This window comes from Paenibacillus sp. NRS-1760, from assembly GCF_050467785.1.
Taxonomy (GTDB): Bacteria; Bacillota; Bacilli; order Paenibacillales; family Paenibacillaceae; genus Pristimantibacillus.
On sequence record NZ_JBITPK010000013.1, the window covers coordinates 173,015 to 634,387 of the forward strand.

Sequence of the window (461,373 nt, forward strand, 5' to 3'; positions counted from 1 at the left end):
CTTTCAATTAAATCAGCCGATACCAGCTGGGGGGATTGTCGATATTAAGCTGGCGAATTTCTTGATTACACCGGATTATCATTATGTAGAACCAAAAGCCTCGGAATTTGCGGTCAGCACCAGTTCGAATTCGGTTCTGTGGACTGCACTTAGCCATATTTACTTTCGCAGTGTAGTGAACTTTCGCCCGGATATGAGCACGTATGCGGCTGCAGCGAATACGTCTTACCAATTCAAGTTTACGGTGATGCAGCAGATTACGCCTACGGATTGGATTACTCTGAAATTCCCAGCGAGCATTACCTTACCTGCTGCAATTGACACATCAAAGGTACAGATCGACGGAATACCTGTTACTATGGCGAATGTCGTTGGTGACAAGCTCCAGCTGCAGCCTAGTCAGCCGCTGACAAGCTATTCGGATGCGCTCATCACAATCGATACTTCTGCGTTGATTGCCAATCCGGCAGTGCCAGGCTATTATACGTTTGAATTATCCACGAGCGTCGATCAGCAGCCTGCGCCTGGACGTGTCGGAATTATTCCGACAGGAGGAGCTTCATTAGCTGATAATCCTTATTCGGATAAGGGATATGTTGAGATCAATTACGACGGCAAATTGCGATTCCGGTTCACCAGCCCGACGATTCTGAAGGGAGGCGACACCGTTACGGTAAGCAGTCCTGCGGGCACCGTACTAAGTGATACAGCTATCGCTGCCACTGATATTCATATCGAATCGGGCATGGGACTGGAAATGGATGGTTATTCGCCGACATCTGTCATCCGCTTGGCGGATAATCAGCTGCAATTCGTACTTCCTCCGGAATATTATTTGATTCCAGATTACTCTCTCGTTTTCTCCATGCCAAACCACTTTGTGCAATATGGTGTATACGAAATGCAGGTGACGACCTCACAGACGGTCAAGCCAAACACGGTGCCGCTAACGATCACTCCGGACAAGGTACAGGAATTTACAGTCATACCTGATAACCCGTGGGCTGGTGAGACGAATGTGCCATATACATTCAGCCTGCAGCCGAACGAGCCGCTAATTGCTGCCGATGACGATTACATCACACTGAACCTCCCGCCACAGTTGAAGGTGCCTGTTGTTTTGGATCCAAGTACGAATTCGGGGACGATCGATCCGAACCTAGTTCTGGTGAATGGGGTTCCAGCCAAGGAAGCGATCTATATAAGCAATTATGGCAATTCCATCTTAAGAGTAACCGTACCTCAAAATATCCCGCTGCTAGGGAGGACGGAGATTGCAATCAGCGGCAATGCCGGCTGGATGAATCCTGAGGAGGGAACATACGCGTTCAGTGTTTATCCGAACTACTTCAGCTCTAGCTTGACATCGGTTTCGGTTGAGTATAAAAAGATCACCGGAATAAGTGCAGCTCCTCAGACAGTACAGCTGAAGCTGGGCGGCAACGTCAGCCAACAGCTCAAAGTCATTGCGCAGCAGTTGAACAACAGCGTGATAGATGTGACGGATGCTGTTTATAGAACGAAGTACAGTAGCAGCGATAACACAGTGGCTACCGTTACAGCCGATGGTTTAATTGAAGCAAAGCAGTCAGGAACTTCTACCATCACAGTTACCAGCGGATTATATAGCGACACGGTGAGCGTGACTGTAGCCAGTGCGGACGTGACGCCGCCAGCGAACGAGATCACAGGTATCACCGCATCACCGAGATCGGTACAGCTGCAAATGGGCGTCAAAGTTAGCCAACAGCTGACGGTCACAGCGCAGCAGTCGAACAACATTGTTAAGGATGTAACGGATGCTGTAGATGGTACAACGTATCGGAGCAGCGACAGCACAATGGCTTTTGTAACAACCGATGGATTGATAGAAGCCAAACAAGCAGGTAGTGCAGTCATTACGGTGACGAATTTCGGATTCAGCGACACGGTTAATGTTACGATTAATCCGATCAATAGCGGACCACCAACAACGCCGTCTCCTCCTACGGGAACAACCGGTGCAGCGGAAGAACCGTTAAGTGTGGAGAAGGAAATCATCGCTTTGCTAGGGGGGGAGGTTACGCTTCCGAGTGTAGGTTCGGTCATAATTCCACCAGAGGCGCTGATGGTTGACAGTAAAATTAAGGTCGCCGCTCAAGCTAATCCATCTCCTAATATGACGGATCGAACGAATATTAGCCGAGTTGTCAATTTTACGAGCAGTACTGGAACGAATTTAAACAAACCGATACAGATTAGCTTGCAGTATGATGGCTCGACAATTGCCCCCGGATTAAAACCTGCCGTGTATGTGTTCAATCGGACGATAGGCAAATGGTTGTATGTGGGAGGTGCTGTTACTGGCAACGGCACAGTAGCTGTTGAAGTGAATTTTTGGGGCACATTCGCGGTATTCTCTGCGGAACAGCACGTTTTCACTGATATGAACGGTCACTGGGCAGTAAAATATGTGGATCGTCTAGCTGGAAGAAATGTCGTCCACGGTTTCGAGGACCATACATTCCGGCCGGATCAGCCGGTTACCAGGGCACAGTTGGTGAAAATGCTTGCCGATGCGTTAGCATTGAAAGTATCCGGAACTCCCACCAACTTCGCCGACAGCCATCTTTTGCAGGACTGGGCTAAGGATGCGGTATCACAATCAGCCCAAGAGGGTTTGATTAAAGGGTATGAGGAGAAAGGGAAATCATGGTTTAAGCCAAACCAGCCGCTGACACGGGCTGAACTCGCTGTCATTCTCGCTAGAGTATTGGAGCGGAATGTTATCCATGCAAGTAAGGAAGTAGTGGCATTTACCGATCAAAAAGACATTCCCGAATGGGCGCAGTCAGCCGTGATCGCGGTTTCCGGTGCAAACATTGTAAGCGGCTATCCCGATGGGTCGTTCCGCCAGGGAGGTTTTGTAACGAGAGCCGAAGCAGCAAAAATGATATATATGCTGCTCGAGTCGCTTCATAACTAGGGATAATGCACAACCAGCAAGTTAATTAGCATAAGCATGAACAAGGATGAGTAGGGCAAGCGAATGGAACCCATTTTGCCTGTCCTGTTTTGTTCATGGCGTCGGTCCATTGGTACAATAGTGTATACATAATTCTTTGATCAGAGCTTGAGGAATCAAGCTTTTTTATATGTGTCATACATGACGATTAACTAGGTGTTGCAAGCACACTACGGGGGTTGTAGTTACCAACAACTAACCACGAATCCCCGGGCTATACAGTCCCCACGGATGTTGTATTTGCAGTTTTAATGAATCTGTATACTTATTTGTGTGAGAATTACAGACTTGCTAGTTCAAGTGTAAAGAATCTATTTAGTTGAACCCATAATTTGAAATAGCAGGATAGATTAACAAATTCGCGAATCACTTAAGAATTGTGTAATTGAAAAAAAGATGTTACATCAAACTCCTGTGAAAGGATGAAAATTATGAATCAATACAAATGGAGAGATATTGTGATTCAAATTGCAATTCACTCATTTCTAAAAGAAACAAACATTCAGATGGACATATGAAGCCAATCCTGACAGCTTTCTACAAAAAAGTAGATATAATTGGCGCCAAAAATAGTACACTAACTGCCAAAATATAAGTATGAAAAAGAAAGTCAAGAGACTCTCTTTGTTGAAATTACAAATGTGAAGATACATTGGCTTGATTAATCGGGGTTGATTATCACGTCAACTCGCCATATGCTTATCTTACATTCATGATAGGAGGGATCATTATGGAAATATCAATTATGTCATTTAATCTTCGTATCCATGTTGCGGAGGATGGGGAAAATGCTTGGCCTAACCGTGTCGAAGCGGCTGCAGAAGCGATTAAAGCGTCTGGAGCTGCCGTTGTATGCACGCAAGAAGGAAGCTTGCCCATGCTGGAGAGCTTGAATGCGCTGCTTCCCGAATATGAATGGATCGGGGAGGGCAGGCTCGGCGGCGAAGAGGGTGAGTTTTGCGCGATTTTCTTCCAGAAAGATAGGCTGAAGCCAGTCGAAAGCGGCACATTCGGATTGTCTGAACGGCCGGAGCAGCTTGGCTTTCAAAGCTGGAACACCGCTTGTCCGCGCATTTGCACTTGGGTGAGGCTGAAGCAAATCGATGGGCAGGAATATCTGATTCTGAATACACATCTGGACCACATAAGCGAGGAAGCAAGGATAAAAGGAGCTATGCTCATCTTGGATAAGATGAATATTACCAGTGGAGCATCGGCGATTCTAACAGGTGATTTCAATTGTGAACCGGAAACCAAAACGATTCAAACTCTGATCCAAGCAGGGCTGCGTCATACATACACCTATCCTGATGTACATCCAGGCTGCACTTATCATGGTTTTGAGGGCGGCGAAGAAGGTGAACCGATCGATTATATATTCGTTACGCCGAATATTCGGATCGTGTCAGCGAATGTCGACAAGGGCAAGTACGATGGCAAATACCCATCAGATCATTATCCAATTACTGCTACTCTGCAGGTATAGTATACGAACAATAAAAGAGTGGATGGACGGGAAACAGTCCAAATCCATTCTTTTTTTATATGGCTCGCTAGGAAATCATCAGTTGTAATAGAAGACTGGCCCAATTTGAAGGGTGGTGTTACATTTGCTGACAGTTAGAGATATGAAAAAAAACAAGTAGTAGATTGATGATTCGTCATTAAGTTATTTTAGGGTACTTATTAAACGCCTCGGTAAGCTTGAGAAAAATCTGTTGAGAAAAAGATGGAAATCTTGTAGTGTAAATAATACCATTTATCCAGCTACTTAAATGATGAGTGGTTATTCAAAACTAATATCGATACCAGCGCATAGGAGGTGAAGTGGAACACGATGGATCTCCAATATGATCCGACTGTTTGGCAAATTAGTTTGTTTGAGATGACGCTAAGACTATTATTGGCTTTAGTACTTGGCGGTTTGATTGGTCTAGAACGTGAGCTTGGCGGACATTCCGCGGGTTTCCGGACGCACATTTTGGTTTGTCTTGGTTCGGCTGTCATTGTATTGTTATCCATGTACGGATTTTCTGATTTCGCCGCAGAACCGAATGTTCGTTTAGATCCAGCTCGGTTGGCAGCACAAGTAATCAGTGGCGTCGGCTTTCTCGGCGCGGGTACCATTATGCGAAATGGGTTTGGTGTTTCCGGATTGACTACGGCAGCCTCATTGTGGGTATCGGCAGCAATTGGACTTTCTGCGGGTGCAGGATTTTACTACGGCGCTGTCATAGCGACCTTTTTGGTGGTGGTAAGTTTGTTTTTATTGAACAAGGTTGAGAAACTTTTCTCCCGAACGAAAAAAGTACGCGAGTTGTTAATAAAAATGGATAAAACATCGGCTGGTCTTAATCTTGTTTTGATGCACTTGAATCAAAGTGGACTGCAAATCAGCAAGCTCACGATAAACAACGACGATGAGGAAGAGCGGCTAAGTGATCGGCATTTAACGATTCGCATTCAGTTGAAATTAAAGAAAATAAAAAACTATGAGGTATCTATCGCAGCGTTAGCTCATATGGATGGGGTACTAAGCTTGGAAACGGAAGGCGTCTCAGCTTAAATTGAAAGCGGAATCATTTTAATTTTAGAAAAAGGAGACATGGCATGCATAACACGATGATAGCAGCCCATACGGGATGTGGTGTTTATCCAGATAATACAATGGCATCATTTAGAGAAGGCGTTAATATCGGCGCAGATATCGTAGAAGTCGATGTGCGCATAACCAAAGATGGTATTGCTATCCTTCTGCATGATGATTCACCTTATCTTCACTCACACACCTTCGAACAGTTGAATAATCCGGATATACGGCCGCTGCTCGATCCGATTTACAGAAATCATGAAATTGCGACATTGGAACAAGTGCTTCAGCTTTCGGCATCGCTAGGTATCAAATTGAATTTGGATATAAAGACGGTAGATGCTATTGATCCGGTGATTAGACTTATTCACAAGTTTGAAGCGCAAAAACAGGTTTTCATTACGGGATGTTCCGATAACATTACGGTAAGATATCCGGATATTCAAGTCATGCTGAATACGCCGGACGATTTGACTTTGGAACAAATGGAGCGATATGGCGACTTTGCAGAGGCCGTATGCAGGGATGCTAAGCAAGGTGGATACGCAGGGCTCAATATGAATGGTTTTACTTGCCTTCCGCCTATCGTAATTCGAGCGCACGCTTTAGGTTTGAAGGTATGGGTTTATACAGTGAACTTTCGGTCAGCAATGGAATGGTTTTTGAGGATGCAAGTTGACGCCATTACTACACGTGAACCCATGGATCTAATCGCACTTAAAAAAGAATGAAATTAACTGTAGCCAATTGAAAAAAAGTTTGGTATAATCCGTTCATAGAAAGCGCTTACTTCAAGAAGCGCACTTTATTTTATTCATCATGGTATCGCTTCCAGAAAAAGCAGTTTCAGATTAAGACGCTCATAGCCAACATGGAAGAAGGTGAATTTTGTTGCAGCTCTTGCTACCAATGAGTGAATGAATCTTAACAAAATATTTACCTATAGATAACAAATAATGGTTTAAGAAACAAGTTTTTGTTAATACAATCGGCTTAGGATGCAAAATTATGATTCGGATAAGAGGGTGATTGTTTAAAATTTATGTAATTGAAGTTTTATATGGTATCGCTTCCAGACAGTAATCAGAAAGAAGGTGACTTTCAACTTATGAAGCAAATGACCGTACCCATGAAGCGAAAAAAAAGTGGTATCGTTTTATGGAAAAAAATGTTGGCTCACAAATATTTATATTTCATGTTGTTGCCATGTGTTGTCTTCTTCATCATTTTCAACTATATTCCGATGGCTGGCTTGTTGTTAGCCTTCAAGGAATACAAGTTCAATGAGGGCATCTTAGGAAGCCCATGGGTTGGCCTGGATTATTTCAAGCAATTTTTTAATTCCTATCAAAGCGGAGAGTTGATTAAAAACACACTCATCATAAGTTGTATGAAATTGTTTTTATACTTGCCGTTTCCGATTATTCTTGCACTTATGTTTAATGAAGTTCGCTCAAAATGGTTCAAAAATGTTTCTCAGAGCTTACTGTATTTGCCGCATTTCCTCTCGTGGGTTGTCGTCATCGGTTTAGTCCAACGTATACTCGCTCCTGATACTGGCTTATTGAATCAGGTAATAACGAATATGGGCGGCGACGGAAGTACATTCTTTATGATGGACTCGGACTACTTCTACCAGATTATGTTCGGAAGCCATGTATGGAAGTCTATTGGTTGGGATTCGATCATCTATGTCGCAGCGATCTCAGGAATTAATCCCGAAATGTACGAAGCGGCTAAAATTGATGGGGCAAGCAAATTCCGAGAGGTTTGGAATATTACGCTGCCGTCCATCACACCGACAATTGTAATCCTCTTTATATTGTCTCTGGGCAGTATTTTATCCGCCGGGTTCGACCAGATTTATTTGCTCAAAACACCGGGTAATGCACCGCTCTCTGATATTTTGGATACTTACATTATCCGAGTTGGCTTGCAAGGCGGGCAGTACGGATACGCGACAGCCGTTGGCATGCTGCAAGGATTAATTGGATTGATCTTGGTTGTATTCGCGAACCGTGTTTCCCGAAAGGTTTCTGAAACATCCTTATGGTAGCTTTATTCTGATAACGTTACCATAGTTGCTATGCGAAAAGGTTTGCATGACCATCCACTTGGTGGGAGACGTCTTCTGGCGTGTTTCATAAAATCATTTTAGAAAAGGGGAACAATCGCATGAGTAAGAAATGGGCAAAGTATTTCGCAATACCTTTGGTGACAGCGATGCTGATCGCCGGCTGCTCGAATGGCAACAAGAACAATACTGAAACGCCTGCTCCTGGTGGCACAGATGGGGTTTCACCTACAACGGAAGGGAAACCGGCTACATGGATTGCTGATCGTAAAATCAAAGGTCTTGTATTCATGGGGACTGACGATTACACAGAAGATATGAACCCGGAAATTAAAGCGAAGATAAAGGAGCAAACGGGGATCGACTTTGAAATTGAAATCATGAAAGCCGAAAAATCCATCGATGGCTTGATTGCAGGCATCGCTGCAAACGACTTGCCGGATTTCGTTGCTTTCTACCTCAATAACAGTGGTAGACCGGAAATGCCCGTTGTCTTGAAAGCGGCACGCGAAGGTATGTTCACTGATTTGACTCCGCTTATGAAAGATACGAAAGTGTACAGCAAATATTTGCAAGATGACTATTTGCCGCTTGATACGAAATACGGCGTTATGTTCCGTCCTGAGTTTAACGGCTCTTCTTACTTCGTTCATATGAATATCAATCGACAAGGCGGTTATCTATCTAACAAATACGTAGGCGGCGCTTATATCCGTAAAGATATTGCTGACTCACTAGGAATCGACCCACGCACAATCAAGACGTCGGATGAAGTGTATGAGCTAGCTAAGAAAATTAAAGCCGGTAACTTCAAAGACAACAATGGTAGTCCAGTGATTCCAATCGGTCCATCTTTCTGGGGTGGTAAAGATGTTTCAGCTGCTTTCAAGGATCTGCAGTGGGGTGAAGACGACCAACGCATCAAAAAATCGAAAGACGGTCAAATCCTTCATGAAGCAGAAACCGAATATCCGATGAAAAAAGTAGAGTATTTCCAAAAGCTGCTTAAAGAAAAACTTATTCATCCCGAGTACTTTACGATTGACGAAAGCCGCGCAACAGAGGGCGCTTTGAATGGCTCATGGGCGATTATCGGTGATGCCCACAACTATCAAGAGTTCAACCAAGATATGCATTACCTCCCGCTCGGACCTATTAACAACGTTGACGGTCCTTACCAAATGCAGGTTAGCTTTAAGTCCGGCTACAGTGCGTGGGCGATCCCGACTACTACGAAAAACCCGCAAGATATCGTTAAATTTGCGGACTACTTAGCTAGTAAGGAAGGAAAGCTTATTTGGAAATACGGTTTGGAGGGGCGCGATTATACGCTCGGCGCAGACGGTTTTCCACTTGTGAAACAAGAAGTGTTGGATCTGAAAGCAACAGATCCGAACGAAGCGAAAAAGCTCGGCTTCCAAGGCGTCGGCAACTCATGGGGCGATATTCTAGGCGGCACGGACACCGATAACTTGGCTGATTTCGGGGAAATGCAATATGGCGACAAATTGAAAAAAGAAGACAATAACGGTGCTCTAAAACTAATCGAATATTGGAACTTTGAGGAAAAGTACAAAAATGCGAAGATCGTTGACAGCTACGTACCTACCGCGTTCCTCGGTGAATTCGACAGATCTTCAGAACTTAAAGCGGCTTTGGACGCTTACAATGAAACTTTGATCCGCGCTTATTACGGCAAAAGTATTGATGAAGCTAAGAAAATGTTGGAAAGCAACTTGAAACAATTGAAATCAGCAGGATTGGACGATTATTTGAAGCTTCTCGCAGAAAAAGATGCCGATCCAAAAACGGACGTAAACCTGAACGATTAGAGATTAGTTTCAACATTTAGAAGCAGAAAATTAGTGGAAGAGGTAAGGCGATTTTATCCGCAGCTGGGTAAAAACGCCTTTCCTTCAACGGAGGAGGGAGAAAGTGGGAAACGAATTTTATAAGCTCAGCACGGGTGAAAGAATTTTCAGAGTCATTAACTACTTGCTTCTAATCGCGCTGTGTTTATCGATCATTCTACCTTTTTTTAATATTTTTGCACTTGCTTTTAATCCCGGTAAAGACGCGGAAAGAGGCGGCATTTACTTCTGGCCGAGGATTTGGTCCTTGGAAAACTTCCAAAAGGCGTTTGAAACGTCCAATATTACAACTGCTTTTGGGATTTCAGTGTTCCGAACGGTAATAGGTACGATCTCAAGTGTTTTTCTGACTGCAGCAGCAGCTTATGCATTAAAGAGTAAAACGTTGCCTGGCGGGAAGTACATCATGATGATCATTTTCTTCACCATGTTGTTTGGAGGGGGAATTATTCCCTATTACATGCTGCTTAAGTCCATTCATTTGACGAATAATATTTGGGTTTACGTCATTCCAAGCTTATATAGCGTATGGAACATAATCATTATGCGAACATTTTTCCAACAAATTCATCCGAGCTTGGAAGAATCGGCGCGAATTGATGGGTATAACGACTTTTCGATCTTCATGCGCGTCATTATGCCGCTCAGTCGGCCGGTTATAGCGGTTATTGGCTTGTTCAACGCCGTTGGCCATTGGAACGATTGGTTCACTGGTGCATTCTATATTCGAAAATCGTCCTTGCGTCCGCTGTCCACGCTTTTACAAGAAATGCTGATGAGTGCGGAAGCGATGCGGGATACGCTCAATCAGGCTGCCGGACTTAGATACGATTTGATCGAAAAAATGCAGGTTACAGGAAACTCGCTTAAAATGGCAACGATCATTATCGTCGTCACGCCGATTATTCTTATCTATCCATTTGTGCAGCGCTATTTTACCAAGGGTATTATGATCGGATCGATCAAAGAGTAAATCAGCCTAGGAGAGGACGGGGGAAAAATGAAAATAGTGAATCCATACGTAGAGTCGGGGATTTGGTTTAAAGGAAGCTTTCATAACCACACGACGAACAGCGATGGTTGGTTTTCGCTCGAAACGGTTTACAAAATGTACGGTGGTTACGATTTTCTCGGTATTTCTGACCACGATAAAATTACGAAACACGAAGGCAAAAGAGAGATACCGAATGTTTTCGAAGCTATAGAGGTAAGCAGTCGGCAAACACATATGCTGCTCGTGAAACCGCCGCAAATGATTATGGAAAACTACAGCAATGCATTTACGATTGAGAACTATCAACGCTTTGTGGATCTAACAACGACGAACGACGGATTTGCAGTGCTCGTGCATCCGAATCGGTATTTCTCGAATTATTGGGAACTAGAAGATATGTTTAAGATGGAACGTTATCTTGGGGTTGAAGTCTATAACGGGGACGGCAATCCGGAGTACGATATCGCGTTCGACAAGTGGGATGCTCTTCTATCCGCCGGTCGTAAAGTGTGGGGTTTCGGAAATGACGACTCGCATGTATATGGACAAGAAAAGCGCGCTTGGAACGTGGTCAGAGCTAAGGCAAATACGAACGATGCTATCATAGATGCGATCAAAGAAGGCAACTTTTATGTATCAACGGGGTATGGGTTTGATGCGATCAGAGTAGAAGGCAACAAGGTTGTTGTTGATCTTCGCTCAAATGATTTGCTTGATAAAATGTACAAATACGTCACGTTTTTCGGCAAAGACGGACAGGTGCTTAAAGAAACAACAGGACGAATCAAGCAAGCTGAATATGAGTGTAAAGGAGACGAAAAATACGTCCGTATAGCCGTTTATTTGGAAGGCGGGTATTCTGCTTTTTCTCAGCCATTATTTATTGAAGATTAAGAAGGTTTTAGGTCGAGGAGGAGTTATGGTGGAGCACAACAAGTTAAGATTCCGATCAGACGGGACATTTAAGATCATTCAATTTACTGATATGCATATCAAGAATGGAATTGAACCTGAAAAGGATGTTCAAACGTTAGCTGTTATTCAGCAGCTGACTGCGTCGCAGAAGCCCGATTTGATCGTCCTTACTGGCGATGTCATATCCAGCTATGATACAGAGGATCAAGAAGCAGCATTTCGCCGTGCGATTGCGGATGTTGTCCAGTCTGGTATTCCGTTCGCTGTCATTTATGGCAATCACGACTCAGAGAAAGGTATTACACGTCAACGATTGAATGAAGTTTTAAAGGAACATAGTAATAACTTATCTGAGGATGGTCCTAAGGACATCCATGGAGTTGGGAATTATGCACTTACTGTTGCGGGTTCTGCGAGTGAAGAAGATACGGCTGTTCTGTACTTTTTTGATTCCGGAGATTCAGCACCAGAATCCGTTGGTGGATATGAATGGATACATCCAGATCAGGTTCACTGGTACTGCAGCGAATCGAATAAGCTTACTCAGAAGAATGGCAGCGCATTGCCTGGACTCGCTTTTTTCCATATTCCAATACCAGAATATAAGCAAGTCTGGCAGGAAGGCAAAAGTATTGGGAATAAAGGTGAGGAGGTCTGCTGTCCGAAGTTGAACAGCGGTTTATTCACGGCAATGCTGGAGCAGGGCGATGTCATGGGGACTTTTGCCGGACATGATCATGATAATGATTACGTAGGAGAGCTTCATGGCATCCGATTGTGTTATGGACGTGTCACGGGGTTCAACACATACGGAGAGCTTGAGCGCGGAGCAAGAATCATTACGTTATTCGAAGGAAAACGGGAGTTCGATACACGGATAGAAATAGTGAAATTGAACTAAGCTGATGAGGAGTAGTCTCGAGGCTGAATGATACTAAAGAATAAATGATGAGAAAGTTTGTCGAAGTCGAAGTATATCTTATATAATTCTAATATATGAACGAAATATACTTCCACGAAGGGTGAATAATGTGCAACCAAAAATCAAAGATGTGGCCCGGGTAGCAGGAGTTTCAGTTACGACTGTGTCCAGAGTGCTAAATGGCGAGAGGTATGTGAAAGACGATCTCAAGGAAAAGGTGAATCAAGCCATCGATCAATTGGGATACGCTCCGAGCCATATCGCCCGAAGCTTGGTACGTAACAAAACGAATCTCATTGGGGTAATTGTGCCAGACCTTACCTCAAGCTTCTATTCGACAATTTTAAGCAGCATCGAAGAAGCGGCTAGCACTAATGATTATAACCTTTTGGTATGCAATATCATCGAGGATATAGATAAAGAATTAAAGTATATCAATGTGTTTCAGGAAATGCGGGTAGAAGGCATCATTATTATGCATGAGAAAATTAATGAGGAAATTCGTGCTTTGATTCATAAGATGAACATTCCCGTTATTTTTTCTAGTGTTAAACCGATGGACCAGGAGTTCGCTTCTGTAATTATTGATGACTACAAAGCTGCTTACGATGCGACAAAATATTTGATTGAGCTTGGCCATGAGGAAATCGGGTTTATCGGCGGAGACATGCGTGATATTACATCGGGACAAAACCGGTATAGCGGATATCGAAATGCATTGTCAGACCATTCCATTAAAATCATATATGAAAATATCCGGTTCGGTGATTATAAAGTGAAAAGTGGATACGAGCAAATGAAGGATATTCTTCGCAATAAACAAACGCCTACGGCTGTATTTGCCGTAAGTGATGATATGGCTGTTGGAGCGATGAACTGCATTTGGGATCATAACCTTCGAGTTCCAGAGGATATTTCCATTATGGGCTTTGACGGAAGTCAACTGACCGAGCTTGCCCGTCCGAGGTTAACCTCAATGGAGCAGCCTATTCAAGACATGGGCAAAGTGACGATGGCAGCGCTGTTGAAACAGATTACGAATAAGGAAACGTCAACCGAGGATATCATCTTGGAGCATAAACTAGTTGTCCGTGAAAGCTGTATAAGAAGAGATTCATAAGGATTAGAGAGCACAGCACATCAGTGCATATCGGAAATAGATGGAGATGAGGCACCATTGAAAAATTACGATGTCATCGTGATTGGAGACGCGAATATTGATTTAGTTGTTGAGGGCTGCAACGAGCTGCCAGCACCCGGACAAGAGGTATTTGTTCAAAATATGACCATCCACGTCGGCGGAGGGGCAGCTTTGTTTAGTTTGGCGACAGCCAAGCTAGGTTTGAAGGTTGCCTTTAACGGGGTTCTAGGTGACGACGGATTTGGTCAGCTTATAAAAGATCAATTTTCTCGGTATGGAATCGATACCAGATATATTAAAAAGAGCAGCAGCAATACAGGCATTTCCATTGCAATTAATCCGGAAAATGATCGTTCATTTATTACGTATGCTGGTTCAAACGCCGAGCTAAGCTTGCAGCAGCTTGACATGAATAGTGTTTTATTAGGACGTCATGTTCATTTGACTTGTTATAAGGGAAGCCGCAATCATGCTGAATTTTTGGAAACTGTAAAAAAACTTAAAGCACTAGGCGTAACGACCTCTATTGATATGGGGTGGGATGACACTGGGGAATGGTATCCTGGCATTTTTGAATTAATGAAGCATATCGACGTTTTTTTCATGAACGAAACCGAAGCTATACACTATACCGGTTGTACTACGGTAGAGGAAAGCCTTGAAGTTCTTTCTAAACACAGCAGCCATATCGTGCTCAAATTGGGTTCGAAAGGTGCGGTGACATCGGTAGGCGGACAGCAGTCCTATCGTTCGAGCTTCTCCGTCCGAGTCGTTGATACGACTGGAGCGGGTGATTCTTTTAATGCCGGTTATATTTATGGATATTTGGCAGGGAAAAATCCAGTGGAATGCTTGATATATGGAAATGCTTGCGGCGCACTATCTGTAAGTGAATATGGTGGAAATACAGGGACGACAAACATACAGCTGCTAGAGAAATTTATTGCAGATCGAATTGGGGAAACAAAAGAAACGCTGGAAACCACACTATGAATCTAATGATTCATAGTGATGGTTTATGTATGAGACTATAAGCGGGTTTTAGGAGAGTGGACATCATACAAGTCGAGAAATTGAACGCAAATCTCGTAAAGCTGAAAACTCGTGTGTCGGAAGGGCAATGGGGCAAACGCATCGTTGCGGAATTGGAATATGCTAATCGGGTTTCAAAGGTGATGGGAGGTCAGTATGATGATCTGATCGATCCCGTTGTTATTGATCTGCTGAATACATTAGATCAAGAAGGCATCATCGGGGAGCAAGCGGTTCGCAGTGCAGAGCTGCGGTTGTCTGAAATGGCAGCAGCAGCGAAGTCGTACCATTTGATTTGTGCTGCTCATGCCCACTTGGATATGAATTTTCTTTGGGGCTGGGATGAGACGGTATCTGCGACTCTTAATACGTTCCGGACAATGCTGGATCTGCTGCAGGAGTATCCTGATTTCCGCTTTTCCCATTCTCAAGCAGCTGCCTATCATATTGTTGAAACCTATGATCCTGAAATGCTAGAAGAAATAAAAGTCCGTGTACAAGAAGGACGATGGGAAGTAACGGCATCAACTTGGGTTGAAGCGGATAAGAACATGCCAAACGGTGAAAGTATGACTCGGCAGTTCTTATATGCCAAAAACTATCTTACACATTTGTTCGGATTGCAGTTGGATGATTTGCAAATCGATTTTGAGCCGGACACTTTCGGTCATGCGCTTAATGTGCCGGAAACATTGCATCACGCGGGCATCAAATATTATTACTATTGCCGTGGTCATAACAATGAGGGACATCACCTCTATCGCTGGATGGCGCCCTCCGGGAGATCGGTTATCGCATATAAAGAGCCGCATTGGTACGATTCCCGCATTGAAGGTGAAATGGTGCTTACGGTTCCGGAGTTTTGCCAGAAAACAGGCATGAATACGATGATGAAGGTATATGGGGTAGGTGATCATGGCGGCGGTCCGACGCGGCGTGACATAGAGCGCATACTTGATATGAAGGAATGGCCGATTTTTCCGACCATTCGCTTCGGAAAGTATGCAGAATACTTCGCGTTAACAGAGCAAATAGCCGATCAACTCCCGATTGTGCAAAACGAGCTGAACTTTATTTTTACAGGGTGCTACAGCTCGGAAGCACGTTTGAAACAAGCGAATCGAGTTTCGGAAAACCTGCTGTATGAAGCGGAAGCATTGTCTAGTGTGTCCGCGTTGTGGACTTCGTCCAAGTATTATGGCAAGCAATTAGAAGAAGCTTGGAGAAAAACTTTATTTAATCAATTTCATGATATTTTGCCGGGAACAGGCATTCCAGAAACGCGTGATCATGCACTTGGAGCGTTCCAAGAAATATCCGCCATGGCTAATAGCAAACGAAGCGCTGCTATGCGTAGTCTTGCTGCGCGCATCGATACTTCACGTTTTCTTGTTGAGGGCGAGGACCTGAAAGAAAGCTTTTCCGAAGGAGCAGGCGCTGGAGTTGGTGTCAGCATAAAGCATCAATTTCGAACGGGCGAAAGTGACCGCGGACGCGGGAAAACACGGATATTTAATGTGTTCAACAGTGCTCCAACCGCACGTAAAGAATTAGCCGAGATTACGATTTGGGATTGGGATGGAAATATCCAAAGCATCGGTTTCGAAGACGACGAGGGAAATCCACTTGAATTTCAATTTGTGGATCGTGGATTTGCCGAGCATTGGGGGCACTTTTTCTTGCGTGTATTACTGCCTGTAAAAGTTCCAGCATTGGGATACTGCACCTATATTATGACGGAAAAAGCAGGTGATATGGCAGCCCTTACGGCAAATGACTTCTATCTCACGGGTCAAAACCTTCCACCTGTGGAACTGTATACGTTTGTGTTGGAGAACGAGCTGTTAAAGGCAGTCCTCGATGTGCGAAAGCTTACGATTATTTCATTAATCAATAAAGAGAATGGACAGCAGCTCATCGATAGCAGCCGACCCGCAGGCGTATTCCGATTCATCGAGGAGGATACTTTTCAAGGAGGTGGCAATGCATGGCTGGTAGGCCGATACCGCAAAATTGAAGAGCTCACTGAAGGCATCAAAATCGAAAGCAGTGAATTAGGCAGCAAGCTGCTGAGGCAATCCATTACGTTCAGCGTCCCGTTTCGAAGATCGAAATTGCAAGTTACGGTATCTCTGGATCAGGGCAGCAGCAGGCTCGATTACAATGTGGAATGTGATTGGCATGAATACGGCAATGAAAAGGAATTTACACCGCAGTTACAGTTTTATGCGCCTTTTGGTTATGAAAGCGATTCCTATCGCTTTAATATGGCTTTCGGTACGATTGAACGTCCTTCACTCGACTTAGACGTACCTGCGAACAGTTGGGCACTCGGGGTTCCTTCGAACCATGAGAAAGGTAGAGCAATTATGCTTCTATCGGATTGTAAATATGGATTCCGAGGTGCGGATCGAGCGCTTTCCGTCACACTGCTGCGGGGCTCTTATGGCCCTGATGCTTATCCGAATACAGGGGTTCATCGCATTCGTTTAAGTATTTGTGTAGTTGATGCTTCTAAAAACCAGCAATTGATTGAACAATCCTCCCATTACCATCTTCCGCTCCAATACATCTCAGCGGCTGCGAGTAATGGAGATTGGCCGACAACACAAAGCTTCTTGCAATTAATTGAAGGAACGATTGCAATCTCTGCGATCAAGATGCCTGAGGACACTCAAGCTGTTAATCGATGGATTATTCGCGTGTATGAAACAGAAGGAAACACATCAATGGTAAAGCTGGAGTTATGCCGCAAGGTGAGCAAAGCTTATTTTGTCGATACGTTAGAACGTCCAGTAGTTGAGGGGGAAGTTTTCATTAATGAATCACAAATAGGTTTTGAGGTTATGGCTTTTGGCGTCGCGAGCTTATGTATTGAATTTGAACAATAAGGAGGGTTGTCCGGTGAGTATCGATCAGCAAGCAGAAAAGACTTCACAAACCTTAATTTATCCGGTTTATGAACAAAATGTAGAACGGATTCTGGATCTGCCGCGAGTCCGGCATCTGTTCGATGTGTCAGTATTGAGACCACATATGGGCGCCAAAGATGAAATAACGTGGTTCTATGGTCGTCTAGGACAACCGGATGTTGTTATTGTAGGTATGGGTGATGCCTCGCTAATTCACCCTGTTCGGATTAGGGAAGCAGCCGGCAACACGGGAAGAGCAGCAGCCAAAGAGAAATGTTGTAGTGTACATGTTTCTTTTCAAGCGTTGTGGGATGCCAATATAGCATCCGATCAAGAAGCAGAAGCTATCTCGGCATGGGTGGAAGGATGGAAACTGGGTACGTATTCCTTCAATAAATATAAGACGAAGTCAGATAAGCTGGTGATCCCGATCCTTTCTTTCGATGGACAGCCCGGATTGCAGATCCAAAAGGCTATTCGCCAAGGGGAAATTCATGCGGATGGGACGATATGGGCGCGTGATCTTGCGAATGAACCAGCCAACTATTTGCGCCCATTAGTATTAGCGGACAAAGTGATGGAGCGTTTTGCCGGAACTGGTGTGGAAATTAATGTCTACACTGGCGAGGAGCTCAAGAGGCAAGGCTTTGCCGGCGTAATAGCGGTTGGTAAAGGAAGCGCATATGCGCCTGCATTTATCGAGCTTCGATATTGTACGGATGAGTCAAAGCCGCTTACAGCTCTAATAGGCAAAGGAATTACGTTCGACACCGGGGGAATCAGCCTTAAAAAAGATTACGATATTAGCAGTATGAGGATGGATATGGCCGGAGCGGCAGGTGTGCTTGGAGCGCTGGATATCGTCGTTAAGAGCGGTGCGTCTGCCAACATAGCGGTGTTAGTGCCGACTGCAGAGAACGTTATATCAGGGAACTGCTTACTGCCAAGCGATGTGATCCGATATGCGAACGGCCTTACCGTTCAAGTAGGCAATACGGATTCGGAAGGCCGACTCATACTCGCTGATGCGTTGATCCATGCTCATCGCATTGGGGCAGTGGAAGCGATCGATATGGCGACGTTAACTTACGCTGTCGTCGGCGCACTTGGAACGAAGATCGCGGGTATTTTCGGCGACGACGAGCTGGCGAGGTTGTGTAAAAATGCAGGTGAGCCGTTTGGCGAGAAAGTATGGCAGCTGCCATTGGTAGATGAATACGAATCGTATTTGGATAGCACATATGCCGATGTCTGCAACATTAGCAGCGGAGATGGAGGAGGTGCGATTTCAGCGGCACTGTTCTTACGCAAGTTTGTCCATCCTTCATTGAAATGGGCACATATCGACATGAACGGTCCCAAAGATTCATCCTGCGCGAGTGGCCAGCAGGTTATCGGTGCGACCGGCTTCGGCGCGAGGATGCTGGCTTCGTTTGTGATGTCGAGATAAAAGGAGTGAAATGCTCCTCTTTATTTATTTTTTGAAAACGCAAACAAATACATATATAACATAAAACAACAAGAGGTGAGCGTTGTATAGAATATTTTATCAAATTCATGTAGGAGGTTATTTATGTTACTTATGAGAAATAAGAGATTGGTCAGCATGATTTTGGTTATGAGTTTGTGGATTAGCTGTATCAGTGTCGGTTTTCCTCATGCTATTGCTTATGCTGATGATAGCAGTCAACCTACTACGGTTTCTGGTTTAGTTGGTGAATGGAAATTTGACGAAGTGTCGATGGATGGCATATCTCCGGACACGTTGAAGCGGAATAATGCTATCCTTACCGATGCTGCAATAGGAAGCGGCAAGGTAGGTAAAGCCTTATTGTTAAATGGTTATCTTAGTTACGCCACTGTACCAAATCAGAATTTGATAAATACAGGCAGTGATTTCTCCATGAGCTTGCTTGTCAATTTCAATTCAACCTATACAAACAGAGACGTTGTCATTGTTCAGCAGCAAGGTGAGGGCGGAGAAACGCTGCTATCACGCAGAGCGGATGGTAGATTACAATCCTCTCTAGGCGGAAAAACGACGATCGGAGCAACATTAATTGAGCCTAAAAAGTGGTACCATGTTGCCCTTAGCAGAGAGGGTGACCAGGTTAAGCTTTATGTCAATGGTGCGTTAGAAACGGCTTCGGATGATACGTTATTAGTATCGAATAATGGTGATTTTCGGATTGGAGCTGACCGAGAACCGGAAGTGACAAACGCGTGGCCGGGTTACATCGACGAATTCAAGATTTATGACAAGGCTCTGACAGATGAGGAAATGAAACAGGTTCCGGGTTTTAACTGGCCTATTATTTCGTTAAACGGTAATTCGGAAATAAGTTTATCCTTGAACGATACCTATGTGGAGAGTGGTGCACAGGCATCCGATTCAAAGGACGGAGATATTACGGCCGATATTCAAACGACTGGTCTTGTCGATACGAGTAAAGGCGGCATCTACAAAGTGAACTATACGGTATCTAACCAAGCAGGAGATTCGGTTACTAAAGTGCGGACAGTAACTGTTATTCCACCAAAAACGTTATCTCGCGCTAGCAGAGTTTTGATTGATAAAGGGCTGCAAATGCAGACGTGGATGACAACGGATCAATCAGGTCGGAAATATGCAAGTGCAGAGGAATGGAAAAACAGTCATTTTACTACGGCTACCTATTACGAAAATCCGGGCTATAACCAAATGTTCCATAACCAGGTGCCAGAAGCACAATGGTCGTTTGTAAAAGGGGCATTCGGAGATGGCTTGGGAGGCGGTCCGAAAGAAAAAGATATGATGGGCTTTCTGAGTGATGCGCAAAAAGCTAATGTAGATAAGCTGATTACGATATCTTTTGGAGATGAAGAAAACTACAGCAATGAGATCTTGAAAACCTTTACGGATTGGTTCAAGCTTAGCCACGAACTTTATCCGGATGTCCTCGCTCACAGCAACCAACAATCGCGTCAATGGCAAAGGGACGACTATGAAACGTACATTCGTACGGCCAAACCTGACCTGCTCACTTTCGATGATTATTTATTCTCAACAAGAGGCTCGGACAACAATCTATTTACAACAATCGTCAATAACATTAATGACCAAAGAACGATTGCACTGAAGGGCTATGACGGTACCGGGCAAAGTCCGATCGCTTTCGGGCAATATTTGCTTGGCTTCAAGACAGGTGAGATTCCTGCGGATGTAGGTCCATATATTATTACTGAATCTCAAATATACGGCGTTCCGTTCGCCACATTGACGATGGGCGGCAAATGGCTCAGCATGTTCCGTTGGGAGTATGACAGCAACACATTCTTATTTTTTGACAAAGATGGTAAACCTACAAAGCAATATGAGCAATATGCCGAAATGGCAAGGCAAATTAACAACCTTGGACCACATCTCGTACGGCTCAATAGCACAGATGTCTCTATTTTGCCGGGGCAACATAAGGATTCAAACGGAAGAATCGTTAAAAACCTAACGCCTAGAGAAACACCAGTATTCGATAAGAATACTCAGCTAAAGCATCCTTATTTAAGAAGTGTAGTTTCGAAAAACTCCAGCGTTCAAGGAGGACTTAATGGCGATGTAATGCTTGGTTTTTTTGAACCTCTGCCAGATACAGAGTCGTTTTTCAACTCCACAGACATGGAATATTTTATGGTCATGAACGGACTGACCTCAGGGAACGGTAAAACGGTGGAGCAGCACGGAGAGGGTGCTGAGACGGAACAGACGATTATGGTGCAATTAAATCTAGCAAAATACAATAAGGATGCGATTAAGAAAGTAAGTAGACTTACAGGAGATCTGGAACCTGTTGAATTGACGCCAATTGGTGGAAACCTCTATCAACTAGAAGTCGTCCTTAACGGGGGCGTAGCGGATTTGTTCCAATTGGATAAAACAAAAGTAAACCTTGAGTACATTGCTGCGAATGCTATAAGTCTTCCAGAGACACTTACAATGGATGCAGGAGATACGGAAGCAATAGAAGCGGTTGTTTTACCAGCAGGAGCGACCGAGAAGAGTGTAGATTGGTACACATCGAATGAGCAGATCGCGACCGTAGACAGCAATGGAAAAGTAACTGCGATAGCTGGAGGGAAAGCAGTTATTACGGCAATTAGTGTTGATGGCAACAAAAAGGCAACCACTAGCATCACGGTTACTAGTGACGTTGTTCCTGTAACTGGCATTAAGGTTTCCCCCTCAACCGGAACGCTCTATACGAATGAAACAATGAAGTTGACTGCTGAGATCTTACCAAGCAATGCAACGAACAAAGCATATGAATGGTTCAGCAGCAACGCTGATGTAGCTGCCGTGGATCAGAGCGGTAAGGTATTTGCGAAATTACCGGGCTCGGCTGAGATTTCGGCAAGAACATTGGATGGACGATTTGTTGCTAGAAGTACAATAACGGTGTTGGACGCAAACAGCGAAGCGTCATTGTCGGAGTTAGTGATTAGTGGAGGAAAAGAGAACATTGTCTTTAATAGCGAAATATACGATTATACAACAAGGGTTAATACAAAAGTAGATGCAATTACGATTCAGCCACGGCTGAAAAATAAAAAAGGCACGATGACAGTTAACGATATTCCTGTCATCAGCGGACAGAAGATTACAGCGAAGCTGCCGATGGGCAATAGTAAGATCGTATTCGTTACCAAAGCAGCGGATGGCATGACAACAAAAACCTATACGCTAACGGTAAAACGAAACAAAAATGTAGCGCTTGAAGCTACGGTTGTAAGTGCGACATATTTGAATAAAGATGGAGAGCCAGCTAACTTAATTAGAAACGATTACGATAACTCAAGTGAGCATTCGCCGCTCAAGTTTGCTGACGGGGATGAGGAGACGTATTTCCAAAGTGCTGCTATTACAAACCTGAACCCAAAAGGTGAGTTTAATCCTGCGCATCGGATTATGCTGCAATGGGACGACGATAATCTTCAAGATTTTAATAAACTAGTTCTTGTCGTCAATAATGCACAGCAGCAAGGTATAACCGTCATCGATACTGAAACTTCTGTAAATGGCACCACATGGCAGGAGCTTAATGCTAAAGCCTATAAACCGACATGGCAGACAGACAGTCAAGACATTTACGAAAGTGTAACCATTGATCTTCCCAATTATAAGGAATATTACGGTGAAGGTTACAAGGGGTTGAAAGGCATTTATTTGCTGCTATGGGCAGCGAATTTAAATACCGATCATAAATATGCGATCAGCGAATTTGAGTTGTACAACGAACAAGATGCAGCAGAGCCTGTTGAACTGACTTTAGGTGAAATACCTGGTACTGATCCTGAAAATCCTAATGATTCCGTAATTGCAGATTGGGTATTTTCCGAAGCAAATGTGCAGCCCGGAACATCTATCGAAGCAGGCAATTTGTTTATTAAAGATAGAAGCGGCAAGGGCAATGATCTTAAAATGGCCGTTGCTGGAGCTCCGGGAGGCAACAGGCTGTCATTTACTGACGACGGTGCTCTTGATTTTGCAAATGATAAAAAAGATGGCCAATATTTGACGACAGTAGAAGGCGCACCAATTAATAGGGAAACTTTCGATAAAGGTTTTACGATTGAGGCAGAGTTTAAGCTTGGCTCCAGTATTAATAACTGGATGGGAATTTTGACCCGTCAAGGCAATAACACGTTTGATCCAGGGGAACAGGAGCCGCTATCAACGTTATCGATTTCAAGCATTCGCGAAGTTCAATGGGCAAGTACACATGGGAACTCGAGCTCGAACGAGCTCCAGTCGAACTGGTCGAACTCACTTTCAGCTATTAAAGCTTGGGTACAGTCAGATGAGTACACGCATGTTGCAATCGTGAATGATGGCTCAAAGACACGCTTATTCCTAAATGGTATAGAATCCATTCGCAATCCTGAGACGGACGAAATCATAAATGGAATCGCAGCCGAAGCGGGCATGGGGTGGAATGTCGGAGCTTATGAGTGGGATAGGGCACCGAACAGTCTCTTTTTAGGAAAAATCAAACATATCCGAGTATCCAGTAAAGCATTGGAGAAGGATCAATTCATTAAAACGGAGTTCAATTATAAGGTAGATTACGGGACGAACAATGATCTTCCGATGTTTGCACAAGATACGTATACGTTTGCGATCATTCCAGATCCTCAGTATGTGGTGCAATCCAAACCGGATATTCTTGAGAAGCAGCTTCAGTTTATTGCAGACAATTATGTTAGCAAGAATATCGCTATGACCGTAAATGTTGGCGACACGACCCAAAGCAGCGCAGCCAAAGAATGGGCTTCTGCCGATAAGGCCTATAAGATTTTAGATAAAGCTAATGTGCCTTATATTGTTACTCGCGGCAACCACGATTTGAATGGCTCTGGCTATCTGGACACGATGGGTCCCAATAGATTTGCAGGGACAGAACATTTCAAGGGCGCTTCGCCATCAGGATTAAGCACCTACTCGATCATTACAGCCGGCAGCTACAAGTATATGTTCCTTGCGGTAGACTCAGTGGGGAACAATTCGAGTAATACGAAAGAAAGAGAATGGGCAAAGACGGTGCTTAATGAGAACCCGAAAATGCCAACCGTCATCTTCTCGCATAATATTATGACGATCGATGGCAACGGCCAAGTGAGTGAAGGCGGTCAGGGCAGCTTATTCTGGAGAGACCTTGTCGAGAATTATGATCAAGTATTTATGATGGTAGGCGGACATATTAGCGGTGCTGGACTGAATGTGAAGAAGAAGGCTAATGGAAATGAAGTCTTGCAGGTGTTAACTGATTATCAATCGGATATCGCTGGCGGCAACGGTTGGACATCTTTTTTTGAATTTGATGAAAAGTCAAAGGAGATTCGTGTGAAGACATTCTCGCCATATGTTGATAGCATTCCGGTAGGGGAGCGTTCATACCTGGACACGAAATTCCTGACTGGTCCCGGAGATATGTACAACATTCCATTTGATTTCAGCACCAGATTTCGGTTTGCAAAAAATGATGAGGTTGATGTCGTCATTCCCGACATGACAAACGACAAAGGTTTAATTAATTTAGTGCCTAAAGTTGATGCTAGAACGGGAGAAGCAAAGGCCGTGGTTGAAGAGCGAGACTGGAACAAAGCGCTTAGCACATCTTCAACTGATGACGATGGTGTGAAAACGGTTAAAGTCGAGGTGCAGAAAGCGGATAAAGCAAAAGCGTATGTCGTTGAGCTTCCCAAAGCAGCACTTAATTCTAATCTAGTGACGCATTTGATCGAGATAACGACTGCAATTGGAACAATAACGGTACCAGCCAATATGTTAAACGGACAGGATTTGTCCGGAGCGAAGACGGTTTCGCTAGTTATTGCGAGCGTAGAAAAAACATCGCTTGATCCAGCTTTGCAGGAACAGATTGGCGATAGGCCAATTATTGAGGTTGATGTGTATATCGATGGAGCTAAGGCTGCTTGGAGCAATCCACAGGCTCGAGTGAGAATTTCCGTTCCGTATACACCATCAGATGCCGAGTTAGCCGATTCGGAGCATATTGTAGCAGGGTACATTAATAACATTGGTAAAGCGAGCACTGTATCGAACAGCAGATATGAGCCATCCACCAAAACGGTTACTTTTACTACAACTCATTTCAGCAAGTATGCGATCATGTTTGTTCACAAAACATTCGATGATCTCGATAACGTGAAATGGGCTAAAAAGCAAATCGAAGTGCTGGCAACCAAAGGGATTATTAATGGCACGTCTGTAACAAAATACAATCCGTCAGCTACAATAACAAGGGCGGACTTTATCGTCCTGCTTGTTAAGGCGCTTGAATTAACAGCTCCAATCGTTACGAATTTCGACGACGTCAGTTTATCTTCCTATTATTATAATGAAGTGATGATCGCCAAAAAGCTTGGCATTACTAAAGGCAGCGGAGACAATAAATTTAATCCGCTTCAACCGATTACGAGACAGGACGCATTCGTTCTACTGCATGAAGCGATGAAGGCTGCCGGTATGAAGCTGAACGAAGGCACGTCAGCTGGGCTGGATCGTTTTAACGACAAAGCAAAAGTTGCGAGTTATGCGATGGAAAGCTTGACGGCGTTGATTGTAAATGGAATTGTCAAAGGAAATGGGAATTCCATTCTTCCGCTGGCTCCACTATCAAGAGCAGAATCGGCTGTAATCGTGTATAACATGATCAATAAATAATGAATGGGGTAGTGCCGCTCGAGCTCAACAGGGCGGCTATTCCTTTTTTGCAATGACTGAATATGCAAGGTGCTTAATGTTAAATGAAAGGGTTTTCAATATTTTTGGTTTAGTTGAGGAAAGTAATTTTTAGAGGCTATTGTAAAACGGAGGAGAATCTATTATACTGACTTCAATTACCGTATGGTAGCGATTCCAGAAAATCAGTTCGTTCATTTCTGGTATCGCTACCATACAGATTGTTGAACAAAATAGATGAGCTATTAAAGACGTTTTGTTGGAGACATTATCGAACTTCGATTGATGCCTCTATTGAAAGAGGAAGAACAGAATAAGTGCAGCATGAAAGGAGTGTTCATATGGAAATGATGGAGATGCAAGGTGTGAACAAGCCGATGTCCCGGTTGATTATGGGAACGGGAGACCTGAGAGTATTGGACGATGCAAAACGGTTGATGCTTGATGCTTACATTGAAGCAGGCGGCAATATGTTTGATACTGCCCATCAGTACAGAGGGAAAGAGAAGATTTTGGGACAATGGCTGGCGGAGAAGAAGATTAGGGAAAAAGTAGTCATTATGAACAAAGGCGCTCACCACGATGATGGGAGTCCAGGCCCACGGGTGAATCCACAAGCCATCCGGAAGGATCTGGACGAAAGCTTGGAGAGGCTGGGAACAGATTATATCGATCTATACGCGCTTCATAGAGATGATCCGACCGTCGAGGTTGGGCCGATCATGGAAGAGCTGAATGAGCAGCTTGAGCAGAAGAAGATTCGTGCGATTGGCGCATCGAATTGGTCGCATCAGCGTATACAGGAAGCGAATGAATACGCGTCGGCGCATCAGCTAGTAGGTTTTACGTTTAGCAGTACGAACCTGAGTCTTGCCAAAGCGAAAGAGCCGAGGTGGGAGGGCTGTGTGTCTGCTGATGAGGAAACCTGCAATTGGCATGAGCGTAACCAGCTGCCGCTATTGTCATGGTCTTCGCAGGCAGGCGGATTTTTCTCAGGCTATTTTACGCCAGACAATCTCTCTGATTCGGAAATGGTGAGAGTGTATTACAACGACAACAACTGGGAGCGATACCGACGAGCGGTGAAGCTAGCGGAGTTGAAACAGGTAACACCGATTCAAATCTCTTTATCTTATGTTCTTCATCAACCTTTCCCAACATGCGCGATCATCGGACCTCGAAATCTTGATGAGCTTCATGATTCGGTTATGGCTATGAATCTACCATTAACTGCTGGGGAAGTCGAATGGCTGGATTTGAAAAAGGAGGAGTTTGCGGGATGATCAAACACCAATTGGCGGCTCAGCTCTACACTTTAAGAAACGAAGTAAAGAAGGATTTTCCAGCGGTGCTGAAGCAATTGAGTGAAATGGGCTGGGCGGCCGTTCAAATCGACGGGCTGCACGGATATGAAGCACGAGAAATTGCTGCGGTGATGAAGGAACTCGGATTACGTACCGCTGGCATGCATGTAGGACTCGAACGAATGAAGTTTGATTTAGATGCTGTGCTGGAAGAGGCTCGCTTATTCGATACGAAAGACTTTATCTGTCACTCCCTGCCGGATGGGCTGCAAAATCCAGAAGGGTATGCAAGCGTGAAGAAAGACTTGCTTGAAGTGGCTGCTAAAGTTAAAGGCACAAAATATCGCGTTGGCTATCATAATCATGATTTTGAATTTCATACATCCATAGATGGTAAATTTGCACTGGAGTACTTGCTTGATGATCCGGCCATTTACGCTGAGATTGATACGTACTGGGTTCGTAAAGCTGGCCAAGATCCTTTGTCTTTCATCCAGAACTATGCGAATCGTATGCCGATTCTTCATTTGAAGGATATGACTGCAGACAGCAGACAAACTTTTGCTGAAATCGGATCAGGAGTTATTGATTTTTCTCCAATCCTGCAATGGGGATTGCGAAGCGGCGTTGAGTGGTTTGCGGTAGAGCAGGATTACTGCACAGGAAGTCCGTTGGACAGTCTGGCTGCTAGCCTGGAATACTTATTGAAATTGGAAAAAACGCTCGTTTAACCTTGAAGCCCGCATCTGAATAACCGGAACAGCGGGCTTTTCCTTATCCAATCTATAATGAATCGAGGTTTTGCTGATGAAAACGATTCGCTTGACTATGGCGCAGGCTTTGCTGCGATTTCTGGATCAACAGTATTTGTCTGTAGACGGAGAAGAGATAAAGTTCGTTCGTGGTGTTATGGGCATCTTCGGACATGGTAACGTCACAGGCATCGGCGAAGCTCTTGAGCGAGAAACTACCGATTTATTGTTCGTGCAGGGCAAGAACGAACAAGGTATGGTTCACGCGGCTACAGCTTACGCTAAACAGAAGAACCGCCGTCAGATCTTTGTTTGTACGACTTCAATCGGCCCAGGAGCACTTAATATGATGACTGGCGCCGCAACCGCAACGGTTAACCGCATACCTGTGCTGCTTCTGCCAGGCGATAACTTTGCTTCCCGTCAGCCTGACCCCGTACTGCAGCAATTGGAGGTTCCGAGTGACTACTCCATATCTGCAAACGATCCGTTCAAGGCAGTCAGCAAGTTTTGGGATCGCATCGCCCGCCCGGAACAGCTGATGTCGTCGCTTCTACAGGCGATGCGTGTGCTGACTGATCCAGTTGACACCGGAGCGGTTACGTTAGCGCTGCCGCAGGACGTTCAAACAGAGGCTTATGATTATCCAGTACGCTTTTTTGAAAAGCGTATCCATTTCCTACAGCGCCGTCCAGCGGAGCAGGATGCCATTTTACGTGCCGCAGATTTGATGATGCGCAAGAAGAAACCTTTGATCATCGCAGGGGGAGGCGTGCACTACGCGGATGCGACGAAAGAGCTTCTCGCATTTGCAGAAGCATTCGGCATTCCGATAGCTGAGACGCAGTCGGGCAAAAGCGCGGTGCCGTGGAATCATCCGCTTGGCCTGGGCGGAGTTGGTACAACCGGCACACTGGCGGCGAATCGGGTAGCTGCAGAAGCAGACTTGATCATCGGAGTCGGTACACGATTTTCTGATTTCACGACGGCATCCAAATCCGCTTTTCGCAACTCCGATGCCGCATTTCTGAACTTAAATGTTAGTTCATTTGATGCGGTTAAGATGGAAGCGGATTCGATCACAGCAGACGCAAAGTTGGCGATTGTCGCACTGCAGATGGAATTAACGAATCGCAGATTCAGATCCAGCTATGCTGACGGTTATATTCAAGAGTTGAAAGCGGAGTGGGACAGTGAAGTTGATCGTCTCTACGCCTTAGAGAGCGCCAATGGGTTAACCCAGACTAAAGCACTCGGCATCATTAATGGATTCATCGAATCGAAGGATGTTGTCGTTGGCGCCGCTGGAAGCCTTCCGGGCGATCTGCACCGTGTCTGGCGTGTAACTGAACCGAACACTTATCATTTGGAATATGGTTTTTCCTGCATGGGGTATGAGATAAGCGGTGCTTTTGGCGTCGCGCTAGCGGAACCGGATCGTGAAGTGTATGCGTTAGTTGGTGATGGGAGCTACCTCATGCTGCACTCTGAGCTGATTACGGCAATACAAGAGGGCGTGAAGCTGACCATTTTACTATTCGATAACAACGGATTTCAATGCATTCATAACTTGCAGCGCGGTCACGGAAGCGACGGCTTCGGCAATGAATTCCGCTTCCGATCCAAAGAGACGGGAAGGTTAGATGGACCGTCTATGCCGATTGATTTCTCTTTACTTGCCCGCGGGTTAGGTGCTGCCTCATATAAAGCTACCTCAGCGAAGGAACTGGAGCAGGCGCTGCACGACGCGAAAGCGGAACAAGGACCTGTGCTGGTGGAAATTAAGGTGCTTCCGGGAACGAATACGGATGGTTATGACTCATGGTGGAATGTCGGCGTACCTGAGGTGTCTGTGAGCGACAAAGTGAGGAAAGCGCATGAGCAGATGCAGCAAAACATCAGTGCGGCGCGCCCTTATTAATTGGAAAGAAGGGATATGATGGATACGATTACTTTTGCGGGCGATAAGGATTTGGATTTTGTAGCAATCGGCCGCCTATGTATTGATTTGAATGCCAATGAAATCAATCGTCCTATGGAAGAAACGATGACTTTCACCAAATATGTGGGAGGTTCACCCGCCAACATCTGCATCGGTATGTCGCGATTAGGCATGAAAACAGCGTTTATCGGCAAGGTTGCTGATGATCAGATGGGCCGATTCATTGATCAATACCTGCGTAATAACGGCATAGATACTTCAGGTGTCACAACGGATCGGACCGGAGCGGTTACCGGACTTGCTTTTACAGAAATCAAAAGCCCAGAGGATTGCAGCATACTGATGTACCGCAGCAATGTGGCAGATTTGTTGCTTGCGCCTGAAGAAGTTGACGAATCGTTGATCAAGCGAAGCAAAGTGCTGCTCGTATCCGGTACGGCGCTAGCACAGAGTCCATCCCGCGAGGCGGTGCTTCTTGCCCTTCGTTACGCACGTAAACACGGAACGAAGGTGATATTTGATATCGATTATCGGCCATATTCGTGGGCATCTCCGGAGGAAACGGCCATTTATTATCATTTGGCAGCGGAGAAAAGCGATATTATTATTGGTACGCGCGAGGAATTCGATATGCTGGAGCGGTTCGACGGCAACACCGAACGCAGCGACGAAGTAACTGCGGCGCAATGGTTCAGTTACCACGCTGAAATCGTCGTCATCAAGCATGGCAAAGAAGGATCGATTGCTTATGGCAAAAACGGCAGCTCACAGCGGGGTTCTATTTTCCCGGCTAAGGTTATCAAGACATTCGGAGCCGGCGACTCGTATGCAGCTGGTTTCATCTATGGACTTATGCAAGGATGGGATATCAGCCGCAGTATGACATTCGGCAGCGCGTCTGCTTCCATTGTTATTTCCAGTCATAGCTGCTCGGACGCCATGCCGACAGTGGGGCAGATTGAACAATATATGCTTTCTTCCAAACAAGCGTAATTGGAGAGGAGAACGACAATGATGACCCAAATGCAAGCACTTATACCTTTATCGAATTTTATTGGAGGCGAATGGATCGCCTCGACTTCAGGCAAGACGGAACCCGTATTCAATCCAGCAACCGAAGAAATTTTGGCTTACGTTCCGCTGTCGTCTAAGGATGAAGTTGATCAAGCTGTCCGAAATGCGAAAGAAGCGTTTAAAACATGGAGTAAAACGCCGGTACCGCGCCGTGCTCGAATTCTTTTCAAATACCAACAGCTGCTAGTTGAACATTGGGAAGAGCTTGCGCAGATCATTACCTTGGAGAACGGAAAAAACTATCAAGATGCTCACGGGGAAGTCATGCGCGGCATTGAATGTGTTGAATTCGCTGCCGGGGCGCCAACGCTCATGATGGGAAAACAGCTTCCAGACATCGCTACAAATGTGGAGTCGGGCATGTTCCGGTATCCGATTGGGGTTGTGGGCGGAATTACACCGTTTAACTTTCCAATGATGGTACCCTGCTGGATGTTCCCTCTTGCAATTGCTTGCGGCAATACGTTCGTCCTGAAGCCCTCCGAGCGGACGCCGCTGCTTGCGAATCGTCTGGTGGATCTGTTTAAGGAAGCGGGTTTGCCGGACGGCGTGCTGAATCTTGTACATGGATCACACGATGTCGTAAATGGTCTGATTGAGCACCCGGACGTCATTGCGATTTCGTTTGTTGGCTCCCAGCCTGTCGCGGAATATGTGTATAAGAGCGCAACAGCGCAAGGGAAACGGGTTCAGGCGCTTGCCGGCGCCAAGAACCATACCATTGTCATGCCGGATGCCGACATGGACGGAGCGGTGACTCAAATCATCAACGCAGCATTTGGCTCTGCGGGCGAGCGCTGCATGGCATGCGCTGTCGTCGTTTCCGTTGGGAAAGCGTCCGAAACATTGATTGATAAATTGGTCGCGGCTGCTGATAAGTTAATCATTGGTAATGGCATGGACAAAGATGTTTTTCTAGGGCCGGTTATCCGCGGTCCGCACAAGGAACGTACGCTGGGCTATATTGCGACAGGTACAGAAGAGGGTGCGGTACTGCTCCGTGATGGACGTACGGATGCGGCATCAAATGGCGAAGGGTATTTCGTCGGCCCAACAATTTTTGATCATGTGACGAGTGAGATGAAAATTTGGAAGGACGAAATATTTGCTCCCGTGCTGTCGATTGTCCGCGTGGATACGCTGGAAGAGGCGATTGAACTTGCCAATCGTTCAGAACTAGCAAACGGAGCGTGCATTTTCACTCAAAATGGCAGTCATGTTCGTCAATTCCGTGAAACGATCGACGCTGGTATGCTGGGTGTGAATTTGGGCGTACCTGCCCCAATGGCATTTTTCCCTTTCTCAGGCTGGAAGAAATCATTCTACGGTGACTTGCATGCTAACGGTTCAGACGGTGTCGAGTTTTTTACGAGGAAGAAAATGGTCACATCCCGCTGGTAAGCGGCTCGTTAGCAGGAGGATCGGTTGATTCTGATCCTCCTGTTAAAATGTATGGATAATGGATCAAAATACCCGAAGGGAGGCATTTGAAAATGTGTGAACTGATTGTAAAACCGAACCAAACTCCGGATCAGGATGGTAATACGCTTCGGATTACTCCAGAATCTGCAGGGTGGGAATATGTTGGTTTTGAAGTGTTTACGCTAGATGCCGGACAATCACTTAGCCGTCTAACAGAGGAGCGGGAAGCTTGCGTTGTCCTGCTTAGAGGAAAGGCTGACGTTTCCACAGAGAAGTCAGAATGGAAGAGCATCGGCCGCCGGATGAATGTTTTTGAGAAAATTCCTCCTTATTCCGTGTATGTTCCATCTGAGGATAAGTTCACGATTACCGCATTAACTGACCTGCAAATTGCTGTATGCTGGGCACCCGGCAGCGGTACGCACGCAGCAAGATTGATCGAACCTGGTCATATTGAGGTTGAAAATCGTGGCGAAGGCAGTACGCAGCGGCTCGTTCATAATATTTTGCCAGAAACCGCAGATGCAGACAGTCTGCTTGTTGTAGAAGTGTTTACGCCTGCCGGTCATTGGTCCAGTTTTCCTCCGCATAAGCATGACCGTGATTTTTTGCCTGAGGAATCACTTCTGGAAGAAACCTATTATTATCAAGTGCAGCCAGAGCAAGGATTTGCAGTACAGCGTGTCTATACCGACGACCGTTCACTGGACGAGACGTTGACTGTAGGAAACGGTGAAGTTGTACTTGTACCTAAGGGCTACCATCCTGTATCTGCTCCTCCAGGTTATGATGTATATTATTTGAACGTAATGGCGGGGCCTGTTCGTATTTGGAAGTTTTATAACGATCCGGATCACGCTTGGCTGATGCCGAAGCCACGATAAGATATATAACGAGGATTAAAACGCTACAATAGAAAGAGAGCAATCCCATTTGTAATGATGGCATTGCTCTCTTTTTATTTTCACTTACTCAAAACTTGACATCCCATTCTGTAACTAATATTATTACAGTAAGTCAAAAAAGAATAGAGGACATAAAGCATGAAATGCAAAATTAATCGAAATGCAGCAACCGTTTTAAAAAAGATGTTGAGCAGTAATGAATCGGAGGGGAAGATGATTCGTGTTTTTATAACTCAGAATCATGGAGATCATGGTCATTATGATATAAAGCTGGATACACCTACTGAACATGATGAAATTGTAAAAACAGACAAAGACATTGAAATTGTATTAGATAAACGTGAACCGCTATTAGATGGGGTTTGGATTCAATATTTTTATGTGCCGGAAGAAGGTTTCTTCATAACGAACCCTTCTACAGGTTTTCTTGAGAAATAAGGTTTAAAATATTGAAGATCAACAGGGAGGATGCAAAATTGCATCCTCTTTAAGCATTTATAGAGAGAACATGACAGAATTATGATAATATCCGATTGCTTGACCTTACAGATGGACAAAGTCCGGTAATGGAGTTCTGACGACTGCATAAAACGAATGTGCAGGATAGTTTAACTTCTTCGCGAATATTTCAAGTATGGAAAATATACGAAATAAAGACCTCAGAAAAATATTTTCCGATTATACATATACAATTGTAAAAGAATAAACATAATAAAATCAATTAATTAATCATTATGGAATCTAAAAGCAACTGGCCATTTTTCTAAGTAAAGGGAAAGAAATCGACCGTATCAAGGAACAGAATGTAAGAGATAGACTGTTTCTTGTTCAACAAGTCTGAGTGGTTCAATGAGGAGTTTTATCGATTAATGGGATTGAAAGACTTCTCTGAAAGATAACTTATTATTTTTAGGAGGGCACAACATGGAAGTTTTTGAAGAATATTTAGCAACTATCGTAAATCCACAACATCGGAGTCGAACGGAAGAAGTATTAACTTGGGTAACTAAGAAATTTCCAAATTTAAAGCCAAAAATCGCCTGGAAGCAGCCTATGTTTACCGATCACGACACATTTATTATTGGCTTTAGCGTAGCCAAACAACATATGGCTGTTGCCCCTGAAAAAGCAGGCATTAATCATTTTTCTGAGGAGATTGTGCAATCAGGTTATGACAACACCAAGGAGTTGATACGTATCCCGTGGGCTAGTCCGGTCGATTTCTTATTACTTGAGAAAATAATCGAGTTTAATATTTTGGATAAGGCAGAATGTTCGACTTTTTGGCGCTAGTATAAAACATAACATGAAAATTAGCTTATTCGCACTCGGGATATTCAGGGCTAACAAAACTGAAGTGAAATATATTTACTAATTGGAAAACCAGTGTTTAATAAACTAAAATAAATGACATGAGCAATAGCGTAGGCACGAATGTGCTTACGCTTTTTTTCATGTTTCAACGGGATTTAGAAATAGGAGGAAGTAATTGTCTAACATAAGGTATAATATGGTACAAAACAACTTTGTTGTCAATTTATTCGTATTAGGAGGATTGGAGGGGAGCGATTATCAAAAAGAAAAATTGGATTGTCTTATCATTTATCTGTGTACTCTTAGGACTGTCAGCTTGGTTGACTGATATTTTATTTGAGCATATGTATAAATTGTGGTTGCTCACCTTTCTAATAAATCCTTTAGGATTTTTATTTGGGCTTCTTGGAAGAAGTAAATGGGGAATGATCACCAATGTACTAATGACCATCAGTGTTTTTATTTTTATGTTTATTGGATACTTAATTGCTGCTCTTTTTGGAGGACAGCCGTGAAATTAAAGTCAGCAGTTTGAAACGATTGATTTTTAAAAAGGGAGGTATTGTATGAGGAGAAAGCATTTAATTTTCTTTATTTTGATCACTTCATTATTATTTCCAGGCAATTTATCAGCAACTTCATGGGCAAATGAATTTGTTGTTTGGCATGGTTATGTTTATGTAATCAGTGATGAGTATGTAACAGAGATACATAAAAAGATTGGGCATGTCACTGTATATTCAGATATGGAAACCTATACTGGCAATTACTCTAACTCATATAAGAAGGGGACTAAATATTATTCAATTAAAGGTATTAGTACAGATGAAGCGATCGCAGTTCAACATAAAGATGGGAAGTTTATAAAAGCAAACAGGGATGGTAAATTCAAAGGAGAGAATACTGATTACTCGGGTTTAGTGAGAAATGTGATTATTATTTCTCTATTAGCCATTTTGGTGATCTTTCTCGTTAGAAACAGAAATAAGAAGCGGACTTAACTCGTATAGGCGCTCTAGTATGTAGATTGTAGAAGTCAAATTCGGGATTATAAAGGAAAAAATGCCAATGCCAACCAGATGTTCTTGGTTGGCATTTGTTTTTCTACGAGCATCTGGCAGAAAACAGAGCTGCTTTTTGGACGGAAAAAGCAGCATTTACAACCTCAGGAACTTATGATAAATTGATAGTAGTTTCACATAATGAAATGGTGTTTCGTATAATGAAACAAAATACTCTTTTTATAAGAGGAGGAGCAGCAATGGGAGAATCAATAAAAGATCAAGTACAGAAGCAATTTGGAAAAAATGCTGCAAAATATGTAACAAGCAGCCGCCATGCCAAAGGCGAAGATTTGGCTTTTCTTGTTTCGTCATCCCAAGCCAACAAGGAGATGGAGGTACTTGACGTTGCAACAGGAGGCGGGCATGTGGCCAATGCGCTTGCACCGCTCGTCCGCCATGTGATTGCTTATGATCTGACAGAACAGATGTTAGAGAAGGCAGCGGAATTTATTCATGGTAATGGACATTCTAACGTCGACTTCGTACAGGGGGATGCCGAGCTGCTTCCATTTGCCGATGCTTCCTTTGAATTGGTAGCTTGCCGTATTGCAGCGCATCATTTTCCAAATGTGCCTGCTTTCGCTTCAGAAGCATTCCGCGTCATTAAGCCGGGCGGCAAGCTGCTTCTAATTGACAATGTTGCTCCTGAGAATGATGCGTTTGATGAATTTTACAATCAGGTTGAAAAGAAAAGGGACCCTAGCCATGTTCGTGCCTGGAAAAAGTCTGAATGGATTAACCTGCTGGAGAATAGCGGGTTTCGCCTTGAAATAATGGTTTGTTTTCCCAAACCGTTTAAATTCCAAGATTGGTGTGAACGGTCTGATCTTCCAGAAGCGGAGCAGGCTTTACTTGAGACAAAAATGCTGCAAACCCCAAAGGAGATGAAAGATTTTTTCTCTATCCAAACTGATGAACCTGGCAGACTTACCTCATTTAACGGAGAATCTGTATATATTCAAGCGATCCGTTCATAATTATTTCTTAAGTAAACGTCCCCATATAAATAGAAAAAGGCTGCTCTCAAGTCAAGTAGGTTTAACTACGATTTGAGGTAGCCTTTTTATTTGAACGGTGTTTGAACGCATATACACTATGACAGCTATTATTGCTGCATGTTTGCTGAATAAACATCTTTCCAGCGTTGGTTCGTTAAAATTTCAGCGTCTTTGCTCATAAAGGCGGTCATAGCCTGTGAATCGTCCATTAACCGATATCTCATCCATGCTGTCAGATATCCTCTATGTTGTCCGCCATCTTGTTCAATCGCCGTATGTGCCGCCCCTTTTGCCATCGCCATCATTGCCGGAATATGTGGATTTGCCTTACTAATCTCTACTTTGTTGGAGGATGAAGGAGAGATAATAAAATCACGCGTTCCACTCATTACAAAAAAAGGTACGTTTATTGCGAATGTGTCGTAAACATCCTCTGGATCGCAATATTTCAGCTTCGGGAGCGCAATTGAGACAACCGTCTTGATGAGAGCGCCATGTTCAAAGTTGGTGTGGGCGTTTATTACACCTGTGGAGCCTTGAGAATGACCTGCAGCGCCTATTTGATCTTTTTGAATTCGTTGATAGAACGGGCTGCCGGGCATATCGTTTTGTGCTAACATATAATCAATAGAGGCAACAATTTCTTTTCCTGTTCCAGTGGTTGTACTAAAAGTATCAATAACTATAAATCCCCAACTAGCTAAATGGTTAAAAAGTTCATCGTATTGCTCAGGCAGTGCTCCTGTTCCGTTGCCCCAAGCAATGAGAGGATGCATCGAATCTTGTGATTTTGGGGAGTAGACTTTATACAGCTTTTCACCATGTTCGTCTAAGATCTCGCTCGTCTCTACATCGTATTCTCCAGATGAAGCATATTTCTCTTCCACGCTGCCCGTCTCAAAAGCAGCTGAAACGGAGTTCACCAGCAGAAAGGACACCGTAGAGAAAGCAATAATCATAATTAAAACAATGCCGGTCGTCCATAATAGCCATTTGCTTCTGAGAACTCTCTTAATTTGTAGCATACAAACTCCTCTCGCTATGACTAACGTGTACGTTATCCGAAATGTCAGGTATAATGCCGGATGTTCATGATGATGAGCCTTATTAGTTTTCATAGTTGTTTAGTAGTTTTATTATACTCTATGCTTATCGGCAATGTTAATTTTCACATCAAACCGTTCGCAGTTCTTATTAAGCTAGGGAGGATGAACTAGAATGCTTTACGATTTAAAAGGTGAAGTGAATATGACACTTATTGTGGGAATGTTATTTTCCGCTGTAAAAGAGAATAACCAACGGCTGCAATTAATTACTGGCGGCATGTCTCAAGAAGAAGTAGATTACAAGGGGCCTGATCACAATTTTAACAGTACTTCTCAGTTAATTAAACACATCATGTATGTTGATCTGAATTGGGTTTATAGAATAAAGGGGCAACCACTTCCACAGTCATTAAAGGAATTATATGGCCCCATGATAGATGAAAATAATAGACTTCCTATGGTCAAAGGGATATCTTTGAATACACTAATGACCAAATATGATGATGTATTAAAAATGTTAAATGATTCATGTGCACAATTAACAGATGCTGATTTAGACAAAGTTGTTGCTTTTGGACATGAAAATGAAAAGCGTGCAACGATACGTTGGGGCTTGTGGCATATGGCTGATCATAGCCGCTATCATCAAGCTCATATTAATTTGCTTAGGAAATGGTATGGTGACAATTCGCTGTCTAAATAAGGGGAGAATCACAGTTATCTTTTTTTGTGCGCTGTAAAGATAAAAAAGAGCAAACGCTGCTGCAGCGTTTGCTCTTTTTATTGATGTTAGCTCTACATTACATCAATCAATTTTATCAAGAGATCGGTTTTTGGCGATATCCAAAACAAAATCCCCTAAATCATCATAACTCATTTGATTTAATTTCTCTTTGAGAGCTTCCGAAATTGTCTCTTTTTCAAATATTCCTTTAATAATATCAATGACCAATTCAACCCTAGCCTGATGCCTTTCCTTCGTATCCATGCGCATTCCTATATTCTCCTATTCTCGATAGACGTTCTTCAATATCGGCAAATCTTAAAGTGTAAACTGATGACTGCCTATTTTCTTAGTGGCTGTACGCGTCTTGAACCAAGCCGAATTGGTGATTATCGGATTAAAGAAGAACAACGCATTGCCAGTAGGATCATTCCCTTTGACAGCAGCTTTAGCGGCTTTGAATGCGGTTTGGTTCGGAATAAGCCAGTACTGTCCGTCTTTTACGGCAGAGAACGCATTGGGCTCCATAATGACTTCTTTTACTGTGTTCGGGAATTTTGAAGACTGAAGCCGATTCATGACAACCGCCCCAACCGCCACTTGGCCTTTATACTCTTCTCCTCTAGCCTCGGCATAAATGACACGTGCGAGCATGGAAAGTTCTTTTTTGTTGACCGACAATTTTTTGAGCTTCGCCCAAGTTTTTGGACCTACAACGCCGTCACCCTGGAGACCGCTCTTTTTTTGAAAGGATTGAACCGCAGTGCGGGTAGCCTTTCCAAAACTGTTATCGATGGGCAAATGGTAATAACCCATTGTTTGAAGCCGAAACTGCAGATCTGTAATGTCCTGTCCCTTGCTGCCAAGTTTCAACACGGGTGAAGCCTCAACTTTGTGATTTGATACGGCTGCGGTAACTAGTACGAGTAGGACAAATAGAGTCAAAAATCTGTTCATGATGAATAAATCCCTCCTGATGTGAATGATAGGTAATGATTGGATGGCATTGAGCGTTTATTCTAGCACAGCATGAATAGGATAATCTTGTTAAGATTTTCTCATTTACACGCCCCCCTGAAATTAATAAAACGCGACGAAACCTTATAAAAGCAATACATAAGGAGTGAATAACGATGGTGAATAATTACAAACGCTTCATTCAAAATCAATTCGAAAAAGCGAAGTCTACCGCTTCCGAGCTTATTTCTTCAAGAAGTGAAGAAGAAGAAAAAGCTATTATAGAACTCAATCCACAACATTATGTTGAGATGAAAGCAATCGCCGATAAGCAGCATACGACCGTGCAAGCGATTATCGATGGAATCTTAGTCCAATACTTGGCAAGCGCTCTATACGAAATAGCTCCGATCACGACGGGCCAGAAGGAAGAAAACCCGCTTTTGTATTTGGATGGTATTTGCAAATTAGAGGATTAAGGAGTGCTGACAGATGGATAACCACTTAAATGTACAAGATACAATATTTTTGGATGAAACAGCTTTTGCTGCATTGATGAACCCAGAGGACCCTCATTATGTGAAAGCTCGTTCCCTGTTTTTGGATTTGCATGATCTTGAACGTAATTATGTAACAACCAACTCTATTTTATTTGATCTTCACGAATGGCTTCGCAATGAATACAGCTATCAGCAGGCAGAATATTTTCTTAATGCGATTGATAAGGCAGTCAGTAAAGGCAAGCTGGCGGTCATCTCCAGCGGCCCTGAGTTTGAGGGGGAATCACGTAGATTGCTTATCGACAGGCCTGAGCTCCGATTCTCTCTCAGCGAAGCATTAACCGCTGTGACGATGTCCTATTATCAGGTAAAACGTATCTTTACTTTCAATCACAATTATATGATGCTTGCCAATTTGGATAAGGATATTCGCATCATTCCGTCCAATTAATAAGCATTTAAATAAATACAGCCATATTGATTTGTATCGAATTAGACTTTTTTAGTATTGATGCAGCAATTGTGAAAACGCCAAAAAGCAGCTCTTCCTCGTTAGAGGAGGGGCTGCTTTTGGTCTTTCTAATGTGAAATGCTTAAGTAGAGCTGCGAACGACCAAATGTGTAGGTAAAATAACCTTCTTCGGCAGCAAGCTATTCCCATTCATTCGTTCTAATAATAAGTCAACGGCGACCATCCCAATTTCCTCGGTCGGCACATCAATGGTTGATAGAGGAGGATTGGAGTATTTGGATACTTCAATGTTGGATAGGCCGATAACAGCCACTTCATCAGGCACAGAGATCCCGTTGTTATATAAGCTGTTAAGGGTTGCCATAGCCATCAAATCACTGGCTGCAAAGAAGGCTGTAGGCAAGTTGTTTGTTTGGCATAAACGATTGACTTTATCGATACAGACAACCTCATCCCACATGCAATCAATAAGCCATTCGGGATTAACACTCATTCCAGCGGCATGCATGGTGGAATAGTACCCTTGATAGCGCCGGCTCTCTTTTAAATTGCTTTTTAAACCGCTTCCACCTATATAGCCAATATTCGTATGTCCTTTTTCGATAAGATGGCTAACGGCTAGAGAAGCAACATTGTAATGGTCATAACCTACATTATCAATATCCCAGCGTTCTGTATCGATACCAACAATATGAGGTACCTGCTTGCGAACATATTCATATGTTTCGCTATTTAAGGATTCCATTAGGATAAGGCCTGTAATCGATTCACTAAACGTGTTAAACAATATCTTCTTATCATCTAATTCAGGACCTGTTCGAATAAAGGCAATATTATAACCTGATTGAAGCAATCTCTTTTCTACACCGGATAATATAGACATGAAATAAGGATCGTTATACTTGTTTTTTGTCACACTTAATACGCACCCTATTTTGACTTGAGCTTTGTTTGCCGAATGATCCTTCGTTGCTGCTTGATGCTTGGGGCTATCAGTAATTTTATAGTTAAGCTGTGTAACGGCCTGCCAGACTCTTTCTCGTGTTTCATCTGTGATTTTATACTTCGTATCATTATTTAAAACTCTAGATACGGTAGCTGTGGACACATTCGCTAATTTTGCAACATCCCTAATCGTACTCATAGCTATGCATAGTCTCCTTTTGAAAATGCTAATGATCGTTATGTTACGTTGTGATTCGTCATTAGCGCTTTATGTTTTGTTGCGTGAAAATTACGTTCATACCGATTTGTCTGTATGTATGCCTACTAAACTATATAGTAACATACGAATGATGCGTAGTCTCACATTAAATTTTATTTGAGAACGATGTAATTTCCTCTTGCAGGATTGGTTAGAAATGTTATAATTGCACCATAAGATTACTAAACAAACCACATATATAACGTAACACACAACGTAACAAAAAAGCAAATGTTGTTTATTTAAAGAGAATACCTAGTGAGGAGATGATGAGACATGAATAAAGCGATGACCGTGTACCCGGTAATCGTGGATTGCTTACTAAGCAATCCTGGCATTGGTTTTACTTCAGCACCTGGTTTAATGGATGACATCGGTGATGTGTTTGACAATAGAGGGGAAAAGAAAGAGAAATATAAATTTACGCAAGACAGCAGGACATACAATCATCCGGATAGCAAAGTCTATTTCTGCAGTGCTCGCTGGAGGGATATAGAAATTGCAAAAGGTGTTTTCAGGTGGGAAGTGCTTGAGGAAAAGCTAGAGTATGCCAAATCCATGGGATGTACTGCGGTGGTACGTTGTTCGCCATATGCACTAAGTGAAGAAGATGATATACCGGAATGGTTTCGAGCGGAAAGTCCGGAGGAGCCCGATTTTCCTTTTTGGAGAGTAGATCCTGAGACAACGAGGTATGTGGAGTATTGGTCTGATTTTATAAAAGCTTTTGCAAAGAAGTATGACGGGCATCCCGTTATAAGCTCTATAGATTTGACGATTGTAGGAGCATGGGGGGAAGGCGGAGGCACGGAATTTTTAGAGCCAGAGGCCATTCAACGTATTACAGATGCTTATTTGGATGGTTTTAAAATAACACCTTTGCAAGCGCTTTTACATGATCCACTTTCAATGAAGATCATAACGGATCGTAAAGCCAAAGTAGGCTTTCGTGTCGATTGTCTAGGCGATATGGGCGGTTTTCATGGCAAACGATGGTCTCATATGACCGACTTTTACCCTCAGAATATACAGAACTTTAAAATGGAAAATGCATGGGAGAAAGCTCCGATTTTATTTGAAGCATGCTGGCATATGAATGACTGGTATATTCAGGGCTGGGATATTGATTACATTATTCAAGAAACGCTCAAATGGCATATTTCTTCATTCAACAACAAAGGGACAATCGTACCGGAGCCGTGGAAAGATCATGTGAAGCAGTGGCTAAACAAGATGGGCTACCGCTTTGAATTAAGAAAGTTCACTTATGATGCTGAAGTTGAGTCAGGCGGGAATCTAGATGTTGCTGCTTTGTGGGCTAATGTTGGGGTCGCACCTATTTATAATCGCTATCCGCTTGTATTGAAGCTAACAAGCAATAATCAGACTTATACACTTTATAGCAAAGAAGATATAAGAGAATGGCTGCCGGACGAAGATATTGCTTGGGAAGAGAGTTTTTCGATTCCGAGCGATGTGCCAGCAGGAGAGTATCGTTTAGAAATTGGCATAGAAACAGGTGTGCAAGAGATTGGAAATGTTAAGCTGGCGATTGAAGGAAATACGGACGGCTATTACGAGATGGGAAAACTTTTAATAAAAGGGGATCAGTAACGAATGTCGATACGGTTGGATTTTAAAACGGCTGCTGCGTACTGCAATTTTGATTATCTTCCAGAAGGTTTAGAAGACAAATATAAAAGCTACGAACCGAGTAACAAGACTATACTCATTCCACGTAAGTTTTTAATTGAAATTTTTGAGCAATATCAACTTCCCGAGCATACCAAACAGTGGCTGGTTGGGGGAATTGAAGCGATAGAAAAGGATGAAATATTATTTCTATTCACGACCTTTTTAGTAGATGACATGTGCTCGTTGCGCAATCGCTGTGATGAAGATTTTTATACGAATATGACTCCGGGATGTATGAAGCAATATGGTGATTTATATTCCTTTCTTTTGCTGCTTGCTTGTGTTGTCCCTTCTATGGAAATAGTGGAAAAGCGCGGAATTCCTAAACCATATTACGAGAATATCCCTCATCAGCCACTTAAAGCTCAGTTGGAAAAATTAGTGGCATATGGTGATTCTAAAGTCCGTGACTTTCCGTGGGATTTGAATTTTTATACTTGTTCAATATTTCGATTAGATCGATTTCTCTTTATACCTTATCGATTTGAAGATCCTTTTACTATGCATCGTCATGTTCACACGCAAGAGGTTATTGCACTTCGACATGCGGGAGAAGAGTTTCGCAGCGATGGGCAAAGGAATGGAATCAATGGTGTATTTGATCCTGGGGGATATTTCACATCGAAATGGGAGGAAAATGCTGATCACATTATCGCTAATCGTATTAATCCAATGGGCTACGTTGAAAGAGAACCAACTTCTATAGCAAAGAAGGAATGGGAACCGGTTCTTCAGAGAGGAGATACCCTATTAGCGCTGCATATTCCATCTGGACCTGGCTATACACCCGAAAGGCTGAAACATTCGATGTCACTCGCAATTGAATTATATGCTAACTATTTTCCGGAGTTAGCTATAAAAGGCTTCTGGAGCGCAAGCTGGCTATATGATACGAGATTATCACTGATATTGGACAATGAAAAAAGCAATATCGTATTGGTTCAAAGGCAGTTTTATAATTATCCCACATTTGAAGGGGACAGCATGCTGCGTTATGAAGCCTTTGGCGATCGGGAGGCAGATCCTGTCCAGAACGATGTCCAATACAAAACCTCGTTGCAAAGAGCTGCTGCAGCTTATATGAAGACGGGAGCGCGATTTAACACATTAAGCATGATTGTTTTGAAGGAAGAAATCGAACAGATTGGAAATATGCCCTATATTTCAGATGAGGATATTGATCAATTCTTTAATACCGTTGATTGCCATTTACAGAGGAGGTAATGGGATGGGTAAATATTCGCTTGAAAACTACGAGAAGTATAAAACCGTAAAATTTAGGCCTTATCCATTACCGAGTAATGACGCTCAATCAAGAAATGGTGTTTTTCAATATGTTTCTTATTCATGGAATGAACTAGAACCTACTAGAGGGGAATACAAACTCGAACAGGTGAAGGCAGCACTTAACACAGCAACAAATCCAATACTTATGATCAAACCGGACTTACCTATATGGGTGAAAGGTCATGAAGATGAATGTTTTGCGGCTTTTATAAGAAAAGTTGGGAGTTATATAGATTCAGATAGTCGAGTCGAAGGAGTTGTTATATCGACACTCGCTGACGGTAAGGAAGAATGGAATGCCTATACGGATTCATTTGAAGCCACGACGCTTCTTGCTGATCTGCACAATGCAAAACTAATTCAATACTTAAGGGAACATGGCCGTGGGTTTGGGTTGATCGTAAATTGCAGTGAAGATAACTGGATAACATGCTGTGAAGCATTTGCCAAACAGAAGCTGCAGCAGGTATGGAAGAGTTATCCGGTCGTCCTGCATTTTACCGATAATGTATGCGGTCCTAATAGTAGGCGTGAGGCGCATCGATGGCATGCAAGCCTTTCTAATTTGGAAATAGAGCTTGGATATGACCTTACTCTACGAAGATTGACATATCCAGAGAACGTTTCTAGTGGGGGCAGCTTACCGCTTCGGTTCTGGTTTGTTAACACAGGGACTTCAAGAAATTACCGTGAATTTCGTTTGTGGGTGAAATTAGTGCAAGGGGAGGTATCGTATGAAATTCCCATCCATGCTGCAACGGAGTCATGGTTAACGGGGGATCTTGTCCATAACGAGATTATACAATTGCCGGATATGCCGCCGGGAAATTATACATTAAGCTTTGGCTTGTTTTTCGAAGACCGAACATTCATCAATCTGAATATACAAAGCAACGTGCAGGACGGTTATTACGAGGCAGGTACTGTGAACGTTGAAATCACAAGTGAAGATCCTCTTTTGAATATATGGGATACCTATTATCCCGAAGGATATTATCCATTGGAAGATCCTAAATTGCCGGAATAGAAATAGAGTGCATCTTGGATAAAAACTCATACGCTGGAGGTAGTTGATTTGAAACTTGCATTAATCGGAGCAGGGCAAAGAGGCATGATTTATTCAGAATACGCAAGCAAAACAGTAGAAATTGTTGCGGTAGTTGAACCAAATGACAATAGAAGAAAGGTAGCAGCCGATCAGTTCGGCATCCCTCTGGAGAAACAATTTCAATCTGTAGATGAATTTTATCGATTGGGAAAAATTTGCGACGCTCTTATTATTTCTTCGATGGACAGAGACCATTATACGCAAACGATGGAAGCGCTTGATCTTGGTTATGACATTCTGTTGGAAAAACCAATTTCGCCAAGTCCGGAGGAATGTTTAAGAATACAACAAAAAGCGAATGAAAAAGGTCGCAAAGTTATCGTTTGTCATGTGCTCCGATATACAAATTTTTTCGCAGAAATAAAAAAAATTATTGATAGCAATGAGTTGGGAAAGATCATAACCATTCAGCATAATGAAAACGTCGGAAATTATCATATGGCTCATTCTTTTGTAAGGGGGAATTGGAGAAACAGCGACCTAGCGAGCCCAATTATTATGCAGAAATCCTGTCATGATATGGATATATTGGCATGGCTTGTGGACAGTGATGCGAAGCGGATTTCTTCCTATGGAGACCTGACTTATTTTAAAGAAGAGAATGCACCAGCTAATAGCGCTGATCGATGCCTAGACTGTAAAGTTGCCGCAGATTGCCGCTTCGATGCCAGAAAGGCTTATCTTCCAATCAGAGGCCAATGGCCGGCTACAACGATTTCGGTGGATCAGACCGAAGAGGGATTATTGAAAGCTTTGGAAACAAGCCCTTATGGACGCTGTGTTTATCGGTCTGATAATAATGTTTGTGACCATCAAGCATCCATTATTGAGTTCAAAAACGGCGTAACGGTCACCTTTAATTTAAGTGGTTTTACCAATAAGATGTATCGTACGCTTAAAATTATGTGCGAGCATGGAGAAATTAGAGGTGATGACAGCTTAAATATCATTGAAGTAACGCGGTTCACATCCAATATGTCTGAACAATATGAGCACACCGTGATCCGGCCAGCTGCCATGAATGGCGGACATAATGGCGGGGATACAGGACTGATGATTGATTTCTTGGACAATTTAGAAAATGAGGACAGCAACAGCAGATCTTCCATTGATAGATCAGTAGAAAGTCACATTATGGCCTATGCAGCTGAGAGAGCAAGGGTTACAGGTACGGTAATTGATATCGATCATTTAAAGGAAGAGCTGCAAGAAACATTACGCGATAGCCGCTCGATAACGATGCAAAGGTAGTGATGTAATGAGTTCAGTTGTGAAAGGTTTCTTATATGAGATAAAGAAAAACAGAATATTGTATCTCATGTGCGTGCCTGCGCTTGTTGTATTAATCATGTTCAGCTACATCCCTTTTGCAGGAATATGGATGGCATTTACCGACTTTAATGTAGTTGACGGCATATTTGGCAGTAAATTTGTTGGTCTTGATAACTTCACTTACTTTTTCTCTAAAAATAGCATGGGCTGGAAGGTTACCTATAACACCTTATACATCAACTTTTTCAGCCTCATTTTAGGCATTATTGTTCCAGTCAGTATCGCTGTTTTTTTAAACGAGATACGGAATAAATCGTTTAAACGGATTGCTCAAAGCATGATGTTTTTTCCCTATTTTATATCGTGGGTTGTAGTGGGCGCTATTCTGTACGGGATCTTCTCAACGGATGTAGGTGTGGCCAACAATATTTTGGAGTTTTTTGGGGCAGATCCGATTAGATGGTATTCAGAACCGAAGTATTGGAAATGGATCATTATTCTATCGAGTGTTTGGAAGTGGAGCGGGTATAGCTCGATTCTTTACATGGCTGCAATGGCTAACTTTGATGGGAGCTTGTATGAAGCAGCGAAAGTAGATGGCGCGAATAAGCTGCAGCGCATTGTTTTCTTAACGATTCCTATGCTAAAACCAACGATCATTGTCTTGACATTACTAAGTGTTGGACGGATCTTTTATGGCGACTTTGGTATGATATACGGCATTGTCGGTAATAACCCGGTACTCATTGACGAGGTTACCGTAATCGATACCTATGTTTACCAGTCTATGCGTACGTTGGGCTTTTCTTATTCGACTGCAATCGGATTATTTCAGTCTCTAATGGGATTAATTCTAATCTCTGCAGCTAACAAATCGGCTAAGAAAATAAACGATGGAGAGGGTCTATTTTAATAATGGAAACTAATCGATTGCTTGGAGATAGACTCGTAAAGAGCTTGGCGTACTGTTTTATTGGCTTATTTGCACTCGTATGTTTATACCCGCTTGTATTGACCTTAAGTGTTTCCTTCTCATCTGAGCAGGCCATTGTCAAAAATGGTTATTCTATTATCCCGCTGAGTCCAAGTTTGGATACGTATAAATATATCTATGTAAATAGTGGCATGAAGATATTGAAATCTTATGGCGTAACCATCTTTGTAACTGTAATTGGTACGGTAAGCGCATTGCTGATTACAAGTATGATTGCATTCTCGATATCCGTAAAAAAGCTGAGATATCGCAATATTATCGCATTCATTAGCAACTTTACGATTATTTTCTCGGCCGGCTTGATTCCGTGGTATATGGTTAGCGTGAATTATTACGGTTTGAAAAATAGTATTTTAGCGTTAATCCTTCCTTCTATTTTTAGCGTATGGAATATGTTTTTGCTGCGAACGTATTTTTCCAGCATTTCACCGTCTTTATATGAAGCGGCGGAGATGGATGGAGCTAATTATTTTACCATTTATTTGAAAGTAGCTCTTCCTTTAAGCAAGACTGCTCTGCTCACAGTGGGATTAATGTATGCGCTGAATTATTGGAATGATTGGTGGAATGCACTCATCTTCATCAACGATAAGGATCTATTTCCGCTGCAATATTATCTCTACAACATTCTATCCAATGTAAATGCGATCAGCTCCGGCCGTATTCCCTCTGGGGCTTCCGGCAACATAACGCTGCCTGCAGAAACAGTAAAGATGGCAATTACCGTTATCACAATTGGTCCTATTATTTTCCTATTTCCCTTTATACAAAAGTATTTCGTTCATGGCATTATGGCGGGCGCAGTAAAGGAATAAACGATATATGGTTTGTAGCCTATCTAGGCCTAACATACATTAACCATTAAATAGGGAGGGTTATCAATGAAATCCAGTAAAATGCTTATCTTTTTGGTTTTAATGCTAGTTTCTACTTCAATACTAGCAGCGTGTAGCAACAAGGAAGAGGTTGGAGGAAAGGGGAAGCTCGAAACACTCACCATCTTGTACCCGGGGGACGAAAGTGATCGTATGACTGAATTTCTTGGAAATGAATTTTCAGAGAAAATGGCAGCCGATCTCGGATTAAAGTTGAAAGTTATTTTTGTGCCATGGGCTCAGTACTGGGAGCAAAAAGATATTATGCTCGCTGCAAATGAACCGATTGATCTTTATTGGGATGGCCTTCCCGACCTTTCTACCATTGTGAATAAGAAGCAAAGCATGCCATTGGATGATCTAATTAAGCAATATGGCCAGGATATGCTCAAAGTGCTGCCGATGGAACAGTTTCAGGGTGCGGTAATTGACGGCAAAATTCATGGTATTCCATCGGCGTATGCTCCGTCATCAGCCATGTATCAACTGGTAGCTGTTCGTCAGGATATACTAGAGGCTGTTGGTATGAACGAAATAAAAACAGCTGAAGATTTAAAAGATTTTGCTACCAAAGCGAAAAAACAGTTTCCGGAAATGAAAGGGCCAGCTGATATTGTCTTTAAACCTCTAACCAGATATTTTACAGAAGAGCAGTATAACTTTATTGCAGTAGAAGATTTAATCGTATTTGGCGAAGACAGCAAAAAAGCACATAGCTATTATGAATCAGAAGCTTTCCAAAAAGTAGCGAAATTTAACCGCAGTATGTATGATGCAGGGCTTTATTCAGAGGATCTGACTATCAAATACAATGAACGGGATTCTCGCATGCAGACAGGTCTATACTTATGGGTTGAAGGCTCGTTAGGCAAAGAAATGGAAATTATAGATGCAATAAAAGCAAATGCACCTGATGCTAGAGTGAAAACTTATCTTTTGGCACCTGAGAAACCTCGTTATATTACTGCAACAGGAGGAGAAGTTCTTGGCGTTCCGGTAACGGCTCCTAATCCAGAGGGTGCGATAAAATTCGTGAACTGGATTTATAAATCCAAAGAAAATTATCAATTAGCGCTTTATGGCGTTGAAGGCAAAGATTATGAGATTGTAGATGGAAGAATCAAAAAGCTGACTGCAAATGAGTTTTTCTATGAATGGATGTTTAGAAACCAGAATTATCAATTGTTTGGACCAGACGTAGCACAAGAATCAATTGATCATTATAAGACGTGGGATGACGAGGCAGTAACTTCCGCTTCACTCGGCTTCCGATTTAATAATGAGAAAGTAAAATTGATTGAGACTGCGCTAAAAGAAGTAGCAGGCAAAGACTTAGCAGCTATACGTTCAGGCTTTGTCGATTTTGAAACGGAATATCCGAAAGCGATTAAGAAGCTAAAAGCAGCAGGGATTGATGATTACGTAGCTGAGATTCAACGCCAGTTGGATGAGTTTTTGGCTAGTAAATAAAGAGATATTATATTTTCAAGTTCATAGTATTGGCATAGGAGTAAAAATAAGTTATGTGAAAACCCCGACCTAAAAGAGGTCGGGGTTTTTGCGTTGTTTTGCATAACGCCCTATGCAGGATGTAGTACTATAGAAATAGGAACCAATCTTTCCTTTTGAGGGGAATGTTTAATGAAGAAAAGTAAGCATATTAGGGATTTAATATATGTGAGCGGCGAGCATGAAAAGAATTATTTTTGCTCCTATGGAATCGAATTTCATGAATTTATGAACTGTGTACATCATAGGCCGGAGAACCTTATACTTCTTAAACATGATTTTCATAACGTACAGACGAATCGGCATTCTAGACTTCATTATGTTTTGCAGCAAGGATTGGATGAATTAATTGAAGAAAACGTGTACCACTATGGAGATTTTTGTTGGGTAGATTTCTCCAAAGAAGAGGATTTAAATGCTTTAAGCAACAATCAAATCGCTGAATTATTGTTTTTTGGCCATATGGGTGAGCCATTGCATCATTTACCAAAGCTGAGGTTTGCTTATTTTGCACATGATGATGGCTGGTTTAACAAGCTTTATGTTAGCGACTTATATGACTATGAAGTTCTTTTAGCTAAAGTGATTACTTTTAAGCTTCATAAGCTAGCCGGTAGAAAAGTTCAGGATATTCCAAAGGACATATCATCGCTTCTTTTAGAATGGACAAGAGATGGATTATTGATTGACTTGTCAAAAATTCAAAAAAGTAAAGCTGAATTAAGAATACCGGTAACCTTTATTGGTCATGACATTGATATGGACAGCGTATACGATTTTAGAAAAGAAATTAGGGATTACAAGGTTTGGTTAGTTTATTCAAAAAAGGTATGGAAGCTTATTAAAGGAGATTAAAATGAACGTTGCGTTATGGGGAAGTATCGTCCCTGTCATTTGAGCGCGATTGTTGATATTTCTAATGGGTTATATATTCGCCCAAGTGTGTTACATATCCACAGGTAGGCTGAAAATCAGACATCGTGGATCTTATTTTATCGATAAATGTATGTCATTATATTTCTAGGGGGGATTGGATGTTTACTGAATTCAATTTGACGGATGACAGCCCTGCCTATACCCAAGTAAAAGAATACATGAAAAGCTTAATTACTTTAGGAGTATTGCAAGCGAATCAGAAGCTACCGTCCACGCGCGAACTCAGTTCTATGCTGAATGTCAGTAGAAATACGGTAGTTAGTGCATACGCAGATTTGAAAGACGAAGGTTTTGTGTATGTAGATAAAGGAAAAGGGAGCTTTGTTGCTCAAAAATTAGGTGAGTCAGCAACTGACCCTTCATGGCAGCTTGATTGGAAGCAAAATATTAGCAAGCAAGCGAAGATTGCTGAAGAAATGGATCTTAGCAAGCACGGGATACGTTCGAGCACAGGAGAAATCAATTTTACAAGTATCGCACCGGATGGGAAACTGTTTGATCTCGATAATGTCAAACGAGCTTTTTTAGATCGGATGTCCATAGAGGGTGAAATCATCTTAAACTATGGATATGCACAAGGCTACAAGCCTTTAATGGAATATTTACTTCGATATATGGAGAATAAAGGGGTAAATCTAGAGGGTAAGGATATTCTGATTACGAACGGTTTTACAGAAGGGTTAGACCTCATTTTATCGGCTTTGATTAAGAAACATGGCCGTGTTCTTTGCGAGAACCCTACCCATCATGCGGCAATTAAACTGTTTAAGATGCATGGATTTGATATTGAGGGTATCGAAATGGAGCAAGACGGGATTAATCTTGTGGAGCTGGAGAGAGCATTGTCAGAACGATTGTTTGATTTAACCTATCTTGTACCTTCTTATCATAATCCAACGGGTATTGTGATGTCTCCCCATAAACGAATGGAAGTCATCAAGCTGCTCCATAAATATCAAGTCCCGCTTATTGAAGATGGGTTCAACGAGGAACTAAGGTTTTCAGGAGACCACATTGCCCCTTTACTTGCATGTAACGGAAATGGAAATAGTGTCATCTATCTAGGCAGTTTTTCGAAAATCCTTTTCCCCGGCCTCCGGGTTGGATGGGTCTTGGCTGAGAAAGAGCTCATTTATTATCTGGAAAGTGTAAAGCGTGCGCGAAGCATTCACACCTCCACGTTAGATCAATCCTTGCTTTATCAATATCTTCATAATGGCAACTTCGAGAAATATTTGAAGAAAGCCAAATCTGAATATAAACGAAAATGTGAATTAGTCATTCGGTGCTGTAAAGCGTTTATTCCGTTAAAACGCCTTTCAGGCGACGGAGGGCTTCATGTTTTTATTGAATTCGAAGACAACTTTGATACCAATGACTTATTAGAATACTGTCGCCACAAAGGAGTCATATTTACTCCGGGCAACATTTTTTTTACAGATAATAAAGGTCATCATACGATGCGGCTTGGTTTCTCACGAGTAGCAGATGAGGACATCATAAAAGGGATTCAAATTATAGGTGATACGGCTAAACAAATGATGAAGGAGAGACAGCCATGAGAGTTGGAGTGATAATGGGGGGTATTTCATCAGAAAAAGAAGTATCCCTTATGACTGGAAGCGAAATGATTGCTAATTTGGATAGAGAAAAATATGAGTTGTATCCGATTGAAATCAATCGAAAAGATGAACTCATTGAAAAAGTGAAAAATATTGATGTAGCTCTGCTTGCGCTTCATGGGAAGTTTGGTGAGGATGGAACGATTCAAGGAGCGCTTGAAACACTTGGCGTTCCTTATACCGGCTGCGGTGTTTTATCGAGCAGCTTGAGCATGGATAAAAATATTTCCAAAAAGCTTTTTCGTAATGAAGGCATCCATACTCCTGACTGGATACATTTGAATGGTGCAGATGAATTAAGTATTGAAGATGTCGAACGTCTGGGGTATCCGGTTATCGTGAAGCCAAATTCAGGCGGATCGAGTTTAGGAGTCAAAATATTAAAGAACAAAGAAACGTTGGTTGATGAGGTACTAGAAACCTTTCGATGGGATAATGAAGTATTGATCGAGCAATATATCGAAGGTGAGGAAATAACCTGCTCCATTTTAAACGGTAAACTTCTTCCCATCATCGCTATTCGGTCTCAATCTGAATTTTTTGATTATTCTTCCAAGTATGATGACGGTGGAGCCGATGAACAAGTGATCCAGCTGCCTCCTGAGATTTTTGAACGGGTTCGTGCTTCTGCACTCGGCTGTTACAAGACATTAAAATGCAGCGTTTACGCCCGAATCGACATGATTATTAAAGATGGAATTCCTTATGTAATGGAAGTGAACACATTACCTGGTTTGACGAAAAATAGCCTTCTGCCCAAAAGCGCCAAAGCTGCGGGAATTTCATTCAGTCAACTGTTGGATCAGATTATTGAATATTCATTAATGGAAAGAAAGAATTAATGGGTAACTATAGCATGAAATGAACGAGGCTGCCGGTATGAAACGGCAGCCTCGTACTGTTATTGAGCAGTTAACCTCAATGATTTGTGTTAAAGTGGGAATGATCATGTATTTTATAAAGGGAGAGGAAGAAATGTCACTATCACTTAACTTTGATATGGACGGAACACTATTTCAAACAAATAAAATATTAGAAATATCACTTGAAGATGCGTTTAATCAGTTAAGAGCAATAAATGAATGGGATACAGCAACACCTATTGATAAATACCGCGAAATTATGGGTATCCCTTTACCAAAGGTTTGGGAAACTCTGTTGCCCAATCATTCCAAAGAAATAAGAGAACAAACGGACTCATACTTTCTAGAACGATTAATTGAAAACATTAGAAGCGGGAAAGGTGCTTTATATCCAAATGTAAAAGAAGTTTTTACGCATTTAAAAGACAATGGTTTTTCAATATACATAGCTAGCAATGGTTTAACGGATTATTTAAAAGCAATTGTGAGTTATTATCATTTGGATAATTGGGTTACTGAAACCTTTAGTATTCAACAAATTGAATCGCTAAATAAATCAGATTTAGTTAAAAGCATTATTGAAAAATACGGTATTACCAACGCAGCTGTAGTAGGAGATCGTCTATCGGATATAAATGCAGCCAAAGATAATGGTTTAGTCGCTATTGGATGCAACTTTGATTTTGCACAAGAAGATGAACTCTCTCAGGCAGATATAGTTATTGATGACTTAATTGAGCTGAAAACAATAGTGTCACAGTTAAAAAAATAGGTATTTATTTAATGGATAACGATTGCTTAAAAACGGCGGCTGACATGATGGTTGCCGTTTGCTCAACCAATTAATAAGTACTTTAACGTTTATAATGGAGGAGTCATGACTAGAACAAATTTTCTAGAGACAAGATTAACGAGCAGATACGGTGAAGTAGGTTTAAAACAAGAGAACAACACAGTGTTTGCTGACTTGGTCATTGATTCAGTGTCCTTGTATCAAAGGCTAAAAGAATATGACTTAGTACCTGCTTTTGGCTATGGGAATGCTGACCAACAAAAGCTTATAACTGATTACTATTTATTTAAATATCCCTTTGATTATAAGTATCATAGGTATCCCATAATGATTTGTCCTCAATGTGGTGATTTGGACTGTGGTTATATTTCTGTAGCTATAGATAAAGAAGCAGATATTGTTGAATGGAGTAATTTTTATTTAGAACATAATAATCTATTGCTAAATATCGGGCCTTTCCACTTTGAATGGGATAATTACAAATCTACAATAGAAAAAGCTTTTGAGATAGGTCGATTACGCTAACGGTGAAGTCTAGTTAAATGATGTACATTAATGAGCAGGCTCTACGGTAGCTTGCTTATTTCATTATTTAGTAATATTAACGGCAGTGCATTCTTTTCTTTTATAAATTCCTCTCTAATAATATCCCCACTTGTTCTGCCATAACTTTCGGCGATTCAGGTATTCCATTCGTAATATACGATTCCATTATTCCAACGATAGCAGTACCAAAAAAATTAAAAATAATATCTTTATTCAAACCTTTATTTATTCCTTGAGTTATATCTACGTCATTTTCTAATTCTTCAATGAGTAATTCAAGGAGTCGAGTTCGGAATGTTGAGGCACCGCTGCTTGCTAACATGGTCGAAAAGAAAGAAAAATTACGTTCGAAATAGTCGAACATAATTAAATTTGCTGCCACGAAATCTAATTCTGATGATGCCTTGCAGATTTTCCTTAGTTCGTTTATATGTTCTTCAATCAGTTTGTCCAGTAGATCAAACTTATCTAAATAATGATGGTATATTGTTCTTCGACCTACATTTGCTTTGTCGGAAATATCTTGAATCGTAATTTCATTAAAGTTTTTTTCAGACATCAGTTCAATAAAAGCGGTTTTAATTGCTTCTTGAGACTTGAGAACTCTTCTATCCATGACTGGCATTATTATCATCACCAAACTTCCTTAATCATAATTGCACAATAACAAGCATCTTGCGCCATCCTAGCGGACAGATTTTGTTGGTTACGGGTGGAAGAGGCTGGTTTCAGGAAGAAGGAAAACGAGCACAGGAATTACAAGCTGGCGATGTCGTGGAGATACCCCCGAATATTAAACACTGGCATGGTGCTGCAGCAGATAGTTGGTTTGTTCATCTTGCCATTGATCTTGATACTACTATGGGCCCTGCTCAATGGTTTAAATCCGTAACCGATGAGGAATATAACAAGTTAAAATAACTAGAAAAACATTCATGAATACCCAAGAAAGCCACAGGTTCTGAGTAAGGTTCTCCATAATGCTCATCAAGAGTAAAAAACACCTTTAGGGGTGTTTTTTGTCATGTCTTTTGAATGACTCTACTAGGAATTTACGCTCATTTTCGCGTTCTAGAATATAGTTTAGAAGGATTTTCCTCCATTGCTGTCGAAATTCGTAGAATAAGTATTTGAAATGGAGGAAAGTTAGCTTTGAGATTAAGAAATCAAATATTGGGTGGAACGATCATTCTTTCATTATTAACAGGGGGATCCGATTCTGCCTATGCATCAATTCAGAACTTGTCGGCAGGAAAAAAGCTAAGCCAGGGAGTACAGCAGTACGCACAAACCGTTCAAAAGAAAGAAACAATCGCTAAAATTGTGGATACTACCAATTTGCGCAAAGGACCGGGGCTTGAATATGAGATTGTTGCCAAAGCGAAAGCTGGCACATCTTATCCAATCGTTGGATCGAAAGGGGAATGGTACAAAGTAACTCTTTCCAGCGGTAACACGGCTTATGTTGCAAATTGGGTAGTGGAGACGGTTGAGAGCAGTGGCAGCCAACCTACTTCAAATAATGGACAAAACCAGGGAAATGCCAACAAGCCGAGTGGTGGTCAAGATAAGGAAGCTATAGTAAATATAGTAGATACTACTAATTTGCGCAAAGGGCCTGGTTTAGATTATGAGATTGTTGCCAAGGCGAGAGCTGGAGAAACCTTTCCTGTCGTCGGATTAGAAGGAGATTGGTATAAAGTATCGCTGCCAAGTGGAGGAACCGCTTACGTTGCTAATTGGGTTGTGAACACGGGGAGTAACAAACAAAGCGGCAGTAAAGTGTATATCTATCATACGCATAATAGGGAGTCCTGGAGAAATGTATTAGGTAATTCAAAAGGGACCTCCGTCGACGATGCCAAAGTGAACATTACGCTTGTAGGCAAGAAGCTTGCTGAGAGTCTTCAGAAAAAAGGGATATCCTCCATTGTTGAACAGACCGACTTTACTGAAAGACTGAATGAACAGAAATTAGGCTACACAAAAGCCTACGTTGAATCGCGTAAAGCAGTCGACAAGGCGATGAAGGCTAATTCATCACTATCCTATTTCTTCGATATTCACCGTGACGCTGATGTTCCGCGGAGCAAAACAACGGTTGTCATTAATGGCAAAACGTATGCGCGCATTATGTTCGTCATTGGAGACGCTAATCCTGCGCATAAGGAAAACAAAAAGTTCGCCGAAGCGTTAAACGCTCTATTGAACAAGAAGTATCCTGGCATATCGAGGGGAGTTCTTATGAAAAGCGCCCACCAGGGGAATGCCGAGTACAACCAGTCCGTCTCTAATGGAAGCCTGCTTCTGGAATTTGGGGGAGTAAACAATACGCTGGAAGAAAATCTTCAAACAGCAGAGGCTTTCGCTGACGTGTTTGCGGAGTATTATAAATCAATTAAATAAAGTAAAAAAAGCAGGGGAAGTTTCCTTGCTTTTTTTGTTCCATGCTCACATTCTGTTGTTTACCTTAATGTTAAGGGTCATATAAAAAAATAAAAAAACCGATTTTTACATCGGCCTTGTAGACATTGTTTTTAGACGAAAAATGAATTTGCTGTTCTGTGAATAATGCTTCCATCTGACATGCGAACAGAATCGTCGTTATATCCTGTTATGGTTGATGCTGGGCGAATCTGCATGCCGTTTTGCATGGGTTTGATTATTGCTTTTTGAGCAATCGCAACTTCAAAATCTTTGTTCGTAATTAGTCGTTGACCTTCTTGAAGTGTAATTTTTGCTTGCATGTAAACACGTCCTCTACGGTTCTATTTTTTTGTATTCTAAGGACAAATAATACACTAATAACTTTATACAAAGCAATGGAAGTGAATGCAAATGAGAAAAAATATTTCAGAATATGTTGTAAAATATACAAAACAGTGAATTTTATCTCAATACACGATAGTATACCCCAACGAATCCTCAATCATAATTTTGTCAATCTAATTGGATCAATAATTCTTCTACAATTCCTGATGCATGACTTTGGGATCATATGCGAAAAAAGGCAAACCAGATGATCTGGTTTGCCTTTTTTGTAAATCAATATAGCGAAAATTGAATCAATATGCTCGACGAGGTTTCGCCTTAATGGTAGCAGCGCTCTCCTGGCTCTTCAGTTCAGCTAGAAGCTTATCACCTTCGACATCCAGGTTCGGCAGCATGCGGTCTAGCCATTTCGGCAGCCACCAAGCTTTGTCGCCGAAGACAGCCATGACAGCTGGGACAAGCGCCATGCGGACGAAAAAGGCGTCAATAAGAATGCCGATTGCGAGTGCAAAACCGATCTGCTTAATCATAATATCATGCGCGAAAATAAAGCCTGCGAACACGGACACCATTATCACGGCAGCGGCTACTACTACACGGCTGGCCTGATTGTAGCCGTGAACGACACTCTCTGTTCCGTGATGACCATGTACGTAAGACTCGCGCATGGAGCTGACGAGGAACACTTGATAATCCATCGCAAGACCGTAAAGAATGCCCGTAACCATAATCGGCATAAAGCTGAGCAGCGGACCGCCGGTATCAAAGCCGAAGAGGGAGTGAAGCCATCCCCATTGGTATACGGCCGTAGTAATCCCGAATGTGGCGAGCACACTGAGAAGGAATCCAACCGTAGCTTTGAGTGGAACGATGATTGAGCGAAACACGAGCAGCAGAATAATAAGCGATAGGATAACGATAATGCCGACGTAGAGAGGGAACACCTCAGCCAGCTTCGATGACATATCGATGTTAATTGCTGTGAACCCAGTTACGCCAACCGTGACATCATACGTTAGTGCCATGCTGGAATCAGAAGCTCGAATCTCACGAACTAGGTTTTTGGTTTCTGCATCCGTTGGACCTGTTTTGGGGATGAGGCTAATAATCGCCATATCTCCGGTTTTGTTTACGCCCATAGGTGTCACAAGCGAAACATTTTCATGCTTCCCTAGATCTTGAACTAGACCATTCAGCAATTCCGGCGTCACTTTGTCCGATGCGCCTTTTGGTTTTGCTACTAGGAGCAACGGGCCATTGAAGCCTTCGCCAAAACCGTTTGAAATGGCGTCGTAGCTCTGCCTTGATGGTGTATCTAAGTTAGCCGTGGCTCCTGATGGGATGCCCATTTCCATTTTTGCGACTGGTAGTGCTGCTGCGCCAAGAATAACAATAACAGCAACAATAATTAGCCAGCGGCCTTTCGCTATTGCTGTTACCCAGCGGTGTGCGAACCCTTGAGCAGTTTTCTTCGTTTGGGTGCTGCTCTTCGTACGCGCTTTTGCTGAGCAGATGCGTTCACCCAGCAGACCTAGCAGTGCCGGCAGCAGAGTTAAAGCAACCAGAACATTGACGAGGACAGCCAAAGCAGCAACAAGCGCCATGGCAGACAAGAAGCCAATTCCGATGACAAGCATGCCGCACAAAGCAATAATAACGGTCAAGCCAGCGAAAAACACTGCACTTCCGGCTGTGCCGACTGCTCTGCTGGCTGCTTCCCGCGCACTTAATCCCTGATCAAGAATCATGCGGCGTTGACGATTTACGATAAACAGCGAGTAGTCAATTCCGACGGCAAGCCCAACCATAAGCGCTAGAACAGGAGTGAGATCAGTCATATGGATGAATTTTGAGAAGGCGTATGCTCCTCCTACGCTAATTCCTACTCCCATTAAGGCAGTTAGAAGCGGCAAGCCAGCAGCAACAACCGAACCAAGTGTCATGAATAGCACAACGGCAGCTACGGCAATACCGATAGCTTCTGTCGAACCAATGGAAGGTTTAGTTGACAGCGAGTCGCTTGGTAATGCTTGAATACCCGTTTGTTCAACAGACATGGCGGCATCGATGACGGAATCGGGTACCGATTCAGGAAGTGACATTTGCTGAACGGTGAATTGGAATTGGAACAGGGCAACGCTGCCGTCAGAGGCAAGCATCACGCCAGGTACCGGAACACCGTTGACCATTAGAGGGCCGAAGGGAGGTAATTCACCTGTGGTTGCTTGCGCTGTTCCGTCCCCTTGTTGTGGTGCACTCCCTTGAGCGTTTTCTGAAGCTGAAGCGCCGGCTTTAGCAGCCAATTCAGCAGCATTAATAACATATTCAAGGTTATAAACATCATTAACAGCTTTAGTAATGGCGCTCAAACGCTCTGGTGTATCTAGTCGTTCGTCTTTGGGAGCCGTAAATACGATGCTGGCTTGTCCGCCTGAAGCTTCTGGCAGTTCCGCTGACAACTGATCCAATACCTTCTGCGATTCCGTTCCCTCAATTTTCATATCGGAGGTTACATGGATTCCATTGACTCCGAGTATAGCGAGTACAACTCCGAGAATTGCGATCCAGCTAATAATGAAATACCACGGCTTGGTATAGGCTGACTTACCCAATCTGTACAGAAAAGTTGACATCTGTTAATGATTCTCCTTTGCATGTAGAAATAACGTGAGGTCGTGTACTAAAATCCGTTTCGCAAGTAACCAAACATGGTGTCTAAATATTGATCGAACGTTACGGCCTCTGGGGTCTCGGCTACGGATTGACCTGGTAACAGCACACTCAGGCTGCCATCCAGTATGGGGAGCATGGCTCCATAAACAGCTCCGGCGAGGAGGTGGGTATACCCATCGGGATATCGTTCATGGGAAAACTCATCTAAAGTTTCCTGAGCCATAATTTGCAAACGGCGCAGTCCGCTTAAGATGTAAGGCTCAAGCGTAGGGTGTTGCCTCGAAAATGATACAAGCTGCCGCAGTTTTCCAATATGTTCTCCTGTCAGATGCAGCTTCATCAACTGGTGAAGAATGTCGAGTGGGGACATGTCCTCGTTTAAGCTTTTGATCCAATTCCCAATTTCGTCGGCGCCTTTAAAGATGAGAGCTGCTGAAGCTATCGCTTCCTCTTTACAGGAGTAGTGGTTGGCAAACGTTCTTCTGGAGTAACCGGCGCGTTGCACGACATCTTCGACGACAAAACCATCCATTCCCCTTTCCAGAGCAAGAGCGAAAGCTGCATCGGCAAGCGCATTTGCGGTTGCTTCTCTTTTGATATCGCGTAGGCTTTGTTTGTTCATCATGTAACGCTTAAGCGTTCACCCCTTTTCAAATAGAATGGAAGCTTTTTCAAAAATATTCCCTACTTATATTATTGCCCAATGGGCAATGATGCACAATGAGCAAGTTGTTACGGATTTGTGGCGTTGAGCTAAACGATTTGAGCGAGAGCTTATAAATAGGAAAGTGTAGAGCATAGAAAAAGATTAAAACAACAAAGATTTATTGTTTTACGATAATTTTGTGTTGACTTACATGGATATTGACGATATTATTTTCGTAGATAGCTAAGAGGAGGATTTTTGTGAGACAGAAAGGATTATCAGCGTGGTTAAAATTAGTTTCTATCCCAATTTTTTTGGGAATCATTTGTCTAGTTACCGGAATGATGGGGAAATCCGAAGTCGCTCCAGATGGTACACTAATAGAACCATTGTTCTTTTTAATTCCATTAAGTTATCTATTATTTTTAAGTGGAATTATTATATTATTGTTGATGGCTGTCATTTCTATGATCAAAAAAATAAACATAATTTATAGAAAAATAAAATAAAATAAAAAACAATTTCCTGATCAGAAAAGGAAATTGTTTTTTTATTTAACATGGCGGGAGCTCTAGCTCGTAGGACATTTGTAGAACGTTGACACTGTCGTGAAATGTTATCCTTTGGTCATGGTGAGGAGAGAAATAAATTGAAATCAATGTTACAGCTACTGCATTTTGGCTACCATCAGGCGATGAGCTGCATATTTCCTGTTGCGATTTTTGGAACATTAGCTCTTTCTAACATCGTAGAAATACCTTTCATTCATCGTTATGATGCCATTCTACTTGTACTGCTTGGCGTGCAATACCTCATGTATATCAGCGGATTAGAGACACGTGATGAAATCAAAGTAATCTGTATATTTCATATCATTGGTTTACTGCTTGAGATCTATAAGGTAAGGATGGGCTCTTGGTCATACCCGGAGTTAGGGTATACAAAGTTGCTAGGTGTTCCGCTCTATAGCGGATTTATGTATGCAAGTGTTGCAAGCTTTATGTGTCAGGTTTGGCGGAGACTACGCATGGACATGACGGGCTGGCCTGGACTTACGTCATCGGCGCTGCTTGGAGGAGCCATCTATTTCAACTTTTTCACACATCATTTTATTCCTGATTTTCGCTGGTGGCTGACGGCGCTTGTATTTATTGTATTCTGGAAAACATGGATCATATTTCGGGTAAGAGCTATAACTTATCGAATGCCTTTAACCCTTTCATTTATTATTGTAGGTTTTTTTATTTGGTTAGCTGAAAATATAGCCACGTTTTTTAATGCTTGGAAATATCCTGATCAGAATCAAACCTGGCAGCTGGTCAGTTTCAGTAAGATTAGCTCATGGTTCCTTCTGGCAATCATTAGTGTCATTATCGTCGCCCAGCTGAAACATGTAAAAGCGGAACGGACAAAAAACGATTCATCATTCAGCTAGGATTCATGTTCCTCTGGAAGACCGCCAATTGCTTGGAGACTGACCATACTTTCGTTTAAACAGTTTAGAGAAGTGAAACTCGTCATAAAATTGCAGCTGGGATGAAATTTCCTTCACTGACAGGCTTGTTGTCTCCAGCGATACTTTGGCCGATTCTAGCTTTAAATTTTGCATGTATTCGCTGGGGGATTGGCCTGTTAATGCGCGGAAGCGCGAAAAAAAGGACGTTCGCGACAAGCCGCTGCGTTCGATGAGTTCTTCGACCCGAATACCTTTATCCATATTACGATGGATATAGATTAATATATTGTTGAGTTCGGTTTGGCGCGAGGTCTGCCCTGACTCAAGTTCTCTAGCAAAGAGTACCAATAGTTGTTGCAAGAAGATATTCGAAGAATAAGCGTAGCCGAAGGATTCTGCAATCAAAGTATCAATGATACGCTCGCACAGCAGTACTGCCTCTGCAACTTTTCCGGTTGTTTCGACCTTGCTTACAGGGAGCTGCAGATTTCGAATGGCATCCAGGGAATTGAAATCAAGATAATAAAATTTCCAGTTATTATCCTGACACTTGTATTCGGAGGGAATTCCCTCCTGAACGAAAAAGAAAGTGCCTGCATGCAGCTCATAGCGGTCATTCCCTTGGGATAGGATGCCCTTACCTTCATAAGTAATAAAAAGACCGGGAACGACGAATCCTTCACTGGTTATAATGTTGTAGGCATCGTCAGCCTGCACTTTCCAAATCGAATTAAATTGAGGGAAGCTGATGGGTTCTTTTCCAAGTATATAAGGAATATTCATGTAGGTCATATTAATCAACTCCATGCCATTGTTCTAATATACATTTAATTTCACTAATTTCCGTAAATTCTATGTATAATATGTACAATTATACATGATGTGAATACATGTATCCATGGATGCATAGATGATTTTCCTCTACACTTAGAACAAATACCGAGTAGAGGAGTGTAATTGAAATGAAGCTAAAAGTTGGAAGCCGTGAGTTGGAGATGGATGGAAAAGAGCTTACAGAGCTCAGAAGCTCTAATGATATTTTTCATGATGTTCAGGCGCTGCGTGATCGGATGGAGGAAGACGGTTATTTACTGATCCGCGGGTTTCATGATCGCGATAAGGTGATGCAGGCTCGAACAAATATTTTGGAAAAGATGAAACAGATGGGAAAGCTAGATCGGGATACGCAATTAGAAGATGGCGTCATGGCAGACGGAAGCAAAACGATTTTTTTTGGAGGAACGAACGAGGATCTTCCTGCACTGCTTAATGTTTTGAATGGGGAGCACATCATGCGTTTCTTCGATGAATTTCTCGGAGAGCAATCACTGACCTATCACTACAAGTGGCTTCGTGCGGTAGGCAAAGGTGATTTCACAGGAGCGCACTACGACATTGTTTACATGGGAAGAGGTACCCCGAATGTCTATACCGTATGGTCTCCTCTTGGAGACGTTTCGTATGAAATGGGGGGACTGGCGATTTGCCTCGGCTCGCATCGATTTGAAACGCTGAAGCAATCGTATGGATCCAAAGATTCGGATCGTGATGGTTTGGGACATTACACGGATGATCCGCTTGTTATTACGGAGAAGTTCGGTGGTCAGTGGGCGACAACTCAGTTTCAGGCAGGCGATGTACTCATTTTCGGCATGTTTTTAATGCATTGCTCACTGGAGAATACAACCAATCAATACCGAATTAGTGTGGATGCGAGATACCAATCAGCCTTCGAAAAGGTTGACGAAAGATGGAGCGGCAAAAAGCCGAAGGGTCATTTTAAATAATTGTACTAGCCACCCATTGCGGTGGCTATTTTATTGATAGGAAGTGAAGCGTCTACTTTGAAAAGATGATTGACTGTAGTATTAATTAGATTTATGCTTTGTAACAAAATTGAATCCACGAAATTATTTCCATAATTCACTTCTACAAACAAAAAAATAGATAAAAAAATACCGATTAGACTAGAAAGGGCGGTCTGCAACAATGCTTAAATTGATGAGAAACAAGTATATTGTTGTTTTGATTGTTTCTACCGTTTTTATCATATTTTGGATCTATAAGCCGATAGAGAATACTCGTCTCACAGTTGGCACGATTGAAAGCAAGGAAATTAAAGGCGGGAATCATTTTATAAATATTATATATGCTGACCAAACTCGTATGGATAAAATTAAAGTTCCATTAACAACTTGGAATCTAATAAAGGCAGATATTGAATATTTTTTCGTTTATAAATTTAATTTAATACGCAAGCCTTATTTAGTAGATATTAGAGAGCACTAAAGTTATTGTACTGACGAACTTGGCAAGATGATGTATGCCGTTCGTTTATAACGATTATACATTCCTCTCCAGCAATGTCCCCAGTTGTTCTGCTAAGACATGATGGGGGACAGGCATTTCATTCATGAACCACCATTCCACTACTCCTACAAAAGAAGAAGCGACAAACCTCACGAGAAGATCTTCATTTAACCCCTCATTTTTTCCTTTCGTTATATCGATTTCATTCTTAAATTCTTCGATAAGAAATGCAAGAAATCGACCGTGAAAGTAAGGAGCGCCTTTACTCGCTAACATCATGGAAAAGAATGAATAATGACGTTCAAAATATTCAGTCCAGATTAGAGTCGATTCGGTAAAATCCAATTCCGCAGCCGCTCTGCACGTTACCCTTAGCACGTCAATATGTTCTTCAATGAGTTTATCCAGCAGATCATATTTATCTAAATAATGAAGATAGATGGTTCCGCGGCTCACATTCGCCCTGTCGGAAAGATCCTGAATTGTAATATCATCAAAATTTTTTTCTGACATCAGATCTATAACCGCTTTTTTTAACGCATCCTGCGTTTTTTGTATTCTTCGATCCACTTTAGCCAATTTCAGGTCACCAAGCTTTCGTAAATAATTAACAAATATACAGATGTTGTTCATTAATTAACAAATCGCGTTCAGTTAACAATTGCAGATGTTATGCATCTGCTTATAATTATAGACAAGTGTTCATTAATGAATCAATGATTATTATTACGTCATTGAAATTGGCCATACATTTTGCTCCGAAGCAAGAGAAATTTATGTATTGACTTAGAGTTCACTCCAAGGATTAAGCTTCTTTATATCATCTGTATTTCCTGATTATTGTTCATTAGTAGAAATCAATACATTTTGCACTTGAGGAGGAATGAAATATCGAACGTCTATGGACGAAGTCGTTTATTCTCATGACTATAGGTAACCTGTTTTTATTTAACGCATTTTATATGCTGTATCCGACGCTGCCACTGTTCATCAAGCAATTGGGAGGCAATGAATCGCAGGTCGGTCTGGCGATGGGAGCGTTTATGTTGTCTGCTGTTATTTTACGGCCGCTAGTTGGCGGTCTGCTAGACCGGTTCGGCAGGCGACCGTTTATCATTTGGGGACTGATTTTCTTCATCCTAGCAATGTATATGTACAACTGGGTTGGGGGAATTGCTGTTTTGCTGGGGCTCAGAATATTGCATGGCATGAGCTGGGCGGTATCTACTACTGCTACGATGACGGCGATAACAGATATGCTCCCATCCACCTGTCGCGGCGAGGGAATGGGGTGGTTTAGCACATCCATGACACTGGCTATGGCAATCGGCCCGATGTTCGGCATCTGGGTTGCTCAAAATCGATCATTCAGCGATTTGTTTTTAATAGCTGTGGTCCTCTCTGCAGGAGCACTGCTCCTGATGTTAGGTGCAAAAATGCCTTTTCAGCCAAAAGCAGGCACAAGAAAAATTGATTTATTCGAAAAATCGGTTTTGCCAGTTGCGGCCTCGGTCTTTTTTCTCTTTATTGCTTATGGCGGCATTACAACCTTTGTTCCGCTATTCGCTGAGTCGATTCAGGTTAATTCCGGCTCGTTTTTTCTAGCATTTGCTGCAACGCTTGCCCTAAGCCGTCCTATTTCGGGAAAACTATCTGATCGGTACGGAGAAATTTTTGTCATTGTACCGGCACTTGTAATTACGTTTGGTGCATTGATTGTGTTGAGCCTCTCGAGCGGATTGATGGGCGTACTACTATCGGCGATTTTATATGGTATTGGCTTCGGTTCCGCGCAGCCAGCTCTTCAAGCGGCTACGATCCGTTTGACCCACCCGAACCGTATAGGCGTAGCGAACGCCTCTATCTCGACTGCTAATGACCTTGGTATTGGGTTAGGTGCGATCATATTAGGCTCTGTCTCTCAGTATGCAAGCTATAAGGTGTTGTTCATCGTTAGTGCTTTGTCCGTCGCGATTTCCTTGATTCTTTTTACTCTTTTTGCGAAACGCTCGTTACAAAAGAAACCGTCTCTTCATGCAGAATCGCTTTCTCTCGAATCACGCTAATCTTAAAATATCGATATTAATACTATGTATTAGAAACCATCCTTGGAGGTGGTTTTTTGCTTTTCGCAGCTACAACATACTTGCTGTAACTCCGCCAGAATGCCAAATAGAGGTCGACGGTTGCATGCAATAGGCTTATTACTTGTTTGATCTACAACTGTGTTCATGATTGCAAATTGAAAGTTCTATTATTTTCCTATACAATAACAATGAGAACAATTCTCAATAAATACACTTATATAAGTGTTTATTGCTAAAAAGCAAAGAGTAATACACTTTGATCGCTGCGAGAGCAGAGAGAGGATTTGAATCGAAGCAAATGAACATTAATGACCATATCCAATTATGGGATCAGGCAATTGTAAGGGTTTTAGATGTTAGACAAAACACGTTGGAGCAAGGAAAATGCTTGAAAAAGTATACATTGCCCACCAGCACCTTTGTTTATATTGTTCGCGGCAGAGGTCGGCTTTGGCTGGACGGAGATGTCCATTTTGCCGACAGGTTTTATGTGCTGCATGGTGGGAAAGGAGCTTGCTTGGAGATCGAAGCAGAAACGGCAATTGAATACTATCTGATTCTTTATAAGGCTGTATTGCCGCAAAACTGTCTATATGATTTTAAATTACTGATGCAAAGTGATAATCCATTCGAGAAGGCATACAGCTATACTCCATATGACGGGTTGGCACTCTTGGAATTTATACAAATGATGCATAGGGATTGGATTCAAGCAAACAAGCTGGACATGCTGCAGGTTAGAGGGGTATTTTATCAATTCGTACATAGGCTGTTTCGTCAAATGCTGCAAAGCTCTGAGGCAATCAGTCAAAATAATCTAGCAGAGCAAGTATTGCGCTTTTTATCCGATAGATATCAAGAGCCGAAATCAATTGAATCATTATCTTTGGAGCTAAATTACAGTCCACAGTATCTTACGCGCAAATTTAAAGAGCAGACAGGATTCAGTCCGATTGAATATGTCATTAAATTGAGAATAGAGAAAGCGCAATTTTTATTGCTTACGACAGATGCTACTTTACAAGAAATCGCACTGAATGTGGGATATTCAGATTTGTTCTATTTCAATCGTATTTTCAAAAAATATGCTGGTATTGCACCTGGTAAATTTCGAAATAAACATCTGTCCGATCAAGGTCAGGGTTCTAATCATACAAAAAAAGCGTTAAAAAACTCCATTGTTAATCAAACCTCTCAAAACTATATTTATAATGAGAATGAAAAACATTCTCAATTAATAGGAGAAGAGGATTACACAATGAACAAAGGCTCCAAAACGGTAATGATGTCCACATTATGGCTCTGTTTTGCGATTATGGTTAGTGCGTGCTCAGCAGCCACTAACACCCCGAGAAACGCGAGCTCGGGCAATCCGACAGGAACAGAGAAAACATCAGACAATCAGTCTGCCAATAGTTCTTCAACTGCTGCGCAGTTAAATGAAACCAAAATAGTATCTACCCATTTTGGTGATGTGGAAATTCCAATTAAACCGAAGCGAGTTGCATCTATTGACTATTTGGGCACTGTAATTGCTCTTGGCGTTGAACCGATCGGTTCCAATAATGTGCTGCTGAATAGCCCGTATTTAAAAGGTCATTTGGAAGGTGTGGAAGATGTCGGTGACTCCATAGAGAAGCTCCTTTCTATGGAACCGGATATTATTATTACACATACGACTAAGCCAGAGGTTTATGAGAAATATAGTGAGATTGCGCCGACGGTGTCTATCGCCTCTAATACCTTCAATAGTGTTCATGAAGAATTAACCTATTTCGGAGAAGTATTAGGCAAAGAAGATGAGGCGGCTGAATGGTTGAAACAATATGATCTCCATACAGCTGAAGCGAAGGAGAAAATTGCAGGGCTTTTACCAGAAGGTTCTACATTTTCTGTATTCCAGGAATATGATGGACAAGTTTTCGCATTTGGCCCCAAATCAGGTCGTGGAGGCAGAAATATTTATCAGATGCTGGGCCTTGCTGCTCCAACTGCAATCCCTGAAAATATATTAGCTAATACTTATTCGAAAATATCAATAGAGAAACTGCCGGAGTATGCAGGGGACTACATCGTCCTAACGACCGAGTCATCGCTGGAAGAGCTCAAAAAAGATCCAATATGGGGTTCTCTGGAAGCGGTACGTGAAGAACGAATTTTCCTTTGGAATGAAGAACGTTCATGGTATCGTGATCCTATCGCTCTCCTCGCACAAACGAAGGAGTTGGCGGACTGGATTGTTGGTTTGTCGAAGCTTAAGTAATTTAGGTATAGGAAATAGGTGTAGGTTTGGAAATTTAAACCCTCTGATATGAAATTGGTTCCGTGAACATAGATAGAAAAAAGGTCAAGCATGGTGTGTACTCACCGTACTTGACCTTTTTTTCCATAGGCTGCTATTTCACCAGCTCCAAAAACTTGCTTGCCGCATTGGATAGCGGCATATTGTGCATGATCATAAAGCCTACTTGAGAAGGAGGCATCTGAATATCCAATTGAATCTCAAAGAGAGAGCCCTCTTCCAGTTCTTTGGCAATAAATTCTTTAGTCACATAAGAAATTCCGAGGCCTTTCCGCGCAAATTCAATGAGCAAATCAACGCTTCCTACCTCAATTTCAGGCTTGATTTGATGCCCATAATTTTGGAATAGTTCGGTAATCGCCATTCTTACACGACTGTTTCGAGAGAATAGGATAATTGGATACTGGAGCAGCACCTCTAATGAGAGCACCTTGTCCTTAAGCTCAGCATATCTTGCTCCTGCTACAAAACAATCCTGCAGCTGAATGCCCTTCATAACTTCTAGCTGCGAATCGACGATGGGCATACGAACGACGCCCAAATCGATTTTGCCTTCCTTCAGAAAAGCGATGGTTTCTGGTGTCGTTCCATGATTCAGATGCAGCTTGATACCGGGATGTTTTTCGTGATAGGTTTCCAAATAAGGCAGCAAATAATGCTTGAACAACGAATCGCTTCCACCGATCCGCAGCTCACCGCTGTCCAAATTTTTAAGCGCCGCCATCTTCTCTTCGGCTAGCGAGATGAGAATTTGAGATTTCTCAATATAGGAATAAAGGATTTCACCTTCTTGCGTCAGAGCAACGCCCTTTGAATTCCGGTAAAACAAAATGATGCCTAAGCTGTCTTCCAGCTGCTTGATGGCATGGCTAACGCTCGGCTGGGTGATATACAACGATTTTGCGGCTTGGGATAAGCTTCCCTTCTTCGCCGTCCAGTAAAAAACTTTGTACAGCTCATAATTGATCATAGACAGTATCTATAGCTCCTGTGAAAAATATGAATTACTTGTATAGGTCATATTCGTATTATAGTGGAATTAGGAAATAGAAACCAGTACTAACTACAAAGCACTGCTGGAAGGAGTAAGAACATGGAGGCTACCACATTTGTTTTGTTTGGAGCGACAGGGGATTTAGCAAAAAGAAAAATTTACCCTGCTTTGTATAATTTATTTATTGATCAGAAGCTGCCGGAGTACTTCTCCGTGGTCGGCCTCGGAAGAAGAGAGTTATCCGATAAAACCTTTCAAGACAATGTCGAACAATCTCTTCGTATGTTTTCCAGGCGTGAAGCAAATGATCCCGAATTGATTCAAAATTTTTTGCGTGCTTTCCGCTATAGTGTATTGGATGTTGGCCGCAAAGAAGATTACCATAAGCTTCTTCATCTTATTGAGAAGCGGGAAGAAGAGCTGCGCATTGCCCCAAATCGCTTGTTTTACTTGTCGGTTGGACCTGAATTTTTTGAACCGATTGCAGCTAACATTCACGAGAGCGGTCTTGGTTCTGCAAATGGTTGGAAGCGGCTTGTAATCGAGAAGCCATTTGGTCATGATTTGCAGTCTGCTCGGGAATTGAATGAAAACCTGAGCAAATCGTTTGAAGAAGAAGAGGTTTTCCGCATTGATCATTATCTTGGCAAGCCGATGGTTCAGAAGCTTGAGGTTCTGCAGCAAAGCAATCCAGTCCTTCAAGCACTTTGGGACAAACGCTACATTGCCAACGTTCAAATTACGGCAAACGAAATTGTAGGCGTGGAAGAAAGAGCTGGCTATTATGATCATGTTGGTGCAATCAGAGACATGTTCCAGAACCATATGCTTCAATTGCTCATGATGTTGACCATTCATCTTCCGAACAACAGCACCTCAGAAAATGTCCGTTTCAAAAAGAAGCTGGTCATGGAATCATTGGAGCTGCTGCAAAAAGCAGATGTCAACACCCAAGTTGTAAGGGGACAATATGGAGAAGGAGCGATTCAAGGGAAATCGGTGGTCGGTTATACCTCCGAACCAAACATTGCTGCAAACTCCATGAACGACACCTTTATTGCAGCTAAACTGCAAATCGACGATTACTTCTGGCGGGGCGTTCCTTTCTATATCCGTACAGGCAAAAGAATGAAGGACAAATCGACTAGAATTGTGATCGAGTTCAAAGAACCAATCAAGCAGGCTGCTACAAAAGATGATAGTAAGATTCCTAATTTGCTTGTATTTGAGATCAGTCCTGACGAGAGCATCAGATTGCAATTAAATACGAGGGACCCTCAGCACAAGGGCGAATTCAAGCCCATGAATATCGATTTTCATGCGACAAGAGACAATGTGCCTGAAGCTTATGAGAATTTGATTCACGATGCTTTGCACGGCGACTCTACATTTTTCGCGCATTGGGACGAAGTCGAATTGTCATGGAAATGGGTTCAACCCATTTTGGAAGCCTATGAAGAAAACTTAGTTCCGCTGCATCGTTATGCAGCTGGCACATACGGACCGGTTGAGTCTGATATGCTGCTTGCACAAGACGGCTTCCATTGGTGGTTCGATGAGAAGACCGAACAAGAAATCGAAACCATAAAAGGAGAACAATATGCTTAATACAAAAACAATTGAACAACTATCTATTGATACAATCCGTACACTGTCTATCGATGCTATAAACGCTGCAAATTCCGGACATCCGGGGCTTCCAATGGGAGCTGCGCCTATGGCGTACTCACTTTGGGGCAACCATCTTAATCACAACCCTAGCCATTCAAAATGGTTCAACCGTGACCGTTTTGTCTTATCCGCGGGTCATGGCTCGGCTTTGCTTTACAGCCTGCTGCATTTATCCGGCTATAATGTATCACTCGAGGACTTGAAGCAGTTCCGTAAGCTGAACAGCAAAACGCCTGGACATCCTGAATTTGGCCATACAGATGGCGTTGATGCAACAACAGGGCCACTGGGACAAGGACTTGCGATGGCTGTAGGTATGGCAATGGCCGAAGCTCACCTAGCATCAAAATTTAATCAAAACGGATACCCGGTTGTTGATCATTATACGTATGCACTTGTCGGAGACGGCTGCTTAATGGAAGGAATTTCTTACGAGGCGATGTCTATGGCTGGACATATGAAACTCGATAAACTCGTTGTATTGTATGATTCCAACGATATTTCCTTAGACGGCGACCTCAATCTTTCTTTCGGGGAAAACATGCAGAAGAGGGCGGAATCTGCTAACTGGCACTATTTGCGAGTTGAAGATGGCAATGATATCGAACAAATCACGAAAGCGATCGAGGCAGCGAAGAGCAATGAAGAGCAGCCGACCATTATCGAAGTTCGTACGGTTATCGGATTCGGAAGCAAGGCAGCAGGAACGAATAAAGTACACGGCAATCCACTAGGCAAAGAAGAGGCAAAAGCGACAAAAGCGGTTTACGGTTGGGAGCATGAGGAAGAATTTACCGTTCCAGCAGAAGTTCAAGCTCACTTTGCACAGTTGAAACAAAAAGGCGAAGCAAAAGAAGCAGCGTGGAATCAGCTAATGGCTGCTTATAAAGAACAGCATCCGGCGCTTGGTACGGAACTTGAGCAAGTCATTGAAGGTTCTGTTGTCATCGATGCTGCAGATCTTCTTACTTTTGATGCTTCCAAAACAGTTTCTACACGTGTAGCGAGCGGTCAAGCGATCAATCATTACCTTAAAACGGTGCCTTCAATTTTTGGCGGTAGCGCAGATTTGTCGCATTCAACGATGACGGATATTAACGGTGAAAAAACCTTTGCTGTTGAATCTTATGCAGGACGTAATATTTACTTCGGCGTTCGCGAGCATGCTATGGGCGCTGCTGGTAATGGTATGGCACTTCACGGCGGCGTAAAACCGTTTGTAAGTACATTCTTCGTGTTCAGCGACTATCTGCGTCCGTCCATTCGTTTGGCTGCACTGCAGAAGCTTCCTGTCATTTACGTATTTACACATGATTCCATCGCTGTTGGCGAAGATGGACCTACTCATGAGCCCGTTGAGCATTTGACCGCATTGCGCACGATTCCTGGGCTTACAGTCATCCGTCCGACTGATGCTAATGAAACGGCTAATGCTTGGGCTTATGCTTTGCAGCAAAATGAAGGACCAGTAGCTTTAGTACTAAGCAGACAAAACTTGCCTATATATGAAGAAACTAAAGGCAATATCGCTGCGGTTGCGAGCGGTGGTTATGTTCTTACGGAGACGAACGACAAGCCTGACATTATTCTGATTGGTACCGGTTCTGAGGTTTCCTTGGCAGTTGGCGCAAAAGCTGAACTTGAGAAGGAAAATATCTCGGTTCGTGTAGTAGCTATGCCAAGCCGTGAATTGTTCAACCGTCAATCGGCAGAATATAAGAAATCAGTGCTGCCTGCATCTGTTACGAAACGTTTAGCTATTGAAGCTGGCATTTCGTTAGGCTGGGATAGTTACACAGGACCAAGCGGCAGCGTATTGTCCATCGATACTTTTGGCGCTTCTGGCCCAGGTGGTGAAGTTTTAGAGTTTTTCGGATTTTCGGTAGATAATGTGGTTCGAATGGCGAAAGAATTACGTTAAGCAACACATGAAGACAATAAAAATTTAATAAAAAAAACGGAGGTTTTAATTATGAAATTTTTCATCGACACTGCGAATTTGGTAGATATCAAAAAAGCTTATAAAATCGGTGTATTGTCTGGTGTTACGACGAATCCATCATTGGTTGCCAAAGAAGGCGTGAAATTCGAAGACCGCATAGCAGAAATTCTCCGCGAAGTGCCTGAGGTTGAATCGGTATCAGCAGAAGTAACGCCTGATGCAGAAACAGCTGAAGAAATGATCGCGCAGGCAAATGAACTGATCAAAATCAACAACAATGATAAAAACATTACAATTAAGCTTCCGATGACGCTAGCTGGTCTAGAAGCTTGCCGCTACTTGACGAAAAAAGGCGTGAAAACAAACGTAACTTTGATCTTCACTGTGAACCAAGCGCTTTTGGCTGCTCGCGCTGGTGCGACTTACGTTTCTCCATTCCTCGGTCGTTTGGATGATATTTCGGAAGATGGCGTATTGCTCGTTACGAAGATTGCTGAATTGTTCCGCACGCACAATCTGGATGCCCAAATCATCGCTGCATCTGTTCGCCACCCGGATCATGTTACTCGTGTAGCGATGGCTGGGGCACATATAGCAACGATTCCGTTCTCTGTAATCGAACAAATCTCCAAACATCCTCTAACGGATCAAGGCATGGAGAAGTTCGCAGCTGATTGGAAGAAAACAGCACAGCAATAAGCTGCGGTTCCCAAACCTTAATCGGTTCGACTAGCCTTGCATAGAAGCCTATATAGTTCATATATTCGCACTGCTAGGCAAGTCGGATGTCGAAGGGAATAAGCAGAGTTTTTAAAGCTTTTAATTACATCAGGACAGTAATGACAGGGAGGCAGTTAAGATGAAGAAACAACAAATTGGCGTGGTTGGTTTGGCCGTAATGGGTAAAAACCTAGCCTTGAATATAGAAAGCAAAGGTTTCTCGGTTGCCGTGTATAATCGTTCAGCAGAGAAAACGAATGAACTATTGGCGGAGGCGCAAGGGAAAGATTTTGTCGGCGCATTCAGTGTGGAAGAATTTGTACAATCACTGGAATCGCCACGTAAAATTCTTATCATGGTGAAAGCAGGTCAACCGACAGATGATACGATCAATCAGTTGGTGCCGTATCTGGATCAAGGAGATATTCTAATTGATGGCGGAAACGCCTATTTTCCAGACACACAGCGCAGAAACAAAGAACTTCAAGCATTAGGCTTCCGCTTTATCGGAGCCGGTGTTTCTGGCGGCGAAGAGGGTGCGCTTAATGGACCAGCTATCATGCCAGGCGGTCAAAGGGACGCATACGAGCTTGTAGAGCCAATCTTGACAGCTATTTCAGCAAAAGTGAATGGTGACCCATGCAGCACTTATATCGGTGCTGACGGCGCTGGTCACTATGTCAAAATGGTACACAACGGCATTGAATACGGCGATATGCAGCTCATTGGCGAAGCGTACCACCTGCTCAAAGATGTATTGAACCTGAACACTAGCCAGCTTCATGACATTTTCACGGAATGGAACAATGGCGAGCTGGATAGTTATTTGATTGAGATAACAGCTGATATTTTCAAGAAAATTGATCCGGAAACAGGCAAACCAATGGTAGATGTCATTCTCGATTCGGCAGGACAAAAAGGTACTGGCAAGTGGACTAGCCAAAGTGCATTGGATTTGGGAGTGCCATTGTCGATCATTACGGAATCCGTGTTCGCACGGTTTATCTCCGCTATGAAAGAAGAACGTGTGGCTGCAAGCAAAAAATTAAACGGACCAGCGGTATCCAGCTACGACGGTGATCCGCAGGAATTTATCGAAGCTGTTCGCAAAGCGCTGTACACAAGCAAAATCGCTTCCTACGCGCAAGGCTTTGCCCAAATGAGAGCTGCTTCTGACGCTTATAACTGGGATTTGAAATATGGCAGCATTGCAATGATCTTCCGTGGAGGATGTATTATCCGTGCAAGATTTTTGCAAAATATTAAGGATGCCTATGACCGCAATCCAGCTTTGAATAACCTATTGATGGATGAATACTTCAGCAATATTGTTGAGAACTATCAAGAGGCTTGGAGAAAAGTCATTTCCATCGCTGTAACTAGAGGCATTCCGGTTCCAGCATTCGCTTCCGCATTAGCGTATTATGACAGCTATCGTACTGAAAGACTTCCTGCTAATTTGCTGCAAGCGCAACGGGATTATTTTGGAGCACATACGTTCCAGCGCCTTGATAAAGAAGGAAGCTTCCACTTTCAATGGATGGAAAATAACGAATAACGATTAAAAACAACACAGACTCCTAGCAGATAATCATGAATTCATTTTTCATGTTATCTGTGTAGGAGTTTTTTGTTTCAAATGGCGTATGGAGACAGTGATTTTGGAGCGGGATGGATAAAAGTTGTTTTTGACAGAAGGAAAATTATACAATGGAAGTAAGGAACTGCTTGAAGTAGCCATCCTCATATTGTAAATGAAGGGAAGAGTGCCGATGAACACACGAATGAAACAACTTGAGGATCGACTTTCCAACCAGCAACATAAGGATTTATTTCTGCAAACGATGCACACGCTGAAAGCGATTGACGATCTTGCTGATCAGCACAGACGCTTTCAATCCATGCAGGCCATTAGCGGCGTCAAAATCATAGGTACGGAAGAGGCTTTGTTTTATGAAACGCTGACACAAGTGAAAGAAGAGATTGTGTCTACGCTGGAGAAAACGGTGAAGGACCTGGAGCACAAAGGTGATAAAAACTATACAAAAAACTTCAAGGACGGCGTAGAGTAACCCATTCGCAGCCACAAAAAAAGTTGAGTAGAAGGAAAACCTCTGCTCAACTTTTTTTGTGTTCATGGTGGTACAAGAGCACAGATTCTTTTTTCTTTGTAAAAGGAACGATTTGTTAAGCGCAACTTTCAATCCTCTTACACGTCTGTAAATTATGGGATTATATTGAAAACATAAAATTAGAAAGAAATTTAACCTTTGTAAGATCATTAATTACGAATAGGAGACAAGATGAATTCAAAACGGTCGAGAATACTTATTTACTTTGTATGTGTATTTCTACTTCTAGTTTATTTTGGAAATAGAAGCGAACCCTGAGATAAAGCGAGTCATTATTAGCAATGATAATTTTAACAATGTTGAAGAGGACAATTTGGAATTCATTAAAAGTGAATCAACGCTATACATTGAATTACCTGTACGAAATGGGTATGCGGTATCATATCTAGAAATTAATCCTAAGGACAATAGGGGATTTGTTTTTCGTGGTATAGATAATAACGGTCATTTAATCGCAGCAACTAGATAGCAATAAAAGGCTGCCATCGGCAGCCCTTTATTCATGGAACAATTGCATCAAAATCGTTCAAGTCATTATTTTTTTAAGTGATAAGGTACTGTAGTGACGATCACATTTCTTCTATATAACAAGTGTGCACGAATCAATAAACTGGATTGGTTATGCAGCATATTGTGCCAACCTTTTTTTGGAATAAACTGCGGGATGATGACAGTAACTTTGTAATTTGATTCACTCGCCTTGCGCTGAACGGTATCAATAAATTTAGTTAATGGTTGAATGATGCTTCGATAAGGCGAATGTAAAGTAACTAGTCTCACATCAGGCTGCCACGTTTTCCATTTCTCTTCGAAAGTGAATTCATCCTCTCTTTCAAATGGAATGTGAACGGCAATGATCTGGTGAGCAGATAGCGATTTAGCATAGTTCAATGAGTTCTCGACCACATGCGTAATACCAGCCACAGGTAGTATGATCACATTTCCCTCAATAGGTATCGCTGCCTCAGAGGTCGTAATTCGCAGTTGATCAGCTACAGATTCATAATGTTTTCTAATTCGGTGAAAGAGCAAAATGATAAGAGGTAGAAAAACTAATACGGACCACACCTGTGCGAATTTGGTTAAAAAGAACATCATGGTGACGATAAAGCTTATAACCGCACCTGTTGAGTTAATGATTAGCTTAGATACCCAGCCTTGCGGTTTTTCGCGAATCCATTTTACCATCATACCCGTCTGCGAGAGTGTAAAGGGGATAAACACACCTACGGCATAAAGTGGGATGAGATGCTCAGTTCGGCCTTCAAATGCTATAATCAACAGGATTGAGAAAACGCCCAGAATAATAATGCCATTGGAATAACCTAATCTGTCTCCTCTAATGGTAAACATTCTAGGGATAAATTTATCTTTTGCTAAGTTGACTGCCAGCAATGGGAAAGCAGAATACCCTGTATTAGCAGCGAGGATCAGAATTAAAGCGGTTGTTCCTTGAATAAAATAATACATAAAGTTCCGACCAAACGTATGTTCAGCAATGTCTGAAACAACGGTGACTTCTTCCCGGGGACTAATACCATAGTAATAAGCTAAAAATACGATTCCCGAAAATAATATGGCAAGCAGCGTTCCCATCGCAATTAACGTTTTGGATGCATTATTTGGAGACGGGCTTTTAAAGTTGGGTATTGCGTTCGAAATAGCTTCAACCCCTGTTAAAGCAGAACTTCCAGAGGAAAAAGCTTTTAGCAGCAGAAACAAACTGATTCCCGCCACTGGCGTTCCAATTGGTGTATGTAATGCTGGCGAGACATTGCCTAATAAAATGTTGTAAATGCCTACAATGATTAAAATGAATAAAGCCAAAACAAATAAATAAACCGGATAGGCTAATATTGAAGCGGACTCCGTTACTCCCCTTAAATTCAAGATGGTTATGAACAATACAAAAATAATCGCAACAATTACATTATAAGGATGCAAGCTTGGAAAAGCTGACGTAATGGCATCTGTTCCAGCTGATACACTTACCGCTACCGTTAAAATATAGTCAACTAAAAGTGAGCCTCCGGCTACTAACCCAGAGTATACACCTAGATTTTTCTTGGATACGACATATGCTCCTCCGCCATGAGGATATGCGAAAATAATTTGCCTATAAGATAAAATAAGTGCTAATAATAAAATCAATACACCAATGGCAATTGGTATGGAATACCAAAACGCTGCGGCACTAACGGTGATTAAGACTAACAATATTTGCTCAGGACCATATGCCACAGAGGATAAGGCATCTGAAGAAAGAATGGCAAGAGCTTTTGTTTTATTCAGTTTTTGCTCGCCTAATTCCGTTGATTTTAATGGTCGTCCGATTAAAAACCTTTTTAATGAAGAAAACATTCGTTAGCCTCACCTCGCTTAATTTATTGTGTGTATATTACCCTGCAAATGAAATAATTAAACTTTAAGAAATAAAACTGGAGCGACTTAACAATCGCATAATCATTCCTTCCCTTTTGAGCTTCATAAATGTAGTACGGTACTTGCTATTACATGGAAATTGTTCTTGGTTTAAATAATGATGAGTTGGCCAAATTTATTCTCCGCAATGGATCAAAAACAAATGAAATGGGATTTGATAATAAAACAAATTATTTTATTTATTCAGCAGAGAGAGTACGAGGGAGTGATTTATTGGGTGGTCAAATTGGATTAGTAGGCATACTACTCGTTTTTGCTAGTTTATTTTTAAGAAAATGGATAGTTGGAACCGCAAAAAAAAGAAACTTCAGATAAGGGTAAAAAAGTGAGTATGTGGGGAATGATCATCGCAGCACTCATAGCAACAGCTATTATTATTTTTATTGATTTAGAAGGAAATGCTCTGAAATGGTTTTGTATGCTGTTAATTTTTATCGTTGCGGGTTTTCAATCATTTGTAGACTGGAAGTTTCTAAAAGGATCAAAAGAATATATGGTTACACTTCTCGTTTTAGTTATTGGTGTAACTTTATCTTATTTCATCATTTAGTGTTTCAGCTCGGCTTAGCATGTACAAGCCGAAATACGCGATGAGTGCTTGACAAAGTGAGTGTATTGTTCGAAAGATCTGCGATCACATCACGATCATTCAATGAGGTTAGGTATGAGCTTGAATTACTCACCGCATCATATATGGACGTTATCGACATATGCTAAAACTTTTGAGGAGAGAAATAAGTTATATGATGGATGAATCCTCCGCTGTAGGTTCTGTATGTACTCGAACTTGAGCTGATGCGTATAGGGCAAACAGAGGCTTCGAATCGTAGTTTACTGCTAAGCAAGTCTAGATGCATAAAAAATTGAAAACTCAAGTTGTCATTCATTTGCCAGAATAAGCTTTTGTGTTTAATCATTAATCTCACCGTCAGCGCATATCATCCGGTGCCGAATTCGCTAACGAACTGTAGCAACCTTATTATACAGAAAATTACTCTTCTAAAGTTTTAATGAACCGTAACGTCGTTATTTCATGCTGTAGAGGGTGTTTTGCGTTATTTTCCACGAAATAACGATTGTGGAGTTCGTTAAAATATATATTCACTATAAAGGGTCTAAATAAGAGCTGCTAGGTTCGTAAGAGATTTATACACTATTAATGACAGCTGCGAACAACGGTTTTTGAGCGTCTAAAGCTTAGGCTGCTTTCGTGAATTTGGATAAGCGACTATACATAATGAGTTTAAAAAGTAAAAATATCGCTTCAACATATAGCACGATTAGATAGGGGCTGTCTCAAATGTAGATAAATCTACTTTTGAGACGGCCTTTTGCTGTATAAAGCGAGAAAAGTGAAAGTGAAATGAGCTAATTATTGTCTTGTAAGTGATAATAAGCGCATTTCCAATGTACATCTGACCTATTTAAGTCGATGTTTAGGGATTAAGAATTGATTTGCTTTTTCGACTAACGCTTCTTTTCTTCGTATTTTTCTGAATAAGTATCGGTAATGTTATTTTCTTAATTGAGATTGTATCTATTCATAAACGAAGTAGACCAAGGGCAAGTCGGTATAAAGTAGTTATTGCTGTTAGGAGTAGAAAGAGGACATGGAAAATGCTTTAATGTGGCTATTTATCGTAAAATTTATTACAAAGATATGACTTTATCCAGCAATAGCTCTATCGAGTCATGCGTAAGCAAGCAAGTATAAAAGAAAATGATATTAAGGCAATCGATGCTTTTTGATGCTTTTGAAGCATTTGAAGCTCTAGGAGCTTTAGGAACTCTAGGAGTTCTAGCAGCTTTAGGTGGTTTTGAAGTTTTTAAAGGATTTGAAGCTTTTGTAGATTTTTAAAAGCTATCAAAGCTATCAAAGCTCACAAGTACAACCTTCATGTGGATCACCGACCCAACGCGGCGGATAAACCTGTGAAGGGGATTTTATCAAAATGTAATGTTAGCACGACAAAAATGAGAGGAGGCAAACCTAAAATGAGTAGTTTAAAACAGTTTTCAGTAGGTGTTGCGATTGTGTTGGTTTTGTTATTGTCAGCTTGCGGCGGAGGAACAACAGGAGACGCGCCAAATAAGGACAACAGCGGTGAAGGCACAGAGAGCAGCGAGGCAGTGGCACTTTATAAGAAAAGGTGTATTTCTTGTCATGGCACGGAGCTGCAGGGAAGAGCCGGCCCTAATTTGCAGCAGGTCGGAGCCAAGCTAACAGAAGAGGAAATAGTGGATGTTGTTTCCAATGGACGTAAGGGTATGCCAAAGTTCGAGAGCAGCTTAACGACGGAACAGATTCAAAGTTTGGCTGCATGGCTGGCTGAACATAAATAAATATAAATAAATGCCAAAGAACCGTTAATCAATAGACTCAGCCATTTACAAAGAAAAACAAGGGTCTACTCTACAAGTCAAATTGACTTTTAGAGTAGACCCTTTATTCATCTCTTAACGTAGAGTTTCTGAACACTATTATTCTTTCGAGTGTTTAGTTATATTCATCAAGATAAGTGGATGACCATTTCCTCGCCCAAGTGACAAGTTTTCTTGAATGGGCTGCTTCGCACCAACGAGCAGGAGAGCTGTCAATGTATAATCTTATTGTTTATTATTAAGTTTTTTGTTGCAGCATCAAGTGTGGTGTATGCTTACGAAATGACATCCTCATGAGGTGTTGATACATAAGACTTCGCCATTTTATCCTGAAGGACGTTGTCTTCTTGAACGAGTTTTGCTCCATTCAGCATGAGATATAAGCCGCCTGACAGAAATAAGCCTCCTAAAATAATCCAATACAGCATGTTTTATTTCTCCTTTCTGAATCTATTTCGATAGTCCTATCATTATAAAAGGAAATGGTGCCTGAAAATAATAGCTCGAAGTAGTCATTTCCTTGCTAAATGTGTCCGATATGTTTCGTTCATGTGAGCAATGTACCAATCAATTTCAGTGTAGGAGTCAACATTGAATTTAACTTTTATCAATTTTACATAATGGGAGGATAGCTAAGCTGAATGTAGAATAGAGTAGCTATGAATTCCAGCGAGGGGTGGCATCAATATAAAGAAGAATTCAAATGATTTAAGTAAACGCTTTCAATGGTAAGGCAGTTGTTAAGCAACTAGAATGTTTTGTCATCATTTAATGAAACTATCGCAAACGGTTAATGGAAAAGGGTGAAGGCATGTTCAGGAAAATGATTATTATCCTGTTATTAATTTTTACTGCAACCGCATGTCAGGGGCGTTACTCACAAAGTGAATATGACGTGATCCATTCCATTAAATCGAATTCAACCTCAGAGAAACAGGAAGATCATCGAAAGTACACCATCGGCATCGTACCAAAAGTAATGGGGATTTCTTATTTTAATGTCGCAGAAGAAGGTGCGATGGAAGCAGCTAATGATTTAGACGTTAACGTCATTTATGAAGGGCCTCCAATCGCTGATGCATCAAAGCAGATTAATGTGATTAGACATCTTATCAATTTGTCGGTAGATGCGATTGCAGTTTCTGCAAACGATCCAGAAAAGCTGCTGCCAATCATTTTAGAAGCCAAAAGCAAGGGGATCAAGGTCATTACTTGGGATGCAGATACGAATCCAGAAGGCAGAGATTTTTTTGTCAACATGGTCGATACAGAGACATTAGGCCGCCATTTGTTGGATACGCTTGCATGGAACACAGAAGAAACTGGCGAATACGCAATTATGACAGGAGCGTTCTCTGCTTCTAATCATAATGAATGGCTCAAATGGATCAAACATCAGCAGAGTGAGTTTTACCCAAAAATGAGGCTGATTGATATTGTAGAGACGGAAGATGATCCGCAAAAGGCTTATGAGAAAGCAAAACAACTGTTAGCTAAGTACCCGAATCTTGCAGGCATTATCGGCAATTCTTCTGTAGGACCTCCAGCTGCAGCACAAGCTGTAAGAGAAGCTGGCAAAACAGGTCAAGTCAAAGTTGTCGGTCTCTCCACGCCGAATTTGATGCGCGATTATTTAAAGGATGGCTCCGCACAAATGGCGACACTTTGGAGCCCCAAAAAACTTGGATATTTAACTGTTGTGCTTGCAAAAAATCTGCTCGAAGGCAAGCTGCCGTATGATGGTCAAGACATTTATAATGTTGGGACTATCAGGGTGAACGGGGATACGGTCATTATGGGAGAACCGATCGATTTTACAGCAGAGAATGTGGATCAATATGATTTTTAAATTTCCAGAGCAACTGCGCTTCAGAAACTATCGGCTCAGCTCTAAGCTTATATTAGTTTATTTACTGCTTAGCGTTATCCCTATGTCGCTGCTCGGTACTTTTTCTTATTTGCAGTACACAAAATCAATTGAAGAACAAATTGGTGAATATATGCCGCGTTTTCTGTATCAAGCAAATGCGAATATAACGAAGCATATGGAGGATTTTGCAGAGCTGCATACGTTAATGTTCAACTCTGACAATATGATCGCTATTTTGCGTCGCGACTCCTATCAGAGCCGTTCACAGCTGAATCAGGACCAATTCGAGGTAAACAATTATTTGGCACGTACTTATTTAAATACGGGGAACCCCGATGTTATGGGTGTTTTCATATTTTCGAAAAACAGGTTTTTTTACAGTGCGAGATCAAAGTTTACAGGTCTTAATGCGGATAATGCTTTTATCCCTTATGGCCAGGATCTTGATTTAAGGGGAAAAGCGAAAATTATTCTTCCTAGCCAAATCAATCTGACATTCGAGAATAACGAACCCTATGTACTGATCATGAAACAGATGAATGATGTGGATAACCGCAAAAGCCTGGCGACAATGCTGGTTGCGGTAAAGCTCTCTTTTATTGACAATATATTGCGGGAGTTTGAACAGAACAATACAGCAGATTTATGGCTGATGAACCGTGAGGGCGAAATCATCTTTCATACAGATGAGGAGAAAATAGGAGGCTTTGATGAAGAAATAAATCGATATCCCATTTTTAACGGCAGCTTTCGAAAAGGGTCAGGGAAAAAAGCGGTGATCGTCAGCCTTAGTGAATCAAATGATTTTGACTGGATACTAGCTCATAGCATACCGCTAAAATATTTAACAGAGCGTACAGATTTGGTTATGAATGTGACCATTTTTGTATTTATTTGCTTTGTCCTCATTACTTCGATTATTTCGATTTTCTTCGCAATGAATGTAACGCGGCCGATCAAGAAGCTTTCCCGTCTAATGAAGGATGTAGAAATGGGCAGGTTTCAGGTGGATCTTAAGGTTGAAAGCAATGATGAAATTGGAGCACTCGCGCGCAGCTTTAATTCGATGGTAGCTACGATTCATGAGCTGATCGAAACGAATTTTGATATCAAAATTAGACAGAAGGAAGCAGAGCTTTACGCCCTGCAGTCTCAGATCAATCCGCACTTCATGTACAATACGCTGGAGACCATTAACATGGCGGTAGAGGACGGCAGATCGGAAATGGTTGTCGAGATGGTTACACTGCTTGGCCGTATGCTTCGTTTTTCCGTTAGCAACAAAAACAAATTTGTAGCGATTGCGGAAGAAGTCCAGCATATTAGCAATTATTTGACCATTCAGAAATATCGATTCAATGATCGGCTGTTGTTTGAGATCGATAAAAAAACGGACATTGAAACCTTTTATACACCCAAATTTATTTTGCAGCCGGTCATTGAGAATGCCATTAAATATGGTCTTGAAACCCGTAAAGCACTTGATATTCGTCTAAGCATTAGTCGTGAATTTGGTGCGCGTTCTGGAGAGGAAGATATCGTTTTTCGCATATGGGACAACGGTCCGGGTATCGATCATGATCGATTGGAGAAGCTCGAGAGGTCGCTCAGATCGGAGACACTAGCCCACAAGGATTCTGGGTTCGGGTTAAGCAATGTGAACGCTAGAATTATGATTATGTTAGGCCAGCAGTATGGGGTGCAGCTTCATAGCATTTTTGGTAAGGGAACTGAGGTTATTATCCGTATTCCTGTCATCACCCTGAACGATGTGGCAGAAAAATCGAAAAGCAAGGAGGAGTAAGCATGCAGGCGATCAGAACATTGATTGTAGATGATGAAGAAATGATTCGAAACGGTATTGCTAGACTCATACGCTCTTGCGGTGAGGGGTGGGAAATCGTTGCGACGCTGTCTGATGGCAAAGAAGCAATGGATTATTTGCATCAGTCACAAGGAGCAGTAGATTTGCTTATTACGGATGTGAAGATGCCCGTGATGGACGGTCTAACGTTAATTAGCGAGGGCAAACGCCACTATTCCTTCTTCCCGCTTGTAATTAGTGGTTATGATGAATTTCAATATATTCAGACAGCGCTTCGAGAAGGAGCTGTTGACTATTTCTTAAAGCCTATTGACCGAGAGCAGTTTAAGAATCGAATGGCAGAAATCAAGTTGAAAATTGAAAGCGGACGGTTTCAACATATGAAATGGAATGAGATGGAAAGAAAATCAGAAGAGCTAAAAACATCGCAGCAAGTGCAACTGTTAAGCTATGTCACTTCGGCAGGGCTCGATATTTCGCGCCTAGGATATTGGGTGGATGAGTTTCCGAAAGGCCGATACGTCCTTCAATATGTAAGCCTCGATGCTCTTCCTGTAAAAACAAGAAGTTATACCCCAAAAGACTGGGAGGCTTATGTTTATGTGCTTGAGAATATCATCAAAGAGGTGGTAGAGAAATGTTCGAATGAATCAGAAACCATAGGCTGGTGCTGGAGAGGGGACGATTCGAATTTTTGGATATTGCTGCATCTTCCCGAGGCTTATGGCGAAAACAACGGTTTATTAGAAAAAACATCGTTCGAGCTGTCTGGTCAAATTCGTTCAGCGATTCAGTCCTACACGCCATTTACAGTTTCGGTTTCATGCGGCAGCTCGATTGAGGATTTATATTTGCTGCCAGAAGCAAAGGATCAAGCCTTATCATTAATGTATTATCGTTTATTATATGGCGGCAATCAGTTGTTTGGCCGAGATGGCATACAATTCAAGACGGAGAGCTCTTCAGACCAAATGGATAATGAGCTTGTCCATATTGCGCAGCGAATGAAGCAGGCGGTCGAACAAGTAAATGAGCAAGCAGCGGTTCAGTTTACAAAGGAGTTTTTTGCCCGGCTTGAAAAAATGGATTCGCCTGCCGCGATTCAACGAGCAATAATGAACGCCTTTATTCTTATCCATTCGGTCGGCGTTGAAATGAAAGTGAATACGCCAATGTTAGATTCACTCGAGAGCCGGCTTCAAACGATTAAGCGGGCGATAAATCTTAATGAGCTCAAAGTGGAACTCGATCAGCAGATCGCTCAGCTTGTTCTGGAAATGAAGCGTATGCGTCAAAGCGGCAGCATGAAGCCGATAGAGCAGGCCAAAGCGTGGATCATAGCCAATCTACAAGACGACTTAACGATTAAGCGTATAGCTGAGCAAGTCTATATGAATCCCTCGTATTTCTGTCGGCATTTCAAGACGCAAACAGGTGAAACGATTCTCGATTACATCACGGGTCTTAGAATGGAGAAAGCAAGGGAGCTGCTTATTGATTCGCAATTAAAGCTCTACGATATAAGCGTTCAGGTTGGTTATCAGGACGTAAAGTATTTCAGCAAGCTGTTCAAGCAATGGTCTGGGGAGACGCCATCTAAATATCGAGAACAGAAGTTTTCGAAATGATAGTCAGTATAGTAGAGAAACTAAAGGGTAGGCCTAGCGCCTGCCTTTTTATTTTGTTCACAAACAGCCATGCAATGTGGATTCAAAATACAAAGCGAATACACTCCCCCATAAGTAACGAATGTCTCCTTCTTCACGAACTGTAATTTCGGTAAGGTAGACCTAGAAGGAAGCAAGAAGCAGCAGCATGCAGAGAACAGCGAAGGATGGAGGGTGATTCGGCAATGGCCGAGTACATTTTGGAGCTAGAGGGAATTACAAAAACTTTTCCAGGCGTCAAGGCGCTTGATAATGTCTATTTTAAGTTGAAGCCCGGTGAGATTCATGCGTTGATGGGCGAAAATGGAGCGGGGAAATCAACCTTTATTAAGGTGATTACCGGTGTCCACCCAGCAGATGTCGGCAAAATCCTCTTTGATGGACAACGCGTGGATTTTAAAAATCCTACGGATGCAAAGCGGATGGGCATTGCAGCCATATATCAGCATGTTACTTGTTATCCTGATTTAAGCGTCACAGAAAATATATTTATGGGGCATGAGAAAATTCAAAAAGGGACTAAGCGGATTCTTTGGAACGAAATGCATAAGGAGGCTGATAAGCTTCTGAAGGAGCTTGGCGCAGCATTCAGCCCTAAAACGCAAATGGGAGCATTAAGTGTAGCTGAGCAGCAAATCGTCGAAATTGCGAAAGCGCTTTCCGTTGATGCGAAGATCATTATTATGGATGAACCAACAGCCGCTCTTACCAATAGGGAAAGCGAAGACTTATACCGGATTACAGAGCGTTTGCGTGACAAGGGAACAGCTATTATTTTTATCTCTCATCGCTTCGAGGACATGTATCGACTGGCCAGCAAGGTGACCGTATTCCGGGATTCCAGATACATCGGGACTTGGAATGTGGATGAAATATCGAACCAAGATCTAATTATTGCGATGGTAGGTCGTGAAATTACGCAATTGTTTCCGAAGAAGGAAGCGCAGATTGGGGAAGAATTGCTTCGGGTTGAAGGACTTGGCAGAACCGGCTACTTTGCTGATATTTCTTTTGCGCTGCGAAGAGGGGAAATATTAGGATTGACTGGGCTCGTTGGGGCAGGACGGACAGAGGTTTGCCAAAGCATCTTCGGCATTGAGCGAAGCGACAAAGGAAAGGTGTTCTTCAAGGGGCAGGAAGTGAACATCCGAAAACCGATCGATGCGATGCGTATGGGGATTGGCTACTTGCCGGAGGACAGGCAAAAGCAGGGGCTCGTTCTACAGTGGAGCATCGGTAGAAATATAACATTATCATCACTTGATAAGATTTCAAGCAAAGGTGTTCTTAACACTGGTAAGGAAGCGAGTATCGCTAAGCAATTAGCGGAGAAGGTAAATGTTAAAGCAAAAAGCATATTTGATTTGGCCAGCTCGCTCTCAGGCGGCAACCAGCAGAAGGTTGTATTTGCAAAGCTGCTGACTGCTGATGTGGATGTCATCATTTTGGATGAACCAACCAAGGGTGTGGATGTTGGCGCCAAATCTGCCATATATGAAATGATTAGCGATTTGGCATGTCAAGGGTATGGGATATTGATGGTATCGTCAGAGATGCCTGAAATGATTGGGATGTGCGATCGGGTAGCCGTCATGCGCGAGGGCCGGATAACAGCTTTTCTAGACCGCGATTCGATCTCGCAGGAAGCGATACTTCAAGCATCAATGGCTGACGATCGCCCTCTTATACAACAACATTAAAGGTGGGCATGACACATGCAGGAGAGAGAACTCAGTACGAGAGGTATAACCGCAGCTTCGCTTAGAGCTACAAGGCCAACGCGCACGCTCAGCGCTAAGATTGCCAAATTCAGAGAGCTTGGACTACTCGGATTTATTGTTTTGCTTTCCATTGGCGTTCAGCTTCGCAACCCCAGCTTTTTGACCTTGGAAAATATAAACGATATGGTGACGAACACCGCGATTTTGAGCATTTTGGCTGTAGGGATGATGCTCGTAATCGTTACCCGCGGAATTGATCTTTCCATCGGTGCAACATTGGCTCTTTCAGGCATGATCGCGGCACAGACGGTCAGTGCATTTCCGGAAATACCAGCTGTCGTCGCCCTTCTGATCGGCACTTTAACGGGACTTGTCAGCGGTGTGATCATTGGTTTCCTGGTTTCAAAAATCGGTATCCTGCCCATCATAGCCACACTTGGGATGATGAACGTATTCCGCGGGTTTACTTATCTAACGAGTGGGGGCAAATGGGTTAGTGCACATCAAATGCCTGCAAGTTTCAAAGCGATGGCAACGGGAACAACGCTCGGAATCAATAACCTAATCTTTATTGCAATCCTCATTTATTTCATCGCTTATTATTTCGTTAATCATACCCGAACGGGCAGACAAATCTATGCTGTTGGAAGCAATCCAGATTCGGCAGTAATAAGCGGCATTAAGGTAGACAAAATATTATGGCTCGTATATTCCATTATGGGCGGTCTCTCCGGCTTAGCGGGTGTGCTATGGGTATCCAAATTTGCATCAGCGCAAGGAGATACGGCATCGGGTTATGAGCTCAGTGTAATTGCTGCGTGTGTACTAGGCGGTGTGAGCATTGCAGGTGGTTCTGGCAAAATCTCAGGCATCATCCTTGGCTCTATTTTGCTAGGTATCTTGAATAATGCACTTCCTTTGATTAACGTATCGCCCTTCTGGCAGAACGGCATTCAAGGCGCAATTATTTTGATCGCGGTCCTTATTAATGCAATCGTCAAGCGCGGCGTTGATCGCAACAATCTGATGAGGAGGAAAATCTAACGCTATGGAGCCGAGAATTGTTACGAATAAGCAAGATTTTTCCTTCAAACGGTTTTTCCTTCAGTGGGAATGGATGTTGGTCGTATTGTTTCTTGCCATAACCGTGATGAATATGAATCTATCAGAGTTTTATTGGGATTACGATAATTTGCGTGATGCAACAATGGGATTTCTGGATAAAGCATTTATCGTGCTTCCTATGGTGTTCATCATCATCCTCGCGGATATTGATATATCCGTCGCATCGATTGTGGCTCTATCGTCTGTTATTATGGCGGACTTATTCAATAAAGGTGTCCCTATTGTGCTAGCTATGGTCATTTGTTTGGCAGTGGGCACCATTTGCGGATGGATTAACGGCATCCTCATTGTGAAGTACAAGGAATTGTCCGCGGTCATCATTACTTTGGCAACGATGATCATTTATCGGGGAATCGCCTACATTATTTTGGAGGATCAAGCAGCGGGATCTTTTCCAGAGTGGTTTAGCTATTTGGGCTGGGGGTACGTGGGACCGATTCCGTTTATCTTGATTGTTTTTGCGGTATTTGCCATTGTGTTTAGCTTACTGCTGCACAAAACCGTGTTCGGCCGGCAATTGTACGCGATGGGTAATAACATCAATGCGGCCCGCTTCTCAGGTGTGAATGTCGATCGTGTAAAAGTAATTGTCTTTACGCTTGCAGGACTGATGTCCGCTGTGACTGCTTTGTTTCTAACTTCCCGTATGGGAAGCACGCGTCCTAATATTGCGATGGGGTATGAGCTCGATGTCATTGCCATGGTTGTGCTCGGCGGCATTAGCACGGCTGGAGGAAAAGGAAGAATGGTAGGAGCCATACTAGCGGTCTTCCTCATAGGTTTCCTGCGTTATGGTTTAGGATTAGTCAACGTACAAGCGCAAATCCTGCTCATTATTATAGGCTTGCTTCTTATATTTGCCGTCGCTGTTCCGAGACTTAAAGTAGGTCGGAGTCGTACGAAGAAAACTTAAGTTGGTGCAATACAGTCGATCGGCTGTTTTGTATATAAAGGATTGGACAAAAAAGGGAGGAAAGACAATGAGAAGAAACAAAGTGTTATCTGTATGCTTAACTTTTTTGCTTACGATCTCGATGTTAACCGCATGCGGAGGAGGCAACAGCGGCAGTAATTCCAAAAATACGGGCGGCAACAAGAGCGAAGCTACAGAGAAAAACAAAGGAAATGACACAACGGACAGCGCGAAAAAGAAGAAATATGCCATTATCTTTAAAAACACGGGTAATCCATACGGTGAGAAGCAAATGGAAGGCTATAAAAATGCTGTTGAAGAGCTCGGATATGAAGCGATTTTGAAGGCGCCAGATCAGCCGACAGCAGAAGCACAAATTCAAATGATTGAAGAGCTTATCTCGCAAAAGGTGGACGTGATCGCAATTGCGGCAAATGATCCGGATGCGCTCCAGCCGGCGCTGAAGAAAGCGATGAATCAAGGAATTAAAGTTCTTTCTTTAGATTCAGCGGTTAACGCAGCCAGTCGCATGGTTCATGTAAATCAAGCAGATCCTGAGCGTATCGGCCGCACACTAATTCAAGGTGTATCGGAAATGATTGGCGGCGAAGGCGAAATTGCGATCCTGAGCGCGACCTCGCAAGCGACAAACCAAAACACGTGGATCGAATGGATGAAGAAAGAGTTGGAGGATTCAAAATACAGTAAGATCAAGCTCGTTAAAGTGGCTTACGGTGATGATTTGCGCGATAAAAGCGTGTCCGAGACAGAGGCGCTCTTGAAATCGTATCCTGATCTGAAAGGCATTATTGCACCTACGACTGTAGGAATCGCGGCAGCGGGCAAGGTTTTAACGGATAAGGGTCTCACTGGGAAAGTGCAATTGACCGGTCTTGGCCTGCCAAGTGAAATGGCGGAATATATCGTGAGCGGCGTATGTCAGTGGATGTATTTGTGGAATCCGATTGATGTTGGTTACTTGTCCGGTTATGCAGCAGACGCATTGGTGAACGGCAAGATTACAGGTGCGGTTGGGGATAAGCTGACAGCTGGCAAACTAGGTGAGAAAGAAGTCGTGAAAGATGGTGAAGGCACGCAAATTATGCTTGGCGATCCCTTCAAATTCGATTCCTCTAACATCGCTGAATGGAAGGATGTTTATTAAAACAAACCTTTCATCATTACACATAATCGAAGAATGAGAAGATTAGCCGGGTAGTCGTTGAAGGATCTGCAGCATGCAGGAACTCCTTTTTTGTACTCCCGGCTATTTCTTTATGGATTTATGTTTAGTCTTCCAAATTGAAAGCGATACCAATGTATTGGAAAAGGGAGTGTTTTGGCAAATGAATAGTTTGTTCAGGAAGAAGCTGCTTGGTTTATTTTTAGCAACAGTTCTTGTAATTGCTTTATTACAGCCAGTAGCCGCATTCGGAGCAGAAGGAACGGGCCAAATGACTGCATATGACTTACATACAGAGTATAGCCATAACCCAATCGGAATCGATAACAGCAAGCCGAGACTCAGCTGGTTGCTTGAATCAACAGAGAGAGCACAGATGCAAACTGCCTATCAAATCATTGTCGCTTCAGAAGAGAGCCATTTGGCTGGCAATGAGGGAGACATATGGGATTCTGGCAAAATTATGTCCAGCGATTCCAACAATGTGGAATACAAAGGAGAAGCTTTACAATCCGGAAAACGTTATTTTTGGAAAGTGAAGGTTTGGGATAACAATGATCACGCTTCAGCATGGAGTGAGCCGGGCTTCTGGGAAATGGGATTGCTCGCGCCAACTGATTGGCAAGCCAAGTGGATTGCCGCCTCCACACCTGCGACCGTGCCGACAAGCTATTCAATCGAGCTGGATTTTACAATATTAAATGATGGGGCAGCGATTTTGTTTGGCGGACCTAATGCCTCCAATAATTTTTTCTGGCAGTTTAACGTAAAAGAAAAAGCGTATGCCCAGTTTCGGCCACACACGAATGTCGGCGGTACGAAGCTTATGAAGGAAGTAGATATTTCACGTGTCATTCCGAATGACAAGCAATTGAATGTTGCTTATCATCTGAAAATTGAAGTGAACGGCAAAGAGATCAAAACCTACCTCAACAATGAATTAATCGACACGATGAAAAATGACAATATTTCGTTCGGTCCTATTGGATTTCGTCAGCATAAAGACGCAAGGACGAATGAGCGCGCCTTGTTCGACAATATCGTCATTAAGGATGAACATGGCAAGGAGTTGTTTCAAGCAAATTTTGATGATAAGGAAGCAGCAAGCTTTGAAGGGGGGCAATTAACGGAAGATGGAAAACTTCTCGTAGAGAACGGCACTTTTTATCAGAAAGTCGAAAGCAGAAGCTCACCTATGATGAGGAAAGAATTTGATATTGCGAAGCCAGTGCGTAAAGCGACTGTTTACTCGACGGCGCTTGGACTTTATGAGCTCAGCTTAAATGGGACACGGGTAGGCAGCGATTACTTTAATCCGGGATGGACGGATTACAATAAGCGTTTGCAGTATCAGACCTATGATGTAACCGACATGCTCCTTGAAGGAGGAAATGCGGTTGGGGCCATGCTGGGTGACGGTTGGTACGCGGGAAATGTAGCACATGTTGGTCCAAATCAGTACGGAACTGAGCTGTCGTTTTTATTCCAATTAAAAATTGAATATGAAGACGGCACTAGTGAAACGGTAATGACCGATTCTTCTTGGCATTCAACGACTTCGGGTCCCGTTCGCTACTCCGATATTCTAATGGGAGAGACATATGACGCTCGCAAAGAAATGGATAAGTGGAACCGTTCGAATTATGACGCTTCATCATGGAACGATGTAAAAGAGGTCAGCCATTTCCGCGGGAAGCTGGTTGCACAGGTAGGCCCTACCGTCAAGGCGACGGAAGAATTGAAGCCGATCTCAGTGAAGCAGCCAAGAGCCGGCACTTACATTTTTGATATGGGACAGAACATGGTTGGCTGGGCAAGGTTAAAAGTCGAAGGCACTGCCGGAACGAAAGTGAAGCTGCGGTTTGCCGAGATGCTGAATGATGATGGGACGCTCTACACGGAGAACTTGCGTACAGCTAAACAAACAGATGAATATGTCCTGAAAGGAAGCGGGCTTGAGCAATATGAACCGCATTTCACATTCCACGGTTTCCGTTACGTAGAAGTGACTGGTTATCCGGGTGAACCTGCTTTAGATAGCATAACGGGGATTGTTGTTCACACCGATACACCGAAGACCGGGACATTTGAAACCTCCAATCCGATGGTCAATCAGCTTTATAGCAACATCACATGGGGACAACGAGGAAATTTTTTAAGCGTTCCAACAGACTGTCCTCAGCGTAATGAACGAATGGGCTGGACAGGAGACGCGCAGGTATTCGTTCGCACTGCTACCTACAACATGGAAGTTCCTGGGTTTTACGAGAAATATATGCGGGATGTTGTTGATGCGCAGGGGGCAAATGGAGCATTCCCAGACGTTGCGCCAAATGTTAGCGGAATGGGTAATGGAAGCAACGGCTGGGGAGATGCAGGCGTTATTATCCCATGGACACTGTATTTAGCTTATAACGATACTTCCGTAATCAAAGAGCATTATGATGCGATGGTGAAATGGATCGAGTTTCTCAAAACGAACAGCAACAAGCTCATTCGTCCAGCCGGTGGTTACGGGGACTGGTTGAGCGTGAATGAAACCACACCAACGGATGTGGTGAATACGGCCTATTTTGCATACAGTACGAATTTGTTGTCCAAGATGGCAGCGATCATTGGGAAAACAGACGATGCGGAGAAATATAGTCAATTATTCAAAGATATTAAAGCTGCTTTTAACACCGCGTTTGTTGGTTTGGACGGACAGATCAAAGGCAATACGCAAGCAGGTTATGTGTTTGCACTGCACATGGAATTATTGGATGGAGATATCAAGAAAAAAGCTGCTGAGCATCTAGTTAAAAATATTAAAAGCAAAAACTGGCATCTGTCGACCGGGTTTCTTGGTGTAGGTTATTTACTGCCGGTACTTACAGAGGCGGGCTATACAGAGGTTGCTTACCGCTTGTTGACGAACGATACGTACCCCTCATGGGGATACAGCATTAAAAATGGCGCAACGACCATTTGGGAGAGATGGAATTCCTATACACAGGAGAATGGATTCGGTGACGCAGGAATGAACTCTTTTAACCATTATTCGCTTGGCTCCGTTGGAGAATGGATGTTCCGCTATGCGGCAGGAATCGAGGCTGATCCAGAGCAGCCCGGATTCAAACATATTATCATTCAGCCTACGCCAGGCGGAGAGTTTAGCCATGTGAATGGCGAATACAAGTCTATTTACGGCTTGATCAAGAGCCGCTGGGAGCAGGAGGGCTCAGCCTTCAAGCTGAATGTGACAATTCCAGTTAATACAACAGCGACCGTATACATTCCAGCGGTAGATAAAGCATCCGTAAGTGAAGGCGGACAGCCTGCTGAAGAAGCCGCAGGTGTCAAGTTTTTGCGAATGGAAGGGGACAAAGCGGTCTATTCGGTCGGATCTGGAGCATACTCGTTCGCTAGTACAATGGCTGATTCCAACTTAAAGCTGGAAAGCATCAATTTGAGCAGCAAAGCAACGAAGCTGCAGCAAGGTGAACAAACTCAGCTCACATTAAGCGGAAGTATGGATAATGGCATGGAAGCCGATTTCACTAATGCTGAGATTAAGTATGAGAGCAGCAACACTAATGTGATCAAAGTTACTGATAACGGAATCGCAGCTGCAGTTGGACCCGGCTCCGCAGAAATTACTGCAACGGTAAAATCAGGAGAAGTTGTGCTTACTTCCTCTATTCGGTTGATCGTAGTTACCGGGGCGAATCTGGCGTTAGGAAAAAAGGCAACCGCACGCGAAACGTTGGAGATTTCGCCAGAGTGGGGGGCAGCAGGGCTCACGGACGGCAATTTGGCGCGAAAATATTCATCAACAGGCTCTCCTTCGCAATCTCAGGAAAACAACCCGCTTTGGGTAGAGATTGATCTGGGTGCGAATCAAGATCTGAATAGTGTGGTGTTGTATCCAAGAACGGACTCCAGTACAACAGATTCACGAACCGCCTCCTATCCTATCGATTTCCTTATTCAGGTTAAGTCTGATGAAGGAGATTATATAGAAGTAAAGAGAATGACTGGAGAGCCGAACCCGTTGATGCTGCCACAGCTGTATACGTTTGAAAACCAGACCGCTAGATATGTAAGGCTGTCGGTCAATAAACTTGGGGATATGGCATCAGACGATATTTACTATAGGCTCCAATTAGCTGAGCTGGAGGTATATAACAATCAAGCTGGCTTGCCGGTTACTGGCATAAGCCTAGATCGTACTTCGCTCGAAATGAAGGATGGAGAAAGCATCGAAATTGCTGCGACAGTGCTTCCGGCAAATGCTGCAAATAAGCTGGTGCATTTTGAGTCGAATCACGAGAACATTATCATCACGAATGTTCATTATGATGAAGCTAGCGATACAACGAAAGCAACTGTAACGGCAACCAATAAGGGAGCAGATCAAGTAAATGGCGTCATAACTGTGACGACAGAAGACGGCAGCAAGACTGCTGAGCTAAATGTTACGGTAACCGCAGCTTCCGCAGAACGAGATATGGCTGCTTTGTCAGGAAGTGACACCGTCATAGCAGGACAGGGAACGGAGTGGACGGTCGGTGCTGAAAATGTAGGCTCAAACTTCACGGCTCTTGATGTTATTGTTCATTATGACCCGCAGAAATTCGAATTCCAGACGGTTGGGGAAAGTACTTACCTCTCGCTGGACCCATCGGTCATTCAGTCGTTGAAGCCGAATTTCGAAGTGTTTGGAACGGCGGTTAAAGCCGAGCTTGGCCAGATTCGGATCATCATGGTCACCTCAGGCCAGCAGCAAGCAGGTATTGATGGTGGCAATCTGTTCCGCCTCCACGGGAAGGTGAAACCGAGTGCGCTAGCAGGCAATACAACGATATCGCTGTCTGATTTCCAAGTGTCGAATAATGGGAAGGGAACAATGATGAATGTATCGCGAGCTGTACTCTCGATGGAAGTGCTCCTCGCTGACAAAACAGCGCTGAATACGGCAATCGAACAAGCGCAGGTGTTACATGATGCCGCAATAGAAGGCACGCAGCCGGGCCAGTACCCAACGGGTTCTAAGGCGGCATTGCATGCCGCAATCAACAGTGCGATTGCAGTGAAGATTGATCCGAATGCGACTGTGGAGCAAGTCACCATAGCGCTTAACGGCTTGAATGGAGCAGTAAAAGTGTTTAACGAATCGGTGATTCCATCAGCTCCTGGTGACAGGACGGAGTTAAACCGATTGATTGCAGAAGCACAATTAAAACATGACAGGGCAATCGAAGGCAGAAAGGTCGGCAAGTACGCTGCGGGATCAAAAGCGCTGCTGCTGGCAGCCATTAACACAGCCAAGAATACAGGAAGCAGCCAGTGGCAAATAGATGAGGCTGTAACGATACTAAACAAAGCTCTTCAAGTTTTCAAAGCGAAGATTGTAACACTGATCGAGGGACAAACGAAGGTTACGATTCGAGATCTGTCGATCATAGCGAATTTCTATGGTGTTACCTCCAAAGATCCAAACTGGTCTGAAATTGAGAAAGCAGATGTGATCGGCGCAAATGTAATCGACATTCGTGTATTAGCTTCCATTGCGCAAATGATTCTTGAAGAGTGGAGCTTGGAATAGACATACGAATTTCGAAGTAGGAGGCAGGCATACTAACCTGCCTCATAAACTCTGCTATGAAAGGATTCATGCGATATGTCGAATGCAAAACGAATGACGATAGTATTCACAATTTTAATATGTATGTTCAGTTTAATGCCGATTTCGGCAATGGCGGATAAGGCAGCTGCTTCTTTTGAACTAAAGCTCACCAGTCAAGAAGCCAAAACTGAAATTTCAGTAGTAGGAAAAAACTTAATCGATGTATTTGCCTATGATATTTCGATGAAATATGATTCCACTCGATTGAAGTTTGTTGGAGCACTTACTGCTTTGACAGGTTTTTCTGTCGATCCGATCGTAAAGAAGGGGACCATTCGGTTTGCCCATACGAAGACAGGCAATTCAGCAGGCGAGACAGGGGACAAAGAGCTGGTATTGCTGAAATTTGAGCGAATTGCTGAGGGGAATGCTGAGGTCAGCCTTCAAGCTGTGCAGCTTGTTAATTCGAAATTGGAGATGAATGAACTGAAACCTGTGCTGCAGGTAACTGTAGCTGGAAAATCTATTTCTGTGGATTGGAAAGATATTAAAGGACATTGGGCGGAGAGTGCGTTTAGGGAAGCGGCTGAGCTCGGTTTTGTTACGGGATATGCCGATGGAACATTCCTTCCTAACCGCGCAGTAACGCGTGCGGAGTTCTCAGCGATGATGGTTCGGGCGCTTCATCTAGAACTTGGAGCAGACAGTAAACTTGCCTTCAACGATAGCGATCTAATAGCTGCGTGGGCGAAACCGTATATCGCAACAGCGGTTAAGGCAGGTCTATTAAAAGGTTATGATGATGGAAGCTTCCGCGCAGACCAGTTAATTAATCGGACAGAAATGGTTGCTGTCGTCATGAGGGCTCTTGATCTAAAAGCAGACCAAAAAACGAAGCTGCAGTTTGCGGATGCGTTAGAAATTCCTGTTTGGGCGACTGGTTACGTAGCTGCAGCTGTGGAGACAGGAATAATCAAAGGGCGAAATGGTAACCGGTTTGCACCTCAAGAACATGCTACTCGGGCTGAGTCGGTAGTCGTCATCCTTGCCATGCTGAAGCAAAAATAGAACGATAAACAATAACTAAGGAAAGTCGAGGGGAAAAAAAGTATGAGGAAAACCATGAGTCTTCTATTAGCTTTGGTGATTGGCTTCACATTATGCTTGCCTATGACTAGTACGGCGTATGGCGAAGCGGGTGGAACGGGAGCAACGATGGCGGTAACCGATTTAACGACGGAGTACACGAACAATCCGATCGGTATTGATGTGGTGAAGCCAAGGATGAGTTGGAAGCTTCAGTCCGATAAACGTGGACAGCTTCAAACAGCATACGCCATTCAGGTAGCTAGCACCAAACAGAAATTGCTGGATAATCAACCGGACGTGTGGAATACCGATATAGTTGATTCGAATCAATCGGTAAATGTCGTTTATGACGGCAAACCTCTGGAGTCTGGCAAACGTTACTTTTGGAGAGTAAAAGTATGGGACTTGAACAATGAGAAGGCTTCAGAATGGAGTGATCCTGCTTGGTGGGAAATGGGTCTTCTCCATGGTTCGGATTGGCAAGCGGAATGGATCGGTATGAGCGACGCGAACAATATGACAACAGAAGGTCTTAAATGGGTTTGGTTTCCGGAAGGGAATCCGGCTTCAAATGCTCCTGCAGGAGATCGCTATTTTCGCAAAACCATTCAATTGCCGTTAGACCGGACAATAACACAAGGAAAATTTTTATTAACTGCGGATGATGGGTTCGTGTTATATGTGAATGGAAAGCGAATGGGCAGTTCTATCAAAGCGGTCGATTCATGGAAAGAAGGCAAAATTGTAGATGTCTCAAGTGCACTCATTCCTGGATCTAATACGATTGCAATCCAAACATCAAACGATGGCGGACCTGCTGGTCTTCTTGGCAGCTTGAAAGTGGTATTTGAGGAAGGAACACCTCTTCAATTGAATATGGATCAAGGTTTGAAAGCGGCCAAGGTAAAGATGGAGGGATGGGAGAAATCAGATTTTGATGACAGCAGCTGGTCAGCTGCGATGATCGTCGCGTCCTATGGGGAGTCGCCGTGGGGGAAAAACGTAAAAATTACAGCTTCGCCTCCTTACATTCGCAAAGGTTTCTCTTTAGAGAAGTCCATTGCAAAAGCAAGGCTTTACTCCAGCGCTCTCGGAATATATGAACCTAGCATTAACGGCAAACGTATAGGCAGAGATTTATTTACGCCAGGATGGACAGATTATACGAAGCATATTCAATACCAGACTTATGATGTAACTGATTTGCTTCAAAACGGTGACAACGTCATTGGCGCTATATTGGCTGAGGGATGGTATTCCGGACATGTCGGTTTTATTGGTCCGAACATTTATGGCGATAGCAATTATTTGTTCATGCAATTAAATCTTGAGTACACAGACGGTTCAACAGAAACAATTGGAACGGATCAATCATGGAAATGGGCTGCAGGACCAATTGTATCTTCTAGTATTTTGATGGGAGAGACCTATGATGCAACGAAGGAATTAGACGGATGGGATACTCCTGCCTTCGATGCATCGAGCTGGGATTCGGTTCAGAAATTAGAGGATGAAGTGACTGGGAAGCTAGTCGCCCAGGATGGCCCAACGGTACAAATAATTGAAGAAATGAAGCCGATTAAGATGACAGAGCCGGAACCTGGCAAATATGTGTTTGATTTAGGGCAGAACATGGTCGGAACCGTAAGGCTAAAAGTAAGCGGTGAAGCAGGTCAAACGGTTACTCTGCGACATGCAGAGGTATTAAACCCGGACGGGACCTTCTACACAGCAAACTTGCGCGCGGCAAAAGCAACGGACCGTTATACCTTGAAGGGCGGCGGAGATGAAGTATATGAGCCGAAGTTTACGTTTCATGGTTTCCGTTATGTGGAGGTAACGGGTTATCCCGGCGTGCCGAGTATGGATGCCGTTACAGGGCTGGTCATGCATACAGCAGCACCGTTTAGCGGCAAATTAGAAACTTCTAGTGCGATGTTGAATCAACTGCAAAGCAATATTACTTGGGGGCAGCGAGGCAATTTTTTAGAGGTTCCTACCGATACGCCTGCGCGTGACGAGCGTTTGGGTTGGACCGGTGATATCAATGTCTTTATTGGAGCTGCTGCTTTTAATATGGACGTGGCAAAGTTTATAGGAAGCAAATGGATGAGAGATTTGAGAGATGGACAATCGATTAACGGTGCTTTTCCCGATGTAGCGCCTAATGTTCTCGGAGAAAGAGGCAATGCCGGCTGGGGGGATGCTGGCGTTACCGTTCCGTATACCATTTGGCAGCGTTACGGAGATATCCGTGTTATTGAAGAAAATTATGATGAAATGGTTCACTGGATCGAATATATGAGAAAAAATAGCTCTGGACTTATTCGTCCGTCGTCGATGTATGGTGATTGGCTGGATGTGAATGATCCAACGCCAGGAGATTTAATCTCTACCGCTTATTTTGCGTACAGTACAAAACTGGTATCCGAAATGGGGCATGCCATCGGCCGTCAAGAAGATGCCGACAAGTACGAGCAGCTTTATGAGCAAGTGAAAGCAGCGTTTGTTAAAGCCTATGTTAGCGAAGATGGAAAAGTTAAAGGAAATAGCCAAACGGGATACGTCTTGGCTTTGTACATGGATTTGGTTCCCGAATCGAAACGTCAAGCTGCGGCGGATCATTTGGTAGAGCTGATTAAAGCGCGCGACTGGCATTTATCAACCGGTTTTCTTGGGACGAGAGATTTATTGCCGGTATTGAGCGAAACGGGACATTTGGATGTTGCTTACCGATTGCTCAACAATGACACTTATCCTTCATGGGGATATCAGATCAAAAATGGTGCGACTACGATGTGGGAGCGCTGGGATTCTATTAAGCCGGATGGCAGTTTCCAAGACATTGGCATGAACTCTTTTAACCATTACGCTTATGGAGCAGTCGGAGACTGGATGTATCAAAATATTGCCGGCATTCAACAGGACCCTGCAAGCCCGGGTTATAAGCATATTTTGATTAAACCTCGACCTGGTGGAGATTTGACTAGTGCCAAAGGATCGTACAATTCTGTTTACGGCATGATTGTAAGCGATTGGAAAAAAGAAGGGGATATTTTTAGCCAGCATGTCACGATTCCAGCAAACACAACGGCTACGGTCTATATCCCTGCAGACAGCAAGTGGGCAGTAACAGAGAGCAGCCAATTTGCATTGTCGGTGGAAGGTGTACAATTTGCTGGTATGGAGGAAGGCAATGCGGTATTCACTGTAGGCTCGGGTGATTATCAGTTTGTAGTTGATCCTATTATTGGAGAGTTAGGCAGTGCACTTGATGAAGCGGACAAATTTCAAAATGAAGTAATAAGCTATTCCAATAATGGAGAGCTCACCAGCGAACAAACTCATGCACTTTCAGATAAAGGCGAGGCGCTTGCAAGCCGAATTGAAGCAAGTATTGAGGCGTACAAAGCAAGTGATGATACTCTCTTTATCGAGCAAGTTCATCATGCTTTATATGAAACAGACGGTTTACAGCTATGGTTGCAAGAACAAAACAATGCTGGGTCAATAAACGACATTATTGCTAAAAAATTAGCAAATCTTGTTTCAAACGCAACAACGTTTTTGTCAGCCATTAGTAATGAAAAGCTAGGAATAAAGTGGTTAATTAGCCCTTCCGAGGTATCCGTACTGCCCGGAAATACATTTACAGTTGAAGTGAAAGCAACTAACGATGGCGATGTGAGCATTAATGATGTTCGTTATACTCTCCAGAAACCCGAAGGATGGGAAGTCACTTCGATAGGAGATAACCAAACGTCTGTCATTAAACCAGGTGAAACGTTTGCTGCTGCATTTCGTGTGAAAGTGTCGGAGCAACAAAAACCCACTAGCCTATTTAATATAGTTGGCAGCGGAAGCTACAAAATAAATGATGCAACAGTGGAAGTGCCTTTGAAGACGACAATAAAGATCGATTCGCCAATTATTATCAAAGCATTAAAGGCTGAACCAGCAACAATCGAGCCTAGCGGTACAGCAACGGTTAATACAACCATTCAAAATAAAGGAAGCTTTTCCGTTGAAGGATCTATAGAGCTCAGTGCTCCTTTAAACTGGACGGTTTCCCCTGCACGCCAAGCCTATAGCCTTGAAGCCGGTGAAGAAAAGAATATTAGTTTTGAGGTGAAATCACCGCTTCTTGCCGTTGAAACGGCTGCTGAGCTGCATGCGATTGCTTCGTTTAATGGAGCTGAAGCAGCCAAGAGCAGTACGACCATTCAAGTGCGTTATAAAAACCCGCCGCTAGACTTTTACGATCATGTAGACGTTGGCGAACAAGGCTCTGAACAAAAACATAATGTAAAGTTTTCCGCTCAGTCCGGTGCAAATGTTGAGGAGGGATTAACGAGAAGGTATGTTAATCATGGAGACGCAAATGGTTATTTCCAATTTGATATGACCGTTGAGTCAGGCAAACCTTTCATCATTAGGGCAATCGAAACGTATGATCGGGCACAAATGAAAGATTATTATGTATTGGTAAACGGAACGAAAGTGCTCAGCCGCGTGAATGAAAAAGATAGCCGAGGTATTGTAACCTATCAATTTGTTGTTGATGATATCTCTTTAACAAAGGATGGCAAGGTGACTGTTCGGTTCCAAGAAGATGAGGAAGGACGCAATTATGATCCTTCGATTGCCGACGTTTGGACGATGCCGCTGAACGCAGAATATGTCTCATTACAGGATATTCCTGCTAGAGTAGCTGGGGACTCCATAACGATAGCGGGGTATACGACACAAGATAAAGTGGAGGTAAAGGTACTAGGGCCGGATCAAGCAATGTTGTTCAATAAAGAATTGCCTGGCGGTGTATTTAGTGCATCCTATTTAATAGAAAAAGATGCGTCTTCGGGAACTTATACAGTGGTTGCAGGCAATGGAACGACGCAAGCAATCAAGCGTTTCGAAGTAAGTGCAAATATCCCTGTTACTGAACTAAAGCTGGATCGTTCTTCCATCGAATTGAAGGATGGTGAAAGCATTGAAATTTCTGCGACAGTCTTTCCGGCAAATGCAACAAACAAAAATGTGCATTTTGTATCTAATCATGAAAACATCGTTGTCACGAATGTTCATTATGATGAGGCTAGTGCAGCAACCAAAGCAACCGTTACGGCAACCAATAAGGGAGCGGAAGCATTAACAGGTCTCATAACGGCGAAGACGGAAGATGGAGCAAAAACAGCTGAGCTGAATGTCAAAGTAACCGCAGTTGCTTCAGAAAAAGATATGGCCACACTGTCAGGTCCTGCAATGGTCTTCGCAGGGCAGGAGGCAGAGTGGACAATTGGAACGGACAATATAAGTTCGAATTTCACGGCTCTTGATGTTATTTTTCATTATGATCCGCAGAAGTTTGAATTCCAGACAGTGAAAGAAGGCATATCTCAAGCGTTAGATACGTCAGCCATTCAATCGTTGAAGCCGAATTTCGCTGTATTCGGGAGTGCGGTTAAACCAGAGCTTGGCCAGATTCGAATCATTATGGCAACCACGGGTGAGCAGCAAGGCGGTATCGACAGTGGTCCTTTGTTCAGCCTCCACGGTAAGGTGAAGGCAGATGCGAAGGCAGGCAGCACGACCGCATCGTTGTCTGATTTCGAAGTATCGATGAATGGCAAAGGAACGATAATGAATGTGTCCCAAGCGTCGCTATTGATCGAAGTGAATCTTGCTGATAAAACGGCGCTGAATGCAGCAATCCAGCAAGCGGAGTCCGCTCATGAAGCTGCGGTGGAAGGAACTTTACCTGGTCAGTATCCAATTGGAGCTAAAGCAGCATTGCAAGCAGCAATCAACAGCGCGACAGCCGTCAAGAATGATGCGAATGCGACAGGTGAGGAAGTTGCTGGTGCGCTTAATGCTTTGAATGCGGCTATGAAACAGTTTGCCGACTCGGTCATTCCATCGATTCCTGTGGACAGAACCGTATTGAACGCTGCGATTGCAGCAGCACAGACGAAACATGACAGGGCGATTGAAGGGACTAAGGTTGGAAAGTATGCTGCAGGATCAAAAGCGGCGCTTCAAGCAGCTATTAATACGGCCAAAAACGCTGGCAGCAGTCAGTGGCAGGTGGATGAAGCTGTAACGTTGCTAAACAAAGCTGTTCAAGTATTCACAGCGAAGATCGTGACATTAATCGAGGGACAAACGAAGGTTACGATTCGAGATCTATCGATTATTGCGAAGTTCTACGGCGTAACCTCAGCAGATCCGAACTGGTCTGAAATTGAGAAAGCGGATGTGCTAGGCATAAATGCAATTGACATTCGTACTTTAGCGGCAGTTGCCCAAATGATCCTCGACGAGTGGCGCACAGAATAGCATTTTTGTAATTGATTAAGAAAAATAATGGTTATGCTCAAAGTTAAGACACAGGGTCAAAGATCAAGGAAAAGAGCAGGTTATCGAAAAGATAACCCGCTCTTTTTTTCGCATTCCATTTGTATTCCAGATCTTATCTCTGATTTTCTCGCTCTATATTTGACAAAATCGCTTATAAGTGCGCAGAATTCTTATTGATCTTTTGGAGCAAAGTAACCAATAGTTCTATCTCTTCTGCTGATAATCCTTCGGCAAGCGTGTTATTTATTTCCGCAAGAATCGCTTGGAGCACCGGAGCAAACTCAAGTGCCTTCGATGTCGGGTAGAGCAGTGAAGAGCGGCGGTCCTTAGGATCAACTCTTCGCTCGATATATCCGGACTCCTCCAGCTGCTTTACTGAACGAGCCGTTGTTGCCTTATCAAATTTCAACTCATTGGTCATTTGATCCTGTGTTATGCCAGGTTGTTTCAGAATCAGCTTAAGGAAGCTTGGCTGCCCGCCACTGCCGATACCATAGGGCAAAAGCTCACCAGCGAGCTTTTTTTGATTTTGGCGATGAAGCTGAGAAATCAGCTTGCCGATCGGTTCCTGGTTCGATTTCATCATGCGCACCTCTTTAAATAAATTTCAAATCGTCGATTAGCCTTTCCTCAAACACTACATGAAATTGGTTGCGCGCGCAACTACATTGTAGTACACTGGGTGTATTATTTGGTTGCGTTCGCAACTATATATCAATAAAGAGGTATGAGGTGCTAGGTATGAGTACAATTGGTGCAACCTATCAAGAGGATGAGGCGATCCAGAAAAAACGCTGGATGATCCTGATCGTATTAAATTTATTCACTTTTATGGCAACGCTTGATGGCAGCATTGTCAATATTGCTTTGCCTGTGCTGGTCAAGCAGCTGCATCTGCCTCTAGCGCAGGTAGAGTGGGTGACGACCATCTATTTAATGTCGATTTGCACAGTCATACTTTTCTTTGGAAAGCTGGGGGATATTGCTGGCAAAATAAAAATCTTCAAAATTGGTATGATCGTTTTCATTTTTGGATCACTGCTTTGTGGACTAAGCTCATCTCTACCCTTCCTCATCGCTTCACGGGTTATACAGGCGATAGGGGCTTCGATGACCATGGCCAACAGCCAGGGCATTGTCACCGATATTTTCCCGTCCACAGAGAGGGGCAAAGCGATTGGGCTGATCGGTACCTTCGTTTCGTTAGGCAGTATTGCGGGACCTAGCTTGGGCGGCATTATTGTCTCGACCTTAGGCTGGGAATATATTTTCTGGGTGAATGTTCCGATCGGACTGATTGCCATTATCCTCGGATGGAAGGTATTGCCTTCGGACTTTATCAAGGTAAAATCTAAAATCGATATTCCCGGCAGTCTTTTGTTCGCCGTGTTCATTATCGCGCTGTTTGCTGGACTGCTGCTTGGTCAGCAATTAGGGTATGGAGACAGCCTGATTATTTTATCACTGATCGTAGCAGGCGCTGTTTTCATCGCTTTTATAGGAGTGGAGCTTCGCAGTTCTCATCCGCTGTTGCAGCTTTCGCTATTTAAAAATTCTTTGTTTTCACTCAGTATTCTTTGCGGATTCCTTGTGTTTGTAGCTAACTTCTGCTTTAACATTATTGCACCTTTCTATGCGCAGAATATGTTGGAGCTGTCCCCCTTTTATGCAGGGTTCCTGCTTATGTTATTTCCGATCTGCATGGTCGTCATCTCTCCGATAAGTGGGGCATTATCGGATAAGATCGGCTCTGAGGCACTCACCTTCGCTGGACTAATCGTTATGGTCATCGCACAGTTTGGGCTAGCCCACCTGCATGACGGCAGCTCTGTGGTGCTCGTGGGCGTTTGGATCGCTATGCTCGGCATCGGCAGCGGTTTATTTCAGCCGCCAAACAATTCTCTTATTATGTCCAAGGTTCCACGCACACAGCTCGGCTCTGCCGGCAGTGTCAACTCACTGGTCCGCAACGTGGGTATGGTTGTCGGTATTACGCTTGCCACTACCATCTTGTTTCACGAAATGAGCAGCAAAGCCGGATACCGGGTAACCGACTTAATTCCAGGCCAACCCGCTATTTTCCTATCCGGCATGCATGTCGTATTCATGACATCATCGGCCATCTGCTTAGTATGTGCAATGCTGACTGGCTGGAGACTCGTCATTATGAAAAAAGCAAAAAGAGCAACAGCCTAAAAACGCATGACTTTAAGTATCCTTCCACGTTCTTGACTGTACAGTCAAGAACGTGGTAAGGTTATCTCATGAGCAGACCAAGAGAATTTGATGTCGATCGTGTTTTGCACCAGTCCATGGAAGTGTTCTGGTCCAAAGGGTTTAAGTCCACCTCTTATGAGGATCTAACCCGTATGACGGGAGTCAAGAAGCAAAGCTTATACTGTGTATTTCATGACAAGAGAGCCTTGTTCCTGAAGGCTTTAGCACATTATCGTGAACAGAGCATTTCGTTACTGAAAGAGCTGGAGGAGCAGAACATTTCTCCACTAGAGAAGCTCGACTCATTACGCAGATCTCTTCTAAACGATGAAGCCATGTGCCGAGGATGCTTAATGGTCAATTCGTCTCTGGAGTTCGGAAAAGAGGACGAGCAGGTCACTCGTGAAATCGAGCTCATGTTCCTCGAAGCCGAACAGGTTCTAGAGAAAATCATGAGCAGCGGTCAGCAGCAGCAATTGATCACCTCCCGTTTTTCCAGCAAAGAGCTTGCAGCTTATTTGAACAACGCTATTTCAGGCGCTAGAATTTTAGAGAAATCAGGCGCAGCTCGTGAACAAATCGAGGCGGTCTTGCGTACATCTTTTGCAATGATTTTGCCTTGATTTTTTTTGCTAAGATTTTGACCGATGAGTCAAGAATATGAAATAAATTCAGATGATAAACAAACACTACAACCTTAAGGAGGTGGTGGGCAGGTAATTCCCTTTGGATGAACATTCACATTAAAATCGCGTAGATTGCTGCAGGCGACTGCCTGTTATATTACGAAACATTATAAAATTAATTTTGGAGGCTATTATGAACTATACTCAAACCGTAGAACCGCTGTTTAAACCTTTCAAGATAGGAAATTTGGAATTAGCTAATCGGATCGTCATGGCACCGATGACCCGTCAATTTTCACCTAACGGCGTGCCAGGTGCAAATGTAGCTTCCTACTATCGTCACAGAGCAGAGAACGGTGTAGGTCTGATTGTGACTGAAGGAACCATAATCAATCACCCGGATGCATCCAATCAGCAGAACATTCCCCATTTTTACGGCGAAGCAGCCTTAAATGGCTGGGCAAATGTGGTGTCTGAAGTACATGAAGCAGGCGGTAAGATTATTCCGCAAATTTGGCATATGGGAGCACGCGGACATGTTGGCGATTATACGGAAGCAGAAATTGCAGATATCGTCCAATCGTTCGCACATTCAGCGCTGGAAGCCAAGCGGATAGGATTCGATGGCATTGAGCTGCACGGCGCGCATGGATATTTAATTGATCAATTCCTTTGGGAGAAGACTAACCCGCGCACGGATCGTTATGGCGGGGACATGCTGGCACGCACTACCTTTGCGGTAGAGGTTGTCAAAGCTTGCCGCCTGGCAGTCGGAGCAGAATTCCCCATCGTGCTGCGATTATCCCAATGGAAATCGAATGATTACACAGCAAAATTAGCTGAAACCCCGGAACTGCTGGAACAGTTCCTTACCCCGCTCGTTGAGGCAGGCGTAGATATATTCCATTGTTCCACTCGCCGTTTCTGGGAGCCTGAATTCGAAGGCTCTGATCTTAATTTTGCCGGATGGGTCAAAAAGCTTACAGGCAAACCAACGATTACCGTTGGATCTGTTGGTCTTGATGGCGACTTCATTAGCCTTTTCCAAGAAGGAAAGGGTGCCGCTAACGTCGGGCTTGAAGGATTGATTCAAAGGCTCGAGCGTGAAGAGTTCGACATGGTAGCCATCGGCCGAGCGCTATTGGTTGATCCGGCTTGGGCAGCCAAAATCCGGGACGGCCGGACAGACGAGCTGATTCCATTTACTTCAGAGGCATTAAAAACACTAAATTAAGTCAGGATATTAATCGACTTTCAGGTGGAAATAATAGGTGAGTAAGCATGCTGCGTAATGCAGCATGCTTTTTTACATTTCATTTAAATCGTGCATTCATATTATTAGTCAATTGATGTGAAATGGGATAAAGCTCCATCTCCATGCATAATTGGGCGCTTCGAGGGTAATTATACCAAATGAAATATTGTCCGGAAAATGGAGGTGAATAACAGTGGAAGTATCCTTTTCTAGACTTCAAATCATTTTTTTATTGTTGTTATCGCTCGGAATATCGAATCATGTACTAATCATTCCGCATCTGTTAAAAGCAGCGGGACGCGATGCCTGGATTAGTATTCTGCTTGCTTATGCTGGATTGATTGTTTGGAGCCTGATCTTATATTGGATTTTAAAATCGATGAGTACTTTATCGTTTCAAAGCTGGATTGAAGGCCGAATCGGAAAAATCGGTTTTAATGTCATTGGCGGTGGATTCGCTCTATATTTACTGGTAGCCGGCATGATGATTGTTTTTGATACAACAAAAAACGTCAATATTTATTTCCTCCCGAGAACACCGAGTGCTATCGTTATCCTCAGCTTTATTTTCTTGGCTTACTGCGCTGCTAGAGGGGGACTCAAAACCATCGTATATATGTCTACCGTATTATTGCCTGTCGTTTGGATATTGGGAATCGGCGTAGCTATTATGACAAAGAACAGCAAAGATTACGGCATGCTGCAACCCATTTTGACAGAAGGAATAGGTCCAGATCTGAGAGGAATAGTGGTCGTTTTTGGCGGGAGCATAGACCTCATGGTGCTGCTTCTATTACAGCATAAATTGAAGAAACCTTTGAATTATAGCACCGTTTTTGTGCTGCTTACCTTATTAGTGGGATTGATCCTGGGACCTACTATAGGATCTTTAGCTTCCTTTGGGCCGATCCAGGCTGAAAATTTTCGGTTTCCCGCTTTTGAGCAGTGGAGGCTGGTGATGATCGGAAGACATATTTCGCATGTAGACTTTTTTGCAGCTTTTCAATTAATGGCCGGAAGTATCGTGAGAACGGCCCTTATCATCTATTTTTTAGCTCAACTTATTGGACGTGGTTCTGAGAAATATTCAAAAACGATTATGATTTGCATAACAGTTGTCATTTCTATACCTTCGCTATTAATGATTAGTGATATTAGCATGCAGGCGTTCATTCAGCGCTACTTCTATAGCTATTCACTGTGGTTTGGAGTAGCCATAACGGCGATACTCTTTATGATCACCTATATGCCACATCGAAGAGAGGAAGCCCAATGAATCAGCTGCTTGAAGAATCAAAGCTTTTTGTTGATCTGGAAACTAGCCTGCAAAGTGGAAGCCTAAGGAAGAGCCAATTGATAGATGTATTCTCCAATTACTCAGATGTGCAATTTCCCCCATTGCCGCAACTGGAGATGCAGGATAAGCTGACGGCATTTTATTGTGAAGGAATGGTTGATAAAACGGAGTTGAACATCTATTTCACCCGCATGTGCCAGTATATTAACGCCATGTTATGCGGTACGGATGAAGTACAGGCTCAAGTGGACGAATTACCCTTATTCGCAATAAAAACGACAGCTGAAGATATGGTGTCTCATTTATTTTGCGGCAGCTTGATTATATATTGTGAAGGAGCAGTGGACTTTTGGGTTGTTCACATTTCTAAGATTCCACAGCGGTCGTTGCAGGAATCGAATACAGAAATTTCAATTAAGGGGCCAAAAGACGCCTTCACGGAAGATTTGTTTACGAATATCTCACTCATTCGGAAACGGATGCAAACGGGTTTGCTGTTCAGTGAGCAGTTCGTCATTGGGAACATTAGCAAAACCGAAGTATCTTTGCTTTATCTTAGTCATAAAGCGAACCCGGAAATGATAGCCGAAGCACGTAAACGATTGAGTAACATTGATTTGGAAAGTGTGGTAAGCAGTGGGCAGTTGGAGCAATGGTTATCGGATCGAACCTTCTCGCTGTTTCCGTTAATTGATTATATTGGTCGTCCAGATTTTGTTATCGAAACCCTTCTGCGGGGGAGATTTATCATTGTTGTAGACGGATCACCCATGGTACTGATCGGACCGAGCAACTTTTTTGAGTTATTAAAATCACCAGAGGATGTCCATTTCCCCTATTTTTATGTCATGCTCCAACGAACCCTTCGCATAATGGGGCTCGTCCTCAGTATTTTTTTACCTGGCTTCTGGATTGCCATTGCAACCGTAAATCTGGATCAAATCCCTTTTTCCTTATTATCAACAGTAGTCATATCTCGTGAAGGTGTTCCAATGCCATCTTTCCTTGAAGCATTGCTGCTGTTATTTCAATTTGAATTGCTTAGAGAAGCGGGCGTTCGGCTGCCTAAAGCTGTTGGACAAACCATCGGTATTGTCGGCGGTTTAATTATTGGAGACTCGTTAATAAAGGCTGGGCTTGCTTCACCCACATTGCTTGTTGTTATTGCTATTTCGGTGGTAGCTACATTTAGTTTGGTCAATCAGTCGCTGTCAGGAACAGTCAGCCTGCTCAGACTTTTTATTTTGCTAATTTCCTCTATGCTTGGCATTTACGGTTTCTTTCTGTGCATGTTTCTGATTCTGATCTATTTATGCAGGCTCGATTCGTTTGGGCTTTCCTATCTAGAACCGATATCCTCCTTGCGAATGAAAGACTGGTTATCTGCGTTGCTTGCTGATCCATTCAGAAGGTCACGTTTCTCTTCGGCGATGTTAAACAAAAGGAAAAGGTGAGAGAAATGATGCGTAATTTACGATTGACTTTTGTACTGTTAGTCCTCTTGCTATGTATCTCAGGCTGTGCTTCGGATGTTAAGGATATTGAGAAATTGAATTATGCATCGGCAATTGGCGTGGACTACAAGGATGGAAAATATCACGGTTATATCCAGTTTATTGATTTTCAATCGATCGCTAAATCGACTGAAGGAAAGAAGCAAACAGCGAAAATTTGGGTGGGCGAGGGGGTAGGAAGCTCTTTTGAAGAGTCCTTCTTTGCTCTATATCAAACCGCACAAGAACGAATTTATTGGGGGCATTTGACTTCTGTTATCGTGAGCGAAGCGGCTTTCAAAAGAGGATTTGGAGAAATCTACGATAGTATTGTTCGATATTATGAATTTCGTTTAACGCCTTGGGTATTCGGGACAAGAGAATCGGTAAAGGATATTCTCAGCACAGGTGGTTTTCTAGGACAGTCTCCGCTGAGCACCATTCTCCATGAACCGGAAGGAATTTATGCTCAAAGCTCTACTATAAAACCGATTAAGCTCCACCGATTAATCGGAGAGATATATGAACCTGGCTATACTTCTTGTATTCCAGTACTAGCTTTAAACAACAAGCAATGGAAGGAAAAAAACAAAAACGAGCCCAAACTGATGATTGATGGGGCTATATTTCTCAAAAACGAAGCTTATCAAAGCTACATCCCATTAAAAAAACTGTCTGGACTGCGCTGGATGCAACAGGGGACACTTCGTGCAGGTGTATCTGTACCTAAAAATACGCAGGAAACCGTTCAAATTGTTGTAGAAAATCCTAAAACCAAGTTGAAGCTTGTAAGTGCGGAAGGAAAACCTAAATATAATATTGAGATTAAAGCGAAAGCTTATATCGTAAGCCAGACCAAGAACAGCTTTCTTGGGCTGCAGCAATTAACTGACGAGACCAAAAAAACAATCGATCAAGAAATTGTTGATTTATTCCGTACAGGAAAAGAGACGAAGACAGATGTCTTAAATCTTGAACATGATTTATATCGACACCATTACCGCCAGTGGAAAGCCAGCTCTCCGGCAGGGGAACTGCTGTTAAAAGAAAATCCAATTAATGAAGTCAAAATTGACTTGAATATTGTGCATTCGAGTTCTGAAAAGTATTCTGTTACAAACCATAAAGACCCTTCGAAATAATAAAAAGCGATGCTGTGATTATTTCAAGTAACCAAACTGCCTTGAAATTTCTTTAGCCGTTTTTAAGACTTTATTCGTATAGGAAATGATTCGATTTTCATCCATATGATGTATGGAGCTAATTAAAGTAAGTGCGGAAATAACCTGACCGTTCGAGTCTCGAATTGGAGATGAAATGGAAACTAAGTTTTCGTTGAATTCCCCAATTACGACGCAATAATCCTTTTTCCGAATACGTTTCAGTTCCTCTTTCAACAGGGAGGGGTCAGTAATTGTTTTTGAAGTAAACTTGCTAAGAGGTTGGTTCAACATTTTGTTCATATCAAGCTCATTTTGAAAGGCTAAAAGCATTTTTCCGGAACTCGTGCAATGTAGCGGATTTCTCCCTCCCACAAAAGAACCGATGTCTTCTTTACTTGAACCCTCTCTTTGATAAATATAAGCTACTTCATTTTCCTCCAATACTGCTATTCGGAGTGCTTCGGAGGTTTCTTGCGCGAGACGCTCAATGAAGGGGCTTGCTGCTTCAGCTAAGTCCTCAAAGGACATAACCATAACATGATATAACGATACGATGCGTTGGCCAAGTCTGTATTTATGAGAAACTGGATCTTGAAAAACAAAACCTTCGCTCAGCAAGGTAGACAGCAGGCGGCTGGTTGTGCTTTTACCTAGACCTAATTCTTTGGCCAGCTCCGTTAGTCTTTTATCAGGCGTTTGCACAGTAAACAATTTTAATAAACGTAGTGCGTTTTTAACAGAAGAGAGCGTCTGCGGATTTGTATTCGGCACGAGTTGAAACCCCATTCTCCGATGTATATTTTAATTTAATAATTCCGTATACAGGAACAATTACATTGTTTGCGTCGACTTTGCCTATTATTATACATACATAAGAGCTCTTATCCAATCAAGTTTTTTAGAAGGAGGAGTAGTTGACAAGTGGAACATTTTTGATTTTGCAATCAGACTCAATCATGATTTGATAACGCTTACAAATTTACAAGAGGAACGAATGTTTGAATGAACGGCCTGATAAAAGTAAATTAGAAAAGGGAGCTGAACAAATCATGGTTATGGATGAAGAGTACAAAAAATTAGTTTCTTTGATGGAACAACGAGTTGAGGTCAATAAGCATAAAGGGCTTGATATTGTCATTAAAAATATTCCTGATTCCGATGTAGAAGGGGATCTGGACCCAAGGGTGATGAATGTTACTTTGGATATGCTGAAGGCGATGGCTTCCGGACCCAAGATGGAATTTGGTTCACTCGCTGCGGATAACATCGGTCAACTCAGAGCTATGATGGGATGGCCAAACGTAGATGTTACCGTTACCGAAATTGAAACAGATCATAAAACGATTGATGGCAAAGATGGTCCGATTCCTATCCGTATCTATTCGCCGCAAAAGAGCGGGCCTATGCCAGCAATTGTGTTTTTCCATGGTGGAGGTTTTATCGGGGGTTCTGTAGATAGTGTTGAAAACCCGTGCAAGTGTTTGGCAGAAAAGGCAGGGGCCGTTGTGGTGAACGTTGACTACCGCTTAGCGCCGGAGAATCCTTATCCTGCCGGACTTACCGATTGTTTTGATGCGGTCAAATGGGTATATGAGCATGCAGCTGAAATCAATGTCAACCCGGAACAAATTGGAGTGGCAGGCGACAGTGCAGGCGGGAATTTGTCAGCTGTGTGCTCTCTGATGGATAGGGATTTAGGAACCGGTATGATTAAATATCAGGCGTTGCTCTACCCTACGGTTAGCATGAGCGGCGTTGCTACCGATGATTTTGAATGGAATATGGAAGAGTATACCGTTAACCACAACCACGAACTTATTCAGGGAATCATATGGGCATTAGGCAGTTCTACGGGGCTTGAGAACATTTATTTGGATGGAAATACTAAAGTAACCGATCCTTATGTATCACCGTTGTTAGCAGACGATTTGAGCGGTTTGCCAGCAACCCTTATTATTGAAGCGGAATATGATTATCTGAGATTGGAAGGCGAGGCTTATGCCAGAAAATTAATTAGATCAGGTGTCAAGACGAAGATGATTAGATACAACGGTGTAGACCATGCTTTTATGGACAAAATAGGGCTATATCCGCAAGCGGAAGATTGTATGAACGAAATCGCAAAAGGATTAAAGGAATTGTTTGGTTAACAAATGATGCCCGTAACCTTGTGTAGAGGCTGTTTCAAAAGTAGAACTACTTACTTTTGAAGCAGCTTTTTTTGTTTTGTGAACAGATGATTATGCACTATAGATGACTCTTTCGAGTCATTTGGTTAAAAGTATACGTTGTTAAAATAAGAGAAGTACTTTTAGGAGAGTAGGTGAACCATTGCGAAAAATAATTATAGCAGCGGGGTTATTGTGTTTCATTCTAGTTTGCTTAGCAGCTTGCTCTGCTTCGGCTCCAGTGACAAACGACCCTGCAGCCATTGAGGTGAACTTGAGGACAGATCCTGACAAGCCAGTATCAGGCTCGCCGATAGAACTTATGGCAGATTTCACGGGAGCTGAGCTTACCGATTCCTCAGGGATGACATTTGAAGTCCGCGTGAAAGAGGAGCCTGTGTTTTTTGAGGCAAACAAGGAAGGACAAAATGTATTTAGCGGCACGTACACATTTCCAGAGCCGGGTACATACGAGGTCTACATGCATCTGTATACCGACGATATCCATGTGACGAAAAAGAAGCAGGTAGAGGTGCAATGAGAGCAGCTGTACAGAAATTAATGTTTGGTTTAATTGTGGCAATGCTGCCTATTTTGATTGGGGCAAGCAGTGTAAAGGCAGAAGCAACGGCGAAATCGTTGCAGATGTTGATTAATGAGGCCCAGGCAGGCGATATTCTGCTGCTTTCTTCAGGAACATATGAAGGCCCCATAATGATTGATAAACCGTTGCAACTGGCAGCAGAGTCTGGCGCAGAGGTTACGATTAAAAATACATCTGAAAAATCAGCCATACAAATAAAGGCTAACAACGTTTCTATCACTGGAATTAACATTTTGGATGAGAAGATTAAGAGAGACCCTACTATTTTAGTGCAAGCGAATGGCGTTTTACTGGATGGTTTGCAAATACACACTGGCTCCTTTGGTATCAAGATGAGGAAAGCAAATAACGGTGAAGTTCGAAACACAAGAATTGATTGGGTTGGCGTAGCTCAGAATCGTCCATTGAAACTTTCTGACAAAGGAAATGGAATAGACCTGTATGAGTCGAATGGGAATAACTTCGATGGAAATACGATTTCTTCTATGCACGATGGCATTTATATGGAGAACAGCGATGATAATTTAATTGAAAATAATCATTTTGAGCTGTTGCGTTATGGTGTGCATTGCATGTATACCAAAGGGACGGTCATTCGCAAAAATTACGGCAATCTGAACATTACTGGAGCAATGATTATGGCTGTTCGTGATGTCGAGGTTTCTGGAAACCGATTCAATAAACAAAGTGAAAGTGTTAATTCCCAAGGCATTTTATTGTTTGACGCACATGATACATCAATCATAGGCAATCATGTCGAGGGAAATCGCGTCGGGCTTTATGTTGAACAATCCACGCAAAACAAAATAGAAGACAATGCTGTAATCGGTAATTTTATTGGGATACAGTTGCTAGATGCTAAAGATAATGTGATCACTAAAAATCAGTTTGTAGGTAATGTGGCAAGCGCAGAAGCAAAAAATAGTATTGGCAATGCGCTAGACGGTAACTACTGGGATTCCTTCCAAGGCATTGATACGGATGGCGATGGCAGAAGCGAAATAGCCTATGCATTAAATCCTTTTTTTCAAAGTCTTGTTAAGGCGAAGCCAGGTTTTCAATTGTTTTTTCAGTCGCCAGGTATGATCTTTCTCGAAGATCTCTATCAGTCGGATAGACAGCTCTGGTCAACAGACTTTTCCCCGTTGATGCAGCCAAATGGGAAACTGAAAGCTATATTACCGACACAAACGCTGCTGCATTCTGCATTAGTTGGCAGTGGACTTTTGATTTTGGCGCTTTTTATCATTTATATGGGGGTAAGAAAAAGATGAAAACGGGACGATTAGGTGCAGCGCTTTTATTAATTGTTATTTTGATGCTGGCAAGCGCTTGTGGGGCCAAGGAATACAAGCCGCAAGCCATTAACGAAGAAACGGATAAATGCGTTATCTGCAATATGGCAATAAAGGATGATCCTTACGCAACCCAAATCATAACGAAGGACGGGCAGTCTTTAAAATTTGATGATATTGGATGCATGAATAAGTGGAAAGTTGAGAACGGAACCGAAACATTAGGTGCAGAGTTTGTTAGAGATCATAATAGCGGAGATTGGGTTAAATATGAGAAAGCTTATTATGCTTACGATGCTGAGTATATTACGCCAATGGCTTATGGCGTTATTGCCTTTGAGGATAAAGCGTCCGCTCAAGCTTACATCGACGAGCAAGGTAAGGGACAGCTCCTTAGCTCGGATGAGCTTGCTCATCATAAATGGGAAGTTAACCGAGAAATGATGGATATGGAAGACATGGAGAAGCACAATGAAAGCATGCATTCCGATGAAAGCAAAGATGAGATGAACATGGGCCATGAAACGGAAGGTAACCAGTCGTGATTCAGACGATTTATTTTGCAATAAGGGAATTGAAGTTAGGGTTTCGCAATCCGTGGGCCTATTCGTTTATGGGCCTTTTTGCATTATTTATGCTCAGCCTGCTCTTAATTAACGCGCAAGGTTATGTTCAGGGCTATTCTGGCATTACGGGAACAACGCTTAATCTAGTCTTATATTTATTGCCATTGATGTCCCTGCTGCTCGGCTCGTTTTCTTTGACCGCAGAGAAGGAGGACGGGAGCTGGGAGCTATTATCGACATATCCTATCAGCACCTGGTCATTTATGCTCGGGAAATACTTAGGGCTCGCAGTTGTGCTGCTAGTCATCGTTTTTGTAGGTTTTGGCGCTGCGGGTCTTCTTGGTTTGGCCGCTGGATCAGGCTTTGGATTGCAGACATATGTGCAGCTGCTATCCTTTTCCGCCAGCATTGCTTTGTTTTTTCTTGCCATTGCTCTGCTCATAGGTACACTCGCGAAAAATCGCTGGCAAGCTTTAACGATTGGTGTAGCCATTTGGTTTTTTGCCATTATCGGCTGGCCGCCATTGCTTATTTCCGTCCTTGGTTTCATGCCATATCCCGTTATCAAGCCAGCAGTTACTGTACTCACCTTTGTTAATCCGGCAGAGCTTTCCAGGCTATTTACAGTCGTGAAGCTTGGCGGGGGAGCCATATTAGGCCCGGAATATTATGAATGGATCAATTGGATCAAGCAGCCTGCGGGGAGTATAGGTTTCGCTTTTACAGCTGTTCTATGGATAGGATGCGTGATCACAGCTGCACAGTTCATTTGGGAGAGGAGGCGATCACGTGCCTGATCCTTTAGTGAAGCTTGAAGGCGTCAAGAAATCAATAAAGAAGCAAGTCGTCATTAATGCGCTTGATTTGAACGTGGAACGAGGTCGAATTTTGGCTTTGTGCGGAGGAAATGGCGCTGGCAAAAGTACGATTTTAAGAATGATTGCAGGTATATCACAGCCTGACAGCGGTATTATTGCTGTTCAAGGCTTGCGCTGGAAAGAGGATCGCAAGCGTTATGCTGAGCTTATAGGTTACATGCCGGATGATTTTCGGTTTGGTACTGGATTAACAGCTTATGAAACACTGGCATTTTGGGCGTCGCTGCGAGGGGTACCAAAACTAAGAGTACAGGAAGTGCTGGAGGAGGTAGGCCTTGCGGATACTGGGAAAAAATCAGTATCCTCCTTCTCGAAAGGAATGCGACAACGTGTATTGTTTGCACAGGCTTTATTGGCCAAGCCGCCCATTGTATTGATGGATGAGCCTACTAATGGTCTCGATCCATACTGGATTGAAACCTTCGTACGTATGGTGAAAGAAATCGCAGCGAATGGCCAAACTGTTATTTTTTCAACCCATCAACTTCACGTGGCAGAGGCGCTTGCTAACCGAATTGCTCTGTTAAGAGGCGGTCATATTGAGCTTGAAGGTTCTTCTGTACAGATTCGGGAGCAATTAGGCGCGAGAGGACTTCAGGATGCATTCGCAGAGTGGTTTGGATTAACGGGCAGCCTTAACGGATTTTAATTATTCCCTTATACACAAAACAAATCCCCCGGCCTGTTTAGGCGGGGGATTTGTTGCATCTATTCTTTAATGATGATGTCCGCTCTCCACAGGTGCAGGTTCACCAGAATGTTGTGCGCTCTCCAGCATTGTTAGCTTTTCAATCGCATCCTTGCCAATCGCAAAGCGTTTGGTCGGCATAACCTGATCGTTTGCAAAATGAATGCGAGATTGGACAACATAAAGGCCTTCCTTAGCAATTGGATGCGTGACACTATATACGCCAGGCGACAATTGTTCTGCTTGTATGGTCACGGCGGAAGACTGGTTGTCTTCCTGCCAGATGATGAATTGTGCTTGATCTGCGTTTATCATCGGCTTACCGCTCTTAAGGACTTCTACGGAGAAATGGTTTGGTTTTTCAATTTCGATGTTCTCAGGCAAAAGAAGATTAACGGTTAGATGAGGCGGTAGACCGCTCTCGTCAACATCAGCAGCTTTGGCAGTGCAGCTACATAACAATACGACAAGAAGAAGCGGCAATACCGACTTATACAAACGGCGGATGGTTACATTCATAAGTACATTCTCCTTAAGCTTAGACCGAGAACCAGTGCCGTAGCGACTTTATTCTGCGGAGGATGAATAGATCGAGGACAAGAACAACGAGAATCGATAAGCCAACTAAGGGCATTAAAGCGCCGCATGCCAACATGATGATCAGTACGCCAATCGTTATTTTTCTGCTCTTTGGTTTGGCTGGAGCGCCAAGTTTGCCTTCAGGCTTACGCTTGCGCCACATTACATAAGAGCTTATGGCTACCAGAATAAGTCCCATGCAGGCAATTAATCCAAGCAGCTGATTGGCTAAGCCAAATAGGGTGCCTTCATGAAAAGCGATGCCATATGAAATCGCTTTGGCCATAATACCATAATCTGCAAAGCGTACATCTGTCAGTACTGCTCCGCTATATTGATCGATGTGAAGCGTTACATCCTTACCCGGTGTGGGATGCGATGTGGATACAGTAAATACACCACTTTCTCCTATAGGGATTGTAATCGTGTAGGGTTTCAGAACATGACGCTGATCAGCAATAGCTTCCATTTCATTCATGCTTAAAGGTACATAACCTCCTAGTACAGAAGCAGGAACGGGTAAACTTTCTGCTGCCCAAGGCAAATCCTCGGCAATATCTTTGGCGACCGTAACGGATTCGGGTTTTGCGCCAAAGATGGAAGCGAAGGGAGGCGTATTCGTGTTCGTTGAATTAGCCAGCTTATCGATTTGTCCACCCATAATCCCAGACCATGGCAGTCCTCCAGCTATAATGGCTAACAAAACGAGGGATATCCAGAAGGCAGGAAGCGCATGCAAATCTCTCCAGAAAATACGGCTTCCGGGTTTACTGAGCCTTGGAAGAATAGTTCCCCATATGGCAGCTTTATTGCGAGGCCACCAAAGGAATAAACCGGTCAATAACATGATGATCGCCCAGCATGCTGCAAGTTCTACCAGACGGTTGGCAAAGGTACCGCCTATAACGAGCTCGCTGTGCATTTTTTTGAAAAAAGCGGAAAATGTTTTGTCGCTGTTCATCATGCCAAGTACATTGCCTGTGTAAGGATCCACATACATCGTTGTGGAGGTTCCATTCCGGCTTACCGACATTTTGTAGCTTGATTTAGGATCATCGTCGAGCGTAATAGACGATACTATAGTGCCTGGATAAGCTTTTGTTGTTTTTTCAATCATTCCCTCAGGCGGCATCTTGGTTGTTCCAACTTCACGAACAGTAAGCATATCTTTGTACAAATATCCCTCGATTTGCGGTTTGAATAAATAGACAGAGCCGCTGAATGCTAAAACGATCAAGAAGGGTGCAAAAATAATACCTGCGTAAAAATGCCATCTCCATACCGACTGATAAATGGCTTGGCGTATTCCTGTTGATGCGCGTTTTTTCATCCCGGGTTCAGATGTGTTTAATTTTTCTACTGGCATATTGCTCATAAAACGTTACCCCGTTCCTGTAATAATAAAATCTTATTTATTATAACGTCATGAAGGATAACTTCGGATGACTCGATAGAGCTATCATTTCAAATCTAAAAAAGGTGTAAATATCACAATAGTATACTTTTAGATACCCTGTTCCTCGAAAGTACGTACTTCCATTACCTATTTAAAAGAGTAATAATAGGGTCATAACAAAAAGTAATTAACTTAAATTAGATAAGAGAGAGGTTGATATATAGTGGAAAAATATCGTATTGATCAAAGCAAAGGAATAGAGTTTGGGCTTTACTCTCTAGGGGATCATTTACCCAACCCGCATACGGGTGAGCGGATCTCTGCACAGCAGCGCATTAAAGAAATCATTGAAGCGGCCAAATTATCTGAACAAGCAGGTCTTGATGTGTTCAGCGTTGGTGAAAGTCATCAGGAATACTTTGTATCCCAAGCCCATGCAGTTATTCTTAGCGCTATTGCTCAGGCGACAGATAAAATTAAAATATCAAGCTCAGCATCGATTATAAGCACTTCTGATCCCATTCGTGTCTATGAAGACTTTGCGACGATCGATTTGATATCGAGTGGACGAGCAGAAATCGTGGCTGGCAGAGCATCACGAATCGGATTGTTTCAATTGCTTGGGTATGATCTTCGTGATTATGAAGAGCTGTATGAAGAGAAATTCGAGCTGTTAAATGTAATCAATAATCAGGAGACGGTTACATGGAATGGACATTTTCGTGCTCCTCTTAACGATGCAAAAATATTGCCACGCCCGTTAAACGGCTCTTTACCGATATGGCGTGCAGTAGGCGGATCGCCAGCTAGTGCGATAAAAGCTGGAATGGCAGGGGTGCCAATGATGCTGGCGACATTAGCGGGTCCGTCATCAAGCTTCAAATTATCTGTTGACGCCTACCGAAGAGCTGCTGAACAAAGTGGTTTTGACCCAGCAGCGCTGCCAGTTGCAACCACTAGCTTGTTTTATGTAGCGGAAACCTCACAGCAAGCGATGAAGGAAGCGTACCCTCATGTTAACAAAGGTATGGAATTTTCTAACGGACGCGGTTTTCCGAAGCAGCATTTTGTTCAAGGTGCCGATACCCGCAATGCTTTGATGGTCGGAAGTCCTCAAGAAATTATTGAAAAAATTCTATATCAATATGAGCTGTTTGGTCACCAGCGTTTTCTCGCTCAAATCGAATTTGGCGGCGTATCATTTGAAAAAATCATGGAGATGATTGAAACCATTGGTACTGTTATTTTACCCGCTATAAAAAAATATACAGCAGCGAAATAATAGGACGGATTTATTATGAAAATCGTTGGTTTGTCGGGATCAATCGTGGGCTCAAAAACAAGAACAGCAATGAATTACACTTTGGAATCGGTCAAAAAGCAAAACCCTGATGCGGAAGTGACGTTAATTGATTTGGCCGATTATACGATTCAATTCAGCGATGGTCGAAATTACTTGGAATATGAAGGAGATACGGGCTACGTTACGAAAACCATTATGGATGCAGATGCCATTATTATTGGGACACCCGTCTTTCAAGCTTCCATTCCAGCTACTTTAAAAAATATTTTTGATTTGCTGCCCGTTAATGCTTTTCGCGATAAAATTGTGAGTATGCTTGTAACAGCGGGGTCATCCAAGCACTATTTAATTGCAGAACAACAATTGAAGCCAATTTTAGCTTATATGAAAGCTCAGATCGTGCAAACCTATGTGTTTATTGAAGAGAAGGACTTTCAGCGGAAAGAAATTGCGAATGACGATGTTATCTTTCGAATTGAACGTTTGGTAGAGGATACCGTTGTATTGACCGAAACATTTACCAAGATTCGTGAACAGAAAGAAGAAAAGTACGATTTCTAAGACAGCTGCTTGAAGACGTTGCAGTCCCGTTGTGCCATAGAGTAAAAAGATGAACAGAAGAGTTCATCTTTTTTACTTAAAGGCTATTTTGATTCTTTTTTTGCATTTTATACAAGGTGTGCTTGGTGCCCCATTCGTGCATAATATCGAGAACAGGTTCTATGCTCTTGCCGTATTCTGTTATGGAATATTCTACTTTTGGCGGTACTTGAGCATATACTTTTCGAGAGATGATGTCCTCTTCTTCGAGCTCACGCAGCTGTTGGGTTAACATTTTCTACGTTATTCCTGGTAGATTTCGTTTCAACTCACTGAATCTGTTTGTGCCTGAATGCATAAGATGCAACAAAATGAGGGGCTTCCATTTGCCTACTAAGATACTAAGGGCATCATCTACATTACATAACTCGGGCTGCTTGTCCATTTCGTTTCGTTCCACCTTACAGTATTTTTGTATACTATAGTACATGTAAGCTTGTACTTACTATGAGTGATTTCATTATTCATATTAGCATCATAAAGTGTGATTAGAAAGCGATCGTTGAAGTGCGCGCTTTTGCAGCCAAAATCCTCCATACGAATGGAGGTTATTTTGCGTTTATAATTAAGTGCCTCTAGTTTCCAAACCCCAGTGTAGATGATATTATCCTTATGGTTGTACAATATAATCAGGACTTTCATTATCATCTCATTTATATGGTCTGAATACGCTGCAAGTGTTCACTTTTACTATTGGAGGCTTTATTTGTGAAAAAAAATGTTGACTCGGAGTGGGCAGAATCCCACTTTCCATTATATACGGCTGAGAGTATTGATTCGATTTATAGTACAACGAATCGCCCAATGTATGAAATAAACGAGAGCTTAACGGTGCTGATTGCAATTGTTAGCGGCAAAGGCAGCCTTCGGATCAAGGATCAGCTCTACGAGCTGATGGAAGGCAGCGTTATCCTCGTTCCAGCGAACACAGAGGCAGTACTGAGTGCAAATATGATGCATCCTCTTCATATGTACAAGCTTGCTATAAATACCCGAAAGCAGGCGAATTCTCAGTCATCAGGCACAATGATGAGAAAGAGTGAGGCAGCATCAAATTCTAGTGTTCATTTTTTTCCTAATGAACCTGCGATTACAGCATCTGTGGAGGAGCTATATATTCACCGATTGCCAGGAAATGAAATCCGCCATGTACAAAATCAAATTGTGTTTCATCAAATTATTCTCCAATTGCTAGAGGGGCAAGAGGCTAAGTTTGCCTCAAGCGAAAAACCATCTATGGAACGCAGCATTACTTACTTAGAGAGCCACTTTAGTGAAAAAATAACGCGTGAGCAATTAGCAGAAATTGCAGGTGTAAGTCGGTCCCACTACTCCATTCTCTTTAAGCAGTTAACCGGGTTTTCGCCAAGCGATTACTTATCGCGCCTTCGTGTGCATCGTGCCAAGGAGCTATTGATTTGCGGTTCGGGCACGCTCAGGGAAATTGCCCTGAAGGTTGGGTACAAGGATGAATTTTATCTCAGCCGGCGTTTTAAACAGGAAACGGGGGCAGCACCTTCGGCGTACAACCGAGGCACTTTCAAGAGAGTGGCTGTATTGCTGACACCCTATGCGAGCCATCTGCTTTTACTTGGTTTGGAGCCGGCGGTAATCATCTCGGACAGCAGTGAATATTTGAATACGTCCGGACTTCAATCGCCTCAAACCATGATGTTTATAAACGCTGACTGTTCGGCAGAACAAGTAATATCGTTATTGCTCGAAAACAATATTGAGCTGATTATTGCGGCAAAACAGCATTTGGACGAGTATGGGCTGAATGCAGAACAATTACGGGCAGTTGCGCCTATTGTGGAAATATCATGGATGGAATTTGGCTGGAAAGAGCATCTTCGTCTTATCGCTCAAGTTATACAGAGAAGAGATAAAGCGGAGCAGTGGCTAACAGAGTATCAGAGAGAGGAACAGCTCGCGCGTTCCTTGGTTCAGCAAAGCAGAGCCGCGCAAGAAATTATAACGATTCTTGTCATCAAGCCTGAACATTTGCTCGTTTATGGAGCGCGCAATGTCGGATGTGTGGTTTATCAATCGCTCGGATTACAGCCTCCTGCACGGATCAAGGAGGATATGGACAAGCTTGGCGATAAATTTCATTCCATTCCGATTAAGATATCGGAGCTTGCACAATATGCTGGTGATCGAATATTAGTTATCGTTTTTCCTGATGCGAAAGGATCAACTGCTCATTCAGATGTAATATTCAAATCTAATTATTGGAGTCAGCTTCCTGCCGTACAGCAAGGTAACGTACATCTGCTCAGTCATGATGAATGGATTCCATACAATCCTGTATCTATTCGTTTGCAGCTTCAACGTGCTGTATCTTTGTTCACAAGCAACTAATAGTCCAAGTTAATTTCCCAACAAAAAGGCATGGATCAGAGGATAATGCATCCCTATAATAACGTTATGGTAATGAAAATGATAATTATTTTCAATGCCTATACATGATAGCAAAAGAAAAGGGAGAGAGTCATCTTATGAAAAAGCTTTTTGTTCCGTTCGTTCTATCTTTAGTTCTTATTCTGAGCGCTTGCGGCGGCAATCAAAACAATAATGCAAGCAGCACGCCTGAAGTATCATCCACGGATGCACCGAAAAATGAGACGTCACCATCAACAACTTCAGATTCGGGCACCTTTACTTATCAATCAGAAAATGGACCTGTGAAAGTTCCGACCAATCCACAACGCGTCATTGTAATTACAAGGTTCTTAACAGGTAACGTTATGGCGTTAGGTGTGCCGCTTGTCGGCGTGGATGAAATGTCCAAGGATAACCCAAACTTTAAAGAAAAGCTGGCAAATACAGAAGCAGTTACAGATGAAAGTCTTGAAAAAATTATCGAGTTGAATCCAGATCTTATTATTGGACTATCCGATATTAAGAACATTGACAAACTTAAGCAAATTGCTCCAACAGTTACTTATACTTATGGCAAAGTAGATTTCTTAACGCAACAGATTGAAATTGGCAAGCTGTTGAATAAAGAGCAGGAAGCTAAAAACTGGGTCGATGATTTTAACGCGCGTACGAAAAAAGTTGGCGAAGAAATCAAAGCAAAAATCGGTGCGGATGCGACAGTTTCGGTTATCGAGACATTCAATAAGCAGCTTTATGTTTATGGTGACAATTTCGGCCGCGGAACTGAAATCCTCTATCAACAATTCGGGCTAGGCATGCCTGAGAAAGTTAAAGAAGCGACGAAAGCAGAAGGATTTTTCGCAGTTTCAACGGAAGTTCTGAAGGACTACAGTGGGGATTATGTCATTTTCAGCAAAAACGCAGATGAAGACAATACGTTCCAAGACACAGAGACGTACAAAAATATTGCTGCTGTCAAAAACCAACACGTTTTTGAAGCTGATGCCAAAGCGTTCTACTTTAATGACCCGCTTAGCATGGAATATCAATTAGAATTTTTCATTCAAAATTTTCTAGGAAAATAAAATAAAGAAGAGAGTCCAATGAAAAGTAAACGACAATCTGTTTTAATTTCATATAAGCTCATAGGCTGCTTACTCATGGTTGTTCTGAGCTTCTTTCTATCCATGAAATTCGGAGCAGCGGATACGACATTTCGAGAGCTGTGGCTGGCTATCACGACCAACGTGAAGGACGATAATATTCTCGTCCTTCGCGAGATCCGGCTGCCTCGTGCGATAGCAGCGATATTGATTGGTGCTGCTTTCGCCGTATCCGGCGCTATTATGCAAGGGGTCACACGCAATCCACTTGCAGATCCAGGCTTGCTAGGTCTTACTTCCGGCGCTAACATGGCGCTCGCGCTGGCTTTTGTATTCATACCGGGGCTGAATTATTTCGGCATCATGCTTGCTTGTTTCCTCGGAGCTGCTCTTGGAGCAGCGCTAGTCATGGCTCTTGGCGCAACTCGGCGAGGAAGATTGTCTCCGATGCGAATTATACTTGCTGGAGCAGCCGTTTCAGCTTTTTTGTACGCGATCTCAGATGGCGTCAGCATCTTTTTCAAAATTTCCAAGGATGTAACGATGTGGACTGCTGGAGGATTGATCGGAACAACTTGGTGGCAGCTTCAAGCCATTGCGCCGGTCATTCTTATTGGCATTGCGGCAGCTTTGATTCTCTCGAACCAAGTAGGCATACTGAGTCTGAGTGATGAGGTAGCGATGGGGCTTGGACAAAAGCTGATGATGATCAAAGCGATTTTGTTCGTTCTAGTTATTGTACTTACTGGTGCTTCGGTTGCGCTTGTTGGCAATATGGCCTTTGTAGGTTTGATGATTCCGCATATCGTGCGTAGGTTCGTAGGTACCGATTATCGGCATGTCATGACCTTCTCCGCTTTTGCAGGAGCAATCTTCATGCTGCTCGCTGATATGCTGAGCCGGACGATTAACGCACCTTATGAGACGCCTGTAGCAGCTATAGTTGCTATGCTGGGTTTGCCTTTCTTCTTATTCGTCGTGCGTAGAGGAGGGAAAGCATTCTCATGATATTGTCAGCTCTCATTCGCAAACAACGATTGATTCTGCTAGCCAGTTTTGTACTGATTGTTGTTACAGCTGTCATTAGCATGGGAGTAGGGTATTCAAAGCTGTCGTTTGACAGACTGCTTCCAGTGCTGCTTGGCCATGGCACCTTCAAAGAGGATTTTGTCCTGTTTTCCGTACGTTTGCCGCGGATCTTGATCACCTTGCTGTCGGGTATGGCACTTGCACTGGCTGGTTCAATATTGCAAAGCGTCACTCGCAACGATCTCGCAGATCCTGGAATAATCGGCATCAATTCTGGAGCAGGCGTGGCTATCGCGATATTTTTTCTCTACTTCCCGATCGATGTAGGAACATTCGTTTATATTTTGCCGTTAGTCGCTTTCATTGGTGCATTGCTCACAGCGGCTCTAATCTATTTTTTCTCGTACAGCCGAACACGTGGGCTTGACCCCATTCGACTGGTACTAGTCGGTGTCGGTTTCTCGATGGCGCTGTCGGGGATTATGATCGTAATTATTTCCTCAGCAGAACGCTCGAAGGTCGATTTTATCGCAAAATGGATTGCAGGTAATATATGGGGTGCGGATTGGCCGTTCATCTGGGCTTTGCTTCCATGGCTGTGCTTACTCATTCCGTTCACCTTGTATAAGTCACATCGGCTCAATCTTCTTTCATTGAACGAAGAAACAGCGGTTGGTGTCGGTCTAAAGCTTGAACGGGAACGTCTCGTGTTGATTCTAACCGCGGTTGCAGCATCTGCGTCAGCTGTATCGGTTACAGGAGGAATTGCCTTTGTTGGATTGATGGCACCACATATTGCGAAAGCATTGGTTGGTCCACGCAATCAGCTGTTCATTCCTGTCGCTGTTTTGCTCGGCGGATTACTGCTGTTAGTGGCGGATACGATTGGCCGCAATATCGTCGATCCTGACGGTATACCTGCCGGCATCATGGTTTCATTGATCGGCGGACCGTATTTTGTTTATTTACTGCTCAAAAAATAACAGTGTCCTAGCTTCATGAAAAGAATATTTGAAGAGAGCAATGCACTATTTTGGGCAAAAAACAGCATCTCGAGATCTTGTACTAAACGGAGCACAGTTACTCAAATGTGTAATTTTTTCTACTTTTCAAAAATTGTTGTTTACGTTAGAACAGATTTTTGATAATATAATCGCAACATTCAAATGCGATGAAGAGATGAGTAAATAAATGAATTCTTTCACAGAGAGCTCCGTTAGCTGAAAAGGAGTAAGAGTTCCTTATTGAACAAAGACTTAGAGCAGCACATCGGAACCGGGTTACGGGGATGGTGTGACAGGAGCTCCTGTTACAGAGCTAGAGTATAAGCATGCACTTGCATAGCCGTACTTGAAGAGGTTAATATGGCGACATATTGACGAATCTGGGGTGGTACCACGAGCATATTAATCTCGTCCCTAAGACTTACCATAGTCTTGGGGGTGGGATTTTTTTTATTGGTGCAAAGCTTACTCAACGTACATTGTATATAAGGTATAACAAATTAAAATATTCGAATCGTTAGTTACAGAATGATTAAACGATATAGAAAGGATTGAATATCTAATGACACAAAAATTAAAAGTAGGTATTGTTGGAGGAACAGGCATGGTGGGCCAGCGGTTTGTTGACCTGCTGGATCAGCATCCTTGGTTTGAGGTTACAGCTATTGCAGCTAGCGCCAGCTCGGCAGGTAAAACTTACGAGCAGTCGGTACAAGGCAGATGGAAGCTCACCAGCCCTATTCCTGAAGCTGTAAAAAATATTGTCGTTCTGGATGCTTCGAAAGTAGAGGAAGTTGCTAATCAGGTCGATTTTGTTTTTTGTGCAGTCGATATGAAAAAAGATGAAATCAAAGCGTTGGAAGAAGCTTATGCAAAAACAGGCACGCCTGTTGTATCCAACAATTCAGCTCACCGCTGGACGCCTGATATTCCTATGGTCATTCCAGAGATTAATCCTGGTCATTTGGAAGTCATTGCAGCACAGAGAAAGCGCCTTGGAACAGAAACTGGATTTATTGCTGTTAAGCCGAACTGTTCCATTCAGAGCTATGTACCTGCACTTCATGCACTGCTTGATTTCAAACCACAAGTTGTCATTGCAGCGACGTATCAGGCGATATCTGGAGCAGGCAAAAACTTTACCGATTGGCCTGAAATGTTAGACAACGTCATCCCTTATATTGGCGGCGAGGAAGAAAAGAGCGAGCAGGAGCCTCTACGCATTTGGGGCAGCATCGAAAATAATGAAATCGTAAAAGCGAACGCACCTTTAATTTCAACACAGTGTATCCGCGTTCCCGTATTGGATGGACATTTGGCAACTGTGTTTGTTTCATTCGAAAACAAACCTTCGAAAGAAGAAATTCTCGATCGTTGGCAGCAATTCAAAGGTCGTCCGCAGGAGCTTGGCTTGCCAAGCGCACCGAAACAGTTTATTACGTATTTTGAGGAAGAGAACAGACCGCAAACGAGACTAGATCGTGACATTGAACAGGGCATGGGCGTTTCAGCGGGAAGATTGCGTGAAGACTCTGTATACGATTATAAATTTGTAGGACTATCTCATAATACAATACGTGGAGCTGCGGGCGGTGCTGTGCTGATTGCCGAGCTTCTTAAAGCAGAAGGCTATATTCAGGCAAAGTAAGCAGCGCATAAGCTTTTTAAAATGATTAACAGGTTCATAATGATTAAAGGCCATCCTTTGGGATGGTCTTTTTTTATGTATCATGTTGATTTTTTTAGCTGCTTTCCACACCATTAGATTTACAGTAAGTTAATATGTATTTGAGATGGTGAAAACAATTCGTGCCTATAATTGTGGTATGTAGACTGTTTGTTACCGATTCGTTTTGTTTTGTTGAACAATTACATGCTTTGAACAAGGAGAGATTGGATTGAAACGCATAGCGATTGATATGGATGAGGTAATGGCGGATACTGCGGGTGCGCATTTGGAATGGTACAACAGGGATTTTAACGATAACCTGCTGATTACGGATTTACATGGAACAACCTTGTCGGAATTGAGGCCTCAGCTAAAAAAAGAAATAGACCGTTGTTTTGACAATGAAGTTTTTTTTCGCGAACTAAAAGTTATTGAACATAGCCAAGAAGTCATACGCGAGCTCAGTCAATTTTATGAGATTTATATTACGACTGCTGCGATGGAGGTTCCGGCATCATTTAAAGCCAAGTACGAGTGGTTACTCGAGCACTTTAGTTTTCTAAACAATATGAATTTTGTGTTTTGCGGAAATAAGAGTGTCATTCACGCTGATTATTTGATTGATGACAATGTAAAGCAGCTTGAACGTTTTCGAGGTCAAGGCATTCTTTACGATGCTCCGCACAATATTCATAAGACCGGGTATGTTCGGGTGCATAACTGGGGTGAAGTAAGGGATTATTTCATGGACAAGGAACGACAAACAGACGATCTTAATGTAGAGAAGGATGGTTGAGCACTATGGAACAAGGACGTGTCATGCAGATTCCGCAGCGGAAGCAGCCTGTCAATGTGTTGACGCATTGGATATTTGATTCTGTGAACACATTGTCTGGTTCGATTGAGGAAAGGAATTTGGTTTTAAACGATGTAAGTGGCAGCGGGAATCATATTAAGATGGTTACGACGCAGGATGTTTTGGAGCAGCCTGATAAGGTTCTGCTTGGATGGATGGAAGGAAGCCGTGACGAAGCGGGATTGACTTTTCAAAATGATCGATGTATTAAAGGAAGCGGTAGTTATTTTCAAACGGTGGAGAATGCTCCTATTAACCTTGACCGATTAGAACATGGGTACACGATTGAAGCAATCGTTCAATTGCCTGAGCCATTTCATGAGGATAAACATAGCTGGATGGGGGTGCTTACGAGACAGGGCAGGGGCGTTGACATCGGCAACTCGGGAGAAAATGAGCTGCTCGCGACATTGTCTGTTTCGAACTGCAAGGAATACCAATGGATATGTCATCCAACGAATCGATCATCCTCGGTAACGAGCTGGTCGCGTTATTTGAATCCAGGACAATGGCATCATATCGCAATTGTGAACGATAGGGAACAAACGCTCATGTATGTGAACGGAATTTGTGATTACAGCAGTCCTGCCAAATCTATTGTCGGCGTTTCTGGAGTTGAAGGCAAAGTATGGAATATTGGAGCATCGGAGTGGGGCGGTCACTTGGATCAATTATTTTCCGGAACCATTCGAGAAATCCGTATTGCTAATGAGCCTCTGGACAGAGCGGATTGGTTGCAAAACATTAGTCCACAGCAAGTTCTTCAAGGTACGAATGAGCATGTTTCACTTTTGCAGCAGGAAACCAATTACAATTTCGCTTTTATTCCAGATGCTCAGAAGCTGGTCTACTTAAATCCGGAAATGTTTGAAGCACAGGTTGATTGGATTGTGAATAATGAGTTGAGCAGCAAAATTGCAATGACTGCCTTTGTAGGTGATATTGTCGATCATAGTGATGCCTTAGAGGAGTGGGAACGTTCCTCCAGTGCAATCTCTGCTATGGATCAGTCGCGAACCCCGTATTTGATGACAGCTGGAAATCATGACTATAATGAGGAAGATACGTATTTGAATTATTTTGGCCCAGAACGTTTTCTCAGCAAGGATTATTATAAGGGCAGTTCACCATCAAGATATAGCTCATATGGCATTGTCCAGGCTGGAAGCTATCATTATTTGTGGTTAATGGTAGATATGCAGCATCTAATGAAGGACATGGCATGGTGTAAAATAGTGCTTGAAAAGCATAGCGAGATGCCAACTATTCTTGTTTCGCATGATATTTTATATACAACGGGTGATAGTCAGAATCTAATTTCACATGAATCGGAAAACGGGAAAATCATATGGGATGAGCTGGTTGCTCCCTATAACCAAGTGTTCATGACGGCTAATGGGCATTATAACGGCAATTTTCATCAAACAAGGCAGAACAATTCAGGTCACGAGGTTATACAGCTGCTAATCAATTATCAAGACAGCTACCGCGGCGGCAATGGTTGGATGAGATTGGCTCAATTTAACGAGAACGACAATCATATTTGTTTTCAAACCTATTCTCCTTGGGTGGACATGTTAGGGCAAAGCGAATCTTTGACCTATCCGGATTATCGCTATTTAACAGGAAAATATGATTCGTTTACCATTTCATTTGATTTTAAAAAACGGTTTTCCTTTGTGAACAATAGCTTAAGGCTAGAAATGGAGTGATCTTTGAATGTCTCTTTTATCAGAAGATCGAAAACAGTATATTCTCGTTCAGCTGGATACCTTCGGGAAGGTGCAGGTCATTTCGTTAGCAGAACAGCTTCAGGTTTCTCTTGAAACGATTAGACGTGATCTGTTTGTGCTGGAGGAGGAAGGAAAGCTTAAACGTGTATATGGGGGAGCTGTAAAGGTGCAATATGAGAAAGGCGAGCCACCCTATCAGCAGCGTCAAATTCTCAATCTTGAAGCTAAACAGGTGATTGGGCAGCGAGCGGTAGATCTGATCAATGACGGAAACACGATTTATATGGATACTGGTACAACGATTCATGAAATGGCACGAGCTCTGCGAGGCAAAAAAAGGATAACAGTTATTACCAACTCCTTAACGGTAGCGAATCTTCTAACGGAATCATTAACGCAAGGTCTGTTTAACGGACGAGTCATTATTTTGGGAGGCGAAATCTCGCCAGAGCAGCAATCAGTCAGCGGTCATATATCACAGGAAATACTTAAAAACTTTTACGTGGATAGAGCTTTTGTTTCCGTAGGCGGTATTTCAATCGAGACAGGAATAAGCGATTACGATATGAATGATTCCGTTATTTCAAAAATGATTATATTGAAGGCGAAGGAAGTGATCGTGTTAGCGGATCACAGCAAAATTAGTATACAGGCATTTTGCCATATTGCGCCTTTAGAATCGATTGATGTTGTCGTATGTGAGAAGGACCATCCTGAAGCATGGGCACAAGAGCTCGAAATAAAAGGGATTACTTGGATTAACGCAAGTCAAATCAATTAAGCGAGAAGAATCGGACGCAGCTCCGGTTCTTCTTTTTTATTTTGCGAAAATGATTAGCTAAAAATATAGGTACGGCTAGATTTTTGGCTTGAAATTGAACAATTATACAACAAACAACAACATCGGGCTTAATGATACCTTATTATTACGAAAATACCACGATAACAATCTTTAACTACACTATAAATATCACAACAACAGTAATAAGTGCTTCATTAATTACTCATTAGAGAAATTTTGAAATTAGAAGAATAGGAGAATGCTTTATGACTTGTCGAGCTTTTCCGCTCATTTGCGCCCATACAGGTAGCGGTGCTGCACCGGATAACACAAGGGCTTCCTTTCTGGAGAGCATAGCTATGCGTGCAGACGTGGCAGAAGTTGATCTTAGGGTGACAGAGGACGGTAAGGTGGTATTGCTGCATGACCATAGCCCGCTGCTTGCCGAGTTGACATTTGAGCAATTGAACCGGCCGGAAAACCGCGTAAAGCTCAGCCCAGTTTACGAAAGCCACACCATTACTACACTCGATGAAGTTCTAGGCTTGGCAAGGGAATACGGGATAAAGCTCAATTTGGATATCAAAACAGAAGCGGTAATTGAACCAGCGATTAAGAGCATAAGGAATTTTGAAATGGAGGAGTTTGTTTTTATTACGGGGTGCTCGGACGAAATTTCGAACCGCCACCGAGGAATTAAGGTTCTTTATAACACGCCGGATGTACTTACTGAACAAGAGGAACTCGACTATATCGGATGGGCGCGAATCGTTTGCGAATGGGCAAATGTAGGCGGATATTACGGCTTAAACCTGAATTACCGAACTTGCCGCAGCGAATTGGTGGAATACGCACATAGGCTGGGTTTGGCAGTGTGGGTCTATACCGTTGATGATAGGGAATCTCTTATCGAGATGATTCATTTAGGTGTCGACGAAATAACGACAAACGAGGTTAATCTGTTGAAACAATTAAAGATGGAAACAGGTTAATTCAAAAATGATAACGAAGGGAGAAGCCCTCATTGCAAACCAAAGTGGCTTTAGTTCCAACTGGAAATCGAAAAAAACAGCGTTTTGTTTATTTGTTGAAAAAAATATGGTTATACCGCTATTTGTACTTCATGCTTCTGCCTTGTCTAGCGTCCTTCATTATTTTTTCCTATATCCCAATGGGCGGATTGCTTCTGGCGTTTAAGGAATTCAAATTTAATCAAACCATACTTGAGAGTCCATGGGTCGGCTTCGAATATTTCGCAAAGTTTTTCAACGATGTTCAAAGTATGACGCTGATCAAAAACACACTCATCATCAGCTCAATGAAGCTGTTTCTCGGTTTGCCGTTCCCGATTTTACTTGCGCTAATGTTCAATGAAATTAAAAACCGTGCCTTTAAAAACATCGCCCAGAGTATTTCGTATTTACCGCATTTTATGTCATGGGTCATCGTTATTGGTTTAGTACAAAGAACATTGGCGCCGGATACTGGCTTGCTTAATGAAGCGATCACCTATTTTGGGGGGGACGGCAGCACATTCTTTATGAATGAAGCCAAATATTTTTATCAAATCATGTTCGGCAGCCACATATGGAAAACAATCGGTTGGGATTCCATTATCTATTTGGCAGCCATCGCTGGAATTAATCAAGACATGTATGAAGCGGCCAAAATTGACGGGGCAAGCAAATGGGCGGAAATATGGCATATAACCCTCCCGTCGATTCGTCCGACCATTCTCATCGTGTTTATTCTATCGCTTGGAAGCATTTTGTCAGCGGGATTCGACCAGCTATATTTGCTCAAGATGCCAGGAAACAGTGATCTGGTAGATATTCTGGATACGTATGTGATTCGCGTGGGCTTGCAGCAAGGCCAATACGGATATGCAACGGCAGTCGGTATGATGCAAGGTGTTATCGCTTTAGTTCTTGTAGTCACTGCCAATCGTTTCGCACGAAAAGTGTCCGGCACTTCGGTTTGGTAACTTGTTCGATAGAAGCATTTTTCCTTGAAGAAAGACGCTTAACCGCGTTTTTTCATATAAATTAAAAAGAGAAGGTAGGAATGGAGATATCATGTTTAAGAACAAAAATTGGGCAAGACTGTTGACGGTTCCGATTATAGCTTCCTTGTTAATTACAGGCTGTGCGGCCAAAGAAACAAATTCAACAAATTCAGGGAACAAGCAGGAAGGCATCAAAGATAACAAAGATAAACCTGCGACTTGGATTGCCGACCGCAAAATTAAAGGCTTAATCTTTATGGGGGCAGACGATTATACGGAAGAGATGAACCCGGAAGTATTAAAACAAATTAAAGAGAAAACGGGAATTGATTATCAAATTAATATAATGCCAGCCAATCGTTCGCTTGACGGCTTAATTGCTGGACTTGCTTCGGGTGACTTGCCAGACTTTATCGGATTTTATTTGAATCATAGCGGTCGACCAGAAATGCCGGTTGTACTAAAAGCTGCGCGCGAAGGCATGTTCACAGATCTGACTCCGTTTATGAAGGATACGAAAGTATACAGCAAGTATCTAGAAGATGGCTATCTGCCGCTTGATACGAAAAACGGTGTCATGTTCCGTCCAGAGTTTAACGGCTCAGCTTATTTCATGCACATGAATGTTTCGAGAGAAACAGGCTATGAAACGCGGAAAATGTTAGGCGGACCATTTATTCGCAAGGATATTGCCGAAGCGCTTAATATCGATCCAAAAACGATTACAACTTCCGAGAAGTTGTATGAGGCGGCACAAAAAATTAAAGCTGGAAATTTCAAAGACAACAATGGAAAAGACATTGCCAGCGTTATTGGTCCAAGATACTGGGGTGGAACAGAAGTTAAAGCGTTGTATAGTGACTTGACTGTAAATGTGAACCAAACCTTTGTACGGAATAAGGAAGGTAAAATTGTTCACGAGAGTCAAACGGATTACCCGCTCAAGCGTGTAGCGTTTGTTCAAAAGCTGCTGAAAGAAAAGCTGATGAATCCTGAGTTTTATACGATGGAAGAAAATCGTGCAACAGAAGGTATTTTGAACGGCTCCTTCGCGATTATTGCTGATATGCATAACTACCTTGATTTTAATAAGGATATGCATTACTTGCCGATTGGTCCATTAAATGAAGCGGACAAGCCTTACCAAATGAAGCTGAGCTATAAAACGGCTGGCGGCGCTTGGGCAATTCCTTCTTCAACTAAAAATCCTGAGGATATCGTCAAATTCGCTGACTTCTTGGCGAGCCGCGAAGGCAAGCTGCTCTGGCAATACGGAATTGAAGGAAGAGACTACACACTTGATGATAAGGGCAACCCGATTGTAAAAAATGAAGTATTGGAATTGAAAGATAAAGATTCGAAAGCCGCGAAAGCGCTTGGGTTTGCTGGCGTAGGCAACTATTGGGGCGAAATTCTTGGCAATACAGATGTTGATCGTATAGCGGATTTTGGTGAAACAGAATACGGGAATGCTGCGAAACCTAATATCAATGAGGGACCGCTCAAGATTGCTGAGTATTGGGAGTGGGATGAGAAAAGAGCGAATGCAATAATCTCAGATACGTATGCTCCAACGGCTTTCCTTGGCGAATTTGCGAAGGAAACGGAATTAAAAGCTGCACTTGATAATTATGACGAAAGCCTCAAACGTGCTTATTATGCTAAAAGCCAGGATCAAGTAACGAAAATATTGGAGTCAGCATCTGAACAATTAAAGGCTGCAGGCTTGGATGATTACTTAGCATTGCTTGAGAAAAAAGATAGCGATCCAAATACAAAAGTAGAACTATAACATTCATTAAAGCTGCTGGTGGTCTGTTTCATTCGTACATGAAATGTACTGCGATGAGACGGACCACTAACGCTAAGGACATGCTTCCGAGGCTGTTTTGCTTCGCAAATGTTGAAGGAGTGCAAATAACGTGGATAAACCATTTTATAAGATTTCTACAGGAGAAAAATTAATTCAGATTGCCATCTACGTATTGATCATTCTTTTATGTTTATCTATCATTCTTCCGTTTCTGAACATCTTTGCTTTGTCCTTTAATTCAGGCAAAGATGCGGAAAGAGGAGGCATCTATTTGTGGCCGAGATTATGGTCTATTGAAAACTATAAGGAAGTTTTCTCATCCTCCAATATTGTAAGTGCATTCGGCATTTCGTTGTTCCGAACGATTGTCGGGACATTAGCGAGCGTCTTTTTGACTGCTATGGCAGCTTACGCATTAAAGAGAAAAGCGATGCCAGGCGTTCGGTTTTTTACCATGCTTATTTTTTTCACCATGTTGTTTAGCGGTGGCATCATTCCATATTATTTGTTGTTGAAAGACTTGCATTTGACGAATACAATCTGGGTTTATATCATTCCGGGCTTGTATAGTGCATGGAATTTAATAATTATGCGGACTTTCTTCCAAGAGATCAGTCCGAGCCTCGAAGAATCTGCAAGAATTGATGGATATAATGATTTTTCAATTTTCATGAAGGTGATCATGCCGCTCAGCAGGCCGGTTGTTGCTGTCATCGCGTTATTTAACGCAGTGGGGCATTGGAATGATTGGTTTACAGGTGCCTTCTATGTTCGAGAGAGCAATCTGCGGCCTCTATCGACATTGCTGCAGGAAATGCTGACCCGGGCAGATGCGCTTCGAAATACGCTCGAGCAAGCGGCTGGTTCGACGCAATATGAAATGCTGGACAAAATTCAGGTGACAGGAAACTCGCTGAAAATGGCGACGATTATTATCGTCATCACACCGATTATTATGATTTATCCATTTATTCAGAAGTATTTTGCCAAAGGCGTTATGATCGGTTCGGTCAAAGAATAAGGCAGGAACGGAGGAACATATTGAATGACACAAGTAATCATTTCAAATCCTTATGATAAACAAGAGGGCATGTGGCTGAAAGGGAGCTTCCATAACCATACGACAAATAGTGCTTGCGGCTCTCAAACGCTTGAGACGGTTTACCGGATGTATGGGCAATACGATTTCCTCGGCATTTCCGACCACGATTTCATTACCGTTCATGAAGGAAAACGTTCAATTACGACCGTATTTGAAGCGATGGAGGTTAGCAGTCCGCAAAGGCATATGCTTCTCATTAACCCTCCGCGCTCGATGATGGACAGCTATTCCAACGAGTTTTCGGTAGAACGGTATCAGCAGTATTCTGACCTTTGCACGAAGCAAGGAGGAATGAGCGTACTCGTTCATCCGAATCGTTATTATTCGCAGTATTGGCCGATTGAAGATATGCTCGCGATGCCTTACTACACCGGAATCGAGATCGTAAATGGCGAAGGAAATCCAGCGTTCGACATTGCGTTTGACAAATGGGATGCGCTGCTCTCAGCTGGGCGGAAAGTATGGGGGTTTGGCGGAGATGATTTTCATGTGTATGGTCAAGAGAAACGAACTTGGAATATGGTGCTCGCAGAGCAAAACACCAATGAGAGTATTACTGCAGCGATGAAATCCGGAAGCTTCTATGTTTCCACAGGCTATGGGTTTGAATCTATCCATACAACGGATGGGACGATCGAGTTTAAGCTGCTTGCGAGTGAAGGATTGGACCGGATGTACAAATATGCAACTTTGTTCGGCAAAGACGGAAATGTACTATACGAGACTTCCGGTCGTTTCAATAGCGTTAGTTACAAGTGTCGTGGTGACGAAGGTTACGTAAGGGCGGCAGTTTATTTGGAAGGCGGTTTTGGCGCATTCTCTCAACCCTTGTTTGTTAAATAGGGTGTACTCTCATACATGATAACAGTAGTCTGACGATAACAGCAGGGTAGTACATGAACAGGAAGAATGTGAATTTGAATGAGTAAACAGGTTGATCCGCGCCAACAGAGCATCATCTCGATAACATGGCCTATCTTTATTGAAGCTTTATTTGGGATGCTGATTGGAACGGTCGATACGATGATGCTAAGCAGCTACTCTGATGGAGCAGTGGCAGCGGTTGGGATAGCTAACCAGATTTTAGTTGTAGTGGGCTTGATGTTTGGCTTTGTTACGGTGGGTACAAGTGTCATTCTCAATCAATGGCTCGGCGCAGGCAACTTGCATGGCGCCGATCGAATCGGGAGAACGGCGCTTACTTTGAATGTTATGCTTGGTTTAATAGCTAGCGTAGGATTGATTGTCTATGCCGACGTGTTTTTAGCGCTTTTTAAAGTGCCCCAGGATGTGATGGCAGAAGGAGTCAGCTATTTATCGATTGTCGGCAGCTCCGTCTTCATCACAGCAATCAGCATGACGTTAGGTACTATTTTACGATGCCGCGGTATTGTGAAAGAAATGATGTTCATCGCATTGGGGATAAATGTACTGCATATTACTTTAAATTATCTGGTGCTGATGGAGCCCTTCGGCTTACCTAATTTAGGTGTAGAAGGAGTAGCAGCATCTACATGGATAACCCGTGCCATAGGGATGATCGCTTATTTGATATTATGTATTCGAAGCTTGGAGTATAAGGTTGGCTTGATTAGTCCATTTAAGATTCAAAGAAAAAATATTGGCCTTATATTTAAACTAGGTATTCCTTCGGCAGGTGAGCATGTTTCTTATAATCTTTCACAGGTTGTAATCACATATCTAATCACGCTGATCGGTACGGCAGCGTTAACGACAAAAATTTATTCGCAGAGCATAACTTCTTTTGTTTTTGTTTTTTCAATGGCAATAGGTCAAGGAACGCAAATTATTGTTGGACATCTGATTGGAGCCCATCAGAAGGATGATGCTTATCGATCCAGTATTCAAAGTTTGAAGCTGGCGTTTGTCATTTCGCTTGCGCTTGGTATTTTCATCTATAGCTTCTCAGGTCTATTGCTCAGCCTCTTTACTAATGATGCAGAAATTATATTGTTAGGCAAGCAGCTCATGTTGTTATCGATTATGCTGGAGCCGGCTCGGGCTTGCAACATGGTGCTTATCAGTTGTCTAAATGCGGCTGGAGATGTGAAATTTCCAGTTGCTGCCGGGTTAGTATCCATGTGGGGGATTAGTGTACCGCTTGCATACGTGTTCGGGATTGTGTTCGACATGGGGTTGGTAGGAATATGGTTGGCCTTTTCAATCGATGAATGGATAAGAGCTTTACTGATGCTCTACAGATGGAGGAGACGTTCTTGGCAAAAGGTCGATATTTTGGCGAAACTTGCTTAACTAGAAAGAGTAACTGTATGAAAATACGGATACTCTTTTTTTGTGTTTAAACCGTTATATTTTGAAATTGTGATTGCAAATTCATCTATTTTAATGACAAAAAAATCAGCACCTTTGACAAAAATCATGTAGTGAACAGCTAAATAAATATTAATAATGAAGAAAAATGAAAGTATTCTAATAAACCAATTGCAGGATTATGGTAAAAACAATCGAATTTAACGATACTATAAGGTTTATTCACATGCCGAGTTCTGTATATCGGAAACGGGGGAACCACCCAGGGTGAATTGCTTAATGTATTTATTTAAGCATAGGGATCTTCAACCGAACCCATAAGCTAACCTCGTAGGCACCGAAGGGAGAAGTTGTTTTGAAGAAGGGTTTTATTTTATTGTTATCCTGCTTGCTGCTGCTTACTGGAGGAGGAAGCGTGCTTGCAGATAAGTCGGACAAGTCAGTGCTTACGAATTCCATAAGCGAGGTTGTTGGAACTCCTTATAAATGGGGAGGCACAACGAGCAAAGGGTTTGACTGCTCGGGTTTTATTCTACATATTTTTAATCAATTTGATGTTAAGCTGCCTAGAACATCTCAATCGCAATCAGACACAGGCACAGAGGTCAATAAAGATGAACTACGCGTGGGTGATCTAGTGTTCTTCAACACAAGCGGCAAAGGCGTTTCTCATGCGGGCATTTATATTGGGGATGGTAAATTTGCTCATTCTTCTACAAGCAAAGGGGTTACGATTACAAATCTTAACGATTCTTATTACGCAAAGCGTTATGTAACAGCAAGGCGTGTCGTAACGGAAGATACATTTGCTGCGATGATGGAGTCTAAATAAAGCGTAATGATTTTACAAACCACCTTACGAGGTGGTTTTTTTTATGTAACCATTTATTAAGTATTTGTTAAAGGGTTGTAAGTCAATAATTCGCAAGCTTACAATGTAAGTATCATGAGTAATGGAATGAGGCTATAGGATTGAAAAGAGGAACAATCGCATCTTTGGTAGAGGTACTGGCTGTATCTACTAAACTAGGACTTACCTCATTTGGAGGTCCGATAGCCCATCTGGGTTATTTTCACAATGAGTATATTCGTCGCCGTAAATGGATGGATGAAAGAAGTTATGCAGACCTCGTTGCTTTATGTCAGTTTCTACCCGGGCCAGCCAGCAGTCAAGTTGGGATCGGTATAGGGATAGTTAGGGCTGGGTTATTGGGCGGACTAGTGGCTTGGTTAGGGTTCACACTGCCATCGATCATTGCATTAGTGGCCTTTGCTTTTCTGCTGCAAGGATTTGATCTTGGAAACACAGGTTGGATTCATGGATTGAAAATTGTAGCGGTGGCCATCGTTGCTCATGCCATTCTAGGGATGGGGCAGAAACTAACACCGGATCGAAATAGAGCTACGATAGCAGTCATCGCTGCTGCGGTAACGTTATATTGGCAAGCGGCCTATAGTCAAGTGATCATTATTGCTGCAGCTGGACTGATCGGGGTATGGTTATATCGTATGAAAACAGTCGAGGGAACTCCTGATCTGAACATTCGAATTAGCCGTTCCCTTGCGATCTCCTGCCTCGTTATATTTCTCACGCTTCTAATTGTTTTGCCATTTCTAAGGCAATGGGGAAATATGGAATGGATTGCGATGTTCGATAGCTATTATCGTGCAGGCTCACTGGTGTTTGGAGGCGGACATGTTGTGCTGCCGCTACTTGAGAATGAAGTTGTCTTTACCGGATGGGTTAATGAATCGGATTTTTTAGCAGGTTATAGCGCTGCGCAGGCTGTTCCTGGACCACTTTTTACATTCGCTAGTTATCTTGGTACTCTCTCTGGTGGATTAACTGGAGCCATTGTTGCAACTACTGCAATTTTTTTACCGGCATTTCTTCTCGTTGCTGGAACATTGCCGTTTTGGAATATGTTGCGAAATAACTCAAAAATCCAAGGTGCATTAGTTGGCGTTAACGCCGCTGTAGTTGGCATATTGCTGGCTGCACTGTATGATCCGCTTTGGACTAGCGCGATAGTAGAGTCAGGTGATTTTATGCTGGCTGCCGTATTGTTTATTATGCTTGTTTTTTGGAAGCTTCCACCTTGGATGATTGTTGTGGCCGGTGCATTAGGCGGAATGGTCCTTGAACTTATTTAATAATTAATCAATTGATAAAAACCTCTAATCCGCGATAACGGATTAGAGATTTTTTTATATGAATTGAATCTGCCTACATGACGGATTTTGCAGCAATGCTCAATTGCTCTTTAATGAGGTCAGCGGTGAGTTGTCCGGATAAAGTGACCATCGGGACGCCGCCACCGGGGTGCGTTGATCCGCCAACGAAATATAGATTATCGAGCAGCTTGCTTTTGCTTGGGATTTTGAAGCCTCCGTTAAGCTTGCGGTCCGTTACGATGCCGTAGATGGAACCGCCATTAGAACCATAAAGCTGCTGAATATCATCTGGAGTGAACGTATATTCAAACTCAATGTGCTGTCTCAGCTCCGTTAATCCCATACGTTCGAGCTTATTCAGAACTAGGTCTCTGTAAGCCGCCATCTGTGACTCGAAGCTTTCTCCAGGTTTGAGCGGCGGCACATGAGTAAGCACAAATAGATTTTCTTTGCCCTGCGGCGCCTGTCCAGGATCGGTTTTGCTTGAAACCCCGATGTACACTGTTGGATCATCTGTAGGTTTGCCTTCGACAAATATATCGTTGAACTCTTTATCTGGATCTTCAGAGAAGAAGAAATTATGGTGCAGAAGCTGTTCATACACTTTATCCACGCCAAGAAGCAGCACAAGTCCTGACACAGTAGGCTCGTATTTAGCTAAATCCTTTACGCGGTCGGCCGATTTCGGATGATGCTGCAGCAGTGTCTGATGCGCTGGAATTGCCTCAAGATTAGACACAATCAGATCAGCTTCTATTACGCTGCCATCTTCTAAAGTTACCCCTGTTGCGGTTTGGCCGACTGTATTCATTTGAGCAACTGGAGCTGAAGTGCGAACCTCCACACCGAGCTCATCAAGCAGCTTAAGCATACCCTCTGCAATTCGGTACATACCGCCTTCTACATAATAGATGCCAAGCCCCATTTGTACATAGATTAATTGTGACAGCACAGCGGGAGCGGCATAAGGCGAGGAACCGATATACATGATGAAAAAATCGAACAATTGACGCAAATGCTTGTCCTTCAGAAAGCGGTTTGTCGTCTGATGCATCGTCTTCATCGGGTCCATCGCTAACAGTTCCTTCATACTGTGGTGACGCCGCAGGTCGCTCAGGCCACTAAGGCTCTTGTTATAAAAGCTTTTTGTGTTGAGCTGATACATTTGCTGACAATAATCCAAATAAGAGAGGAATTGCTGTGCATCAACCGGTGAGATTTGTTCGAATTGCTTGATTAGGTCAGGGAAGTCACCTGTTATATCAAGTGTTACCCCATCTTCGAAAAAAGTTCTCCACTGAGGTTCCACACGAACCAGCTTCATATAATCCTCTAGATTGCGGCCAGCACTTTCAAACAGCTGCTCCAGCACCCAAGGCATCGTCAGAATAGAAGGACCTGTATCGAAAGTGTAGCCTTGCCCTGATCTTACGTTTAATTTGCCGCCAACGCGTTCATTTTTTTCTAATATGGTCACTTGATGCCCATCTACAGAGAGGCGAATAGCAGCTGATAGTCCGCCGAGACCGCCTCCGACGACAATAATCTTTTTGCTCATAGGAGCACTTCCTCTCATCATTGGTCATTTAGCCGAAACGATGCAGATGACAAACTATATACACAATCGTATAATCGTTGTAGAACTAACGTAAAAGGTTAATGCGATAAGCAGAATGCGTGATATGCATTTAACCAACACTTTTCCATTTTAAGTATTAACAAATTTTACCTATAACATGCAGTTTTTGCAGGATCAAATCTTCGGATAGCTCCTGCTATTTCGTCGTTAAACGACGAGAATGAGGCTATAAAAAGAGCGAATAATGGCTGCATAGTTTGAATGCCATCATTTTCACCAAAGATAGGGCTGTGGTTGTAAGTTTGTATAACCATTATTAACTGCCAAATGGAATGACCTAATCAGCCTGGTGAAAGGTGGTACACAACTTTGGGGAAAATGAGCTGTTTGTATAAGAAAACATGGATTAACGAGTCATATAAGGAGTTTTGGTACCTTTCATACAGAGGATTAGATCTATGATTGGGAATGTTGTGCTGTTGCTTGGCGGACTTATTTGTGGTGCTTGGCTGCTGAACAAAATCCGACCATTAGAAGAGGATTCGGTTCCTTTCACAAAGAACGATAGAAAGAGTCTCCCAAGCATTTCAGTTATCATTCCAGCTAGAAATGAAGAGAGAAACCTGACACAGTTATTGCCATCAATAAAGGAGCAGCAACTCGCTCCATTTGAAGTGATTGTAGTAGATGACGGATCAACTGATCGTACAGCAGCCATCGCTGAATCATTTGGTGCAATCGTTGTAAACCCGGGCGAGCTGCCGGATGGTTGGCTTGGTAAAAGCTGGGCGTGCTGGAATGGCGCGCAGGCAGCAAGCGGTCATTTACTTATTTTCCTTGATGCAGATACTTGTTTAGAGGATGCTGGGTTGGCGGTGCTGGCTGAGGCCCATTCAAAGCAGAACGGGCTGCTTTCGATCCAGCCTTACCACAAGATGAAGCGGCCCTATGAATGGTTGTCAGCTTTCTTCAACATCATCGTCTTAGCAGCGGTTGGAGCACCTCAAACTGCTGCGGCAACAAAGAAGAAGGCTGTAGGCGCTTTCGGTCCTTGTATAGTCTGTACCCGAGAATCATATTTTCAAACAGGTGGGCACGAGGCTGTTCGTGAGCGTATTCTCGAAAATTACAGCTTAGGCCTTCTATTTGCTGAGCAGCAAACGGTTCGAAATTGTAGCGGAAAAAGCGTTATTGCTTTCCGAATGTACCCGGAAGGCATTCGGCAATTGTGTGCAGGCTGGAGTAAAAGCTTCGCATCAGGTGCATCTTCTACGACACCGCTGCGTTTACTAGCTATAATCTGGTGGCTAACTGGTTCGATTACGGTTGTTACACAATGGTTGAATCCTCAAATTTGGCGATCAAGCGACCATATAACGATAGGAATAATCAGCTACCTCGCTTATGTTTTGTTAATAAATATACAGTTAAGCCGAGCTGGAAATTTTGGTTTCCAGACCGCTTTCCTGTTTCCTATACCGCTTCTCTTTTTTATGGGAATCTTCGCTAGTTCAACGCTGCAAACCTTTTTTCGCCGCAAGGTCACATGGAAAGGTCGCTCGATTTCAACTATGAAGGGAAGCGGGCGAAAGTGAGAATTTTTGAATTTTCACCGTTTTGGACATTGGTTGTAAATATTTTTGCATGGCTCCTTGTGCATATGGGTGTGTCCTATTTGTTTTTGAAAATGCCTGATGCTTGGTTCAGTCGCACTGCTGATCGCATGAAGCCTCAGACAAAGAGGCGCAGAGAAGAATTGGTTTATGAACGATTGATATTCATTCGTGTTTGGAAAGACAAACTGCCAGACGGAGGAAGCTTGTTTCAAGGAGGCTTTGCCAAGAAAAAATTAGCTGTCCTTGAGAAAGCTTACTTGCAGACCTTTATACTTGAAACGCGGCGCGGAGAGTGGACTCACATCATATCGATGCTGCCTGCGCCACTATTTTTCCTATGGAACGAAAGCATATATGGCTGGATCATGATCGTTTATGCCATTGTCGCCAATGTCCCATTTATCATTGTACAGCGCTATAATCGTTTTCGGCTGCAGCGCATTTTTTGGAAACTGAAGGAAAAGAGTGAAATGTAATGATGTACACAATCAGACAAGCTTCAACACTGCTAGGTATTCCTGCAGTTACGATTCGTGCTTGGGAAACAAGATATGAAGCGATTAAGCCCATTCGGACAGAAACAGGCTATCGCCTCTTTGATGATAAAAATATGGAGGATTTACGCTTCCTCAAAAACCAGACGGATGAGAAAGGTGTAACGATTTCGCAAGCTGTTAGACTGCTAAAGGAACAGCAGCTTTTGCGCGAGTGTATGTTGGAAGCGAAAACAGAGACCCATGCTATAGTTGGGGCTGAAGAGGCTCATCAAGAGATGGTGGAGCGCTTATATAACACGCTTTGCAACTTTCGTACGGAACAAGCAAAAACGATGGTTGATTTAGGGTTTTCCATGTATGGCTATGACATTATGATCTATCAAATCTTATTTTTAGTAATGATTAAAGTCGGCACGGAGTGGGAAGAAGGCAGAGCTTCTGTCGCGCAGGAGCATTTTATTACACAGTTCGTGATTCAGCGTTGTCTTAGTTTCTTTCAACTTTTTCCGATTGATAATCGATTGCCCCGCATGCTTGCTTTATGTCCATCTGGTGAACATCACCAAGCAGGACTACTTTTATTTTCTTTATTTTTGCGTAAAAAAGGGGCTGACGTGCTGTATCTTGGACCAGATACTCCGGAGGATGGCATTACAGAGTTGATTAAGTCGCAGCAAATTCGAGTCCTATGTATATCGTTAACTGACGCAAACTTGATGGAACCCACTTTTGCTTTTATAAACCGTTTATTGGCTCATCATGCTGATCTGGAGATAGTTTTAGGCGGACAAGGTTTCCAAGGCGTACCAGAACCTTATTCAGATTGGGTGCTGCCGAATGGCAATCAAGAAGAATGGGAAAGATGGTTTAAAGATAAGGTTTTAGGGTTAAGTTTCCAATTCTAATAAATAAATTAACTTTACAGACTATTATCGAGTATGTATTATGTTTGTATAATGTTTGTATAGTTAATTCGTTTTATTGGAAAGGAGAATTTGTATGGACAAGGGAATCGTGGCCGTTATTGGAGCAGGCCCTGGCGGTTTAGCAGCTGCCATGGAGCTGGCTGGCCGAGGTTACCGAGTTACCGTCTATGAGAAGCAGCCCTATATAGGTGGGAGGACCTCCAGGCTTCAGCTGGGGGAGTATTTTTTTGATCGAGGACCTACGTTTTTCATGATGCCGCACCTGCTTGAAGAAATGTTTCAATCTGTAAATCGCTCCTTGTACGACTATGTTGAGCTCATTGCGCTTGATCCGCTATATAGGCTGCAATTCGGCGATGTTGCATTCTCACCGACACGGGACGAGAAGCAGATGGTTGAGAGGATCGAGGCGCTATTTCCCGGCAACGGTAAAGGTTATCTTCAGTTTATGAAAGAGGAGGGGGAGAAATATAACAAGGTTTCCCCGCTGCTGCAGCGGCCTTTCAGCAAGCTAAGCGACTATATTTCTCGGGATGTGTTTCAAGCGCTGCCGCGGCTGAATGCGGTAGGAAGTGTGTATGACAGACTTTCACGTTATTTTACAGATGAAAGGCTGAAATATGCTTTTACTTTCCAAGCAAAATATTTAGGCATGTCGCCATGGGAATGCCCGGGTACATTTACAATTCTCGCATATTTGGAACATAAATTTGGCCTTTTTCATCCCGTTGGAGGCGTTAACCGCGTCTGCGAGGCAATGGCTGAAGTGATTCGCGAGTACGATGGCGAGATTGTTACCTCCTGCGGTGTGCAAAGAGTGCTGAGCCGCAGCGGAAAAGCAGTGGGTCTGCTTTTGGAAAATGGTGAAAAAATAGAAGCGGATCATATCATCATCAATGCTGATTTTGCAACCGCTATGAACCACTTGTTTGAACCGGGTGAGCTTAAGAAATACAGTCCGGCAAAGCTTGCCAAGAAGAAATATTCTTGCTCTACTTATATGCTCTACCTCGGAGTAAATCGTGAAATACATATGCCGCACCATAACATTTTATTTGCCAACAACTATCGCCAAAACGTACATGAAATCATGACAAAAAAGATGCTGTCTTCAGACGCATCTATTTATATACATAATCCAGGGCTTAACGATCCAACGCTGGCGCCTATTGGGAAAACCGCTTTATACGCGCTTATGCCGGTACCGAATCTGACTGCGAATATCAGTTGGGAGGAACAGCGGAAACTCGTTAGAGAAAAGATGATCGAGCGTATGGAGCAGGAGCCAGAGCTTGCAGGCTTCTCGGCTGACATCGAGGAGGAAGCCATCATTACACCATTAGATTGGCGCAATGATCATCATGTCTATGAAGGAGCAACGTTTAATCTTGCACATTCACTGGATCAAATGATGAAGCTTCGTCCACATAACCGCTTCGAAGAGCTCGCTAATTGTTGGCTTGTAGGGGGAGGAACTCACCCTGGCAGCGGCTTGCCGACGATCTTCGAATCAGCGCGCATTAGTACCCGTCTACTTATGGCGCAGGATGATAGTGAACGTATAAGGGTTGGCGGAGCTACAGCAGCCATCCACTCACAGAAGGAGGCCTTTAGGTGGGAGTAGCTTTTGTCGGTGGTGGAATAGGCAGTTTAACAGCAGCTCTGCTGCTTAGCAAGCAAGGCAAGCAGGTTACTATTTATGAAAGAGGCCCCCGGCTTGGCGGTAGATTAGCTTTTCAGGAAGGCGGAGGCTATCGGATCGATCAAGGCCCTACAATTGTGCTGTTGCCTGAAATGCTGCTTAGTATTTTGGAGGAAGCTGGAATCGAGCGATCACGCATACCTCTGCTCGAATGCGATCCGCTTTACCGTATTCATTATGCAGACGGCACCGTATTTCACAAATGGCGGAATCAGCAGCGCCAGATCGAAGAGCTTGAGCGAATGTTTCCAGAGGAAGTCGATGGCTTTCGGCGTTATATGGCGGACATGGAAGTGGCTTTTAAACAAGGAAAGGAAGCTTTTCTGGAACGTCCATTTTTGCGAAAACGAGAGTTCTATACTTTTCGAAACCTAACGTTATTAACGAAGCTTAAAGCCTACAAAAGCGTGCGTTCCTTTGCAGGACGATATTTCCGAAGTGAGAAGCTGCTTGATGCGTTCTCTCTACAAACCTTATACATAGGTGGCGCTCCTTTTCAATCTCCGGGATTGTATACGTTATTGCCCTTCGCTGAACATGCTTATGGTATTTGGTATGTAAAAGGAGGTTATGCCGGAATCGTATCCATTTTGGAAGAGGAGCTGCGGAGTAGAGGGGTTCAAATCAAGACAGAAACTCAGATTGAGCAATTGGTACTTGAGAATGGACGCTGCATTGGCGTGATAGACGAAGGCGGCAGGGAAATGCTGCATGATACGATTGTATATAACGGTGATTTTCCTCATCTAGCCTCATTGATGCCAAAGAACACTGTTCCAATGAAAGCCTATAAGCCGTCTTCAGGAACAATCTTGATCTATTTAGGCTTAAACAAACAGTGGGAGCAAGCTTCTGTTCACCAGTTTTTTTTGCCTGACAATTTACAGAGCGGATTAAAACAAATTTTTCAAAACAATCAGCTTCCGCAAGATCCATCCTTTTACATATTTTATCCATCAGCTATGGATATGGAAGCAGCACCTCCGGGTGAGAGCGTCATGTATATGCTAATTCCCGCTCCGCCGCACGGTTCTGTAGCGTGGGAGGATGAAGTGCCTGCGTTAGTCGAGCGTGTAATTGATGAGGCTGAGAAGAGGGGCTTTCCCGGCTTGAGAGCTGCGATTCAATGGAAGGAAGTAAGGACGCCGCAGGACGCGGAGTCGGATGGTCTCTATCATGGGGGCAGCTTCGGCATCGCGCCAACATTTGGACAGTCGGCAGTGTTCCGTCCACAAATCGTGCCATATCCGATAAAAGGTTTGTATGCTGTAGGGGCATCAGTGCATCCTGGCGGTGGAATCCCGATTGTTATGCAAGGTGCCAGATTGCTAGCCAACTATTTGTTAAAGGAGTGACCTCATGGAACCCACTGTCTGTTTGGCGCAATGTGAAGCGATGATTCAGAAAGGATCATCATCGTTCTATAAAGCTTTTCGTTATTTGCCTAGCCCAAGGCGCGAAGCCGTTTACGTTATTTATGCTTTCTGCCGCATGATAGACGATGCAGTAGATGAGCCGCAACGTTCTCCCTATTCCATTGATGAGCTTGAACAACATTTTAACCGGTTGGATCAGGCAGCGAATCATTTCATATGGCCTTCTTTACGGTGGCTGTTTGATACTTTTCCACTCAGCAAAAAACCGTTTTTCAGACAAATGGAGGGACAGCGCCGGGATTTATCTTTCACCCACTATGAGACGATGGAGCAGTTGGAGGACTATTGCTACTTGGTTGCCGGAACAGTTGGTGAGATGCTATTGCCAGTCTTGCATGATCAGCCAGATATTCAAGTAATAGAAGCGGGAATATGGCTTGGCAAAGCCATGCAAATTGTAAACATTGTTCGCGACGTTGGCGAAGATCAGAGCAGAGGGCGTCGTTACCTGCCGCTTGAGCTGCTCGCTCGTCATCGCTATACCGATAGCGACTTCGAAATGGGCGTTGTCGACGAACGATTTCAACATCTTGTGCAAGAGCTGGATACACTTTCACGCAGTTGGTTCGCACGAGGCTTGCGCGGGCTTGAAACGTATCCTGCCAGCAGCGCTTTTTCAGTTGAGCTGGCCGCAAGCTTCTATGCAGCGATTTTGGATGAAGTAAAGGCTGCCAACTACGAAGTCTATAAGAAGCGAGCTATCGTCAGCTCATTAAATAAATTAAAGCTTTATACGAATATAAAAATGAAATATACACTCTTATCAGAGGCTAATGACAGCAATGCGGTATCGCTATGATCCGCTACCTATTTATTTTTTGGTATTGCATCGGGTTAATCCTCATGCTGACCATTGGCGTTCCAACGTGGCTTTCCTTTTCCAATGGTTTGTTTCTCGTGTTTTTTGCCCTGTATGCCATTCATATTGAAGGCATGATGGGCGAGGAGCGCCGTCGCAGCTGGAGTAGAATAATGCTCGTTGGGGTACTTACGTTTGCTGTAGAATGGCTTGGTGTGACGATGGGATGGCCGTTTGGAGACTACAAATACACATCTTTACTTGGCATCTCGCTTGGCGGAGTACCCCTCGCCATATTTTGTGCGTGGATCGGTGTCATTGTCACTGTGATGCGAATGACTGCCTTCTCGAATCGATGGACGCGTGCGCTTCATACCGGCTTATGGACGGTTGTTTTTGACCTCGTACTCGATCCAGTGGCTTTCGCTAGGCAGTTCTGGATTTGGCATGAGCCTGGTGATTTCTACGGGATACCGGCAGCAAACTTCATCAGTTGGTTCGTTATATCAGCAGCTATATCTTTTCTGTTCCCTTTAAGAGAAGTATCGGCGAACGTTCGAATCGAGGCTGTAAGACTCACGCAAATGATGCTGTTTATGTTTGGTCTCTTAGGGGCCAAAGAAGGTTTAATGATGCCGTTCATCATCGCATTGGCAGCTATCGTTGTGGCGGAAGGAGCGGGAAGGATTGATCGCAGCAGGCTCAAGCAAGTGGTTTAAACGAATATTCGCGCAATACAATGAAAACTATTTGTTAAGACGACATTTTCACTCGTTTCAGCTGAGCGGTGAGATCGATCCAGCTCCGCAAGGCCATCCTGTGCTCTATCTTATGAATCATAGCTCTTGGTGGGATGGAATGGTTGTATATCATGCGATCGCAAACGCTTCAGCGCGTGAACACTATATGATGATGGATGAAGAGCAAATGAAGCGGTATCGATTTTTTCGCAAAATAGGAGCTTTCTCGATTGATAAGAAGTCAAGCCGAGCTATCGTTGCTTCCCTTCGATATAGTGAGAGTTTATTAAATCAAGGTTATGGAGTTTGGTTGTTTCCACAAGGAGATATCGAGCATCTGGAGCGTAGACCTTTAATATTTCAAACCGGCGCGGGCTATTTATTGGAGCGCTGTCCGGGAACGATTGTTCAGCCCGTAACCGCATATTATTCGCTAGGACTTCATCAAAAGGCAGAAGTCAGTCTTCAATTCGGTAAACCTATCCACAGAGCATGGCAGCAGCTGGGACGTAAAACCATTACGACAATGCTTGAATCGGCTTTGGAGGATCAACTGAATGAACACCGCCTTGCAGTAATAGCAGCAGCTCGCGGGGAGCTAGCCGAGTATCGATCAATGCTGAAGGCGAAACGGTCAACGAACGAGGTTTTTGATGCTTGGATGAACGGGGTGACAAGGTGGAAATCTTTTTTTGGACGGTAGCTGCAGCCCTGATGCTGCAGCTATTATTTGTGTTATGGAACCTCTCGCAAATGCCTTCGTTGGGAGGCAGCGGTATAGGACGAGTTTGGCTGTCAGGAGGAGCTGAGTCCATTCAAGCTGATGCTCCACATGCTCATGGAATTACACCTAGACCACGGCTGTCTGTTCTTATCCCGGCGCGTAATGAAGCGGATAACATTGCAGCATGTATACAATCGCTGCTGCTGGAGCCTTCCATATTTATTGAGGTGCTGGTGCTGGATGATCGTTCTACAGACGGAACAGCAGAAGCTGCGCGGCTCGCTGCAGCAGGCGACAGCCGTGTTCGCGTTTTGCCCGGTGATGTGCTGCCGTTCGGCTGGCTGGGCAAGTCGCATGCATGTCATCAGCTCGCCGAAGCGGCGCACGGCGAATGGTGGTTATTCCTCGACGCGGATGCGCGGCTTGAGCCGGGTGCGCTCGCGGATGCGCTTGACACCGCGTTAGCGCAAGGTCAAGGGCTAGTGACCGGTTTCCCTAAGCAGGAAACTGGGACATGGCTGGAGAAGCTCATCGTCCCGATGATGAGCTTCTCGATTGCGTGCCATCTGCCGATACGACTCGTTCGGCGATCGCCAGATCCAAAATTCGTCGCCGCACACGGTGCTTTTATGATGATTTCAGCAGAAAGCTACTGGGCGACAGGCGGCCATGCTGGCTTCAAAGGTCATCTCGTCGATGATATGCAGCTGGCTGGTGCTGTCAAAAAAGCCGGGCTCCCCGTCACTTTAGCCTACGTTTGTCCCCAAATTTCCATGCGTATGTATCAGAACGCTGCAGGGGTTTGGAACGGTTATAAAAAAAATATATTTGCAGGTGTAGGTCGCAGCAGCTTATTGCTTGGAATTATGTTATTTATGTACACCTTGCTTTATATACTGCCTCCGATAATGATGATCATTAGTTTAGCTGGGCTTCTCATGCATGCATATCCGGAAGGATGGCTTACAACTGTTTTATTGCCAAGCTCGCTCTGCTATCTACTAGGCGTTTGTCTGAAGAGAATCATTGATAGGAAAAGTGGACAGCCCTGGTACTTATCCCTCTGTTTACCTGCAAGTATATTTCTGCTGTCAGCGATTGCGTTGGCCTCGTGGCGGGCGAGCTTAAATGGCACTGGTTATGAATGGAAGGGGAGGAGGTATTCGTGAAGCGAGTCATTGTCATTGGCGGAGGTTTAGGCGGATTATCTGCTGCGATTCGATTGGCATATGCGGGTTACCACGTCACTGTGCTTGAACAACAGGCAGCACTCGGCGGAAAGCTTCAGCGCATTGAGCTTGGCGGTTATCGCTTCGATCGTGGACCAAGCACGATTACGATGCCTCATGTATTTCAGCAGGTATTCGAGAGCGTTGGTCGAAGAATGGACGACTACGTTACTTTTTATCCGCTGAACCCAGGTACAAGAAATTATTTTGCAGACGGAACGACAGTTGATTTATGCTCTGATTTCGTTCTAATGGAAGCGCAAATTGCTGCATATAGTCCAGAGGATGCGAAGCAGTATCGCTCATTCATGAAAGAGGCTGCTGCGTTATATCAACAAGCTGATCAGCTATTCATGAATCGGCTGCTGCTGTCATGGAAGGATAAAGCAGACGTAAGGCTGCTTGCGGGTTTGCTGCGGATTCGTCCATGGCTGACATTGGAACGGCTGCTTCGCCGTTACTTTAGGCATCCGCATACACTTGCACTCTTTGGACGGTATGCGACATATGTTGGATCGGCGCCTCGGACGGCTCCGTCTATCTTTGCAATGCTTGCTCATTTGGAGCTGCAGTTAGGTATTTATGGAGTGAGAGGCGGCACCTACCAGATTGTGGAGGCATTCGGCCGTCTTGCAAAGGAGCTAGGTGTAGCGATTCATACGTCCGAGAGTGTTCAACAGATTACATCAGTAAACGGTCGCATCACAGGTGTTGTTACGAGCAAGGCGGACTATAAAGCTGATATCATCATCGCAAATGGTGATGTGCTGGCTATTTGCAAAAACCTGCTGGAAGAATCAAAGCGACCAAGCATGAGCAATGCCAAAATCTCATCGTATGAGCCATCGTTATCAGGTTTTGTTTCCCTCATTGGCAGTAAGAAGACCTACAGCCAGCTGCTGCATCATACTGTGTTTTTCCCAGAACACTATGGCAGTGAGTTTGACGACATCTTCCAGCAAAGAAGAGCACCTCAGAACCCTGCAATTTACATTTGCCATTCAGGTTACTCAGAGGATGGGATGGCCCCTGCTGGAGGCAGCAACCTGTTTATCCTGACTAACGCTCCGTACACTTCTCCGCTGTTGAACTGGGAGCAAGAAGCCGAATCGTATCAGAAAAGCATTTTAACGAAACTTGAAGCATATGGCTTGTCTGGTTTAATTGATGATTCAGAGTTTTCAGCAGTCTACACTCCTGACCAAATGCAAAAGCAGACATCGGCATACCGCGGAGCTATATATGGCATTTCCTCCAATACAGCGCGGCAAACCTTCGCAAGGCCCTCCAATCAAGCCGATCTAAAGGGTTTATGGTTTGTCGGAGGTACGACGCATCCAGGCGGAGGAACACCGATGGTAACCCTATCGGGGCAGCTCGTAGCAGAGGCGATACTTTCATCGTAAATACAGATCTTATTAAAAAAACGCGTCCAATTCCAGTAGGAAAAGGCGCGTTTTTTATTGAGATTATTCCCTTGGCGAAGTTTGGCCTTTAGCACCCCATACAAATAGGAACACTACTGCGATGACTATTATGAGAAGTGGGGCAATCATAATTAAAGTAAATTCCAATGTCGTACACCTGCTTTCGTAACGGTATTTATTTGCCTTTGACGTATTTTGTGTTAAATAAAAACAGACGCATCAGCAAGTATAATGAAGGGATCAAAAGCAGCAAGCCGAGTACAAATGCTATGATTAGCGCTATAGCCATCGAGTCATTGGTGAAATTATCGTGTATGGTCAAATAGGGATACAGAATGTAAGGCAGATGAGCTGAACCGTATCCATAAAACGCGAAAGCAAACTGCAAAATGACGAAGATAAACGATAATCCAAGTCGCTGGCGCTTCCATACCAAGTAAACGGCTAACAAAAAAAAGAGAAAAGATAAAGCGAACATCCATGATCTGTCCAGCATTTTCTCATAGTGCTCACGATTATGGTCATGGATGGCGAAGAAAACAAGTAGGCTGCTAAGTATTGTCGGCAAGCTCCATACGAGCGCGTATGTTCGAACGATCTTAAATGCAGGAGCATCACCCGCTTTATGGGCATAGAAGCTTAAGAACATAGCCGATATGTACAGCACGCTTACAAGGGCGAGCAGAACAACGGACCAGGAATAACTGCTTCTAAACAGTTCGTTAACGAGAAATACTACTTTTCCGTCATCTGTAACCTTGATGTATCCTCCTTCTGAGATCGTTAGTACTGTTGATAAGGCAGCTGGAATAAGCAAGCCGCTAGCCCCGTACATGAGTGTATAGATTTTCCGGCTTCGTGAGCCGTAATGATTAAAAGCATAATAAGCCCCGCGAATGGCTAGCAGCACGATGGCAATGCTTCCCGGTATAAGCAAGGCAGTACCATAATAATAGGCGGTATCCGGAAAAAATCCGATAAACCCGACAAAAAAGAAAACGAGAAAAACATTCGTGACCTCCCATACTGGGGACAAATACCGATCAATGATGGAATGGATCAGATGCCTCGTTCCAGTAATAGAGCTGTAATAGCTGAAAAAACCGGCGCCAAAATCAATAGAAGCGATAATGAGGTAGCCAAACAGAAAAGTCCAAAGCACGGTAATACCAATGACTTCATAACTCATAATGGATCATGAGCCTCCTTCTCGTAGGCAGCTATTTCATCTTCAGCGTGATTATTTCGGAACATTTTTATTAGAACTCTTACAGAAGAAATGCCAAGCACAAGATAAAGCAGAGCAAATAGCAAAAGCATCAAATCGACATGATCGGATGTCGTTGCACCTTCCGCAGTACGCATAATGCCTCTTAAGATCCACGGTTGCCGACCAACCTCTGAGAAAATCCAACCATGCTCAATGGTGAGTATCGCTACAGGGGCAGCAATAACAACGGCACAAAGAAGCCAGCGGCGGTATGTATTCCCTTTTTTTCGAACCATTTCAATAATAAATAGAAGGGAGACCAGCACCATAAAGGCTGCATAAGCCATCTTAATGTCAAAGAGGTAATGAATCCATAGAGGCGGATGCTCATCCTCAGGAAATTCATTTAATCCAGTGACCTCAGCAAACGGATTGCTGTGAGCGAGAATGCTTAGGCCAAACGGGATTTTAAGTCCGTATTTCACTTCATTGTCTTCGGTAAGGATACCCCCGAGTATAAGCGGCGCTTTGCCCATCGTTTCAAAATGCCATTCCGTTGCAGCCAGCTTCTCGGGTTGATATTTTGCAAGATATTTTCCCGACAAATCGCCGATAAGCGCTGTAGAAATCATAAAAACAAAGGCACAAACCATTGTGAGCTTTAAAGCTTTCTTATAGTAAATATGGTTTTTTCCTTTAAGCAGCGACCAAGCCGTAATGGCTGCGAGTATGAAAGCACAGGTTAAGTAAGCTGAAGAGAGCACATGTGCTACTTTAGTCGGCATGGCCGGGCTAAGCATTGCTGCGATAGGATTAACGTCCGCGATTTCACCATTAACTAAAGTAAATCCAACCGGATAATTCATAAATGCATTCACGATCGTAATGAAGAAAGCTGAAGCTGATGAACCAATAACGACGGGAATCAACAGCCAAAAATGCGTCATCCTGCTTTTAAAGCGATCCCAAGTGTAGAGGTAAATACCGAGAAAGATGGCTTCAAAAAAGAATGCAAAGGTTTCAAGGAAAAGAGGCAGGGAGATAGATTGTCCAGCAACTCTCATAAAGCTTGGCCATAGCAGACTTAGCTGCAGTCCAATTGCTGTTCCTGTCACGACGCCGACTGCAACGGTGATTACATAGCCGCGAGCCCAGCGCCTTGCAAGCAGCAGGTAATGAAAGTCATTCCGTTTAATGCCGATCCATTCGGCTAGTGCTATCATCAGCGGGATGCCGACACCTATCGTGGCATAGATGATGTGGAAGCCAAGGGTGAGAGAGGTTAGTATACGACTGAATACAACGGGATCATAGCCGTTAAGCAGCATGGGATTCACTCCTTAGATGATTGATTCTTTTGAACTAGCTCAAAAATTTACGGATGATCGACAACAGCATGAGCAGAGTCACAACCGCACATAACATAATTAATTTTTTTTCTTGTTGTTTTGAACGATTTTGTTTATTTTCTTTCATGGTTTCACTCGCCTTCAAACTATGTGATGTATTTCACAATAAACAAATGATTACAGCTTCCAATTGGGCTTAAATCAGTATGCCCTTTATGAAGTGAAAATAATATGACTCGATAGAGCTATATGGAGGTTGAAATGTAACGAACTGATGAACACTTCAAAAGTAAGTGAGGGTAAAATAATATAGGCCGTCCATTCGTCTGAATGACCTGCTAGGACAGCCTAATTTCAAGCTTTAGTTTTTTTGAAACTGTTTTCGAAACGCATGAACCCCTAATAAAATCAAAGGAAGAATGAGTCCGTATGTCGAGACATAAGGTATCCATGCTCCTTTGTTGAAATCACTTCCATGAAGGACGTTAGGATGTAAAATGAGGGAAAATACGACCATGATCATCCCTAAAGGTAACGTAAGTGAGCGGTAGTCTTTTAAATTCAAGGTTTGTGCAAGACCGATTACAGCAGCGTAAAAATACAGTGATGTTCTAAAAAAAATCGTGACAAACCATAAGCCAGCCATTATGGCTTCAATACGTATAAAATTTCCTGTGTTTATTTTTTTAGCTAGCGCAAAACTTGGATACATATGTCTTCCTGTTGTATCCGGACCGAGAACTAGAACAGCCAAAGCGATAATAATAATTAAAATAACTCCCCCTATAAATGTTCCTATCAAAAAAGCTTTTTGAGCTTTTTTAGGTTGATTCACTGAAACAGGGAAAATCATTAATAAAATAACAGGGGATAGAGAGAAAATACTTGTGAAGATTAAGGTAGAACGAATCATCGGTTTTATTCCATTATCAAATACGGGTTGAATGTTGTGATAGTCGATTTGCGGCGAAATGAAAATGACTAAAATGATAAATAATAAAACAAACCAAGGGAAAAAAAACTCCGCTGTCCGAGCAAGATTTTCAAGACCAAGTCGAACTCCCATGATGACTACGCAAGCAAAAAGAATATGAATAGCTTGGGCTGGTGTGTCGGCCATGATCTGTGTTGTTATAAAATCCGCCATATAATACAAAAGATCTGCTGCTGTGATGAATGCAAAAAAAACAAAAGTAATAGAAACGGCCTTGCCCAGCCAGCGTCCGAGAAGCTTCTCATTTTTTTCAACTAGGGTCTTTTCTGGATAAATATTGCCTACGGCATTGTACAATAATACGAGTAACATCCCTAATCCCACGCCGAGAGCAGCTGCGATCCAAGCGTCTTGTTTGACGATTTCAGCTAATGTTGATGGAATAATCAAGACAGCAGTACCAACGGAATACAATATGACTAACACAGTAAATTGACGCACATTTATTTTGATGTCTCTTACCATTTTTGGCCTCTTTCCAAGTTATCCGCGTTATATTATATAGTCCATAAAAACCATTCCCCATTAGCTTTGACTAAAGCATTGCAGCATCTTCTCATTGTTACCTTTTACTTTGTTAGATAAACATTCGTCCTAGTTACTCTCTTCATTCAATGAATGTATGAATCAACGAAGTTTGGTTAACAAATGTAAAAGATATTTTCACAAAACTCACCCTATTTCAGAGCAGAGAGGAACATAGACAAATGGGGTTTTTCAATAATCAATCAAAAAACAAGATGGAGCTTCCAGCAAGCAAGCGAGTAGATTCCAACAAAGCTGCCCAAGAAAAAAGGTTGAACTTAAGCCTTGATGATAATATCCAATATGTAAAAAATATGCTAGGTGATAGCAGCGATATTGTGATCAGAGAAATTCAGATTGGAGCAGGAGAGAAATTTAAAGCCGGGATATTTTATACAGATGGATTAACGGATCTGCAATCTGTGCAGAAATTCATCATCGAATCGCTTATGCCAAGCATCCCTAATGCGGAGCTTGACCCAAACGTATCTAGCCCAGATAAGATCTTTCAAGTTGTGAAGGATCAAATTCTAACGGTCGGAGCTATAAAGGATGTTACGGAATTTGGTTCTTTGGCAACCGCCTTGTTGTCTGGAGATGTCATTCTTTTATTGGACGGTTGCGCCCAAGGGTTCATCATCGGCATGAGAGGCTGGAAAGACCGTGCAGTCACGGAATCCACGACAGAGACCGTAATTCGGGGACCGAAAGAAGGCTTTACAGAATGTATTCGAACCAATACGGCGTTAATCCGCCGCAAAATAAAAGATCCTAATTTATGGCTCACAACAACGTCAATTGGGAGAGTGACAAAAACCGATGTATCGATCATGTATATCAAAGGAATTGCAAATGACAAGATAGTAGAAGAAGTGCATCGTCGTCTCGATCGGATCGATATTGATGGCATATTGGAGAGCGGCTACATTGAGGAATTAATTCAGGAAAAAACCTATACTCCTTTTCCTACGTTGTATCATTCGGAACGTCCGGATGTCATAGCAGCTGAGCTTTTGGAAGGGAAAGTAGCCATTTTGGTTGACGGAACGCCGATTGTATTGGTCGTCCCAGCATTATTTATCTCGTTTATACAGGCTGCTGAGGATTATTATACGCGCGCGGACATCAGCACACTTATTCGTATGCTTCGTTTTCTTAGTATTTTCATTTCTCTGTTAGGTCCGTCGCTTTACATTGCTGTTACTACATTCCACCAGGAAATGCTGCCTACGCAGCTGTTGATCGGTTTGGCTGCTCAACGAGAAGGGGTACCTTTTACAGCTTTCATCGAGGCCGTGATGATGGAGGTAACATTTGAAATTTTACGGGAAGCCGGCTTAAGAATGCCAAAGGCGATTGCACAGGCCGTCTCCATTGTAGGAACATTGGTTATTGGAACAGCGGCTGTTGAGGCGGGTATTATATCTGCTGCCATGGTAATCGTCGTTGCATTAACGGGGATTGCCAGCTTTGTGCTTCCGGCCTTCGACATGTCCATGACCTTTAGAATGCTTCGTTTTCCTTTGATGATACTTGCTGCTTCTTTTGGGTTGTTTGGGATAATCATAGGGATTTTTGCACTCGTACTTCACTTGTGCAGTTTGCGTTCATTCGGTGTTCCCTATTTGAGTCCGTTTGCACCATTTAATCTTGAGGAGCAAAAGGATACCATTTTCCGATTCCCCCGCTGGGCAATGCTAACGAGGCCTAGATTGATCAATAAAAACAACATCATTCGCGAACAAAGCAGTCATTCTGAACCGACGCGTGATAATGCAGGTGGATAAACGATGAAGCGTAAAAGATGTTTACTCTGTTTAATTGTCATCTCGCTTATATTCGTCACAGGTTGTTGGAAAGGCCGTGAGTTGAATGAGCTGGCAATCGCGGTAGCTTTGGGAATTGACAAGGTCGGAAATCAATATAAGGTTTCTGTTCAGGTCGTCGAGCCGACTGAAGTTGCAGGGAAGAAAGGCGGTGACAAGACACCCGTCACGACGTATCAAATCACGGCTAATACCATTTTCGAAGCGGTACGCAAAATGACCACTATAAACCCTCGTAAAATTTATCCTTCCCATTTGCGAATTGTGGTTCTTGGCGAATCCTTAGCTAAGGAAGGAATTGGTCAGGCGTTAGATCTCTTGTCAAGAGATGAAGAAATTCGTACTGATTTCTTTATCGTTGTATCAAAGCATACGACTGCCGAGAATACGCTAAAAGTATTAACAAAGCTGGAAACGATTCCTGCGGTCAGTCTGTTCTCTACCCTTCAGACTTCAGAGAAGCAATGGGCTCCAACAACAACGGTTACATTGGATCAGCTTATTACTACACTCGTTAGCGAAGGAAGAGACCCTGTATTAACAGGTCTTGTTATTTTGGGGGACGAGCAAATAGGGCAAGAAAAGAGAAATATGGAGAAGGTTCTGACCCCAACTACATTGCAATATTCGGGACTAGCGGTATTTAAGAAGGATAAGTTGGTTGGTTGGCTAAATGAAACTGAAAGCAAAGCATACAACTATATTAGCGATGAAATTAAAAGCACAGTGGGTTATGTTACTTGTCCACAAGGCGGCAAAATTACGTTCGAGGTCATTCGGTCTAAGACGAAGGTCAAGGGCAGCGTAAAGGATGGACAACCTCAGATCGATATCGAAATACGAATAGAAATTAATATTGGGGAAGTTCAATGCTCCATAGATTTGTTGGAGACGAAAAATATTGCTGAAGTAGAAAGGCTAGCAAACAGCAAAGTCGAAGGTTTCATTGACGCGACAGTAAAAAAAGTGCAGAAAAAATACAAAGTCGATATTTTTGGATTTGGGGATGTTATACATCGTTCGAATCCTAAAGAATGGAGAAAGCTCAAAAAAAATTGGGATCACACTTTTGAGACAATGCCAGTAAACGTGAAGGTAAATCATAAAATTCGACATTTAGGTACGGTGTCTAATTCCTTTCTGGAAGAGATGAAGAAAGAGGAGTGAAGATGCACATATGGTACCTATCATAGTGATCCTTGTAGCGGTCGCTTTAATTATCGCTATTGATGTTCCTGCGCTAATAAGAGGAAAATCAAAAAAAGAATTATGGATATTTTCCATTCTTCTACTGTTTGGAACCTTAATAGGTATTGCTGAAGCTTTACATATTGGACTCCCTAACCCTTTGGATGGGATTATCTACATATATAATCCTGTTACACACTTATTGGACACATTGTTAAAATAAAGCTGTCTAAAATATAGAATGTCATCTGATAGCCACGTCACAAAGACGTGGCTTTTTTGCTGTTTTAATTCTTAAAAATGAAATATTTTAGTTTAAACCACTAAACCTTCAGTATAAAAAGCTTTACCCTTTTATCGTTAAAATAGGTTCAACTTCTGCAACAATTTGTGCCATGCCGTGTTCTTCATGTGATTCGATGATGGCATTGATATCCTTGTAAGCGTACGGAGCCTCTTTCTTTAATTCTTCTTCCCATTTCTTGAGTATATCCTGTCTGGATTTAATATCGTTACGGTTCGGATCAATAGGTGTAACAATATTAAACTTGGAAATAAATTCGCGAAACAAAGCATCATCTACTTTTACTGAATCTCCTCTTGAAAGGCTTCGACCAGCACCATGACTAGCGCTGAATAAGCTCTCACGATTGCCAAGTCCTGCAAGAATGTAGCTTTTCGCTCCCATGGATCCAGGTATAAAGACCGGCTCACCCGTAAATTGAAAAGGGGTGTTGGCCATTTGTTCAGCTGACTTTGCTGTGCAAGAGCCTTTGCGATGGATAAAACCTTCGCTGCCCTCAATCGTTTCTTCCCATACGAAGTTGTGAGGGGCATCGTAGAGCAATTTATACTCAAAATCCTTTATGCTTTTGGACAATGACTTTTGAAGCATAAGCCCCAGAAATAAGCGATTCGCAAAAGCGAAGTTTGCTGCGTTATGAAGGAGGTTCCAATAACGATTCCATTGATATTCATATTGTTCGGAATGAGGCAGGACATAGATCCCATTGCTTGGATGCTTAAGAGAGGCAGGGTAAATTTCTTTCAGCATTTCTTTGATGTTTAGACCTGCGTGATGCCCTATAGATACAGAGCCTGTATGAATCATAACGACGATTTGGCCAGCTTTGATATTCCATTCCTTTGCCAAAGCATGATTGCGTATATTCACTACTTTCTGAATTTCTACAAAATGATTGCCGCCGCCGATCGATCCAATCTGACTATCATAGGACAGATCATCGCTGCCTAAATAACTATCCAGTCCATCTACTTTATCCGTAATAAATGAACCAAATCGATTTACCTTTAAAAGGTCGTCCTCTTGCTGCTTAGCATCATAAAATTCCCACAAACCATTGCACTTAATCGATTTCTGTGTCTCGAGAATACCCATTAATCCTTCTTTGAAAATAGCTTCACGCTGCACCCTTGTCATTGGTATATGACGTCCGCCTTCAAAGAAAATATGACGAATATCGGATTCGATTTGTTTAAGATTTGACCGGATATCATTTTCCTTCAGCGATGTCGTGTATAACCGCATGCCACAATTAATGTCATTGCCTACAGCTTGAGGGATGACAAATCCTTTGGTGAAGATGGTTGTACCAATCGGAATGCCGCTGCCTTTGTGGAAATCGGGAGTGATCGCTACCTCTTCTATTTTTGCATTTTCGTTCGTAAAATAACCGCTAGTGTGCTGTTTCAGGGTTTCTACAGATTCATTGACGGTGAGGAGTTGATCAAGTTCTGCTAAAGCATTTTTTTCAAGCTTAATTTTGTCGTTTATGAAAAAACGGACAGGGATATTATTGCTATTGTTAATTTTCAAATAGGACCATCCTTTTGATTTATAGGTAGATTATTGACATTAGTAATATTGAAGTATTCGATAAAGATGCATAACATCGGTAATCATCCTTTCCTAGCTAATGATTTCAATATATCATTTCAAAATTTGAAAAGCATTACCTAATTCGGGCTTTAGCGCAACAAATGGATAGAGAATTACGTTTTATCGATAAATGCTAAAAAAGGAGTGTTTGTTAAATGATGAGAAAATTAATAAAATTGACCATTGCGGGTGTAATGATGTTCTCCATAACAGCTGTCAGTTATGCTGCACCCAAAAAAAGTACACCCGTTATTTTGAAAATGAACGATTATTATGTGGCATATACCTATCCAAAGGAGCCTTATGTTGATAAACAGAATCGATTGATTTTACCATTAAGATCTGTAAGTGAATTGCTCGGTGCTACAGTTTCTTATAATAACCAAACGAAAACAGCTGAAATTATAGAAGGGGAGAACATTGTTCAAATTCAGGCAGGCAATAAGACTGCAAAGGTTAATGGTCAAAATGTAGAGATGGACACTAAAGCAGTAGTGGAGAAAGGTTTTCTGCTCGTTCCAGCTCGAATACTTTTTGATTCCTTCTCTTTTAAAGTCACGAATGAAAATAATGTGATCACTTTGAATGACGAACGATTATTAAAGCAAGGAAAACTGAAGTATCTTTCTGATGATGACCGAGTAGGGATAGCAAGAACAGCAGACCCCAATGCGCTCCAGCCAATAGAAATTTCATATAATGTCTTTGTGAAAAATAAAGTATCGCTCATTGATCTAACCGTAACTGCCAAAAATAGTACAGGGAAAGATATACCGGAGGGACAAGAGGATCTGCATACTATCATATATTTTGAACACTCATCCATCATGGATGCAGATGATTCTACAGTGGATATTAAGGATAGGCCAAGACCAGCTGTTAAAAAGGATGCCATCATCAAAAAACAATTAAACGCAGGTGGAGGCACGATCATTCAGCCAAATGAATTACAGTACATACTCATCGCGGGCAGGACGTTTAAACCGTTAAATGAAAAATAATGAATGAATTAATGTTTATCCATCCATAAAGAATGAAGCTTGACTTTCCATCTTGACATCATTATTAATTTAGTAAATAATTTAAAAATAAATTGGAAAAAGCTTATGGGGGCTCATAATGGTATGAGTAATGACGATAACTTTCAAGGAACGAATATAGATCACTTAACGAAGGAACTTGCGCTCGTATTCGGCCAATTGAAGCGTGTCGGGCATGTGTTTAGTCCTTCTAAGGAGCTCCGGCAGAGCGAATCCAATTTGCTTGTTTACTTGACGTATTTATGTCCGCCGGGTTCTAATGGCATTAAAGTTTCCGATCTAAGCAAACAGTTGAAAATAACCTCAGCTGCTGTGACGCATGTCATACAATCGCTTGAACAGATCGGGTATATTACTCGTACGATGGATGCAAGTGATCGGAGATCCATTCTTGTTACAGCAACGGAAGCTGGACATGAATTTGTTGGAGCAAGGGAGACAGAGCTGTTTGAACGTTTTCAGCACTTGCGAGAACATTTAGGTGCAGATGACGCCGAGCAACTCATACGAATATTAGCTAAATCCATAAAATTTCTGAATACTTATGAAGATAGCGAAGCATCCAAACGATAGTCCGGTAACGGACTATCGTTTTATTTTTGCCAGAGCTTGGTAAGAACCTTCCTCCAATTCTTTGACGATCGAGTTGGCAGAGGGGCTCCATTGCAGCTGCTGTTCAGCACGTAAACCAGATATTCTTTGTTTAATGCTCGCTCCCCAAGCAGCAGGGCCCAAAACATGAACAGCTTCCTCATAACTACACGATTCAATTTCAGCGACGCCGGCAATTTTACCAATAGCTATCATGAGCTCTTTGGTCGTAATGAGTTCCCTGGAAGCAGCGTTATATAACGCCCCAGGAGATGCAAATGTATAAGCGCATGCATAAGGTTTGCCAAGTCGTCTACATCAATGGTTGACCATGCGTTTAGTCCATCACCAACGTATTTGGCGAATTGAGTGAGCTTCGTTCTTTGAATAGTCGCCCCAACTAAACCGCCACCACGTCCGTAAACGAGAGCTGGTCGAATAACGACAGTACAAATGTTTCTCTCAGCAGCTGTCAGCACTTTTTGCTCCTGATTTGCTTTCCATTGCAAGAACGGCAATGGATTTACAGCCGAATCCTCATCAACGACATTATGAAGCGTATCGTTATAGATTAACGTTCCGCTCGTATATACGAATGTTTTGCCAGTGCCCTCCAAACCGTCTAACATGGCATCAACTGCATGAACATCTAATTTTTCCATGTCAGAATTATGCGAGATAGCAGTATGAATGACACCATCAGCAGCATAAGTACATTCCGCCAGCAAAGCCAGATCAGCAAGATCGCCTATTACAGGGGAAATACCTAATTTAATTAAATGCTCAGCTTTTTCTTGTGTTCGAACTAATCCGGAAACTTGATAACCTTGGGATAGGAATTGTTTAGCTACCGCGAAGCCGACATACCCAGTAACGCCTGTAATAAACACTTTCAATAAAAAACCTCCTCCAATTAATTAATTTACTAACTAATGTATTGATTTTATTATTTAGTGGTTTTACTATTTTGTCAATACTTTCATAAAAAAAGGTAATTCAATTCATGAGGGCTGCATCTGAAAGAGCATGTGTAGACATTTTTTGACTATGTAAGCAAGGATTAGATTCAATATAAAAAAAGAAGACCCACATAATGGGTCTTCTGGAGAGGCTTAAGTGTATTCAGCATTTTGAATGCGTGAAGGCAGCAGTAAGCCCATCATTTATTATTTATTAGTAACCTCCACCGAAAATACCGCAGCTGCAAGAGATAATCACCAACAAAATAAACAGTACCAGAATAAAACCAATACTATTATTAGCACCACCAACGAATCCTGACATTAAACATCCACCTCCTTGCGACTTGAATACATTGTAAGGTATGCATTGCAAAAGCTTAGTGACTGGATATTTGTCATGGGGTGACATATGCCTAGTATCATTAGCCTATAATAGGGGATTAGAGGTTTTGTAATGGGAAGGCCGTTAAGGATACTCTGTAGTCTGTAGGACAAGTGAAGAAGTCATATCCAATAGCTAATGATTAGTAGTTGTTGCCACCGAAAATCCCGCAGCTGCAAGAGATAATCACGAGCAAAATGAAAAGTACAAGAATAAAACCAATGTTATTGTGAGCACCGCCAACTGATCCTGACATGAAACATTCACCTCCTTGGATTATCTTATAGAGCAAGTTAGTCAAAGCTATAGCTATAAGACAGGATAATGGGTAGATAGAGTATGTTTATCCATCTTATAGAACGAGCAGAGTGGTCAAAATAGAATTAGTAGCCTCCGCAACAGCCGCCGTAACCTCTGTCGCTCACTCTGTCATTTCTTTTTTCGTTGACACTTTCAACTTGATTTTCATTTCTTCTTTCATTGCGGCCCAATACGCCACAGCTACAAGCAACAATGACTAATAAGATAAAAAGAACCAAGATCGTACCGATATTATGAGACATTATTTTAAAACCTCCTCTTATTTAACTACTATATAACGTATGATTGACTCTCATTTTTTGATTGTGTGTTTGTTACATAGACATAGTTTCAATGTCATTAGACTAGTAAATGAAGATAGAGCAAATAATCAAATGGAAGCTTGTTAAGCTCGACAGTATATATCTAGTAGCTGCCGCCAAAAATACCTGTGCTGCAAGCAATGATGACTAACAAAATAAACAAGACGAGAATAAAACCGATGTTATTGTTAACACCGCCAACTGATCCTGACATTAGAAATTCACCTCCTAACTGCTGTTTAGAAAGTAAGTTATACATGGATGCCGTATAGTTATTGGTTGTTTGACAGGGAAAAACAAATTATCCATGTCTGAAGCTAAATTGAGGGATTAATAGCCTACTCCACAACCGCCGTTGTAACCTCTGTCACTTACTCTATTGTTTTCGTTGCTGCGTACGTCGTTGTTTTCTTCTCTGTCATCGTTTCTCTCATTACGACCGAAGACACCGCAGCTGCAAGCGACAATAACCAATAGAATGAAAAGAACGAGGATAATACCGATATTATGAGCCATTATTTAAAAACCTCCTCTTATTTGACTGCTCTATAAGATATGTTTGTATCTATTTAAGTGATTGTGCGTTTGTTACAGAGGCATAGTTTCTATATCATGTGACTATTAGAAGGAAATAGGTAGGTGAGGGTTTTGATAAAAAAGTAAAATTACATATGCGGTTAGAAGTATGAATACGATAGAAAAAACCCATCAATGATTCAAATAATGGCGTCGTTTTGACATCCACTATACAACTGAATCAGATCATGGGTCTTAACTGCTTGCAGATTTGCATATTTTTTTATCGGAGTGCCGTTTTGCAAAAACGACGAGCCGTTCTGAGTATTCTTGATTTTTACGATTGAATTTACCAGTGCATGTAATTAAATTTAAACGAGACTCGTCCGCGGGACCAAAAATTTTCGAAAGTGGAGCCTCGGATGTTTTGAATATTTCAATCGATTCCACAAAAAAATCGATGGTGCAGTCCTCTTTACTTTTTATTGAAATCATATCACCTAATTTTATGTTCTTTAATCTGTAAAATACGGCTGGTCCTGTATGGCTGTCAACATGTCCATCTATAACTGAATTGCCGACCATGCCAGGAAGAATGCCATTAGATAATAGCCCTACCCTCTTGGTGCTTGATGGAACATCCATTTGGCCGTTTTCTGTTATGCTGACTGGATCTATGATCGCATCGATTTCTAGAGCGGGAATGGAAAGTTTAATGGGTACGATTCCCTCTAATTTTACTTTAGAAATAGTATTCGTAATGATTTGATTATGATTTGTAGGCGGTGGACTCGGCATGGTTTCTGCTTTTACAATGGGTTCATTATACTCAGATTTTGAAGTTGTTATTTGAGGCTTAATACCATGATCTTGATCATTTGAGTAGCTGCAAGCTGTACACCCGGCAAAAATAGCTGCAGCTATCAATTGCAATATAAACTTTTTCAAAATTAGTAAGAGAGGGGAGAGTAGATCCCCTCGTTTTTTACTGTTTATTCAGCTTGTTCGCTGGCGCCGCCGAAGCCGGTTTTCGGCATTTTAGTAATTTCTTTTGCTCTCAAGTTTTTTGCCTTCAAAGTTTTTGCTTTCAAGCTTTTAGCATGTAGGTTATTGGAGCCAATAATCATGAATGTGAACCTTTCCCAGCCTAAAGAAAGCGATTTATATTGCAAGAACTCTGTAAGGCGAGTAGAATAAAACTTTATTTCCAATACATAGCTATCGATCAGCTTGAGTCCGAAATCTATAATTGCGCATCCACATTTGTAAAAATATTGTATTTCATCCTTTTGTCGAAAGAGGCAGGAATTTGCCCTCGAAACACGAATTATATGTATATTCGTGTTTTTTGAATTAATTATGATAAACACCGCAACTTTTCGTTCCCGGGACGGTACAATGATATATAGCGGTCCGGGAATAATCCGCAGGTGGAGGAGGTTCGCCTGTCATGACTGATTCCCAGTTGATACGAGAGATAAAGGATGGCAATGTCGAGCTGTACTCCGAGCTTATGCGGCGCTACCAACGAAAAATTTTAGCGTTTATTTATCACATGCTGAAGAGTGCAAAGCTCGAGCTTATGGCCGAAGACTTGTGTTCTGAGACGTTCTATAAAGCCTACCGCAGCCTTCATTCGTTTCGCGAATTGGATGCTTCTTTTTCGACGTGGTTATATACGATTGCGCGAAATACAGTACTTAGCGAGCTTCGCAAGCAAAAATCAGCGCATGTGTCGCTTGATGAATCGGGATTCGAGCCTGTTGCAGCGCTTGATGCGGTTCCTGAGCAGCATGTGCTAAGAAATGAACGTATGGCGATGGTGCGAGAAGCGATAAACAACTTGCCAGAAAAACAACGCTCAGCGCTTATTCTTCGGGAATATGACCAGCTGGACTATCAAGAAATTGCTAATATTTTAGGACAAACGGTCAGTTCTGTTAAATCACTGCTATTCCGAGCAAGAGCAAGCGTAAAAACGCAGCTGGAGCCGTATTTCGGACAATCGCCGCTGATGGAGGAATTCGAAGGGATGAATACGAGATGAATTGCAACGATGCACAAGACAAATTCGGCGAATATTGGGATTTAGCTGATCACGATGAAGTGCGGATAGCAATAGACACTCATTTGCTTGAGTGCAAGACATGTGCGGAGCAGTTTGAGCTGTGGGAAGAGAGCGAGGATATCATTCGTTTCTTATCGGAGGAAGATGAAAGCCTCGGTCCTATGGAGCATGTGAATCGAAATGTGATGGATCGCATTTACGCTGAGGAATCTTGGTTAATGCCTGTTCCGCACAAAAGCTATCAGTTTTCGAAGTCGTTTCGCCGTAATATCGCGCTGATCGTTGCAGCTTGCATGGCTTTGTTTGCAAGTGCATTCTTTGTATTCATATTTGATAACGATGGCGGTGTTTCACAAGCTGAAATCGCCGAGCTAAGCGGATTGATGGACACAGCAAATGCTTCTGGTGATGGTCTTATTACAGCAGGTTTTTATGCAGAGGTTCCGGTTGCCAGCATTAGCGAGCCATTCGTTCTAAAGGTTATGCCGGCCTTCCCGCAATATTATGTTGCATTGTCCTTGCTTGGACTTATTATGACACTGCTAATTTTGAACTGGCTCTCTAGAACACGAAGCTAATGTTGATGTATGATAAAGCTCCCTAGGGAGCTTTTGTTATGTCTACTATATAAAGGAGCTGAAAACGGCTTGTTAATTGGATTAGTGCGCCACGGTAAGACGGACTGGAATGAACAAGGAAAGATTCAAGGGCAAACGGATATTCCGTTGAATGAAGTAGGTATTGTACAAGCGAAAGCATTGGCAGAGCGATTAAGCCGTGAAGACCAGATATGGGATGCTGTTATATCAAGTGATCTGCAGAGGGCTCATGCGACAGCACAGATTATCGCTTCGAAGTTGAATATTCCCTTGCTTGAAAGTGAGCCGCGCTTGAGAGAGAGGTATTTTGGCGAGGTTGAAGGCACGAAGGAGCAAGAGCGTCACGAGCGCTGGGGAACGAATTGGCGAGAAATTGCTGAAGGTGTAGAGTCTAATGATGAGGTCAGAGCAAGAGGCTTGAGCGCAATTAATGAATGGAAGCTGAAGTATCCAAAGCGCAACTTGCTTGTCGTTTCTCATGGTAGTTTTTTGGCTCAAATCATGGAAGAGATATGTTCGGGTCTTGAGGATCAATATTTATCCAACTTGTCTTATTCTATCTTGGAGCTGCGAGATGAGAAATGGCATCCCCAGCTGTATAATTGCACGATCCATTTAAATGAAGCATAGGAATCGCATACGAGCTGCGCCTTTATTTTTTAAAGGTGCGGCTTTTTTTGTATAAACTCCTTGTAATCTAGGTTATAAAACAATAGATATTTTCCCATAATGTTATCAACTGACGCTTATTCATTACACAATACCCTTACGAAGCGGGGCGCCCGAGTGATAAGGCGGCTTCTGTAGAAAGGAGAGAGCTATGAATTTATCGGATATGCTAGGGTACGCTGATATTCAACAACTTAGCAGAATTGCAGATGTTTACCGTTGCGAATGCAATGGACATTCCAAAAACGATTTGATCCAATCCATTCTCTCTACCGTAAGTCGAAATGATGTTTTTGAAGCGCAAATAAGCAGCATGAAGATGGAGGATTTACGATTCCTTAACTCTTTGCTATTCGAAGCAAGAAACTCCTTTAGTTTAGAGGATTTGCTCGCTCGGGTGCAGCACAGCAGATTTGGAGAAGAGATCATCAAACCGGAGTTGGACCCGCCGAAAAAAACAAAACGCAGCAAAAAAAAGACAGAAGCAGTCGAAAAGCAGCTTAGCCCGCGAGAAATGATAGCTAAATTCAAGCATCACGGTTGGTTGTTCAATGGCTTCAGTGGCCCAAGCAGATATCTCTTTCAGGTTCCAAACGATTTGAAGACGCGCTTCCGCGATACGCTTGCGAGGAGGTTTGCCGCTGATCTGCAGTATACGGATGAGCCGCCTATTTACCGGGATGAGCAAATGCTTATTCACGACGATATTACACATCTGCTTCATTACACGTACCATAATGAAATCCAGCTAACAGCTGATGGGTCGATGTACAAGCGATTTACGCTGCAGCTGCTTGATCGTTTTGGCGTGCAAGAGGAGCTGCCTGCAAAAGGAGCATGGCGTTTTGGATATGGCAGACATTTTAACCAATATCCGAATCGTTTCTCATTCGTATACGATTACTGTTATCACGCAAAGTATATTAATGAAAATCAGACGCTTTTGACAGTTACGGGTCCAGGTGAAGAGCGCATGAAGAGCAGGCCTGCAAGCGAAGCAGAGCAAATCTATCGATATTGGTTGAAGCTATACAAGGGGCCAATTACACATTTACTGTCGCTCGTGCATTGGATTAACACCCTCGCTGTGGAATGGGTTACGGTTGACTCACTCAGAACAGTACTTGTTCCGTTCATTAAGCCTTACTTTTACGATGATGCAAATACGATTTTGGAACAGAGAATTATGGCTATGATGGTTCATTTGGGGCTGCTTCGGCTTGGGGAGCATCCGATTTATGGGGCTGTAGTCCGTATGACCAAGGCAGGACGAGCTGTAGTTGCTGGCGTCAGCCTTGAGGAATCAGGTCCAATAGTGGTCCATTGATTTTGGGAATCGCGCTCTTGGAGTAAGATCAAATATAAGCTACAGTATAAGAATACGACAGAAATGGCTTGTTATATTTGATCGCTTGGAGAGGACTGAAGAAAAATGTTGATCCCATACAAAGGCGTAATGCCAAAGATTCATGAAGATGTATACATAGCTGAGGGTGCAAAAATAATTGGTGACGTAACGATTGCTGAGAAAAGCACCGTTTGGTTTAATGCAGTACTGCGAGGGGATCTTGCACCTATACAAATTGGTCATAGCTGCAATATTCAAGATGGAGTCGTCGGTCACTTGAATGTGAATCAACCTTTGATTCTAGCTGATGAGGTGTCTATCGGCCATGCCGCTATAATACACGGCTGTACGATAGGCAGAGGCACATTAATTGGAATGGGGGCAATCGTACTTAACGGCGCAGACATTGGTGAATATGCTTTAATAGGAGCCGGTTCGATTGTTACAGAGAACAAAAAAATACCATCCTATACTCTATCTATCGGATCACCCGCCAAAGTCGTAAGAGAGTTAACAGAGGACGATTTACTGCGTATGAAAAAAACGATGGAGAGCTACGTGACAAAGGGAATAGAATATAGGATCTCTTAACGCCGGTTTGGAGGTGTATCCTATGGACAAAATGAAAGTAACGTATGAAGCCATGCTAGGTTTGGCCGCAGAGTTTGTGCTTGACGAAGCGGTATTGAAATTTCAAACCAACCAAATTTATACGGCAATTGACAAAGCATTGGCCGCTGGTGACGAGGATACGTTTTACCGTCTCGCAAAACAGCTAAATGCTTTAAAAAAATAACGCGTATCGTCTTTTTTGTAAAAATGACGATTGAGCGAGGAAGCTTCCCAGTTAAATGCGAACGAATCTGTTCGGTTTTGACACAGGGAGGCTTTTTTCTGTACATTTGGTTTGGCAATGAGCGGAAATGGAGTTAACATAGAAGCAGTGATGTTGATATAGGCTGCAATTATGTTAAGGAGTGAGAATGTAAACGATGAAATTTAGTGAAATAACGAAAGAGCAATGGGATGAATTAAGTCCATATTTGGATACTTGCCTGCTTCCTGTGACTGGAATGCCGAATGCAGCAAAGCCATATGAGGCAACAGAATGGCTTGAGCAGCTTAGGGACATAATGGATTTAATTGAAATCCCTTTTAAAGGGAGGGTGGTCACTTATCCTGCATGGCATTACATATCCGACAGCGAGCGTCTCTCAGAGCATTTGAATGAGTGGTGTGCTGCGGCGAAGCGCGGCGGGTTTCGTTATGTTATTGCAGTAACTGCAAATAATCAATTGATTGCCGAGTGTCCAGAAGTGGATTTATGGTTTGGTCCGAATCTAGATGGTGAGATTCCGCAGCAATCTGATGTTTCTAATGCGATACGGAGTTTATGGAGTGGACAGACTACATGAATTTCATAAAATTGTCGTATAATATAGTTAGATTTCGGGGAAAACAAATGCCAGACAAGGTCAAATGTGACAAAATGATAACAAATTATTGAACGATAATTTGATAAACGTTCAAATATGAAGCCATATTCTTGACGCTCCCAAGCACCTAGGCTATTATAAGTTATGTCCTAGTTCGTCATGTGTTTTTGCCCTGCGGCAAGACGCGAGATATGGTTGGCAAAGGGGGTTAGAACAGAAGATGAGTAACCATGAACAACACGAGACCGCGCATCGACCGGTTCAGCGCAAAGAAATGTCCCGGCGTCAATTTTTGTCATATACGCTTGGTGGCACAACTGCATTTATGATGGGCGGCGCGGTATTACCAATGGTTCGTTTCGCAGTGGATCCACTCCTTAAGAAAAAGGGCGAGGGTACATACGTAAAAGTTGTGGAAGAGAGCAAAATTACGAACGAACCGCAAGAATTTAAATTTAAAATTCATCAGATCGACGGTTGGTACGTAAGTGACCCAGAGCTTGCAGCTTGGATTTCGAAGGATGCAAATGGCAAGATCTTTGCACTTTCACCAGTTTGCAAACACTTAGGTTGTACGATCGGATGGAACACAAAAGGTCAAAATGAATACGATTGTCCTTGTCACGATGCGCGCTACACGAAAGACGGGAAAAACATTACAGTTGCCCCGAACCCATTGGATGAGTACGAAGTGAAGCTTGAAGACGGCTTCGTGTACTTGGGTCCAGTAATGCCGAATACAAGAATGAAATAAGGAGGTCGTATGGCAGATGTTTAAAAGTGTTTACAACTGGATTGACGAGCGTCTTGACATTACGCCTCTGTGGAGAGATGTGGCTGACCATGAAGTGCCTGAGCACGTTAACCCAGCGCATCATTTTTCCGCATTCGTATATTGTTTCGGCGGTCTGACGTTTTTTATCACTGTTATTCAAATTTTGTCCGGTATGTTTTTGACGATGTATTATGTTCCGGATATTATCAACGCATATGCAAGCGTTGATTACCTGCAGCACAAGGTTGCATTCGGACAAATCGTTCGAGGCATGCACCACTTTGGGGCAAGCTTAGTTATTGTTATGATGTTCTTACATACCCTTCGAGTGTTTTTTACCGGTTCTTACAAAGCGCCGAGGGAAATGAACTGGGTTGTCGGAATGCTGATCTTCTTCATCATGTTAGGCCTAGGTTTTACAGGTTACCTGCTTCCTTGGGATAACAAAGCTTACTACGCAACAAAAGTTGGTGTCCAAATTGCTGAATCCGTACCGGTAATCGGACCGTATCTCGCTTCATTCCTTTACGGCGGCGATATCGTAGGCGCACAAACACTAACTCGCTTCTTCGCGATCCATGTATTCTTCTTACCTGGCGCTTTGATTGCAATGTTGGCAGCGCACTTTATCATGATTCGGAAACAAGGTATTTCGGGACCACTTTAAGCGAAGGGAGGCATACTTATGGCGCATGGTCATAATTCGAACGAGAAGGTTGTCTATGTAGGCGACTCGCGTGTTAAGAAAAACAACCATCCGAACATTCCTCCGGACTACACGTCTTTTCCAGGTAAATCGGAAGCGTTTATTCCAAACTTCCTGCTTAAGGAATGGATGGTCGGCTGTGTCGTTTTGGTTGGTTTTCTTGTATGGGTTATTGCTGAGCCAGCACCACTTGGTTATCCAGCAGATCCAACGAATGCGGCATTTATACCGATGCCGGACTGGTACTTTTTGTTCTTGTATCAATTTTTGAAATACCCATATGTTTCGCAAGATTACATCTTGCTCGGAACAGTAGGTATTCCCGGAGTCATGTTTGGCGCATTGTTGCTAGCACCATTCCTCGACACTGGCAAGGAACGCCGCTTCTACCGTCGTCCGATTGCATCTTCATTGATGGGGCTAACACTTGTAGCTTGCGTTTACTTGACAGTTGTTTCTTGGGATCACTACCAGCATCAGCTTGAAATTAACGGACAAGTACCGGAACATATTGAGCGTGAAGAGAAGGCGCGTGAGGCTGCACTAGCAGGCCAAGAGCGTCCGAACTACACGAAACCAGCAGTAGAAGCATCACTTGTTGATGCGAATGATCCAGCAATGAAAATTGCTGAGCAAGCAAAATGTATCAGCTGTCATGCAGCTGACCTAAAAGGCCAAGGATCTGTTCCTAGCTTGGTTGGCGTTGGTGACGTTTTGTCGAAAGAGCAGCTTGTAGAAGTAGTTACGAATGGACGTAACGGCATGCCAGCTTTCGCTGATACTTTATCTGCCGAAGAAATTGATCAGCTGACGACTTGGCTGTCCAAACAAAAAGCGGCAACAGAATAAATCATCGAAAAAAACCTGATCGTATTACACGGTCAGGTTTTTCTTCGAATAAAAGTCCTTTTTAATGATAAAGCGAAGGAGAAGTGATTCATTATGCTCGCTATTTTTTGGAGCCGTGAATTTTTACTAAGCCGACCATTTTTATGGTTGCTTTTTATTGTTAATTTTTTTGGAACGGTTTATGGCTACATCTGGTACGAGTCACAATTAGCAGCAACACTAGAGACCCACCCCGTATGGCAAATTGTTTTTGTACCCGATTCACCTACAGCAAGTTTGTTTTTTACGATTGCTCTGCTATATTTTTTGTTCCCGCCTAAGCGTTCAAACGGCCTTGTTACAATTTTGCGTTACATCATTGAAGGTTTAGCTGTTGTATGCTCAGTCAAATACGGCATGTGGGCTGTATCGATGATTGTAGCGGGAGCATGGCAGGGCTCTGAGCTGAACTGGCAGCATTATATGCTTATGGCTTCACATCTTGGAATGGCGTTTGAGGCATTGCTTTTTTTCAGATTTATGAAAGCAGGTGCTGTCTCGCTTATCGTAGCTACAGGATGGCTTCTTCTAAATGACACAGTAGATTATACATATGGTATATTTCCATACCTTGCCGATCAATTGTACGATGATTTGGATGCGGTTCGTGCATTTACCTATGGTTTGTCTTTCTTTAGTTTAGCAGCTGGATTACTCGTATGGCGTTTTAGAAAGAAGGTATAACGATGGACATCCCTTCATAAGTTGTATTATGGGGGGATGTCCATGAAGATACGTTTTATTATTCCATTCGTCGTATGTATCGTCATGACGATAGGTTATGCTAATTTAGTCTGGGGCAGCGGAGCTAGTCTTCAAGCTTTTGCGTCCCGGCTGACGCCAGATCCAAGTAAACAGGTTCAACGGATGGATAATATTGCAAGCTCATTATATGAAGCGGCTTATACAAATAATCGACAAGCAGCTTATCAATATGTCCAACAGCTTCAGCAATTGGTTGATGGTGAACTTAAATATGCAGCTGGTAATGCCGAAGGGTGGCAAGCTGTTGAACGAGATGTCAATACAATTGAGAAAACGCTCATTAAAGGCTCACTTGGGACAAGCTGGTTTGTAGAGGCAGCCCGAATTAAATTAACTGCTGATGCTCTTGCAAGGCCTAATAACGCCTTGTGGCTGCAATATGAGAAAATCATGCTGGATGATATTTCACGTGTGGAAAAAGCTTGGAAGCGCCAAACTGATGATGGTGCTATAGCAGCACGAGCTGTAATGATAAGCTTGGAAAAACATGCAGATCGTATTAAACCTGCTGTCAGTATGATGTACGGGAGCAAGCATGAAACAGAGTTGATGGAGCGAATTCAGTATACGAATCGACTGCTGGAAGCATCTCGCAAAGATAAAAATAATGTCGCCAGCATTAATCGATCAGTGCAGGAACTAAAGGATACACTCACTCGAATGTTTAATCAGAATCAATTAGAAGCGGATGTTCCCGTTGTCGCAGCAGTGCCTATTTCGAATCCTTTGCGCTGGACACTTTTATTAGGCGCATTTATTTCAGCCATTCTTACATACACAGGCTGGAGAAAATATAAAGAAAATCCTTTTGGAGTCAAGCCTATTTCCTAATGGGTAGATGATATATCCTAAATGATATGTAAATGCATTGTTTTTTTGAAGCAATGATTAGAATAAAGACATGAAAGTCGATATTGCTCACATTCATTTTTAGCAGCCAAATTAGTTGCTGCAGAATGATGCAATAGACGACTTTTTTGCTATCTAAAGAAAGCAATTTAAAAACATTGATTTTATTTGCGTCTTTAAGTTAACATATGAATGTATAGCTATCGACAGAAAGGAAATGTACAGATGTCGGAAAAAACGTTATCAGATATTCAGCGAGAAGTTGATGATTATATTTCTCAATTTAAAGAAGGTTATTTCAGTCCTCTTGCTTTGATGGCTAGAATGTCCGAAGAAGTGGGCGAGCTTGCTCGTGAAGTAAACCATTTCTACGGCGAAAAACCTAAAAAAGCCGATGAAGCGGATAATTCCGTTGAAATGGAGCTTGGTGATATTTTATTTATTCTTTCTTGCTTCGCGAATTCCCTCAATATAGATTTAACCGAAGCGCATAATAAGGTTATGCATAAATTCACTACTCGCGATGCGAATCGGTGGACGAAGAAAATAACCGAACAGTAAACAAGCTCCATACATATGCTGTACCATCAACCTGTGTACAAGGAGGATGGGCGGATGGATGGAGAGAGCTGCATGAAAAAGGCTTATGAATTCATCTTTAATAGTGATTTCGAGCAAGCGATATATTGGTTTGAGAAAGCCATTGAGGTTGAACCGGAAAATGCATTCTATTATCATACATGCGCCGTATCTTGCGCACGAAGCGGTAAATGGACAAAAGCGAAGCAGCATGCAGAATCAGCCGTTAGGCTTGCGCCCGAGCTTGCGGAATATAGATATCATCTTCAAACCGTAGAAGCCGGAATTTTGCAAGCGGAGGCTAATTTTTTGCTGGCCAAAGTACCGCCTGAGCTCCATGAGGCAGCACCGTTACTTGAGAGAGCAGCACTGCTTGACCCATTAAGCTTCGATGCATTTTATACGCTTGGCGTTTTGTATGCATCGCTTAGCCAATACGATAAAGCGGTTATTAATGCGAGGGAAGCAATGAGGCTCGATCCCAGCCATTCGGCAGCGAGAAGGCTCTTTGCTGACGTTAATCGTAAGAGGCGAATGCTGCGATTTCAATTGGATGCAAAAAGAAAAAGGAACAGGTGATAAAGTTGACGACACAAAAAATACGCGTGGCAGTAGCTGGTGCAAGTGGAAGAATGGGACGCGAAGTTGTAAAAATGGTGCTGGAGGACGAGTCGCTTCAATTGGTGGCGGCCGTCGCTCCATCTGCTGGTCCTGTAGATGCGGGTATATTTGCAGGGAAAGCTAATACTGGAGTTATAGTTAGTGCAACACTTGAGGAAGCACTTCAAGGTGCTCAAGCCGATGTACTCGTTGATTTCACCATTCCTCAGATGGCATATGGCCATACGAAGACGGCAATTGATTTAGGAGTACGTCCTATTATGGGGACAACGGGTTTTACGCCTGAACAGATCGTGGAGCTGGACGAGCTTTGCCTCGAAAAAGGAATCGGCGGTTTAATCGCCCCTAACTTCTCCATCGGAGCGATTCTGATGATGAAGTTCGCTGCAGAAGCATCAAAATATTTGCCTCATGTTGAAATTATAGAATATCATGGAGATCAAAAGCTGGATGCACCTTCGGGCACTTCCATAAAAACAGCGGAGTTGATCTCACAAGTGCGTAAAGAGTTCCGTCAGGGCAACCCGAATGAGGAAGAAGTCATTGAAGGTGCGCGCGGCGGCTATTACAACGGATTCCGTATACATAGCGTTAGGCTTCCTGGTGTATTTGCTCAACAAGAGGTTGTGTTTGGCGGCCATGGACAAACGCTCAAAATTCGTCATGATTCCTATGATCGCGCAGGCTATATGCCTGGTGTAAACGTGGCTGTGAAGAAGGTAATGACATACAGCGGTTTAATTTACGGATTTGAACATATTATGGATTAGATTATTAGGCAGCAGGAGAGGGGAACCGCATGTTGAATATTGCATTTATTGCGCATGATCGGAAGAAGGAAGAAATCGTTAATTTCGTAATCGCTTATGAGAAAGTATTTGTACCGCATAAGCTATACTCTACTGGCACGACGGGAACACGGATAATGGAACAAACGAACTTGTCCATTCATCGGTTCATGTCAGGCCCGCTCGGCGGCGATCAACAAATCGGTGCGATGGTTGCCCAAAATGAAATGGATTTAATTATCTTCTTACGCGACCCATTAATGGCACAACCTCATGAGCCGGATATTATTGCTTTGCTGCGTTTATGCGATGTACAAGGCATACCGGTTGCTACTAACGTAGCGTCTGCTGAACTGCTGGTTAAAGCACTTGAACGCGGTGATTTTGCTTGGCGAGAGCTTGTCCATAAATATAAACCAGGTATTGAATAATGACGACAGAACTCGATATTCTCGTTTTTGGCGCTCATGCGGATGATGCTGAAATTGGAATGGGCGGTACCATCGCCAAACATATACAAGCTGGCTATAAGGTCGGCATATGTGATTTAACGATGGCAGAGATGTCTTCAAACGGAACGGTTGAGCTGAGGAAACAAGAAGCGGATCAAGCATCCAAAGTGCTTGGACTGCATGCTCGTACTAATTTGGGTTTGCCTGATCGGGGTTTGGAGCCTTCACGCGATCAAATCGAACGTATTGTAGCAGAAATTCGTTATTTTAAGCCGCGGGTTGTATTTGCCCCTTACTGGGTAGATCGTCATCCCGATCATGTGGCTTGCAGTAGATTAATTGAAGAAGCTGTGTTTAACGCCAAGCTGCGCCGCTATATGCCGGAGCTGCCTGCCGTACAGGTATCACAGCTTATTTATTACTATATAAATGATGTGGATCAAGTATCGTTAACCGTTGATATTAGTGATTTTCAAGCAACCAAAAGAAACGCGCTGCTTGCTTACCGTTCACAATTCGATGCGGCAGCAGGCTCCGACCGAGTGGCTACGCCATTAACGAATCATTACATAGAACGAGTAGAAGCACGTGATTCATTGCTTGGACAAGCAAGAGGCTGGGCATATGCAGAGGGTTTCGCAATTAAGCGTCCTCACGCCATACAATATTTTTGACAATTCGTACAGCTCTTGTGTAATACAATAGTTATACGTAACGAACACAGGAGGTGCGACAACAGTGGCGAGAAAATTAAAGATTGGTATTACCTGTTATCCTACCTTGGGCGGATCGGGCGTAGTTGCAACCGAATTAGGTAAATTACTGGCAGAACGTGGTCATGAAATTCATTTTATTACACACAGTATTCCTTTTCGATTAGGACACTTTAATAAAAATATTTTTTATCATGAGGTAGAAGTTAATGATTATTATGTGTTTCGTTACCCCCCTTATGATCTAGCTTTAGCAAGCAAGATGGCACAGGTAGCAAAAATGCAGCAGCTTGACTTGCTTCATGTCCATTATGCGGTGCCTCATGCGGTTTGCGCCTATTTGGCGAAGCAGATGAATGGCGATGGCTTAAAAACGGTCACAACGCTGCATGGCACGGACATAACGGTGCTGGCTCAGGATGAATCGTTAAAAGCTTTAATTCGTCTTGCGATCCATCAAAGCGACGCTGTAACTGCCGTTTCAAGGGATCTGATTCAAGAGACTAGACAACTGCTTGATATTACGACACCAATTGATTTAACCTATAATTTTGTTGATAAACGTGTTTATTATCCACGCGATGCCGTTTCCTTGCGAGCTGATTATGCGGCTCCTAATGAGAAAATTTTGATGCATATTTCTAATTTCCGTCCGGTTAAACGAGTTGGGGATGTAGTTGAAATATTTGCTCGCGTTTCCGAAAAGGTTCCTTCGAAACTTCTCTTAGTTGGTGAAGGACCTGAGCTCTCAAAAATTCAATGCCGCATTCGCCAGCTTGGCCTTGAAGACCGTGTCCATTTTCTGGGCAAGCAAGAGGATGTTGCACAAGTCATTTCAATGGCAGATGTGCTGTTGCTTCCATCAGAGAAAGAAAGCTTCGGGCTTGTTGCGCTTGAGGCAATGGCTTGCGGCGTTCCAACTATTGGTTCTAACGCTGGTGGTATTCCGGAGCTTGTTACCCATGGAGAAACTGGATTTTTGTCAGAGATCGGCGATGTCGAAGATATGGCTAAAAATACGGAGAGGCTGCTTACGAATGAGAAGCTGCATGAGCAGTTTAAGCAGGCTTGTATGTTTAGAGCAAGAAACGAGTTTTGTAATGACGTAATTACAACACAATATGAGCAGATCTATTATCGGGTACTCGGCATAGAGGCAGATTTGCCAATCGCTGTTTGCAGCGATAGCTAATCATTTCCCCTGCAAGAAGAGGTGTATGACATGCAGCTTTCATTATCAACACCGATCATAGCTGCATTGCCTATCATTGAGCGGCTTCGAGAGCATCATTTCGAAGCCGTTTTTGTGGGAGGCGCAGTTCGTGATACGTATTTAGATATACCAATCAAAGACGTTGATATCGCTACATCTGCTCGTCCAGAGCAGGTGCTTGAGCTGTTTGAGCGATGCATACCAACGGGCTTGCAGCATGGCACGATAACGGTTATACAAGACAACATCACATATGAAGTGACGACGTTTAGGCAAGAATCTGCATATGAGGATCATCGCAAGCCAGAAAGTGTCCTTTATATTACCGAACTTGACGGTGATTTGCTGCGCCGTGATTTTACGATGAACGCGATGGCGCTTTATAGCGATGGTACGCTTTATGATCCATATGGCGGAATTTATGATTTGCAATCCAAGAGGCTTCGCTCAGTCGGCGATCCGAACGCACGTTTTCAAGAGGATGCGCTTCGTATGTTAAGAGCGGTCAGATTTATTGGCGTCTACAGGCTCACTCCTTCGCTCCGAACATGGAAAGCAGTCATTCGTTATCGCGAGCTGTTAAATTATATTGCGATGGAGCGTGTGCAAGTCGAGCTAGATAAAATGGTAGCTGGAACTGCTCCGCAAAGAGCGCTGCATTTTGTTGCCGCAAGCGGACTTTTGTTTCATTTGAAGGAGTCCTTCCATGAAGAAACATTGTTATCGCTGAAAGAGATGGGACACGGAGACCAAGCACAAACGATTTATTCTCGCTTGCATGAGCTGACAGCTGTTGATTCTCGCTGGGCGGCACTGGCAATAGGGTTGCATTTATCTGTTGAGGCAGCGCAGCAGGCGCTGCAAGTGTTGAAATTTTCAAATACGCGCAGTAAGACCATAAGTACAATTGTAGCGATACATAAAGAAATGCTAGTTGTCTCGACGCAAACTAATGAGCGTGAGCTTCACTCGAGCTGGTTAAGCCTTGTCATTCGTTATGGAAAAGGGATTTGCGGCGAATGGATTCATGTTATGCGAACGCTAGAGAAGCAAGAGCTAGCCTTCACTGCTGCGTTTCTAAGACGTTTGGAGAACTGGAGTGATTTATTGACCGTTTCATCACTTAAGCAGCTTAAAGTGACCGGCAAGGATCTAACAAATCATTTGCAACGAGATGCTGGTCCATGGGTTAGTGAAACATTAAGCAAATTACTATTGCTAACAGCACTCGGTGAGATTGAGAATGAACGAAATGTTTTGCTTGAGCAAGCGTCGCTCGAGCGATGAACAATAACATTCACAGCAGATTGTTTTGCATTATTTTAGGAGGCACGCGCAGATGAATCAGGAGCTCTTGCTTCAATTGTTTATAGACAAACCAGGTGAATATGTGTCGGGAGAAAACATTAGCCAAGAGCTCGGCGTCAGCAGAACGGCGATATGGAAGCATATTCGCAAGCTTGAAGCGGCTGGTTATCAATTTGAAGCTTCAAGACGTCTTGGTTATCGACTTCTAAGCATACCGGACATGCTGTCTGTAGTGAAACTTGAAAATCAGCTGCAGGGCAACATATTTGGACAGCATATTCATTATTTTGAAACGGTGGAATCCACTCAAAATCTTGCTCGTGCTGCAGCAGAAGAAGGCGCCTTGGAGGGTACCTTATTTGTTGCTGAGCAGCAGGTTAAAGGGCGCGGCCGTATGGGACGAGGATGGATCTCGCCGCGCGGCAAAGGCATTTGGATGAGCATGGTGCTGCGTCCTTCCGTACCGATTCATTTTGCACCGCAGCTTACCTTATTGACAGCGGTAGCGTTATGCCGCAGCCTGAAGCGTTTAACTGGGCTGCCAATTGGAATTAAATGGCCAAATGATTTGCTAATTGAAGGTAAAAAAATTAGCGGTATTTTGCTTGAATCAGCAGCAGAAGACGAAAGACTTCGATATGTTATTGCAGGGATAGGCATTAGCGTAAATCTAGAAGAAGCTGATTACCCAGTGGAATTGCTGGAGAAAGCAACATCACTTCGCATCAGCGGTCAGCAAAAATGGTCAAGAGAAGAAGTTATTGCTGATTTTCTGAAGGAATGGGAGCAGTTGTATTTCCTCTATCAGGAGCAAGGCTTTAGCCCGATTGTAACGTTATGGGAAGCTTTGTCCGTATCTTTGGGCAAAACGGTGCGCCTTACAACCCCACAAGGCGAATTGGTTGGAATTCCGATTGGACTAGAAGAGAGCGGCGCTATTCGCATTCAAATGGAGGACGGCTCCATTAAGCCTGTTTTCTCTGCAGAGATGGGCGAACCTCTATAACGCATTACAAGTCGTTTACGTAATGAAGAAAGTTTGGTAAACTAAAGTCATCAGGCGGTATTCTAAGGAAGCTGCACTGATGATAAAAATACGATGTAAATGGTTGGGAATGCACACTCTGCTCTGAGCCGTAGGGACCGAGACAGAAGGAAGCACAACAAGCAAACGTTTCCTTTTCAGTTTGGGGACCTTTTTGGCAGCGGCTAAAAGGTTTTTTTGTGTTTATCCTATCATTGAACGGGAGGATGAAAGCTGATGAGGAAACGACTGACGATTACAAAAATGAAGAAGATGAAGCAGGACCGCAATGCGATTTCCGTTTTGACAGCTTACGATTATCCTTCAGCCAAGCTTGCTGAAGAAGCTGGAATTGATGTCATTTTGGTTGGAGATTCACTCGGGAACGTTGTACTTGGATATGAGACTACCATCCCGGTAACCATTGATGACATTGTTTATCATACAAGAGCAGTTGCTAGGGGTGCGCAGCAAACGTTTATCGTTGCTGATATGCCCTTTATGACTTATGGCATTGGACGTGAAGCAACACTGCGCAATGCTGCGAAAATTATGCAAGAAGGCGGTGCTCAGGCTGTAAAGCTGGAGGGTGGCGTTGAAATTGCAGCTGATGTATCCGCGCTTGTCAAAGCAGGCATCCCTGTTATGGGGCATATCGGCCTGACGCCACAATCGGTTCATCAGCTTGGCGGGTACAAAGTTCAAGGTAAATTAGATGCCGAAGTGGAGCAGCTAGTCAAAGATGCGAAGGCGCTGGAAGAAGCAGGTGCTTTCAGTATCGTTCTTGAACTAGTAACTGAACCAATCGCTACGTTGATCAGCGAAATGCTTTCCATTCCGATTATCGGAATTGGTGCAGGACGCGGCTGCGATGGCCAAGTGCTTGTATATCATGATATTTTGCAATATTCATCTCCTTATTTTGAGAAAAAATTCGTAAAAACCTATGCAGATATTGGAACAACCATTAGAAATGCGATTCAATCTTATGTAGACGATGTGAAAACAGGCCAGTTTCCTGAAGAAGAGCATGTGTTTAATGCACAACCAGCCCATATTCCTTCTTTGTATGGCGGCTCCTCTGAGAGCAGCAATCTTAACATAACTGAAAATAAGGACCTCGCGAATAAGGAGGTCAAATTGAAATGATCATTTGCCGCACGAAAGCTGAGCTAAAGCAGCAGTTAACTGCTGTACGCAAGGAAAATAAAAGCATTGGTTTTGTGCCAACTATGGGTTATTTGCATGAAGGTCACGCTTCCTTAATGCGCCAAGCACATGCCGAAAATGATACCGCTGTGCTTAGCATATTTGTTAATCCACTGCAATTTGGACCTAATGAAGATTTGGATCGGTATCCACGAGATGAGAAGCGTGATTTTGCGCTTGCAGAAGAATGCGGGATCGACATCGTGTTTATTCCTTCCGTTCAAGAAATGTATCCGAATAAGCCGCTGACAATGGTCATTGTCAATCAGGTAACGGATCGTTTATGCGGCGCTTCCAGACCTGGACATTTTGACGGAGTGGGAACGGTAGTTAGCAAGCTGTTTCATTTGGTTGCTCCTGATCGTGCTTATTTTGGCATGAAGGATGCTCAGCAGGTTGCTGTCATTCAGCAAATGGTTGGAGATCTTAATTTTCCAGTGGAAATAGTGCCAAGTCCAATAGTTCGAGAACCGGATGGTCTTGCTTTAAGCTCAAGAAACGTATTTCTTAATGCGGAGCAGCGTGAGCAGGCAGTCGTATTGTCCAAAACGCTGCAGCAGGCTTCTGAATGGATGAATGAGCCTGATATGACCGCTGAACGGCTGGAGGCTAAAGTTAAGCTGCAATTGGTGAAAGCGAGTGAAGCTGTAATTGATTATGTGGAGCTGCTTCACTATCCATCCCTGCAGGTGCTGGATGCAAAAGTTTTATTAAATACGATTCAGCAACCGTTAATTTTGGCATTAGCTGTAAAGTTTGGCGCAACAAGGCTTATAGATAATCGGATATTACAGATAGCGGAGGTGAACCAGCATGTTCAGAACGATGATGAAATCCAAGTTGCACCGGGCAACAGTAACGGAAGCGAACCTGAATTATGTCGGTAGCATTACAATAGATGAAGATTTGATGGATGCAGCTAACATATGGGAAAATGAAAAGGTTCAAATCGTTAACAATAATAATGGTGCTCGCTTTGAGACTTATGTCATAACAGGTGAACGCGGATCTGGCGTAATTTGCTTGAATGGCGCAGCCGCTAGACAAGTTCAGCCAGGCGACCAAGTGATTATCATTTCTTATGCGATGATGACTGATGCTGATGCTAAAGCACACAAACCGATTGTAACGATTTTGGATGCGAACAATCGTCCCTTGACCATTTTAAACGAAGAGCTGCACGCGACAATCCTGTAATTTGATCTTTCACTACGTTAATCCCTGTATTATGTAACGAATGGGATGCTGTATGAAAAGCGGCGTTGAAACAAAAAATGAACATAACACTCCTTAATTCTTTGGCGAAGGCGGGATGCGGTATGTTCCAGCATATGTTTTCATCCATGAACGAAATGCTTGATCAAATTATTGAACAGTACGATGGTGCAGGTGCAAGTGAAAAGCAGCAGTTCGAACAGCAAATGCTTGAGCTCAAAAAAGTAAGTGACACATTTATTGAACAATGGCTTGAATTTGAAGAGAAGTTTTCTGAGTTCAAGGAGCAGCAAGGCGATCAAGCAGCAGTATCGCAAGTTCAGGAACAATCCCCAGAAGGGGCGGTTCAATCAAGTGTACCTGTAAGTATCCCAGTCAGCAGTCCAGCTTCAGATTTTGAAATCTCGGACGAGCTTGCTGCGGTCATCTCCAAAGGACAGGGCTACTACAAGCTATTTATGTTTTCGCAAGCAGCAGTGCAATTTCAAGCGGCTATTTTACAATCGCCGGAATGTAATTTGGCTAGACTGTTTTTGGGCATGACTCAGATGCACCTCCAAAACTGGAGTGAAGCTCAGCGGCATTTTCAATTGCTGATTGTATTGACGGACTTCCCCAAATGGCTTGCAATGGGCTATAATGCGCTAGGATGCATTCAAGCGGTGCAAATGAATTTGGCACAAGCAGAGCAATTATTTATGAAAGCTTATGAGGTCTGTCCCAGCTTCAAGGATCCGTTAAACAATTTGAAATCATGTCAAGAAACACCCAAGCACTTATCGTTATATTTCGGAAGCACGGAGCTGTGCTGTTTGTGAGAGGATCGGGGAATAAATGAAATTTGCAGTATTGGATTTAGAAACGACGGGACACAGCTCGGATGATGATATTTTGCAGGTTGGGCTAGTCATCGTTTCAGAGGAGCTTGAAATTATCGATACGTATAGCTCCTTTGTTCGACCTAATATCCCGATACCGGCCTTCATTACACAATTAACAGGCATAGATGAAACGGTCGTTGCGGATGCCCCAACTCTCAAAGAGGTTATTGCAGGGCTGGTTCCGTTATTGGATGATGCCGTTTTGGTCGCTCATAACGTTGGCTTTGACGCTGGTTTTTTAAACCAAGCATTAGCACGATGCGGTCGGCGCCCTTTTGCAGGTCGCAGGCTGGATACCATTGAATTATTACGAATTTTATATCCTACAATTAATACGTATCAGCTTGGAGCAGTTTCTGAGCTCTTTGGAATACCGCATGATCAACATCACCGCGCGGACAGCGATGCAAATGCAACTGCGCTATTGCTAATTGAAACGGTAAAAAAGCTTCGCAAATTGCCGCTGCTTACTTTGCAGCGGCTTTCCACGCTTGTAGATGACGGCAGCGATTTGAGCTGGTTTATTAAGCATACTGGGCAGCAGATGGAATATAGTACTGTATTCGAATCGAATGAATATGACTATTTTAATCAATTTGCATTGAAGGTTCGCGAATGGAGCGATGAACAGCCTCCGCGTTCAGGCGGCACAAGTGTGCTGCCATTAACGGATGTTTCATTTGACAATTATTTAGCTGATGTAAGACAACGCTTCGAACAGAAATTCGAGAATTATGAGGAAAGAGAAGCGCAGGTAGCCATGTTTCAAGAGGTGTACAGCGCTCTAAATCAGAATCAGCATTTACTTATAGAAGCAGGTACAGGAACAGGGAAGTCACTTGGTTATTTAATTCCTGCGCTTTATTATGGCATTCAGAACGGCAAAAAAGTTGTCGTTAGTACGCATACAATCAATTTGCAGGAGCAGCTTCGTCAACGCGATTTGCCATTGCTTGAGGAAATACTGCCATTTGAGTTTAGAGCTTCGATCTTTAAAGGCAGAGGGAATTATTTATGCTTGCGCAAATTTGAAGGTAAAATCAATACAAAAGATCTTGTATCGCCGATTGAGGATACGGTTACAGCTGCTCAAATGGTCGTATGGCTTGGAGAAACGGAAACTGGCGATCAGGAAGAGCTTAACTTCGGCAACAAGGGTGCTGAGTTTTGGTCTACGGTAGCGAGCGATACGGATTCATGCCTAAATCGAGCTTGTCCATGGTTCAAAAGATGTTTTTATCATCGCGCGAAGCATGAAGCAAACATTGCTGATGTTACGATAACAAATCATTCCATGTTATTTACTGATGTTCAAGCTGATCATCGTTTATTGCCTTCCTATACTCATCTCATTATTGATGAAGCACATCATGTGGAAGAGGTTGCCGGCAAGCATCTAGGTATGCAAATTAACTACTTCTCTTTGACGCAGGCTGTTCTTCGGCTTTATAAAGATGCGCGCTCTGGATTATTGCCTGGGCTTCGCCAGAAGCTAATGTATGAGGATGACGCACATCAAGCTTCCTGGTTAGAGACGATTGATACCGTTATTCCTATTTTCCAAGAAATTAAGGAGCACTGGGATAAGCTGTTTGAAATGTTTTATAGCTTTACTTCAACTTCATCGGATGGACCAACTGAGAATGGTCAGTCGGTATGCCGCCTTAAGAAAAACGAGCTTCCAGCAGGCTGGGAGGACGGTGTTACGGTTGAAGGAAATATCCACACTGAACTTAACCGAGTCATTCGAACCGTCGATAAAATGGTTACCGATATTAAAGACCGTGTTGACGATTCCGGTGTTCAAGCGATAATAACGGATTTAAATGGCGCGGTACGTGATTTGTCTCGACTTAAGGATGAGCTTAGAACGTTTATCACCTTAGAGCTTGCGGACTCTGTGTTTTGGATTGAAGCAAGCAGCGTATACCGCTACAGATCTGTGCAGCTATACGGTGTCCCAGTAGATGTAAGCGCTCAGCTGCAAAAATATTTTTTTGATGTCAAAGAAAGTATCGTATTAACCTCTGCAACGTTATCTGTGCAAAAATCTTTTCAATACGCGGAGGAGCAGCTTGGGTTAACTGGATACGAACAGCAGGGCAGGCTTAAAACCGTTCAATTGCCTTCTCCGTTTAATTACCGGGAGCAGGCATTAGTTGTCATTCCACGCAACTTCCCAGTACTCAAGGGAGCAGCTGTAGATGACACCTATTTGGATATGCTTGTAAAATCGCTTTCTGATGCTGCAAAGGAAACGAAGGGCAGAATGCTAGTGCTGTTTACGTCCTATCGCATGCTGAGGCAGGTCTACGAGCCGCTTAAAGAGCTTTTAAGCGTTGCAGGTATTCAAGTGCTCGGACAAGGAATAGACAGCGGGAATCGCACGAAGCTTACAAGACGTTTCCGTCAAACGCCAGAGTCCGTTTTACTTGGCACGAGCAGCTTCTGGGAAGGTGTAGATATACCCGGAGAAGCTCTGATTTGCCTTGCCATCGTTCGTTTGCCATTCCAACCGCCTAACCATCCCTTAGTGGAAGCAAAAGCCGAGATGCTGCAGCGGCAGAAACAAAATCCTTTTATGAAATTGTCGATTCCCCAAGCCGTTATTCGCTTTAAACAAGGCTTTGGCCGTCTAGTAAGGACTTCACAAGACAAAGGGATCGTAATCATATATGATACTAGGGTAATCGACACTTACTACGGTAAACACTTCTTATATTCACTGCCAGGACCAAAAATCGAAACGATGCATATGGATCAAATGGTCGTGCGAATGAGAGAATGGTTAACGGATGAAAATGCAGCATTGCCGCAGGAAAATCAAGCTGTGTCTAGCGAAGAGGAGGAAAAACGATGAAGCAAACGAAAATATCGGAGGCTGTCGTCAGAAGGCTTCCCGTTTATTTGCAAGTACTAAATGAAATGCTTAATCGTGAGATTCAGACCATTTCTTCGCAGGATTTAGGCACTAAGCTTGATTTAAATCCTGCTCAAATTCGTAAAGATCTCGCTTATTTCGGAGAGTTTGGACGGAAAGGCGTAGGCTACGATGTTGTATATTTAATTGAGAAGATACGTCAAATTTTGAAGGTTGATCAGACGATAAAGGTTGCGTTGGTTGGAGCGGGCAATCTAGGTCATGCCCTATGCAATTACAATAAATACTCCAAGGATAATATGCAGATTACCGCCGTGTTCGATGTACATCCGAGCAAAATCGGAACGAGCATTAATAATTTGATTGTCATGCCGATGAGTGAGCTTGCTGCAACGGTTGCAGAGCAAAATATTCGGATCGGCATCATTACCGTTCCAGCATTTGAAGCACAAAATGTAGCTAATCAATTTGTCGAAGCAGGCATAGAAGGAATATTGAATTTTGCCCCTGCTATTCTACGAGTACCGGATGAAATGCGAATACATAATGCTGATTTCACAAGGGAATTGCTTAGCTTAGCCTATTATTTAGCCAAAGAGGGAGAGACGCAGGATGAGTCAGATTTGGATTGAAAATGGTTTGTTTATAACGATGGATGACGAAAATCCATCATTTAGAGGACATATGGTTGTATCCGATGATCGGATTAGTTATATAGGTACGGCTGTTCCTGAACAGCTTTCTGATACGGTGCAAAAAATAGACGGCAGCAAGCTGGCTTTTATGCCAGGACTTATTAATACTCACGGACATGCGGCGATGAGCTTGCTTCGCGGATATTCCGATGATCAAAATTTGCAGGTTTGGCTGGAACAGAAAATGTGGCCAATGGAAGGCAAATATGTTGATCAAGATACACGTGCAGGAAGTGCTCTAGCGATCGTTGAAATGCTGAAATCAGGTACAACAGCCTTTGTTGATATGTATGATCGTATGGATCAAGTTGCTCAAATGGTTGAGCAAAGCGGGATCCGAGGAGTTTTGACCAGAGGTGTTATCGGACTATGTCCTCCCGATGTACAAGAAGCAAAGCTTGCTGAAGCAATTGCTTTCGCTCGTGATTGGAACGGGAAAGCCGATGGACGCATAACCACGATGATTTCTCCACACGCGCCTTATACATGTCCACCAGCGTATATAGAACGTTTTGTACAAGCAGCTCATGATTTTGATTTGCCTTTGCACACGCATATGTCGGAAACGATAGCGGAAGTTGAGCAAAACGTGCGTGATTATGGACTTCGTCCGGTTGAGCATTTGGATCGGTTAGGCTTTTTCTCACGTCCTGCACTTGTAGCGCATGCTGTACATCTGAATGATGCTGAGATCGAGCTGCTTGCTGCTAAAGGAATTGCGGTTTCACATAATCCTGTAAGTAATCTTAAGCTTGCTAGCGGCATTGCACGCGTTCCTGATTTGATTCGCGCAGGTGTTACGGTATCGCTTGGAACAGATAGTGTGGCAAGCAACAACAATCTTGATTTATTTGAGGAAATTCGATTTGCAGCTTTGCTTCACAAGGGTGTATCTGGAGATCCTACAGCTATCCCTGCTTTGGAAGCATTGAAGCTTGGTACAGTGAATGGGGCAAAATCCATTTGGCAAGAGAAGAGCCTTGGTAGTCTAAAAGTAGGCATGAAGGCAGATTTCATCGCTATTGATATTGAACAGCCGCATTTCTACCCTCAGACGGATATCGTATCACATTTGGTCTACTCAGGTTCAGGCCGCGATGTGCGGCATGTATGGATTGATGGAAGACAAGTATTGAAAAACGGCGAATGCACTTGGCTTGATGAGGAGAAAATTCGTTACGAGGCACAAGCGAGCTTTGATCGCTTGCTGCAAGCTTAATGCGAGCAACAGCAAGGAAACGAAAGCCGTTTATGACACTTAAGCGATGGTTATTGTTAATTACAGCATTCCTCTTGCTGCTTCTAACCGTTTCTTTTATCTATTTCCGTGAAGTTCAGTCGCCTGAGTGGACAGCAATTAATGCGGCGAAGCAACAAGCGACTAAAGCAGCTGATCTTACGGAGATAGAAAAGGTACATCATCATATATGGCAAAAAAACAGTTGGGTCGTTGAAGGCATTAATCAACAGGATGAACATGTATATGTATGGCTGACTGAGAAGCAACAACCAGTTATCATGAAAGCGACGGAAGGCATTTCTGAGAAGTCACTTAAAGAAGATTTCATCAGCAAGAGACCATTGGCAGAAATAAAGAGAATTCAGCCGGGTCTGCTTGATGACAAAACGGTGTGGGAGATCTATTATAATGACGGTGAAAAGCCTGATCATTACCGATATGATTTCTACCGTTTTGATGATGGTGCATTTATTGATTCTTATACGTTACCAGCAAAAACGGGGCCATAAGGCTCCGTTTCCTTTTATTGATGGACGATTCTTGCATAATTTCATGATATACTTTCGTATAGCGGAGTTGATATACGGATTGTTCAAAAATTTATTGCAGGAGGGATTTTCATAATGATGAGACCACGTGTGATACCAATCGTGATTACTGCTGCAATTTCCGCTTCCGTTTTGTTCGGAGGCTGGGCTGTATATAATCAAGTGGCTGTAGCAGCTCCATTAGAGAAAGTTACAAAAGGCATTCAAGGTATTGTTTCTTCAGAAAAACCAGTTATGGATCGAAATAAAGTAGCTATTTCTCTTGAATTAACGCCGGATGCGAATCTCCGGGACATCTATGAAAGTATTGCGGCTAACGGAAAAGATGTAGTTGGCGACCGTAAGCTTGAGCTTAATATAGAAGAAAAATCGAATAAGCAGCTTGAAGATCTGTGGTATGCTTCCATGTTTGAAGTTGCAGAGGCGATGGAGCGCAAAACCTACTCTCATATTCCAGATGCGATGAAAGAAGCTGCAAAATCCATGAAAGATGTCACCGTGACGACTGAAATGGATGATACGAATGTGTATATTACGATTAAAAATAATGAAGCGGTGAAATATATCGTCCTGCCACGCACGCCAAACCAATTGGAGGCATGGTAATATGATGAAATATGGTAAAGAAATTGCTATAGGCTTACTTCCTGTAATTATTGCTTTTTTTATATATATTGGACAAAATGTTGTTCCAATCGTATTGCTGGGCATGTTAGGCTTTGCCGTAGTTTATGCAGCACGAGGTAGAGGCAAGCTGACCGCTTTGTCTAGCCAGAAGCGGCGTTCTGAAGAGAAAATGACACCACTCACCTTTGAGGAAATTGGAGGTCAGGAGCGTGCCAAGCAGGAGCTTGTAGAGGCACTTGATTTTCTCGTTCATCAAGAACAAATTGCTAAGCTTGGCATTCGGCCGCTAAAAGGCATCTTGCTGTCAGGCCCGCCAGGAACAGGAAAGACGCTGCTTGCTAAGGCAGCTGCTCAATATACAGATTCGATTTATTTGGCTGCATCCGGCAGTGAGTTTGTTGAAATGTATGTGGGTGTAGGCGCAGGACGTATTCGCGACCTATTCAAAGAGGCGCGTACAAAAGCGAATAAAGCGAAAAAAAGCAGCGCTGTTATTTTTATTGATGAGATTGAAGTCATTGGCGGCAAAAGAGATGGGGGTCAGCAGCGCGAGTATGATCAAACCTTGAATCAGCTTTTAACCGAGATGGATGGTATTTATGCAAATGAATCACCGCGTATTTTGTTAATTGCAGCTACTAACCGTAAGGAAATGCTCGATAGCGCATTGCTCCGTCCAGGCCGATTTGACAGGCACATCGGTGTTGAGCTTCCTGATAAAAAGGGCAGATTGCATATTTTGAACATCCATGCGAAAAATAAACCTATCCGCCCAGGAGTGAACTTAGAACGTATTGCAAGTGAATCTTTTGGTTTCTCCGGTGCGCAGCTGGAGAGCGTCATGAATGAAGCGGCGATTTATGCGATGCGTGAGAGCAGTGAAACCATCGCTGAACAACATTTATCGATGGCTATTGATAAGGTTATGATGGGTGAAAAAACGGATCGTGAGGCATCAAAAGAAGAGCGTGAACGGATTGCGCTTCATGAGCTTGGACATGCAATTATGGCTGAACTGATGCGTCCAGGCAGCGTGTCACAGGTTGCATTGTCTCCGCGCGGTCAAGCGTTAGGTTATGTTCGTCACAATCCGCAGCAGGATCAATATTTGTACACAAAACAGTTCCTTAACGGTCAAATTATGATTGCGCTAGGCGGAGCTGCTGCTGAAGAAATGTTCTATGGTGATCGGAGCACTGGATCAAGAGGTGACTTCGAACAATCGATGAATATAGTCAAAACATTAGTGGAATCGGGATTGACTGATCTTGGCATTATTGATTCTTCGATGATGACAAAAGATGGATGGGCAAGCATCAATCGAACCATTTTGGATGAGCTGATGCTGCAAACAAAAGGTCTGCTTAAGTCGAATAGAGAAGTGTTTATCAAGTCTCTTCAGACGCTTCTGCGTGAGGAAACATTGAGCGGAGATGAGTTTAGAAAGCTCTTTTCTTCCAATACAGCAGCATGAAGCGTTTACAATATTACAATTTGAAGGCGGAGTTGTCGTCCGCCTTCTTTTTTTGATGAAATTCGTTATAATAAGATTGAACTATCTTTGCAGAGAAAACTTCTATTATGTTTTAAGAAGAATTCTCCCCACACTAAAGGAGCTAATACATTGCATATCAAAACGGTTGGAGTTGTAGGAGTAGGCACGATGGGTCAAGGGATCGCGGAAATGCTGGCCTCCAAAGGATTGGATGTTATCATTATCGAGCGTTCGGATGATCGCCTAGATTATGGTAAACAAATGATTGAAGTAAGCTTGGATAAACAAATCGAGAAGTGGGCGCTCACGAATTCCGAGAAGAAGCTGATTATGAATAGAATAGAGGCGACAACAAGCTACGAGAAGTTAGCGGATTGTGAGCTTGTTATTGAAACGATAACTGAAGATTTGGAATTGAAAAAAGCTGTATTTGAAAAGATTGATCAAATTTGCGGTCCAAATGTTATTTTAGCGAGCAATACATCTACTCTAAGCTTAACAGAGCTAGCTAGCTTTACGAAGCAGCCGAGCCGCGTAATCGGCATGCATTTTATTTATCCAGTATTCAAAATTGATCTGGTGGAAATTGTACGCGGCCTTAAGACATCAGAGGAAACATTTTTGCGTACGAAACATTTTGTGGAAGAGGTTATTCACAAAAAAGGAGTTATGGTATTTGAATCTCCTGGTTTCGTAACCACACGACTCATTTGCTTATTTATAAACGAAGCCTTGCATGTACTCGAGGAAGGGGTCGCATCGGCTGAGGATATTGACAGCGCAATGCGTATCGGCTACTCCTTCCAGCATGGACCTTTCGAGATGTGTGACCGTTTCGGTCTTGATTCCGTGTTGGCAGCCCTTGAGAGAATGTTCCGCGAGTATGGCGAGCTGAAATATCGTCCTTCGATCGTGCTGAAAAAAATGGTGCGCGCTGGACATCTCGGAGCCAAATCAGGAATCGGCTTCTTCAAATATGATACGGATGGGGATCGGATTTAAATGAAAGTACTCGTAATTAATGCAGGAAGCTCCTCTTTAAAATATCAGCTATACAACATGCGTGACGAATCAGTTCTGGCAAGCGGACGTGTGGAACGTATCGGAATGGATTCTTCGATTGTTACTCATGAACCAGTTGACAAGCCCGAGGTTCGTAAAGTTAGTGAAATATTGGATCATGTTGCTGCTGTTAAGCAAGTTATCAATATGCTTACCAATCCGGAATTCGGAGCGATCGCTAATCTGAACGAAATCGAAGCTGTAGGCCATCGTATCGTTCATGGCGGCGAGGCATTTAGCAGTTCAGTGCTTGTAACGCAAGAGGTTAAGCTTGAGATTCGTCGATTGTTTGATTTGGCGCCGCTTCATAACCCAGCTCATATGATGGGTATTTTGGCGGTAGAAACAAATTTGCCTGATGTACCTCAAGCGGTAGTATTTGATACGGCATTCCATCAAAGCATGCCGAACACATCGTATTTATATCCAATTCCTACTGTGCTATACCGTCGTCACAAGGTTCGCAGATATGGTTTTCATGGAACGTCTCATTCCTATGTGAGCGCTCATGCAGCAGAGTATTTGCAAAAACCATTGGAATCAATCAAAATGATTACTTGCCACATTGGAAACGGTGCAAGCTGTACAGCTATTTTGAATGGCAAGTCCTTTGATACAAGTATGGGAATGACTCCACTTGAAGGTCTTATGATGGGTACCCGGAGTGGAGATATTGATCCAGCGATCGTGCCATTTGTTATGAATAAAGAGGAATTGACTTTAAATGAAGTTAATTCTATGCTGAACAAACATAGCGGTATGTTGGCGATTTCCGGTATTAGCAGCGATATGCGCGAGGTGACAGAGGCTATGCTTGAAGGCGACAAAAACGCAAAGCTTGCTTTTGACATGTATGCTTACCGAGTTAGAAAATATATTGGCGCATATGCCGCGGCGATGAACGGCGTAGATACGATTGTGTTCACTGCTGGAGTAGGTGAAAATTCTGTCGCTCTACGCAAAGCGATATGTGAGGGCATTTCATTCTTGGGTATAGAGCTAGATGAAGAGCGCAATTCAGAGCGTCGCAAAGATATTCGTGAGATTACGACGGACAGCTCACGTATTAAAGTTTTAGTTGTTCCTACGAATGAGGAGCTCCTCATTGCAAGAGACACGTATAACTTAGTTAAGCAAAAGGATACGTCTGCACAGGCGTAGTCGTATAGGAGGCAGCTGGCAGTGAACAACGAGATATGGAAAGCTTACTCGCATGGTATGGCTGCTGCGTTGCAGGAAGGCGGCGTTTATGTATCGGCGATGCTGCTGCGAACTTACCGTCAGCTGGAGTTGTCGGATACAGAAGCGATGCTGCTTCTGCAAATCATGGTCTATATGGAAGCGGACATGAATGATTTCCCGACGCCAGAGCAATTGGCTGAGCGGATGGGCCTGAGTGTTAGAGAAGTTGGACAATCCCTTGGCCGGCTGATGAAAGAAGATTTTCTTACAATTGACGAGTACGTTGACAGTTCTACTGGGATGCAGTCAGAGCGTTATAACTGGACAGGCTGGCTGCTTAAGGCAGCTGCGTTAACCGCGGAGCAGAAGCGTGAATCGCGAAAGGCAGAGCGTCAGCCAGTCAAGCAGCAAGCCGCGCCGTCATCGGACTTATTCAGTGTATTCGAGCAAGAGTTTGGACGCTTATTATCTCCTATAGAATGCGAGACGATTTCAGGTTGGCTTGATCATGATCGATATACAGACGAAATTATTCGTTTTGCTCTAAAAGAAGCCGTTTTTGCGGGCAAGCTTAGCTTGCGTTATATTGATCGGATACTTATCGAGTGGAGCCGCAATCGAGTAACGAATGCAGATGAGGCTCGCGCACATGCGCAAAAATTTCGTGGAGGAAGAGGCTAAGCCATGCGGCTTAGCTCTTTTTTTTATGTAAAAGGGTCACATTATTATACATAGCTAAGGTTTGATCGCGTAGAGTAATCCAACATAAGGGGTAAGCCGGTTGATGACAGTGGAATATCCACGTTTGTTGAACCAGTTCAGATGTTCGGATACAGAGGAAAGATGCCAGTTAGGCGGTATGAAAAGCTTTGTTTCTAACTCTTCAGAAAGTATTTTATCATCGTCAACCACGTCCTCATCCATTAACCCCGTAATCACAAGCCGTCCCCCATTTATTAAAACGCGGTCCATTTCTTCTAGTGCCAGAAGCTGTTGTGAACGATTCAAGTGATGCATAGCAAAGCTGCAGCCTATAAAAGAATAACTGGATGGTGCGAGAGGCAGTGCGAGCAAATTGCCTTGTTTTGCATCAATGGCAGGGAGCCTTTCTCTTATGATCGAGAGCATTTCAGTCGATTGCTCGACAACGGTAAGCTTCGTACCGGCCGCAGCTAGCATGCTGGAGAGATTGCCGCTACCTGCTCCTATTTCTAAGCCAAGCTCATCAAACCGCGGATCAAGCCATTCAACGGTTCGCAGCAGTGCCATATTGTATTGCTCCTCCGAAAGAATACCGCTAAGTGTAATGATAGGTGCTTTGTATCCGTGCTGAATCGCTATCTCATCGTAATTCCATTGATCGCTCCAAGAGGCTCGCGATAGCCGGTTTTGTTTAATTTCTTCAGCGGCCAGCTCTGCTTGTGTCAATTCAGCTGCTCCTTTTCTGTGCCATGCCGAAATCGTTTCATCAAGCGCTTGCAGCGCTTTTGTTGCTGTGATCCATTGCTCATACAGCAATGCTCGAGCGCCATCCACACTTCGAATAAAAGCGTCCGGCTCATTGATCACGTTTAGAGCATCCTGTATTGCAGATACGGATAAGCCTAATTCTCTTAGCGATATGATCCAGCGGAGCCGAATGACGTCCTCAATGGAATAGTCGCGATACTTGTTCTCTATTGCTTTATATGGATGAATTAGACCTTTTTCTTCATAAAAACGCAGTGTACGCGGCGTGACACCGAGTTGTTTTGCTGCTTCATGCACCTTCAATAGAGCCACCTCCTCTTGCCATTATGAACGTTTACGTTACGTTAAAGTCAATATAGTAGATTCCGTTTTTCATGTTAAATGAGAAATTTAACATGATTGTTAAAGACAACAAATTGTTTCGAGTTTACTCATATAAGCAGATAAATATGGTAAAACATTTAAAAATTAGTTTATAGTTAGGTTACGATAAAAGTGATTCGACTAAATCTCGCTGATGCATTAACTATAAGGAGGATATTTATGTCAGATAAACATTTATTTATGTTTGGCGGTGGAGCGCCGTTCAATGAAAGCTTAGCAAAAAAATTTGGAGCTCTGGCATCAAAAGGGTTAAGCAAAGTTGTAATCGTATTTATTGAGCAAGAGGGTTGGCAAGAATACATGACGAAATATACCGATCAAATAGGTTTTCATGATGTTGATCAGTTTGTATATTTCGCCTTGGATGCATCACCTTCAAGCGATTTATTAGAACAGCTTCAATCAGCTACAGGAGTGATTATAAGCGGCGGTGATACTGAGCTTTATCGAGATTATATCGTGGAAACAAAGCTCGGCACAATAATAAAAGCATTATACACAGAAGGCGTGCCAGTTGCAGGTTTTTCGGCTGGCGCCTTAATTAGTCCTAATGTATGTGTAATTCCACCCATCGACAACAGAGCGAATGAACACCTTTTCCTCAAAGGTCTTGGATTAATAAATCATTGCGTCATTAGTGCGCATTTCTCAAAATGGGATGAAGAAAAGAACTTATTGGCTGCACTTTCCAAAACCAACTTGTCAACGGGTTATGGAATAGATGATGCTTCTGGCATTTATTTTAAAAACGAACGGATATCAGAGACGGCGGGGCAGATTTATTTTTATTATGGAAAAGAGTGAGGGTGTTTACAACGAAGGAGGAAGATTGTTATTTCAAACGGTAAATCAATGATAGCAGCAAGCTTTATTCTCGGAGTATCTTTTATTGTAGGCTGTATGTTTTTGGAGAAAAACGAAGTGCCTATTAAAGAACAGTCCGACATCACGATAAGCATGGAAAAACCTTTGCTATCGATAGAAGAGGCAGCAAATTATTTGCATTTATCGGAAAATGAAATTAAACAAATCATTCATACAGAGCAAATTCAGCTGACTACAGCAGGGTCCTTTTCTGGCGTTATGTTCCCTTACATAAAAGTTGGTGAGAAATTTTATATTAGCAAAAATGAGTTAATGGTTTGGATTAATGAAACGTCGAGAGAAAGGCGGGAGTATGCTGCAGGATCAGTTATCCAATAACAGTTGATCGGGAAGGTAGAGCGAGAATTGCCTATCGTTCAGGAGGAGTTATCATTTTGATGGACATGTTTTTAGGTGGGTTATAAGTTAGCTGGAAAACCTCCCGCTAATCAGTGCTTTGAAACGTAAAAAACGCTGATTAACGGGAGAAAGTCCTTCTAAAAAATGAAATGATCAAGCTGGAAAATGCTTAAGCTTTACCACGCTGCAGCAATTCCAAACGATATACGTATTCAAAAATAAATTCAAATGCTTCAAGGTGGCGTTTTGCCTCAAATGCGTTTGCTCCCCAAGCGTAAATGCCATGCTTGCGCAGCACGATGCCAGGTATGTTTTTCACGATACGCTCCGTTATTTCCGGTACGATAGAAGGGATATGTGCAAAGTTCGAAACGATTGGAATATCAATGTGTGCTTCCTCGTCCCAAATGTTAAACCCTTTGATCAGCTCAACGCCATCTACCGGCACAGACTTGCGATCCCAGAAATACTCTGAGATTACGCTGTTAAATACGGTATGCACGTGGAAAATAGCGCCAGCCCCAGTTAATTTGTAAATTTCACAATGGATCAGTGTTTCAGCGGATGGCTTTAAGCGTGTTGTTTCGCATGGCTTCCCATCTTGATCAACAAACAAATAATCCTCTGGTGTATGAATCGTTTTGTCCTTACCACTTGCCGTAATAGCAAATTGAAATTCATCGGGGTTATAATCGCCTACACGGATCGATAAATTGCCACTTGTGCCAGGAAACCAGCCGCGTGAAGCGAACAGCTCCTTAACGTCGCGAAGTTCAGATAAAGCGCGTTGTTTGTCTTCTAAAGCAATTTGCTCAAAACTCATTTTGTTGACTTCCTTTCAGCATTCATAGTGTTAATAATATCGTGGAATGTTTCGTATTCGTGATGCGGCAGTCCGAGCTCCTTGCATTTCACCGTAAGGTGGGAGCGGGAATAGACGATATCAGCAAGCTTAGCGCCTTCAAAGTCGGTTACGCTGTCGCCAATAATGATGCGCTCGAATTGCTCTTCAGGGAAGCGACGCATAATGGTTGTTTTACACATGCCGCAGTTGTTGGTGCAATGAGCATCACACGGATTTGGCCACAAAATCTCAATTTGCTCACCGCTGAAATCACTGCCGTTGCAATAAATATGATCTTTTGGTATGTCGAAAGCTTCAAGAATAGGATAAACAAAAAAATCAATGCCGCCGCTAGTTACGTAAAAATCAATCTGCTGCTCTTTGCAATAGTTTAGAAATTCAGCGAAGCCTTCACGAATGCGTACATTGGAAATACTGAAATCGATAACTTCTTTCTGCATAGAAGCAGGAAGGAGGCGGAACATTTGTCCAACGCCATCCATAATTGAAATTTCTTGCGCAATCGTTCGCTCTGCAATGTTTTCCCAGCCTGCTGGATTAAAATGTTTAATAATTGCGATAATGTTGTCATTAACGGTAATCGTTCCATCAAAATCACAAAACACGATGCGTTTCTTAGTTGTATTCATTTCAGTCATTATTCTTTGATCCCCCATGCTTCAATTGCTGCCAATAGCGCTTCATTGCCCGGTTGCTCAGCGGCATTGCGAAGAGGTACTCCATTTAGTGTAGCAGTAATCGCTTGACGGAATGCTTGTCCGCCAGCTTCAGTTCCCATGGCATGACCATGAATACCCCCGCCAGCGTTTACAACCACGTCGGTACCGAAATCTTTTAGAATCAGAGGCACCAGTCCAGGATGAATGCCCGCCGATGGTACAGGGAAGCTCGTTTTCAGCCCGTGAAGCGGCGCAAGCAAAGCTTCCTTAACCGCTAAATTCTCTTCTTTTGGCATAACAACCGAGCCGTAAGGTGAAGGGAAGAGCACAAGATCGGCACCAGCAAGACGCATTAACTTCCCAAGAAGAAGAGAAGCGCTAATGCCATAATGAGGCGATGGGTACATCGCTCCAGCCATTGCAGGGTGAGCTGCTATAGGGATATTAATGGATTTGTCACTGCTAAGCTCATGAAGCACATCATAGCCATAAGCAAGAACGTTAAATAGAAGTGCGTTGGCGCCTGCGTTAATCGCTTTTCGAGCATTCGCAGCAAGAGCTGAGGTAGGCCCTGTCAAGTTAACGGCATAAAGCAGCTTTTGGCCGGTCTCTGCTTCAGCGCGACGCGCTGCATCCATACAAGCTTCGACACGTTTCTCAAGAGGGGTAAGTGGATTCTCAAATAGGATTTCATCATCCTTGATTAAGTCTACACCGCCAAGCGCTTGCTTATAGAACTGATCTTGAAGATTGGCTAGATCGTATCCGACAACGGATTTGAAAATACTCATTAGCAGCGGGCGATCATGTACGCCAAGCAAATCGCGAACACCGTTTAGTCCAAACTTAGGACCTGGGAAAGCAGATGCAAAATCTTCAGAAACGTCGAGATCCATAAGTTTGATTTTGCCGTCCATGGACAGCTTGCCGAATACAGTTACTAGCAAAGCAGGGAGGTCTCGGCTGAAGTTGATATCTGGGTAAGCAATTCGAATGTCGGCATAGCGTTCACCGGGCTCTGCATTTTCTGGCTCATGGACAGTAACGGACAATACTTTTCCAAGATGCTTTTCCATATTCGCCTTTTGCGCTTCAGGAAGCTCAGTCCAGCTGCCGACAGTTAAGCCAACAGCAATCGAAAGAGCCTTTTTATTGAAATCCGCTCGATCATCATAAGAACGATACGTTGCAATACAAACTCCAATCATTCGTTAATGCTCCTCTCGATAGCTTCTCCAAGCTCGCCTGCACGTTCTGCTGAGCGATGGATAGCTTTCTTGATTGTTTCTGAAAAATGATTTTCGGCCATCAGCTCAAGAGCTGCCTGCGTAGTCCCATTTGGCGATGTGACCTTGCGCCGAAGCTCTGCTGGCTCTTCGCCAGTATGACGAACCATTTCCGCTGCACCAAGAACCGTCTGAACGACAAGCTCCTTTGCTGCTGTCTCCGAAAAGCCTAGTTGGATTGCGGTATCGATCATCGACTCCATAAAGTAATAGACATAAGCTGGTCCGCTGCCTGATACGCCTGTGACTGCTTGCTGAAGTGATTCGTCTACGATTGCATTTATGCCAACAGAGCTGAAAATCGCTTCTGTAAGTGCTTTTTGCGAAGTGGTCACAATATCTGAATAACTAATTCCAGTTGCTCCAAGCCCAATTGTGCTGGATGTGTTCGGCATAGCACGTACGACAGACGCCTGACCACCAAGCAGCTGCTCGATTGCTTTGATCGATAACCCGGCAATGACCGATATAATAAGCTGTTTAGAGGAAATGAACGGCTTAATGGATGCGATCGCTTCAGCAGCATCCTTAGGTTTCATGGCTAGAAAAATAATGTCTGCCTCTTTTAAATAAGCTTCATTAGAGGAGCCTTGCACGATGGTTTGTATACCGTATAGCTCATTTAGTTCAGAGAGCCGATCTTTATTTTGTCGATTGAGCATTGAAATCTGATTAGGTGCAATGAGGTTTTTGTTAATTAGACCTCGCGCAATGGCTTCCGCCATCGATCCAGCACCATAGAAGCAAATTTGCTGACTGGCAATTGCAGTTTGTGTAAGCTGTGTCATGAAGTATTCCTCCGTTGTTCCATTGATATTGGACTAAATTTGTCCTGTTAGCCCCGTATTTGTCCAGTTCCATAAACAAGATATTTAGTAGACGTCAATGCAGGCAAACCCATTGGACCGCGTGCATGAAGCTTTTGTGTACTAATGCCGATTTCAGCTCCGAACCCGAATTCAAATCCGTCGGTAAAGCGAGTAGAGGCGTTATGATAAACGGCAGCCGCATCTACATCTTGAATAAATCGCTCAGCGTTCTCAGAGTTTTCAGTCACAATACATTCGGAATGTTTTGTACTGAAACGGCGGATATGTGCAAGCGCGGCGTCAAGATCAGAAACGACGCGGATATTCATAATATAATCATTGTATTCTGTACTATAGTCCTCATCTGTTGCTGGTTTGATGCCTGTGAGAAGGGAAGCTGTTCTTTCGCAGCCGCGGAGCTCAACGCCTTCTTGAACAAAACGATCAGCAAGTGCAGCCAAATGCTGTTCTGCAAAAGCTTCGTGAACGAGCAAGGTTTCCATGGAATTGCAAACCGATGGCCGTTGTACTTTGGCGTTAAAGGCAATCTCGACAGCCATCGTATAGTCAGCGCTGGCATCTATGAAGGTATGGCAAATACCAGCTCCTGTTTCGATGACCGGTACAGTTGCATTTTCTACGACATTTCTAATTAGCGATGCGCCTCCACGAGGAATGACAACATCAAGCAAGCCATTAAGCTTCAGCATTTCGTTAACCGAGGCACGATCTGAATCCTCTATTAACTGAATGGCATCAGCTGGCATTGCCGTATCTGAAAGAGCATTTTTTAATACCTCTACGATTTTACGATTTGACTCGATAGCAGCTGATCCGCCACGAAGCACGACGCAGTTGCCAGTTTTTAAACATAATCCAGCCGCATCGACAGTAACATTGGGACGAGCTTCATAGATCATGCCAATGACGCCGATTGGAACTCTGATCTTATTTACTTTTAGTCCGTTAGGACGATCGAAATGCTCAAGCAGCTCACCAACAGGGTCCGGAAGCTCAACAATTTGTCTAAGTCCCTCAGCAATGGATGCTACACGATCTTTATTTAAGGCAAGGCGATCGAGCATGGAAGGGCTTGTGCCTTGCTCGCGACCTCGTTGCAGGTCAAGCTCATTCGCAGTAATAATTGCGTTAGTCTCGGCGATTAATGCATCAGCCATACGAGATAGAGCAGTATTTTTTTGTTCTGTGGACAAACGATTCATAATGGCAGTTGCATCTTGAGCTAAACTTGCTTTTGTTCTCACTTCACTGATCATAGCGGAATCCCCCTTATTATTTTAATGTAATCCATTCGTCTCGATGAATAAATTCGATACGGGATACATCGACTCTACGTTTAACTTCTTCAGTAGTAAGGCCGGCCACAGCTTGAATTTGCCATGCTGCATAATTGACAACGCCTCTGCCAATGGTTTGGCCTTGTGGATTAATGACTTCGACGACATCTCCGGAATGGAAATCGCCTTGAATTTCTTTTACGCCGGCAGGGAGGAGGCTTTTGCCGCCTTCCAGCAAGGCTTGAACAGCGCCTTCATCTACAAAAACCTTGCCTAGCGGCATAGAGTGAAAGCCAAGCCATTGCTTCTTCATCGGAAGGCTGTTCAGCTTCGTATCAAAATATGTACCGCGGCCATTGCCTTCCACAGCTAGCTTCAGATCGCCTTCTTGCTGCACCTTACCGATAAAAGCATGTACGCCGCCGCGCATGGCGATGCGTGCTGCTTCGATTTTGGAACGCATGCCGCCTGTTCCGACGGAAGAGCCAGCTCCGCCTGCGAGCTTCATAATATCTTCAGATATTTGATCGACGCGCTCGATCTTGACCGCTTGCGGATTTTTACGAGGGTCCTCTGTGTATAAGCCGTCCATATCGGTAATGATGATCAGCTGTGAAGCTTTCGTCATCGCAGCGACAAGCGCCGATAAGCTGTCGTTATCTCCGAATTTAGGAACAAGCTCGTCGGTTGCTACCGTATCGTTTTCGTTAATAATCGGTATGATGCCAAGCCGCAGAAGCTCTTCGATTGTCATAAGTGCATTTTGAATACGGCGGCGATTGGAGAAATCCGCACGCGTAAGCAAAATTTGTGCAGCTACTATGCCATAACCGTTGAAGGCTTCTTGATAGGATTGCATAAGCAGCGCTTGCCCTACAGCAGCGGCTGCTTGTTTTTCATGAACGATTTTTGGCTTTGCAGCATAACCGATTTGACGAAAGCCAGCTGCAACAGCACCTGAAGTTACGAGCATCACGCCATTTCCTTTTTTATGCAAGGAAGCGAGCTCTGATGCGAAATATTGAATACGCTCGCGGTTTAGACCGCCTTCTTCCGAGGTAAGCGAGCTGCTGCCAATCTTTACGACTATACGTTCCGTCATCATTAATCCCATCCTATGCTTGTTTGGTGACAACAAAAAAGACTTTCGTCCATAAAGGACGAAAGTCTTTGCTTCCGCGGTACCACCTTTGTTGATAATTCTTAAATAGAATTATCCAGCTTAAGCCTATAACAGAAGGCGCTGTCCGGTTCATAGCCGGCCGCTCGGAGGTAGGTTCAGCAAGCGGCCTTCGGTAAATTCTTGCAGCCCATGGAATTTACTCTCTGATCGCGACCCATCTTGCTTAATTGTCCCGTCATCACGTTTCATGTTCAATTCCTACAAGCATATCACGATCCCATGCTGCTGTAAAGCAAGGTAATTGGCGGATATATTCTAAAATAAATTTAGTTTTCCAATCCGTTCAATCGCTTCTTGCAGGCGTTCTTCACTTGTAAGAAGACCAAGCCTAACAAAGCCTTCACCATGGGTACCAAACCCTACGCCAGGAGCTACAACTACATCAGACTCATAAAGCAGAAGGTCCGCAAACGATTCTGATGTATAGCCTTCAGGTACAGGCAGCCAGCAGAAAAAAGATCCTCCTGGTCTAGCGGCTTTCCAACCAATTCGGTCAAGGGCTGTAAACAGGGCATTGCGACGGCTTTCGTACATTGCTGTAAGTTCAGCGACACATTGCTGTGGCCCCGTTAGTGCAAGTGCGGCTGCTTCCTGAATGCCACCGAATAGGCTGCAATAATAATGATCCTGGATTAAATTGATTAGCTTGACGATTTGAGCATTTCCGATCGCAAAGCCAACACGCCAGCCAGCCATGTTATAGGTTTTGGATAGGGTATAAAACTCAACGCCTACTTCTTTGGCGCCTGGCGTCTGCAAGAAGCTGATCGGTTGATTATCATCGAAGCCAATTGCGCCATAGGCGAAATCACTTGCAACTACGATACCGTACTTTTTTGCGTATTCCACCGTTTGTGCATAAAATTCCGCATTAGCAACAGCACCTGTTGGATTGTTCGGATAATTCATGAACATTAGCTTTGCGCGCTCGGCTATTTCTGGACTAATGGCGTTATAGTCTGGCAAATAGCTGTTTTGTTCTGTTAACGGCATAAATGACATCTCGGCACCTGCAAGCGCCACCCCAGACCAATAGTCAGGATAACCAGGGTCTGGCACGAGACAGACATCGCCGGGATTAAGCAGGCATTGGCTAATTTCGACAAGGCCAGTTTTTCCTCCGAAGAGGATTGCGACTTCAGTAGTGGGATCTATATCTACGTTATAATCCTCTTTGTACCGCTTCGCCACAGCTTCCTTTAGAAAAGGGTAGCCGCTAAAGGGTGGATATTTATGGTACAAAGGATTAGCTGCAGCTTCCTGTAGCTTCGCAACAATATGGGGAGGAGTCGGTTGATCCGGATTGCCTTGTCCCAAATTGATGACATCGCGTCCTTTGGCCGTTTGAGCATTTGCTTTGGCGACCAGCTTGGCAAAAAATTGCGTCGGAAGTACATTCATCCGTTCCGCAGGTTGAATAAGGTGTTGACCGATTTGTGTTTCCATACCTCACACTCCACATGACAAAATCGCTATCTATTTAGGCAATAGCTTTAATGTAGCATGAATAGCGGGAGATGAGAAGCGGCTGGTTATGCAGTCGGAATGCCTACCCTGTCAATAAAGGGTTTAATATCGGCTTTGAACAGGAATAAAAAAGGTCTGCGCTTCTCATCAAACACGAGCAAGAGAGGAGGCTTTTCCTTACAATAAAAGAGAAAAAGATCATCGGATGAAACAGAAACGTCATTTGCTTTGATGGTAACGGCCTTCTCAAGAGGAACACGATACACATAGCTGCAGCTTGAATCATTTGTCATTTGCGGTGCAAGACCAGTGATGGAACCAACCCATGAAGAAGCCATCTCTTGATATTTGGCGTCATTTGGGATTGTCTTTGTTACTTTACCGGCGGCTACATCGAATACTTGAACTGGCTTAAGCCCTGTTTCTGGGTTGGGAGCGCCGCTAAGTGCTTGATGAGCAGAAGCGAAGTTGGCAAACAGGAAAATCGAGCAGCAAGCAAGAAGCATTGCAGCTATTCGTTTTGGAAGCATAACAGACATTCTCCTTTATGTTCGTAAAGTAGTAAATCCCTCGTTGTTACGTTTCCCATCTTGACACAGAACCATGACAGGGTATCATTAGGTGAAAAAAGGATCAACAGGAGGAACGGCATATGAGTAAACCATTGCGGCTCGCATTGCTGCAAATGCATATAGAAGCAGGAAATCCAGAAGCTAACTTCACTAAGCTGGCGAGCATGCTTGAAGAAGCGGTGAGCCAAACGAATAAACCGGATGTCATTATGTTTCCGGAAATGTGGAACACAGGTTACGCTTTAACTGAAATAAAAACGATTGCAGATCGTGAAGGCGAACGCACTCGTGCTTTTTTATCTGATTTCAGCAAGAAGCACAACGTTCATATTATTGGAGGATCAATCGCGGAACTAAAGGAAGATAAAGTGCTGAATACGATGTATGCCTTCGATCGCTCGGGCAATGTTGTATCCGATTATTCAAAAATTCATTTATTCCGTCTTATGGATGAAGAAAAATATTTGGCTGCAGGAGATAAGCTTGGCAAGCTTGAGATAGAAGGGACAAAAGCAGGTATGATGATTTGTTATGACATCCGCTTCCCTGAGCTAGCTCGCAAGCTTGCGCTGGATGGAGCCAAATTGCTATTCGTTCCAGCAGAATGGCCGCATCCAAGACTTCATCATTGGCGTACTTTGCTTACTGCACGTGCAATTGAAAACCAAATGTTCGTGATCGCGTGCAACCGTATGGGCTCGAGCGGTGACACTAATTTCTTTGGTCACTCGCTCGTGCTTGATCCTTGGGGAGAGACGATAGCGGAAGCTGGCGAAGAGGAAACGATTATATACGCAGACATCGATTTGGATTTAGTTGATGCTGTACGTACAAAAATTCCTGTTTTTGAAGATCGCAGACCTTCTATTTATGAAGCTTAATTACCGATAACTGCTAATAGTCATATTGAGTGTACGGATAAATGCTTCAGCAGCTTTGGATAAATATCTGCCTTTGCGGCTCGCCACGACTAAAGTTCTTGTAGGCTTGGACGACAAGGGAAGGTAAACAGGCATAAAATCAGAGCCTTTGACTCGCGTCAGCATTTGCGGGACAAAGGCTATTCCCATTCCGCCTGCCACTAAGGATTGAATGGTTTCCATATTGCTGCTCTCGAATACGATTTGCGGAGTGAAACCTGATTGCTCACACAGTTCAACTGTAATTTGCCGAAAGCCTTGTCCGCGCTTAAGTCCAATAAACGGCTCTTTATCTAGTTCGGAAATCGAGATTGAGCCTTCTCTTAGTGCAAGAGGGTGCTGTGGAGGGACGGCTAAGCAGATTTCTTCCTCCAAGAATGGTTCCCATGCGAGAGAGTTGTCAATGAGCGGCAGCGAGAGCAGACTTAAATCGGTACCGCCGCTCGCAGTAAGCTGCTCAAGCTTTGCAGTTGTTTCTTCAACTAGAACGACTTCAATCTGCGGATATTGTTCACCGAATACCGGCAAAACAAGCGGCAGTATATGTGAGCCAGTTAGCGGCAATGTACCGACAACAAGTCGTCCGCGCCGCATTTGCGCCATATCGTCCATTTCCTGCTTTAACTGCTCAACAGCGTCAAGAATTGCTTGTGATTTATGAACGAATACTTGTCCAGCTTGCGTTAGTTCTACAGAATTTGTTGTTCGCCGGAATAGAAGTACGCCGATTTCTTGCTCAAGCTTGGAGAGCTGCTGACTTAGCGAGGGCTGAGCGATATGAAGCTTTTCCGCTGCTCTTGAGAAGTTTTTCTCTGAGGCGATTTGAATAACATAATTTAATTGTCTCAATTCCATATAAATTTTCCTTTCAATTGTTTATTATGTAAGGAATCTACTATTATAGTTATTACCTATAGACGTTATAGATATTATATCTTGGATCAATGAAGAAAGAAATGTTATAGTAGTTTCAGTTAAGAAAAGCAGAAGATTCAATGAAACGGTGGGGTGAACATAATGACGAAAAAGACAATGTTTGAAAAGATCTGGGATAATCACGTCATTAATCAAGAAGAAGGCAAGCCAAGCGTCATTTATATCGATTTGCAGCTTGTACACGAAGTAACATCTCCGCAAGCGTTTGAAGGCTTGCGTCTATCAGGCCGCAAAGTGCGTCGTCCTGATCTTACTTTCGCAACGATGGATCACAACGTACCAACGAAAGATCGCTTCAACATTACAGATCCAATTTCCAAACAACAAATTGACACGCTTACACAAAACTGTAAAGACTTCGGCGTAACGTTGTTTGATCTTGACAGCATTGACCAAGGTGTTGTTCACGTAATGGGTCCTGAGCTGGGTCTAACGCATCCAGGTAAAACAATCGTTTGTGGAGACAGCCACACATCTACTCACGGTGCTTTCGGCGCATTGGCGTTCGGCATTGGTACAAGTGAGGTTGAGCACGTTATGGCTACTCAATGCTTGCAGCAATCGAAAGCAAAAACGCTTGAGGTTCGCTTTAACGGCACTCGCAAGCCAGGCGTAACAGCAAAGGATTTGATTCTTGGCGTTATTGCTCAGTACGGAACAGATTTCGCAACTGGTTATGTTATTGAGTTTACTGGCGAAGCCATCACAAGCTTGACTATGGAAGAGCGGATGACAGTTTGTAATATGTCAATCGAAGCAGGCGCACGCGCTGGTCTCATCGCTCCAGATGAAACAACATTCAACTATCTTCGCGGCCGTCAATATGCGCCAGCTAACTACGAGGAAGCAGTTGAAGCTTGGAAACAACTTACTACGGATGAAGGTGCAGAGTATGACACAGTCGTTCACTTCGACGTTGACGCTCTAATCCCGCAAGTGACTTGGGGAACTAGCCCAGGCATGGGTACCAACATTACAGCTAAAGTTCCTTTCCCTGCTGATCTTCCAACGGAGAACGAGCGTAAAGCTGCTGAAGCAGCACTTGAATATATGGATCTTAAGCCTGGAACACCTATGAACGAAATCGCGATTGATTATGTATTCATCGGTTCATGTACAAATGGCCGTATCGAAGATTTGCGCGCTGCTGCTGAAATCGCTAGAGGCTACAAAGTTAGCGATCGTGTAACGGCTATCGTCGTACCAGGTTCAGGCCGCGTAAAAATTCAAGCCGAAAAAGAAGGCTTGGACAAAATCTTCACAGAAGCGGGCTTTGAATGGCGTGATGCTGGCTGCTCGATGTGTCTTGCAATGAACCCTGACGTATTGAAACCGGGCGAGCGTTGTGCATCAACATCTAACCGTAACTTCGAGGGACGTCAAGGCCGCGGCGGACGCACGCATCTTGTATCGCCTGCGATGGCAGTTGCAGCAGCAGTAAAAGGTCATTTCACTGATGTACGCGATTGGGAAATTAAATCCGTAGTGTAGAACGAATTGAACGCGAGAGGGGTATATAAGATATGGAACCGTTTAAACAACTTACAGGCATCGTAGCCCCGGTCGACCGGGTCAATGTCGACACTGATGCAATTATACCGAAACAATTTTTGAAGCGTATTGAGCGCAGCGGTTTTGGTCAATTTCTTTTCTTCGAATGGCGTTTTCACGAAAATGGTGAAGTGAACGTTGATTTCGAACCAAACAAGCCGCGTTACGAGGGCGCATCTGTTCTCGTATCCCGCGCTAACTTTGGCTGCGGCTCATCACGTGAGCATGCTCCTTGGGCTATTCTTGATTATGGATACAAAGTTATTATCGCTCCGTCTTATGCGGATATTTTCTATAACAACTGTTTCAAAAACGGCATTTTGCCTATCAAGCTTAGCGAAGAGCAAGTGGAAGATCTATTTAAGCGTACAGCGAAGCATGACGGCTACAAGCTTACTGTTGATTTGGAAAACAAACAGCTTTCGGATGAATATGGTCTAACGATCGCATTTGATCTCGATGAGCACCGTCGTCAATTTTTGCTGCAAGGTCTTGACGATATCGGTTTGACTCTTCAACATGAAGACAAAATTACAGCTTATGAGCAAAAACATATTGCTCGTCTTGTGTAATTAAAAGGAAATGAAGAGGACGAATCAGCCACTCCGGATGATTCGTCCTCTTTTTTCCTTTAAACGCAACTTTTTCTGACAAGCTGCGTCTATATTTGCGTCTGTTAAAGTCGAATGCACTCATTCGATGCGGGCAATTTCAGTCATCGAGGTGGGAAATGAAAAGATTTGTATCCGTATTAATGTTTATGTCGATTTTTTTCACGATGTTCTCCGCAGTAGGACAAGCTGCAGAGGTCGTACCCAAGCTTTTCTTGAATGGTCAGCAATTGAAATCTGATGTTAATCCGCAAATTATTAATAATGCAACCGTTGTACCTGTGCGGACGGTATCAGAAGGATTAGGCTACCTGATTGATTGGGATAACACGACCAAAACAGCGACAGTAACACATGCCAATAATGTCATAAAGCTAAAGCTGAATGACAATATGGCAGTAGTCAATGACAAAAAGGTTAAAATGGACACGTCAGTTTCTATCATTAAAGGCTACACTTTAGTTCCACTTCGCTTTATTGGTGAACAGTTTGGATTGGATTTTGAATGGAAAGCTGTTGAGAAAGAAGTACATATGTACGAGCAGAACAAAGAACCAACAGATCCGACAGAACCAATTGATCCAGACCCGAATCTTCCTGTGGAAGCAGCAGGCCAGATAACAGACATTTATTACTCTGGCGGAAGCAGCATGACCCTTAATTATGAAGGCACAGTTAAGGCCAACAAACCAATGCTGCTCGAGAATCCAAAGCGCATTGTGTTCGATTTTCCGAATGCTAACTATTCATCGAACCTATCTTCACAGTTTTTGAATGGACAAGTTGAGGTTAATGTAACAGACAGCACTTATTTGCAAGGTTATCGTTATTCCTTATTTTCGAACACGCCAGCTACCGCTCGCTTAGTCATTCTTATTGGCGATAATACCGGGTATGTGATGACTGAGGAAGCAGGAAAAATTCAGATTAGCTTAATGTCTGCTGCAGACGTTCCTGGTACTCCGCCTATTACAGATCCAGTAACTCCTCCATCATCCAAAGTATACAACGTTGTTCTTGATGCGGGACATGGCGGCTCAGATCCGGGTGCAGCGAGTGTTTTGAAGAAACCGGAGAAAGAATTTACGCTTAGTATCGCACTTAAGATGAAGGCGTTGCTTGACAAAGAAAGCAAAATTAAAGTTCATTTAACTAGAACGGGGGATACTTACCCGACTTTAGATGATCGCGTCAAGTTTGCAGAAAGCATAAAAGCTGATTTATTTATGTCTATTCATGCCAATAGTGGTGTCAGCTCTGCAACAGGAACTGAAACCTACTATTATCGTGATAACAGCAAAGCGTTTGCTAGTGTTATTCACAAGCATCTAATTGCAGCAACCGGTCTTAAAGACCGCGGTGTCAAGAAAGAAGCTTATAAAGTGATCAAACAAACAACGATGCCAGCCGTACTAATCGAAGCAGGCTTCCTATCCAACGCAAACGATGCAAAACTGTTATTTGATGATGCGGCACAAAACAAAATAGCTGCTGAACTGGTTGCAGGCATCAAAGAGTACTTAAATGTTAAATAGAAAGCAGGTGTTCAGTGTTATGAAAACTTTCAAAGCACGCGGGCTGCTTGCTGTCATTATATTATCCGCTGCGCTTGCAGGATGCGGAGTTCAGGATAAGCAGGGAAATCAACCAGGCAGCACGGTATCGCCTACAATTTCACCATCGCCTTCACCTGAGCCAACTCCCGTATTAAACGAACTAGATGCTATTATTTATTTAACCGATGCTGAGCTAACTGAAACAGTAGAGCATCCAGTCAAGCTAACCTATGAAACGGATATTGATCTGGTCAAAGCAGCAATTGCTGAACTGCAAAAAGATGCTGACGAGAATAAATTATCTTTATGGAAACGAATTGAGGTTAAATCCGTACAACTATCAGACGGGCTTGTTACACTGGATATTCATTTGCCTGATGAAGCGCGGCTTGGCGCGCCAGGCGAGACGTTTGTCATTCAGACGCTTCAAAAAACATTGTTTCAATTCGATGCTGTAAAATCAATCGATCTGCTTGTCGATGGACAAAAGGTTGAAACGCTAATGGGTCATGTCGAGCTCGAATATCCAATGAACAAGCAATAAGCAAAAATTATGAATGGCTTCGTTCCATCCTAGCAATAGGTTGACGAAGCCGTTCTGCATGAGTTATTACATACTAATCAGGGGGAATATCTACTTATGACAATGCAATTTGCGAGCAAAAAGATTTTGATTGGAGCGCTAGCGTTTTCACTGGTTGCAGGAAGCGGTGTAATCATACCTGCTTCATATGCCTCAGCAGCCTCCGGATATACAACACCATTTACCGATGTAAGCAGTGGTCATTGGGCAGAGAAGCATATAGCTAAGCTTGCATTGCAAGGAATTATTGAAGGAAATAAGACATCAAGCGGAGCTGCAATATTCCGTCCGAAAGAAAATGTGAGTCAGCAAGAGGCTGTGCTTATGGCTCTTCGATTCGCTGGATTGGATAAAAAAGCAGATAAAGATGCAATTATCGGTTTTCCTAATTCTTTTTCCGTAAGCACATATTTTAAACCTTATGTAACGTTGGCTTTCCAAGAAGGCTTGCTTGATCAGGTGGAAGAGTTCGGACTCGCAGCTAAAGATCCTAAAATCGCTTGGGGGACTAAGCCAGCTACCCGTGAATGGGTAACGAAGCTTATGGTTCGTGCAATTCAGCAAGAGGAAGAAGCGGTACGTTTGCAAAATACAGCCTCGACTTTCGCGGATGCAGCGCAAATCACTTCTATTTATAAAGGTTATGTGAATGCCGCTTCCAAGCTTGAGCTCGTAAAGGGTGTAACGGCAGACAAATTTGTTCCTAAAGCGAATGTGGATCGTGCGAGTCTTGCTACGATGTTCAGCCGTGCCGAGAAGCTGTTCCCGGTTGCATATGAAGGTCAAGTAAACGGGATTGCAACTAAAATAACAGATACTCAAATTACTGTTTACAGCGACAAGAAGGAAATCAACTATACCATTAATTCAGATACTTTATTTTATCACTACAATACAGAAACACCGATTACGAGACAGCAGCTTCTTGAATACGGAGATGTAACGGTCATTGCGAAGGATGGCAAGGCGCTTTACGTTGAAGTGAAAGGCGATAAGACTTACACTAAAACGACGTCTGGAACGTTGGATCGTGTTATCGCAGATGAGAAGAAGTTATATGTATGGATTAACAATAAGCCTGTTGAATTTTTCTATAATGATTCAGTAATAGTCGTTGATACGGATGGCAAACCGCTAGCATTAACCTCAATTAAGAGAGACAGCCAAATAAGCATCGTACAAGACAGCTTCCGTGATGTACCGGCAACACTAAAAATTATTGCATCGACGCAGGCGTCGGCAACAAGTGTTAAAGGTACATTCTACGGCTCGACAGGTGATTTGATCACTGTCATGGAGGGTACAACACTTGTATCTAAATTGATGGCAGATACGGTTTCCGTTGAAATTGAAGGCATTAATGGCGCAACAATCGGCGATTTAATTAAAGAAGCAGATCAAGTAGAGCTTACGCTTAATGATGCAGATAAAGTAACAAAGGTGAAAGTAGTTAACCGCAATGTGAAAGTCGTTGCTGGTGCGCAGGTTGCCGCTTTTGTTTACGATAAAAAGTTGTTGACCATTCTTGATGCAAATGGTAATAACGCCCAAGCGCTTTATTTTACGGATAAAACTCGAATTGAATACAGCGGCAACGTTATTTCATTAGCTTCTGCTAATAGCTTGCTAACTGTGAACAGAAAAATTGTTATCAGCTATACAGGAAATTCGATCGTATCCCTGCAATTTTTAACTAAATACACAGGTACTTTATTATCTATGAATTCACAAAGCAACTTGATGAACATTAAATTGGAGAACGGCGCTACGTTGTCGCTTCCATATAACACTGCATACGTTGAGCATGCTGCCATAGCAAATGCAGCTTACAGCGATCTTAAGGCAGGCGATCAACTTACGCTTGATTTGAGCAGCAACCAAGATCGTGTTGCAACGATTAGAGTCCACACAAATGCTCAATACGATGTGATGTCTGTAGACGTAATCAACAAAAAAATTCGTGTTAAAAATGCAATGACATCCGCATTTGATCTAAATGTGCTAGGCACAGAATTGGTTAACGAAGCTGGAGCGAAGCTTGCGATTGAACAGATCACTCCAGGCTCTATTATTACTGTTAACTATTTAGGAAAAGAAGCCGTTCGTGCACGCACTATTTCTGTTACTTATGGCAAGGTACAATCCATATCAGCAAATAGTGTCACTATTGTAGACCTTGTAGGTCAAACTGTTGCTTATAATGGCGATGCTGGGTTCGTAATCGTAAAAGGAGCCACGCAAGGAACAGCAACGAGCCTGCTTACTGTGGGGGACTATGTTGAGGTTCAGAAGCTGGAAGGCAACAAAACACAACTGACTGTAGCTGTTGGCGAGAGCCGCGTATTTACGAACTTCAATGCGACTGCATCACAAGTGTGGACGGAAAAAACAACAGATGCGGATAACCGGAATTATTTTAATGTAAACAGCCAGACCAAATACATTTTAAATGGAAATTCGGTTTCAGTTACAGCTTTCAAGTCAGGCGACACAATTACAATCTATGGCTTTAGAAACTATGCAATTGCAATCGTCAAGTAGCTTTTTAACGAAATTTTCATCAATTATAGGCTGAGATATTCATTTTTTGTGAAAAAACTGCCCTTAGGGGCAGTTTTTTTATAGAATATGCTTGTTTACGGTTGCGAAGCGTGACAAATTTCGCTACACTTTGAACGATAGTGTTTGATTAGGGGAGAGGACGATGGTTGCGAAACAAAAAATGCGTCATGTGCTAGACATTATTGCGGACATGTTTCCAGATGCACACTGTGAGCTTAATCACAGCAATCCGTTTGAGCTTACAATAGCAGTACTGCTGTCTGCGCAATGTACGGATGAGACGGTCAATAAGGTAACGGTAAACTTATTTCAAAAGTATAAGTGCCCCGAGGATTATTTGAGCGTACCGCTGGAAGAACTAGAGCAGGACATTCGCCGCATCGGCTTGTTTCGAAGTAAAGCATCAAATATACAAAAGCTTTGCCGTATTGTCATAGATAAATATGACGGGAAAGTGCCTGAAAGTCATGAAGGTCTGACCGAGCTGCCAGGCGTAGGGCGGAAGACGGCTAACGTCGTTATGTCTAATGCATTTGGTGTGCCTGCCATCGCTGTCGATACGCATGTGGATCGTGTAACGAAGCGACTGGGATTCGCTAAGGCCGAAGACAGTGTCCTAGAGGTAGAGAAGAAGCTGATGAAACTCGTTCCGCGCGAGGAGTGGACATTAACCCACCACAGACTCATCTTTTTCGGCCGCTATCACTGTAAAGCGCAAAGCCCGCAGTGTCCCATTTGTCCGCTGCTTGATTTGTGCAAAGAAGGTAAACAACGTATGAAGCCAGGTTTTAAAACCAAAAATAAGAGTATAAAACCTAAAATAGCCAGTGAAGGATGATGAACATGAACTGTATTTCCGTGTACACAAACAATTTTGAGCTTTTTTCTGATATTTATGAGCAAGTGCTTGAGTCTCCGCCAGAGGAGCACGAGGATATCCTTGTAGAAGGCATTACAGTTAGCGGCTCAGGCGATGTGCCTGATCAATACATCGAGCGTATGCGCATTAAACCTGAGGTAGTTGTGATGAGAGATAAAGAGCGCAACATTATGATCTTGCAACATGGCAACGTATTTGAAATTTGTTTGCCGTCTGAAGAAGAGCAAGCCGTTTAAGGAGAAGCAAATGACAGAAACAACCGTGCAAAGCATAGCAGGAGCTATATCCGAAGCAGCTGGTTTAATGTCAGCTGCAGGAGATACATTACATGCCAAGCAAGCACAGGAGCTAAACAGTAAGCTGACCGATGGTCGGCTTACTGTCGCTTTTTGTGGACATTTTTCAGCTGGCAAATCAACTCTCATTAATCGTTTATGCGGGACTAAGCTGCTTCCATCAAGTCCAATTCCAACAAGCGCGAACGTTGTGTCTATTCGCGGCGGGGATCGGGCTTATGCAGCTGTTGAAACCGTAAAGAATGGTGTTGCTTCCAAAGCGGAAGTTCCGATCGACCAGCTTGACCGCTATTGTGTCGATGGCGAGCAATTTACTTCTGTATCGATCGTGTATCCGTCCGAGCTTTTAGGAGATCATACCGTGCTCCTCGATACGCCTGGCATTGATTCAACTGATGATGCGCACCGGATGGCAACCGAATCCGCATTGCATCTTGCAGATGTTGTTTTTTATGTTATGGATTATAATCATGTGCAGTCTGAAATCAATTTTTCTTTTGCGAAGCAATTGAAGGATTGGGGAAAGCCCTTATATTTTATTGTGAATCAGATTGATAAGCATCGTGATCGCGAGCTTTCTTTCGCAAGCTATCGTCAAAGCGTTGAGGATGCGTTTCACGCTTGGCACTTGGAGCCGGCGGGGATCGTTTATTTGTCGTTGCGCGAGCCAGAGCACCCGCATCAAGAGTGGGAGCAGCTGCTTGAGCTGCTAGATAAACTACAAACGATCCGCAAGCCGCTTTGTGTGTACAGTGTAGATGCGTCATTGCGCCATGTAGCTGATGGACATTTGAAATGGAGTGAGCAGCAAGCGGAGCCTGAGCGTGAACGGCTTCTTGCTGAGGCAGGCGGCGTTGAGGCTGTTGCCCTTGTCACAACACAAATGGATCAGCTGAAACAGAAGATCAGGCAAGTTTCGGAGCAGAAAGAGGTTTACCGGGCGCAGCTTCGCAAAGAACTGCAAACGCTTCTGGATAATGCGAATATTACGCCAGCGGGACTGCGTGATTTGGCTCAAACGTTTCTGGAGAGCCGTAAGCCTGGTTTTAAAGCGGGGCTGCTTTTTGCGGCAGCTAAGACTGCTGCTGAGCAGGAACGGCGCTTGCTGGCGTTCAGCATGGAATTAAACAGTTTAATCAGCGCTTCGATCGACTGGCATGTGAAGCATTTGCTCCGTACGGAAGCAGAGCGTATATCATACGATGGCGAGCTGCTGGAATCGGAGCTCGCGCGGAACTTGGCTTGGCTGCCGGATTCGGAGTGGCTTATCGCGAGGGTGAAACCCGGCGCCGTCATCAGCAACGAATATACGATGACGTTTAGCCGCGATCTAGCCGCGGATGTGAAGGCCGTTTATCGCCAGCGCGCGCTTGAGATCATCGATGCGCTGGCAGACCATGCAGCGGCGGTAGGCGAAGCCGCCGCCGCTGAGGCAGAGTCACAGCTTGCTGCGCTTCGCGCGCAGGCTGGTGCACTTCATGCGCTCACGGCGCTGGCGAAGCGCGCCGAGGAGCATAAGGCGCGGCTAACTACAGCGCTGCCTGAGGCGCCGGCAAGGCCGGCATTGCCAGCACCGCGTATAGCTGTGGCTGGTGGTGGCACTTCCGCGCAAGCTGGCGGCGACGCTGCTGAAGCGCGGGGCGTGCTTGCGAGCGAGGGCGGGCGAAGCGCGCGAGAGGGGCAGCATCATGCGGCAGCGGGGCGAAGCGCCCTAGCTGGCGGAGCAGCTTTGGCGCAGCAGCACAGCGCTGCAGCGCGCTTAGCCAGCGCCGCGGAGCTGCTGGCGCCGCATGCTGCGCTTGCGGCTGCTGCGCAAGCGATGAGCGATAAGGCGAAGCGGCTGCAGGACAGCCGCTTCACCATCGCATTATTCGGCGCCTTCAGCGCCGGCAAATCATCGCTTGCGAACGCGCTGATCGGAGAACCGGTGCTGCCGGTTTCTCCTAATCCGACGACGGCAGCGATCAACCGACTCGTGCCCCCTACGGCGGAGCACGGTCATGGTACAGCGCGCATTGTCATGAAGACGCGTGCTGCCATTATTGATGATGTGCGCTATTCCCTAGCGCTCCTCGGTGAAAAAGAGCAGCAGTCTGATGACGCTGCTCTCATGCGGGCGATCGATCGCCTATCTCCGGATTCCATCGGAGCTGGCGGACGACCGCATTTCAGCTTCCTGCGCGCAGCCCGCGCAGGCTGGGCAGAGCATGAACCACTGCTCGGTCAACAGCTGTCGGTCGATCAAGCGGAATATGAAAAGTACGTCGCTGAGGAATCTCGTTCCTGTTTCGTGAGTGAAATCGAGCTGCATTATGACTGCGCGTTGACGGCGCAGGGTATCGTGCTTGTTGACACGCCAGGAGCGGATTCTGTAAATGCTAGACATACGGGCGTAGCCTTCAATTATATTAAAAACGCTGATGCTGTTTTGTTTGTCACGTATTACAACCACGCCTTCTCGCAAGCTGATCGTCAATTTCTGATGCAGCTTGGCAGGGTGAAGGATCAGTTTGAGCTTGATAAAATGTTTTTCCTTGTTAACGCTGCCGATTTGGCGGCAGATCAGGAGGAGCTTACAGGTGTGTTAAAGCATGTTGAGACGAATCTGCTGCAGCATGCGATTCGCTCGCCTCGTTTATTTCCTGTATCGAGCTTGCAGGCACTGGATGGTAAATTAGATGAAAATGCAGAGCTGCTGCAACGCTCCGGCATTGAAGCTTTCGAGCAATCATTCCTTTCCTTTATTCAGAACGATCTCGGACGGCTAGCTATTGATGCCGCAGAGCAGGACTTGAAACGAGCGGCAGCGACAGTTGCAGGCTGGCTTCAAAGTGCAGAGGGCGACGCAGCTGGGCGTGAAGCTGAGCTTATAGCACTGCTGCAAGCGGTGAACGAAGCGAAGATCGAAATATCAGCACTTCAAACCGGAACGATCCCTGAGCAGCTAAAGCAGGAGCTTAGTGAGCTATTGTATTATGTCGTTCAGCGTATCCAATACCGTTTTGGTGAGTTTTATAACTTAGCCTTTAATCCGGCCTCCTTGCAGGATGATGGACGTGACTTGCGCAAAGCCATTTGGACATCTTGGCTGGAGCTGCAGCGGCTCGTCCAACTGGAGCTGTCACAGGAGATGCTGGCAACCTCGCTTCGAATGGAACGAGGCATTCATACTCAGCTGCAAAAGCAATATATTCATACTGCGCAGCGTTTAGAAAATTCAATTTCCGCATATAGTGCTGTTCCTTATGCGCCAGCTTCTTTGCCAACGCCAGATGAGCCGGCCGCTTGGGAAGCGGATAACGTTGATGCGAAGCTGCTTTGGAGCCGTTTCAAATCACCGCGTCAATTTTTTGAAGGCGAGGGCAAGTCGATTCTTCGCAAAGAGCTTGATGCGCTGCTTGCTCCTTCATTAAATGGTTGGATGTCCGAGCAAACGCTCTTGTGGACATCGCTTTACGAGCAAATTTGGCAGAAAGCGGCTGATCAAGCTGGTAAACAGCTGCAAGACGATATGCTTGCTTATGAAAGCGGCAAACGAATCTCGTTGTCCGGCAGTGCGGACACGGCTGAGCTGAAGCAGCTGTATAATCAATTGATTCATATCTAATTGTCAATGAATACGGATTGTTCTATCGCATTAACAGCTGAATGCTTTTGCGAGCGTGTAAAACGCTTGCAAAAGCTTTTTTTTATTTAGTGTGTTTTTGTGCAAAAATTGAGTAATAGGCACATATTTGTCATGATTTGCGACCAATTGGGAGTATTAACCGTTTCCAATTTAGATAACGAGTCAATAAGCGGTTTATAACAGGTATATGCATATTTATACTGTTTGCTCGCATTTGATGATGCTGATAATATTCATTCATGCTTACAAAATAGATACGGGGAGATGGATTTACTTGGACGTACTAAGGCAGTTGAAAGCATTTTATTGGGCGGAACGAAAGTTTATGTTCACCTCGATATTTTGCTTAATGTGCGCTACGGCGCTCGGACTTGTCTATCCGAATTTACTGCGATACTTGATTGATGATGTCATTACGCCAAAAAAATTCGAGTTAGTGCCGACGCTTGCTTTTACAGTAGTCGGAGTCATTATCATTAAAGGATGCATGCAGTATTTACATGGTTTTTTTGGTGCACGACTTGGTAACAAAGTGGCGTTCCACATGCGGAATGCTCTGTACGACAAGCTGCAGACGCTGTCATTTCAATATTATGACAAAGCGAAAACAGGCGATTTGATGTCACGTTTAACGGCTGATTTAGAGGCGATTCGCAACTTTATCGGTTTCGGCTTTGCACAAATCTTGAATATGGTGTTGATGATCTTGTTCGGCGGCGCAATGATGCTCTCTATTCATTGGCAGCTAACTTTGATTACATTAGTAACGATACCGCTGCTAGGCTTCGCAGCCATTCGTTTTGAACGCAATATTCATCCAGCGTTCCGCGAAATGCGTCAAGCGATGAGTAATTTAACGACAGCGGTTCAAGAGAATATTACGGGCGTACGCACGGTTAAATCTTTTGCACGTGAATCGCATGAGGTATCTAAATTTTCCATACGCAGTGAAGCCTATCAAACGAATCAGGTTGGCGCAGCAAAGATTTGGGCGAAATTTTTCCCTGTAATGGAGCTTGTAGCGAACTTAAGCGCAGTAATCCTGCTTGTAACAGGCGGTATTCTTGTCATTAACGGATCACTGCAGCTCGGTGAATTTGTCGCATTTTTCAGCTTGATTTGGTACATTATCGGTCCGATGTGGGGCCTAGGGTTCCATATTAACAACTACACGCAGTTCAAAGCTTCAGGCGAGCGTGTACTAGGACTGCTGAATGAACATGTTCATGTAAAAAATATTGAGCACGCGATTGAGGTTAGCAGCGATACTGTAAAAGGTCATGTACGCTTCGATCATGTTACGTTCAGTTATCCTGACAAAACGCCGGCGGTAACCGATTTGGTCATTGATGCGCCAGCAGGCTCTGTCATTGGGTTTCTTGGTGCGACAGGCTCAGGGAAATCAACGATTATTCAATTGTTAATGAGAGCCTATAATGTAAAAACAGGTTCAATTACGTTAGACGGCATCGATATTAAAAATTTGGATGTCGCAAGCCTTCGTTCATTAATAGCTCCCGTGTTTCAAGAAACGTTCTTATTCTCGGCATCGATTCGCGATAATATCGCCTATGGCGTGCGGGATGTAACACCAGAGCAAATCGAGCACGCAGCTAAGCTGGCTAAAGCGCATGACTTCATTTTGGAGCTGCCGCTAGGCTACGATACGATTGTCGGCGAAAGAGGAATGGGCTTGTCCGGTGGACAAAAACAACGGATTGCCATTGCTAGAGCACTTATAAAAAATCCTAGAATTTTAATTTTGGATGACGCAACAAGCGCGGTAGATATGGAAACCGAGCATGAAATTCAAGCGGGCTTCAAGGAGCTGATGGCTGGCCGCACGACCTTTATTATTGCACATCGGATTTCTTCGCTTAGACATGCCGATGAAATCATCGTGTTAGACAAGGGCCATGTCGTTCAGCGTGGTAAACACGCAGAGCTGATTAAGCAGCAAGGACCATACCGCGACACCTACAACATTCAATATGCTGACTATCCGCTTGATGATGCTGCTATAGCTGCGCAAGCGAATGAGCGGAAAGGGAGTACCGTATAATGAGTACGAGTGCCAAAGCAAAAGCTAGCAATAAAAATGAACGATTCATATACCAAGACGATGAGCTGATTGAAAAACCCTTTAACTGGGGCCAATTGCGCCGCCTATTCGGATATATGAAGCCTTACACAAAACAATTAATGCCTGTCATCGTTATGATGATTCTTGGTACATTGACACGCCTAGGCGTGCCGGCGCTCGTCATTCTGACAATTGACGAAGCGATTGCTCCTGAGCAAGGTGAAACAAGTGTTCCGAAGTTGATTACAATCGCAAGCATCATGCTGGTCTTATATGTTATTCAATGGGCATCCAATACGTACCGGATCAAATATACGAATATCATTGGGCAAAAAGTTATTTATGATCTCAGAAATCATTTATTCCAGCATATTCAAAAGCTAAGCTTCCGTTTTTACGACAAGCGCCCAGCAGGCTCAGTACTCGTTCGTGTCACGAATGACGTAAATGCACTGCAGGATTTGTTTACAAACGGTGTCGTCAACTTATTGATGGACTGTGTGCAATTGTTCGGTATCGTCATTATTTTGCTCGTATGGAACTTTAAGCTTGGCCTTGCGGTAATGATAACCGTACCGTTAATGTTTATTGTATCAACGACTCTGCGCAAAAAGATTCGTTTTGCATGGCAGGATGTGCGCATTAAGCAATCCCGTATTAACTCACATTTAAATGAGAGTATTCAAGGGATGAAGGTAACGCAAGCATACGTGCAAGAGAAAGACAATATGAGCTTCTTCGATCATATGAATACGATCAACAATAAATCATGGAACCGAGCGTCATCGCTTAACCAAACGTTCGGCCCTGTGATCGAGATCACTTCAGCAATCGGTACTTTTATTCTATTCTGGTATGGCTCCCACCTCATTCAAATAGGTGCGATTACCGTTGGATTGCTTGTTGGTTATGCCAACTATATCGGCAACTTCTGGGACCCGATCAACCGACTAGGACAAATGTACTCCCAGCTGCTTATTGCGATGGCTTCATCAGAACGGATTTTTGAATTTATTGATGAAGAACCGACGGTAGCGGAACTAAAGGTTGCAAAGCCACTTCCGAAAATTGTTGGCGCCGTAAAGTTCGACAATATCGTGTTCGAATACGAGCAGGGAAGGCCAGCACTCAAAGGCATCACCATCGATGTAAAAGCAGGCCAATCGATAGCGCTCGTAGGGCATACGGGTTCAGGAAAAAGTACAATCATCAATCTATTATGCCGTTTCTATGATCCGGTTGAAGGCCGTGTCCTTATTGACGGCATCGATATTCGTGATGTAACGATTGAAAGCCTGCGCTCACAGGTTGGCATTGTGCTCCAGGATACGTTTATTTTTGCAGGCACGATTCGTGACAATATTCGTTATGGACGCTTGGATGCAACCGATGCGGAGATCGTAACAGCAGCTCAAGCCGTTAACGCGCATGATTTCATTATGGGGCTGCCAGATGGCTATGATACGCAGGTTGAGGAGCGAGGCAATGTGCTTTCCATGGGTCAGCGTCAGCTGCTATCGTTCGCCAGAGCATTGCTAGCTGATCCGCAAATTCTAATTTTGGATGAAGCAACAGCCAGCATTGACACTGAAACGGAGCTGAAAATTCAAGAAGCTCTTAAAATTCTTCTAGCAGGACGTACATCCTTTATGATTGCTCACCGATTGTCGACGATTCGTCACGCGGATGAAATTATCGTGCTTGACCACGGTGAAATCGTTGAACAAGGCAATCACGAAGCGTTGCTTGCAAAGCGTGGCGTTTACAACGGCTTGATCGAAGCACAGTACCGTTTTCTTTAAAACGTGAGCATCATTCATTTCAGCAAATGCTTATAAAATAGTTGATTTTTAAGCTTAGAACCTCCACAATGGAAGAAAAAACGAACCGAAACGCTATTCTCTGCCTTTAGGACAGAGCTGACGATTCGATTTGCTTCCAGGAGGTTCTTTTTCTTTATGTATGGATCACCCTTAACAAAGAATGCTCGCAAGTTGCTCCTGCTAGGCTCTGGTGAGCTTGGTAAAGAGGTTGTATTGGAGGCTCAGCGGCTTGGCATCGAGACCATTGCAGTAGATCGCTATGATCAAGCACCAGCTATGCAGGTTGCACATCGCAGTTATACAACGGATATGCTGGATGGGGCTGAGCTTCGCCGTATTATTGAGAAGGAGCAGCCTGACTATATTGTTCCGGAAATTGAAGCAATAGCTACAGAAACGCTGCTTGAACTTGAGAAGGAAGGACATCGCGTTATTCCTACAGCACGCGCAGCTTGGCTGACGATGGACCGCGAAGGCATTCGCCGCTTAGCTGCTGAGACATTGGAGCTGCCTACCGCGCCATATCGATTTGCAGATACGTTTGAAGAGCTTGCTCTTGCGGCCGAAACGCTTGGTTTCCCATGTGTCATCAAACCAATTATGAGCTCCTCAGGCAAAGGACAAAGCGTTTGCCGATCTGAAGCGGAGCTTGAAGCATGCTGGAGCTATGCGATGGAAGGTGGACGTGCCAAGAAGCAGCGTGTTATCGTGGAGGGCTTTGTAACATTTGAATCTGAAATTACATTGCTTACTGTTCGATCGGTTTCGGGTACAAGCTATTGTCCGCCAATTGGTCATGTGCAGAAGGATGGCGATTACATCGAGTCCTGGCAGCCGCATCATATGACTGAGGCACAAATTGCTCAAGCGGAGTCCATAGCGCAACGCATCACCGATGAGCTGGGCGGTTTTGGTATTTACGGAGTGGAGCTATTCATTACAAAGGATGGCGTCTTGTTTAGTGAAGTATCGCCGCGTCCACATGATACAGGCATGGTAACGATGGCGACTCAGGATCTTTCAGAGTTTGCCCTGCATGTAAGAGCTATTTTAGGATTTCCAATTCCAACAATTCGGTTGCTGTCACATGGTGCATCACATACGTTGAAAGCAGACCGTGAATCTTCCGATTTCCGCATTGGCGGTATTGAAGAGGCTTTGTCGGTTCCTAATACACAGGTTCGCGTTTTTGGAAAACCAGAAACGAAGGTTGGACGAAGAATGGCCATTGCGCTGAGCACTGCTCCTGATGTAGAGCAAGCACGAGATTTAGCTCGTAAAGCTGCAGAAGCTCTTTACGTATCGTATACTAATGAATAGAAAGTTTATTTTAAGGCAGGTGCAGCAGCTATGGGTAAAAAACAGAAAAAAATAACGTCTTCAGCTCCTAGATCATCATCAAAAAATGCTCCAAAAAATGAGTCGGAAAACGGCTTGACGCTCAAGGATTTATTAAGCAATGAGGTGCTTGACAAGCTAAAAGCACAAGCAGATGATATGAAGCAGGCTGAAGCATCACGTAAAGAAGAACTTCGCAAACAGGAAGAAGAAAAGAAGAAGCAGGAGCAAAAGCGTTTGGAAAACGATTTTTCTTATTTGCTTGAGAATAGCGACCCTAACTGGTCGAAGCATAAGTAATAGGAAGAAAGTCGCAGTTCGAATTGTTCTCAAAAAAGCACCTTAGGGTGCTTTTTTTGTTCGGAATATCCCTAATACACTAATTTCAAAAATTTTGATATAATCTTATTTTTTATGATTTTCTTTTGTTTCAAAATGCATGCAGGGTTTGCCAGATGAGCGAAAAACCATTATGCTCGGCAGTACGCTTGTTTTAAATCCAAAAGCTCTGCAGCCTTTAGGTGCACTTGGCTCCCATGTAATAAAATAATGTTTGCATTTCAAACAATCAATGCGTTCATTCGTATTCATTCTGCTACCTCGAATATGATTTTGGGTGTAAATTTGAATCGTAAACCATATTACGAAGGTTGAGCATTAAAGTCAATCCTAATCGATTAATTAGGCAAGGCTGAGCCTCACAATCGCCTTTTTTTAATACAAATTGTTACCACGCATACATAAATCTAATGATTCTGCAAAACATGCTAACAACAGTTATTAAAGCGATGTGTGTACATTCTATTTTATTTTCGAAGGATTTAGCTAATGTCATTGCAGTAAATTCTACATGTACGACAAGCGTATAACGCAATGTTTAGTGGTCGAAGCTGGTAGAAACGCTCGAACAGTGGATACACACGAATAACTTTAAGCGTTTTATTGAAAATGAGTTGTAGAATTTGTGGAACAAAAAAAGTTTTTTTGTTATTGTGTTAATTATGCTTGCGCTTATTCCGATTATTACATACGCTGAGCTGTAGGTTATGAATAAGTAATGCTGCTGTTGAAACAAGACAGGAAACTATAGAACCCCTCCAAACTAATCGATGGAAGGTTCTGTTAAGCAAGGATAGTGTGTTATCCTTATATGTATCTCTTATGACCATTAGCAAAATAAGGCTTGAAGATCGTGTAATTGCACTAATCGTTTTTTTTTGGAGACTTTACGAAACATGACAAATTGAATTAAAATAGCTTGAAGATACGGAAACGTGATTAAAGATAGGGGGACGCTCATGTCTGAGCAAACAGATCTCTTCGCAAATACAGCGGCCGCAGACCGAAATTATGAGGCCGATGATATACAGGTGCTTGAAGGGTTAACAGCAGTTCGTAAAAGACCGGGCATGTACATAGGAAGTACAAGCAGTTCGGGTTTGCATCATCTCGTTTGGGAAATTGTCGATAATGCAGTCGATGAGCATTTGGCTAAATTTTGTTCGGCCATTGAAGTGACGCTGCACAAGAACGGAGCAGTAACGGTACACGATAACGGGCGTGGTATTCCTACCGGCATGCATAAGACCGGTATTCCTACACCGCAGGTCGTATTTACGATTTTGCATGCGGGCGGTAAATTTGGCGGCGGCGGATATAAGAAATCCGGCGGTCTGCACGGCGTTGGCGCATCCGTTACAAATGCTTTGTCAGAATGGCTTGAGGTTGATATTTACCGAGACGGCAAAATTCACAGACAACGCTTTGAATATTGGATCGATGAAGCGGGACGTGAGCATGTTGGTGAGCCCGTACGCGGACTTGAGATTATTGGCACTACGAATCGGACAGGCACTAAGGTTACTTTTAAGCCGGATGGCCGCGTGTTCCAGAATGGCACAACATTAAGTTATGATACGCTGGCAGAGCGTTTGCAAGAGATTGCTTTTCTAAACTCTGGATTAAAGGTAACAATTAAAGACGACCGCAGCGGCAAGCAGGATGTGTTTCATTATGAAGGCGGAGCTCGTCAATTCGTTCAGTTTTTGAATGAAGAAAAGACCGTACTGCACGATGTTATTCACTTTGCTAGTGAGCGCGATGATATTGAGGTGGAGGTAGCCCTCCAATATAATGACGGATACACGGAGACGATCGCTTCCTTCGTCAATTCCATTCCAACACGCGGCGGCGGTACGCATGAAACCGGTTTTAAAACCGCTTATACTCGCGTCATGAACGACTATGCCCGTAAAGCAGCGATGCTTAAGGAGAAAGACAAAAACCTTGAAGGCAACGATTTGCGCGAAGGCATGATGGTCGTTATTAATATCAAAATGTCTGAGGTTGAGTTTGTCGGACAAACAAAAGACCAGCTCGGAAGCTCGTCCGCGCGAAGCGCTGTTGACGCAATTGTTTCGGAGAAGATGCAGGTGTTTCTTGAGGAAAACCCTCAAATCGCACAAATGCTGTTAAAAAAATCACTTCAAGCCTCGAAAGCGAGAGAAGCAGCGCGCAAAGCGCGTGAGGAAATCCGCAGCGGCAAGAAGCGGAGCGAGAGCTCCAATCTAAATGGCAAACTAACTCCTGCGCAGTCAAAAGATATTACTCGCACGGAATTGTTTATTGTGGAAGGGGATTCAGCAGGAGGTTCAGCTAAGCAGGGCCGTGACTCGAAATATCAAGCGCTGCTGCCGCTTAAGGGAAAACCGATGAATCCGGAGAAAGCCAAGCTCATCGACATTTTGAAAAACGACGAGTACAAGGCCATCATTTCTGCAATAGGGGCAGGTGTGGGTTCTGAGTTTGTCGCTGAGGAATGCAACTATAATAAAATTATTATTATGACCGATGCGGATACAGACGGCGCTCATATTCAAGTGCTGCTTCTTACTTTTTTCTATCGCTATATGAAGCCGTTAATCGATTTGGGACGCGTTTATATCGCTCAGCCGCCGCTTTACAAAATTACACGTAAATCAGGCAAGCTGGAAACGATTCGTTATGCGTGGACAGATGAGCAGCTTCAAAACTATTTGAAGGAATACGGTAAAAATTATGAGCTTCAGCGTTATAAAGGGCTTGGTGAGATGAATCCTGACCAATTGTGGGAAACGACGATGGATCCAGAGAAAAGAACGCTTCTTCAGGTGCAAATCGAAGATGCAGCCAAAGCAGAACGCAGAGTATCGACGCTTATGGGAGATAAGGTAGATCCGCGTAAACGTTGGATTGTTGAGAATGTCGATTTTATGGAATATGAGGAATAGGGGGATTTCTGCATGAGTATGCTGGAACAGTTTTTACCGGCGTTTTTGGAGGAAGTGGTAGGCGACCGCTTCGGACGCTATTCAAAGTATATAATTCAGGACCGTGCCATTCCTGACGTTCGCGATGGTTTGAAGCCCGTGCAGCGTCGTATTCTATATGCGATGTATGATTCAGGAAACACACCGGACAAGCAATACCGCAAATCGGCCAAAACTGTCGGTGACGTTATGGGTAATTACCATCCGCATGGTGACTCATCCATTTATGAGGGTATGGTTCGGATGGCACAGCCTTGGAAAATGGGACATCCGCTCGTTGATGGACACGGAAACTGGGGTTCTCAGGATGATGATCCAGCAGCAGCTATGCGTTATACGGAAGCGCGTCTATCGCCAATTGCGATGGAGCTGCTTCGTGACATAGAGAAAAGAACGGTACAATTCAAGGATAATTTCGATAATACAACGAAGGAGCCGGTTGTGCTGCCGTCGCGGTACCCCAACTTGCTCGTAAACGGGACCAGCGGCATCTCTGCCGGCTTTGCCACGGAAATCCCGCCTCATAACCTGCGTGAGGTTATTGATGCGTGTATCGCGCTTATGGGAAGCCCAGAGCTGACGCAAGAAGAACTTATGACTTATGTGAAAGGTCCGGATTTCCCTACTGGCGGCATTATTATGGGCGAAGAAGGCATTCGAGACGCATATGCTACAGGTAAAGGCCGCATATACATTCGTGCTAAGACGGCTATCGAGGATATGCGCGGAGGCAAGCAGCAGCTTGTCATTACTGAAATTCCATATCAGGTCGTTAAATCACGGTTGGTTACCGCAATGGAAAACATTCGGCTAGAGAAGAAGGTCGAAGGCATTGCGGAGGTGCGTGATGAGAGCGGACGCAATGGTCTGCGCATCGTCATTGAGTTTAAGAAGGATGCCGATGCACAAGGTATTTTGGCTTATTTGTTCAAGAAAACGGATCTGCAGGTAGCTTACAGCTTCAATATGGTCGCAATCGTGAACAAAACACCGATGCAGCTTGGTCTTAAACAAATATTGTCGGCGTATATCGATCACCAGAAGGAAGTAGTAACTTTCCGCACGAAATATGATCTTGAGAAGGCGGAAGATCGCGCTCATGTTGTAGAAGGGCTTGTAAAAGCGCTCAACATATTAGACGAAGTTATAGCGACGATCAAAGCATCCAAAAATCGCGGGGATGCACAAGACAACTTGGTTGCGAAGTTCGATTTCTCCGCTCGTCAAGCAGATGCCATCCTTACTTTGCAGCTTTATCGCTTAACGAACTTGGAAATTACGACGCTTGAGAAAGAGCTTAAGGAAGCGATGAAGAAGATTGCTTACTTGAAATCGATCTTGGCTAGCGAGAAGAAGCTGATTGGTGTTATTAGGGATGAACTGCTTGAGATTCAAACCAAATATGGCATTGATCGCCGTTCTGTTCTGCGCGGTGAAATCGAAGAGCTGAAGGTTAACCTCGAAGTTCTTGTTACACCGGAGGATGTTCTAGTTACATTAAGCCAGGATGGTTATGTAAAACGGACAAGCATGCTCTCGTTTACGAGATCGGGAGGCGAGCTGCAAAACGCAGGCGTCAAGGAAGGTGACTTCGTACGAGAGTTGCTTGAAGTCAATACGATTGACAATTTGCTGCTCTTTACACGCAAAGGTCAATATTATTTGCTGCCGGTCCATCAGATTCCAGAATTCAAATGGAAGGATACCGGAACAGCGATAGTGAATGTTGTACCTATTCCGAAGGATGATTCGATCGTAAGCGTCATTCCAATTAAAGATATTTTGGCATCTACAGCATCACTTGTTTTCGTAACGAAACGTGGCCAAGTCAAGCGTACGGAGCTTAAGGAATACGCAACTACAAGATCCACTGCGGTTGCAGCCTGCAAGGTTTCAGAGGGCGACGAAGTCATTCGGGTTGTTTTGAGTGATGGTTCGAAACAAATCATGCTTATAACTAAGCAGGGAATGAGCATTCGGTTTACAGAATCCGAAGTTAATTCGATGGGTAGAGTTGCAACAGGCGTAAGAGGTATTCAGCTTAAGGATGGAGACGAGCTTGTCACCGCGGAATGGGTTGCTGAGGATGAAGGCGAATTACTCGTCATTACCGATATCGGTTACGCCAAACGTACATTGCTGCTGGATTATCCAATTCAGGGCAGAGGCGGCAAGGGTGTACAAACGTTCGAATTTAAAGAAGGCAAACGAGTGCGTCCAAATGGTTCGTCACTGATTGGGGCTTATTATTGTAAGGCAGCCAAAGAGATCGTAGCGATTACCTCATCTGGAGCGAAGCTTTCTGCTACATCGGAGAAAGCACCAATTGAAGATCGTAAATCGATAGGCAAACTCATATTCCCAGTAGAGAAAACCGACGTTATTACGAGCACGCTTGCACGTTCCATAACAGACACTAATCAAAAGGTCGATTAGGCGGATCAAACCGTTCAATGACTTCCAAAATAGCTTCAAGCATGACCCACAATGGTACCAGCTCATCCGGGCGGTCCAGCCATTGTGGGTCTTTTATAATGCCATAATTTTTAATTTTTTGAATGATTACAGCTTTTCTTTCTTCCACTGGGTGCACGCTCCTTACTATTTAAGCATGAATAGACATAGCGCTGGGCTTTCGCCTTATTGTATGTCTAACGCTGTCATAATGTTCAACAATATATCGATTAATAGCGCAAATTATTAATTGGGTTAATCTTTTATTCGACAATAAAGACTGCTATAATAAATAGCAAATAGATGGAAATTGACAGAGAGCGAGTGTGGGAGTATGGTGTCTGGAGAATTTACTCGATTATGGACGAAGCTTTCGCGTGAATGGAAAAACAACTTGGAACAATCGCTTGCTCCTTTGACAGAAGGGCAGCTGAATGTATTAGAGCTGATGCTTCAGCACCAACCGATGAAGCCATCTGATCTGCTCCAATATTTAGCGACTACGCCTGCTGCAATTACAACACTGTTGGATCGAATGGAAAGAAATGAGCTCATTGAACGTACAAGAGATGATCATGATCGAAGAATTGTTTGGGTTTCTGTATCGGAGAAGGGCAAAGCTGAGGCGGAGCGCGGTACAACGATTCGGACTCAAATGATCGAACAATCGCTGGACCGCATTTCCTCTCATAACCAGCAGCTGCTGGTTTACTTGTTGGGTAAAGTAGCAAATTTGTAATCTGATTTCGCCATTCAACGCTTATTTCATAGAATCGAGCCGATTGCGCAGCATATCGTAATTTTTTTGGAGCACCTCGTAGTCGGCTTGCGTTAGCAAGGTATCATTTGAAGCAGCTAATGTTTCTTCGATTGGCAAGATGCGATAGCGAAAGGAACGATCAGGCTTGTAGCGATGCACCCATGTCGGAATGGATTCAACATCAGTTATAGTAACTGTGCCGTCTGTCATATTTTTACGAACATTAACTTTAAAAATAACTCCGTAATCCTTTGATTCGCCCCGCTGATTAGAAATAAAATTTCCCATAGAATAAATAATAAGTCCCTTTTTTACATGACCTTTCTCATCGGTTGTTTCAAGCACTTCATAGGGCTGGACAACATGGGGATGCGAACCGGCAATAATATCAGCTCCCGCAGCGACAAGCGAACGAGCGAGACGTTTTTGTTCTTCATTTGGTATAATCTGATATTCAGTTCCGAAATGCAGAGAAACGGAAATAAAGTCAGCACCTGCTTCACGCAGCCGAATGATGTCTGCTTTAATCTTCTCTTCATCAATAAGCGAAACGAGGTAAGGTTTGCCTTCTGGAATTGGAATGCCATTTGTTCCATAGGTGTAAGCTAACAATCCCATAACGATGCCATTTTTCTCGGATAGGACAGCTTGGTCTGCTTCTTCTTGCGATGCGGCTGTTCCCTTGCTTGGAAGACCAAGCTTCTTTAAGTTCTCGAGAGTGCGAAGCACACCTGACTCACCTTTATCAAGTGAATGATTGTTGGCATTTGTTATTAAGTTAAATCCAGCATCCTTGATTGCTTCTCCAAGTTCGGTTGGCGCATTAAACGTTGGATATCCAGTATAGCCAAATTCCACGCCAGCAATTGGTGTTTCTAAGTTGGCAATAACCCAATCTCCTTGCTTCAAAATCGGTTTAACCTCTGCAAAAAACGGCTTGAAGTCATATCGATTCGTTTTCTTGTCAAAAGCTCCGGGCAGCTGGGGCGTATGCATCATGATGTCGCCTACGGCCATCCATACGGCATCGGCAAAAACAGGCTCTGGTGGTGCTGTCGGTTCAGGAGATGGTGATGGGGTTACGACTGCTTGCTCAGTAGGAGTGGGGTCAATTGAAGCTGTAGGAAGCGAGCTGGCAGGTGCAGAAGCCCTCTCGTAAATGGAGGGCATTAAAAAAATAACCAGTAAGCCAAGTAAACTTAGTAATAATAGTATAGAATTTGTTTTTCGGTGCCTTTTACGGCGCATTAGTATTTCGTCCTTCCTTGTTACGTATTGCTCAGCATACTGGAGGCGTCTTCAAGCTGCGAACTAGTCCACCAATTCCAAACATCAGAGCCGGTTGGAACGGAACGAAAACTCATCCATTCCTTTGTTATAGGATGAGGGGCTGAAACCGAGGTTGACCATAACGCAATTTCGGATATGCCGCTTGTTGGTTTCGCGCCGTATTTCAGGTCACCTACGAGCGGACAGCCGATATGAGCCAGCTGTGCACGGATTTGATGAGGTCTTCCGGTATGCAGCTTCACCGCAATTAATGAATAACGGCCAGATACAGCTGCTACCTCGTAATCCAAAATCGCTTCTTTCGCCTCATTCGTGGGTTTGTTATAGACGCTTACTTGATTTTGTTTGCTGTTCTTAACAATATAATGGGTTAAACGCGCTAGAGGCTGTTTTGGCGTACCTTGTACAACACAAACATAAGTTTTGCCAAAATGTCTGCTGCGAACCGATTCGGATAATCTGGACGCAGCTTTTGAGGTTTTGGCAAAAATCATAACGCCGCCAACCATACGGTCAAGACGGTGAACGAGGCCGAGAAAGACGTTTCCCGGCTTGTTGTATCGTTCCTTTATATCCTGCTTAAGCAGGGTAAGCATATCAGCATCGCCGGTGTCATCCTCTTGTGAGAGGACGCCAGGCGGCTTAACGACAGCTATTACATGATTGTCCTCGAACAAAACCTTGATCGACATTACTTAGACTCCCAACGTCCCAGTATTCCGCACGGCAAATTAAGGCCGGACTTCGTAATCGGCAATCCGATTTCTCCACAATTGATTTCGCCGCCGTATTTGGCATTCATTGTCATATGCAGCAGGTTGTGCAGAACAGATTGCGATAATCCAGTTGTATAGGAGTTGATGAGTAGGAACAATGGATTGTCAGACAAAATCGATGTACAGGATTGTAAGAATGGAAACAAATTTTCTTCGAGCTTCCATGTTTCACCATTCGTGCCACGTCCATAAGAAGGTGGATCCATAATAATCGCATCATACTGCTTGCCGCGGCGCTGTTCGCGTTGAACGAATTTGAACACGTCATCCGTAATATAGCGAATTGGAGCGGACTCAAGTCCAGACAGCTGGGCGTTATCTTTTGCCCATTGGACCATACCCTTAGCTGCGTCAACGTGGCATACTTCAGCACCTGCTGCTGCGGCTGCAACGGTGGCACCGCCCGAATAGGCAAAGAGATTCAAGACACGAATAGGACGTCCAGCATTACGGATTTTGTCCATCATCCAGCTCCAGTTAACGGCTTGCTCAGGAAATAATCCTGTATGCTTGAAGTTTGTCGGCTTGATATGGAAGTTTAGTTCGCCATAAGAAATTGTCCAGCGTTCAGGCAATGATTCGCTCATCGACCATTGACCGCCACCGGAATTGCTTCTATGGTAATGGCCATCGGCTTTTTTCCAAAGACCTGTTTCATTTGTGATCGGCCAAATAATTTGTGGATCTGGACGGCGGAGTGTATAATTGCCCCAACGTTCGAGCTTATCTCCGTCTCCTGTATCTATAACCTCGTAGTCTACCCATTTATCTGCTATGTACATGTTATTCGTAACCCTTCCTTGACCTTGTTTTTGTAATATAATAATGTCAACGATAATTATATCGAAGCTAACACAATGAAGCAATGAAACCGACGCATTTAGAGGCTGGTATTTATTCGTAAGTTATGAAAATGGCTGTTTATTACAGCAAATAAGTAAATGCTGTTGCTGACAGAGCAAAAATCAGTGTAAAAAAGAGCATAATTTAGTAAATCTACAATAATAGAGGAGCAACAATATCATGATGAGTTTTGAGTGCGAGTGCGGGAATAAAACAGTAATGTTTGCTACGGGAGATCGGGACGAGCAGGGCAGAGAGTTTATTGAAATAGAGGACGATGAGAGGCTTACTATCAAAGTTGGCGATAAAAGCGTATTATTTCGTTGTTCATTTTGCGGCTATACATACCGACTGGAACAAATTTGAATCACTTAAGAAATTTTATAGGAGCTGCATATTGAAAACATTAATGGTTCGGAGTATGATAAACGTGAGTCAAGTTGTATGTACAAGTGCATCGTCATACCAGTGATAACTAGCACTAATGTCCGTACAAGTTGAGGAGAGGCGTTATCTCTAAAAATACGTTTAATACTCGGTGAATGCTTACATAGCTGTTTTGCATTCGCAAAACTTAAAGCGAATGCTTACGAAGCTGTTTTGCATTCGCAAAACTTGAAGCGAATGCTTACGAAGCTGTTTATCATTCGCAAAACTTGAGGAGGAACCATTCCATGTTACAAGTTAAGCCCTATCAATTTTGGTTTGTTACCGGAAGCCAGCACTTGTACGGACCAGAAACATTAGAAGAGGTTGCACAGCATTCACGTATTATTGCTGCGGCGTTGAATGATGATTCTGTTATTTCATCCGAAATTGTATTTAAACCTGTAGTAACAACTCCAGAAGAAATTTACAAGCTTTGCTTAGAAGCGAAAGCGGACGAGAACTGTGCAGGCATCATCACTTGGATGCATACCTTCTCACCTGCAAAAATGTGGATTCATGGGTTGTCTGAGCTGCGTAAGCCATTACTACACCTTCATACTCAATTCAACCGTGATATTCCTTGGGAAACGATTGATATGGACTTTATGAATACGAATCAATCCGCGCATGGCGACCGAGAATACGGCCATATTTTCGCCCGACTAGGCCTTGAGCGCAAAGTCGTTACGGGTCACTGGGAGGATGGCGTTACTCGTTCCCGCATTGCCAGCTGGATGGGAACGGCAATTGCAGTTAATGAAGGCCGTCATCTTAAGGTTGCTCGCTTCGGAGACAATATGCGTCAAGTTTCGGTTACGGAAGGCGACAAAGTTGAAGCGCAAATCAAATTCGGATGGTCGATTAATGGTTATGGCATTGGTGATCTTGTTGCTCGTATGAATGAGGTTTCAGATTCAGAAGTAAAACAGCTGCTTGAGGAATACAACGAGCAGTACGATATTTCGACCGAGACACGCGGCAATGCAGCTTCATGGGCTTCCATTGGCGAGCAGGCTCGTATTGAGCTTGGCCTAAAAGCATTTTTACAAGAGGGCGGTTTCTCCGCATTTACTACGTCATTTGAAGATTTGCATGGCATGAAGCAGCTTCCAGGTCTTGCAGTTCAGCGCTTGATGGAGCAAGGATACGGCTTTGGTGGCGAGGGCGACTGGAAAACATCTGCACTTACTCGCATGATGAAGCTGATTGCCAATAACAAAGGTACTTCATTTATGGAGGACTATACTTATCATCTAGAAGAAGGCAACGAGCTCGTACTTGGATCACATATGCTTGAGGTATGTCCTACAATAGCGGATAGCCGTCCAAAAATCGAAGTTCATCCGCTTGGCATCGGCGGCAAAGCGGATCCAGCACGGATTGTATTCGATGGACGCTCTGGTGCTGCGCTTAATGCTTCACTCATCGATCTAGGCAATCGTTTCCGCTTGATCATTAACCAAGTGGATGCAGTGAAGCCTACTCATGAAATGCCGAAGCTTCCAGTAGCTCGTGTGTTGTGGAAACCAGAACCATCGCTTCGAGATGCAGCAGAGAGCTGGATTTACGCTGGCGGCGCTCATCACACCGTATTCTCATATGTCGTAACGACTGAGCAGCTTGTAGACTGGGCGGATCAAGTTGGCATTGAAACCGTAGTAATCGATAAGCATTCAACGGTACGCAGTGTTCGCAACGAGCTTCGTTGGAACGATCTCAGCTATCGTATTCGTTAATCATCCTATCATCTGATTGCTTCTTAATAGAGAAGACTGCTGCTTAAAACCGTACAAGGTTAAGCAGCAGTCTTTTTCTCTATTTATAGGGGCTTTAAAGTTATGGCTTAATAGCTTTTACTCTAATCCGCACATAATCCACATCCCATGTACCATCATGGAATAAATCATTTCTTACTCTTGCGGCTATTTTAGCGTATAGCAACTTTTTATCTTCTTCCGATACATTAGCGAAAAAATGATTTGCAAAACCAGATAACCAGTGATTTAGTCCTTCTTCACCGTCTTCCATCTTCGTAGGCCGATCAAAAAGAATGGCATAAGTTACACGAAAGCCTTGTTGTTCAAGTAGAGCGCTATATTCTGAAATGCTCGGAAAGAACCAAGGATTTAACTTTTCTGCATCAATAGCATAATCCTCATCAAGCACAGCTGTTGTTGCTTTTACTATTCGATTAACATTTCCTTTGCCTCCAAACTCAGCAACAAATCTGCCGCCGCTATTTAGCACATTCCACACATTTTCAACCACTTGTTTCGCATTTTTCATCCAATGCAATGCCGCATTAGAGAATACAGCATCAAATGTTTCATCTAACTGAAACTGCTCACCATTTCCAGTGAAAAAATGAATGGTTGGATATTTCACTTGTGCTTTTTCAATCATTTCCGCAGAAAAATCCATGCCTACAACTGTTGCTCCCGTTTTCGATATTTCATAGGCCAAATCTCCGGTGCCACACCCTACATCTAATATTTTCTCGCCTGAGACAGGACTTAATAATTCTACAACTTCCTTCCCGTACTCAGATACAAAACCCAGTTTGTTGTCATATAATTCGGTTTCCCAAAATTGGCCGGAAGGCATAATATCATCCCCTAACTATTGGTAAACCTATTCTCACACAAAGATTATATATAAGTAAAATATATTATTCCTATCTATTTTATAGTTTGAAACTATAAAGTTCGATCAGAAAAAAGCTTTACTCCTGTAGGTTAGAAGCAAAGCTCAAAGTATACCTCAACTATGAATGGGTTTATTCTGATTTTTCTTTTTGAATTTTTGCAGGGTTATTGATTTTGTAAGGAACAGGGTGCTTAGTAAGCTTTTTAGCGACTATTTTTCCTTCAAAATGAAGGATATCGCCGATTTCCAGCTCAAGCTTTTTGAGGGTAGCGCTATGGCTGGACCAAGCATCGCCGATCTCCATAGCAGGATCTTGAATGGCTACTGCATTGTAAATAACAACCTCGTCATCTGTATCAGAAAAATTGTTAGGTACAGTCGTAAACTCTTTTACTGTTGCAACCATCTTGATCTTATCTTCAGGGAGCTGCAGTTTTGGCGCCTTTTCTTTTTTCGTTTTTTCTTTTGGAGCTGCTGCTGCTTTATGTACTTTTTCTACTGAATCAGGCGCTGGTATCGTCTCCGAAATCGCTGCTGCATCATTATTTTGTGATGTTTCTAGCAGAACGTCATTTTTATCAGCTTCAATCTCTTGTGCAGGTGCAATCTCTTCTACTGCATTGGAAGTCTTCTGGCCATAACTAGAAGCTTGCATTTCCTTTAAGTAGGAGGGGTGGATACAATGCTTTTGTTCATTTTCAAACGAAATGACAGCAGTCATTTTATCTACATATCCAATAATAATGCATTCGAGATTCATGCCGTTTCCTTTATAGAAAAATACTTTTGTTTTGGCAGCCTTCTCAGAAAGCAAACCCCATTCCTTGCATTTTTCTATTTGCTCTGCTTCGTTTTCGAAGCTAATGTACGATATCGGTTCAATAATGAATGGATGTCCCATGTAATCTCCGCCTTTTTGGTATTATCATCATCTATTTTATCATTTTTTTGACATGTTAGTCGTTACTTGCTGACGATTAATAAAATTTTAGTCGTTTCCTTAAATCAGAAGGGGAGAGAAGAAAAATATGCGACCTGAATAGGAACATTTTAACAATGTACATTTGACAATGAGAATCGTTATCGATACAGTTAAGTGGTAGTTTTTAAAATGATATAGGAGGGATTTCTGTGTTCATTCAATTGAGATCAATTGTAGTGGAAAAGGGAAATTCACAGCAAGTTGTCGACAATTTTGGGCAAGAGGGCTATATTGACGGCAAGGAAGGTCTTATCGATATTAATATTATGGTGAATAGAAAAGCAAAAGAAACGGAAGAAGTTGTTATTATGATCCGTTGGGAGTCTGATGAAGCTTGGAAAAATTGGGAGAAAGATCCCGTCCATATTGCTGGCCATCGGAACAAAAAAGATGAGCAGCGTCCTTCATATATCGTTGATTCATCGGTAAATATGTATGATGTAAAAAAAATCAAATCAGGTACTTTTGGCAAATAAACAGAAAGCGACTTACCCTTGGTGGGCAATGTCGCTTTTTTTATTTATTCATTTTAGGGAATCTGGAATGATACCTTGGTTCCAAAATTAAGCTTGCTTGTAATGACAAGTCCATGACCATATAACTGTTTTAATCGGCGATCCGTATTCAATAAACCAATTCCTCGTTGTTCGTTATACTTCCCATCCAACAGTTGCCCCAATTCTTCTTCGTCCATTCCGATCCCATCATCTGCATTCAATATTTCGATAAAGTGGCTGTAATTTTCTATTTGATTGCACAGCGTTCCTCCCTAAAACGGCTTAATATGCCACTCTAGCTCATGTGCAATAGATACAAATTGATTCGTATTTAAGAAATCATAACTAATAATTAACTGCTGAACGAATCAATTAGCTTTTGCATTTTGGAAGTTTCCATATCGCTTAAGGCGAGTAGGATACCCTTCCACGGTTTTTATACAAGCAGAAGAATTTGTATTCAATGTTGATAGAGGAAGCTATGAATGTATAATGCCAGACTCATATGATGCATATAGTAATGAACAAGCTGCATCCCGTGAGGAGGTTTTGAATGAAATCCAGCATTTCGGGAAAAGTGATGATCATTTACGGAAGCACATTTCTGCTGATTATTGTCTTAACCTTCTGGTTGTCCTACCGGGGTACGGTTGGTCCGCTTGAGGCCGATCTGACCAATACGAATCTCGCTCTACTCAAGCAAGTAGACCAAAAGATTGAAGTGGCGTTCCGTCAAACCGAGAAAGATTTGCTCGCGCTTATGGAAGAGCTCGAATTTGTCTACTTCATGCTGGATAGCTACAATGACGATGCCCAAAAATACAGCAACTATTATGGGCTTACGACAAAATTAAAAAACTTTATTAACGCGAATCCCACATTCTCATCCATTTTTGTTTACTCTGCTGTAAACGGCGATATTTTAACCGAAAAGGCTTATATGAACGATATTTCATCGTTAGACAACTGGCTGGCTGATTATATGGACATGCCGGGTTATTTCAAGTGGATGACGACCCATCCGGTGTGGGATGGAACGACGACTCAAGACGTTGTGACACTGGTGCGCTCCTACCCGACGCTCAGCAGTCCCGGTTATCGTAACGGCATCGTTGCCGTTAACATTAACGAGGTTGTTCTCTACGATATGATTAAATCGGTCTATGAGGAAAGCTCGGCTGGCCATCTGTTTATATTCGACGCAGATGGAAAAGTTGTCAGCCACGATGACAAAACGCTCCTTTACCAAAATTTAAAGCAATTGCCCTATATGAAAAACGTACTCTCAGCAGAAGGCAGCGGCTCCCTATCAGTCAAGCTGGACGGGATCCCGCAAACCGTATTTTACAGGACTTCCGCCTATACGGGGTGGAAAATGGTCAGCATCATGCCGGAATCACAAATTTACGAGCCGCTTCAGATTACCCGCAATCTTCTGTTCATATTGGCTGGCGTAATGATCGTTCTAGCGCTAATTGTATTGTTCTACATCAATCGATTAACCTTCAAGCCGCTTGATCGACTGGTTAGCAAGCTTTCAGGGACCTACCAGCCAGATAAGAAGCGCGGATTTGATACGGCGGGATTCACTTATTTGGAGACGGTGTTTGAGCAAATGATGGAGAATCGGGAGCACTTGGAGAAGCATGTGCGGGATTCCAAATCCGTACTCAAATGGAGACTGATTATGGATATGCTGACCGGCTACCGAACGGACTACCAAGCTTTGCGGCATCACTTTGAATTTACAGGCATTAAGCTCTATTCAGAGCGCTACCTTGTATGTACGGCAGAAATTGCGAAACCAGAAGACTGCTTAAGCCCGCGTGATGAAACGTTGTATACGTATGTGTTTTGCAACGTGGCGGAGGAGATGATGGGCAAAGAGGATGCTGGAGTCGCAATCGATTTAGGCGGCGGACGAGCGGCGCTTGTCTTTAGTTTCGCAGAGGGCGAAGCGGAACAAAACCATTTGCGCGCGCTCGCAATTTTGGAATGGATACTTGAGGTGATTAAGAAGCAATTCGGATTAGTCGCTACGGTGGGTGTAGGCAGAGGAGTCAAGGAACTCGGCGATATTCAAAGCTCCTACGGCGAGTCGCGCAAGGCGCTCCGCTACAAGATGCTTTTTGGCAGCCATTCCGTCATTTCAATCGAGGATTTGCAACCGCCGGACAGTCAAGACTATTACCGTTTGAATCGGAAGGCTACTCGAATTATGGAGGCGCTCAAGCAGACGGATACAGATAAAATAAAGGAGGATGTGCACCAAGCCTTTGAGAAGGCGGTGGAACTAGGCTTGCCTCCTGACCTCATCCGCCAGTTTTCGTTCGATTTAATCGTGAAGGCGCTGCAGGTTGCGGATGCAATCGGAATCGGTCCCGAGGAGTCGATGGGCAACTTGGACAGCATTTATGAGAAGATTGAGCATAGTGAGGATTGGAAGCAAGCAGAGGCCCTCGTCCTGGCTGTTCTTGAGGAGCTAGCTGCTAAGCTTACAAGCAAACGAAGCCTGAGAGGGAAAAATGACACGATTGAGCGGATGCTTACCTACATTCAAGCCCATTACCATGAAAATGATTTGTCGCTCGATCGGCTCGCTGAACAGTTTCATTTGAGCCCAACCTATATTAGCAAGCAGTTTAAAGAATACACCGAGCGAAATTTTATCGACTATCTAATCGAAATTCGAATTGACGCCTCGAAAGCACTGCTCGCTAACAAGGATAAAAAGGTGAACGATATCGCCGAATCGATTGGATATATGAATACCCGCAGCTTCTTGCGGACGTTTAAAAAATTTACAGGGATGACACCGACAGAGTTCCGCGAGCATGCCATCAGTAAACAAACAGGGCAAGGCACAGAGCGAACGTAAGACCGGTGGCACACTTCCTAAGCGGAGGCGTTGCCCCGGTTTTTTCCTTGTACTATGAGTATCTATAAGTTTGTTAGCTTATAAAAGGCTTATATTTCTCCGTCAAAGCTACTTCAACATCCAGAAGTTGTAGGGGTTTTTACTTGTAATGGCGGGATTTCTTCCGTGTCACAGCAAAAGAATGAACCTGTTCAAGAAAGGCGACTGGCCCATTTCACAATAAAAGACACCTGGCACAGAACATGTCTATATTCAGCTTCCCGAGCTTTGTGTACGATCGAATTGTAGACGGAACATAAAGGGGGGGAGGACGATTTGGATACGGCTTAAGCGGGATCGTCACTTATATTTGATGCTTCTGCCTGTCATCTTGTTTTATGTCATCTTTAAATACGCACCGATGGCGGGCGAAATTATCGCATTCAAAAATTACAGGTTTATTGATGGAATATGGGGAAGCGAATGGGCAGGTTTTCATCATTTTCAAATGCTGTTCGCAAGCTTGGATTTTTGGAGAATTCTTAGAAATACGCTGCTGCTGAACATCTATAGTCTCGTGTTTGGTTTTCCGGTACCTATCCTCCTTGCCTTGCTGCTTAATGAGGTACGCAGAGAATGGTACAAAAGGACGGTCCAGAACCTATTGTATTTGCCTCACTTCATTTCTTGGGTTGTGCTGGGCGGAATCGTTATTGCGATCCTATCGCCGAGCACAGGCGTCGTGAATCTGATTCTAAAACAATTTGGCATCGAGCCCGTTTATTTTATGGCGGATTCGACTTGGTGGCCTGTTGTGTATACGTTATCCGGTATTTGGCGCGAAGCGGGCTGGGGGACGATTCTCTATTTAGCAGCGATGGCTTCGATTGATCCCCAGCTTTATGAAGCAGCCAAAATCGACGGTGCAAACAAGCTGCGGCAAATTTGGCATATTACACTTCCCGGCATTCGCAGCACGATAGCCATCTTATTGATTCTTCGGATGGGGCATATGATGGATGTTGGCCTTGAGCAAACGCTGGTGCTTCAAAACCAATCCGTGCTGGACGTAGCGGATGTCATCAGCACCTACGTATACCGGGTCGGTTTGCAAAATATGAATTACAGCTACACGACAGCGCTTGGGTTATTCCAGTCCTTGATTGGTTTTATTCTAGTCGTGGGCGTTAACGGGATCATCCGAAAGTTCGGCGAAAGGGGGTTATGGTAACGGTGAAAAGGAATGCTGCCGCAGCTTTTGTACTGTCATCGATTAGCAAAATCATCCTTTATGCGTTTCTTGGCCTCTCGTCCTTAATCGCCCTGTTCCCGCTATGGTATGAGGTGGCAGCATCCTTTAGCAGCAGCCGGGCAATTACAGCGGGAGAAGTGATGCTGTGGCCAATTGAATTCAATCTGCACGCTTACGATCGGCTTTTTGATGACGGACAAATTTTGATCGGCTTGCGAAATACGGTCTTGATCACGGTTGTTGGTACCGCGTTGAACATGATCATGACGATACTGGCTGCCTATCCGCTTTCAAGACGCCGCTTGATGGGACGCAGCGGGCTGCTAATGTTCGTTACGTTCACGATGTTATTCGTTTCTGGGATCATTCCGAGCTTCATTCTCGTCAAGACGCTGGGCTTAATGGACACCTACTGGGCATTATGGCTTCCTGGGCTGATCAGCACGTATAACATGTTTGTGATGAAAACGTTCATGGAAGGCCTTCCGGATGAAATTGAAGAGTCGGCTGCTATGGACGGAGCTGGAGATTGGCGGGTTTTAATGCAAATCATGCTTCCGCTATGCAAGCCGATCATCGCCTCCTTGTCGCTGTTCTACGCCGTTGGCTGGTGGAACTCCTATTTCAGCGTTCTTCTTTATATAACAAAAACGACGTCACAATCATTAATGGTGAAGCTGTATCAGATGATTAATCAAGTGGATGCAAGCCTGCTTAACAATACTGGGGGAAGCGAGGGTGCGGGGCAAATCTTGTTAACGCCCGAAGGCATCAAAGCTGCGGCCATCGTCATTGCGGTCACGCCTATTCTATGCGTATATCCGTTCCTTCAGAAACATTTTGTAAAAGGTGTCTTGATCGGTTCGGTTAAAGGTTAATAAGGAAAAGGGGATGATGTATTTGATGAAAGGGAACAAAATCGGTAACTTGATCATGCTGGCTAGCTTAATTGTTGTACTGCTGGTTGGCTGCACGGGGAAATCCGAGCCGACTAAACCTTCTGCTGCACCGAATAAATCGGATGCGCCAGCTCCAGTGGTAGAGCAAAAGAAAGAGATTAGCGTATCTATCCTTGACCGGGGCGAAGTGTCATCGGAGGAAGGCAGCTACGAAAACAACCGCTGGACGAAGTGGATCAATGAGAATGCTCCTGCAAAGGTCAAATGGGTACCCGTGCCGCGTACGCAGGTACAGCAAAAATTAAACACGCTGATTGCATCGGGCACGGCTCCGGATCTCATATGGGAATATGACCGCAGCTATATTAGCCAGCTCGCTGCACAGGGAGCGATTCAGCCAATCGACGAATATATCGAAAAATACAGCACAACGTACAAAGCTTATTTGGCTAAGCATCCAGAACTTAAACCCTTCCTAACGATAAATGGAAAAATGTATGCGGTCGCAAGTGCGCGCGGACAAGAAACGATAGCCAATCATGGCATTATGATTCGTCAGGATTGGTTGGATAAGCTGGGTTTGAAAGCTCCGACAACAGTTGAAGAATTAATTGAGGTTGCACGCAAGTTCAAAGAGGGCGATCCGGACGGCAACGGCACGGCGGACACGGTTCCAATCACCTTTAATTACAACGGAGTGCAAATTTTAAGAGCCCTTTTCTTCAATAACGAGAACCAATGGTATCTGGAAGATGGCAAGCTCACGTTCGGCCGGATACTGGATCGATATGCCGATTCGCTTGCTTTGCAGAAGCAGCTTTTTGACGAAGGATTAATCGATAAGGAATACATTACGGATACGAATTTTCAACGCTCGCTGCAGCTTTGGACGACAGGCAAGTCGGGTATTTATCTTGGCTCATGGTCAATGGGCGCAGAGTTTGTAGATTTGAAGAAAAATATGCCGGATGCAAAAGTGGTGCCTTTGGAGCCTGTTGCTTCGAAGTATGGAAAAAATGGCCTTTATCAGGAAGTGCCGGCCAATATGTATATCGCTTTTAATACGAATATGAAGGAGGACAAAATCGAAGCAGGCGTCAAATTTTTGGACTGGATGCTGGAGAAGGGCTGGGAGCCGCTCAGAATCGGTGAGAAGGACGTTCATTATAAGCTCGTGGGAGAAGTTCCGCAGAAGACCGACGCTGATAAATTCAAGAAGGAAGTGTTCTATGCAAGAGAGTATGCGATCTTGAACGAATGGGATCCGAAGCCGGAATGGTATGCGGTGATGGCGGCGCAGGATCCGATTTCACAAGAGCAGGCCGTGCTTAAAGCAGCAGGTCTTGAGATTGCGATGAAAAATAAATACAGACGGGACATTGCCTATAATCCTGATCTGCCTGAGGTCAGCCAACTGATTGCTACCTTCGCTCCGATTGCGCAGCAAATTGAAGCCAAAATCGTTACTGGAGGAGGCGCGCTTACGCCGCAGGGTGGAATGGAGGATATTCGCAAGGAATGGAAGCGTTTGGGCGGTGAAAATGTAGAGAAGTTAGTGCAGGAGTGGTATGAAACGAACAAAGAGCATCTGAAGTAGAGGGGAAGGCCCTTCCCGAATGCGGTCATTACTTTTTCGGGAAGGGTTAATCGCCGATCCGAGTAGCAAAGGATGGATGGAAAATGATGACCATGAAAAAAGTTTTTTCATTATTCCTCGTCTTTGCATTGATCATGACGGCAACTGGTACGTTTGGCAAAAATGAACATGCAGCAGCTGCAGAAGCGGTGGTCGCAGAGCTGCAAGCAGGCGATTATGAAAGCTCCGACGAAGTATGGGACTTCCTGCTGGGTGCCGAATTTCCCGGGGCGCAAGGAAGCTTTACAAGAGATCAGTCTGTATTCAAAACAGGTCTATCCTCGGCCAAGGTGGCTGGCGATTTTAATGGCGGCGGCTCTTACGTTGCACTGGAGCGGTATCTGACGAAACGAATAGTTCCGGCGGATGCGGTAAGCTTATCCTTTTGGGTGAAAACTGCGGACGCTGCATCGATTTATATTGTACTAATGGACGGAACGAACCAAAACCACTCGCAAAGGCTGGTGCTTCAGCCGACAACGGATTGGCAGAAAGTTACCGTGAATGCTTTTAATGCCGGCAGCGAATATACGCACTGGGGAGGCGCCAATGACGGAGCCTTTCATCCATCACTTAAGAAGATGACGATCAAGGTAGCACGGGCGGGACTGCGCACGGGGCTTAAGAGCGGCTCGGTATGGTTCGACGATCTCCGAATCAAGGTGACTGTTCCTGATTTAGCCATCGCACAAACGCAGGTTGGCAACGTATTTGCTGGTGCAAACAAAGGCACTTTTGATGTATTAACGACGGGAGATACCGTCACATGGCAAACTTATGATGCTTGGGGAGAGCCCGGTTCAACTGGAAGTTCGCCGGTTACCGGAGGCAAGATCAGGCTTGAGGTGCCGGTACAATCAGATGGCTATTATCGTTTAAAACTATCAGCTTATCAATCGGGAACTTTGCTTAAAACAACAGAGACGACATTCGCGGCTGTGCCAACGTTTGATTTGACAGCAGTGACGGCATCACCGTTTGGCGTACAGACGCATTTTGCACATAGCTGGAACCGTGAGATGCTTCCTTTGGTCAAGTATGCAGGAGCCAAAAGCGTGAGGGATGCGATGTTTTGGTCTGAGATCGAACTAAAAAAAGGCAGCTACACCTATAACCCGAAATTTACACTCTATATGGAGGGGCTACTGGAGAACAGCATCGATCCGCTGATGACCTTCGCTTTTTCCAATCAATTTTATGATAATTTCCAAACGCCTTATTCGGCAGAAGCTCACGCCGCCTATGCGAATTATACAAAATCCGTACTGAACCGATTCGGAGGCCAAATCAAATGGGGCGAGATGTGGAACGAGTTCAACTTGCCCGGATTTGGAGGGAATGGGCCGGCTGCATCACAGCCCGATGTATACTTCAATCTAATGAAAGCAGGTTATGAGGCTGCCAAATCGGTGCGCCCTGATCTGAATGTGCTTGGAGGCGCGACCGCAGGCATTCCAGCCGAGTGGCTTGAAGATTTGTTCCAGCTCGGAGGGTTAAACTACATGGACACCTTATCCGTACATCCTTACCGTTATCCCGACAAGCCGGAAGGACTGCTTAACGAGGTAGCCTCGTTAAATCAACTGGTGAAAACCTATAACGACGGACAGACGAAACCCATCTGGTTCTCGGAAATTGGATGGCCGACGCAGCTTGACCCCCGCGGGGTGGATGAGAGGACACAGGCTGCCTATTTGATTCGCACCTATGTACTTGGCATGGCAGCAGGAGTGGAGAAAATCTTCTGGTACGATCTGATGGACGACGGAACGGATAAGAAATATAACGAGCATAACTTCGGTATTATTCATAATGGCGGTGATCCGCTCGGCGCGTATACGCCAAAACCGGGTTATGTGGCGTTAGCGACAGTAGCGCGGCAGTTGACTGGCGCAAGCTTAACCGGTCAGGAGATTACGAACGGCATCTATCGCTATAAATTTAAGAAGGGCCAGAAATCGATTCATGTGCTTTGGTCAGGGACGGATACCGAAACCGATCTGACTTTGAAAACAAATGGACCGCTGGTCGTAACGGACATGATGGGCCGTTCAGCTACCTATACGCCGAAGGACGGGGAAATTTACATTACGGCTTCAAGCGAACCTCTATTCATCCAAGGGAAAATCGATAAAGTCATTCAAGGAAGCAAATATAGGCTTAAGAGCGAGCCTTCCTTTACCGGTGATCCTATCAGCGTAACGTTATCCGTATACAAAGCATCATCTTGGAATCCACTAAGCGCTCGCATTCAATTGCAAGGATCCTTTGAACATATACAGGCTTCTTCGGTCGGCACCTATCCTGTCGTATTTCAAGGAATAGGTCAACCTGGCAGCTACACAGCGACGGCGGAGCTTGTCGTTGGCGGCAAAAAAATCGGAGCGTTAAAAAATACAGTGGTGATCAAGCAATCAGAGGAGCTTTCTGTCAAACATGTGCTGAAGGAGGGCAGCAACTTCCTGAGAGTTCGAATCGATAATACAAAACCGGTCGATAGGCGGTTGACACAGATCGATTGGCAGGTGGGTGCGAACACCGAATCAGAAGCTTATAATACGGTGCTGCCTGGTTTTACGGATTATACAATTGATCTTCCAATACCTGCACTGCAAGAGGGAACTTTAACGCCTCACCAGCTTACCGTCTATTTGGATGATGGCACCGTACTGTCTTCTTCAGGCAACTTGAACAATATCGCTGTCGCAAGTATGACGCCCATCGTTAACCGCACGGTGCAGGTGGATGGGGCGCTGGACGATGTAACCGATCTCCCTGGCATCGACCTGTTTGAGGAAGGACATTCAAGAGTGGTACCGCATAATGGGCCTGAGGATTTGAGCGGTAAACTATGGGTTACGTATGATAATGACCACCTCTATCTGTCGGCAAAGATCCATGACGATCTATTCTCGCAAACCAAATCAGGAGATGCGATTTGGAGCGGAGACAGCATTCAATTCGCTATTTCTTTGGGAACGCCGGGAGAGGCGGCGGAATGGTATGAATACGGAATGGCGCTGACGCCAGACGGACCGGAATTATATCGGTGGATGGCGATGAGTGGCGTATTGACCGGACCGGTTACAAATCGCCAGCTCCAGATTAAGAGAGATGAAACAAACAAGGATACGATCTATCGGCTCGCATTGCCTTGGACGGAATTGTCGCCGATTGTTCCGAGTGACGGGATTTTAAGCTTGTCCGCTCTTGTGAATGAGAATGACGGCAATGGACGCAAAGGATGGCTGGAGTGGGGCGGAGGCATTGGGTCCAATAAACAGTCTAAACTATTTAAGCCTATGTTGATTGGCGAGGCTGGATCAGCAAGCGTTAGCGGTGTGACGCTTGACAAAAGCCTACTTGAGATGAATGCGGGTGACCCTGCAGTTGCACTTCTTGCAGCGGTGACGCCAGAGAATGCTGCGAGTAAAGAGGTAACGTGGACAACAAGCGATCCGAATGTTGCGACAGTAAATGCAGGGGAAGTTACGCCTGTCGGAGTGGGTACGGCAACGATAACGGTAACGACGATGGATGGTTTATTTACAGCCAGCTGCATCGTTACAGTCACAGCTGCTCCAGTCGTTGACTCGGAGGTGGAGACATCTGTGCCTACTGAGATCGTGGAGCCGGGGTCAACAGAAACGCCAGAACCTAGTGAAACGGAAGTGCCAGTACCTAGTGAAACGCCAGAGTCGGGAAAGCTTGAAGCACCTTCGAATCCAGTGACTCCGGCGCCAACTGACTAAATCGCCAGAGAACGGAGCTTAATAGATACAGGTTGAAAGGCAGGAGATGAGCAGTTCGCCTTAATGGCGGTCTGCTCTCTATCACTTCATTGGCGCAAACTAGGATACCGTAATTGAGAGGATGGGATATATGGATAAGACGGACAATCCAATGGATCATAAGCCGCTGCTGCTCGGAAAAATCCATCACTGGGAGTCGTTTTTTGACCCGGAAGTCAACATGCTTAAGCTGCCCTTTCATAGTCCCGGCTACCATACGACGCTTACGGCTGAGGAGTTCCCGCTTGTTCACCCTACATATCCTTCTCTTCTTTATGCACTGGCTTTGCTTGACAGCGGTTTGCCGGATTATACCACGCGAGCTTATGAAGTCATACGCAAAGTGATTTCGCTGCAAGACCAAAATCCTAAACACCTAACGTATGGCATATGGTCATGGTTTTACGAGGAGCCGCTTACGGAAATGTCCCCGCCAGATTGGAACTGGGCTGATTTTTGCGGTAAACAGCTCGTTCAAATCGAAGTGCGGCATGGAGATAGATTGCCTATGGAACTGCGAGAGCTGATCCGTCAAGCTGTCTTCTGCGCATGCAATGCCATTATGAAGCGGGATGTTGGTCCAAATTATACGAATATCGCACTAATGGGTGCTTTGGTCACGCTTATCGCGGGCGAAGCATACGCTGAGCCAGAATTGGCCGATTACGGTATTCGAAGGCTGGAAAAGCTCCATGCATTTACGAATCAGCTAGGGACGTTTCATGAGTTTAACAGTCCGACTTATACGGTTATCGCCATCACCGAACTTTCCAAAATTTATACGATGACGGCGAGCGCTCAGGCTAAAGCGTTTGCGGAAGATTTGCTCGATAGCGCATGGCGCATGGTAGCAGAGCATTTTCATCCAGCGACGAAGCAGTGGTCCGGCCCGCACAGCCGTAGCTACAGTACACTGCTATCGGATATGACGAAGTCATTTTTGCAAATCGCAACAAACGAAAGGGTTGTTTTTAGATTTGAGAATGAACAGCCGTATGATGCGGAGTGGTTTGGGAGCGGGATTTGTTGTCCGCACAAGTATTATCCATTTTTCACACAGTCTGAGGAAAGGCTGCTCCAGCAGCTCTATTCTAGAAATGAACAGACTGGGCAGGAAAAGTGGGCAACAACCTACATGACCCCTTCCTTTGCGATTGGTGTGTCCAGCGAGGAAATTATGTGGAATCAAACAAGGCCGCTGCTTGTTTTCTTTGATAATGGTGGAGAGGCGGCCTATTTGAAGCTGCGTGTCCTGCATGACGGTTATGATTATTGCTCAGCTGTACTGAACAGTAGAGTAGAGGGGAGCAGACTGCTGCTCGGTATCCGTTTTCTGACTGATGGAGGAGATACTCATCCGAGCCTTGATCGAATAAATGGCTGCATAGCTGTATCTGATTTGCGAATTCGGGTAGAGCTTGGCGGCTGCTTGGATAATGTAGACGCGGAAGTGAGCGGGGAAAGAGCGGAGGTTAGAATCGGTGACTGCAAAGTTGCTCTGCGTATTTTGTTTACGGCATTTGGTGCAGGGACGGATGAGCATGACGATAAACAAAAAGACAATTGGAAGTGGGAGCTCGCGAGGAACAGCAGCAGCTTTTGCTTCGACCATATTTTACATGCAGTAGAGGACAGTACAATTGATTTTGAGAAGATGGGCAAAGCAGCTTTTCTTTTTTCGCTAGTAATTGGTGAAGCAGAGCCGGAAATTATAGTAGAGGCCTATGATAATGCTGTAGCAGCTATTTTTGCAAGCAAACAGAATGCTGCCGCAACCATTGATGATCCTATTAAGCTATCCTTAGCATTGAAGCCTGCAGCATCACCATCAGCTTAAAACGGTGAAGCTGCATCATTTTATGGAGGTGGAGGAGCGGGCATGAAAACGAAGTTATCGCGGGAAATAGTGAAGCAGGCGGCTGATCGTGTATATCACTATATGCTTGAGGATCATTCCGGTAGTTGGGGCATGGATTTGAACCATTGGGACTGGGTGCCGGGAGTCGGCGTCATTGCGATGCTGTCTTATTATGAGCTTACAGGTGAATCAGAGACGATGACGGAGTTAATAAAATGGTCGCAAAATAATTTACACCTTGCGGAGAAGGTCAGAGTCATCAATGCGATGGCGCCATATACGGTTTTTCCAGCGCTTTATGAGCATACGCATGACCCTGTTTTTTTGGAGACAGCAGAGCGGATTGGACAATGGATGATGACGGAGGCGCCCCGTACAAGGGAAGGCGCCTTCGAGCATACGGTTACGGAAAATGTGAAATTCCCGGAGCAGGTATGGGTGGATACTATTTTTATGGCGGTTTTGTTCTTGGCTAAACTTGCGAAACTCACTGGGAATGTGGATTATGCGAAAGAGGCCGTACGTCAGGTGGAGCTGCATTTAACGCTGCTGCAGGATGAGGATACGGGTGTGCTGTTTCATGGCTGGAATTCGGAGGCACGGAACCATCTTTCGGCTGCCCGCTGGACAAGAGCTAATGCGTGGATAGCGGTGGCGGTGCCGATGATAGTGGAAGAGCTGGAAGGTTTAGCAGTTGTTCCGAAGGAAACGCTCGAACGTTATCAATTGCTCATGCGCAGCCTTATTCGCTTTCAACATGAGGAAGGCCTATGGGCAACGGTGCTTGACCGTCCTGAATTTTATTCGGAGACGTCGGGCAGCGCCGGCATTTCTTGCGGCATTGTGAAAGCGGTACGTCAAGGCTTGCTCGATGCGGATTATTTGAATGCTGCCTACCTTGCGGCAGAAGCTATTCTTCTTAAAATAAAGCCGAGCGGGGAAGTCATGGGCGTGTCAGGCGGGACGCCTATCATGCCTTCAATCGAAGCTTACAATGAGATCGCTTGTTATCCAACGCTTTATGGGCAGGGACTCGTACTTATGCTGCTGTCGGAGCTATCGGACATCTCAAGCTGATTGTTAAAGGACCGTTTGCATCACGATGAGGTGAGCAAACGGTCCTTATGTGTGCCCAGCTTCGGCTTTATCAGACGCTGTCGATAACCATCTTTTTGAGCGGTACCATCGATTCTTCCGGGACATAAAATTTGAATTTATTGTCGCTGATTTGTCCAAGCAGTTGACGGCGGATCGGATCGGCATCCTTTAATAGATGCTCGTCTGCCTGATGATAGTCAATTGGACGCATCCAGATCGGGCTATAGCCGAGAAAGAGCTGCCTTCTTGTAAATTCGGATTGATTGATCGATCCGGCATGCCATAAATTTTGTGCGAAAATAAATACATCACCCGGCTTTCCGCACACTTGTACCTCGCCATCCAATTGCTGGCGCACATCCTTATGGTTCGGATTATAGGGCTGCCTGTGGCTGCCCGGAATAACCTTTGTATTGCCGCGGTTCGGCTTTGTCATATCGCTCAAAATGTAACAGACTTTTATATAATAAGTAGCCGTTAAGCCTGCAATAACCGGAAACTGTGGATGAGGGCCGTCTTGATGCCAATCGATAAAGCTGTGGGAAGCCGTCTTTATATCATTTGGATTAGGTTTTCTCACGGTTAGATGAGAAATATGCAGCTGAATATTATGTCCAAGCAAATTAACGATTAAGGGAAGGATTTCTTCGTGATCGATCAATGAGGCAATTTCAGTGTGCCGAGAGACGCTGTTATAAATATTATGAGCAAACGTATCTTCCTCCTCTGCAAGGACCTCATCGATCGCTGCATTCAGGAGGGATACCTTTTCCTGTGAAAGTATATCGGGTAAAACCAAGTATCCTTGTTCATGAAAACGGCTCATTAATTCTTGAATATTTAGCGAAGCTGTATTCATTAGCCTCTCCTCCTTCTTGTATTTAATTTAATTATATGCGACGATTTTTCGTAGTATAATGTATAGAATAATCGAATTACTTGTAAATAATTTCATAAAAGGGATGATGGAATTGGACAAGCCTTGGTTTCGCGAGCCTGAGCTGATTTACCATGTGTTTGTGAAGGATGCTGCACATTTTCAGAAGACAGAGGATACTTACGATCACTGGGCTTTATTCATTGTTGAAGAGGGCGGCTTTGAGTATAGAATGGGAAAATCGAGGAGCGAGAGAGCCGTAAAAGGGGAGATGGTGCTTTGTCCGCCCCATATGACCTTTTACCGCAAAACAGATGGCTTGTCATTTCATCTCATCGGGTTTCAGTGGGGGAATGCAGATAGCGCTGCCGGGGAGGACAACACCACTTTGCCCCCTACAGGAAAGCTTATTTTACTCAACAAAAAAAGAATGAGTTCTACACTTTCGTTGCTTCGCGAAGCTCGTTATGTGAAGGATAGTCTGGCGCTGAAATACAAGCAACATCTGTTAAGGGATTTGATGTATGTCTATCAGATTGAAAGCATGAATCGTAAGATAAATTATTTATATAGCGAGAACCAGGTCTTGCAGCGTGTGGTACATATGCTTCAGCAGCAAGCGGAAGAGGGCGTTTCCTTGAAGACGATCGCGATGGAGCTTGGCCTCAGCCAAGTGCAATTGACCAGGCTGTTTAAGCAGGAATTTCAAACGACACCAAGTTCGTACGCCGCTAATCTAAGAATGGATAAGGTTAAGCTTATGCTAGTCAATTCTTCATTAACGCTTGCGCAAATAGCGGAGCAATGCGGGTTTACGGATGAGCATCATTTGAGCAAAAGCTTCAAGAAATCGTTCGGCATGAACCCGTCCTCTTATCGGAAAGCTTATACGATTTGAGCGAATCTATTTCGACAATAAATGCCATATAAATTTCCTTATGGAGGATAAATAAAAAATAACCGCTGGTTTTAACCAACGGTTACCGGGCAAACTGGTATCAATAACAATAATATCGCTCCCAAATTTTGAATGAATCGTCCTTATGCTTATCCCACCAACAGATATCATCCCACCAATCATCATTGTCGAACCAATCATCATTGTCGAACCAGTCAAACCAGCCTTTCTTGTCCCAATCTTTGTCGTTCTTATTTTTGCTTGGTTGGTTTGAATGATTATTGTTATTATTATTCTTGTTGTTGTTTTGCTTATTATTATTGCTGTTGTTGCTGTTGTTTGTACTTTTCGTAATGGAGAACACAGACAAGATACTTGATAAGAAACCTTTCTTTTCATCGTATGGTTCTTTACTGGATGCAGCAAATGCGGAAGCAGGATACATACAGATGGTGATCAGCAAAGTAAGTGATAAGATTTTTTTGAATTTGGACATGACATCAACACCTCCTGTCCCCGCTCTAATTGCGAACTTAATGTTCGTTATAAAGAATTTTATAATAATTATATCTTTTTGTAAACGAACAATTTGAAAAAAATGGATAGTTTGGAGGAGGACTTTAGCCATAGTTTCGTAGATAATAGAGTGAAGAATACGAGTTAAATCGAAATGGAGCGGGATGCATGTTATTGTCGAAGGGTCAAAAGGTAGATATCACTAGAGGACGCGAACTTACATCTGTGAGAGTTCAATTTGGTTGGACGACTAGACAATCATCGATGAGCATCGATGCTGCTGCTTTTCTATTATCTGATCGAAATATCTGCGAGAGAGATGAACATTTTATCTTTTATGGTAATCCACAAGCACACGATGGTTCGATTTCGCATGATGTGACAGAGAAGAGCGGTGACAAGGAAGCAATCACGATACACCTGAAGCGGTTGAGCAAAAATACGGAAAAAATAGCTTTTACAGTGACGATCCATGAGGGTGAACGGCTTGGCCATTTTATGCAAAACGCATCGCATTTGTATATTCGACTAGTAAATGGAAGTACAGATGAAGAGTTGTTCCGATTTGATTATAGTTTGGCGTTTACAAAGGAAACGGCTGTAGTAGTCGGTGAATTGTATAGATATAACGGTGAGTGGAAGTTTAATGCAATAGGGAGCGGTTTTTACGGAGGGCTTGAAGCGTTATGTACAAGCTTTGGTCTAGAGATTGAGAGGGACGAAGCAGAAGTAGCAGCTGCTGCAGCCGAAATGACTTTATCATCCATTGATTTGCGGAAAAAGATCGTTCAAATTACGTTGGAGAAGAAAAAATTAACGAGTGTTGCGGCTAGAGTAGGTATTGTACTTGATATTTCAGGTTCTATGCAGCCATTATACAGAAATGGCACCGTGCAGGAAGTAGTGGAACGAATTCTCGCAGTTGCCAGTAAATTTGATGACAACGGGATGCTCGATGTTTGGGTTTATGATACTCATTTTAGCCGATTGCCTTCTGTTTCAGAAAAAGATTTTGATCAATATGTTGAGCGGAAAATAGTGGATAATAACAACATACATAAGTTTGGCCGCAACAATGAACCTCCAGTTATGGAAGATGTCATTCGTAAATATACGGTGGAAGAGGAAGCGGCCACGCCAGTATTTATTATATTCATTAATGATGGCGGTGTCGTAAAACCGATTAAAAAGGTCATTACTGCCGCAGCGGTACAGCCGATTTTCTGGCAGTTCGTTGGCATTGGTCATTCCGATTTTGAAGTGTTGAAGAAGCTAGACACCATGGAAGGCCGGATTGTCGATAACGCAAACTTTATACATTTGGACGATATAGCAGCTGTCTCTGATGAATTATTGTATGATCAGCTATTAAACGAATTTCCGAGCTGGTTGGAAGCTGCGAAAGCGAAGAGGATTGTTAGACCAAATTAATTAGCATTTTTTATTCACAGTAACGACAATGGAAAATCAAAGCCACCAGATCAATAGGTCTGGTGGCTTTTGTTTATTTGCTTATGGAAATAACTCGATTATCAGGATCCCAATCAATTTTACGATCAAGGCCTTCAATGACAAAACGCAAGGGAACCATGGTCATTGTATCAATAATCATCGGAGGATAGTCTAATGTTATCGGCTTGCCATCGATAAATGCTTCTTTCTCTCTAATGGTGAGATTCAGTGTATGGTTAGCATCCGATATGGTCATTTTCCCTTTTACGTATTCCACCTTTGCACCTAGTTCATTAAATGTACTGCGAAGCGGAACGAAAGTAACGCCTTTGTAAATATAGGGATTAGAAGTGAGCGTTATCGTCTTTCCGTCGAGCTTTACTGTGATGGCTTTCTTCACTTGGCGCAGCTTTGAAACCATTTCACTTGAAGGAATATTCATTTGATTGTAATAGTCCATAATGGTTTCACTGCCTGTTCCATATCCGAATGGTTGTTTAGACCATAGAGTTCCGTCTGCCTTCAAAATAATAAAAAAATCTTGATTAAGTGAATGGATCGCAAATTGTTTCACATTTGAAATGCCTGCAATGGGTGATGGATCAACTAAATCCTTGGAATTATTATATAAACCCCATAACGTTCCATCGGAATGAAGTGCTGCGCAGCTAAATGTTCCACAGCTTATATCAGAAGCCGATGTTAGAAGTTTATTGAGTTTTAAACCTTTGTTTATTTCCCAAACCGTACCATCCGTATCGAGTATAATCGATTTTTCCCATGTCGCAGAAACTTTTTTAGCATAAATGCCAGGTAGCTTAAATGGACTCATCAAATCTCCTGTATCGCTGCCCCATCCATTGTAATGACCCCAAATCCAAGTTTCACCTTTTGCATTAATTGCTGCTGAAAGGAAGCTTCCTGCGTGGACGGAGACAATATCTTTTAGTCCAGCAACTTGCTTTGGAATATTTTGTTCACTGACGCGTTTGCGATAATCTTCAGGCTTATAGGCGCTGATGTCCATGCGACCCAATTGACCAAATCCACCGTTCCCCCATGTCCATACCGTGCCATCTGACTTTAATGCTAGATTATGGTCTTCTTTTGCAGCAATATCGATGACATCTGTAAGACCATTAACCATTTTAGGTTTTGTTACAATAGCTTGTGCGTTTGTATCATAGGTATCAAAACCGCTTACGCCATCACCGTTCCCGCCCCAGAACCACACTGTACCATCTTTTTTGAGCGCGAGGCTGTAAAAGCCTGTGACTTGAACTTTAGCAACGTCACTGAATACAGGTACCGCAGCCGATTTGAAACCAATTGTTCCATCTCCCAGTTGACCAGCAAAGTTATTGCCCCATGCCCATACCATTCCTTGATTGTCTAACGCTAATGCTACGTTACCAGCCATTTCGACCTGAGTAAATCCTGCGAGCGAATTGGAACTGCTTTCTGCAGCTTTTAAATGGCTGAGAGGTGTTAGTGATAATGCTAATAAAACCGCAAGGCATACTTTCGTGAAAATACGTTTTTTCAAAGGTTAGCACTCCTTTTTTTGCAATTAGGCGATTACAATTGTTTGAATGGGTATTTAATTGGTCCTAATGTATAGATGCTGATGATGTATGTTACATTCTAAACGATAAATTCCCATTTTTTGTTTCACTTTTTTTTGAAACTTTTGGCCGCGCATAAAGAAACAGCTAATGAAGAAATAATTGCCAACTTATTATATAAGTCATTCAAGAAGAAGAGTATTATTGTAAGGAGAACGGATTAGGAAAGGCGGTTTTGTTGATCATGTCATTTGGCGTTTTTTTGGAGAAAGGTCCTGTGGCTTGGGAAATTATTCAGCAAGTAGACGGAAGAGGTAAGCTTGCGTTATCGGGCATTTGGGAAGTGGACCAGGCAGTGCACATTGGTCCATTCCAAGTGTTTGCAAGAGTGGTTCATGAGAATAACGGCAGTGATGTATTAAGCTGGACACCATGTGAAATGGTTGGTGAGAATGGATGGCGAGTTACCTTACATGTTCCGAATGGTGGTTTATACCGGTTAGAAACTTGCTTGCAGCATGATCAGAATGCGCTACTTGGTTCAGGAGCGATTCGCGGAGATATGATCCATCATATCGGTGTCGGAGATCTATGGATCATAGCCGGTCAAAGCAATGCGGCAGGTTATGGAAGAGGAACGGTGGAAGATAGTCCGATGCTAGGGGTTCATTTGCTAAGAAATAACGGATTGTGGGATCTCGCAACGCATCCGTTCAACGACTCCACGGCAACGATCCATGAGGTGAATATGGAGTGGGTAAATCCAGCACATAGTCCGTGGCTCCATTTTGGCAAGTTGTTGCAAAATGAGCTTCATTATCCTATTGGTTTCGTACAAACGGCTCTTGGCGGTTCAGCGCTTCGTGCATGGAATCCTGATGAAGAAGGTCATCTTTATCGAAATATGATCGAAACGGTGCAGCGCTGCGGCGGCAAAGTGGCTGGCGTGGTATGGAACCAAGGCAGTTCCGACTGCAATTCTGAAAGCGCCGATACTTACTTGGAGCGTTTTTCAAAGGTTGTTCATTATTGGCGTAAGGATTTGAACATAACTGAGCTTCCCTTTATAACGGTCCAGCTTAACCGCTTCACCAATATTCAAGAAGACAAAGAGCATCACGATAAACAATGGGGGAAGGTACGCGAAGCACAGCGGCAAGCTGCTATATCCATACCTTCGGTTTCTGTCATACCTTCTCTTGATTGTCCGATGTCTGACGATATTCACAACAGTCCTGCAGGAAATTTAATAATTGGGAGCCGTGCGGCGAATATAGCATTGCAAGCGGTTTACGGTTTACAGCGGCAGGCGTACCCACCTAATTTGGAACATGCTATTTACATACAGGAACATGAATCGGATTCACATGCCATTAAGCTGCGCTTTAAGCATGTATCGGAACGACTATTTGCGATAAATCCACATGCGGATTTGTTTGGTATAGAGGACGAAGAGGGTGCTATTCTATTGAATGGCTGGAAAATTATATCGAGCAATGAAGTGTTGCTTAAATTATCGAGAAAGCCAAGCGGCAAACTTAGTGTTCATGGTGCATATCAGACGAATCCGGCATCTCAGATGCTGATTGATACGGGGACTTATTTGCCGATGCTGGCTTTTTACAATGTGGAAACGGTTGCTGAAATATAAACGACTTTTTTCAGATTTCAGTGAAAGAAAGCGGTTGGAATAGAAACAGACGCATATAAAATTGTAATCGAATAAGCAAGGACTGATGACCGAGCAGGTAATGCTGAGGTTAGCAGTCTTTTTTTAGAATGACGGATATATCAATTTCAGACACAAAGATGATAATCAGAGCCATTGTTGAAGAAGGATCGGCGCAGTAATATACAAGTATAGCAAAACATCTGCAAGCAGCGTCAATCACACTCGAATAATGGAGAGGGGATTATCATTATGCTTACAACACAAAGCGAACTTTTAAAGCCGCTATCTAACGAACAACTGGAGCAATATCATAAAGACGGATTTGTTATTATCAAAAAAGGCTGCAGCGCGGATTTAATCGATGCTTTTAATAGACATATTTATGAACTGCGTTCTACGCCACTTGATGAAACGCCGGATTGGGCACGCACCTCCGAGAAAGCACGCTATTCTACTCGGCTATTCAACCCGCACCAGCATGACAGCTTCTCGCGACAAGTGATGAAGCTTCCGATCGTTAGGGGGGCTCTAGCTCAGCTGATGGAGAAGGAGGCCGTTTGCGTGCAAAGTATGTTCTTCTATAAAGAGCCGGGTTCGCCTGGTCAAGCTGCGCATCAGGACTACTACTATATCAAAAACGATCCAATGACCATGGTTGCCGCTTGGATTGCGATGGAAGAGCAGGTAGATGTACAAAACGGCTGCTTATGGGTTATTCCTGGCACGCATAAGCTTGGGCTTCTGCCGCATGGCAAGGTGAAAAATGTCGATGAGCATGAAGAATGGACGGACGAGACAGAGGGCATCGATTTAAATCAACAGATTCCTGTTATTATGGAAAAAGGAGATATTCTTTTTTTCCATGAGCTATTAATTCATTCCTCCAACCGTAATCGGAGCACGGACCGCTGGCGTCGTTCTTATGTTTGTCATTACATTCGCGAGGATTCAGCAGTCACATTGCGTGAGGATCTGCGCGAGAAATATGCGTTGATTTAATGGCTAATACTGTAACGTTCAACAGAATCAAATCGGCTTACGCAGGCACAGTTATTTATCCGGCTAACGGTCGTTATGGCCCTCGTGTACAAGAGGATATACAGCTCGTACTGCTGCATTCGGGCGAGATGAGCATTGAGATTGATGATGAAGTTCATGAGATAACGCCTGGGTCTGTCGTGCTGCTAAAGCCTGGGCACCATGAACAGTTTACATTCTGGGGCAAGGGTGAAACCTGGCATCGCTGGATATCTATTCATATTGAGGACATATCCAAGACGGAAAAAGATTACTTCGAGGAACTTCCGCTATGTCAGCGCATTTCGGAGGAGATGAATCGGTTAACTGATTTAATGCTATCTGTGCAAGATGCTCATCCATCCGAAAGTGATCTGCTTCGCAGCTTGGGTATGTCAGCGATCCTGTTATATGTCTCTGAAATGTCGCGGACTCGAGCACTTGAGGAAATTCATCCGTCTATTTTAACGGCGAAATGTCTGATTCATAGTACTTACCACGAGGAACTAACTTTGACTATGCTCGCTGAGCATGCAGGTGTCTCGCTAGAACATCTTGTTCGATTGTTTCGAATGAGCGAAAAAACGACCCCGATTAAGTACCTTTGGCATTATCGGGTGTTAAAGGCTGTTGAATATTTAACCCATACTGGTTTATCCATTACTGAGATTGCAATAAGATGCGGTTTCAAATCAACATTCCATTTTGCAAGGATGGTTAAAAAGCAGATGGGGAAGACACCAACCGAAGTAAGGCAGTTCTCATGGAAAGGCAATCAAATAGACAAAGCATAAAAAAGTTCGCAGGGTATTCACTGCGAACTTTTTTTCTTATTTCTTCTGAAGCTCTGCTTCTATAAAACGAATCCATTCGCGCGAAGCGAAGGATAAGTACTTGTCTTTGCGCCATATCATCGACAATTGCCATGGGATTACAGGCTGAACAACGGAAACCGAAGCAAAACGTTTTTTGTCCAGCTGTCGGCATATGCCCTCAGGCAATAGCGTTACACCGTATTTAGCTGCAATCATTTCCGTCATAAAATCCCATTGCGAGCTCTCAAACACGATTTTGGGCTCGAAGCCTGCTGCTTCACAATGTTCTTTAATTAAATGATGAATCGTAAAATCTTTGCGAAACATAATAAATGGCTCTGATTCTAGCTGCTTCATCTCAATCATGCTCTGACCAGCAAGCTTGTGTTCTGCATGAACAACAAGGCGCAAATTCTCGTTGATGCAGGGAAGGACATGATACCGTTCCACGTCCTTAACGGGAAGAATGACCATACTGAAATCCAGTTCACCATGAAGAATATCTTGCTCCAAGCTTTTCCCGCCCTGTTCAATAACATGCAATCGAATTTGAGGATAATGAGACAAAAATTTCTCAATAATGAGCGGTAAAAAATATCCGCCTACCATGGGAGGAATGCCTAAGCGCAGCGTTCCTTTTTTCAATTTTACTACTTCCTCAAGTTCACTCGACATATCCTCAAAGGATTGTATAATCTGTTTCGCTGAACGGAGAATCGATATGCCGGCATCCGTCAATTCGATCTGCTTGGAAGAGCGATCTATTAGCTGTGCACCAAGATCCTCTTCAAGTAACCGTACCATTTTTGATAATGAGGGCTGGGTTACATGAAGCTTGCGTGCGGCTTGTGTGAAGCTGCCCGCTTCAGCAACCGCGACAAAATAATTTAAATGTTTAAGATCCATTTATATTGCTCCTTCAGCTTTAGAGCAGGAATCAATCGATAATCTGCTTTATGAGCACCTATAGTGAAAAGGAATGAAAACTATGCGATATATGTATTTTACCTATATATAAGATGGGTGTAAACTTAGCGTTATCGAAAAATTTTATGAAGAAAAAAGGTGTTACCATGAACGTATTAGAAAAATTAGCTGTCCCTTTATCATCAAGACCAACATCAGCATCACTAACCATTAAGGAATCGATTGTTCTTCCGCCAGATACCAATCATCACGGAACGATTTTTGGTGGAAAGCTTATGGCATATATAGATGATGTGGCTACGATAGCCGCAACGAAGCATGCTCGTCGTCCCGTCGTTACGGCTTCTACGGACTCCGTCGATTTTCTTCATCCAGTAAGAAAAGGCGATGCAGTAAGCTTATCGGCTTTCGTTACTTGGTCACATAAAACGTCTATGGAGGTGTTTGTCCGAGTAGTGACGGAGGATTTGCTTACAGGCGGTCGCAAGGTGTGCGCTACCTCATTCCTGACGTTTGTTGCATTAGGCGATGACGATAAACCAACAGTAGTCCCTGGCGTATTAGCCGAATCAGATGAAGAGCGGCTATTGTTCTCTACTGCACCAGATAGGAAAGAGGCAAGACGTATACGAAGACAAGAGAGTAAGCATTTTGCCAACTACATGGGAACAGATTATGCTTTTAAAGAAGTGCAGTCCAAATCAGTCCCACAGCATTCCATTAATAAAGGTTACGAATCGGCTTGGGGTTCGGACTGGTAAACGTATAATTGGTTTCACTAAGCTGCTGTAATTGATTACAGCAGTTTTTCTTATTCAAGGTGGTAAATTGTTTTGAAAATAAGGATAACCTGTTACCGCATATCCTATAACGAGCAAAAATTCGTTCAAAGGAGCATGCGATGCATAATGCAGGGACTTTATTATTGAAGCTGATCGTTCATCTTTTTTCGCTTCTTTTTATTTTTCCCGCAATTTTGTTCTCCATTCTGGTGCTATGCTTGACGGATAATGTGAAATCCGGAATGGTTATGCTTATTTCTGCGTTAATTCTTCATATTATTGTGAAAAATAGCGGCAACTCGTATTCTTTATCACAAGGTGATCATAAATATCGAATAGACAGACGAGAAACCGAAATATTTAGTGAGTGGTCATATGAAAAAGAATCCCCGCCACCACTTGTGGACATTTATCGTGAAATTGATTGTTGGAATGGGGAAACTGAGGCATTATACCGCATGATTCGAAATCGTGAACAAGCTAATTACTCGGAGGATCGTACTGAACGATGCGCTGCATGCAAGCAGAATAAGTGCGCAAATAGGCATGAAGATTAGAATAGGCAAAGCAGTGAAATGGAAGATCAGAAAATATTACCAGCTATATTAATAAATATTAATGACGTTATGACCCTGAATTCATATAAGATATGCGAAAGATATGTAAACAGGGAGGTTATATGATCATGGAAAAGAAACGCTGCTTGTTCTGTTCTGAGATCGTACCCATCGAACAAAAAGGTGAGTATGAGCGCTATTTGGGCTGCAACTGCGCACCGGGAAGTTATTACAGTTTATTAAGAGATAGTTACCTTGCTATTAACTCATTGTCCTATCCTATAAAAAATAAACGTTTTCCCATTATATCGGGGTACATTAGAGAACAATTAGATTGTGGTGAAAAGATTACTCTTACAATTGATGACTTGGAAACGATTGAGAAAGCACCACATATTCCGCTTACAATTGAAGATAAAGAAGCACGGCTTCTTCAATATTTATATCGTCATTCCGATGATCCTGGACAACCGATCGTCATTCAGCCGCTTTCGCAAAATTTTAATTTAACTTATTCACCAAACCTACAAGAGCTCGTGTACATTGTGGAGAAACTAAGGGAAGCTCAATTGATTGTTAGAGAAGGGATTACTTTCAAGCTTACGGAAAAGGGATGGAACGAAGCGGCAGCAAGAGCAGGGGGAAGGAAGTTGAAAACCTGCGGTGTGCTGCTTCCAGACAATCAGCCATTGCGAGCGGAATGGTTTGAGCATGTATTTCCGAAATTAGAGCAGTTTGGTTATTTGCCGTTTATGTTTCAACAATCAGATACAGGCGGCAATGAAAATCATTCCATAACGAAGCTAGCTGAAAGCAAGCTTATCATTGCGGATATTACAAGCCATTCACCAGAGGTTTATTTTGCAGCTGGGTATGCGCTTGGCGCAAATGTTGAGGTCGTGTGGACAATGAATAGCACACAGGAGGACGAGCTGTGCGTTCAGCCGGAGTCCATTAGGCCAATGATATGGGATGATGCATGGGAGCTTGCTGCGCTGCTTCAGCAGCGGCTGAGCTTTAAGAAATAATCTATAGAATCAATACACAAAACACACGCTTAAAAAGGTGTGTTTTGTGTTATTTATGTTAATCTACGTCTAGCTGCACATCGTGGCAGGTTTTAAGGCGGCATTAAAAGCAGCACGATTTTCCCATAAGAATGAGTGAATTTGGCTTGACTCATCAAAGAAATACTCCTGCTCATCCATGTAATCTTCACCTAATCCATGTACGCTGAATCGATCCTCACTGTTATTCATTAGAGTCCATTGTCCTCCACGTTTGCGATCTGCGAATACAAAATAAAATTTTTGACCGGTTGCATCCCACTGGGCTAGTTGCTTGAAGTTTTCTAAAATAAATGCAATATCATTTTTCTTTTTGATCAACATGGTTCATCTCCTCTTTCTTTATAAAAATAATTGTCATATTAGCGTGTATGCTCGCATAAGAACAAGACAAGAATATACGATTTTATCAGAAAAGTATGTCAAACGGTAGGAACGATTTATAGGATTGTTTGACGAATAATGGCGTACTTGATATATGGAGAAATCAGTTATACTATAAATGTCAAATAACATCAGCAGTTGAAAGAAAGGATGTTTATAAATGAGCATTTATTTTGCGCTTTTACGAGGAATTAATGTAGGCGGCAATAACATGATAAAAATGGCTGAGCTTAAACGAATGTTTGAGGAGCTTGGCTTTGCACGTGTGCAGACGTATATTAACAGCGGGAATGTCATTTTCGAATCAAACGAGAATGCAAACAAACTTGAAGAGACAATTGAGAAGCAGATTAGTGAAGTGTTTGGATTTAATATCGCTGTAATACTGAGGACGTCGGATGAACTTGTAAGCATTATTGATAAATCACCATTCAATGCAGCTGAGCTAACCGAAGGTCAGAGCATACATCTCACTTTATTAAAAGAGGCGCCTACACAAGAACAAATTAATAATTTGCCTGATGTAGACCTAGGCAATGATGAATATTACATAAGCGGCAAAGAAATTTATGTGCTTTATCGAAACAGTATTCTTGATTCCAAGCTGCCCAAAAAATTTCAAAATTTACTGCCAGCTACAGCTCGAAACTGGAAAACAATTATGAAGCTTGATGCAATGGCAAAAGCTTTAAAATAAGTACAGTGTTTGAGCGAAAAAAAAAGGATCGGGCACTATTCTTATAAAAAGAAGAGACCCCGATCCTTTTTAACCTTAATGTTTGTTAGCCGTTAGCTGCCTCATCTTCAACGTTCAGTTGCCACAAGATGCCAAGCTTGTCCTTTACTTGGCCGTAGCATTTGCTCCAGAACGTTTCTTGGAGTTCCATTAGGACCGTACCGTTTTCCTTCAGCTTATGAAATAGTGATGTTACTTCATCTTTATCTTTACTGACGATCGAAAGGCTTATATTGTTTCCTTCAATAAAGGGCATTCCAGGGAATACATCAGAAAACATAACATTGCTGCCTAAAATGTTTAAGCGAGCGTGCATGACTAAGTTTTTTGCTTCCTCAGGAAGGGGATATTCTGGGTTTGGTGGAATATCGCTGAAAGTAGTGAAATTTGTAATTTCAGCCCCAAACACTTGCGCATAATATTCGACCGCTTCACGACAATTCCCATTGAAATTCAAATAAACATCAACTGCCATTTTATTCACTCCTTCATGATTATTGGCTCATTATTGCTCCAATATTTTCATTCCAATTGTATCATTAGATGGTCTGGAATCAAATTTTTTATGAAAATTTAAGATGTTATTTTAGAAAAGATTAGGCAGGATGACAAATAGAAAAACAATAAGAATGATGATACTGCTTATCCGGCTCATTAGTATGTAAGCATCGCTAGGTTCAGAATTTCCTTTAACCATCCAGCCGTATCTCATGTACCAACCGAACTTAGGAAAGAAAATATTAAGGAATGCAATGATGACAAAGAGGATAGCAAACAATACCACAAGGATCAGCCCCTTATTTGTGTATTCGCGATTAAATGAAGCAATTAAGAAAGTTGAAAATAGTTGATCGGTATTTCTTTTATTGTACATGATAAATGGCTACAGCAGACGAATAAAATGGAATAAATTCCTTATTAATATTGATTTATGTAATGGAAAAAGGAAGACCACAAGGCCCACGAAATGGTCCTTGTGGATAATATAAACGTCTATATACTCGCAACGATACGGGTTAGACCTTCTTCTTAGTATCCTTTACCATGACCAGCGCCAACTCCGCCAACTCCGCCAACTCCACCATATCCACCGTATCCGCCAACTCCGCCAAATCCGCAACTGCAAGCTATAATCACCAAGAGAATAAAGAGGACTAAGATGATCCCTAAGCTCGAGAAAGCTCCACCAACGTGACCAGACATTTTTCAATGCACCTCCTTACGTTCTGTGTACTGTGTAATTTATGCTGGATGGGTATTTGTTGATTGGGTGTTTGTTACCTAGCTAAATGAATCATGTCATAAGCCTAGTTATAAGTTAGACAGAAGCGAAAAAGAAGTATGACTGTCTTGGGGGTGACAAACTTGAACATGAAAATGCATTACTTTATAATGTGCTTAATAGAAATACAATTCATAATATGATGTTTAAGCCACATAAGTGGCTGAAGGAGTGATTGATATGAGTACTGCAAATCGTGGAGTTAATATCGGACCTCCTAGATTTAAAATAGCGGTTCATTCCATTGTCTGGTTAGCGCAGAGCGGCAGCATCTTATCAAGTGCGATGATTGCAAATCAGGTGAATTCGCATGCAACTTTTATGAGAAGAGTTATGCAAGCATTAGCGGCAGCCGGCATTGTGGAGTCAAAGGGCGGTAGAGAAGGCGGATATATTTTAAGAAAAACGGCGAATGAAATTACATTAGGCGACATTTACGCGGCAGTAAATACATGTTCAGCTGAACCAGAAGGTGATGGCAATTGTGGAGAAACAGGCCATAAACTGGACGTAGAGCTGGAAAAAATTCTGTTTGAAGCTGAGAAAAAAACGATTGATTACCTTCGTCAGTATACTATTAATGATGTGATGGAGCGTGTAGATTTTTTTGTCGTTTAATTTTTTCAACAAAGTACTAGTCAAACGTTTTGAAACGAATTATAATGTGCTTAAATGAGTTGCAGTTAACACTGCACTTTTATTTTTGTACTATATGTGCTTATTACAAGCACAGTTAACTTTGAAGATTATGGGGGTATGACCTAAATCGGAAATAACAACAGTAAGCATTAAATATTTGAAAAGAATAGTCTGATTTATAATGTGCCTTCATAGGTTGCATTAACCGAGAAAAAAGGAGAGTCTACAATGGAAATATTAGCGTTGGTATTGCAGGGACTATTAGGTTTGATGTTTTTGATGGCGGGATTCGGTAAAGTATCGGGTTCGAAGATGCATGTTGACGGCTTTAAACAATGGGGCTTGCCGCAATGGTTCCGAGTTGTAACGGGTGTTGTTGAATTAATCGCTGCCATTGCTTTAATTATTGGATACTGGGAGCACAGCTGGGCATCAGCTGGTGCGTTATTGCTTGGCGTTACAGCTATCGGAGGTACATTAACTCATGTACGTGTAAAAGATTCTTTCAAACAAACTTTCCCGATCATCCTCGTAGGTGTTTTATCATTTGTACTATTTTTTATCCGACTATCCAATTTATCTGATTTTCCTGGGTTTAACTAAGCTGTACTAGATAGAGTAAACATAATTTCGTAATCTTCATATCCATTGTTAATAACAAAATAAGGAGCCATCACAAGTGATGGCTCCTTTGCTGTTCATTAATGTTTTAGTATGCTGACCAACCGCCATCTGCGGTAACTACAGTGCCGTTAATAAAGCTAGAATCATCTGAAGCTAGAAATAAAGCAACGCTCGCAATTTGTTTCGGATCTGCCGCTTCTCCGCGTTGTAAGGACATACCAGCCATAGCTTGTTCGATACCAAACGGATCAGCATGTGTCATACCTGCACCAATGTTTGTAGCAACAGCGCCAGGCGCGATTGCATTACATCGAATGCCGAGCTTGCCATATTGGAACCCTACATTTTTGGTAATGCCAACAACAGCATGCTTGGAAGCTGTGTAAGCAATGCCTGCGCGTGAACCAAATAGACCGCCGACAGAGGCTGTGTTAATAATGACGCCATGGCCTTGCTTCGTCATGAGGGGAATAGCTTTGCGAATAGCTCTCATAGGACCAGTTACGTTAATGTCCATTACTCTGTTCCACATTTCATCGGTAACGGATTCTGCGGGTAGCATTTGATCCATAATACCTGCATTGTTTACTAATATATCAAGTTTGCCGAAATCATTTACAGCAGTGTCAATCATTCGGGCAACGTCTTCTTCCTTTGTAACGTTTGTAACTACGCCTTTGGCTTGTCCACCAGATGAATTAATTTCCTCAACAACAGAAGTTACTGCCGCTTCATTAATATCAGCTACAACTACTTGAGCACCTTCTTGTGCGAATAATAAAGCCATTTCCTTGCCCATACCTGACGCTGCGCCTGTTATTACGGCTGTTTTTCCTTGTAATTTCATTTGAATCATCCTCTCGACTAGGCAGATTGGTTCTTTCTTTATTTGACGACGTCCTGTCGTATATACTTAGGATAACAAGTTAAGTGATTATTACTATGACATTTCGAGTCAAAATGTCGTTTAAGGTATAAATTAGTTCAACAAGCATGTGAATGAACGAGGGGCTGAGCAAATGACAAAAGTGTACAATACCTTAGATGTACGTGGTGTCCGCACCCGCACATTTCTCAAAGAAGCGCTGTTATCACTGATGGCTGTCAAAAGCTATAACCAAATAAAAATTAAAGAAGTAACAGAAATAGCGGGTGTAAACCGCGTAACCTACTATGATCATTTCTCAACGAAAGATGAGCTCCTTATGGAGCTTATTGAAGACGTGCTAACTGAATACGCCGATATTATTGAAGGCGTTACAGAATTCCCAGCGTCAAAGCGACCGTCCATTGAATATATGAAGACGATCAGGCTATCCGTTGGTCATATAAAAAAACATTCCGATTTCTATAGCATCATGCTGCTTGGAAATGGCGTTCTTAACTTCTCGGATCGACTTCATGATCAAATGTTTGAATCTTTGCTTCAATTAGTACGCCGGATGGGGCAGCAGAATCCGGAGATTGAGTCGGACCTGCTTGTGAACTGGATTGTTGGAGGGGCTATAGGAATATATAAATACTGGCTGCAAAATGGGATGCGGCAAACCGAGGAAGAAATTTCACGGCAGATGCTGAAAATAACGATGGCTTCTAGTCAGGTTTTCAATTTGCGTACATATGTCATTCCTTAAGGCAATTAAAAAGCTGCCTCTAATTAGTATGGCAGCTAATAGGTGAATCTTATTTATTTAGAATGCTATCTACCCATAAGTAACAGCTTTCTAATTGTTGTTCGCTAATACGATCAGACCTGTGCTCGAACATGATCCTTACTTTATTATTTTCTTCTCTAATAATGTTCAAATAATCTTCTATCGGTGCCCATCCCTCATGGGGACTGAGTTCGGGGAGTGCCGGATGATGTCTATTTTGAATGGTATCGGTAATTTGCATGTTTGACAAATGAATCGAAGCAGTATATTTCGTATACTTTCTAAATATTTTTCTTGCATCTAGCGAAGGATCTATACTCTCTTGATGAAATAGTCTTGCCGTATCCAGGCACAGCTTAATTTTCGGGTACTTTAAAAGCAAATTTTCTAAGAAATCCGTATCATAGATATACTTATTTAGTGCATCAAACTCCAGTAATGGGGTGAAATGATATTGCTCGCTTTTTTCCGTAAGCCAGTTGAAAAGGTATTCGCTTTTTTCAACAAATTGCTCAAAACAATAATTGCTTTCTAAAATGTATTCCGTGCTATTCGTAAATTTCCATGTATCCCAGTTGACGTTGTCATCCAATAGGACTGGTTTAGGATAATGGAACAAAATATAATCAAGTGGGGCTGTTGCTAAATAATTCAGCTCTTCTTCAATATTGTTGAATGCATCAGTTCTAATCTTATCATCTAATGATAAAACTAATGCATCTCTTAGTTTTGACGCATTAGCTCGCATAGGAAAATGCACTCCGATATGAAACCCTCTTTTTTTTGCTTCTTCAACAAGCTTTAAATAATCTTCATGGGTATGGAACAAACATGCTTCAATCCCATAAAAACTATCTCTAAAATCCTTTTCATATTTACGGTCATCAAATCCTCCGTATTGCCCGATCATAAATTGTTTGATGAAAATCTCCTCCTCTTCCATAGACGTCATTACAATTCGACAGAAAACCCCATTTTCCTGTTATGGAAGTCATAAATTTTTCTTTTTTATGGAAGTGGCTACTTTTGTTTAACGAGGAACAACCCAATAACGATAATCACTAAGCCAACCCAGTTTTTCCAATTGGGGAATTCTTTTAGAAACAAGTACCCCATAATTAACGAAATTAATATTTCCAAACACTTAGCGGCTACTAAAGTAAAGCTAAGATTCCCGGAAGATTTGAGACCATACTTTACACCATAACCAATAGATAAATTAGCCATTAAAAAGAAGGGTAACATTAGCAATTGAAACTTTAAAGTTGACCAAAATTGGGGTTCAATATGTTTCCCTTGATAAGAAAAAATATAATTAACTACAAACAATCCTCCAAATAAAAGCCCAAAGCTATACAGGTAAGTCATAAGAACCTCCAACTATTGTTTTTAAATTCGTTTGTTTCTTTATGAATTGCATGTAAAAAATCTTTGATCGCTATCGTCGATTAATGTTTCCTGAAGCCAACTTTTTTATCCATGACAAAGAATTAATCTGACAGAATACTTGAAAAATCGAGCTGAAATCGAAAGGGATAAACTATATGCATTTTGTGCAAATTTCTCTGTTTCAGATGGAGTAAGCAAATGGTCAATGACACAATATAGAAAGAAAATAGATAAAATGATTGACACAATATACGGTAGGGGGGTATAGTGTGTTTATGAGAAAGAGCAGTAAACTTCTTAAACATTGTATTTTCAATACGAAGATAAAAATAAATGATTCACATAAAGGAGATATGAACAATGAAAAATGTAACATTACATGTTGAAGGAATGTCTTGCAATCACTGTGTTAATTCCATTGAAGGAGCATTAAACACGATAGGTGCACAAGGAAAAGTGGATCTGGCGAGTGAATCGGTTCAAGTTGAGTTCGACGAAAGTAAGCTAACACTTGAAACGATCAAGGAAACCATAGAAGAACAAGGATATGAAGTTCATTAATCGAGAAAAAAAGAGGTGATCATCATGGAAGCGACTAGCTCAGATACGAAGCAAACTTCCCTGCAAATTATTGGAATGACTTGTGCAGCTTGCGCGAATAGGATTGAGAAAGGATTAAATAAGCTTGAAGGTGTTTCGGAAGCGAATGTAAATTTTGCAATGGAACGTGCTACCGTAATTTATGATCCAAGCAAAACAAACATTGCAAATATGGAACAAAGCATACAGAAGCTTGGGTACAGCACGGCTAAGGAAAGCGTTGATTTGCAGCTAGTTGGGATGACTTGCGCAGCTTGTGCACTTAAAATCGAGAAAGCTTTAAATAAACTGCCTGGTATCACGAATGCTACCGTTAATTTCGCAATAGAAACTGCTCATGTAGAATTCAATCCTTCAGATGTAACTTTGTCAGATATGCAAAAACGAGTCGAGAAACTCGGGTACAAAGCAGTGCCAAAACAAGAGGTTGGCGATCCGGCAGAGCATCGTCAAAAAGAAATTAAACAACAAAAGCGCAAGCTTCTCATATCTGCCATCTTGTCGCTGCCGCTGCTTTGGTCCATGGTGACTCATTTTTCATTTACATCATGGATTTGGATGCCTGAAATTTTTATGAATCCTTGGTTTCAGCTTGCCCTTGCAACTCCGGTTCAATTTTATGTCGGAAAACATTTTTATGTTGGAGCCTACAAAGCACTTCGCAACAAAAGTGCCAATATGGATGTTCTGGTAGCTCTAGGTACGTCAGCTGCTTACTTTTATAGCCTATATCTGACAATAGATTGGGCAACGATGTCTGGAAATATGCACCACAGTCCATCCATGTATTATGAAACAAGCGCAGTTTTAATTACACTCGTTATTCTCGGTAAATTATTTGAAGGTTTGGCGAAAGGGCGTACTTCTGAAGCAATCAAGACACTAATGGGATTACAAGCCAAGACGGCGTTAGTCGTTCGTGATGGTCAAGAGCTAACGATTCCTGTCGAGGAAGTGCTTACTGGAGACGTTGTGCTGGTAAAACCGGGTGAGAAGGTTCCGGTGGATGGTGAAGTCATCGAAGGTACATCAGCGGTGGATGAGTCCATGCTGACTGGTGAAAGCATTCCAGTGGATAAAAAAATTGGCGACCATGTAATCGGAGCGACGATTAACAAAAATGGTCGGTTGAAAGTGAAAGCAACAAAGGTCGGCAAAGAAACGGCTTTAGCACAAATTATTAAAGTTGTAGAAGAAGCGCAGGGTTCAAAAGCACCAATTCAGCGTGTTGCTGATGTTATCTCAGGTATCTTTGTACCGATTGTTGTTGGAATCGCACTTGCAGCTTTTGTTGTATGGTACTTCTGGATAAGTCCTGGCGATTTCGCTAATGCATTAGAGATTGCGATCGCGATACTTGTCATCGCTTGTCCGTGTGCTCTCGGTCTTGCAACACCTACGTCGATTATGGCAGGTTCTGGTCGTGCTGCAGAGCTCGGAGTTCTCTTTAAAGGCGGCGAGCATCTCGAATCAACGCATAAAATTGATGCAATTATTTTGGATAAAACAGGAACGGTGACCAAAGGCAAACCCGAATTAACGGATGTATTTGTGGAGACGATGGATGAATATGCTTTCTTGCGTCTCGTCGGCGCTGCTGAGAAAAACTCAGAGCATCCGCTTGCGGAAGCAATTGTATCCGGCATATTGGCTAAAGACATTGAGCTTCCAAACGCTGATGAATTTGAAGCGATTCCTGGGTATGGCATTCGGGCAATTGTGGATGGCAAAGAGATATTAGCCGGTACTCGGAAGCTGATGGGGAAATATAGCATTCAAGCGGAGCATGCTTTTGAACAAATGTCTATCCTAGAGCAAGCAGGAAAAACAACGATGCTGTTCGCGATTGATGGCCAATATGCAGGTATGGTAGCCGTTGCTGACACCATTAAGGAGACTTCGAAAGAAGCCGTTTCTCGTTTGAAGCAAATGGGGATTCAAGTCGTTATGATTACTGGTGACAATGAACGTACTGCCCAAGCTATCGCGCGGCAAGTTGGCATTGATCATGTGCTGGCAGAAGTACTTCCAGAAGGTAAAGCTGAGGAAGTGAAGAAATTACAAGCAGAAGGCAAAAAAGTAGCGATGGTTGGTGATGGGATAAATGATGCACCGGCCTTAGCAATGGCGGACATTGGAATGGCTATTGGTACAGGTACAGATGTTGCGATGGAGGCTGCTGATATTACACTAATGCGCGGTGATCTGAATAGCATCCCAGATGCCATCTTTATGAGTCGTAAAACGATGGGCAATATTAGACAAAATCTATTTTGGGCGCTGGCTTACAACTCGTTGGGTATTCCTATTGCAGCAATCGGATTGTTAGCCCCATGGGTCGCTGGTGCGGCTATGGCACTTAGCTCCGTATCCGTTGTGCTAAATGCACTTCGTTTGCAGCGGATGAAAGTATAACTAGCTAAAAATTCGATATTAATCAATGGATCTTTATTATAAAATTGGTTCTTAAAAAAGGTCGCCATCGGCAACCTTTTTTTTGTATCTATGTTTTTACTCTAATGATGGGAATGATTCAATCGGATTCGTGAAATCATATGGGCAGAAGGAGGGGGCATAGTGGATAAGAAAGTGATCGTTTCAGCGATAACAAAATCAAAAGGCAGGAAAAGCCTTTACCATTTTACACGAGAAAGGAACTTGTCTGCGATCGTACAACATAATGCACTTTGGTCGAGCAAACATCTTTATCCATTCCATATCGGCGAGCGGCGATCAGAGGTCAAAGAAGTTAAATATTTCAAACATACGGTTGTCATTAATGCGCATCTAAGGATTGTTGAGAGTATGATGGATGCGAATTGTACACATGAACAATTTCGGGCTTATCTCGATCAACATGTGTTCTTTTGGCCCACATTAAAGGATTGTCGCAAAATGTTGGATACATACAAAGGAAGAGAACCGGATGAAGCATTTGTTATTTTACAGTTCGAAGCATTTCCAATATTGATGGATCATTATTCGGCCGTTAAATTGTCCAAATACGATTCGGGGAGTTCACCAAGATTTCCAAAGAGCTGCAAGTATAAGAAAAGTTTAGAGATGTTTCTTTCATTAGATGAATTCCAGAAAAAACGGAATAACACTGTTCCTGTGAAAGCTTCTGAAATACATGAGTTGCTGTTCAAAGACCAAGTTATTAATCTTAATCAATATATACAAGTCATTTATGCTGATCATGATAATGGATTACCTGAGAACTGGAGAAAACTTGTGAAGCCGTTGGAAAGTTTCTCTTAGAGTTTATGATACTTCAATTACATATGAGGTCATTTCTTTTATTTTTGCTTGTTTGGAGGCGCTGCTAAACACATACATAGTACAAAAAGCATAACTTTTGTCGTTCTCAAGTTTTATAACTCCATTCATTGCTGCCGTGTTTCCGTGTGTGACGATATTTGTAATTTGTAATTCGATGGTCTTGCAAATACATGAACACTAACGCTCAGTTGGTGTTTTTTTGTATTGTATTATTCCTTTTCGTTAGCTTGATCAAATGATGATCTAGCCAATTCAACAAGAGAATAATTTGTTCTTGTCCACTGCTTCAAGGCACACAGTGGCTCGAGCAAAGACTCGCCCAACTTGGTGAGCGAATACTCAACGATTGGTGGAACAGCCGGAGTCATATCTCGCTGAACCAAACCGTCACGTTCCAATTGCCGCAAGGTTTGCGTTAGCATTTTTTTTGAAATTCCATCAATCCGTCTGCTAATTTCTCCGTATCGAATAATACCGTCTTCCAATGCATAAATGACCAATGCTGACCATTTGTTTGCAATGATTTCAAGTACTTTGCTGTAAGAGCATTCAGATATTGAAATGTCGGGTTGAACGGTTTTATGTGAGGATGATGTTTTCATTTATGGCCCTCCTTATGCACTTTTTGGTTCATTGGAAACCTTAAAGTGCCTTCTTACTTTATTTTAGTTTGTATATTATTGTATGTCTATATTATCCATAAAGGAGAGAATATTATGAAAGTATACGAAATTAACGGTGAATTTGGAATTGATCGATTGAAGGCATCCGACCGCCCAATACCAGTGCCCCGTTCAAATGAAGTTGTTATCAAAATGCATGCGGTTTCTTTAAACGCTAGAGATTTGGGCGTTATCAATGGGTTTTATAACCCCAATTTAAATACGCCATTAATTCCAGTATCTGATGGTGTAGGTGAAGTTGTGTCCCTGGGAGAAAACTCAAACAAATTCAAAATTGGAGATAGAGTAAGTGGAATTTTCACTCAAAGCTGGATTACTGGTGAGCCGACACAACAAAACTGGGTAAGTACACTAGGCAGTCCGTTGAATGGACTGCTCGCGGAATTTGTTGTGCTGCCAGAAGAAGGGTTAGTTCATGTACCTGATCGATTGACGGATATAGAAGCGGCAACCCTGCCTTGTGCAGGCGTGACAGCATGGCATGCTCTCATTGAGGAAGGCAAGATTAAAGCGGGTGATACCGTTGTCGTACAGGGGACAGGTGGCGTCTCCTTGTTCGCACTTCAATTCGCAAAACTGTATGGAGCAACTGTTATTGTAACATCAAGCAGTGACGAGAAGCTTAATAGAGCGAAGGAAATTGGGGCGGATTTTGGCATTAACTATAAACAAACACCCGAATGGGATAAGGCTGTACTTGCACTGACGGAGGGACGTGGAGCAGACCATATCGTTGATCTCGGCGGATCAGCTACGTTAAATAGATCGATCTCAGCACTCCGTGTAGGTGGACATATCAGCATGATCGGCGGTCTATCGGGGTTTCGTGTAGAAGGATTTGACATTATCCCTGCAATTGTTAGAAAAGCGCGTCTTCAAGCGATCAACGTAGGCAGCCGGGTCATGTTTGAAGCGATGAATTTTGCTATTGAACATAGCGAGCTACATCCCATAGTTGATTCAGTGTATCCATTTGAACATGCAGTAGATGCGCTTCAGTACTTGACGAAGGGGTCATACTTTGGGAAAGTTGTTATTTCATTTAAACATTAATGCCATTATTTTTAAGTAAACATGATTCTTTTTCTACAATCTCATATCCAATATTTCCACATTCGATGAGGAGAAAAACACAAAAAGCCCATACAATGGGCTTTTTGTGTTCATGCTATTTAAGAAAATATTCACTGTCTGAATAGATGGAAGGCATTAAGCATTCTGATTAGTAGCCACAGCCGCCGCCAAAGATGCCGCAACTACAAGCTATAATCACCAACAAAATGAACAGAACCAGGATAATACCAACATTGTGATTAGCACCACCAACAAATCCACCCATCAAACATTCACCTCCAATGTTTAAAGTACACTGTAGTTTATGTGCGTATGGTACGGTATGATTGGACGTTTGTTCTGTAAGGATATTTGCCCAATAAGCTGTTGTAAGAAAAGAGAAAGCCCATGGCATGGACTTTCTCCTTTTTACTATGAGATGTTATAGGTTAAATGAGCATACATTGTGGCAGGTGCTGTTATGGTTTTATTCATATGACAGAACAGGGTTTGTTATCTAGACAGTTTTTGTTCTAAGCGCGGTCACGGCAGTGAGTAGCGATAATAACCAACAAAATGAACAGAACTAGAATAAAACCGATATTTCCCATCAAACATTCACCCCCTGTGTTTTGACTACACTATAAATTATGTATTGATAGAGCGAAGTGATTGGATGGTTGTACTGGTATGATAATAGCCTTATAGAAAACAACCATAGCAGCTCATATTATTTTCGGTGTTTTAGATAAAAAATCGTTTAAGCGAGCAAAGACATCGACATCACAAAGTCATATATTAATAGTGAAAGCATTTACAGAGGAGTGATTTCGATGGAAAATCCAAAAGTAATGTTCGTGAGCCCCTTACAAGTTGAGACGGTTAAAGAGAATTACACTCTAAAAAAATTGAATGAAAAAGAAATATTTGTGCAATTGATATATTCCCTCATTAGCCCAGGAACTGAACTAGCAATGTTAACGGGTAAAGAAGAATGGGCTAAGCTTCCGCTATGTCCGGGATATGCAAGCGTAAGCAAAGTAATGGAGACAGGTGAGGGCGTTAAAGATTTGAATCCAGGAGATATCGTGTTTCATTATGGACAGCATAGCAAATATCAAGTTGTTAACACGAATGAGCTATGTATTCAAGTTCCTGAAAATCTGGATTTAAAATGGGTGCCATTTACCCGTATGGCTACGGTTGCCTTCACATCGATACGTGTATCTGAAATTGAAATTGGTGACTTTGTAAGTGTGACTGGGCTTGGATTAGTCGGTAATTTGGCTGCTCAGCTTGCTAGGCTTCAGGGAGCTACGGTTATTGGGGTCGATTTATCAAAAGAAAGAATTCGGACTGCCGAGGCTTGCAGCGTGGATTACACGATTGATGGTGGAGTAGAAGATACAAAGCAACGGATATCAATGTTAACCAAGGGTGCTGGTGTATCCACACATATTGAGGCAACTGGCGTACCTGCTGTCGGAGTTGACAGTCTGAAGTGGATTGCTAAGCTTGGTGAAATTATTTTCTTGGGTAGTCCTCGCGGAGAGTACAACACAGATGTTACTGATATTTTAAACTATTGTCATCTTTATGGCCGAGGCTGTATTACGTTTAAGGGCGCGCATGAGTGGCGTTATCCGGTTGAACCTAATGAATTTGTTAAACACTCTTTAGTTAGAAATTCAAAGATTGTATTTGAGCTTATGAAACAAAATAGGCTTCAGATCGAACCATTAATTAGTCATGTGATTAAGCCGGAGCAAGCACAAGAAGCGTACGAGGGATTAAGAGTCAATAAAGATCAGTATAATGGTGTATTGTTTGACTGGTCTTAAGCGGATAACGGCTGAATGTTCTATTCTAGCGGATAAACAGTTTTAATTATGAGTAATTTTAATATGCTTCATTTATAATGGGAGGAGGATGGATAGAAGCGTTCCGATAGTAGGGGTGAAGGTAATGGATGAGACTTGGATGAACAGCATATCGCCTTTCGTAAGGGCGGTGAGAATGATGACGACTTCATCCTTAGCCGGTGAATGGATGGATCACGATCATGTGTTTACCTATATCGAACAAGGTGAAGCTGAGTTTTTCTTGAGCGGTGTTAAATATGTTGCTCAAGAAGGCGATGTGCTGTTGATGCATCCTTTTATGCCTCACATTATTCGATCGATCTCTGATCAACCATTAATTCAATATATTATTCATTTTGATCTATATTATGATGAGGAAAGAAGTTTATTGGATTTCACAACAGCTTCCAAAATTCATAATACTAACATTGTGGATAAGGAAATGCAGTTAACATCCATTATTCCCATTTCACACATACAGTTGGCAGACAGAATAGAGCTGAAAAAGAAGTTTTTGCAGCTTCACAAACATTTTCAGGAGAAAAGAGTTGGATATTTTTTATTAACTAAATCAATCTGCTTGGAGCTGTTATATTTATTTTTAAAAAACCAAACGGATCGCAATGAAGGGAAATTGACTAAAGGCTGGGCATTCATTGAAAGAGCAATCCATTACATCCATGACAGCTATCAAGATCATGATTTAAATAATGTTTCTATAAGTAAATATGTCGGGGTGTCTACGAATCATTTGTCTCATTTGTTTAAGCAGCAGCTTGGGATATCCATTCATAAATATGTAACGCATATTAGAATTGAGCATGCAAAATTACTGATCATGGAAGGGAAGTATACCGTGACAGAAATTTCTGAAAATGTTGGTTACTCCAGCATATATTTATTTAGTCGTTCATTTAAAGCCGCTGTAGGCATAACGCCCAGTGGCTTTGCGGGTGCTCAAACTAAAGTCATTCAATTGTGAGAAATGCCGCCAGTGATCTGGCGGCATTTCTGATTTGTGTTGTATTCCATTGTTATGATGAGCCAATTCGTTGTTATTTTTTAATTTTAAGTCCTAAAGCTTGCATGAGTTTATGAAATACATCTGTATTTTCGTAGATTCCAGTAAACAGCTCAGCATTTGGACCCATAGCTGTAATCGGAATATCTACGGCAGTATGGCCTGATGTTGTCCAATCCACAACAAAATTAAATTTGCTGTTAGCAACGGCGAAAGGACCATCTTCTTTGGAAATTCCATCGCCGGACTCATCATCGGCATTCACTTCTTCGATGGAGAAACCGCCAGTTTCATGATCGGCTAATACGAGGACAAGTGTATTCGGGTTTTTCTTGGCAAAATCTTTGGCGACTTGAACGGATTTATCCAATTCTTGACCGGCTTTGATCGTCATTTTGGCATTGTTTTGGTGAGCAAACTCATCCGTTCCTTCTTCCTCAACCATTAGGAAAAAGCCTTTATTATTTGTAGCGAGCGTATCTATCGCTTTTTTAGTCATCTCTGCTAGAGACACAACTGGGTTATAAATATCGCCTTCGCCTTCAGGCTTTTGTTGGAACATTTCTTCATTAGCGAATAGACCAAGCAGCTTGCCTTTTTTCACTTTTTGCATTTCTGTTTTGCTTGTAACATAATTGTACCCTAATTGTTTTGCTTTATTTACGAGATTACCTTGTGTTCCTTTGCTTTTTTCAGAAGGATCTTCGATCGGCTCATCTGGGAATTTACCAGGCTCTCCAGCTGGATACCAGAAATCTTCGCCTCCACCGAGAATGACGTCAACTTTGCTTTGTGTCAATAGCTGCAAAGCGATCTCACTTTGTTTAGAACGTTCATCAACATGTGCGCCGAAAGCAGCTCCCGTAGCGTCTGTTACTTGACTTGTTGTTACAATTCCAGTTGATTTTCCAGATTCCTTGGCGTATTCCATGATCGTTTTTATTTTTACTTTATTGGCATCCATTCCAATTGCACCATTGTACGTTTTCACACCGCTGGCATATGCCGTAGCTGATGCAGCTGAATCGGTTACAGGAACAGTAGAGCTCGTGTGCAGCAAACCTACGTAAGGCATCGAATCCATAGCGAGGTTGCCTTTTAAGCCGACGGTAGCAAGGCGGATAGCATCACGTTGAGCCGTTCCCATCCCATCGCCAATAAACAAAATGACATTTTTCGTTTTTGTAGTAGCTGCTTCAACTTGATTAGGCGATTGTGTACTGATCATGCTCGTAATCAGAAGGGCAGTAGCTGCTGTACCTACAATCGCGGCCTTAATTCCGTTCTTTTTAACAAGTTTCATAAATTCCCTCCTAAAGTAAGTTTACTATTTTATAGTAGTGTAATTACATTAAGAGAGTGTTTTCTTCATTTCTTGTTATTGTAAAAGATGATTTCTCAACCACCGCACATTCAAATAACATTACCTTTAATCATGGTCCATTCTACTTGGAAATGTTCATTTATCAAAACAAGATCGGCATCTAATCCTGTTTTGATTGTACCTGTCATATGATCCATACCTAATATTCGAGCAGGAGTCGTTGAGGCCATTTGAATAGCGTCGAGCATGGAAATACCGGTTTCGGTCGTGAAGCGGAGTGCTTCATTCATTGTAACTACACTAGAGGCTAATGTTCCATCCGCAAGCTGCGCAACGCCATTGGTTACTGTTACTTGATGGCCGCCAAAGAGATAGCTGCCATCTCCTAAACCCATGGCTTGTAATGCATCTGTGATCAGTACCATGTTTTCGGGTCCTTTAATGCGATGCATCAAACGAACTATAGCAGGATGGAGGTGGACTCCATCAACTATGGCTTGAATACTCACATGATCTGCTTCAAAAGCAGCAGCGACGAGCCCAGGATCTCGATGATGAATCGGCCGCATGCCATTAAAGCAATGTGTAACATGGCTAGCTCCAGCATCAAATGCTAACTTAGCTTCCTCATACGTTGCATCAGAATGTGCGACAGCAATGATAACTTCCATTTCTTTCAAATAAGAGAGAAGTTCCATTCCACCGGGTAATTCTGGGGCAATCGTTACCATTTTAATAAATCCATCTGCTTCTTCGAAAATTTGCTTCATCTCACCAAGATGCGGATGACGTAAATACTTTTCATTTTGCATCCCTTTACGCTTCGGATTCAGATAAGGTCCCTCTAAATGAAGTCCAGCAATTTTGGCGCCGACCTCAAATCCAACTACTCGTTTAACACTACGAACCATAGCTAATAATTCATCCATTGTTGAGCTTACTGATGTAGCAAGAAACGAGGTGCAGCCGGTTGCAGCACAAGCCCGAGAAACCTCTTGAATACTCGCTTCGCTTCCATCCATCATATCGAACCCGTTAGCTCCATGTATATGCACATCGATCATGCCGGGGATTAACCATTGCCCGTTCCCATCTATAAGCTCATATTCCTCCTCTGGAAGAGGCGAAAGGGGAGTATGATTATTTTCTATTTTTTCGATAATTCCATTTCTAATCCAGACGGTACTAGCTGGCAAAATAGCATCAGGCTGAACGATTTGAACGTTATGCACTATTTTATTATTCATCTTTATTTTCCTCCTCGAGTTTGTTGTTCATCTCAGAGCAAATAACTGTTATATTTTTCTGATCAAGTATTTCTTCTATTTCACTAGGCACTTCTTGATCGGTAATTAAAATATCAATATAGTCAAAATCTAAACGATAAACCGACTTGTTTTTAAACTTCGTAAAATCAGCTACAGCGATAACCTGGTCTGATCTGCGTGCCATCTCTTTTTTGATATGAGCATCTTCTTCAAACGGGTAGTAGAGCCCATCTGATTGAATCGCAGCGGCGCCAATAAACACTTTATCAGCTCTCATTTCACGAAGCTTTTCAATTACGGAGGGACCATACAGCAAGCGGTTCTTTACGTGTAAATAACCTCCGAGTACATAAACTTGCAAATCATCTCGATCAGAGAGAATTCTTACGATGTCTATGGACTGAGTAATAGCTGTAATATTTTTCGCGGAGATTTGTTCGGCCACAGCCTGAACAGTTGTAGAAACGTCTAATATGACCGTCTCATGATCATGAATGAGCTTTGCTGCCACCAATCCAATTTTGATTTTGCTATCTGTCTCATCAATTAGCCGTTCCTGATAGGAAGCAAGCTCCTTCTGTAATTGAGGAGAGGCTACTCCACCATGTGTTCGATTGACTACACCTTCTTGCACTAATTTAACGATATCTCTTCGAGCTGTATCCCTTGATACACCGAGATGGGTACAAATATCCATGACACTCATCGTTTGATGTTCTTTTAAATATTCGAGTATTTTCAATAATCTCTGCTCTTGATAGATGATGAACACCTCCTTGTAAGTAAGTTTATCGTATTTTTTAAGTAAATGAAAGTATTATTTAAGTATTTAGAAGTAAGTTATAAGTAAGTTAAAGTAATTTGTAGGATGTTAGGATTGAAAAAAGGAAGGTCAGTGTCGGTGGGGGAACCTTGTTCACGATCGTTCAAGAGCTGATTTCAACATGGATTCATTTTTATTCCACGATATCGTCGGAAATGGGCTTATGAGAACATTGAAACGCTAAATGTTATCAAAAGGGAATTAATGGGGTATACGTCCACAAGGAGTGAAATAAATGAACACTAAGGAACAGATTGATGAGGCGAGAATAACGCTTATTGGCAGATTGTTTACGTTAGGTGGATCTGTTCTTTTCTTTATAGGTTCACTGATTGTAGCTATTATTGGATACGAAGCCTACGTAAATTTACTTACTCCTCAAAATAAATTGAACAATCTAAGGCGTACATAATTTAAAGCCTGAGTTCGTATTTATGGCAGCAAAAACAAAGCGAATAAGCAGAGAACTTAAGCTTTGGTTCCCAATATCTTAAACTCGCTCATGTCTAATGACATGGGATTTTTATTTTGCTGGTTTCTTCCAAAAATTACATGATTATTTTCTATTTTTTATGATATTATACTGGTGACAAGATCGTTTAAAAGAATGTTGAAAATATAGCAAAAAGGAGAGGGAATTGATATCTAGATATGATAAATCAATTATTAATTCATCTAATTATCATATGTTTTCCGATCTTTATCCAACAATTTTTTTATTCTCGAAATAAATTAATTAATAGAATTTCTTATCAAGTTCTAAATGGATTTGTGTTTGGAGCATCCTCTATCCTTTGTATGGCTTATCCTGTTTATGTGATGGGCAACTTTCATGGCGATTTAAGAAGTATTCCTTTAATTGTTCTGATCATTTATAGCTACGAGTACATTTTACCTGGCATTATTGCCCTAGCTGCTGCCATCATATACTGCTTGTGTATGGGAGGAGATGATGTCTTCCTTTCTACAGCAACATTGTTGCTAAGTGTGGGGCCGTGTTTCTTTTTTTTAAAGTCGTTGCGTAAAAAACAAGCTGCCAGACGCATGCTGATTTGTATGAACTTATCGATTTATTCCGTTATTGTGTTCATTTTATCTTTTTTTGTCTATCTCGAGATTAACTCCTACACAAACGAGATTCATTCAGACTGTATTTTTATCATTTCGATTTTAGCTGCAGCATCATTTATTGGAATGGGTGTCTCTATATTACTGAAAGAGCATTTTATCGAAACGGCATATTTGAAAAATGAGCTGGAGCGTAGTGAAAAATTGAAGATCGTAAGTCAAATTGCTGCTTCTGTTGCTCACGAGGTGCGAAATCCTCTGACGGTAGTGAAAGGATTTTTACAGTTGTTGAAGGAATCTGTAGATGACAAAAAAAAGGATTACTTGAATATTGCTTTATCTGAATTGGATAGAGCAGAGTATATTATTTCTGATTATTTGAATCTTGCTAAGCCGCAAGCAGATCAGCTGGAAGTAATCGAGATTTCCGGATTTCTGGTACATACATTGGAAATTATGAATTCTTATGGGTTAATTCAAAATGTGCAAATCCACTTAAACTGTAATCAAACGGATCTTTATATAAGGGCAGACAAACCGAAGCTGACTCAAGTGATATTAAATCTAATTAAAAATGGGGTAGAAGCGATCCCAGATAAAGGCGAAGTGACTGTCAATGCCTATTATTATAAAGAAGAAATTTGTATAGAAATTATTGATACTGGAAAGGGTATATCCAGAGAGGAATTAGAGCAGTTAGGTACCGTTTTTTTTACGACAAAGGAAACGGGGACAGGCTTAGGCATTTTGGTAACCTTTCGGATAGTCGAAGCATTAAAGGGTAAAATTGCTTTTCATAGCGAGCTCGGAATGGGGACGAAGGTATTGCTGAAATTCCCTGCCGTAGATCAATTGAAATAAGTCTATAAATGAAGAATAGCCCCATTCTCCATAGGAGAATGGGGCTATTCATGTTATTTATTGCGAAGCATCATCGTCCACAAATCAGAGCTTTCATAACCGAGGCGCCAAGCTGCAACGCCAGCCAAATCGTAAGTTTTGGCTATATCGATACGAGCTTTGACCGTGTTTTCGGTTTCAGCCCAGAATAAATAGGTGAAGCCGTCTTTGGTATACTTATATTTCATCTGTCCAGATTCCGGGTCCATCTCACCTTGAGCGTTCGTATCTGCAATAAGCTTAGGAATTTCCTTCATGAAGATAGCGCGGTTGCTGACTAGCTTATTCGTGCTGTCAAGCTTCCATTCTCGTACGTAAAAAGGAATGCCTAGCATAAGTTTGTTACGCGGAATGCCATAGCTCAAAAATTGCTTAACGCCTTCTTCAACCCAGTTGAGGCCAGCAACAGAACCAGGCACCTCGCTTCCTTTCCAATGCTCATCATAAGCCATAATGATAATCGTATCGACGACTGCTGATAGAGCGGTATGGTCGTAAGCGGTTCTATCATTCCAGCTTAAGCTGCCGCGTGGCAAATCGATAGATATTTGCATACCTTTGTCATGCACGGCTTTAGAAAGTGCTGTAACAAAGACGGTATAGGCAGCCCGATCCGTTCCAGCGACCTCTTCGAAATCAAGATTGATGCCTGCAACACCGAGCTGAGTAAGCTTCGCTACAAGCGCCTTAATGAATGTTTGCTGGGCGGTGTTGTTCTTTAAAAATTCCGTCGTCATTTTTTTGTTAAATTGATTATGAACGAGCGGCATTACTTTAATTCCTTGTTCTTTGAAAGTGTCTACGACTACTTGATCTGAAGTGTCGATCATTGATCCATCCGCAGCGGAGAGCTCAAACCAAGTAGGGGAGTCAATCGACAATCCTTGCGTATTAGCGACATGGCTGATAATCGTTGCACTTGTAGCACTGCCATTCCATCCCATATAAACTAGGCTTTTGGTATTGCTGAAAATTTTACGGCCTTCGCTCGTTTGAACGGTACTGTTCGCAAAACCCTTCGCATACGCAATTGCACCGGTCTTTGTATTAAAGGCTCTTAATTTCTTGTCGCCTTGATAAACGGCTAAATAAGGAATACCGGACCAGTATACTTTCTCATTAAAGGTAACTTCTGCATTTGGTGTTTTTTTCGCAAGCTGTACAGCCCCATCTAAGCTAATAGAAGAGCCGACCACGGCACCATTTTGTTTTACTAAATAAGCAGGAACATTCGAATGAACGATCATACTCGTTGCTGTATTTAATACCTGACTGCCAGAAATGGAGTATGAGGCATTCATAGCATCGAGAAGGTAGGAGTAAAGCGGTAACTCTTCTACAGGTGCCCCATCCACAGTAATCTGATAGACGGGTGCAGCAGCGCGCTGTGCTTTAGTTTGTGCAGCTGTCTGGTTTCCCCAAACCCATTTGTTCGTTGTTAAGTCGATTACATGGGCATTTCCCCATTTTTTGGCTTCCTGCTTAGCGGCAGCAAGTGTAAGGAAGGACCAATTGTCACGAGTGTTGTCGCCTTGATAAAGCTTGAACTTGGCGTAGGATTGATAACTCCAGCCAATGTTTTCAAGATCACGGATATGTACGTTAGTTAGGTTTTTAGCAACAGATAATGCTTGATTGTAAGTGCTAAACTCCCATTTTGGGAGAGTTTGACCGTTCTGATAAACCTTGTAACGAGGGAAGTTATCCCATACCCAAGCACGATCGGCAATTTTCTCGACATGACTGTAACCGAATTTCCCGGCATAGGAAATCGCTTGCGCTTCCGTAGTGAACTCACGGAGCATTTGGTCATTTTGATAAACACGGAATTTTGTCATTTGATTTGCTGCAGCATCTGCAATGCCTGCCGTTGCTGTCATGATTGTTTGGCAAAAGAAAAGCAAAAGCAGTGCTGTACTCATTTTTTTTCTCATAGATTTGTCATATACACTCCTCTCTAGTCTAATGATTAGACGCAGGGAGGACGAGGATGTTGCTGGAAATCTATTAATATTTCTCTAGTAATTATTGGTAGAGCATTTTTTGGCACAAAAAAAAGCATCCGTTAACTGCTTATCCGTAAGATAATGCAAGCTATTGGATGCTTTTTTTAAGCTAATCGGAAATGTCTGCCCAAAATTCTTCATCTGCATCCAACGTAATGTTGGAGCGGAAAACGCGCCGATTATATTGTGTGAACATATATTGCTCGATAGCCTCGAGGATATTCGCTTCAATGATGTACTGGCTGCGGCCCTTCACCCAAACCTCGGCCGTATACCCATACTCTTCTTCCCATGAGAGCTGCACTTCCACATCGGTAGGGTTAACTCCCCGTCGTTCAGACATATGAAGGCAGATAGCGTTTATAATCTCATCTGTATAGATGCGCACGATTAGTAGGGTCTCCGTTGATCTGGCGGGTTACGCTTGCTGCGTAGATATACGAATGCTACACGTATGAGCATAATGATGGCGAAAATAGCCATTAAATTAATCATTAGACCAAGAATATTACCGAATGCGCCCATGCCCGCGAACAAACCGCCGAACATCAAGCCTGCCAAACCGCCAATCATTAGGCCTTTCATCAAGCTGCCGCCGCTAAAAAATCCAGGTTTTGTAGCGCCAGTAGTTGCTCCAGCTTTCTTGCCTGGATTCGATTGATTAACGTTATCCGATTTCTTAGGGTTTTGCGTAACGCTTTGTTTCGGAGATTTCATTCCGCCTCGTGGTTTTGCATCGGCATACTGTCCGAAACCTAGTGTGATGAATAGTGTGAGTGCCAGCATGACCATGAATCCCTTTTTCATCTGTGTTTTCTCCTCCTGATATCTTTAATACATTCTTTACAAACATAGATAATATACGGCTAATAGACAAGATGGTTTCATTTATTTCTATAGGATTGGTTTAAATGTATGAAAGTATAAGCGACATATGCTAATATTTTTATTATTAATGAAACGATGGATTCGATTGGAACAAGTCATTTGGAGGTTTTTATGATTTCTTTTCCGAAAGCGTATATTGCTTATTTAGTGGAGTTCCATGCATCCAGAGATTATTTCGAATGTCACGAGCTTCTGGAGGAGTACTGGAAAGAGAATCCCAGTGATCGATTTGCAGATACTTGGGTTGGACTTATTCAGCTGGCTGTTGGCCTCTATCATGAGCGCAGAGGCAATGTTCGCGGCGCAGTCAAAATGCTAATGCAAGCAGATCGCAGACTGTCTGCAGCCCCGCTTGATGAGCTTGGTTTAGGTAAGAACAGCTTACAGATGCAAATAAGTGTAAGATTAGCTTATTTGCAGGCAGAGGACGAAACTCCCTATACAGATATTAATTTGCAAATTGTAAACGAAGACGTCGTTTTATTGTGTAAGCAGATGTGTGATCAAAGAGGATTGATTTGGGGAGCTACGAGCCCATTAGATGATGATGCAATCATTCACAGGCATTCAAAAAGAGACAGATCTGATGTGATAGCAGCTAGGCTTGCAGCTTATGAAGCAAAAAAACGGGAACGTAGCGGTATGATTGATTAACCGCTGTGTTCCCGTTTTGTTTGATTACGATTGAGATGTTGCAGCGTCTACAAGCTCTAGTTCACCAGTTTCGGAATCAATAATCAATCCATGAACTAAAATATTGGCAGGCAGCAGGGGGTGATTGCGGATGATGCTTACACTGTTTAGAACACTGTCTCTGACGTTGTCGAAGCCAGTCAGCCAGCGCATCAGATTAAGGCCTGAATGCTTTAAGGTTGTAATCGTCTCATTGGAAACTCCACGCTCTTCCATATGCTGAATGATGAGTTCAGGGTTGAGACCAGTCATTCCGCAATTGCTATGCCCGATGACAAATACTTCGTCGGCTTGCAGCTCATATAATGCGACAAGGACACTACGCATAATATTGCCAAAAGGCTGTGTCACGATAGCACCAGCGTTTTTAATGATTTTGGCATCGCCATTTTTGAGATTCATAGCTTTCGGTAGCATTTCTGTCAGCCTTGTATCCATACAAGTAACGATAACCATTCTTTTGTTTGGATATTTGCTCGTGGAATATTTCTCGTATTTCCGGTTCTCAACAAATTCTTTATTGTAATTTAAAATTTCATCAATTTTGTTCATGCTGCTCCTCCGCTTAGAAAACGAAGGTTTACCGTATAGATTTGGCTGTCGCTCTTGAGGCTAAAGCTGCTTCGTTCCTCATTGTAATCAACACGCAGCTGGGGTTCATAATATATTTCATGGCGAGGTTCATAATAGAAGGGCAAAGGATCGCCTTGTGCGAGTTTGTCGTCCACCGTGGGCTCACTAATCAACTGAAGGGCAGGAACGCCGCTAACGACACAACCGCATCCTTCTGTATCATGAAGCAGTTTTAATTGGTTTTTCCCCTCTTTTAAATAAGGAGTTAACCGATCAGTAGCTGCTTTGGAAAAAATGATATGCATATGGTTTCCTCTCTTTCTATCTCTTGCACTGGATGTCTTGCAGGTTTAAGATGATTATAAGGATTGGAATAAGTAAGATCAAGTAAAGATCCCATGAATCATAATCAATGTAAAAACGAAGCAGGAAGGTGGAACAATGATGTCTACAAAACATACGGAAGCTCTGCAAAATTTCAGAGAAACCATACGCAAAATTTCGAGCTATGAGGAAGCACTCGGAGTTCTATATTGGGATTTGCGCACAGGCGCTCCGCGCAAAGGAATGGATAATCGCTCAGAAGTCATTGGCGTGTTATCCGGCGATCATTTTAAGCTCGCTACATCACCTGAACTAGGAGAAAATCTGTCCACACTGGAGGATCGTTCTGTATACTCAGAGCTCAGTGAAATCGATCAGCGTTTAGTTGCGGAAACTCGCAAGGAGTACGATCGCAGCATCAAAATACCACCAAAGCTCTATCAAGAATATGTGGTGTTATCCTCGCAATCCGAAAGCAAATGGGAAGAAGCGAAGGAAAACAATGATTATGCAAGCTTCCAGCCCTATTTGGAGAAGGTCATTTCCTATACAAATCAATTTATTGACCTTTGGGGACCGAAAGAGACTCGTTATGATACGCTTCTTGATCAATATGAACCGGGCATGACCGTTGCTGAACTTGACCGAGTGTTTGGCGGTTTACGCGAGCAGCTCGTACCACTAGCAGCAGCGATCGCTAACTCGCCGCATCAGCCAGATACATCATTTCTGAAGCAAAACTATGATAAATCGTCTCAAAAAGCATTTAGTCTATACATATTGGAGCAAATGGGCTACAACTTTGAAGCAGGCAGGCTCGATGAGAGCGCTCATCCATTCGCTACAGGACTTAATCCCGGTGATGTTCGAATTACGACAAGATATTTGGAGGACGATGTAACGAGCGCATTGTTCGGTACAATTCATGAAGGCGGTCATGCGCTTTATGAGCAAAATATTATGGAAGAGCTTATCGGCACAACGCTTTGCACCGGAACTTCCATGGGGATTCACGAATCGCAATCCCGCTTCTGGGAAAATGTCATTGGCCGGAGCAGACCTTTCTGGAATCGTTATTTCGGCGAGCTTCAACAACGTTTTCCTGGCCAGCTCGATGTGAGTGTTGATCAATTTTATCGTGGGAATAATGTTGTGCAGCCATCGCTAGTTAGAATAGAAGCAGATGAGCTGACTTATAATCTGCATATCATTATCCGCTATGAGATCGAGAAGCTTATATTTAATGGCGGCGCGAAAGCTGCAGATCTTCCAGCTATCTGGAATGAAAAATACAAAGAGTATTTAGGCGTGACTCCGCAAAATGATGCAGAAGGTGTTCTCCAAGATGTTCACTGGTCAGGTGGAGCTTTTGGTTATTTCCCTTCCTATTCACTTGGAAATATGTATGCGGCACAAATCGCAGATACGATGGAGCGTGATCTGCAAGGTTTCTGGGGCAGTGTAGAAAAAGGGAATTTACTGCCGATTAAGCAATGGCTTAGCGAGCGAATTTACAAATACGGCAAGCTGAGAACGCCTTCTGAGCTTATCCAGAGCGTTACTGGCAAACCGCTTGATCCACAGCATTTGGTTGCTTATTTAACGAAAAAATATACAGACATCTACAAGCTGTAATATATAGCTAAATTTACTAACAAGATGAGAAGGCTGTCCAATCGTCCAATGACGATAATGGGCAGCCTTCTTTTTGTGCATGTATTCACCGCCCTTCGCTAAAGCGCATAGGCTGAAGTACATTTATTAAACGCATAGTTGCAGAAGGGACTCAAAAATGAAAAAACGAATGGTATTGACGATGCTGCTCGCCGCAGTGCTAGTCATGACAAGTGTACTGGCTGGATGCGGGAAAGGCGATTCAGGCAATGTGAAGATTCGTATCGGCGAAGTAACGCGCTCATTATTTTATGCACCAGAATACGTAGCTGTCGCAAAAGGCTTCTTTAAAGAGGAAGGCCTCGATGTGGAATTAACGACTACGCCGGGCGGTGACAAAACGATGACGGCATTGCTCTCGAATGCGATCGACGTTGCATTGGTGGGATCGGAAACGTCCATTTATGTGTATCAGCAGGGGACGGATGATCCGATCATTAACTTTGCCCAATTGACTCAAACCGATGGTACTTTCCTTGTAGCTAGAGAGGCTGATGCAAACTTCGATTGGAACAATTTAAAAGGCAAAGTATTCCTTGGCCAAAGAAAAGGCGGAATGCCGCAGATGGCCGGCGAGTTTGCGCTAAAGAAGCTTGGCATCGATCCGAAAGCGGATTTGGAGCTGATTCAAAACGTTGATTTTGCAAACATACCTGCAGCCTTCGCATCGGGTACTGGCGATTATGTCCAGCTATTTGAACCGACAGCTTCGATTTTTGAGAAAGAAGGCAAGGGGCATGTGGTCGCATCATTTGGTGAGGAAAGCGGTCACCTTCCTTACACGGTGTTTATGGCTAAGAAAAGCTATATCAACAAAAACAAAAAAGCTATTCAATCGTTCACGAACGCTGTTCATAAAGCGCAGCTCTGGGTTAAAGACAACAATGCAGAAGCAATTGCCGATGTTGTGCTACCATATTTTGAAAATGTGGATCGCGATATTCTTATCAGCTCCATTGACCGTTACAAAAAACAAGGCTCGTTCGCTACAGATCCAATCATTGATGAAGGGGAATGGAACAACCTTCTTGACGTTATTACGAGCGCGGGAGAACTTCAGAAGCGTACCGAGCATAGTGAAATTGTAGATACTAGCTTTGCCGAAAAAGCAATCGAAGCAGTGAAATAACTGCCGGCATGAAATGGAGGCTTAGGCATGATGGATGTACCCGTGCTTGAGCTGCAGCAATTATCACATGTATATGTGAATGAAAAAGGAGCCTCCCTCGCGGTCGAACAAATTGAGCTGACGGTTAACCGCGGGGAGTTTATCAGCTTGGTTGGTCCTAGCGGCTGCGGCAAGACGACGGTGCTTAGTCTGTTAGCCGGCTTGTTTCCACCGACTAAGGGGCAAGTACTGCTAAATGGTGAGCGGGTTGTGGGACCTTCGCCCAAGGTAGGCTACATGCTGCAGCAAGATTATTTATTTCCATGGCGTTCTATCAAAGAAAATGCCGCAATTGGACTTGAAATAAGCGGACGCAAATCAGAAAAGGCGCTTCAAGCGGTAGATGAGCTGTTAGTTGAGCTTGGGCTGCCGGAATCCGGGCGCAAATACCCTCATGAGCTATCAGGCGGAATGAGGCAGCGAGTCGCACTTGCAAGAACTTTAGCTACAGAGCCGGAAGTGCTTCTGCTCGATGAGCCTTTCTCAGCACTTGATTTGCATATCAAGCTCCAACTCGAGGACTTGGTTCATCAGACATTAAAGAGACTTGGCAAAACAGCGGTTCTCGTCACACATGATCTGGCAGAAGCTGCTGCAATGAGTGACCGTGTTATCGTGCTAGGCAGAAACCCCGGACATATTCGATGTGAAGTGGAAATACCGGAAGAGATTCGTCAAGCAACCCCGATGGCGGCTCGCAAGCTCCCAGACTTTCAACAATTGTTTGATCGCTTATGGGAGGAGCTTGATGAGGACGACATGGAAGGGGGTGGAAATGGTGGATGAACGAAGCGGGCAGGATATATTGAATAAAGACAAAACAGGTAAAGCTGGTGTATCGGGTATTCAAGAGGATCGCCTGAATTGGATGGGCGAGCTGCACACTCGGTTCAAGGAACACAAACGGCGTATTACAGCTGCGGTCATCACAACACAGTTTGTGCTGCTGCTCCTGTTTATCGGTCTATGGGAAGCAGCTGGGCGCAAAAATTGGATTGATCCCTTGCTGTTCAGCTATCCCTCCAAGATGTTTCTACAGCTTTGGAAGACGATGGCGGACGGCTCCATATGGCCCCATGTTGGCATGACCGTGACAGAAACCGTCGTAGGTTTCTTGCTTGGTACGATTTTAGGCACTGCGATTGCCGCTTTGCTATGGTGGTTCCCATTTCTATCTCGTGTATTCGATCCTTATTTGGTCGTCCTCAATAGTATGCCAAAAGTGGCGCTTGGACCTATTTTTATCGTCGGACTTGGACCAGGCTTTATGTCGATCGTTGCTATTACGCTATCGATAACTGTCATTATAACGATTTTGAACATTTATAATCGATTTCGTGAGATTGACACTGGTTATATTAAGGTGGTAAGGCTGTTTGGTGCTTCCAGACTGCAATTGTTTAAGCTAGTAATTTTGCCGGGTTCTTTTCCTGTCATTATTTCAACGTTGAAAGTTAATGTCGGGCTAGCGTGGATCGGCGTCATCGTTGGTGAGTTTCTCGTCGCAAAGCTAGGTTTAGGTTATTTAATCATATATGGCTTCCAAGTATTCAATTTCACATTAGTGCTATCAAGCTTGATTGTGATCGCTGTTGTCGCTACGGTTATGTATCAGTTAGTTGCAATGCTGGAGAGAAAGTTGACTGAGGGTTGGCGCGAGCGTTAGGATGTAGAAATAAATCCTACTTAACGCGAGGTTATTTCATGGGCATTCGTATTATCAAAACGGCGTTGGCCGCCATTGCAGCCATTTATACCGCAGTCTATCTCGGATTGGAGCCGCCGCTTGGCGCCGGCATTCTTGCCATACTTGGCGTTGAAGTGACGAGGATGAAGGGGATTAAGAGCGCATTTGTGCGATTTATCGCTTCTGTGCTCGGACTTTTTTTTGCTTCGCTAATCTTTACTGTATTTGGTTTTCACATTTGGGCAGTTGCTATATTCATTCTCATTACTTTTCCAATATTGTCGCGCTTCCAATTGAAGGATGGCATCGTTACAAGCTCGGTTATCGTATTCCACCTTTTCAATCGGGCAGAGGTGACAACCGATATTATTGGAAATGAAATTATGCTATTATTTGCAGGTTTGGGATGGGCAACCATCGTGAACATCATTTATATGCCTAAGGATGAGCATCAACTTAGCTTCTTTCGTTCTTCAATTGAGCAAAACTTTGCCGTCATCTTTCAAGAAATGTCGCTGACGCTGCGAGACCCATCGCATATATGGAACGGCGGCGAAATTTTGGAAGCCTATAACGCGATTGAGGAAGGAGCCCAGCGCTCCGTTCGCAATCGCGAAAATCGGCTTTGGGGCCAAGAGCAATATTGGTCCACTTATTTTGAAATGAGACGTCAGCAGCTCGAATCCATCCAGCAAATGATGGTTAAGCTTGCTTTCGTATATGAAAAGTTTCCTCAAGCGATTATGATCGCAGATTTGTTTGATCAGCTGTCTAGCGATGTGAAATCAGATGTTTATAAAGGCAGCGTTGGAGAGCGGCTGCTAGAGCTGTCTCGATTATTTCAAGCGATGGAGCTGCCAAAAACAAGAGATGAGTTCGAGGTTCGCGCTTCGCTACTCATGCTTTTAAGGGAGCTTGAACGGTATTTAGGCATCGCGAAGCGATTAAAAAAAAGAAAAGTCATGACGTCCGAACTTCGACCATAGAATGTAAAGGGAAAAATTCGTTGCGAGGCAAGCGTAAATAGCTGTGGCGACATTCGTAGACATAGCTATTGTACCGCCTAGAAATTCAAGTGTGATTATGGCGTAATAAAGTAATTGCATGGATTTCTGGCGTATGCGGCTGTGGCGGCATTCGTAGACATAGCTATCGTATCACGTTGAAATACGAGTGGCTTATAGGTTTTAATCTATAGCCGCTTGAATTTCAAGCGTAAACGGCTGTGGCGACATTGGCAAACCTAACTATCGTTTTGCGCACATATGCGAGCGTGATTGTAGAGATAAAAGCTATAATCGCATGCATATCAATCGCAAGCAGTTCTGCTAGCCATTTCGGCACAGCATACGTTTAGCTGAGAAATATAAGCATCGTTATAAGTGTGGCACTTATGTATTCTTATATTTCAAGCGTAACGGCTATTTCCGACGTCAGGCGGCTCTAGCATCCGTTCCGCAGTGATCTATATGGATCGCTATAAGTATAAAACTTATATAATCTTATATTTCGAGAAAATAAACAGTCACCCTAGACGAATGTCCTGCATACACTTTAAATGAATGATTGTATGGAGGAGGTTAAATCAATGACTATTGCAGATAAACAGCTACAATACAGAGAAATAATTACGAAAGCTGTCTGCGGCAAAGGTCGTAAGTTTTCCACTGTAACCCATACCGTAACGCCGCCTCATAATCCAACCAGTATTCTGGGAGCATGGATCATCAACCATCAGTATGAAGCGGTTCGTTCGGGCGACGGCATTGAGGTAATTGGTACTTACGATATCAACATTTGGTATTCGTACAGCAAAAACTCGCAAACAGACGTAGCTAAGGAATCCGTGCATTACGTCGAGCATGTCAATCTATCCTATGTAGACCCGAAACATCGGCCTTCTACGGTGGAAGTGTCAGCCGAGGTAGTTCAGGAGCCAAATTGTATCGAAGCGAATATTTCTTCGAACGGTTCTGGCGTCGTGATTCGTGTAGAGCGTGAGTTTTCGGTGGAGCTAGTCGCCGAGACTAAGGTTTGTGTAGCGGTTCTTCCAGGCGGTTGCGACGACCTGGACGGCAAGGATTTGGAATTCAGCCTCGGCGATAATGATTATGAGGATTTGGATCCAGATCTGCTGGACGATGAGTTGTAAGCAAGCCGGGAAGCTTTGCTGTCAAGGTATCATATGCTGCGCGAGCGGCAAATTCGAGGGCGAAAGCCCTCTTTTTTTTTGAAATGATAAAAAAAGCGAAAATTTATGTATACATCCCTTGTTTAAAGGCGGGAAAGCAATGGCTTCGACGTGGATATGGCGGGGCAGCTACGATCGGCTGGAGAAAATTACATACGATGCCAACGAGCAGCATACCTCAGGCGAGCGCAATGGGCAGCCGCTGCATGCCGAGCACTGGTCAACAGTGAGAGCAGGGGATGCTGTGCTCGCATGGTCAGACGCCCGCACAATCGATAGCAGCCGTTTCACAGGGATGTGGATTCTTAATGTCAACGGTCACATTGCCACAAATTTGCTTGATTCGGAGAAACAGCGCATTTGGCGCCAAGCTGGCTTGTGCGGCGGTCCTGCGATTCAGAGTGAACGATTGTACCGTATCAGCGTCGTCCATTTGGAGCCCGTCGAAATGCTGAGAATTGATGCATCGGGGAAAGTGATGCAAATTAAGTCTTTGCTGCCAATCAGCGGCGGTTGGCCTGATGATCCAGCGCTGCGAAGAGTGGCGCGTACCGCTGTAGCGGCACTCTATGCGCTTGGCCTCGATATTGGCGAGGCCGAGGTGTGGCTTGGCGGGGACGGGCGCACAGCCGTCCGCGATGCATGGCCGAAGCTGAGGGACACGAGGCTGGAGGCCGCTTCGCTTAGGCGATTCGCCGCGTGGCATGCCGCGGCGAGAGCGGAGACTGTGGATCGGCAGCTGCTTATTGGCGCCGATCCGGAGTTTGTGCTTGTGACGCCAGCGGGAAAGATCGCGTCGGCGTCACGGTTTTTTGGAGCTGGCGTCGGCGGGGCAGCCGGTGCCGACGCCTTGCTCGTAGGGCGACGGCTGCTGTATCCCGTCGCCGAGCTGCGGCCAGAGCCGGCCGATAGCCCGGCCGCGCTCGCCGCGAATGTGCGGCGGCTGCTGCTGCGCGCCGCCGATCGCATAAGCGACCCGGCGCTGCGCTGGGCCGCTGGAGCTATGCCCGTGCCGGGGCTTGCGCTCGGCGGGCACATTCATCTTAGCGGAGCGCCGCTGACGAGTCGATTGCTCCGCTTGCTGGACAGCTACGCGGCATTCCCGCTCGCCCTTGTAGAAGACCCCGCAGGGCGGGCCCGCCGTCCAAGGTATGGAACCCTTGGAGACTTCCGTCTGCAGCCGCATGGCGGGTTCGAATACCGCACGCTGCCGAGCTGGCTTGTATCGCCTGCGGCAGCCAAAGCCTCTTTCGCGCTCGCGCTTATATGCGCCCGCGAAGAACAAAATCTATCCTACATGCCGTCCCTACAGGAGCGTTATGTAGCAGCATATTATTCCGGCGACCGCGCAGAACTAGCGATCTGCTTGGATGGCCTCGCTTCAGCACTCTCGGCCACAGCAAGCTACTCTGAGCTCTCACCATACATCGAGCCATTGTTTGTTGCCGCAAGAAAAAGAAAGACCTGGGATGAAAGCTCAGATATACGCGTCAAATGGAGACTGCCAATAAGAAGATAAGCGTTGTGAAGTGGCATCTGTAAGTCGCTATTGTTTGAGTTATTACTTCTGAGTGTGTTAATTAACTCGGTACACGCTGCACTTCTCTTTTATTATGTTTTATTTACTGTTGCTGCAAGAAGATGTGCAAAACAGGAGTTGAGCTCCATATTGAACAGAGTATGGAGCGAATGTGTCGAATTTCGATAACATTGGTATATTAATAACGGACATACGATCCGCTATTTTGGAGAATCGTGCACATATTTGTACCTAACGGACATACATTCCGCTATTTGAGCAAAAGGGAGCTAAAAACTAGCTCCAGGAGCCAAATAAGGGATTCTATGTCCGTTAGTAATGTGTAAACAGCCCAAATGAGCATAATAACGTATCTGATGTCCGTTACCTCATCGCATATGTCACCGCACACCTCCTAATGGACATACGATCCGCTAATTTCTATAATCAAGCACATATTTGAACCTAACGGACATACATTCCTCTATTTGCGCAAAAGAGAGTTAAAAACTAGCTCTTGGAGCCAAATAAGGGATTCTATGTCCGTAAGTAATGCTTAAATAGCCAAACTGAGCATAATAACGTATCTGATGTCCGTGAGTTCATCGCAAAAGCCACCGCACACCTTCTAACGGACACACGATCCGCTATTTTAGAGAATCGGGCACATATTTGAATCTAACGGACATACATTCCGCTATTTGAGCAAAAGGGAGCTATAAACTAGCTCGAGGAGCAAAATAAGGGATTCTATGTCCGTTAGTAATGTGTAAACAGCCAAAATGAGCATAATAACGTATCTGATGTCCGTTATCTCATCGCAAAAGTTACCGCACACTACCTAACGGACATACGATCCGCTATTTTGGAGAATCGGGTGCATATTTGAACCTAACGGACATACATTCCGCTATTTGAGCAAAAGGGAGCTAAAAACTAGCTCGAAAAGCCAAATAAGGGATTCTATGTCCGTTAGTAATGCATAAACAGGCAAAATGAGCATAATAACGTATCTGATGTCCGTTATCTCATCGCAAAAGTCACCGCACACCTTCTAACGGACATACGATCCGCTATTTTAGAGAATCGGGCACATATTTGAATCTAACGGACATACATTCCGCTATTTGAGCAAAAGGGAGCTATAAACTAGCTCGAGGAGCCAAATAAGGGATTCTATGTCCGTTAGTAATGCATAAACAGGCAAAATGAGCATAATAGCGTATCTAGTGTCCGTTAAACCTTCGTCTTTCTCCCATTTCACAAGGTACCTCATCTCCACGCAATCACAAATTTTTAGCATTCCTCTCTGAAGCCAGCTAACAAAAACAATGCTACTGGTAACCATCAGAAAACACAGCTCCCATGAAGTCACATGTTTAACTAGCTCCCAGGAGTTAACTCCAAAAACCCCAAAAACCCCAAAAACCCCAAAAACCCCAAAAACCCCGTACCCCCCTCCAAACCCCCTCACACAAAACAAACAAAACCACGCACAACCCGTTTCACTTATGGCGCACATCTGTTCCGCTTGTTATAATGAATATCTACTGTTTACTGCATGGGCGCAAAAGGATTAAATCATCGCACGCATGTAATTAACGATATTAATTATTTGAACATATACGGAGCAGCATGCTGCCTACGTTTTTGAGGAGGATCGGAATGGCTGGATATACTCCAATGATTTTGCAATACCTAGCTATCAAAGAAGAGGCAAAAGACGCTTTTTTATTTTTTCGATTAGGCGATTTTTATGAAATGTTTTTTGATGATGCAATAGCCGCTTCGCGCGAGTTGGAAATTACGCTGACAGGCCGAGAGGGCGGCGGCGAGCAAAAAATACCGATGTGCGGTGTACCTTATCATTCCGCTGAAAATTATATTAGCAGACTAGTGGACAAAGGCTACAAAGTAGCCATCTGCGAGCAGGTCGAAGATCCGGCAGCGGCAAAAGGCGTTGTCCGCCGCGAAATTGTTCGGATCATTACACCCGGTACCGTTATGGAATCGAAGGCGCTTGACGGAAATACGAACAACTTTATTGCGGCGATCGTTCGCTCCCATGGCTTGTTCGGGCTTTCGGCTTGTGATTTATCGACAGGTGAGCTCTATGTAACCTCATTCCAAGAGCATGTCGAAGCACTCATTGATGAGATTAATGTTTACCAGCCATCGGAGCTGGTCGGAGACAAAGAACTGCTCGACCGTGTTCAAGCTGCAGCCGTCTGGAATAAGCAGCTGCTGCTAACTGCCCGCGAGCCCATGGATGCGGAGAAGCTTACTGAGCAGTTCGGAGAGCAGGAGCTTGCCAAAATATCTGGAGCACGGCTGCTGGCGGTTAGTGTACTTACGGGTTATTTGGACGAAACACAAAAACGTTCACTTGGTCATGTGCGTTCGATAACGAGCTATGAACCTAATCAATATATGATTTTGGATCACTATACACGTAGAAATTTGGAGTTAACCGAGACAGTTCGCGATCGTAACAAGAAGGGCTCGCTTTTATGGCTGCTTGATCGCACACAAACGTCAATGGGAGCGCGGCTTCTGCGCCGCTGGATCGACAAACCGTTATTAAACAGCGCTGCCGTTGAAGCTCGTTTGGATGCAGTGGAGACCTTATACCTTAATTTAATTTTGAGAGATGACATACGCTCAGAGCTTCAGCCTATTTACGATCTTGAACGGCTTGTCGGCAGAGTAGCTTTTGGCAGCGCAAATGGGCGCGATTTAAATGCACTTCGCAGCTCGCTTCGCCGCATTCCGCAGTTGACTGCTTTGTGTGAACAGTCTGGCTCAGAGGTCCTCAAAGCACTAGTGGACGGAACAGACAATTGCTCCGATTTAGCTGATCTGATTGAAACCGTGTTAGTCGACGATCCTCCAGTTACCATTAGAGAAGGCGGATTAATCCGTGCTGGCTATGATGATTATTTGGATCAGCTGCGCGAGGCAAGCACGAACGGAAAAAAATGGCTGGCTGAGCTCGAGCGTCAAGAGCGCGAGGCAACAGGCATTAAAAATTTAAAAATCGGCTATAACCGCATTTTTGGCTATTACTTAGAAGTTTCTAAAGCAAATTTATCAAGCTTGCCTGAAGGCAGATATGAGCGCAAGCAAACATTGGCTAACGCTGAGCGTTTCGTAACTCCTGAGCTCAAAGAGAAAGAGCGGCTGATTCTCGAAGCAGAGGATAAAATGGTCGATCTGGAGCATGAACGGTTCATCGAGCTGCGTGACCATTTGTCGCAACACCTTCATCGGCTGCAAAAGGCCGCTGCCATAATTGCTGAGCTTGATGTTTACCAATCGCTGGCGACGGTCAGCGCTGAACGTCGTTTTTCGCGTCCGCGCGTGACTGAGAATTATGATTTGCATATAGAGGATGGAAAACATCCAGTCGTAGAGGCGATGATGGATGGTACGCCATTTATTTCAAATGGTACCTCGCTCCATAAGGACGAGCAGTGGATGCTCCTGATCACAGGGCCTAATATGGCTGGTAAAAGCACATACATGCGACAAGTGGCACTCATTTGCATCATGGCTCAAATGGGTTGTTTTGTTCCTGCTAAGTCAGCAGTTATTCCGTTAATTGATCGCATTTTTACACGAATCGGTGCGGCGGACGATCTTATCGGCGGGCAAAGCACCTTCATGGTTGAGATGAAGGATATCCAGCTAATGACGGAGAAAGCAACGGCGAATAGCCTTGTAATCATTGATGAGCTGGGCAGAGGCACCTCAACGGGTGAAGGAATGGCAATTGCACAAGCAGTTATTGAGTACGTCCACCATCATATTGGATGCAAAGCACTGGTATCCACGCATTTCCATGAGCTGGCGCATCTCGAGGAATCTTTGCCATCTTTGACTAACGCACGTATGGCGGTTGAGGAAAGCGGCGATAATGTAACGTTTCTGCGAAAGCTGATTCCAGGTGCTGCAAGCACTAGTTACGGAATTTACTGTGCACAGCTTGCTGGACTGCCTCAATCGATCATTGGAAGAGCGTATGAGCTGCTTGATGAGACAATAGCGCACGAAGCTCCGAAAGCAACAGCTGGCATTGAAAGTGCTGTTTCTAGCAATCGTTTCACTTATCCAGTACCGGAGGACTCTTCAGTTTTTTCCAATACCAGCACTCGCAATGAGCGAGTTAAGGAAACTAGTTCAATGGTACAGCTTTCGATATTTGATGAGCCAGCAGCTGCTGTGGAAGCTGAGCCCGTGCGGAAGAAAGCGAGTCCGAAAGCGGAGCAGCTGGCTGATCAATTGCGCAAGCTCGATTTGTTTAATTTGACGCCAATGCAAGCTATGCAGTGGCTTAACGATATGAAATCGAAATTAAATGACTAGTTTCGTGAAAGGGGGAACAACAACGTCATGGCAAAAATTAATATATTGGACGAGCAGTTAGCCAACCAAATAGCCGCAGGAGAAGTGGTAGAGCGGCCTGCTGCAGTCGTCAAAGAGCTTGTTGAAAATGCGGTAGACGCTGGCAGTACAACGGTCGATATTATGATTGAAGAAGGCGGCTTATCGCTTATAAAGGTCATCGACAATGGCTACGGCATAGAGGCAGCCGATATCGTAACCGCATTTCAGCGGCATGCGACGAGCAAAATCTCTACAGCAAGCGACTTGTTCCGTATTGCGAGCCTTGGCTTTCGCGGAGAAGCGCTGCCAAGTATCGCAGCTGTTTCGAGGCTGCAGTGCACGTCTTCTGAAACGTCGACAGGACTTGCTCGCAGGATTGTGATAGAGGGCGGCAAGGTTACCATTGATGAACCAGCAAATGCGCCGCAGGGCACAGAAATGACCGTGCGGGATTTATTTTATAATACACCTGCACGCCTTAAATATATGAAGGCAATTCAGACGGAGCTAGGACATATTTCCGACTATATTAACCGCATCGCACTTGCTCATCCGGGCATAGCATTTACGTTCAAGCATAATGGAAATGTACTGCTTCGTACGCTCGGAACTGGCGATCGACTTCAAGTCATTGCGGCCGTTTATGGCTCAAATACAGCGAAGGTGATGCTCAAGATCGAAGCAGAAACTTCAGATTACGAGCTGAGTGGCTATATCTCGAAACCGGAGCTCACACGTGCGAATCGAAATGGAATTACTGCAATCGTTAATGGACGTTACATTCGCAGTCATACGATTAATCAGTCTTTGCTGCAGGCTTATCATACGCTGCTGCCGATCAATCGTTTTCCGCTTGCGATATTAGAAATAGGGATGCATCCAAGCTTGCTCGACGTAAACGTTCATCCATCCAAAATGGAGGTCAGGTTCAGTAAAGAACCGGAGCTTCGTACGATGATAGAGGATGCGATTAAAGCGGTGTTAGGTCGCCAGCGGCATATTCCGGGCCCAGAATCAAGCAATAAATTGGAGCGTTCAAAACCATTGTTCGTTCAAGATGCGATTTCTTTCCATCGCCCTGAGCCCATGGCGGAATCGTTTAAGCCTTACCAACCAACAACGACAAATAAGACGTCATCGACGCCTTACAAGCCACCGGTTATTGATCGGGAATATGTTCCTAGGAATGCGGCAGAGAAGCTTTATGCTCCTCCTCCAACGTTTCCTATTGATAACTTTACCGTCCGTGAAGCTCCCGCGCATATGGAGCAAGCATCTAATGATTCGGATTCTAATCTAAAATCACTTGAAACAGCCTTAGACACTGCTTCGTTACAGAACGCTGCTCAAGAAGCAGCTGTGACCCTTGAATTCGCTGAGGCTCGAGCTTACCAGACGGATGTACCGCAAGAGAACCTTTTTAATGAGGCGCAGGCGCCAGTAGTTCAAGCTATGATCGCCGAGCTGCCAACAGAAGAAGAAACAGTAGAGGATCAACCTTCCTTTCCTGAGCTCCACTGGATTGGACAGCACCACGGCACCTACATCGTAGCGCAGTCGGAGGATGGTCTTTATTTAATCGATCAGCATGCTGCGCATGAACGGATCAATTACGAATATTTCTTTCAAAAATTCGGAAATCCTGAGGCGGCTAGCCAACAATTGCTTGTTCCTTTAACACTGGAATTTACAGCAGGAGAAGCGATGCAATTAAAAGACCTTATTCCTATGTTCGCGCAAGCAGGCGTGGAGCTGGAGTCCTTCGGTCCTCAAACGTTTCTCGTTCGTTCCTACCCGGAATGGATGCCTCAAGGCGAGGAGCAATCCTTGCTTGAGGAAATGGCAGAACTGCTCATCTCCGAGCGAAAAACGATTGATATCGGAAAGCTTAGGGAAAAGGCGGCCATTATGTGCGCATGCAAAGCCTCCATTAAAGCAAATGATCGTATGAACCGTGAGGAAGGCGAGACACTCTTGACAAGGCTTGCAAACTGCAAACAGCCCTATACTTGTCCGCATGGCCGTCCAATCATCGTGCATCTATCGACCTATCAGCTCGAAAAAATGTTCAAGCGGGTGATGTCTTGATTGTTACAACAACGGCAAAGCCTTCAGAACGGGCTTTGGAGCAAGCAAGCCGGCTTTCTGAAGAGCTAGCCGCTTCGCTCAAAGCACGCGGAAACTTAACGGTTAACAAACTATTATCGTTAAGCGATGACAGTCAGTTAATCGTCGTAACCGAAGAAGAGGTTCGTTATTATGACGGACAATCAGAGACGCCGCTTTATTTTCACCCCAGCATGGCATATGTGCGGGTAAAACGGCTTCGGCGCGGTGAAACAGATCCTCTTATCCAACTTTCGGGATGTTTGGAAGGGGATCAAATCATTGATTGCACAGCAGGTCTTGCGTCGGATTCACTTGTATTTTCATATGCCTCTGGACCTAAAGGAGCTGTTACAGCGATTGAGAGCCAGCCCATCTTATGCGCTATCGTTCGAGAGGGTCTAGCAGGTTATGAGACAAGCCTTCCTGATGTGAATGAGGCAATGAGACGTATTGACATGAAGTGCATGAATCATTTGGATTACTTAAAAGAATTGCCTGACAATAGTGTTGATATCGTTTATTTTGACCCTATGTTTCGGAAACCGATTAACGAATCCAGCTCGATGGAGCCGCTTCGCGGCATTGCAAATATGGACGCTTTGTCGGACGAAGTGATTGAACAAGCGAAGCGTGTTGCCAGGAAAAGCGTAGTTCTAAAGGAGCATCAAGCTAGCGGTGAATTTGCTAGGCTCGGATTTGAACGCAAGCATGTGAATACTTCGAAAATTGCATATGGAGTGATAAAGCTTTGAATGAAGAAATAAACAATACGGAGTTAGATCAAGAAGGGCATCCGATTCGCAAGCAGCCTTTGCTAGTCCTCATTGGTCCTACAGCTGTAGGCAAGACACGAATGAGTTTAGATATTGCAAAAGCTTGGAATGCAGAGATCATCTCAGGCGATTCCATGCAGGTTTATCGCGGCATGGACATTGGTACTGCCAAAATCGGACTTGAAGAGCGAGAAGGCATTCCTCATCACCTTATTGACATTTGTGAGCCGGACGAAGCGTATTCTGCTGCTGATTTTCAAGCAGGAGCAACGAAGGCGATCGCGGAAATATCGGAGCGAGAAAAGCTGCCGTTTATCGTTGGAGGTACTGGCTTATATGTGGAGTCCGTTTGTTATCAGTTTCAGTTTGCTGAAATTGGTTCAGACACTGCATTCCGGCAAGAGCAAGAGCATTATGCGGCTGAATTTGGCGCAGAAGCTTTGCATGCGCGTTTAGCTGCCATTGACCCTCCAGCAGGGCAGAGATTGCACCCAAATGATATGCGGCGCGTCATCCGCGCGCTGGAAGTTTATCACATGACTGGACAAACCTTCTCCGATCAGCAAGCCGGTCAAACTAAGGTATCTCCATACGAGCTTTGCATCATCGGTTTGACTATGGACCGTGCGGAGTTGTATCGTAGAATAGAGCTGCGGATAGATGAGATGATGAAGCTAGGTTTAGTAGATGAGGTGAGGCGCCTACTTGAGAGAGATTTGCCGCCTGCAGCAGTTGCTATGCAGGGTCTTGGCTACAAAGAGATTGCACAATATTTACAGGGAGAATGCTCATTGGAAGCAGCGGTAGAGCTACTGAAAAGAGATACGAGAAGGTTTGCAAAACGCCAGCTTTCCTGGTTCCGTCATATGAAAGACATTCATTGGATTGATATGGGGGAAAATTTTCACAACAATTTGCAATCTGTTCATGATATAATAGCAGGAAAGTTTCAAGTTAATCTTGAATATACTTCTAATCAATCTTTTTAAGACGGGGGTAACGTCCAATGAACAAATCGATCAATATTCAAGATACGTTCCTGAATCAGCTTCGCAAAGACAACATACCGGTTACGGTTTTTTTAATGAATGGCTTCCAAATTCGGGGCGTTATTAAAGCGTTCGATAATTTCACGATTATCATCGACAGCGAAGGTCGTCAACAAATGGTATACAAACATGCTATTTCGACGTTCACCCCGCAGCGGAATGTTTCTCTTATGCAGCAGGATCATAACGGCTCCGATTCATAGGCTTAATCAGTTAGTGAAACTTTCTTATAACGTGTCTCGTTTAACTAGATAGCGGCAGGCAAGAGCAACCCCGCTCCAAGCTGGGTTGCTCTTTTCATTTTGTGGTAAAACTAGATTAGACAGACAATTGAACAACAGGAGGGGAGTCGGCTATGGCTGAACGACCAAGCAAAACAACTGCACCTAAAACTTCTAAACAAAAGAAGAAAAAGAAGATATCAGGAAAGAAATGGTTTTATGGATTATTTTTCACTGCTGTAATCGCCATCGTATGCGGCTTGATCGGATACTTGCTTATCGTGTTGAACGGTGAACGAGTTCTGACTGAAAATGCGAACAAGCTGACTATGGGTGAAGCATCCATCATTTATGATGTGAATGGCAATGAAATTTCACGATTGTCCGATCCCAATGAAAATCGTGAGATTGCTGAATTTTCGGAAATTCCAAAGCAATTGCTTGATGCTATTGTTGCAACAGAGGACCAACGTTTCTATGAGCATTCAGGAATCGATTTTTTTGCTATCGGACGTGCTGTTGTGAAGGACGTTATCGCTCGCAGCGCTGTTGAGGGAGCAAGTACGATTACCCAGCAGCTTGCCAAAAACGTATTTCTAACCGCGGATAAGACGTTTTTCCGTAAAGCAACGGAAGCCTCTATTGCGGTAGCGCTTGAGCACAAAATGTCCAAGGAACAAATATTAACGATGTATTTGAATCGAATATTTTTTGGCAAGAGAGTACATGGCGTTAAGGAAGCAGCCAAGTATTATTTCGACACTGATCTTGATAAGCTGGAGCTTTGGCAGATTGCTACTATTGCCGCTATGCCGAAAGCGCCGAACCGCTACAATCCAATAAATCATCCTGAGGATTCGATGAACAGGAGAGCAGTCGTGCTTAAGCTTATGTACGATCAAGGCTTGATTACGGCAGCAGAGATGGCAGAAGCGAAAGCGGTCGTGTATGAAATCCCTAAAAATCATGAAGAAAGAAATACCGAAAAGTATCCAGCATTTATTGATTATGTGGTTGAAGAAGCGATGGAGAAGACTGGGAAATCCGAGGAAGAGCTTCGGATCGGAGGTTTCCGGATTTATACGTCGCTAAACCCGCAAGCACAGGATACGATGGATACACAGTTTAACGATGATGACAACTTTGAGAAGAGCAAGGATGACCAACAGGTGCAAGGCGCAATGATCATTATTGATCACCGCGATGGCACGATTCAAGCTTTAACAGGCGGCAGAGATTACGTGAAAAAGGGACTTAACCGGGTAGAGGTTCCTCGCCAGCCAGGTTCAGCTTTCAAACCGATTATCTCTTACGGTCCTGCTCTTGAAACAGGCAAGTATTATCCATGGACTGTACTTGCAAATGACAAGAAATGTTACGGCAGCTATTGCCCAACGGATAGATGGGGAGCAACTGCAGTTACGATGCAGCAGGCGATTAAGGATTCTCGAAATCTTGCCTCCGTTTGGATGCTGAATCAAGTAGGCTTGAAGCAAGGGTTTGCTTTTTCAAGCAAGCTTGGCATCGAGCTTGAGAAAGATGATCGTAATTTAACAGCTGCTCTTGGGGGCTTGTCCAAAGGTGCAACGCCTATGCAAATGGCAACAGCTTATAGCGTGTTTGCGAACGGCGGCAGATCTGTTGATCCTCATGCGATTTCGAAGATTGAAGGCAAAAATAATTATAAATACGAATATAAAGCTCCACCTTCTAAGCAGCTCATGTCTGAAAGCACTGCCTATTATTTGACCGAGATGATGCAGACGGTCGTACAAAAGGGCGGTACGGGTACAAGAGCAGCAATTGATCGTCCATTGGCAGGTAAAACAGGTACTACGCAGCATGGTATTCCAGGCTACAAAGGCTCGGGTATCCGGGATGCCTGGTTTGTTGGCTACACGCCGGAGTGGACAGCAGCCGTATGGATGGGATACGATAAGACAAATGTGGAACATATCCTTAAAACGGGCAGCAGTCAAGCGGCTTCCATGTTCTCCAAGGTTATGAAACCTGCAATGAAGGATGTAGCGAAGTCAAGCTTTAAGAAACCGCAAGGCATTAAAGAAAATAAACCGCCGGCAACGATAACAAATTTTAAAGCAGTATTTATTCCAGAAGAAATGAAGGTTCAATTGTCGTGGGATCCGTATCAAGATGGAAAGGTCACTTATCAGGTTTACCGCAAGGAAGCTTCAGAAAGTGACTTCATCCGCTTCGTAGACTCGCTCACTTCCACAGGGGTAGATGATATGAGTGCATTCCCGGGAATGACCTATGAATATTATGTTGTGGCTTATGATGCTGAGCAGGATATGGAAAGTGCTCCATCTCAAAAAGTTAAGATCAGCATTCCGGAAACAGAAGTGAATCCGGATGTGCCAATGGAGCCGAATCCAGATGAGCCAGACGGAGGAGAGCCCACACCTCCAGTAGAAGGCGGTGATGGAGAACCGACGCTGCCTCCAACTGATGGTACAGATCCAGGAACAACTGAACCGCCAGGATCAGGAAATGGGACGGGTGAACCAACACCGACGCCAACTCCAAGCACTGGCACAAATACGAACAACAGCAACAATGCTCTAGGAAATACTGAAACCGGCGGCAATACGTAAGAAACGGGTGGTTAGCAATGGCGAATAGAAAGAGAGCACCATTCTTGTATTTAATCATTGTTGTCGCAGCAGTTATGGTTATAGCTGGCTGCGGCAATGATGGTTCAGGAAGGGATAGTGCTTCAGCTTCAGCCAAGTTGATGAACTGGGACAAGATGCCTGATATGCAGATTGATCTCGACAAGTCGTACTTAGCAAAGTTTAAAACGACTAAAGGAGATTTTACAGTCAAGCTGTTTACGGAAGACGCGCCGGTAACGGTGAACAATTTTGTTTTTCTCGCTAGAGAAGGCTTTTACGATGGATTAACTTTTCACCGTATTATTGAGTCTTTCATGATTCAAGGCGGAGATCCAAAAGGAAACGGATACGGTACTCCAGGTTATTCGATTCCAGATGAACTAAGTTCGGAAATGAAATACGAAGAAGGAATTGTCGCGATGGCAAACGCAAGCAAGCCTAATTCGGGAGGCAGCCAATTTTTTATTTGCACAGGACCTGATGCTGCAAATTTAAACCGCGAGCCTAATTATACGATATTCGGCAAGGTGGAGAGTGGCATGGATGTTGTAAAAGCCATTTCGAAGACGCCTTTGAAAAACAACTTGCCAACTGAAAATATCGTCATTGATTCGATTGAAATCGTTGAGCAATAAGAGGAATACCGCCTTTCGGGGCGGTATTCTTTTTATTTTATCGCAAAGAGCTTGGTTTATTTTGGCTGTCGGCTGGAGATGGACGTTAAGTTATGGTAATCTTTTTTTATAGGTAAATTTCAACTGTCGTTGGTCGCAAAATGTTCGTTGTGTAAACAAAGCCAAGAAGAGCTGAGCAGGTTGCTTGCGAGCTTTTCCCAAATGAACGGAAGGGTACGTTCCGTATGAAGAGAAAATTTTCAGACCGAGCTAACTGGCGGCGTATCTTGCGTAAGAGCTATACGTGCCTAGCGCTGGACGGTGAAGAGTTCAAAGGTCTCGTGACGTTTTACCGGATTCATGAATTGCGTGAGCCGTTATGGAAGGAATATAACGGACGTAGATTATGTTTGGCAGATCGTGGATACTTGTGGATGCAGCATTTTCCAAGAGGCGAGCATTTTGTCGTCACGACGATGTTTGATGACAAGGGACGCGTCGTGCAATGGTATATCGATGTTTGCAAAACGCAAGGCTTAACCGATCAGCAGGTGCCTTGGTTCGATGATTTATATTTGGATGTGGTTGTGCTGCCTAGCGGCGAGGTATTTCTCATGGACGAGGATGAGCTAGAGGATGCCTTAAGGCAAGGTGATGTTAATGGCAAGGATGTTGCACTTGCACGCAAAACAGCAGGGAAATTATTATCGAGCATACGAAACGGACGGTTCCGGTATTTTACGCTGAGCCTTAAGCATCGCAAGAGCTTGCTTGCAAAAACCGGGGAATTAAGCGAATCATGAGGAAGGCAACCGTCTCAAGGAGCAGCCCGCGCAGAAGATCGAAGAAAAAGCGACCGTGGCTGCTCTTGTTTCGTGTTGTTGCCTGGTTAATATGTGCAGGCGTGTTCTGGTGTGGATATTTACTGTGGTTAATTAATGGTTTCGATACGAATAAGCCACTTGTTCCATCGGATGCAGGCATCGTTCTTGGTGCTGCTTTGTGGAATGATGTGCCAAGTCCAGCACTGAAGGAACGGCTTGACCTTGCTTGGCAATTATACAAGGCGGGTACGGTAGACAAGCTTATTTTGACAGGTGGATTGGATGGCAACGGTTCAAAGAAAACAGAAGCCGAGGGTATGAGAGACTATCTCATAACAAAAGGTATTTCAGCTGACAAGCTGTTGCTAGAAAATAAGGCGACCAGCACGTACGAAAATCTTGAATTCAGCAAGAAGATCGCAGAGCACCAAGGCCTGTCAACACTAATTGTCATCACCCATGATTATCATGCTGCAAGATCAACGGAGATAGCCAAAAAGCTTGATTTTGTTCAGTTTCAAGTCACTGGTACAAAATCAAAGGTGCTAAATCCTGTCTATAATGAGTCGCGTGAAGTACTAGCTTTTACAAAGTGGAAGCTCGACTCTTTATTGCTTAGTCTCGGATTTCACTCTTCCGATTCGAAGCTGTAAATCTGCTAATATGCTGCTGCAAAGTAGAATAAACTTGTAGTGCGGTTAGCCGCTACAGCTTTCGAAGCAAAGGATAGGTGATGCCACAGATGAGTGGACACGTCAAATCGGGATCCGGCAATGGCACTGCAAGGCCTTCCCGTCAAATCAATGTGGTCCTAAGAACGCAAGAAACATTTCAGACTGGGGCCTCTGCTCCTGCTTTAGAGACAGAACCGTTGCCTGCAGTGAAGCCGCTGCCGGGCGTCGATCATTATGCTGACATTCAGAAAGAGCTTGAACCGATGATTGGCATGGACAATGTGAAATCTCTTGTGTACGAAATATATGCGTTGCTTTATATTAGCCGAATGCGTTCTGAAGCAGGATTATTTGGCGGCTCTCATGTGTATCATATGATTTTTAAAGGCAATCCAGGGACAGGGAAAACAACAATCGCCCGCATCGTCGCGAAGCTGTTTCAAAAGATGGGTGTACTCACCAAAGGACATTTGATTGAAGTGGAGCGAGCTGATCTTGTTGGCGAATATATTGGACATACCGCTCAGAAGACGCGAGATCTCGTTCGAAAAGCAATCGGCGGCGTGTTGTTTGTTGATGAAGCGTACAGTCTAGCTCGGGGCGGGGAAAAAGATTTTGGCAAGGAAGCAATCGATACGCTTGTAAAAGCAATGGAGGATCACAAAAATCATTTTGTGCTCATACTCGCGGGTTATCCTGCCGAAATCGACGATTTTTTGCTCACAAATCCAGGATTGCCGTCACGTTTTCCGATCCAAATTGAGTTTCCAGATTATTCGGTTGATCAACTGATTCAGATTAGTGAGCTCATGGCTAAGGACCGTGATTATATATTGCAGCCTCAGACCATATTTAAACTAAGACAGCATTTAATGCAGGAAAAGCTAAACACTATGTTCTCGTTCAGCAATGCCAGGTATGTTCGAAATGTGATAGAGAAAGCGATCAGGTTTCAGGCCGTTCGTTTGCTTACGCAGTATGCCAGTTCCGTTCCCGCAAAGCAGGAATTAATGACGATTAGACCAGATGATTTAAAGTGGGACACGAAACCAATATGATTGCGTAGTTTAGAAGGAGTATGAGATGAGCGAGATAACATTCGATACGAATACGAACATGATTGAAAAAGCGATTCTGATTAGCTTAGTTACGTCAAAAGACAAGCGGAAAGGCGGAGACCCCGAGCTATCGCTACAGGAGCTTGTACAGCTGACGGAAACAGCAGGGGTTGAAGTGCTGACGACTATTACGCAAAACAAAGAAACCGTCGATTCCAAATGGTTTATCGGCAAAGGAAAAGTTCAAGAGGTTAAGGCTCTAGCTGATGAACTGGGCGCTACAACGGCTATATTTGATCAAGAGCTGTCCGGCGCTCAGGTTCGTAATTTGGAAGAATCACTGGATTTGAAAATCGTTGACCGTACCCAGTTGATTTTGGATATTTTCGCAGGTCGTGCCAAAACGCGCGAAGGTATTATTCAGGTTGAGCTGGCGCAGCTCAGCTATCTTTTGCCACGTCTATCTGGACAAAGTAAAAACTTGTCACGGCTTGGCGGAGGCATTGGTACCCGCGGTCCAGGTGAAACGAAACTCGAGACGGATCGCCGTCATATTCGTGATCGGATTTTTGACCTGAAGACGGTGCTTGATGAGGTTGTCCGCCACCGTAAACTGCATCGCGAGCGTCGCAAAAAATCCGGCGCCATTCAAGTAGCTCTTGTTGGCTATACGAATGCCGGGAAATCGACACTGCTTCGCGAGCTTACTCATGCAGATGTGTATGTAGAAAATCAATTGTTCGCAACGCTTGATCCCACCTCAAGAACACTTGAGCTGCCAAATGGCCGAGAAATTATACTTACAGATACGGTAGGTTTTATTCAAAACTTGCCGACAGATCTTGTAGCAGCATTTCGGGCGACGTTAGAAGAGGTGTGCGAAGCTGATCTAGTGCTTCATGTCATCGATAGCAGCTCTCCAATGCGGGATGAGCAAATTGCAGTCGTTAACAAAATATTAGGTGAGCTTGGCGCTGCGGATAAACCCTATATTATGGTCTACAATAAGAAGGATATGTGTGTAAATAACGGTTCTTTAGCAGATTTGCCGATTACTAGCGGCGATAATCTTGTCATTAGCGCGTATGATGCTGGGGATCTAGAGCTGTTAAAGCAAACCGTGCAAGATAAGCTCAGCGGAGACGTAGTAATCTTTAACGTACCAGCAGAGCGAGGAGATTTGATCGCACTTGCTTATCGAAGCGGTGAGGTTATCAATCAAGAAGTGAATGAAGAAAGCTTACGACTAACCGTTCATGTGAGTAAGCAGGAATACGAGCAGCACGGTCATCGTTTGAAACAATATATTGAGTAGGGTTTGCTTGCGAAGTAGTTTTGCTGCGCAAAACTTAGGCATATGCTTACGAAGTGATTTTGCTATGCAAAATTTAAGGAGAAGATATCATAATGAACAGGCAACATGTAAACCAAAGACTATGGGAGCACCTAGAGCAGCTAGCAGAGCAGTCCGAGGTGCTTGCCTCAGAAGCTTTTCGCAGCATTGACAAGATAGCTGAGCGGAATCAGTGGAAGGTCATAGAAGCGTTTCAACATCACAAAGTAAGCGATTTTCATTTTACCGGTTCAACGGGATATGGCTATAATGATCGCGGACGTGAAATACTTGATCTTGTTTACGCAGAGGTAATGGGAGCGGAAGCGGCTATTGTTAGGCCGCATTTCGTTTCTGGAACACATACAATCAGCTGTGCCTTATTTGGAGTGCTGCGCCCTGGGGATGAGCTCCTGTACGTTACGGGAAGACCTTACGATACGCTGCATAAAGTTATCGGGAAGCCTGGAGACGGCATGGGCTCCTTGCAGGATTGGGGCGTGAAATATTCTGAGGTAGCGCTCCTTGAGGATGGTGGATTGGACTGGGCTCAAATTGAGCAAGCGATCTCGGAAAAAACGAAGGTCATCGGTATTCAGCGCTCGCGTGGTTACGATTGGAGAGCTTCATTTACCGTTTCGGAGATTGAAACTATCGTAAATAGGGTAAAAGCAATAAAGCCGGACCTGATTGTTTTTGTGGACAATTGTTATGGTGAATTTACAGAGCTGCTCGAGCCTACTCAAGTTGGAGTAGATTTGATGGCAGGCTCGCTTATCAAAAACCCAGGCGGGGGCTTAGCTGAAACGGGGGGCTATATTGCCGGGAAAGCTTTTGCCGTCGAAGCTGCTGCTTACCGCTTGACTGCTCCGGGCATCGGCGGCGAGGTAGGCGCAATGTTAGGCACGCTTCGCTCCATGTTCCAAGGTTTATTTTTAGCCCCTCATTTAGTCGGACAAGCGATCAAAGGAAGTGTGCTTGCTGCTGCTTTATTTGAAGAGCTTGGGTTCGAAACAAAACCGAGATGGAATGAGCCGCGTACAGATCTCATCCAAGCGGTTCGTTTTGGACAAGCTGATCATTTAATCGCTTTTGTTCAAGGGATACAGCAGGCAGCTGCTGTTGATTCGCATGTGGTTCCCGAGCCTTGGGACATGCCTGGATATGAGAATGCTGTCATTATGGCGGCAGGAACGTTCATTCAAGGAGGCAGTTTAGAGCTATCAGCTGATGCTCCAATACGCGAACCTTACATTGCATATATGCAGGGTGGACTGACGTATGCTCACGCTAAATATGGTGTTTTAACCGCATTATATCGCCTTGTAGACAGTGGTTTAATTGTGATTAAACCTTACATAACTTGACACATTTGCGTTGTAACGGTTAGAATGAACATATAAAAGAGCGACTGGAAGGTTGATGCGACATGGCTGATGATATTCGCAGAAATATGGCCTTATTTCCCATCGGCATCGTTATGAAGCTGACGGATTTAACAGCCCGCCAAATCCGTTATTACGAGCAGCATGAACTAATCGTTCCTGCAAGAACAGCAGGCAATCAGCGGTTATTTTCATTTAATGACGTAGAACGGCTTTTGGAAATTAAATCGTTAATTGAGAAGGGCGTTAATATCGCCGGCATTAAGCAAGTAATGAATCCTGTATCCAAGGAATCTGATGATGCGACAATTGTCAGTGAGCAATCGGAAGTGAAGCGCCGTGAGCTATCCGATCAGCAGCTTCACCGACTGCTTAAACAGCAATTGCTGGAGAAAAGACCTGGACAAGCTTCGCTAATTCAAGGACAATTGACTCGTTTCTTAAATAAGCGCTAATTTAACATGATAACTATTGCTTCGCAAACTAAGGAGATGATTCTGTGAGTTACACTAAAGACGATATTAGACGTATAGCACAGGAACAAAATGTTCGATTTATTCGTTTGCAATTTACGGATTTGCTCGGAACAATTAAAAATGTTGAAATTCCTGTAAGCCAGCTTGAAAAAGCGTTGGATAACAAAATGATGTTCGATGGTTCTTCTATCGAAGGTTATGTACGTATTGAAGAATCAGATATGTATCTGTATCCTGATCTTGATACATGGGTTGTATTCCCATGGGTAACTCAAGATCGTGTTGCTCGCTTGATCTGTGATATTTACATGCCAGACGGAACGCCATTCGCTGGAGATCCGCGCGGTATTTTGAAACGTGCACTGAAGGAAGCAGAAGATCTAGGATACACAGCAATGAACGTTGGTCCAGAACCGGAATTTTTCTTGTTCAAAACCGATGAGCGCGGCGAACCTACGACTGAGCTTAATGACCAAGGCGGTTATTTCGACTTAGCGCCTATGGATATGGGTGAAAACTGTCGCCGTGAAATCGTTTTGACACTTGAAGAAATGGGCTTCGAAATTGAAGCATCCCATCATGAAGTGGCACCAGGCCAGCACGAGATCGACTTTAAATATGCCGACGCGATTAAAGCGGCTGACCAAATTCAAACATTTAAGCTAGTCGTAAAAACAGTTGCTCGCGAGCATGGGTTGCATGCTTCATTTATGCCTAAACCGTTGTTTGGCGTGAATGGTTCGGGTATGCACTGTCACCAATCGTTGTTTAAAGGCGATACAAACGTGTTTTACGATGAGAAGGACAAACTTGGCCTAAGTACTGCTGCTCGTCATTACATGGCAGGAATTCTGCTTCATGCGCGTGCAATGGCTGCGATTACGAATCCTACAATTAACTCCTATAAACGTCTAGTGCCTGGTTATGAAGCGCCTTGTTATGTAGCATGGTCTGCAAGCAACCGCTCGCCAATGATCCGTATTCCTGCTTCGCGCGGTCTTAGCACACGTGTAGAAGTACGGAATCCAGATCCGGCTGCTAACCCGTATTTGGCACTTGCTGTAATGCTCAGAGCTGGTCTTGACGGCATTCAAAACAAGCTACCTTTACCAGCACCAACAGATCGGAACATCTATATCATGACAGAGGAAGAGCGTCAGGATGCAGGCATCCCGAGCTTACCGCTTGATTTGAAAGAAGCACTGGACGAAATGCTCAGAAGCGACATCATCTGCGATGCGCTGGGTGATCATGCTCTTGCTCATTTCTACGAACTTAAAGAAATCGAGTGGGATATGTACCGCACACAAGTTCACCAATGGGAACGCGATCAGTACTTGACACTTTACTAAAATTCAAAAACCTCAACGCTGCTGGCGTTGAGGTTTTTTTTACATTCAGTTATACAGCTGAAATAAAGCCTGATGAAGTGAAGGCGCAGGCATTTGTTAATCACATGTCGATAAGTAGCCTATATAGTCGCTCAGCAGCGTCTATGATGCGCTGAGTACGGTTTTAGAGAAGATCAAATATATTTAAAGCAATGGACTCAATACGCTCCTAAAGGAAAGTATACAGGTCTAAGAGCTACGGTCTAGTGCTTGTATGTCGATGAAATATATGCGTCATTAGTAAAATAAACCTTTATAGGATCAGTCCAACACATGGATAATGTGTTTGTGGCTGGTCTTATTTAGGTTGAATAGAGCCAGTACCACATAGAGTTAGTACTATTCGGGTGGTTATATTGTTGTTATATTCATAATAGCTAATCAACCCAAGCTAATAAACGAAATCGTGACATATATTTTAAACTCAAAAACGACCTAACTATAACTTGGATAATCAACGATAAATGAGGTGAGCAGCATGACAGAAACTAGAATAGATGAAGAAACCAATAGCAGTATTTATGTGTTGCTTACGGACACGGGCACATGGTTTACTCGGTTGATCAAATTATTTACTGGTGCACCCTATAATCACGCTTCACTTGCACTGGATATAAATCTGAAGAATATATACAGCTTTGGGCGTAAACGTGCGAACAACCCGTTAATCGCTGGCTTTGTCAAAGAAAACGTCTATACTGGAACCTTTCGATATTTCCCAAATACGCGCTGTGTTCTTCTAAAGATTGCTTTATCAGAAAAACAACATGCCGCATTGCTTCAATACATTCGTGAGTTTGAAAAAAATAAAGAAAATTACCGATACAATTTAATCGGATTGTTAGGAGTACTGCTTGAGCTTAATATCGAGCCAACAGATTCGTATTTCTGCTCCCAGTTTGTTGCTGAAGCCATGCGGAGCAGTGGTATAAACTTGTGGGAACGACCATCCGCGCAAGTTACACCTCATGATTTTCTTAAACATGAGCAAATGCAAATCGTATATGAAGGATTACTTTATGATTATCCGAAACTTGACCGCAAGAAGCTAATACGAATTTCTAATATAAGAACAACAGCCGTACTGTTAAGAAAACGTGTAATTTAACATCTCTCCATTTAAAAATCAAATTAATGGTTGGAAGGAGTATGAAAAGCAAAAAGAAGATCCATTTGATGGATCTTCTTTTGTTAATATGAAGAATGGCTCAAATACGAATTAATATCCGAAGCCAAAGCCGCCGCAACTGCAAGCAATGATCACCAGTAGAATGAATAATACTAAGATGATTCCTAAGCTTGAGAAAGCTCCACCCACGTAACCGGACATTTTTCAATGCACCTCCTTACGAGTTGAATACACAGTATGTTATGCGTGATAAATTCATAGTGATTGGGTGTTTGTCATTAGCTGATGAATTCATGATTTCGTAACTGTGAACGATAAGATCGCTGGCTTTGCATTAACCAAAAAAGTAACTGAATATGACAGACACTATAATTTACTTGCACATTTTTTTATTATGCGAAAATATAGAAGATCTGGTGTTGGCAAACAAGCAGCTACGCTAGTTATACAAAAGCATAGCGGAGAGTGGGAGCTGTGTCAGCTTGAACGTAATGTTCCCGCACAACAATTTTGGACCCATGTCATTGGAGAGCTCACAAATCAGAATTTTGATGAAAGGCATGAGAATGGCAGACGTTACCAAACCTTTAAGCAAGATCGTTAAAATAATAGCCAAAGAAAAGGCTGAATCAACATCGTTGATTCAGCCTTTTCTTTATGTACATATTAATTGGTATTAATGAATATCACGGAAAAGTCCAATGACTTTACCTAGAATCGTTACATTTTGAAGTAATATAGGCTGCATTGTGGAATTTTCCGGCTGCAAACGAATATGATTTTTCTCTTTGTAAAATGTTTTGACTGTTGCTTCATCGTCCTCAGTCATTGCAACTACGATCTCACCATTGTTTGCCGTTTGCTGTTGACGAACAATAACATAATCCCCGTCATGAATACCTGCTTCAATCATACTCTCGCCCATGACATTCAATATAAAAACACTGCTGTCACCAACAAAATGGGAAGGAAGCGGGAAATATTCTTCAATATTTTCTGTAGCAGTAATCGGCACACCAGCGGTAACTTTACCAACAATAGGTACTCTAGCTACGGAAAGCGGGATAATGCCATCAGAGCCTTCTTGATCCAAAATTTCAATAGCACGCGGTTTAGTAGGATCTCGGCGTATTAAACCTTTTTTCTCTAGACGGTCCAAATGACCGTGAACGGTTGAACTGGACAACAATCCAACAGCTTCGCCGATTTCTCGAACGGAGGGTGGATAGCCTTTCTCCCGAACTTCATTCTTAATAAATTCAAGAATTGAATGTTGTCGGTTAGAAATCTTCGACACTGCAATCACTCCATTAGTAGGTTTGCAAAAAATTATAACATAGAACTCGAGTTCGTACAAACATAAGTTCTTAAGTACAGAGGTTCGTATTTTTTCGTTGACACCAAACATCTGTTCGTGTATTCTAAAAACAGAACAAACGTTTGGGGTGTTGATAAATGATAACCAGTCCAAGTTTTTATAGAACCATTCATAAACAAGATACGAACAAAGCAACAAAGGTCAACCGCTTGATTAGGCATTTCATAAAGCGTCATACTGTTAAGCTCGTCGTTTGCACTGCTGTGTTTTTTTTATTATTTACGAGCTTCCTACTTATGGGAACATACGCTTCGAGTAATACTCCCGAAGCCGCTTCCGCGGAAGAACAAATTATTAGGGTGCAATCAGGTGATACACTCTGGAATATTGCAAAACAAGTTTCAGATGGCAGCCATGATATCAGATATATCGTATATTTGATTAAAGATCGGAATGATCTGCAATCAACAGTTATAAAGCCAGGACAGAAGTTAATTATTCCTAGCATTTAGCTTGATTTTCCATTACAATTCAATAGTTCATACAAAAAATTACTTTCTATTTAAAGTAGATGCTGGCCAATCTACTACTTTAGAAAGTTTTTTTATGTTTACTGCAGGGTTAACCCTTAGTTTTGCCGTCTATTAAAGGGGACTGAAAGGAGATGCTATTTTGTTACGAGTTGAAGAGTTATCCCACTCATTTATGAATGGGCATGAAACGACCACTGTACTGCAGAAAATAAGCTTTCACGTACATAAGGGAGAAATGATTGCGTTGTTAGGGAGCTCCGGTTCCGGTAAATCTACATTACTGAACTTAATGGCTGGCTTAATGAAGCCTACAGAAGGCCAAATCTTTATTGCGGACCATAATATTGTAACGATGAATGAAAACCGCTTGGCAGAGTTTAGACGGAAGCATATCGGATTTATTTTTCAAGCGTATGAGTTGATAGCCAACTTGACGGTTAGGGAAAATGTGGAGCTTCCGCTTGTATTTCAATCGATGCATCCTTCAATACGGAAGAAAAAAGCTCTTTCGTTATTAGAGCAGGTGGGAATTCCTGATAAAGCAGAGTTATTCCCATCGCAGCTCTCGGGAGGACAACAACAGCGTGTCAGTATTGCAAGATCATTGATAACAGAGCCATCGGTTATTTTTGCGGACGAGCCTACCGGTAATTTGGATACCAAAACAGAGGAAGAAATTATTATGATTTTGAAGCAGTTGAATAAAACGATGGATACTACCTTTATTATCGTAACCCATGAACGTGAGGTAGCAGCACAAACGGAAAAAATTATCACGCTGCGAGATGGTTATCTCGTAACGGATCAGGAAGCCGCACGAGAAAGTATGCTTGCGGGGGGAATTCAAATTGAGAATTAGTGATATTACAAGATTATCATGGGATCAGGTAAGGCGTAGAAAGGTTGTAACGGCATTATGCGCTGCGGGTATTTCAATTGGATGTGCAGCAATTATAATCGCACTCAGTATCGGTGAATCTGCTCAAGTTTACATTGAGAAACAAATGAATAGTTACTTGAAGATGGATGAAATAACGGTAACAGCGAGTACAGGAGCATACGCTGGCGGCGGAGCATCTTCGGCTGATGAAGATTCTTTGCAGAAAGGCAAGTTAACCAAGCAAAAGCTTGACATCATGAGACAAATCGAACATGTCAAAGCGGCATCACCATATCAACAGCTTAACTATATGGAGACGATGACGTTAGATGGGCTTACTTCACAAATTCAAACCGAAATTATAGGTACAGATATTGAGATGCTTTCTGCTTTTGGAAATGACATCAATCAAGGAGAAGCAACGAATGTATTAGGAACCATCGTTCTTAACTATGGAGCGACAATGGGATTTATTGATGAAGAGTCGAAACGTAAGATTCGAGAGCAAATCGATGCCAATCCCTATGATGAAACGGTTTATCAGCAATTTGAGAAGTTAAATCGTGTGCCAGGAGCCTTATATCAGAAGCAAATACAGCTTCGTTCCACTTCACCTGATGGCCAAGTCGTGTTGAGCGGACCCCTCCGGGTAATAGGTGTGCTCAAGAAGCCAGCTGGAGTCAGTGATGAGCAGTCGATGTATGACAAAAAAGGATATGTCTCATTAGAGACGGCGGAGCTTCTAAAGAAAGAACTGAAGCTAGGGAATGATGAGCAGGAAGCTTATAACTCTATTATTGTAAAAGTAGATAACCAAGCAAAGATTGAACAAGTAGAGAAGCAGCTGCAGAAACTAGTCGTTTCGACGCGAACAAATCTACAGCAGAAGGAACAGCTCGCAAATGAATTTAAAATCATTAAAGCTGCAGCACTTGGTATTGGTGTGTTTATTCTGATCATAGCTTCGATATCAATCGTAGTAGCGATGACGATGTCTACCTATCAGAGACGTAGACAAATTGGGATAATGAAGGTGCTTGGTGCGAATTTGGCTCAAATCCGCAACATGTTCATCATCGAGGCAGCACTGCTCGGATTGCTTGGTGGATTGTTAGGTGTACTTTTCTCGTATTGGATTGTATGGGGTATAAATGCCCTCATTTATAACTTATCCGGCGAGACGGACTCTGTCATTATTTTTATTCCATTTATAACGATTCCAATAGGCATGGCTTTTGCGCTTGCTACAGGTATACTATCGGGTATTTATCCAGCAATAAGCGCTTCACGTACGGATGCTTTAACAGCGATTAGGCGCGATTAATTTATGGTTGAAGAAGGAGCTTACATATGAAAAGAAAAATAAAGTGGGGAATAATCGGTATTATAATTATTGGGATAAGTTTTGGACTATACAAAATAGGCAATCCTCCAAGGCAAACAGAATTCGTTTCTGATTCTCAGCCAATTACATTCCAAGTGACGAACGAAACGATAGCCAATACGGTTGAAGTAAAGGGAAAGTCATTGTATGAGCAGGAAACTCTCATCTATGCACCTTATGGCTCCGAGGTTAAACAGTGGGCGGTAGAAGATGGGCAGCAGGTGAAAAAGGGTGATATACTGTTTAACCTGGATCAGACGGCCGTGCAAAACGATATTTTGCAAATGGAGGCAGTACTTCGAAAGGGCAAGCTTGAGGCTGAGTTAAACGATTACCTAAATCAATTGAATGACGAATCAGCCGCGATGGAGTCGACGGAAGAAGCACGAAAAAAAGTGCTCGTTGAAAGAGAAATCGCACGTTTATCGAAGGATGTTAATGAAGTAACAGCTAGCATTCAAGCCAAGGAGCTGCAGCAAAAGAAAAAAATGCTTAATGAATCCAGCTTTCGTTCACCAGCAACGGGAATCTTTTTATTCGATAATCCTAACAAACGACCACAGGCATTGACCGTCAATGAGTATGTCGGCAAAGTCGTTGACTTGAACAAATTGCAATTTATCGCCTTAGTTGGCGAACAGGATGTGTTTCGAATTAAAGCGGGCATGCCGGTCAAGGTGAAGATGAATGCGATGAAAGAGCTGAATCTTTCAGGCAAAGTGCTTAAAGTTTCTAAATTTGCAAAAACAGGAACGGATCAAAACAATTTAAATCAAGCCGCACAATTTGAAGTCGTAATCGTGCTTGAGCCTAACGAGTATTTGATTGCCGGCCTTAGCCTCAGCGGTGCTATTGAAACTGAACGCAAAGAAAATGCAATTTCAGTGCCATCCATTGCGATTATTCGCGAGAAAGATAAACATTTCGTGATGCTCGATACAGGCAATGGTCAATATGAGCGTAAAGAAATAAAGATTGGGCTCGAAACGCCAGAACAAACAGAAGTGCTTGAAGGATTGAAGCCAGGCGATCAAGTTGTTTTGCAATAACGAATGCTTCAGTCTGTCGTTACTTTATTCGAGATGAGCTCTGTTGCCTTGACAACTGATTGGTGGAAATGTAAAAGTAGAGAGTAGAGTTTTTTTCATCATGAGAGGAGTAGAGCAAGTAATGGAATTCGATAAAATTATAGAACGTATTAACGAGCTGGCTCGTAAAAATAAATCGGAAGGTTTATCCGATGAGGAAACGGTTGAGAGAGAAGAGCTTCGCAAGCAGTACTTGACTGTTTTCAAAAGCAATTTCCGTCAACAGCTTGATAAGATCGAAATCGTTGATGACAAAGATAATGTTAAGCACTAATGAATGTACTGTGTAATCATTTAATATCCAAGATGGGGTGATTAGATGAATTTCAAACTATTAGGCAAAAGTGGACTAGCTGTTTCTGAGCTTTGTTTAGGCACCATGACATTCGGCAATACGACAAGTGAGGAAGATTCGATCGAGATGATCGATCGTTTTGTTGATCGTGGAGGCAATTTTCTCGATACGGCCGACGTTTATGTAAGCGGTCGTTCCGAGGAAATCGTCGGCAAAGCGATCAAAAACAAACGATCTGACATCGTTCTTGCTACAAAAGTCCGTATGACAACATCCAGCAATATTAACGGTGTAGGCTTATCCCGCAAACATATTATGGACGGTGTAGAAGCTAGTCTTAAGCGGCTTCAGACTGATTATATCGATCTGTATCAAGTGCATGTATGGGATCATGCGACTCCGATAGAGGAAACGCTGCGCACACTGGATGACCTCGTTACTTCCGGTAAAGTTCGTTACATAGGATGTTCCAATTTTTTTGCTTGGCAGCTGATGAAATCACTAGCGTATAGCGATGCTAGCAGATATGTGCGTTTTGTATCGATTCAGCCTCAATACAGCTTAGTGAGCAGACAGATGGATCGTGAAATGCTGTCGCTTTGTTTAGAGGAGAAAGTCGGAATTATTCCTTGGGCCCCGATTGGCGGCGGTTTTCTAACTGGACGCTATACAAGGGAAGAGCCAAAGGAAGGGCGTCTAACTTCCAAAGTAGGCGAGAGCGCGTGGAATCTGCGGTCTAATGATAAAAACTTTGAAATTCTCGACGCATTGCTGGAAGCAGCGAAAGAGCTGGATAAATCACCAGCACAGGTAGCTTTAAGATGGCTCATTCAGCGAGAAGGCATTACTTCACCGATTTTTGGTGCCAGCAAGCTGGAGCAATTTGAAGAAAATATTGGCGCCATCGGCTGGGAAATGCCAAGCGAGGTTTGGAACCGTTTGGAGCAAATAAGTGCTCTTCCGGAAGATTACCCTAATCGTTTTATAGAAAAGTTTCGCAGACCGTTTGAATAAGGTATTTAATTAGGAGGAGAATTTGTTTGTCACGTTCCTGGGAGCGCAAAGTGCGCAAAAATATGGATGTCGTAAATAAGCAGCGCAAGAAGCAAGGAAATGGTCAAATCGTTTTTAATGCAGAGAAATCAGAAAAAATCGTTGGCCGCAATTTTATTGCGCCAATTCTTCTGATTTTGTTTATCGGGATGTACGTCATTTTGATGTCCAGCTCCTCTACATTTAAAATGGATACGATGTTTTGGATTACGGTAGGATGCTACATTTTGCTTGCGGCTTTGTTCTTTTTCCGTAGACCATATATCACGATCGGCAAAGACTACATTCAATCACGTCGCCTAACGGGAGACAAGCGTATTCCAGCAGCATCAATCAAAGGCTTCAGCGTGCAAAAAGGTTATGTGGTCGTGGAGATGCAAAAAGGCGGAAACTGGGTGTTCTCTAAATTGACGAACCGTTTTCCAACCGATGAAATTGGCGAGAAGCTGAAATTATTTGCAAATGCTAATGGAATTGCTTTTCAGCAAAAATAAATAGGCAGGAGAGTTCGAACAACGATGGCTAAACAAGCAGTATTATTTGATCTGGATGACACATTGCTGTGGGATGACCGCAGCGTTAAGGAAGCTTTTGAAGCTACATGCCAAGCGGCAGCAGCAGAATGCGGGGTTGATCCGAGCGAGCTTGAAGAATCCGTTCGCCGTGAGGCAAGAGCTCTCTACGAATCCTATGAAACGTTCTCGTTCACTAAGATGATCGGGATCAATCCTTTCGAAGGACTCTGGGCACCGTTTCTTGAAGGTGAACAGGAGGAATTCCGCAAGCTTGAGTCACTCGCTCCGGGTTATCGGAAAGCAGCTTGGACACAAGGCTTGAAAGCACTTGGCGTTGATAACGAGGAGCTAGGTGCGAAGCTGGCTGAGCAATTCCCGGCTGAGCGCCGCTTGCGTCCTATCGTATATGAAGAAACATTCCGCGTTCTAGATGCACTCAAAGGAAAATACAAGCTGCTTCTGCTTACGAACGGCTCGCCTGATTTGCAGCGTGAGAAGCTTGCTGGCGTACCGGAACTTGTGCCATACTTCGATCATATTATAATCTCGGGTGAATTTGGAGAAGGAAAGCCAGCAGCATCGATATTCAAGCATGCGCTTGAGCGTCTTGGCGTAGAGACGGATCATGGGATTATGGTTGGAGATAAGCTGACAACGGATATTCTTGGCGCAAATACGATTGGTATGACATCAGTTTGGATTAACCGTCACGGTGTTGTTCGCAATGACGAGATTGTCCCATCACATGAAATTAAACATTTGGAAGAGCTTCTTCCTTTGCTTGAAGTTTAAACTTGCAACAAAAAAGCCCCTCGCGGACAGCTTGTGCTGCTGAAGAGGGGCTTGCATTTTTTTTGATTTAATATTAGGCCTGATTAGCAGCGAACTTGTCGTCAGCAAACGGATGAGCGATCCAGCCTTCTGTTTCAATGAAGAGACGAACGGCAACGATTTGGCGATTATCCATGAGCGTGAAGAAATGCGGTTTGTATTCCGGTACGGAAATGACATCGCCAGCTTCAAGCTCAACGTCGAAATAACCAACATCATCAGTACCTTTTATAATAAAGATGCCGCGTCCTGCTGTAATCGCACGAACTTCATCTTCTGTATGCGTGTGTACATTTTCAAACTTTTTGAGCAGCTCGTCTAAGTTAGGCGTAGCATCGGACAATGCGATAATATCCCAAGTTTGATATCCACGACGCTGTGCCAAATCTTTAATTTCTTCGTCATATGTCGCTAAAATTTGCTGCTTCTCTTCATCGGAGAGAACGAATTTTTGCTGTAAATCTTCTGCTAGCTTGCTTGGATTCCAATGCTCATAGAGCACCTCTTGCTGTTCTAGAAATGCACGAACAGCCTCTTCCCCTTGAATCCGTTCTTCAGTATTGCGAATTCTAATTTCAGCCATGAACATTCCCTCTTTTCCTATAGAGATTAAATGATATAATGATTATAAAACAAATCAAATGGATTGTCGATGGATTACCTTTTCACCACACAGGTATTCTGATAAACTATGTGTTAATGATTTTTGGGAAGGGTGTAGTATTTTGTCAAAACCGACCATACAACAAATGCTTCAGGAGCGCATACTTATTTTGGACGGCGCAATGGGCACGATGATTCAACAAGCTGGATTAACTGAAGATGATTTTGGTGGAGCGGAGCTGGACGGTTGTAATGAAATACTTGTTCTGACACGTCCTGACGTTATACAGTCTATTCATGAGCAGTACCTTGAGGCTGGCGCAGATATTTTGGAAACCAATACATTTGGTGCGACAAGCGTAGTACTCGATGATTATGATATTCCTGAAAAAGCGAGAGAGATTAATCTTGCAGCTGCAAAATTAGCGCGTGATGCATGTGATAAGTACAGCACGCCAGACAAGCCTCGTTACGTTGCAGGCGCGCTTGGTCCAACGACCAAAACTTTATCCGTAACCGGAGGGGTAACTTTCGATGAGCTCGTCGAGAGCTATTATGAGCAAGCGCTTGCTTTAATCGAAGCTGATGTGGATGCATTATTGCTTGAAACCTCACAGGATACGCTTAATGTAAAAGCAGGCAGCATTGGTATTCGCAACGCCTTTGACAAACTTGGCAAAGAGCTGCCCATAATGATTTCAGGTACGATTGAGCCGATGGGAACGACGCTCGCTGGTCAAACCATCGAATCTTTCTACATTTCGTTAGAGCATTTGAAGCCGATCTCTATCGGACTCAACTGTGCGACAGGCCCTGAGTTTATGCGGGATCACCTGCGGACACTAAGTGAAATCGCAAACGCTGCAATTAGCTGCTATCCAAATGCAGGCTTGCCGGATGAGAATGGGCATTATCACGAATCTCCAGAGTCGCTGGCTAAGAAGATGTCAGCATTCGCTGAACAGGGCTGGTTGAATATTGCCGGCGGCTGCTGCGGAACAACGCCTGACCATATACGAGTGATGGCTGAAACCATGGCGAAGTATGCTCCGCGCACGAAGATGGGCGAGCATCCAGATGCGGTTTCAGGTATTGAGACGGTATTTATTGAACCGGAAAACCGCCCGATCATGATCGGGGAACGAACAAACATATCTGGTTCGCGGAAGTTCAAACGTCTGCTTAAGGAAGAGAAGTTTGATGAGGCTTCTGAAATTGCACGTGCACAGGTGAAGGGCGGCGCCCATGTCATCGACATCAACTTGCAGGATACCGATATTGATGAAGCGTATGCGGTACATCAATTTTTGCCGCAAGTGGTAAAGAAAATTAAGGCACCGCTTATGCTGGATTCTACTTATGATCATATCATTGAGCTGGGTCTGAAATATTCGCAAGGTAAAGCGATTATTAACTCCATTAACTTGGAGGATGGAGAATCCAAGTTTGAGAAGATTTTGCCATTAATCCATCGTTATGGAGCAGCAGTTGTTATGATTCTAATCGATGAACGCGGCCAAGCGGTAACGCGTGAAGCGAAGATGGAAGTTGCGGAACGTTCCTACAATCTTCTTACTCAGAAATACAAGATGAATCCGGAAGATATTATTTTTGATCCCAATATGTTCCCAGTTGGTTCAGGTGATCCGCAATATATCGGTTCAGCTGTTGAGACGCTGGAAGGAATTCGGATGATCAAGGAGAAGTTCCCGCGTGCCAAAACGATCTTGGGTCTGAGCAACATTTCCTTCGGTTTGCCGGATGCAGGTAGGGAAGTACTCAACTCGGTGTACTTGTACCATGCGACAAAAGCAGGGCTAGATTATGCCATTGTTAATACAGAGAAGCTGGAGCGTTATGCTTCGATCCCTGATGAAGAGCGTCAACTGGCTGAAGAGCTAATTTACAACACGACGGACGAGTCGCTTGCTGCGTTTGTTGCCGCATTCCGTGACAAGAAGGTAGAGAAGAAAGAAAAGATTTCGAATCTATCGCTTGAGGAACGTTTAGGCTCCTACGTAGTCGAAGGAACAAAAGAGGGGCTTATCCCGGATCTGGATGAAGCGTTGAAGAAATATACAGCGATGGAAGTCATCAACGGGCCGCTAATGCGCGGTATGGAGGAAGTTGGCCGTTTGTTCAATGGCAATGAGCTCATCGTTGCAGAGGTGCTTCAAAGCGCTGAGGTGATGAAAGCTTCGGTAACTTACCTTGAATCATTTATGGAAAAAAATGAATCCTCCGTCAAAGGTAAAATTATTTTGGCTACCGTCAAAGGCGATGTTCATGACATCGGAAAAAACTTAGTCGAAATTATTTTATCAAACAACGGTTACAAAATAATAAATCTAGGCATCAAGGTGCCGCCTGAGCAATTAATTGAGGCTTATCGCAATGAGAAGGCTGATGCTATCGGTTTGTCTGGTTTGCTAGTCAAATCCGCACAGCAAATGGTTATTACGGCACAGGATTTGCGTACAGCCGGCATTGATGCACCGATTCTTGTTGGCGGTGCGGCGCTGACACGGAAATTTACGAAAACGAGAATTGGTCCAGAATATGATGGACTTGTTCTATACGCAAAGGATGCAATGGACGGTCTTGATATCGCCAACAAGCTAATGGACCCTGAGCATCGATCACGGCTTGAAGATGAAATGGCCGCTTTTAAAGCGTCTGGCGGGGTATACGAAGAAGAGAAGAAACCTTTGCCGCAATTGACGCGGGCTGTTCGTTCCAAAATTTCACCGGATGCGCCTGTATTTACGCCGCCGGATTTGGATCGGCATATTCTGCGTGATGTACCGCTTCCACATGTCATACCTTATGTCAACATGCAGATGCTGCTTGGTCATCACCTTGGACTAAAAGGCAATGTTGATCAATTATTGAAGGATGGCAATGAAAAAGCAGTGCAGCTTAAAGCGACCGTTGATGAAATATTGCAAAAAGGAACAACCGATGGCATTATAAAAACCCACGGTATGTACCGTTTCTTCCCTGCGCAGTCTTCAGGCAATGATATAATTATTTACAACCCAGTGGACCCGCGTCAGGAAATTAAGCGGTTTACGTTCCCTCGTCAACAGGTGGAGCCGTACCTATGCTTATCTGACTTCTTGAAATCAGTGGATAGCGGCGTTATGGATTATGTTGGTTTCCTAGTTGTAACCGCTGGACACGGCATTCGTGAAATTGCGAATGAATGGAAGGATAACGGCGATTATTTGCGCTCGCATGCACTTCAGTCCGTAGCTCTTGAGGTTGCAGAAGGAATGGCAGAGCGTGTCCACCATATTATGCGTGATATCTGTGGTTATCCAGATCCTGCGGAGATGACAATGAAACAGCGTCATGGCGCTCGTTATCAAGGCATTCGTGTATCGTTCGGATACCCGGCATGTCCAAACCTTGAGGATCAGGAGCCATTGTTCGATTTGATGAGACCCCAAGATATTGGTGTCGAATTGACGGAAGGCTGCATGATGGAGCCAGAGGCATCCGTATCTGCAATGGTATTCGCTCATCCAGAAGCACAATATTTTAATGTTGAGAAACTATAGCGTATAATAACAAAGAGCCCTTGAGCGTTCGTAATGACGAGCTTAAGAGGGCTCTTCGTTTCAATTCCAGAAGTCGAGGCCGCAGGGCTAAGAGCGGGGTGGATAATAATATGAATATGTGGTTTTTGGGAACGGGCGCAGGAAGGCCTTCGAAGTATCGCAATGTAACAGCCGTGGCGCTTCAACTTCCTGAGCCAACGTGCAGTTTACTGTTATTCGATGCTGGAGAGGCAACGCAGCATCAGCTTATGAGAACATCACTTAAACTGAATAAGATTGAATACATATTTATTACACATCTGCACGGTGATCACATTTATGGGCTGCCTGGCTTGCTCAGCAGCCGCTCTTTCGATGGCGGAATCACACCTGTACAGCTTTTTGGTCCTGTTGGGATTAGGAGCTATATTGAGACAACTTTTTCGATTAGTGCTACGCAGCTCGATTATGAGCTCATTATCCACGAATTAACGGGAAATGAAGGTGTTGTTTTTGAGGATAATCGATTTAAGGTTGAGGCAGCGCCGCTTGAGCATCGAGTGACTTGCTTCGGCTATCGCGTTACTGAACAAGATCAGCCCGGCAAGCTGCTCGTCCACAAGCTGAAGGAGTATGGAATTGAAGCAGGTCCGCTTTACGGGGCGTTAAAAAGAGGGCAGTCGGTTACATCTCCGAGCGGATTGCTCATTCACACTGACGATGTTACCGGCCCTACTTATATCGGGAGAGTAATCACAGTGCTTGGTGATACGAAGCCATGTGATAATGCTATAACCTTAGCGAAAGATGCTGATCTGCTCGTTCACGAAGCGACCTTCGCTGCAGGTATGGAAGAGAAAGCACATGAGTTTGGACATTGTACGACGGCGGAGGCGGCAGAAACAGCTGTTAAAGCAAACGCCAAGCGGCTGGTGATGACCCATTTTAGCGGACGCTATAGCAATGAGGATCTTGTACAGCTTGAAGAAGAGGCTGGCGTTCACTTCTCACCTGTCACAGCAGCAACAGATTTTCTACATATCGAAATAAAACGTGCGACTCATATAGAATAAAAAAAAGCAAAAACGTGAGGATTTCCTCGCGTTTTTGCTTTATTTGTTATCTTTGCCAAAGTGAAACGATAGAAATACAGACGCTAATACGATGATGACAACAATACCGAAAAATATGAACATTTGGTAAGGGTTTGGAATAAAAGACGAGACAATCATCAGCAATCCGCCAACCACATAAAATTTGGATGCTGCTCGATGTGTTTTTTTCCAAACGTCTTCACTGCCAAGCGTATTAACGGTCTTTATGCCAATATAGCTGTTTGGTTGAAAATGGGGCATATACAAGCCTGCCACTGTGAAAATAATACCAATGATAGTAATGATGACTTTGGTAATATCAATAATGAGTCCGTAACCAGATGCAATGGTAACACCGTGAAGCACGAGCAAGCTGATCAAGACTACATTTTGAACCGTGTGAAGATTAGGCTTTTGATTTTGGGAAGCATGTTTTTTTGGAAGGATGACAATTAAGATGACCATAAATGCTGGTAAAAGCAGCAAGGTAAATGCTTTATGCGCCAATCCATCGAATTCAATATTCATATCCCAGTAAATCGCCATTTGCTCGGGTAAATCGGGATAGGTTACGATGCTGGCAATTAAAGCAATGGCAACAATAATCCAAGAGAAGATACTTGCTTTCATTTCTCTACAATCCCTTCGGATTCGCTCTGTTGAAAGGAATTCATCCAGTCCATTAAGTCGTGGAAGACAGCAGTGTTAAGTGAATAATAAATATGCTGGCCTTGCCGTTCATCGGATACAAGCTCTGCTTGCTTTAACAAGCTAAGATGATGAGAGATGCTGGGCTTAGTCATTTGAAAATGGTCGGCTATTTCTCCAGCAGTTAAGTCACGTTCTCGCAATAGTTCTAAAATCTTTCTGCGAGTAGGGTCAGATAGTGCCTTAAAGGCTAAATTGATTGACATGTAAGCTGTCCTTTCCAGCTGACTTTTGAAGTCGTTAGATATTTAAACAACCATCTAATTATAATATAAATTTACTATATTGGTTTTTGTTTCGTGTGTCAATTTGATAGGTGGATGTCAACAAGCCTATGGCAAGCAACCAGTTTTTCTTTGGCACTGTATATCCAGAACTAAAGACTAGTAAAGGGAACAGATATTCGCTAATATATAGGGTATAGTGAGGTGCTAAGAAATGATAAAAAAGAAATCACTTTCAGAAATGATCCAAAATTTACGAGCCAATGAAAATATTATAAATTGGACTGAAATAGAGCCTCAAGAGGCAAAAACAAAACCTCTGCCAGAAAGCGTTGATCCAAGAATTAAATCGGCTTTCGCAAAAAGAGGAATAGAGCATTTATATACACACCAGCACTCAGCCTACGAAACGATACGTAAAGGTGAAAATATAGTTGCTGTAACTCCGACCGCTTCTGGAAAAACGCTTTGTTATAACCTTCCAGTGTTACAAGCGATAGCGGAAGACGACGGCAGTCGAGCTTTATATTTATTCCCAACGAAAGCTCTTGCACAAGATCAGAAAAGTGAATTAACTGAAATGATAAACGAAATGGGAATTGATATTAAAAGCTTTACCTATGACGGCGATACTTCGCCGGCTATTCGTACGATTGTAAGAAATGTAGGACATATCGTTATCACGAACCCCGATATGCTGCATTCCGCTATCCTTCCACATCATACAAAATGGGTAAGTTTATTTAGCAATCTTAAATATATCGTTATTGACGAGCTTCATACGTATAGAGGCGTATTCGGAAGTCATGTAGCGAATGTCATTCGAAGGCTCAAACGCATATGCAAGTTTTATGGTAGCAATCCACTGTTTATTTGTACATCTGCCACAATAGCCAACCCTAAGGAACTAGCAGAACAATTGACAGGGAATCCTATGCGGTTAATTGATGATAACGGCGCACCAAGAGGACGGAAACATTTTGTTTTTTACAACCCGCCCATTGTAAATAAGCCGCTCAATATACGAAAAAGCTCTACTGTAGAGGTTAATCAGTTAGCGAAGGAATTTTTGACGAACAAAATACAGACGATTGTTTTTGCTCGCAGCCGGGTAAGAGTAGAAATTATTTTAAGCCATATACAGGAACTGGTTAAAAATGAAATCGGCACTAAATCCATACGAGGCTACCGTGGCGGCTACTTGCCAAATCAAAGACGAGAAATTGAAAGAGGATTAAGAAACGGCGAAATATTAGGCGTGGTCAGCACAAATGCTTTAGAACTAGGTGTAGACATTGGACAGCTGCAGGTCTGTATTATGACAGGTTATCCTGGGAGCGTTGCAAGTACATGGCAGCAGGCTGGACGAGCTGGAAGACGACATGGAGAAGCACTTGTACTAATGGTAGCTAGCAATACGCCTATTGACCAGTATATTGTCCAAAACCCCGAATATTTCTTTGATCGATCCCCGGAATCCGCTAGAATCAATCCGGAAAACTTACTCATTCTAGTTGATCACGTTCGTTGTGCCGCCTATGAGCTGCCTTTTAAAAAGGGAGAACAATTCGGTTCAATAGAAATAGTTGACATATTGGAGTATCTGGTAGAAGAACGGGTGCTCACTCAAGCAGCTGATACGTTTTATTGGGCTAATCTGGCTTTTCCAGCTAGTGAGGTAAGTCTGCGTTCTGCCGCACAGGAAAATGTAGTTATCATCGACCAGTCAGAAACAGCGAACGTGAAAATCATAGGGGAAATGGACCGTTTTAGCGCTATGACTCTTTTGCACGATGAAGCCATTTATTTACATGAAGGTGTACAATTCCAAGTAGAAAAGCTGGATTGGGAGCATAAGAAGGCTTATGTTCGAAAAGTCGATGTAGAGTATTATACAGACGCGAATCTGGCGGTAAAACTTAAAGTATTAGCAGAGGATAGGATAGAGAGCAAGCGAACTTCATCCATAATATATGGAGATGTTGTCGTAAATTTTCTCGCAACACTTTTTAAGAAAATTCGATTAACGAGTTTTGAAAATATCGGATACGGCCAAGTAAATCTACCAGAAGATGAATTGCATACCAGCGCGACCTGGATAGAATTGAAAGAGGTAGACCCAGCGATTGAAACAAAAACACTAGAACAGCTGCTTCTTGGAATAGCGAATGTGCTTAGGCATATTGTACCTATTCATGTAATGTGTGACCGAAATGATATTCATGTCGTTTCACAAATCAGGGCCGAGCATACGCAGCTTCCTACGATTTTCATATATGACCATTACCCTGGGGGGATTGGACTAGCCGAGGACGTATATAAACGATTTGATGAAGTAAAAGAAGCTGCAATAAAATTAATCCGAAAATGTCCATGCGAAGATGGTTGTCCGTCTTGTATTGGCACTGAAATATATGGAATTCATGCAAAACAAACAAGCTTAGATCTGTTGAGGTCATTATGATTATGAAGGGTTATATTGCCAAGTACGAAATGCAGCTCGCTCATCTCGCTCCGCTAGGACCGCTTCATGAGATTGGTGTGTCAAAGCAAACATGTTATCTTCTTAATGAAGCGGAGGGCAATCGATGAGCTTATTACGCGATAAAATGAATCGTTTGCGGGGAAACATCCGCGAGGAAGAGAACCAGCCAGGGGCGGTGGTTCCTGCCACTGAAGAGAAGGTGGCACAGCTGCCGGAAGATGATGAAGAATGGCTTTCACCCGTGTGGGAGACCTTCGATGTCAAGCTGGTTACGAATGAAATTGGAAGCTTTTTGCTCCGAAAAATCATTTATCCGTCAGATTTTCGCCATGGTCATCATGCATTAGTAGAGCTGCACGAGGCTGCACCTGCCTTATCAGCATTTCATCCTGATTCTTTAACATCTGCGGAACAAATCATGTTTCTCGATTTGGAAACGACAGGTTTAGGCGTTGGAGCAGGGAACGTTCCTTTCATGGTTGGCATAGGCTATTTGTCAAAGGACCAATTTGTCATCGAGCAAGCGTTAATCAGGCATCCTGCTGAAGAGCGGGCAATGCTTCATTATTTGATGGGGAAGCTGAACGATTATACTTTTTTGTCCACCTACAACGGAAAAACCTTCGATTGGCCACTTGTTCAAAATCGTTTTATTATGAATGGACTTGGCCAAAAAATGTGGGAACCTCAGCATCTTGATTTCTTGCATCCTGCAAGATCGATATGGCGTAATACGCTCGTTTCGTGTAAATTGAGCCATGTTGAAGAAGAGCGGCTCGGTATTCACCGGGAGGATGACGTTCCAGGATCACTCGCTCCTCAGCTTTATTTTCAATTTCTGGCGAATGGAGATCCAGCACCGCTTGAGGGAGTTTTTCGCCATAACGAAATAGATATGTTATCCCTAGCTTGTCTAGCGATTCGATTTGGACATTTGTTAAACGGAACGATTAAGTTGTATATTCCGTTGCCCGATGAGCCTGAGGAGATGGTGCGCACAGGTCTTTGGCTAGAGCGTATGGGTAAAATGGAGCTTCCTGATCATTTATTCGATATGGCCATGAAGGAAGAGAACTCAAAACCTTCTACACTAGTCATGCTTGCCGCGCGGGACAAGAAGGCTGGAAATTGGGATCGTGCTGTGTTATTGTGGCAGAAGGCTATTATTCATTCTTCTAATCATTTTGGATCTGCTGCCCATGAAGCAAGCATTGAGCTTGCCATGTATTATGAGCATAAGATCAAAGATTTTGAGTCAGCTTTAGGATATGCGAATGCAGCTTTTGAACATGCACTGAATCATTCGCAGATCATTCGGCCTGATGCCAAAAAAAGAGCGGAGCTCGATGCTTTGCGTAATCGAATAGCAAGGCTGCGCCGCAAATCAACCAAACATGTTCATTAAGAAGCTATTTTATAAAATTGGATAAAAGCGTAAACAGACAGCTGCAGCTCAACTATATAGCTTATCTTTCAACGGAAAACGTAAGCTTGACCACTATAGTGGCGACTGCCGTTTACCCTTGGGAGGAAAACAACGATGACAACAGGACTGCCTGCCATGCGCGGCTTATTAATTGATCTTGACGGAACGTTATATCACGGTACTCATCAAATTGCTGGTGCAGCTGAACTCATCACTTATTTGAGAGAGATTAAGCTTCCATATCGCTTTGTTACAAACAACTCCTCTTCTACACCCGATGAGGTAGCTGAAAGGCTAATGAAAATGTGTATTCCAGCTGCTGCTGATGAGGTATGCACATCCGCGCAAGCGGCTTCTGAGCATATCGCTTCGATTAAGCCAGGTGCATCCGTATTTGTCGTTGGTGAGGCTGGACTGAAACAGGCTGTGCAAGAAGCAGGCTTAATTCTCACAGAGGAACAACCTGATTTTGTTTTACAAGGAATTGACCGTTCGTTCACTTACGAGCGATTAACGAAGGCTGTTCGGTATATTCACAGTGGGGCTGAATTCGTTATGACAAATCCTGATTTGCTGCTGCCATCCAGTGATGGACTCATTCCGGGAGCAGGCTCTATAGGAGCTATGTTGAAGGCAGCGGGCGGCAAAGAACCTGTACTCATTGGCAAACCATCATCCATTCTTATGAGCTATTCATTAAGATCGATTGGCTTAAGCGCTGATGAAACATGGGTAGTAGGCGACAATTTGGCAACAGACATCGCTTTTGGAGCAGCTGCTGGATGCGGTACGATTCTTGTACTGACCGGGCTTACAACAGCGCAAAATATCGAGTATTATATGGAGCAGGCAGGGTGCAAACCAACTGTCATTTGCAATCATTTAGAAGAGCTTCGTTCTTATATATCTGATCATAGAGATTGTTAAGACTTATAACGAAGAAAATAGGAAGGAAGCGAGCTTTCATGCATGAATTGCCGGAACTGGAAAATTATCGGGCTTTATTGGCGGAGCAATTCGCTGGCGCCCAAATTACCGGTATCGAGATAACAAATGGTAAAGTTTTTCAAGCAAGTGAAGAACAAATTGAGCGTGACGTGGTTGGTAAAGTTGTATGGTTTGTTGAAAGAAGAGGTTTGCATTTAGTTTTGCACTTGGATAATGGAAAACGTCTATTGCTTCATTTGGGGCAAGGGGCTTATTTGTATAGAGGAAGCGAGTCTGACAAACCTGATCGCAACGTTCAGATGAAACTGCATTTCGGTGAAGCCGTATTGTATGGTGTCGGTTTGCGTGCAGATGATTTGCAGCTGTTGACTGTGAAGGAAGTCGAAGGGAAACTTGGACGCCTAGGACCAGATGCATTGGACAAAAGAGTGACAGTGGATCGTTTCATTGCACTATTTGCCAAAAAACGTGTTGCAATCAGAAACGCTCTTAGCGACCAAAACGTGATTTCTGGAATTGGTGCTGCATATGCGGATGAGATTTGTTTTGCCGCAGCGATTCGCCCTGACACTAAAGTTCCAGTATTAGAAAACGAAGCATGGGAACGCCTATACGCAGCGATGCATAATGTACTGAAGGAAGCGATTTCACAAGGAGGAGCGGGAGAGCATCCGTTCTTTGAAGGAGATAGCTTAACTGGAAAACATCGGAATCACTTTCAAGTCTTCGAGCGTGAGGGTCAACCATGTTCACGCTGTGGTGCTGTGATCGAGAAAATCGATGTATCTGGCCGCAAAGTGTATGCTTGTCCTGCTTGTCAACAAGATGAGGGATTAATCGCGCTTTGAGTCTATCGGTTGAACGGGGGATTCATTTATGATTCATGTTTATTTAGACGATTATCGCACTTGTCCAAAAGGTTTTGTATTGGCAAGCAATGCAGAAGAGTGCAAGCAGCTGATTGACCTTGAGGAAATTGATATTTTATCACTTGATTACGATCTAGGCTGGTCACAGCCGACTGGCTACGAAGTCGTGCGCCACATTGTTGAAACGGGTCGTTATCCAAGCCAAATATACTTACACACCTCAAGTGCCGCTGGTCGCATGCAAATGTACCATATGCTTTCAACGAATGCGCCGGCAGAGACCAAGCTGTTTAATGGTCCTATGCCGGAGGCTCTCATTAATAATATAGCTGGGCAATAATATGCACCCAGACCCTTTAAGGGTTTTTTACACCCAAACCCATAAGGGCTTTTAGACCCAGACCCTTCAGGTCTACTACACCCAAACCCTTAAGGGTTTTTTAAAGTGAAATCTTTGAGGATTTTTAAAACTCCCGACCCTAAAGGCTTTTCGAACCCACCCAAACCCTCCCTTCCAAGGGAGGGCCCCAAGGGTTGCACCCTCTGGACACCCACAACTGGACTAACGTGGGAGCTTGATCGGCGCTTATGAGTTAGGGTAGAGCATCGAACGCTTTCGTCCCTTTGGGACACGCTTTCACTAATTATGGGGAACCCCTAGGTGGGTTCGAACCAACCTAAACCCTCCATTTCAAGAGAAGGCCCTAGGGTTGCACCCTCTGGACACCCGCAACTGGATTAACGTGGGAGCTTGACCGGCGCTTATGAGTTAGGGTAGAGTATCGAACGCTTTCGTCCCTTTGGGATACGCTTTCACTAATGAAGGGGAACCCCAAGGTGGGTTCGAACCCACCCATACCCTCTCTTCCAAGGTAGGGCCTTAGGGTTGCACCCTCTGGACACCCGCAACTGGACTAACGTCGAAGCTTGAACGGCACTTGAGAGTTAGGGTAGAGCATCGAACGCTTTCGTCCCTTTGGGACACGCTTTCACTAATGCGGGGGAACCCCAAGGGCTTTTCGAACACACCCAAACTCTATATTTTTTAAGGAATTTGAAAGTTACGCTCATTGGACACCTGCAGCTGGACTAACGTGGGAGCTTGATCGTTGCTTTCGAGTTAGGGTAGAGTATCTAACGCTTTTGTCCCTTTGGGACATGCTTTCACTGAGAGGCTTTCACCTTTTCTTAATAAACAGTCTCATTAGGTTAAATTATCAACTAGGATTTTGTGTGAGATGACCAGTTTTTATTTTTGATGCAGTTTTATAAATAATATCAACTACATATTGTTAAGCCAATTACATATAAGACTAATTTTTAGACTTATTTGGTGTAATTCGATTGGTTTGAGGGTATTAAGACTAGTTTTTAGTTCTATTTGTGTTCAATTTTACAATAAGCAGTAATAAAATTTATTTTTCTCTGGTTTAAGACTATATTCTAGTCTTATTTAGTTTTATTGAGCCCATTTAGTTGAAATAGTTCTAGTTTCTATATCTATTTCACTAACATCGTCCGTTAATCATTATTTATGGGCTAAAACAATGGTTCATATGGCTATACTCAAATAATACCTAGCAAAAATAATATTTAAGTTAATTACTCGAATAATTTCACGAAATGTGACATATTCGGTTATAATGCAAACAAAGACTAAAAATATAAATAGAACTAAAATGCTGCGTAATTAATTTGCTGGCATCTCTATGTTTTTTTATTATCTCTGATCTATGTAAATGTTTGTATTTACGAAGGCTTCAATCTTTCACACATCAAGACACGATTTACATTTACAGACAACAAACTTCTAGCGTATCCCGTAGGGACGAAAGCGCTCATCCGTAAACTAAACATTCCAGCACAGATTATCGCCAACGTTAGTCGAGTTGCGGGTGTCCAGAGGGTGCAACCCTTGGGGCCCTCCCTTGGAAGGGAGGGTTTGGGTGGGTTCGAAACGCTTGTAGGGTTGGTGTATTAATTGTTTAGGGCTCAGGGTAGTAAACCCTCGAGGGCAAGGGTGAAAAAAATCCCTCTAGGGATCTAGGGTAATATAACACGAAAGAGGTTTAACATACGTGAGTCAATGGATCGGAACAGCTAATCAAACTTATGCACCATATGCGATGGAGGAGCTTCGGAGGCTGATTGAGGGCGTTGCCTTCACACAGCTAGCAGCAGGCGAAGTGTTTTTAATGACGAGCCCGCTAACACGGGAAGAGACGCTGCAAGCGATTCATCAGCAGGAGCCGATCTTTTTGCGCCATGTGCAGCCGGTGGATCGGACGATTGAAATTACAGGAAATGCGAATGATTTAGAACAATTGTCTAGCATGGTTCGAAATGCTGTATTAACTTTGGAAAATAAACGGGTAGCCGTTCATATTAGACGTACGTCGAAATCGGAGTTTGTGTATTCGGCTGCTGATACAAAAGCGGTGATAGATGCGGTACTCGAAGAGATTGACGCGGAACCTGTTGTACAGCAGCCAGACGTTATTATTGCGATCTATGCTGCGATTAATCAGCTATATGTCGGTTTTGGATCGCCATCGGAGATGCTCTCGGATTGGCCGGGCGGAGCCGTTCGTTTTCAACGCGAAGAAGGACAAGTCTCACGTGCCAAATTTAAGCTGCTTGAAGCAGAACGTGAATTCAACCTAAATTACGCACAGTTTCAAAATGCCCTTGATGTTGGCGCAGCGCCAGGCGGCTGGACATCACTTTTACTTGAACGCGGCCTGCGGGTTACAGCCATCGATCCTGCTGAATTGCATCCATCGCTAATGGCGTATCCTACGTTAACGTACTTAAAGCGCAATGCATCTGAAGTGAAATTTAATCCCGATTCATTCCAGCTTCTAGTCTGTGATATGAGCTGGAGTCCGATGATGATGTGTAAGCTCGTTCTCGATCTTGAGCCTGCACTAACGAAGGGTGCAACTGCCATAATTACAGTTAAGCTGATGCACCGGAAACCGCTTCAAACGATTCGAGACGTGATTTCAAGACTTTCAACAGAATTTAAGCTTCAAAAAGCTAAGCAGCTGTTCCATAACAGAGAAGAAATCACACTTTATTTGATCAAAAAATAACAGGAGTCGCCCCCCTTGTTGATAGGAGGGCGCTCTTTTTTCAAATCTAGCATACAATCCTAGCAAAGAATGAGTATGTCTTCTAACCAATAATAATTCGATAATAGCTGTAATCTCTTAAAGGAGACTTGGCCAATGCAGAGCTTGAAAGCGCTTTATATGAATTTGCGTATCAAACACAAAATGTTTGTGTTGATATCAGTCATCATGCTGGTTGTTGCTATGCTTGCTATCATTATTCAGCAATACGCTTTTGATTTTTATGATCAGGAAATATATAAGCAATCTTCCAAAGCGCTCAGTTTGTCGTCTCTCAGTATCGAGAATGAGCTGAAAAAGATGGAGAAGCTTACCTTTATGCTTTCAACGGATTCTACGATCCAGCATTATTTGAGATCCATCAAGAGCGGTTTGTCCGATTATGATAACTACGTTGTGCAATTAACGGTAAAAGAGCGAATGGTCAATATCGGCGGGCTTGATAAATACGTGCTTTCCGCCCAGCTGTATGACGTAAATGATAATGAATATGCGGTTGGTGCAAATTCGATAACGATTTACCAGGACCGTCTGGATGCGTTCAAAAATGCAACAGCGGTGAAAAAGGGAGGAAATACGTGGATTGCCCCCTACAGCAACGATAAGTCCTTAATTGCTGCGCGAGAGGTGCGTTCGTTTGAGCAGCTGAGCTTAGACTATCTTGGCACTTTAGCGCTTCGCATCGATATGAACAAACTGTTTAGAGACCTTGCTAAAGGCATGAACAGCAACGACGCGAAGCTGGTCATTATGAAAAACGATGAAGCGGTGTATCCTGAAGCGTCCGCTTTTTCCATGGAGTCCTTATCTTCGCTGCCTGGCAATGAGGGCTACAAAGTTATACGTTATGAAGGTAAGCAATATTTTGTTACTTATATAGCGTCAACTTATACCGATTGGACTTATTATACGCTGATCCCATTTGATGACATCTTTGACCGTGTCGTGAAGGTCAAAAATACGATTATTATTATTTTTGCTATATTATTTATCGTCATTCTCCTCATTGCAGTTGGCTTCGCAAATGGTATTACTGAGCCTATTGAACGCTTGAATGCTAAAATGAAAAGAGTACAGCTCGGTAATTTTGAATATATCGAGGAGCCGAATGAGAGAGCGCTTGCAATGGATGAAGCTGGTCAAATGCATCGAAACTTCCGAATAATGATTGAACGAATCAATGAGCTCATTCATGAAAATTACGTGAAGCAGCTTACGATTCGCGATACGGAATTTAAAGCGCTGCAAGCTCAAATTAATCCACACTTTTTGTACAACACATTAGAGTCGATCAACTGGTCCGCCAAGCTAAGCAACCAAACACATATTTCTCAGATGGTTGAAGCGCTCGGCTCCTTGCTCAGAACGTCCATCAATTTGAAGGAGCCGCTCATCCCGCTTAGCAAGGAACTGGACATCATTAATCACTATGTCACGATTCAGAAATACCGTTTTGAAGAACGGCTTGATTTCTATATCGACGTCCCGGACAGGCTGCTTAACTGCAGTATTCCGAAGCTTTCGCTTCAACCGCTCGTTGAGAATGCAATCAATTATGGCCTTGAACAAATGATTGACACCTGTAAAATACAAATACATGCCTATGTGGAAAATGAGCTGTGGTTTATTTCAGTGGAGGATAATGGGCCGGGAATGGAAGAAGAGTTTGTCACAAAGCTGTTAAGCGGACAAGTGCAGACGAAAGGCTCCGGTTTAGGCTTGAAAAATATCGAAGACCGCATCAAGCTGCTGTATGGCGAAGCATATGGCCTAATGGTAGAAAGCAAGCCAAACGGCGGTACCAAAGTGAAGCTGATGCTTCCTTATGAAATGAGGGATTCCCATGTATAAGGTTTTGTTGGTGGATGATGAACGAATCATCGTAGAAGGCATATCGCGTACAGTAAACTGGAATGCATATGAGGCAGAACTGGCAGGAACGGCGCGCAATGGACTTGAAGCTTTGGCCTTTATCGAGAGCCATATGCCGGATATCGTCATCTCAGATATCAAAATGCCAGGCATGAACGGGCTGCAGCTGGTGGAAAAAGTGTACGAAAACTACCCGCATATCGTTTTTATTCTTCTTTCCGGCTTTAGTGAGTTTGATTATGCTCGCACGGCGATGCAATTTGGAGTGAAACACTATTTGCTTAAGCCATGCAATGAAAATACGATTACGGATGCACTAACCGAGGTGATAACAGAGCTGAGGCAACAGCAAACGCAAGAGAGCTTCATGCTTCATATCCAGAAAGAGCTTTCAAAGGTGCTTCCTCACGCGAAGGAGCAATTTCTTAAGGAGCTTGTAACCAATAAAACATATGGCCAGCGTGATTGGGATGATTATGGCAACCTGTTTCATATTACAGTAGACAATGAAAAGGTTCAGTTGATTTTGTTTCAAATAGAGGGTGTGTTTGAATTTGAGCATCTGTTTGCGGTCAAAAATATCGCTCAGGATGTCCTCGGCAAACCGACGGTACTTCTCAGTACGACGATAGGAAAACATGTGCTGTTGCTCATTAAAGAGATTAACGAAACAGACGTTTTATTTGCACAATTGAATGAAATTAAGCAAACGTTTTCTTCCTATTACAAATTGGATGCTACAGTGGCCGTCAGCAATCCAGGTCAAATTATCGATGCTCGTAAAATGTATCGTGATACGCTGGAATGCTTAAATTATCAATTTTATTTAGGCGAAGGAAGCATCATAACGCAAAAGGATGTTGAAAGAGGAGATGGTAATGCACTTAAGCCTTTTATCTATGATGAAGAGCCTCTTTGCATGCATGTCAAATCAGGAGACTGGGCGTTTGTTCAGCATGAGCTGCAAAACTATTTTGATATGCTTGCCGACAGCCGCATGGACATGCATCTCTCGAAATCTTATGTCATCCCGCTTTACATATCTATCGTTAGACAAGGCAAACCTGAAGAAATCAATGAATATTTAACTAAGATTGCCGGATTTGATCAATTTACAACATTAAAAACGACACAGCAATTCGTCACAGAATGTGCGCAGCAAATCTGCTTGAACAACTTTCATACCCACACCAATAAGCATTCCGCCATTATTCAGAAGATGATTCAAGTAATTGAAGCACATATTTCCAATCCTGATCTATCGCTCAACTGGGTAGCAAGTGAGATCTTATACATGAACGCAGATTATGTAGGCAAGCTATTTAAGAAGGAAATGGGAGAGAAATTTTCAAATTATGTTGTTCGGTTAAGGATGGAGCGAGCGATGGAAGAGATCGAGAAAACAGGTGATGTGAAGGTTTTTGAACTCGCTGAGAAATTTGGTTTTGGCGATAATCCGCAATATTTTAGTCAAGTTTTCAAAAAACATACAGGGTCCACGCCTTCCGAATTCAAAAGGTCGCCATAATGGCGACCTCTGTTTTTTTAACAAAGAAAGCGGTTTTTTTAATTCCGACGATTCGACATTCACCCTATAATAAAGCTTGTAAACAACATTAAAGAGTCTGGAAGGGGCGTAACACAATGAAAGCACCAAAGAAAATGCTTTTGATGCTCATGGCTTTTGCACTAGTTCTCGTAAGCGCTTGCGGCGGAAACGCAAACAATGAAAAACCAACAAATGCGACCAACGCACCAAAATCAACAAACGAAGTGAAAGAAGAGCCAGCAGAAGCAAAGCCGGTCACTCTTCGTATCGCATGGTGGGGCGGACAGCCGCGTCATGATTACACAATGAAAGTCATTGAGATGTACAAAGCGAAAAACCCGCATGTAACGATAGAAATGGAATATGCAAACTATGATGACTACTGGAAAAAGCTTGCTCCTCAAGCAGCTGCAAACGAGCTTCCTGATATCATCCAAATCGATACGCAAAACTATTCGCAATACGCTGGCAGAAAACAATTGGCTGATTTGACTCCATTTATCGGCAATCAAATTGACGTAAGTGACATTAGCCAAAACGCGATTGATGGCGGTAAATTAGGCGATGGACTATACGGTATGAACCTTGGTGTAAATGCTCTTGGGTTTAACTACGATCCAGCACTACTGAAAAAAGCAGGCATTGATTCCATTCCTGAAAACTACACTTGGGATGATTACGTAGCAATGGCTGCAAAAGCAAAAGCAGCAGGAATTTTCTTCGACAACGGTATGCGTCCAGAAGTGTTCTTCGGCTACTACCTTCGTACACTTGATAAAACGTTGTTTAACGCAGAAGGCAACGGCCTAGGCTACGAAGATGATCAACTATTCACCGATTTCTTCGGAATGCTAGCTAAACTTGTTATCGATGGCGCAGTACCGTCACCAGACGTTCTAGCTCAAATCAAAGGCGCAGAAGACAGCCACCTTGTATTGAACCAAGGCATTGGCGTATGGCAATGGTCGAACCAATATGTTGGATTGCAGCAAGTGGCTAACCGTCCGCTAGCGATTGCTCCAATGGCTGGTCCAAACATGACTAAAGGGTTATTCCTTAAGCCAAGTATGTTCTTCTCCGTATCGGAAAATTCGAAAGTGAAAGAAGAAGCAGCTAAGTTTATCAACTTCTTCGTAAATGATATCGAAGCTAACAAATTGATTTTAGGCGATCGTGGCGTACCTGTTTCCTCTAAAGTGAAAGAAGCGTTAAAAGCGGTTTCATCTGAAGCACAAATCCAAGTATACGACTATGTAGCTTGGGCAGAAGCAAACAGCTCTCCAATGGATCCAGCTGATCCAATCGGTTCTGCAGAAGTGTTCAAATCGCTCACAAGCCTTGCAGAGCAAATGAACTACAACAAAATTAAACCAGAAGACGCAGCTAAGAAGTTTAGAGACGAAGCAACCGCTATTCTTAAGAAAAACAAGTAATATTGTTTCAGTAGAAGCGATGGTTGGTCGTTAGATCGACCATCGTTTTTTCATAAATAAAGATGCTTTGGCACGCTAGACTTCGTATAGGAGTTGGATAAGATGAAATCGCTATCACTTAAAAACAACTTGGTTGGCTACACCTTTATTGGTCCATTTGTTATCGGATTTTTATTGTTCACCTTAGTACCCGCTGTCGCATCGTTATATTTCTCGGTTACCGATTATGATCTCTTATCGACACCATCCTTTATCGGATTAGAGAATTACCAGACGATGTTTTTTGATGACTCGAAGTTTTGGGCATCTCTAAAGGTAACTTTTTTATACGTATTTATCGGTGTACCGCTTAGATTGGCCTTTGCATTATTTATTGCGATGATCTTGAATACAGCCTCGAAAGCAATCGGGTTATATCGGACCGTTTATTATCTTCCTTCGATTATTGGCGGTAGCGTTGCCGTGTCGATTATGTGGCGCAACCTTTACGGCGACGAAGGGGTTATAAACATTTTTCTGAATGCACTCGGTTTAGATAGCGTGAGATGGTTTGCTGAACCTGCAGCGGCGCTGTGGATGCTCATTACATTGTCCGTTTGGCAATTTGGATCGTCGATGCTTATTTTTCTAGCAGGTCTCAAAAATATACCGCCAGAATTGTACGAAGCTTCCAATGTGGATGGAGCGGGTCCAGTCGTTCGCTTCTTCAAAATTACTTTGCCAATGCTCAGCCCGATCATTTTGTTTAATACGATCATGCAAACCATCGGAGCATTTATGACCTTCGTTCCAGCTTACATTATTTCAAAAGGCGAGGGCGGCCCGTTAGACGGTACACTTCTTTATTCCCTTTACTTGTTCCGTCAAGCATTCGTTTATTTCGATATGGGATTTGCTTCAGCAATGGCGTGGGTAATGCTCATTATTATCGCTATCCTAACAGGGATTTTGTTCTACACCTCTAAAAAATGGGTTCATTACGAGTCGAAAGGTGGCCATTAAACATGACATTCAAAAAGCTGAAGTGGCCGATCTACCACATATTTGTCGCAGCGCTCGCGTTAGTCATGGTTTACCCGGTGTTATGGCTGTTAATGAGTTCATTTAAGCAAAGCAATCTCATCTTCGCAACGGCTGATTCACTTATACCACAGCCTTGGATTTGGGAAAATTATAAAATAGGCTGGGTCGGCATAGCAGGTCAGTCATTCGGCAATTTTATTATGAATTCTCTAGAAATCGTTGTTATTTCTACCATCGGAGCTGTATTATCATCTGCATTTATCGCTTTTGGATTTGCAAGACTTAATTTTGTGGGGAAAACGTTTTGGTTTGGAATCATGATGGTTACGCTCATGCTTCCCCATGATGTTGTACTCGTTCCGCAATATATTTTGTTTGCGAAGCTCCATTGGTTAAACTCAATTAAACCTATTGTTATCCCGCAATATTTCGGCATTCCGTTTTTTATCTTTTTACTCATTCAGTTCATCCGGACCATTCCGAATGAGCTCGACGAAGCAGCAACGATCGATGGCTGCGGGAAGTTCCGCTTGTTTTTCCGAATTATTTTGCCGCTCGTCGTTCCAGCTCTGGCAACCGCTTCAATTTTCTCGTTTTACTGGCGCTGGGAAGACTTGCTCGGACCGGTTTTATACTTGAATCGTCCAAGTTTGTATCCTGTGTCGATGGGTCTGAAAATGTTTCTGGACAGCGATACCGTCTCCAACTGGGGCGCTATGTTCGCAATGTCAATCGTCAGCCTTATACCGGTGCTCGCCATTTTCTTCGCATTCCAGAAGTATATTGTTGAAGGTATCAGCACCAGCGGTTTGAAATAGACATTCAAAATGAAATAGGGGAGAGGAAGATGGAAATGCCACAGCTTCAATTTGACGAAAATCATATTAAGGACGTTATAGATCGTGTTGTAGATCGCACATTCAGAATGGATTTTAGCTGGGATTGGCCAGGCGGCGTTGCTTTCTATGGGGTTGCGGAAGCGTACGAGGCAACAGGTAATGAAAGCTATATTCAGCTTTTGCAGGAATGGATTGATGAGAAGCTGGAAGACGGCTTGCCGAAGCTATCTGTCAATGGAGTATCCATAGGTCATGCTTTAATTTCATTGTACAAAGCAACTGACGAGCAAAAATATTTAGATGTCGCCATTCAAATGGCCGAATACTTAAAAAATGATGCGGTACGATTCGCAGATGGCATTTTCCAGCACACGGTCAATTCAGAAACGTATAATTTTCCTGAGCAAGCGTGGGTGGATACGATGATGATGGCGGGTTATTTCCTCGTGCGTATGGGACATTTGCTCGGGCGAAACGATTATTTGGAAGATGGCCTGAAGCAGTATCACGGTCATGAGCATTTTTTACAAGATCCCGTTTCGAACCTTTACTATCATGGCTGGGACAATATTGCACAAAATCATATGTCCTCGATTTTCTGGGCACGTGGAAACTCTTGGGCTGCTCTTACAATGGCAAAGGCATTGCCGCATATAGCCGTTCAGCATCCTTCATTTATGATAATTGAAGGCTCAATGCGAGATCAGCTTAGTACATTAGTGCGTATGCAATCCGAAAATGGGCTATGGCACACGGTTTTAAACGATGATAGCTCCTATTATGAAACGTCGGGTTCAGCAGGAATTGCGACTGGATTATTCGCATTTGGTTCCTTATACAACAAATACATTCAGCGTTCGATCGAAGGTGTTTTGAGCCAAATTACAGAGGACGGCGCAGTGCTGAATGTATCAGCCGGCACAGCAGTTATGAATGATTTGCAGGGCTATCGTGAAGTGGCTCATAAACGTGTACAAGGCTGGGGGCAAGGACTTGTGCTTGCGTTTTTGGCGGAGCTGTTGAATTCCAAGAAACGTGTTTTTTAAAGAAATGCATCTTGTTTCAAGTTTAAGATTTATGTTAAAGTAGCACTAATAGATAGGTTATCAGGAAGGCATCCTGATGCGGTTTGTAACTTACAAACGGCGTCGGGATGCCTTTTTTTGTTCGTATTTTATGCTGGAGGGATCGATATGGAAGGTACGGAAATGATATTTTCGCCATATGCAATGGGATCTGTGGTGGGGGATCGATACCGGATTGTCGGCATTCTTGGGCGAGGCGGGATGGGAGTCGTGTACGCCGCTGATGATTTGAAGCTCGCAAGTAAACGAAGAGCTATGAAAGTCATTGCACCGCTGCCAGGCGGTCGGAAATATGCAGAAGAAGCACAAATGATGATGAGGCTGGAGCATCCGCAGCTTCCTTTAATGGTCGACTACTTCCCTCCGAATGAGCTGCAATTCGAAGCACTGGTAATGGAATACATTGAAGGCTGCACGATTACAGATTTATTTCGTTCAAACGGAGCACAGCTAACCTTTACAAACATAATTGATATCGGATTACAGCTGTGCTCTGCGATTCGTTACTTGCATGAACATACGCCTCCAATTATTCATCGTGATTTGAAGCCCTCAAACGTGATGATTGACAAAAAAGGAAATGTGAAGCTAATTGATTTTGGTATTTCACGCCAATATATTACCGGCAAGGATAAAGACACCGTTCAGCTTGGAACGTATGGCTTCGCAGCGCCGGAGCAAGCAGGAGCAGGGCAAAGCGATGAGCGAACGGACATTTATGGACTCGGTGCGCTGCTGTATTTTATGGCTAGTGAGGGAAGTATTTATCATCAAAAAACGGGCTGGACAGCGGATTCTGCTTTATTTACATCTTTGCAGCCAGACGTTCCGAAAGCCTTTAAGCTTGTGCTAAAACGTTTACTTCAACCCGATCCCCAATATCGATATGCAACTATAGCTGAAGCGGAGAAAGCGCTAGAGGTTTTTGTAGAGCCTGATAGCGACAATAAGGTGTTCTGGAATAAACTAAAAAGCAAACCCTCTACACAATTAAATCAGAAGCTGATCGGCTTATTATCTTTATCCTCAGGTGCAGGGTCTACCTTTTTGACGCATGCACTTGCAGTCCTGCTTGGGAGGCAAGGCGCTTCTATAGCAGCAGTCGAATACGACGATACTAGGCCTGAATGGCACGCATGGTTATCTGGGCATAAAAGCATCAGTAATTATGAACAGTCCGGTCAGCTAACACAGGATAAACGTTATATCCACTATAAACATAATGATTTAGCAGTAAATTGGTTTTCATTTCATTCTGAACTAAGCTCCGATGATGCTAAATATGATGCTATGGCTTTTGCACAAATGCTTCGGACTTCACCAACTATGTACCAGCTAATCGATTTCTCTGGCAGTTGGAAGGAGTCTAATGCTATATCCATGCTGAAGCAGTCGCATTTCGTATTTGTAATTGGTGATCCTGCTGTGGTTAAGTGGCAAGCGAGCGAATTAAAGCTGCTAATGGACTTGAAGCAAAAAATGAAAGCCACAGGCGGAAAATTATTTTATATCGCCAACAAGGATCTGAACTACCATGGTCGGAATGAATGGCTTTCCTTATTTCCCGGCAAGCCATTAGCCATCGTGCCGCGACTTCCGGAAGAGACGCTGCTTTCTTTGCAATGGAAAGGGCTCTGGGCAACGGATGAATCGCGCTTAAATAAACGATTAAATCATGCGCTTTCGCCCATTTTACAGCTCCTTTATAAGGAAATGAACACAAAATGACCATTTTTGTGGTACAATGATACGGGCAAAACGACACATTTCACAAGCTATAACTATGGTTCATATATGAATGGAGATAAAGACAAATGAGTTTGTTAACAGTTGAGCAATTATCACATACGTTCGGAGATCGTGTGCTTTTTAAAAATGTTGCCTTCCGTTTGTTGGATGGAGAGCATGTTGGCCTAGTCGGTGCGAATGGTACAGGCAAGTCAACACTGATGAATATTTTAACAGGCAAACTGTTGAAGGATGAAGGAAAGGTCGAATGGACACCGCGTGTTCGTTACGGCTACTTGGATCAACATACGAAGCTTGAAGCAGGTAAAACGATCCGTGATGTACTGAAGGATGCTTTTTTACCTTTGCTGCTATTGGAAGAAGAGCTAAATAACATTGCAGCTCAAATGGGCGATGCAGATTCAGATAAATTAGATGAGCTGCTTACACGTATGGGTGAGATTCAGGAAGAGCTGGAGATCGGCGATTTCTATTTAATTGATGTAAAAGTAGATGAGATGGCAAACGGGCTAGGTCTGAATGCGATTGGACTTGATCGTGATGTTACTGCACTTAGCGGCGGTCAGCGGACAAAGGTACTGCTAGCGAAGCTGCTTCTTGAAAAACCAGGTGTTCTACTGCTCGATGAGCCTACGAACTATTTGGATGAAGAGCATATCAATTGGCTAACTAACTATTTAAAAAACTACCCGCATGCGTTTGTTCTTATTTCACATGAAACGAGCTTTATGAATCAAGTGGTCAACGTGATTTACCATCTTGAATTTACGAAGCTGACACGCTATTCGGCCAATTATGATAAATTTCTTGAAATGGCTGATCTGAACAAGGCGCAGCACATCGATGCATACGAGAAACAAAAGGATTTTATTAAGAAGCAAGAGGATTTTATTCAGAAAAACAAAGCACGCGCTTCAACATCAGGACGTGCCAAAAGCCGTGAGAAGCAGCTTGATCGTATTGATCGTATTGATAAACCGGAAGAAGCGGCAAAACCAACGTTTAACTTTAAAGAATCGAGAACGAGCGGTAAGACTGTATTTGAAGCAGAAGGCATGGTCATTGGCTACAATAAACCTCTGCTGCCAAAAATGGACATGGTCATTGAACGTGGTGATAAGATTGCTATCGTAGGATGCAACGGCGTTGGTAAATCTACACTACTCAAAACCATTTTAGGCGTAATTCCAGCGCTTGACGGCAAAACCTATCTGGGCGATTATTTAAATCCTGCTTACTTTGAGCAAGAAGCAAAAGCTCCGACGATGACGCCGCTTGAGGATGTATGGGATGAGTTCTCCTTCATGACCCAATCAGAGGTTCGGGGTGCCCTTGCACGCTGTGGCTTGAAAAATGAACATATTACACGTTCGCTTAACCAGCTCAGCGGCGGCGAGCAAGCGAAGGTTCGTCTATGCAAGCTTATGATGCGCGAGAGCAACTGGATTCTGTTCGATGAGCCGACGAACCATTTGGACGTTGTGGCTAAAGCGGAATTGAAGCGTGCTCTTAAGGCTTATAAAGGAACTGTCGTGCTTGTATCTCATGAACCGGAATTTTACGAGGATATGGCTACCAAAACATGGGATGTAGAAGCCTGGTCGATGCAAAACTAGGAGTGGTTTTAGCTTAATATCCTTAATCTTCGTGAAGATAAACACCTTCCGTGGCAATTGCCGGTCTACTCTTCTTGTAGATCGGCTTGCTTGCATTTGTGATAGGTCTTCATTATGATAAATTTAACCGTATTTATAGAAGAAGATATGGTTGATTAACGGCATTAATATTATTTACAACTGGAAGCAGGTGAACCTCTAGAATGAAAGAACGTATTCTAGTCGTCGAAGATGAAGCGGGTATTTCCCGAATTTTACAACTTGAGCTTGAGCATGAGGGGTATACCGTAGGGACTGCCGCTGATGGCAGAACCGGATATGAAATGGCTTCGACAGGTGAATGGGAGCTTGTATTGCTCGATGTCATGTTGCCTGAGATGAGCGGAATTGAAGTTCTGCGATTACTGCGACAAGCAGGAAATCCTGTACCTATTATATTGTTGACTGCACGCGACACCGTACCGGATAAAGTAAGCGGATTCGAGCATGGAGCAAATGATTATATTACTAAGCCGTTCGCAATGGAGGAGCTGCTGGCGCGGGTTCGCAATATTTTGCGTATATTCCAGCAGTATCCGAAGGAAGCGGAAGGATCCGACATGATCAAGGTTGGCGACTTAACGATCGAGCTGCGCACGCGTAAAGTATATCGCAAAGATATTTTGATCGAGCTAACGCCGCGTGAATTCGAGCTGCTCGTATATCTTGTGGAAAACAAAAATGATGAGAAATCGCGTGAAGATATTTTATCCGAAGTTTGGGGATATGATTTTATCGGTGAAACAAATTTAGTAGATGTTTATATCCGTTATCTGCGTCAGAAGTTGGACAAGGGTTATCGTCATAAGCTTATTCATACGGTTCGAGGAGTAGGTTATATGATAAAGGAGCCCGATGCATGACACTCCGCAAACGGTTTACGCTTTTCACCATTTTTTGGCTTATATTTATTTTGATTCTATTTAATATTTTTGTGTATTTCTATGTGATCAAAATAACGACTGAAAGTGAAGAAGAGGTCATTGCGAATAAGGTGAATCTCATGCTTGAGAATCCCCGAATTCAGAGCGGCCGAGGATTAAACTATCCGGAGCTGCTCAATGAGTATTACAACGTAAACGAAATGATTCGCATCATTGCGCCTAATAACCGGGTTGTAAATATAACAGGAACGGATGAGCTGCTGCAGCAGCTGCCAGCGACCTTTGAGGTGCATCACCATACGGGGATGATCACGAAGGGCGGAGAACGAATTTTGTTCATGCGAGTTCCGCTATATGACGGCAATCGTGTCATTGCAATGCTTGAGATTAATCGAATACTAGATGAGTTGGACAATTATTTGCAGGTGCTGGTCGCAGCGTTAAGCGTCACGAGCGGCGGTGCCATTTTGTTTGCCATATTCGGAACGTATTGGTTTACTTCAAGACTAACGGCGCCCATACAGCAAATGGTTAATACGATGCGAGAAATTGACCGAAGCGGGAAGCTTAGACAAATTGAGCTTAGCAACCGCGAGGAATCTGCTGAGCTTTTGCAGCTCGTTCGTGCGTTTAATCAAATGATTGAACGACTTGACCGCACATTTGCTAAGCAGAAGCAATTCGTAGCAGATGCTTCTCATGAGCTCAAAACCCCTCTAACTGTTATCAGCAGCTATGCTGGTATGTTAAAGCGTTGGGGACGTGACGATGAGAGTTTGCGCAATGAAGCAATTGAAGCAATCGATAAAGAAGCAAATCGTCTGCAAAACTTAACAAAATCCATGCTTATGCTTGCTGAGGCGGAGCAGGAGGACTGGCTGAAGCAGGAGCTGTTTGACGTTGTTCAAGTGGTTGATGAGCTAGCAACGATGCTGCAAACGACGTTCGGCAGACCGATTCGAGTGAAAGCGATGTCCAAGGCGGTTCGGATGGTTGGAGACAAGGACAAAATCAGGCAGCTTCTCGTCATTTTGCTTGATAACGCGATTAAATACTCGAAGGACCCGATCGATATTACGATTACACTCGTTAGACATATCGTGAAAATCGAGGTCAAGGATAAAGGAATGGGCATTCCAGAAAACGAAATTCCGCATCTATTCGAGCGCTTCTATCGTGTTGATGGAGCTAGAAGCCGCACAACAGGCGGAGTGGGTCTCGGCTTGTCCATCGCCAAACGAATTATTGATTTGCATGAAGGAAAGGTAGATGTGTTTAGTCTGCCGGATTTAGGCACGACGATTACTTTGCAATTTAAACAGCGCAAACAATAACGATACGATTGGAGGATTTAACAAATGAAGTTTCGTACGGCAGCCGTTCAGTATAAGCTTGCTGATATTAATTCGTTCGAGCAATTCGCAGAGCAAGTAACACATTATGTTCGCAATGCCTCGGAATACGGGGCACAATTTATTTTGTTTCCTGAGTTTCTGACAACCCAATTGATGTCCATTGGAGATGAGCAGGGCGTAGCGCTTCCTATTGATCGACTTCCTGAATTCACGGAGGATTATCTTGCTCTCTTTCGCTCACTTGCTGCTGAATATGAGGTTTACATTGTTGGAGGCACCCATGTGATAAAACAATCGGATGGAAGTTTGCGCAATGCTGCGCATCTCTTTCATCCCGATGGGAAAATTGACGTTCAGCATAAAATCCACATTACGCCACCAGAAGTAGAAGGCTGGAATATGTCGGCAGGTGAAGGTCTTGAGGTATTCGAGACCGCATATGGTACCATCGCGATGCTTACTTGCTACGATATTGAATTTCCTGAAATCGTTCGAATGGCTCGCGCTAAAGGTGCGGATGTCATTTTCTGTCCATCGTGCACAGATGATCGTCATGGATTCTATCGCGTAAGATACTGCTGCCATGCTAGAGCTGTTGAGAATCAGGTATACATTGTAACGACGGGTACAGTTGGCTCTCTTCGTAAAGTTGATCTGATGCGTGCAAATTTTGGTCAAGCTGCTATTATTGCTCCGAACGATATTCCATTCCCGCCAGCCGGTATATTAAGCGAAGGCATCATCAATGATGATATGCTCGTCGTGGCTGATCTTGACTTATCTTTGCTTGAGGAAGTCAGGCTGAAGGGTTCTGTTACGACGTGGCGTGACCGCCGCACCGATTTGTATACCGATTGGACTTGATTTTTATCTTGTTTAGCGAAGAAAGGGGGAGACAGTGATGCGTAAGGAGCTGTTCTTGTTCATCGATGGAAAACCGCAAAAAGCAGTCATTCGTAATTACAAACCAGCAGATTTTGATGGATTGATTGAAGTTCAGCGGCTAAGCTTTCCCCCACCTTACCCACAGGAGCTTTGGTGGAACAAAGAACAATTAACTGAACATGTGAACCGATTCCCTGAAGGTGCCTTATGCGCAGAGGTTGATGGAATGATCATTGGCTCCATGACCGGAGTAACCATCGATATGAAAGACTATGGCCATGCACATAATTGGGAAACGATTTCTGACAGTGGTTATATTCGCAATCATAATATAAACGGGGACACTCTGTATGTAATAGACCTTTGTGTCATACCAGAGTTCCGAAAATCTGGCATTGGCAAATGGCTCATGCAATCGATGTATGAAACGGTTGTTCAGCTGGGACTTATGAGATTGCTTGGGGGCGGTCGCATGCCCGGTTATGGGGCGCTAATACAAGAGATGACGCCAGAAGCTTATTTGGAAAAAGTACTATCTGGAGAATACAAAGACCCTGTCATTACTTTTTTGCTTAGATGCGGACGGATGCCGATTGGGGTTGCTCTTGACTACTTGGATGATGAGCAATCGGGTAACTGCGCTGCAATCATGGAGTGGCGTAATCCATTTAAATAAGGAGATGTACATATATGCTAACCTATCATCGAATCGTAAGCATTGAGGACAAATATTTTGAACCATTACATAAGCTTCTTCAAACGATTTTCCCGCCTGAGGAAGTTCTTGCTTATGAGCTTTGGCGCGAGCCGCTTGAAGACCCAACCATTCATGTATATGTTGCATTGCATGAGGGGGAAGTCGTAGGTTCAACGGAATATCGTTATTATCCAGAGCTGCGCGTTGCTATGACTGATTTTACGATTATCGGAAAACCATCACTTGGCATCGGTCGGTTTCTACTCCGCAATCGAGAACAAGATTTGCAGAAGCTAGCTGATCAGTCAGGTACTGTCTCGCTTGGCATGTTTGCTGAGGTATACGACCCTTATCGCGCAGGTGAGCATGCATTTGGCGGAGTTTCACCTATGAATCCGTTCGTGCGTCGCGAAGTGCTGTCACATATCGGCTATAAGCGAATCGTTTTTCCTTATGTTCATCCTTCTTGGGACCATGAAGGCCAAGCTGTTGCTGAACTGGACTTATGTTTCCTTCCGAAAAATGAAGAGCAAACAACGATTGATGCAGCTCTAATCGCCTCATTCTTAGAAGGCTATTATGCCGCATTGCCAAACAAGCCGGAACAATGGCTTCAAATGATGGAACAAATCCGTGCATCGGAGTCGTTTGAGCTGCTACCGCTATGACGAAGCTGATTTTTAGGGGAACTGGGGATTCCATGAGTGTGCCTCGCATTTATTGTGAATGCGAGGTTTGTGAGGAAGCGCGGGACACACAGGAAAACCGTCGTTATAGATCGTCGCTGCAGCTGGAGGATCAAGAAGCTGGAACGGTGTGGATTGACTGTGGGTCGGACTTCGCAAAACAATTAGAGATGGCCTCACTGCGTGAGATCGACACACTGCTCATTACACATGCTCATTTTGACCATATCGGTGGATTGGTGGAGTGGGCAGACGCTTGTCGCTGGACGAAAAAAAGAGGTCAAGCTTACGCGCCCACTGAAGTCATTAAAGAAATATTAGATCGTTTTCCTTGGCTAAATCGGCAGATTGAGTTCCATTCATTTGACACTCCTATTATGCTCGGCAAATGGCGAGCATATAGCTGGCGAGTCAATCATGGGAAAAACGGCTATGCTTATGCATTTCGCTTCGAACATTCGGAGACAAATTGCAAATGGGTATATTGCTCTGATTCGATCGGCATGACGGATGAGCAGCAGCAACATTTGGCTGATCTTGATTTGCTTGTACTAGGAACAAGCTTTTACGAAGAGCCTTTTGCTTATGAAACTCGTTCGGTCTATGATGTTGTTGAAGCTATCGAGCTTATCCAGAAGTGGAAGCCCAAACAAACCTTTCTCACACATATGTCGCATGATATTGATCTTCGGAGAGATTATAAGCTGCCCGATCACCTTCAATTTGCACGAACGGGCATGTCCATTTCTTTATAGCATTAAACAGTAGATTAAGTCTTGCTTGACAAGCTGCTTGTCTTTTATGTACATTAATTAAGAATCCTATTTTGGATTATCTTTTAACATGATGCTTAAAGGGGAAATTTTAATGTTTGCTGGTGTCCATAACTCATAAATTGGATAGAGTCAGATGAACGTTGGTCTTGCGACGATTCCCAGTGTGAATTCACTGAGATGCAAGGCTCTATTTCGTGATCTGACGCCAAGAGTTCTGGACATGAGGATTTCCGCCTGAAGCAATTCGACAGCGGCCCAATCACCGTGCTCTCGCAGCACGGTTTTTTTATATCCATTTTCATGTTAACGATTTTGTTAGCGGTGGAAGTGGTATTGGAGCATTTGTCGATCAAAGACAGGAATGGAACGCGCCCGCGTTCTGTTTCTGTCTTTTTTTTTACTCAAAATAGAGGAGGCCATACAGATGAATGAAGCATCTTGGCGAAGATTAGAATTTGATAAGGTAAAAGCAAGCGTAGTGAGTAACACGATTTCACCTGCAGGACGATTGTTGGCTGAAAGGCTTGAACCAAGCACGAAGCAGCGGCAAGTTGAAGCGTGGCTGCAAGAAACGTACGAGGCTGCTGAACTTCTCGGAAGCGGAGCAAGCATTCCATTATCCGCAATGGACGGAATTGATTCGTTTCTGTCACTGCTCGGCAAAGGTAGAATTTATAATGAGCAGGAACTAGAGCAGTTGTCGGTATGGTTAACCTCTGTTGTGCAAATGAAAAAGTACATGTTCAGCAAACGTGAGATTGCGCCAACGATTTCCGCTTATGCGGAATCTATGTACGATTGCCCCGTACTTAGGGACGAACTAAAACGTTGTATTCGTTACGGCCAGCTAACCGATCAAGCTAGTCCTGATCTTGCCTACATCCGCAGACATATCTATGCAGCGGAGGACAAAATCCAGAAAAAAATGGAAAATGCGCTTAATAAGTATCGTACATCTCTGCAAGAGCCGGTCATCAGCAAGCGCCATGATCGATTTGTTATTGCAGTAAAGCGAGAGCATCGCAAGCAGGTGCCAGGGACAGTGTGGGATGAATCTGCTAGTGGTCAGACCTTGTTCGTTGAGCCATTAGACGCATCAGAGCTTCAGGTGGAGCTGCAGCAGTGGAAGGCGGATGAGGAGCGGGAGCGCACCATTATATTATCCCGATTGTCTGAATATACCGAGTCGTTCTCCTTTGAGCTATTTCGTAATGTAGAAGCCATGGCTTCATTTGACTTTATTACGGCAAGAGCGAAGCTGTCTAGGTCGTATAACGGTAAAAAAATTGAGTTATCCGATCAGCCAGTTGTAAGACTCGTCGGTGCACGCCATCCACTGCTAGGACAACATAGCGTACCGCTTCATGTGGAGCTCGGATACAAATGGAAGCAGTTAATTATTACTGGGCCGAATACAGGTGGGAAAACGGTAACTTTAAAAACCATTGGATTATTCGTACTGATGATCCAATCGGGCCTGCTGGTTCCAGCTGAGCTGGGGAGTGAAATCGGCGTATTCCAGCACGTTATTGCCGATGTTGGAGATGGACAAAGTTTGGAACAATCACTGAGTACATTTTCATCTCATATCACCGTTCTTAAGGATATGCTTCAAGCGGCTGGTCCGAGGGCACTGCTTCTGCTTGATGAATTGGCAGCGGGTACCGATCCATCAGAAGGGATAGCGCTCTCTATTGCACTATTAGAACAACTGTTGAAAAAAGGAGCATTAGCAGGGGCAACGACTCATTTTAATGAAATTAAAGCTTTTGCTGCCCGCACCCCTGGATGTCAAAATGGGAAAATGGCATTTGATGCGGAAACGTTAAAGCCGCTTTATCGCTTAGAGATGGGGGAAGCAGGCGAGAGTCACGCATTCGCGATAGCAAGGCGCTTTGGTCTGCCAGAAGAGGTGATGCAGCGTGCAGAACATCTGCTTGTGCGGAAAGTAGATCCGTCTCATGAAACACGCACAAGTGAGCAATCAAGAAATGAAAAGGAAGCTCAGAAAACCTCATCTTCAGCAGCAGCAGATTTTATTAACAAAAATTTAAAAAATGCTGATGAAACGAAAGCACAGAACCCGAAAGAAGCAAAAAAACCTTTTGAGAAAGGTGATGCAGTATGGATCTATCCTCTAAATAAAATGGGTGTAGTATATCGGCCTGCAGATGAACGAGGAAATGTGATTGTCCAAATTCAAGGGCAAAAGCTCACGTTCAATCATAAACGGTTGAAGCTGTATATCGCCAAAACGAAGCTTTACCCGGGTCAAAATGAGGAGTATGATCTCGATATTGTATTTGAATCAAAGGAGAATAGAAAAGCCCGCAAGCTGATGAATCGCAAGCATGTAGAAGGCTTAGAAATTGTTACAAAAGAGGATGAGCTTATCTAAAGGATTAATCTTGAAAAAACAAAGACCCGACAGGAGGATTAGTTACCTCGGTTGGGTCTTTTGTTGAAATCGTTAGTCACGACTTTGGATGACTAACAACAAGCCTTTTCTTATGGAGATGGTTCCAGTAGATGATACAAGGACATTGCTAATCCCGAGAGATTGACCAATCGTTAGCTCGGCGTCAGTCAGCGGATATTGAAAACCATCAAGCGTAATTCCTTCTACTTTTAACGACAGCGGAAGCAATGAAACGTTCGGATATCCTTGCTGCTCAATGTTTAATTGCTCGCTAATCAAAGAAATTTTATTATGGTCATCAATGATCGTCATTTTCACCTGTTGCTGGGAAGAAAGCGCGAGCAGGTGGACATTAGCTAGGGAGTGATCAAATCTAGTGCCCAGCGCTCCAAGTAAAATGATTTCAGTAGGCTGCAAGTCCAAGGCGAGACGTATGGCCATTTCCGTATCGGTGTAGTTTTTGTCGATGGGGTCACAAGCTATCGTTTGACCGCTATTTTCACGAATTTCTAACAAATCTTCTTCTGATACGGAATCAAAGTCTCCGATCGAAATATCTGGTCTTCGTCCGTTCTTAATGAGGAAGCGAGCACCGCTGTCTGCTCCAATCAGGAGATCATCGGGCTTTATATGTGCAAGTGCCCAGGCGCCAAGCTGGCCGCCCGTGCATATTACGATGCGAAGTTGCATGATGAATTTTCCTTTCTTTTTGGCGAAATCTAATGTAATTCACTCCAGTATAATGCCTTTTGTTCTATAAAAACTAGAGGAGTGGAATAACTGTATGGATAAACGGATGAAATTCACGAAATTTGTCGTTGCGAATCCACATCCTCCCAGCTAAAATGATGAATGAAAGTACCGATGCAGTGATCGGTTCATGTACGGGAAGCGAGGAGCATTTGCTGTGAGTATGGACATTTTTGGTATTTTTAGCATTATCGGAACAATTGCCTTTGCAGTCAGCGGAGCGATTGTCGCTATGGAGGAAGAATACGATATACTAGGTGTGTTCGTGCTTGGACTTGTCACAGCATTTGGCGGCGGTGTCGTGCGTAATCTGTTGATAGGTATGCCAGTTACATCGCTTTGGAATCAAGGATACCTGCTCAAAATAGCTATCATTGCCATGACGATTGCTTTTCTATTGCCTGTTGACTGGATTCAGCGCTGGCGACGGAGCGAGGCGTTTTTTGACGCGATTGGATTATCAGCCTTTGCTATTCAAGGAGCGCTGTATGCAACGCAAATGAAGCATCCGCTTAGTGCAGTCCTTGTTGCAGCCATGCTGACAGGAATTGGCGGCGGAATCATTCGCGATGTGCTGGCTGGCCGCAAGCCGCTTGTGCTAAAAGATGAAATTTATGCTGTATGGGCCATGCTTGCAGGTCTCGCGATTGGACTTGGTTGGATAAAATCAACCTTGGAGCTCTTGGTTTTATTCGTTATTATTATTAGCTTCCGGATGCTATCTGTCTATTTCAAGTGGAAGCTGCCAAGACGCACGTTACATATTCATACTTCTAATGAACAGCAGAAAAGAGGAACATCATGAAAGCTCGTATTTTATTTGTTTGTCTCGGAAACATATGCAGGTCCCCAATGGCTGAAGCCGTTATGCGCCATCAGGTAGAGCAAGCAAAATTGACAGATCAAATTATGGTTGATTCCGCAGGAACCGGTGACTGGCATTTGGGTCATCCGCCGCATGAGGGCACGAGAGATCAGCTGGATCAGCACCAAATTTCACATCAGGGTATGAAAGCTCGGTTAGTTACGCCTGATGACTACAAAACGTTTGATTATATCGTATGTATGGACACAAACAATTTACGAGATGTACGCAAGCTGTTTTTTGGAGAAGGTAAAGCTACAGAAGAGGAAACCAAACGATTGTTTACTTTTATGGAGCTGCTGCCTGCGAAAGGAATAGCCGATGTGCCTGATCCTTATTATGAAAATAATTTTCCGTTTGTTTATGAATTAGTCGACAGCGGATGCAAGGAGCTTCTTAAACGGATAAAAGCAGATTTGCAATTAAATGAATAAATTCATTAAAAAAGCTGTCCAGCACTCCCGAAAGGAGCCTGCTGGACAGCTTTGCTTTTGATTATTCAACCTCAATGAAATAGGCGAGAGCTTTATCAAGCTCTTTTTGCCAAAAACCCCATTGATGCTTGCCGTCTTTTTCTTCATAGAAGACAGTAGCTTGATTAAGTTCAAGCAGCGCCTTGGCGTTGCGATTCAAAGCTACAAAATCAAATACGCCACGGTCCGTTTCATATGCATCCTCTTGCAGACCAACAATCATATAAATATTGAGCCAGCTAAGGTCTCCTGCTGCGGAAATGATGTTTTGGGATACGCCATAAAAAGCACCTGATAAGGACATGACGCGTGTAAATAGCTGCGGGTAGGAGAGAGCTAAATGCAAGGAAACGGAGCCGCCGAGTGAATCGCCTGCCAATAATCGATGCTCTGGTTCTTGTCTTACCGCATAACGTTCCTCAACAAACGGAATGAGCTCTTCCGCGAAAAACCGAATGTATGCCTCGTGCCGATTGCCATCTGGCGTGTATTCCTCCGTACGCTGCTTTTTGTCGACATCAACACCTACAATAATGAAGGGCTCAAGTCCCTCATCCAAAATCAATCGCGTCGCTGTAGTAGCAATTCGCCCAAAGTTGAAAAAATCTTCGCCATCCTGGCAATAGACGACCGGGTAGCTAAGCACCTCGTTATAACCTGGCGGCAAAAAGATACGTAAATTGCGGCTTTGTTCAGCCAAATATCGGCTTGGCACGGTTTCCTTTACTATTGTTCTCTTCAAATATCGCTCATCTGTCATTTCTTTCTCTCCTATCGGTTGAATTTATTGAATGGAAAACATCTGTTGTGGGTAAACAATAGAAAGACAATCAAAGGAATCACATCTATTTCTGTCTTGTTGTATTATGCTGTTATACTAATAAATAAAGTCTGTAGCATATACAATTTCTTAAAAGAATGATGAGAATCAGCGAAAAAACAACGGTTTTTGTGTTTTTTGCTTTGACCATTTTCATTAAACAGGTTTATAATAATTCTATAACAGAGGTAAACGATTTTCAAATATTTCGATTGAGGTGAGCGATCAAAATGAGCAAATTGCCATACGAAGTTCAAACGGAACCGGTAACTCCGCTATCTGTCTTGTCACTCGACGGGGAAGTTGTTAACCCGGACTTATTGCCGGCTTTGTCTGATGATCAATTAAAAGAAGTTATGTACCGCATGGTATTTACTCGTACATGGGATGAGCGTGCTGTTAATTTAGGCCGTCAAGGAAGACTTGGCTTTTACGCTCCAGTATCAGGTCAAGAAGCATCAATGGTTGGCAGCGAATACGCGCTAAACAAAGATGATTTCATTTGCCCAGGATACCGTGATATGCCACAGCTTGTATGGCATGGTTTGCCATTATACCAAGCTTTCCTATATTCTCGCGGACACCAACAAGGTGGTCAAATTCCTGAGGATGTACATGTTCTAATGCCGCAAATCATTATTGGCGCACAAGTATTGCACGCAACTGGCGTAGCAATGGCATTTAAGAAAAAGAATGAAAAACGTGTAGCTATCACTTATACAGGCGACGGCGGTTCGTCAGAAGGCGATTTCTACGAAGGCATGAACTTCGCAGGCGCTTATAAGCTGCCTGTCATTTATGTTGTACAAAACAACGGATATGCTATTACTACACCGTACTCCAAGCAAACAGGTGCTTTGTCTGTTGCACATAAAGCTGTTGCTGCTGGTATCAAGGGTGTTCAAGTAGATGGTATGGACGTACTTGCTGTTATCAAAGCTGTTCAAGAAGCAGCAGAGCGCGGCCGCAATGGCGAAGGCGCAACATTGATTGAGCTTCTAACTTACCGTTTCCGTCCGCATTCCTTGGCGGATGATACGACTAAATACCGTACAAAAGATGAAGAAGCAGAATGGGCTTTAAAAGATCCGCTTGTTCGTTTCGGTAAATATCTAGAGAAAAAAGGCTTGTGGACTGAAGAAGACACAAACCGTGTGAAAGATGAAGCAAAAGCAACTGTAACTGAGCACATCAAAAAAGCTGAAGCAGTTGAAAAAATGACTGTAGCAGGCTTGATCGATAGCATGTTCGAAACAACACCGCAATACTTGGAAGAGCAAAAGGACGATTTTCAATAGAAGAGGAGGATCAGACGATCATGGCTCAAATGAATATGTTGGAAGCAATTCGCGATGCGATGCGCGTAGAACTTAAACGTGATTCGAACGTTGTCATCTTTGGTGAGGACGTAGGTAAAGTCGGCGGAGTATTCCGTGTGACAGAAGGTTTACAGGATGAGTTTGGTGAAGATCGCGTATTTGATACGCCTCTTGCTGAGTCAGCTCTTGCAGGTATGGCAGTTGGTATGGGGTTGCAAGGCTTCCGTCCAATCGCTGAAATTCAATTCGTAGGTTTTATTTATGAAGCGCTTGACCAAATGTTTGTCCAAGCTGCTCGTATGCGTTACCGCTCTGGAGGTCGCTACAACTCACCAATCGTATTCCGTACACCATTTGGCGGCGGCGTTAAAGCGGCTGAGCTGCATACGGATTCCCTTGAAGGTCTTGCTATTCAAACGCCGGGTATCAAGGTAGTCATTCCTTCAAACCCTTATGATGCAAAAGGCTTGATGATTTCTGCAATCCGTGAGAATGATCCTGTATTTTTTATGGAGCACTTGAACTTGTACCGTGCGTTCAAGGCTGAAGTTCCTGAAGGTGAATATACAGTTGAGATCGGCAAAGCAAATGTTGTTCGCGAAGGCAGTGACGTAACGATCATTTCTTATGGTCTTATGGTTCACACAGCAGTCAAAGCAGCAGAAGAACTTGAAAAAACAGGCGTGAGTGTAGAAGTTATCGATCTTCGCACACTGCTTCCGCTTGATATAGATACTATCGTTGCTTCAATTAAGAAAACAAACCGTGCTATTGTCGTTCAAGAAGCACAAAAAACTTCTGGCGCAGCAGCTGAAATCATTGCTCAAATCAATGAAAAAGCTATTCTGCACTTAGAAGCTCCAGTACTACGCGTTGCTGGTCCGGATACTGTATATCCGTTTGCTCTAGTTGAGGATGCGTGGCTTCCTACGGTAGCACGTATTTCTGCAGCAGTTAACAAAGTACTGAACTTTTAAAGGAGGTTAAAGCGGTGGCTAAATTCGAATATCGTTTCCCAGAGCTCGGCGAAGGTTTGCACGAAGGCGAAATCATTAAAGTGCATATCAAAGTCGGAGACACGGTTACAGATGATGACATTATTATGGAAGTTCAAAACGATAAAGCGATCGTCGAAGTGCCTTGCCCAGTAAATGGTAAAGTACTCGAAGTACTCGTAAAAGACGGACAAGTTTGCCACATTGGCGAGGTTGTTGCAATCATTGATGCAGAAGGCGAATTGCCAGAGCAAGCTGAACCAGCAGCAGCTGAAGCACCTAAAGCAGAAGCTCCTGCAGCGGCGGCAGCACCAGCAGTTGAGGCACCTAATGCTGAAGCTCTTGCAGCACAAGCAGCAGCTGCTCCTAAAGCAACTGGCGGTCTTGTACTAGCAACACCTAGCGTTCGTAAATTTGCACGCGAGCAAGGCGTAGACCTAACACAAGTAGGCGGAACTGGCAAAAACGGACGTATCACTCGTGATGACGTAACTGGTTTTGGCGGCGCTCCTGCTGTTGCAGCTACAGATGCATCTGTAGCTGCAGCTGAACAATCAAGCAACGCAGAAGTTGCAGCTAAAGGTGCTGGCGAAGCTAAACCTGCTGCAGTATCGGCTGGAACACCGTACCGTCCGGAAGAGCGCGTACCATTCAAAGGTATTCGCAAAATCATTGCTAACGCAATGTCGAAATCGGTTTATACAGCTCCACATGTTACGATCATGGATGAAGTTGATGTAACGGAGCTAGTAGCACTTCGTGCTAAATATAAACCTTATGCTGAGAAAAAAGGCTCCAAGCTTACGTACTTGCCGTTCATCGTGAAAGCTCTTGTGGCAGCATGCCGCGAGTTCCCTATCTTGAACGCAACGCTTGATGAGGCTAATCAAGAAATCGTTCTTCGCAAATTCTACAATATCGGTATCGCTACAGATACAGATAACGGCCTAATCGTGCCGGTTATTGAAGATGCAGATCGTAAAAACCTATTCAAAATTGCTGACTCGATCCGTGATCTAGCTGCTCGCGGCCGTGACGGTAAACTTGCTGCCAACGAGCTTAAAGGCAGCACAATCTCGATTTCCAACATTGGTTCCGCTGGCGGTATGTTCTTCACTCCAGTTATCAACTTCCCAGAAGTTGCAATTCTTGGAACAGGCAGAATTACTGAAAAAGCAATTGTTCGCAATGGTGAAATCGTAGCTGCTCCTGTAATGGCTCTTTCACTTAGCTTCGATCACCGTCTTATCGACGGCGCAACAGCTCAAAACTTTATGAATTACATCAAAACACTTCTGGGTCAACCAGAACTGTTCATAATGGAGGTATAAGACATGGTTGTTGGTGATGCTTCCCTAGATATTGACACTCTAATTATTGGTGCGGGCCCAGGCGGTTATGTAGCAGCGATCCGTGCTGCTCAACTAGGTCAAAACGTACTCATCGTGGATAAAGAACATGTAGGCGGCGTATGCTTGAATGTGGGCTGTATTCCATCGAAAGCACTTATTTCCGCATCACATCAATATGAATCAATCAGTCACGCTTCCGCATTCGGTATCGAAGTTGGAGAAGCTAAGGTTGACTTTACAAAAGTGCAAGAGTTCAAAAACGGCATCGTGAAAAAATTGACAGGCGGCGTTGCTTCTCTTCTGAAAGCAAACAAAGTCCAATATTTCCAAGGCGAAGTTATGTTTATTAACGAAAACGAAGCGCGTGTATTCAACGATCAAGAAGCGCCTCGCTACCGTTTCAAAAACTGCATTATCGCTACAGGATCACGTCCAATTGAACTAAAAGCTTTCCCTTTCACTGGCCGTATCGTATCTTCAACAGGCGCATTGTCCTTGCCAGAAATTCCGAAGAGCCTTGTCGTTATCGGCGGCGGCTATATCGGTATCGAGCTTGGTCAAATGTACTCCAAATTCGGCACAAAAGTTACAGTAATTGAAGGCTCCGACGCGATTTTGCCGGGCTTTGACAAAGATATGTCCAACATCGTTGCTAAGAAACTAAAAAGCACGAATGTGGATATCATTACTGGCGCACAAGCAAAAGGTGCTGAGCAAACAGATAAAGACGTTACTGTAACGTATACAGTTGGCGATAAAGAAGAGAAAGTAACTGCGGATTACCTGCTCGTAACGGTTGGACGTCGTCCAAATACGGATGGTGAGCTAGGTCTTGACCTTATTAACGTGAAGCTGTCCGATCGTGGACTAGTTGAAGTTGATGAGCAATGCCGCACTAACATTCCTCATATTTATGCGATTGGCGATATCATTGCTGGACCTGCGCTTGCGCACAAAGCAATGTACGAAGGCCGCATCGCAGCTGAAGCCATTTCAGGTCAATCCAGTGTTATTGACTACAAATGTGTACCAGCAGTTTGCTTCTCTGATCCAGAATGCGCAAGCGTTGGTTTCAGTGAGAAGGAAGCAAAAGACAAAGGTCATAATGTAAAAGTTGGCAAATTCCCGTTCGCAATCAATGGACGCGCAATGTCGCTTAATGCAAATGAAGGCTTTGTTAAACTCGTATCCGATGCAGACTCCGGTCTTGTACTTGGTGCGCAAATCATCGGTATTGAGGCTTCCAATATGATTGCTGAGCTTGCTTTGGCTATCGAAATGGGCGCAACTCTTGAGGATATCGCACTTACAATTCACGCGCATCCTACACTTGGTGAAATCGTGCTTGATGCAGCTGAGGTTGCACTTGGCCACCCGATCCACACTTTCATTAAATAAATCGCAATAATGCTATCGTTTTGCGACAACAGAGGTCACGCGGCTCTCCAGCCGGCGGGGCCTCTTTGCGCTTCAAGAGCTTTAATCCAACAAATAGGAGGCGTACACGAGCATGGAACAATCAACGAAACTGGCTAGAGAATCACGAACAATTATGACGCAGCTGATCTTTCCTTTGGACACGAATCATTATGATACGATGTTTGGTGGAAAGCTGATGGAGTACATGGATAAGGTTGCTGCGATCTCAGCCATGAGACATGCACGGATGCAAGCTGTAACCGCATCAACGGACAGTCTTGATTTTTTGGCGCCGATTCGAGTCGGAGAAGTTATTGAGGTTGAAGCCTTTGTTTCGTGGACACATCGCAGCTCGATGGAAGTGTTCGTGTCCGTTCATTCCGAAAATTTGTTCAGCGGTGAGCGCAAAACGACAGTTACTGCTTTTTTCACTTTTGTTGCAATTGATGATCATGGCAAACCTGCTATTGTTCCAACTGTCGTCCCAGAGACGGAAGAGGAGATAAAGCTGCATCTTTCCGCTCCTGAGAGGCATGCGCTGCGAAAGAAACGAAAACAGGACAGAAATCCTAGTTGATGATATAATTAATTGTTATTTTTCTGATTTTTTTTCATGATAGGGAGCAATGTCCAAATGAGCAAAAGCGAACAAACCTACCTGAATTTGTTGAAATATGTTTTAGAACATGGCACAAAAAAAGAAGATCGAACGGGGACTGGAACGATCTCTACCTTTGGCTATCAAATGCGTTTTGATCTTAGCGAAGGTTTTCCGATGCTTACAACTAAACGTGTGCCATTCAAATTAATTGCCAGTGAGTTGATTTGGTTTATTCAAGGAGATACGAACATTCGTTATCTGCTGCAGCATAATAATAATATTTGGAATGAATGGGCGTTCAAAAGATGGGTGGAGAGCGCATCCTACACGGGCCCTGACATGACGAATTTTGGTCTTCGGTCGCAAACGGATGCTGAATTCTCTAAAGTATATGAAGAGCAAATGGATCTCTTTAAGCAGCACATCTTAACGGATGACCAGTTTGCCGCTGAATTCGGGGAGCTCGGCAACGTGTATGGCAAGCAGTGGAGAGAGTGGAAGACGACGCAAGGGGATGCGATTGATCAGCTTAAGGATGTCATTGCGACGATTAAGAAAAACCCGGATTCGAGAAGACTGATCGTCTCCGCTTGGAATCCAGAAGACGTTCCCAGCATGGCACTTCCTCCTTGCCATACGATGTTCCAATTCTATGTAACAAACGGCAAGCTTTCATGCCAGCTTTATCAGCGAAGCGCTGACATTTTCCTAGGCATACCATTTAACATCGCAAGTTATGCCTTATTGACCCACATGATTGCACACGAATGCGGGCTTGAAGTGGGAGAATTCATTCATACGCTTGGAGATGCCCACATTTACACGAATCATTTGGAGCAAATCGAGCTTCAGCTCAGCAGAGAGTCTAGACCGCTCCCTCAGTTAAAATTAAACACAGACAAAAAATCAATCTTCGACTTTGCAGTTGAGGATTTATCCATTGAGAATTATAACCCGCATCCAACGATTAAAGCGCCGGTAGCTGTGTAAATTCATATTCATTTTTAAAAATGAAGAAAGGAGTTAACCATTATGAATATTACTTTGATTGCCGCTATGGATCGCAATAGAACTATAGGAATAGGAAACAAGCTGCCATGGCGTTTGCCAGCAGAAATGGCTTTTTTCAAGAAGATGACGATTGGTAAAACGGTACTCATGGGCCGTAAGACGTTTGAATCACTGCCTAAGCCATTGGTTGATCGTAAAAATGTCGTATTGACTCGTCAAACGGATTTCCACCCTGAGGGCTGTGAAATCGTACATTCGATTAAAGAAGCGCTAGAATTATATACAGCTGAAGAGCTTGTTGTTATAGGCGGTGCTGATATTTACGAGCAGTTTCTGCCCTTCGCTAATCAAATATTGCTTACAAAAGTGGAAGCAGATATTGAAGGCGGAGATGCATTTTTTCCTGCATTCTCTGATTTGCAGTGGAAGCTTGTGGAAAGCGAGAGCAGAGATAGTGATGAAAAAAACAAGTATGCTTTCACGTTTCAAACGTTTATTCGGTCGGAAGTGTAGCTTTCTAAGGTAAAACCGAACGTTTGACGAACGATATGTCAGAAAGTGCAAATGATTGTACGCATAATCCATTACCTTCATAAGTACTTGAATGCTAGGATGTTGTAAAATAGTAAACGAGTGCTTTAGACAAAATATTCGTTTTCGCAGAAAGTTCGTTATTGAATATTTTAAGAATTCCCGATATAGTTTTAAAGAGAATCTAAGCAGTGTTAACGGGAAATATGGATGGAGGAAATGCGATCATGTCTACACCTACTGGTTTTATGGAATTTCAGCGCGAATTGCCGGCCGATCGCGACCCGCTAGAGCGTATCAAAGACTGGCAAGAGTTTCATAAGCATTTTTCGGATGAGCAGTTAAAAACACAAGGCGCTCGCTGCATGGACTGTGGTACACCATATTGCCACACAGGCATTGAGCTGGCAGGTTCGGTTTCAGGTTGCCCCGTAAACAATCTCATTCCAGAATGGAATAATTTGATTTATCGCGGATTATGGCGTGAAGCGCTAGACCGTCTGCATAAAACAAATAATTTTCCTGAATTCACTGGCCGCGTTTGTCCAGCACCGTGTGAGGGATCTTGTACAGTTGGTTTAATAGGCGATGCTGTAACGATCAAAACGATCGAACAAGCAATCATTGATCGCGGGTTTGAAGAGGGCTGGGTTGTTCCACAACCGCCAAAAGTCCGCACAGGCAAACGGATTGCCGTTGTAGGCTCTGGTCCTGCTGGAATGGCAACTGCTGCACAACTGAATAAAGCAGGACATACCGTAACCGTATATGAGCGCGCAGATCGCATCGGCGGCTTGCTAACCTATGGTATCCCTACAATGAAGCTTGAGAAACATGTTGTTCAGCGCCGTGTTGATATTATGGCAGCAGAAGGCGTTGAGTTTGTAACGAATACAGAGATCGGCAAAGATATTACAGCTTCTGAGCTCGTTAATAACTTTGACGCAGTCGTTCTTTGCGGAGGCTCGACAAGAGCTCGCGACGTTGAAATGGAAGGCCGCGATTTGAACGGTGTTCACATGGCAATGGATTACTTGAATGGCACAATTAAGAGCTATTTGGATTCGAATCTTGAAGATGGAAACTATATTTCCGCGAAAGACAAGGACGTTATCGTTATTGGCGGCGGAGATACTGGATCGGACTGCGTGGCTACAGCACTGCGTCACGGCTGTAAGTCGGTTACGCAATTCGGCACACATGCGAAAGCGCCGCTAGTGCGAGACAACGATAAAAATCCATGGCCGCAATTCCCGAATGTGTACACGCTGGATTATGCACATGAGGAAGCAAAAGCTCTATTTGGTGAAGATCCTCGCGCGTTTTCTGTACTAACGAAGAAATTTGTTGGCGATGGCAATGGAAACCTTAAAGAGCTTCATACTGTTCAAATTGAACGTACGGTTGATGAGACTGGACGTAAAATATATAGTGAAATTCCAGGAACAGAAAAAGTATGGCCTGCAGATCTTGTATTTATTGCAGTAGGTTTTGAAGGCCCTGAAACGACGCTGATTGAGCAGCTTGGTCTTGCACAAGACCGTCGTACAAACGTAAAAGCGACTTATGGCAAATACAACACTAATGTGGATAAAGTATTTGCTGCAGGCGACATGCGCCGTGGTCAAAGCTTAGTGGTTTGGGCGATTAATGAAGGTCGCGAGGCCGCTCGTGAAGTGGATAAATATTTGATGGGATCATCGATGCTTCCTTAAATATTGGTCGAGAGATAATAAATTTGATGGATGAGAAGCGCCTTAGGGCGCTTTTCTTGCTGAGTATGGGATCAATACTGTCCCGCATGATGAAGGCTGTGATTGTAAATATCAATTTACGGTTAGCGAGAAGGAACAAATAACAGTATTTAAACTTTAGCCGCACATTCAAGAAGAAATTCAAAAACTAAGCTCACTGTCCTAAGGAAACTTGTGGTAAAATCGGATTGAGATGACGCGAAGGGGCGATTCGTCATGGCAGCCGATGAAGCATATGTTTTGTCACCAACAGACGTTCGAAATATTCGAAGTTATGTACAACACAAATACGCTGCGCTGCCTGGGGAAAAACGAGCAGAAATTGTAGCGGATGCGGTCAAACGCATAATACATAAGCAATTACCGAATTTCGAGACCAGCGTTAAACGCTCCGTCACAGAAATGCTCATTAGAACAGCTGTTTTGGAGCGGCAAAGACCGGTTAGAGCGGAAGACATTTTTCAAGCCTGTTTAGAGCTAGATCGAACTTCGGCAGAAATATATGATCCGTTCCATGATTGGCTAGAGGAGCAGCTGCTCATAAGCTGCAAGAAGCCTCTCATGCAGCGTGTAATGGACGAGCTCGTATTAAACATGGAGCAATCGGGTGTAGCTTCAAATGAGGCTGAGAATGGCCTTCTGACGCAGCTGAGAGGATTGCTTATTACTGAAGGTGCTGAACCGCGTAATATGACGCAAACTTCAACACAAGCAGAGGTCATTTCACTGCCTGCAACGATATGGAGCAATACGTTAGCACGTAGGATTAGTACTAGAACTTATATATACAGCACATTAAGCGTTCTATTAATTGCAGCTACTTTATTGTATGGCTGGTCTTTAAATTTACCGTCAGACAACAAGCTGCAGCCACCCGTTGTTATGAACCAAGTTCAACCTATTGTTGTCCCTGTAGACGGGCTGCCTATCGAGCTTCGTTATCAAGAAATTGATCAAGCGCGGTTGATCTCATTTTTAAAGACGAAATCATCCATACTAGCTGAGGAGCCTTATTTTGGAGCAATTATAACGGCAGCGCAAGCCTTCGATATTCATCCGGTCGTCTTATTCGCTATAACTGGACAAGAGCAAGGGTTTGTACCGAAAACGAATAAGCAGCATAAAAAGATTGCCAACAATCCTTTTAATGTTTTTCATAGCTGGCAGGATTTTAGCACCAATATTAAGCAATCGGCAGAAATTGCGGCACGAACCGTATTTAACTTAAGCAAGGATAGGCCGGCAGAAGTAGATCCGTTTACATGGATTAATCGAAAGTATGCGGAAGACCCGAAGTGGTCGGATGGTGTTCGTTCGATTTTCGCCAAAATCATTGCCTATATGGAGAAGCCGGCTATTAACACAGACCTTCCGTGAACCCAATTGGGACAACTCTCCCACTTGGGTTTGCTTTTTTCTATGGAGAAATTTCAAACTTGATATGGGGAAAAACATTTCTTTTTTGCGCGGAAATCTGTAAAATGTTCTAGTGGCTGTACAGTGCGAAACGTTTATTGCTAATTGTGGAGAGCGATAGGCGTTAGACTTTCGAAAAGCTTAATGAAGGAGCGATAATCTTTTGAAGACACTAATCATTGCGGAAAAACCTGATATGGGACGAAATATAGCAGCCGCAATCGATCCTAAAGCAAAAAATCACCGTTCCTACATAGAAGGCGAGCATTATATTATTACGTGGGCGATCGGTCATTTAATCGGTCTTGCAGAGCCTGATGCCTATGATGATCGTTACAAAAAGTGGAATATTAATGATCTTCCCATTATACCGACACAGTTCAAGCTCGTACCGAACAAAAAAACAATCGATCAGCTTAAGGTTATCGGCGATCTGGCAAAACGCAGCAACCTACTTGTCAATTCTTGTGATGCCGGGCGAGAAGGGCAATATATTTTTTCCCTCATCCAGCGCCATCTTAAGTTAAATCAACCCGTTAAGCGGCTATGGATTTCAGACCTAACACCTGAGACGATTCGAAAGGGTTTCGAGGAGTTGAAAGAGGGCGCCGAATATGAGAATTTGACCCGCGCGGCAACAGCAAGAAGCGAGGCGGATTGGCTAATCGGAATGAACGGTTCACGTGCTTTTACAACGAAGCATAATGTGCTGCTATCGGTTGGCAGAGTTCAGACGCCAGTGCTCGCCCTTATATATGATCGGCAGAAGCAAATTGAAGCGTTCTCCTCTTTGAAATTTTTTGAACTGGAAGGACATTTCACACAGGATGAAATGACGTACCGCGGCATGTGGCAGGCCGAGAGAATGACAGATCAAGCAAAAGTTGAGGCCGTTGCGGCAAAGGTTAAAGGCAAGGCTGGACGAATTGCGTCTTATGAAGTTAAGGATACGAAGGAGTATCCGTTTAAGCTATACGATCTCACTCTTTTGCAGCGGGAAGCCAATGGCAAATATGCTTTTTCCGCGAAAAAAACGTTGGATACAGCACAGGCGTTGTACGAGAAGCATAAAGTTATTTCTTATCCAAGAACAAACTCAAATTACGTGACTGAGCAGAACATTCCTGAAATGCACAAAACGTTGAATGCACTTCAAGGTTCCGCCTATGATGATCTTGTCAAAGGGGCTAATCGGAGCCTTGTGCATAAGGGGAATAAATTTATTTGCAACCCGACAAAGGTTGAGGATCACCATGCCATTTTGCCAACGAATCGTAAAGCAAATGGACTCAGCCCTGATGAGCAAAAGCTGTATGATTTGATCGTGCGAAGGTTTTTGTCGCAATTTTATCCAGCTGCTGAATATAAGGTTCACACCGTCTTGACTGAGGTAGAGAACGAAATGTTCAAAACGACGGTTAAGGAGCTTCTTAGCTTAGGATGGAAGGTCATCTATGCTGACCAGAAGAAGGAGAAAGCAAAACCTTCAGCCAAAAGCAAGGATAAGGAAGAAGCAGAGGACGAAGAAATTGAAGTAAATGAGCCTTTCTCCATATCAGCAGATGCAGGAATTATCTGTTCGGATGCCATTGTGAAAGAGAAGGACACACAGCCTCCCAAGCATTACACAGAGGGCACACTGCTTAAAGCAATGGAGAGCGCAGGCAAACAAATTGAGGACGAGGATGTCCGAGATGCAATGAAAGATTCAGGATTAGGTACACCAGCTACGCGCGCAGCTACGATTGAGCGGCTGAAAAACGTTGGTTATGTGGAAATGCAGGGCAAAAAAATACAAGTTACACAAAAAGGCCGAACAGCTATTGAGCTGATTCGTGGTGCTGGTATTGATTTGCTAACCTCTCCTGAGATGACGGGGTTGTGGGAGCGACGATTGAACGAGATATCCAGAGGAACAGCTTCGGATGGACAATTCATGGAAAATGTAAAAAAATTCGCGACGATGATCGTGGACAAGGTTCGCGTTCAATCACGAGCGGCCAAAACATCATTTGAGAGTGAAGCTCCTGCTTCCGGCAAAGGCACTGGCGGGAAGTCTGGTACAGCGACTCGCACCCGTGCAGCCTCAACTAAAACGGCTGGAGCGGCAAAAAAAGCGGCATCGGCTGCGTCTACTGTATCAGGCAGCCCGACTGTTATTGCCACTTGTCCAAGGCCAGGCTGTGGCGGTTCCATCTTTATGGGGCGCAAAGGCTATGGCTGTTCTCACTATAAGGAAGGCTGTAAATTCGTTATATGGAAAGAAAGCTTTGGCAGGAATTTGACGGATACTCAGGTGAAAGCTTTAGTCGAGAAGGGGAAGACGACTAAGCTGAAGCTTGAGCTTCCGGATGGTACGCCTGGAGAAGGAAAAATAGTGCTTAAAAATGTGGATACTGGAGAACTGGCAATCGAACAGTAGAGGCCATTTTTCTCACATAGCAAAAACCCGAATTCGTCAGAAGCATCAAGGGACGAATTCGGGTTTATTTGTTTTTGTCATTCCATTATCGATTAACGTACCCGTGAATAGCGCCTGGGACATCCTTTAGATGATCCAAGGTTAAAAAAGCGCCTTTTGGTTCCACTTCAATCTGAATGATGTTATATTCCCATTCGGTTATCGCACGCATATGAATAGCGTGAATACCTGCTGTTAATGCAGGAACAACATCCGTTCGAATGGAGTTGCCAACCATCCATGTACTGTTGCGATCGAAGACACCATTGGACAAAATGGTTTCTAATGCGTCGCTGTTTTTGACACGTCGAATGTAAATGCGGGAATCGAAATAACGCTCCAAGTTTAATTTCTCAATCTTGCGACGTTGAATGGGCATCTCGCCCCCCGTATAGAGATGAAGCTCATGGCCGGCCTCCGCTAGTGAGAACAACGTTTGTTCCATATTTGGATACGGCTCGGTATCGTGCTCATATACACTTAAGCCAAGCTTCCATAGAAAGTTTTCTTCATTTGTTGATCTCTTGCGACCAGTCAAATGAGAGAAGTGAATGTAAGTATCAACAAACGATTGTGGGAAATGCTCACTTTTAAATCCGAATACGGCTACGCCGGCAATATCGATCTCCATTTGCTTGTCTCGGATGGCTTGTATTGAAACGAGGGGAGAGCTGCCGAACCAAGTGGTCATTGCATCAATAAATTGATCAATGACCAAGTAAAAGTATTTATTGCAGTGAATTAATGTATCGTCGAGGTCAAACATAATTTGTTGCTTCATGTATACGATCTCCTTTGCAAAACTTGAAACTGTATGATCAATCTACCGCAAGTGGCAGGGTCGAGTCAATGTAGGGTGTAAGAGAGGAACTGCTTTTACATACATATCCAATAATATCGGCATAATGATAGTGGAGGTGATTGCAATGGCTATCAACAAAAACGGCAATGGAGAATCTCGTCAAAATCATTCTACCTTGCGTGGACAGTCAGGCAAGCTTAAAACCGATAAATTCGCGAAGCGACCTGCGAGCTTAAACGGCATTAACAAACAGCTCCCTTAATGAAGCAAGTTTTTAAAAACACAGAAGGAGAGCTTGAATAGCTTCAGCTCTCCTTCTAATCCATGTTATGCATATTTAAGCTGTGAAGCTTTTAATTGATTCTTAATGAAAGCGATACGTCTGCGAACGTAGAAGTCCTTGCTGGCGCCCTTTAAATCTTTGGGAGTGATCACCTCCTCTGCAACATTATCGATGATAATAAGCCGTCCATCGGCGTAAAACTTAAAAGTTAAGTCGCGTCCAGGACGTTCATTCTCTACATATCGGAAATTTTCGCAGATGTTATTCATGGTGATCAGGCCTCCTTCAAAATGTTGAATTCGTCGATCATTAGAACGTTTGTTCTTGTTTTTATTATACCAAACATTTGTTCGTATGGAAACTGTTTTTTGTTTAACGTAAACTAGATTCATAGAAGCAGTTGCTGCAAACAGAAGGAGAGCGGAAAATGATCAAAGTAAAGAACTTATCCAGACGTATTCCCGGCGGGCCAAAGGTGCTCGATGATATTAGCTTTGAGGCTTATCCTGGCGACTTTATCGCCATTAAAGGTGATAGCGGAAGCGGGAAGTCCACACTTCTTCGGTGCCTAGCCTTGCAAGAAAAGTGGAGTGAAGGCTCCTATCAATTTGATGGCAAAGATATTTTCAAAGAAGGATTCAAAGGCAAGCTTAAAGTTCGGAGAGAGGTTGCTTATGTGGAAGAAAAACCTTTTCTATTCCCGAACAAGACGGGATTAAAAAATGTTATTATCGGTTCAATTTCACAAACGCCTGCTTGGCGGAGATGGACCGGGATGGTACGTAATGATGATTATATGGGTGCAATGGATATGATCGAAAAACGCGGCCTGCTTGATAAAGCACATCAGAAGGCGAGCACTCTTAGCGGGGGCGAACGGCAGCGTATGGCTATTGCAAGAGCACTCGTTCATGGCGCTAAAGTCATTGCAGCCGATGAGCCGGTTTCGGGTCTTGATCCCCATACAGCGGATCAAGTTCTAACTGATTTGAAAGCGCTATGCAAGGAGCAAGGCGTTATTGTGATTGCTGTTATGCATCAGGGGGACTGGGCGGAGCGATTTGCTGATCAAATTCTCGGCTTGAAAGACGGTAAACTTGTTCTTAACGTAAGCGGCAGAAGATTGACTGAACGCGAGAAGGCACTCCTGTGAACGAGATCGTACTACGCCTCATAACAGAAGATGAGCTCGACGCTGCTATAAAGCTAGAACAAAAATGCTATTCTCCTGAAGCTGCTGCTACCATGGCAGGGTTTCAATTTCGCTATAAGCATTATCGTTCATTTTTTTGGTCAGCTTGGCTTGGCGACCAATTAGTTGGAATAACAAACGGCATCCGTACTTCACAGACTGATTGCGGTGATGAAATGAAGGGGAATCAAGCTGATTTTTTTGAGGGGAACAACTTTTGCATCCTTACTATCGCTGTTGATGCGCATTATCGCGGGCGTGGAATCGGCACTTTGTTGCTGAGGAAGCTGATCGAACAATGTAGTTCATCACATATTGAAACCATTATACTGATGTGCGAAGAGCATTTGATTCCGTTCTACGAATCGGAGCAATTTGAGAGTAGAGGGGTGTCCGCTTCTACGCATGGCGGAATCGTTTGGCATGAGATGAGACGTGTATTGCATACAATGGAGCATCTTACCGAATAGGAAGGTGTCTTTCATATGTCATTTCAACCGCCAGTCGTTATCCAAACGGCAAAAGCTGATTTTCCGAAAGCCGAGCTGTCATTGCCTTATGTGAGCGGAGGCAGAAGCGAAGCTGCAGATAAAAAGATCAACCATACGATTCATCATACCGTGCAGCAGATGGTTCATAATCAAGGCTCGCTTGATGATCCGAGAGCGCAGATGCTAGGTTATTTTGAACAGAAAAATAATCAAAAGGATTATCTTAGTCTTTCCTTGTTCAATTATGCCTTTACTGGTGGAGCTCACGGCTTGACGCTTCAGCAATCGCTGACTTTTAAGCAATCGACAGGACAAACCTATACGCTGGCCCAGCTGTTTAAACCTGGGTCGGACTATGTTGGGCGGATAAGCGCTATCGTAAGCGCACAAATCTTGGCAAGAAAGATTGATACGCTGGAGCCTTTTAAATCCATAAGACCTGACCAGGACTATTACGTAGCGGACCGTTCACTTGTCGTCTATTTCCAGCTATATGAGCTGGCAGCTTATGTGTTTGGATTTCTGTATTTTCCGATATCCGTCTACGAACTGCAAGATATCATTAATGAGGATGGTCCACTTGGACCGATGCTGGTTAATGACTAATTCTGAATGAAACCATTTTCTCTTAGCAGTTATTCAGCCTAAGAACATAAGGAGACAACGCATTGATATATTTTCTCATATTATTCGCAGCAGCTCTAATTGTCGCGGTGTCGTTTGTCTTCTTTCACCAACGAAAAATGGAAAAGGAGCAGCAACGCTCCATCGAAAGGACGCCTGTTTTACCATCCGCGACAGTTACGTCAATATCTACGAATCGAATAGTAGATCAACCCCTTGCTGAGGCAGCTGCAAAAGCAACTATAAGCTCGATGCCTTATTCAGCAGATATGCTCTATAAGATTTTAGTTGTAGATGATCAACCCGCTATTCGAATGATGCTTGTTGAATTGTTTGCTGCGCAGGGTATCGATGTTTATGAAGCTGAAAGCGGCAGTATCGCCTTGGACATTTACGAGAAGCAGAAGCCGAATTGTGTACTGCTTGATTTGAAAATGCCCGAAATGGATGGAATAGAAATTTTGCGCGGGATAAGAATGCTGTCGCCAGAGGTGCCTGTCATTCTCATAACGGCATATGCAGATCCAGACATAATGGAAGAGGCGCTTGCGCTTGGCATTACACATTGTTTTACGAAGCCCTTTGATATCATAGAACTCAAATCACTCGTTTATGGAATACTGGAGCAAAGTTCTAATCAAGCTGAGTGAAAAAATAAAAATCAATCGACTCGCATCTTGATGGATGCGAGTGTTTGTTATGCGCTTTAATCATTCTTCCTTTTGCATGTGACATCCAAACCACTCATACAGTTACGTAGGAGGGTGATTGGATGATTTTATTGCTAGCAGGATTATTAATATTTGCGATTGTCATTGCCGTTATTATTGCCATTGCGTTCAAAGCGCAACAGTCCATTTCATTATCTAAGCATCAGAATCTAATTGTTTATGGCTTGCAGGCGCAGCTGCTACAGGACAAACATGATTTGCATCGTTATGGTTTAGCGCAGCAGCTTAGACGGCGGTTCGGCGGGTTATCATCATTTGGTTTATCGTTTAATGCGCTCGGTTTGATTGGAAGCGCAGCTTTTTTGTTTGGTCCAGCGATCGGAGAGGGGGGGCCGTCGGTTATTGGATTTGGTTTGCCCATAATCGCTTTATTTGCACTTATTTTAAGTGCATCTCTCGCAGAACTCTCATCTGTGACACCAACTGCAGGCGGAATTTATCATACGGCATCCTCAGCAGGCGGGCGCTCATGGGGAGTGCGAGCAGGCTGGCTTCAAGCATCTGGACATTTAGCTATGCTTGCTCTGCTAAACTGCGCATGTGCAGCTTTACTGGACGGTTTTATGTCCGCTCGAATAGGTTATCAAACATCGGATTTCACTTTTTGGTGTGTCGCTGCAGTGCTGACTGCTTCCCAAGGTGCTGTGAACCACTTTGGAAACCGGATGTTAAGCAAGCTGCAAGCAGGCGGCGTTATACTGCAAGTATTTATTGCTTTATTCATTATTGCTGGGCTAGCTTGGCTTGCATGGCCAGGCAGCTATTCTCCTGTATTGATGTATCAATTTCAAAATGCACAGTGGAATGGTACCGTGCAGGCGGGATCATTCGTCAGCGGTACGCTCCTTTTGTTAAAGCTATTTATTGGCATGGAGGGCTCAAGCCAAGGATCGGAAGAAACAATTGATCCTCGTGTACGAGCACCGTGGTCGATTTTTTTATCTACTGCTTACACATTTGTTATTGGTTTTGTACTTCTGAGCTTTATGCTTATATCCATTCCATTGTCTAACGAACCAAGCTGGTTGGGAACGTTTCTACAAACGGCAGCTGCTGGCTGGGGCGGCACCAGTATGATCATTATTTTTGTCATTCTATCATTATGGAGCAGCGGACTGCAGACGATGACAGTATGCTCGCGGATTGTATACAGCCTAGCACGTGATGGCGCCTTGCCGCTGAGCCAACGATGGTCTAACGTGTCGGAGCGGCATCAGACGCCGATTCCTGCCGTCTGGTTGTGTGCGGTCATTTCATTAACTATTCTTCTCATTGCTTTTTTCAGCTATAGAGACGATACAATCATTTTTCTTCTAACTGCAGCGATAATATGTTTAAATCTATCTTATGCCATACCGATTGCCTGGAAAATAAAACAGGGGAAGATCCATGCGCGGTTGCATGCATCACCGTGGCATTTGGGCAGCTGGAGTATCCCACTCCATGTGGTTTCCATAGCTTGGCTGCTGTTAACGACGATACTAGCTGCTATATTCATCGATTATCGAGGCTCAATTGCAGCTTTTGTATTTCTTACATTGATCTCTTTCATGGAGCTAAGGTATCGGCAAAAACATGGGATGAGCCTGCAGAGCAGAGTTAATCGTTCGCGCAAGGAGCTTTATTTTATGGAAAGAAAATTTCCTTTAAATTAATCTGTATGTCGATGCTGTGGGAAATAATGATGTACTCATTTAGGAAATAGTCGGACTATTTAAAAAACATTTCCCGGGGAAACGCAATAAGTAACAGAAAATAGAGGTTTTCGACAGCCAGTGGCTAACGCAAGTAGAATGTGTCGAAAGCGTTGCTGGTAAATTGAAAATCACAAAAGTTATTGATATAGTTATCTCTCTTTGCCAACATCTCCCTAAGAAGATTATAATAATCAAATGAGAGATCATTATAGGAGGAACGAAGCGAATGACACATCATATAGAAACGGCTAAACTTGTGTCACTAAATATAGGAATGCCGAAATCAATAACACACGGCAGTAAAGAAGTATTAACAGGAATTTATAAGCAGCCTTCACAAGCAACCCATGCTTTGAGCACTATAGGACTTGAGGGCGATGGACAAGGCGATACGATTCATCATGGTGGACCGGACAAAGCGGTATGCGTCTATTTCGAGCAACGATACGCCTATTGGCGTGAGAAATACGAGGAGCCATTTGATTACGGAGCTTTTGGTGAAAACTTTACGCTCTCGAGCTGGACAGAAGGGGATTTGTGCATCGGCGATATTATCCAGGCAGATGATGTGATCCTTCAAGTAAGTCAGCCAAGACAGCCGTGCTATAAGCTGGGGCTGCGGCATAAGCTGCCGGAATTGCCGGGACATGTTCAGCGTGAAGGCTACACAGGTCTTTATTTCCGCGTACTCCAAGAGGGCCATATACAGGCAGGGATGACGTTTGAAATTAAATATAAACATCCGGCCCGTAAAACGGTTATGGAAGCTAACCGTGTCATGTACCGTGATAAAGATGACATAAAGGGAATCAGAGAGCTGCTTGATGTGAAAGAATTGGCTGCGAGCTGGCAGGAACAGCTGGGGGCTCGTTTGACAAGATTGCAGCTTGATCAATAAGGAGGCTTGTCTGTTTTGACCGACACCATAGATTTTACAGCTTATTTAGATGCATATGCGTTCGCCGAGCCTTGTCATATTGAGAGCCGGGAGAGCGGAATGAATAATACGACCCGAATCATTTCGTCGGGAAATAAAAAATTTGTCCTGCGCATTTACAATAACCATAAGGATATTGATATTGTAAGGCTTGAACATGAGGTACTGAACGACTTGAATAAACAGAAGCTAGCCTTTAAGGTGCCGATTCCAGTTCAGAATAAACAAGGCGAAACGATTAGCGTTGCAACAGATGGCACCTTATCGTCATTATTTCAGTTTATTGATGGTGACCGACCGACGGTTTCAAACCCAGCGCATGTTTATGCGCTAGGCGTTACAGCTGCGAAGCTTTCTAGTGCTTTAAGCGGAATAAACCCAAAAGGCTTGCCGCTTTACAGCCCTTATTTCATGTTGGAAAATACATATGCTTTGATGGATGAGGAAGCTTTTTTTGCAATGGCAGAGCTTTCCGTAGATCTTAAAGGTAGAAAATCAAGCTTCATGGCCTTGCACGAGGAGCGTCTGAAGCTGAAAGAGGATTGTAATCAACTTGTCGGGCTGCCGGAACAATGGATCCATGGTGATTTGGTTTTTAATAATACGGTATGTCAAGGCGATGCGATCGTAGGTGTGCTGGATTTTGAATTTACGACTGTCGATGTTAGAGCGATGGAGCTTGCTGTCATTATTGTCGATATCATAAAACCAGATGACCTAAATATAAAAGAGAATGTGAAGCGTTTATTGCAGGGTTATCAGGATACGAATCCGTTAACTCTTCATGAAATTAAGATATTGCCGATATTAATGAAATTAAGATTGCTTGATGTAGCATTGCATTTTGCCATACGCTTAAGAGATAATTTAGATGATGAGGAAATACTTTCCGGCATTATCGATCAGTCAGCATTCGGCTGCCGCTGGATTAATGAACATTGGGAGGATGATTTTTCATGAGTTTAGCCAAAGCACTGGGATACGGCGAGAACGAAAAACTGCTCATTATTAACGCAGATGACTACGGAGTATGCCATTCGGTAAATGTCGGCATTCAGCAGCTGCTGCTAGAACAAACGGTGAGCTCGGCGACGATTATGATGCCTTGCGGCTGGGCGAGGGAAGCAGCGCTATGGAGTGCAAGGCACCCGCAAGTCGATGTGGGTGTCCATTTCACATTTACTAGCGAATGGGATATGTACCGCTGGGGTCCAGTCAACCGCAAAGGAAGCACAAGTTCGCTTGTCACCCATGAAAATTATTTCCCGAAGGACAGTAAAACCTTTGAGCTGAAAGCTGATCCAGAGCAAGTAAAAGAAGAACTTATCGCACAAATTGAAATGGCTTTAGCTATGGGGATGAAACCATCGCATGCGGACAATCACATGGGAAGCTTGTATGGGTTAGCAACCGGCAGAAATTTCTTATCTATCGTTCTGGATGTATGCGCTTCCTATGGCCTGCCTTTCCGTTTGCCGCGTAATTTAAGGCAAAATATTGGTCAAATGGCTTCTCCTGAGCTGGAAGAGCAAGCCAAACAGCTCGGAATGCTGGCGGATTCGAAGGGTGTTGTTATCCTTGATTATTTAATCGGCTTGCCGTTCCACTTGGAGGAGGGTGAAACATTTGATTCACTAAAGGCAAGCATGCAGCAGGTACTTGAGGGTCTGGAACCAGGCGTTTCTGAAATTATTATACATCCGTCTCTTGTAACCGATGAGCTGAATGCTTTTCACATGCAGCCTCTAAAGCGGGGAATGGAGTTTGAATTATTCCGTGATGCTGAGATCAAGAATACGTTGCAAAAAGAAAACATCCGTATGATTCGCTGGAGTGAACTGCAAAAACTACAGCGTGCTCGAACAGGCTTTACAACCTAACGAAGGAGTTGACTTATGTCTATTGAAGCGATAAAACAATTAGCCGAACAATTGAAATCTAATATTGGACGCGTCATCGTAGGCAAAGAGGAAGTTGTAGAACTAATGCTCATCGGACTCCTTACATCAGGGCATGTGCTGCTCGAGGATGTGCCAGGAACAGGAAAGACCTTGCTCGCTAAATCTATGGCCAAATCATTGGCTTTATCTTTCAGGAGAATTCAATTTACACCCGATTTGCTTCCATCGGATCTAAGCGGCATTCATTTCTATAATCAAAAAATAAGCGAGTTTGAATTCAGAGCTGGTCCATTGTTTACTCATTTGCTGTTAGCAGATGAGATTAATCGTGCGACGCCTCGTACCCAATCGAGTTTGCTCGAATGTATGGAAGAGCGTCAAATCAGCATCGACGGTGAAACCAAATATTTGGAGCGTCCATTTATGGTTATTGCTACACAAAATCCAGTGGAGCATCAAGGAACCTTTCCACTTCCGGAAGCACAGCTCGATCGTTTTTTATTCAAAATTAAGATGGGTTATCCGACGACTGAAGAAGGTTTGCAGCTATTAAAACGTTTTAAAGATCATGATCCGCTTGCGGAGCTTGAGCCAGTTGCAGGAATAGATGTCATTCAGAAGGCACAGCAAGCCTATTCAGCGGTGAAAGTGAACGATGACATCCTTCAGTATTTGCTGCAAATCGTGGAGCAAACACGAAGGCGTGAGGAGGTTTCTGTTGGTGTCAGTCCGCGTGGCAGTCAAGCGCTGCTCCGCGCTTCCCAGGTACATGCCATTTTGCGAGGACGTGATTTCGTTACGCCTGATGATATAAAGGCAATGGCGAAGCCGGTCTTGTCCCACCGACTAGCCATTCGCGGCATGCATCGTACAGCAAATCAGGCGGAATCCATTATTGATGACATTATTCGTTTGACGGCCGTGCCTGCTGAAGCAGGCGTTACGGCTCGTTAGGCAGCCTGATGATTTTATTCTGGTTTATATTGGCTGCAATCGTCATTTTGTCACTACAGGGCAAAATATTTCAAAAGCTCGTATTGCGCCGTATCCAATATGAACGGCGTTTTACGAGCAAAACATGCTATAGCGGCGAGCAGGTTGAGATGATAGAAGAGATGGCCAACGCCAAATGGCTGCCGGTGCCTTGGCTGCGCGTGGAATCACAGCTCTCCACTCATCTGCATTTTCAACAGCTTGATAATTTTTCTGTGAGCAGCGGGCAGCTTTACCAGAACCATAAGAGCTTCTTCAGTCTATCGCCATATACAAAAATTACGCGCACACACCGCATTACCTGCGCAAAGCGAGGCTGGTACAAGCTTCAAACCGTCACGTTAACGGGCGGTGATCCGCTTGGTTTAACCCATTCGTCCGCTCAAATTGCGCTTCAAGGGGAACTGCTTGTTTATCCAAAGCCTGCCGAGGTGCCCATTCATGAGCTACCTTATCATAGCTGGCAGGGTGATCAATCGATTCGCCGCTGGATTATCAACGATCCATTCATTATTGCAGGCGTTCGTGATTATCAAGCGGGCGATACGTATAAGCAAATCAACTGGAAAGCTACTGCAAAAACAGGAAGCCTTCAAGTCCATCAGTATGATTTTACCGCGGACCGCAGACTGATGATTTATTTGAATGTGGACGATGTAGAGGGCATGTGGCGAAGCGTAACTGATTTATCGTTAATCGAGCTAGGCATTGAATGGGCAGCAGGGGCAGCTGAAGCTGTCATTCAGCAGGGCATGGAAGTTGGTTTTGCATCCAATATGCCTTTGACCGGCATGATGGAAAGCGTTCACATTGAACCTAGAGGCGGGCATGAGCATTTAATCGTTATTTTAGAGGAAATGGCGAAGCTCGATATTGAACGCACAGAGTTGTTTCATCATTTGTTGGAACGCGAAGCAAGAAGCGGCTTCAGTGAACGAGATGTGCTAATGATTACGGCTTATTGGAACGAAGAACTGGAAAAACAAGCTGAACAGCTTCGCTACAACGGCAATGCAGTCGCAGTTTGGATGCTGACAGATAAAGCTAAGCCAACGATTAGCGATGTTGGACAAGCGATATCAGGTAGTGGCAGAGAAGAGGTGATCGCGTGAATGAGCCCCAGAAGCGATCTATTTCTTTAAATACCTTAGGTCAAGGCGTTATTGAACTGCTCTTTTATTTGCCCGTATTTATAGCGATAGCTGTTTACTTGCTGCCTGCTGGAGCTTTGTGGCCATGGATAGCAACGATTCCTCTCTGTTACTGGACGGCATCGCTAATCCTCGGAAAATATCCAAGATTACGATACGGCGTGAAGCTGCTTCTAGCTATTGCTATTGGGGCGTTGCATAGCAGTTTGTTCATTATCGCATGGGTAGGTAATGTGGATATCGTCCCTATGGTTGTATGCGGACTTGCTGCTGCTGTAGCAGCAATGAAGGGCATGTCGGCGCAATTGCGCGGATGGTTCAACTCATTTCCCAATACACAGATGCTGATTGGCGTGTTCCTTTATGTAGCTGTGCAGCCGTTAAAAATAATTGCGTTAAAAAAACTGATGGAGTACAACGGTGTTTTAATCGTTTGCGGAATTGCTGCCGTCATTATATTTTTCTTTTTTGCAAATGAGCGGCATTTGAACAGTGAAACAGTAGATTCAGGTAAAACGTCAGCTACTCTTGCTTTCAAACGCCAAAATCGTCTATTAATTATTGTAATCGTCAGCATCATTAGCATTCTTGCTCTTTTCCGCCAAATTCAGAAGATGATTGAGAGCTTCTTTCATTCGATCATAGAACGAATAATGAATTGGCTAAACCAGTCTAGGGAGCAAACACCGGTCGAAGAACCTCCTATTGATTCTTCATCACCTGAGATGCCTTTGGAGGAAACGAAGCCGCCGTCTGATTGGATGCTGCTACTCGAGCAAATTGCGAAAATTATCGGCATCGTGTTAGTCATCATCATCCTCTGCATTCTGTTCTATTTTATTGCTAGAAAGGTAATGCAATGGGCGAAACTGCTTGCTGCTAAATTGCAGGAAAGAGGAGCAGATAGCCGCAATAATGGGGTTGGCTTTACAGATGAAGTTGAAAGTTTAATGACATTAACTAAATGGCGGGAGCAAATGGGAAATAAACTGAAGCAGCTGCTGCCTAATAAGCGCTCCTTTGCTCAGGAATGGAATGAGCTGCGAACAAATACAGAAAAAATCAGGTTTTTATATGCTCGCTTATTGAGAAGCAGCGCCGAACAGGGGTATACGGTCAAAGAACATATGACTCCGCGCGAAACATCAGAAGACCTGAATACATGGCAGGCTGGCAAGCTCGACAATATGCCTCGATTTATTGAGTTGTACGAAGAAGCAAGGTATGGCGATAAGCAGCCAGATGACCAACAAATCAACGCTCTTAAAAACCAGTTCGAAAAAAAAGGGAATCAAGCTTAACAAGCTGATTCCCTTTTTTTGGTGTATGATTCAAAGCTTAACCATATAATCATTTGAGGCTTAAAATATGTTCGGCAATCTTATGGCCATGATAACGTCCGGATTCGATGAAAATTTCATTTGCTTCATGTCTGGAGGCTACGACACCTGCGAGATAAATGCCTGGAACATTCGTTTCCATAGTATCTTCGTTGAAGGTTGGATACCCTTCTTCCTCAATCGTAACGCCGCTTGTGTTAAGGAAGTTGCGATCGGGATGGAAGCCGGTCAAAGCTAATACAAAATCATTTTCCAAACGGATCTCGCCTTCAGGTCCTAGTACAGTGATGTCATTGTTTTCGATAGAGGTTACAGTTGACTGAAACAGCATGCGAATAGAGCCTTTCGTTACTTTGCTCTGGAAACCTGGCTTAACCCATGGCTTAATGCTGGTGGAATAATCATTGCCGCGATAGACGACCGTTACCTCTGCACCGACCCTCTCAAGCTCTAAAGCCGCATCGATTGCGGAGTTGCTGCCGCCAATAATGGCAACTTTCATACCAACGTAGGGATGCGATTCGCGGAAGAAATGACTGACTTTACCAAGCTGCTCACCGGGAATGCCCAGCTCATTCGGATGATCGAAATAACCTGTAGCGATGATGACATACTTGCTTTGGTATGTGCGCTTCTCGCCAAAACGATCTTCTCCATGCAAAATAAACTGTCCATTCTCAGGCGTAATCTTATTTATCATTTCATAGGCTTGCACACGAACGTTTTTGCGCTGCGCGGCTGTTCTATAGTAATTAAGTGCTTCCAGTCTGGAAGGCTTATCGTTAGCCGTTGTGAATGGTATATCGCCGATTTCAAGATTTTCTGGACTGCTGAAAAATTGCATATAAGTGGGATATTGCGAGATTGAATGTACAATGTTGCGTTTCTCTATGACAAGTGGCTGGAGACCAATCCGTTCGAGTTCAATCGCTGCTGCCAAGCCGCACGGACCGCCTCCAATGATGATGGCTTCTTCTTTTTGCATTCGTATTACCCTCCTATACTATAACGAAGCGATATAAATTCTAATATAACGATCATTTTACTGCGAGGCGTACATATTGTGCAAATCTGGATTTATGGCTCTCGTGTACATGCAATATATTATTGTATAATAATGTGTAACCATTCTTATTTGTATACCGGTTCTATGAAACTAGCTTTATTTCACAAAATGATAGGAGGAGATCACATGCGGCGACGTTTTGTAATAGAGGCAGTACTGGTGGCAACGTATGGACATCTTCTTGTACCGAGTCGTCCAATTGATTTTGTCGTTCCTTATTCATCCATAGCTGAGCTGTATGAAATGAGAGACGGTGTTGAACCTGTCATGGATGATCCAGATGATGATGGACATGTAAAAACCAAAATAAATGAACTTATTGCTTTTTTTGAGGATGCTCTTAATCGCAAAAAAATTGAAAAGGCCATGCAAGTGCCTTGGCGAGAAAGCTCTCCGCTCATTCTAAATGATACGATTCATTTTACAGTCGTGCATGCTGTCGATAATGCCCATTATGGCGAGATGTTCGATCCGATCGAAACAGAATTGCTGTTAACAGGGTTGAAGCTGCAAGTCCCATTGCTGTCGGATCAGTTTGAGTTTCAAGATAAGCTGATAGAAGCAGAGGTCCCTGTACAAATTTACGATATTGAAGATTTTGAGTTTGCGGTAGAGGAAGGTATCTCCTCAAGTGACTTTGATTTGCCGAATGAGTCGGACAGGTTTTAAATCTTTTTTTTGTAAAAACCTCTTGCGCAAAGGCAGAAACAGGTGTTAAGATTTGGATGGGTTAGGAAAATATGATCAAATGGATACGAAAAGGGGGGCTCAATAATGTTTATCAATCAGATTGGAATGAATGTCGAAGGCGTGCAGTTTAGCATGAATTTCCATCTTGTTGTTCAAACATGCCGATCGGGCTGCCTTCGTTCATTGGTGTCAACGCAGCTTTTTTGACCGTTGCACGCTATTATACGAAGATCTCAAGCCGATGATGGCTTGAGGTCTTTTTTTGTTTCCTATAGGGGAAGGGGCAATCCAATGAAAACGCTGTTACGTTTGATGATTTATGTAAGACCGAGTGCCAAATGGGTATTTACAGCGGTTATCATTATGATTTTTGCGACGATATTCGATTTGGTAGCTCCTTGGGTATTAGCCAAAATATTTGACGAAGGAATCGGAAAAAGCAATATGTCCGTCGTGATCGGATTAACACTTGCTTTGGCAGGCATTCAAGCTTTAAAGAGCTTAGGCATGTTTATACAAGGTTATTCCCAAGAGCTGGTCGGTCAAAATGTCGTGTTTAAACTCCGGAAAGAGCTTTATGAGCATTTGCAGCGGTTATCATTTTCTTATTATGACCGTGCGCAGACTGGTCAGCTCATGTCCAGAATGACTGGGGATATTGATGCGGTAAAAAACTTTGTCGGGTTTGGAGCGATGAACTTATTTACTGGCATGCTAACATTTATCGGAACGACGATTTTCATGATGACGATGCAATGGAAAGTAACTTTAATCAGCTTAATTACAATTCCTTTTATTTTGTTCGTGTTATTTCGCTTTAACCACAAAGTAGGACCAGCTTGGTCCAATATTCGTGAACAAATGGGGCGCTTAACAACTACGCTTCAAGAAAATATTTCAGGCATTCGAGTTGTCAAATCTTTTGCAACAGAGTCCGTAGAACAACGGAAATTCGCTGAGCGAAATGAGCAAAATTTCGATACAAATATGGACCGGGCAAGGCTGGAGGCAAAAGCATTTCCGCTCATGGGCTTTTACGGAGGACTCACGTTTGTTTTGATGATTTGGATCGGTGCTATTTTTGTTGCTCGGGAAGAGATGTCGATTGGTACCTTCATGGCGTTTCAATGGTACACATGGGGCATTATTTGGCCGCTGAATATGCTAGGCTGGCAAATTAATATTTTTCAACAAGCGATTAAAGCAGCTCCACGTGTATTTGAAGTGCTGGACACACCGGTTGATATTCAAACCCCTGAACAAGCGATAAATACGGACGGAATGCACGGCAACGTCGTTTTTGATCGCGTAACATTCTTCTTCTCTGATCAGGATTTAGCGAAGGATAAGCCGATATTGGATGAGGTTTCTTTCCAAGTGAAGCAAGGTGAGGTGATCGGTGTACTCGGTGCCACCGGTTCAGGCAAAAGCAGTCTAATTGGCTTGCTTTCTCGTTATTATGATGTGTCCGGTGGCAGTGTACTCATTGATGGTGTAGATGTGCGGGAATATGAGCTTGATGGTCTGCGGCGAAGCATAGGTATTGTGCCGCAAGAGACCTTCTTGTTCTCAGCATCGATTAGAGATAATATCGCCTACGGTCATCCGGATGCAACGCAGGAGCAAATTGAGGAGGCAGCACGCAAATCGCAAATCCATTCCTTCATCGAAAGCATGCCAAGCGGCTACGATACGCGAATCGGTGAGCGGGGTGTCGGGCTCTCTGGCGGACAAAGACAACGCGTGGCGCTTGCTCGTGCGATTTTAATGGATCCGCCAATTCTAGTACTGGATGAAGCGACAGCAAGTGTAGATACAGCAACAGAATCAGCTATTCATGAAGCTTTATTAGAAGTCATGAAGGGTCGCACGACATTTATAATCGCGCAGCGGCTTTCCTCGATTCAGCATGCGGACCGTATTATTGTACTCGAAAATGGCCGCGTGGCAGAAGAAGGCACACATAAGGAACTAAACGAAGGCAGTGGCTTCTTCCGTCAATTGTTTGATAGACAGAAGCAAATCGCACATCAATAGAAGAGAGGTGAAAACATGAGTCAAGTGGAGTGGGATATGGATTCTGATGTAGAAGAGAAGCCGTTTAATGGGAAATACATGCGGCGTATGCTTCAATATCTTATCCCTTATCGCAAATTAATGACGTGGGTCATTATTATAGTGCTTATTAATATGTTATTAAGCTTATCCGAACCAATTATTCTTGCGTACATCATCGATAAAGGGATAAACCAAAAAGATTATTCGGTTATCCATGTATTGGGTGCTATTCTGCTGGGCGTTAAGCTAATAGGCTGGTTGTTTAGCTATATGCATACCAGATGGATCAATTTTACAGGACAACGTATTTTGTTTGATCTTCGTCAGCAATTATTTAATCATTTGCAAACCTTGTCCTTTCGTTTTTTTGACGGACGTCCCGCTGGTAAAATTATGTCCAGAATTACGAATGATACAAATGCAATTGGCGAGCTAATCAACGGCGGTTTGATAACGATGGTGATGGAGGTTACGCATTTACTTGGCATCGTCATCATTTTGATCTGGATGGATTGGCAGCTTGCTTTGCTCTCATTTATTATGATGCCGCTGCTCTATTTCATCGTTGCAAAGCTCCGTCCAAAAATTGAAGGCTCATGGTCGCGTTCACGCTCAACGATGTCATCGATTAACGGTAATGTGAACGAAACGATACAGGGCATTCGTGTCATTCAAGCCTTCTCACGCCAGCGTACAAATAATGAGCGATTTGAAGGCATAAATACCCGAAACAAAGGCGCATTTATGCGAGCAATTACATTGGAATCGACCGTATATCCACTGGTTGAAATGATCGGAATGCTGGGCACCTGTATTGTAGTTTGGTTCGGAGCCACGAAGGTCATTGAAGGTGCGCTTACGCTTGGCTTCATTATGGCGTTCATTAATTATTTATGGCGTTTCTGGGGGCCGCTGAGCGCCTTATCCAAGGTTTATAGCCAGCTGTTGTCAGCTATGGCTTCTGCCGAGCGTATTTTTGAAGTGCTGGATACCGATCCAGAGGTGAAAAATAGCAAGCATGCTTTAGAACTGCCGCAGGTTCGCGGTGAGGTTGAGTTTGATAATGTTTCGTTTCGATATGAGGAAAATAAACCAGATGTGCTTCATAACGTTTCATTTCTCGTTAAGCCCGGGCAAAGAGTAGCTTTAGTCGGGCCAACCGGCGCTGGAAAAAGCACGATTGTTAATCTCTTGATGCGATTCTACGATGCTACTGACGGTACCGTGCGAATCGACGGGATGGACGTCAAGCAGGCAACGCTCGAATCTCTACGCAAGCAAATGGGAATCGTGCTTCAGGATTCATTTATTTTTGCGGGTACGGTAGAAGAGAACTTGCGTTATGGCAACGATCATGCAACAGAGGAAGAGCTGCTTAGAGCAGCCGAGAGCGTAAGGCTAGACCGCGTCGTAAGCAAGCTGTCAGACGGGTATCAAACGCAGCTGGAGGAGCGAGGCTCAAAACTCTCGGTAGGCCAAAGGCAATTGCTCGCTTTCGGCCGTGTGTTGCTATCAGATCCTGGCATACTCATATTAGACGAGGCTACTTCCAGCGTAGATATGGAAACAGAGCAGCATATTCAAGAGGCTTTGCAAACGCTGCTTGCAGGAAGAACGGCGTTTATTATCGCGCACAGACTATCCACCATTAAGGATGCTGATCTTATTCTCGTCATTGAGAACGGAAGAGTAGCCGAGCAGGGGTCGCATTCGGAGCTGATGAAGAAAGGCGGCATCTACTCCAATCTTGTTCTAACACAGCTGTCTATGCAGGAATCTGTTATTTTGCAAACCAGTTCTTAATGGCATGAAATAAAAAAAGAGGGCAAGTCAGGCTTACGCAAAAAATGCGCTAGCTTGACTCGTCCTCTTTTTTTGTGCGATCGATTGCTTGTGCCATCGTTTTATCTGTTAAATGCGCATAAATTTGTGTCGTTTCCGGCGAAGCATGCCCAAGCTGCTCTTGAGTTTTGTAGATGTCGTTTCGCAGATAGTAGTCCGTGGCGAAGCTATGTCTGAGCTTATGTACGGATAAGTAAGGTTTTCCAAAGCGTTTGGCATATTTCAGGACCATTTCTTGAATTGCTCGCTTCGTCATGCGCGAACCCTCGTTTTTTCCATTAGCAACAGCCAGAAACAAAGCCTTTTCTCTTTTTGGCGCCTTGTAACGGAGTTCCCTAAGAGTCAAATAAGCTTGCAGATCCTCAACCGCCTCTTGGCGAAAATATACAGGAGTTTTAAACGTATCGTCATTTTTACCTTTGCGATATACATAGGAAAGCTTCTTCTTGAGATCGATATCATCTACGTTCAAGTTGACGAGTTCAGATACACGCAAGCCTGAGTGTAGAATAAAGCTAATGATACATGCATCTCTTGTCATATTAAGCTCGTATGCGTAAAGTGCCTGCTTGTTTTTGGCAACATCCGTCCCATAATGCTGTTTAATATAAGCCATAAATTCGGAAATTTCCTCTTCTTGAAGCAGCTTTCCCTCAAGCTTTGCGGCTGTATCCTTCGGTTTATGCGTACGTTTAATCGTAACTTTTGCCATAACATTCCGTTTGAGTAGAGGATAAAACTCCTCATCCTCTGCAATTTGACTTAAATAATGAAATAACGAGCGGAGGGAGGAAAGCTTGCGTGAGATCGTCGTTTTACTGTTTCGCTCCACTTTATGAGTCGATAAATACATACGGAAGCCATCTATACTGTCCATATGCAGCTTTTCCAGTTCAAGCAAAGCTACGTCTCTAATATTTGCTGCTTCAGAAAGGCCTTCTGCCATTAACCAGTTAAGAAAGGTTTCATAGTCTCTCATATATTCGACGAGCGATGAAGGAGATAAATCCGGAAGTTTGTAATTAATAAATTTTTCAATATACCAAGGCATCGTAGGAAGTTTCTTGTCGAGCTCTTCACGATCTTTTTGTTTAATAATATTGATGGCGAGTCACTCCTAAAATTAATGGTACAAATAGTTAATGGCGTTTAATAAACATAATAATAATTATGTTAACAAATTGTAATAATAACCAGATGAATAGTTATATTGTAACAATTAGAGTAAGGGGGTACAACGTCATAAAAGGGTAATAGGCAAAAAAAGAATTCTCTACTCAGAGACTTCTTCTCCTTATGACCCTCATACGTTGATTATGGTGTTTGGATGTATAAGAATTTATATAATGGTCACTCTAAAAAAAAACAAAATAATATCTCATTTATTTTATTTTTTATTTTTGAAACCCATTAATAAACAGCCCGTATACCTTTTTATAACTTCATCGTGCTTCATTCCAAAGGGGAGTAGCTGCTACAGTAAAGTCGTCATTACGAGAATCTAACGATCTCCGGCTTTATTGGCAACTTAACGTTGTTAGCGAGACCTTTGCCACTAGTCGGCAAAGGTCTATTTTTTGGGTGTAAGCACAAGTTAAATTTACTTAAGCAGAGTCGAAAGGGAGGAATCTTGTATGGATTTTGGTTTGTTAATGGAATATGGATGGGTTCTGCTCATCCTCATTGCAATTGAAGGTTTGCTCGCAGCAGACAATGCACTTGTGCTGGCTATCATGGTCAAACATCTGCCGGAGAAAGAACGGAAGAAAGCATTGTTTTACGGCTTAGCAGGGGCATTTGTTTTCAGATTTGCTTCGTTATTCGCTATTTCCTTTCTGGTTGGAGTGTGGCAAGTACAGGCAATTGGCGCGTTGTACCTATTATTCATTGCGCTAAACCATATTTTCCGAAAAGTCATTTTCAAGAAGCATGTCGATAATGCAACAGAAGACAAAAAAGAAACCAAAAAAGCGAGTGGTTTCTGGTTTACCGTATTAAAGGTAGAAGTTGCAGATATCGCATTTGCAGTAGATTCCATCCTGGCAGCTGTTGCGCTTGCAATGGCGCTGCCAACGACCAATTTGCCGAAAATAGGCGGAATGGATGGCGGTCACTTTGCAGTCATCTTTATCGGTGGTTTCATCGGTCTAATCATTATGCGTTTCGCTGCTTCAGCTTTCGTGAAGTTGCTAGAGCGCAAGCCTGGACTTGAAGTTGCTGCATTCGTTATCGTAGGTTGGGTAGGCGTCAAGCTGGCTGTTGTCACATTGTCTCACCCTAAACTGGGGATCATTCCAGAATCATTCTCCCATTCAGCAGCTTGGAAAATTACCTTCTATGTAGTCCTTGTCTTGATCGCGGTTATAGGTTGGTTCCTATCGAGCGACAAAGAGGAATCCAATGACGGTAAGGTAGCTACAAATAACAACTAACTAATCTATTTTCAATATAAATCAGAAAAAAACTGTTGAGGAAACTCAACAGTTTTTTCTTTTTATTAGCTTATAAATGTTCCGAATTCCTCTATATCACGTCAGATTTAACCGTTAAGATTGTTTCATTATATGATTCAGATTTTTGCGCTGTTGTAAATTAGTAAATATATGCAATTCTGCAAATTCGGTTACAATTCCATTTTAACTGTGCTAAACTCAAACGAGTCTGTAGAAGAGTTGCCAATCTTCTTCCAAATTGCGGACAATTTGTATGTACGCTATAGAAAAAGGAGGTTCATTCTTAAATGATGAACACTAAATTCATACAACATAGTATGGCGCTAATTATCATATTTATGCTGGCATTTTCGGTTCCGCTCGAAGCTGCTCATGCTGCTCCGCCTGCTACATTAAAGGTAGGAAGCTCAGGACCGGATGTTCCGGATTTGCAATATCGGTTAAAAACGCTAGGTTATTTTAATAAAGATGTAACGGCTTATTTTGGCACAACGACGTTAGAGTCACTCAAACGTTTTCAGAAGGATTATGGTGTGGCTTCCGATGGTGTCGCAGGCGCACAGACCTGGAAAACACTTAAGAGTGTTTCTGTGAATCAAGGTGAGCTTGATTTGCTAGCAAGAATTATTTATGCAGAAGCACGTGGCGAATCCTATAAAGGACAGGTTGCAGTTGGAGCTGTCGTTATGAATCGATTGGCATCGTCCAGTTTCCCAGATACAGTTAGAGGCGTTATTGAACAGCCGCGAGCATTTACGGCAGTTGATGATGGACAATATAATCTTACTCCAAACAAACTTGCCTATCAAGCAGCAAAGGAAGCTGTCAAAGGTTATGATCCAACAGGTGGAGCTCTTTATTATTTTAATCCAGAAACAGCTACCTCTGAATGGATTTGGTCACGTAAGCAAACCGGAAAAATTGGACGTCATATATTTGCAGTATAAACAAAAGATTCTTATCGACAAGGTAACTTGCGATAAGAATCTTTTTGTATCTATCATATTTGCCAGCGAGATGTTTTCAAAAAGTTATGCAAACATGTTACAATAAGAAAGATAGTATCATACTTTTTTTAAACATTCTGGAGGTGCCAACATTGAAAGTTGAAATTTGGTCGGATTATGTATGTCCGTTTTGTTATATAGGAAAAAGGAAGTTCGAGCTCGCGCTTGCAAAATTTGCGCATAAAGACAAGATCGAAATCGTATTCCGCAGTTTTGAGCTAGATCCAAGTGCTGATCCTAATTCAAATATAAGCACATACAGCATGCTTGCAACGAAGTATGGAATGAGCGTGGAGAAAGCAAAGGAAACAACGGCTAACGTAGCAGAACAAGCTGCAGCTGTAGGAATCACTTTTCATTTTGAAGGAACAGTTTCTACAAATACGTTTGACTCACATCGTCTCGTTCACTTTGCTGCTGAACAGGGCAAGGAAAAGGAACTTTCCGAGAGATTGTTTAAAGCTTACTTCACAGATGGCGTAAATATCGGCAATCGCGAGCGCCTTGTTGAAATCGCTGCTGAAGTTGGGCTTGACACTGCCGCAGCAGCTGCAATGCTTGAATCTAACCAATTCGCTGACAATGTTCGTGGTGAAGAAGAGGAAGGCAGCAAGCTCGGTATCCGAGGTGTACCTTTTTATGTAGTTGATCGTAAATATGCTGTTTCCGGCGCACAATCGCCTGAAGTGTTTTTGGACACATTAAATAAAGCGTGGGAAGAAAAACATCCAACCTTTATTCAAGTGAATGAAGGGGACGCTGATGTTACATGTACGGATGGTTATTGCGTTCCGGATTCATCAAAGTCTTAATAGCTTACGAAGGGCGGTCATTTCATGGAGGAAACAACTCTAAGAAGCAACTGTCAAATTGAGCGAATTGGTGAAATCATCGAGTTGTCTCGCATGTCTGCTTTTATTTTAATAAATGAAAAAAGTATTGAAGTGCCATTAACGAAAGTCGCTGAGGGTGTAATCCTCGGCGACTTTGTTGTCTGGACAGGCAGCAGCTGGAATCGTAAAACGATCGTATGAAAAAACGTATTTGTCGGATTAGCTTTCACAACTTATAATAGATAACGGTATAAAAGTCAGACGTTCGTTAAGAAGCGACGACATGCAAATACTTAGGGGGTTTTAAACGTGACAAATGAACAACAACGTCTGCTTGTGTTCGCAGGCTCTTATGCAGAAGCAGAGGAGAATGGCGTGTACGTGTATGCATTCGATGAGCAATCGGGTACATTAACGTTGACGGACGCGGTTGCTGATTTTAAAAATCCGACGTTTCTCAATGTAGATGCAGACCGCAAGCTATTGTATACGATCTCCGAAACCGTGAATCAATCAGGTCTTAAGGTTGGAGAGGCTGCGGCATTTGCCATTGATACCAAGGAGGGCTCATTACGGCTCATAAACCGTAAAGAGACGGTTGCTTCGACGACCTGTCATATTCAGCGTGATGCGAATAGCCGTTATTTGACGGTTACAAGCTATCATGGCGGCATGATTGGACTATTTGGCATTACAGAAGAGGGCGCTATCGGTCAAGAGCTTGATGTGAAACAACATGTTGGAAGCAGTCAGCATCCAGAACGCCAGGATCGTCCGCATCCGCATTCTTCGTTCTACAGCCCTGACGGTCGATACCTGTTCGTTTCTGATTTGGGACTGGATCGAATTGTCACTTATCGCTTGGATGATGCTGATCATAAGCTTATTCACCATGCCGAAATTTCTTTGCATCCGGGAGCAGGGCCGCGTCATCTGTCGTTCCATCCGAATGGTAAGTTCGTCTATGTCATTAATGAGGTGGATTCAACAATTACATCGTTTACATACGATAAAGAAACCGGCCAGTTGACGACTTTAGCAACCGTTAGCACTCTTCCGTCGGATTTTGAAGGTGAAAACTCTTGTGCTGAAATTACAGTATCTTCAGACGGCAAATATGTATATGGTTCCAATCGCGGTCATGACAGCATTGTTGTTTTCGCAATCGATGAACAAACGGGTGCTTTGTCGCTTGTTCAGCACATTTCGGTTGAAGGCGGACATCCGCGTCATTTTGCACTGACGCCAAACGGCAATTATTTACTTGCTGCAAACCGAGACACAAACAATATCGTTACATTCAAAGTTAATAAATCAAGTGGACAATTGGTCTTCACTGGGAATAGCGTATCGTTATCTAAGCCAGTTTGTGTAATCCCTGTTTATTTAACGATGTAAATAATTAATGACGTAAGCATAGAGAGAAAAGGGGAATACAGAAGCGTGGCAACTAGCGAAGAAGAAAAACCGAAATTAAAGGCGACCAAAATTTTCAAATGTAAAAATCCGGACTGCAAGGCATGGGTTAGAGATGAGTTTGCTGCAACGGAGCAAACTTGTCCGATCTGCAAAGGACCAATGCTCAGAAGCATGAGGCATTTGCCAGCCGTTCAGAATAAGCCGAAACCTCAGCCACGTAAACCGAAATCGGACTACTAAAATGTTTATTCAAAAAAATCCCAATCCTCTCATAAGAGCTGGATCGGGATTTTTTTATTGCATAGCGGAATCGTTCGACTAAAAATATGGTAGGATAGACATACAAACAATGACAGGATGGTAACCTATATGCTGTTTTATTTTGTCGCATTATTTACGGCAGCCGTAATTGTCATCTTAAATAATCGCAGGAGCGAATCGAATCGCTGGGCTGCTTTATTTTTGTTCAGCGCTTCAATTGGCGGACTCTCAGAAGTTTTAATAGACTATGGTTTATTCTTAATAACTGATCTACTGCAATTTCTTAATTATACATTCACGCCTTATGCTGTTTTCGTATTCTGCCTACTCTATGCGTCTGTTCTAGACCATAACCGAATGAGAAAAAAACTGAAATTTTATCTTGCCATTCCGATTTTTTTGATGGCTTCATTTGTTATGATTTCTTCTGATGTGCAATGGTTTTTTAACCTTTTGCTGCTATGGAGCGCGCCTTATTATTTAATTTCCTGTTATTTATTAGTCGCATCCTTTTGGAAAGAGCGTGATGCAAGGATAAAGCGAAGCCGCTTTATCACCACAATCATAATGGTTCCAACACTGCTGGCTGTTCTAATCTTCATATATGTGGCAAAGGTGATTACACCGGATTTTGAATTTTTTAATTATATATCAGTCTTTATGATTTATTCGTTGTCGGTCGCGCTGTTATGTACCTTCATGTATGGTGTTCTTGGTGTTAAACTCCGCTTTGAGCATGATCCAATGGAAAGTACGATGCGAGCAGTTAGCACTGGAACTACGATGCTTAATCATACGATAAAAAATGAAATAGGAAAAATAGCCATCAGTACGGAAAATTTAAGAAATCTGCTGCCTGAATCGAATGAGCAATCTATGCAGCATATGCAGATCATAACGAATGCATCCAATCATATGCTTGAGATGATCAGCCGTATTCATAGTCAAATAAAGGACATTACCCTGAAAGAGCAGCCGGTTCAGCTCGATCAGCTCATTGATAAAGTTCTTTATCAGCATGAGGCTCTGATGCAAAATAAAGGAATTTCGTTAACCGCGAAGTATGAGCTGCGTCCTGTCATCCAATGTGATCCCATTCATATAAGCGAAGCATTTGGCAACCTGCTCATGAATGCAAGTGATGCAATGCCAAATGGAGGAGCTATTGAAGTGAGGCTTGCAGCGTATAAGAATGGTGTGGAGCTTTCAGTGCAGGATTGTGGCATGGGCATCTCGGAGGAGAAGCTAAGCCAGGTGTTTGATCCCTTCTATAGCAGTGGGAAAAGTGGACGGAATTTCGGACTCGGCTTATCTTATGTTTATAATGTTATGCAAAAGAGCGGTGCTAAGGTTATTCTGACAAGCCAAGAAGGCGTAGGAACACGTGCAGCCTTAATATGGCCGAGAAAAAAGATTTTAAAATGAGTAGAGAAGGAGGGAGCAACCTTGAATCATATCAAAGTGTTTATCGTTGAGGATGACACGGATTGGATTAAAGCGCTCACTACTTTTTTGAATAAAGAGTCTGATTTGCTTGTCGTAGGTACGGCAACTAATTCTACCGATGCGATAAATCTTGCACAAACGCTTACGTTTGATGTTGTACTAATGGATATTCAGCTTGAGGGCAGCAGGCTTGACGGCATTCATACAGCAATTCTTATGCATGAGCATTCTCCCGCCAAGATTATTATGTTAACGTCATTAAATGATGAGCAGACGATGACTCAGGCCTTTACAGCCGGTGCTGTACAGTATTTGGAGAAGACACGCTTCCAGGAGCTGCCACAAACGATTCGTAACGCATATCATCATTCTGCTCCTATGGAGGCTTTACTTAACGAACTAACTCGGCTAAAGCGCGAGGAGCAGCTTAAGGAATTAACTGGCGCAGAACGTGAAGTATTCGAGCTTATTGAAGCCGGCTACACGCAATCGCAAATTGAGAAGAAGCTTTACAAGGCAGAGAGCACGCTCAAAAATCAGGTCAATAAAATGCTCAAGAAGCTTGGCGTGCGCAGCAGCAAAGAAGCTGTGGAAAAAGTGAAGCGAAGAGGAATTTTCCAGCGTGATGAGAAGGAATAACCTATTTTACATAGCTAGAAGGCAAAGGGGTACTACATAACGTAGTACCCCTTTGTTTGTCGTTCTATGAAAGATGGAACTGCCGATACTATACGGCTTGCGTTTAAAATAAAACGAGAGAGGGAGCGATTTAACATGGAAGCAATAACCTCACACAACGACGAAGCTGCTGTACTGCTCATTGATGGAAAATGCATATTATGTAATAAAATCACTCACTTTGTCGTGAAGAGAGATAAAAAGAAATATTTTCGATTTGCTGCGCTTCAGTCGCCTGTTGGTCAGCAGTTGCTTAAGAATGGAAATTTGCCTATAGATGATCTTGATACGTTTGTAATGGTGCAGTCGAATCAGTACTATACCAAATCCGAAGCGGCGCTTCGAGTATTTCGCAAGCTTGACGGCTGGTGGAGGTTGTTGTATTGGTTTCGCTTCGTACCGCTTGCTTGGAGAAACTATGTATATCATATTATTGCGCGAAATCGCTATCGTTGGTTTGAGAAACATGAAATGTGCATCATCCCGACACCAGAGTTATTAGAGAGATTTTTGGACGATGGAATAGGAGGAGCATGAATGAATAGAAAACCGATTTACGTCGAGCTTGAAATTCGTGCAACACAGGATGAGCTGTGGGCGCATACTCAAATCCCACAGCTGCATGAGCAATGGGATCTCCGATTCTCGAAAATTCAATATTTTCCAAAAAACAGTGAATCCGACATCCAGAAATTCCAGTATGAAACGAGAATTGGCTTTGGTCTAAACATTAGAGGCACAGGAGAAACGAGCAGCACAATTTTCAAAGATGGAAACGAAAGAGTATCGACGCTAACTTTTGCTTCGGAGCAGCCAATCTCGTTAATACGAATCGGAGGCGGTTATTGGAAGTACAAGGATCTTGGAGACAAACAGTCCTTTATAACACTATTTAATTATCAGACTCGTTTCGGTATTGCAGGACGAATTATGGATCGCTTTTTATTCCGACCCCTATTTGGCTGGGCTACCGCTTGGAGCTTCGATCGATTGCGAATATGGCTTGAGGAACGTATTCCTCCTTCTGTTGTTGCAGAGAGAGCTTTGCTTCATTATTTGAGCGTCTGCTTCATCGTTCTGCTCTGGTGTTATGAAGGCCTTGTGCCTAAGCTCTTGTTCCCAGAAACGGGAGAGTTGACGATGATGAGGCAGGTGGGTTGGTTTAATGGAATGGAGCTGCAAATGGTTCAATTAATCGGTATTGGAGAAATGGGACTTGGTGTGCTAATCGCTTGTTTCCATAGGAGAAAATGGATTTATATTATTCATGTATTGGCACTTATTTCATTGACAATGCCAGTGCTTCTATTCTATTCAGAATTGCTGAAGTCGCCTTTTAATCCAATTACGCTTACGTTGCCAATGATTGGTTTAGGCTTAACAGCCTATTTAAGCAGACGTCACTTGCCGCAAGCGAGCCGCTGTAAAAGACAATTTAAATAAACAGATTAGAAAAGGGGAAATCACGATGCGTTCTATATATGAACAAGCGTTAGGAGCTGATTTTCAAAAGCTCCATCCTCGCATACAGCAGCGTTTTGGCTTTTGCAGTCAAGATCGTACTGCGTCTATCGGACATGGAGTCATGCAGCTTATATGGTACAACAAACTTGCTGCACTGCCATTGTTTATTGGAACGCTCCGCCACATCATGTTCCCCCAAGGCGGCGTAAACATCCCGTTTTCAATTGAAAACTATGCATATGTAGATGCATTCGGACGTGAAACCGTCACGTGGATTCGCAAATTCAAGTTTCCAAGGGCGATCCGCCATTTTGACGCAACGATGGTGTATAGCGGAGAAAGAGAGATTATCGTTGATTATTTAGGCAATAAGCAGCATTTAGCAGTCGATTTGGATGTTGCAGTTTCCACAAAGGGCGGAATTCGAATTATTTCGGGTGAGCAGCGTTTCTATGAAGGGTGGCTTCAATTCCGATTTCCTCGTTTGTTTACAGGTAGAGCAGAAGTGAATGAGTGGTATGACGATGAGGAGCGCTGCTACAAAATATCAGTGGACGTTCGGAACCCTATCCTTGGGCAAATTTTCCGTTATGAAGGCTCTTTCCAAGCTTCATTCGTGAATAGCGGGCATGAGGCGATTCCGATTGGAATTCGGCCATTGCGTGAAGAGAAGAGGGAATAAACGGCTACTGCTGTTTATTCCTTTTTGTCACTTTCGTGTTTGGCGTTGTATAATAGAAGCTGACACGATAAGCAGGTTCAAGCTAACGAGGTAAATGAAGCTGGACCCATGGGAAACGGAGTATCTGACTAATGAAAAAATTTAAAAAGTTTTATATAGAGACGACAAGTATTTGCAACTTATCCTGCAGCTTCTGTCCGCCCACATTGCGAGCGAAAGGTTTCATTAAAGTGGAGGATTTCAAAAAAACACTGGATCAGATCAAGCCGCATACGGATTATATTTATTTTCATGTAAAAGGCGAGCCAATGCTGCATCCTAAGATGGACGAGCTGCTTGATATTAGCCATGAGAAGGGCTTCAAAGTAAATATTACGTCCAATGGAACACTTATTACGAAAAACAAGGAAAAGCTACTTAACAAGCCAGCCTTGCGTCAAATTAACTTCTCGCTGCACAGCTTTGACGGCCATGCCGGTTCCACGAATAAAGAAGGTTACCTTGCTGAAATCTTATCCTTCGTAAAGGAAGCCGTCGCAAGCAGCGATATTATTATTTCGTTTCGGCTATGGAACTTAGATATGGACAATGAAACGAATCAGCAGAAAAACAAAAACCGAGAGCTCCTGGGCATGATAGAGAAGGCATTTAATCTCGATTATAAAATTGAAGAAAAATTCATACCCGGCTCGGGTGTCAAAATAGCGGAGCGCATTTACCTAAATCAAGATCCTGAGTTCAAATGGCCGGATTTAAAAGAGCCGGAGTATAATGGGAAAGGCTTCTGCCATGCCTTAAGGAATCAAGCTGGCATTCTCATCGACGGAACAGTCATCCCTTGCTGCTTGGACGGAGAGGGCGTCATTAATTTAGGAAACATTCACGATACTCATTTCTCGGAAATTATTGAGAATGAGCGATCAACTAATCTCTATGATGGTTTCTCAAGACGGGAAGCTGTCGAGGAGCTGTGCAGGAAATGCGGCTATCGCCAACGTTTTGGGTGATTTGATTACTAGGATTATGCTAGTAGGTCAACAAGGCAATTTGTAATGACAAAATAACTATAGTAACGGTTATTAATGAGTTATGTTATGTGAATTATAGGTATTGCGTTGGAATTGTTGAGTGGGGTCGTTTTGTGTTATGATTTATTCCGTGCTGTTCTTTGTCGTCTTTCTATCAATCAGAGAGTTAGGAGATTCAACTACACATGGATTTTATTACGATTTTAAAAGCGATTATTTTAGGTATTGTTGAAGGATTAACGGAATTTGCACCTGTATCCTCGACAGGACATATGGTCATTGTTGACGATATGTGGCTTCAAACGGAACAGTACTTGACGAAGTACGTTGCGAACACATTCAAAATTGTTATTCAGCTCGGCTCCATTTTAGCAGTAGTCATTATTTTCCGAAATCGTTTTATTGACTTGCTGGGCTTGAACAGAGGCAGCAAGGACGCGGCACAAGCATCTTCTCAACCGAAGAAAAAGCTAAAGCTTACACATGTTATCGTTGGTCTCATCCCAGCTGGTGTACTTGGTCTATTGTTTGACGATTACATTGATGAACATTTATTCTCGATACGCACAGTGCTAATTGGTCTAGTTATCGGAGCTATACTTATGATTATTGCCGATCGTTTTGGGCCTAAGAAACCTAAGATCGAGTCAGTTGACCAGATCACTTATAAGCAAGCCTTCTCCGTTGGGCTTATCCAATGTTTATCCCTCTGGCCAGGCTTCTCCCGTTCCGGTTCTACTATTTCCGGAGGGGTGCTGCTAGGCATGAGTCACCGCGCTGCTGCTGATTTCACTTTCATCATGGCTGTGCCGATCATGGCTGGTGCGAGCTTGTTGTCCTTGGCGAAAAACTGGGAATACTTCACGTTAGAGTCATTGCCGTTTTTTATCGCAGGTTTCATAAGCGCATTCGTTTTTGCACTTCTTTCGATTCGTTTCTTCTTGAAGCTTATTAACAAAATCAAGCTTGTACCATTTGCAATATACCGCATCGTGCTTGCTGCTGTAATCTATATCGTTTATTTTTAACCAATAGAAAAAGCCTGCTCCCTTATGATAAGGAGCAGGCTTTTTTTCGATTTATGGATGTAACTCAATTGGTTTTTGAGCTTCATAGATGCCGATTCGACCTGAACATATAAATGCGATTACGCAGCCGATAAACATATAAATTGCACCTTCAGTCCCAAATAATTCAATGCCCATGATGAAGCAAGCGATTGGCGTCTTGGCAGCGCCGCTGAATACGGATATGAAACCAATGGCAGCGAGCAGGGGGACGGAGACATGGAGCAAACCTGCAAGTGCGCTTCCTAGCGTTGAGCCGATGACAAAGAGTGGAGTTACCTCCCCGCCTTGAAAGCCTGTCCCAAGCGTTATAGCAGTAAATAGTGTTTTCAATAAAAAAACAAACGGCGAAACCGCCTCTTGAAAGGACTGCTCTAGGAGCGGGATGCCTAGTCCCAAATAATCACGTGTTCCGATCGCATAGACGAGAGCAACAATGAATAGTCCGCCCAAAAAGCTTTTGAGAACAGGACTTTTAAACCATTTACTAAATAAACGTTTGAATCCTCGTACCAGCTGAGTGAATAATAATGCGGCTAGACCAAAAAGCACAGATGCAATGACAACTTTGACAATGAGCAGCCAGTCGAGCGGAGGGACATCACCCATTGAATAGGAGATATGTTGAATTCCCCACGCGGTAGCAACCAAATGGCCAACATAACTCGCGATAAAGCAGGGGAGCAGCGCTTCATAACTGATGACGCCGATTGCAAGTACTTCTAGTCCAAAGATTGTACCGGCTAGAGGTGTGCCAAAAACAGCACCAAAGCCGCTGCTAATGCCGCACATCAAAATGATTTTGCGATCAAGCCGGCCTCGTTTAATTAGCTTGCCAAACCATTCTGCTAAGCTGCCGCCCATTTGTACTGCAGTACCTTCTCGACCAGCAGATCCGCCAAATAAATGGGTGATTAAAGTTCCAATCAGAACAAGTGGTGCCATTCTTAATGGGATGGAGCCATTACCGGTATGTATTTGCTCTATAATTAGATTATTTCCTCTACCTGCTTCTTTCCCAAACTTGAGATAAAGATAACTTACGAAGGCACCGCCGAGTGGCAGAAGCCACAATAACCACAAATGTTGTACACGCGTTTCGGTTACGAATTCAAGACTGGCTAGAAATAATGCGGAAGCAGAACCAGATAAGATGCCGATTACTCCAGCAATGAACAGCCATTTCAACATATATTTGGCAAGTGTGAGCGGTGCGAAATGCCTTACATCAATCATTCATGTGAACTCCTTCGTTGGCTCCCTGAGAGAAGGAATATGTTGTATTGTTTCTATTAGCTATTATACAACACTCCTAGAAGAGGTAAAGAAATTCATATCAGCGAATCAAGTGAAAACCAGCCGTCATGGACACCGTAAGAAATCCAAACCAAGTGATAAATATTGACGAGAAAGTAGATCAATACCGTAATCAGAATACATGGATTGATCCAATACCGATTTTTCATACGATAATAAATGAGGATAAGCAGCAGTGGGAGCAGCAGCTTCATCCCGTAGTAGCTAACGATATTCCAGTCATAAAGTTTTTGTACGAGTGGGTTGAGCTCCTCAATTAATGATAGCCTCAAGCCTATATCTGTAAATAAAGCGTCGGCAAAACATAGAAACAGCAATCCGAACAGCAGCGGTTTTAAGTCCCATTCTTTGAGAGCAGTAATGGCATTTAAGCCTCCATTCTGAAAAAATGATCTGGGTTTTGCATAATAGATGCATATGCCTCATAAGGATTATCATTCCTAAGGAATTTCTGTGGAATAAAGGAGGCCTAACGTTGAAGCGAATATTGATTGGAAGTCCCATTCGCCAAAGACCGAACATATTGCGTCACTTTTTAGCCTCGCTTGCGCGAATCGAAGCAAGCTCTTTTAAAGTAGATTATTTCTTTATTGACGACAATGATAACGAGCAGTCCTCGCAATTGCTGAGCGATTTTATATCGAAGCAAAAAGAGAACAATGAAAGTGAAACCATCTTAATTAGAGGCGATTCGATAACACCATATGCCAGGGATGAGTTTACTCATTACTGGAGCAATGATTTAATTGATAAAATCGCAAGCTGGAAGGATCATATGATCCAAACAGCGAGAGAGCAGCAATTTGATGGATTATTCCTCATTGATTCGGATTTGCTGATTCACCCGGAAGCAATTGAATCTTTGATTTCTTCTGAGAAAGAGATCATTTCCACTATTTTCTGGACACAGTGGCAGCCTAATACGATGGAAATGCCGCAGGTTTGGCTGAAGGATACGTATTGGCCGTTTCAGTCAGATGGAACAGTAAAAGCCGGTGACGGTGCGGAAGCGGCTGTCATGTTTCTAATGAAGCTTAGAGTCCCTGGTGTTTATCAGGTTGGCGGCCTTGGTGCGTGCACGTATATCGCTCGCTCAGCACTAGAGAAGCCGATATCATTTCGGACGATCTCGAATGTATCGTTTTGGGGCGAAGATCGTCATTTCTGCATTCGAGCAGTTGCTCTTGGCATCGATTTGTACGTGGACACCAGATACCCAGCCTTTCATATCTACCGAGAATCGGATATTGAGCGCGCTATTTTGTTTATGGAATCGACTCAGGACAAAGCATATACAAATTCGAATATGTTGCCAGCACAAGGACCTACGATCATTGTGCCCACAGCAGGTCCTAAGCTTACGTTATCTATGATCGTAAAAAATGAGGGTGAGCGCTTTTTAAAAGAAGTGCTTGAGCATCATAGGGAATATATAGATCATGCGGTCATTATTGACGATGGAAGCACGGATCATACCGGGGAAATCGTTCATGAATGCCTTGCCGGCATTCCTTTGACCTATATTAAAAACGAAAGCTCGCAATTTCATAATGAAGTAAAGCTAAGAACGCAGCAATGGGAGGAAACGATTCGCATTCGGCCGCAGTGGATTCTGAATATGGATGCGGATGAATATTTTGAGCAAAAATTTAAGGAAGAGCTGCCAGTGCTCCTAAACGATACGGAAACCTTCACTTATTTGTTTCGATTATTTGATTTTTGGTCGGAAGATCATTATCGCGAGGATGTATACTGGAATGCCCATAGTGTGTACCGCCCATTTTTATTGAAATATGTAGAGGGATTTTCTTATGTGTGGAAGCAAACTCCTCAGCACTGCGGGAGATTTCCTGAAAACATTTATTCACTTGCTAATAAGACGTCAAACCTGCGAGTAAAACATTTCGGCTGGGCGAGGGAGCAGGATCGTTTGCATAAATATGACCGCTACAAGAAGCTTGATCCTGATGCGATTTATGGCTGGAAGGAGCAATATGAATCCATTTTGGATGAGAAGCCGAATCTGGTGAAATGGATAGAGTAATAAAGCAAATAAATCATAACCTTTGACTAAGCATACACTCTAGTGATATATTTGAGTGTACGATTAGTGCAGGAGATTTCACAACCGGCTGTATGTCCGCATACAGCCGGTTGTGCCTACTATATGGAGGCAAGCAACCTTGAATAAATATCCATTTGAGTTTGACCCGAAACAACCTTTTATACAACAGGCTAGCGATTGGATCGCTGATGTTTTTTATGAGAAGCTGCCTGAAGCTGGTTTTGAAATTAGAGATGAACAAATCTATATGGCTTTTCAATTGGAACGTGCTTTTGCAGATAAACAAACGATATTTGCTGAAGCTGGAGTAGGAACGGGCAAAACATTCGTTTACTTGCTGTATGCGATCACCTATGCTCGTTACACAAGAAAACCAGCAATTATTGCTTGTGCCGATGAATCCTTAATTGAGCAGCTTGTAAAGCCTGAAGGCGATATTGCAAAGCTAGGAAAATATTTGGATCTAACGATTGATGCTAGATTAGGCAAATCAGCAGATCAATATATTTGCTTGAAAAAGCTGGATAATGCGAGAGCTGGACAAGATAACGCGGAGCTATATGACAATATATATCGAGAACTTCCAAGCTTCATCCATAAGCAGGATTCTATGCAAAGCTTCCATCCATATGGAAATCGCAAGGACTATCCTAGCTTAAATGATGACCAGTGGAACGAGCTGGGCTGGGATGTATTTCAGGACTGCTTAGTGTGTGACGTTAGACATCGTTGTGGTCAAACACTCTCACGTGACCATTATCGCAAATCTGCAGATGTCATTATTTGCTCGCATGATTTCTATATGGAGCATATATGGACATATGATGCAAGAAAACGTGAAGGCCAGCTTCCATTGCTTCCAGAGTACAGCTCTGTAGTATTTGATGAGGGCCATCTGCTTGAAACAGCCGCACAGCAAGCGCTGACTTACAAGCTGAATCATGCTGTTTTTGAAGGAATCGTCATAAGATTGCTGCAAGAAGAGATTCGTGAAACTCTTGCTGTAGCTGTTGAGGATGCGATTGCCCAAAGTGAATTCTTATTTAAAATGTTGAATAAGCACAGCCAGAAGGTTCCTGCTTCGGATCGCAAGGAAATCATTTGGAGTGCGGAGCTTATTCGTGAAATTAATCGTTTGCAGGATACGCTATCGGTTATAGAAGAAGAGCTCGTATTCGAAAGCGGCTTATACACAATTGATACGTATCAGCTAAAAATCGTTGAAGAGCATTTGGAAATGATTCAATTTGCGCTTTCCTTATTCAAGCAAGCGGACAAGCCAATTAGCTGGGTTTCGCAGGATAAAGAAGGAACGTCACTCGTCATCATGCCAAAAGTGGTGAAGGAAGTGTTGAAGGAGCAAGTTTTCTCTCGTAAAATGCCAATCGTATTTTCCTCAGCAACGCTCTCGGTTAACGGCTCATTTGAATATATGATGGACATATTGGGTATGGATAACTCACTATCTTTCTCGGTCCCATCACCATATGACTATGAGCAGCAAATGACTGTGGAGATTCCAAAAGCTGAACAGTTTACGGCGCTTAACGATAAGGTAAATGAAACGTATCGTTTGCTTAAACAATCAGGCGGAAGGTCGCTTATTTTGTTCCCATCGATGGAGCAGCTAGAGCAATTCAAGGCAGAATCGGACAAGCATGCGGATAGTGCGGCTTATACTTTCTTTTATGAGGGCACAAGCGAAATCAGCTATTTGATCGAACAGTTTCAACAGGATGAAGCCAGCATTTTATGTGCAGTGACATTATGGGAAGGTTTAGATATACCTGGTCCATCTCTTTCCCAGGTTATTGTGTGGGAACTTCCGTTTCCTCCAAATGATCCATTATTCGCAGCGAGACGAAATGACTCTGAATCACCGTTCGAACAAGTGGATATGCCGTATATGCTGCTTCGTTTACGACAAGGCATTGGACGTTTGATTAGAACACGTGAAGACAGCGGGAAAATCGTTATTTTCGGCCAAAAAATGAATGATAGCTATGTGCGTGAACAAGTGGAAGGTGTGCTTCCGAAAGGTGTAGCATTAAGTTACTCCTAAAAAGAGAATAAGGTTCAAATAAGGAGAAGGGGAAACCCTTCTCTTTTTTTTATTCCTGCACTTTGAACGAACAGAAGTTTATAACCTACCCATTACGGCAAAAATAGGAATAATTCGACAAAAAACAACAAGGAGTGTATGTACTATGCCTTTACACGATCAGATAAACATTCCTAATTGGACGGTATGCGTACAAGCTGTTGTCACCCTCGTGATTCCTCTTCTTATCTCATCTATCTTTAATCGGTCTCGCCAAGCTGATGATGAGTAATCCGATGAGCGGAAATATTCAAGTGCGGCTGAAAGCCATTCATGAACAAATGGAGTTTCATTCCGATGTTTTGGTGCGTGAGTGCTCAATTGGGGATACGGGTATAAACGCAGCTATCGTTTTTGTAAATGGATTAGCAGATTGTGATTTGATTGATCAGCATATTTTGAGAGCGTTAATGTCTGTTCAAGGAGAAGGCAAAACCGTCTCAAAATCGTTTTTAACCAATCAGATATTAACTGTTAGTCAATTAAGTGAAGTCCATTCTTTAGAAGAAATGCTGCCAAAAGTGTTAATGGGTGCAACAGCAGTGCTCGTTGATGGAATAGATGAAATTATTATCATTGGCACTGCAAGGAGCAAATCCCGAAATATTGAGGAACCAATTTCTGAAGCATTAGTTAGAGGGCCGAGAGCTGGCTTTAATGAGAACTTATCCGACAATACTGCGATTCTAAGAAGACATGGTGAAAATGCCAGCCTATCATTCATGAGCATGTATGTTGGCACACGTGCTAAGAAGCAGCTCATCATTGCTTATATTAAAGATATTGCTGATCCTGAATTAGTCGAAAAGGTCAGGCGCAGGGTAAGCAAGATCGATATTGATAATTTACCTGAATCAGGATACGTTGAGCAGCTCATCGAAGATAATTTTTTAAGTCCGTTTCCACAGGTGCAAAGTACGGAAAGGCCTGATCGGGTCATTGGCGCATTGATGGAAGGCAGGGTTGCTATTCTGCTCGATGGTACCCCTTTTGCGTTGATTGCACCTGTTACATTTAGCATGCTTCTGCAATCACCGGAGGATTATTATGAGCGTTGGATGGTTGGCACATTGCTCAGAATGCTGCGTTTTCTTGCCGCTTTGATCGCGTTATTGACACCAGCGATGTACATTTCCTTTATATCGTTTCATCCTGGCCTAATCCCAACTAAATTGGCTATTTCTATCGTTGGCGCTAGAGAAGGGGTACCTTTCTCATCACTAGTTGAAGCGCTCATTATGGAGGTAGCGATTGAAATATTGCGAGAGGCGGGGCTTCGACTGCCTAAACCAATTGGGCCGGCCATGGGAATCGTAGGAGGTTTGATTATTGGTGAAGCGGCTGTTCGAGCGGGTATCGTGAGTCCAATTTTGGTTATTGTTGTTGCATTAACTGCGATATCATCGTTTGCAATACCACAATACAATGCTGGGATAGCGCTTAGAATGTTGCGTTTTGCTGCTATGTTCTGCGCTGCAGCATTCGGCTTGTATGGCGTAATATTGTTTTCCTTATTGTTATGCGCACATGTCGTCAAGCTTAAGAGCTTTGGCGTTCCCTATGCGAGCCCGGCAGTTCCTTACCGTGTTAAAGATTGGAAAGATTTTATTGTTCGCATGCCTATATTTATGATGAAAAAACGACCTGAGATGCTGCAGCCAAAAGACAATACACGCACGAAGAATTGAATAAATATGGAGTTGGAAGAAGGCTTTATATGAAAAAAATGTCCAATGATCGCATTACAACCGTTCAAACTGCTGTGATCATTTCAAACTTTATGCTGGGTTCAGGAATTCTTACATTGCCTAGAGCTTCTGTTGAAAAAGTAGGGACACCGGATGTATGGATATCGGTACTAATTGGGGGAGCGGTTGCCTTATTAGTAGGCGTGTTTATGGCTGCATTGGCAAAATTACATATCAATCAAACAGTGTACCAGTTTACTCAGAAGCTTCTCGGAAAATGGATAGGAGGCATAATTGGCATAGCGTTTGTTATTTATTTTTTTATGACAGCTGCTTATCAGGTGCGTGTTTTATCTGAGGTTACGGAATTTTTTCTGCTGGAAGGAACGCCTCCATGGGTCATTGTCATGGTTTTTATTTGGGTTAGCTTCTATTTGATGACCAGCGGCATTAATCCGATTGCGAGGTTATTTGAGGTCATTTTGCCGATAACAATCGTTATTTACGTATTAGTCATGTTAATGTCTTTACGGATATTCGAAATCGATCATTTGCGGCCTGTATTAGGGCAAGGAATCATGCCTCCTCTCAGGGGGGTCCAAACCACCTCACTGTCCTTTCTAGGCGTAGAAATCATATTGATTTTAACTGCATTTATGGATAATCCGAAAAAATCGGTAAAAGCCGTCGTCTATGGCACAGCGATTCCGTTCTTTATTTATTTGCTGACCGTAATTATTGTAGTTGGCGGGCTATCGATAGATGTAGTCATTACACGGACGTGGCCAACACTCGATCTTGTACGCAGCTTTGAGCTTTCTGGACTAATATTTGAAAGATTTGAATCGTTTTTTCTTGTCATTTGGATTATGCAAATCTATTCTTCTTTTGTCATTACGTATTATGCTGCAGCCTTGGGATTGTCACAAGTATTCAAAGCAAAAATGATGAAATGCTTATATTTCTTACTGCCCATTGTATTTCTAGTTTCCACGCTTCCCAAAAATACGAGCGCTCTGTTTGTATACGGCAGCTTGCTAGGCAATACCGCTCTTTATTTGTTTGTCTCTATGACCATCATATTGTTTGGTATGACGAAGTGGAAAAAAAGGAGTGTAAAATGATGATGATCCACAGCAACAATCGTGGACGATTTTTACTAGCATGCCTATGCACGCTAACGCTGCTTGTCCAAACGGGTTGTTGGAGCAAGGATGAGATTGAGGATCTTGGGCTATATGTCGGAATAGCGCTTGATGTTGCCAGCAAAACGGAAATTGAGAAAAAAATGGATAAGCTGAGTACCTCAAATCGGAAAAAGGATCTGATCACCTACACGCTGCAAATTATAGATAAACAATCAGAGGGGAAAGACGGTGAATCTTCAGGTGTTGTAACAGCTAAACCTTATATAAATGTTTCGGAGACAGGAGATTCGCTTTTTGAAATGGTTAGAGGATTTTCTGCACGAATGGAGCGGCCTGTAATCGGTCATCATTTGAAGGTGATCGTTATAAATGAGATGTTGTCTCGAAAATACAGCATGAATAATCTCCTTAGCTTTATGTTGAGGGATAATAATATTCGGCCGAATAGCTTAATTGTCATGAGCAGCGGCATGGCTAGAGATGTATTTGAATCAAAAGGTACTAACATTATACCTTCGTTCCGTGTAATTGAGATGATCGGCAATCGTTATCGTACATTGAAGATCATACCTCCGATGTCGCTTATTGCAGTAGAGGGTAAGATGCATGCAAAGTCCAGCTATTTACTTCAAAATATCGTAGCTGCTGAAGGCGAGATTGAATTTTCAGGTGCAGCCGTTATTAAGGGGAAAACCCAAAAATTCAAGGGACTGCTATCGGAGGAAGAATTGTTAGGCATAATGTGGTTGACTGGCGAAGGCAAAGGCGGTTTAGTAAAAAGCTATGATCCTGAAACGAAGCAGGTCATTGCTTATGAGATCAAAACGCTTAAAAGTAAAATAATTTCACAGGTCAAGAATGGAAAAATTAGTTTTCACGTTAATATAGAATCGGATGGTCGACTAATTGAAGAGTGGTTAATTGACAACGTGCCTCTAGATCACAAATTTGTAACCAAGGCTGTACATTCATCAGAGAAGGAAGTAAGCCGACTCGTGAATAGAGCCTTACATAAAATTCAAAAGGAATATAAGACAGACGTTATGGGGTTCGGTACTAAACTAAGCATATCGCATCCAAAAGTATGGCAAAAGGTTAAAGAGGATTGGGATGAAGAATTCAGTCGCATTCCGATTACTTATAGCATTAAACTGGCTATTACGGATACAGGAGCAAAACGTAAGCATTGATCGCTAATTTTGCCGAAAAAATCATCATTTCTGCGGATAAAAAACTGCGTGAAATACATATTTCACGCAGTTTGCTTTTATATCAACTTTTAAGCTATCATAATAGAGTAATGGTCACTTAAATAGAGGGTGAAAATAGGTTTTTTATGGAGGATTTGCTTGCGAATGGGACAACATGAGGTGACGGATAGCTACGGCTTAGAAATGGACTTATTTTCGATTTGGATGAAAAATAAAGGGATGACAAAATCCACACATCAAGCCTACATAAATGATGTTCGTTTTTTTCTACAGACGGTACATCCAACAGAAACAAAAAATATTACGAAAATGGATATTATGCGCTACATGGCAGTTTGCCGTGAGAAGGGGGCAGGGGATGAGGCGCGCAATCGCAAGCTTTCTTCTTTGCGTTCATTTTTTAAAGCGTTGATCGAGATGGAGCATTTGGATGGCAATCCTGCTGCGCTTATCGCAAAGTCCAAGCAGGAGAAAAATCGTATTCCGGTTTACTTGGAAGAAAATGAACTCGAAGCACTTCTGCAAGCCATACAGGGGAAATATTATATTCGCAATGTCGCAATTGTTTTATTAATGTCCTATGCAGGTCTTCGCGTCGGTGAGGTACACCGGATGAATGTACAGGATTTTAGGCAGGATGGATCAATTCATATTCTCGGGAAAGGGCGTAAATGGCGCGTTATCCCATTGCCGGATGCGTTGCAGCATGTATTGAATGAGGCGCTTGCTGAGCGCAAGGAATCCAGGCAGGGTAAGGAGCAGCCGTTTTTTGTATCGCAGTTTGGACGAAGACTATCTATACGAATGATACAGACCGTCGCTGATGAAACGATCAAGCTGCTAAAGGAGACGATGCCTGCGCTTGCGGATAAAAGGCTATCGAGCCATAAGCTGCGGCATTCATTTGCAACGATGCAAATTCGCAGCGGTACAGACATACGAACCTTGCAAGAGCTGCTTGGGCACGCGAGTATTGAAACAACACAAATTTACACGCATATTGATAATAAACAGCTTCGAAATGCGATGAACAACATTTCCAGCAAAATCCCAATGAAATTTCAAAATAAGGTTACATAATAATAATTATGTAAACAAATATCGGATTTATAAAATAATGCAGCAAAAAAAGCTGATGTCAGGTACATGTAGTATCTGACATCAGCTTTTTATATTACTGGACGCCAGCTGCAACCAGATTGCGTCTTTCTTCACGTTCTTCTGGCAGCATGCGAGGGCATGTATAACATTTCACACCATCAACACGACAATCATACATACAGCATGAAGAGCGAAGAACGATTTGTGGACCTCCAGGTGACCACGGATCATCGATATACCGAGGCTTGTGAACAAAAGGGTTCCGTTTTCGATTAAATACCTCAGCAGGCAGACCGAGAATGACCTCAAGATCGCGCTGAACAACTGTCAACAGTGACTGATCATTCATATTATTTTTCAGAAAATCAATTACACCCTGCAGTTGTCCACCGACCTGGTTCCAGATCATGGCGGATTTCACATCGGCGCTTATGGCTACAGCTTCGACAATATCGTTAATCTCATCCTTAAAGCTAGTTCGGAAGGCATTCTCTAAAAACTGCTTTCTTTCTTGTTCTTCGGTTGGCACATCTGTCCAGCGAAGCGCATTAATTTTGAAGCCAAGATGAGCATGATCATCGTGTTTCTCAAGCTGATAAGTTAAATTATGTAGCGATAAATCCAAATAACGGTTGTATTGGGCAGCAAAAAATAGATTCGTTATGCACAGATTAAAGAAGGACATGCCTACAAAGGAAGCAGCTAGTTGCATGCCCGTTGCTTGCACCATTTCTCCGGCTTTTATAAGAGTTGCATGAGCAGTTTCTTTGTCATAAAAGCTGGTCGCTGGCAGCTCAAGCAAGGGATGAGCGGCACCTTTCGGAGAAATGTGAAAATATTTTTCTACAAGTGTAAAGTCCATGTCATGTGCCATTTATTTGTGCCCCATTTCGGTTTCTCAAAATATACCTATAGAGTAGGTTTACTCGATAATGATTATCATTATTCCACTCTATAAGTATAGGAGGGGGCTAGCGGACTGTCAATATTAATGGCTCTACAATTGCTTTAACTCGGTTAAGCCCTTCCCACATATCTCCTGGGCCATCGTATATAAGAACATAAGCACCCTTAAACCCAACTCGTTCAACCTCAGTAAGATAGGAGACTAGCTCGTCCTTATCAGGGACACCGGCATCGTCATAGGTAGGCTTAACATGAACTGAGACGCTTAGTGGTGCCGTATCGCCGATTTCACTGATTTTGTCCGCGCTATGATAGTTACCGAAGTCGGTTATAAAGCCTACTGCTTTACCCGCATGCGCAAGCAGCTTAAGACTGCTTTCCGATGTCGACGTAAGCGATTTGAAATTTTCTGTTATAACATGAACATTTCTAGAAGCAGCATATTCAGCTAGCTCGGACATGGAGGAAGCGGACAATTCAATGGCAGCATCATCAGTAGATGAAGCTTCACCAGCAATGACACGAATTTGTTTAGCTCCACTTTGTGAAGCAATATCAATCCAATTCTGAATGAAACTAAGATCTGCTGTTCTTTTAGCCGCATCAACTGTTGTTATGTCGCCATAGTCGAGCAGCAAGGTATCAAACTTAATCGCAGCATTTTCGAAAGAGAGGCGAAGCTGCTCAAGATAAGCCGGTTCTGTTGAAGGGAAATGAAAATGGCAAACTTCAAGCGCTTGATAACCTCTAGCAGCTGCTTCAGCTGGAAGGTCTAGCAAAGTCGTAAGCTGCGGTTGTTCTTGTACACGCGTTTTATGAGTATTCGTTTCGGTATCCCATACCGTCCAGTGAAGAGGTCCAAGATTGCGATGTAAGCTCCATGTGCTGATTGATAGATATGACACTATATATCCCGCCTTTACTATATTATTTAATCCTAAGGCTAGCATAGCACGCAGCAAGCCGAAAAAAAGCTTCGCTTTTGGCATATTACTCCTCTAGTTGGTCATTTTTGTGGGATATTGAAGTTAAAGAATGTATTCAGAATAAATTCATATTTATCCTCACTTTATCCGCACAATCTCTTGTTAGCATGAGGAAAAGAAGCGAGGGAGTGACCAACAATCATGGGAATAAAACAATCGTTAAAGGAAAAAGGTTTGTTTCTGTATAAGTTTTTATATAAGCCTAAGGAAATCGGCAGTGTCATGCCAAGCTCCAAGTATTTGGCCCAAAAGATGGTCGAGAGCGTACCATGGCATGAGGTACTAGCGGCAGCGGAGCTTGGTGCTGGCACCGGTGCGATTACAAAGCATATTCAGGCAGCTGCTCACCAGCAAACTAAAGTTTTGCTTTTTGAGACAGATCCGTATATGTTAAAAACATTGGAAGAAAATTACCCTAATTTTGCATGTTATGAGAACACGACAAACTTGCAAGCAGCCTTAAAGCAGGAAGGAATTAAGCAATTGGACTGTGTCATTAGCGGCTTGCCTTTTTTCAATTTCCATCAGACACTGAGGGATATGCTGATCGCGCAAATTGTAAACTCCTTAAAGGATGATGGATGGTTTGTTGCCTTTCAGTATTCACAGCAAATGAAGAAGCAATTAAGCATACATTTTCATATTGAAAAGATCATTTTTGTACCTATTAATGTTCCGCCTGCTTTCGTCTACGTCTGTAGAAAAAAATAGCCTTTATAAGCATATCGCAGAACTTCATTAAAGGAGGTAAACAAGTGAGCATGACGATTTTGGTTGTTGACGATGATCCGGAAATTCGTGACATTCTTCACATCTATTTAAGGAATGAAGGATATCGTGTAGTGGAAGCTGTCGATGGACAGCATGCAGTTGAGGTTATCAACCGCGAAGCCGTTCATTTGATTATTCTGGACGTTATGATGCCCAAATGGGATGGGATTAAAGCTTGTCTCAAAATTAGAGAGGAACACGATGTCCCCATTATTATGCTTTCTGCAAAGGGCGAAGATATCGATAAAATTACAGGCCTATCCACAGGGGCAGATGATTATGTTACAAAACCGTTTAATCCATTGGAGCTGCTGGCGCGAGTCAAAGCACAACTGCGAAGGCAAACTTTGACGGTCCAGGCGGCGAGTGCTTCAAACGAAATTACGATAGATGCGCTTATCATCAATAAGGATCAGCATTTGGTTACAGTAAAAGGCCAAGAAATAGCGCTAACACCTATCGAATTTGCAATATTGCTGCTGCTCGCATCGCACAGGGGGCAAGTTTTTAATATCGATAAAATTTATCAGAACGTATGGAAGGATCAATCCGCCTTTTACTCCGAAAATACGGTCATGGTTCATATCCGCAATATTAGAGAGAAAATCGAAGAAAACCCTAGAGAACCGAGATATATAAAAACGGTATGGGGAGTGGGATATAAGATTGAAAAATAATGTTAACACTCTGTTAAATGGACTGCGCAGCATACGTGGACTTATGCTGTGGGTGCCAGTCCTTAGCTTTTCCCTCGCCGTGCTCTTTATCGTAGGATTGGATCATTTTACTCGCACACAGTTTGGGTTTATACTTGATAATTTCTTATCGCTGCCTTTATTTTTCGGTATATTTATTTTTATCTTCTTTGTATTTACACGCGGTGTTGTCAATTATTTCAAAGAAATAACATATGGTTTAAATAAAATAGCCAGCGGAGATCTAGAATACCGTGTTCCGCTAAATAGGCAGGATCAATTGGGCAGCGTTGCTCAAAATATTAATCACATGGCACAGCAGCTGCAAACGCAGCTAGAGCGTGAACGAAAGCTGGAACAGTCGAAGATGGAGCTTATCACACATGTTTCGCATGATTTGCGGACTCCGCTTACAAGCATTATCGGTTATTTGGACTTATTGAAATCGCATGCTTTTCAAAATCCAAGTGAACAAGAGCGATTTATAGACAATGCTTTCCACAAGACGCAGCAGCTTAAGAAATTGATCGATGATTTGTTTGAATATACACGTCTGACTGGCGGAGATCAAGATTTCATTAAGCAATCCGTAGATATCAACAAACTAGTAGAGCAGCTTATTATTGAATTTGAGCCTGTTGCTGCCGAGCAGGGAATCATTGTGGTGAAAAGCTTTTGTGCAAGACCGGTCTGCGTCGAGAGTGATACGCAGAAAATAGTCAGAGCAATTGACAATCTTTTAATCAATGCGCTCAAATATTCGATCAAACCGAGTGTGATTACGGTAAAAGCAACCGCATTGAACGATATATTTAGGCTAACCATTGAAAATGAAGGAGCACCGATTAATCCTCATGAGGAAGCACAATTGTTTGATCGTTTTTTTAAGCGGGAGTCGCATGATATTCGCAGCTCTATGCCAGCTGGTACAGGTCTTGGACTTACCATTGCCAAACAAATAGTAGAGATGCACGGAGGAGAAATCGGTGTTGTTCATGACAACGGCTATTATATTTTTTGGATTGAGATGCCGATAAGTTTTGGCTAATTAGCAAATTAGCATTATAATAATACTTAGAGACTGAATAGTCGCAGTTTTATAGAGATTTCTTTATGGAAGGAAAGAGAAAGATGGAAACAAAACGGATTACGACAGATGAGCAATTGGAAGAGGCGTACCTGATTCGAAAAACAGTCTTCGTCAAAGAGCAAGGTGTTGCGGAGGAAGTAGAGCTTGATGAATACGATGCAATCGCTGATCATGTTCTTGTTTATTACGAGAATGTACCTGTTGGAACGGGCAGAGTGCGGATCGTCGATGATATGGCAAAAATAGAGCGGATTTGCGTTTTGGCTTCACACCGCATGCATAAACTAGGCAAAGCAATTATGGACGAGCTTGAGTTGATCGCGCGTGAAAAGGGGCTTAAGAAAGCGAAGCTGCATGGACAAGTTCAAGCAGCAGCTTTTTATGAGAAGCAAGGTTATGAAGTAGCATCCACCATCTTTATGGAAGAGAACATCCCGCATGTTAAGATGGTTAAAGATTTATCACATTAAATAACAAGAATGAAGAGAGCCTGCTCCTGCAGGCTCTCTTTTTTTGAAGAAATTAGACAATTTCTTTGCGATAATGACTGGGAGATATCCCTTTCACTTTTTTGAACATTTTCGAGAAGAGAAGAGGGTCGCTATAGCCGACGGAGTGGGAAATATCAGATACCGAAAGCTGTTGATTGTTCATGAGATCACAAGCTTTAGCCATTCGATAATGCAATAAGTAGGTTTGCGGCGATTGATTTACAACTTCCTTAAATAAGGCGGATAAGTATATGCGGTCTATGCCAATGAGCTTGGCCAGCTCAGTAATGCTTACTTTGGTGTAGTAATTCATTTTGATATAATCGATCGCTTTGCGAACATAAACATCCTTTGCTTTAGGCAAATAACCAATTTGATTAGGCGCAGTCAACATATCGATCCAATCCGAAATAAGGCGATAGAGCAGGCTATGCACGACAAGACCGCTGTTTTTCTCAAGCTCCCCAGCATCATTAAACTGTTCTAACCAAGGCTCAAACCAATTTGCTGGAGCGTACGAGAAAGAAGGGGCCGTTTTGCTTAAGTGGACCTGTTCAAGTAAACCGTCAACACATGTTCCTTGAAAAGCAATCCACGAATAGACCCACGGATCTTGAAGATCCGCCTTCATATGGCATATCGTATTTGGAAATACCATAAAGCCTTGTCCTTTTTTTAAGGCATATGTTTTTCCGTTAATCTGATAGGTGCCTTTGCCTTCATGAATAAATAAAATTTTGTAATGATCCTTAACGCCGGGTCCCCAGCTATAGCCAGCTTCGCAGAACTGCTTCCCGTGATAATAATAGACCAGATCATAATGCTCGCACATTCATTGTCACTTCCTTGATTGAAGGTCTCTAACATATTACATTATGACATATATGACTTGCATGTGGACATTCCTTATTGCAGCAGCGTTAAGCTATACTTTAAAAGAAATGACGTAAGCAAGTATTCATTATAGCATGTTTCAAACAAAGAAATTATTCTAAAAACAAAGGGGAATATGATAAATGCCTTATGCTGCTGATTCATCACGTTATTCCGATATGTTATATAAACGCGCAGGTAAAAGTGGAATTAAGCTGCCTGCGATATCCCTTGGTCTATGGCAAAATTTCGGCGGCAATCAACCGCTTGAAAACTCACGTGCGATGCTGTTAAAAGCGTTCGATCTCGGCATTAATCATTTTGACCTAGCAAACAACTATGGACCGCCTGCCGGTTCTGCTGAAGAAACGTTCGGAGCTGTATATAAGAAGGATTTGGCTCCCTATCGCGATGAGCTTCTAATTTCTACAAAAGCGGGCTATTACATGTGGGAAGGTCCCTACGGCGAATGGGGCTCACGTAAAAATTTGCTGTCCAGCTTGGATCGCAGCTTAACGAGAATGGGACTTGATTATGTCGATATATTTTATTCCCATCGTCCTGATCCAGAAACTCCGCTTGAGGAAACAATGGGCGCGTTAGATCATGCAGTAAGACAGGGTAAAGCTTTGTATGTTGGTTTATCCAACTACAGTGCAGAGCAGACAAGCGCTGCTGTGAAAATTTTGAAACAGCTAGGGACGCCTTGCCTGATTCATCAGCCTAATTACTCAATGCTGAACCGTTGGATTGAAGACGGTTTGCAGGATGTACTTTCTGAGAATGGCATAGGCTCGATCGCTTATTGCCCGCTTGGAAGAGGACAGCTGACGAATAAATATGTCGATAAAATCGAAGCGGAATCGAGTGCAGCTTCCAGCGCGATGAAACCAGAAGTGATCACGGCAGAGCGGGTTCAAAAATTCCGCAGCCTAGAGCAGCTAGCGGCAAGAAGGGGACAAACCTTATCCCAATTGGCATTAACATGGGCTTTGCGTGAAGGTGGAGTTACCTCAGCATTAATTGGTGTCAGCCGTGTAAGCCAGATTGAAGAGAATGTAAAGGCACTGGAAAGTGCTTCGCTGTCTACTGAAGAATTAGCCCAGATCGACGCTATTATGCACAATATTGGAGATATTCCATGGTAATACTCAGCCCAGGCGCATGCGCCTGGGTTTTTCTTTGTTTTAAACGTTGTAAATGAACCCAAAAGCAGGAAATGATACGTGTTTTGTGGAAATAAACGAATGAAATCAAACATAAACGAGTGAGGGAAACTATGACCCATCTTACTGAAGCTTTCATCGATGCAATGGCACCCAATGCGGGAGCAATCAAAAACGGTAACGATCTCGTACGCAAAAACAGCTTTCAGAAGTTATGCCGTACGGAAGACGGGTTGTTGCTATTTGGGGAATGTAAGGGAAGCGGCAAAGAGCCCTATAGCTGCTCCGTTGACTTCGTAAAAGCCGAACAACCTGTATTTCGCTGCTCCTGTCCAAGCCGTCAATTTCCATGCAAACATATATTAGGACTTTTGTATGCATATGCTGGAGGAAAGGCTTTTTCAACGGAAGAGATACCTGCGGATATTGCAGATAAGCGCGAGAAAGCGGACAAGCGTGAAGAGAAAAAGAAGGAAGCTGCCGCGATTCCAGCAGGTACAGAGACTAATCGCAAGGTTAACAAAAACGCTCTTATCAAGAAACTCGCTTCACAGCTTGAAGGGGTCGAGCTCGTTCACAAGCTTGTGCAGCAAATCGTGCAAAGCGGTTTAGCTTCGTTGGATAAACGCTCTCTTCATATGCATGAGGAGCAAGCAAAACAGCTTGGCAATCACTACATACCCGGGCTCCAAGCAGCATTTCGAGAGATATTGGTTTTAGTAGGCTCAAGTGAGAATCCGGAGACGATTTATTCGGAGGTTTGTGAACAGCTAGCTGCTATGCATGCTTTAATTAAGCGCAGCCGGGATTATTTGAAGGCGCGAATGGAAGATTCGAGCATCCCAATGGATATCTCAAGCCCACTTGAAGAAAAAATTGGCCATGCATGGCAGTTAGCTGAGCTGCGTGAGCATGGACTTCTCAGTGAAGCAGCTGAGCTTGTACAGCTTTCTTTTCGCTCCTATTCCGACGAAGCACGCGGTGAGCATGTGGATGAAGGATATTGGCTGCAGCTTCAAGATGGAGAAATCGTTATCACACGCAGCTATCGGCCTTTCCGTGCAGCCAAACATATGAAGGAAGAGGATAGCTGCTTTATGGTCGTCCAAACGAAGGAGTTATTCGCTTATCCAGGCGATTTGAATAAACGGGTTCGCTGGGAAGAGATGACCATGCGTGAATTGATACCAAGTGATCGTGTTGTTATTCATTCATATGCAGAGCGATCCTATTCAGCGGCAGTAAAAACGGTGAAAAATCAGCTCAAAAATCCATTAGCAGACCGCAACCCGGTCATGCTGCTTCATGCTGCTCAGGTGGCAAATTCGGAAGGCGGATATGTTCTAGTTGATGAGCAAGGAGCTAGGCTTCCACTTGATGCCATCTCAAGGCTGAATCATCCTACATTGCCTTTACTCCGTAATTTAGATAAAGAGCTGCTTGCAAATGTGGCGGTACTTGTCATGTTCGAGGATCGTCTCGCAGAAGGAAGGCTGCTGGCACAGCCTCTGGCTCTAATTACCGAACAAGAAATGATCCGCTTATTCTATTAATGGTTGACGAAGGAGCAAAATATGAGTATTCCATTATTGCGAGATTTGTATGAAGACGTACGCCGTTTAGTCATAGCAGGTGCGGGCATGGCGGCAGATGATACGCGTTTGAGACGATCGCTCCCACAGCTGCAGCAATTTGGTGAAAAGGCACCCATTTTCAAACGAATTGCAGAAGAAGTCGATAATGTTACGAGGGCTCAGCAAGAGAATGCGGCTGACAAGCTGCTGGATTTAACGGTATTGCTGCAAGCGGTCTTGCATACACAAAGCTCTATTGAAGCGCCAGGTGAGCTGCTGCCCGTTGGAATAGAAGCAGCAAATAACAAAACGATCACGACGATCCCTTATCGAAAGCTTAAGCCGCTCATTGATTCGCTGACGCTTCGCGGCCCCAATCGGCTCGAAGCCATTAAACAAGGGGTTGAGGCAGGACTGTTCAACGATGTAAGAACATTCGCACCAGCAGTCAACGCATTGAGAGACAGCTATTCTGAAATTGCTGAATATGTCGCAGATCATGTCATCCCACTTCTTGGTTCAGCTGCCTTGCCAATTCTGCATTCGGAATTCGATATGCAGGGAGGCAGCGGCGACGCGAGAATGCTCGTATGCCTTTATAAGCTGGCGAAGGACGAGAAGGAACTATGGCCAACTCTGCTGGCAGCGCAGAAGGATGGAGGATTGCCGGTACGTATAGCTGCGATATCGCTTACGGCTGGTTTGCCTAGCTTCGAGGAACATTTGCTCGATCTGTCGCATGACCGAAAAAAAGAGATTCGCAGCGCAGCTTTAATGGCATTGTCCCGCTTCGCTTCTACACAAGTCGTTGACCGTCTGATGGAATCACTAAAGAAAAAAGATACAGACATTGCCATAGCTCCCATTCAAGCGTGCGAGCTTCCTGCATTAACCGAGCAATTGTTGGTTTATGGTTTAGAGCTGGCTGAACATGTCGTTTCAGCTAAACAAGATACGGGCTTCCAAGAAAAGTTCAGCAGCGTCATCACTTGCTTTCAATCCAAAGCAGATGTTCAAACCGTTAGAGAATTTCTGATGCATATGCTAGATAATGATCTCCTTTCTTTCAAAGAAATGGAACCATTGATGAGTCAAGCAGCTCAAATATTATTAGATTCCAAAAATGATGAGGCATTAGTGTTTCTTCATGAGCTTCGCAATCGCCGCGCCTATTTGATCGCGTATTCGTTCAAAGCCGCACGACAAGTATTAAGCCCTGCAGATGTTTTTGACAGGTATGAAGGCTATGTAGAAGAGAAAAAGAGTAAAGCTGCACGCGAGCTAATACAAGCCATATATGAACTTACTCCTCATACGGTTGTGCAAGCCGCATTTACGCAGCATCAAAATCAATGGAGCTGGGATGCGAGATGGGCAGATCGCTTTATCACATTAAATGAGGAAGAGCTTGTATGCCGATTAGTGGAACGCCCTAATGAGAGGGCAATCCACTATTTAGTCGACAAAGCAAAAGTAGCGCCACAACTGATGAAGCAGCGTTCAATTCATATTTTGTACACGTTATTCCGGCTTGGACATACTGATACGCCAGAGATGCTAATGTCATCACTGGAGCTTTCTACGCAAAAATCTTTTTATTATATGGACCGAGATTTGCAGCTATTAATTGCTTTGCTTCCGGGGGAATTTGCGGATAGGCTTCAGCTAATCGCGGATAAGATGTCAAGCGAGTACTCTCGTGACCAATTAAAGCAGTTAGCCGAACACATTGCCGCTAAGCCAGCGGAGATTGAATCGAAACCAGAGGGAGCGGGATTTCTAGCATGGATCAAAAACAAACTATCTTAAGGTTGCCTGCAGAGCAGTTATATGCACATGAACTCGAAGCACTGAAGAAACATGACACTGGGGAGAAACCGGCAGGCTGGCAGCTGTCACCACGGGCTGTATTAACTTTTATTACAGGTGGCCGAGCTGGCAAGGTAGATATTACGCCAAAATACATTGGTCACACAAGACTCGTTGAAATTGCGATTGCGACACTGCTTACTGACCGTGCCTTATTGCTTATAGGTGAGCCGGGAACAGCAAAGTCATGGCTCTCGGAAAATTTAACGGCGGCCATTCATGGCGATTCATCTAAGGTTATTCAAGGAACCGCTGGTACAAGTGAAGAACAGGTACGATACTCATGGAATTATGCAATGCTTCTTGCTAATGGTCCGTCCGAGGAAGCGCTTGTCAAAAGTCCGATCTATCGTGCAATGGAGGCAGGAGGCATTTCACGGTTTGAAGAAATATCACGCTGCGCTTCAGAGGTACAGGATGCTTTGATTTCCATTTTATCGGAGAAGACGATTTCTGTACCTGAGCTAGGAAGAGATATTCCAGCTGCAAGAGGTTTCTCCATTATTGCAACCGCAAATACGCGTGACCGCGGTGTCAACGATATGTCCGCCGCTTTGAAGCGGCGTTTCAACATCGTTGTGCTGCCGGCACCATCAGATTTGGATACGGAAGTAGCCATTGTGCGCAAACGGGTAAGCGAGATTGCTTCCAATTATCGGCTCGGTGAGGCTGTTCCTGAGGAGGAAGCTGTACGTAAGGTTGTGACCATTTTCCGCGAGCTGCGCAGCGGGATGACACTAGATGGCAAAGAGAAGCTGAAGCAGCCAAGTGGTGCAATCTCAACTGCGGAAGCAATATCCTTGCTTATTAATAGTATGGCGCTGGCAAGCAGCTTTGGGGATGGGCAGGTTGCTGAGGAGGACCTTGCTGCCGGTCTGCTTGGAGCTGTCGTTAAGGATGAAGCAAAAGATGATGCGGTGTGGAAGGAATATTTGGAAAATGTGATGAAAAAACGGGGAGCCGAGTGGCGAGGGCTATATCGTGCTTGCCGTGAGCTGAGTTCGTGAGTACGGCTGCCGTATCCAATTACGGCGTTCATTTGTTCGGCGTACGGCATCTCTCACCGACCGGGGCATTTCATCTGCAAACTTTTCTTCAAGAAGTTAAGCCGCTGCTGGTACTAGTAGAAGGGCCATCGGATGCAACGGAGCTCATTAGTCAAATCACATTAAAGGGTGTAAAGCCGCCCATTGCCATATTAGCATATACCGATCAATTGCCAATCCGTACGCTTGTTTTTCCGTTAGCGGAGTATTCCCCTGAGTATCAAGCATTCGTATGGGCAGCTAGAAATGGCGTTGAAGCCAGATTCATCGATTTGCCGTCTGATGTATCGGTTAGCCTTCACTTGAAATTAAGTGCTGCTAGTGAAAAAGAAGATTATGCCGAAGGTGCCCGCTCGCATCGTGAACAAATCAATGATCGTTATGAGCAAGTGGCTATATCAGCGGGAGAATCCGATTACGAAACCTATTGGGAACGTTCGTTTGAACATAGCAGCGAGCCTAATACCTACCGCCATGCTATTCATGCCTTTTCAAGTGAGATGAGGCAGCTATCTGAGACGGATGAACGGATATATACACCGCTAGAGGCCGCTCATAATGAAATTCGCGAAGCTTACATGCGTGCACGAATTGCTGAGGCGATAGAAGGAGGCATTCCAGCAGAGCGAATTGTAGTTGTTACCGGAGCGTATCATGTTTCAGCACTCGAAGCGGAATTGGATGGCATGACTGAGCAAGAAGCAGCAGCATTGCCTAAGATTCAGACCAAGCTGACGCTTATGCCCTATTCGTATTATAAGTTATCCAGTCATTCAGGCTATGGAGCGGGTAACGTGGCACCGTCCTATTTTGAGCTTGCTTGGCAATGTTTAGTCAGTGGTGACCTTGGAAAGTTGTCTTCCGCTTATCTAGCAACGATTGCAGGTTATATGCGGCAGAGCGGGAATTTCCGTTCCGCAGCTTCCGTTATCGAAGCAGTAAGACTAGCTGAATCACTGGCATCCCTGCACGGAGGAAGATTGCCGACGCTGCGTGATCTTCAAGATGCCGCCATTACTTGTCTTGGATATGGCGAGCTTTCGATTGTAGCAGATGCGCTTGCAAGAACGAATATTGGTACTGCTATTGGTGCTTTGCCCGACGGAATCAGCCAAACTCCTATTCAAGAGGATCTTAATCGAAACTTGAAATCGTTAAAGCTGGATAAATATAAAACGACGGTAGCAACTGACCTTGAGCTGGATCTACGAGAGAACAGAAGAGTGAAATCCGAGGATGCTGCTTTTCTTGATTTAAGAAGATCTTTTTTTCTTGAGCGTCTTCAGCTCCTATCGATTAGCTTTGCTAAGAAACGCGCAGTCAAGCAGGACGGCGCAACATGGGCAGAACACTGGGTGCTCTGCTGGACGCCAGAAGCCGAGATTGAGATCGTTGAGTCCATCATGAAAGGGGAGACGATCGAACTCGCAGCTGCTTTCTCCATTAAGGAGTCTTTAGCGCAGAGCACTAACATATTAAACGCTGCGGCGCTCGTTAAGGCAGCATGGCAATGCGGGCTGCCCGCATCTATGGAAGATGCGCGTCGCACACTGCAAGAGCTGGCAGTTGAAGCTGGTGACTATACTCAAATCGCAGGGACACTTCGTGAATTATCTATTCTCGTACAATTTGGCGATGTTCGAAAAATGAATACGGATGTGTTAGTACCTCTTCTTCAACAGCTTTTCTTAAGAGGTACGCTGCTCCTTGTTGATTCGTCGATTTGCAGTGACGATGCCGCGGCAAATATGGCTTCAGCGATCATCGATATGCATACTGTATCACAGCAGCACTTTGAGGTGGTGGATGACGAGCGATGGGTACAGCAACTAGAGGAGCTTGCTTATCGCGATGATCGGAATGCTAAACTGTCAGGTCTAGCATTCGCTTTGCTGCTTGAGCGAAACCTAATCGATCATGAACGGTTAGCACGAGAGGTGTCGAGACGATTATCCCCGGGGATACCTGCTGATATTGGAGCTGGCTGGTTTGAAGGCATGTCACTCCGCAATCGTTACGTGCTGCTGTCTCGGAGGCAGTTATGGGAACAGCTCGACCTTTATACAAGATCGCTTGATGATGAGCAGTTCAGACGATCGCTTGTTTTTCTTAGAAGAGCTTTTTCATCCTTCGAAGCTAGAGAAAAAAACGCGATTGCGCAATTATTAGGTGATGTATGGGGATTTGGATCCATAGAGGCGGCCGATGTATTGCAGCGGCCACTGAGCAGTGAGGAGCAACAAAAAATAGATGAGCTCAATGAGTTCGACTTTGGAGACTTATAACATGAGCGATAATGAGCATTTCGAACAATTAAAGCGTTGGCGCCTCATTTTGGGACATTCTGCAAACGACAAGCTATCTGACATGGCGAATGGTCAGGAATTGCTCGATAGTGAGCTGAGCTTGATGGATCAAGCTCTTGCAGCCATTTATGATGAAACAACTGAGATTATGACGGACAAACCCCAAAAAAGCGGTGGTCGTTCAGCTAGTCTTGGCGCATCATCGCCCAAATTAACCAAATGGCTAGGTGATGTTCGCAGTTTCTTTCCATCTGATATTGTATCGGTCATTCAAGCGGATGCCATCGAGCGGAAGGGCTTGACACAGCTGTTGTTCGAGCCGGAGACGCTAAGTCAGGTGAAGCCTGATATTAGGATGGTTGCGACACTCATTGCGTTAAAAGGCCGTATCCCTGAGAAAACAAAAGAAACAGCAAGATTACTCGTTCGCGAGGTCGTCGATGAAATTTTAGCTCGCTTGGAGCATGAAATTCGGCGAGCCGTTACAGGCGCTTTGAACCGAAGAAAGCATTCACCGCTGCCTTCGATGACAGGGCTGGATTGGAAAACGACAATCCGCAGAAATTTAAAGCATTATGATTTGGATAGCCAAAAGCTTATTCCAGAACGTTTTTATTTTTTTGAACGCGCTCGGCGCAGTAAGGAATGGACCGTTATTCTCGATATCGATCAGAGTGGTTCCATGGCGGATTCGGTCATTTATGCTTCTATTATTGGTTCTATTTTTGCGAGCTTGCCTGCCTTGGATACACATGTTGTCGCTTTCGATACTGAGGTTGCTGATTTAAGTGAGCAATGCGCCAATGATCCAGTCGATATGTTGTTTGGCATTCAGCTCGGCGGCGGCACAGACATTAACAAATCGGTTCAATATTGCGAGCAGTTTATTAGTGACCCAAAGAAGACATTGTTTATTCTCATTTCAGATCTCTATGAAGGCGGCAACCAAGCATCACTTATCAGAAGGATGGAAAATATGCGGCAATCCGGCGTTAGCGTAATTTGCTTGTTAGCCTTGTCGGATAGCGGAGTTCCTTCTTATGACGCTGCGCTTGCAAAGAAGCTCTCCACATTTGGCATTCCATGCTTCGGCTGTACGCCGGACCGGCTTCCAGAGTTGATTGCAGGTGCATTGCAAGGGAGAGATTTACAGGAGCTTGCTAGCGCAATTGATCCAGCGGGCAAATAAACCTTATAAACAATTTATGGAATCTTAAGCTTTAATTAAACTTTACTTACAAGCCTCTTAACGATTGATTGTTATCTTTAGTAATAGATAACAAGTCGATTTTGGGAGGTTTTTTTTATGCAAACAAAACTCTATGTCCTATACGGCGGCAAATCCGTCGAGCATGAGGTTTCATTAAAAACAGCATACACCGTTATTCAATCCATAGATAATTCTAAATTTGAAGTATTCCCCATTTACATTACGCGAGAAGGACTATGGTGTTCGCCTGACAAGTTAAATCAAGAAGGACTTCAATTAAACGATCTTATAGCTTTGCCCAAGCATAGGAGTGAAGCCGAGTCCATCGGACAGGTTTTAATGAGTCAATTCGCATTGCCAGGAAAAAAAGTTGTCTTGCCGCTGCTGCATGGCTCATATGGAGAGGATGGAACCGTACAAGGGATGTTGGAATTGCTTAATGTTCCTTATGTTGGGAATGGCGTATTGTCCTCTGCACTTACACTGGACAAAGCCATCTCAAAGCAGCTATTAGCGCAAGCTGGCATTCATCAGGTCGACTACCGTGTATATCGTTATGATCAATGGCTGGAAGATCATTCAAAGGTACTTCAAAAGGCAGAAGATACCATTGGTTATCCTTGTTATGTTAAGCCTGCCTCACTGGGATCAAGCATCGGCATCAGCAGATGCCACGACAAACAAGAGCTGGTTGCCGGCATTACCGAAGCATTTAAGTATGACAACAAAATTGTGCTTGAGCGTGAAGTGATAGGCAGAGAAATTCAAGTGGCTGTTATGGGTAATGAGAAGCCGCTTGCATCACTGCCAGGCGAATTCATCCATGACCATGTCTTCTTTGATTTCGAGTCCAAATACATGGATAAGCAGCTAAAGATGTCGATTCCAGCGCATCTATCCGAAGAAATCACGTCGCAAATTAGGCAGCTAGCCATCAAAGCTTACCATACTCATAACTGCTCGGGTCTTGCACGGGTAGACTTTTTCTTAGATGGCAAGGGACAGTTGTATTTGAATGAAATCAATGCACTGCCTGGCTTTACGAATTACAGCATGTATCCGGTCATGTGGGAGCGGACGGATGGAACTAGATATTCGGAGCTTGTCGAGAAATTAATTGATTATGCTATCATGCGTCATGCTGAAAAACAATCGATTCAGTACACGAGGTGATCGATATGCTTAGAGATACTTGGGCTGACATTCATTTGAATCATATTCAAGACAATCTTATACAGATTCGCGAAACGCTGCCAAACCATGTCAAGCTGATGGCTGTTGTGAAAGCAAATGGCTACGGACATGGTGATCTTGAATCTGCGCATATGGCTGAACAAGCAGGCGCTGATGTTCTGGCTGTTGCTTATTTAGAAGAAGCGCTCCGCCTTAGATCCTATGGCATGAAGCTGCCTATCCTTATTTTGACACCAATAGACGCTGAATATGTACACTTAGCCATCGAGAATGATTTGATGTTAACCGTTACAAATGCCACATGGTTTAAGGAAATGAGAAAATACAAACCAACTGCATCTGCCAAGAAGCTTCTTATCCATGTGAAAGTGGATACGGGGCTCGGGAGAATTGGTATTCAATCAATAGAAGAGTGGGACAAGCTTGTGCCATGGCTAAAAGCGCCAGATATCGAAGTGGATGGATTTTACACTCATTTTGCGACCGCAGGCAAAGCAGATACGACATTTCTTGAGCTGCAAACAAGCCGCTTTATGGAGATGATGGAATGGAGCAAAAAGTCCGGTCTCCATATTCGTCATTATCATTGTGCGGGAAGTGCAGCAGCACTCCGATTTCCTAATCTTGCAATGGATATGGTACGCATAGGGGCGGCGATGTACGGCTTTTATCCAGAAAAGCTTGTGCAATCTGTGAAGCTCAAGCCTGTTTTGAGCTTGCACAGCAAGCTCATACAAGTAAAGAAGCTGCGCAAAGATGAGTACCTAGGATACGACAATTCCTATCAGGCAGAAGAAGAGCAATGGATTGGCACAGTTCCGATTGGATATGCAGACGGTTGGTCACAAAACATGCAAAATTCTGAGGTGCTGGTCAACGGACAACGGGCAAAAGTCGTCGGCAAAATATGTATGGATCAGCTCATGGTCAAGCTGCCAGGACCTTATGCGGAAGGAACACAGGTGACTTTAATCGGACGTCAGGGAGCAGAAGAGATCACATTTGCAGAGCTAGCCGCCCATATTGGTAGCGTAGCACAGGAAATATCAACATCGCTATCAGCTAGAGTAACAAGGAAATACAAGGACGTAGAGGAGGCTTGGACGAAATGGGGCAACCGAACCAAACTGAAACCATTCAAGAAAGCGGTTATGTAAAGCATACAGCTGTTCAAGTTAGTCGTGCAGAAATGTATGAAGGACATCTGGTATTGGTTAATCAAGCCAACCCAATAAAACAGTTCATTTCATTGGACAAGCTGATCCCGCTTCATACTAATCCTGACATAAAATTGCTGGAGGAAGGTTTGTTACTAGAGAAAACATGCTTGCAGCATTTCAATATACTTCTAAATGAATCTCAAGCCATGAATGATATTATTGCAGTTAGCGCTTATCGCTCGAGAGAGGAGCAGGAGAAAATCTATGAAACCTCTCTAGTGGAAAATGGTGACGAGTATACCGCTTGTTATGTGGCTTTGCCAGGACATAGCGAGCACCAAACGGGACTTGCCATCGATGTTGGGAAAATAGATGAACATGTCGACTTTATTGCGCCATCTTTCCCAGATAGCGGCATCTATATGGCATTCAAGCAGCTTGCTGCAAAAAATGGCTTTATTCAGCGGTACAAAGCAGGAAAAGAGGCTATAACAAACATCTCTTGTGAGCCATGGCATTTTCGTTATGTCGGTTATCCTCATGCCGAAATTATGGAGCAGCATGATTTTTGCTTGGAGGAGTACATCGATTTTGTAAGAAAATTTACTTATGGCGGGAATTATCTCACCGTAGAAACAGATAGCATGCTCGTGCAAATTTATTATGTGCCGGCAGAGGATGGACCTTCCACGACTGTTCCTATCCTAAATGGTGATCTATATCGAATATCAGGAAATAATAGGGATGGTTTTATCGTTACGGCTTTTACTGGAAAAGGGCAAAGATCACATGGTCTCTAAACCCAATTATAGCGGGCTCGACTGGCTTAAATTTATAGCGGCCCTATTCGTTATTGCCAATCACACCAGTCCATTGCTCTCGTATAACGAATATTTTGACTTTCTATTCAGCGGAATCATCTCGCGATTAGCGGTGCCTATATTTTTTATGTCAACGGGCTTCTTTTTCTTCCGAAAGCTGACAGGAGATAAAGTTAAAGATCAAAAAGCGCTGTTCATTTATTTAAAGAAAATCGGAATCTTATATTTGATTGCTGTCTTGTTGTACATTCCTTTGAATATGTACAAAGGTGATTTTTCTACTCATTTTACCTTTGGTTCCTTTATAAGGGACATTGTTTTTGACGGTACGTTTTATCATCTATGGTATCTGCCTGCGCTAATCATTGGACTTGTTCTTACGTATTATTTGCATCAGAAAATGTCGCTTTCCATGCTGCTCGTTGTTGGTTTTTTGTTCTATGTAATAGGACTTTTCGGTGATAGTTATTATGGAATTTCGGAAAACATAGCTGTTCTAAAACATTTCTATGAATGGCTGTTTCATTTTTTTGATTACACACGCAATGGTTTATTCTATGCACCGATTTACCTCATATTAGGCATCTGGGCAGCAAAACGTCCACAGCCTGCTAGAACGCCGATAAACTACGCGTGTTTGTTTCTGATTTCGTTAGCACTAATGATAGCCGAAGCTTCCTTTCTGAAAGCTCTACAATTTCCGCGGCATGACAGTATGTACGTATTTGCATGGCCAGCAACCTACTTCTTGTTCCACTGGGCGTTATCCTGGAGAGGCCGATCTGGAAAAGCATTTAGGGAGTGGAGAGTATGGATTTATATATTGCATCCTATTGCTATCGTTCTCGTTCGAGGAGCAGCTGAGTTCGTGAAGCTGGAAGCTTTATTCATCACAAATAGCCTCATTCATTTTGTCGCTGTATGTCTTGCATCAATCGTTATGGCAGCACTCGCCGTACGAATATCCGTCATAAAATTTAAGTTTCGACCATAGATATGATAATGGGAGATGTTCGTTAAGCAAATGAACGAGAGGAGAAGCCGCAGCGAAGGAGCATTACCTGCAGCTGGGAGGGATTGCAATGAGTAACGAACTGCTCATTCAACTACTCGTGCTTATCGTAATGATCATCGATATGGCTAACCGATCCAAAGATTCGTAAGGTTAGAAGGCAAAACATCGAAAGTGGTGTTTTGTCTTTTTTTCGTGTTTGTATGTAAGGAGGGGAAAGACAGCGCAGCAACGAATATGTTTACATGTTGAGAAAATATGAATCGTTCCCTTTAGCTTACGTTTTGAGAACGTAATAGATAGGAAGGAGCAACGCCATGATTGAATGTCCTTGGTGCGGCAGCAGCGTTATACTCGAGCATAATTGTTGTCCGGAATGTAAACAAGAGGTTCTTGACGAGCATTTAGATCCCTTTGTTGATGATCAAGAGAATGAGCTTGAAAAATCAGATCTCGAACTTTATGAGTATGATATAAACAACAGCATTGCGAATTCATTCACATGCACTAAATGTAATCATAATGAGTGCGATATTAATGAATTGGCTATGACAGGTGCGGGATTAAGCAAGCTTCTAAACATTCAATATCAACATTATTTATTTGTTTCTTGCATGCAATGCGGTTTCGTTGAAATATATGACCCTACGATATTAAGACGACACAATTGATGCAATTTCAAATTCAGCTTCAATGGAAACATTCAAAGAATTTAGCTTGAAGGAACGTTTTGATCCATTCATGCTTAAAAGGTTAACAGGAGGATTTTCTAGTGAAATACGAAATTATTTTGTTTGATGCTGACGATACCTTATTTGATTATTCTTTAGCAGAGGCGCACGCCCTTAAAAGTGTTTTCTTGGAGTTTCAAATTGACCTTCTACAATCACATATTGAACTCTATCTCTCAGTTAATCAGCAGCTGTGGAATGATTTTGAAAAGGGTGAGATTACTCTTGATTTTTTGCGGCATGAGCGATTTAGAAAACTGTTTGCAGAAGTTAAAGTCGAGCTTGATGCTGTGCATTTTAGCGCGCGCTACGTTCATTACTTGGGAGAGGGCTCTTTCTTAATCGAGGGCTCGGATGTTCTTATTCAACAGGTTCTTCATAATGGGCATCGCATTGCAATCATCACAAATGGGATTAAACAGACACAGCATAATCGAATTGGCAGGTCTGCTTTAGCTCATTCGTTCGAGCATATTATCGTTTCTGAGGACACTGGTTTTTCGAAGCCGCAAACGGGAATTTTTGATTTTGCATTCAAGAAACTGAATCTGATCAATAAGTCTAATGTGCTTATGGTCGGTGATTCATTAACATCTGATATCCAGGGCGGCCTCAATTATGGCATCGATACATGCTGGTACAATCCGAAGCGAAAGCCAAATCGTACAAGCATTATTCCAACGTATGAAATTCATCATTTAAACGAGCTGCTGCAACTACTATAAAAAACTGTTATCATCATAGCTTAGAAACAAGAACGATGCAGGCGACAGCCAGCATCGTTTTTTGTTTCTAATTAAGTTCCCAATCCTGCAGCAGCATAATGGCTGCCCCTGCGGTAACGGCATCCTCAGTCAGCTGTCCTTGCGAAAATTTCGGTTCATATTGCGGTGAATAATAAATGTTGCTCCGCGCAACTTGAATGACCGTTTCATAAATCGTTTTATCGACATTGACGAGCGGGCCACCTAAAATGACAGCCTCGGGATGCAAAATATTAATGAGATTGGCGATACCAATGCCGAGATAAGTAGCCGTTTGTAGAAATTGCTCCGTAATGAATGCATCTTTTTGCAAATATGCTTTCCGCAAAGCATCAAATTGAACTTCCTCTGGCGGAATTCCCATTAACGTGCTTGAACGACCAAGCTTCAGTTGAGAGCGTATTTTTTTCTCCAACGCGGGAATCGAAACAAGCGCCTCAAGCGCGCCATAATTTCCTTCGTCGCCAAGCCTTGGACCATCAGTCTGAATGATCATTTGACCAAACGAGCCTTCCATATCTACTGCGCCTCTAACGATTTGTCCACCCGACATCATAGAGGTACGCAGACCAACTCCCGCATGAACATAAAGCATGTGTTCAACCTCTTCATTGCGCAGCGCCCAATGCTCGCCAATAATAGCTGTGTTCGCTCCATTATCGAGCAGGGCAGGCATGCCAAGCCGCTGTTCCAACCAGTCACAGATGGGAACATCAATCCAGCCTCGTGCAGGAAAATAACGGGGTTTTAGCATAACGCCATCTTCACGGCTCAAAGGGCCAACGGCGCCAATCCCAATTCCAATCACTTTGTTGCGATCAATGTGAAAGTCACTCATCATACGCTCAGCAATTTGAGTGATTTTGCCTACAAGCGTTTCTGGCGTCATTCTTTCATCCATCTTCCATCGTTCAAACGCGAGCGGTTTTAAATTCAAATCATATAAACCGATAGAGGAGGAGAAGCGGGATATTTCTAGCCCAAACACTGCACGATGATCTGGATTGACGCGATACAATATAGGTTTTCGCCCGCCTGTAGATCGTCCCAGCTCTGAAGCAAGAATTAGACCATCCGTTAGCAGTTCCTCCAGCAATCTCGACAAGCTGGTGGATGTTATCGTTAATCGCGCCATTAAAGCAGCTTTGGAAACGAGTCCATCGCGAATGATGAGATCAAAGACTTGTTTTTTAATTGTAGGTACTTTTACATTCATATTTGAATCTCCATTTGTCCAAGTAATTATATCGGATATTAATCAATCTCTATTATATGCTCTAGGAATTTGCATGACTAGATAAAGTCTTAAAATATTTTATAAGTCATTCTAATCTTATGTACCATTCGTTTTGATCAGATGCTTATTCACAACCAAGCCGCAGTATATTTGTCAGTTTTCGACAAAATAATCGGTTGTCATAGCTGGGAATAAGTTCTATAATCTTGTTACAAAGCAGATTATCGATAATCGATAATCGGAAACGGAGAAGTGAATGTTATGTTTGAGAACATGTCAATTCCTTCGGTTAGCTCCATTAGCGATCAGGTTTACACAGCATTAAAGAAGGAAATTCTAGCAGGTGAGCTGCAGCCGGGAGCTAGGCTGCTAGTTCTTGAGATTGCAAAGAAATTCAACATCAGCCAAGCACCGGTTCGTGAAGCGCTGGAACGACTGAAATCAGCAGGATTTAGTACGAGCATCCCCAACAAAGGCTCAATTGTTTCATACATTACCGACAAGGAAATAAAAGATATTTTCGAGCTGAGAGAGATCATAGAAGGTTTTGCGGTACGGCAATCGATGAAGCAGCTAAACGAAAATGATTTCAACTATTTAGAAGATCTGATTCGTCAAATGGATGTTGCTCATGAGCAAAACGATATTTTGAACATATTAGAGCTTGATATGGAGTTTCATGGTTTTTTCTATAGGCGCTGCGATAACCATATGATTCTCGATCTTTGGAATCGGATGCGAATCAAAGTGATGCGGTTCATGGCTATTTCCAATCGTCATTACTCCACAGAAGAGCTGGCGGATTGGCATCTTCGGCTCGTAGACGTTCTGCGCACTGGCGACGCTGCACTAGCAGAAGAAGCCTTTACTTTGCATATGCACTCTTACAAAATGATTCATCTCAATTAAAGTCATTCATTTCACAAGTCGACCTTACAAGAGGGGGAAATGGAGAATGTTAAGCGAGGGGTTATTATTTAAAGAAGATGTCATTCTTACGTGGATGAGGGAGCGTTTCTTGCGAAACCTGGTGTCTAATGCCCGTTCAATGAAGTCGGATTTAAAAGAAAGCTTATCCAGGCTTCAGCTTAATCCCTATTACACTTTTCCTGTTATGGCTTTGGTAGAACCGACGATCCCATTTGAAGATGAGCATGAGAAAATCATTTATTTGGAGCAAATTCGGGATTACATGCAAAAAAAAATGACCGAAGGCAGCGTTGTATTTGTGGATGAGGAGGGCAGAATTGGCATGCTCTTCTCATGGGTATCGAAGGAATCTATCGAGAAGATGCAGACTATGCTTAAAGAGCATTTTCTTCATTCCTTTAATGTCGGCGTGGGCAAACCATGCAGTCAATTATATGATATTGTCCATTCCTATCGGCAGGCTGCGCGAGCGCTGCAGTATAAGTTTTATAGTGGAACGGGCAAAATTAATTATTTCAGCGAGCTTGGACGCTCGGAATCGCTCCAGCAATACCCGTCAGATAAGGAGAAGCAGCTTTTTGATGTTTATAAAGCCGCAGAGACAACCGCAGAGATTGAAGAAAGTGTTCAGCTTTTTTATGCTGAGCTGCTTCATGATGGACCGATTGATACACAAAGCGTATATGATGTGACCGTTAGGCTTCTCGTCGGAATAGAAAAACGTGTGATATCAGAGACAGAACATGTTAGCATGTATGAGCGGTTTGACGTGATGTCGATCGTGAAGCTTGCGACTTTGGATGAAATTAAACAGTATGTCATTCATTTTTTAATTGGACTGAAAGAAGTGTTCTCGTACAATCAGAAGGAGAGCCACCGCAGCATTATCAAAAAAACAATTCATCATATGGAGCAGGAATGCCAATATGTATCCTTGCAAAGTGTGGCACAGAAAGTGTATATGACGCCAACCTACTTAAGCTTGCTATTCAAAATGAATACAGGAAAAACGTTCATCGAGCATTTGACAGACATTCGGATGGATAAAGCGAAGGATATGCTAAAGAGCACCCATTACAAAAATTATGAGGTAGCAGAGAAGGTCGGCTACCAAGATCCACGGTATTTCAGTCAAATCTTTAAGAAAAAGGTCGGACTCTCGCCTAGTGAATACCGGGAAACGATTGGTAAATAAAAGCATCTCATATGAAAAGGACTCTAGCGGCGGCATGATCCAGCTAGAGTCCTTTTTCTCATATTTAAACCACAGTTGCTAGTTTCGAACGAATTGCCTAGAGACGAACATCGCTTTGCGGTCCGTTTCGATCTCTCATTTGTGCTTCCTCAAGCTCAGTATCCCAGTTTAGATGACGATATTCCTCGGCTGCGGCATCATTTTCGAACCAGTTCAAGAAATCTGTCCAAAGCGCAACGTCCCATCCGGCATCAATTTGTGCTGTCGAATATACGCTCTCACGCAGTCTTACGAAACCAAACACATCACGTACTTGGGACTTTTCCGCTTGTACGACCGTTAGCTCAGCTAAATGAGGCGGAATAAAAATAACGCCAGATGGAGTGCCGAGTACCACGTCTCCTGGCATACATATAGCCTTGCCAATGCGTGTTGGAACGTTCATGCCTACCATTGTAACGTCCGCAATCGCAGTAGGGTCGCTGCCGCGATAATACACATTAATATTGTCGATTTCTACGATTTGCTGATTATCGCGAATACCGCCCCAAATGACAGCACCGCCGCGCTTCGTGCGTGTGGAAATAGCTGTAGATAAATTCCCGCCTACATAAGTGCCAAGATGCACTTTATCAAACATATCCACTACCGCGACGTCATCTTCTACAAGCGAATCAATAACCCATTGGTTGAAAAAGCCTTTTCGATTTTCTTGCTCATGTCCATAGTTAAGCAGCGCTTCATGCAGATCAGGTCGTTTAGGCACCATTACAGCTGTAACAGCGCGTCCAACCATTATTTTATTCGGGTGAACGATTTTGAAATCACCTTCGAACTGAAAGGCATAACCTCTGTTCCAGAGAGGGCCCCAAGCCTCCTCCAAAGTGATTTTGCGCATGCGCCTAAGAACATCTTCGGATACTTTAGGACGTCCATTCGGAAAGCGTTCACCCTCCCAAAGCGGCGTTAGCTGGATCATATCTTCCGGATTGTCAAATTTCATATGAGCACCTCTTTCGCAATAGTGTGTTTGAAGGCTGCTGTTATTTGCTTTCTAAGTCTATTGTTAGGGACATTCCCATATTTGTCGATGCGACTTTCTTAAGGTATTTATGGGGCAATCTATGAATTTTTCACACTATATAAAATCAAACGATTTCATAATTTCTTCACCTTCATTCATGTAACCGCTTTCGTATAAAGTAAAGGAACATTATCTAGGAAAGGGGACGAGATGATAAGAGTGAAGACAGAGACTGTTTTACCCAAACAAAAGCAGATAAAAACAAAACGCAAACAACAAGGAGCTGCTCATTTAGCCGGATACATATTTATATCCCCTTGGCTAATCGGTTTTTTGCTGTTGACGCTTTGGCCCATTGCACAATCGTTTTATTTGTCTTTTACCGAATATTCTTTGCTGGAGGACCCAATATGGACCGGCACGGACAACTACACCAAAATATTTACTGGTGATTCCACTTTCACGAAATCGCTCAGCGTGACGTTTATGTTTGTATTATTCTCCGTTCCATTAAAGCTATTTTTCTCCCTTATGGTCGCATTGGCACTTAATAAGAACATTCGAGGCATGAATATTTATCGGACGGCAATTTATTTTCCATCCTTAATCGGAGGAAGCATTGCGGTAGCAGCGCTTTGGCGCAATATGTTCGGGATAGACGGTTATATCAATCAAGTGCTCGCTTGGTTTGGGATTGAGGGGGTAGGCTGGATATCCAATCCGGACACCTCGCTTGGCACATTGATTTTACTCAATACGTGGCAATTCGGATCAACCATGGTTATTTTTCTAGCTGGACTTAAGCAAGTGCCGCAAGAGCTTTATGAATCAGCATCTGTAGACGGTGCCGGCAAGGTAAGGAAGTTTATAAGCATTACGCTGCCAATGCTCTCGCCGGTTATGTTCTTTAATCTCGTGCTGGGCATTATCGGATCGTTTCAAACGTTTACCTCAGCGTTCATTATCACAAAGGGCGGCCCTATTAATTCAACCTATATGTACGCCATGTTCCTGTACGAGAAAGCGTTCAAGCATTATCAGATGGGTTATGCGTCAGCACTTGCTTGGATATTGCTCACCATTGTTGCGCTTCTCACGCTTATTAATTTCGCAGCCTCGAAATATTGGGTGTTCTACGAATCAGATGGGGGGAAAACCAAATGAATTCGCTGCGTTCGAAGCTGACGAGCCATTTGTACCTATCCCTGTTCTCTATTCTGATGCTGTATCCCGTCATCTGGTGGGCAGGAGCCTCTTTAAAAAAAACAGAGGAGCTCAGCTTGCCGACGATCTGGCCGAAGACACCCATTTGGAGCAATTACTGGGATGGCTGGCACTTCTCATCGGAATATACATTTGCTCATTTTTTTGGAAACACACTGCTTATGGAGCTGGGCAATGTCATTGGCGGCGTTGCCACGGCTGCGATTGTAGCTTATGGCTTCGGAAGGCTAAACTTCAAGCTGCGCGGCTTCTGGTTTTCGATTTTACTGCTGACCATGATGCTTCCAGGGCAGGTAACCGTTGTCCCGCAGTACATTTTGTTCAATAAGCTAGGATTTGTGGACAGCTATGTACCGCTCGTGCTTCCGCATTTTTTCGGAGGTGGCGCATTTTTCATTTTCTTGCTTGTGCAATTTATTCGCGGTATTCCGAAAGATTTGGATGAGGCCGCAACGATTGATGGAGCAAGCGTTTACGGAATCTTTTGGAGAGTGATCCTGCCTCTGCTGAAGCCCGCACTTGTTACCGTAGCTATATTCACCTTTATATGGAGCTGGGACGACTTTTTTGCACAAGTGCTTTATTTAAGCTCCGTTGACAAATTTACTGTTGGGCTGGCACTGCGTATGTTCATCGATCAATTCGACATTCAGTGGGGACAATTGCTAGCCATGTCCTTGCTGTCGATCTTTCCTTCGGTAATCATCTTTTTCTTTGCACAGAAGCATTTTGTCGAAGGAATAGCTACTACAGGATTAAAAGGGTAAGTCATTTCATTTCACAAAGGAAAAGGGGATGTAAGACGATGAACAAAAACGGGTCAAGAAGCTTGGGGCTGTTGATGCTGGCATTACTGCTCGTATTGACCGCTTGCAGCGGAGGCGGAAGCAACAATGGAGGGAAGCAAACGAATGAAGGAACGAAGAGCACAGCACAGCCCGACGATGCAGGCGGCAAAGAAGCTGGCGCCAAAACAACACTCAGCATTATGTGGTGGGGGCCGGATGCCCGGCACGAGGCAACAAAAAAAGCGCTAGACATTTACTCCCAGCAAAACACGAACGTATCTTTTAAGCCGGAGTTTATGGCATGGGATGCATTCTGGCAAAAGCTTCCGACACTTGCTGCTTCGAAGTCAATAACAGATGTACTGCAAATGGATGCTGCCTACATTCAAGAATATGTATCGCGCGGTCAGCTAGAGGATCTCTCTGACATTGACCTAAGCGGCATTGTTGATCCATCCGTAATTTCTAATTTGCAAATAGATGGAAAATTGTACGGTATTCCACTAAGTCAGAATGCACAAGGCTTAGCTTACAACAAAGCGGAGCTGGAGCAATACGGGATTACGCTTCCGCATAAGGATTGGACTTATGATGAATTTTTCCAGTGGGCAAGAGACGCTCGGGCGAAGCTGCCTGATGGGAAATATCCGATCGGTGATACAACCACTTGGGATAGCTTCAACTATTACCAGACGTCGATGGGCAAACCGCCCGTTATGTCCGATGGCGGCAAAACATTTACGCTTGATAAGGATTTGTTTATGACCTTCTACCAAACGTATGAAGAGTTCCGCAAAACGAAAATCGTACCTCCTGCAGAAAAAGCCGCTTCATTTCTGGAAAATGACCCGCAAGCTGATCCAATGGCATCCGGCGTCGTAATGACAAGAGGTGCAACAACCGGCTCTGTCAGCGCTTTAGAGCAGCTTATGCCAGGAAAGGTAGGCGTAGTGAATCTTCCTGTTGGTCCTGCGGGTGGCGGCTGGGCGCAATCAACCATCTTCTTAAGTGTAAGCGCGAATTCCAAAAACAAAGATGAAGCGAAGAAATTTCTGAGATGGTTCGTTACCGATAAGGATGCAGGCAAAGCGCTTGGTCTCACACGCGGCATTCCGATCAACCCTGACATTTATAAAGAGCTGGAGCCAACTCTTGAGGCTAAAGATAAGCTCGGCAAAGAAATATATGACCTTTCACTAGACAAGGCTTTGCCGTTCTATCCGCCGGCAGCAGGCTTCTCCGAATGGGTTGATACGTATAAAAAGGAGATGGAGGCTGTAACCTTCGGCCAGCAATCGATTGAAGATGCCTACAAGAAAATAGACAAGATGGGCAAGGAATTGGCTGCGAAAGTGGCTGGTTAATAAACTATGGAGGTGGTATCTGGATGCAGCTAGCAGAGTTTTTCTCATCGCAGCCAGCAAGATTATGGCTTTTGGCAAAGCAGCTTGGCATTGAATACGCAGTTGGAGGACTTCCATGGGAAGAAAAGCAGGAGAAACCATGGGATTTAATGCCGCTTATTCGTATGAAACAGCGGTTTGCAGATTCTGGTCTTACGCTTAACGTGATCGAATCTATGCCTCCGAGCAATGAGATTAAGCTTGGAACGGCAGGAAGAGACGCCGAGATCGAAGTGTTCCAGCAATTTATTACGAATATGGGTGCAGCCGGTATTCCTGTCCTTTGCTATAATTTTATGGCTCAGTTCAATTGGTTTCGAACATCGACCACCACTCGGACGCGGGGCGGAGCACTCGTGTCCAGCTACGATCACAGCCTCATGAAGGATGCGCCGCTCACTGAGGCTGGCCTTATTAGTGAAGATCAGCTTTGGGAAAACCTTCAATACTTCATGGAGCGAATCGTCCCTGTTGCAGAGAAAGCAAAAGTGAAGCTTGCGCTACATCCCGATGATCCTCCGATCACACCTATTAGGGGGATATCGCGTATTTTGACAAGTGCAGCTGCCCTGCAGCAAGCGATTGATTTAGTTCCAAGCGCCTATAACGGCATTACCTTATGCCAAGGAACACTCGCAACGGCTGGAGAACATATTCCGAGCGTCATCCGCCATTTTGCAAGACAGGATAAAATGTTTTTCGTCCATTTCCGTGATGTGAAAGGAACGCCGGAAAAGTTCGAGGAAACGTTCCACGATGATGGGCAAACCGATATGCTCGAGGCCATGCAAACGTACTATGAAGTAGGCTTTAACGGGCCAGCAAGGCCAGATCATGTGCCGACGATGGAAGGCGAGGATAATGCGAATCCCGGATATGAGCTGTTGGGTCGCTTATACGGTATCGGTTATATCCGAGGTTTAATGGAGGCAGCTGCTGCTGCAAGATTATCAAATGAAGCTAAGACGAGTGTTAACATTTCGGGATAACTTCCATACGTTCATAAAGCAAGCACCTTCAACTCCACATATCGTGTGGAACTGGAGGTGCTTTTTATAATGCTCATATTTGCTCAAAGCGCTATCGTTACTTCAAAACATGAAAGAACGGAACGCAATTATGCGTCCCGTATTTATCCTATCCGTCATAATAACTGTCGCAACGTATCAGCTCCAAAGCCGATCATTGGAATGGTAATGATTCCAATTGTCCGTATGCTCCCACAGCCCTGGGATTTTTGGATGCAGATGCTGTGCTAGTACCTCATCGTTCAAGTCGTCAATGCCCAGACCAGGCGCATCTGTCATATGAATGAAGCCATTCTGAACAAGCTTGTTCGGAAGCTTGCTGCTAATGATAATATCATCCCACCATGGCACCTCACAGGAATGATACTCTAGCGCCATAAAGTTCTCTGTCGCTGCTGCTACATGCGCTGCTGCGAGACAGGCGATAGGGCTCTCAGCCATATGGATCGCCATGGCCACACCGTATTCCTGTGCCATATCACCAATTTTTTTCGTTTCCAAAATGCCGCCAGTCGTCAGAACGTCTGGATGAATGACCGACACCCCGCCAGCTTGAAGCAGCGGCCTGAAGTTTTCTTTCAAATAGATATCCTCGCCTGTACATATCGGCGTTGCAACAGCACGTGCGAGCTTCGCATACTGCTCGGTATACTGCCATGGAAGCATATCCTCCATCCAAGCCAAATTGAATTTATCGACGCGGCGGCCAAGCTTAATGCAATCTTCAAGACCAATATGACCAAAGTGATCTACGGCAAGCGGAACCTCATAACCAATTACAGCGCGTACATCCGCCACATATTGCTCCAGCATATCAAGCCCTTTATCCGTTACATGAATCGCTGTAAAAGGATGGGGGATGTTGTGAATATCATAATGTTGATTTCGGATATCACGAATTTCTTCTTCGGTTAAGGTGTCTTGGTTTGCACTGTAACGGTTTTTGGAAGCATTTCGCATTTCATCAATGAAGCCTATCGGAGCACTTAAAGTACCAGGCTCATTAATAATTTGACCGATGCCAAGATCCATCTTTAGGAAAGTGAAGCCTTCCTCCATACGCTTCTGAAGCGCGAGTCCCATGGCGGTGCCGGTATCCTTGCCGACGACCTCGGTATCGCAGTACATTCGAATTTTGTCACGGAACTTGCCGCCGAGCATTTGATAGATCGGTACGCCATATGCTTTGCCTGCCAAATCCCATAAAGCGATTTCAAGCCCGCTCACACCACCGCCTTGACGGGCATGACCGCCAAACTGCTTAATGCGGCGAAACAGCTTATCGATATTGCATGGATTTTCGCCTAACAACCGGCCTTTCAGCATTTGCGCATATACTTTATCAGCTCCGTCACGCACTTCACCAAATCCGATTAGGCCTTGATTCGTATACACTTTAATCAAGCTGCTATGAAACGGCCCGCCTACAATATCGGTGAAGCGAATATCCGTAATCCGAAGTGCGGAAGGGCTTGCATGTTTGCTCACATGGGCTAACGTTTCTTCATAAGAAGGATTGTTGGACACGAAAGGTCACTCCTTGTTTATAAGTTAGGTATTGAAAGGGGTTGCACTCACTCATTCATGCATCTAGCTTAGCTAGAGCAGCATGCTGCCGCCATCGAGTCGAATGGCTGAACCGGTCATGAATTCGCTTTCATCGGATGCAATGAAGCATACGAGCTGAGCTACGTCGAGTGGACGGCCAACACGGCCAAGCGGGAATTTATCATGTATAGAGCGGGTCGTTTTTTTATGCTTCGCGACGTCCTCGGCGGACATGATTGGCTTCGATTCTCGTGCACTTTGCTTGCCGACATCCACGGCTCCTGGCTCAATCGTATTAACGGTAATCCCATACCTTGCAAGCTCAATTGCGCTTTCTCTGCCTAACATGCGAATACCGCCCTTGGTCATGGAATATACGGCATCGAAGTCGGTGGGGCGCTTGCTATGAACAGAAGACATATTAATGATGCGTCCTGACTGTTTTTCCTTCATATAGGGAACGACGGCTTGTATGCATTGCCAGTAGCCTTTTAAATTAATGTTCATCATGCGATCGAAAGAGACTTCATCATGCTCAAAAAATCCATAATTCAGCTGCAATGCGGCATTGTTAACCAAAATGTCAATGCCGCCATAATGCCCAGCAGTGGTGGAGACCATCCGTTCAATTTCATCTTTTTGCGAAATATTCGCTTGTACGATCATCGCGTTGCCACCGAAATCATCGATCATCTGTTTGGTATGAAGCGCACCGGCATCGCTCTGATTATAATGAATGGCAACCATAACCCCGCGCCGTGCAAGCTCGATTGCAACGCCCTTGCCAATTCCTGTTCCAGCGCCGGTAACTAAAGCGATTTTGCCAACGATACTCATTATTCACCTCCATACCGGCGATTACGGTTTTTTCATTTTGAAATTCATATAATGAAGCAAAAAACCGCCATCCAACCTTATATCTGCACCATTAATGAGTCTCGCCTCATCGGAAGAGAGAAAATTCACAAGCTCGGCGATATCTTCATTGCTGCACAAAACAGCATTAGGCACCTTATATTCGTAATCGTTGTACAAGGTGGATAGATGACTGTGAAACAACTCATCATCGCCAGCAACAGAACCCACTTCAATGGTATTGACACTGATCCCATATCGCCCTAACACAAGTGCTGCTTCTTTGGACAGCATTTTAACTGCACCTTTTGCAATACTGTAGGTAAACGCTGAACCAGTCGGCTTCTCGGCATGAATGGAAGAGACATAGATGATTTTCCCAGCTTGCTTCATCATCATTTGTTTGCCGACAGCCTGCGTACAAATAAATGCCGATTTGGCGTTTACTGCGATGCTTTGCTGAAAAAGCGCTTCATCACCATCTTCAATTGTGCTTGGAGAAATCTCATTATTGTTGTGAACGAGAATATCAACCGTACCAAGCTGCTGCTTCGTGAATAGAAGCATATCCGTGACTTCAGCCGTTTTACAAAGGTCAATGGTAACTACGACCGCCTGCAAGCCTGCGTCCTGAACTAGCTTTAATTCTGACCCAATCGCAGAGCCTCCTGAATGACTATTCAAAATAAAATGCGCTCCGCTTTCCTTTAATCGTCGAATGATCGCTTTTCCGCTGTCACTGTCTGAATCCGTAATAAATACAACCTTATTTGGCAATCGCATAGATCCCCTCCAAGGAACAGACATAAAATGATGGATATAGCTTTATTTTAGTTACTTTGGTTCAAGCATAGCGATGCTGTAAATTTATGATTTTGTTTGATTTCTTGCATAATCCGCCAATACTGCAACAAGCCTATGACTGCATTCGTTATTAAGGGAGAATAGGAATCCAAATGGAAGGGAAAGCCATGCGCAAAATAAAAAAATTCATTTTCATCACGCTTCTAATGATTATTTTTGTTCCGTTTATTTTGAGCTACTCGAACTATCGAATGACTAGAGTTAATAACGATTATGAAGCCTTATTCACCGAGCAGCTTAAGACAGCTGTACATAAGGGAACCACATTTGATATGAAGGAAGTCGCGCCATTTGATTGGGATAAAATGTTTGTTTTTGAAGCTTATCGCTCAAGAGAAGAGATGGAAAGAACAGTCGGACAAGAGTGGACCAATGAAGCCTCCTACGCCGGATATTGGATAGATAGAAAGATAAGCGGACAATATCCTTTGCTGGATGAGTCGGTACATAAACTGGTTTTTGTGAAAGGGAATAAAGTGGTGTTTGATACTACTCTAGACAGAGCCATAGCTGACTTCACGGTTAGCAGCAGCTTGATTGATCGCGAGCATTCCCGCTATACCATTATGAAAACAGAACAATCATTTGCTACGGTTTATAATGTATTAGAAGAGTAGATAGATTGATAGACTAGGGAGCATCTAGAAAAAAATGACAGTCTAGAACGATTACTCCTGTTCTGGACTGTCATTTGTTTAAATCATTGATGAACAAACTAGGAAGCAGGAGGGAGCTTAGTCTTCGTTGGCTTGGCATAACCCTCTTTATACGTTTCGTCGATAATTTGGCGAATCCGATCTACTTCGATCCCTGAAGACTTCATTGCTGCGGTTGTTACAGCAATTTCGATGCATACGCCGCAGCGAGTGCCATGATCGTCCCAGACAACAGAGCCGTCTTCCTTTATTTCGGCGATAAAGCAATTGAGATTGCTTTGGTGTCCCGCGCTTTCGCCACACCCGCAGTAACAAGGGATATAGGGCAATACATCCGTAACCGTTGCAGCGGTTTGATAGGCGATACGAAGGTTGTCAGAGGCGCCATCTAGAAAAGTTGGTAAAATATCCAGCGATGCTGTCGTCTCTTGCAAATCGCCAGATGCTGTTTGATGATCACCATGATTGCCGCCATTTGCTTCATGTGCGTTCGTTGCTGATCCAGCTGAATTTGTTTGGCTGCTGCATGCGCTGAGCAGCATCGAAGAGAGCAGAACCGAATAGAGTGTGGTTTGGGCTAATCGTTTCAAGTATAGCAGCTCCTTGTTTCTATTAATTGGTTTTATTATAGCATTTTCAAATATTAAAAGAGTAACGCATATGGTACTATTAATTGACGATTTAGATCGTTTAAGCCGTAAGCTCTCCCGTTTAATCGTAACAAATGCCAAGATACAAAAAAGGAGCGATTGTCGATGAAGGTATTGTTTATTGGTGGAACAGGATTAATAAGTGAAGCTGTTTCTAAGCTTGCGTTAGAACGCGGAATTGAACTTTATCTTTTTAACAGAGGGAAGCGAGATGAGTTTGTACCAGAAGGGGCCAAGGTCATCAAGGGTGATATACGCGACGCCGAGCAGGCTGCTGCTGCACTTGAAGGCTATCAGTTTGATGTGGTAGTCGATTGGATTGCTTTCACGCCGGAGCATGTCAGCACGGACATTGCGTTGTTCCGTGGACGCACGAATCAATACATATTTATAAGCTCAGCCTCTGCTTATCAGAAGCCGCCTAAGCACTATATCATCACAGAGGATGCAACACCGCTCGAAAATCAGTATTGGCAATACTCGCGTGACAAGATTGCTTGTGAACAGCTGCTGCTCGATGAGCAGGCGTCATCAGGTTTTCCAGTTACTATCGTAAGACCGTCATTTACCTATGGCGATACGATGATACCCGCTGCCTTAAACAGCTGGCAGCATCCATGGTCACTGATCGCAAGAATGCGTGCGGGGCAGCCAGTTATCGTGCATGGTGATGGGTCTTCATTGTGGACGATGACACATAATACTGATTTTGCCAAAGGTTTTGTCGGCTTGCTTGGACGTGCTGAGGCGATCGGAGAGGCGTATCATATTACTTCAGACGAAGTCCTTACGTGGAATCAAATCTATGAAGCGATTGGTTCAGCAGCTGGCGTAGAGCCGAAGCTTGTCCATATTTCTTCCGAGTTTCTTATTTCGCATGACCCTGATCTCGAGGGCGGCTTGCTTGGCGATAAATCTGTCACGAGCGTATTTGATAACCGCAAAATCAAAAGATTAGTTCCCGATTTTTCAGCGGATCTTTCCTTTGAGGAAGGTATTAAACGGACGGTTGCTTGGTTTGAGGCTCACCCTGAGCGATGCACCGAAGATGATGCTTGGAACGAGCAGATGGATACGATTATTGCTGCTCATGCAGCCGGATTTAAAAAATAATGCGTAAGCAAATGACGAAAATATAAATTTTAAGCTGTACATTTAGAGCAATAAAAAAATTTTTTTAGCGATTTTTATAGGTGCAAAAAAAGTGCTTATCCTCTAGGGATGAAGCGCTTTTTTTGTGTTTTAAACCTCGATTCCTAGATGCTAAAAAATTTCTCATAATTTACAAGAAGCATAAAAACTCGTCTTTTGAAGGAATGAGCGACATATAATCTTCACAGACCGTCCACTTTTTATTGATGCCTGCTTATTCTCGCCATCTAACTTATATCGTAACAGGTATACTTCATTAACTTAAGGGAGAGGTATAATCATGCGAAAAAAGTTGAATCAACATTTATTTGTTTACTTGCTCATTTTATCGTTAGTCATTACTTTAGGCATGTACGTCCAACCTTTAAATAACGAACCGGATTCACAAGCTTTAGAAACGTCTGCAGCAGAAACATTTTCCTTAACTACCCTAACGCCGCTTGTTGTTGACAGCTTAGAGAACAATGAAAAAGTCATCGCTTCACCCACTCCAGCACCTATACCTGTAACATTCAACAAGATTAGCGCAGCTACAGTTAACGCATCTAATCAACCTCCAACCATCGCGCTTGAAACGACTCTTGAAGTTGAACAACCGGTAGCCATCACTGAAAAACTAACGAATACATATGAGGTTACCGCGTATTACCTTAACATTCGAACAAAACCGAGCGCCACTTCGGATATTATAAAGGTTGTAGAAAAGGGAGCAAAGCTTGAAATTACAGAAGAAACAGACAATGGTTGGCTTAAGCTGCAAAATGGTGGATACGTACATGGCGGATATGCCAAAAAGGTGAAAAGTGAAGTTTCCGTGTTATCCCTTGCTTCTGATGTTAATCGTCAGCCTGCAATTGCGCTTAAGGCAAAAACCGAGGAGCAGCGCATAGATAAGATAGAAATTTTAAAAGAAGCAGTGGAGGAAGAACTTATGAAGCCAACATCTGCTGTAGAGTCTGATTCGGGCCTTACCATCGAGCATATTGAGAAAATATTCGAAGGAACAGCACTATCCGGGCATGATTTGGAACAAGCTATCCTTGAAGTGGAGGATGAATACGGCATAAATGCTTATTTTACAATAGCCGTGATGAAGCTGGAGAGTGGAAATGGCAAAAGCAGGCTGGCCAAGAGCAAAAATAACTTATTTGGCCTCAATGCGATAGATGGCGATAAATACAATAAGGCGTTCAGCTTTGAAACCAAAGGGGACAGCGTACGAAAGTTTGGACAGCTCTTATCCAAAAACTATGTGGGCAAGGGACTGACTACCATTGAGAAGGTTGCCCGAAAATATTGTCCCGCCAACTCCAAATGGTCAAGTTTAGTGAAGAATATAATGAAAAGTGACTACAGGAAGCTCTGACATGGCAATTTCCCACCAAGTATGTTATTTTAGGCTCCTAAGCATTTGATGACTTGGATAATAGGAGGCTGCAAATAAATGGTGGATAACGTTCAGAAAATGCCATTCGGCTACGAGCCGCCTGTAGATGAGCTGAAAGGAACGATTGTATACTATGATACATTTGAGCATACAACGGAACGCGAGCTTGATCTAGCCGCTGATTGGGTGAAGGCGCGTTCCTTTCGCAAGCTTGTTCTCTATCCACTGCATGAGCTCAGCATCAAGAGGATGTCGAAAGAGAACGTCAGCCCATTTTATAAGCGGGAAGATCGGCTGCATGAATGGAAGCGGGACCGAGCGGAGACGAACATCGTTGTTGAGCGTTTTGAAATTAAACGCAAGAAGTATACGCCTATCGATTTTGCTTTAAGACATTTGGCCGAAACCTATCCGAAACCGCTATTTGTACTCATGACGGCTGAAATGGCGAATATGTTCGCTTCGTTCTCATCATTTGAGGAATGGATCGTGAAAATCAGGCTTTTGTTAACGGAAGAGCCTGCACAGCTGCATCCACGGCTCTTACAATATCAGCATCGCTGGGAAGCCATTGTCACCAAATAAACCTTGGAATACATAAGAAAAGAGCTGTCCGTGAGTAAAACTCATGGGCAGCTCTTTTTTCTGTTGCAAATCGATTATTCGTCTAGCCGGTTGACGGGCTATTCGGAACATGGCCTTTTTGATTGATATTCTCTGCTCTGGCCGAAGCTGAATTATTTTCCGCTTCCTTGGAGCTGTCTTCAAACGCTTGATTTTTGCTTGGTATCGACTTGTTTTTGTTATGAGCCATCCACAATAACCTCCACTAGCTTGATTGCCTAAAACTCCGAGGCTAGCTTAGGTTAACCATGTTCCAGCAAAATAACCAAAATCTATAGCTGCTTGCTCATTATTTTACGCTAACAACATGCTCTTCGCATGCTGTAGAGCAGAAGCCGTGCTTCGTTTCTTCACATTCCTTACATACGATATGCTGCAAATGACAGGAGTCATCTGCACAATTGATATAGGTATCAGCAGGCTGCTGGCAGTGGTGGCATTTGCCTACAACAACCGCTTCGTCTGTTTGATTAATGACAACGGATGTTCTCTCATCGAATACATAACATTTGCCATCAAACAGTTTGCCTTGTACTTCCTCGTCCTTGCCGTAGGTTACAATACCGCCCTCAAGCTGATAGACGTCGTTAAAGCCTTCACTAAGCATAACGCCAGTAAGCTTCTCGCAGCGAATGCCACCTGTGCAATAGGTAATGATCGGCTTGTCTTTGAATTCCGCCATATTCTCGCGAAGCCATTCAGGAAACTCCTTGAATGTTTCAAGATCGGGTCTGATCGCGTTGCGGAAATGACCAAGATCGTATTCATAATCGCTTCTGCCATCTAGTACGATAACATCTTCTCTTTGCAAATACTCATGAAATTCTTTAGGTGATAGACGAGTACCGCTTAATGTATTCGGATCTAAAGGCTTATCATAACGAAGCGTCACTAGCTCTTTCTTGTATCGTACAAAAATCTTTTTGAAAGCATGTTTATCTGTTTCATCGATTTTGAAAACCATATCCGAAAATAAAGGATTCGCACGCATATGTGCCATATATTGTTCAGTTTGCTCGATGGTTCCTGAGAGCGTTCCGTTAATTCCTTCATCAGCAATTAAGATACGGCCTTTTACGTTTAATTCCTTGCAATATGCAAGATGTTCAGCAGCAAACTGCTCAGCATCCGGTACAGCTACAAATTTATAATACAATAAAACTCGAAAATGATTAGCTTCACTCATCGTAGTCTTTCCTTTCCGGTAAACAAATAAAAGCATTCTATATTATAGTTGACATTTTAAATAATTTCAACTTAAAACCTTTTTTGAACCTTTTTCATATACGAAACCAATGTATAGCGAAAGCAAATAGAGGAGGGGCTATATGAAAAAAGGGATAATAGTCATATTGATATGTTTGGTGCTTGCCGCGTGTTCCAACGAGCAGCCAAGCATGCCTCAGGATTTTATTACAAATATCGAAAGTACGGATTTAAGCAAGGAGCATACTGGCGAGATATCGCCAGGGGATTCGGTACAATTACTTACGGATAAACGTGGTGAGCCCAAAGGGAAATACGATATTAAAATGAAAAAAGCAGATGATTATGATGTGCCTGTTCAGTCATGGGAGTATTTTAACGCTACATATACGATAACTGACAGCAAGGTCACAAGCTATAATCTGCTTCCAGATGAAGCTACCCATAAAGGGGCTAAACTGGGAAATTCTATTCAATCCGTTAAGGAAATGTATGGGGATGCCTATTATAATAGAGAACACGATGATTTAAAACTACTAGGCTATATCGATAAAGAGAAGGAATGGGTGCTCGAATTTATGGTAGATCAAGAAAAGGTAACCGGTATTATGATGAGTGAATTATCCCTTTTTGAAACGAAATAATAATTGGAATTGGCACATGAGTACTCGTGTGGCGTGAGGAGGTTTCCGTATTGAAGGATTCGGACATACAACCCTTGTTAGCTTCGCTTCTGGATGAAGATCCGGAAGCTTTCCGCTTGGTGTATGAGAAAACGGCTGATCATATCTATCGTACCGTCTATTATTTGGTCACGAACAAAAATGAAGTCAATGATATCGTTAGTGAGATTTACATCGCTATGCTCTCCGCTTTGCCTGCCTACGACTGCAATAGACCATTTCGAGCCTGGCTTAACGGATTAATCATTAATCAGGTTAATCATTACAATCGAAAAGGCTGGCGATTTTTACGTTTAATTAATCGCAATAAGCAATTGTATGGCGTACAGCCATGGAAGAGGCCAGATGAATTAGCGGTTGAAGAGGAAGAAAAACACCAAGTACTTCAGCTCGTAAACAGCTTGTCTGTCAAGCATAAACAAATAATCGTCCTTCGCTATTATCAGGATTGCTCCTTTGAAGAGATTGCCAGCACGCTCCAAATCCCGCTTGGCACAGCCAAATCCAGACATCATGAGGCTTTGAAAAAACTGCGAAATCGAACGTCACATTCTCAATTTTTCAAGGAGGTGTTTAATCATGTCGATTGAACAAGAGCTAACACAAGCCTACAAACAAACCGCAACTAGAATCAAACGCCCTGAGGAGCTTGATGCTCGAATCGAACAGCTGTACCGTAAGCAGAGCTTCCAAAAGCAGACCAAGCTGCACGCCGTAAAAAAATCATGGACGCTCAGAATCATCGTGGCGGGATTGCTCCTTACTTCCATGGGTTTCTCTACACCTTATATTTTTCATTTTAAAGACGAGATTATTGATTACATGCTGCATAATGGTCAATTAGGAACGTATGATGCGATGTTGGCTCAGCAAATGCGCGAGTCTCTCGAAAAGGTTAAACAAACACTTCCTACCGAGGGGAAGGCGATATTTTATTCACAAAAATTAAAAAGCCTTTTGCCAAAAACTAATGCTATCCCTTTCACAATCGTCACCAATCCATACGTGTGGAAAGTGGAGAAGGATTGGGAGATGCAATTGACGGAAGCAAATCCAGATCTTCAATTGCCTGATTCCTTAACTGAAACATTGACGTTTATTGGAGGTCAGAAGGAGCAGCCGTTTGGCGGTTCATTATCCGCTGCCGACATGGAGCCGCTTCATGAGCTTGAGAAACGTGTGAAGAAAGAGAAACCGAAGGAGACCTGGCTGCCTCTGCCCAGACCTGTAGTAGAGAGCGTGGATCATCCTGTCTATACGACGACTTATGAGAACGAATCCGCTGACATTATTCATATCACCATGCAGGTATTCACGGATAAAAGCAATGTACAATTACGTTCAAATCTAAAGGCACAAGAGCACATCGTTATTGGTCAACAATCTGCTACCTATGCTCTTGCCCAGCCGTTTCTGTACAGTGATTCGGATCAGTATCAATCTGTCTTTTGGATGGATTCACTAGCGGATGAAACGATACTATATACGATAGGCAGTCCTGATCTAGACATGACCAAAGCAGAATTAACCAGCCTAGCCGAGCAGTTTATTCATTGATAACCGGGGAGAGTGTTCAATGCAACCATACGCTATTTCTACGAAAAGCCACTTCGTAACGATGCTGCTTGGCACATGGCTGGTGCTCGGAATATTCATAGACGGTTATGCCCATAACCATGATGTTGTCGAAACGTTTTTCACCCCATGGCATGCGATTTTGTATAGTGGGTTTCTTGCATGCGCAGCATGGATACTTGGAATGATTGTATATGTGAAAAAAAGAATGGGCTGCTCGTGGAAGCAAGCCATTCCTAGTGGATATGAGCTTGGCTTGCTTGGCGTCATCATCTTTCTTGCAGGCGGCTTAGCTGATATGGCTTGGCATATTATTTTTGGAATTGAAGTGAATCTTGAAGCGCTGCTTAGTCCTTCTCATTTAGCTTTAATGCTTGGTGCCATTCTCATCTTATCAAGTCCACTTCGAGCAGGCTGGAGGGAGCTGAGTGGCGACCAAATAGGTTGGAGAAGCTTTTTCCCATACTTATTATCCTTAGCGTTGTCAGCGGGTACTGTCAGTTTCTTTCTCATGTATGTGTGGATGTTTCGGTATAATTTGCCTGCGCCAAAAGTAGTTGCTTGGTATATGAACAATTCCAGCACTTTATTTGCGCACCGGATGGCAGATGATGCCGAGGTAAGAGGATTAACGTTTATCCTACTAAATACGATCGTATTTATGTTTCCCATTTTATTGATGCTAAAGCGCTGGCAGCCTCCTTTTGGTGCGATTACTTTTGTATTCTTACTCATTAGCGCACTAATGGGTGTAATCGATGGTTTTACCCAAATACATAGTTTGATCGTATCGTTTGTGGCAGGACTCAGCGGTGACATATTGCTGCATTTTAGACGCTCTGATCTGAATCGCAGGCGAAGCAGTAGGCTGATTGCCATCATTATGCCTATTGTGCTTTGGGGCAGTTACTTCGGCTGGATGGCTGCGACGAGCGGTATTGGCTGGGAGCCCGAGCTGTGGATAGGCTCAATCGTACAAGC

417 protein-coding genes, 2 pseudogenes, 1 riboswitch and 1 other annotated feature (2 of these 421 only partly in view) are annotated in these 461,373 nt (G+C 43.3%); of the genes and pseudogenes, 324 read left to right on the plus strand and 95 right to left on the minus strand.

Going from position 1 to position 461,373, the window contains the following annotated elements; all coding sequences use genetic code 11:
- From ACIFSR_RS16385 to ACIFSR_RS16500, 24 genes are all read left to right on the plus strand, one after another.
- Positions 1–2,965, plus strand: the 3' portion of a protein-coding gene (locus ACIFSR_RS16385; RefSeq protein WP_430058401.1) for an S-layer homology domain-containing protein. The gene continues 440 nt to the left of window position 1, outside the view; 2,965 of the gene's 3,405 nt are visible here — the last part of the coding sequence; its start codon lies beyond the left edge, outside the window; the stop codon is at positions 2,963–2,965.
- Positions 2,966–3,734: 769 nt separating this feature from the next.
- Complete coding sequence (locus ACIFSR_RS16390; protein WP_339203056.1) at positions 3,735–4,490, plus strand: endonuclease/exonuclease/phosphatase family protein; 756 nt, start codon at positions 3,735–3,737, stop codon at positions 4,488–4,490.
- 351 nt (positions 4,491–4,841) lie between these two features.
- On the plus strand, positions 4,842–5,570 hold the full coding sequence (locus ACIFSR_RS16395) for an MgtC/SapB family protein (protein WP_339203055.1): 729 nt from the start codon (positions 4,842–4,844) through the stop codon (positions 5,568–5,570).
- A 44-nt stretch (positions 5,571–5,614) separates the two neighbouring features.
- Positions 5,615–6,325 (plus strand): glycerophosphodiester phosphodiesterase, encoded by a 711-nt coding sequence (locus tag ACIFSR_RS16400; protein WP_430058404.1) that lies wholly within the window; start codon positions 5,615–5,617, stop codon positions 6,323–6,325.
- Positions 6,326–6,702: 377 nt separating this feature from the next.
- The gene (locus tag ACIFSR_RS16405) at positions 6,703–7,650 is read left to right on the plus strand and encodes an ABC transporter permease (protein WP_339209658.1); all 948 of its coding nucleotides are present in this window, start codon (positions 6,703–6,705) and stop codon (positions 7,648–7,650) included.
- Positions 7,651–7,769: 119 nt separating this feature from the next.
- A complete protein-coding gene (locus ACIFSR_RS16410; protein ID WP_339203051.1) occupies positions 7,770–9,500 on the plus strand; it encodes an extracellular solute-binding protein in 1,731 nt (576 codons plus the stop codon).
- 103 nt (positions 9,501–9,603) lie between these two features.
- Complete coding sequence (locus ACIFSR_RS16415; RefSeq protein WP_339203049.1) at positions 9,604–10,512, plus strand: carbohydrate ABC transporter permease; 909 nt, start codon at positions 9,604–9,606, stop codon at positions 10,510–10,512.
- Between the two features lie 27 nt (positions 10,513–10,539).
- Complete coding sequence (locus ACIFSR_RS16420) at positions 10,540–11,427, plus strand: phosphoesterase (RefSeq protein WP_339203048.1); 888 nt, start codon at positions 10,540–10,542, stop codon at positions 11,425–11,427.
- 25 nt (positions 11,428–11,452) lie between these two features.
- Positions 11,453–12,349 carry a metallophosphoesterase family protein gene (locus tag ACIFSR_RS16425; RefSeq protein ID WP_430058410.1) on the plus strand — a complete coding sequence of 299 codons (897 nt, stop codon included), beginning with the start codon at positions 11,453–11,455 and terminating at the stop codon, positions 12,347–12,349.
- A 130-nt stretch (positions 12,350–12,479) separates the two neighbouring features.
- Complete coding sequence (locus tag ACIFSR_RS16430; protein ID WP_339203046.1) at positions 12,480–13,490, plus strand: LacI family DNA-binding transcriptional regulator; 1,011 nt, start codon at positions 12,480–12,482, stop codon at positions 13,488–13,490.
- A gap of 57 nt (positions 13,491–13,547) precedes the next feature.
- Positions 13,548–14,504: a carbohydrate kinase family protein gene (locus ACIFSR_RS16435; protein WP_430058414.1), complete on the plus strand. Its 957-nt coding sequence runs from the start codon at positions 13,548–13,550 to the stop codon at positions 14,502–14,504.
- Positions 14,505–14,560: 56 nt separating this feature from the next.
- The gene (locus ACIFSR_RS16440) at positions 14,561–17,434 is read left to right on the plus strand and encodes an alpha-mannosidase (RefSeq protein WP_430058417.1); all 2,874 of its coding nucleotides are present in this window, start codon (positions 14,561–14,563) and stop codon (positions 17,432–17,434) included.
- A 13-nt stretch (positions 17,435–17,447) separates the two neighbouring features.
- Complete coding sequence (locus ACIFSR_RS16445) at positions 17,448–18,905, plus strand: leucyl aminopeptidase family protein (RefSeq protein WP_430058419.1); 1,458 nt, start codon at positions 17,448–17,450, stop codon at positions 18,903–18,905.
- Positions 18,906–19,028: 123 nt separating this feature from the next.
- Positions 19,029–25,673 carry a LamG-like jellyroll fold domain-containing protein gene (locus ACIFSR_RS16450; RefSeq protein ID WP_430058421.1) on the plus strand — a complete coding sequence of 2,215 codons (6,645 nt, stop codon included), beginning with the start codon at positions 19,029–19,031 and terminating at the stop codon, positions 25,671–25,673.
- 359 nt (positions 25,674–26,032) lie between these two features.
- Complete coding sequence (locus ACIFSR_RS16455; protein WP_430058423.1) at positions 26,033–26,974, plus strand: aldo/keto reductase; 942 nt, start codon at positions 26,033–26,035, stop codon at positions 26,972–26,974.
- Positions 26,971–27,726, plus strand: coding sequence for a sugar phosphate isomerase/epimerase family protein (locus tag ACIFSR_RS16460; protein WP_339203037.1), 756 nt, complete (start codon positions 26,971–26,973; stop codon positions 27,724–27,726). Before ACIFSR_RS16455 ends, ACIFSR_RS16460 begins: the two co-directional genes overlap by 4 nt.
- A gap of 76 nt (positions 27,727–27,802) precedes the next feature.
- Complete coding sequence (iolD, locus tag ACIFSR_RS16465) at positions 27,803–29,668, plus strand: 3D-(3,5/4)-trihydroxycyclohexane-1,2-dione acylhydrolase (decyclizing) (RefSeq protein ID WP_430058425.1); 1,866 nt, start codon at positions 27,803–27,805, stop codon at positions 29,666–29,668.
- 18 nt (positions 29,669–29,686) lie between these two features.
- A complete protein-coding gene (gene iolC / locus ACIFSR_RS16470) occupies positions 29,687–30,682 on the plus strand; it encodes a 5-dehydro-2-deoxygluconokinase (RefSeq protein ID WP_430059311.1) in 996 nt (331 codons plus the stop codon).
- A gap of 18 nt (positions 30,683–30,700) precedes the next feature.
- Entirely contained in the window at positions 30,701–32,164 is a 1,464-nt protein-coding gene (locus ACIFSR_RS16475; protein WP_430058427.1) for a CoA-acylating methylmalonate-semialdehyde dehydrogenase, read from the plus strand.
- A 92-nt stretch (positions 32,165–32,256) separates the two neighbouring features.
- A complete protein-coding gene (iolB, locus tag ACIFSR_RS16480) occupies positions 32,257–33,069 on the plus strand; it encodes a 5-deoxy-glucuronate isomerase (RefSeq protein WP_430058429.1) in 813 nt (270 codons plus the stop codon).
- A gap of 159 nt (positions 33,070–33,228) precedes the next feature.
- A complete protein-coding gene (locus tag ACIFSR_RS16485; protein ID WP_076265580.1) occupies positions 33,229–33,528 on the plus strand; it encodes a heme biosynthesis protein HemY in 300 nt (99 codons plus the stop codon).
- A 486-nt stretch (positions 33,529–34,014) separates the two neighbouring features.
- Positions 34,015–34,383: an iron chaperone gene (locus tag ACIFSR_RS16490; RefSeq protein ID WP_430058433.1), complete on the plus strand. Its 369-nt coding sequence runs from the start codon at positions 34,015–34,017 to the stop codon at positions 34,381–34,383.
- A 587-nt stretch (positions 34,384–34,970) separates the two neighbouring features.
- Positions 34,971–35,405, plus strand: coding sequence for a hypothetical protein (locus ACIFSR_RS16495; protein ID WP_339203029.1), 435 nt, complete (start codon positions 34,971–34,973; stop codon positions 35,403–35,405).
- Between the two features lie 260 nt (positions 35,406–35,665).
- The gene (locus ACIFSR_RS16500) at positions 35,666–36,445 is read left to right on the plus strand and encodes a class I SAM-dependent methyltransferase (RefSeq protein ID WP_430058436.1); all 780 of its coding nucleotides are present in this window, start codon (positions 35,666–35,668) and stop codon (positions 36,443–36,445) included.
- 128 nt (positions 36,446–36,573) lie between these two features.
- On the opposite strand, the gene ACIFSR_RS16505 is transcribed toward ACIFSR_RS16500, so the two are convergent.
- Complete coding sequence (locus ACIFSR_RS16505) at positions 36,574–37,491, minus strand: alpha/beta hydrolase (RefSeq protein ID WP_430058439.1); 918 nt, start codon at positions 37,489–37,491, stop codon at positions 36,574–36,576.
- A gap of 193 nt (positions 37,492–37,684) precedes the next feature.
- On the opposite strand from ACIFSR_RS16505, the gene ACIFSR_RS16510 reads away from it, so the two are divergent.
- Entirely contained in the window at positions 37,685–38,215 is a 531-nt protein-coding gene (locus ACIFSR_RS16510) for a DinB family protein (protein WP_430058441.1), read from the plus strand.
- A 102-nt stretch (positions 38,216–38,317) separates the two neighbouring features.
- Here the strand turns inward: ACIFSR_RS16510 and ACIFSR_RS16515 are convergent, their stop codons facing one another.
- Together ACIFSR_RS16515 and ACIFSR_RS16520 are read right to left on the minus strand one after the other, a co-directional pair.
- Complete coding sequence (locus tag ACIFSR_RS16515) at positions 38,318–38,506, minus strand: hypothetical protein (RefSeq protein WP_430058443.1); 189 nt, start codon at positions 38,504–38,506, stop codon at positions 38,318–38,320.
- 48 nt (positions 38,507–38,554) lie between these two features.
- Positions 38,555–39,193, minus strand: a complete 639-nt coding sequence (locus tag ACIFSR_RS16520) for a cell wall hydrolase (protein ID WP_339203024.1) — start codon at positions 39,191–39,193, stop codon at positions 38,555–38,557.
- A 176-nt stretch (positions 39,194–39,369) separates the two neighbouring features.
- Here ACIFSR_RS16520 and ACIFSR_RS16525 point away from each other — a divergent pair, with 176 nt between their 5' ends.
- Together ACIFSR_RS16525 and ACIFSR_RS16530 are read left to right on the plus strand one after the other, a co-directional pair.
- Positions 39,370–39,672 carry a hypothetical protein gene (locus ACIFSR_RS16525; protein WP_430058446.1) on the plus strand — a complete coding sequence of 101 codons (303 nt, stop codon included), beginning with the start codon at positions 39,370–39,372 and terminating at the stop codon, positions 39,670–39,672.
- Positions 39,673–39,685: 13 nt separating this feature from the next.
- Complete coding sequence (locus ACIFSR_RS16530) at positions 39,686–40,144, plus strand: hypothetical protein (RefSeq protein WP_339203021.1); 459 nt, start codon at positions 39,686–39,688, stop codon at positions 40,142–40,144.
- A 142-nt stretch (positions 40,145–40,286) separates the two neighbouring features.
- On the opposite strand, the gene ACIFSR_RS16535 is transcribed toward ACIFSR_RS16530, so the two are convergent.
- A complete protein-coding gene (locus ACIFSR_RS16535) occupies positions 40,287–41,309 on the minus strand; it encodes a LacI family DNA-binding transcriptional regulator (RefSeq protein WP_430058449.1) in 1,023 nt (340 codons plus the stop codon).
- Positions 41,310–41,645: 336 nt separating this feature from the next.
- Here ACIFSR_RS16535 and ACIFSR_RS16540 point away from each other — a divergent pair, with 336 nt between their 5' ends.
- The 12 genes from ACIFSR_RS16540 (at position 41,646) to ACIFSR_RS16595 (ending at position 54,848) form a co-directional block, all read left to right on the plus strand.
- On the plus strand, positions 41,646–42,983 hold the full coding sequence (locus tag ACIFSR_RS16540; RefSeq protein WP_430058452.1) for a DUF4832 domain-containing protein: 1,338 nt from the start codon (positions 41,646–41,648) through the stop codon (positions 42,981–42,983).
- Between the two features lie 15 nt (positions 42,984–42,998).
- The gene (locus ACIFSR_RS16545; RefSeq protein ID WP_430058455.1) at positions 42,999–44,288 is read left to right on the plus strand and encodes an acyltransferase domain-containing protein; all 1,290 of its coding nucleotides are present in this window, start codon (positions 42,999–43,001) and stop codon (positions 44,286–44,288) included.
- A 4-nt stretch (positions 44,289–44,292) separates the two neighbouring features.
- Entirely contained in the window at positions 44,293–45,378 is a 1,086-nt protein-coding gene (locus ACIFSR_RS16550; RefSeq protein ID WP_430058457.1) for a DUF4832 domain-containing protein, read from the plus strand.
- A gap of 48 nt (positions 45,379–45,426) precedes the next feature.
- The gene (locus ACIFSR_RS16555; RefSeq protein ID WP_430058460.1) at positions 45,427–46,710 is read left to right on the plus strand and encodes a Gfo/Idh/MocA family protein; all 1,284 of its coding nucleotides are present in this window, start codon (positions 45,427–45,429) and stop codon (positions 46,708–46,710) included.
- Between the two features lie 7 nt (positions 46,711–46,717).
- On the plus strand, positions 46,718–47,644 hold the full coding sequence (locus ACIFSR_RS16560; RefSeq protein ID WP_076265595.1) for an ABC transporter permease: 927 nt from the start codon (positions 46,718–46,720) through the stop codon (positions 47,642–47,644).
- A 2-nt stretch (positions 47,645–47,646) separates the two neighbouring features.
- A complete protein-coding gene (locus ACIFSR_RS16565) occupies positions 47,647–48,540 on the plus strand; it encodes a carbohydrate ABC transporter permease (RefSeq protein ID WP_339203014.1) in 894 nt (297 codons plus the stop codon).
- A 66-nt stretch (positions 48,541–48,606) separates the two neighbouring features.
- Entirely contained in the window at positions 48,607–50,070 is a 1,464-nt protein-coding gene (locus ACIFSR_RS16570; protein ID WP_339203013.1) for an ABC transporter substrate-binding protein, read from the plus strand.
- Between the two features lie 171 nt (positions 50,071–50,241).
- Positions 50,242–50,964, plus strand: a complete 723-nt coding sequence (locus tag ACIFSR_RS16575; protein WP_339203012.1) for a hypothetical protein — start codon at positions 50,242–50,244, stop codon at positions 50,962–50,964.
- Between the two features lie 179 nt (positions 50,965–51,143).
- Entirely contained in the window at positions 51,144–52,607 is a 1,464-nt protein-coding gene (locus ACIFSR_RS16580; protein WP_430058465.1) for a PLP-dependent aminotransferase family protein, read from the plus strand.
- Positions 52,604–53,509, plus strand: coding sequence for a D-alanine--D-alanine ligase (locus tag ACIFSR_RS16585; RefSeq protein WP_430058468.1), 906 nt, complete (start codon positions 52,604–52,606; stop codon positions 53,507–53,509). The genes ACIFSR_RS16580 and ACIFSR_RS16585 overlap by 4 nt, the downstream gene beginning before the upstream one ends.
- Before the next feature lie 133 nt (positions 53,510–53,642).
- Entirely contained in the window at positions 53,643–54,302 is a 660-nt protein-coding gene (locus ACIFSR_RS16590) for an HAD family hydrolase (protein ID WP_430059312.1), read from the plus strand.
- A 105-nt stretch (positions 54,303–54,407) separates the two neighbouring features.
- Positions 54,408–54,848 (plus strand): oxidoreductase, encoded by a 441-nt coding sequence (locus tag ACIFSR_RS16595; protein WP_339203009.1) that lies wholly within the window; start codon positions 54,408–54,410, stop codon positions 54,846–54,848.
- A gap of 100 nt (positions 54,849–54,948) precedes the next feature.
- Here the strand turns inward: ACIFSR_RS16595 and ACIFSR_RS16600 are convergent, their stop codons facing one another.
- A complete protein-coding gene (locus ACIFSR_RS16600) occupies positions 54,949–55,494 on the minus strand; it encodes a TetR/AcrR family transcriptional regulator (RefSeq protein ID WP_430059314.1) in 546 nt (181 codons plus the stop codon).
- Between the two features lie 50 nt (positions 55,495–55,544).
- On the opposite strand from ACIFSR_RS16600, the gene ACIFSR_RS16605 reads away from it, so the two are divergent.
- Positions 55,545–55,790 carry a cupin domain-containing protein gene (locus ACIFSR_RS16605; RefSeq protein ID WP_430058470.1) on the plus strand — a complete coding sequence of 82 codons (246 nt, stop codon included), beginning with the start codon at positions 55,545–55,547 and terminating at the stop codon, positions 55,788–55,790.
- A gap of 231 nt (positions 55,791–56,021) precedes the next feature.
- Positions 56,022–57,275, plus strand: a complete 1,254-nt coding sequence (spoIIP, locus tag ACIFSR_RS16610; RefSeq protein ID WP_430058472.1) for a stage II sporulation protein P — start codon at positions 56,022–56,024, stop codon at positions 57,273–57,275.
- A gap of 131 nt (positions 57,276–57,406) precedes the next feature.
- Here spoIIP and ACIFSR_RS16615 read toward each other — a convergent pair whose 3' ends face one another.
- From ACIFSR_RS16615 to ACIFSR_RS16625, 3 genes are all read right to left on the minus strand, one after another.
- The gene (locus ACIFSR_RS16615) at positions 57,407–57,616 is read right to left on the minus strand and encodes a hypothetical protein (RefSeq protein ID WP_076265602.1); all 210 of its coding nucleotides are present in this window, start codon (positions 57,614–57,616) and stop codon (positions 57,407–57,409) included.
- Between the two features lie 318 nt (positions 57,617–57,934).
- Complete coding sequence (locus ACIFSR_RS16620) at positions 57,935–60,274, minus strand: MMPL family transporter (RefSeq protein WP_339203005.1); 2,340 nt, start codon at positions 60,272–60,274, stop codon at positions 57,935–57,937.
- A gap of 47 nt (positions 60,275–60,321) precedes the next feature.
- Positions 60,322–60,939: a TetR/AcrR family transcriptional regulator gene (locus ACIFSR_RS16625; protein ID WP_339203004.1), complete on the minus strand. Its 618-nt coding sequence runs from the start codon at positions 60,937–60,939 to the stop codon at positions 60,322–60,324.
- 281 nt (positions 60,940–61,220) lie between these two features.
- On the opposite strand from ACIFSR_RS16625, the gene ACIFSR_RS16630 reads away from it, so the two are divergent.
- Together ACIFSR_RS16630 and ACIFSR_RS16635 are read left to right on the plus strand one after the other, a co-directional pair.
- Positions 61,221–61,469, plus strand: coding sequence for a DUF3955 domain-containing protein (locus tag ACIFSR_RS16630; RefSeq protein ID WP_430058475.1), 249 nt, complete (start codon positions 61,221–61,223; stop codon positions 61,467–61,469).
- A 149-nt stretch (positions 61,470–61,618) separates the two neighbouring features.
- On the plus strand, positions 61,619–62,395 hold the full coding sequence (locus ACIFSR_RS16635) for a DUF817 domain-containing protein (protein ID WP_430059316.1): 777 nt from the start codon (positions 61,619–61,621) through the stop codon (positions 62,393–62,395).
- A gap of 3 nt (positions 62,396–62,398) precedes the next feature.
- Here the strand turns inward: ACIFSR_RS16635 and ACIFSR_RS16640 are convergent, their stop codons facing one another.
- Positions 62,399–63,208 (minus strand): AraC family transcriptional regulator, encoded by an 810-nt coding sequence (locus ACIFSR_RS16640; RefSeq protein WP_430058478.1) that lies wholly within the window; start codon positions 63,206–63,208, stop codon positions 62,399–62,401.
- A gap of 170 nt (positions 63,209–63,378) precedes the next feature.
- Here ACIFSR_RS16640 and ACIFSR_RS16645 point away from each other — a divergent pair, with 170 nt between their 5' ends.
- Both ACIFSR_RS16645 and ACIFSR_RS16650 read left to right on the plus strand, forming a co-directional pair.
- Positions 63,379–64,203, plus strand: a complete 825-nt coding sequence (locus tag ACIFSR_RS16645; protein WP_430058482.1) for a phytanoyl-CoA dioxygenase family protein — start codon at positions 63,379–63,381, stop codon at positions 64,201–64,203.
- 202 nt (positions 64,204–64,405) lie between these two features.
- The gene (locus ACIFSR_RS16650; protein ID WP_430058485.1) at positions 64,406–64,705 is read left to right on the plus strand and encodes a hypothetical protein; all 300 of its coding nucleotides are present in this window, start codon (positions 64,406–64,408) and stop codon (positions 64,703–64,705) included.
- Positions 64,706–64,759: 54 nt separating this feature from the next.
- Here ACIFSR_RS16650 and ACIFSR_RS16655 read toward each other — a convergent pair whose 3' ends face one another.
- Positions 64,760–65,305, minus strand: coding sequence for a TetR/AcrR family transcriptional regulator (locus ACIFSR_RS16655; RefSeq protein WP_339202996.1), 546 nt, complete (start codon positions 65,303–65,305; stop codon positions 64,760–64,762).
- A gap of 311 nt (positions 65,306–65,616) precedes the next feature.
- Here ACIFSR_RS16655 and ACIFSR_RS16660 point away from each other — a divergent pair, with 311 nt between their 5' ends.
- Together ACIFSR_RS16660 and ACIFSR_RS16665 are read left to right on the plus strand one after the other, a co-directional pair.
- Positions 65,617–66,792, plus strand: coding sequence for an MFS transporter (locus ACIFSR_RS16660; protein WP_430059318.1), 1,176 nt, complete (start codon positions 65,617–65,619; stop codon positions 66,790–66,792).
- 277 nt (positions 66,793–67,069) lie between these two features.
- Positions 67,070–69,076 (plus strand): AraC family transcriptional regulator, encoded by a 2,007-nt coding sequence (locus ACIFSR_RS16665; RefSeq protein ID WP_430058488.1) that lies wholly within the window; start codon positions 67,070–67,072, stop codon positions 69,074–69,076.
- Between the two features lie 133 nt (positions 69,077–69,209).
- Here the strand turns inward: ACIFSR_RS16665 and ACIFSR_RS16670 are convergent, their stop codons facing one another.
- Complete coding sequence (locus tag ACIFSR_RS16670) at positions 69,210–70,085, minus strand: LysR family transcriptional regulator (protein ID WP_430058491.1); 876 nt, start codon at positions 70,083–70,085, stop codon at positions 69,210–69,212.
- Between the two features lie 123 nt (positions 70,086–70,208).
- Here ACIFSR_RS16670 and zwf point away from each other — a divergent pair, with 123 nt between their 5' ends.
- From zwf to ACIFSR_RS16695, 5 genes are all read left to right on the plus strand, one after another.
- On the plus strand, positions 70,209–71,717 hold the full coding sequence (zwf, locus tag ACIFSR_RS16675; protein ID WP_430058494.1) for a glucose-6-phosphate dehydrogenase: 1,509 nt from the start codon (positions 70,209–70,211) through the stop codon (positions 71,715–71,717).
- Positions 71,710–73,701, plus strand: coding sequence for a transketolase (gene tkt / locus ACIFSR_RS16680; RefSeq protein WP_430058496.1), 1,992 nt, complete (start codon positions 71,710–71,712; stop codon positions 73,699–73,701). Before zwf ends, tkt begins: the two co-directional genes overlap by 8 nt.
- 51 nt (positions 73,702–73,752) lie before the next feature.
- Positions 73,753–74,421, plus strand: a complete 669-nt coding sequence (gene fsa, locus ACIFSR_RS16685; RefSeq protein WP_076265617.1) for a fructose-6-phosphate aldolase — start codon at positions 73,753–73,755, stop codon at positions 74,419–74,421.
- 160 nt (positions 74,422–74,581) lie between these two features.
- Complete coding sequence (gene gndA, locus ACIFSR_RS16690) at positions 74,582–76,000, plus strand: NADP-dependent phosphogluconate dehydrogenase (protein WP_339202987.1); 1,419 nt, start codon at positions 74,582–74,584, stop codon at positions 75,998–76,000.
- A 214-nt stretch (positions 76,001–76,214) separates the two neighbouring features.
- Complete coding sequence (locus tag ACIFSR_RS16695) at positions 76,215–76,514, plus strand: hypothetical protein (RefSeq protein WP_076265619.1); 300 nt, start codon at positions 76,215–76,217, stop codon at positions 76,512–76,514.
- Between the two features lie 594 nt (positions 76,515–77,108).
- Here ACIFSR_RS16695 and ACIFSR_RS16700 read toward each other — a convergent pair.
- Complete coding sequence (locus ACIFSR_RS16700) at positions 77,109–78,935, minus strand: APC family permease (protein WP_339202983.1); 1,827 nt, start codon at positions 78,933–78,935, stop codon at positions 77,109–77,111.
- Between the two features lie 153 nt (positions 78,936–79,088).
- Between ACIFSR_RS16700 and ACIFSR_RS16705 the strand changes: the two genes are divergently transcribed.
- The 3 genes from ACIFSR_RS16705 (at position 79,089) to ACIFSR_RS16715 (ending at position 81,359) form a co-directional block, all read left to right on the plus strand.
- Positions 79,089–79,331: a hypothetical protein gene (locus ACIFSR_RS16705; protein WP_430058501.1), complete on the plus strand. Its 243-nt coding sequence runs from the start codon at positions 79,089–79,091 to the stop codon at positions 79,329–79,331.
- Positions 79,300–79,566 (plus strand): DUF4181 domain-containing protein, encoded by a 267-nt coding sequence (locus tag ACIFSR_RS16710; protein ID WP_430058503.1) that lies wholly within the window; start codon positions 79,300–79,302, stop codon positions 79,564–79,566. The genes ACIFSR_RS16705 and ACIFSR_RS16710 overlap by 32 nt, the downstream gene beginning before the upstream one ends.
- 1,445 nt (positions 79,567–81,011) lie before the next feature.
- The gene (locus ACIFSR_RS16715; RefSeq protein ID WP_430058506.1) at positions 81,012–81,359 is read left to right on the plus strand and encodes a c-type cytochrome; all 348 of its coding nucleotides are present in this window, start codon (positions 81,012–81,014) and stop codon (positions 81,357–81,359) included.
- A gap of 314 nt (positions 81,360–81,673) precedes the next feature.
- Here ACIFSR_RS16715 and ACIFSR_RS16720 read toward each other — a convergent pair whose 3' ends face one another.
- On the minus strand, positions 81,674–81,826 hold the full coding sequence (locus ACIFSR_RS16720) for a hypothetical protein (protein WP_430058509.1): 153 nt from the start codon (positions 81,824–81,826) through the stop codon (positions 81,674–81,676).
- A gap of 383 nt (positions 81,827–82,209) precedes the next feature.
- Between ACIFSR_RS16720 and ACIFSR_RS16725 the strand changes: the two genes are divergently transcribed.
- From ACIFSR_RS16725 to ACIFSR_RS16770, 10 genes are all read left to right on the plus strand, one after another.
- Positions 82,210–83,247 (plus strand): autoinducer 2 ABC transporter substrate-binding protein, encoded by a 1,038-nt coding sequence (locus ACIFSR_RS16725; RefSeq protein WP_430058512.1) that lies wholly within the window; start codon positions 82,210–82,212, stop codon positions 83,245–83,247.
- Positions 83,237–85,072 (plus strand): cache domain-containing sensor histidine kinase, encoded by a 1,836-nt coding sequence (locus ACIFSR_RS16730; protein ID WP_430058515.1) that lies wholly within the window; start codon positions 83,237–83,239, stop codon positions 85,070–85,072. The genes ACIFSR_RS16725 and ACIFSR_RS16730 overlap by 11 nt, the downstream gene beginning before the upstream one ends.
- A gap of 2 nt (positions 85,073–85,074) precedes the next feature.
- A complete protein-coding gene (locus tag ACIFSR_RS16735) occupies positions 85,075–86,721 on the plus strand; it encodes a response regulator transcription factor (protein WP_430058518.1) in 1,647 nt (548 codons plus the stop codon).
- 224 nt (positions 86,722–86,945) lie between these two features.
- Positions 86,946–88,460 carry a sugar ABC transporter ATP-binding protein gene (locus ACIFSR_RS16740; RefSeq protein WP_430058521.1) on the plus strand — a complete coding sequence of 505 codons (1,515 nt, stop codon included), beginning with the start codon at positions 86,946–86,948 and terminating at the stop codon, positions 88,458–88,460.
- Positions 88,461–88,475: 15 nt separating this feature from the next.
- On the plus strand, positions 88,476–89,525 hold the full coding sequence (locus tag ACIFSR_RS16745) for an ABC transporter permease (RefSeq protein WP_339202969.1): 1,050 nt from the start codon (positions 88,476–88,478) through the stop codon (positions 89,523–89,525).
- 4 nt (positions 89,526–89,529) lie between these two features.
- The gene (locus ACIFSR_RS16750; RefSeq protein WP_339202968.1) at positions 89,530–90,519 is read left to right on the plus strand and encodes an ABC transporter permease; all 990 of its coding nucleotides are present in this window, start codon (positions 89,530–89,532) and stop codon (positions 90,517–90,519) included.
- 67 nt (positions 90,520–90,586) lie between these two features.
- Positions 90,587–91,684 carry a rhamnose ABC transporter substrate-binding protein gene (gene rhaS / locus ACIFSR_RS16755; protein ID WP_339202967.1) on the plus strand — a complete coding sequence of 366 codons (1,098 nt, stop codon included), beginning with the start codon at positions 90,587–90,589 and terminating at the stop codon, positions 91,682–91,684.
- Positions 91,685–91,865: 181 nt separating this feature from the next.
- Entirely contained in the window at positions 91,866–97,289 is a 5,424-nt protein-coding gene (locus tag ACIFSR_RS16760) for a family 78 glycoside hydrolase catalytic domain (protein ID WP_430058526.1), read from the plus strand.
- 75 nt (positions 97,290–97,364) lie between these two features.
- The gene (locus tag ACIFSR_RS16765) at positions 97,365–98,378 is read left to right on the plus strand and encodes an S-layer homology domain-containing protein (protein ID WP_430058529.1); all 1,014 of its coding nucleotides are present in this window, start codon (positions 97,365–97,367) and stop codon (positions 98,376–98,378) included.
- Between the two features lie 42 nt (positions 98,379–98,420).
- Positions 98,421–104,735: a family 78 glycoside hydrolase catalytic domain gene (locus ACIFSR_RS16770; RefSeq protein ID WP_430058532.1), complete on the plus strand. Its 6,315-nt coding sequence runs from the start codon at positions 98,421–98,423 to the stop codon at positions 104,733–104,735.
- A 172-nt stretch (positions 104,736–104,907) separates the two neighbouring features.
- Here ACIFSR_RS16770 and ACIFSR_RS16775 read toward each other — a convergent pair whose 3' ends face one another.
- On the minus strand, positions 104,908–105,339 hold the full coding sequence (locus ACIFSR_RS16775; RefSeq protein WP_339209652.1) for a MarR family winged helix-turn-helix transcriptional regulator: 432 nt from the start codon (positions 105,337–105,339) through the stop codon (positions 104,908–104,910).
- Positions 105,340–105,497: 158 nt separating this feature from the next.
- Between ACIFSR_RS16775 and ACIFSR_RS16780 the strand changes: the two genes are divergently transcribed.
- The 6 genes from ACIFSR_RS16780 (at position 105,498) to ACIFSR_RS16805 (ending at position 112,786) form a co-directional block, all read left to right on the plus strand.
- Positions 105,498–106,952, plus strand: coding sequence for an MFS transporter (locus ACIFSR_RS16780; protein ID WP_430058535.1), 1,455 nt, complete (start codon positions 105,498–105,500; stop codon positions 106,950–106,952).
- Positions 106,953–107,020: 68 nt separating this feature from the next.
- Positions 107,021–107,596, plus strand: coding sequence for a TetR/AcrR family transcriptional regulator (locus tag ACIFSR_RS16785; RefSeq protein WP_339202960.1), 576 nt, complete (start codon positions 107,021–107,023; stop codon positions 107,594–107,596).
- 196 nt (positions 107,597–107,792) lie between these two features.
- Entirely contained in the window at positions 107,793–108,833 is a 1,041-nt protein-coding gene (locus ACIFSR_RS16790; protein ID WP_430058537.1) for an NADH:flavin oxidoreductase, read from the plus strand.
- Between the two features lie 214 nt (positions 108,834–109,047).
- A complete protein-coding gene (locus ACIFSR_RS16795) occupies positions 109,048–110,130 on the plus strand; it encodes an endospore germination permease (RefSeq protein ID WP_430058540.1) in 1,083 nt (360 codons plus the stop codon).
- Positions 110,127–111,605, plus strand: a complete 1,479-nt coding sequence (locus tag ACIFSR_RS16800) for a spore germination protein (protein ID WP_430058542.1) — start codon at positions 110,127–110,129, stop codon at positions 111,603–111,605. The genes ACIFSR_RS16795 and ACIFSR_RS16800 overlap by 4 nt, the downstream gene beginning before the upstream one ends.
- A gap of 5 nt (positions 111,606–111,610) precedes the next feature.
- Positions 111,611–112,786: a Ger(x)C family spore germination protein gene (locus ACIFSR_RS16805; RefSeq protein ID WP_430058545.1), complete on the plus strand. Its 1,176-nt coding sequence runs from the start codon at positions 111,611–111,613 to the stop codon at positions 112,784–112,786.
- A gap of 18 nt (positions 112,787–112,804) precedes the next feature.
- Here the strand turns inward: ACIFSR_RS16805 and ACIFSR_RS16810 are convergent, their stop codons facing one another.
- A complete protein-coding gene (locus tag ACIFSR_RS16810) occupies positions 112,805–113,578 on the minus strand; it encodes an IclR family transcriptional regulator (protein WP_430058547.1) in 774 nt (257 codons plus the stop codon).
- A 284-nt stretch (positions 113,579–113,862) separates the two neighbouring features.
- Here ACIFSR_RS16810 and ACIFSR_RS16815 point away from each other — a divergent pair, with 284 nt between their 5' ends.
- From ACIFSR_RS16815 to ACIFSR_RS16840, 6 genes are all read left to right on the plus strand, one after another.
- Entirely contained in the window at positions 113,863–114,957 is a 1,095-nt protein-coding gene (locus tag ACIFSR_RS16815) for an alpha/beta hydrolase (RefSeq protein ID WP_430059319.1), read from the plus strand.
- Positions 114,958–115,138: 181 nt separating this feature from the next.
- Complete coding sequence (locus ACIFSR_RS16820; protein ID WP_430058549.1) at positions 115,139–115,516, plus strand: hypothetical protein; 378 nt, start codon at positions 115,139–115,141, stop codon at positions 115,514–115,516.
- On the plus strand, positions 115,513–116,853 hold the full coding sequence (locus ACIFSR_RS16825) for a right-handed parallel beta-helix repeat-containing protein (RefSeq protein ID WP_430058551.1): 1,341 nt from the start codon (positions 115,513–115,515) through the stop codon (positions 116,851–116,853). The genes ACIFSR_RS16820 and ACIFSR_RS16825 overlap by 4 nt, the downstream gene beginning before the upstream one ends.
- Entirely contained in the window at positions 116,850–117,419 is a 570-nt protein-coding gene (locus ACIFSR_RS16830; RefSeq protein ID WP_430058553.1) for a nitrous oxide reductase accessory protein NosL, read from the plus strand. Before ACIFSR_RS16825 ends, ACIFSR_RS16830 begins: the two co-directional genes overlap by 4 nt.
- Positions 117,416–118,237, plus strand: a complete 822-nt coding sequence (locus ACIFSR_RS16835; protein WP_430058555.1) for an ABC transporter permease — start codon at positions 117,416–117,418, stop codon at positions 118,235–118,237. Before ACIFSR_RS16830 ends, ACIFSR_RS16835 begins: the two co-directional genes overlap by 4 nt.
- Positions 118,230–118,967, plus strand: a complete 738-nt coding sequence (locus tag ACIFSR_RS16840) for an ABC transporter ATP-binding protein (protein ID WP_430058557.1) — start codon at positions 118,230–118,232, stop codon at positions 118,965–118,967. Before ACIFSR_RS16835 ends, ACIFSR_RS16840 begins: the two co-directional genes overlap by 8 nt.
- 66 nt (positions 118,968–119,033) lie before the next feature.
- Here the strand turns inward: ACIFSR_RS16840 and ACIFSR_RS16845 are convergent, their stop codons facing one another.
- A complete protein-coding gene (locus tag ACIFSR_RS16845; protein ID WP_430058560.1) occupies positions 119,034–119,525 on the minus strand; it encodes a FixH family protein in 492 nt (163 codons plus the stop codon).
- A gap of 19 nt (positions 119,526–119,544) precedes the next feature.
- Positions 119,545–120,960, minus strand: a complete 1,416-nt coding sequence (locus tag ACIFSR_RS16850; protein WP_430058563.1) for a PepSY-associated TM helix domain-containing protein — start codon at positions 120,958–120,960, stop codon at positions 119,545–119,547.
- A 244-nt stretch (positions 120,961–121,204) separates the two neighbouring features.
- Between ACIFSR_RS16850 and ACIFSR_RS16855 the strand changes: the two genes are divergently transcribed.
- Both ACIFSR_RS16855 and ACIFSR_RS16860 read left to right on the plus strand, forming a co-directional pair.
- Positions 121,205–122,263, plus strand: a complete 1,059-nt coding sequence (locus ACIFSR_RS16855; RefSeq protein ID WP_430058565.1) for an LLM class flavin-dependent oxidoreductase — start codon at positions 121,205–121,207, stop codon at positions 122,261–122,263.
- A gap of 15 nt (positions 122,264–122,278) precedes the next feature.
- Positions 122,279–122,845, plus strand: coding sequence for an NADPH-dependent FMN reductase (locus ACIFSR_RS16860; protein WP_430058568.1), 567 nt, complete (start codon positions 122,279–122,281; stop codon positions 122,843–122,845).
- 76 nt (positions 122,846–122,921) lie between these two features.
- Here ACIFSR_RS16860 and ACIFSR_RS16865 read toward each other — a convergent pair.
- A pseudogene (locus ACIFSR_RS16865) lies at positions 122,922–123,269 on the minus strand (winged helix-turn-helix transcriptional regulator).
- Positions 123,270–123,592: 323 nt separating this feature from the next.
- On the opposite strand from ACIFSR_RS16865, the gene ACIFSR_RS16870 reads away from it, so the two are divergent.
- The 16 genes from ACIFSR_RS16870 to ACIFSR_RS16945 all read left to right on the plus strand — a co-directional run bounded on the left by ACIFSR_RS16870 (position 123,593) and on the right by ACIFSR_RS16945 (position 142,810).
- The gene (locus ACIFSR_RS16870) at positions 123,593–125,248 is read left to right on the plus strand and encodes an AraC family transcriptional regulator (protein WP_430058571.1); all 1,656 of its coding nucleotides are present in this window, start codon (positions 123,593–123,595) and stop codon (positions 125,246–125,248) included.
- Positions 125,249–125,385: 137 nt separating this feature from the next.
- Entirely contained in the window at positions 125,386–126,354 is a 969-nt protein-coding gene (locus ACIFSR_RS16875) for an iron-hydroxamate ABC transporter substrate-binding protein (protein WP_430058574.1), read from the plus strand.
- A gap of 18 nt (positions 126,355–126,372) precedes the next feature.
- Positions 126,373–127,380: a FecCD family ABC transporter permease gene (locus ACIFSR_RS16880; protein WP_339202933.1), complete on the plus strand. Its 1,008-nt coding sequence runs from the start codon at positions 126,373–126,375 to the stop codon at positions 127,378–127,380.
- Entirely contained in the window at positions 127,377–128,384 is a 1,008-nt protein-coding gene (locus ACIFSR_RS16885; RefSeq protein ID WP_430058577.1) for a FecCD family ABC transporter permease, read from the plus strand. Before ACIFSR_RS16880 ends, ACIFSR_RS16885 begins: the two co-directional genes overlap by 4 nt.
- A 179-nt stretch (positions 128,385–128,563) precedes the next feature.
- Positions 128,564–128,824, plus strand: a binding site (T-box leader).
- Positions 128,825–128,967: 143 nt separating this feature from the next.
- Positions 128,968–130,053 (plus strand): aspartate-semialdehyde dehydrogenase, encoded by a 1,086-nt coding sequence (asd, locus tag ACIFSR_RS16890; RefSeq protein WP_430058580.1) that lies wholly within the window; start codon positions 128,968–128,970, stop codon positions 130,051–130,053.
- 250 nt (positions 130,054–130,303) lie between these two features.
- Entirely contained in the window at positions 130,304–130,870 is a 567-nt protein-coding gene (locus ACIFSR_RS16895) for a 5' nucleotidase, NT5C type (RefSeq protein ID WP_339202928.1), read from the plus strand.
- A gap of 5 nt (positions 130,871–130,875) precedes the next feature.
- Entirely contained in the window at positions 130,876–132,642 is a 1,767-nt protein-coding gene (locus ACIFSR_RS16900; protein ID WP_430058584.1) for a LamG-like jellyroll fold domain-containing protein, read from the plus strand.
- Positions 132,643–132,649: 7 nt separating this feature from the next.
- The gene (locus ACIFSR_RS16905) at positions 132,650–133,444 is read left to right on the plus strand and encodes a DeoR/GlpR family DNA-binding transcription regulator (RefSeq protein WP_339202926.1); all 795 of its coding nucleotides are present in this window, start codon (positions 132,650–132,652) and stop codon (positions 133,442–133,444) included.
- Between the two features lie 266 nt (positions 133,445–133,710).
- On the plus strand, positions 133,711–134,436 hold the full coding sequence (locus ACIFSR_RS16910; protein ID WP_339202925.1) for a glycerophosphodiester phosphodiesterase: 726 nt from the start codon (positions 133,711–133,713) through the stop codon (positions 134,434–134,436).
- A gap of 131 nt (positions 134,437–134,567) precedes the next feature.
- Positions 134,568–135,428 carry an ABC transporter permease gene (locus ACIFSR_RS16915; protein ID WP_430059321.1) on the plus strand — a complete coding sequence of 287 codons (861 nt, stop codon included), beginning with the start codon at positions 134,568–134,570 and terminating at the stop codon, positions 135,426–135,428.
- Between the two features lie 91 nt (positions 135,429–135,519).
- Complete coding sequence (locus ACIFSR_RS16920; RefSeq protein ID WP_430058587.1) at positions 135,520–137,241, plus strand: extracellular solute-binding protein; 1,722 nt, start codon at positions 135,520–135,522, stop codon at positions 137,239–137,241.
- Between the two features lie 130 nt (positions 137,242–137,371).
- A complete protein-coding gene (locus ACIFSR_RS16925) occupies positions 137,372–138,283 on the plus strand; it encodes a carbohydrate ABC transporter permease (protein WP_430058590.1) in 912 nt (303 codons plus the stop codon).
- Between the two features lie 24 nt (positions 138,284–138,307).
- Entirely contained in the window at positions 138,308–139,207 is a 900-nt protein-coding gene (locus tag ACIFSR_RS16930) for a phosphoesterase (protein WP_430058593.1), read from the plus strand.
- Positions 139,208–139,285: 78 nt separating this feature from the next.
- The gene (locus tag ACIFSR_RS16935) at positions 139,286–140,638 is read left to right on the plus strand and encodes an MATE family efflux transporter (protein WP_430058596.1); all 1,353 of its coding nucleotides are present in this window, start codon (positions 139,286–139,288) and stop codon (positions 140,636–140,638) included.
- Between the two features lie 235 nt (positions 140,639–140,873).
- Positions 140,874–141,008: riboswitch (cyclic di-AMP (ydaO/yuaA leader) on the plus strand.
- Between the two features lie 3 nt (positions 141,009–141,011).
- On the plus strand, positions 141,012–141,488 hold the full coding sequence (locus tag ACIFSR_RS16940; RefSeq protein WP_339202917.1) for a C40 family peptidase: 477 nt from the start codon (positions 141,012–141,014) through the stop codon (positions 141,486–141,488).
- A 134-nt stretch (positions 141,489–141,622) separates the two neighbouring features.
- Positions 141,623–142,810, plus strand: coding sequence for a chromate transporter (locus tag ACIFSR_RS16945; protein ID WP_430059323.1), 1,188 nt, complete (start codon positions 141,623–141,625; stop codon positions 142,808–142,810).
- Between the two features lie 73 nt (positions 142,811–142,883).
- Here the strand turns inward: ACIFSR_RS16945 and ACIFSR_RS16950 are convergent, their stop codons facing one another.
- A complete protein-coding gene (locus tag ACIFSR_RS16950; RefSeq protein WP_430058598.1) occupies positions 142,884–144,389 on the minus strand; it encodes a phytoene desaturase family protein in 1,506 nt (501 codons plus the stop codon).
- A 479-nt stretch (positions 144,390–144,868) separates the two neighbouring features.
- Between ACIFSR_RS16950 and ACIFSR_RS16955 the strand changes: the two genes are divergently transcribed.
- The 10 genes from ACIFSR_RS16955 (at position 144,869) to ACIFSR_RS17000 (ending at position 155,485) form a co-directional block, all read left to right on the plus strand.
- Positions 144,869–146,005, plus strand: coding sequence for a glycosyltransferase (locus tag ACIFSR_RS16955; protein WP_430058601.1), 1,137 nt, complete (start codon positions 144,869–144,871; stop codon positions 146,003–146,005).
- Positions 146,002–146,502 (plus strand): glycosyl-4,4'-diaponeurosporenoate acyltransferase, encoded by a 501-nt coding sequence (locus ACIFSR_RS16960; protein ID WP_339202912.1) that lies wholly within the window; start codon positions 146,002–146,004, stop codon positions 146,500–146,502. Before ACIFSR_RS16955 ends, ACIFSR_RS16960 begins: the two co-directional genes overlap by 4 nt.
- Positions 146,502–147,428, plus strand: a complete 927-nt coding sequence (locus ACIFSR_RS16965) for a MerR family transcriptional regulator (protein ID WP_430058604.1) — start codon at positions 146,502–146,504, stop codon at positions 147,426–147,428. Before ACIFSR_RS16960 ends, ACIFSR_RS16965 begins: the two co-directional genes overlap by 1 nt.
- A gap of 94 nt (positions 147,429–147,522) precedes the next feature.
- A complete protein-coding gene (locus ACIFSR_RS16970) occupies positions 147,523–149,073 on the plus strand; it encodes a phytoene desaturase family protein (RefSeq protein ID WP_430058607.1) in 1,551 nt (516 codons plus the stop codon).
- Positions 149,064–150,506, plus strand: coding sequence for a phytoene desaturase family protein (locus tag ACIFSR_RS16975; RefSeq protein WP_430058609.1), 1,443 nt, complete (start codon positions 149,064–149,066; stop codon positions 150,504–150,506). The genes ACIFSR_RS16970 and ACIFSR_RS16975 overlap by 10 nt, the downstream gene beginning before the upstream one ends.
- 4 nt (positions 150,507–150,510) lie before the next feature.
- Complete coding sequence (locus tag ACIFSR_RS16980; protein ID WP_430058612.1) at positions 150,511–151,386, plus strand: phytoene/squalene synthase family protein; 876 nt, start codon at positions 150,511–150,513, stop codon at positions 151,384–151,386.
- Positions 151,383–152,105 carry a carotenoid biosynthesis protein gene (locus ACIFSR_RS16985; protein ID WP_430058615.1) on the plus strand — a complete coding sequence of 241 codons (723 nt, stop codon included), beginning with the start codon at positions 151,383–151,385 and terminating at the stop codon, positions 152,103–152,105. The genes ACIFSR_RS16980 and ACIFSR_RS16985 overlap by 4 nt, the downstream gene beginning before the upstream one ends.
- Positions 152,074–152,829 (plus strand): lysophospholipid acyltransferase family protein, encoded by a 756-nt coding sequence (locus tag ACIFSR_RS16990; RefSeq protein ID WP_430058618.1) that lies wholly within the window; start codon positions 152,074–152,076, stop codon positions 152,827–152,829. The genes ACIFSR_RS16985 and ACIFSR_RS16990 overlap by 32 nt, the downstream gene beginning before the upstream one ends.
- Positions 152,784–154,019, plus strand: a complete 1,236-nt coding sequence (locus tag ACIFSR_RS16995) for a glycosyltransferase (protein ID WP_430058621.1) — start codon at positions 152,784–152,786, stop codon at positions 154,017–154,019. Before ACIFSR_RS16990 ends, ACIFSR_RS16995 begins: the two co-directional genes overlap by 46 nt.
- Positions 154,016–155,485 carry a phytoene desaturase family protein gene (locus ACIFSR_RS17000; RefSeq protein ID WP_430058623.1) on the plus strand — a complete coding sequence of 490 codons (1,470 nt, stop codon included), beginning with the start codon at positions 154,016–154,018 and terminating at the stop codon, positions 155,483–155,485. The genes ACIFSR_RS16995 and ACIFSR_RS17000 overlap by 4 nt, the downstream gene beginning before the upstream one ends.
- Before the next feature lie 63 nt (positions 155,486–155,548).
- On the opposite strand, the gene cydS is transcribed toward ACIFSR_RS17000, so the two are convergent.
- The 4 genes from cydS to ACIFSR_RS17020 all read right to left on the minus strand — a co-directional run bounded on the left by cydS (position 155,549) and on the right by ACIFSR_RS17020 (position 159,524).
- A complete protein-coding gene (gene cydS / locus ACIFSR_RS17005; RefSeq protein ID WP_430058626.1) occupies positions 155,549–155,653 on the minus strand; it encodes a cytochrome bd oxidase small subunit CydS in 105 nt (34 codons plus the stop codon).
- A 28-nt stretch (positions 155,654–155,681) separates the two neighbouring features.
- Complete coding sequence (locus ACIFSR_RS17010; RefSeq protein WP_339202899.1) at positions 155,682–156,695, minus strand: cytochrome d ubiquinol oxidase subunit II; 1,014 nt, start codon at positions 156,693–156,695, stop codon at positions 155,682–155,684.
- Entirely contained in the window at positions 156,692–158,044 is a 1,353-nt protein-coding gene (locus ACIFSR_RS17015) for a cytochrome ubiquinol oxidase subunit I (protein WP_430058629.1), read from the minus strand. The genes ACIFSR_RS17010 and ACIFSR_RS17015 overlap by 4 nt, the downstream gene beginning before the upstream one ends.
- 382 nt (positions 158,045–158,426) lie before the next feature.
- Positions 158,427–159,524: a GerAB/ArcD/ProY family transporter gene (locus ACIFSR_RS17020; protein WP_339202896.1), complete on the minus strand. Its 1,098-nt coding sequence runs from the start codon at positions 159,522–159,524 to the stop codon at positions 158,427–158,429.
- A gap of 242 nt (positions 159,525–159,766) precedes the next feature.
- Between ACIFSR_RS17020 and ACIFSR_RS17025 the strand changes: the two genes are divergently transcribed.
- Genes ACIFSR_RS17025 through ACIFSR_RS17035 form a run of 3 tightly spaced genes read left to right on the plus strand, consistent with a single transcriptional unit; the run spans position 159,767 to position 162,821 of the window.
- Positions 159,767–161,371, plus strand: coding sequence for a spore germination protein (locus ACIFSR_RS17025; protein ID WP_430058632.1), 1,605 nt, complete (start codon positions 159,767–159,769; stop codon positions 161,369–161,371).
- 3 nt (positions 161,372–161,374) lie between these two features.
- Positions 161,375–162,577, plus strand: a complete 1,203-nt coding sequence (locus ACIFSR_RS17030) for a Ger(x)C family spore germination protein (RefSeq protein WP_339202893.1) — start codon at positions 161,375–161,377, stop codon at positions 162,575–162,577.
- Between the two features lie 10 nt (positions 162,578–162,587).
- Positions 162,588–162,821: a hypothetical protein gene (locus ACIFSR_RS17035; protein WP_430058634.1), complete on the plus strand. Its 234-nt coding sequence runs from the start codon at positions 162,588–162,590 to the stop codon at positions 162,819–162,821.
- 123 nt (positions 162,822–162,944) lie between these two features.
- On the opposite strand, the gene ACIFSR_RS17040 is transcribed toward ACIFSR_RS17035, so the two are convergent.
- Positions 162,945–164,435 carry an RtcB family protein gene (locus tag ACIFSR_RS17040; RefSeq protein ID WP_339202890.1) on the minus strand — a complete coding sequence of 497 codons (1,491 nt, stop codon included), beginning with the start codon at positions 164,433–164,435 and terminating at the stop codon, positions 162,945–162,947.
- A 218-nt stretch (positions 164,436–164,653) separates the two neighbouring features.
- Between ACIFSR_RS17040 and ACIFSR_RS17045 the strand changes: the two genes are divergently transcribed.
- Both ACIFSR_RS17045 and ACIFSR_RS17050 read left to right on the plus strand, forming a co-directional pair.
- A complete protein-coding gene (locus ACIFSR_RS17045) occupies positions 164,654–165,499 on the plus strand; it encodes a copper amine oxidase N-terminal domain-containing protein (protein ID WP_430058637.1) in 846 nt (281 codons plus the stop codon).
- A gap of 123 nt (positions 165,500–165,622) precedes the next feature.
- Positions 165,623–166,111, plus strand: coding sequence for a MarR family winged helix-turn-helix transcriptional regulator (locus ACIFSR_RS17050; protein ID WP_339202888.1), 489 nt, complete (start codon positions 165,623–165,625; stop codon positions 166,109–166,111).
- Positions 166,112–166,123: 12 nt separating this feature from the next.
- Here ACIFSR_RS17050 and ACIFSR_RS17055 read toward each other — a convergent pair whose 3' ends face one another.
- The 9 genes from ACIFSR_RS17055 to ACIFSR_RS17095 form a co-directional block, all read right to left on the minus strand.
- Entirely contained in the window at positions 166,124–166,345 is a 222-nt protein-coding gene (locus tag ACIFSR_RS17055) for a hypothetical protein (RefSeq protein WP_430058640.1), read from the minus strand.
- A complete protein-coding gene (locus tag ACIFSR_RS17060) occupies positions 166,342–167,019 on the minus strand; it encodes an NAD-dependent epimerase/dehydratase family protein (protein ID WP_430059325.1) in 678 nt (225 codons plus the stop codon). The genes ACIFSR_RS17055 and ACIFSR_RS17060 overlap by 4 nt, the downstream gene beginning before the upstream one ends.
- A 283-nt stretch (positions 167,020–167,302) precedes the next feature.
- Positions 167,303–167,413, minus strand: coding sequence for a sporulation protein YjcZ (locus tag ACIFSR_RS17065; protein WP_082360686.1), 111 nt, complete (start codon positions 167,411–167,413; stop codon positions 167,303–167,305).
- Between the two features lie 202 nt (positions 167,414–167,615).
- Entirely contained in the window at positions 167,616–167,729 is a 114-nt protein-coding gene (locus ACIFSR_RS17070) for a sporulation protein YjcZ (RefSeq protein ID WP_339202887.1), read from the minus strand.
- Between the two features lie 127 nt (positions 167,730–167,856).
- A complete protein-coding gene (locus ACIFSR_RS17075) occupies positions 167,857–168,036 on the minus strand; it encodes a hypothetical protein (protein WP_430058644.1) in 180 nt (59 codons plus the stop codon).
- A gap of 163 nt (positions 168,037–168,199) precedes the next feature.
- Positions 168,200–168,310 (minus strand): sporulation protein YjcZ, encoded by a 111-nt coding sequence (locus ACIFSR_RS17080; protein WP_339202885.1) that lies wholly within the window; start codon positions 168,308–168,310, stop codon positions 168,200–168,202.
- A 116-nt stretch (positions 168,311–168,426) separates the two neighbouring features.
- Positions 168,427–168,612 (minus strand): hypothetical protein, encoded by a 186-nt coding sequence (locus tag ACIFSR_RS17085; RefSeq protein WP_339202884.1) that lies wholly within the window; start codon positions 168,610–168,612, stop codon positions 168,427–168,429.
- 255 nt (positions 168,613–168,867) lie between these two features.
- Positions 168,868–169,539 (minus strand): class F sortase, encoded by a 672-nt coding sequence (locus ACIFSR_RS17090; protein ID WP_430058648.1) that lies wholly within the window; start codon positions 169,537–169,539, stop codon positions 168,868–168,870.
- A 65-nt stretch (positions 169,540–169,604) separates the two neighbouring features.
- Entirely contained in the window at positions 169,605–169,739 is a 135-nt protein-coding gene (locus ACIFSR_RS17095) for a hypothetical protein (RefSeq protein ID WP_339202880.1), read from the minus strand.
- 323 nt (positions 169,740–170,062) lie between these two features.
- Between ACIFSR_RS17095 and ACIFSR_RS17100 the strand changes: the two genes are divergently transcribed.
- From ACIFSR_RS17100 to ACIFSR_RS17260, 33 genes are all read left to right on the plus strand, one after another.
- Positions 170,063–170,659 carry an RNA polymerase sigma factor gene (locus ACIFSR_RS17100; RefSeq protein ID WP_076265683.1) on the plus strand — a complete coding sequence of 199 codons (597 nt, stop codon included), beginning with the start codon at positions 170,063–170,065 and terminating at the stop codon, positions 170,657–170,659.
- Positions 170,656–171,258: an anti-sigma factor family protein gene (locus tag ACIFSR_RS17105; RefSeq protein ID WP_430058651.1), complete on the plus strand. Its 603-nt coding sequence runs from the start codon at positions 170,656–170,658 to the stop codon at positions 171,256–171,258. The genes ACIFSR_RS17100 and ACIFSR_RS17105 overlap by 4 nt, the downstream gene beginning before the upstream one ends.
- Positions 171,259–171,327: 69 nt before the next feature.
- Positions 171,328–171,909, plus strand: coding sequence for a histidine phosphatase family protein (locus ACIFSR_RS17110; RefSeq protein WP_339202877.1), 582 nt, complete (start codon positions 171,328–171,330; stop codon positions 171,907–171,909).
- Between the two features lie 190 nt (positions 171,910–172,099).
- Positions 172,100–173,275, plus strand: a complete 1,176-nt coding sequence (locus tag ACIFSR_RS17115) for a hypothetical protein (RefSeq protein ID WP_430058654.1) — start codon at positions 172,100–172,102, stop codon at positions 173,273–173,275.
- A gap of 105 nt (positions 173,276–173,380) precedes the next feature.
- Positions 173,381–173,887, plus strand: a complete 507-nt coding sequence (locus tag ACIFSR_RS17120) for a gamma carbonic anhydrase family protein (protein ID WP_339202874.1) — start codon at positions 173,381–173,383, stop codon at positions 173,885–173,887.
- Between the two features lie 22 nt (positions 173,888–173,909).
- Complete coding sequence (locus tag ACIFSR_RS17125; RefSeq protein WP_076265688.1) at positions 173,910–174,092, plus strand: IDEAL domain-containing protein; 183 nt, start codon at positions 173,910–173,912, stop codon at positions 174,090–174,092.
- A 196-nt stretch (positions 174,093–174,288) separates the two neighbouring features.
- On the plus strand, positions 174,289–174,711 hold the full coding sequence (locus ACIFSR_RS17130) for a DUF2487 family protein (RefSeq protein WP_430058656.1): 423 nt from the start codon (positions 174,289–174,291) through the stop codon (positions 174,709–174,711).
- Positions 174,712–174,952: 241 nt separating this feature from the next.
- Positions 174,953–175,486, plus strand: coding sequence for a ubiquinol-cytochrome c reductase iron-sulfur subunit (locus ACIFSR_RS17135; protein ID WP_339202870.1), 534 nt, complete (start codon positions 174,953–174,955; stop codon positions 175,484–175,486).
- A gap of 16 nt (positions 175,487–175,502) precedes the next feature.
- Complete coding sequence (gene qcrB, locus ACIFSR_RS17140; protein WP_053376377.1) at positions 175,503–176,174, plus strand: menaquinol-cytochrome c reductase cytochrome b subunit; 672 nt, start codon at positions 175,503–175,505, stop codon at positions 176,172–176,174.
- 18 nt (positions 176,175–176,192) lie between these two features.
- Positions 176,193–177,062, plus strand: coding sequence for a menaquinol-cytochrome c reductase cytochrome b/c subunit (locus ACIFSR_RS17145; protein WP_076265692.1), 870 nt, complete (start codon positions 176,193–176,195; stop codon positions 177,060–177,062).
- Positions 177,063–177,152: 90 nt separating this feature from the next.
- Positions 177,153–177,785 carry a DUF1405 domain-containing protein gene (locus tag ACIFSR_RS17150; protein ID WP_430059326.1) on the plus strand — a complete coding sequence of 211 codons (633 nt, stop codon included), beginning with the start codon at positions 177,153–177,155 and terminating at the stop codon, positions 177,783–177,785.
- Between the two features lie 42 nt (positions 177,786–177,827).
- The gene (locus ACIFSR_RS17155; protein WP_339202869.1) at positions 177,828–178,697 is read left to right on the plus strand and encodes a sporulation protein YpjB; all 870 of its coding nucleotides are present in this window, start codon (positions 177,828–177,830) and stop codon (positions 178,695–178,697) included.
- A gap of 243 nt (positions 178,698–178,940) precedes the next feature.
- Positions 178,941–179,276, plus strand: coding sequence for a nucleotide pyrophosphohydrolase (locus ACIFSR_RS17160; RefSeq protein WP_076265695.1), 336 nt, complete (start codon positions 178,941–178,943; stop codon positions 179,274–179,276).
- A gap of 54 nt (positions 179,277–179,330) precedes the next feature.
- Positions 179,331–179,873, plus strand: coding sequence for a tetratricopeptide repeat protein (locus ACIFSR_RS17165; protein ID WP_076265696.1), 543 nt, complete (start codon positions 179,331–179,333; stop codon positions 179,871–179,873).
- Between the two features lie 5 nt (positions 179,874–179,878).
- Entirely contained in the window at positions 179,879–180,685 is an 807-nt protein-coding gene (gene dapB / locus ACIFSR_RS17170; protein ID WP_339202867.1) for a 4-hydroxy-tetrahydrodipicolinate reductase, read from the plus strand.
- 29 nt (positions 180,686–180,714) lie between these two features.
- Positions 180,715–181,134, plus strand: coding sequence for a methylglyoxal synthase (locus ACIFSR_RS17175; protein WP_339202866.1), 420 nt, complete (start codon positions 180,715–180,717; stop codon positions 181,132–181,134).
- Positions 181,134–181,829 (plus strand): bacillithiol biosynthesis deacetylase BshB1, encoded by a 696-nt coding sequence (gene bshB1, locus ACIFSR_RS17180; protein ID WP_339202864.1) that lies wholly within the window; start codon positions 181,134–181,136, stop codon positions 181,827–181,829. Before ACIFSR_RS17175 ends, bshB1 begins: the two co-directional genes overlap by 1 nt.
- 64 nt (positions 181,830–181,893) lie before the next feature.
- A complete protein-coding gene (gene bshA, locus ACIFSR_RS17185) occupies positions 181,894–183,060 on the plus strand; it encodes an N-acetyl-alpha-D-glucosaminyl L-malate synthase BshA (protein ID WP_339202863.1) in 1,167 nt (388 codons plus the stop codon).
- 30 nt (positions 183,061–183,090) lie between these two features.
- On the plus strand, positions 183,091–184,368 hold the full coding sequence (locus ACIFSR_RS17190) for a CCA tRNA nucleotidyltransferase (RefSeq protein WP_339202862.1): 1,278 nt from the start codon (positions 183,091–183,093) through the stop codon (positions 184,366–184,368).
- Positions 184,369–184,420: 52 nt separating this feature from the next.
- Complete coding sequence (locus ACIFSR_RS17195; protein WP_430058664.1) at positions 184,421–185,395, plus strand: biotin--[acetyl-CoA-carboxylase] ligase; 975 nt, start codon at positions 184,421–184,423, stop codon at positions 185,393–185,395.
- Positions 185,396–185,650: 255 nt separating this feature from the next.
- Positions 185,651–186,562, plus strand: coding sequence for a 3-methyl-2-oxobutanoate hydroxymethyltransferase (gene panB / locus ACIFSR_RS17200; protein WP_430058667.1), 912 nt, complete (start codon positions 185,651–185,653; stop codon positions 186,560–186,562).
- Positions 186,559–187,509: a pantoate--beta-alanine ligase gene (panC, locus tag ACIFSR_RS17205; protein WP_430058669.1), complete on the plus strand. Its 951-nt coding sequence runs from the start codon at positions 186,559–186,561 to the stop codon at positions 187,507–187,509. Before panB ends, panC begins: the two co-directional genes overlap by 4 nt.
- On the plus strand, positions 187,436–187,819 hold the full coding sequence (panD, locus tag ACIFSR_RS17210; protein ID WP_076265703.1) for an aspartate 1-decarboxylase: 384 nt from the start codon (positions 187,436–187,438) through the stop codon (positions 187,817–187,819). Before panC ends, panD begins: the two co-directional genes overlap by 74 nt.
- Before the next feature lie 122 nt (positions 187,820–187,941).
- Positions 187,942–188,655, plus strand: coding sequence for a hypothetical protein (locus tag ACIFSR_RS17215; protein ID WP_430058672.1), 714 nt, complete (start codon positions 187,942–187,944; stop codon positions 188,653–188,655).
- 16 nt (positions 188,656–188,671) lie between these two features.
- Positions 188,672–191,578 carry an ATP-dependent DNA helicase DinG gene (dinG, locus tag ACIFSR_RS17220; RefSeq protein WP_430058675.1) on the plus strand — a complete coding sequence of 969 codons (2,907 nt, stop codon included), beginning with the start codon at positions 188,672–188,674 and terminating at the stop codon, positions 191,576–191,578.
- On the plus strand, positions 191,575–192,231 hold the full coding sequence (locus ACIFSR_RS17225; protein ID WP_076265706.1) for a redox-sensing transcriptional repressor Rex: 657 nt from the start codon (positions 191,575–191,577) through the stop codon (positions 192,229–192,231). The genes dinG and ACIFSR_RS17225 overlap by 4 nt, the downstream gene beginning before the upstream one ends.
- Positions 192,212–193,513, plus strand: coding sequence for an amidohydrolase (locus ACIFSR_RS17230; RefSeq protein WP_430058678.1), 1,302 nt, complete (start codon positions 192,212–192,214; stop codon positions 193,511–193,513). The genes ACIFSR_RS17225 and ACIFSR_RS17230 overlap by 20 nt, the downstream gene beginning before the upstream one ends.
- 32 nt (positions 193,514–193,545) lie before the next feature.
- The gene (locus ACIFSR_RS17235; RefSeq protein WP_339202853.1) at positions 193,546–194,043 is read left to right on the plus strand and encodes a DUF5590 domain-containing protein; all 498 of its coding nucleotides are present in this window, start codon (positions 193,546–193,548) and stop codon (positions 194,041–194,043) included.
- A 114-nt stretch (positions 194,044–194,157) separates the two neighbouring features.
- Positions 194,158–194,688 (plus strand): hypothetical protein, encoded by a 531-nt coding sequence (locus tag ACIFSR_RS17240; RefSeq protein WP_339202852.1) that lies wholly within the window; start codon positions 194,158–194,160, stop codon positions 194,686–194,688.
- A 1-nt stretch (position 194,689) separates the two neighbouring features.
- On the plus strand, positions 194,690–196,183 hold the full coding sequence (locus ACIFSR_RS17245) for an AAA family ATPase (RefSeq protein WP_430058681.1): 1,494 nt from the start codon (positions 194,690–194,692) through the stop codon (positions 196,181–196,183).
- Positions 196,184–196,270: 87 nt separating this feature from the next.
- Positions 196,271–197,206: a 3-hydroxyacyl-CoA dehydrogenase family protein gene (locus ACIFSR_RS17250; RefSeq protein WP_339202848.1), complete on the plus strand. Its 936-nt coding sequence runs from the start codon at positions 196,271–196,273 to the stop codon at positions 197,204–197,206.
- Complete coding sequence (locus tag ACIFSR_RS17255) at positions 197,207–198,427, plus strand: acetate kinase (RefSeq protein WP_339202846.1); 1,221 nt, start codon at positions 197,207–197,209, stop codon at positions 198,425–198,427.
- A 21-nt stretch (positions 198,428–198,448) separates the two neighbouring features.
- Positions 198,449–199,129, plus strand: a complete 681-nt coding sequence (locus tag ACIFSR_RS17260; protein ID WP_076265712.1) for a DnaD domain protein — start codon at positions 198,449–198,451, stop codon at positions 199,127–199,129.
- Positions 199,130–199,183: 54 nt separating this feature from the next.
- On the opposite strand, the gene ACIFSR_RS17265 is transcribed toward ACIFSR_RS17260, so the two are convergent.
- On the minus strand, positions 199,184–200,215 hold the full coding sequence (locus tag ACIFSR_RS17265; protein ID WP_430059328.1) for a MerR family transcriptional regulator: 1,032 nt from the start codon (positions 200,213–200,215) through the stop codon (positions 199,184–199,186).
- Positions 200,216–200,461: 246 nt separating this feature from the next.
- On the opposite strand from ACIFSR_RS17265, the gene ACIFSR_RS17270 reads away from it, so the two are divergent.
- Together ACIFSR_RS17270 and ACIFSR_RS17275 are read left to right on the plus strand one after the other, a co-directional pair.
- Complete coding sequence (locus ACIFSR_RS17270) at positions 200,462–201,106, plus strand: Type 1 glutamine amidotransferase-like domain-containing protein (protein ID WP_430058686.1); 645 nt, start codon at positions 200,462–200,464, stop codon at positions 201,104–201,106.
- Positions 201,107–201,223: 117 nt separating this feature from the next.
- Positions 201,224–201,505, plus strand: a complete 282-nt coding sequence (locus tag ACIFSR_RS17275) for a helix-turn-helix domain-containing protein (RefSeq protein ID WP_430058688.1) — start codon at positions 201,224–201,226, stop codon at positions 201,503–201,505.
- A 190-nt stretch (positions 201,506–201,695) separates the two neighbouring features.
- On the opposite strand, the gene mtnB is transcribed toward ACIFSR_RS17275, so the two are convergent.
- The 8 genes from mtnB to ACIFSR_RS17315 all read right to left on the minus strand — a co-directional run bounded on the left by mtnB (position 201,696) and on the right by ACIFSR_RS17315 (position 209,623).
- A complete protein-coding gene (gene mtnB / locus ACIFSR_RS17280) occupies positions 201,696–202,349 on the minus strand; it encodes a methylthioribulose 1-phosphate dehydratase (protein ID WP_430058691.1) in 654 nt (217 codons plus the stop codon).
- Complete coding sequence (locus ACIFSR_RS17285; protein ID WP_430059330.1) at positions 202,346–203,020, minus strand: 2-hydroxy-3-keto-5-methylthiopentenyl-1-phosphate phosphatase; 675 nt, start codon at positions 203,018–203,020, stop codon at positions 202,346–202,348. The genes mtnB and ACIFSR_RS17285 overlap by 4 nt, the downstream gene beginning before the upstream one ends.
- An 8-nt stretch (positions 203,021–203,028) precedes the next feature.
- Complete coding sequence (locus tag ACIFSR_RS17290; RefSeq protein ID WP_430058694.1) at positions 203,029–204,258, minus strand: 2,3-diketo-5-methylthiopentyl-1-phosphate enolase; 1,230 nt, start codon at positions 204,256–204,258, stop codon at positions 203,029–203,031.
- Positions 204,255–205,124 (minus strand): pyrroline-5-carboxylate reductase, encoded by an 870-nt coding sequence (gene proC / locus ACIFSR_RS17295; RefSeq protein WP_339202838.1) that lies wholly within the window; start codon positions 205,122–205,124, stop codon positions 204,255–204,257. Before proC ends, ACIFSR_RS17290 begins: the two co-directional genes overlap by 4 nt.
- Before the next feature lie 47 nt (positions 205,125–205,171).
- Positions 205,172–206,422 carry a glutamate-5-semialdehyde dehydrogenase gene (locus ACIFSR_RS17300; RefSeq protein WP_430058696.1) on the minus strand — a complete coding sequence of 417 codons (1,251 nt, stop codon included), beginning with the start codon at positions 206,420–206,422 and terminating at the stop codon, positions 205,172–205,174.
- A 16-nt stretch (positions 206,423–206,438) separates the two neighbouring features.
- A complete protein-coding gene (gene proB, locus ACIFSR_RS17305) occupies positions 206,439–207,545 on the minus strand; it encodes a glutamate 5-kinase (RefSeq protein ID WP_430059332.1) in 1,107 nt (368 codons plus the stop codon).
- Between the two features lie 336 nt (positions 207,546–207,881).
- A complete protein-coding gene (locus ACIFSR_RS17310) occupies positions 207,882–209,072 on the minus strand; it encodes a pyridoxal phosphate-dependent aminotransferase (RefSeq protein WP_430058698.1) in 1,191 nt (396 codons plus the stop codon).
- A gap of 86 nt (positions 209,073–209,158) precedes the next feature.
- The gene (locus ACIFSR_RS17315) at positions 209,159–209,623 is read right to left on the minus strand and encodes a hypothetical protein (protein WP_339202835.1); all 465 of its coding nucleotides are present in this window, start codon (positions 209,621–209,623) and stop codon (positions 209,159–209,161) included.
- A 122-nt stretch (positions 209,624–209,745) separates the two neighbouring features.
- Between ACIFSR_RS17315 and ACIFSR_RS17320 the strand changes: the two genes are divergently transcribed.
- Positions 209,746–210,546: a carbon-nitrogen family hydrolase gene (locus ACIFSR_RS17320; RefSeq protein WP_339202834.1), complete on the plus strand. Its 801-nt coding sequence runs from the start codon at positions 209,746–209,748 to the stop codon at positions 210,544–210,546.
- Here ACIFSR_RS17320 and ACIFSR_RS17325 read toward each other — a convergent pair whose 3' ends face one another.
- Positions 210,547–211,440, minus strand: coding sequence for a LysR family transcriptional regulator (locus ACIFSR_RS17325; protein WP_076265724.1), 894 nt, complete (start codon positions 211,438–211,440; stop codon positions 210,547–210,549). It lies immediately after the preceding gene.
- Positions 211,441–211,602: 162 nt separating this feature from the next.
- Between ACIFSR_RS17325 and leuC the strand changes: the two genes are divergently transcribed.
- The 14 genes from leuC to gyrA all read left to right on the plus strand — a co-directional run bounded on the left by leuC (position 211,603) and on the right by gyrA (position 234,176).
- On the plus strand, positions 211,603–213,012 hold the full coding sequence (gene leuC, locus ACIFSR_RS17330; RefSeq protein WP_339202832.1) for a 3-isopropylmalate dehydratase large subunit: 1,410 nt from the start codon (positions 211,603–211,605) through the stop codon (positions 213,010–213,012).
- Between the two features lie 32 nt (positions 213,013–213,044).
- A complete protein-coding gene (gene leuD, locus ACIFSR_RS17335; RefSeq protein ID WP_339202830.1) occupies positions 213,045–213,644 on the plus strand; it encodes a 3-isopropylmalate dehydratase small subunit in 600 nt (199 codons plus the stop codon).
- A gap of 158 nt (positions 213,645–213,802) precedes the next feature.
- Positions 213,803–215,218 (plus strand): N-acetylmuramoyl-L-alanine amidase, encoded by a 1,416-nt coding sequence (locus ACIFSR_RS17340; RefSeq protein WP_430058702.1) that lies wholly within the window; start codon positions 213,803–213,805, stop codon positions 215,216–215,218.
- A gap of 19 nt (positions 215,219–215,237) precedes the next feature.
- Positions 215,238–215,783 (plus strand): GerMN domain-containing protein, encoded by a 546-nt coding sequence (locus ACIFSR_RS17345; protein ID WP_339202827.1) that lies wholly within the window; start codon positions 215,238–215,240, stop codon positions 215,781–215,783.
- 96 nt (positions 215,784–215,879) lie between these two features.
- Positions 215,880–218,363 carry an S-layer homology domain-containing protein gene (locus ACIFSR_RS17350; RefSeq protein WP_430058705.1) on the plus strand — a complete coding sequence of 828 codons (2,484 nt, stop codon included), beginning with the start codon at positions 215,880–215,882 and terminating at the stop codon, positions 218,361–218,363.
- A gap of 163 nt (positions 218,364–218,526) precedes the next feature.
- Positions 218,527–219,222: an endonuclease III gene (nth, locus tag ACIFSR_RS17355; RefSeq protein ID WP_076265730.1), complete on the plus strand. Its 696-nt coding sequence runs from the start codon at positions 218,527–218,529 to the stop codon at positions 219,220–219,222.
- Positions 219,223–219,227: 5 nt separating this feature from the next.
- Positions 219,228–219,500 carry an NAD/NADP transhydrogenase alpha subunit gene (locus tag ACIFSR_RS17360; protein WP_076265731.1) on the plus strand — a complete coding sequence of 91 codons (273 nt, stop codon included), beginning with the start codon at positions 219,228–219,230 and terminating at the stop codon, positions 219,498–219,500.
- A gap of 10 nt (positions 219,501–219,510) precedes the next feature.
- Positions 219,511–223,167, plus strand: coding sequence for a dynamin family protein (locus ACIFSR_RS17365; RefSeq protein WP_430058708.1), 3,657 nt, complete (start codon positions 219,511–219,513; stop codon positions 223,165–223,167).
- A gap of 295 nt (positions 223,168–223,462) precedes the next feature.
- Positions 223,463–225,250: an ABC transporter ATP-binding protein gene (locus ACIFSR_RS17370; protein ID WP_339209637.1), complete on the plus strand. Its 1,788-nt coding sequence runs from the start codon at positions 223,463–223,465 to the stop codon at positions 225,248–225,250.
- Positions 225,250–227,073 (plus strand): ABC transporter ATP-binding protein, encoded by a 1,824-nt coding sequence (locus ACIFSR_RS17375; RefSeq protein WP_430058710.1) that lies wholly within the window; start codon positions 225,250–225,252, stop codon positions 227,071–227,073. The genes ACIFSR_RS17370 and ACIFSR_RS17375 overlap by 1 nt, the downstream gene beginning before the upstream one ends.
- Before the next feature lie 156 nt (positions 227,074–227,229).
- Positions 227,230–228,414: a formate-dependent phosphoribosylglycinamide formyltransferase gene (gene purT, locus ACIFSR_RS17380; RefSeq protein WP_430058713.1), complete on the plus strand. Its 1,185-nt coding sequence runs from the start codon at positions 227,230–227,232 to the stop codon at positions 228,412–228,414.
- A gap of 30 nt (positions 228,415–228,444) precedes the next feature.
- Positions 228,445–228,732 carry a YqkE family protein gene (locus ACIFSR_RS17385; RefSeq protein ID WP_430058716.1) on the plus strand — a complete coding sequence of 96 codons (288 nt, stop codon included), beginning with the start codon at positions 228,445–228,447 and terminating at the stop codon, positions 228,730–228,732.
- A 998-nt stretch (positions 228,733–229,730) separates the two neighbouring features.
- A complete protein-coding gene (gene parE, locus ACIFSR_RS17390) occupies positions 229,731–231,701 on the plus strand; it encodes a DNA topoisomerase IV subunit B (protein WP_076265738.1) in 1,971 nt (656 codons plus the stop codon).
- A gap of 12 nt (positions 231,702–231,713) precedes the next feature.
- On the plus strand, positions 231,714–234,176 hold the full coding sequence (gyrA, locus tag ACIFSR_RS17395) for a DNA gyrase subunit A (RefSeq protein ID WP_339202815.1): 2,463 nt from the start codon (positions 231,714–231,716) through the stop codon (positions 234,174–234,176).
- On the opposite strand, the gene ACIFSR_RS17400 is transcribed toward gyrA, so the two are convergent.
- Complete coding sequence (locus ACIFSR_RS17400) at positions 234,157–234,324, minus strand: hypothetical protein (RefSeq protein WP_179089723.1); 168 nt, start codon at positions 234,322–234,324, stop codon at positions 234,157–234,159. The genes gyrA and ACIFSR_RS17400 overlap by 20 nt on opposite strands.
- Before the next feature lie 204 nt (positions 234,325–234,528).
- Here ACIFSR_RS17400 and ACIFSR_RS17405 point away from each other — a divergent pair, with 204 nt between their 5' ends.
- Positions 234,529–234,933 carry a MarR family winged helix-turn-helix transcriptional regulator gene (locus ACIFSR_RS17405; protein WP_076265740.1) on the plus strand — a complete coding sequence of 135 codons (405 nt, stop codon included), beginning with the start codon at positions 234,529–234,531 and terminating at the stop codon, positions 234,931–234,933.
- Positions 234,934–234,954: 21 nt separating this feature from the next.
- On the opposite strand, the gene ACIFSR_RS17410 is transcribed toward ACIFSR_RS17405, so the two are convergent.
- Positions 234,955–235,953 (minus strand): CapA family protein, encoded by a 999-nt coding sequence (locus ACIFSR_RS17410; RefSeq protein WP_430058721.1) that lies wholly within the window; start codon positions 235,951–235,953, stop codon positions 234,955–234,957.
- Between ACIFSR_RS17410 and ACIFSR_RS17415 the strand changes: the two genes are divergently transcribed.
- Positions 235,952–236,113 carry a hypothetical protein gene (locus tag ACIFSR_RS17415; protein ID WP_339202812.1) on the plus strand — a complete coding sequence of 54 codons (162 nt, stop codon included), beginning with the start codon at positions 235,952–235,954 and terminating at the stop codon, positions 236,111–236,113. The genes ACIFSR_RS17410 and ACIFSR_RS17415 overlap by 2 nt on opposite strands.
- 109 nt (positions 236,114–236,222) lie before the next feature.
- On the opposite strand, the gene ACIFSR_RS17420 is transcribed toward ACIFSR_RS17415, so the two are convergent.
- Entirely contained in the window at positions 236,223–236,936 is a 714-nt protein-coding gene (locus ACIFSR_RS17420; protein WP_430058724.1) for an RluA family pseudouridine synthase, read from the minus strand.
- The gene (locus tag ACIFSR_RS17425; protein ID WP_339202809.1) at positions 236,936–237,802 is read right to left on the minus strand and encodes a class I SAM-dependent methyltransferase; all 867 of its coding nucleotides are present in this window, start codon (positions 237,800–237,802) and stop codon (positions 236,936–236,938) included. The genes ACIFSR_RS17420 and ACIFSR_RS17425 overlap by 1 nt, the downstream gene beginning before the upstream one ends.
- A gap of 241 nt (positions 237,803–238,043) precedes the next feature.
- On the opposite strand from ACIFSR_RS17425, the gene ACIFSR_RS17430 reads away from it, so the two are divergent.
- Both ACIFSR_RS17430 and araA read left to right on the plus strand, forming a co-directional pair.
- On the plus strand, positions 238,044–238,229 hold the full coding sequence (locus tag ACIFSR_RS17430; protein ID WP_339202807.1) for a hypothetical protein: 186 nt from the start codon (positions 238,044–238,046) through the stop codon (positions 238,227–238,229).
- Positions 238,230–238,537: 308 nt separating this feature from the next.
- On the plus strand, positions 238,538–240,028 hold the full coding sequence (araA, locus tag ACIFSR_RS17435; protein ID WP_430058727.1) for an L-arabinose isomerase: 1,491 nt from the start codon (positions 238,538–238,540) through the stop codon (positions 240,026–240,028).
- Between the two features lie 100 nt (positions 240,029–240,128).
- On the opposite strand, the gene ACIFSR_RS17440 is transcribed toward araA, so the two are convergent.
- Both ACIFSR_RS17440 and ACIFSR_RS17445 read right to left on the minus strand, forming a co-directional pair.
- Positions 240,129–240,896, minus strand: coding sequence for a methyltransferase domain-containing protein (locus tag ACIFSR_RS17440; RefSeq protein ID WP_430058729.1), 768 nt, complete (start codon positions 240,894–240,896; stop codon positions 240,129–240,131).
- A gap of 172 nt (positions 240,897–241,068) precedes the next feature.
- A complete protein-coding gene (locus tag ACIFSR_RS17445) occupies positions 241,069–241,839 on the minus strand; it encodes a hypothetical protein (protein WP_339202803.1) in 771 nt (256 codons plus the stop codon).
- 230 nt (positions 241,840–242,069) lie between these two features.
- Between ACIFSR_RS17445 and ACIFSR_RS17450 the strand changes: the two genes are divergently transcribed.
- Positions 242,070–242,396: an antibiotic biosynthesis monooxygenase gene (locus ACIFSR_RS17450; RefSeq protein ID WP_339202802.1), complete on the plus strand. Its 327-nt coding sequence runs from the start codon at positions 242,070–242,072 to the stop codon at positions 242,394–242,396.
- Positions 242,397–242,449: 53 nt separating this feature from the next.
- On the opposite strand, the gene ACIFSR_RS17455 is transcribed toward ACIFSR_RS17450, so the two are convergent.
- Positions 242,450–242,638: a sensor histidine kinase gene (locus ACIFSR_RS17455; protein ID WP_339202800.1), complete on the minus strand. Its 189-nt coding sequence runs from the start codon at positions 242,636–242,638 to the stop codon at positions 242,450–242,452.
- Positions 242,639–242,970: 332 nt separating this feature from the next.
- Here ACIFSR_RS17455 and ACIFSR_RS17460 point away from each other — a divergent pair, with 332 nt between their 5' ends.
- The 7 genes from ACIFSR_RS17460 to ACIFSR_RS17490 all read left to right on the plus strand — a co-directional run bounded on the left by ACIFSR_RS17460 (position 242,971) and on the right by ACIFSR_RS17490 (position 255,787).
- Positions 242,971–245,295: a helix-turn-helix domain-containing protein gene (locus ACIFSR_RS17460; RefSeq protein ID WP_339202798.1), complete on the plus strand. Its 2,325-nt coding sequence runs from the start codon at positions 242,971–242,973 to the stop codon at positions 245,293–245,295.
- Between the two features lie 352 nt (positions 245,296–245,647).
- Positions 245,648–246,505, plus strand: a complete 858-nt coding sequence (locus ACIFSR_RS17465) for an ABC transporter permease (RefSeq protein ID WP_339209635.1) — start codon at positions 245,648–245,650, stop codon at positions 246,503–246,505.
- Positions 246,506–246,507: 2 nt separating this feature from the next.
- Positions 246,508–247,404, plus strand: coding sequence for a carbohydrate ABC transporter permease (locus ACIFSR_RS17470; RefSeq protein WP_339202796.1), 897 nt, complete (start codon positions 246,508–246,510; stop codon positions 247,402–247,404).
- A 25-nt stretch (positions 247,405–247,429) separates the two neighbouring features.
- The gene (locus ACIFSR_RS17475; protein WP_430058733.1) at positions 247,430–249,022 is read left to right on the plus strand and encodes an extracellular solute-binding protein; all 1,593 of its coding nucleotides are present in this window, start codon (positions 247,430–247,432) and stop codon (positions 249,020–249,022) included.
- A gap of 83 nt (positions 249,023–249,105) precedes the next feature.
- Complete coding sequence (locus ACIFSR_RS17480) at positions 249,106–252,813, plus strand: Ig-like domain-containing protein (protein WP_339202793.1); 3,708 nt, start codon at positions 249,106–249,108, stop codon at positions 252,811–252,813.
- Positions 252,814–252,943: 130 nt separating this feature from the next.
- Complete coding sequence (locus ACIFSR_RS17485) at positions 252,944–254,689, plus strand: hypothetical protein (protein WP_430058736.1); 1,746 nt, start codon at positions 252,944–252,946, stop codon at positions 254,687–254,689.
- 42 nt (positions 254,690–254,731) lie between these two features.
- Positions 254,732–255,787: a glycoside hydrolase family 88/105 protein gene (locus ACIFSR_RS17490; RefSeq protein WP_339202790.1), complete on the plus strand. Its 1,056-nt coding sequence runs from the start codon at positions 254,732–254,734 to the stop codon at positions 255,785–255,787.
- 70 nt (positions 255,788–255,857) lie between these two features.
- Here the strand turns inward: ACIFSR_RS17490 and ACIFSR_RS17495 are convergent, their stop codons facing one another.
- Positions 255,858–256,667 carry a phytanoyl-CoA dioxygenase family protein gene (locus ACIFSR_RS17495; RefSeq protein WP_430058739.1) on the minus strand — a complete coding sequence of 270 codons (810 nt, stop codon included), beginning with the start codon at positions 256,665–256,667 and terminating at the stop codon, positions 255,858–255,860.
- 106 nt (positions 256,668–256,773) lie between these two features.
- Here ACIFSR_RS17495 and ACIFSR_RS17500 point away from each other — a divergent pair, with 106 nt between their 5' ends.
- Positions 256,774–257,583 (plus strand): helix-turn-helix domain-containing protein, encoded by an 810-nt coding sequence (locus ACIFSR_RS17500; protein ID WP_430059334.1) that lies wholly within the window; start codon positions 256,774–256,776, stop codon positions 257,581–257,583.
- A gap of 100 nt (positions 257,584–257,683) precedes the next feature.
- Here the strand turns inward: ACIFSR_RS17500 and ACIFSR_RS17505 are convergent, their stop codons facing one another.
- Entirely contained in the window at positions 257,684–258,079 is a 396-nt protein-coding gene (locus ACIFSR_RS17505) for a hypothetical protein (protein WP_339202785.1), read from the minus strand.
- 188 nt (positions 258,080–258,267) lie between these two features.
- Here ACIFSR_RS17505 and ACIFSR_RS17510 point away from each other — a divergent pair.
- Both ACIFSR_RS17510 and ACIFSR_RS17515 read left to right on the plus strand, forming a co-directional pair.
- A pseudogene (locus tag ACIFSR_RS17510) lies at positions 258,268–258,786 on the plus strand (TerD family protein); the annotation flags it as partial.
- A gap of 63 nt (positions 258,787–258,849) precedes the next feature.
- Positions 258,850–259,530, plus strand: a complete 681-nt coding sequence (locus ACIFSR_RS17515) for a vWA domain-containing protein (RefSeq protein ID WP_430059336.1) — start codon at positions 258,850–258,852, stop codon at positions 259,528–259,530.
- 73 nt (positions 259,531–259,603) lie between these two features.
- Here the strand turns inward: ACIFSR_RS17515 and ACIFSR_RS17520 are convergent, their stop codons facing one another.
- Positions 259,604–261,097: a stalk domain-containing protein gene (locus ACIFSR_RS17520; protein ID WP_430058742.1), complete on the minus strand. Its 1,494-nt coding sequence runs from the start codon at positions 261,095–261,097 to the stop codon at positions 259,604–259,606.
- Positions 261,098–261,360: 263 nt separating this feature from the next.
- On the opposite strand from ACIFSR_RS17520, the gene ACIFSR_RS17525 reads away from it, so the two are divergent.
- The 3 genes from ACIFSR_RS17525 to ACIFSR_RS17535 all read left to right on the plus strand — a co-directional run bounded on the left by ACIFSR_RS17525 (position 261,361) and on the right by ACIFSR_RS17535 (position 264,599).
- Complete coding sequence (locus ACIFSR_RS17525; protein WP_339202783.1) at positions 261,361–262,767, plus strand: sialate O-acetylesterase; 1,407 nt, start codon at positions 261,361–261,363, stop codon at positions 262,765–262,767.
- Between the two features lie 270 nt (positions 262,768–263,037).
- Positions 263,038–263,787 carry a phytanoyl-CoA dioxygenase family protein gene (locus ACIFSR_RS17530; RefSeq protein WP_339202781.1) on the plus strand — a complete coding sequence of 250 codons (750 nt, stop codon included), beginning with the start codon at positions 263,038–263,040 and terminating at the stop codon, positions 263,785–263,787.
- A complete protein-coding gene (locus ACIFSR_RS17535) occupies positions 263,787–264,599 on the plus strand; it encodes a helix-turn-helix transcriptional regulator (RefSeq protein ID WP_339202779.1) in 813 nt (270 codons plus the stop codon). Before ACIFSR_RS17530 ends, ACIFSR_RS17535 begins: the two co-directional genes overlap by 1 nt.
- A gap of 36 nt (positions 264,600–264,635) precedes the next feature.
- Here the strand turns inward: ACIFSR_RS17535 and ACIFSR_RS17540 are convergent, their stop codons facing one another.
- The gene (locus ACIFSR_RS17540) at positions 264,636–265,526 is read right to left on the minus strand and encodes a LysR family transcriptional regulator (protein ID WP_339202778.1); all 891 of its coding nucleotides are present in this window, start codon (positions 265,524–265,526) and stop codon (positions 264,636–264,638) included.
- Positions 265,527–265,693: 167 nt separating this feature from the next.
- Here ACIFSR_RS17540 and ACIFSR_RS17545 point away from each other — a divergent pair, with 167 nt between their 5' ends.
- The 3 genes from ACIFSR_RS17545 to ACIFSR_RS17555 all read left to right on the plus strand — a co-directional run bounded on the left by ACIFSR_RS17545 (position 265,694) and on the right by ACIFSR_RS17555 (position 267,914).
- A complete protein-coding gene (locus tag ACIFSR_RS17545; RefSeq protein WP_430058746.1) occupies positions 265,694–266,308 on the plus strand; it encodes an acyl-CoA thioesterase in 615 nt (204 codons plus the stop codon).
- 140 nt (positions 266,309–266,448) lie between these two features.
- Positions 266,449–266,886, plus strand: a complete 438-nt coding sequence (locus ACIFSR_RS17550; protein ID WP_430058749.1) for a hypothetical protein — start codon at positions 266,449–266,451, stop codon at positions 266,884–266,886.
- Positions 266,887–267,014: 128 nt separating this feature from the next.
- Positions 267,015–267,914, plus strand: a complete 900-nt coding sequence (locus ACIFSR_RS17555; RefSeq protein WP_430058751.1) for a hypothetical protein — start codon at positions 267,015–267,017, stop codon at positions 267,912–267,914.
- A 69-nt stretch (positions 267,915–267,983) separates the two neighbouring features.
- On the opposite strand, the gene ACIFSR_RS17560 is transcribed toward ACIFSR_RS17555, so the two are convergent.
- The gene (locus tag ACIFSR_RS17560; RefSeq protein WP_076265763.1) at positions 267,984–268,277 is read right to left on the minus strand and encodes a hypothetical protein; all 294 of its coding nucleotides are present in this window, start codon (positions 268,275–268,277) and stop codon (positions 267,984–267,986) included.
- Between the two features lie 220 nt (positions 268,278–268,497).
- Here ACIFSR_RS17560 and ACIFSR_RS17565 point away from each other — a divergent pair, with 220 nt between their 5' ends.
- A complete protein-coding gene (locus tag ACIFSR_RS17565) occupies positions 268,498–269,034 on the plus strand; it encodes a DUF1697 domain-containing protein (RefSeq protein WP_430058754.1) in 537 nt (178 codons plus the stop codon).
- A gap of 85 nt (positions 269,035–269,119) precedes the next feature.
- Here the strand turns inward: ACIFSR_RS17565 and ACIFSR_RS17570 are convergent, their stop codons facing one another.
- The 3 genes from ACIFSR_RS17570 to ACIFSR_RS17580 all read right to left on the minus strand — a co-directional run bounded on the left by ACIFSR_RS17570 (position 269,120) and on the right by ACIFSR_RS17580 (position 270,276).
- The gene (locus ACIFSR_RS17570; protein ID WP_430058757.1) at positions 269,120–269,548 is read right to left on the minus strand and encodes a VOC family protein; all 429 of its coding nucleotides are present in this window, start codon (positions 269,546–269,548) and stop codon (positions 269,120–269,122) included.
- A 111-nt stretch (positions 269,549–269,659) separates the two neighbouring features.
- On the minus strand, positions 269,660–269,947 hold the full coding sequence (locus tag ACIFSR_RS17575; RefSeq protein WP_339202768.1) for a DUF6199 family natural product biosynthesis protein: 288 nt from the start codon (positions 269,945–269,947) through the stop codon (positions 269,660–269,662).
- 155 nt (positions 269,948–270,102) lie between these two features.
- The gene (locus tag ACIFSR_RS17580) at positions 270,103–270,276 is read right to left on the minus strand and encodes a hypothetical protein (RefSeq protein ID WP_430058761.1); all 174 of its coding nucleotides are present in this window, start codon (positions 270,274–270,276) and stop codon (positions 270,103–270,105) included.
- Positions 270,277–270,535: 259 nt separating this feature from the next.
- Between ACIFSR_RS17580 and ACIFSR_RS17585 the strand changes: the two genes are divergently transcribed.
- Entirely contained in the window at positions 270,536–270,973 is a 438-nt protein-coding gene (locus ACIFSR_RS17585) for an RrF2 family transcriptional regulator (protein WP_430058764.1), read from the plus strand.
- Positions 270,974–271,222: 249 nt separating this feature from the next.
- Positions 271,223–271,597: a DoxX family protein gene (locus ACIFSR_RS17590; protein WP_430058766.1), complete on the plus strand. Its 375-nt coding sequence runs from the start codon at positions 271,223–271,225 to the stop codon at positions 271,595–271,597.
- Positions 271,598–271,703: 106 nt separating this feature from the next.
- Here the strand turns inward: ACIFSR_RS17590 and ACIFSR_RS17595 are convergent, their stop codons facing one another.
- Entirely contained in the window at positions 271,704–272,465 is a 762-nt protein-coding gene (locus tag ACIFSR_RS17595; protein WP_430058767.1) for an SDR family oxidoreductase, read from the minus strand.
- 172 nt (positions 272,466–272,637) lie between these two features.
- Between ACIFSR_RS17595 and ACIFSR_RS17600 the strand changes: the two genes are divergently transcribed.
- Positions 272,638–273,252, plus strand: coding sequence for a TetR/AcrR family transcriptional regulator (locus ACIFSR_RS17600; RefSeq protein ID WP_076265770.1), 615 nt, complete (start codon positions 272,638–272,640; stop codon positions 273,250–273,252).
- A gap of 49 nt (positions 273,253–273,301) precedes the next feature.
- Here the strand turns inward: ACIFSR_RS17600 and ACIFSR_RS17605 are convergent, their stop codons facing one another.
- Both ACIFSR_RS17605 and ACIFSR_RS17610 read right to left on the minus strand, forming a co-directional pair.
- The gene (locus ACIFSR_RS17605; protein WP_430058770.1) at positions 273,302–274,216 is read right to left on the minus strand and encodes a sugar phosphate isomerase/epimerase; all 915 of its coding nucleotides are present in this window, start codon (positions 274,214–274,216) and stop codon (positions 273,302–273,304) included.
- 77 nt (positions 274,217–274,293) lie between these two features.
- Positions 274,294–274,641: an EamA family transporter gene (locus tag ACIFSR_RS17610; protein WP_339202759.1), complete on the minus strand. Its 348-nt coding sequence runs from the start codon at positions 274,639–274,641 to the stop codon at positions 274,294–274,296.
- Between the two features lie 381 nt (positions 274,642–275,022).
- Here ACIFSR_RS17610 and ACIFSR_RS17615 point away from each other — a divergent pair, with 381 nt between their 5' ends.
- The 3 genes from ACIFSR_RS17615 (at position 275,023) to ACIFSR_RS17625 (ending at position 278,523) form a co-directional block, all read left to right on the plus strand.
- Positions 275,023–275,223: a copper ion binding protein gene (locus ACIFSR_RS17615; RefSeq protein ID WP_339202758.1), complete on the plus strand. Its 201-nt coding sequence runs from the start codon at positions 275,023–275,025 to the stop codon at positions 275,221–275,223.
- A gap of 24 nt (positions 275,224–275,247) precedes the next feature.
- On the plus strand, positions 275,248–277,677 hold the full coding sequence (locus tag ACIFSR_RS17620; protein WP_430058774.1) for a heavy metal translocating P-type ATPase: 2,430 nt from the start codon (positions 275,248–275,250) through the stop codon (positions 277,675–277,677).
- A gap of 162 nt (positions 277,678–277,839) precedes the next feature.
- A complete protein-coding gene (locus ACIFSR_RS17625) occupies positions 277,840–278,523 on the plus strand; it encodes a DUF7002 family protein (protein WP_430058777.1) in 684 nt (227 codons plus the stop codon).
- Between the two features lie 230 nt (positions 278,524–278,753).
- Here the strand turns inward: ACIFSR_RS17625 and ACIFSR_RS17630 are convergent, their stop codons facing one another.
- On the minus strand, positions 278,754–279,146 hold the full coding sequence (locus tag ACIFSR_RS17630; RefSeq protein WP_430058779.1) for a winged helix-turn-helix transcriptional regulator: 393 nt from the start codon (positions 279,144–279,146) through the stop codon (positions 278,754–278,756).
- Between the two features lie 114 nt (positions 279,147–279,260).
- Between ACIFSR_RS17630 and ACIFSR_RS17635 the strand changes: the two genes are divergently transcribed.
- Entirely contained in the window at positions 279,261–280,280 is a 1,020-nt protein-coding gene (locus ACIFSR_RS17635; RefSeq protein ID WP_339202752.1) for a zinc-dependent alcohol dehydrogenase family protein, read from the plus strand.
- Positions 280,281–280,449: 169 nt separating this feature from the next.
- Here ACIFSR_RS17635 and ACIFSR_RS17640 read toward each other — a convergent pair whose 3' ends face one another.
- Positions 280,450–280,695, minus strand: a complete 246-nt coding sequence (locus tag ACIFSR_RS17640; RefSeq protein ID WP_430058782.1) for a hypothetical protein — start codon at positions 280,693–280,695, stop codon at positions 280,450–280,452.
- Positions 280,696–281,113: 418 nt separating this feature from the next.
- On the opposite strand from ACIFSR_RS17640, the gene ACIFSR_RS17645 reads away from it, so the two are divergent.
- Entirely contained in the window at positions 281,114–282,121 is a 1,008-nt protein-coding gene (locus ACIFSR_RS17645; protein WP_430058785.1) for a zinc-dependent alcohol dehydrogenase, read from the plus strand.
- Positions 282,122–282,209: 88 nt separating this feature from the next.
- Entirely contained in the window at positions 282,210–283,124 is a 915-nt protein-coding gene (locus ACIFSR_RS17650) for an AraC family transcriptional regulator (protein ID WP_430058788.1), read from the plus strand.
- A 73-nt stretch (positions 283,125–283,197) separates the two neighbouring features.
- On the opposite strand, the gene ACIFSR_RS17655 is transcribed toward ACIFSR_RS17650, so the two are convergent.
- From ACIFSR_RS17655 to ACIFSR_RS17665, 3 genes are all read right to left on the minus strand, one after another.
- Positions 283,198–284,466 (minus strand): alkaline phosphatase, encoded by a 1,269-nt coding sequence (locus tag ACIFSR_RS17655; RefSeq protein WP_339202747.1) that lies wholly within the window; start codon positions 284,464–284,466, stop codon positions 283,198–283,200.
- Between the two features lie 110 nt (positions 284,467–284,576).
- Positions 284,577–285,734: an N-acetylglucosamine-6-phosphate deacetylase gene (gene nagA / locus ACIFSR_RS17660; protein WP_430058791.1), complete on the minus strand. Its 1,158-nt coding sequence runs from the start codon at positions 285,732–285,734 to the stop codon at positions 284,577–284,579.
- On the minus strand, positions 285,727–286,497 hold the full coding sequence (locus ACIFSR_RS17665; RefSeq protein ID WP_339202744.1) for a DeoR/GlpR family DNA-binding transcription regulator: 771 nt from the start codon (positions 286,495–286,497) through the stop codon (positions 285,727–285,729). Before ACIFSR_RS17665 ends, nagA begins: the two co-directional genes overlap by 8 nt.
- Positions 286,498–286,813: 316 nt before the next feature.
- Between ACIFSR_RS17665 and ACIFSR_RS17670 the strand changes: the two genes are divergently transcribed.
- Together ACIFSR_RS17670 and ACIFSR_RS17675 are read left to right on the plus strand one after the other, a co-directional pair.
- Positions 286,814–286,990, plus strand: a complete 177-nt coding sequence (locus ACIFSR_RS17670) for a hypothetical protein (RefSeq protein WP_339202743.1) — start codon at positions 286,814–286,816, stop codon at positions 286,988–286,990.
- Between the two features lie 644 nt (positions 286,991–287,634).
- The gene (locus ACIFSR_RS17675; RefSeq protein ID WP_430058794.1) at positions 287,635–288,507 is read left to right on the plus strand and encodes an ATP-binding protein; all 873 of its coding nucleotides are present in this window, start codon (positions 287,635–287,637) and stop codon (positions 288,505–288,507) included.
- 53 nt (positions 288,508–288,560) lie between these two features.
- On the opposite strand, the gene ACIFSR_RS17680 is transcribed toward ACIFSR_RS17675, so the two are convergent.
- The 3 genes from ACIFSR_RS17680 to ACIFSR_RS17690 form a co-directional block, all read right to left on the minus strand.
- Complete coding sequence (locus ACIFSR_RS17680; RefSeq protein ID WP_430058797.1) at positions 288,561–290,468, minus strand: glycosyl hydrolase family 18 protein; 1,908 nt, start codon at positions 290,466–290,468, stop codon at positions 288,561–288,563.
- Positions 290,469–290,661: 193 nt separating this feature from the next.
- The gene (locus ACIFSR_RS17685) at positions 290,662–290,940 is read right to left on the minus strand and encodes a YxcD family protein (RefSeq protein WP_076265783.1); all 279 of its coding nucleotides are present in this window, start codon (positions 290,938–290,940) and stop codon (positions 290,662–290,664) included.
- Positions 290,941–290,942: 2 nt separating this feature from the next.
- Complete coding sequence (locus ACIFSR_RS17690) at positions 290,943–291,359, minus strand: hypothetical protein (protein ID WP_430058800.1); 417 nt, start codon at positions 291,357–291,359, stop codon at positions 290,943–290,945.
- A 192-nt stretch (positions 291,360–291,551) separates the two neighbouring features.
- Between ACIFSR_RS17690 and ACIFSR_RS17695 the strand changes: the two genes are divergently transcribed.
- Positions 291,552–292,094 carry a DUF309 domain-containing protein gene (locus ACIFSR_RS17695; protein ID WP_430058803.1) on the plus strand — a complete coding sequence of 181 codons (543 nt, stop codon included), beginning with the start codon at positions 291,552–291,554 and terminating at the stop codon, positions 292,092–292,094.
- Between the two features lie 24 nt (positions 292,095–292,118).
- On the opposite strand, the gene ACIFSR_RS17700 is transcribed toward ACIFSR_RS17695, so the two are convergent.
- Together ACIFSR_RS17700 and ACIFSR_RS17705 are read right to left on the minus strand one after the other, a co-directional pair.
- The gene (locus ACIFSR_RS17700; protein ID WP_339202734.1) at positions 292,119–292,685 is read right to left on the minus strand and encodes a beta-class carbonic anhydrase; all 567 of its coding nucleotides are present in this window, start codon (positions 292,683–292,685) and stop codon (positions 292,119–292,121) included.
- On the minus strand, positions 292,682–293,011 hold the full coding sequence (locus ACIFSR_RS17705) for an iron-sulfur cluster biosynthesis family protein (RefSeq protein WP_076265787.1): 330 nt from the start codon (positions 293,009–293,011) through the stop codon (positions 292,682–292,684). Before ACIFSR_RS17705 ends, ACIFSR_RS17700 begins: the two co-directional genes overlap by 4 nt.
- A 139-nt stretch (positions 293,012–293,150) precedes the next feature.
- Between ACIFSR_RS17705 and ACIFSR_RS17710 the strand changes: the two genes are divergently transcribed.
- From ACIFSR_RS17710 to ACIFSR_RS17815, 22 genes are all read left to right on the plus strand, one after another.
- On the plus strand, positions 293,151–294,665 hold the full coding sequence (locus tag ACIFSR_RS17710; RefSeq protein WP_339209632.1) for a carboxypeptidase M32: 1,515 nt from the start codon (positions 293,151–293,153) through the stop codon (positions 294,663–294,665).
- Positions 294,666–294,822: 157 nt separating this feature from the next.
- Entirely contained in the window at positions 294,823–295,833 is a 1,011-nt protein-coding gene (locus ACIFSR_RS17715; RefSeq protein ID WP_430058807.1) for an ABC transporter substrate-binding protein, read from the plus strand.
- 27 nt (positions 295,834–295,860) lie between these two features.
- On the plus strand, positions 295,861–296,658 hold the full coding sequence (locus ACIFSR_RS17720) for an ABC transporter ATP-binding protein (protein WP_076265790.1): 798 nt from the start codon (positions 295,861–295,863) through the stop codon (positions 296,656–296,658).
- 82 nt (positions 296,659–296,740) lie between these two features.
- Positions 296,741–297,538, plus strand: a complete 798-nt coding sequence (locus tag ACIFSR_RS17725) for an ABC transporter permease (RefSeq protein ID WP_339209630.1) — start codon at positions 296,741–296,743, stop codon at positions 297,536–297,538.
- Between the two features lie 38 nt (positions 297,539–297,576).
- Positions 297,577–298,545 carry an aromatic acid exporter family protein gene (locus ACIFSR_RS17730; RefSeq protein ID WP_076265791.1) on the plus strand — a complete coding sequence of 323 codons (969 nt, stop codon included), beginning with the start codon at positions 297,577–297,579 and terminating at the stop codon, positions 298,543–298,545.
- A 602-nt stretch (positions 298,546–299,147) separates the two neighbouring features.
- Positions 299,148–299,711, plus strand: a complete 564-nt coding sequence (locus tag ACIFSR_RS17735) for an outer spore coat protein CotE (RefSeq protein WP_076265792.1) — start codon at positions 299,148–299,150, stop codon at positions 299,709–299,711.
- A 139-nt stretch (positions 299,712–299,850) separates the two neighbouring features.
- Entirely contained in the window at positions 299,851–301,269 is a 1,419-nt protein-coding gene (locus tag ACIFSR_RS17740; RefSeq protein ID WP_430058811.1) for a putative amidoligase domain-containing protein, read from the plus strand.
- Positions 301,270–302,934: 1,665 nt separating this feature from the next.
- Positions 302,935–305,634 carry a DNA mismatch repair protein MutS gene (mutS, locus tag ACIFSR_RS17745; RefSeq protein WP_430058814.1) on the plus strand — a complete coding sequence of 900 codons (2,700 nt, stop codon included), beginning with the start codon at positions 302,935–302,937 and terminating at the stop codon, positions 305,632–305,634.
- Between the two features lie 27 nt (positions 305,635–305,661).
- Positions 305,662–307,743, plus strand: a complete 2,082-nt coding sequence (gene mutL / locus ACIFSR_RS17750) for a DNA mismatch repair endonuclease MutL (protein ID WP_430058816.1) — start codon at positions 305,662–305,664, stop codon at positions 307,741–307,743.
- Positions 307,740–308,516 carry a class I SAM-dependent methyltransferase gene (locus ACIFSR_RS17755; RefSeq protein WP_430058819.1) on the plus strand — a complete coding sequence of 259 codons (777 nt, stop codon included), beginning with the start codon at positions 307,740–307,742 and terminating at the stop codon, positions 308,514–308,516. Before mutL ends, ACIFSR_RS17755 begins: the two co-directional genes overlap by 4 nt.
- Positions 308,513–309,526 carry a tRNA (adenosine(37)-N6)-dimethylallyltransferase MiaA gene (miaA, locus tag ACIFSR_RS17760; RefSeq protein WP_430058822.1) on the plus strand — a complete coding sequence of 338 codons (1,014 nt, stop codon included), beginning with the start codon at positions 308,513–308,515 and terminating at the stop codon, positions 309,524–309,526. The genes ACIFSR_RS17755 and miaA overlap by 4 nt, the downstream gene beginning before the upstream one ends.
- Before the next feature lie 17 nt (positions 309,527–309,543).
- Positions 309,544–309,789, plus strand: coding sequence for an RNA chaperone Hfq (gene hfq, locus ACIFSR_RS17765; protein ID WP_169081614.1), 246 nt, complete (start codon positions 309,544–309,546; stop codon positions 309,787–309,789).
- 152 nt (positions 309,790–309,941) lie between these two features.
- Positions 309,942–312,422, plus strand: coding sequence for a PBP1A family penicillin-binding protein (locus ACIFSR_RS17770; protein ID WP_339202720.1), 2,481 nt, complete (start codon positions 309,942–309,944; stop codon positions 312,420–312,422).
- 17 nt (positions 312,423–312,439) lie between these two features.
- A complete protein-coding gene (locus ACIFSR_RS17775; RefSeq protein ID WP_430058826.1) occupies positions 312,440–313,078 on the plus strand; it encodes a peptidylprolyl isomerase in 639 nt (212 codons plus the stop codon).
- Positions 313,079–313,302: 224 nt separating this feature from the next.
- Positions 313,303–313,860 carry a DUF402 domain-containing protein gene (locus tag ACIFSR_RS17780; RefSeq protein ID WP_076265800.1) on the plus strand — a complete coding sequence of 186 codons (558 nt, stop codon included), beginning with the start codon at positions 313,303–313,305 and terminating at the stop codon, positions 313,858–313,860.
- Positions 313,857–314,534: a YdcF family protein gene (locus ACIFSR_RS17785; protein ID WP_430058829.1), complete on the plus strand. Its 678-nt coding sequence runs from the start codon at positions 313,857–313,859 to the stop codon at positions 314,532–314,534. Before ACIFSR_RS17780 ends, ACIFSR_RS17785 begins: the two co-directional genes overlap by 4 nt.
- An 89-nt stretch (positions 314,535–314,623) precedes the next feature.
- Positions 314,624–315,613, plus strand: coding sequence for an AAA family ATPase (locus ACIFSR_RS17790; protein ID WP_339202714.1), 990 nt, complete (start codon positions 314,624–314,626; stop codon positions 315,611–315,613).
- Positions 315,614–315,638: 25 nt separating this feature from the next.
- Entirely contained in the window at positions 315,639–316,928 is a 1,290-nt protein-coding gene (hflX, locus tag ACIFSR_RS17795; RefSeq protein WP_339202713.1) for a GTPase HflX, read from the plus strand.
- Positions 316,929–317,020: 92 nt separating this feature from the next.
- On the plus strand, positions 317,021–318,313 hold the full coding sequence (locus ACIFSR_RS17800) for an aminotransferase class I/II-fold pyridoxal phosphate-dependent enzyme (protein WP_339202711.1): 1,293 nt from the start codon (positions 317,021–317,023) through the stop codon (positions 318,311–318,313).
- Positions 318,314–318,375: 62 nt separating this feature from the next.
- On the plus strand, positions 318,376–318,786 hold the full coding sequence (locus ACIFSR_RS17805; protein ID WP_053376247.1) for a MerR family transcriptional regulator: 411 nt from the start codon (positions 318,376–318,378) through the stop codon (positions 318,784–318,786).
- 44 nt (positions 318,787–318,830) lie between these two features.
- Positions 318,831–320,159 carry a type I glutamate--ammonia ligase gene (gene glnA, locus ACIFSR_RS17810; RefSeq protein WP_339202707.1) on the plus strand — a complete coding sequence of 443 codons (1,329 nt, stop codon included), beginning with the start codon at positions 318,831–318,833 and terminating at the stop codon, positions 320,157–320,159.
- 517 nt (positions 320,160–320,676) lie between these two features.
- Complete coding sequence (locus ACIFSR_RS17815) at positions 320,677–321,306, plus strand: hypothetical protein (RefSeq protein ID WP_430058835.1); 630 nt, start codon at positions 320,677–320,679, stop codon at positions 321,304–321,306.
- Positions 321,307–321,417: 111 nt separating this feature from the next.
- On the opposite strand, the gene ACIFSR_RS17820 is transcribed toward ACIFSR_RS17815, so the two are convergent.
- Positions 321,418–321,528 carry a sporulation protein YjcZ gene (locus ACIFSR_RS17820; protein ID WP_083681511.1) on the minus strand — a complete coding sequence of 37 codons (111 nt, stop codon included), beginning with the start codon at positions 321,526–321,528 and terminating at the stop codon, positions 321,418–321,420.
- 106 nt (positions 321,529–321,634) lie between these two features.
- On the opposite strand from ACIFSR_RS17820, the gene ACIFSR_RS17825 reads away from it, so the two are divergent.
- Positions 321,635–321,931 (plus strand): GNAT family N-acetyltransferase, encoded by a 297-nt coding sequence (locus tag ACIFSR_RS17825; protein WP_430058838.1) that lies wholly within the window; start codon positions 321,635–321,637, stop codon positions 321,929–321,931.
- Positions 321,932–322,003: 72 nt separating this feature from the next.
- Here the strand turns inward: ACIFSR_RS17825 and lexA are convergent, their stop codons facing one another.
- Complete coding sequence (gene lexA / locus ACIFSR_RS17830) at positions 322,004–322,624, minus strand: transcriptional repressor LexA (protein WP_054024635.1); 621 nt, start codon at positions 322,622–322,624, stop codon at positions 322,004–322,006.
- A 158-nt stretch (positions 322,625–322,782) separates the two neighbouring features.
- On the opposite strand from lexA, the gene yneA reads away from it, so the two are divergent.
- The 8 genes from yneA (at position 322,783) to ACIFSR_RS17870 (ending at position 329,185) form a co-directional block, all read left to right on the plus strand.
- Entirely contained in the window at positions 322,783–323,157 is a 375-nt protein-coding gene (gene yneA / locus ACIFSR_RS17835; protein ID WP_430058841.1) for a cell division suppressor protein YneA, read from the plus strand.
- A gap of 160 nt (positions 323,158–323,317) precedes the next feature.
- Entirely contained in the window at positions 323,318–324,037 is a 720-nt protein-coding gene (locus ACIFSR_RS17840) for an ABC transporter ATP-binding protein (RefSeq protein ID WP_076265809.1), read from the plus strand.
- Complete coding sequence (locus tag ACIFSR_RS17845; protein ID WP_430058845.1) at positions 324,027–325,382, plus strand: ABC transporter permease; 1,356 nt, start codon at positions 324,027–324,029, stop codon at positions 325,380–325,382. The genes ACIFSR_RS17840 and ACIFSR_RS17845 overlap by 11 nt, the downstream gene beginning before the upstream one ends.
- A gap of 26 nt (positions 325,383–325,408) precedes the next feature.
- A complete protein-coding gene (locus ACIFSR_RS17850) occupies positions 325,409–326,491 on the plus strand; it encodes an efflux RND transporter periplasmic adaptor subunit (RefSeq protein WP_339202694.1) in 1,083 nt (360 codons plus the stop codon).
- A gap of 121 nt (positions 326,492–326,612) precedes the next feature.
- The gene (locus tag ACIFSR_RS17855) at positions 326,613–326,804 is read left to right on the plus strand and encodes a DUF896 domain-containing protein (protein WP_076265812.1); all 192 of its coding nucleotides are present in this window, start codon (positions 326,613–326,615) and stop codon (positions 326,802–326,804) included.
- 45 nt (positions 326,805–326,849) lie between these two features.
- Complete coding sequence (locus tag ACIFSR_RS17860; protein WP_430058849.1) at positions 326,850–327,839, plus strand: aldo/keto reductase; 990 nt, start codon at positions 326,850–326,852, stop codon at positions 327,837–327,839.
- Positions 327,840–327,865: 26 nt separating this feature from the next.
- Positions 327,866–328,372 carry a hypothetical protein gene (locus tag ACIFSR_RS17865; protein ID WP_076265814.1) on the plus strand — a complete coding sequence of 169 codons (507 nt, stop codon included), beginning with the start codon at positions 327,866–327,868 and terminating at the stop codon, positions 328,370–328,372.
- A gap of 24 nt (positions 328,373–328,396) precedes the next feature.
- On the plus strand, positions 328,397–329,185 hold the full coding sequence (locus ACIFSR_RS17870) for an HAD family hydrolase (protein ID WP_430058852.1): 789 nt from the start codon (positions 328,397–328,399) through the stop codon (positions 329,183–329,185).
- 73 nt (positions 329,186–329,258) lie between these two features.
- Here ACIFSR_RS17870 and ACIFSR_RS17875 read toward each other — a convergent pair whose 3' ends face one another.
- Positions 329,259–329,807, minus strand: coding sequence for a 1,2-dihydroxy-3-keto-5-methylthiopentene dioxygenase (locus ACIFSR_RS17875; RefSeq protein WP_076265816.1), 549 nt, complete (start codon positions 329,805–329,807; stop codon positions 329,259–329,261).
- Between the two features lie 166 nt (positions 329,808–329,973).
- Between ACIFSR_RS17875 and metH the strand changes: the two genes are divergently transcribed.
- The gene (gene metH, locus ACIFSR_RS17880; RefSeq protein ID WP_430059337.1) at positions 329,974–333,390 is read left to right on the plus strand and encodes a methionine synthase; all 3,417 of its coding nucleotides are present in this window, start codon (positions 329,974–329,976) and stop codon (positions 333,388–333,390) included.
- A 110-nt stretch (positions 333,391–333,500) separates the two neighbouring features.
- Entirely contained in the window at positions 333,501–334,442 is a 942-nt protein-coding gene (rnz, locus tag ACIFSR_RS17885) for a ribonuclease Z (RefSeq protein WP_430058855.1), read from the plus strand.
- 39 nt (positions 334,443–334,481) lie between these two features.
- On the opposite strand, the gene ACIFSR_RS17890 is transcribed toward rnz, so the two are convergent.
- Complete coding sequence (locus ACIFSR_RS17890) at positions 334,482–335,093, minus strand: SdpI family protein (protein WP_430058858.1); 612 nt, start codon at positions 335,091–335,093, stop codon at positions 334,482–334,484.
- Positions 335,090–335,377: an autorepressor SdpR family transcription factor gene (locus ACIFSR_RS17895; RefSeq protein ID WP_339202685.1), complete on the minus strand. Its 288-nt coding sequence runs from the start codon at positions 335,375–335,377 to the stop codon at positions 335,090–335,092. Before ACIFSR_RS17895 ends, ACIFSR_RS17890 begins: the two co-directional genes overlap by 4 nt.
- A 235-nt stretch (positions 335,378–335,612) precedes the next feature.
- Between ACIFSR_RS17895 and ACIFSR_RS17900 the strand changes: the two genes are divergently transcribed.
- From ACIFSR_RS17900 to ACIFSR_RS18000, 21 genes are all read left to right on the plus strand, one after another.
- Positions 335,613–337,859 (plus strand): DEAD/DEAH box helicase, encoded by a 2,247-nt coding sequence (locus tag ACIFSR_RS17900; protein WP_430059339.1) that lies wholly within the window; start codon positions 335,613–335,615, stop codon positions 337,857–337,859.
- A 124-nt stretch (positions 337,860–337,983) separates the two neighbouring features.
- On the plus strand, positions 337,984–339,285 hold the full coding sequence (locus ACIFSR_RS17905; RefSeq protein WP_430058861.1) for a ribonuclease H-like domain-containing protein: 1,302 nt from the start codon (positions 337,984–337,986) through the stop codon (positions 339,283–339,285).
- Positions 339,286–339,420: 135 nt separating this feature from the next.
- A complete protein-coding gene (locus ACIFSR_RS17910; RefSeq protein ID WP_430058865.1) occupies positions 339,421–340,233 on the plus strand; it encodes a TIGR01457 family HAD-type hydrolase in 813 nt (270 codons plus the stop codon).
- A 38-nt stretch (positions 340,234–340,271) separates the two neighbouring features.
- The gene (locus ACIFSR_RS17915; RefSeq protein WP_430058868.1) at positions 340,272–341,102 is read left to right on the plus strand and encodes an Fpg/Nei family DNA glycosylase; all 831 of its coding nucleotides are present in this window, start codon (positions 340,272–340,274) and stop codon (positions 341,100–341,102) included.
- Between the two features lie 28 nt (positions 341,103–341,130).
- Entirely contained in the window at positions 341,131–341,463 is a 333-nt protein-coding gene (locus ACIFSR_RS17920; protein ID WP_339202679.1) for a cyclic-phosphate processing receiver domain-containing protein, read from the plus strand.
- 1,738 nt (positions 341,464–343,201) lie between these two features.
- Positions 343,202–344,218 (plus strand): SAM-dependent methyltransferase, encoded by a 1,017-nt coding sequence (locus tag ACIFSR_RS17925; protein ID WP_076265825.1) that lies wholly within the window; start codon positions 343,202–343,204, stop codon positions 344,216–344,218.
- A 135-nt stretch (positions 344,219–344,353) separates the two neighbouring features.
- On the plus strand, positions 344,354–346,108 hold the full coding sequence (locus tag ACIFSR_RS17930; RefSeq protein ID WP_430058872.1) for a sensor histidine kinase: 1,755 nt from the start codon (positions 344,354–344,356) through the stop codon (positions 346,106–346,108).
- Positions 346,101–347,657 (plus strand): response regulator transcription factor, encoded by a 1,557-nt coding sequence (locus ACIFSR_RS17935; RefSeq protein ID WP_430058875.1) that lies wholly within the window; start codon positions 346,101–346,103, stop codon positions 347,655–347,657. Before ACIFSR_RS17930 ends, ACIFSR_RS17935 begins: the two co-directional genes overlap by 8 nt.
- A 116-nt stretch (positions 347,658–347,773) precedes the next feature.
- A complete protein-coding gene (locus ACIFSR_RS17940; RefSeq protein ID WP_430058878.1) occupies positions 347,774–349,111 on the plus strand; it encodes an ABC transporter substrate-binding protein in 1,338 nt (445 codons plus the stop codon).
- A 102-nt stretch (positions 349,112–349,213) separates the two neighbouring features.
- Positions 349,214–350,113, plus strand: coding sequence for a carbohydrate ABC transporter permease (locus tag ACIFSR_RS17945; RefSeq protein ID WP_076265829.1), 900 nt, complete (start codon positions 349,214–349,216; stop codon positions 350,111–350,113).
- A 2-nt stretch (positions 350,114–350,115) separates the two neighbouring features.
- On the plus strand, positions 350,116–350,952 hold the full coding sequence (locus ACIFSR_RS17950) for a carbohydrate ABC transporter permease (protein WP_076265830.1): 837 nt from the start codon (positions 350,116–350,118) through the stop codon (positions 350,950–350,952).
- 35 nt (positions 350,953–350,987) lie between these two features.
- Positions 350,988–352,019: a glycoside hydrolase family 88/105 protein gene (locus ACIFSR_RS17955; RefSeq protein ID WP_430059341.1), complete on the plus strand. Its 1,032-nt coding sequence runs from the start codon at positions 350,988–350,990 to the stop codon at positions 352,017–352,019.
- A 147-nt stretch (positions 352,020–352,166) separates the two neighbouring features.
- Positions 352,167–353,786: a serine/threonine protein kinase gene (locus ACIFSR_RS17960; protein WP_430058882.1), complete on the plus strand. Its 1,620-nt coding sequence runs from the start codon at positions 352,167–352,169 to the stop codon at positions 353,784–353,786.
- Between the two features lie 86 nt (positions 353,787–353,872).
- Positions 353,873–355,423, plus strand: coding sequence for an ABC-F family ATP-binding cassette domain-containing protein (locus ACIFSR_RS17965; protein ID WP_339202673.1), 1,551 nt, complete (start codon positions 353,873–353,875; stop codon positions 355,421–355,423).
- Positions 355,424–355,626: 203 nt separating this feature from the next.
- On the plus strand, positions 355,627–356,325 hold the full coding sequence (locus ACIFSR_RS17970) for a response regulator transcription factor (protein ID WP_076265833.1): 699 nt from the start codon (positions 355,627–355,629) through the stop codon (positions 356,323–356,325).
- Complete coding sequence (locus tag ACIFSR_RS17975; RefSeq protein WP_076265834.1) at positions 356,322–357,680, plus strand: HAMP domain-containing sensor histidine kinase; 1,359 nt, start codon at positions 356,322–356,324, stop codon at positions 357,678–357,680. Before ACIFSR_RS17970 ends, ACIFSR_RS17975 begins: the two co-directional genes overlap by 4 nt.
- Before the next feature lie 24 nt (positions 357,681–357,704).
- Complete coding sequence (locus ACIFSR_RS17980; RefSeq protein ID WP_430058887.1) at positions 357,705–358,565, plus strand: carbon-nitrogen hydrolase family protein; 861 nt, start codon at positions 357,705–357,707, stop codon at positions 358,563–358,565.
- Between the two features lie 37 nt (positions 358,566–358,602).
- A complete protein-coding gene (locus ACIFSR_RS17985) occupies positions 358,603–359,262 on the plus strand; it encodes a GNAT family N-acetyltransferase (protein WP_430058890.1) in 660 nt (219 codons plus the stop codon).
- 14 nt (positions 359,263–359,276) lie between these two features.
- On the plus strand, positions 359,277–359,951 hold the full coding sequence (locus tag ACIFSR_RS17990; RefSeq protein ID WP_430058893.1) for a GNAT family N-acetyltransferase: 675 nt from the start codon (positions 359,277–359,279) through the stop codon (positions 359,949–359,951).
- A complete protein-coding gene (locus ACIFSR_RS17995; protein WP_430058896.1) occupies positions 359,948–360,724 on the plus strand; it encodes an MBL fold metallo-hydrolase in 777 nt (258 codons plus the stop codon). Before ACIFSR_RS17990 ends, ACIFSR_RS17995 begins: the two co-directional genes overlap by 4 nt.
- A gap of 445 nt (positions 360,725–361,169) precedes the next feature.
- Positions 361,170–363,143, plus strand: a complete 1,974-nt coding sequence (locus ACIFSR_RS18000) for an endonuclease MutS2 (protein ID WP_430058899.1) — start codon at positions 361,170–361,172, stop codon at positions 363,141–363,143.
- Between the two features lie 72 nt (positions 363,144–363,215).
- On the opposite strand, the gene ACIFSR_RS18005 is transcribed toward ACIFSR_RS18000, so the two are convergent.
- On the minus strand, positions 363,216–363,854 hold the full coding sequence (locus ACIFSR_RS18005) for a thiamine diphosphokinase (protein ID WP_430058901.1): 639 nt from the start codon (positions 363,852–363,854) through the stop codon (positions 363,216–363,218).
- Positions 363,855–364,077: 223 nt separating this feature from the next.
- Between ACIFSR_RS18005 and ACIFSR_RS18010 the strand changes: the two genes are divergently transcribed.
- Together ACIFSR_RS18010 and ACIFSR_RS18015 are read left to right on the plus strand one after the other, a co-directional pair.
- A complete protein-coding gene (locus ACIFSR_RS18010) occupies positions 364,078–364,719 on the plus strand; it encodes a trimeric intracellular cation channel family protein (protein ID WP_339209625.1) in 642 nt (213 codons plus the stop codon).
- Complete coding sequence (locus ACIFSR_RS18015) at positions 364,716–365,213, plus strand: low molecular weight protein-tyrosine-phosphatase (protein ID WP_339202663.1); 498 nt, start codon at positions 364,716–364,718, stop codon at positions 365,211–365,213. Before ACIFSR_RS18010 ends, ACIFSR_RS18015 begins: the two co-directional genes overlap by 4 nt.
- Positions 365,214–365,274: 61 nt before the next feature.
- On the opposite strand, the gene ACIFSR_RS18020 is transcribed toward ACIFSR_RS18015, so the two are convergent.
- Complete coding sequence (locus ACIFSR_RS18020; protein WP_339202661.1) at positions 365,275–366,012, minus strand: alpha/beta hydrolase; 738 nt, start codon at positions 366,010–366,012, stop codon at positions 365,275–365,277.
- A 290-nt stretch (positions 366,013–366,302) separates the two neighbouring features.
- Between ACIFSR_RS18020 and pdhA the strand changes: the two genes are divergently transcribed.
- From pdhA to ACIFSR_RS18070, 10 genes are all read left to right on the plus strand, one after another.
- Complete coding sequence (gene pdhA / locus ACIFSR_RS18025; protein WP_339202659.1) at positions 366,303–367,370, plus strand: pyruvate dehydrogenase (acetyl-transferring) E1 component subunit alpha; 1,068 nt, start codon at positions 366,303–366,305, stop codon at positions 367,368–367,370.
- 20 nt (positions 367,371–367,390) lie between these two features.
- Positions 367,391–368,368: an alpha-ketoacid dehydrogenase subunit beta gene (locus ACIFSR_RS18030; RefSeq protein ID WP_339202658.1), complete on the plus strand. Its 978-nt coding sequence runs from the start codon at positions 367,391–367,393 to the stop codon at positions 368,366–368,368.
- Between the two features lie 14 nt (positions 368,369–368,382).
- Positions 368,383–369,717, plus strand: coding sequence for a dihydrolipoamide acetyltransferase family protein (locus ACIFSR_RS18035; RefSeq protein WP_430058906.1), 1,335 nt, complete (start codon positions 368,383–368,385; stop codon positions 369,715–369,717).
- A 3-nt stretch (positions 369,718–369,720) separates the two neighbouring features.
- Complete coding sequence (gene lpdA / locus ACIFSR_RS18040) at positions 369,721–371,136, plus strand: dihydrolipoyl dehydrogenase (RefSeq protein ID WP_076265847.1); 1,416 nt, start codon at positions 369,721–369,723, stop codon at positions 371,134–371,136.
- 112 nt (positions 371,137–371,248) lie between these two features.
- Positions 371,249–371,734 carry an acyl-CoA thioesterase gene (locus ACIFSR_RS18045; protein ID WP_430058910.1) on the plus strand — a complete coding sequence of 162 codons (486 nt, stop codon included), beginning with the start codon at positions 371,249–371,251 and terminating at the stop codon, positions 371,732–371,734.
- A gap of 57 nt (positions 371,735–371,791) precedes the next feature.
- Positions 371,792–372,748 carry a thymidylate synthase gene (locus ACIFSR_RS18050; protein ID WP_339202652.1) on the plus strand — a complete coding sequence of 319 codons (957 nt, stop codon included), beginning with the start codon at positions 371,792–371,794 and terminating at the stop codon, positions 372,746–372,748.
- Between the two features lie 42 nt (positions 372,749–372,790).
- Positions 372,791–373,282, plus strand: coding sequence for a dihydrofolate reductase (locus ACIFSR_RS18055; protein WP_339202650.1), 492 nt, complete (start codon positions 372,791–372,793; stop codon positions 373,280–373,282).
- Between the two features lie 245 nt (positions 373,283–373,527).
- The gene (locus tag ACIFSR_RS18060) at positions 373,528–375,015 is read left to right on the plus strand and encodes a glutamate synthase subunit beta (protein WP_076265851.1); all 1,488 of its coding nucleotides are present in this window, start codon (positions 373,528–373,530) and stop codon (positions 375,013–375,015) included.
- A 255-nt stretch (positions 375,016–375,270) separates the two neighbouring features.
- On the plus strand, positions 375,271–376,431 hold the full coding sequence (locus tag ACIFSR_RS18065; RefSeq protein ID WP_430058914.1) for a hypothetical protein: 1,161 nt from the start codon (positions 375,271–375,273) through the stop codon (positions 376,429–376,431).
- Positions 376,432–376,633: 202 nt separating this feature from the next.
- The gene (locus ACIFSR_RS18070) at positions 376,634–378,892 is read left to right on the plus strand and encodes a DNA topoisomerase 3 (RefSeq protein WP_430058917.1); all 2,259 of its coding nucleotides are present in this window, start codon (positions 376,634–376,636) and stop codon (positions 378,890–378,892) included.
- A gap of 85 nt (positions 378,893–378,977) precedes the next feature.
- Here the strand turns inward: ACIFSR_RS18070 and ACIFSR_RS18075 are convergent, their stop codons facing one another.
- Positions 378,978–379,712 (minus strand): HAD family hydrolase, encoded by a 735-nt coding sequence (locus ACIFSR_RS18075; RefSeq protein WP_076265854.1) that lies wholly within the window; start codon positions 379,710–379,712, stop codon positions 378,978–378,980.
- A gap of 145 nt (positions 379,713–379,857) precedes the next feature.
- On the opposite strand from ACIFSR_RS18075, the gene ACIFSR_RS18080 reads away from it, so the two are divergent.
- Positions 379,858–379,995, plus strand: a complete 138-nt coding sequence (locus ACIFSR_RS18080) for a hypothetical protein (RefSeq protein WP_179089726.1) — start codon at positions 379,858–379,860, stop codon at positions 379,993–379,995.
- A 65-nt stretch (positions 379,996–380,060) separates the two neighbouring features.
- Here the strand turns inward: ACIFSR_RS18080 and ACIFSR_RS18085 are convergent, their stop codons facing one another.
- Positions 380,061–380,285 (minus strand): hypothetical protein, encoded by a 225-nt coding sequence (locus ACIFSR_RS18085; RefSeq protein WP_076265855.1) that lies wholly within the window; start codon positions 380,283–380,285, stop codon positions 380,061–380,063.
- A 158-nt stretch (positions 380,286–380,443) separates the two neighbouring features.
- On the opposite strand from ACIFSR_RS18085, the gene ACIFSR_RS18090 reads away from it, so the two are divergent.
- The 11 genes from ACIFSR_RS18090 (at position 380,444) to ACIFSR_RS18140 (ending at position 391,034) form a co-directional block, all read left to right on the plus strand.
- Positions 380,444–381,169, plus strand: a complete 726-nt coding sequence (locus ACIFSR_RS18090) for a phosphonate ABC transporter ATP-binding protein (protein WP_076265856.1) — start codon at positions 380,444–380,446, stop codon at positions 381,167–381,169.
- Positions 381,166–381,678, plus strand: coding sequence for a GNAT family N-acetyltransferase (locus tag ACIFSR_RS18095; RefSeq protein ID WP_430058922.1), 513 nt, complete (start codon positions 381,166–381,168; stop codon positions 381,676–381,678). Before ACIFSR_RS18090 ends, ACIFSR_RS18095 begins: the two co-directional genes overlap by 4 nt.
- A 15-nt stretch (positions 381,679–381,693) precedes the next feature.
- Positions 381,694–382,305, plus strand: coding sequence for a DUF3298 and DUF4163 domain-containing protein (locus tag ACIFSR_RS18100; RefSeq protein WP_339202640.1), 612 nt, complete (start codon positions 381,694–381,696; stop codon positions 382,303–382,305).
- 62 nt (positions 382,306–382,367) lie between these two features.
- A complete protein-coding gene (locus ACIFSR_RS18105; protein ID WP_339202639.1) occupies positions 382,368–382,973 on the plus strand; it encodes a response regulator in 606 nt (201 codons plus the stop codon).
- 122 nt (positions 382,974–383,095) lie between these two features.
- Entirely contained in the window at positions 383,096–384,709 is a 1,614-nt protein-coding gene (locus tag ACIFSR_RS18110; protein ID WP_430058925.1) for an APC family permease, read from the plus strand.
- Positions 384,710–384,977: 268 nt separating this feature from the next.
- The gene (locus tag ACIFSR_RS18115) at positions 384,978–385,649 is read left to right on the plus strand and encodes an MOSC domain-containing protein (protein WP_339202635.1); all 672 of its coding nucleotides are present in this window, start codon (positions 384,978–384,980) and stop codon (positions 385,647–385,649) included.
- 15 nt (positions 385,650–385,664) lie between these two features.
- Positions 385,665–386,648 carry a phosphotransferase gene (locus ACIFSR_RS18120; RefSeq protein WP_339202633.1) on the plus strand — a complete coding sequence of 328 codons (984 nt, stop codon included), beginning with the start codon at positions 385,665–385,667 and terminating at the stop codon, positions 386,646–386,648.
- A complete protein-coding gene (locus tag ACIFSR_RS18125) occupies positions 386,645–387,568 on the plus strand; it encodes a polysaccharide deacetylase family protein (protein WP_339202632.1) in 924 nt (307 codons plus the stop codon). The genes ACIFSR_RS18120 and ACIFSR_RS18125 overlap by 4 nt, the downstream gene beginning before the upstream one ends.
- A 15-nt stretch (positions 387,569–387,583) precedes the next feature.
- The gene (locus tag ACIFSR_RS18130) at positions 387,584–388,543 is read left to right on the plus strand and encodes an AAA family ATPase (RefSeq protein ID WP_339202631.1); all 960 of its coding nucleotides are present in this window, start codon (positions 387,584–387,586) and stop codon (positions 388,541–388,543) included.
- A gap of 8 nt (positions 388,544–388,551) precedes the next feature.
- A complete protein-coding gene (locus ACIFSR_RS18135; RefSeq protein WP_339202629.1) occupies positions 388,552–389,694 on the plus strand; it encodes a DUF58 domain-containing protein in 1,143 nt (380 codons plus the stop codon).
- On the plus strand, positions 389,691–391,034 hold the full coding sequence (locus ACIFSR_RS18140; RefSeq protein ID WP_430058930.1) for a DUF4129 domain-containing protein: 1,344 nt from the start codon (positions 389,691–389,693) through the stop codon (positions 391,032–391,034). Before ACIFSR_RS18135 ends, ACIFSR_RS18140 begins: the two co-directional genes overlap by 4 nt.
- A 49-nt stretch (positions 391,035–391,083) precedes the next feature.
- On the opposite strand, the gene ACIFSR_RS18145 is transcribed toward ACIFSR_RS18140, so the two are convergent.
- Positions 391,084–392,058, minus strand: coding sequence for a YpdA family putative bacillithiol disulfide reductase (locus tag ACIFSR_RS18145; RefSeq protein WP_430058932.1), 975 nt, complete (start codon positions 392,056–392,058; stop codon positions 391,084–391,086).
- A 207-nt stretch (positions 392,059–392,265) separates the two neighbouring features.
- Between ACIFSR_RS18145 and ACIFSR_RS18150 the strand changes: the two genes are divergently transcribed.
- The 3 genes from ACIFSR_RS18150 to ACIFSR_RS18160 all read left to right on the plus strand — a co-directional run bounded on the left by ACIFSR_RS18150 (position 392,266) and on the right by ACIFSR_RS18160 (position 396,690).
- Entirely contained in the window at positions 392,266–392,808 is a 543-nt protein-coding gene (locus ACIFSR_RS18150; protein ID WP_076265867.1) for an ADP-heptose synthase, read from the plus strand.
- Between the two features lie 312 nt (positions 392,809–393,120).
- The gene (locus ACIFSR_RS18155; RefSeq protein ID WP_339202625.1) at positions 393,121–394,866 is read left to right on the plus strand and encodes an ABC transporter ATP-binding protein; all 1,746 of its coding nucleotides are present in this window, start codon (positions 393,121–393,123) and stop codon (positions 394,864–394,866) included.
- A gap of 15 nt (positions 394,867–394,881) precedes the next feature.
- The gene (locus ACIFSR_RS18160; RefSeq protein WP_430058935.1) at positions 394,882–396,690 is read left to right on the plus strand and encodes an ABC transporter ATP-binding protein; all 1,809 of its coding nucleotides are present in this window, start codon (positions 394,882–394,884) and stop codon (positions 396,688–396,690) included.
- 49 nt (positions 396,691–396,739) lie between these two features.
- On the opposite strand, the gene xerS is transcribed toward ACIFSR_RS18160, so the two are convergent.
- A complete protein-coding gene (gene xerS, locus ACIFSR_RS18165; RefSeq protein ID WP_430059343.1) occupies positions 396,740–397,834 on the minus strand; it encodes a tyrosine recombinase XerS in 1,095 nt (364 codons plus the stop codon).
- 529 nt (positions 397,835–398,363) lie between these two features.
- Between xerS and ACIFSR_RS18170 the strand changes: the two genes are divergently transcribed.
- The 13 genes from ACIFSR_RS18170 (at position 398,364) to ACIFSR_RS18230 (ending at position 409,028) form a co-directional block, all read left to right on the plus strand.
- Positions 398,364–399,161 carry a TerC family protein gene (locus tag ACIFSR_RS18170; protein WP_076265871.1) on the plus strand — a complete coding sequence of 266 codons (798 nt, stop codon included), beginning with the start codon at positions 398,364–398,366 and terminating at the stop codon, positions 399,159–399,161.
- 311 nt (positions 399,162–399,472) lie between these two features.
- Positions 399,473–400,129 carry a cell wall hydrolase gene (locus tag ACIFSR_RS18175; protein WP_430059345.1) on the plus strand — a complete coding sequence of 219 codons (657 nt, stop codon included), beginning with the start codon at positions 399,473–399,475 and terminating at the stop codon, positions 400,127–400,129.
- Positions 400,130–400,281: 152 nt separating this feature from the next.
- The gene (locus tag ACIFSR_RS18180; RefSeq protein WP_430058938.1) at positions 400,282–401,001 is read left to right on the plus strand and encodes a DsbA family oxidoreductase; all 720 of its coding nucleotides are present in this window, start codon (positions 400,282–400,284) and stop codon (positions 400,999–401,001) included.
- A gap of 24 nt (positions 401,002–401,025) precedes the next feature.
- Positions 401,026–401,223, plus strand: coding sequence for a hypothetical protein (locus ACIFSR_RS18185; protein WP_430058941.1), 198 nt, complete (start codon positions 401,026–401,028; stop codon positions 401,221–401,223).
- Positions 401,224–401,331: 108 nt separating this feature from the next.
- Positions 401,332–402,420 (plus strand): lactonase family protein, encoded by a 1,089-nt coding sequence (locus ACIFSR_RS18190; RefSeq protein WP_339202619.1) that lies wholly within the window; start codon positions 401,332–401,334, stop codon positions 402,418–402,420.
- Positions 402,421–402,465: 45 nt separating this feature from the next.
- On the plus strand, positions 402,466–402,681 hold the full coding sequence (locus ACIFSR_RS18195; RefSeq protein ID WP_076265875.1) for a cold-inducible protein YdjO-related protein: 216 nt from the start codon (positions 402,466–402,468) through the stop codon (positions 402,679–402,681).
- Between the two features lie 129 nt (positions 402,682–402,810).
- Positions 402,811–404,127, plus strand: coding sequence for an ATP-binding protein (locus tag ACIFSR_RS18200; protein WP_430058945.1), 1,317 nt, complete (start codon positions 402,811–402,813; stop codon positions 404,125–404,127).
- Positions 404,128–404,148: 21 nt separating this feature from the next.
- Positions 404,149–404,787, plus strand: coding sequence for a response regulator (locus ACIFSR_RS18205; protein ID WP_430058948.1), 639 nt, complete (start codon positions 404,149–404,151; stop codon positions 404,785–404,787).
- A 135-nt stretch (positions 404,788–404,922) separates the two neighbouring features.
- Positions 404,923–405,363, plus strand: coding sequence for a thiol-disulfide oxidoreductase DCC family protein (locus tag ACIFSR_RS18210; RefSeq protein ID WP_430058951.1), 441 nt, complete (start codon positions 404,923–404,925; stop codon positions 405,361–405,363).
- Positions 405,364–406,269: a DoxX-like family protein gene (locus ACIFSR_RS18215; protein ID WP_430058953.1), complete on the plus strand. Its 906-nt coding sequence runs from the start codon at positions 405,364–405,366 to the stop codon at positions 406,267–406,269. It begins immediately after the preceding gene.
- Between the two features lie 25 nt (positions 406,270–406,294).
- The gene (locus tag ACIFSR_RS18220) at positions 406,295–406,972 is read left to right on the plus strand and encodes a DUF4166 domain-containing protein (RefSeq protein ID WP_430058956.1); all 678 of its coding nucleotides are present in this window, start codon (positions 406,295–406,297) and stop codon (positions 406,970–406,972) included.
- Between the two features lie 131 nt (positions 406,973–407,103).
- Positions 407,104–407,979, plus strand: a complete 876-nt coding sequence (locus tag ACIFSR_RS18225) for a radical SAM/SPASM domain-containing protein (protein ID WP_430058958.1) — start codon at positions 407,104–407,106, stop codon at positions 407,977–407,979.
- 206 nt (positions 407,980–408,185) lie between these two features.
- On the plus strand, positions 408,186–409,028 hold the full coding sequence (locus ACIFSR_RS18230; protein WP_430058959.1) for an undecaprenyl-diphosphate phosphatase: 843 nt from the start codon (positions 408,186–408,188) through the stop codon (positions 409,026–409,028).
- 51 nt (positions 409,029–409,079) lie between these two features.
- Here ACIFSR_RS18230 and ACIFSR_RS18235 read toward each other — a convergent pair whose 3' ends face one another.
- Positions 409,080–410,303 carry a voltage-gated chloride channel family protein gene (locus ACIFSR_RS18235; protein WP_430058961.1) on the minus strand — a complete coding sequence of 408 codons (1,224 nt, stop codon included), beginning with the start codon at positions 410,301–410,303 and terminating at the stop codon, positions 409,080–409,082.
- A gap of 95 nt (positions 410,304–410,398) precedes the next feature.
- A complete protein-coding gene (locus tag ACIFSR_RS18240; RefSeq protein WP_430058962.1) occupies positions 410,399–410,701 on the minus strand; it encodes a DUF5658 family protein in 303 nt (100 codons plus the stop codon).
- Between the two features lie 158 nt (positions 410,702–410,859).
- Here ACIFSR_RS18240 and ACIFSR_RS18245 point away from each other — a divergent pair, with 158 nt between their 5' ends.
- The 6 genes from ACIFSR_RS18245 (at position 410,860) to ACIFSR_RS18270 (ending at position 419,677) form a co-directional block, all read left to right on the plus strand.
- Entirely contained in the window at positions 410,860–412,428 is a 1,569-nt protein-coding gene (locus ACIFSR_RS18245) for a glycosyltransferase (protein ID WP_430058965.1), read from the plus strand.
- A 139-nt stretch (positions 412,429–412,567) separates the two neighbouring features.
- Entirely contained in the window at positions 412,568–414,511 is a 1,944-nt protein-coding gene (locus ACIFSR_RS18250; RefSeq protein ID WP_430058968.1) for an ATP-dependent DNA helicase, read from the plus strand.
- Positions 414,512–414,786: 275 nt separating this feature from the next.
- Positions 414,787–416,238 carry a spore germination protein gene (locus ACIFSR_RS18255; protein ID WP_430058971.1) on the plus strand — a complete coding sequence of 484 codons (1,452 nt, stop codon included), beginning with the start codon at positions 414,787–414,789 and terminating at the stop codon, positions 416,236–416,238.
- A 29-nt stretch (positions 416,239–416,267) separates the two neighbouring features.
- Positions 416,268–417,362, plus strand: coding sequence for a spore germination protein (locus ACIFSR_RS18260; RefSeq protein WP_430058973.1), 1,095 nt, complete (start codon positions 416,268–416,270; stop codon positions 417,360–417,362).
- Positions 417,359–418,576 carry a Ger(x)C family spore germination protein gene (locus tag ACIFSR_RS18265; protein WP_430058976.1) on the plus strand — a complete coding sequence of 406 codons (1,218 nt, stop codon included), beginning with the start codon at positions 417,359–417,361 and terminating at the stop codon, positions 418,574–418,576. Before ACIFSR_RS18260 ends, ACIFSR_RS18265 begins: the two co-directional genes overlap by 4 nt.
- A gap of 165 nt (positions 418,577–418,741) precedes the next feature.
- On the plus strand, positions 418,742–419,677 hold the full coding sequence (locus ACIFSR_RS18270; RefSeq protein ID WP_430058979.1) for a tyrosine-type recombinase/integrase: 936 nt from the start codon (positions 418,742–418,744) through the stop codon (positions 419,675–419,677).
- Positions 419,678–419,771: 94 nt separating this feature from the next.
- On the opposite strand, the gene ACIFSR_RS18275 is transcribed toward ACIFSR_RS18270, so the two are convergent.
- Both ACIFSR_RS18275 and ACIFSR_RS18280 read right to left on the minus strand, forming a co-directional pair.
- Positions 419,772–420,572, minus strand: a complete 801-nt coding sequence (locus ACIFSR_RS18275) for a (2Fe-2S)-binding protein (protein WP_430058982.1) — start codon at positions 420,570–420,572, stop codon at positions 419,772–419,774.
- Positions 420,573–420,669: 97 nt separating this feature from the next.
- Positions 420,670–421,509 carry a sugar phosphate isomerase/epimerase family protein gene (locus ACIFSR_RS18280; protein WP_430058985.1) on the minus strand — a complete coding sequence of 280 codons (840 nt, stop codon included), beginning with the start codon at positions 421,507–421,509 and terminating at the stop codon, positions 420,670–420,672.
- Between the two features lie 222 nt (positions 421,510–421,731).
- On the opposite strand from ACIFSR_RS18280, the gene ACIFSR_RS18285 reads away from it, so the two are divergent.
- The 4 genes from ACIFSR_RS18285 (at position 421,732) to ACIFSR_RS18300 (ending at position 424,616) form a co-directional block, all read left to right on the plus strand.
- Complete coding sequence (locus ACIFSR_RS18285; RefSeq protein WP_339202593.1) at positions 421,732–422,301, plus strand: class I SAM-dependent methyltransferase; 570 nt, start codon at positions 421,732–421,734, stop codon at positions 422,299–422,301.
- Positions 422,302–422,351: 50 nt separating this feature from the next.
- Positions 422,352–423,038 carry a response regulator gene (locus ACIFSR_RS18290; protein WP_430059347.1) on the plus strand — a complete coding sequence of 229 codons (687 nt, stop codon included), beginning with the start codon at positions 422,352–422,354 and terminating at the stop codon, positions 423,036–423,038.
- Positions 423,028–424,104: a HAMP domain-containing sensor histidine kinase gene (locus ACIFSR_RS18295; RefSeq protein ID WP_339202591.1), complete on the plus strand. Its 1,077-nt coding sequence runs from the start codon at positions 423,028–423,030 to the stop codon at positions 424,102–424,104. Before ACIFSR_RS18290 ends, ACIFSR_RS18295 begins: the two co-directional genes overlap by 11 nt.
- An 83-nt stretch (positions 424,105–424,187) precedes the next feature.
- Positions 424,188–424,616 (plus strand): GNAT family N-acetyltransferase, encoded by a 429-nt coding sequence (locus tag ACIFSR_RS18300; protein WP_339202589.1) that lies wholly within the window; start codon positions 424,188–424,190, stop codon positions 424,614–424,616.
- A 52-nt stretch (positions 424,617–424,668) separates the two neighbouring features.
- On the opposite strand, the gene ACIFSR_RS18305 is transcribed toward ACIFSR_RS18300, so the two are convergent.
- Positions 424,669–425,469 (minus strand): AraC family transcriptional regulator, encoded by an 801-nt coding sequence (locus ACIFSR_RS18305; RefSeq protein WP_339202587.1) that lies wholly within the window; start codon positions 425,467–425,469, stop codon positions 424,669–424,671.
- Between the two features lie 184 nt (positions 425,470–425,653).
- On the opposite strand from ACIFSR_RS18305, the gene ACIFSR_RS18310 reads away from it, so the two are divergent.
- From ACIFSR_RS18310 to ACIFSR_RS18365, 12 genes are all read left to right on the plus strand, one after another.
- Positions 425,654–426,658, plus strand: a complete 1,005-nt coding sequence (locus tag ACIFSR_RS18310; RefSeq protein ID WP_430058991.1) for an aldo/keto reductase — start codon at positions 425,654–425,656, stop codon at positions 426,656–426,658.
- Positions 426,659–426,789: 131 nt separating this feature from the next.
- The gene (locus tag ACIFSR_RS18315) at positions 426,790–428,229 is read left to right on the plus strand and encodes an SWIM zinc finger family protein (protein WP_430058994.1); all 1,440 of its coding nucleotides are present in this window, start codon (positions 426,790–426,792) and stop codon (positions 428,227–428,229) included.
- 21 nt (positions 428,230–428,250) lie between these two features.
- A complete protein-coding gene (locus ACIFSR_RS18320) occupies positions 428,251–430,059 on the plus strand; it encodes a HEAT repeat domain-containing protein (protein ID WP_430058998.1) in 1,809 nt (602 codons plus the stop codon).
- Entirely contained in the window at positions 430,035–431,126 is a 1,092-nt protein-coding gene (locus ACIFSR_RS18325; RefSeq protein ID WP_430059001.1) for an AAA family ATPase, read from the plus strand. The genes ACIFSR_RS18320 and ACIFSR_RS18325 overlap by 25 nt, the downstream gene beginning before the upstream one ends.
- The gene (locus ACIFSR_RS18330) at positions 431,123–433,450 is read left to right on the plus strand and encodes a DUF5682 family protein (protein ID WP_430059003.1); all 2,328 of its coding nucleotides are present in this window, start codon (positions 431,123–431,125) and stop codon (positions 433,448–433,450) included. Before ACIFSR_RS18325 ends, ACIFSR_RS18330 begins: the two co-directional genes overlap by 4 nt.
- 1 nt (position 433,451) lies before the next feature.
- Positions 433,452–434,660 (plus strand): VWA domain-containing protein, encoded by a 1,209-nt coding sequence (locus tag ACIFSR_RS18335; RefSeq protein WP_430059005.1) that lies wholly within the window; start codon positions 433,452–433,454, stop codon positions 434,658–434,660.
- A 117-nt stretch (positions 434,661–434,777) separates the two neighbouring features.
- Entirely contained in the window at positions 434,778–435,854 is a 1,077-nt protein-coding gene (locus ACIFSR_RS18340; protein WP_430059007.1) for a D-alanine--D-alanine ligase family protein, read from the plus strand.
- Between the two features lie 5 nt (positions 435,855–435,859).
- On the plus strand, positions 435,860–437,032 hold the full coding sequence (gene alr, locus ACIFSR_RS18345; protein ID WP_430059009.1) for an alanine racemase: 1,173 nt from the start codon (positions 435,860–435,862) through the stop codon (positions 437,030–437,032).
- Positions 436,984–437,835, plus strand: a complete 852-nt coding sequence (locus tag ACIFSR_RS18350) for a D-alanyl-D-alanine carboxypeptidase family protein (protein WP_430059012.1) — start codon at positions 436,984–436,986, stop codon at positions 437,833–437,835. The genes alr and ACIFSR_RS18350 overlap by 49 nt, the downstream gene beginning before the upstream one ends.
- Positions 437,780–438,850, plus strand: a complete 1,071-nt coding sequence (locus tag ACIFSR_RS18355; protein WP_339209434.1) for an acyltransferase family protein — start codon at positions 437,780–437,782, stop codon at positions 438,848–438,850. The genes ACIFSR_RS18350 and ACIFSR_RS18355 overlap by 56 nt, the downstream gene beginning before the upstream one ends.
- A 335-nt stretch (positions 438,851–439,185) precedes the next feature.
- A complete protein-coding gene (locus ACIFSR_RS18360) occupies positions 439,186–439,539 on the plus strand; it encodes a zinc ribbon domain-containing protein (protein WP_339209433.1) in 354 nt (117 codons plus the stop codon).
- A 101-nt stretch (positions 439,540–439,640) separates the two neighbouring features.
- Positions 439,641–440,324 carry a YjjG family noncanonical pyrimidine nucleotidase gene (locus tag ACIFSR_RS18365; protein WP_430059016.1) on the plus strand — a complete coding sequence of 228 codons (684 nt, stop codon included), beginning with the start codon at positions 439,641–439,643 and terminating at the stop codon, positions 440,322–440,324.
- 67 nt (positions 440,325–440,391) lie between these two features.
- Here ACIFSR_RS18365 and ACIFSR_RS18370 read toward each other — a convergent pair whose 3' ends face one another.
- The gene (locus ACIFSR_RS18370; RefSeq protein WP_076265903.1) at positions 440,392–441,579 is read right to left on the minus strand and encodes an ROK family protein; all 1,188 of its coding nucleotides are present in this window, start codon (positions 441,577–441,579) and stop codon (positions 440,392–440,394) included.
- A 282-nt stretch (positions 441,580–441,861) separates the two neighbouring features.
- Here ACIFSR_RS18370 and ACIFSR_RS18375 point away from each other — a divergent pair, with 282 nt between their 5' ends.
- Entirely contained in the window at positions 441,862–442,509 is a 648-nt protein-coding gene (locus tag ACIFSR_RS18375; RefSeq protein ID WP_339209429.1) for a GntR family transcriptional regulator, read from the plus strand.
- 46 nt (positions 442,510–442,555) lie between these two features.
- Positions 442,556–443,725 carry a helix-turn-helix domain-containing protein gene (locus ACIFSR_RS18380; protein ID WP_430059020.1) on the plus strand — a complete coding sequence of 390 codons (1,170 nt, stop codon included), beginning with the start codon at positions 442,556–442,558 and terminating at the stop codon, positions 443,723–443,725.
- Positions 443,726–443,822: 97 nt separating this feature from the next.
- On the opposite strand, the gene ACIFSR_RS18385 is transcribed toward ACIFSR_RS18380, so the two are convergent.
- Positions 443,823–444,728, minus strand: coding sequence for an RraA family protein (locus ACIFSR_RS18385; protein WP_430059023.1), 906 nt, complete (start codon positions 444,726–444,728; stop codon positions 443,823–443,825).
- 231 nt (positions 444,729–444,959) lie between these two features.
- Here ACIFSR_RS18385 and ACIFSR_RS18390 point away from each other — a divergent pair, with 231 nt between their 5' ends.
- The 4 genes from ACIFSR_RS18390 to ACIFSR_RS18405 are packed head-to-tail and all read left to right on the plus strand — an operon-like array spanning position 444,960 to position 449,153.
- Positions 444,960–445,913: a carbohydrate ABC transporter permease gene (locus ACIFSR_RS18390; RefSeq protein WP_076265907.1), complete on the plus strand. Its 954-nt coding sequence runs from the start codon at positions 444,960–444,962 to the stop codon at positions 445,911–445,913.
- Positions 445,910–446,740, plus strand: coding sequence for a carbohydrate ABC transporter permease (locus tag ACIFSR_RS18395; protein WP_430059027.1), 831 nt, complete (start codon positions 445,910–445,912; stop codon positions 446,738–446,740). Before ACIFSR_RS18390 ends, ACIFSR_RS18395 begins: the two co-directional genes overlap by 4 nt.
- A gap of 38 nt (positions 446,741–446,778) precedes the next feature.
- A complete protein-coding gene (locus ACIFSR_RS18400; RefSeq protein WP_430059029.1) occupies positions 446,779–448,125 on the plus strand; it encodes an ABC transporter substrate-binding protein in 1,347 nt (448 codons plus the stop codon).
- A gap of 23 nt (positions 448,126–448,148) precedes the next feature.
- Positions 448,149–449,153 (plus strand): mannonate dehydratase, encoded by a 1,005-nt coding sequence (locus tag ACIFSR_RS18405; protein ID WP_430059032.1) that lies wholly within the window; start codon positions 448,149–448,151, stop codon positions 449,151–449,153.
- A 177-nt stretch (positions 449,154–449,330) separates the two neighbouring features.
- On the opposite strand, the gene ACIFSR_RS18410 is transcribed toward ACIFSR_RS18405, so the two are convergent.
- The 3 genes from ACIFSR_RS18410 to ACIFSR_RS18420 form a co-directional block, all read right to left on the minus strand.
- Positions 449,331–450,719 (minus strand): mandelate racemase/muconate lactonizing enzyme family protein, encoded by a 1,389-nt coding sequence (locus ACIFSR_RS18410; protein ID WP_339209419.1) that lies wholly within the window; start codon positions 450,717–450,719, stop codon positions 449,331–449,333.
- Positions 450,720–450,791: 72 nt separating this feature from the next.
- Positions 450,792–451,577 (minus strand): SDR family NAD(P)-dependent oxidoreductase, encoded by a 786-nt coding sequence (locus ACIFSR_RS18415; RefSeq protein ID WP_430059035.1) that lies wholly within the window; start codon positions 451,575–451,577, stop codon positions 450,792–450,794.
- A gap of 21 nt (positions 451,578–451,598) precedes the next feature.
- The gene (locus ACIFSR_RS18420; protein ID WP_339209416.1) at positions 451,599–452,378 is read right to left on the minus strand and encodes an SDR family NAD(P)-dependent oxidoreductase; all 780 of its coding nucleotides are present in this window, start codon (positions 452,376–452,378) and stop codon (positions 451,599–451,601) included.
- A gap of 188 nt (positions 452,379–452,566) precedes the next feature.
- On the opposite strand from ACIFSR_RS18420, the gene ACIFSR_RS18425 reads away from it, so the two are divergent.
- Positions 452,567–453,076 (plus strand): hypothetical protein, encoded by a 510-nt coding sequence (locus tag ACIFSR_RS18425; protein WP_430059038.1) that lies wholly within the window; start codon positions 452,567–452,569, stop codon positions 453,074–453,076.
- Between the two features lie 98 nt (positions 453,077–453,174).
- Here ACIFSR_RS18425 and ACIFSR_RS18430 read toward each other — a convergent pair whose 3' ends face one another.
- Positions 453,175–453,705 (minus strand): PCYCGC motif-containing (lipo)protein, encoded by a 531-nt coding sequence (locus ACIFSR_RS18430; protein WP_339209414.1) that lies wholly within the window; start codon positions 453,703–453,705, stop codon positions 453,175–453,177.
- 165 nt (positions 453,706–453,870) lie between these two features.
- Here ACIFSR_RS18430 and ACIFSR_RS18435 point away from each other — a divergent pair, with 165 nt between their 5' ends.
- The 3 genes from ACIFSR_RS18435 to ACIFSR_RS18445 all read left to right on the plus strand — a co-directional run bounded on the left by ACIFSR_RS18435 (position 453,871) and on the right by ACIFSR_RS18445 (position 456,889).
- Positions 453,871–454,878: an SDR family oxidoreductase gene (locus ACIFSR_RS18435; protein WP_430059042.1), complete on the plus strand. Its 1,008-nt coding sequence runs from the start codon at positions 453,871–453,873 to the stop codon at positions 454,876–454,878.
- 319 nt (positions 454,879–455,197) lie between these two features.
- Positions 455,198–456,283: a glucosaminidase domain-containing protein gene (locus tag ACIFSR_RS18440; RefSeq protein WP_430059045.1), complete on the plus strand. Its 1,086-nt coding sequence runs from the start codon at positions 455,198–455,200 to the stop codon at positions 456,281–456,283.
- A 78-nt stretch (positions 456,284–456,361) separates the two neighbouring features.
- The gene (locus ACIFSR_RS18445; RefSeq protein WP_076265917.1) at positions 456,362–456,889 is read left to right on the plus strand and encodes a hypothetical protein; all 528 of its coding nucleotides are present in this window, start codon (positions 456,362–456,364) and stop codon (positions 456,887–456,889) included.
- An 82-nt stretch (positions 456,890–456,971) separates the two neighbouring features.
- On the opposite strand, the gene ACIFSR_RS18450 is transcribed toward ACIFSR_RS18445, so the two are convergent.
- Entirely contained in the window at positions 456,972–457,118 is a 147-nt protein-coding gene (locus ACIFSR_RS18450; RefSeq protein WP_179089728.1) for a hypothetical protein, read from the minus strand.
- Between the two features lie 99 nt (positions 457,119–457,217).
- Positions 457,218–458,114, minus strand: a complete 897-nt coding sequence (locus tag ACIFSR_RS18455; protein ID WP_339209410.1) for a rhodanese-related sulfurtransferase — start codon at positions 458,112–458,114, stop codon at positions 457,218–457,220.
- Between the two features lie 142 nt (positions 458,115–458,256).
- Between ACIFSR_RS18455 and ACIFSR_RS18460 the strand changes: the two genes are divergently transcribed.
- The 4 genes in view from ACIFSR_RS18460 to ACIFSR_RS18475 are tightly spaced (at most 50 nt apart) and all read left to right on the plus strand, a layout consistent with a single transcriptional unit that may run on beyond the window.
- On the plus strand, positions 458,257–458,778 hold the full coding sequence (locus ACIFSR_RS18460; protein WP_430059048.1) for a hypothetical protein: 522 nt from the start codon (positions 458,257–458,259) through the stop codon (positions 458,776–458,778).
- Positions 458,779–458,828: 50 nt separating this feature from the next.
- Positions 458,829–459,407 (plus strand): sigma-70 family RNA polymerase sigma factor, encoded by a 579-nt coding sequence (locus tag ACIFSR_RS18465; protein ID WP_430059051.1) that lies wholly within the window; start codon positions 458,829–458,831, stop codon positions 459,405–459,407.
- Complete coding sequence (locus ACIFSR_RS18470; RefSeq protein WP_430059054.1) at positions 459,397–460,374, plus strand: hypothetical protein; 978 nt, start codon at positions 459,397–459,399, stop codon at positions 460,372–460,374. Before ACIFSR_RS18465 ends, ACIFSR_RS18470 begins: the two co-directional genes overlap by 11 nt.
- A 19-nt stretch (positions 460,375–460,393) precedes the next feature.
- Positions 460,394–461,373 carry the 5' portion of a hypothetical protein gene (locus ACIFSR_RS18475; RefSeq protein WP_430059057.1) on the plus strand. Its footprint extends 61 nt past the window's final position, so 980 of the gene's 1,041 nt are visible here — the first part of the coding sequence; its start codon is at positions 460,394–460,396; its stop codon lies off the right edge, out of view.

Coding starts and splice junctions, on each gene's coding strand:
- ACIFSR_RS16390 (WP_339203056.1), top strand. CDS start 3,735: ATGGAAATATCAATTATGTCATTTAATCTTCGTATCCATGTTGCGGAG.
- ACIFSR_RS16395 (WP_339203055.1), top strand. CDS start 4,842: ATGGATCTCCAATATGATCCGACTGTTTGGCAAATTAGTTTGTTTGAG.
- ACIFSR_RS16400 (WP_430058404.1), top strand. CDS start 5,615: ATGCATAACACGATGATAGCAGCCCATACGGGATGTGGTGTTTATCCA.
- ACIFSR_RS16405 (WP_339209658.1), top strand. CDS start 6,703: ATGAAGCAAATGACCGTACCCATGAAGCGAAAAAAAAGTGGTATCGTT.
- ACIFSR_RS16410 (WP_339203051.1), top strand. CDS start 7,770: ATGAGTAAGAAATGGGCAAAGTATTTCGCAATACCTTTGGTGACAGCG.
- ACIFSR_RS16420 (WP_339203048.1), top strand. CDS start 10,540: ATGAAAATAGTGAATCCATACGTAGAGTCGGGGATTTGGTTTAAAGGA.
- ACIFSR_RS16425 (WP_430058410.1), top strand. CDS start 11,453: ATGGTGGAGCACAACAAGTTAAGATTCCGATCAGACGGGACATTTAAG.
- ACIFSR_RS16450 (WP_430058421.1), top strand. CDS start 19,029: ATGTTACTTATGAGAAATAAGAGATTGGTCAGCATGATTTTGGTTATG.
- ACIFSR_RS16455 (WP_430058423.1), top strand. CDS start 26,033: ATGGAAATGATGGAGATGCAAGGTGTGAACAAGCCGATGTCCCGGTTG.
- ACIFSR_RS16460 (WP_339203037.1), top strand. CDS start 26,971: ATGATCAAACACCAATTGGCGGCTCAGCTCTACACTTTAAGAAACGAA.
- iolD (WP_430058425.1), top strand. CDS start 27,803: ATGAAAACGATTCGCTTGACTATGGCGCAGGCTTTGCTGCGATTTCTG.
- iolC (WP_430059311.1), top strand. CDS start 29,687: ATGGATACGATTACTTTTGCGGGCGATAAGGATTTGGATTTTGTAGCA.
- ACIFSR_RS16475 (WP_430058427.1), top strand. CDS start 30,701: ATGATGACCCAAATGCAAGCACTTATACCTTTATCGAATTTTATTGGA.
- iolB (WP_430058429.1), top strand. CDS start 32,257: ATGTGTGAACTGATTGTAAAACCGAACCAAACTCCGGATCAGGATGGT.
- ACIFSR_RS16485 (WP_076265580.1), top strand. CDS start 33,229: ATGAAATGCAAAATTAATCGAAATGCAGCAACCGTTTTAAAAAAGATG.
- ACIFSR_RS16490 (WP_430058433.1), top strand. CDS start 34,015: ATGGAAGTTTTTGAAGAATATTTAGCAACTATCGTAAATCCACAACAT.
- ACIFSR_RS16495 (WP_339203029.1), top strand. CDS start 34,971: ATGAGGAGAAAGCATTTAATTTTCTTTATTTTGATCACTTCATTATTA.
- ACIFSR_RS16500 (WP_430058436.1), top strand. CDS start 35,666: ATGGGAGAATCAATAAAAGATCAAGTACAGAAGCAATTTGGAAAAAAT.
- ACIFSR_RS16505 (WP_430058439.1), bottom strand. CDS start 37,491: ATGCTACAAATTAAGAGAGTTCTCAGAAGCAAATGGCTATTATGGACG.
- ACIFSR_RS16510 (WP_430058441.1), top strand. CDS start 37,685: ATGCTTTACGATTTAAAAGGTGAAGTGAATATGACACTTATTGTGGGA.
- ACIFSR_RS16515 (WP_430058443.1), bottom strand. CDS start 38,506: ATGCGCATGGATACGAAGGAAAGGCATCAGGCTAGGGTTGAATTGGTC.
- ACIFSR_RS16520 (WP_339203024.1), bottom strand. CDS start 39,193: ATGAACAGATTTTTGACTCTATTTGTCCTACTCGTACTAGTTACCGCA.
- ACIFSR_RS16525 (WP_430058446.1), top strand. CDS start 39,370: ATGGTGAATAATTACAAACGCTTCATTCAAAATCAATTCGAAAAAGCG.
- ACIFSR_RS16530 (WP_339203021.1), top strand. CDS start 39,686: ATGGATAACCACTTAAATGTACAAGATACAATATTTTTGGATGAAACA.
- ACIFSR_RS16535 (WP_430058449.1), bottom strand. CDS start 41,309: ATGAGTACGATTAGGGATGTTGCAAAATTAGCGAATGTGTCCACAGCT.
- ACIFSR_RS16540 (WP_430058452.1), top strand. CDS start 41,646: ATGAATAAAGCGATGACCGTGTACCCGGTAATCGTGGATTGCTTACTA.
- ACIFSR_RS16550 (WP_430058457.1), top strand. CDS start 44,293: ATGGGTAAATATTCGCTTGAAAACTACGAGAAGTATAAAACCGTAAAA.
- ACIFSR_RS16560 (WP_076265595.1), top strand. CDS start 46,718: ATGAGTTCAGTTGTGAAAGGTTTCTTATATGAGATAAAGAAAAACAGA.
- ACIFSR_RS16565 (WP_339203014.1), top strand. CDS start 47,647: ATGGAAACTAATCGATTGCTTGGAGATAGACTCGTAAAGAGCTTGGCG.
- ACIFSR_RS16570 (WP_339203013.1), top strand. CDS start 48,607: ATGAAATCCAGTAAAATGCTTATCTTTTTGGTTTTAATGCTAGTTTCT.
- ACIFSR_RS16575 (WP_339203012.1), top strand. CDS start 50,242: ATGAAGAAAAGTAAGCATATTAGGGATTTAATATATGTGAGCGGCGAG.
- ACIFSR_RS16580 (WP_430058465.1), top strand. CDS start 51,144: ATGTTTACTGAATTCAATTTGACGGATGACAGCCCTGCCTATACCCAA.
- ACIFSR_RS16585 (WP_430058468.1), top strand. CDS start 52,604: ATGAGAGTTGGAGTGATAATGGGGGGTATTTCATCAGAAAAAGAAGTA.
- ACIFSR_RS16590 (WP_430059312.1), top strand. CDS start 53,643: ATGTCACTATCACTTAACTTTGATATGGACGGAACACTATTTCAAACA.
- ACIFSR_RS16595 (WP_339203009.1), top strand. CDS start 54,408: ATGACTAGAACAAATTTTCTAGAGACAAGATTAACGAGCAGATACGGT.
- ACIFSR_RS16600 (WP_430059314.1), bottom strand. CDS start 55,494: ATGCCAGTCATGGATAGAAGAGTTCTCAAGTCTCAAGAAGCAATTAAA.
- ACIFSR_RS16615 (WP_076265602.1), bottom strand. CDS start 57,616: ATGCAAGCAAAAATTACACTTCAAGAAGGTCAACGACTAATTACGAAC.
- ACIFSR_RS16620 (WP_339203005.1), bottom strand. CDS start 60,274: ATGTCAACTTTTCTGTACAGATTGGGTAAGTCAGCCTATACCAAGCCG.
- ACIFSR_RS16625 (WP_339203004.1), bottom strand. CDS start 60,939: ATGATGAACAAACAAAGCCTACGCGATATCAAAAGAGAAGCAACCGCA.
- ACIFSR_RS16635 (WP_430059316.1), top strand. CDS start 61,619: ATGTTACAGCTACTGCATTTTGGCTACCATCAGGCGATGAGCTGCATA.
- ACIFSR_RS16640 (WP_430058478.1), bottom strand. CDS start 63,208: ATGACCTACATGAATATTCCTTATATACTTGGAAAAGAACCCATCAGC.
- ACIFSR_RS16645 (WP_430058482.1), top strand. CDS start 63,379: ATGAAGCTAAAAGTTGGAAGCCGTGAGTTGGAGATGGATGGAAAAGAG.
- ACIFSR_RS16650 (WP_430058485.1), top strand. CDS start 64,406: ATGCTTAAATTGATGAGAAACAAGTATATTGTTGTTTTGATTGTTTCT.
- ACIFSR_RS16670 (WP_430058491.1), bottom strand. CDS start 70,085: ATGATCAATTATGAGCTGTACAAAGTTTTTTACTGGACGGCGAAGAAG.
- zwf (WP_430058494.1), top strand. CDS start 70,209: ATGGAGGCTACCACATTTGTTTTGTTTGGAGCGACAGGGGATTTAGCA.
- tkt (WP_430058496.1), top strand. CDS start 71,710: ATGCTTAATACAAAAACAATTGAACAACTATCTATTGATACAATCCGT.
- fsa (WP_076265617.1), top strand. CDS start 73,753: ATGAAATTTTTCATCGACACTGCGAATTTGGTAGATATCAAAAAAGCT.
- gndA (WP_339202987.1), top strand. CDS start 74,582: ATGAAGAAACAACAAATTGGCGTGGTTGGTTTGGCCGTAATGGGTAAA.
- ACIFSR_RS16695 (WP_076265619.1), top strand. CDS start 76,215: ATGAACACACGAATGAAACAACTTGAGGATCGACTTTCCAACCAGCAA.
- ACIFSR_RS16700 (WP_339202983.1), bottom strand. CDS start 78,935: ATGTTTTCTTCATTAAAAAGGTTTTTAATCGGACGACCATTAAAATCA.
- ACIFSR_RS16705 (WP_430058501.1), top strand. CDS start 79,089: ATGGAAATTGTTCTTGGTTTAAATAATGATGAGTTGGCCAAATTTATT.
- ACIFSR_RS16715 (WP_430058506.1), top strand. CDS start 81,012: ATGAGTAGTTTAAAACAGTTTTCAGTAGGTGTTGCGATTGTGTTGGTT.
- ACIFSR_RS16720 (WP_430058509.1), bottom strand. CDS start 81,826: ATGCTGTATTGGATTATTTTAGGAGGCTTATTTCTGTCAGGCGGCTTA.
- ACIFSR_RS16725 (WP_430058512.1), top strand. CDS start 82,210: ATGTTCAGGAAAATGATTATTATCCTGTTATTAATTTTTACTGCAACC.
- ACIFSR_RS16730 (WP_430058515.1), top strand. CDS start 83,237: ATGATTTTTAAATTTCCAGAGCAACTGCGCTTCAGAAACTATCGGCTC.
- ACIFSR_RS16735 (WP_430058518.1), top strand. CDS start 85,075: ATGCAGGCGATCAGAACATTGATTGTAGATGATGAAGAAATGATTCGA.
- ACIFSR_RS16740 (WP_430058521.1), top strand. CDS start 86,946: ATGGCCGAGTACATTTTGGAGCTAGAGGGAATTACAAAAACTTTTCCA.
- ACIFSR_RS16745 (WP_339202969.1), top strand. CDS start 88,476: ATGCAGGAGAGAGAACTCAGTACGAGAGGTATAACCGCAGCTTCGCTT.
- ACIFSR_RS16750 (WP_339202968.1), top strand. CDS start 89,530: ATGGAGCCGAGAATTGTTACGAATAAGCAAGATTTTTCCTTCAAACGG.
- rhaS (WP_339202967.1), top strand. CDS start 90,587: ATGAGAAGAAACAAAGTGTTATCTGTATGCTTAACTTTTTTGCTTACG.
- ACIFSR_RS16760 (WP_430058526.1), top strand. CDS start 91,866: ATGAATAGTTTGTTCAGGAAGAAGCTGCTTGGTTTATTTTTAGCAACA.
- ACIFSR_RS16765 (WP_430058529.1), top strand. CDS start 97,365: ATGTCGAATGCAAAACGAATGACGATAGTATTCACAATTTTAATATGT.
- ACIFSR_RS16770 (WP_430058532.1), top strand. CDS start 98,421: ATGAGGAAAACCATGAGTCTTCTATTAGCTTTGGTGATTGGCTTCACA.
- ACIFSR_RS16775 (WP_339209652.1), bottom strand. CDS start 105,339: ATGAAATCGAACCAGGAACCGATCGGCAAGCTGATTTCTCAGCTTCAT.
- ACIFSR_RS16780 (WP_430058535.1), top strand. CDS start 105,498: ATGAGTACAATTGGTGCAACCTATCAAGAGGATGAGGCGATCCAGAAA.
- ACIFSR_RS16785 (WP_339202960.1), top strand. CDS start 107,021: ATGAGCAGACCAAGAGAATTTGATGTCGATCGTGTTTTGCACCAGTCC.
- ACIFSR_RS16790 (WP_430058537.1), top strand. CDS start 107,793: ATGAACTATACTCAAACCGTAGAACCGCTGTTTAAACCTTTCAAGATA.
- ACIFSR_RS16800 (WP_430058542.1), top strand. CDS start 110,127: ATGAATCAGCTGCTTGAAGAATCAAAGCTTTTTGTTGATCTGGAAACT.
- ACIFSR_RS16805 (WP_430058545.1), top strand. CDS start 111,611: ATGATGCGTAATTTACGATTGACTTTTGTACTGTTAGTCCTCTTGCTA.
- ACIFSR_RS16815 (WP_430059319.1), top strand. CDS start 113,863: ATGGATGAAGAGTACAAAAAATTAGTTTCTTTGATGGAACAACGAGTT.
- ACIFSR_RS16825 (WP_430058551.1), top strand. CDS start 115,513: ATGAGAGCAGCTGTACAGAAATTAATGTTTGGTTTAATTGTGGCAATG.
- ACIFSR_RS16830 (WP_430058553.1), top strand. CDS start 116,850: ATGAAAACGGGACGATTAGGTGCAGCGCTTTTATTAATTGTTATTTTG.
- ACIFSR_RS16845 (WP_430058560.1), bottom strand. CDS start 119,525: ATGAATGTAACCATCCGCCGTTTGTATAAGTCGGTATTGCCGCTTCTT.
- ACIFSR_RS16850 (WP_430058563.1), bottom strand. CDS start 120,960: ATGAGCAATATGCCAGTAGAAAAATTAAACACATCTGAACCCGGGATG.
- ACIFSR_RS16860 (WP_430058568.1), top strand. CDS start 122,279: ATGAAAATCGTTGGTTTGTCGGGATCAATCGTGGGCTCAAAAACAAGA.
- ACIFSR_RS16875 (WP_430058574.1), top strand. CDS start 125,386: ATGAAAAAGCTTTTTGTTCCGTTCGTTCTATCTTTAGTTCTTATTCTG.
- ACIFSR_RS16880 (WP_339202933.1), top strand. CDS start 126,373: ATGAAAAGTAAACGACAATCTGTTTTAATTTCATATAAGCTCATAGGC.
- ACIFSR_RS16885 (WP_430058577.1), top strand. CDS start 127,377: ATGATATTGTCAGCTCTCATTCGCAAACAACGATTGATTCTGCTAGCC.
- asd (WP_430058580.1), top strand. CDS start 128,968: ATGACACAAAAATTAAAAGTAGGTATTGTTGGAGGAACAGGCATGGTG.
- ACIFSR_RS16900 (WP_430058584.1), top strand. CDS start 130,876: ATGGAACAAGGACGTGTCATGCAGATTCCGCAGCGGAAGCAGCCTGTC.
- ACIFSR_RS16905 (WP_339202926.1), top strand. CDS start 132,650: ATGTCTCTTTTATCAGAAGATCGAAAACAGTATATTCTCGTTCAGCTG.
- ACIFSR_RS16910 (WP_339202925.1), top strand. CDS start 133,711: ATGACTTGTCGAGCTTTTCCGCTCATTTGCGCCCATACAGGTAGCGGT.
- ACIFSR_RS16915 (WP_430059321.1), top strand. CDS start 134,568: ATGCTTCTGCCTTGTCTAGCGTCCTTCATTATTTTTTCCTATATCCCA.
- ACIFSR_RS16920 (WP_430058587.1), top strand. CDS start 135,520: ATGTTTAAGAACAAAAATTGGGCAAGACTGTTGACGGTTCCGATTATA.
- ACIFSR_RS16930 (WP_430058593.1), top strand. CDS start 138,308: ATGACACAAGTAATCATTTCAAATCCTTATGATAAACAAGAGGGCATG.
- ACIFSR_RS16935 (WP_430058596.1), top strand. CDS start 139,286: ATGAGTAAACAGGTTGATCCGCGCCAACAGAGCATCATCTCGATAACA.
- ACIFSR_RS16950 (WP_430058598.1), bottom strand. CDS start 144,389: ATGAGCAAAAAGATTATTGTCGTCGGAGGCGGTCTCGGCGGACTATCA.
- ACIFSR_RS16955 (WP_430058601.1), top strand. CDS start 144,869: ATGATTGGGAATGTTGTGCTGTTGCTTGGCGGACTTATTTGTGGTGCT.
- ACIFSR_RS16965 (WP_430058604.1), top strand. CDS start 146,502: ATGATGTACACAATCAGACAAGCTTCAACACTGCTAGGTATTCCTGCA.
- ACIFSR_RS16970 (WP_430058607.1), top strand. CDS start 147,523: ATGGACAAGGGAATCGTGGCCGTTATTGGAGCAGGCCCTGGCGGTTTA.
- ACIFSR_RS16980 (WP_430058612.1), top strand. CDS start 150,511: ATGGAACCCACTGTCTGTTTGGCGCAATGTGAAGCGATGATTCAGAAA.
- ACIFSR_RS16985 (WP_430058615.1), top strand. CDS start 151,383: ATGATCCGCTACCTATTTATTTTTTGGTATTGCATCGGGTTAATCCTC.
- ACIFSR_RS17010 (WP_339202899.1), bottom strand. CDS start 156,695: ATGAGTTATGAAGTCATTGGTATTACCGTGCTTTGGACTTTTCTGTTT.
- ACIFSR_RS17015 (WP_430058629.1), bottom strand. CDS start 158,044: ATGCTGCTTAACGGCTATGATCCCGTTGTATTCAGTCGTATACTAACC.
- ACIFSR_RS17020 (WP_339202896.1), bottom strand. CDS start 159,524: ATGGTAAGAGACATCAAAATAAATGTGCGTCAATTTACTGTGTTAGTC.
- ACIFSR_RS17025 (WP_430058632.1), top strand. CDS start 159,767: ATGGGGTTTTTCAATAATCAATCAAAAAACAAGATGGAGCTTCCAGCA.
- ACIFSR_RS17030 (WP_339202893.1), top strand. CDS start 161,375: ATGAAGCGTAAAAGATGTTTACTCTGTTTAATTGTCATCTCGCTTATA.
- ACIFSR_RS17035 (WP_430058634.1), top strand. CDS start 162,588: ATGGTACCTATCATAGTGATCCTTGTAGCGGTCGCTTTAATTATCGCT.
- ACIFSR_RS17045 (WP_430058637.1), top strand. CDS start 164,654: ATGATGAGAAAATTAATAAAATTGACCATTGCGGGTGTAATGATGTTC.
- ACIFSR_RS17050 (WP_339202888.1), top strand. CDS start 165,623: ATGAGTAATGACGATAACTTTCAAGGAACGAATATAGATCACTTAACG.
- ACIFSR_RS17055 (WP_430058640.1), bottom strand. CDS start 166,345: ATGATAGCTATTGGTAAAATTGCCGGCGTCGCTGAAATTGAATCGTGT.
- ACIFSR_RS17065 (WP_082360686.1), bottom strand. CDS start 167,413: ATGTCAGGATTCGTTGGTGGTGCTAATAATAGTATTGGTTTTATTCTG.
- ACIFSR_RS17070 (WP_339202887.1), bottom strand. CDS start 167,729: ATGTCAGGATCAGTTGGCGGTGCTCACAATAACATTGGTTTTATTCTT.
- ACIFSR_RS17075 (WP_430058644.1), bottom strand. CDS start 168,036: ATGTCTCATAATATCGGTACGATCTTGGTTCTTTTTATCTTATTAGTC.
- ACIFSR_RS17080 (WP_339202885.1), bottom strand. CDS start 168,310: ATGTCAGGATCAGTTGGCGGTGTTAACAATAACATCGGTTTTATTCTC.
- ACIFSR_RS17085 (WP_339202884.1), bottom strand. CDS start 168,612: ATGGCTCATAATATCGGTATTATCCTCGTTCTTTTCATTCTATTGGTT.
- ACIFSR_RS17095 (WP_339202880.1), bottom strand. CDS start 169,739: ATGATTATTGGCTCCAATAACCTACATGCTAAAAGCTTGAAAGCAAAA.
- ACIFSR_RS17100 (WP_076265683.1), top strand. CDS start 170,063: ATGACTGATTCCCAGTTGATACGAGAGATAAAGGATGGCAATGTCGAG.
- ACIFSR_RS17105 (WP_430058651.1), top strand. CDS start 170,656: ATGAATTGCAACGATGCACAAGACAAATTCGGCGAATATTGGGATTTA.
- ACIFSR_RS17115 (WP_430058654.1), top strand. CDS start 172,100: ATGAATTTATCGGATATGCTAGGGTACGCTGATATTCAACAACTTAGC.
- ACIFSR_RS17120 (WP_339202874.1), top strand. CDS start 173,381: ATGTTGATCCCATACAAAGGCGTAATGCCAAAGATTCATGAAGATGTA.
- ACIFSR_RS17125 (WP_076265688.1), top strand. CDS start 173,910: ATGGACAAAATGAAAGTAACGTATGAAGCCATGCTAGGTTTGGCCGCA.
- ACIFSR_RS17130 (WP_430058656.1), top strand. CDS start 174,289: ATGAAATTTAGTGAAATAACGAAAGAGCAATGGGATGAATTAAGTCCA.
- ACIFSR_RS17135 (WP_339202870.1), top strand. CDS start 174,953: ATGAGTAACCATGAACAACACGAGACCGCGCATCGACCGGTTCAGCGC.
- qcrB (WP_053376377.1), top strand. CDS start 175,503: ATGTTTAAAAGTGTTTACAACTGGATTGACGAGCGTCTTGACATTACG.
- ACIFSR_RS17145 (WP_076265692.1), top strand. CDS start 176,193: ATGGCGCATGGTCATAATTCGAACGAGAAGGTTGTCTATGTAGGCGAC.
- ACIFSR_RS17155 (WP_339202869.1), top strand. CDS start 177,828: ATGAAGATACGTTTTATTATTCCATTCGTCGTATGTATCGTCATGACG.
- ACIFSR_RS17160 (WP_076265695.1), top strand. CDS start 178,941: ATGTCGGAAAAAACGTTATCAGATATTCAGCGAGAAGTTGATGATTAT.
- ACIFSR_RS17165 (WP_076265696.1), top strand. CDS start 179,331: ATGGATGGAGAGAGCTGCATGAAAAAGGCTTATGAATTCATCTTTAAT.
- ACIFSR_RS17175 (WP_339202866.1), top strand. CDS start 180,715: ATGTTGAATATTGCATTTATTGCGCATGATCGGAAGAAGGAAGAAATC.
- bshB1 (WP_339202864.1), top strand. CDS start 181,134: ATGACGACAGAACTCGATATTCTCGTTTTTGGCGCTCATGCGGATGAT.
- ACIFSR_RS17190 (WP_339202862.1), top strand. CDS start 183,091: ATGCAGCTTTCATTATCAACACCGATCATAGCTGCATTGCCTATCATT.
- ACIFSR_RS17195 (WP_430058664.1), top strand. CDS start 184,421: ATGAATCAGGAGCTCTTGCTTCAATTGTTTATAGACAAACCAGGTGAA.
- panB (WP_430058667.1), top strand. CDS start 185,651: ATGAGGAAACGACTGACGATTACAAAAATGAAGAAGATGAAGCAGGAC.
- panC (WP_430058669.1), top strand. CDS start 186,559: ATGATCATTTGCCGCACGAAAGCTGAGCTAAAGCAGCAGTTAACTGCT.
- panD (WP_076265703.1), top strand. CDS start 187,436: ATGTTCAGAACGATGATGAAATCCAAGTTGCACCGGGCAACAGTAACG.
- ACIFSR_RS17215 (WP_430058672.1), top strand. CDS start 187,942: ATGTTCCAGCATATGTTTTCATCCATGAACGAAATGCTTGATCAAATT.
- dinG (WP_430058675.1), top strand. CDS start 188,672: ATGAAATTTGCAGTATTGGATTTAGAAACGACGGGACACAGCTCGGAT.
- ACIFSR_RS17225 (WP_076265706.1), top strand. CDS start 191,575: ATGAAGCAAACGAAAATATCGGAGGCTGTCGTCAGAAGGCTTCCCGTT.
- ACIFSR_RS17230 (WP_430058678.1), top strand. CDS start 192,212: ATGAGTCAGATTTGGATTGAAAATGGTTTGTTTATAACGATGGATGAC.
- ACIFSR_RS17235 (WP_339202853.1), top strand. CDS start 193,546: ATGACACTTAAGCGATGGTTATTGTTAATTACAGCATTCCTCTTGCTG.
- ACIFSR_RS17240 (WP_339202852.1), top strand. CDS start 194,158: ATGATGAGACCACGTGTGATACCAATCGTGATTACTGCTGCAATTTCC.
- ACIFSR_RS17245 (WP_430058681.1), top strand. CDS start 194,690: ATGATGAAATATGGTAAAGAAATTGCTATAGGCTTACTTCCTGTAATT.
- ACIFSR_RS17255 (WP_339202846.1), top strand. CDS start 197,207: ATGAAAGTACTCGTAATTAATGCAGGAAGCTCCTCTTTAAAATATCAG.
- ACIFSR_RS17270 (WP_430058686.1), top strand. CDS start 200,462: ATGTCAGATAAACATTTATTTATGTTTGGCGGTGGAGCGCCGTTCAAT.
- mtnB (WP_430058691.1), bottom strand. CDS start 202,349: ATGAGTTTTGAGCAAATTGCTTTAGAAGACAAACAACGCGCTTTATCT.
- ACIFSR_RS17285 (WP_430059330.1), bottom strand. CDS start 203,020: ATGAATACAACTAAGAAACGCATCGTGTTTTGTGATTTTGATGGAACG.
- ACIFSR_RS17290 (WP_430058694.1), bottom strand. CDS start 204,258: ATGATTGGAGTTTGTATTGCAACGTATCGTTCTTATGATGATCGAGCG.
- proC (WP_339202838.1), bottom strand. CDS start 205,124: ATGACACAGCTTACACAAACTGCAATTGCCAGTCAGCAAATTTGCTTC.
- ACIFSR_RS17300 (WP_430058696.1), bottom strand. CDS start 206,422: ATGATCAGTGAAGTGAGAACAAAAGCAAGTTTAGCTCAAGATGCAACT.
- proB (WP_430059332.1), bottom strand. CDS start 207,545: ATGACGGAACGTATAGTCGTAAAGATTGGCAGCAGCTCGCTTACCTCG.
- ACIFSR_RS17310 (WP_430058698.1), bottom strand. CDS start 209,072: ATGGAAACACAAATCGGTCAACACCTTATTCAACCTGCGGAACGGATG.
- ACIFSR_RS17315 (WP_339202835.1), bottom strand. CDS start 209,623: ATGCTTCCAAAACGAATAGCTGCAATGCTTCTTGCTTGCTGCTCGATT.
- ACIFSR_RS17320 (WP_339202834.1), top strand. CDS start 209,746: ATGAGTAAACCATTGCGGCTCGCATTGCTGCAAATGCATATAGAAGCA.
- ACIFSR_RS17325 (WP_076265724.1), bottom strand. CDS start 211,440: ATGGAATTGAGACAATTAAATTATGTTATTCAAATCGCCTCAGAGAAA.
- leuC (WP_339202832.1), top strand. CDS start 211,603: ATGACGAAAAAGACAATGTTTGAAAAGATCTGGGATAATCACGTCATT.
- leuD (WP_339202830.1), top strand. CDS start 213,045: ATGGAACCGTTTAAACAACTTACAGGCATCGTAGCCCCGGTCGACCGG.
- ACIFSR_RS17340 (WP_430058702.1), top strand. CDS start 213,803: ATGAAAAGATTTGTATCCGTATTAATGTTTATGTCGATTTTTTTCACG.
- ACIFSR_RS17345 (WP_339202827.1), top strand. CDS start 215,238: ATGAAAACTTTCAAAGCACGCGGGCTGCTTGCTGTCATTATATTATCC.
- ACIFSR_RS17350 (WP_430058705.1), top strand. CDS start 215,880: ATGACAATGCAATTTGCGAGCAAAAAGATTTTGATTGGAGCGCTAGCG.
- nth (WP_076265730.1), top strand. CDS start 218,527: ATGGTTGCGAAACAAAAAATGCGTCATGTGCTAGACATTATTGCGGAC.
- ACIFSR_RS17360 (WP_076265731.1), top strand. CDS start 219,228: ATGAACTGTATTTCCGTGTACACAAACAATTTTGAGCTTTTTTCTGAT.
- ACIFSR_RS17365 (WP_430058708.1), top strand. CDS start 219,511: ATGACAGAAACAACCGTGCAAAGCATAGCAGGAGCTATATCCGAAGCA.
- ACIFSR_RS17375 (WP_430058710.1), top strand. CDS start 225,250: ATGAGTACGAGTGCCAAAGCAAAAGCTAGCAATAAAAATGAACGATTC.
- purT (WP_430058713.1), top strand. CDS start 227,230: ATGTATGGATCACCCTTAACAAAGAATGCTCGCAAGTTGCTCCTGCTA.
- ACIFSR_RS17385 (WP_430058716.1), top strand. CDS start 228,445: ATGGGTAAAAAACAGAAAAAAATAACGTCTTCAGCTCCTAGATCATCA.
- parE (WP_076265738.1), top strand. CDS start 229,731: ATGTCTGAGCAAACAGATCTCTTCGCAAATACAGCGGCCGCAGACCGA.
- gyrA (WP_339202815.1), top strand. CDS start 231,714: ATGAGTATGCTGGAACAGTTTTTACCGGCGTTTTTGGAGGAAGTGGTA.
- ACIFSR_RS17405 (WP_076265740.1), top strand. CDS start 234,529: ATGGTGTCTGGAGAATTTACTCGATTATGGACGAAGCTTTCGCGTGAA.
- ACIFSR_RS17415 (WP_339202812.1), top strand. CDS start 235,952: ATGATGTCGCCTACGGCCATCCATACGGCATCGGCAAAAACAGGCTCT.
- ACIFSR_RS17410 (WP_430058721.1), bottom strand. CDS start 235,953: ATGATGCATACGCCCCAGCTGCCCGGAGCTTTTGACAAGAAAACGAAT.
- ACIFSR_RS17420 (WP_430058724.1), bottom strand. CDS start 236,936: ATGTCGATCAAGGTTTTGTTCGAGGACAATCATGTAATAGCTGTCGTT.
- ACIFSR_RS17425 (WP_339202809.1), bottom strand. CDS start 237,802: ATGTACATAGCAGATAAATGGGTAGACTACGAGGTTATAGATACAGGA.
- ACIFSR_RS17430 (WP_339202807.1), top strand. CDS start 238,044: ATGATGAGTTTTGAGTGCGAGTGCGGGAATAAAACAGTAATGTTTGCT.
- araA (WP_430058727.1), top strand. CDS start 238,538: ATGTTACAAGTTAAGCCCTATCAATTTTGGTTTGTTACCGGAAGCCAG.
- ACIFSR_RS17440 (WP_430058729.1), bottom strand. CDS start 240,896: ATGCCTTCCGGCCAATTTTGGGAAACCGAATTATATGACAACAAACTG.
- ACIFSR_RS17445 (WP_339202803.1), bottom strand. CDS start 241,839: ATGGGACATCCATTCATTATTGAACCGATATCGTACATTAGCTTCGAA.
- ACIFSR_RS17460 (WP_339202798.1), top strand. CDS start 242,971: ATGAAATCCAGCATTTCGGGAAAAGTGATGATCATTTACGGAAGCACA.
- ACIFSR_RS17465 (WP_339209635.1), top strand. CDS start 245,648: ATGCTTCTGCCTGTCATCTTGTTTTATGTCATCTTTAAATACGCACCG.
- ACIFSR_RS17475 (WP_430058733.1), top strand. CDS start 247,430: ATGAAAGGGAACAAAATCGGTAACTTGATCATGCTGGCTAGCTTAATT.
- ACIFSR_RS17480 (WP_339202793.1), top strand. CDS start 249,106: ATGATGACCATGAAAAAAGTTTTTTCATTATTCCTCGTCTTTGCATTG.
- ACIFSR_RS17485 (WP_430058736.1), top strand. CDS start 252,944: ATGGATAAGACGGACAATCCAATGGATCATAAGCCGCTGCTGCTCGGA.
- ACIFSR_RS17490 (WP_339202790.1), top strand. CDS start 254,732: ATGAAAACGAAGTTATCGCGGGAAATAGTGAAGCAGGCGGCTGATCGT.
- ACIFSR_RS17495 (WP_430058739.1), bottom strand. CDS start 256,667: ATGAATACAGCTTCGCTAAATATTCAAGAATTAATGAGCCGTTTTCAT.
- ACIFSR_RS17500 (WP_430059334.1), top strand. CDS start 256,774: ATGGAATTGGACAAGCCTTGGTTTCGCGAGCCTGAGCTGATTTACCAT.
- ACIFSR_RS17505 (WP_339202785.1), bottom strand. CDS start 258,079: ATGTCCAAATTCAAAAAAATCTTATCACTTACTTTGCTGATCACCATC.
- ACIFSR_RS17515 (WP_430059336.1), top strand. CDS start 258,850: ATGACTTTATCATCCATTGATTTGCGGAAAAAGATCGTTCAAATTACG.
- ACIFSR_RS17525 (WP_339202783.1), top strand. CDS start 261,361: ATGTCATTTGGCGTTTTTTTGGAGAAAGGTCCTGTGGCTTGGGAAATT.
- ACIFSR_RS17530 (WP_339202781.1), top strand. CDS start 263,038: ATGCTTACAACACAAAGCGAACTTTTAAAGCCGCTATCTAACGAACAA.
- ACIFSR_RS17535 (WP_339202779.1), top strand. CDS start 263,787: ATGGCTAATACTGTAACGTTCAACAGAATCAAATCGGCTTACGCAGGC.
- ACIFSR_RS17540 (WP_339202778.1), bottom strand. CDS start 265,526: ATGGATCTTAAACATTTAAATTATTTTGTCGCGGTTGCTGAAGCGGGC.
- ACIFSR_RS17545 (WP_430058746.1), top strand. CDS start 265,694: ATGAACGTATTAGAAAAATTAGCTGTCCCTTTATCATCAAGACCAACA.
- ACIFSR_RS17550 (WP_430058749.1), top strand. CDS start 266,449: ATGCATAATGCAGGGACTTTATTATTGAAGCTGATCGTTCATCTTTTT.
- ACIFSR_RS17555 (WP_430058751.1), top strand. CDS start 267,015: ATGGAAAAGAAACGCTGCTTGTTCTGTTCTGAGATCGTACCCATCGAA.
- ACIFSR_RS17560 (WP_076265763.1), bottom strand. CDS start 268,277: ATGTTGATCAAAAAGAAAAATGATATTGCATTTATTTTAGAAAACTTC.
- ACIFSR_RS17565 (WP_430058754.1), top strand. CDS start 268,498: ATGAGCATTTATTTTGCGCTTTTACGAGGAATTAATGTAGGCGGCAAT.
- ACIFSR_RS17570 (WP_430058757.1), bottom strand. CDS start 269,548: ATGGCAGTTGATGTTTATTTGAATTTCAATGGGAATTGTCGTGAAGCG.
- ACIFSR_RS17575 (WP_339202768.1), bottom strand. CDS start 269,947: ATGTACAATAAAAGAAATACCGATCAACTATTTTCAACTTTCTTAATT.
- ACIFSR_RS17580 (WP_430058761.1), bottom strand. CDS start 270,276: ATGTCTGGTCACGTTGGTGGAGCTTTCTCGAGCTTAGGGATCATCTTA.
- ACIFSR_RS17585 (WP_430058764.1), top strand. CDS start 270,536: ATGAGTACTGCAAATCGTGGAGTTAATATCGGACCTCCTAGATTTAAA.
- ACIFSR_RS17590 (WP_430058766.1), top strand. CDS start 271,223: ATGGAAATATTAGCGTTGGTATTGCAGGGACTATTAGGTTTGATGTTT.
- ACIFSR_RS17595 (WP_430058767.1), bottom strand. CDS start 272,465: ATGAAATTACAAGGAAAAACAGCCGTAATAACAGGCGCAGCGTCAGGT.
- ACIFSR_RS17600 (WP_076265770.1), top strand. CDS start 272,638: ATGACAAAAGTGTACAATACCTTAGATGTACGTGGTGTCCGCACCCGC.
- ACIFSR_RS17605 (WP_430058770.1), bottom strand. CDS start 274,216: ATGGAAGAGGAGGAGATTTTCATCAAACAATTTATGATCGGGCAATAC.
- ACIFSR_RS17610 (WP_339202759.1), bottom strand. CDS start 274,641: ATGACTTACCTGTATAGCTTTGGGCTTTTATTTGGAGGATTGTTTGTA.
- ACIFSR_RS17615 (WP_339202758.1), top strand. CDS start 275,023: ATGAAAAATGTAACATTACATGTTGAAGGAATGTCTTGCAATCACTGT.
- ACIFSR_RS17620 (WP_430058774.1), top strand. CDS start 275,248: ATGGAAGCGACTAGCTCAGATACGAAGCAAACTTCCCTGCAAATTATT.
- ACIFSR_RS17630 (WP_430058779.1), bottom strand. CDS start 279,146: ATGAAAACATCATCCTCACATAAAACCGTTCAACCCGACATTTCAATA.
- ACIFSR_RS17635 (WP_339202752.1), top strand. CDS start 279,261: ATGAAAGTATACGAAATTAACGGTGAATTTGGAATTGATCGATTGAAG.
- ACIFSR_RS17640 (WP_430058782.1), bottom strand. CDS start 280,695: ATGCCATGGGCTTTCTCTTTTCTTACAACAGCTTATTGGGCAAATATC.
- ACIFSR_RS17645 (WP_430058785.1), top strand. CDS start 281,114: ATGGAAAATCCAAAAGTAATGTTCGTGAGCCCCTTACAAGTTGAGACG.
- ACIFSR_RS17650 (WP_430058788.1), top strand. CDS start 282,210: ATGGATAGAAGCGTTCCGATAGTAGGGGTGAAGGTAATGGATGAGACT.
- ACIFSR_RS17655 (WP_339202747.1), bottom strand. CDS start 284,466: ATGAAACTTGTTAAAAAGAACGGAATTAAGGCCGCGATTGTAGGTACA.
- nagA (WP_430058791.1), bottom strand. CDS start 285,734: ATGAATAATAAAATAGTGCATAACGTTCAAATCGTTCAGCCTGATGCT.
- ACIFSR_RS17670 (WP_339202743.1), top strand. CDS start 286,814: ATGAACACTAAGGAACAGATTGATGAGGCGAGAATAACGCTTATTGGC.
- ACIFSR_RS17675 (WP_430058794.1), top strand. CDS start 287,635: ATGAACTTATCGATTTATTCCGTTATTGTGTTCATTTTATCTTTTTTT.
- ACIFSR_RS17680 (WP_430058797.1), bottom strand. CDS start 290,468: ATGAGTACAGCACTGCTTTTGCTTTTCTTTTGCCAAACAATCATGACA.
- ACIFSR_RS17690 (WP_430058800.1), bottom strand. CDS start 291,359: ATGAAAAAGGGATTCATGGTCATGCTGGCACTCACACTATTCATCACA.
- ACIFSR_RS17695 (WP_430058803.1), top strand. CDS start 291,552: ATGATTTCTTTTCCGAAAGCGTATATTGCTTATTTAGTGGAGTTCCAT.
- ACIFSR_RS17700 (WP_339202734.1), bottom strand. CDS start 292,685: ATGAACAAAATTGATGAAATTTTAAATTACAATAAAGAATTTGTTGAG.
- ACIFSR_RS17705 (WP_076265787.1), bottom strand. CDS start 293,011: ATGCATATCATTTTTTCCAAAGCAGCTACTGATCGGTTAACTCCTTAT.
- ACIFSR_RS17710 (WP_339209632.1), top strand. CDS start 293,151: ATGTCTACAAAACATACGGAAGCTCTGCAAAATTTCAGAGAAACCATA.
- ACIFSR_RS17715 (WP_430058807.1), top strand. CDS start 294,823: ATGAAAAAACGAATGGTATTGACGATGCTGCTCGCCGCAGTGCTAGTC.
- ACIFSR_RS17720 (WP_076265790.1), top strand. CDS start 295,861: ATGATGGATGTACCCGTGCTTGAGCTGCAGCAATTATCACATGTATAT.
- ACIFSR_RS17725 (WP_339209630.1), top strand. CDS start 296,741: ATGGGCGAGCTGCACACTCGGTTCAAGGAACACAAACGGCGTATTACA.
- ACIFSR_RS17730 (WP_076265791.1), top strand. CDS start 297,577: ATGGGCATTCGTATTATCAAAACGGCGTTGGCCGCCATTGCAGCCATT.
- ACIFSR_RS17735 (WP_076265792.1), top strand. CDS start 299,148: ATGACTATTGCAGATAAACAGCTACAATACAGAGAAATAATTACGAAA.
- ACIFSR_RS17740 (WP_430058811.1), top strand. CDS start 299,851: ATGGCTTCGACGTGGATATGGCGGGGCAGCTACGATCGGCTGGAGAAA.
- mutS (WP_430058814.1), top strand. CDS start 302,935: ATGGCTGGATATACTCCAATGATTTTGCAATACCTAGCTATCAAAGAA.
- mutL (WP_430058816.1), top strand. CDS start 305,662: ATGGCAAAAATTAATATATTGGACGAGCAGTTAGCCAACCAAATAGCC.
- hfq (WP_169081614.1), top strand. CDS start 309,544: ATGAACAAATCGATCAATATTCAAGATACGTTCCTGAATCAGCTTCGC.
- ACIFSR_RS17770 (WP_339202720.1), top strand. CDS start 309,942: ATGGCTGAACGACCAAGCAAAACAACTGCACCTAAAACTTCTAAACAA.
- ACIFSR_RS17775 (WP_430058826.1), top strand. CDS start 312,440: ATGGCGAATAGAAAGAGAGCACCATTCTTGTATTTAATCATTGTTGTC.
- ACIFSR_RS17780 (WP_076265800.1), top strand. CDS start 313,303: ATGAAGAGAAAATTTTCAGACCGAGCTAACTGGCGGCGTATCTTGCGT.
- ACIFSR_RS17785 (WP_430058829.1), top strand. CDS start 313,857: ATGAGGAAGGCAACCGTCTCAAGGAGCAGCCCGCGCAGAAGATCGAAG.
- ACIFSR_RS17790 (WP_339202714.1), top strand. CDS start 314,624: ATGAGTGGACACGTCAAATCGGGATCCGGCAATGGCACTGCAAGGCCT.
- hflX (WP_339202713.1), top strand. CDS start 315,639: ATGAGCGAGATAACATTCGATACGAATACGAACATGATTGAAAAAGCG.
- ACIFSR_RS17800 (WP_339202711.1), top strand. CDS start 317,021: ATGAACAGGCAACATGTAAACCAAAGACTATGGGAGCACCTAGAGCAG.
- ACIFSR_RS17805 (WP_053376247.1), top strand. CDS start 318,376: ATGGCTGATGATATTCGCAGAAATATGGCCTTATTTCCCATCGGCATC.
- ACIFSR_RS17815 (WP_430058835.1), top strand. CDS start 320,677: ATGACAGAAACTAGAATAGATGAAGAAACCAATAGCAGTATTTATGTG.
- ACIFSR_RS17820 (WP_083681511.1), bottom strand. CDS start 321,528: ATGTCCGGTTACGTGGGTGGAGCTTTCTCAAGCTTAGGAATCATCTTA.
- yneA (WP_430058841.1), top strand. CDS start 322,783: ATGATAACCAGTCCAAGTTTTTATAGAACCATTCATAAACAAGATACG.
- ACIFSR_RS17850 (WP_339202694.1), top strand. CDS start 325,409: ATGAAAAGAAAAATAAAGTGGGGAATAATCGGTATTATAATTATTGGG.
- ACIFSR_RS17855 (WP_076265812.1), top strand. CDS start 326,613: ATGGAATTCGATAAAATTATAGAACGTATTAACGAGCTGGCTCGTAAA.
- ACIFSR_RS17860 (WP_430058849.1), top strand. CDS start 326,850: ATGAATTTCAAACTATTAGGCAAAAGTGGACTAGCTGTTTCTGAGCTT.
- ACIFSR_RS17870 (WP_430058852.1), top strand. CDS start 328,397: ATGGCTAAACAAGCAGTATTATTTGATCTGGATGACACATTGCTGTGG.
- ACIFSR_RS17875 (WP_076265816.1), bottom strand. CDS start 329,807: ATGGCTGAAATTAGAATTCGCAATACTGAAGAACGGATTCAAGGGGAA.
- metH (WP_430059337.1), top strand. CDS start 329,974: ATGCTTCAGGAGCGCATACTTATTTTGGACGGCGCAATGGGCACGATG.
- rnz (WP_430058855.1), top strand. CDS start 333,501: ATGAATATGTGGTTTTTGGGAACGGGCGCAGGAAGGCCTTCGAAGTAT.
- ACIFSR_RS17890 (WP_430058858.1), bottom strand. CDS start 335,093: ATGAAAGCAAGTATCTTCTCTTGGATTATTGTTGCCATTGCTTTAATT.
- ACIFSR_RS17895 (WP_339202685.1), bottom strand. CDS start 335,377: ATGTCAATCAATTTAGCCTTTAAGGCACTATCTGACCCTACTCGCAGA.
- ACIFSR_RS17905 (WP_430058861.1), top strand. CDS start 337,984: ATGAGCTTATTACGCGATAAAATGAATCGTTTGCGGGGAAACATCCGC.
- ACIFSR_RS17910 (WP_430058865.1), top strand. CDS start 339,421: ATGACAACAGGACTGCCTGCCATGCGCGGCTTATTAATTGATCTTGAC.
- ACIFSR_RS17915 (WP_430058868.1), top strand. CDS start 340,272: ATGCATGAATTGCCGGAACTGGAAAATTATCGGGCTTTATTGGCGGAG.
- ACIFSR_RS17920 (WP_339202679.1), top strand. CDS start 341,131: ATGATTCATGTTTATTTAGACGATTATCGCACTTGTCCAAAAGGTTTT.
- ACIFSR_RS17930 (WP_430058872.1), top strand. CDS start 344,354: ATGCAGAGCTTGAAAGCGCTTTATATGAATTTGCGTATCAAACACAAA.
- ACIFSR_RS17935 (WP_430058875.1), top strand. CDS start 346,101: ATGTATAAGGTTTTGTTGGTGGATGATGAACGAATCATCGTAGAAGGC.
- ACIFSR_RS17940 (WP_430058878.1), top strand. CDS start 347,774: ATGAAAGCACCAAAGAAAATGCTTTTGATGCTCATGGCTTTTGCACTA.
- ACIFSR_RS17945 (WP_076265829.1), top strand. CDS start 349,214: ATGAAATCGCTATCACTTAAAAACAACTTGGTTGGCTACACCTTTATT.
- ACIFSR_RS17950 (WP_076265830.1), top strand. CDS start 350,116: ATGACATTCAAAAAGCTGAAGTGGCCGATCTACCACATATTTGTCGCA.
- ACIFSR_RS17955 (WP_430059341.1), top strand. CDS start 350,988: ATGCCACAGCTTCAATTTGACGAAAATCATATTAAGGACGTTATAGAT.
- ACIFSR_RS17960 (WP_430058882.1), top strand. CDS start 352,167: ATGGAAGGTACGGAAATGATATTTTCGCCATATGCAATGGGATCTGTG.
- ACIFSR_RS17965 (WP_339202673.1), top strand. CDS start 353,873: ATGAGTTTGTTAACAGTTGAGCAATTATCACATACGTTCGGAGATCGT.
- ACIFSR_RS17970 (WP_076265833.1), top strand. CDS start 355,627: ATGAAAGAACGTATTCTAGTCGTCGAAGATGAAGCGGGTATTTCCCGA.
- ACIFSR_RS17975 (WP_076265834.1), top strand. CDS start 356,322: ATGACACTCCGCAAACGGTTTACGCTTTTCACCATTTTTTGGCTTATA.
- ACIFSR_RS17980 (WP_430058887.1), top strand. CDS start 357,705: ATGAAGTTTCGTACGGCAGCCGTTCAGTATAAGCTTGCTGATATTAAT.
- ACIFSR_RS17985 (WP_430058890.1), top strand. CDS start 358,603: ATGCGTAAGGAGCTGTTCTTGTTCATCGATGGAAAACCGCAAAAAGCA.
- ACIFSR_RS17990 (WP_430058893.1), top strand. CDS start 359,277: ATGCTAACCTATCATCGAATCGTAAGCATTGAGGACAAATATTTTGAA.
- ACIFSR_RS17995 (WP_430058896.1), top strand. CDS start 359,948: ATGACGAAGCTGATTTTTAGGGGAACTGGGGATTCCATGAGTGTGCCT.
- ACIFSR_RS18000 (WP_430058899.1), top strand. CDS start 361,170: ATGAATGAAGCATCTTGGCGAAGATTAGAATTTGATAAGGTAAAAGCA.
- ACIFSR_RS18005 (WP_430058901.1), bottom strand. CDS start 363,854: ATGCAACTTCGCATCGTAATATGCACGGGCGGCCAGCTTGGCGCCTGG.
- ACIFSR_RS18010 (WP_339209625.1), top strand. CDS start 364,078: ATGGACATTTTTGGTATTTTTAGCATTATCGGAACAATTGCCTTTGCA.
- ACIFSR_RS18015 (WP_339202663.1), top strand. CDS start 364,716: ATGAAAGCTCGTATTTTATTTGTTTGTCTCGGAAACATATGCAGGTCC.
- ACIFSR_RS18020 (WP_339202661.1), bottom strand. CDS start 366,012: ATGACAGATGAGCGATATTTGAAGAGAACAATAGTAAAGGAAACCGTG.
- pdhA (WP_339202659.1), top strand. CDS start 366,303: ATGAGCAAATTGCCATACGAAGTTCAAACGGAACCGGTAACTCCGCTA.
- ACIFSR_RS18030 (WP_339202658.1), top strand. CDS start 367,391: ATGGCTCAAATGAATATGTTGGAAGCAATTCGCGATGCGATGCGCGTA.
- lpdA (WP_076265847.1), top strand. CDS start 369,721: ATGGTTGTTGGTGATGCTTCCCTAGATATTGACACTCTAATTATTGGT.
- ACIFSR_RS18045 (WP_430058910.1), top strand. CDS start 371,249: ATGGAACAATCAACGAAACTGGCTAGAGAATCACGAACAATTATGACG.
- ACIFSR_RS18050 (WP_339202652.1), top strand. CDS start 371,792: ATGAGCAAAAGCGAACAAACCTACCTGAATTTGTTGAAATATGTTTTA.
- ACIFSR_RS18055 (WP_339202650.1), top strand. CDS start 372,791: ATGAATATTACTTTGATTGCCGCTATGGATCGCAATAGAACTATAGGA.
- ACIFSR_RS18060 (WP_076265851.1), top strand. CDS start 373,528: ATGTCTACACCTACTGGTTTTATGGAATTTCAGCGCGAATTGCCGGCC.
- ACIFSR_RS18065 (WP_430058914.1), top strand. CDS start 375,271: ATGGCAGCCGATGAAGCATATGTTTTGTCACCAACAGACGTTCGAAAT.
- ACIFSR_RS18075 (WP_076265854.1), bottom strand. CDS start 379,712: ATGAAGCAACAAATTATGTTTGACCTCGACGATACATTAATTCACTGC.
- ACIFSR_RS18080 (WP_179089726.1), top strand. CDS start 379,858: ATGGCTATCAACAAAAACGGCAATGGAGAATCTCGTCAAAATCATTCT.
- ACIFSR_RS18085 (WP_076265855.1), bottom strand. CDS start 380,285: ATGAATAACATCTGCGAAAATTTCCGATATGTAGAGAATGAACGTCCT.
- ACIFSR_RS18090 (WP_076265856.1), top strand. CDS start 380,444: ATGATCAAAGTAAAGAACTTATCCAGACGTATTCCCGGCGGGCCAAAG.
- ACIFSR_RS18100 (WP_339202640.1), top strand. CDS start 381,694: ATGTCATTTCAACCGCCAGTCGTTATCCAAACGGCAAAAGCTGATTTT.
- ACIFSR_RS18110 (WP_430058925.1), top strand. CDS start 383,096: ATGATTTTATTGCTAGCAGGATTATTAATATTTGCGATTGTCATTGCC.
- ACIFSR_RS18115 (WP_339202635.1), top strand. CDS start 384,978: ATGACACATCATATAGAAACGGCTAAACTTGTGTCACTAAATATAGGA.
- ACIFSR_RS18125 (WP_339202632.1), top strand. CDS start 386,645: ATGAGTTTAGCCAAAGCACTGGGATACGGCGAGAACGAAAAACTGCTC.
- ACIFSR_RS18130 (WP_339202631.1), top strand. CDS start 387,584: ATGTCTATTGAAGCGATAAAACAATTAGCCGAACAATTGAAATCTAAT.
- ACIFSR_RS18135 (WP_339202629.1), top strand. CDS start 388,552: ATGATTTTATTCTGGTTTATATTGGCTGCAATCGTCATTTTGTCACTA.
- ACIFSR_RS18145 (WP_430058932.1), bottom strand. CDS start 392,058: ATGCAAAAAGAAGAAGCCATCATCATTGGAGGCGGTCCGTGCGGCTTG.
- ACIFSR_RS18150 (WP_076265867.1), top strand. CDS start 392,266: ATGCGGCGACGTTTTGTAATAGAGGCAGTACTGGTGGCAACGTATGGA.
- ACIFSR_RS18155 (WP_339202625.1), top strand. CDS start 393,121: ATGAAAACGCTGTTACGTTTGATGATTTATGTAAGACCGAGTGCCAAA.
- ACIFSR_RS18160 (WP_430058935.1), top strand. CDS start 394,882: ATGAGTCAAGTGGAGTGGGATATGGATTCTGATGTAGAAGAGAAGCCG.
- ACIFSR_RS18170 (WP_076265871.1), top strand. CDS start 398,364: ATGGATTTTGGTTTGTTAATGGAATATGGATGGGTTCTGCTCATCCTC.
- ACIFSR_RS18175 (WP_430059345.1), top strand. CDS start 399,473: ATGAACACTAAATTCATACAACATAGTATGGCGCTAATTATCATATTT.
- ACIFSR_RS18185 (WP_430058941.1), top strand. CDS start 401,026: ATGGAGGAAACAACTCTAAGAAGCAACTGTCAAATTGAGCGAATTGGT.
- ACIFSR_RS18200 (WP_430058945.1), top strand. CDS start 402,811: ATGCTGTTTTATTTTGTCGCATTATTTACGGCAGCCGTAATTGTCATC.
- ACIFSR_RS18210 (WP_430058951.1), top strand. CDS start 404,923: ATGGAAGCAATAACCTCACACAACGACGAAGCTGCTGTACTGCTCATT.
- ACIFSR_RS18215 (WP_430058953.1), top strand. CDS start 405,364: ATGAATAGAAAACCGATTTACGTCGAGCTTGAAATTCGTGCAACACAG.
- ACIFSR_RS18220 (WP_430058956.1), top strand. CDS start 406,295: ATGCGTTCTATATATGAACAAGCGTTAGGAGCTGATTTTCAAAAGCTC.
- ACIFSR_RS18225 (WP_430058958.1), top strand. CDS start 407,104: ATGAAAAAATTTAAAAAGTTTTATATAGAGACGACAAGTATTTGCAAC.
- ACIFSR_RS18230 (WP_430058959.1), top strand. CDS start 408,186: ATGGATTTTATTACGATTTTAAAAGCGATTATTTTAGGTATTGTTGAA.
- ACIFSR_RS18235 (WP_430058961.1), bottom strand. CDS start 410,303: ATGATTGATGTAAGGCATTTCGCACCGCTCACACTTGCCAAATATATG.
- ACIFSR_RS18255 (WP_430058971.1), top strand. CDS start 414,787: ATGAGCGGAAATATTCAAGTGCGGCTGAAAGCCATTCATGAACAAATG.
- ACIFSR_RS18260 (WP_430058973.1), top strand. CDS start 416,268: ATGAAAAAAATGTCCAATGATCGCATTACAACCGTTCAAACTGCTGTG.
- ACIFSR_RS18265 (WP_430058976.1), top strand. CDS start 417,359: ATGATGATGATCCACAGCAACAATCGTGGACGATTTTTACTAGCATGC.
- ACIFSR_RS18270 (WP_430058979.1), top strand. CDS start 418,742: ATGGGACAACATGAGGTGACGGATAGCTACGGCTTAGAAATGGACTTA.
- ACIFSR_RS18275 (WP_430058982.1), bottom strand. CDS start 420,572: ATGGCACATGACATGGACTTTACACTTGTAGAAAAATATTTTCACATT.
- ACIFSR_RS18285 (WP_339202593.1), top strand. CDS start 421,732: ATGGGAATAAAACAATCGTTAAAGGAAAAAGGTTTGTTTCTGTATAAG.
- ACIFSR_RS18290 (WP_430059347.1), top strand. CDS start 422,352: ATGACGATTTTGGTTGTTGACGATGATCCGGAAATTCGTGACATTCTT.
- ACIFSR_RS18300 (WP_339202589.1), top strand. CDS start 424,188: ATGGAAACAAAACGGATTACGACAGATGAGCAATTGGAAGAGGCGTAC.
- ACIFSR_RS18305 (WP_339202587.1), bottom strand. CDS start 425,469: ATGTGCGAGCATTATGATCTGGTCTATTATTATCACGGGAAGCAGTTC.
- ACIFSR_RS18310 (WP_430058991.1), top strand. CDS start 425,654: ATGCCTTATGCTGCTGATTCATCACGTTATTCCGATATGTTATATAAA.
- ACIFSR_RS18315 (WP_430058994.1), top strand. CDS start 426,790: ATGACCCATCTTACTGAAGCTTTCATCGATGCAATGGCACCCAATGCG.
- ACIFSR_RS18320 (WP_430058998.1), top strand. CDS start 428,251: ATGAGTATTCCATTATTGCGAGATTTGTATGAAGACGTACGCCGTTTA.
- ACIFSR_RS18325 (WP_430059001.1), top strand. CDS start 430,035: ATGGATCAAAAACAAACTATCTTAAGGTTGCCTGCAGAGCAGTTATAT.
- ACIFSR_RS18335 (WP_430059005.1), top strand. CDS start 433,452: ATGAGCGATAATGAGCATTTCGAACAATTAAAGCGTTGGCGCCTCATT.
- ACIFSR_RS18340 (WP_430059007.1), top strand. CDS start 434,778: ATGCAAACAAAACTCTATGTCCTATACGGCGGCAAATCCGTCGAGCAT.
- alr (WP_430059009.1), top strand. CDS start 435,860: ATGCTTAGAGATACTTGGGCTGACATTCATTTGAATCATATTCAAGAC.
- ACIFSR_RS18350 (WP_430059012.1), top strand. CDS start 436,984: ATGGGGCAACCGAACCAAACTGAAACCATTCAAGAAAGCGGTTATGTA.
- ACIFSR_RS18355 (WP_339209434.1), top strand. CDS start 437,780: ATGGTTTTATCGTTACGGCTTTTACTGGAAAAGGGCAAAGATCACATG.
- ACIFSR_RS18360 (WP_339209433.1), top strand. CDS start 439,186: ATGATTGAATGTCCTTGGTGCGGCAGCAGCGTTATACTCGAGCATAAT.
- ACIFSR_RS18370 (WP_076265903.1), bottom strand. CDS start 441,579: ATGAATGTAAAAGTACCTACAATTAAAAAACAAGTCTTTGATCTCATC.
- ACIFSR_RS18375 (WP_339209429.1), top strand. CDS start 441,862: ATGTTTGAGAACATGTCAATTCCTTCGGTTAGCTCCATTAGCGATCAG.
- ACIFSR_RS18380 (WP_430059020.1), top strand. CDS start 442,556: ATGTTAAGCGAGGGGTTATTATTTAAAGAAGATGTCATTCTTACGTGG.
- ACIFSR_RS18385 (WP_430059023.1), bottom strand. CDS start 444,728: ATGAAATTTGACAATCCGGAAGATATGATCCAGCTAACGCCGCTTTGG.
- ACIFSR_RS18390 (WP_076265907.1), top strand. CDS start 444,960: ATGATAAGAGTGAAGACAGAGACTGTTTTACCCAAACAAAAGCAGATA.
- ACIFSR_RS18395 (WP_430059027.1), top strand. CDS start 445,910: ATGAATTCGCTGCGTTCGAAGCTGACGAGCCATTTGTACCTATCCCTG.
- ACIFSR_RS18400 (WP_430059029.1), top strand. CDS start 446,779: ATGAACAAAAACGGGTCAAGAAGCTTGGGGCTGTTGATGCTGGCATTA.
- ACIFSR_RS18405 (WP_430059032.1), top strand. CDS start 448,149: ATGCAGCTAGCAGAGTTTTTCTCATCGCAGCCAGCAAGATTATGGCTT.
- ACIFSR_RS18415 (WP_430059035.1), bottom strand. CDS start 451,577: ATGAGTATCGTTGGCAAAATCGCTTTAGTTACCGGCGCTGGAACAGGA.
- ACIFSR_RS18420 (WP_339209416.1), bottom strand. CDS start 452,378: ATGCGATTGCCAAATAAGGTTGTATTTATTACGGATTCAGACAGTGAC.
- ACIFSR_RS18425 (WP_430059038.1), top strand. CDS start 452,567: ATGCGCAAAATAAAAAAATTCATTTTCATCACGCTTCTAATGATTATT.
- ACIFSR_RS18435 (WP_430059042.1), top strand. CDS start 453,871: ATGAAGGTATTGTTTATTGGTGGAACAGGATTAATAAGTGAAGCTGTT.
- ACIFSR_RS18440 (WP_430059045.1), top strand. CDS start 455,198: ATGCGAAAAAAGTTGAATCAACATTTATTTGTTTACTTGCTCATTTTA.
- ACIFSR_RS18445 (WP_076265917.1), top strand. CDS start 456,362: ATGGTGGATAACGTTCAGAAAATGCCATTCGGCTACGAGCCGCCTGTA.
- ACIFSR_RS18450 (WP_179089728.1), bottom strand. CDS start 457,118: ATGGCTCATAACAAAAACAAGTCGATACCAAGCAAAAATCAAGCGTTT.
- ACIFSR_RS18455 (WP_339209410.1), bottom strand. CDS start 458,114: ATGAGTGAAGCTAATCATTTTCGAGTTTTATTGTATTATAAATTTGTA.
- ACIFSR_RS18460 (WP_430059048.1), top strand. CDS start 458,257: ATGAAAAAAGGGATAATAGTCATATTGATATGTTTGGTGCTTGCCGCG.
- ACIFSR_RS18470 (WP_430059054.1), top strand. CDS start 459,397: ATGTCGATTGAACAAGAGCTAACACAAGCCTACAAACAAACCGCAACT.